The organism is Pseudomonas saponiphila (assembly GCF_900105185.1).
Classification (GTDB): domain Bacteria; phylum Pseudomonadota; class Gammaproteobacteria; order Pseudomonadales; family Pseudomonadaceae; genus Aquipseudomonas; species Aquipseudomonas saponiphila.
On sequence record NZ_FNTJ01000002.1, the window covers coordinates 1 to 450,761 of the forward strand.

Below are 450,761 nucleotides of genomic sequence, written 5' to 3' on the forward strand. Positions count from 1 at the left end.
AAGCTGATCCAGATCGTGTTCGGCCTGTCCATCGCGTTCGCCGCGTCCTCGTTCTTCCTGTCGTTCTTCAGCTTCTCCGGAGGGGCCGTCGTATGAGTAAGGCCACCGATCTTCCGGGCTTTGAAGTGCCGCTGCATCGCTCGCTGACCGAGCCGATCCTGCTGGGCGGTGCGCCGCGCACCGTGGCGATTGCCAACGGCACGCTAGCCGCCGCCGTCGGGCTGGGCCTGCAACTGTGGATTCCCGGCGTGGTGCTCTGGATCGTCGGCCACTCGCTGGCCGTATGGGGTGCGCGCGTCGATCCGCAGTTCATGCAGGTCTTCGCGCGGCATATCAAACACCGCCCGCTTCTGGACGTGTGAGGGGAGGACGCCATGCTGAACCTTGCCGAATATCGTCAGCGCCCGGCCTTGCTTGCCGACTGCTGCCCTGGGCCGGGCTGGTCGCGCCGGGCGTTGTGCTGAACAAAGATGGTTCGTTTCAACGCACGTTCCAGTTTCGCGGCCCCGACTTGGACAGTGCGACACAGGGCGAGCTGATTGCCACGTCGGCGCGCGGCAGAACAACGCGCTTCGCCGTACCGGGTCTGGCTGGGCCTTCTATATCGAGGCCGAGCGGATGCGGGCATCGAGCTATCCGCAATCCTCCTTTCCCGAACCACTGTCCTGGCTGGTGGATGAGGAGCGACGCGCGGCGTTCGAGGAGTCGGATGGCCATTTCGAGAGCGTCTATCACTTCACGTTGCAACACCTACCGCCGCAAGAGTCTCGCGCCCGTGCGGCTGGGATGCTGTACGAGAACCGGCCCACTGAGGTGTGGACTGGCGTGGTCGGCTTGATTCCTTCGTGGCAGAGACCGATCGCGTGTTCGACCTGCTCGATGGTGTGATGCCGGAGATTGCCTGGCTGGACGATAGCCAGACGCTGACCTACCTGCATGCCACAGTCTCCACGCGGCGCTATCGCGTCGGCGTGCCCGACGTGCCGTTCCATATCGACGCACTGCTGGCCGATGCCGCGCTGGTCGGCGGCCTGGCGCCCATGCTGGGCGATCAGCACCTGCGCGTGGTGTCGGTACGAGGCTTCCCGACCTCGACCTGGCCGGGGATCTTGGACGACCTCAACCGCCTGGGCTTTGCGTATCGCTGGAGTACGCGCTTCCTGTGCCTGGACAAAGCCGAGGCGGAACGGGAATTGGGGCGCTTGCGGCGCCAATGGTTCGCCAAGCGCAAGAACGTCATCGCGCTGCTGCGCGAAACGATCTTTCAGCAGGAAAGCCCGCTGGTCGATACCGATGCCAGCAACAAGGCCGCCGACGCCGATGCCGCCTTGCAGGAGCTGGGCAGCGATCAAGTCGCCTTCGGCTACCTCACCGCCACGGTGACGGTGCTCGACGCCGACCCGGCCGTGGCCGACGAGAAGCTGCGCATGGTGGAGCGCGTCATCCAGGGCCGGGGTTTCGTGACCATCCCCGAAACCCTCAACGCAGTCGATGCCTGGCTGTCGTCCGTCCCCGGCAACGCATACGCGAACGTGCGTCAGCCCATCGTTTCGACGCTGAACCTGGCGCACATGATGCCGATGTCAGCGGTATGGGCTGGGCCGGAGAAGAACGAACACCTCGATGGCCCGCCGCTGATCGTCACCCGCACCGATGGCGCGACGCCGTTCCGGCTGGTGACGCACATCGGCGACGTGGGGCACACCCTTGTCGCCGGGCCGACCGGCATGGGCAAGTCGGTGCTGCTCGCCATATTGGCCATGCAGTTCCGGCGCTACTTCGGCTCGCGGATCTTCGCCTTCGACATGGGGCGCTCGATGCGCGCCACCATCCTCGGCCTTGGCGGTGAGCACTACGACCTCGGTGCCGATGGCGGCATCGCCTTCCAGCCACTCGCGCGAATAGCCCACGAGGGCTACCGCACCTGGGCCGCCGAATGGGTGGAGGGCCGGCTGCTGCACGAAGGCGTGACGGTCGGCCCGGACGAGAAGGCTGCCATTTGGTCGGCGCTGCGAAGCCTTGCCGGTGCGCCAGTGGAGCAGCGCACCATGACCGGCTTGTCGGTGTTATTGCAGTCCAACGCGCTGCGCCAAGCGCTCGCGCCCTATGTGTTGGGCGGCGCCCACGGCAAGCTGCTGGACGCTGACCACGACCGGCTGGGCATGGCCGACGTGCAGGGCTTTGAGATGGAAGAACTGATGCACAGCCCGCCGCCGTGCAAGCAGTGCTGCGCTACCTGTTCGCCCGCTTCGACGAACGTTTTGACGGCGCGCCCACGCTGCTGATCCTCGATGAAGCGTGGCTGTTCCTCGATGAGCCGTCCTTCGCGCCCGCATCCGGCAATGGCTCAAGACGCTCAGAAAAAAGAACGTCAGCGTCATCTTGCCACGCAGTCGCTGGCCGACATCAAGGACTCGACCATCGCGCCAGCCATCATCGAAAGCTGCGCGAGCAGGATCTTCTTACCTAACCCGCAGGCCACCGAGCCGCAGATTCGCACGATCTACGAAGGCTTCGGCTTGAACAGCCGCCAGATTGAGATCGTGGCGACCGCACAGCCCAAGCGCGATTACTAACTACCAGTCGCGCCTCGGCAATCGCCTGTTCGACCTCGACCTGGGGCCTGTCGCGCTCGCATTCGCGGGCGCATCCACCCCTCAAGACCAACGCGATATTGACCGCGTGCTGACGCAGGCCGGCGCTCCCGGCTTCGCCGGCGCGTGGCTGCGCCATCGCGGCCTCGGCTGGGCCGCCGACCTGCTGCCGTCCGCTCCGGCCGGCAGCTTCCTTTCTCGCTTCTCAACCGCTGGAGGTTTCACCATGAAGACCAAGCCCCGTTTGCTCTCTGTCTCACTCGCTGCCGTGCTGTCGTATCGCTGCTGGCCGTGCAGCCCGCATCCGCGCTGACGGTGTTCGACCCGTCCAACTTCGTGCAGAACACGCTGACCGCCGTGCGCACGCTGGAACAGATCAACAACCAGATCAACCAGCTTCAGAACGAGGCGCAGATGTTGATGAACCAGGCCAGGAACCTGGCAAATCTCGACTTCAACATCGTCAACCGCCTGCGCTCGACGCTCGCCACCACCGAGCGCCTGATCGCCGAGGCGCGCGGCTTGGCCTACGACGTGCAGAGCATGGATGCCACGTTCGCCCGCCTGTACCCGGAACAGTACGCCGCCACCATCAGCGGCGACCGCATGGCACAGGACGCCCGCGAACGCTGGCAGAACACCTTGAACGGCTTGCACACCGCGATGCGGATGCAGGCGCAGGTGTCGCAGAACCTCGCCCAAGACGAAAGCGCGCTGGCCGATCTCGTGAGCCAGAGCCAGTCGGCCACCGGCGCGCTGCAAGCGATGCAGGCGACGAACCAGCTCCTGGCTTTGCAGGCCAAGCAGTCGATCCAGGCGCAGCAGCTCCAGATCACGCAAGACCGGGCCGCTTCACTGGAACTGGCGCGGCAAGCGGCGGCTATGGAGCGCGCCCGCGAAGTGCGGCGGCGCTTTCTGGGCACCGGCACGCCGTACACGCCGCAGTCCGTCAACTTCTATAACAACTGACCGGAGGCGGCCATGCGATGCGCTTCCGTCCTGATGGCCGTGCTGCTGACCGCGTGCGGCCAGCAGCCGGCCGAGAACCTGGCCGACGCCCTGGCCGCAGATCCGGTGCGGCTCAAGGCGTTGCGCGGGCAATGCGCGGCCGACCGGCAGGCCGTGGGCGAGGATGCCTGCCGCGCCGCCGCTGAAGCCTTCCGGCGGCGCTTTCTTCGCCGGCCATACCGGGCCGGATGAATACAACTCGCTGGCTGAACTCCCGCCGATTCCGCCGAGCTTCGATACGCCCGCAGATGAATTGCCAGAGGGCGCCGTTCCGCTCACTCCGCCCGAGGATTCGCCATGAACGACGTGACCATCATCGACCGTTTCCTCGATACGTTCTCGCGCTACATCGACTCGGGCTTCGGCTTATTGCAGGGCGAAGTGGCATTTCTCACCGCCACGCTCATCGTCATCGACATGACGATCGCTGGCCTGTATTGGGCCATGAGCCACGCCACCGGCCAGGGCGACGACGTGATCGCCAAGCTGCTGCGCAAGGTGCTCTGTGTCGGCGCGTTCGCCTACATCATCGGCAACTTCAACTGGCTGGCGAGCATCGTGTTCCGCTCGTTCGCCGGCTTGGGAATTACCGCTACCGGCTCGGCCATCACGATGGAGAACTTCCTTCAGCCGGGCCGGCTGGCGAAGACCGGCATCGACGCAGCCGCGCCGATTCTGGAACAGATCGGGGACATGGCTGGGTTCCCCGAGGTGTTCGTGAACATCGACCCTATCGTGGTTCTGTTCATCGCCTGGCTGGTGGTGATCCTCTGCTTCTTCGTGCTGGCCGTACAGCTTTTCATCACGCTGATCGAGTTCAAACTGACTACGCTCGCCGGCTTCGTCTTGATCCCGTTTGCACTCTGGAACAAGACCTCGTTCCTCGCGGAAAAGGTGCTAGGCAACGTGGTGTCGTCAGGCATCAAGGTCTTGGTGCTGGCCGTCATCGTCGGCATCGGTTCAGGCCTGTTCGCCGAGTTCCAGGTGCATCCCGACGAACCATCCATCGACCACGCGCTGGTCGTGATGCTGGCCTCGCTCGCGCTGCTGGCGCTGGGCATTTTCGGCCCCGGTATCGCCACCGGCCTGGTGTCCGGTGCGCCACAGCTTGGTGCGGGCGCGATGGCTGGTGCTGCGGTCGGGGCTGTCGGCACCGGCGTTGCCATCGGCGCCGCCGTAACGGGCGTGGGCGGCGCCGTCATGGCCGGGGCACGAATGGCCCCGGCGGCCGCAAAGCTGGCCGGTGCCGGTGCGCGTGCCGCGACTTCGGCGGCCGGCAGTGCCCGATCGGCGTTCCAGGCCGGTTCCGCTGCGGCCGGCGGCGGTGCCAAGGGCGCGGCGGCTGGCCTCGGCAATGTCGCCAAGACTGGCGCACAAGCCGCAGGCCGCAGCGTCACCTCTGGTGCTTCCGCTGTTGGGCAGAAGGTGGCCGACTCCTTCCGCGCTGGCTGGAACGGCACAGAAGCCGGCAGCGACGGTGCTGGCCCCGGCCAGACCGCAGACGGCACCGCAGGCTCGCAGAAGCAAGAGCAACCGGCCTGGGCCAAGCGGATGCACCGCCGCCAGCAGGCTACCCATGCCGCGACCACTGCCGCCCACACGCTGCGCGGCGGCGACGGCGGCGGCTCCGGGCAAGGCCCGAGCCTGCGGGATTCCGATACCTAACCTTCAAGGAGAACACCCATGCGATTCAAACGACCGCAGGTGCGCTACGCCGATACGCCGCAGCCTGCCACCCCGTATCAAGCCGCCGCCCAGGTGTGGGACGACCGTATCGGCTCCGCCCGCGTGCAGGCGAAGAATTGGCGCCTGATGGCCTTCGGCTGCCTAGTGCTCGCGCTGTTGATGGCCGGCGGCCTGGTGTGGCGCTCGGCGCAGTCCATCGTGACGCCCTATGTCATCGAGGTCGATCAAGCCGGGCAGGTGCGCGCCGTGGGAGAGGCCGCCACGCCGTACCGGCCCGGCGACGCGCAGATCGCGCACCACCTGGCGCGCTTCGTGACGCTGGTTCGCTCGCTGTCCATCGACCCCATCGTGGTGCGGCAGAACTGGCTCGATGCCTACGACTACACCACCGACAAGGGCGCGGCGGTGCTCAACGACTACGCCCGCACCAATGACCCATTCGCCCGCATCGGCAAGGAATCGGTAACGGTGCAAATCACCAGCGTGGTTCGCGCGAGCGACACGTCTTTCAACGTGCGCTGGACAGAGCAGCGCTATGTCAACGGTGCGCCCGCCGGCACCGAACGCTGGAACGCCGTGCTTTCGACCGTCCTGCAAACCCCGCGTACTGAACAGCGCCTGCTCAAGAACCCATTGGGTATCTACGTCAACGGCCTGTCATGGAGCCGCGAACTGGATTCTTCCGAAGGAGCCAAACCATGAAACTTCGTTTCCGCCTTTACGTTGTTCCTTTGACGCTGCTGGCCCTCGCGGGCTGCGCCTCGCAGGGGAAGCCGCCGCCATCCATCTCGCTCGACGAGACGGTGCTGGCCCAGCCGTTGCCCGAACCGCCCAAGCCCGTCGAAGTCGTCGCCGTCCCTGAACCGCTGGCGCTGCCGGCGCAGTTGAAGCCCCTGCCGGAACTCGATGAGGCCCCCGTTGCGCCGGAGCCGGCCGACGAAAAGGTGCGCGTTTCCCGTGCCAATGCAGAAGCGCGTATCGCGCCTACCCGTGAGGGCTACGTCAACGCGATTCAGGTGTGGCCGTTCACCGATGGCGCGCTTTATCAGGTCTATGCGTCGCCGGGGCGCGTGACGGTGGTTTCGCTTCAACCGGGCGAGGAACTGGTAACGGTCGCCGCCGGCGATACCGTGCGCTGGATCGTGGGCGACACGTCCAGCGGCGGCGGGGCCGATCTGCGCGTCAATGTGCTGGTCAAGCCTATCCGCTCCGGTCTGAAAACCAATCTCGTCATCACCACCAGTCGGCGCACCTACCTGCTGGAGCTGACCTCGACCGAGAGGGCATGGATGGCGTCGGTGTCCTGGGACTATCCGAAAGACCGAATGCTCGCGTTGCAGCGCCAGGCGCAGGCAGCGCAGGCAACAACGCCTGTCGATACGGGCCTGTCGCTGGACAAGATCCGCTTCCGCTACGCGGTATCGGGCAGCAACCCGCCGTGGAAGCCTCTGCGCGCCTTCGATGATGGAGAGAAGGTCTATATCCAGTTCCCGCCGGGCATCGCCCAGGGCGAGCTGCCGCCGCTGTTTGTCATCGGCGCGCAGGGCGACGGGCAACTGGTGAACTACCGTTTTCGCTCGCCGTACTACGTCGTGGATCGCCTGTTCGGCGCGGCCGAACTGCGGCTGGGCGGCGATGGCGGCGACGTGGTGCGGATCGAGCGCACCGATGGTGTTGCACGGAGGAACTGACCATGAGCCAGGATGACACTCCCGACCTTGCCGCGCCGCAGGCGGACAAGGTGGCGCCGGAGGCAGTGGCGCTGCGCGCCCAGCCGCGTCCAGTCACACGCCTGAACCGGCGCTCGCTGGCCATCCTTGCCGGCGTCCTAGCGGTCGCCGTGCTCGGCGCGCTGATGTGGTCGCTGCAACCTCATCGACGCAGCACAGGCGAGCAGACCGAGCTTTACAACGTCGATCGCGTGTCAAAGTCGGAAGGACTGGATGCGCTGCCGACGGACTATTCCAAGCTGCCGCCGGCGTTGCTGCCTGCCGTTCCCGAACTAGGGCCACCGCTGCCGGGCGATCTTGGCCCGGCTATCGTGAAGTCGCAGCAACCGGCGACGGCTGCCTACGCGGCCCCCGGTCACGACCCGAACGATGCCCTGCGAAAAGAAGCCGAGGCGGCCGCGGCCTCGTCCGTGTTCTTCCGCTCGGGTGGGCAGAATGCGGCGCCGGTAGCGCAGACACAGGTGGCCGCTGCGCCGGGCTTCGCCGCCAATGCGGCGTTTGACCCGCTGGCGGCCGGGCCGGCCTCCACGGCGGCCCAACCTGCTGACCCGACAGCGGTGCAAAACCGGCAAGACCAGAAAGAGGCTTTCATGAAAGCTGGCCCCACTGAAACCCGTAATTCCGGCAATCTGACTCTGCCAATTTCGCCGTATCAGGTTATGGCCGGAACAGTGGTCGCAGGTGCCTTGGTGACGGGCATCAAGTCGGACTTGCCCGGCGACGTGATCGCCACGGTGACGGAGCCGGTCTATGACACAGCCACCGGGCGCTTCCTGCTGATTCCGCAGGGTTCGCGCATCCTGGGCAAATACAACAGCCAGGTCAGCTACGGGCAGAGCCGCGTTCAAGTCGTCTGGAACCGGATCATCCTGCCGGACACGTCTTCGCTCACGCTCGACAACCTGGCCGGCACCGACCCAGCCGGCTATGCCGGGCTGGAGGACGATGTGGACTACCACTGGGGCCGCATCTTTGCCGGTGCGGCACTCACCACGCTGCTGGGCGTCGGTGCCGAGCTGGCCGCGCCGGAGAACCGGCAGGATGGTGATCGCGTCATCATCGCTGGGCGCGACAGCGCGCAGGACAGCATCAATCAGGTCGGCCAGGAGATGACCCGGCGCAACCTCAACATCCAGCCGACCTTAACGCAACGGCCGGGCCTGCCGGTTCGCATCATCGTCAACCGGGATCTGGTGCTGCGGCCGTACCAGCCGCTGTTCTTCAACCGGGGGACTTCACGATGAGCACGACCAAGAAGCTGCGGCTCGGCCCGCTGCCGAAGACCGAGAGCACCAAGCTGACTTTCGTTTGCCCGACCAGCTTGAAAGTCGACCTCGACCGCTACGCCGCGCTACACGCGCAGGCGTATGGCGAGGCCGTTGATGCGGCGACGCTGATCCCGCATATGCTGGAAGCGTTCATGGCGGGGGATCGAGGATTCAGGAAGGGCACGGCGACCCGCAGCACACCACCGAAGCCGCCATGATTGCACCGCATGCTATTCAACGGCATCCATCGAACGCGCAGCCCAGGCTGCGCGTTCTTCATTCTGGATGCCGCCGAGCCTGTTGGGCTATGATGATGCGACAGGCCCGCCGTTCCTCGGCAATCCAGCACTACACAGTGCGATGCGGCTTTCTCTCCCAACGCTCCTATGTCGCTCCTAGCCGACAACGCCGCTCTTCTTCTAAGCGGCCCCGAAAGGAGCTAACCTACTGTCCCATATACGGTTTCAAGTCCTTCTTGATTTGCGCGAAAGAATTGACACCGGCACTTTTTTGCCCCGATCGCCATGCAGCCTGCGGACAATAGGTTTAGTCTTGCCCCTTTCATTTGACGAGCATCAAGCGGGCGAGAGCCTGGCTCTGTCAGACTTGGGCGCTATTGCCGCAGGACGCAGAATTCATGTCGACGAACCACCGTTCTTCCCGCATTTTCGCTGTTTCCCTCTTGATTCTGTTACTCGCCGCTGGTGGCTTCGGCTACTGGAAGTCGCTCCAGGATCGCCTGCCGGAAGGCCTGAGCATGGGCAATGGCCGTCTCGAGGCCACCGAGGTGCAGATCGCCAGCAAGATCCCCGGACGCCTGGCGGAAGTGCGTGTCAACGAAGGCGACAAGGTGCTCCAGGGACAACTGCTGGCCCGCATGGACACCCGCACCCTGGAGGCCCAGCGCAACCAGGCCGAGGCCGAAGTGCTGCGGGCGCGGGAAAACCTGTCGGCCGCCGAAGCCAACGTCCAACTGCGCCAGAGCGAGCAACTGCTGGCCAACCAGGAGCTCAAGCGCTCCCAGGAACTGTTCCGCCGCGGCTTCGCCAGCCAGCAGATCATCGATCAACAACAGGCTCGGTTGAACACCGGAAATGCCGCCGTACAGGCAGCCCAAGCCCAGGTTGCCGCGGTCAAGGCCGCTGTTGGCGCCGCCCAGGCCCAAGTTGCCCAGCTCACCAGCGAGATCGACGACAGCAGCCTGCGGGCGCCCATCGACGGCATCATCCAGCTGCGCCTGGCCGAGCCCGGCGAAGTCCTGGGGGCCGGCGGCCGGGTGCTGCTGCTGATCGACCCCTACGATCAATACATGAACCTCTATCTGCCGGCCTCGGTGACCGGTCGCCTGACCGTTGGCGATGAGTCGCGAATCCTCCTCGATGCTCTGCCCAACCAGCCACTGCCGGCGAAGATCAGCTTCGTCGCCGCCAAGTCCCAGTTCACCCCCAAAGAAGTGGAAACCCGAGACGAGCGCCAGAAGCTGGTGTTTCGGGTCAAGGTGCGCCTGACTCAACCTGCCGCCGTGCCCCAGGCCAAGCCGGGAATGCCCGGTGCCGGTTATGTGCGCACGGCTCCCGTGGACTGGCCGGCTAACCTGAAATGAGCGGCCTGGCGCTGCAAGCCAGCGGCATTGGTCATCGCTACGGCTCACAGCAGGCCCTGATCGATATCAGCTTCAACCTGCCAGCGGGCACCCGCTGCGGTTTGATCGGGCCCGACGGCGCCGGCAAGTCCAGCCTTCTGGGCTTGATCGCCGGGGTCAAGAAGCTCCAGCAGGGTGAGCTGGAGGTGCTCGGCGGGGCGATTTCCCAGCGCCGTCACCGCCGCAGTCTTTATCCACGCATCGCCTTCATGCCCCAGGGCCTGGGGGGCAACCTGTACCCCGACCTGTCCATCAGCGAAAACATCCGCTTCTTCGCCACCCTGTTCGGCCTGCCCCGTGACGAATGCGAACAGCGCATGCACAGCTTGCTGCTGGCCACCGACCTGCTGCGCTTTGCCGAGCGTCCGGCGGGCAAGCTGTCCGGCGGGATGAAACAGAAACTCGGCCTGTGCTGCGCATTGATCCATGAACCGGACCTGCTGATTCTCGACGAGCCCACCACCGGGGTTGATCCGCTGTCCCGGCGGCGCTTCTGGGAACTGGTGGAAGACGTGCGCCAACAGCGTCCGCAACTGACCCTGCTGGTGGCCACCGCCTACATGGAAGAAGCCGAGCAGTTCGAACACTGCCTGATGCTCGACAAAGGCCGGATGATTGCCCAGGGCCTGAGCCAGGAACTGGCGAAAGTGACGACCAGCGGCAAGCTGGATGACGCCTTCACCCACTTCCAGGGCGACACGGGCCATGACAATCAACCGCTGGTCATCCCGCCCCGCTCCGGCGACAACCACGACATCGCCATCGAGGCCCACGAACTGACCCTGCGCTTTGGCGACTTCACCGCGGTCAATAAAGTCAGCTTCGCCATCGGACGCGGAGAAATCTTCGGCTTCCTCGGTTCCAACGGCTGCGGCAAGACCACCACCATGAAGGTCCTCACCGGGCTGATGCCCGCCACCGAAGGCAGCGCCAAACTGCTGGGCAACCCGGTGGACGCCAAGGACCTGGCCACCCGCAAACGGGTCGGCTTCATGTCCCAGAGCTTTTCCCTGTATGGCGAGCTCAGCGTGCGGCAGAACCTGGACCTGCACGCCCGCCTGTTCGATTTGCCGCCGGCGGAAAGCAGCCCGCGCATCGAGGAACTGATCCAGCGCTTCGATCTCGGGGCGATTGCCGAGCAACAGTCCGGCGCCCTGCCCCTGGGCCTGCGCCAGCGCCTGTCCCTGGCAGTGGCGGTGCTGCACCGTCCGGAAGTGCTGATCCTCGACGAGCCCACTTCCGGGGTCGACCCGGCCGCCCGTGACGACTTCTGGCGCCTGCTGATCGAACTGTCCCGGGAACAGGGCGTGACCATCTTCCTCTCCACTCACTTCATGAACGAAGCCCAGCGCTGCGACCGCATTTCGTTGATGCACGCCGGCAAGGTACTGGCCTGTGATACGCCCGCGGCGCTGCAACAGCAGTTTGCCGGCGACACCCTGGAAGCCGCCTTTGTCCGCTGCCTGGAAGAAGCTCAAGGCGCCGCAGATACAGCGCCAGCGCCGCCTCCGGCGGCAGCCGCCAGCCACGCCATCGCCCCTCCACGCTCGGGCCTGAGCCTGGCCCGGCTGCTGGCGGTGGCCACCCGCGAAGGCAAGGAACTGCTGCGGGACAAGGTGCGCCTGGGTTTTGCCCTGCTGGGGGCGATCTTCATGATGGTGATCTTTGGCTACGGCATTTCCCTGGATGTGGAAAAGCTCGCCTTCGCCGTCTACGACCAGGACCAGACGCCGCAAAGCCGCGCCTACCTGGAGGCTTTTCGCGGCTCACGCTACTTCGAGGAAAAACCGAGCATCCGCAGCGCCCCTGAACTGCACCGACGCCTGCAACGTTCGGAGATCAAGCTGGCCCTGGAGATCCCGCCCGGCTTTGGCCGCGATCTGTATGCCGGGCGCCAGCCGACAGTGGCCGCCTGGCTGGACGGCGGCATGCCGTTTCGCGCGGAAACCAGCCGCAACTACGTCGAGGCGGTACACCAGGCCAACCTCGAACTCCTGGCCGAACACAGCAGCCCGGCACTGAACTCAAGGCCTGCCGCCAAGCTGGAAACGCGCTTTCGCTACAACCAGGACGTGGTCAGCGTCAACGCCATCGGGCCAGGGGTCATGGCGCTGATCCTGGCGTTCATTCCGGCCATGCTCACCGCCCTGGGTATCGTTCGCGAGAAGGAACTGGGCTCGATTACCAACTTCTATGCCACGCCCCTGACCCGCCTGGAGTTTCTCCTGGGCAAGCAGGCGCCCTACCTGGCGGTGAGCCTGATCAACCTGGGCTTGCTGGTGGCCATGAACCGCTGGTTGTTCGGCGTGCCCTTCAAGGGCAGCGGCCTGACCCTGGCCCTGGGCGGGGTGCTCTACGTGCTGGCCACCACCAGCATGGGCCTGCTGATCTCGGCCTTCACCCGCACCCAGATCGCGGCGATCCTCGGCACCATGATCATCACCAGCCTGCCGACCATCCAGTTCTCCGGATTGATCGTGCCGCGCTCGTCCCTGGATGGATCGGCGGCGATCATGGGCCAGCTGTTCCCCGCCGGGCACTTCCTCGACATTGCCGTCGGCACCTTCACCAAGGCCCTGGACCTGCGTGAGCTCTGGCCTCAATGCCTGGCCCTGATCGGGTTCTTCCTTGGCTTCACCGGGCTCAGCCTGGTCATGTTGAAAAAGCAGGAGGTCTGATGAACCGGCTCGCCCATATCCTGCGCCTGGGGTTCAAGGAGCTCACCAGCCTGCGCCACGATAGTGTCCTGCTGCTGTTCCTGTTCTACGCCTTCACCGTGGCCATCTACCTGCCAGCGGCCGGCTCGGTCATCGGCGTGCACCATGCCAGCGTGGCCCTGGTGGACGAGGACCACAGCCCACTGTCGCGACAGTTGGCAGAATCCCTGCAACCGCCGGAGTTCCAGGTCCCGGCCGCCCTGCCCTACGACCAGCTGGACAACGTCATGGACAGTGGCCAGTACACCTTCGTGATCAACATTCCCGCCAACTTCCAGAGTGACCTGCTGGCCGGCCGCCAGCCGGCGGTGCAGGTCAACGTCGACGCCACCGCCATGAGCCAGGCGTTCATGGGCGCCGGCTACATCAGTCGGATCTTCCAGCGTGAGCTGCTCAACTATGCCAATCAGGCGGATACCGCGAGCAAGGCCCCGGCCCTGCTGACCACCCGCGCCCTGTTCAACACCAATCTGCAAGGCGGCTGGTTCCTGGCGGTGATCCAGATCGTCAACAACATCACCATCCTGGCCATCATCCTCACCGGCACCGCGCTGCTGCGCGAACGCGAGCACGGCACCCTCGACCACCTGCTGGTGCTGCCGCTGACGGCGCTGGAAATCATGCTGGCGAAGGTCTGGAGCAACATGCTGGTGGTGGTGCTGTGCACCTGGATATCACTGGAAGTGATCGTCAAGGGCGTGCTGGGCGTGCCGCTGGCGGGCTCGATGGGGCTGTTCCTGATGGTCACGGCGCTGTATCTGTTCGCCAGCACCGCCCTGGGAATCTTCCTCGCCACCCTGGCCCGTTCGACCCCGCAATTCGGCCTGCTGGCGATCCCGGTGATCATTCCGATGCTGCTGCTGTCCGGCGGCAGCACACCGTTGGACAGCATGCCGCAGTGGCTGCAATGGGTGATGCAGGGCTCGCCATCCACGCACTTCGTCAGCCTCAGCGCGGCGATCCTGTTTCGTGATGCGGGAGTCAGTGTGGTCTGGCCCGACCTGCTGGCCCTGGCGACGATCGGCCTGTTGTTCTTCACCATTGCCCTGGCGCGCTTTCGCAAGAGCCTGGCCTCGTGAGCCACGCCTTGTAGGAGCCGGCTTGCCGGCGAAGGGGCCTCAGCCCTGTATCGCCCTCTCGGACGTCTTCGCTGGCAAACCGGCTCCTACAGCGGGCGGGTCTATTGGATGATCAGGTTGTTGAACAACAGGTCTTCCACCACCGGCTTGCCGGTTTCATCGTTCATCACCTGTTGCACCTGCTTGAGGGCTTCCTGGCGCAGCTTTTCCTTGGCCTCGACGTTGTTCATGGTCTCGGTGGTCTGCTGGGCAAACAGCGCCACCAGCTGATTGCGAATCAGCGGCTCATTGGCCTTGACCGCCTGGGCCGAGGCATCGCCAGTTACTCGCAGGGCCACATCGGCCTTGTAGACCTTGAGCTTGGGGCCGCCATCCAGGCCGTAGTTGCCGACAAAGGGCGGGCTCAGGCTGATGTAGCTGACTTTCGGTGCTTCGCCTTCTTTGGCCTCTTCGGCCACCGCTGCCATCGGCAGGGAGAGGGCCAGCAGCAACATGATCCACGCTTTCACAATTCGCTCCTTAATCCGGTTTGCGGCCTAGCATAAAGGCCCGCCCGCCTGAGCCCAAGCACAAGCTTATGGCTGCCCATCAGGGCTGGGCATGCTCGTTGACCGCCTGATTCACACTCCTACACTTATCGGCCACCAACCCCAAAGGAATAGCCCTGATGAAAGCCGTGCTGTGCAAAGCCTTCGGCCCCGCCGAAACACTGGTGCTGGAAGAGGTCGCAAGTCCCGTGCCGAAGAAGAACGAGATCCTCCTGGACGTGCATGCCGCTGGGGTGAATTTTCCGGACACCCTGATCATCGAGGGCAAATACCAGTTCAAGCCACCCTTCCCCTTCTCCCCGGGTGGCGAAGCGGCCGGGATCGTCAGTGCGGTGGGCGAGAAGATCAGCCATCTCAAGGTCGGTGAGCGGGTCATGGCCCTGACCGGCTGGGGCAGCTTTGCCGAACAGGTGGCGGTGCCGGGCTACAACGTGCTGCCGATTCCCGCCGCCATGGACTTCAACACTGCCGCCGCTTTCAGCATGACCTACGGCACCTCGATGCATGCCCTCAAGCAGCGCGGCAACCTGCAGCCCGGTGAAACCCTGTTGGTGCTCGGCGCCTCGGGCGGAGTCGGACTGGCGGCGGTGGAAATCGGCAAGGCCATGGGCGCCCGGGTGATCGCCGCCGCCAGCAGCGCGCAAAAGCTCGCCGTGGCCAAGGCCGCCGGCGCTGATGAACTGATCAACTACAGCGAAAGCAACCTGAAGGACGAGGTCAAGCGCCTGACCGATGGCAACGGCGCCGACGTGATCTACGACCCGGTGGGCGGCGACCTGTTCGATCAGGCCGTGCGCTCCATCGCCTGGAATGGCCGCCTGCTGGTGGTGGGCTTTGCCAGCGGACGCATTCCCGAATTGCCAGTGAACCTGGCACTGCTCAAGGGCGCGGCGGTGGTTGGCGTGTTCTGGGGCTCCTTCGCTCAGCGCCAGCCTCAGGACAACGCGGCGAACTTCCAGCAGCTGTTCGGCTGGTTCGCCGCGGGCAAGCTCAAGCCGCTGGTATCCCAGGTCTATCCTCTGACGGCAGCTGCCCGGGCCATCGATGATCTGGGGCAGCGCAAGGCGGTGGGCAAGGTGGTGGTGCAAGTCCGCTGAGCCTGTGGCGGCCCCGGGAAAATGCTTCGGGCCCTGTTGTCCCGGGGATTTTCGTCTTCACTGATGGACAGGCTCGCCGCACCGCTGCGGCGAATCCCTTGCCAACCCGAGGACGAATGATGAGCACGATGCTACGCAAACTGTTACTGGGGCTGCTGGCCCTGCCCGGACTGATCATCGGCGCCCAGGCGCCGGCTCAGGCCGATGCCAATGGGCTGCGCAACGCCACGGTACTGATTGTCCGCCACGCCGAGAAACCGGACCAGGGCAGCGGCCTGAGCCCAAGGGGTGAAGAGCGTGCCCAAGCCTACGCCAGGTATTTTGACCCGTTGCAACTGGACGGCCAGAGCCTGGTGCCTCAGCGTCTGATCGCCACCAGCGATACGCCGGACAGCGCGCGGCCACGGCTGACCCTGGAACCCTTGGCCCAGCGTCTGAAGCTCGGTATCGAGCAGCCCTATGCCGACAAGCAGGTGGACAAGCTGGTCAAATCCCTGAGCAAGGACAATCAGGCCCAGGTGCTGCTGATTGCCTGGCACCACGGCAAGATCTTTCAACTGATCAATGCTTTTGGCGGCGACGCCCAAGCCCTGGTCGGAGCCAAGTCCTGGCCGGAATCGGTGCGGATTTCGGAGCACCGTGACCGGCCGTTTCGGTTGATCGTGACCGGTCATTTCGCTAACGCGTGACCGCTCATTTCGGTAGCAACGTGACCGATTTTCCGCCTGTTCCGAAACAGGTGGTCACGGCTTACCGAAATCGCCGGTCACGACTTAGCGAAAGCCTTCCCCTTCGTTGCGCATGACCTGATGCGCCGCCATCCTCGACCGATTTCGGGAGAGGAAGATGGCGGCGCCGCGAGTAGCCATGCGAAACATCAAAGAATGTCTGCGCCTCAAGTTTGAGGCCGGCTTGTCCCACGAGAAGATTGCCCGTGCCTTGCAGCTGTCCAAGGGCGTGGTTAGCAAGTACATCGCGGCGGCGCGGGTGGCCGGGCTGGACTGGCCGGCGCTGGTGGCCATGGACGAGGCCGCGCTGGCGGCCGCCTTGTTTGCACCGACGTCGACGAACAAGCCGCGCGGTGAGCGAGTGCTGCCCGATGTGCTGAGCATCCACCGCGAGTTGCGACGCAAGGGCGTGACCTTGCAGCTGCTGTGGGAGGAATATCTCGCCGCGCATGCGGGCCAGCCGACCTACCGCTACACCCAGTTCGTCGAGCACTACCGGCGCTACGCCCAGACGCTCAAACGTTCGATGCGTCAGCTGCACCGTGCGGGCGAGAAGCTATTCATCGACTATGCCGGGCCGACGCTGCCGGTGGTCGACCCGGCCACCGGCGAAGTGCGCCGGGCGCACATCTTCGTCGCCGCCCTGGGCGCCTCGAATTACACCTATGCCTGCGCGACGCCAGGCGAAACCCAGGTGGACTGGCTGACCTCGCTGGGCCAGGCTCTGACCTACTTTGGCGGCGTGCCGGAAATGGTTGTGCCGGACAATCCGCGCGCCCTGGTCGCCCAGCCGGATCGCTACGAGCCGGGCCTGAACCGGGCCACGCTGGAGTGCGCGCGTCATTACCAGACGGTGATCCTGCCGGCACGGCCACGCAAGCCTCAGGACAAGGCCAAGGCCGAGGTGGCGGTGCAGGTGGTCGAGCGCTGGATCATGGCGCGGCTGCGCCATCGGCAGTTCTTCAGCCTGCATGCGCTTAACCAGGCCATCGCCGAGCTGCTGGAGGATCTGAATCGGCGCCCGTTCAAGCGGCTCGATGGCTGCCGGCGCGACTGGTTCGAGCGCCTGGATCGCCCGGCCTTGCGAGCGCTGCCGGTGCATCCCTACGAGGTCGCCACCTTCAAGCGCTGCAAGGTCAGCATCGACTACCACATCGAGGTCAATGGCAGCTTCTACAGCGTGCCCTCCGCCCTGGCCCGGCAGAACGTGGACGTGCGACTGACGGCACACACCCTGGAAGTGCTGCATGGCAACCGGCGGGTGGCCAGCCACCTGCTGCTGGGGCGACGCGGCGCTTACAGTACCCAGCGCGAGCACATGCCCGCGGCGCACCAGGCGCATCGCGAATGGACGCCACAACGCCTGCTCGACTGGGGCGCGCGGATCGGCCCCTACACGCGCCAACTGATCGATCACCAACTGACCCACAAGCCGCACCCGGAGATGGGCTACCGCGCCTGCCTCGGCCTGCTCTCGCTGGCCCGGCGCTATGGCAATGCACGCCTGGAAGCCGCTGCCGAACGTGCCGTACACCTGCGCGCCTTCACCGGGCGCAGCGTGCGCAACCTGCTCCAGCAAGGCCTGGATCAACAGCCGCTGCCCCAGCGTGCCGCCGAAACGACCTTACCCGGCGACCACGAGAACGTCCGTGGCGCCGACTACTACCAACCCCCGCAACAGGAGCTGTTCGATGATGCCGCAACACACCCTGAATCAACTGCACCAGCTACGCCTGGACGGCATGGCCCGCGCCCTGGAAGAGCAATGGACGCTGCCGGCCAGCCACAGCCTGAGCTTCGATGAACGCCTCGGCCTACTGCTCGACCGCGAACTGGCCTGGCGTGACAACCAGCGCCTGGTACGGCTGCGCAAGAAGGCCAAGCTCAAGTACGCCAACGCCTGCCTGGAAGATCTCGACCGCCGCACCGGACGCGCCCTGGACGAGCGTCTGATCGCCACCCTGGCCAGTGGCGACTGGATCCGCCAGCAGCACAACCTGCTGCTGACCGGCCCGACCGGTGCCGGCAAAACCTGGCTGGCCTGCGCCCTGGGCAACCAGGCCTGCCGCCAGGGCTATAGCACCCTGTACCTGCGCACCCCGCGCCTGCTGGAACAACTGCGCATCGCTCATGGCGACGGCAGCTTCGGCCGTACCCTGCAACAGCTGGCAAAGGTCGACGTCCTGGTGCTGGACGACTGGGCGCTAGCCCCGCTGGAGGAAGGAGCCCGGCATGACCTGCTGGAGGTGATCGACGACCGCGCTGGCAGCCGCTCCACCATCCTGACGAGCCAACTGCCCATCGAGCACTGGCACGGCTGGATCAACGACCCGACCCTGGCCGATGCCATCCTCGACCGCCTGGTGCACAACGCCTACCGACTGACGATGAAAGGCGAGTCGCTGCGCCGAAAAAAAGCCGAGGAACAAGCCGCATCGTGACCGATGCGATTACAATCCAGAACCCGCGCAACCGGGGTGGAAGCACCGGTCACGTATTAGCGAAACGCTCGGTCACGTTCACCGAAATCCGCAGAATCGGTGTACGACTGGCTGATAGTGCTGCGCTTCGACGACCACGGAAAGTTGCGTAAGGCCCACAGCCAGAAGATTCAGGAGCACCTGCTGCCGGGCGACGGCAGTTGAGCCGGCTCAAGCCGAAGCCACGGCCCCTGAAGACTTGCAGCGCTTGAGCCGCGCCTCCAGATTGCGATCCGGCATGGCATGGCTGCGCAGGGCCTGGACCGTCTGCTCGACATAATCGCGGGTGGTGCCATAACGCCCGCAAGCGCTCTCGAACACCTGGCTCAGCACATGATCCGGCAGATTGCCGGCATAGCTGGGCAGGTGCCGCTCCAGCACGAATCCCAGGGCCTGGACCTGGCTACCATCCTCAAGACGGCAGTTGAGCCAGTGCGGACGGTAAGAGGGATAAGGCATTTCACGTTGCCACAGGGCATACAACGAGGCGTCCAGATGCTCCTCCGGCAGCCGGTAGGCGAAGCCGCTGCAGGAGCCGCCACGATCCAGGCCGAACACCAGGCCCGGCATTTCCGGCGTGCCGCGATGCTCGTGTGACCACAGATACAGACCGCGATGATAGCCATGCACCCGTCCGCGCATGCGCTCGACCGCCGAACACTCCGGGCGCCAGATCAATGAACCGTAGGCGAACAGCCAGACCGGACCACCCTTGTGCCGGGCCATGGTGGATTGCATGGAACTGCGAAGTTGTTCGTGGGTCAGCTGCGGCCCCAGATCGAGCCGCGGAGGGTAAGCCAGATTCAGATAACTGGATTCAAGGGCTGTCATGGCGAATAGCGTTCGGCTCCCCGCGTAAAAGAAGTTACTTAATAGAACGCCTGGAAGTAACTGCAAGACACATAAGTTTCAAGGCAAGTTAAGTGCCACTAGAGCAGCACTCAAGTTGGAGGCTTATATATAACCTACCGGTATTTATTTAATTAGATAAATACCGATGGGCTATATACAGAGTTATAACGGACAGCCCCGACCAGATGCAGTCAGGGGCGCGGAGCGTAGGCGAACACGTCGGCCCGCATCTGATGAGCGTCCATCCCGGCATTCACCAGCGCGTCCAGGGTGGCGTAGATCATGGCCGGCGAGCCGCTGGCATAGACGTGCACCGCCGACAGATCGGTGATGTCCTCGCACACCGCCTCGTGCAGCATGCCGCAGCGTCCCTCCCAGCCGCACAGGTCGCTGACCACCTTGTGCAGGTACAGGTTGGGCAACTGCTGCCATTCATCCCAGTGTTCCAGCTGGTAGAAGTCCTCTGGCCGACGCACGCCCCAATACAGGTGCACCGGGTGCTTGAAGCCCTTGGCCCGGCAGTGCTCGATCAGGCTGTGCATCTGCGCCATGCCGGTCCCGGCGGCGATCAGCACCAGCGGACCGTCCGGCAGCTCGGCCAGGTGGGTATCGCCGAACGGCATCTCGACCCGCGCAATGCGCTCGCGTTGCAGCTGCTGCATCAGGCTTTGCGCACTGTTTTCGCGCACCAGCACGTGCAACTCCAGGTCCCGCCCGCAATGGGGCGCCGAAGCCAGGGAGAACGCCGACTTCTCGCCGTTATCGCGTTCCAGCATCAGGTACTGGCCAGCGTGATAGCGGGGTGGCTTGCCGGCCGGAGCCCGCAGCCTGACCCGCCAGACATCGCCGCCGACTTCCAGGCATTCAGTGAGCTGACACGACAGGCTGCGCACCGGCAACTCTCCCAGCGCAAGGACGCCATCCCACAGCACGATGCAGTCTTCCAGCGGCTCTGCAATGCAAGTGTAGAACTCGCCGTGATCACGCACATCGCCGGCTTGCTGCACGCTGCCCTCCACCAGCAGCGCCGCACACACATGGCAGTTGCCATTGCGACAGCTTTGCGGGCATTCATAGCCCAGGCGCCGCGCCGCATCGAGAATCCGCTCGCCGGGCAGCGTCTCAAGCACCGCTCCGGAGGGCTGCAAGGTTACACGCATCAATCTATTCCTAACTGATTCCAGATGGCATCGATCCGGCGGGTGACCGCCTCATCCTTGACGATGACCCGGCCCCACTCTCGGGTGGTTTCTCCGGGCCACTTGTGAGTGGCGTCGAGCCCCATCTTCGAACCCAGGCCGGATACCGGCGAGGCGAAGTCGAGGTAGTCGATCGGGGTATTGTCGATCATCACCGTGTCGCGCTTGGGGTCCATGCGCGTGGTGATGGCCCAGATCACATCGTTCCAGTCCCGGGCATTGATATCGTCGTCGGTGACGATAACGAACTTGGTGTACATGAACTGTCGCAAAAACGACCAGACACCCAGCATCACGCGCTTGGCGTGCCCCGGGTACTGCTTCTTCATGGTCACCACCGCCATGCGGTAGGAGCAGCCCTCGGGTGGCAGGTAGAAGTCGGTGATCTCCGGGAACTGCTTCTGCAGGATCGGCACGAACACTTCGTTCAGCGCCACGCCGAGGATCGCCGGCTCATCCGGTGGCCGCCCGGTATAGGTGCTGTGGTAGATCGGCTTGATGCGATGGGTGATGCGCTCCACGGTGAACACCGGGAAGCTGTCGACTTCGTTGTAGTAACCGGTGTGGTCGCCGTACGGACCTTCATCGGCCATTTCACCGGGGTGAATCACCCCTTCGAGAACGATTTCCGCGGAGGCCGGAACCTGCAGGTCGTTGCCGCGGCACTTCACCAGCTCGGTGCGGTTGCCCCGCAGCAGGCCGGCGAAGGCGTATTCGGAAAGGCTGTCCGGCACCGGGGTCACCGCGCCGAGAATGGTTGCCGGGTCCGCGCCCAGGGCCACGGACACCGGGAACGGCTGGCCCGGGTGCTTCTCGCACCACTCGCGGTAATCCAGCGCGCCGCCACGGTGGCTCAACCAGCGCATGATCACCTTGTTGCGGCCAATCACCTGCTGGCGATAGATGCCCAGGTTCTGCCGGTCCTTGTTCGGCCCCTTGGTCACGGTCAGGCCCCAGGTGATCAGCGGCCCGACGTCACCGGGCCAGCAGGTCTGCACCGGCAGCATGCCCAGGTCGACGTCGTCGCCCTCGATCACCACTTCCTGGCACACCGCATCCTTGACCACCTTGGGCGCCATGGAAATGATCTTGCGGAAGATCGGCAGCTTGGACCAGGCATCCTTCAAGCCCTTGGGCGGCTCCGGCTCCTTGAGGAAGGCCAGCAACTTGCCGATCTCGCGCAGCTCGCTGACCGCATCGGCGCCCATCCCCAGGGCCACGCGCTCGGGGGTGCCGAACAGGTTGCCGAGCACGGGAATGTCGTAACCGGTGGGGTTTTCAAACAGCAGGGCCGGGCCTTTGGCGCGCAAGGTGCGATCGCAGACCTCGGTCATTTCCAGCACTGGGGACACCGGGACCTGGATGCGCTTGAGTTCCGAGCGCTGTTCCAGGCCGCTGATAAAGTCGCGCAAGTCGCGATACTGCATGCGTGAGCCTCGTTTTCGCCGTGGCATTCGGGGCAGGCAGTTTAGCGCCGAACCCACAGGTTCAGAATAGAGAATGTCAGATAGCAAAAAGCCGGGTTTCCCCGGCTCTTGCTGGCCTGATCGATTTACTTGCGCTTCATCGACAGGAAGAACTCATCGTTGGTCTTGGTCTGTTTCAGCTTGTCGACCAGGAACTCGATGGCAGCGACTTCATCCATCGGATGCAGCAGCTTGCGCAGGATCCACATGCGCTGCAGCTCGTCATCGGCAGTCAGCAGCTCTTCACGGCGAGTGCCGGACTTGTTGATGTTGATGGCCGGGAATACGCGCTTCTCGGCAATACGGCGGTCCAGGGGCAGCTCCATGTTGCCGGTACCCTTGAACTCTTCGTAGATCACTTCATCCATCTTCGAGCCGGTTTCAACCAGCGCGGTAGCGATGATGGTCAGCGAGCCGCCTTCTTCGATGTTGCGCGCGGCGCCGAAGAAACGCTTCGGTTTCTCCAGGGCGTGGGCATCGACACCACCGGTCAGGACCTTGCCGGAGCTCGGGATCACGGTGTTGTAGGCACGGGCCAGACGGGTGATGGAGTCCAGCAGGATCACCACGTCCTTCTTGTGCTCGACCAGGCGCTTGGCCTTCTCGATCACCATCTCGGCCACTTGCACGTGACGGGTTGGCGGCTCGTCGAAGGTGGAAGCAACCACTTCGCCACGCACGGTGCGCTGCATCTCGGTCACTTCTTCCGGACGCTCGTCGATCAACAGCACGATCAGATGAACTTCCGGGTTATTGCGCGTGATGTTCGCCGCAATGTTCTGCAGCATGATGGTCTTGCCCGCCTTCGGCGGAGCAACGATCAGACCGCGCTGGCCCTTGCCGATCGGCGCGCACAGGTCGATGACACGGCCGGTCAGGTCTTCGGTGGAACCGTTGCCGGCTTCCATCTTCATGCGCACGGTCGGGAACAGCGGCGTCAGGTTTTCGAACAGAATCTTGTTCTTGGCGTTCTCGGGACGGTCGTAGTTGATGGTATCGACCTTGAGCAGCGCGAAGTAACGCTCGCCTTCCTTGGGAGGACGGATCTTGCCAACGATGGTGTCACCGGTGCGCAAGTTGAAGCGACGGATCTGGCTTGGCGAGACGTAGATATCGTCCGGGCCGGCCAGGTAGGAGGCGTCGGAGGAGCGAAGGAAGCCGAAGCCGTCCTGGAGGATCTCCAGCACGCCATCACCGGAGATTTCCTCACCGCTTTTCGCGTGCTTTTTCAGCAGGGAGAAAATCACGTCCTGCTTGCGCGAACGGGCCATATTTTCTATGCCCATCTGTTCGGCCAATTCGAGCAGTTCGGTAATCGGCTTTTGCTTGAGTTCAGTCAGATTCATATAGGAATGACGTAATCATTTATAGAGGGGGGAAATTAAGCTTTTGGCTTAATGAGGCCGCGCCGCGGAGAAGGCGACAGGATCGCGTACTTATTCGAAAAGGAGAGCGTCGGCGACGGCTTGCAGGGGGCACTGGAGAAACCAGTGCGGGGCCGAATGTAACACCTGAGTTTCGGAGCGTCTAGCCCTCGATCACGAAAAAGCCCCGCATTTTGCGGGGCTTTTCCAGGGCACTGAAATCGACGCTTAGATGTTGGCGTCGAGGAAAGCGGCCAGTTGCGACTTGGACAGTGCGCCGACCTTGGTGGCCTCGACATTGCCGTTCTTGAACAGCATCAGAGTCGGGATGCCACGCACACCATGCTTGGCCGGGGTTTCCGAGTTTTCGTCGATGTTCAGCTTGGCAACGGTCAATTTGCCTTTGTAGGTTTCAGCAATTTCGTCCAGAACCGGAGCGATCATCTTGCATGGGCCGCACCACTCAGCCCAGTAGTCGACCAGTACAGCGCCTTCGGCTTTGAGTACGTCGGTCTCGAAGCTGGCGTCGCTGACGTGTTTGATAAGATCGCTGCTCATGGAATTCTCCAGGTTGTAAGCAAAAAAACGTGGCCCATCATATCTGCCCTTCCCGCGTTCAGGAAGCCGGAGATGATTGACTCTCACTATGGTGCCCCATGAGTTTGGGTATAGCTCAGCTCAGGCAGACGCGGGGGTCACAAAGGCGATTCCAGTGCGCAGGGCAGCATTGCGCACATGCTCCTGCATGGCCTTTTGCGCCGCTCCGGAAGCATGCCGGACCAGGGCCCGGAGGATCTTGCGATGCTCCTGCCAGGTTTCCATGGCCCGCTCGGGTCGGATGAACGGTAGCTTCTGACTCTCCAGGAAGATCTCGGCACTGGCGCTGAGGATGCTCAGCATCGCCTGATTGCCGCTGGCCAGGAGGATCTTCTGGTGAAACTCGAAGTCCAGCCGCGCCGCCGCCTCGAAATCCCCGGCCCGCAACTCACTGCGCATGGCCTGCACATTGTCTTCCAGGGCATCCAGCTCATCGGCGGTCAGGGTCACCGCCGCCAGGCCCGCAGCGAACCCCTCCAGGGCATAACGCAGCTGAAAGATATCCACCGGCGAGGCCTGGGCGGCGAACGGCCAGCTCAATCCGGCACCGGCCGGAACCGTTTCAGGCACCTGGACGAACACCCCCTTGCCCGGCTGCACACTGATCATCCCCAGGGCACTCAAGGATGACAGAGCCTCGCGCAGCGACGCCCGACTGACCCCCAATTGCACCGCCAGCTCCCGCTGCGAGGGCAGCGCATCCCCCGGGCCAAAGCCCCGTTCGATGATCAATTGGCGAATGGCTTGCAGGGCCAGTTCGGGTACGGCACGGGTGATCGAATTCATGGATGGGCGGCTGACCGGTGCAGGAAAAGCTCCCTTGTAAAGCTATTCGCCGAACCCGGCAAGTCGTGCCCCACAGGGGTTCGGTGCTGTCCCGCGATGCTCGATCCAGGTGCGAAAAAACGCCCAACTGTTCAGACCAGTAAGACCGAAAAGACCACGGTGAACCGCGTATCCACGGCCTTTTCCATGTATTGGCATGGCCTGTGCTCTGTCGCCACACAGCATTCACTTCCCAAGACTTGCGGAGATTCGCCATGACCAAACGCTGTTGCGCCCTGCTCTCTGCCCTGTTCGCCAGCCTGCTGCTGAGCCAGGCCCCGGCCCAGGCCAGTGCCCTGGACGACGTGATCGCCCGCGGCACCCTCAAGGTGGCCGTGCCCCAGGATTTCCCGCCGTTCGGTTCGGTGGGCCCGGACATGCAGCCCCGCGGCCTGGACATCGACACCGCCCGCCTGCTGGCCGAACAGCTCAAGGTCAAGCTGGAACTGACCCCGGTGAACAGCACCAACCGCATTCCATTCCTCACCACCGGCAAGGTCGACCTGGTGATTTCCAGCCTCGGCAAGAACCCGGAACGGGAAAAGGTCATCGATTTCTCTCGGGCTTACGCACCCTTCTACCTCGCGGTGTTCGGCCCGCCCGATGCCGCCATCGCCAGCCTCGACGACCTCAAGGGCAAGACCATCAGCGTCACCCGTGGCGCCATCGAAGACATCGAGCTGACCGCCGTGGCGCCCCAGGGCGCGACCATCAAGCGCTTCGAGGACAACAACTCGACCATCGCCGCCTACCTCGCCGGCCAGGTCGACCTGATCGCCAGCGGTAACGTGGTGATGGTCGCCATCAGCCAGCGCAACCCGAAGCGCATCCCGGCGATGAAGATCAAGCTCAAGGACTCGCCGGTCTACGTCGGGGTCAACAAGAACCAGCCGGAGCTGCTGGACAAGGTCAACCAGATCCTCACTGCCGCCAAGGCCGACGGCGCTCTGGAGAAAAACTCCCAGCAGTGGCTCAAGGAGCCGCTGCCGGCCGACCTTTGACCGCCCACCCGGAGCTTGAGCATGGCTTATCAGTTCGACTTCCTGCCGGTGCTGGAAAACACCGGCCTGCTGCTGCGCGGCGCGCTGTTCACCCTGGAACTGACCGCCATCGGCACGCTGCTCGGGGTCAGCCTGGGGATCATCGGCGCCCTGGTGCGGGCCTGGAGGATTCAGCCCCTGGCGGCGGCGTTCGGCGTCTACGTCGAGCTGATCCGCAATACCCCGTTCCTGGTGCAGTTGTTCTTCATCTTCTTCGGCCTGCCGTCCCTGGGCCTGCAGATTTCCGAGTGGCAGGCGGCAGTGCTGGCCATGGTGATCAACCTCGGCGCCTATTCCACGGAAATCATCCGCGCCGGCATCCAGGCAATCCCCAAGGGCCAGCTGGAAGCCGCCGCCGCCCTGGCCATGAGCCGTTTCGAAGCCTTTCGCCACGTGGTGCTGCTGCCAGCCCTGGGCAAGGTCTGGCCGGCCCTGTGCAGCCAGATCATCATCGTCATGCTGGGCTCTGCGGTGTGCTCGCAGATCGCCACCGAAGAGCTGAGCTTCGCCGCCAACTTCATTCAATCGCGCAACTTCCGCGCCTTTGAAACCTACGCCCTGACCACCCTGATCTACCTGTGCATGGCCTTGCTGATCCGTCAGTTGCTGAACTGGATCGGCCAGCGCTACATCCTGAGGAGCAGCCGATGAGCGACTTCAGTTTCTGGGACATCCTGCGCAACCTGCTCAGCGGCCTGCAGTGGACCCTGCTGCTATCCCTGGTGGCCTTTATCGGCGGCGGCCTGATCGGCCTGCTGATCATGACCCTGCGGATCTCCGACAAGGGCTGGGCCCGCTCCTGCGCCCGCACCTATATAGAACTGTTCCAGGGCACACCGCTGCTGATGCAGCTGTTCCTGGTGTTCTTCGGCATCGCCCTGCTGGGGGTGGATATCTCACCCTGGCTGGCCGCCGCCATCGCCCTGACCCTGTTCACCAGCGCCTACCTGGCGGAGATCTGGCGCGGCTGCGTCGAGTCGATTCCCCATGGCCAGTGGGAAGCTTCGTCAAGCCTGGCCCTGAGCCCCTATGAACAGCTGCGCCACGTGATCCTGCCGCAAGCGCTGCGTATCGCCGTGGCGCCCACCGTGGGCTTCTCGGTGCAAGTGGTCAAAGGCACCGCGGTGACCTCGATCATCGGTTTCACCGAGCTGACCAAGACCGGCAGTATGCTGGCCAACGCCACCTTCGAACCCTTCATGGTCTATGGCCTGGTGGCCCTCGGTTACTTCCTGCTGTGCTACCCCCTGTCCCTCAGTGCCCGCTACCTGGAAAGGAGACTGCATGCCTCTGCTTAGAATTTCCGCCCTGCATAAATACTACGGCGACCACCATGTGCTCAAAGGCATCGACCTGAGCATCGAGGAAGGCCAGGTGGTGGCGATCATCGGACGCAGTGGCTCGGGCAAGAGCACTCTGCTACGCACCCTCAACGGCCTGGAGTCGATCAACGACGGGGTCATAGAGGTCGACGGCGAATACCTGGATGCCGCCCGCGCCGACCTGCGCAGCCTGCGGCAGAAGGTCGGCATGGTGTTCCAGCAGTTCAATCTGTTCCCTCACCTGAGCGTGGGTGAGAACGTGATGCTGGCCCCGCAGGTGGTGCAGAAGGTGCCCAAGGCCCGGGCTGCCGAGCTGGCGCGGCAGATGCTGGCCCGGGTCGGCCTGGCAGAGAAGTTCGACGCCTTCCCCGATCGCCTGTCCGGCGGTCAGCAACAACGGGTGGCGATCGCCCGGGCCTTGGCGATGTCGCCCAAGGTGCTGCTGTGCGATGAAATCACCTCGGCCCTGGACCCTGAGCTGGTCAATGAAGTGCTCAGCGTGGTGCGCCAGCTGGCCCGGGACGGCATGACCCTGATCATGGTCACCCATGAGATGCGCTTTGCCCGGGAAGTGGGCGACAAACTGGTGTTCATGCACCAGGGCAAGGTGCATGAAGTGGGCGATCCGAAGCTATTGTTCGCCAACCCGCAGACCGCCGAACTGGCGAACTTCATCGGCAGCACCGAGCAGGCTTGAGGCCACCCGATCGCAGGGGCCGGCTGACCGGCGTACAGCGACAGCAGCGCCTGCCGCAGGTTTTGTGCGTTGAATCAACGCATTGGACACTGCGCGTTGGCGCAGGCCGTTGATCGTGGCAGGATGGCGAGGTTATCGACCGAGACCCCCAACCATGCCCCAATCCCAAGCCAAGAATCTGTCCCTGATCGCCGCAATCGATCTGGGCTCCAACAGCTTTCACATGGTCGTGGCCAAGGCCCGGAACGGTGAGATCCGCATACTCGAGCGGCTCGGTGAAAAGGTCCAACTGGCCGCCGGCATCGACGAAGAACGCCAGCTCAACGAAGAATCCATGCAGCGCGGGCTCGACTGCCTCAAGCGCTTCGCCCAACTGATCAACGGCATGCCGCCGGGCACGGTGCGTATCGTCGGCACCAACGCCCTGCGCGAGGCGCGCAACCGTGGCGAATTCATTCGCCGTGCCGAAGAAATCCTCGGCCACCCGGTGGAAGTCATCTCCGGCCGTGAAGAAGCCCGCCTGATCTACCTCGGGGTGTCCCATACCCTGGCCGACACCCCGGGCAAACGCCTGGTGGCCGACATCGGCGGCGGCAGTACCGAATTCATCATCGGCCAGCGCTTCGAGCCGCTGCTGCGCGAGAGCCTGCAGATGGGTTGCGTGAGCTTCACCCAGCGCTACTTCCGCGACGGCAAGGTCACCCCCGCCCGCTACGCCCAGGCCTACACCGCCGCGCGCCTGGAGATCATGAGCATCGAACATGCCCTGCATCGCCTGACCTGGGACGAAGCCATCGGCTCGTCCGGAACCATCCGCGCCATCGGCCTGGCCCTCAAGGCCGGCGGCCAGGGCACTGGCGAAGTCAACGCCGAAGGCCTGGCCTGGCTCAAGCGCAAGCTGTTCAAGCTGGGCGACGCCGAGAAGATCGACTTCGAAGGCATCAAGCCCGACCGCCGGGCGATCTTCCCGGCGGGCCTGGCGATTCTCGAAGCGATCTTCGACGCCCTGGAACTGCAACGCATGGACCACTGCGAGGGCGCCCTGCGTGAAGGCGTGCTCTACGACCTGCTGGGCCGTCACCACCACGAAGACGTCCGCGAACGCACCCTCAGCTCGTTGATGGAGCGTTACCACGTCGACCTGGAACAGGCCTCGCGCGTCGAAGGCAAGGCCCTGCGCGCCTTCGACCAGGTCGCCGCGGACTGGGACCTGGAAGACGGCGTCTGGCGCGAACTGCTGGGCTGGGCGGCCAAGGTCCACGAAGTGGGCCTGGATATCGCCCACTACCACTACCACAAGCACGGCGCCTACCTGATCGAGCACTCGGACCTGGCCGGTTTCTCCCGGGAAGACCAGCAGATGCTGGCGCTGCTGGTGCGTGGCCACCGCCGCAACATCCCCAAGGAAAAATTCGCCGAGTTCGGCGACGACGGCATCAAGCTGATCCGTCTGTGCGTGCTGCTGCGTTTCGCCATCCTGTTCCACCACATCCGCGGCACCCAGCAGATGCCCCAGGTGAGCCTGCGCGCCAGCGGCGATCAGCTGGATGTGGAGTTCCCGGAGCACTGGCTGGATGAAAACCAGCTGACCCAGGCCGACTTCGCCCTGGAAGCCGAATGGCTGACCCGGGTCGGCATCGTGCTCAACGTCCGCTGACCTGCCACGGACCTGTAGGAGCCGGCTTGCCGGCGAAGAGGCCGCGAAACCTTGCATCACTCGCTGGGAAGTCTTCGCTGGCAAGCCAGCTCCAACAGCTCTTGCAAACCGCACAAAAAAGGCCAGCCCGGTACTCGGGCTGGCCTTTTTCATTGACGCCTGTCGCGCTTAACGCACCGGCAACACCGGGCTGCCAAGGCGCTCCAGCAAGGTCGCCTGGGCACTGCGCGGGTTCTGGTTGCCGGTCGGCGTGTTACGGATGTAACGACCGTCGGACTGCAGGCTCCAGCTGTGGGTGTTATCGGTGAGATAGCTTTCCAGCTCTTTCTTGACCCGCAGGATCAGCTTCTTGCCTTCCACCGGGAAGCAGGTTTCGACCCGTTTATCGAGGTTGCGCTCCATCCAGTCGGCACTGGACAGGAACATCTGTTCCTCGCCGCCGTTGAGGAAGTAGAACACCCGGGTGTGCTCCAGGAAGCGGCCGATGATCGAGCGCACGTGGATGTTGTGCGATACCCCGGCAATCCCCGGACGCAGGCAGCACATGCCGCGCACCACCAGATCAATGCGCACGCCGGACTGGCTGGCCTTGTACAACGCGCGAATGATCTTCGGATCGGTCAGCGAGTTGAACTTGGCGATGATGTGCGCGGGCTTGCCGTCCAGGGCGAACTGAGTCTCCCGGGCGATCATGTCGAGCATGCCCTTCTTCAGGGTGAACGGCGCATGCAACAGCTTCTTCATGCGCAGGGTCTTGCCCATGCCGATCAGCTGGCTGAACAGTTTGCCAACGTCTTCGCACAACGCGTCGTCGGAGGTCAGCAAGCTGTAGTCGGTGTACAGACGGGCGTTGGCCGCGTGGTAGTTGCCGGTGCCCAGGTGCGCATAACGCACGATTTCGCCGGCTTCGCGACGCAGGATCAGCATCATCTTGGCGTGGGTCTTGAAACCCACCACGCCGTAGATCACCACCGCGCCGGCCGCTTGCAGGCGGCTGGCCATCTGCAGGTTGGACTCTTCGTCGAACCGCGCCCGCAATTCGATCACCGCGGTGACTTCCTTGCCATTACGCGCCGCATCCACCAGGGCATCGACGATTTCCGAGTTGGCGCCGCTGCGGTACAGGGTCTGACGCACCGCCAGAACGTGCGGGTCCTTGGCGGCCTGGCGCAGCAGGTCGACCACCGGGGTGAAGGATTCGAACGGGTGCAGCAGCAGGATGTCCTGCTTGCTGATGACGCTGAAGATGTTCTCGCTGTTCTGCAGCAGCTTGGGAATCTGCGGGGTGAACGGGGTGTATTGCAGCTCCGGGTGGCTGTCCAGGCCGGTGATGCTGAACAGCCGCGTGAGGTTCACCGGGCCATTGACCTGATACAGCTCGGTTTCGTGCAGGTTGAACTGCTTGAGCAGGTAATCCGACAGGTGTTTCGGGCAGGTGTCGGCCACTTCCAGGCGCACGGCGTCACCGTAGCGCCGGGAGAACAGCTCGCCGCGCAGGGCGCGGGCCAGGTCTTCGACGTCCTCGGTGTCCACCGCCAGGTCGGCGTTACGGGTCAGGCGGAACTGATAGCAGCCTTTTACCTTCATGCCCTGGAACAGGTCATCGGCGTGGGCGTGGATCATCGACGAGAGGAAGACATAGTTGTCGCCAGGGCCGCCGACTTCTTCCGGCACCTTGATGATCCGCGGCAACAGGCGTGGCGCCGGGATGATCGCCAGGCCCGAATCGCGACCGAAGGCGTCGATGCCTTCCAGCTCGACGATGAAGTTCAGGCTCTTGTTCACCAGCAACGGGAACGGGTGCGTCGGGTCCAGGCCAATGGGGGTGATGATCGGCGCGATCTCGTCGCGGAAGTAGCGGCGTACCCAGGTCTTGAGCTTGGCGGTCCAGTAGCGGCGACGGATGAAGCGAACCTGGTGCTTCTCCAGTTCCGGCAACAGGATATCGTTGAGGATCGCGTACTGGCGGTCGACCTGACCGTGCACCAGTTCGCTGATCCGCGCCAGCGCCTGATGCGGCTGCAAGCCGTCGGCCCCAGCCTGCTCACGGGCGAAGGTGATCTGCTTCTTCAGGCCGGCGACACGGATCTCGAAGAACTCGTCCAGGTTGCTGGAGAAGATCAGCAGGAACTTCAGGCGCTCCAGCAGCGGGTAGGACTCGTCCAGCGCCTGTTCCAGCACGCGGATGTTGAATTGCAGCTGCGAGAGCTCGCGGTGAATGTACAGGCTGCTGTCATCCAGGTTGGGGATGACAATGGCCGGCGCCGGTGGCGCCTCGGCCACCGCGGGCGCGGGTTCCAGTTCCGGCGGGGTTTCAACCACTGGCTCGACCACCGGCTGAGCGTCTTTTACGGCAACTTCTGAGAGTCCTTCAGTATTCATCGCGTGTTCCTGGGAGGGCTATTTTTGCTCTCGTAACAATTGAGCAGCACGGACGGCAAAGTAAGTCAGGATGCCATCGGCACCCGCACGTTTAAAAGCGGTCAGGGATTCAAGAATAACCCCTTCACCCAACCAGCCATTCTGGATCGCCGCCATGTGCATGGCGTATTCGCCGCTGACCTGATAGACAAAGGTCGGCACCTTGAATTCATCCTTGACCCGAAAAAGGATATCCAGGTACGGCATGCCTGGCTTGACCATGACCATGTCCGCCCCTTCCGCCAGGTCCGCCGCCACTTCATGCAGGGCTTCGTCGCCGTTGGCCGGGTCCATCTGGTACGAGGCCTTGTCGGCCTTGCCCAGGTTCAGCGCCGAACCCACCGCATCGCGGAAAGGGCCGTAGTAGGCGCTGGCGTACTTGGCCGAGTAGGCCATGATCCGCACGTTGACGTGCCCCGCCAGCTCCAGGGCTTCGCGGATCGCCTGGACCCGCCCGTCCATCATGTCCGAGGGAGCCACCACCTGGGCACCGGCCTCGGCGTGGGACAGCGCCTGACGCACCAGGGCATCGACGGTGATGTCGTTCTGTACATAACCCTGTTCGTCGAGGATGCCGTCCTGCCCATGGGTGGTGAAAGGGTCCAGAGCGACGTCGGTGATCACCCCCAGTGCCGGAAAGCGTTCGCGCAGGGCGCGGGTGGCACGCTGGGCGATGCCCTCGGGATTCCAGGCTTCGGCCGCGTCCAGGGACTTGAGCCCGGCCGGGGTCACCGGAAACAGCGCCAGGGCCGGAATCCCCAACTCGACCCAGTGCGCCGCCTCTTCCAGCAGCAGGTCGATGGTCAGGCGCTCGACCCCGGGCATCGACGCCACCGCTTCGCGACGGTTCTCACCTTCAAGCACGAATACCGGCAGGATCAGGTCGTCGACGCTCAGCCGGTTTTCACGCACCAGACGGCGAGAGAAATCATCGCGACGGTTACGCCGCAGACGAGTGGCTGGGAACAGGCGGCTGGCAGGGGTAAAGCTCACGGCAGACTCCAGGGCTCGCGCGGGCGGGCGAGCGGCACAGTTATAAGCGGGCATTATGACGAACAGATGACAGTTGTGCTCAAGCTGTTGACCGGCAGCAACACTCATTGTCATTGGCCGAATTGTTCACGTCGAGACACATTTCGATACTTTCCCGAACGTCGTCGAAGGGGTAGGCTGCGCGTTCATTTCGCCAGCATCCAGACAATGCTCCAACAATTTCTTCAGGATTTCGGCTACTTCGCCCTCTTTCTCGGCACGTTTTTCGAAGGCGAGACCATTCTGGTTCTTGCCGGGTTTCTTGCGTTCCGCGGATACATGGATATCAAGCTGGTGATGATCGTCGCCTTCCTCGGCAGCTATGCCGGTGACCAGCTGTGGTACTTCCTGGGACGCAAGCATGGCCGCAAGCTGCTGGCGCGCAAGCCGCGCTGGCAAATGATGGGCGACCGAGCGCTGGAGCATATCCGCAAGCATCCGGATATCTGGGTGCTGAGTTTCCGCTTCGTCTACGGCCTGCGCACCGTGATGCCGGTGGCCATTGGTCTGTCCGGCTATCCGCCGGGCCGCTATTTGCTGCTCAACGGCATTGGCGCGGCCATCTGGGCTGTGGCCCTGGCCCAGGCCGCCTACCATTTCGGCGCGGTCATGGAAGGCATGCTCGGCAGCATCAAGAAGTACGAGCTGTGGGTCCTGGGCGCCCTTCTGGTGCTGGGCTTCGGCCTGTGGCTGCGCCGGCGTTTCAAGAACGCCCGCCTGGCCAAGCAGATCTACGACGCCGAACAGGCCGCCGCGCAAGACAAGACCAAGGCTCCGACCACACCAGTGGAGTGAGACGCTGGTCATTTGGCATGCTGTCGGCACCCTTAACCAGGAGAAACAACCATGAGCAAAAAAGTTGCAGTGATCCTTTCCGGTTGCGGCGTGTTCGACGGTGCCGAGATCCACGAGAGCGTGCTCACCTTGCTGCGCCTCGACCAGCGTGGAGCCCAGGTGCAGTGCTTTGCCCCGAACATCCCGCAGATGCATGTGCTCAACCACCTGACCGGCGAAACCATGGCCGAAACCCGCAACGTGCTGGTGGAATCGGCGCGCATTGCCCGTGGCCAGGTCAAGGACCTGCATGAAGCCAGCGTCGACGACTTCGACGCGCTGATCATTCCCGGCGGCTTCGGTGCAGCCAAGAATCTGTCCAGCTTCGCCACCGAAGGCGCGGCCTGCACGGTCCAGGCCGACGTCCTGGCCCTGGCCGAAGCTTTTGCCGAAGCGGGCAAGCCGGTAGGCCTGATGTGCATCGCCCCGGCCCTGGCGGCGAAGATCTACGGTCCGGGCGTGACCTGCACCATCGGTAACGACGCCGATACCGCAGCGGTCCTGGGCAAGATGGGCGCCAGCCACGCCGAATGCGCCGTAGGCGACATCATCGAAGACAAGGCGCGCAAGCTGGTGAGCACCCCCGCCTACATGCTGGCGCAATCCATCAGCGAAGCCGCTTCCGGCATCAACAAGCTGGTGGACCGGGTGCTGGAACTGACCCACGAAGGCGAATAAGCGCCCCGCCACAAGGACAACCTCCTGTGGCGAGGACACCGTTCAAGCCGGGCCGCTAAGCGGCCGCACAGCCGAATGCCGCACTGCAGCCGACTCCCCGCCGGCTGCACACACCCAAAGGCTCCTGTGGCACCCCAGGCCCTTCAGACCTGACGCGACAGCCGGGTCAGAATCCGATCCAGCGCATTGGCAAATGCCTGCTTCTCCCGATCGCCATAGGGCGCCTGCCCACCGCTGACCTGCCCCTGCTCCCGCAGATCGGTAAACAGATTGCGCACCGCCAGGCGCTCGCCCATGTTCTGCGCGTCGAACTCCTTGCCCCGCGGGTCCAGGGCGGCCACACCCTTTTTCACCAGGCGATCGGCCAACGGCACATCGCTGCAGATCACCAATTCGCCCGGCACCGCGTGCTCCACCAGATAATCGTCGGCGGCATCCGGACCGCTGGGCACCACGATCAGCCGGACGCAGGCAAACGCCGGCTTGATCTGCGCCTGCCCGGCCACCAACACCACCTCGAACTGACGCTTCAAGGCGAAGCGCACTACCTGATCCTTGGCCGCCTTGGGGCAAGCGTCGGCATCGATCCACACACGCATTGAATGTTCTCCTTCCAGAATGCAAAACGGGCAAGCCACCCCGTAGAGCCGGCTTGCCCGCGATCAAGCGCGCAGCGTCAAGAAGCCTGCAAACGCCGCTTCTCACTCAGGCGACTGCGACTATAAAGCACCACGATCGCCAGGATCGCCAGCGCCTGGGCACCCAGCGAGTAAGCGTCGGCATGGATCCCCAGCCAATCGAAGTCGAAGAACGGCACCGGCCGAGTACCGAAGATACCGGCTTCCTGCAAGGCCTTGACCCCGTGCCCGGCGAACACCACCGACAAGGCGCAGAGCAGCGCCGCGTTGATGCCGAAGAACAGCGCCAGCGGCAGCTTGGCCGAGCCCCGCAGGATCACCCAGGCCAGGCCCACCAACAGCACCAGGGCGGTGGCACCGCCAGCCAGTACCGCGTTGTGCCCAGCAGGCCCCGCCTGTAGCCACAGGGTTTCGTAGAACAGGATCACCTCGAACAGCTCGCGATACACCGAGAAGAACGCCAGCACGGCAAAGCCAAAACGCCCGCCGCCGCCCACCAGGCTGCTCTTGATGTAGTCCTGCCAGGCCGCCGCATGCCGACGATCGTGCATCCACACCCCGAGCCACAGCACCATGACACTGGCGAACAGCGCCGTGGCCCCCTCCAGCAGTTCGCGCTGGGAGCCACTGACGTCGATCACATAAGCCGCCAGTGCCCAGGTACCCAAGCCCGCCAGTAGCGCCAGGCCCCAACCGACGTTGACGCTACGCACCGCCGATTGCTGGCCGGTGTTGCGCAGGAAGGCAAGGATCGCCGCCAGCACCAGGATCGCTTCCAGGCCTTCGCGCAGCAGGATCAGCAAGCCGGAGATGAAACTCAGGGACCAGCTCAGGCTATCGCCGCCCAGAAGCTCGGCGGATTCCTTGAGCTTGGCCTTGGCCGCGTCCAGGCGCTGTTCGGCCTGAGCCACCGGCAAACCGTCCTGCAGCGACTGACGGTAGGCCATCAGGGCTTTTTCCGTGTCCTTGCGCACCGTGGCATCGACGTTGTCCAGGGAGCTTTCCACCAGCTCGAAGCCCTCCAGATACGCCGCTACCGACAGATCGTAGGCCTGTTCATGGTCGCCGTTGCGATAGGCCGCAAGACTCTTGTCCAGGGTCGATGCGGTGTAGTCGAGCAACTGCCCCGGACCACGCTTGACCTGAGGCGGCTGGGCCCGTTGGGCACGGAAGGTCGCGGCTGCCTGCGGGCCCTGGGCGGCCAGCACTTCAGCGGGCGTTTGCCGGGACAGATCGGCCAGGTTGAAGCCCTGCTCGCTCTTGGCCGCCGCCGGATCGGCGCTGAATCCGGCAATGTAGGTCGCCAGGTCCCAACGCTGACGGTCATCCAGCTGATCGGCGAAGGCCGGCATGTCCGTACCTTCGACCCCCAGACCCAGGGTGTTGTAGACCGCGTACAGGCTCAGGCGATCAAGGCGCTCGGCATCTCGCAGATTGGCCGGTGGCGGGGTCATGCCCACACCCGCCGGACCATCGCCAGCACCTTTCTCGCCGTGGCAGACCGAGCAATGCTGGGCATACAGCGGCGCGCCGCGGCTCGGGTCCGGGGTGATGACCGGTGCCTGGCTGACCTCATAGGCCACCGCCAGCTTGGCTCCCATCTGCCGCGCCAGGCGTGCCACCTGGCCGCCCTCGGCGCGCTCGTCCACGGCCTTGCGCAGGCTGGCGATACCTTGCTCCAGCTCGGCCTTCTCCGGCTTGGCCGGCAGATCGGCGATCAGCCCCTGCAAGACCCCGAGAAACTCCACCTGCTCGCGGTATTCGGACTCGTCGACAACCTTGCCGGCTTCAACCGTGGGCGGGTAATCGGCACCAATGTAATCCAGCAGATGCAGGGCCTTGGGCGCGCCGTCGACGGTATCGGCCAGCAGCTTGGAGCTGCAGAGCGCAAGTACCGGCAGCACCAGCAACGCCAGTAAACGGGAAGGGCCAGTCATGAACGAATCTCAAATGGAAATACGAAGTAACATATTGTTCACTCCCAATGAGTTTCGCTCAAGGCTTATTGCCCCGCTGAAACATCTTCGTTCAATGGCCGCTGGCCTCAGTCTGCAGCTTTCGCCGGCTTTGCCAGGCCCTCGCGCCCGAGGAAAAACCACTCACCGCCCTTCCCGCGCCCTGATCGGCCATCGATAATGCGCCACCTTTCGCAGGTCTCGCCCAGGGAAAAAGAAGTACCCATGGCATCCCGCGCCCTCACCACGATTGCCCTCAGCGCAGTCACTTTGCTTGCAGGCTGTTCGACCTTTCGACCTTTCGCAGCTACGACAACGAGCTCCAGGAAACCAATCGGCAACTGCGCGCCGGCAACCTAGATGCCGCTCTGATCCTGCTGCCGGCTTCGTCTACGAAGCCCTGGGCGAGAAGGACCTGGCCCCGGCCCGGGATTCGGTGCGCATTCCCCTGTCGCGGGACACATCCCTGCGCTCCTGCGCTAAGGCGTATGCAAACGAAAAAGGCGACCCAGTGGGTCGCCTTTTTTGTTTCTGAAAAACCTAGGCTGCGGCTTTGCGGATGGTCGCCAGCAAGCCCGCGGCACCGAGGAACAGGCCGGCGAAAGTGCGGTTCATTCGACGCTGCTGGACCGGGGTGCGCAACAGGCGCAGGACCTTGGACGCCAGCCCGGTGTAGCCGGCCATGACGATCAGGTCGACCACGATCATGGTGGCGCCGAGGATCAGGTACTGCTTGACCAGGGGCGCGTGGGGGTCGATGAACTGCGGCAGCACCGCCAGCATGAACACCAGGGCCTTGGGGTTGCTGATGTTCACCAGGAAGCCGCGGAACATCAGGGCCAGGGGCTTGCCGATAGGACGGACAGCGGCGTCATCGCTCAGATCGCTGGGCAGCGCACGCCATTGCTTGACCGCCAGGTACACCAGGTAGGCCACGCCGAACCACTTGATGGCGTAGAAGGCGGTGGCCGAGGCCGCGAGGATGGCGCCGACACCGGCGGCGACAATGGCAATCTGCAGGGCCAGGCCCAGTTGCAGGCCCAGAGCGTTCCAATAACCGCGCCAGAAACCGTATTGCAGGCCGCAGGACATCGACGCAATCGCGCCGGCTCCCGGGGAAAGACTGATTACCCAACTGGCGGCAAAGAACGCCAGCCATGTCTCAAGCACCATCGCACACCTCGGATCCAATTGGTCGTGACTGCCTAAGCTAAACCTCCGCTTCGTGGCTGACCATACTTTTTTCGTCGGGAGCCTGTGGCTACAAAGGAGGGTGTTACTTCTCGCCGTTGCCCACAGGCAGCGCATCCGTGCCCCGCCAGCGCCGCACCGAACGCTGGAAGAACAGACTGTTGGGGACCTGGACCATGGCGCTGCCGGTGCCGGCCTCCTCGGCTTCGATGAGGGTGGTGTACAGCAGGTTGATCGCCACCACCCGGCCCTTTACGCCTGGCTTGTCGACGGTGTCCACCAGCTCCACCACGTCGCCCAGGCGGAACGGGCCGACGGTGAAGATCAGGATCGCGCAGAGCAGGTTGGACAGCACGCTCCACATGGCGAAGAAGGCCACCGCCGCCACGGCGACAAAGCCGGACAGCGCGGTCCACAGCACCGTGGCGGAAACCCCCAGGCGCTCCAGGACGAAGATCACCGCGCTGCCCATGATCAGCCAGCGCAGGCCGCCGCGCAGGGGCATCAGCAACTGCGGCGGGAATGGGTAACGCTGACCCAGGCGAGTCAGGCCACGGGCCACGAAACGCTGGGCCAGATAGCCCGCCAGGAGAATCAGCAGGATCTGCACGCCCACCCACAACGGACCGATCCACTGCGCCGGCAACGGCAACTGCAGCGCCTCCATCAGGACAGCGCCTCCAGCTCGGCCTGCATGCTTTCCAGCAGTTCCAGGGCCTCCATCCAGGCTTCTTCCAGCTCGGACTCACGGGTCTTGAGCTTGGCCTGCTCGGCCAGCAAGTCGCGCAGCTCATCCTTGCGCGCCGCCTCGTACAAACCGCTGTCGCCGAGACTGGCCTCGATCTTGGCCAGACGCTCATGCACCTTGCCCAGCTCGGCTTCCAGCTTGTCGGCCTCGCGCTTGTGCGGCGCCAGTTGCTGACGCAGGGCGGCAGCAGCCTGGCGCTGGGCCTTCTTGTCGGTCTTGTCCGGGTTGACCGGCGTATTGCTGACCGGGGCATTGCGCTGACGGTAATCCACCAGCCAACGGGTGTAGTCGTCCAGGTCGCCGTCGAACTCCTCGACCTTGCCGTCGGCCACCAGGAAGAAGTTGTCCGTGGTGCTCTTGAGCAGATGGCGATCGTGGGACACCACCAGTACCGCGCCACTGAACTCCTGCAGGGCCATGGTCAGGGCCAGGCGCATCTCCAGGTCCAGGTGGTTGGTGGGTTCGTCGAGCAGCAACAGGTTCGGCCGTTCCCAGGCGATCAGCGCCAGGGCCAGGCGGGCTTTTTCGCCGCCGGAGAAATTCAGCACCGGCTCGTCGATCCGTGCGCCACGGAAGTCGAAGCCGCCGAGGAAGTCACGCAGGGTCTGCTCTCGCTCGGTGGGCGCCAGGCGCTGCAAGTGCAGCAAGGGGCTGGCCTTGGAGTCCAGGGAGTCGAGCTGGTGCTGGGCGAAGTAGCCGACAACGGTGTTCTCGCCGCGGGTCAGGCGCCCGGACAACGGCTGCAACTCACCGGAGAGGTTCTTGATCAGGGTCGACTTGCCGGCGCCATTGGGGCCCAGCAGACCGATACGCGCACCCGGAGTGAGCTGCAGCTTGACCTTCTCCAGGATCGTGCGCTCGCCATACCCCAGGCGGGCATCGGAGAGGTCGATCAGCGGACTGGAAATCTTCGTCGACTCACGGAAGGTGAAGTCGAACGGCGAGTCGACGTGGGCCGCCGACAGTTCCTCCATGCGCTCCAGGGCCTTGATCCGGCTCTGGGCCTGGCGGGCCTTGGTGGCCTGGGCCTTGAAACGGGCGATGTAGCTTTCCATGTGCGCGCGCTGCGCCTGCTGCTTCTCGTAGGCTTGCTGTTGCTGGGCCAGACGCTCGGCACGGGCGCGCTCGAAGGCGCTGTAGCCACCGCGATAGAGGGTGATCTTGCGCTGATCGACATGGGCGACATGATCGACCACGGCATCGAGAAAGTCGCGATCGTGGGAGATCAGCAGCAAGGTGCCGGGGTAACCCTTGAGCCAGTCTTCGAGCCAGATGATGGCGTCGAGGTCCAAGTGGTTGGTCGGCTCGTCGAGCAGCAGCAGGTCCGAGGGGCACATCAGCGCCTGGGCCAGGTTCAGGCGCATCCGCCAGCCCCCGGAGAAGTCGCCGACCTGGCGGTCCATCTGCTCGTTGGTGAAGCCCAGGCCGGCCAGCAACTTGCGCGCCCGGGCGTCGGCGGTGTAGCCGTCGGCGCTGTCCAGCTCGGCATGCAGACGTGCTTGCGCGGCGCCGTCGTGGGCGGCTTCCGCGGCGGCCAGGTCGCGTTGCACCTGGCGCAGGCGCAGGTCGCCGTCGAGCACGTAGTCCACAGCCAGGCGCTCAAGGGTATCGACCTCCTGGCGCATGTGGGCAATGCGCCAGTCGGCGGGCAGGAAGCAGTCACCCGAATCCGGGTGCAACTCCCCGCGCAGCAGAGCGAACAGGCTGGATTTGCCGGCGCCATTGGCACCGATCAGGCCGGCTTTCTGGCCGGCGTGCAGGGTCAGCTCGGCGTCTTCTAGCAGACGTTGCGGGCCACGCTGTAAAGTCAGGTTCTGAAGTCGAATCATAATGGCGGCGGAGTCTACCAGCTTCGTTCGCAACTGGCGCGAGTAGCACTATGTCCTCTGACCTGTGGAGTTTTTCCCTTGGCACCTATGCCCTTCCCGGCGTGCAGGAGGCCTGCCTGCAACTGCAGGACAGCGGGGCCAATGTCTGCCTGTTGCTGTGTGGCGCCTGGCTTGGCCAGCGAGGCGTCCGTTGCGACGCTCAGCGTTTGCAGCAGTTGCAGGTGCTGGCGGCGCCCTGGCATCGCGACGTGATTCAACCCTTGCGCGACTTGCGCACCGGCTGGCGCCAGGCGGCCCGCGAGGACAGTGAGTTGAGCGCCTTGCGCGAACAGGTCAAGACCCTGGAGCTGGAAGCCGAACGGCAATTGCTGTTGCGCTTGCAGGAGCGGGTACGGCAATGGCAGGACTCTCAGGCAACGAGCTTGGAAGACTGGCTGGAAGGATTGGCGGCCGGAGCCGCCGAACGCAACCGCGACGCGCTGCAGGTGCTGCGCGTCGCGGTGACCGGCGCTTAGGAAGCGCTGGAGGGAGTGCCGGCAGCAGCCGGTGCAGGCGTGGCGGCAGGTGTGCTCGCCGGAGCAGCTGCAGACGCCGTGGGCGCCGGAGCAGCAGGTTTGGCCGCAGCAGGCGCAGGTGCAGCCGGCTTGGCCGCTGGAGTAGCGGTTTTGGTGGCGGCTGGCTTGGCGACCGCCGGCTTCTTCGCGGCAGGTTTTGCCGCTGGTTTCGCTGCAGGCTTGGCGGCTGGCTTGGCCGCAGGTTTCGCTGCCGATGCTGCCGCAGGCTTGGCCGCCGCCGCCGGTTTGCTGGCAGGCTTGGCCGCAGTTTTTGCCGGGGCTTTTGCTACCGCAGGTTTAGCGGCAGTTTTGCTCGCTGCCGGTTTGGCAGCAGCAGTTTTGGTGGCTGCTGGCTTGGCGACAGGTTTAGCCGCAGACGTGGCGGCTGGTTTAGCAGCCACGGGTTTGGCAGCAGGCTTGGCGGCAGCGGTCTTGGTCGCAACAGGTTTGGCAGCAGCAGGCTTAGCCGCTACGGGCTTGCTCGTCGCAGGTTTGGCGGCGCTGGCGGCAGCAGGTTTTTTCGCAGCGGGTTTGGCCGCTGGCTTGGCAGCGGATTTGGCAGGCGCCTTGGTCGCAGGCTTGGCTGCCGGCTTCTTCGCCGCCACCGCGTCCGGCTTGGCATCACGGGTGCTCAGTGCCTTGGCTACCGCTTCCTTCACACGGCCAACGCCTTGAGCCAACTTCAGGCTTTCCTGGGCATCGCGCTTGAGTTGCAGAATGTAGCTGCGGGTCTGGGCCTGACGTTCTTTCAATGCGTCCAGCAGGTCTTCGAGTTCCTTCACCGCGGTCTTGGCCTTGGCTTGTGCCTTGGCCTTGCCGGCCGCCGCGGCATCCTGCAATTTGGTGCGCGACTTGTGCAGTTTTTCCTGTGCCTTGCCTCGTTGTTTTTCCAGCTTGGCGAGCAGTTTTTCAGCATCAGCCAAGGCTTGGGAACAAGCGTTTTCCAAATGTTCGAGCAAGCTGCCCGACAACTGTTGGAGCAAATGCAACGGAGTATTTACAGGCTTCTTATTGGCCGACATGGTTTACCTCCTGGCTGACGTGAGTTGCGGCTCATACTAGACCTCTGCTGTTACCGCCGCTAGGGCATGTTGACAGTATCGAAAGCCCGGCGTTGCAGCCGACGGAAAATGTTCTTCGCCACCCTCGAAGTTGCTCAACAACCCGCCCTTTGTCGCTGGCATAATCCACCGCTACTCAGGCCGGAGAGTGCCCATGTCGCGTTACCTGTTTTTGTCCTTGTGCCTGTTCTTGCCCTTGGCGCAGGCTGCTGCCGAAGCACCGCCCAACGACGCTCATGATCTTGCCTACAGCCTGGGCGCGAGCCTCGGCGAACGGCTGCGCAATGAAGTCCCCGACCTGCAGATCCAGGCGTTGGTGGAGGGATTGAAAGCCGCCTACCAAGGCAAGCCGCTGGCCCTCAAGAGCGAACGCATCGAACAACTCCTGGCCCAGCACGAAGCGCAGATCAGCGAACAGTCGGCCCGGTCGCAGATCGAGACGGCGCTGGAAAACGAACGACGTTTTCTCGATCAGGAAAAAGCCAAGCCCGGCGTGCGTCAGCTGGCTGACGGCATCCTGCTGACCGAGCTGGCGCCAGGCAGCGGCAACAAGGCCAGTCCTAACGGTTCGGTCCAGGTGCGCTACACCGGACGCCTGCCTGACGGCACCGTGTTCGATCAGACACAACAGCCCCAATGGTTTCGCCTGGATAGCGTGATTGCCGGCTGGCGCATCGCCTTGGCACAGATGCCCACCGGCGCCAGATGGCGGCTGGTGATTCCTTCGGAACAGGCCTATGGCACCGAAGGCGCGGGCGATCTGATCGCTCCCTACACGCCACTGGTGTTCGATATTGAATTGCTGGGCGTGGCCGGCTGAATCGCAGAAACAAGAACGGCACGCCTGGGCGTGCCGTTTGCTGATGCTCGAACCTGGTTTCAGGCCTGAGCTACCGCGTCCTGCTTGTGGGCGTTGTGCAGCACTTCGATCAGGCAATCTTCCAGCTCGAAGCGTTCGTGCAACAGACCACCCAACTCCTTGAACTTCTGCGCCACACACTGACCCGCATCGCACAGATCGTTGAACGCCAGGAGTTTTTCGGTGATCACGTCGATACGCGGATAGAGGGTATCGGCCAGTTCAAGACCGCGCTTGTCGCCAAAGGCCTTGGCTTCGCTGGTCAGCTGTTCGTAGATTTCAAAATGTCCGGCGGAAACATAGTCCACCAGAATCCCGCAGAATTCCTGCAGCGGCTTCTTGCTCTCGCTCAACGCTTCTGGCTCGGCGCCCAGCGCATCATAGGCTCGAACCAGTTCGTGACGCTCCTGCAACCAGCGATCGATCAGCAGATGCACTCCACCCCAGCGTTCCTGAGCATTCTGACAACTTTCGAGCATGGTGATCTCTCTTCCCTTATGGGTCATGCCATCTGCCCGCCGCCCCCCTTGTTGGAGACTCTGGATCCGGTCGGACACAACAGCATCGAGCAACATAATTCCGGTGACAGGTGCGGGCCAGATTATGCCCGCTCGACAACAGCATCAAGGTACGCAGGAGATAAAGTTCATACAAGCGTTTAATCCGCGCCCTGCCTCCAAACACTGACTCAGGGCAACGCCTCAATCCGGCGTGCAGCCCGCGCCATACGCAGCAGGCGATAGCCGCTGAAGATCAGCATGATCAGGAAGAACAGCAGACTCCACTCGGGCAGGCTCATGTCCAGCAGCGTCCAGGTGACCTCGGCGCAGTCCGAAGTGCCCATGAAGGTCAATTGCAGCGCCTGCCACCAGGACAGCTGGCGCAGCATGAAAGGCATGTCCGGCAGACAGGCCAGGAGCTGCTCGGAAGGAATGTTCTGCAGCAACACATGACGCCCGGCGGTGATCACCCCGAGCAGGCCCAGTATCAGGTTGAGCCCCCAGTAGAGCGCTCGCCCCACACGCCCCGGTCCCTGCGCCACAGCCAGCAGGTTGACCCCGCCGAACATCAGCAGCAACAGGCGCTGCGCCCCCCACAACGGACAGGACTCAAGGCCGCCACCGGTTTGCAGGTTGAATGCCGCCCATGAGGCCAAGGCCCCCGCCAGGAACACCAGGGAGAACAGCACGCGGGAGCCGGCCAGCGACATGAGATATCCGTAACACAAAGAAACAGGCAGCCACGGTAGAGAAAGCGCTCGCGGCTTTCAAGAAGCGCTATGCCGCAGTCGATCGACGAGAGTCAGCGAGCAAGTGCTGCAACCCGGACCAGAAGACCGGTTGCCCATTACAGGCGACCGGCCCTTGCAGCGCTTCAGGCCCGCGCCGGGACCGGCAACGGTGATGCCAGCAGACGCTCGTCGAGCATGCCTAACCCCTCCTGGAACAGTTGGTTGCTGCGATCGGTATCGCCCAACTGTGCCAGCAACCGGGCCAGCTCGGCACAGGTTTCAGGGTTGCGCTGCAGGCGCAGGCTGCTTTCCAGATAGTCCCGGGCCTTGCCCCACAGACTGTTCTGCAGGCACAGACGCCCCAGGGTCAGCAGCAGACCGGGATCGTCAGCGTGCTCCTTCAGCCAGTGCTCGGCGGTCTGCAACTGACGAGACGGGTCGCTTCCACGCACCAGGCCGTAGAGCCGCGCCAGATGGCTTTCATACTTGCGCTTTATGGCGGTACGCAGCGCCTCTTCGGCTTCGGCACCGGCCCCCAACTGACGCAACTGCTCGGCGTAGGCCAACACCAGTTGCGGCTCCTGGCGTTGCGCCGAGGTCAGTTGTTGCCAGGCGCGATTGAGAGACTGCAAGCCCGCCACCTGATCCTCTTCACGACGTGCAGCCAGGCTCAGGTTCTCGCCCCAGGCCCGACGCTCCAGTTCCTGCAACTCGCTGGCCGGCAGCGCCTTGTCCTTGCGCAACTCGGGCAGCAAGCGGATCAACGCCGACCAGTCGCCACGCTGCTGATGCAAGCGCTGCAACTGACGCAACACCTGAACGCTGTGCGGATGACGCTCGTGCATGGCTTGCAGGGTGCTTAGGGCGCCTTCGGTATCGCCCCGGTCGGTCTGCAACTGAGCATGGCTCAGAGCTACCGCCAACTCCGCCTGGGGCTGCCGGGTCAGCGCCCGCTCCAGTAGCCGGTCGCACTCTTCGTAGTGGCCTTGCTCGTTGGCGGCACGGGCCGCACCGAGGTAGTACAGCAGCGGCTGGCGTTCGGCCTCGGCGGCACGGTACAGGTGCTTTTGCGCGCTGGCCCAGCGACCTTCGGCCAGGTCCATCTGGCCCTGCTCGATGGCGATCTGCACCCGGCGACTGCGATTGCGGCTCGACCAGGGATTGACCACGCCACCGGAAACCATCACCAGCTCGATCAACAACTTGATCCCCCAGATCACCAGCCAGACCAGCGCCACCAGGGCCAGGGTCGCCCACAAGCTCGATTCGTAGCGGAAGTTGCTGTAGGCGATCAGCACGTAACCTGGATGCTCGGCGATGGCCAGCCCCAGCAAGCCAATGGCGGCGATGACCAACAGCACAATCACGTAGGCGCGCTTCATGGGCTGGTCTCCTGGGCGGTGTTTGCCGCAGGTTTGGCCAGGGGCTTGATGGAGTCCTCAGCGTTGAGGTTGCGCCGCTCAAGATAGGCCTGGACCGCGCTCAGGGTCTTGGCCAGGTCTGGAGTGACCACGGTCACCGGCTGCTTGCTCAGTTCGGACAGGCGCTCGAGCATGATCTTGCTCTGCGGATTGTCCTGATTGAAGTTGCCGAGCAGCACATCCCGGGCCTCGGTCAGGGCCTGGGTATAAACCGGCGCCTGGCCATTCAAGGCCGCCCACTGGGCCTGCTCCAGCGCCAGACTCAGGGCCAGGCGCACCTGAGTCAGGCCCTGCCCCGCCAGCAGCGGTCGGATGTTCTTGTCGGCATTGAAGTCGATGCGGAAATAGCGGGATATCTGATCCCACCACTGCGCCCAGCGGCTCGCGCCATCACCGTCGGCGGTCAGCCCCAGCAACGATTCGCCGCGGTCCTTGTATTCCGGCGCCACCGCACTCAGCTCCAGGACCTGATCACGCAAGGCACCCAATTGCAGGAACAGGCCGGTGCGATCCGGCTGCTCGGTACTGCGCAAGGCCGCCAGGCTCTTGGCCAACTGTTCGCGAGCGGCGAAGGAGCCCGGGTCGTTCTGCTCACGCAGGATGTCGTCGGCGCCCTGGACCAGGGCCTGGGCACTGCTGATGTCCTGCAGAGCGGACAGACGCAGACTGGCCAGGCGCAACAGATGCTCGGCTTCCGCCAGTCGCCAGTCCTTGCGGCTGGCACCCAGCACGGTTTCCAGACGCTGGCTCAGACGCTGCTGATCACCTTGCAACTGGGCCACGAGACGCCGCCGGTCTTCCAGCTCGTCGGCGGGCGGCAACTGCTCCAGGCGCGCAGTCAGGCGCTGTTCACTGAGTTTGAAGCTCTGGGCCTGATCCCCCAGGGCCTGCAACTGACTCAGTTGCTGCTGGTGATTGGCTTGCAGGCTGCGCACCTGCCAGATCCCCCAGCCACCGGCCGCGACACCCGCCGCCCCCAGCAGCAGGGCCAGTAGCGCCAACCCGTTGCCACGACGCTCAACGGTTGGGGTCGTGGGCTCAGCAGGTGTTTCGGGCACCGGCTGGACTTCATCTTTAGGCAAGGCTGTTTCGCTCACGTATCCATCCTTTGCGTTAGAGAACGGGCACGGGTTGCTCCCGTAACGCCGTTAGCAAAGCCGCGGCACTGGCGCCGCGACAATCCACAACTTTTTCCGCCCCGGCGGCACGCGCCATGTCGGCGACCCGGGGGCTTGGAACAAACAACGGCATCTGCGCCAACTGCGGCCAGTGCGCTCCGGCCAGTTGCAGCAAATGGCTGAAACCCTGTCCACTGCTGACCACCAGCCCGTTCAAGCGTTCCCCCTGAATCCGCTCAAGCAGCGCATCCTCGGCGTAATGCGGCAGGCACCGGCGGTAGAGTTCCAAATAATCGACACTAGCACCAAGCTCACGCAAGCGCTCAGAGAGCAGCTCACGGCCGCCCTCGCCACGCACAATCAGCGCCCGGGGATCAGGCCGGCAGATAGCCTCGCGCAATTGGGGAAGGGCAAGCAAGGCTTCACTGTCATCGCCCGCGTGTGGATAAAACACCTGCAAACCGGCGTCCGCAAGGATCTGCCCGGTACCGGCGCCCACGGTAAACCAGCTCTGGGACGGGGGCTGCGGCCAATAGGCGCGCAGCAGTTTCAAGCCAAGATGTGCCGCCGGCTTGCTGACCACGATCAGCGCGCAGTAACGATCCAGTTCAAGCAGGGTCGCGCGTTGCGCGTCAGTGACGGGCAAGGCCTGAATCTCCAGCAACGGCAGGCTGCTACTGAACACCTGGGCGTCGGCCAGGATCGCGGCCAGTGCGGCGCAGTCCTCGCTCGGCCGGGTCAGCAGCAGGCGCCAGCCGGTCACTCCTGCTCCGCCTCGCCGTACACCGCGCGCAGGATGTCATCGGCGCCCTGCGCCAGCAGGTCGTCCGCCACTTGCACCCCCAACTCGGTGGCAGATGCCCTAGGGCCACGAGCCTCCGCGCTGAGCAGGCGGCCGCCACTGGGCTCGCCCACCAGCCCGCGCAGCCAGATCTGCTCGCCCTCAAGCACCGCGTAACAGGCGATCGGCACCTGACAGCCGCCGTTGAGGTGCTTGTTCAACGCGCGCTCGGCCATGACCCGGCTGGCGGTATCGGCATGGTGCAGAGGGGCCAGCAGAGCGTGGATTTCAGTGTCGGCACTGCGACATTCAATGCCGACCGCGCCCTGGCCACCGGCAGGCAGGCTATCGTCGACGCTGATCGAGGAGCTGATGCGGTCTTCGAATCCCAGACGGATCAGACCAGCTGCCGCAAGGATGATGGCGTCGTATTCGCCGGCGTCCAGCTTGGCCAGACGGGTATTGACGTTGCCCCGCAAAAAACGGATCTGCAGGTCGGGGCGACGGGTCAGCAACTGGGCCTGGCGGCGCAGGCTGGAGGTACCCACGACGCTACCTGGCGGCAACTGCTCAAGGCTTTCGTAGGTATTGGAGACAAAGGCGTCGCGCGGGTCTTCGCGCTCGCAGATGCAGAACAGACCCAGGCCTTCGGGGAAGTCCATGGGCACATCCTTCATCGAGTGCACGGCGATATCGGCCTGGTTTTCCAGCAGTGCGGTTTCCAGCTCCTTGACGAACAGCCCCTTGCCGCCGATTTTCGACAGGGGCGAGTCCAGCAGTTTGTCGCCACGGCTGACCATGGGCACCAGGGTCACCACAAGGCCCGGATGGGCCTCTTGCAGACGGGCTTTGACGTATTCGGCCTGCCACAAGGCCAGAGCACTTTTGCGGGTAGCGATGCGGATTTCGCGAGAGGACATGGATCAATCCGTACTGAATAGATACGGCAGATAATAACAGCTCAGCCAAAGCAGCTTTGACTTGTATCAGAAACGCAGCGTCCTCCCGACGCCGGGCCTGCCTAGATATGCGGGCAAATTAGTGCGCTAGAGCTGTTGCATCATCTTGCGCACGCCAGCTACATGGCGCCGACTGACGATCAGGGCATCGCCATTGAGCCCCTTGAGATACAGCTGGAAGTGCCCCAGCGGCGTGCGTTGCAAGCGTTCGATCCGCTCGCGGGCCACCAATGCATTGCGGTGGATACGCACGAAGCGATCACCGAATTCATCCTCCAAGGCCTTCAAGGGTTCGTCCAGAAGCACTTCGCCGTTTTCGTGACGCAAGGTCACGTACTTGTGATCGGCAATGAAATACACCACCTGAGCCAGGGGAATCAGCTCGATGCCCTTGCGGGTTCGCGCGCTGATGTGGCTGCGCGGACCGTTGCCGCTCTCCGCTGCCGGCCGGGTCAGGGCCGCCAGTTGCACACGGTTGGGCTTTTCAGCCGCTTTCAAGGCTTCGAGCAACAGCTCGGGGCGCACAGGCTTGACCAGGTGGCAGACACCACTGGCATTGAAGGCCTCAAGGGCGAATTCATCCGGAGCCGCACAAAACACCAGCGCCGGAGGCGTCTCGCGTTCGCACAATTTGCCGGCAACCTGCAGACCATCCAGACCCGGCATGCGGACATCGAGCAAGACGATATCCGGCTTCAGGCTGTCGATCAGGCTCAATGCCTCTTCGCCATTGGTGGCGCTGGGCTCCAGGACATTGTATCCCTCAAGCTCGCTGACCATCCGGCTCAGGCGCTCGCGGGCTAGGGGTTCGTCATCAACGATCAGGACATTCATATTGCGCTGGATTCCTGCGTGAGTCTCGCACATGGATAGCGTAGACAGGTGGAGTGACGTCCGTCACCGCGATCCACGCTAAGACTAGTGCGAAGGCCAAAAAGTGCCGCAAGTCGGGCACCAATATTTACCCGTACCTGCCCGATACCGCCCAAGGTCGGTGGCTGCGCGACGGTGCCGCAGGGAATGCTGGTATTCAACACAAAGCCCCCTCGTGACTGTGGTCGGCGTCCACCTGGTCCGCACCCGCCTCTTTTCATGGGCGGATTGCCAGAACCTGCGCGGAGTGAACTCGATGGACAGACCTACTGCGAACACGCGAGAGGGTGTTACGCAATTGTGCCGGTCCTCTTGTCCAACTGTAGACGGTTGCCAAGACGATATTGCTCAATCGACAAATATCGTTTGATCGATATCACCATCCGCACTCAAGCCCCCTTCCCCCGATGCGCCGCGGATTGTCCCGACGCCAGTCTCTGCGCCCTCACGGTCGGCGACAAGACATGCAGGGGCGCCCAGAAGAAAAAAGCTGCCGACCAGTGCCAGCGACAGCCGAGGCAACCCTGTTATCATCGGCGCCTGTTTTTACGCCATCTTCCTTCAGCAGATCACGAGCGAATTCATGAGCACTGACAAGACCAATCAGTCCTGGGGCGGCCGCTTCAGTGAACCCGTCGACGCCTTCGTCGCCCGCTTCACCGCCTCTGTCACTTTCGACCAGCGCCTGTATCGCCACGACATCATGGGCTCCATTGCCCACGCCACGATGCTGGCCAAGGTCGGCGTGCTCACCGACGCCGAGCGCGACAGCATCATCGACGGCCTGAAGACCATCCAGGGCGAGATCGAGGCCGGCAGCTTCGACTGGCGCGTGGATCTAGAAGACGTGCACATGAACATCGAGGCGCGCCTGACCGACCGCATCGGCATCACCGGCAAGAAACTGCACACCGGCCGCAGCCGCAACGATCAGGTGGCCACCGATATCCGCCTGTGGCTGCGGGACGAGATCGACCTGATCCTGGCCGAGATCACCCGCCTGCAAAAAGGCCTGCTGGAGCTGGCCGAGCGTGAGGCCGAAAGCATCATGCCGGGCTTCACCCACCTGCAGACCGCCCAGCCCGTGACCTTCGGCCACCACATGCTGGCCTGGTTTGAAATGCTCAGCCGTGACTACGAACGCCTGGTGGACTGCCGCAAGCGCACCAACCGCATGCCCCTGGGCAGCGCCGCGCTGGCCGGCACCACCTACCCGATCGATCGCGAGCTGACCTGCCAGCTACTGGGCTTTGAAGCCGTGGGCGGCAACTCCCTGGACAGCGTGTCGGACCGCGATTTCGCCATCGAATTCTGCGCCGCCGCCAGCGTGGCGATGATGCACCTGTCGCGCTTCTCTGAAGAACTGGTGCTGTGGACCAGCGCGCAGTTCCAGTTCATCGATCTGCCGGACCGTTTCTGCACCGGCAGCTCGATCATGCCGCAAAAGAAAAACCCCGACGTACCGGAACTGGTACGCGGCAAGAGCGGCCGGGTATTCGGCGCGCTGATGGGCCTGCTGACCCTGATGAAGGGCCAGCCTCTGGCCTACAACAAGGACAATCAGGAAGACAAGGAACCGCTGTTCGACGCCGCCGACACCTTGCGCGACTCGCTGCGGGCCTTCGCCGACATGATCCCGGCCATCAAGCCCAAGCACGCCATCATGCGTGAGGCCGCCCTGCGCGGTTTCTCCACCGCCACCGACTTGGCAGACTACTTGGTGCGCCGTGGCCTGCCCTTCCGCGACTGCCACGAAATCGTCGGCCACGCGGTGAAGTACGGCGTGGAGAGCGGCAAGGACCTGGCAGAAATGAGCCTGGAAGAACTGCGCCAGTTCAGCGACCAGATCGAGCAGGACGTGTTCGCCGTGCTGACCCTGGAAGGTTCGGTGAATGCCCGTAACCATATCGGCGGCACCGCACCGGCCCAGGTCCGGGCTGCCGTGACTCGCGGCCAGGCCTTGCTCGCCAGCCGCTAGGCCGTCGCTGGTCAGCCTGCTGCCTCAGCAGGCTGACCAGTCACCCGCGCCGCCTTGAGCGCCGCTACTTCCTGGCCGCCACCATGGCCAGGAACTGCGGCATCGCCGCTTCTCTATCCGCCGCTACTCGCTGGGCATTGGGCAACTGCTCCAGACGCTCCAGCAAGGCTTTCGCCGCCGGCATTCCCTCCAGAAAGTCCACCCCGAACAGCTTGTGCCCGACCACCCGAGCCAGGGTCACGCTGTAAAGGAAATACAGATCCGCCACACTCAGGCTGTCACCGGCCACATAAGGCGCAAATTTGCCGTGCCGCGCCAGGGAGGCAAACCCTAGCAGCAACTCAGCCTTGGACTTTTCCTGGATCGCCGGGGCCACCGACATACCGAAGAACGCCTCGGGATAACAGGCCCGCGCCGGCAGCTCGATATACAGTTCGATCTCCCTGGCCAGCGCCAGCACCTGGGCCCGCTGGAATGGATCGCTGGGCAACAACGCCCGACCCGGCTGGGTGTGCTCCAGGTATTCGAGAATCACACTGGTTTCGTTCAGGTATCCGTGCTCGACCTCAAGTACCGGAACCTTGCCCCGTGGACTGATGGCCAATGCCTCCGGAGTCTGGCCACCGGAAAAAGGCACCTCTTCGAAAGGCAGGCCTTTCTCCAGCAGCGCCAGCTTGACCATGTTGTAGTAGTTGCTGACAGCGAAACCGTAAAGCTTGAGCATCACATAGCCTCCAGGCCGTGCAGGGGGTTGGCAGCATTTTTTATAGAGGCTCGATGCGCTTCTGGCCAGCAGCATCACCGCCCTGAATACGAGTAAACTGGCGACCTTTCCTTGAGGAGCCTGCCATGAGCGAGCCAACCGATATCGACAACGACGAAGAAGAGTTCGCCGAAAACACCCTGATCGAAGCGATCGAAAACCAGATCGAGAGCGACAACCCGCCGGCGGCCAAAGCCACGTTCAACAAACTGACCCTGGTGGGTTACGAACGGGAGGAAATCCTCAATCTGATGGCTCACGTCCTGGCCATCGAGATCGATGCGATTCTCGAGGAAGACCGCGCCTTCGATACCCAATGGTACGAAGCCGCCTTGCGCGCCCTGCCGCAACTGCCTCCCGAGAAGCCCTGAGCCCGCAGCACCGGAGCGCTGCCCACAGCAACGCTCCGGCACCGCGCTCGCGCCCCGACTACACTGGCAGCACCCTGCGGCCAAACGCCGCCACCCACAGGTACAAAAGTCCTCAGCGAACGCTGGACACGCCGCCGTTCTGCGGTCACCTTAAGAACGCTGACCTCTCATTCCTAGAAAGTCTGGAGTCCTTATGTCGTATACCCCTGAGTTGGTTGCCGAACTGGAAATCCTTGCACTCTTCAATCTGGACAACTCCCAGGAAGGCCTGAAAATCCATCAGACCGCTGCCCCTTCCGCCATTGCCGCTGCCCAACGCCTGTTTGACAAAGAACTGATTACCCAAGCCGATGGAGGCTACCTGACCAGTCTTGGCCGCGACGCCGCCGAACACGCCCAAGGCCTGCTGACCATCCTGAGCGTCAAAGAAACCGCCTGAACATCGCTCCTCGGCCTGCGGGGTTCCCGTCTGTCGGATTCCGTAGGCACCCTCCCGCCAATACGCTAGAAATCTGGCGTCAAAAAATAAATTGAGCTTAAGACTCGGCCCTGTCTGACGCTAAACTGCTGCCGTTCCGAACCCCGTCACCTTCGAGCTCCGCTTGAAATGCCCCATACCCATGAAATCCGTCCCGTTCTGGATGAAGGAATCGATCGCAAGGTTCTCAGCCAACTGCGCACGCGCTTCCTGACCGTCAATCAAGGACGCCTGGCTCGGGCAATGGAGGGATTGTCGGCGCGCCAGCAACTGGTCCTCAACCTGCTACCGCTGTTCTTTCACGTCAATCACCCGCTGCTGCCCGGTTATGTCTCCGGCGCCACCCCGGCGGGGCTGTCCAACTATGAACCCGATCCACAGGCGCTGGCCGAAGCCCAGCGCCTGACCCGATCCTTTTCCTACAAGCCGCGCCATGGCAACCCGCCGCGGCCGATTCACGGGCTGTTTCTCATGGGCAGCCTGGGCACCCTGGCCCAGGCCGACCAGAGCGATATGGATGTCTGGGTTTGCCACGCCGCAGACTTGAGTGAAACCGAGCTGGCCGAACTGCAGAAGAAATGCCAGTTGCTGGAAGCCTGGGCCGCCAGCCAGGGCGCCGAAGCGCATTTCTTCCTGATCGAGCCCAGCCGCTTTGTCCGTGGCGAACGTGACACCCAGCTCAGTTCGGATGATTGCGGCACCACCCAGCATTACCTGCTACTGGACGAGTTCTACCGCACCGCCATCTGGCTGGCCGGACGCACGCCGCTCTGGTGGCTGGTGCCGGTGTACGAGGAGTCCCGCTATGAGCGCTACATCCACATCCTGCTCTCCAAGCGTTTCGTACCCGCCGAAGAGAATCTGGACCTGGGCCACCTGGCACGCATTCCACCCGGCGAGTTCATCGGGGCCGGACTCTGGCAGCTGTTCAAGGGCATCGAATCACCCTACAAATCGGTACTCAAGCTGCTGCTGATCGAGGTCTACGCCAGTGAACATCCCAGGGTCCAGTGCCTGAGCCTGCGCTTCAAGCAGGCGGTGTTCGCCAACCGCCTGGATCTGGACGAGCTCGACCCCTATATCGTGGTCTACCGGCGCATCGAGGAATACCTCAAGGCCCGGGGAGAGCCGGAACGACTGGAGCTGGTAAGACGCAGCCTGTACCTCAAGGTCAATCGCAAGCTCACCCATGGCAATGGCGCCCGCAGCCCGAACTGGCAGCGGGCCCTGCTGGAACGCCTGGCCAGCGAGTGGGGCTGGGACCAGCGCCAGCTGGCCCTGCTGGACAGTCGCAGTCAATGGAAAGTGCGCCAGGTCAGCAGCGAGCGCCGGGCCCTGGTCAACGAGCTCAACTACAGCTATCGCTTCCTGACCCAGTTCGCCCGCACCGAGCAGGCTGCCAGTCTGATCAACAAGCGCGATTTGAACGTGCTGGGCCGACGCCTGTACGCCGCCTTCGAACGCAAGGCCAGGAAGATCGAGTTCATCAACCCCGGCATTGCCCCGGACCTCGCGGAGGACACCCTGACCCTGGTGCAGTCGCCGAACAAGAAAGAACCGGGACAAACCTACTGGGGGCTGTACAACGGCAACCTGACCGCTCTGGAATCGGAACATTTCGCCCCGATCAAGCGCAGCCGGGAACTGCTGGAACTGCTCACCTGGTGCCATCGCAACGGGGTGATCGATAGCAGTACGCGCCTGGCTTTGCACCCTGGCAGCAGCGATCTGAGCGAGTTCGAACTGTTCAACCTGCTGGGCAGCCTGCAGCAGACCGTGGCCCTGCCGCTGGCCACGGTGGAGGACGACCAGCTACTGCACGCCAGCGTACCCGGCGAGGTATTGATTCTGGTGAATGTCGGAGTCGACCCCCTCAAGCACCACCGCGACCTGAACATCCTCATGACCACCGAACGCACCGACTCCCTGAGCTACGCCGGGGTCCGGGAAAATCTGGTGCTGACCCTGGATCAGGTCACTCTCAATAGCTGGAACGAGGTCATGGTCGAGCGCTACGACGCCGAGCACGCACTGCTCGATTGCCTGCGCGACTACCTGAACAGCCTGCCTGCCGGGCCCCAGCCGCGCCTGAGGGTCCGCTGCTTCTGCCACAACCGCGCGCAATTCATCGCCCGGCGAGTGGAGGAGCTGTTCGAAACCGCGCAGCACTTGTTGCTCAGCCAGCTCAACTACCGCTACCTGATCCAGGTGCAGCAGCACTATCACGTCCTGGAACTGGTGGCCGGCCAGGTCCGGCACAAGGCCATGGCCCATCCCGCCGCACTGCTGGAATACCTGGGCCAGGAACAGGCCTGCTACAGCCCCTTGCACCTGGACCCAATGGCCCTGGAAGATCACGACCTGGCGCTGATCCTGCCCATGGGCCAGCCCGGCTGCATCCAGGTGTTCTACCGAATCGTCGACGAGCAGGCCGAGCTGTACCTGCTCGATGAGCACAATGCCCTGTGGCAGCAAACCCTGCCCTATCACGACGAGCAAAGCCTGCTGGTGCCACTGCAGCGTTTCCTGCAGTCGATTCTCTACCGTCGCGACGCGCTATTGCCGATGAGCAGCAGCCCAGGCGAGAAACCTTTGGACACACTCTACTTTCAGATATTGCCCTCGGGCAGCGGCCGAGCACGCCGGGTAGAGCCGCGCCCGGCGCCGCCGACGCCGGTCGACAAAGCCTTTTATGACGTGCAGGCGATCATCGGCAAGGCCGCACCGGGTCAGGTGCAAGTCTCGCTGTACTGCAATCAACGGGAGTTTTCCGAGCTGGAACATGGTGATCAGCTGTTTGGCGCAGTGGCTCAGGACATCGTCGCCCAGCGCCGCGAACCGCAGCGCTATCGCTGCTACATCACCGACCTGGATCTGTCCGGCCTGCTCGGCGATGGACAAAGCCCGAGCATTCTCTACCTGCGTTACAAGGCCAGCCTGGAGCGCGCGCTGAATGACGCGCTCGAGCAGGTCTAGGCGCGATCAGAGGTGGTAGTCGCCGGCGGCTTCCGGCTGGTATTCCACTTCCAGTAGCGTCAGCTTCAGGGTCTTGCCGCCTGGAGCCGGCCAGTCGATGTATTGACCGACCTGCAGGCCCAGCAAGGCGCTGCCCACTGGCGCGAGGATCGAAATCTTGCCCTCGTCGGCATTGGCGTCCTGTGGATAAACCAGAGTCAGGTGATAGTCCTTGCCGCTGCTTTCTTCACGGCAGTGCACACGCGAATTCATGGTGACGACACCGGCCGGAACTTCATCGTGACCCACCAGCGTTTCGGCACGATCCAACTCGGTTTGCAGTGCAATGACGCCTGGCAGCGAGTCGTCCAGGCTGTCGATCAGACGCTCCAGACGTTGTACGTCAAGGCGGGTAAGGATGATGGATGGTGCAGTACTCATGATCCTGGCTGACTCCTATTTTTTCTGCACAAAAAAGCAAAACCCCGCCAAATAAGACGGGGTTCTCACCGGCCTCGATGTAGCGAGGCGAAGCCGGACACTATCACAGCACACTGAATAAACAAACCGTACAAGTACGAACCTAGCGGCCCTCCGCGGCCACGCTCTGCTTGCGCAGCAACGCCTGGGCGCAGATCACTCGCCGGCGCTGATCATCGGCCGAGCGCCATTCGCGAATGTCCTCCACATGACGAAAGCAGCCGCGACAGACCTTCTGCTCATCAAGACGGCACAGGCTGATGCACGGCGAACTCACCGCCGGACTGACGTTGCTGTAGAGAGGCTTGGGCGGGCGCACGGCAGCGGGCTCGGTCACGATCTCAAAGCCCTTCGAACTCAAGCTTGATGTCCGCCTGTTCGAAGACGATGCGTTCCAGCATCTCGCCCAACTGCTCCTCGCTCTTGTCGCACATCCAGCGTTCGCTTTCCTCGTCGTAGTCGAAGTGGAAACCACCGGATCGGGCCGCCAGCCACAGTTGGCGCAGAGGTTCCTGGCGGCTGAAGATCACCTGGCTGCCGTTGTCGAACTTGACGGTGAGCACACCGGCCGAGTTTTCCAGGTCGATGTCCAGGTCGCTCTCATCGAAAATATCCTCCAGCGTCTGCTGGGTAGCGTCCACCAGGTCGTGAAAACGGGCTTCGGTCAAACTCATTGCGGGAACCTCGAATAGTGTCTACTCACGCTCAAGCGCCGCAAGATACGGGCGCTCCCCGGCGAATGCAAAGGATACCGAACAGGCGGACAAATGCGACGCCCATTGCGCCGCCAGCCATCCAAACTCCCTGAACGGGGCCTGGCAAAGGCCCGCTGGACGGGAGTTACGCTGCATAGGCAAGCTGCCGGGTGGCCGGTATACTCGGGCGCAATTTACGCATTCTCAAGGATTTCGCCATGAAGCGCCTGATCTCTTCCCTCGCTGCGCTCGTCGCGGTTGCCTGCCTTGTTACTGCCTGTGGCCAGAAAGGCCCGCTGTATCTGCCTGATGACAGCAAATCCCCTGAAGAGCAGGCCAAGTCGCAATCGAAGTCGCACAAGCACGACACCTACTAAGGGCTCACCATGGACGCTTTCAACTACCGCGACGGTGAGCTGTTCGCGGAAGGCGTAGCCCTGTCCGCCATTGCCGAGCGTTTCGGCACGCCGACCTACGTCTATTCCCGAGCACATATCGAGGCCCAGTACCTGGCTTATGCCGAGGCGCTTGCCGGCATGCCGCATCTGGTCTGCTTCGCGGTAAAGGCCAACTCCAACCTGGGCGTGCTGAATGTCCTGGCCCGCCTGGGCGCAGGGTTCGATATCGTCTCCCGGGGCGAACTGGAGCGGGTCCTGGCCGCTGGCGGCCAGGCCGACAAGATCGTCTTTTCCGGTGTCGGCAAGACCCGTGACGACATGCGTCGCGCCCTGCAAGTCGGCGTCCATTGCTTCAACGTCGAATCCGCCGAAGAACTGGAACGCCTGCAACAGGTGGCCGCCGAGCTGGGAGTTCGCGCGCCGATATCGCTGCGGGTCAACCCCGACGTCGACGCCGGCACCCACCCCTACATCTCCACCGGACTCAAGGAAAACAAGTTCGGCATCGACATTGCGACGGCCGAGGATGTGTACATCCGCGCCGCGCAGCTGCCGAACCTGGAGATCGTCGGAGTCGACTGCCATATCGGCTCGCAACTGACCACCCTGGAACCCTTCATCGACGCCCTCGACCGCCTGCTGGAGCTGGTGGATCGCCTTGGCGAATGCGGCATCTATCTGCGCCACATCGATCTGGGTGGCGGCCTGGGCGTGCGGTATCGCGACGAAGAACCACCACTGGCCGCCGACTACGTCAAGGCCGTGCGCCAGCGCCTGGACGGCCGTGACCTGGCCCTGGTGTTCGAACCGGGCCGTTTCATCGTCGCCAACGCCGGCGTGCTGCTGACCCGGGTCGAGTACCTCAAGCACACCGAACACAAGGATTTCGCCATCGTCGACGGCGCCATGAACGACCTGATCCGCCCGGCGCTGTACCAGGCCTGGATGGACGTCAGCGCCGTGCAACCACGCGACGCCGAACCCCGTACCTACGACATCGTCGGCCCGATCTGTGAAACCGGCGACTTCCTCGCCAAGGAACGCTCCCTGGCCCTGGCCGAGGGCGACCTGCTGGCGGTGCATTCCGCTGGCGCCTATGGTTTCGTCATGAGCTCGAACTACAACACCCGCGGCCGTGCCGCTGAAGTGCTGGTCGATGGCGACCAGGCTGTTGAAGTGCGTCGCCGCGAGACGGTGGCCGAGTTATTCGCTGGCGAAAGCCTGCTGCCGGAGTAAGACCATGCTGCTGCGTTTTACCAAGATGCACGGCCTGGGCAATGACTTCATGGTTCTCGACCTGGTCAGCCAGCACGCGCATATTCTGCCCAAGCACGCCAAGCAATGGGGTGATCGCAACACCGGGATCGGCTTCGATCAGTTGCTGATCGTCGAGGCCCCGAGCAACCCGGACGTGGATTTCCGTTATCGGATCTTCAACTCCGATGGTTCCGAAGTGGAACAGTGCGGCAACGGTGCCCGCTGCTTCGCCCGCTTCGTGCTGGACAAGCGCCTGACCACCAAGCGCCAGATCCGCGTCGAGACCAAGAGTGGCGTGATCGAACTGGACGTGCGCAACGACGGTCAGATCAGCGTCAACATGGGGGCGCCACGCCTGGTGCCGGCGGATATCCCGTTCCAGGCACCGGCCCAGGCCAACAGCTACACGCTGGACGTCGATGGCGTCCAGGTCGAGCTGGCCGCCGTGTCCATGGGCAACCCCCACGCCGTGCTGCGGGTGGATGACATCAACAGCGCGCCGGTGCACGAGCTGGGGCCGAAGATCGAGCATCACCCGCGCTTCCCGGCGCGGGTCAATGTCGGTTTTCTCCAGGTGCTGGACCGTCAGCGCGCGCAATTGCGGGTCTGGGAACGCGGCGCCGGGGAAACCCAGGCCTGCGGCACCGGTGCCTGCGCAGCAGCAGTGGCCGCGATCAGCCAGGGGTGGATGGATTCGCCACTATTGATCGACCTGCCAGGCGGACGCCTGTCCATCGAATGGGCAGGTCCAGGCCAACCGGTGATGATGACCGGCCCGGCAGTACGCGTATACGAAGGACAGGTGCGTCTTTAAGTGAGCGAAACCCATGACTGATCAGCCCCAGGCTCCCGCCGCAAAGCCCGACCCAACGCCTTCTGCCGACCTGGACGCAGCCGCCGTCGCTGCGTACCTGGAGGCCCATCCGGACTTCTTCGTCGACCACGACGAGTTGCTCCCGGCCATGCGCATTCCGCACCAGCGCGGCGATACCGTGTCGCTGGTGGAGCGACAGATGAAGATCCTGCGCGAGCGCAACATCGAGATGCGCCATCGCCTGTCGCAACTGATGGATGTAGCCCGGGACAACGACCGCCTGTTCGACAAGACCCGCCGCCTGATTCTCGCGCTGATGGACGCCAGCAGCCTGGAAGAAGTGGTGATGAGTGTCGAGGACAGCCTGCGCCAGGACTTCCAGGTGCCCTTCGTCAGCCTGATCCTGTTCAGCGACAACGCGATGCCGGTGGGTCGCTGGGTCTCGGCGGCCGAAGCCCAGGGCGCCATCGGCGGCCTGCTGTCTGAAGGCAAGAGTGTCAGCGGCAACCTGCGCGAACATGAGCTGGACTTCCTCTTCGGCGAAGAACAGCGCAAGCAGATCGGCTCCACCGCGGTGGTCGCCCTGGCGCATCAGGGCATGCATGGCGTCCTGGCCATTGCCAGCCGTGATCCGCAGCACTACAAGAGCTCGGTCGGCACCCTGTTCCTCAACTACATCGCCGAAGTCACCGGCCGGGTTCTGCCGCGCTTCACCCACTCGCTACGCTCGGTACGCTGACCATGCAGCAGCAGCTGGATGCCTACTGCGCGCACCTGCGCAGTGAGCGCCAGGTGTCGCCCCATACCCTGCTGGCCTATCGACGCGACCTCGACAAGGTACTGGGGTTTTGCGAGAAACAGCAGGTCCGCAGCTGGACCGACCTGGATGTCCAGGGCCTGCGCAGCATGATCGCCCGCCTGCACCAGCAGGGTCAGTCGTCCCGCAGCCTGGCACGCCTGCTGTCCGCAGTGCGCGGGCTCTATCACTATCTGAACCGCGAAGGGCTGTGCGATCACGACCCGGCCAACGGCCTGGCGCCGCCCAAGGGCGAGCGTCGCCTGCCCAAGACCCTGGACACCGATCGCGCCCTGCAACTGCTCGATGGCGCAGTGGAAGATGACTTCCTGGCCCATCGCGACCAGGCGATCCTGGAGCTGTTCTACTCCTGTGGGCTGCGTCTTTCCGAACTGACCAGCCTTAACCTTGAGCAACTGGATCTGGCGGACGGGCTGGTGCAGGTGCTGGGCAAGGGCAGCAAGACCCGCGTGCTGCCCGTGGGCAAAAAGGCCCGGGAGGCCCTGGCCCTGTGGCTGCCACTGCGTGCCCTGAGCAACCCGCCGGACGGAGCCCTGTTCGTCAGTCAAAAGGGCCGGCGCCTGGGGCCGCGCGCCATCCAACTGCGGGTCAAGGCCGCCGGTGAGCGCGAGCTGGGGCAGAACCTGCATCCGCACATGCTGCGTCATTCCTTTGCCAGCCACCTGCTGGAATCGTCCCAGGACCTGCGCGCCGTGCAGGAGTTGCTGGGGCATTCGGACATCAAGACCACACAGATCTACACCCACCTGGACTTCCAGCACCTGGCAGCGGTCTACGACAGCGCCCACCCTCGGGCCAAACGCAACAAAGGCGGTGAGTAATGACCATCAAACTGATCACCTTCGACCTTGATGACACCCTCTGGGACACCGCTCCGGTGATCGTCAGCGCCGAAGCCACCCTGCGTCAGTGGCTGACCGAGCATGCACCGAATCTCGGCGGCGTGCCGGTGGAGCATCTGTGGGCCATTCGCGAACGCGTGCTGCTCGAACAACCGCACCTCAAGTACCGGATCAGCGCCCTGCGCCGCCAGGTGCTGTTCCATGCCCTGGAAGAGGCCGGGTACGAGCACAGCCAAGCCAGCCAGCTGGCCGATCAGAGCTTCGAAGTATTCCTGCACGCGCGGCATCAGTTGGAGATCTTTCCCGAGGTGCTGCCGACCCTGGAAGCCCTGGCCAATCACTTCGCCCTGGGGGTGGTCACCAACGGCAATGCCGACGTGCGCCGCCTGGGCCTGGCGGACTACTTCAAGTTCGCCCTGTGCGCCGAAGACATCGGGGTCGCCAAGCCGGATGCCCGGCTGTTCCATGAAGCCCTGCAGCGCGGTGGCGCAACGGCCGATACCGCCGTGCATATCGGCGATCACCCGGGCGACGACATTGCCGGCGCCCAGCAGGCGGGCCTGCGTGCGATCTGGTTCAACCCCAACGGCAAGACCTGGGAAGCCGAGCGCGCGCCAGACGCCGAGATCCGCAGCCTGATTGAACTGCCACGACTGCTGGCCAGCTGGAAATAAGGCAGCGGCTTGCAGCCTCAAGCCTCAAGCCTCAAGCCTCAAGCCTCAAGCCTCAAGCCTCAAGCCTCAAGCCTCAAGCCTCAAGCTGCCAGTTTCGGGACCCGGCTTTCAAACCTGAAGCTTGTAGCTTGCCGCTTGAAGCTGCTTTTCTTCCGCCCATGAAAAAGCCCGCAGCGACGGCGGGCTTTTTCAGCAAGCAAGTAGCAAGGCTCAGATAGGCCGGCTGCCGTACTTGTTATCAGGCTTCTTGGGCGGATCGGCGACCACATTGGCCTCGACTTCCTGCACTTTACCGCCACGGGCCAGGAACTCTTCCATGGCACGCGCCAGTGCATCACGCTCCTTGTTCTTGGCTTCGACACTTGGCAGCTCGTCTACCGAGACAGCAGCCTTGGCCTTGCCTTTGGCGGTCGGAGCAGGAACATCACTGCCATCGTCTTCCACCACATCGTCGGCGGCCGCTTCAAGACCTTCTTCGGTATCGTCTTCGTCACCTACTTCGAGGTCGTCGTTTTCCAGATCATCGTCGCTCATGTTCTACCTCATGACTTGCGAAAAGCAGATTAGTTATAGCCCAGCTGCGCCGACTGTCGAAGGCCGCCGGAAAAAAATCAACGTCCACTGATACTCAGCGGCTTATGCCCTATCACCCTGCAGGGTGGCAAGGACTTTGCGAGCACCGCCATGATCGCGATGCTCGCCCAGATAAACACCTTGCCAGGTGCCTAGCGCCAAGCGTCCCGCCGCTACCGGCAAAGTCAGCTGACAGCCTAGCAAACTGGCCTTGAAGTGCGCCGGAAGGTCGTCTTCGCCTTCGTCGTCATGTTCGTACCCGGCCATGCCTTGAGGCACCAGGGTGTTGAAGAAACGCTCGAAGTCACGCCGGACCGCCGGATCGGCGTTCTCGTTGATGGTCAACGAGGCCGAGGTATGTTGCAGCCATAAATGCAGCAGACCAACCCGACACGCCCTCAACTCGGGCAGGCCGGCGAGCAACTCGTCCGTCACCAGGTGAAAGCCCCGGGGCCTGGCCCGCAGGGTAATCAGGGTCTGCTGCCACATACCGATCTCCACGCTTCGGCGCGCATTCTAGCGCGCTCAGTGAAAAAACAAAGCGCCGAATAATCCTGCTTTGGTGTAAGCATTTGTCCTGCCGGAAATTGCCACGACAAACACGCCAATGCTTGTCGGAAAATCCTTTCAGCCGTTCTCGACGACAAATGCCAGGCAAAAAAATGCCCGGCCGGAGCCGGGCTTTTTTCCTACGCGATTACAGGTTGTAACCACGCTCGTTGTGTTGCGCCAGGTCGAGGCCGACTGCTTCTTCTTCCTCGGTGACACGCAGTCCCATGACCGCATCCAGGACCTTGAGGATGATGAAGGTGACGATTGCGGTGTAGATCACCGTGAAGCCGACGCCCTTGGCCTGGATCCAGACCTGTGCCGCGATATCGGTGACGGTGCCGAAGCCGCCCAGGGACGGTGCAGCGAACACGCCCGTGAGGATCGCCCCGAGAATACCGCCGATGCCGTGAACACCGAAGGCATCCAGGGAGTCGTCATAACCCAGCTTGCGCTTAAGGCTGGTGGCGCAGAAGAAGCACACCACACCCGCCGCCAGGCCAATGATCAGGGCACCCATCGGGCCCACGGTGCCGGCGGCCGGGGTGATGGCGACTAGGCCGGCCACCACGCCCGAAGCGATGCCCAGCGCGCTTGGCTTGCCGTGGGTCATCCACTCGGCAAACATCCAGCCCAGGGCGGCGGCGGCCGTTGCGATCTGCGTGACCAACATGGCCATGCCGGCGGTGCCGTTGGCGGCCGCCGCGGAACCGGCGTTGAAACCGAACCAGCCGACCCACAGCATGGCCGCGCCCATCAGGGTGTAGCCCAGGTTATGCGGCGCCATGGGGGTGGTCGGGAAGCCTTTGCGCTTGCCCAGCACCAGGCAGGCCACCAGCCCGGCGATACCGGCGTTGATGTGGACCACGGTGCCGCCGGCGAAGTCCAGCACGCCCCAGTCGCCCAGCAGAGAACCCGGGCCGCTCCAGACCATGTGGGCAATCGGCGCGTACACCAGGGTGAACCAGACGCCCATGAAGATCAGCATCGCGGAGAACTTCATCCGCTCGGCGAAGGCACCGACGATCAGCGCCGGAGTGATGATGGCGAAGGTCATCTGGAAGGTGACGAACACCGCCTCCGGGAACAACGCCGTCGGGCCGGTCAGGCTGGCCGGGGTGATACCCGCCAGGAAGGCCTTGGACAAGCCGCCCACGAAGGAGTTGAGATTGACGACGCCGGCTTCCATCCCGGTGGTATCGAACGCCATGCTGTAGCCATAGATGAACCACAGGACAGTAACCAGACCGGTGATGGCGAAGCACTGCATCATCACGGAAAGAATGTTTTTCGAACGCACCATGCCGCCATAGAACAGCGCCAGCCCGGGAATGGTCATGAACAGCACCAGGGCCGTGGAGGTCAGCATCCACGCGGTGTCGCCGGAGTTGAGCACTGGAGGGGGCACTGGATCTGCCGCCAAGGCCAGGCCAGGCATTACGAGGGACAACAGGGCTCCTAGCCCCGCGAATTTACGCAGAGTCATATTGTTTTCTCCTGGGGCGTTGGGTTTGGCGGCTTAGATGGCGTCGGTATCGGTTTCGCCGGTACGGATGCGAATAGCCTGTTCCAGATTGACCACGAAGATCTTGCCGTCACCGATCTTGCCGGTGTTGGCGGCCTTGGTTATCGCCTCGATAACCCGGTCAAGATCCTTGTCGTCAATGGCGACATCGATCTTCACCTTGGGCAGGAAATCCACCACGTACTCCGCACCGCGATACAGCTCGGTGTGACCTTTCTGCCGGCCGAAGCCTTTGACCTCAGTAACGGTAATGCCCTGCACGCCGATTTCGGACAGCGACTCGCGCACGTCGTCCAACTTGAACGGCTTGATGATGGCAGTGACTAGCTTCATGAAACTCTCTCCCGAATTGGTGGACTTGCCCCAGGAAAACAAACCCGACTCAAGTCTAAGCGCAGTGCCTGGCTTTGTAACGCATCGTCGGCCTTACTCAGCCAGACCGACGCCAGCTAACCGCTCCTGACGAAACATCCCCCCGCGCAGGCTGCCGCACTGCATTCGTCACGGCGACTGCATCAGTGCATGGGTCACCAGGGTCTAAGCAGAAAGCTTGCCAGCTCGGGAAAAATCAGTGATTTCAGTCCTTTGCCCGGCACTGACGGCGAATGCCGGAAAACCAGGCCCGGGATACGCACAAAAACAGTGCGTCAGCGCCCGGCCGGATGCGCGAAAAACGTGCAACCCAGGCTCGCCTGGAGCGTCGCGACTGCGTGATACACTGCGGGCCGACTGCAATTCAGGACTCTCCCATGCTCGCGCCCAAAGACCTTCTCGACGCCCTGAGCGGCCACGCCTCGCGTTTGCTCAGCGGTGAAACGCCCCTGCCCCGCAATGAAATCGAAAGCCAATTCAAGGCCCTGCTGCAAAGCGGCTTCAGCAAGCTCGACCTGGTCAGCCGGGAAGAATTCGACAGCCAGATGGTGGTCCTGGCCCGCACCCGCGCACGCCTGGAAAGCCTCGAAGCCAAAGTGGCGGAGCTGGAAGCCCGGCTGAATCCGGCACAAGACTGAACCGCTGGTTCGCCGGCAAGCCGGCTCCTGCAGCCCCGTACCGCAGGAGCCGACTGACCAGCCAAGGCCGCAGCACCGGCGACATATCCTGTGCCCATTCAGGCGCCTCTCCCGCCAATCCCCTCATCTATCCTTGCAGCAGCACCGCAGGTAGCGGTTCCGCTGTTTCAAGGAAGAACTCCCCATGTCCCTGGCGATCATCCACAGCCGCGCCCAAGTCGGCGTGCAGGCACCCGCCGTCAGCGTTGAAGTGCACCTGGCCAATGGCCTGCCAAGCCTGACCCTGGTGGGCCTGCCGGAAACCGCAGTCAAGGAAAGCAAGGACCGGGTGCGCAGCGCCATTCTCAATGCCGGGTTCAATTTCCCCGCGCGCCGCATCACCCTCAACCTGGCACCGGCGGACCTGCCCAAGGATGGCGGGCGCTTCGACCTGGCCATCGCCCTGGGCATTCTCGCCGCCAGCGTGCAGGTGCCGGCCCTGGCCCTGGACAACATCGAATGCCTGGGAGAACTGGCGCTGTCCGGGGCGGTAAGGGCGGTGCGCGGCGTGCTCCCCGCCGCGCTGGCGGCACGCGACGCCGGGCGCACCCTGCTGGTGCCCCGCGCCAATGCCGAAGAAGCCTGCCTGGCCAGTGGCCTGGAGGTGATCGCGGTCGAGCATCTGCTGGAAGCCGTGGCTCATTTCAATGGCCACGCACCGATAGCGCCTTACATCAGCGACGGCCTGACACAGAGCCACTCCCCCTACCCCGATCTTCGCGAAGTGCAGGGCCAGCTCGCCGCCAAGCGCGCCTTGCTGATCGCCGCGGCCGGTGCCCACAACCTGCTGTTCAGCGGCCCGCCAGGTACCGGCAAGACCCTGCTGGCCAGCCGTCTGCCGGGCCTGCTGCCACCGTTGCAGGAGGACGAGGCCCTGGAAGTGGCGGCGATTCAATCGGTGACCAGCCACACGCCCCTGCGCCACTGGCCCCAACGGCCGTTTCGTCAGCCTCACCATTCGGCTTCGGGGGCGGCGCTGGTCGGGGGCGGCTCCAAACCTCAACCCGGAGAAATCACCCTGGCCCATCACGGCGTGCTGTTTCTCGATGAGCTACCGGAGTTCGATCGCAAGGTGCTGGAGGTCCTGCGCGAGCCCATGGAGTCCGGACAGATCATCATCTCCCGGGCCCGCGACCGGGTGCAGTTCCCCGCACGCTTCCAACTGGTCGCGGCGATGAACCCCTGCCCCTGTGGATATCTTGGCGAACCCAGCGGACGCTGCCGCTGCACGCCGGAACAGATCCAGCGCTATCGCAACAAGTTGTCCGGCCCGCTGCTCGATCGCATCGACCTGCACCTGACCGTGGCCCGCGAAGCCACCGCCCTCAACCCCACGCCACAACCGGGCAACGACAGCGCCGGGGCTGCCGCTAAAGTCGCCCGGGCACGCCAGCTGCAAGGCCAGCGCCAGGGCTGTGCCAATGCCTTTCTCGACCTGCCCGGCCTGCGGCGCCATTGCCAGTTATCCACAGCCGACGAGCACTGGCTGGAAGCGGCCTGCGAACGCTTGAACCTGTCGTTGCGCGCCGCTCACCGCCTGCTCAAGGTGGCCAGGACCCTGGCCGATCTGGAGCAGGTGGCAAGCATCAGTCGCAACCATCTGGCCGAGGCGCTGCAGTATCGTCCCGGCGCCGATTGAAGGCTCACTCCTTGGACAGATCCACCAGCGGCGTTGGCCGCACTTCGGTCTGACGCCCCTGCTGGATCTGACTGACACGATTCAAGGCGTCGTCCACCGCGACCTTGTCCGCCAACAGGCTGTAGCGAATCTGAAACTCCCGCTGCTCCTTGGGACCAATAGTCGGCACCAGGTTCAATGGACGCTGATAACGACGGTTGTAGGAAAAACTGGTACCCGGCTCCAACCCGGTCACATAGCCCTGGCCCTGGGTGTCGGTGTTTTTCCACAGCGAAAACACCGGCAACTGCCGGGTGTTGAAGCCCAGCGATACGCCGAGGCTGCCCGCCTTGTTGTGCAGCACCGCCAGGGTCTCGCCCTGGGCATCGGCATAAGGCACCACGTTGTACACGGTTTCGTCATAGTCGCGGGTCGGGCCGCGGTAGGTCTGCCAATCCCCCAGGTCGGCCTTGGCCTTGTCGTTGAACGGCGACACCTGCTTCACCGGCGCGGCGAATTTCGCCCCCTGTTCAAGAAACGGGGTGCTGAAGTTGCTGTGGTACAGCGCCTGATATTCCTTCGCATAGTCGCCGTTGTTGGTCAGGCGATCATTGAGGGTGAAGCGGGTGCTGCCGGGCTCGGTGACCAGCTCGGTGGCCACGCTGAAGTCGACCTTCTTGAACGCCTGCTCCTTGAGCTCGCCTCGCAGATGAATCGCATAGGGCGGCTGCTCATCGATGTGCAGGGTGACCTTGCTGGCGGGAATATTCGCGGCGCGGCCATGCAGGGTCAGCAACTCGCCATTGTCCATGCCCGGGTGCCCGACCCACTCGTAACCGCAGCGGGTCACCAGCTCGTTGAACCCCTCCAGCCAGCCCAGGCCGCCCCGGCCATTGAGCTCGATGAACGCCGGGTTGACCACCTCCTTGACGGGTGAGTCCCAGCCCAGGCGCACATCGCCCACCGACGCCTGCAACACGTTCATGCCCCGGGTCGGCACCACCGAAAGCTTCATCACACCGTTGTCGATGTCGATGATGCTCACCCCTTCCTGGCGGCCGCCATGCAAGGTGCGCAAGGTCACGGAGAAGGGTTGCGCAGTCTTCAACCCCAACTGCTCACTGGTGATATGCAGGTTTTCAGCGGCCTTGTCGGTGTCGAGCAGCACATAGTCCCAGGCCATGGCGTGGGAGGCGGCGGTCAGCGCGCCGAGGGTGACCAGCAGTTTGAGGGATGTCATGGAAAGGATGCCTTTATTGGAGTTGTGCGGTTTTTATAGCGCTGAAGAATCGTTTCAGCAAGCTACAAATCCGCGATTGACCGCACAACTCCGTCAGCGCCCGGCCATCCCTTTCAGCCTTCGAACCCCAGCAGCAGGCCTGCCACTTCCATGACCTCCTGCAACGCTGCCCGAGCAGCTTCGGGGGAAGCTCGCAGCAGCAGGTCATCGGCGTAACCCATGGTCTGGGCAAACAGCTGCCGGGCCGCGCGCTGGGGGCTGGCGCAGTGAAACACCCCAGTCTCGACTCCATCGGCAATGATGCCTGCCAGCATTGCCTGCCACTGCCCATTGATCTTCAGGTAAGTCTCGGCCAGCTCGGCGTCGTGCATGGCTTCATCCCAGGCATCGAGCCACAAGGCCCAGCCGTCTTCGGCACAATCGGGCAGGCAGTCACGGATGAATCCTTGCAAAGCGTCCATCGGCGCCGCACCGCGCAGGGGCCCGCCCACCGCCTCCAGTTGTTCATTGGCGAAATGGACGAAAGCCTCGCGGCGCAACTCCTTCCAGTCACTGAAGTAGTGATAGACGTGGCTGCGGGACAGGCCGGCATGCTCGGCCAGGTCCCGGGTGGAAACCTCGGCGAAACCCTTGCTGCGGAATAATTCCAGGGCGGCCTGGATGATCTGGTCTTTACGGTCGTTACGCGACATGGGCAATCGGGCCTCTTGGCGCCGAGATGGACGGCGCTTGCATTTTGAGCGATCGCTCAAAGATAATTGAGCAGTCGCTCAATATTAACTCCAATCATTCTTGTGGTGCACTCATGCCCGCCGTCACCCCACTCATTGCCGTGGATCCCAGGCAGAAAATCGGCCAACAGTCCGCTGGCCAGACCCTCAAAGCCATCGCCAGGGCCTACCCGGGCAAGCTGTTCGGCACCTTGTCCCTGGTGGCCCTGGAGAACGCCCTGTTGCTGGCCTATCCGCTGTTCGCCGGCTTCGCGGTGGACTCGATCCTGCGCGGCGACAACGCCCATGCGCTGGTCTACGCCCTGGTGGTGCTGGGCTTCTGGGTAGTGGGCGCGGCGCGGCGGGCAGTGGACACCCGTACCTTCACCCGCATCTACGCGGATCTGGCGGTACCGGTGATCCTCAATCAGCGCCTGCAACAGCAGGACACATCAACCGCTGCGGCGCGGGTGGTGCTGGCCCGGGAGTTCGTCGACTTCTTCGAAAAGCACGTGCCGACCATCGCCACGGCTCTGGTGTCGATCGTCGGCGCCGCGGTGATGCTGCTGGTGATCGAACCCTGGATCGGCCTCGCCTGCCTCGCGGCGCTGTTGTTGTGCGTGACCCTGCTGCCGCGCTTTGCCCGACGCAACCAGCAACTGCACGAACGCCTGAACAACCGGCTGGAAAAGGAAGTCGGCCTGGTGGCCAAGGTCGGTGCCGTCTCGCTACAGCGCCACTATCGCCTGCTGTCGCGGCTGCGCATCGGCCTCTCGGACCGGGAAGCGACAGCCTATCTCTTGCTTGGCGCGGTCGCGGCGCTGTTGTTCGTCATCGCCATCAGCCAGCTGGCGCTGGCGCCCGAGGTCAAGGCCGGCCACGTGTATGCGGTGATGACCTACCTGTGGACCTTCGTCAGCAGCGTCGATGAGGCACCCACTATGGTCGACCAGCTGGCGCGCCTGCGGGATATCGGCAAGCGCGTGGATCCGGGGCTCGCCGAGTCCGCCGAGCCTCGGTAAGACTCGACGCCCGACTCAGCGGAAGCGGTCGACCTCCTGGCGCAGGTCAGCGGCCAGGGTTTCCAGCTCACGGGCGGTGAGCGCCAGGTTGGACACCACTTCACGCTGCTCGCTGTTGGCCTGGGCAATGCTCTGCAGGTTGCTGCTGAGCACCGTGGCAGTGCTGCTCTGTTCCTGAGTCGCGGTGGTGATGGCAGCGAACTGCTCGCCGGCGCTGCGGCTTTGCTCGTCGATCAGGGCCAGGGCCGAGGCGACATTGGCGTTGCGCGACAAGCCCTCCTGCATCAAGCGGTTGCCCTGTTCCATGGTTTCGATGGCGTTGCCGGTTTCCTGCTGGATGCTGTTGATCATCTGCGAAATTTCATCAGTAGCCTCGCGGGTGCGCGACGCCAGGTTGCGCACCTCATCGGCGACCACGGCAAAGCCGCGCCCCTGCTCGCCGGCACGCGCGGCCTCGATGGCAGCGTTGAGGGCCAGCAGGTTGGTCTGATCGGCAATGGCGGTGATCACCCCGACAATCCCGCCAATCTCCTGGGAGCGCTGGCCCAGGGTATTGATCACCGTGGCCGTGCTGTTGAGGGCCCCAGCAATCTGCTCCAGGGACGCCGAAGCCTGCTGCATGGATTCGAGGCCGATATGGGTCTGCTCGGCGTTGTCCTGAGCCAGACGCTGGGTGCTGCCCATGTTGTCGGCAATGTTCAGTGAAGTGGCGCTGAACTCCTCCACCGCCCCGGCCATGCTGGTGATCTCGCCGGACTGTTGCTCCATGCCTTCATAGGCGCCGCTGGACAGACCGGACAAAGCCTGGGCCCGGCCATTGACCTCGGCGGCGGAACGGCGAATGTGCTCGACCATGGTCGACAGGGCTTCGCCCATCTGGTTGAAGCTGCGGGCCAGCTGGCCGATTTCGTCGTGGCTGGAGACATTCAGCCGCGCGCTCAGGTCGCCGCCGCCCAGAGCCTGGGCCTGGCGCACCAGATCGCTCAAGGGCGCCAGCTTGCTGCGCAGCAGCCAGACCGTGGCCCCCACCGCCAGCAGCATCGCCAGCAGGCTGCCGATCACCAGGCGAAGCCCCACGCTCCAGGTCACCGCGCGGATCTCGGCCTTGGGCATGCTGGCCACCACCGACCAGGGGCCACCGGCAAAGGGTACCGCCAGGCTGTAGAAATCCTCGCCCTGATCGCTCCAGAAGCGGCCCTTGCCCGGCTCTTTCGCTGCTGTGGCCATGACCTGCGCGGCCTGATCCAGATCCTGCACACCGGCTGGCGGCACCAGCCATTTGTTCTGCTCGTCCAGCAGGGCCAGGGAACCGCTCTGGCCGATGCGAAAACGCTTGAGATTGGCGAACTGGGCATTCTGCGCATCGGTGTAGTCGAAACCGACGAACAGTACCGCGATGACCTTGCCGGCATGATCCATGACCGGGGTGTACTGGGTCATGTAGAAGCGTTCGAAGAGCAAGGCGCGACCGACATAGCCCTGGCCCGCCATGAGTTTCTGATAGGCCGGGTGGGCATGATCGAGCAGGGTGCCGATGGCCCGACTGCCGTCCTGCTTGCTCAAGGAGGTGCTGACCCGGATGAAGTCATCGCCGCTGCGCACGAACAGGGTCGCCACCCCGGCGGTCATCTGCTTGAACTCGTCCACTTCCTCGAAGTTGTTGTTCAGCACCACGTCCCCCAACTGCAGGCCCGGGGTCTGGACCCCGGCCACGCTCACCGGTTGCTCGGGATGCAGGCTCAGGCCGCTGCTGAAGCGGTTTTCGAACAGGCCGCTGAGGCGTTGGGTGCTCTCGCGCAGGCTGCCGTGGAAGGTGTTGAGCTGGTCGGCCAGCAGACGCGCTTCACTGGCCAGATGCTCCTCCCGCGTATCGAGGTTCGCCGAATCCAGCGAGCGCAGGGCAAACAGAGTGCTGCCGCTGATCACCAGGGCAAGTATCAGGGCAAGGGCAAGCCCTAGCTGAGAGGCTATCCGGGCACGGGGTTGGGACATGATGGCTCCTTGCCGAGAAGGCGGATCATCCTGATCGGTCAGCACGCTCGGCGGTAATAATTCTAGGATTTTTAGTAATTTAGGACCTTCCTGAACGCTGGTTCCATAACCCAAGGCTTCGGCGGAGCTCGTCGATACTTGAGCGGATTGCAAGGATATCTGCCCGTGCCCGCCGGCCAGGCACTGCATCGTTTCAGCCGAGGCGCTCTACCTCGGGCAATTGCATGGCCTGGACCTCGCCCTGGAGAAAATCGCTGAGACGCCGCAAACGTTCACCCCCGGGCCGGGTCTTGGGCCACACCAGATAGTAATTCAGGCCACTGGCCACCGCTGTCGGCCAGGGCAGGCTCAGGCGGCCCTGGGCCACATCCTCGGCCACCATCAGCAAATCGCCCATGGACACGCCATAGCCCCGCGCCGCCGCGATCATCCCCAGCTCCAGGGTGTCGAACACCTGCCCGCCCTTGAGCGACACCTGATCGGTAAGCCCCATGTGCTCCAGCCAGCTGCGCCAGTCACGGCGGTCCGGCGTGGGGTGCAAGAGCTCGGTGGCGGCCAGCCGCGCCACATCCCAGGGCTGGTCGTTAAGCAGGTTCGGCGCCCCCACCGGGATCAACAGCTCGGGGAACAGGTAGCTGGCTTCCCAGTCCGGAGGAAAGTGGCCATTGCTCAGCAACACCGCGCAGTCGAAGGGTTCCTGATTGAAATCCACCGAGTCCACGTCCATCCAGGCACTGGTGAGCTGTACCTCGTTGCCCGGCTGCAGGTGGCGGAAGCGGCTGAGCCGTGCCAGCAGCCAGCGCATGGTCAGGGTCGAGGGCGCCTTCATGCGCAGGATGTCGTCTTCGGCCCGCAAGGTATTGCAGGCCCGCTCCAGGGCGCCGAAGCCTTCGCGGATCCCCGGCAACAACAGGCGCGCCGCCTCGGTCAGTTGCAGGTTGCGCCCGCTGCGCTGGAACAGCCGACAGGCGAAGTGATCCTCCAGGGTACGGATATGCCGGCTGACCGCGCTTTGGGTAATCGACAGTTCTTCGGCGGCACGGGTGAACGAGCTGTGGCGTGCCGCCGCTTCAAAGGCACGCAAGGCATACAGAGGAGGCAAACGACGAGACATGGATGTGCTCCGGAAAACACCAGCGCGCCAGGCTGGCAGAAAATGGCTTCGCATGAGTTTTTATCATGCCAGCAAGTATTTTTATCCTTTTGTGCTATGCGCTGTAAGCGCCGAGAATCAGCGCTCTCCCCGAATTTTCGAGAATCGAGCCTGATGACCATGCAGCATCCAGCACGCACCGAACTCTGGGCCATCCTGCGGTTGGCAGGGCCGTTGATCGCCTCGCAACTGGCGCACATGCTGATGGTCCTCACCGACACCCTGATGATGGCCCGCATCAGCCCCGAGGCCCTGGCCGGCGGCAGCCTGGGGGCAGCCAGCTATTCCTTTATCTCGATCTTCTGCATCGGCGTGATTGCCGCCGTGGGCACGCTGGTAGCGATTCGCCAGGGCGCCGGCGACATCCAAGGTGTCGCACGTCTGACCCAGGCCGGCCTGTGGCTGGCCTGGCTGATGGCCCTGGTGGCGGGACTGCTGCTGTGGAACCTCAAACCGCTGCTGTTGCTGTTCGGTCAGACCCCGAGCAACGTCCAGGCTGCCAGCCAGTTCCTGCTGATCCTGCCATTCGCCCTGCCCGGCTACCTGAGTTTCATGGCCCTGCGCGGTTTTACCAGCGCCATCGGCCGGGCAACTCCGGTGATGGTCATCAGCCTGGCGGGGACCGTGGCCAACTTCCTGCTCAACTACGCGCTGATCACCGGCATGTTCGGCCTGCCAAAACTGGGATTGGTGGGGATCGGCCTGGTGACCGCCATCGTCGCCAACTGCATGGCCCTGGCCCTGGCCTGGCACATCAAGCGCCATCCGGCCTATGCCGCTTACCCGCTGCGCCGGGGCCTGGCCCGCTTGAATACCCAGTACCTGAGGGAGCTGTGGCGCCTGGGCCTGCCCATTGGCGGCACCTATGCCGTGGAATCCGGGTTATTCGCCTTTGCCGCGCTGTGCATGGGCACCATGGGCAGCACCCAGTTGGCGGCGCACCAGATCGCCCTACAGATCGTGTCGATGGCGTTCATGGTTCCAGCGGGCATCTCCTACGCCATCACCATGCGCATCGGCCAGCATTACGGTGCCGGGCAACTGCCCGATGCGCGGCTGGCCGGGCGGGTGGGCATCGCCTTCGGCGCGGTGGCGATGCTCGGGTTCGCCATGGTCTTCTGGCTGCTGCCAAACCAGTTGATCGGACTGTTCCTCGACCACAACGACCCGGCATTCGCCGAGGTGATCCGGCTGGCGGTGAATTTGCTGGCGGTGGCGGCCTGGTTCGAGCTGTTCGATGGCACCCAGACCATCGCCATGGGCGCGATTCGCGGCCTCAAGGACGCCAAGACCACCTTCCTGGTGGGGTTGGGCTGCTACTGGCTGATCGGCGCGCCTGCGGCCTGGCTGATGGCCTTTACCCTGGCCTGGGGACCGACCGGTGTCTGGTGGGGACTGGCTCTGGGCCTGGCCTGTGCGGCCATTAGCCTGACCCTGGCGTTCGAATGGCGGATGCACCGCATGATCAAGCGCGAGCCCCGAGTCGCGACCGTGAGCCTGTCGGCCGGCGCGACGGAGTGACAGGCGCCGCTCACCGTCGGCCACGGCGGTGAGCGGCGTCTCAGGCGCTGCCGTCCTGCAACGACTGCAGGCTGCTGCCAAAGGTCAGGTAGTCCATCAGTTGCGCCAGGGGCAACGGCTTGCTGATCAGGTAGCCCTGGACCTGATCGCAGCCAAAGCCCCGCAGCAACGCCAGTTGCTCTGCGGTTTCCACGCCTTCGGCCACCACATCCAGGTTGAGGTTGTGGGCCAGGTTGATCATGGCGTGCACCAGCTTGCGGTTCTCCTCCCGCTGCTCCATGCCGCCGACAAAGCTCCGGTCGACCTTGAGCAGGGTGATCGGCAGGCTGTTGAGGTGAACGAAAGAGGAGAACCCGGTGCCGAAGTCGTCCAGGGAAAAACGCACCCCCAGGCGCCCGAGGGCATCCATGGTCTGTTTCACCAAGTCACTGCGGCGCATCACGGCGGTTTCCGTCAGCTCGAACTCCAGCCACTGGGCCTCGACGCCGCGCTCGGTAATCAGCCGGCTCAGGGTCGAGAGCAACTGACTGTCCTGGAACTGGCGGAACGACAGGTTGACCGCCATGTGCAGCGGCGGCAGCCCGCGCTCGCGCAGGGCCTGCATGTCCCGCAGGGCACGGGAAATCACCCAGTAGCCCAGGGGCACGATCAGCCCGCTCTGCTCGGCCAGGGGCACGAACTCGCTGGGTGGCAGCAAGCCGCGCTCGCCGTGGCGCCAGCGCACCAGGGCTTCTAGGCCGACGATCTTGCCATCGTGCAGGTTCAACCGGGGCTGGTAATGCAGCTCCAGTTCGTCACGGCGCAAGGCCCGGCGCAGTTCGCTTTCCAGGTCGGCGAGGCTACGGGCGTTGCGGTTGATCCGCTCGTTGAAGATATGAAAGGTGCAGCCCTGGGTGCTCTTGGCCTGCTGCATGGCGATATGCGCATGCCACATCAACGGGTCGGCGCCAGCATTGGCCCGGGCATGGGCGATTCCCAGGCTGCAGCCGATCAACAGGCTTTCACCGTCGACCCAGTAAGGCTCGGCCATGGCTTCGGTGATGCGTTCGGCCATCCACTCGGCACGCTGGGGCGCACGGCGGGTGTCGATGAGCAAGGCGAATTCGTCGCTGCCCAGGCGGGCCAGTTGATCACCGGCCTCCAACTGACTCTTGAGCCGCGAAACCACCTGCAGGATCAGCCGGTCGCCGGCCTGATGACCGAGAGCGTCGTTGGCGTGGCGAAAGTTGTCCAGGTCCAGATGGCCCAGGGCCAGGCCGCGACCGTCGTTTTCCGCCAGACGCGCAGCCAGCAGGGTCTGGAAACCCTGGCGGTTGGCGATGCCGGTCAGGGGGTCCTGCTCGGCCAGGCGCTGCAGGGTCGTTTCCAGCACGCCGCGTTCGCGCACGTGGCGCAGGCAACGGCGCAAGGCATCGGTGCTCAGGCAGGAACCCACCAACCAGTCGCTGACGCCCACCGGGGCCACTTCGGGCTCCTGGTCCAGCAACAGGATGGTCGGCAGGCTGCAACGCCCGGGACCGGGCTGCAGTTGCGCAATGGTCAACAGGACCGCATGGCGATCATCTTCAAACAAACGGCTGACCGACTCCCAGTTGGGAGCACTGATCAATACCACCGAGTCTCCCAACGGAGCGACACACTCACGCAACAACGCTGTCCACACAGGCTCTTCGGCCAGTAGCAGCAAACGCAAGGGTTCGACAGGCTTAGACAAGCTAGCTCCCTAGACTCTGCAAAATAAGTTGGCGGCGGGCATTATGGCGCGCAAATAAGCAATAACAAATGATATTGATTATCATGCGCAATTTCTTGTACCGCTCTAACTCGAACATTAGGCGCATATTCAGCGAGCATCCTGAGGGAAAGTATCAAAACCGGCAAATTTAGATCGCGTTATGCGTCACAAGTCGGAGACAGCAGCAGAATCCGTCCAGCCTGTTAAAATGCCCGCCCTTTTCGCAACCGATCTCCTTTTACTGTCATGTCCCGACTCAATCCCCGGCAGCAAGAAGCCGTGAACTATGTCGGCGGCCCTCTTTTGGTGCTCGCCGGTGCTGGCTCCGGCAAGACCAGCGTGATCACCCGCAAGATTGCCCACCTGATCCAGAACTGCGGTATCCGCGCCCAGTACATCGTCGCCATGACCTTTACCAACAAGGCCGCGCGAGAAATGAAGGAACGGGTCGGCACCCTGCTGCGCGCCGGCGAAGGCCGCGGCCTGACGGTGTCGACCTTCCACAACCTGGGCCTGAACATCATCCGCAAGGAGCATGCGCGGCTGGGCTACAAACCGGGCTTCTCGATCTTCGACGAAACCGACGTCAAGGCCCTGATGACCGACATCATGCAGAAGGAGTATTCCGGGGACGACGGCGTCGACGAGATCAAGAACATGATCGGCGCGTGGAAGAACGACCTGATCCTGCCCGCCCAAGCCCTGGAAAATGCCCGCAACCCCAAGGAACAGACCGCGGCCATCGTCTACACCCACTACCAGCGCACGCTCAAGGCGTTCAACGCGGTGGACTTCGACGACCTGATCCTGCTGCCGGTGAAGCTGTTCGAAGAACACGCCGACATCCTGGAAAAATGGCAGAACAAGGTGCGCTACCTGCTGGTGGACGAATACCAGGACACCAACGCCAGCCAGTACCTGCTGGTGAAAATGCTCATCGGCAAGCGCAACCAGTTCACCGTGGTGGGCGACGACGACCAGTCGATCTACGCCTGGCGCGGCGCGCGGCCGGAAAACCTGATGCTGCTCAAGGAGGACTACCCGTCCCTGAAAGTGGTGATGCTGGAGCAGAACTACCGCTCCACCAGCCGCATCCTGCGCTGCGCCAACGTGCTGATCTCGAACAATCCCCACGAGTTCGAAAAGCAGCTGTGGAGCGAAATGGGCCACGGCGACGAGATCCGCGTGATCCGCTGCCGCAACGAAGATGCCGAGGCCGAGCGAGTGGCCATGGAGATCCTCAGCCTGCACTTGCGCACCGACCGGCCCTACAGCGATTTCGCCATTCTTTACCGGGGCAACTACCAGGCCAAGCTGATCGAACTCAAGCTGCAGCACCATCAGGTGCCCTATCGCCTGTCCGGCGGCAACAGCTTCTTCGGACGCCAGGAAGTCAAGGACCTGATGGCCTACTTCCGCCTGATCGTGAACCCGGACGATGACAACGCCTTCCTGCGGGTGATCAACGTGCCGCGCCGGGAAATCGGCTCCACGACCCTGGAAAAACTCGGCAACTACGCCACCGAGCGCAAGATCTCGATGTATGCCGCCACCGATGAGATCGGCCTGGGCGAACACCTGGACAGCCGCTTCACCGATCGCCTGGCGCGCTTCAAGCGCTTCATGGACCGGGTCCGTGAACAATGCGCCGGCGAAGACCCGATCTCCGCCCTGCGCAGCATGGTCATGGACATCGACTACGAGAACTGGCTGCGCACCAACAGCTCCAGCGACAAGGCCGCGGACTACCGGATGGGCAACGTCTGGTTCCTGATCGAGGCCTTGAAGAACACCCTGGAAAAAGACGAAGACGGCGAAATGACCGTCGAGGACGCCATCGGCAAGCTGGTCCTGCGGGACATGCTGGAACGCCAGCAGGAAGAGGAAGAAGGCGCCGAGGGTGTTCAGATGATGACCTTGCATGCCTCCAAGGGCCTGGAATTTCCCTACGTGTTCATCATGGGCATGGAAGAGGAAATCCTTCCCCACCGCTCCAGCATCGAAGCCGACACCATCGAGGAAGAACGGCGCCTGGCCTACGTGGGCATCACCCGCGCGCGCCAGACCCTGGCCTTCACCTTTGCCGCCAAGCGCAAGCAGTACGGTGAAATCATCGACTGCGCGCCCAGCCGCTTCCTCGATGAACTGCCCCCGGACGATCTCGCCTGGGAAGGCAACGACGACACGCCGACCGAAGTCAAAGCCGTTCGCGGCAATAGCGCTTTGGCGGATATACGCGCGATGTTAAAGCGCTAAAATCGACTATTTTTAACTGACCTTTGGCGCAACAGGCGCTATTTGAGGAAGCTCCGTGGAAGCACTGCACAAGAAAATTCGCGAAGAAGGCATCGTGCTTTCCGATCAAGTACTGAAAGTCGACGCCTTTCTGAACCATCAGATCGATCCGCAGTTGATGAAGCTGATCGGCGACGAATTCGCCACGCTGTTCAAGGATTCGGGCATCACCAAGATCGTCACCATCGAAGCCTCGGGGATTGCCCCGGCCATCATGACCGGCCTCAATCTGGGCGTACCGGTGATCTTCGCCCGCAAGCACCAGTCCCTGACCCTGACCGAGAACCTGCTGTCGGCCACCGTGTACTCCTTCACCAAACAGGTGGAAAGCACCGTGGCCATCTCGCCGCGGCACCTGACCAGCAGCGACCGCGTGCTGATCATCGACGACTTCCTGGCCAACGGTAAGGCGTCCCAGGCGCTGATCTCGATCATCAAGCAGGCCGGCGCCACCGTGGCCGGCCTGGGCATCGTGATCGAGAAGTCCTTCCAGGGTGGCCGCGCCGAACTGGACGCCCAAGGCTACCGCGTGGAATCCCTGGCCCGGGTCAAATCCCTGGCTGGCGGCGTGGTCACCTTCATCGAATAACCCCACCCGCAGGAGCCGGCTTGGTGCAGGAGCCGGCCTGTGTAGGAGCTGGCTTGTGTAGGAGCTGGCTTGTGTAGGAGCTGGCTTGCCAGCGAAGGCGCCCTTCAGAGCAATGCAAGACTTGATGGCCCATTCGCCGGCAAGCCGGCTCCTACGACAACGTGGGTGCCGTGGCCTGCAGCCCTGCCAGCAGGAACCGCTGATACAGCTCCTCACGCAGTCCATCGGGCTGCTCCAGCTCCATGCGTTCAAGATGCGCTGCAAATGCCTCAGGCTCCGGCGCATCGAGAGCCGCCTTGCCCAGTTCGAGGATCTCGCTGAGCTTGAACTTGCTCTTGAGCCAGTTCAGCGCCCGCAACAGATCACGCTCCTCGTCGCTGAAGTCGCTGCCCAGCGGATACTCCGGAAACAGCTGGTGGTGACGCGCCTGAATCCTCTGCAGACGCTGTGGGCTGTTGTCGGTAAAACGCGGATCCAGGCAAAAATCCTTCGGCAGCTTGCCGGCTTTCTGCGCCTGCTCCAGCAACCCGGGCTGAAAGCGTGAATCGCTGATATTGAGCAGCGCCTCAATCACCTGCGCGTCCGTCTTGCCCCGCAGATCGGCGATGCCGTACTCGGTGATCACGATGTCCCGCAGATGCCGGGGAATGGTGCAGTGCCCATACTCCCAGACGATGTTGGAACTTACCTCCCCGCCCGACTCGCGCCAGCTGCGCAGGATCAGCACCGAACGGGCATCCGCCAGGGCATGGCCCTGGGCAACGAAGTTGTATTGCCCGCCGACACCGCTCAGCACCTTCCCGCCCTGCAACTGATCGGACACGGCGGCGCCCATCAGGGTCATGGTGAAGGCACTGTTGATGAACCGCGCATCCCGGCGTTGCAGGCGCTTGAGCTCTTCATCGCCATACAGCTCGTTGATGAAACTGATGGCGGTCATGTTGAACTCCGCCAGCTTGGGCTTGGGCAGCTCTCGCAGACGCTGATAGAAACTGCGCGGCCCGAGGAAGAATCCGCCGTGGATCGAAACCCCGCCAGGCGCCCCAAGGTCCAGGGTGCCGGCGTTGGCTTGCCGTTGCAGCTCCAGCGTCGGGTAGACCTTGCGCCGCACAATCCCGGCATCCGCCAGGGCCAGCAGGCCATTGACGAACATTTCACTGCAACCATAGAGCCCCTGGGCAAAGGGCTGGACACCGCCTTCGCGGTCGATCAGTGCCTGCCAATGATCCACCTGCAGATCCGCCAGCAGGGCGCGATACCCCTGGTTGTCGGCCTGCCGCGCCAGCAAGGCTGCGGTCAGCGCGTCACCCATGGAGCCAATGCCGATCTGCAAGGTGCCACCGTCGCGCACCAGGGTGCTGGCATGCAGGCCGATGCAGTGATCCTGGACGCTCACCGGCATGTTCGGCGTGGAGAACAGGGTGCTGCGCTCCTCCTCGTCGATCAGCAGGTCGAGGTCCGCGGCGTCGATTTCGCAGTCCCCCGGCATGTAAGGCAGGTCGCTGTGGACCTGGCCGAGGATCAGGATGGTTTCCCCCGCCGCACGGCGCTTGGCAATCATCGGCAGCAGGTCGAGGGTGATGTCCGGGTTGCAGCTCAGGCTCAAGCGTTCGGGGTGCTGCGGATCACGGGCCAGCAGTTGCGCCACCAGGTTCAGGCCGGCGGCATTGATGTCGCGGGCGGCGTGGCTGTAGTTGCTGCTGACGTAATCTTGCTGCGCCGGGTCGCTGTGCAAAAGGCTGCCGGGCTGCATGAAGAACTGCTGGACCCGAACGTTCGCCGGCAGGCTGGCGCGACGCAGGTCGGCGAGAAAGTCCAGTTCCGGGTAGTCGCCGAACACCCGATCGACAAAAGGCTCGAGAAAGCGCTTCTGCAAACCATCGCCCAGGGATGGCCGACCCAGGCTCAGGGCGGTGTAGATCGTCAGTTGGCGTTCCGGCAACCGGGCAATGCGCCGGTACAGGGCGTTGACGAAGCGATTGGGTTTGCCCAGCCCCAGGGGCATGCCCAGGTGAATGTGCGGCGGCAAACGGGCAAGCACTTCATCCACCGCATGCTCGATAGAACAGGATTGCAGCATCTGACCCTCCAGGGACTGTCCATGTGTTGAGGTTGGACCGAGCTTGCCGGGAGTTTGCTGCATTGAACAGTGCGTCGAGCGAATTGCGCCCACAAAAAAGCCGCTCGTAAGCGGCTTTTTCGATGAAGATGGCGGCTTATTTCAGACCGGACATCTTCTGGATTGCACCTTTGAGCTCGTCATCGGAGCAATCGGCGCAGGTGCCTTTAGGCGGCATGGCGTTGATCCCGGTGATGGCCTTGGCCAGGATGCCGTCGAGGCCGCCCTGGTGATCGGCGCGCTCTTTCCAGGCCGCGGTGTCACCGATTTTCGGTGCGCCCAACAGGCCAGTGCCGTGGCAGGCGTTGCAGTGCTTGGCAATCACGTCATCCGGGGACTTCGCGCCACCACCACCGCCCGCAGAGGCGGCCACTTCCATACCCTTGCATTCCTGCCCCTGGACGCAGACCTGGCCGACAGGCTCAAGACGCTTGGCAATGTCGTCATTAGTCGCAGCTTGAGCGCTGACTGCCCAAAGGGCCAATACGGTTGCTGGTGCGGCCAGCATTTTCATAATTAGGTTCACGCGTACACCCTCAATGGTGGCTAGTCACGCCTGCGGCCACGGTTTCGCAGGCGGGCGAAAGTATAACGGTTAGCCCGCCACACTGAAACAACCCCAAAGTCGAAGGGGTCTTATTCGCGGCAAAATGTCGCTGGGGCTTTACGGCAAGCCTTGCAGGACGCCCCTTGAGCTAGAAGTTCGCCGGAGTGGCTGCGCTGATTAGTCGCGCCGGAACATCGAACGGATTACGGAAACGATGTGGCTTCGTACTCTCAAAGTAGTAGCTGTCACCGGCTTCGAGGACAAAAGTTTCCAGCCCTACCACCAGCTCCAGGCGGCCTTCGAGAAGAATGCCGGTTTCCTCGCCATCGTGGGTGAGCATCTCTTCGCCGGTGTCGGCACCCGGCGGATAGATTTCATTGAGGAAGGCGATGGCGCGGCTCGGATGAGCCCGACCCACCAGCTTCATGGTGACCGCGCCATCGGAGATGTCGATCAGTTCATGAGCCTTGTAGACGATCTGAGAAGGCGTTTCCTGGAGGATTTCCTCGGAAAAGAATTCGACCATGGACATGGGAATGCCACCCAGCACCTTTCGCAGCGAGCTGATCGAAGGACTGACGCTGTTCTTTTCGATCATTGAAATGGTGCTGTTGGTGACGCCCGCACGCTTGGCGAGCTCACGCTGGGAAAGACCTTTCAGTTTACGGATGGATTGCAGTCGTTCACCGACGTCCAATGCGGCAGCCTCCTAGGCGGGAATCAGGCGTTGTTGTAATTGAGCGTTATCATGGCGACAGCGTTCAGTATTTACAACACTTGCTCCCGATTCCCCTAAAGGCAGGCGACTTTCGGTACAGGCCGCGTAATCTCAGCCTTCGCAGTACACCAGGGGCACCCGGCGCAGGTTGCAGAACAGCTGATAAGGAATGGTTTCGGCAGCCAGCGCGACCTCGCTGGCAAGGATGTTCTTGCCCCACAATTCCACCCTGGAACCCAGCCCGGCCTGCGGCACATCCGTCAGGTCGACACACAGCATGTCCATGGAGACGCGGCCCAGCAGGCGGCTGCGTTGGCCCTCCACCAGCACCGGCGTGCCGGTCGGCGCATGCCGCGGATAGCCGTCGGCGTAGCCCATGGCGACCACGCCGATGCGCATCGGCTTGTCGGTGACGAACTTGGCGCCGTAGCCCACCGGCTCGCCGGCGGGCAGCTCACGCACGCAGATCACCTTGGATTCCAGGGTCATGACCGGCTGCAGCCGCTCGGCCACGGAGTTGTTTTCTTCGAACGGCGTGGCGCCATAAAGCATGATGCCGGGACGCACCCAGTCACTGGGCACGCTCGGCCAGCCCATGACCGCCGGCGAGTTGCGCAAGCTGATTTCAGCCCCCAGCCCCTGACGAGCCGCTTCGAATACCACGACCTGCTCGCTGCTGCGCGGGCAGTCCAGCTCGTCAGCGCGGGCAAAGTGGCTCATCAGCACGATCTTCTCGACCTTGCCGCTGGCCTGCAGGCGCTGGTAGGCGCCCTGATAGTCCTTGGGATGCAGACCGACCCGGTGCATGCCCGAATCCAGCTTGAGCCAGACCGTCAGCGGCTTGGCCACGGCGGTCTGCTCGATCGCTTCCAGCTGCCACAGGGAATGCACCACGCACCACAAATCATGCTCGACGATCAGCGCCAACTCGGAGGCTTCGAAGAAACCTTCCAGCAGCAGGATCGGCGCACCAATACCGGCGGCGCGCAGTTCCAGGGCCTCTTCGATGCAGGCCACGGCAAAGCCGTCGGCCTCGCCCTCCAGTGCCTGGGCGCAACGCACGGCGCCATGACCGTAGGCATCGGCCTTGATCACCGCCAGGGCGCGGACACCCGAGACTTCACGGGCCAGTTGGTAGTTGTGACGCAGGGCTTGGAGATCGATCAGGGCACGGGCAGGACGCATGGCGGCAGACTTCTAGGCGGTCATGGGGGAATAAAAAACCGGTGCTGGATGACGGTGAACGCCACCGGCACCGGGAGAGGGATCTTGTCGTTTAAGGCAGAGCGGCGACGACCGACAGCTCAACCAGGATTTCCGGCTCGCAGAGCTTGGCTTCGACGGTGGCCCGGGCCGGTGCCACGCCTTTTGGCAGCCACTGGTCCCAGACACTGTTCATGCCGGCGAAGTGGGCATCGATGTCCTTCAGGTAGATGGTCACCGACAGCAGCTTGCTCTTGTCGGTGCCCGCCAGATCCAGCAGACGCTCGATGTTGGCCAGGGTTTCCCGGGTTTGCTGTTCGATCCCGGCACTCATGTCATCGCCGACCTGCCCGGACAGATACACCGTACCGCTGTGAACGACGATCTGACTCATGCGCTCATTGGTGAGCTGGCGCTGGATTGACATGTTTAGCTGACTCCTGAGGGTTGCCATAACGGGAAATATCGAGGCCTTCGGCGCTGATCTGCGGCTTTTTCTTGGCCATCAGATCCGCCAGCAGACGACCGGAACCGCAAGCCATGGTCCAGCCAAGGGTGCCGTGACCGGTGTTGAGGAACAGGTTCTTGAACGACGTCGCGCCAACAATCGGCGTGCCGTCCGGCGTGGTCGGACGCAGGCCGGTCCAGAAACTGGCCTCGGCCAGATTGCCGCCCCGAGGATAGAGATCGTTGACGATCATCTCCAGCGTTTCACGCCGGCGCGGGTTCAGCGACAGGTCAAAACCGGCGATCTCAGCCATACCGCCAACACGGATGCGGTTGTCGAAACGGGTGATCGCGACCTTGTAGGTCTCGTCGAGGATGGTCGAAGTCGGGGCCATGGCCGGATTGGTGATCGGCACGGTCAGGGAGTACCCCTTGAGCGGGTACACCGGAGCCTTGATGCCCAGCGGCTTGAGCAGTTGCGGCGAGTAGCTGCCCAGGGCCAGCACGTAGCGATCGGCGGTTTCCAGCTTGCCGTCGATCCACACGCCGTTGATCCGGTCACCGGCGAAGTCGAGGCGCTGGATGTCCTGGCCAAAACGGAATTCCACACCCAGCTTGGCGGCCATTTCCGCCAGGCGCGTGGTGAAGATCTGGCAGTCGCCGGTCTGGTCGTTGGGCAGGCGCAGAGCGCCGGCGAGGATGTCGGTGACGCTGGCCAGGGCCGGTTCGACCCGGGCAATGCCGTCACGATCCAGTAACTCGAATGGCACGCCGGACTCCTTGAGCACGGCGATGTCCTTGGCTGCGCCATCCAGTTGCGCCTGGGTACGGAACAGCTGGGTGGTGCCCAGGCTGCGGCCTTCGTAGGCGATGCCGGTTTCCGCCCGCAGTTCGTCGAGGCAATCGCGGCTGTACTCGGACAGACGCACCATGCGCTCCTTGTTCACGGCATAGCGGCTGGCAGTGCAGTTGCGCAGCATCTGCGCCATCCACAGGTATTGATCGATATCGGCGGTGGCCTTGATCGCCAGCGGCGCGTGGCGTTGCAACAGCCACTTGATGGCCTTGAGCGGCACGCCTGGAGCAGCCCAGGGTGAGGCATAGCCAGGCGATACCTGACCGGCGTTGGCGAAACTGGTTTCCATGGCTGCAGCCGGCTGGCGGTCCACCACTGTCACTTCAAACCCGGCCCGGGCCAGGTAATAGGCACTGGTAGTTCCGATAACGCCACTGCCCAAGACCAGAACGCGCATTTTCATTTCCCTCATCGCGGCATGACCGCTGACGTTTGTTATTCAGAGCAAAGATGGGCGCAGTGTAAGAAACATTGAGCAGTGATTTTCACTATATAACCGCCTATATTTGGCGAGAATTCTCGGCAATATCGCTTTTCACGGAGGGGCATCCCCTATGCGCACCAATCATCAGACTCGTCGTGCCCTGGACAAGATAGATCGCAATATCCTGCGGATTCTCCAGGCCGATGGACGCATCTCCTTCACCGAGCTGGGAGAGCGGGTCGGACTGTCCACCACCCCCTGCACCGAGCGCGTGCGCCGCCTGGAACGCGAGGGAATCATCATGGGCTACAACGCCCGGCTCAATCCGCAGCACCTCAAGGGCAGCCTGCTGGTGTTTGTCGAGATCAGCCTGGACTACAAGTCCGGCGATACCTTCGAGGAATTTCGCCGAGCGGTGCTGAAGCTGCCCCACGTGCTGGAGTGCCATCTGGTGTCCGGCGACTTCGACTACCTGGTCAAGGCGCGAATCTCGGAGATGGCGTCCTATCGCAAGCTGCTGGGGGACATCCTGCTCAAGCTGCCCCACGTGCGGGAATCCAAGAGCTACATCGTCATGGAAGAAGTGAAGGAAAGCCTGAGCCTGCCGATTCCGGATTGAGTCGAGGCGGAGCCAGGCGCTGCGGCGCTTTCGCCGGCAAGCCGGCTCCTACGGAGTGCGGGTGGCTAGACCAGGACCTGGCGATTGCTGGCCATGTAGGCGTGGATCTGCTTCTCGACCCGAGGGTGGATCATCTCCACCGGGCGCCGACCGTTGGGGCACGGCAGGCTCGGCGTCGTACCGAACAGACGGCAGATCAGCGGACGCTCGTCATACACCGTGCAGCCATCGGGCCCCAGATGCACACAGTTGAGCTCGTCCATGGCAGCCTCCTGCTCGGCGGCGGTCTTGCGCGGCAGGCGGGACATTTCCTCCGGCGAGGTGGTCACCGGGCCGCAGCAGTCGTGGCAACCGGGAACGCACTCGAAAGAGGGAATCTGCTGACGCAGGCTGCGGACGATTTGACGGTTACAGCTCATGAAAAAGGCTACCGGGACAGGAACAGCCGTGGATTCTGCCTCAAATGCCCCGCAGCAGACAGGGCCGGGCGTCCCGCGGTTGCCGCGACGGAAAGCCCCGGCTTATGCTCGGTGAATTTTTCCAGACGCCACAATCAGGACCCTTTCCATGCCCGCCAGCCCTCAGCACGCCGCCTCCTACTACGCCGCCAGCAGCCTGCCGCAGCCCGACTATCCGGCCCTGGCGGGCGAGCTGACGGCGGACGTATGCGTGGTCGGCGGCGGGTTCTCCGGGCTCAATACCGCACTGGAACTGGCCGAGCGCGGGTTCAGCGTGGTCCTGCTGGAAGCCCGCAAGATTGGCTGGGGCGCCAGCGGACGCAACGGCGGGCAACTGATTCGCGGGGTCGGCCACGGCCTTGAGCAGTTCACCAAGGTGATCGGCAGCGATGGCGTGCGCCAGATGAAGCTCATGGGCCTGGAAGCCGTGGACATCGTCCGCCAGCGCATCGAGCGCCTGCAGATCCCCTGCGACCTGACCTGGGGCTACTGCGACCTGGCCAACAAGCCGGCGGACCTTGAAGGCTTCGCCGCAGATGCCGAGGAGCTGCGCAGCCTGGGCTATCGCCATGAAACCCGCCTGTTGCAGGCCGATGAGATGCACAGCGTGGTGGGCTCCAAGCGCTACGTTGGCGGCCTGATCGACATGGGCTCGGGCCATCTGCACCCGCTCAACCTGGCCCTGGGCGAAGCCCGGGCGGCGCAACAGATGGGTGTGCGACTGTTCGAGCATTCGGCCGTCACCCGTATCGACTACGGCCCCGAGGTCAAGGTGCACAGCGCCCGGGGCACGGTCCGCGCCAAGACCCTGGTCCTGGGCTGCAACGCCTACCTCAACGACCTCAACCCGGAGCTGGGGGGCAAGGTCCTGCCCGCCGGCAGCTACATCATCGCCACCGAGCCCTTGAGCCCGGCCCTGGCCCGGGAACTGCTGCCACAGAACATGGCGGTCTGCGACCAGCGCGTGGCCCTGGACTACTACCGGCTCTCGGCCGACCGCCGACTGCTGTTCGGTGGTGCCTGCCACTACTCGGGACGCGACCCCAAGGACATTGCCGCCTACATGCGGCCCAAGATGCTGGAAGTGTTCCCGCAACTGGCCGCAGTGAAGATCGACTACCAGTGGGGCGGCATGATCGGCATCGGCGCCAACCGCCTGCCGCAGATCGGCCGCCTCAAGGACCAGCCCAATGTGTATTACGCCCAGGCCTATTCCGGCCACGGCCTGAATGCCACGCACCTGGCGGGCAAACTGCTGGGCGAGGCCATCAGCGGTCAGCACGGCGGTGGCTTCGATCTGTTCGCCCGGGTGCCGCACATCACCTTCCCCGGCGGCAAGCACCTGCGCTCGCCCCTGCTGGCCCTGGGCATGCTCTGGCATCGCCTGAAGGAGCTGGTCTGACGCCCAGCGCCAGCCAGTCGCCGTCGCTCACAGACGCCAGAAGGGCTTGAGGCCCTCGGCCCGCGCCTGCTCGGGACTGAGTCCGACATCGCGCAATTGCGTGGCGGTCAGCTCCAGCAACGCCTTGCGGGTGCGCAGCCGATGCCAGTACAGCCCCCAGGTGCTCAAGCCCGGCGGCACGCTGCGCGGCAGTGTCGCCGCCGACCATTCATGCTCCGCCTCCAGCTCCTGACCGCGTAACGACAGCCGCACATCGCTCAAGCCGTTCATTTGCATTGCTCCTGTTTGCTCAAATTGCCATGAGCAGACATGATGCGTGGCGCCACAAAACCATTACAGACTCAAAACAGCGGTATTAACTCCATACAGTTTTGCCAGAAATAGCGCTGAATCCTGTATTTTCACCCCATCTGTACTGGTTCTCAGCCACCGTCACTTCGAGCCCACGCCATGACCCTCTATGTGAACCTCGCCGAACTCCTGGGCACCCGCATCGAACAGGGCTTCTACCGCCCGGGAGATCGCCTGCCCTCGGTACGCGCCCTGAGCGTCGAGCACGGGGTCAGCCTGAGCACCGTGCAGCAGGCCTATCGCTTGCTGGAAGACAACGGACTGGCGATGCCCAAGCCCAAGTCCGGGTACTTCGTGCCCCCCAGTCGCGAGCTGCCCGCCTTGCCGGCAATCGGACGTCCGGCACAAAGGCCGGTGGAAATTTCTCAATGGGACCAGGTCCTGGAGCTGATCCGCGCCGTGCCGCGCAAGGACGTGGTGCAGTTGGGCCGCGGCATGCCGGACATCACCACGCCGACCATGAAGCCCCTGCTGCGAGCCCTGGCCCGCCTCAGCCGGCGCCAGGACATGCCCGGCCTGCACTACGACAACATCTACGGCGTGCTCGAGCTGCGCGAGCAGGTGGCGCGGCTGATGCTCGATTCCGGCTGCCAGCTGGGGGCCGGTGACCTGGTGATCACCACCGGCTGCCACGAGGCGCTGTCCACCAGCATTCGCGCCATCTGCGAGCCGGGGGACATCATCGCCGTCGACTCGCCGAGCTTTCACGGCGCCATGCAGACCCTCAAGGGCCTGGGCATGAAGGCCCTGGAAATCCCCACCGACCCGATTACCGGCATCAGCCTGGAAGCCCTGGAACTGGCCCTGGAACAGTGGCCGATCAAGGCCATACAGTTGACCCCCAACTGCAACAACCCCCTGGGCTACATCATGCCGGAGTCACGCAAGCGGGCACTGCTGACCCTGGCCCAGCGCTTCGACGTGGCAATCATCGAGGACGATGTGTACGGCGAGCTGGCCTACACCTACCCGCGCCCGCGCACCATCAAGTCCTTCGACGACGACGGCCGGGTGCTGCTATGCAGCTCCTTCTCCAAGACCCTGGCCCCGGGCCTGCGCATCGGCTGGGTCGCCCCCGGCCGCTACCTGGAGCGGGTGCTGCACATGAAATACATCAGCACCGGCTCCACGGCCCCGCAGCCGCAGGTGGCCATCGCCGAGTTTCTCAAGAGCGGTCACTTCGAGCCCCATTTGCGCAAGATGCGCACTCAGTACCAGCGCAATCGCGACCTGATGCTCGATTGGGTCAACCGCTACTTCCCCGCCGAGACCCGCGCCAGCCGCCCACAAGGCAGTTTCATGCTGTGGATCGAACTCCCCGAGGGGTTTGATGCTCTGAAGCTCAATCGGGTGCTGCTGGATCAGGGCGTGCAGATCGCCGTGGGCAGCATCTTTTCCGCCTCGGGCAAATACCGCAATTGCCTGCGGATGAACTACGCTGCCAAGCCAACCGCGCAGATCGAAGACGCGGTCCGCAAGGTCGGAGCCGCGGCCATCAAGCTGCTCAGCGAGAACCCGGGCTGATCCCGACCTGTTGCAGGAAGCCAGCCGTCCCATGCCAATCCGTGCCGTGATGCGAGATGACCTGACTTGAGCCGTTTACAGGTATTCACCTGGCTTTTGCTGCTGAGCCTCGGGCTGGGCGGCTGCGCCACCCTCGAAGTGCCCTACCAGCCCAGCCAGGCCCTGCCCGCCAGCAACTCCAGCTTTGCCCAATCGATCCGGGCCCAGGCCGCCCCCCATCAGGGGCGCTCGGGCTTTCGCCTGCTGTCCAACAGCACCGAAGCCTTCATGGCCCGCGCCGAACTGATCCGCAGCGCGCAGAGCAGCCTCGATCTGCAGTACTACATCGTCCATGACGGGGTCAGCACGCGCATGCTGGTGGACGAGCTGCTCAAGGCCGCCGACCGTGGCGTGCGCGTGCGCATCTTGCTCGACGACACCACCAGCGACGGCCTGGACCAGATCATCGCCACCCTGGCCGCCCACCCACAGATCCAGATCCGCCTGTTCAACCCGCTGCACCTGGGCCGCAGCACCGGCCTGACCCGAGCCATGGGGCGCCTGTTCAACCTGTCGCAGCAGCATCGGAGGATGCACAACAAGCTGTGGCTGGCGGACAACAGCGTGGCCATCGTCGGCGGGCGCAACCTGGGGGACGAGTATTTCGATGCCGAACCCAACCTGAACTTCACCGACATCGACATGCTCAGCGTGGGACCGGTGGCCGAGCAGCTGGGGCATAGCTTCGACCAGTACTGGAACAGCGCCCTGAGCCGGCCCATCGGCGAGTTCCTGTCCAGTACCCCTTCGGCCAAGGCCCTGGACAACACCCGCCAGCGCCTGGAGGAGTCACTGCAGGACAACCGCCGGCAAAACCAGGCGCTGTACCGGCAACTGAAGACCTACCGGACCCAGCCGCGCATGGACATCTGGCGCAAGGAGCTGATCTGGGCCTGGAACCAGGCCCTGTGGGACGCACCAACCAAGGTCCTGGCCAAGGGCGATCCAGACCCGCACCTGCTGCTGACCACCCAGCTGGCGCCGGAGCTCAAGGGGGTCAGCAAGGAACTGATCATGGTTTCGGCCTACTTCGTGCCCGGCCAGCCGGGCCTGGTGTACCTCACCGGACGCGCCGACGCCGGGGTGCACGTGAGCCTCCTGACCAACTCACTGGAAGCCACCGATGTGCCCGCGGTGCACGGCGGCTACGCGCCTTACCGCAAGGCCCTGCTGGAACATGGGGTACGGCTGTTCGAATTGCGCCGCCAGCCCGGCGACCACGGCGGCAGCGGCCCCCACCTGTTGCGCAGTACCTGGCGCGGTTCGGACTCGAGCCTGCACAGCAAGGCGATGATTTTCGACCGGCAGAAATCCTTTGTCGGCTCGTTCAACTTCGACCCGCGCTCGGTGCTGTGGAACACCGAAGTCGGGGTCCTGGTGGACAGCCCGGAACTGGCCGGGCACCTGCGCGCCCTGGCCCTGCAAGGCATGGCCCCGGCCCTGAGCTACGAAGCCAGGCTGCAGGACGGCAAGATCATCTGGGTGACCGAAGACAACCAACAGTTGCACAGCCTGAGCCGGGAACCGGGCAGTTGGTGGCGACGCATCAACGCCTGGCTGAGCACCCGCGTCGGCCTGGAGCGCATGCTCTAGATCGACCCGGGCCTGTCAGCGCTTGAGCAGCTGGTTCTGGATAAAGGCCTCCAGCCCCGGCGAGTGATAGAAGCCCATGCAGCGTTCGAAAATCGCGTTGATCGGGTAACCGGCCTCGTTCTTCATCGGCGGCCCGCCGACATGGAAGCTGCCCGTCTGCTGCTTGACGAAGTTGCTCAGGGCCCGGGGGCGCAGGCCGGAGCCTTCGCGGTCCAGTTGCACCAGATCGACGAAGTAGGAAGCGTCGTGCAGGTCGAACGCCTTGTAGAACTGCAAACGCTCGTAGTTATCGTCCAGGCACTCCTTGAGCGCCAACTGCTTGAGCCGCTCCACCGACGGGCCCTTGGGCGCAGCATCGGCGAAGCCGGCGAGCGAAAACGTCAGCACCCACAGCGCTGCACCGAACCCCTTGATTGTCTTGAGTGTCATCTGAACGCCCTGATTGAACCAGCAGCCCAGCAGCCTATACCGATTGCGGCACCGCAGCACCCAATGCCCCCTGGCGCAGCAACAGCACAATCAGCCCCAAGGCCCCGGCCACCATCAACCACAGCAAGGCATGGCCGCTGACCCACTGGCTGCCCGCCCCCGCCACCAGCGGCCCGATCAGGCAACCAATGCCCCAGAGTTGCGCCACATGCGCGTTGGCGCGCACCAGGGCGTCATCGCGATAACGCTCGCCGATCAGAATCAATGACAGGGTGAACAAGCCCCCGGCGCTGGCCCCGAACAGCACCCACAACGGCCAGATCAGCACCGTGTGGAGCAACAGCGGAATCGCCAGGCTCGACAACAGCAGTGCCACGGCGCAGCCGGTGAACAGGGAGCGCCGCGACAAGCGATCGGCCAAGGCGCCAATCGGCAGTTGCAGCACCGCATCGCCGACGACCACGGTACTGACCATCGCCAGGGCGATGTCTTCGGTGAAGCCCTGGCGCAGGCAATACACCGGTAACAGCGTCAGGATCATTGCCTCGAAGGCGGCGAACAGTGCCACGGCCCAGGCAATCGCCGGTAGCCCACGGCAAAAGCGCCCCAGGTCACCCAGGGTCACGCTGCAGGCTTCGGTCACTGGCGCGCCGCTGCGGCCGATCAACAGCAAGGGCGATACCAGCAGCAGCCCGACCCCGACCCAGAAGCCGTAGTCAGTTTCGGTGCCCAGGGCTCCCAGCAGCAAAGGCCCGGCCAATTGGCTCAAGGCGTAACAACTGCCATACAGCGCAACCAGCCGTCCACGCCACTGCTCGACCACCAGCTGGTTGATCCAGCTTTCACCGAGGATGAAGACGATGGTCAGAACCGTGCCCAGGCCCAGGCGCAGCACCAGCCACAGCGGGTAATTGGGCAACAGCGCCAGCAATCCAATCGATAGCGCCCCGCCCCACAGGCACAGGCGCATCAGGCCCGCGGTGCCGAAACGAGCTGCCAGGCGGCTGGCGAGCTTGGCCCCAAGCAACACGCCAAAAGCCGGCATCGACGCCATGACACCAATGGCAAAGGGCCCATAACCCCAGCCTTCCAGGCGAAACGACACCAGCGGCATGCTGACACCCAGGGCCAGGCCAACACTCAGGACAGCGGCCAAAACGGCGAAATAGGTCGCCCAACGCATTTCCACGCTCCTGTGGATCATTGTTCTGCAAGGCACAGACAACACAGCCGGACTCCCCTGGCGGAAAGTCCGGCTGCGCTGTGGATCGAGGGCTGCGGCAGGAAGCCGGCTGGCCGGTGAAAGCGCCCCTGGGGGCGCATCACCTCAAACCCGAAGGCTCAGAGCTTGATCCAGGTCGCTTTCAGCTCGGTGTATTTGTCAAACGCATGCAACGACTTGTCACGACCGTTGCCCGACTGCTTGAAGCCGCCGAAAGGCGCGGTCATGTCGCCGCCGTCGTACTGGTTGACCCAGACGCTGCCGGCACGCAAGGCCTTGGCGGTCAGGTGAGCCTTGGAGATGTTCGCGGTCCACACTGCAGCCGCCAGTCCGTAAGGAGTGTCGTTGGCAATCTGGATCGCCTCTTCCACGCTGTCGAAGGCAATCACCGACAGCACCGGGCCAAAGATCTCTTCCTGGGCAATCTTCATGGCGTTGCTGACACCATCGAAAATCGTCGGTTCCACGTAGGTGCCGCCCGTTTCCTGCAGGGTGCGCTTGCCACCGGCCACCAGCTTGGCGCCATCGGCATGACCGGCCTCGATGTAGGACAGCACGGTGTTCATCTGCTGGGTGTCCACCAGGGCACCGACGTTGGTGGCCGGGTCCAGCGGATTGCCCGGCTTCCAGGCTTTCAGGGCCTCGACCACCAGAGGCAGGAATTTGTCCTTGATGGAACGCTCCACCAGCAGGCGGGAACCGGCGGTGCAGACTTCGCCCTGGTTGAAGGCAATGGCGCTGGCGGCCGATTCGGCGGCGGCCTGCAGGTCCGGGGCATCGGCGAACACGATGTTCGGGCTCTTGCCGCCGGCTTCCAGCCAGACGCGCTTCATGTTGGATTCACCGGAGTAGACCAGAAGCTGCTTGGCGATCTTGGTAGAACCGGTGAACACCAGGGTGTCCACGTCCATGTGCAGGGCCAGGGCCTTGCCCACAGTGTGGCCGTAGCCGGGCAGCACGTTGAACACGCCAGCCGGAATCCCGGCTTCCACGGCCAGGGCGGCGATGCGAATGGCGGTCAGCGGGGATTTTTCCGAAGGCTTGAGGATCACCGAGTTGCCGGTGGACAGCGCCGGGCCTAGTTTCCAGCAGGCCATCATCAGCGGGAAGTTCCACGGCACGATGGCCGCGACCACGCCCACTGGCTCACGGGTCACCAGGCCCAGCTGGTCATGGGGGGTGGCGGCGACTTCGTCGTAGATCTTGTCGATGGCCTCGCCGCTCCAGCTCAGGGCTTGTGCCGCGCCGGGAACGTCGATTTGCAGGGAGTCGCTGATGGGCTTGCCCATGTCCAGGGTTTCCAGGAGCGCCAGCTCCTCGGCGTGCTGCTTGAGCAGGCCGGCAAAACGGATCATCACCGACTTGCGCTTGGCCGGTGCCAGGCGTGACCAGACGCCGGAGTTGAAGGTGGCGCGGGCATTGTCCACGGCGCGCTGGGCATCGACGGCGTCACAGCTGGCAATGCTCGCCAGTACACGGCCGTCGACCGGGCTGATGCACTCGAAAGTGTCGTTGGAAACGGCTGCGGTGTATTCACCGTTGATGTAGGCGCGGCCTTCGATTTTCAGGTCGCGGGCACGTTGTTCCCAGTCGGCACGAGTCAGGGTGGTCATACGAGTGTCCTCCTCTTATTTGAATACAAGCGCCACGCGAACTACGCCGGCACTCATGAAGAATTCTGCCCGGCCAGCCTGTTTTCGGCCAAAGGCACCCGCAACCCTAAACCAGCGACACCTGTACTTTCAATATATTTGACAAAGCCCGGGCAAACGCCATTGCTATGTGCATTTTAATAAACATAGACTTTGGCCTTCATAGCCACTCGCGCCGCAATCACGGGGGAATACAAGAATGAGCATCCACAACGTCGTCGACTTCAGCCAAGCCAACACCGAGGGCGAACGCTACCGCCCTGCTCCGGAGAAAGTCCTCAAGGGCGATCCCGAACAAGCGGTGTTCAACCATTACGGCAGCCCCTGCGGGCAGCTCAACGCCGGGATCTGGGAAGGCGCCGTGGGCCAATGGACGGTGAACTTCACCGAACACGAATACTGCGAGATTCTTCAGGGCGTTTCGGTGCTGCGTGACAACGACGGCAATGCCAAGACCCTGCGTGCCGGCGACCGCTTCGTGATCCCGGCCGGGTTCAAGGGCACCTGGGAAGTGCTGGAGCCCTGCCGCAAGGTCTACGTGGCCTTCGAACAGAAAGCCTGAATCTCAGGCACAAAAAAACCCGCTTGAAGGCGGGTTTTTTTGTCAGAAGAAAAATCAATTACTTGATTTTGCCTTCCTTGTAGATCACGTGCTTGCGAACAACCGGATCATATTTCTTGATCTCGATTTTGTCCGGAGTAGTACGCTTGTTCTTGTCGGTAGTGTAGAAGTGACCAGTACCGGCGCTCGAGATCAAACGAATCAATTCACGCATGATTAGCTCCCTTAAACCTTGCCGCCATCGCGACGGATTTCGGCCAGCACGACATCAATGCCGCGCTTGTCGATGATACGCATGCCTTTGGCAGATACGCGCAGACGCACAAAGCGTTTCTCGGACTCAACCCAGAAGCGGTGATGCTGCAGGTTCGGCAGGAAACGACGACGGGTTTTGTTGTTTGCGTGGGAAATGTTATTCCCAGTCACCGGACCCTTACCGGTAACTTGACAGACTCTAGACATGCCTCAGCCCTCTAAAACCACATGCCCAACCCGGCATGGGTTGGCCGCTTAATCTCTCAGTCATTTGGCGCCAGGCGCCGCGTTTCTTTAGGGTCTTACCGGCTACACCTACAAGCGAAGGAACCGGGCCCCTAGAAAAGAGCGCTGCTTTATACCAGAAAGACCCCATAGCAACAACAGCCGCTGTGCGCAGGATGATGAAAAGTCCTGATTTTCTTGCGCCGGACGCCTGCGGCAAAGGCTACCGCAGAAATCTACCGCTCGTCGCAGAATATATTTGCAACATTCTCCAACAGGAAATTCGCCAAACGCGGGGCAGCAGATCGGCCAGCAATTGCCTGCGGGGCGCAGGCGCAACTCCGGGTTTTGGCCCCGGATACAAAAGGGGATAGTCATTTCATAAAGAGGCCACTAGGGTAGGGCATTTCCAGACTGCACTCGCAGATGGGCCTTCGATCTGCACAAGGAACCCGACCATGCGTCTCGCCGCCCTCCCGCTCCTGCTCGCCCCCCTTCTGAGCCCATTGGCCCAGGCCGCCGCACTGAGCGTCTGTACCGAAGCCAGCCCGGAAGGCTTCGACGTGGTGCAGTACAACTCGCTGACCACCACCAATGCGTCCGCCGACGTGCTGATGAATCGCCTGGTGGAGTTCGATGCCGCCAGCGGCAAGGTGGTCCCCAGCCTGGCCGACAGTTGGGAGGTGTCCGCCGACGGCCTGAGCTATGTCTTCAAGCTGCACCCCAAGGTCAAGTTCCACCGCACCGACTACTTCACCCCCAGCCGCGAGCTGAGCGCCGAAGACGTGAAGTTCAGCTTCGAGCGCATGCTCGATCCGGCCCACCCGTGGCACAAAGTCACCCAGAGCGGCTTCCCGCACGCCCAGTCCCTGCAACTGCCCAGCCTGATCAAGAGAATCGATGCCCTGGATCCGCTGACCGTGCGTTTCACCCTGGATCACGCCGACTCGACCTTCCTCGCCACCCTGAGCATGGGCTTTGCCTCGATCTACTCTGCGGAATACGCCGACCAGTTGCTCAAGGCCGGCACTCCGGAGAAGCTCAACAGCCAGCCGATCGGCAGCGGCCCCTTTATTTTCGGTCGTTTCCAGAAAGACGCGTCGATTCGCTACAAAGCCAACCGCGACTACTTTGCCGGCAAACCGGCAGTGGACTCGCTGATCTTCGCCATCACCCCGGACGCCAACGTGCGCCTGCAGAAACTGCGGCGCAACGAATGCCAGATCGCCCTGTCACCCAAGCCCCTGGACGTCCAGGCAGCCAGTGAAGACCCCACGCTGAAGGTCGAGAAAACCGCGGCCTTCATGACCGCCTTCGTCGCGATCAACAGCCAGCACCCCCCCCTGGACAAGCCCGAAGTACGCCAGGCAATCAACCTGGCCTTCGACAAACCCCATTACCTCAAGGCCGTGTTCGAAGACACCGCCGAGGCCGCCAACGGCCCGTATCCGCCCAATACCTGGAGCTACGCCAAGGAACTGCCCGGCTATGCCCACGACCCGGAAAAAGCGCGCCAACTGCTGGCCAAGGCCGGCCTGAAAAACGGCTTCGAGACCACCATCTGGACCCGCCCCTCCGGCAGCCTGCTCAACCCCAACCCCAGCCTGGGCGCCCAGCTGCTGCAGGCCGACCTGGCCCAAGTGGGGATCCAGGCAGAAATCCGCGTGATCGAATGGGGCGAGCTGATCCGTCGGGCCAAAGCCGGCGAGCATGACTTGCTGTTCATGGGCTGGTCCGGCGATAACGGCGACCCGGATAACTTCCTCACCCCGCAGTTCACCTGCTCAGCCGTCAAATCCGGCACCAACTTCGCCCGTTATTGCGACCAGAATCTGGACAAGCTGATCACCGCCGGCAAGACCACCAGCGAACAGGGTGTGCGCAGCAAGCTGTACCAGCAGGCCCAGACCCAGATCCAGCAGCAGGCGCTGTGGCTGCCCCTGGCCCACCCGACTGCTTTCGCCCTCACCCGCCAGCAGGTCGAGGGCTATCAGGTGAGCCCCTTTGGCCGCCAGGATTACTCGAAGGTCAGCGTCAAATGAACCCCAGGTGTGCCCCAAGGCCAGCACAGGCGTTGAGGCACACCACGTTCAGATCCAGCCGTACTCGGCCATAGACAACGGGTCACCCTCGCCAACGATGAAGTGGTCCAGCACCCGCACATCGATCAACTCCAGCGCCTCCTGCAAGCGCCGGGTGACGATCCGGTCCGCCGGGCTGGGCTCACAGATGCCCGACGGATGGTTATGACAGAGAATCACCGCCGCCGCGTTATGCGCCAGGGTGCGCTTGAGCACCTGTCGCGGGTAAACCGTGGTGCTGTCGATCGACCCTTGAAACAACACCTCAAAGGCCAGGACCCGATGCTTGGTGTCGAGGAACAGACAGCCAAACACCTCGTGCGGCTGGTGCCGCAGCATCGACTTCAGGTAATCGCGCACCACCAGCGGGCTCTCCAGCGCCGACTGCCGGTGGAGTCTTTCCGCCAGATGCCGGCGCGCCATCTCCAGCACGGCCTGCAGCAGGGCGTACTTGGCCGGGCCTAGTCCCAGTTGCCGGGTGAAGGTCATTTGATCCGCCTCCAGCAGCCGGCGCAGGCTGCCGAAACGCTGCAGCAAGTGCCGCGCCAGGTCCACCGCGCTTTTCCCGGCCACCCCGGTACGCAGGAAAATAGCCAGCAACTCGGCGTCGGAAAGACTGATAGCGCCTTGCTCCAGAAGCCGCTCCCGCGGGCGCTCCGCCGCGGGCCAATCACGAATGCTCATCACACCTCCCTGTGCATGGCGCCGCTGTTCCACAGCGGGCGCTGTGCTATCTTAGCCACCCTCTTTTTGCGTGGTATTTCACCTGGGGAGGGGGCATGCCACGCAGCAATCACTGAACGGAAAGACAGGCCTATGCAGCGGCTGTATCGGAAACGCATCGTGCTCGGCGTCGGCGGCGGCATTGCCGCCTATAAGAGCGCGGAGCTGGTTCGCCGACTCCTCGACCAGGGCGCCGAGGTGCGCGTGGTCATGACCCGGGGCGGCAGTGAGTTCATCACCCCGCTGACCATGCAGGCCCTCTCCGGGCATCCTGTTCACCTCGACCTGCTGGATCCGGCCGCCGAAGCCGCCATGGGCCATATCGAACTGGCCAAATGGGCCGATCTGGTCCTGATCGCCCCCGCCACCGCTGACCTGATCGCCCGCCTGGCCCAGGGCATCGCCGATGACCTGCTGACGACCCTAATCCTGGCCACCGATGCCACAGTCGCCATCGCTCCGGCCATGAACCAGGCCATGTGGCGCGATCCTGCGACCCAGGCCAACACCCAACTGCTGCAAAGTCGTGGCCTGCGGGTCTTCGGCCCGGCCTCCGGGAGCCAGGCCTGTGGCGACGTCGGCCTGGGCCGCATGCTGGAAGCCAACGATCTGGCGCTGTGCGCCGCCGACTGCTTCCAGCACCAGGCACTGACCGGCAAACACCTGCTGATCACCGCCGGGCCGACTCAGGAAAACATCGATCCGGTGCGCTACATCACCAACCATAGCTCAGGAAAAATGGGCTTCGCCCTGGCCGAGGCCGCTGTCGAGGCCGGTGCCCGGGTCACTCTGATCACCGGACCGGTGCACCTGCCGACCCCCGACAGAGTCACGCGGATCGACGTGGTCAGCGCTCGCGACATGCTCGCGGCCTGTGAAGCGGCCATCCCCTGCGACGTTTTCATCGCCTCTGCGGCGGTCGCGGACTACCGCCCGGAAGTCGTTGCCCCACAGAAATTAAAGAAAGACCCTACGAAAGGTGATGGCCTGCTACTACAGATGGTGCGTAACCCAGACATCCTGGCCACCATCGCCAGCCGGCCGGATCGCCCTTTCAGTGTCGGTTTCGCCGCCGAGACCGAGAATCTGCTCGACTACGCTGCACGCAAATTGAAGGATAAGAACCTCGACCTGATCGTCGCCAACGACGTGGCCAACCCGAGCATTGGCTTCAACAGCGAGGAAAACGCCTGCAGCGTGATTGACCGGGAGTTGCACGCAACTCTCTTCGCCCAGACCAGCAAGGGCAAGATTGCCCGCCAACTGATCTCTTTCATCGCCGAACGGCTGAACCAGGTTTAACTCGCATGCACGCTTTACAAGCCAAGATCCTCGACCCACGCATCGGCAACGAATTCCCCCTGCCGCAGTACGCCACGCCCGGCTCCGCCGGACTCGACCTGCGGGCCATGCTCAAGCAAGACACGGTCCTGGAGCCGGGCCAGACCCTGCTGATTCCAACCGGCTTATCGGTCTATATCGGCGATCCGGGCCTGGCGGCGCTGATCCTGCCGCGCTCGGGCCTGGGCCATAAGCACGGCATTGTACTGGGCAATCTGGTGGGCCTGATCGACTCGGACTACCAGGGCGAACTGATGGTGTCCTGCTGGAACCGTGGCCAGACCGCATTCAACATCGCCGTCGGCGAACGCATCGCCCAACTGGTGCTGGTGCCTGTGGTCCAGGCGCATTTCGAAGTGGTCGAAGCCTTTGACGAAAGCCAGCGCGGCGCCGGCGGCTTCGGTCACTCCGGCAGCCACTGATGACCCCGCCTCGGGTCGGGCCCCTCGCCCGGCCCGACAATCACTGCCGGGCATTCAAGGGCCAATGACCGCTGCTATCTGCATCACGCTTCGGGCCCGCCAGGCCGGGCCTTTGAGCCGCCAAGGCCCGGCAGGCCCGGGGTAGATAGCACTTTCATACTACGAACTCTATGCTGAAACCGCCGTCATACCCTTGAGTTTGAGCCCGCCGGCCCGCCATTTACCGGCCGTACTGCCCCCCCTTCAGATGGAGCACCCTCAGTGATGAGCAACGCAGCTAACGTCGCCCCGACATTCCCTGACAGCATCTTCCGCGCCTACGACATCCGCGGCGTTGTACCGCAATCCCTGACCGCCGAGACCGCGTACTGGATCGGCCGCGCCATCGGCTCCCAGAGCCTGGCTCAGGACGAGCCCAACGTCTGCGTAGGCCGGGACGGCCGCCTGTCCGGCCCGGAGCTGGTGGAGCAACTGATTCAGGGCCTGCACGACAGCGGCTGCCACGTTGCCGACGTGGGCCTGGTGCCGACTCCAGCCCTGTACTACGCCGCCAATGTCCTGGCCGGCAAGTCCGGGGTGATGCTCACCGGCAGCCACAACCCGTCGAACTACAACGGCTTCAAGATCGTCATCGCCGGCGACACCCTGGCCAATGAACAGATCCAGGCCCTGCACCAGCGCCTCAAGAACAACGACCTGAGCAGCGCCCAGGGCAGCGTCACCCGGATCGACATCCTGCCGCGCTACGCCGAGGAGATCACCCGCGACATCAAGCTGGCCCGACGCCTGAAGGTCGTGGTGGACTGTGGCAACGGCGCCGCCGGGGTCATCGCTCCGCAACTGATCGAAGCCCTGAACTGCGAAGTCATCCCGCTGTTCTGCGAGGTGGACGGCAACTTCCCCAACCACCACCCGGATCCGGGCAAGCCTGAAAACCTCGAAGACCTGATCGCCAAGGTCAAGGAAACCGGGGCCGACCTGGGCCTGGCCTTCGACGGCGACGGCGATCGCGTCGGCGTGGTGACCAACACCGGCAGCATCGTCTACCCCGATCGCCTGCTGATGCTGTTCGCCAAGGACGTGGTGGCGCGCAACCCGGACGCCCAGATCATCTTCGACGTCAAATGCACTCGGCGCCTGACTCCGCTGATCAAGGAATATGGCGGTCGTCCGCTAATGTGGAAGACCGGTCACTCGTTGATCAAAAAGAAAATGAAACAGACCGGCGCCCTGCTGGCCGGCGAGATGAGCGGCCACGTGTTCTTCAAGGAACGCTGGTTCGGTTTCGACGACGGCATTTATAGCGCCGCACGGTTGCTGGAGATTCTCAGCAAGGAAAAATCCACTGCAGAAGAGTTGTTCGCGACCTTCCCGGACGATATTTCTACGCCGGAGATCAATATCCATGTGACCGAAGAGAGCAAATTCAGCATCATTGATGCCCTGCACGACGCGCAGTGGGGCGCAGGCGCCGACCTGACCACCATTGACGGCGTGCGAGTCGACTATGCCAAGGGCTGGGGCCTGGTTCGCGCCTCCAACACCACCCCTGTGCTGGTGCTGCGCTTCGAGGCTGATGACGAAGCCGAGCTGCAGCGGATTAAGGACGTGTTCCACGTCCAGCTGAAACGTGTTGCACCTGATCTCCAACTACCGTTTTGACTGTTTGAAGCACCGGAGCCCTGAATGACCATCGAACGCGATGCCGCCGCCAATACCGCCAAGGTCCTATCCGAAGCGCTGCCTTACATTCGCCGCTATGTCGGCAAGACCCTGGTGATCAAGTACGGCGGCAACGCTATGGAAAGCGAGGAGCTGAAAACCGGCTTCGCCCGCGACATCGTGCTGATGAAGGCTGTCGGGATCAACCCGGTGGTGGTGCACGGCGGCGGTCCGCAGATTGGCGACCTGCTCAAGCGCCTGTCGATTGAAAGCCACTTCGTCGACGGCATGCGCGTGACCGACGCGCAAACCATGGACGTGGTGGAGATGGTCCTGGGTGGCCAGGTCAACAAGGACATCGTCAACCTGATCAACCGCCACGGCGGCAGCGCCATCGGCCTGACCGGCAAAGATGCCGAACTGATCCGGGCGAAGAAGCTCACCGTGACCCGCCAGACACCGGAAATGACCACCCCGGAAATCATTGATATCGGCCATGTGGGCGAAGTGGTCGGGATCAACACCGACCTGCTGAACCTGCTGGTCAAGGGTGATTTCATCCCGGTGATCGCGCCGATTGGTGTTGGCGCCAATGGCGAGTCCTACAACATCAACGCCGACCTGGTGGCCGGCAAGGTGGCCGAAGCGCTGAAAGCCGAGAAGCTGATGCTGCTGACCAACATCGCCGGCCTGATGGACAAGTCGGGCAAGGTCTTGACTGGCCTGAGCACCCAGCAAGTCGACGAACTGATCGCCGACGGCACCATCTACGGCGGCATGTTGCCGAAAATCCGCTGCGCCCTGGAAGCGGTGCAGGGCGGCGTCGGCAGCTCGCTGATCATCGACGGTCGCGTGCCTAACGCGATTCTGCTGGAGATCTTCACCGATACCGGCGTCGGCACCCTGATCAGCAATCGCAAACGCCCTTAAGCGCCAGCGAAAAAAAAGCCCCCGCCCGGAATACCGGGCGGGGGCTTTTTTGTCGACGCTATCTCTGCAGGAGCCGGCTCCTACAGGTCAGATGCCGTATTGCGCGCGGTAGGCTTCCACTGCGGGCAGATGCTGCTTGAGCGCTGGGTCGTCTGCCAGGAACTGGAGGACCTGGGTCAGGGAAACGATGCTCACCACGGGAATACCGAAGTCACGCTCGACTTCCTGGATCGCCGACAGTTCTCCGTTGCCGCGTTCCTGGCGGTTCAAGGCGATCAACACGCCCGCCGCCTTGGCACCATCCTGAGATTCGATGATCTGCATCACCTCGCGAATAGCGGTGCCTGCGGTGATCACGTCATCAATGATCAGCACATCGCCGGTCAATGGCGCGCCTACCAGGCTGCCACCTTCGCCATGCGCCTTGGCTTCCTTGCGGTTGAAGCACCAAGGCAGATCGCGCTGATGATGCTCAGCCAGAGCAACGGCCGTAGCCGCCGCCAGAGGAATGCCTTTATACGCCGGGCCAAACAGCACATCGAAGGGAATGCCGCTTTCGACGATCGCCGCGGCGTAGAAACGCCCCAGCTGGGCCAGGGCCGAACCGCTGTTGAACAGGCCGGCATTGAAGAAGTAAGGGCTGGTACGCCCGGACTTCAGGGTGAACTCACCGAAGCGCAAAACCCCGCGATCGATGGCAAAACGAATGAAATCGCGCTGATACGCCTGCATGAAAAAACCCCAGATACCACGGATTTAGCTAATTAGGTAGAGCTCGGGTATCATACACGCACGTGATTTTTGGGGCCATTTATGCGGATCATCAGTGTGAACGTCAATGGTATTCAGGCTGCAGTGGAGCGTGGTTTGCTCAGTTGGCTGCAGGCACAGAATGCCGACGTCATCTGCCTGCAGGACACCCGCGCCTCTGCCTTTGAACTGGATGACCCAGCCTTCCAACTGGATGGCTACTTCCTTTATGCCTGCGATGCTGAAGTCCCCGCCCAAGGCGGCGTGGCTTTGTATTCGCGGTTGCAGCCGAAGGCGGTCATCAGCGGCCTCGGCTTCGAGACAGCCGATCGTTACGGGCGCTACCTGCAAGCCGATTTCGACAAGGTCAGCATCGCGACCTTGCTGCTTCCATCAGGGCAGAACGGCGATGAAGACTTGAACCAGAAGTTCAAGCTAATGGACGACTTCGCCCGTTATCTGGATAAGCAGCGGCGCAAACGTCGCGAGTACATCTATTGTGGCTCGCTGTACGTGGCGCAACAAAAGCTGGATATCAAGAACTGGCGTGACAGCCAGCAATCTCCGGGTTTCCTGGCACCCGAGCGTGCCTGGATGGACGAGATCATTGGCAACATGGGCTATGTCGACGCACTGCGCGAAGTCAGCCGCGAAGGCGATCAGTACAGCTGGTGGCCGGACAACGAACAGGCCGAGATGCTCAACCTGGGCTGGCGCTTTGACTACCAGCTGCTGACTCCCGGCCTGCGCCGCTTTGTCCGTAGCGCTCGCCTGCCGCGTCAGCCGCGCTTCTCGCAGCACGCACCACTGATTGTGGACTATGACTGGACGCTGACCATCTAAGCGTCTTTTCAGAGCCACAAAAAAGCCGACAGCGATGTCGGCTTTTTTGTGCGTGCTCGATCTACTTGATCAGACGCCAGGTGAAAGGATACCGATACGGCACACCCTCACCCGCCTTGACCCCACCGATGATGGTCAGCACCAAGGCGCCAATCGCCAGCAGGCCGAACATAAAGAAACCGATCACCACGATCATCAACAGGAAGCAGACTGCTGACGCAATGGCAACCGTCAGCTGGAAGTTCAGCGCTTCCTTGCCCTGGGCATCGATAAAGGGATCCGTTTCGCGCTTCATCTGCCAGAGAATCAGCGGCCCGATCAGCGTACCGAAGGGAACCCAGATCCCCAGCAAGGCGGACAGGTGACAAAACATCGCCCATTGCCGGACTTCATGGCTCGGCGCAGGTTGTGGCAGTTGCTCATCACTCATGCTGCTCTCCTTGCTGAAGACCGGCGCCCATCAATCGGCGAGCGCCGCCTGCTGCAGTTGGAAAATCTCGTTCATGCCTTGCTGGGCCAGAGCCAGCATCGCATTCAGTTCGGTCGGCTGGAACGGCGCGCCCTCGGCAGTGCCCTGCACTTCGATGAAACCACCGGTGCTGGTCATGACGACATTGAGGTCGGTTTCGGCAGCCGAGTCTTCCAGGTAATCCAGGTCCAGGACCGGCTCACCCTGGTACATACCCACCGATACTGCGGCAATCATCTGCTTCAGTGGGTCGCCGCCTTTCAGACCGCCGCGCTTCTTGATCACTTTCAAGGCGTCGACCAGAGCCACCATCGCGCCAGTGATCGATGCGGTACGGGTACCGCCATCAGCCTGGATCACATCGCAATCGACATACAGGGTAATGTCGCCCAGCTTGGACATGTCCAGTGCGGCGCGCAGGGAGCGACCGATCAGGCGCTGGATTTCCAGGGTGCGGCCGCCTTGCTTGCCACGGCTGGCTTCACGCTGGTTACGCTCACCGGTGGACCGCGGCAGCATGCCGTATTCGGCCGTCAGCCAGCCCTGCCCCTGGCCCTTGAGGAAGCGTGGCACGCCATTCTCGACACTGACCGTGCAGATCACTTTGGTATCACCGAACTCGACCAGTACGGATCCCTCGGCGTGTTTGGTGTAGTTGCGGGTAATGCGGATCGAGCGGAGCTGATCGGCAGCGCGACCACTTGGACGTTTCATAGGGGAATACCTGTACGAGGACGGAAAACTGCCGGGCATTATAAAGCCCGCAACCGCGCCAGGGCACGCCTAAAAAGGCCAAAGGCGCATTTGTGCGTCAGATTGATCCTGTTGCGACGACCTGCGGCCCATTGCCTGCAGCAGGGTTTGGGGCGCCTGCCGCACTGCGCTACAATCCTGCGCCTTCGCCGCCTACCGGCTTTAATTTATCTATCAGGCCTGCTCAGCCCGCTTGCGGTTGGCGTTGGCACTGAATCGGAGGTACCTCCATGGTGCATAGCATGACCGCCTTCGCACGGGTCGAACAGGCCGGAACCCGGGGCACGCTGAGCTGGGAGTTGCGCTCGGTCAACAGCCGTTACCTGGAGCCGCACCTGCGGTTGCCGGAAGCCTTCCGCGACCTCGAAGGTGTAATCCGCGAAGCACTGCGCCAGGGTTTGTCCCGAGGCAAAGTCGAATGCACCCTGCGCTTCACCGAGGAAACCACCGGCAAGCCATTGCAGGTCGACCGTGAGCGGGCAGCACAGCTGGTCGCAGCGGCCGAGACGGTTGCCAGCCTGATCAAGCAGCCGGCAGCCCTGAACCCACTGGAAGTCCTGGCCTGGCCTGGCGTGCTGGTGGCCGACGCCAGTGATCCGCAAGCCTTGAACAGCGATGCCCTGGCCCTGTTCAACCAGGGCCTGAAGGAATTGAAGAGCGGTCGCGAACGCGAGGGGGCCGAGCTGGCCCGCCTGATCAACGAGCGCCTGTCCTCCATAGAGGAAGATGTCGCGACACTGCGCGAGCTGGTTCCGCAGATGCTCGCGACCCAGCGCCAGAAAGTCCTCGACCGTTTCGCCGACATGCAGGTCGAGCTGGACCCGACCCGTCTCGAGCAAGAGATGGTCCTGCTGGCACAGAAAAGCGACGTCGCCGAAGAACTGGATCGCCTGAGCACCCACATCATCGAAGTACGTCGCGTGCTCAAGTCCGGCGGCGCTGCCGGGCGGCGCCTGGACTTCCTGATGCAGGAGCTCAACCGCGAAGCCAACACCCTGGGCTCCAAGGCCTTCGACCCGCGCAGCACTCAGGCTGCGGTCAACCTCAAGGTGTTGATCGAGCAGATGCGCGAACAAGTGCAGAACATTGAGTAAGGCAACTGACATGACCCACAGCACCGGCACCCTGTACATCATTTCCGCCCCATCGGGCGCAGGCAAAAGCAGCCTGGTCAAGGCTCTGACCGACGCCAACCCGGAGATCCGCGTCTCGATCTCCCACACCACCCGCGCCATGCGCCCGGGTGAAGTGAATGGCGTGAACTATCACTTCGTCGAACGCAGCGAGTTCGTGAAGATGATCGAGCACGGCGACTTTCTGGAGCGCGCCGAAGTCTTCGGCAATCTCTATGGCACCTCGCAAAGCCACCTGCAGCAAACCCTGGACGAAGGCCACGACCTGATCCTGGAAATCGACTGGCAAGGCGCCGAGCAGGTGCGCAAGCTGATGCCACAGGCGCGTTCGATCTTCATCCTGCCGCCGTCCTTGCAGGCCTTGCACCAGCGCCTGACCAACCGCGGACAAGACAGCGACGAGATCATTGATGGACGGATGCGTGAAGCCGTCAGCGAAATGAGCCACTACGTCGACTACGACTACCTGATCATCAACGACGATTTCGCTCACGCGCTGGACGATCTGAAGGCCATTTTCCGCTCCAATCAACTGCAACAGAAACGCCAGCAGCAGCGTTTCGGCAAATTGCTGGCTGAACTGCTGGGCTAAAACAGCACTTCCCAAAACCGCTGCAAGCGCTTTACATTGGCACTTGCAGCGCGTTGAAGAGCTTGGTCAAAAAATCAGCGCTTCCCTAAACGCTGGTGATTTTTTAAACTGTTGAGTCCGCTCGCCCATCCGGGCAGCGCGCATATTGCATTTGCTACGAGGAAGACCATGGCCCGCGTAACCGTTGAAGACTGTCTAGAACACGTGGATAACCGCTTTGAGCTGGTCATGCTCTCTACCAAGCGTGCCCGTCAACTGGCAACCGGCGGCAAAGAGCCGAAAGTGGCATGGGAAAACGACAAGCCTACCGTTGTCGCCCTGCGCGAAATCGCTGAAGGCCTGATCGACTATGCAGCCATCGCCGAAGCCGAAATCGTTGAAGACGAGCCGCTTTTTGCTGCTTTCGAGGACGAGTCCAACGAGGCCGTCTGAGCCTATGCCTGGTCGACGTAGCACGGCGCGGGATCACAGCTTACGGCAGGAGACATCATGCCGAGCATAGACGCCCTCGCCGATCGCTTATCGACCTATCTCGGCACGGACCAGGTCAATCTGGTCCGCCGAGCGTATTTCTACGCCGAACAAGCCCATGACGGCCAGCGCCGTCGCAGCGGCGAGGCGTACGTCACGCACCCACTCGCGGTAGCGAACATTCTTGCCGACATGCACATGGACCATCAGAGCCTGATGGCCGCGATGCTGCATGACGTGATCGAAGACACCGGCATCGCCAAGGAAGCGCTCAGCGCGCAGTTTGGCGAAACCGTGGCCGAACTCGTGGATGGGGTCAGCAAACTGACCCAGATGAACTTCGAGACCAAGGCCGAAGCCCAAGCGGAAAACTTCCAGAAGATGGCCATGGCCATGGCTCGCGATATTCGCGTGATCCTGGTCAAGCTGGCCGACCGCCTGCACAACATGCGCACCCTGGAAGTGCTTTCCGGCGAAAAACGCCGGCGGATCGCCAAGGAAACCCTGGAGATCTACGCCCCCATCGCCAATCGCCTGGGCATGCACAGCATCCGCATCGAATTCGAAGACCTGGGCTTCAAGGCGATGCACCCGATGCGTTCCGCGCGGATCTACCAGGCGGTCAAGCGCGCCCGGGGCAATCGCAAGGAAATCGTCAACAAGATCGAAGAATCCCTCAGCCACTGCCTGGCCATCGACGGCATCCAGGGCGAGGTCAGCGGTCGCCAGAAGCACCTGTACGGTATCTACAAGAAAATGCGCGGCAAACGCCGGGCCTTCAACGAGATCATGGACGTCTACGCGTTCCGCATCATCGTCGACAAGGTAGACACCTGCTATCGGGTACTCGGCGCTGTACACAATCTGTACAAGCCGCTGCCGGGACGCTTCAAGGATTACATCGCCATTCCCAAGGCCAACGGCTATCAGTCGCTGCATACCACACTGTTCGGCATGCACGGAGTACCGATCGAGATCCAGATCCGTACCCGGGAAATGGAAGAAATGGCCAATAACGGCATCGCCGCCCACTGGCTGTACAAATCCAGTGGCGACGAACAGCCCAAAGGCACCCATGCCCGCGCCCGCCAATGGGTCAAGGGCGTGCTGGAAATGCAGCAACGCGCCGGCAACTCCCTGGAATTCATCGAGAGCGTGAAGATCGACCTGTTCCCGGACGAGGTCTACGTGTTCACGCCCAAAGGCCGGATCATGGAGCTGCCGAAGGGCTCCACCGCCGTGGACTTCGCCTACGCGGTGCACACCGATGTGGGCAACAGTTGCATCGCCTGCCGGATCAACCGCCGCCTGGCACCGCTGTCGGAACCCCTGCAAAGCGGCTCCACCGTGGAAATCGTCAGCGCCCCAGGGGCACGCCCAAATCCGGCCTGGCTGAATTTCGTGGTCACCGGCAAGGCCCGTACCCACATCCGCCACGCCCTCAAACTGCAACGTCGCTCCGAGTCCATCAGCCTCGGCGAACGCCTGCTGAACAAGGTACTCAACGGCTTCGACAGCTCCCTGGAAAAAATTCCGGCGGAACGCATTCAGGCAATTCTTCAGGAATACCGCCTGGAACTGATCGAGGACCTGCTGGAAGACATCGGCCTGGGCAATCGCATGGCCTACGTCGTGGCCCGGCGCCTGCTGGGCGAAGGCGAACAGCTGCCAAGCCCGGAAGGCCCGCTGGCGATCCGCGGCACCGAAGGCCTGGTGCTGAGCTATGCCAAATGCTGCACGCCGATCCCTGGCGACCCGATCGTCGGCCACCTGTCCGCCGGCAAAGGGATGGTGGTGCACCTGGACAACTGCCGCAATATCAGCGAAATCCGCCACAACCCGGAAAAATGCATCCAGCTGTCCTGGGCCAAGGATGTCACCGGCGAGTTCAACGTCGAACTGCGCGTCGAGCTGGAACACCAGCGCGGCCTGATTGCGCTGCTGGCCAGCAGCGTCAACGCCGCCGACGGCAACATCGAGAAAATCAGCATGGACGAACGCGATGGTCGCATCAGCGTGGTCCAACTGGTGGTCAGCGTGCACGACCGCGTGCACCTGGCTCGCGTGATCAAGAAACTGCGCGCCCTGACCGGGGTCATCCGCATCACCCGCATGCGCGCGTAGCCCGTCCATTACAAGGAGTCATTCATGACCAAGACCGTTATCACCAGCGAAAAGGCCCCGGCCGCCATTGGCACCTACTCCCAGGCAATCAAGGCGGGCAACACCGTCTACATGTCGGGCCAGATTCCCCTCGATCCAAAAACCATGGAACTGGTGGAAGGCTTCGAAGCCCAGACCGTCCAGGTCTTCGAGAACCTCAAATCGGTAGCCGAGGCCGCTGGCGGTTCGTTCAAGGACATCGTCAAGCTGAACATCTTCCTCACCGACCTGAGCCACTTCGCCAAGGTCAACGAGATCATGGGCAAGTACTTCCAACAGCCTTACCCAGCCCGCGCCGCCATCGGCGTGGCCGCCCTGCCAAAGGGCGCACAGGTTGAAATGGATGCCATTCTGGTCATCGAGTAACACCCGCGGCGCAGCTGTTCAGGCTGCGCCGTTTTCGTTCTGAAAGGATTTCGTCATGCGCCAAGCGCTAGCTGTTTCGCTGCTCGCCGTATTGCTCGGCGGTTGTGCCAGCGACCCCGCCAAAAACGATGTCGGCGGCATCTGGATCAATCAGGTAGCGATCGACGCAGCCTCCAAGGGCGGCCCATTGCGTGAAGCGCTCCAGGCTTACGGCCCGAACCTGGAATGGGAACTCAACACCAAGGCAGGTCAGGCCCGTTACACCAATGGCTTCGAGACCATCGAAGGCAAGATCGTCAACGACGGTTCAAGCACTGCAAAGGTCGAGTTCTACGGCAGCGCCGCTACAGAGCTGAAACGCAACGGCAAGCAATTGCTGCAGGTGGCCAACGACAACGAACCCGAACAGGTATTCGTCCCACCCAAGGACCCGGCACCCGAAGGCGCGCCACTGGGCGCCAACTTCGAGCGCGCGCTGTACTCGGCCTACCTGGGCGGCACGTGGAAAATCGTCAGCGGTCCGGGAATGGGCAACGAAGTCCAGTTCCAGGCCAACGGCGCCGTGCAAGGCCTGCCGGGGGCCGATCGCTACGCCCTGTGCCTGGCCGGCGACTGCGCGTCCATGAGCGGCGGCAACGACAGCATCTGGTTGCAGCTCAACGGCCAGGGCAATTCCTGGATCTTCGTGCGCAAGGACCAGCAGTTGGAGATCTTCCAGGCAGTGAACAGCGCGCTGGCGGATGAAGTGCCATCGCTGATGCCGGGCAACCAGCAATGGCTGCTGCAAAAGCAATGACCCGTCTATAGCCGCTGCCCAAAGCAGCGGCTACGGTCCGATTCAGCCTTGCCCCTGAAGAATCGCCGCATAGCCCTGGCGATAACTCAGATAACGCGGCACCCAGCCCAACGCCCGGGCCCGGGCATTGCTGCAGCGCTTGCTACCGGTGCGGCGCACGCTGGCATCATCCGCCCACTCGGTCACACCCAGGTATTCACGCAGCCAGCCGACCACCTCCGCCAGCGGCGCAGGCGCATCGTCGACGCCTATATAGCAATCATCCAGGGCTGCGCCGCGACGGTCCGCCTCCAGCAGGAAAGCCAACAGGCCCGCCGCATCGTCGGCATGAATGCGATTGCCATACAACGGCGGATCAATCGCCACCCGATACCCGCGACGCACCTGGGTCAGCAGCCATTCACGCCCCGGCCCGTAGATTCCGGTCAGGCGCACCCGCGTTGCAGGCAGCCCACTGTTCAAGGCCACCTGCTCGGCTTCCAGCATCAAACGGCCCGAGTAGCCGCTCGCCAGGGCCGGTGAGTTCTCATCGACCCATTCACCGCCCTTCTGCTCGTAGACACTGCTGCTGGACACGAACAACAGGCGCTTGGGCTGCTGGCCATGCTGCTTGAGCCAGCTCAGCACACGCTGCAGGCCCTCGACATAGGCCGCGCGATACCCCGCCTCGTCATGCTCGGTGGCCGCCGCGCAGTACACCAGATAATCCAGGGGCGCCTGTGGCCAGTCCTTCGGGCACTGCTCGCTGAACAAGTCACCAGCGACGCCAATCACTCCCTGCGGCAGGCGCGATACCGTCCGGCGCAAGCCATAAACCCGCCATTGCTCAGCCAGCAGTTGAGTCGCCAGGCGACTCCCGACATCACCGCAACCGGCGATCAAAACAGAGGGGGAGGACATCAGAAAACTCCTTTCAGAAAGGCCAAGACTAGCCTCGGCTTTGGATGAACGGCTAGAAATCGTGCGGATTTCGGTGAACGTGACCGAGCGTTTCGCTAATACGTGACCGGTGCTTCCACCCCGGTTGCGCGGGTTCTGGATTGTAATCGCATCGGTCACGATGCGGCTTGTTCCTCGGCTTTTTTTCGGCGCAGCGACTCGCCTTTCATCGTCAGTCGGTAGGCGTTGTGCACCAGGCGGTCGAGGATGGCATCGGCCAGGGTCGGGTCGTTGATCCAGCCGTGCCAGTGCTCGATGGGCAGTTGGCTCGTCAGGATGGTGGAGCGGCTGCCAGCGCGGTCGTCGATCACCTCCAGCAGGTCATGCCGGGCTCCTTCCTCCAGCGGGGCTAGCGCCCAGTCGTCCAGCACCAGGACGTCGACCTTTGCCAGCTGTTGCAGGGTACGGCCGAAGCTGCCGTCGCCATGAGCGATGCGCAGTTGTTCCAGCAGGCGCGGGGTGCGCAGGTACAGGGTGCTATAGCCCTGGCGGCAGGCCTGGTTGCCCAGGGCGCAGGCCAGCCAGGTTTTGCCGGCACCGGTCGGGCCGGTCAGCAGCAGGTTGTGCTGCTGGCGGATCCAGTCGCCACTGGCCAGGGTGGCGATCAGACGCTCGTCCAGGGCGCGTCCGGTGCGGCGGTCGAGATCTTCCAGGCAGGCGTTGGCGTACTTGAGCTTGGCCTTCTTGCGCAGCCGTACCAGGCGCTGGTTGTCACGCCAGGCCAGTTCGCGGTCGAGCAGTAGGCCGAGGCGTTCATCGAAGCTCAGGCTGTGGCTGGCCGGCAGCGTCCATTGCTCTTCCAGGGCGCGGGCCATGCCGTCCAGGCGTAGCTGGTGCAGTTGATTCAGGGTGTGTTGCGGCATCATCGAACAGCTCCTGTTGCGGGGGTTGGTAGTAGTCGGCGCCACGGACGTTCTCGTGGTCGCCGGGTAAGGTCGTTTCGGCGGCACGCTGGGGCAGCGGCTGTTGATCCAGGCCTTGCTGGAGCAGGTTGCGCACGCTGCGCCCGGTGAAGGCGCGCAGGTGTACGGCACGTTCGGCAGCGGCTTCCAGGCGTGCATTGCCATAGCGCCGGGCCAGCGAGAGCAGGCCGAGGCAGGCGCGGTAGCCCATCTCCGGGTGCGGCTTGTGGGTCAGTTGGTGATCGATCAGTTGGCGCGTGTAGGGGCCGATCCGCGCGCCCCAGTCGAGCAGGCGTTGTGGCGTCCATTCGCGATGCGCCTGGTGCGCCGCGGGCATGTGCTCGCGCTGGGTACTGTAAGCGCCGCGTCGCCCCAGCAGCAGGTGGCTGGCCACCCGCCGGTTGCCATGCAGCACTTCCAGGGTGTGTGCCGTCAGTCGCACGTCCACGTTCTGCCGGGCCAGGGCGGAGGGCACGCTGTAGAAGCTGCCATTGACCTCGATGTGGTAGTCGATGCTGACCTTGCAGCGCTTGAAGGTGGCGACCTCGTAGGGATGCACCGGCAGCGCTCGCAAGGCCGGGCGATCCAGGCGCTCGAACCAGTCGCGCCGGCAGCCATCGAGCCGCTTGAACGGGCGCCGATTCAGATCCTCCAGCAGCTCGGCGATGGCCTGGTTAAGCGCATGCAGGCTGAAGAACTGCCGATGGCGCAGCCGCGCCATGATCCAGCGCTCGACCACCTGCACCGCCACCTCGGCCTTGGCCTTGTCCTGAGGCTTGCGTGGCCGTGCCGGCAGGATCACCGTCTGGTAATGACGCGCGCACTCCAGCGTGGCCCGGTTCAGGCCCGGCTCGTAGCGATCCGGCTGGGCGACCAGGGCGCGCGGATTGTCCGGCACAACCATTTCCGGCACGCCGCCAAAGTAGGTCAGAGCCTGGCCCAGCGAGGTCAGCCAGTCCACCTGGGTTTCGCCTGGCGTCGCGCAGGCATAGGTGTAATTCGAGGCGCCCAGGGCGGCGACGAAGATGTGCGCCCGGCGCACTTCGCCGGTGGCCGGGTCGACCACCGGCAGCGTCGGCCCGGCATAGTCGATGAATAGCTTCTCGCCCGCACGGTGCAGCTGACGCATCGAACGTTTGAGCGTCTGGGCGTAGCGCCGGTAGTGCTCGACGAACTGGGTGTAGCGGTAGGTCGGCTGGCCCGCATGCGCGGCGAGATATTCCTCCCACAGCAGCTGCAAGGTCACGCCCTTGCGTCGCAACTCGCGGTGGATGCTCAGCACATCGGGCAGCACTCGCTCACCGCGCGGCTTGTTCGTCGACGTCGGTGCAAACAAGGCGGCCGCCAGCGCGGCCTCGTCCATGGCCACCAGCGCCGGCCAGTCCAGCCCGGCCACCCGCGCCGCCGCGATGTACTTGCTAACCACGCCCTTGGACAGCTGCAAGGCACGGGCAATCTTCTCGTGGGACAAGCCGGCCTCAAACTTGAGGCGCAGACATTCTTTGATGTTTCGCATGGCTACTCGCGGCGCCGCCATCTTCCTCTCCCGAAATCGGTCGAGGATGGCGGCGCATCAGGTCATGCGCAACGAAGGGGAAGGCTTTCGCTAAGTCGTGACCGGCGATTTCGGTAAGCCGTGACCACCTGTTTCGGAACAGGCGGAAAATCGGTCACGTTGCTACCGAAATGAGCGGTCACGCGTTAGCGAAATGACCGGTCACGATCAACCGAAACGGCCGGTCACGGTGCTCCGAAATCCGCAAAATCGAGGAAAAATAGTTACTGTATTACTTTTGTTAACAAGAATTAATTGCAATAATAACCGCCCATTTGTTCTCGGCCCAGCGAGGCCTAGAAGGACATTCAACCCTTTCCTCCTCTCAGGTCCGGCCAGCATGACAAGCAATCCACTCTCCGCCTCGCCAACCAAACGCCCAAGCCCGCTGCGCGCCGTAAGCGCGGTTGCTGCGCTGCTGTGCAGCCTGCTGCTGGCTCCGACCGCGGCCTTCGCCGACCAGCACGCCCCAGCCACCGCGCCCGCCGCCAGCGCTCCGGTAGCCGAACACCCTCAGACTGACCCGGCAGCCCCTCTGGCCACTGCGCCAGCCACCGATCCGGCCCATGCCGAAGGCCTTCCGGTAGCAGGCCAGGACACCCCCGAAGTCCTCGAAGCCGACAACAGCCTGGGCATGGCCCATGACCTGTCGCCCTGGGGCATGTACCAGAACGCCGACATCATCGTGAAACTGGTGATGATCGGCCTGGCCATCGCCTCGATCATCACCTGGACCATCTGGATCGCCAAAGGCTTCGAACTGCTGGGCGCCAAGCGGCGTCTGCGCAGTGAAATCGCCGCCCTGAAAAAGGCCACCACGCTCAAAGAGGCCAGCGCCACGGCCGCCAAGGAGGGTACCCTCGCCCACCTGCTGGTCCACGACGCCCTGGAAGAAATGCGCCTGTCGGCCAACAGCCGCGAGAAAGAAGGCATCAAGGAACGGGTCAGCTTCCGCCTTGAACGCCTGGTGGCTGCCTGCGGCCGCAACATGAGCAGCGGCACCGGCGTACTCGCCACCATCGGTTCCACCGCGCCGTTCGTCGGCCTGTTCGGCACCGTGTGGGGCATCATGAACAGCTTCATCGGCATCGCCAAAACCCAGACCACCAACCTCGCCGTGGTCGCCCCGGGCATCGCCGAAGCCCTGCTGGCCACCGCCCTGGGTCTGGTTGCCGCGATCCCTGCGGTGGTGATCTACAACGTCTTCGCTCGCTCCATCACCGGCTACCGCGCCCAGGTGGCCGACGCCTCGGCAGAAGTCCTGCTGCTGGTCAGCCGCGACCTGGACCACCAGCCAGCCGAGCGCTCCACACAACCGCACATGGTGAAAGTGGGGTAATCAGCCATGGGCTTGCATTTGAAAGAAGGCGCAGGCGACGACCTGGCCGAAAACCACGAAATCAACGTCACGCCGTTCATCGACGTGATGCTGGTGTTGCTGATCATCTTCATGGTCGCCGCCCCGCTGGCCACCGTGGACATCAAGGTCGACCTTCCCGCCTCCAGCGCCAAACCGGCGCCGCGCCCGGAAAAACCGGTGTTCCTCAGCGTCAAGGCCGACCAGCGTCTGTTTATCGGCGAAGAGGAAGTCAAGGCCGAAACCCTGGGCGCCATCCTCGACGCCCGCACCCAAGGCAAGAAGGACACGACCATCTTCTTCCAGGCCGACAAGGGCGTGAACTACGGCGATCTGATGAGCGTCATGGACAACCTGCGGGCCGCCGGCTACCTGAAAGTCGGCCTGGTCGGACTTGAGACGGCAGCCAAGAAATGATCACGACGCGCCAAAGACTGACGCGTTACGGCGGTAGCCTGGCAGTGGTGCTGGGCGTCCATGCGCTGGCGATCTTCCTCGCCCTCAACTGGTCCAAACCACAACCAATACCCATTCCGCCCCAGGCCATGGTGGTGGAACTGGCGCCTGCCCCCGTGCCGCCTCCGCCGGCACCACCGAAGGTGGTGACCCCACCGCAACCGCCCGCGCCGGTGGAAGAACTGCCGCTGCCCAAGCTCGCCGAAGCGCCGAAACCGACTATTTCAGTGCCCAAGCCGGCCAAGCCGAAGCCCAAGCCACAGCCGCCAAAACCGGTGGTCAAGCCCGAGCCGCCCAAGGAAAAGCCTTCCGAGGAAAAGCCCAGCGACGCTCCGGTCACACCCGCCCCGTCCCAGCAGCCCGCCCCCGCGACCGCCGGCCCGTCACCGGCCCAGGCCGCCGCCAAGGCCAACTGGCAGGGACTGGTGCAGGCGCACCTGGCCAAGCACAAGCGCTACCCGAGCGAGGCTCAACGTCGAGGCAAGGAAGGCACCAACTCCCTGCGCTTCGTGGTTGATGCCGAAGGCAAGGTGCTGTCCTACGAGCTGACCAGCCGTTCGGGCAATGCGGATCTGGACCGGGCCACCCTGGACATGATCCGACGCGCCCAGCCTCTGCCCAAGCCGCCGGCCGACATGCTCACCAATGGCACCGTGGAAGTCACCGCGCCCTTCAACTACGAAATCGACAGAAGCCGCGGTCGCCGCTGATACCCCGCCAGGGCACCTGCAAAGGTGCCCTTGGCGTTTGCGCAGCCCGAAGCAGGCATTGGCGGGTGTCGCATTCCACCCTCCGTCTGATAACGTGCGTCTATCGATTGCAGCCGTTATGCTTGGCCGCAACCTCATGGACGCCCGCTATGACCCTCACAGAATTACGCTACATCGTCACCCTCGCCCAAGAGCAGCACTTCGGCCACGCCGCCGAGCGTTGCCATGTCAGCCAGCCGACCCTCTCGGTGGGCGTGAAAAAGCTTGAAGACGAACTCGGTGTGCTGATTTTCGAGCGCAGCAAGAGCGCGGTGCGCCTGACCCCGGTCGGCGAAACCATCGTTGCCCAGGCACAGAAGGTCCTGGAGCAGGCCCAGGGCATTCGCGAACTGGCCCAGGCCGGCAAGAACCAGCTGACCGCGCCACTCAAGGTGGGCGCCATCTACACCGTCGGCCCCTACCTGTTCCCGCACCTGATTCCCCAACTGCACCGGGTCGCGCCGCAGATGCCGCTGTACATCGAAGAGAACTTCACTCACGTACTGCGAGACAAACTGCGCAATGGCGAGCTCGACGCGATCATCATCGCCCTGCCGTTCAACGAGGCCGATGTCCTGACCCTGCCGTTGTACGACGAGCCCTTCTACGTGCTGATGCCCAGCGACCACTCCTGGACCAAGAAGGAAACCATCGACGCCAGCCTGCTCAACGACAAGAGCCTGTTGCTGCTGGGCGAAGGCCACTGCTTCCGCGACCAGGTGCTGGAGGCCTGCCCGACCCTGACCAAGGGCAACGACGGCGCCAAGCACACCACCGTGGAATCCAGCTCCCTGGAAACCATCCGCCACATGGTCGCCTCGGGCCTGGGCATCTCGATCCTGCCGCTGTCGGCGGTGGACAGCCATCACTACGCCCCCGGGGTGATCGAAGTGCGCCCACTGACCCCGCCGGTGCCGTTCCGCACCGTGGCCATCGCCTGGCGCGCCAGCTTTCCGCGACCCAAGGCCATCGAGATCCTCGCCGACTCGATCCGCCTGTGTTCGGTGGCCAAGCCGCCCGCCGCGAGCTAAGCAAGCGCAATGACTGAGCTGTCGAAAGTGCCGGTCACGGCACTCAAGGGCGTTGGCGAAGCCATGGCCGAGAAGCTGGCCAAGGTCGGCCTGGAAAACCTCCAGGACGTGCTGTTCCACCTGCCCCTGCGCTACCAGGACCGCACCCGTGTAGTGCCGATCGGCGCCCTGCGTCCGGGCCAGGATGCGGTGATCGAGGGCACCGTCAGCGGTGCCGATGTGGTCATGGGCAAGCGTCGCAGCCTGCTGGTGCGCCTGCAGGACGGCACCGGCGGCCTGAGCCTGCGCTTCTACCATTTCAGCAACGCGCAGAAAGACGGCCTGAAACGCGGCACCCGCGTGCGCTGCTACGGCGAAGCCCGGCCCGGCGCCTCGGGCCTGGAGATCTACCACCCGGAATACCGCGCCATCAGTGGCGACGAACCGCCGCCGGTAGACCAGACCCTGACCCCCATCTACCCGCTGACCGAGGGCCTGACCCAGCAGCGCTTGCGCCTGCTCTGCCAACAGAGCCTGGCCCTGCTCGGGCCGCGCAGCCTGCCGGACTGGCTGCCGGAGGAACTGGCCCGGGACTATCAACTGGCGCCCCTGGACGATGCGATCCGCTACCTGCATCACCCACCGGCGGACGCCGACGTCGACGAGCTGGCCCTCGGGCATCACTGGGCCCAGCACCGCCTGGCGTTCGAGGAATTGCTGACCCACCAGCTGTCCCAGCAACGCCTGCGCGACAGCCTGCGCTCCCAGCGCGCCCCGGCGCTGCCAGTGGCCAAGAAGCTGCCGGCCCAGTACCTGAAGAACCTCGGCTTCGCTCCCACGGGCGCGCAACAACGGGTCGGCAACGAGATCGCCTACGACCTGAGCCAGCCCGAACCCATGCTGCGCCTGATCCAGGGCGACGTCGGCGCCGGCAAGACCGTGGTCGCCGCCCTCGCCGCCCTGCAGGCCCTGGAAGCCGGTTATCAGGTGGCATTGATGGCGCCCACCGAGATCCTCGCCGAGCAGCACTTCATTACCTTCAAGCGCTGGCTCGAACCCCTGGGCCTGGAAGTCGCCTGGCTGGCGGGCAAGCTCAAGGGCAAGAACCGCGCGGCCGCCCTGGAACAGATCGCCGGCGGCGCACCGATGGTGGTAGGCACCCACGCCCTGTTCCAGGACGAGGTGCAGTTCAAGAACCTGGCCCTGGTGATCATCGATGAACAGCACCGCTTCGGCGTCCAGCAGCGCCTGGCCCTGCGCCAGAAAGGCGTTGGCGGCCGCCTCTGCCCGCACCAGCTGATCATGACCGCTACGCCGATTCCACGAACCCTGGCGATGAGCGCCTACGCCGACCTGGACACCTCGATCCTCGACGAACTGCCCCCGGGTCGCACCCCGGTCAACACCGTGCTGGTCACCGACAGCCGCCGGGTCGAGGTGATCGAGCGGGTACGCGCCGCCTGCGCCGAAGGGCGCCAGGCCTATTGGGTCTGCACCCTGATCGAAGAATCCGAGGAGCTCACCTGCCAGGCCGCCGAAACCACCTTCGAAGACCTCTCCAGCGCCCTGGGCGAACTGCGCGTGGGGTTGATCCACGGCCGCATGAAACCGGCGGAGAAAGCCGCGGTGATGGCCGAATTCAAGGCCGGCAACCTGCAACTGCTGGTGGCCACCACGGTGATCGAGGTCGGCGTCGACGTGCCCAACGCCAGCCTGATGATCATCGAGAACCCGGAACGCCTGGGCCTGGCGCAACTGCACCAGCTGCGCGGCCGGGTCGGGCGCGGTAGTGCCGCCAGCCACTGCGTGCTGCTCTACCATCCACCGCTTTCACAAATCGGTCGTCAGCGCCTGGGCATCATGCGCGAGACCAACGACGGTTTCGTCATCGCCGAAAAGGATCTGGAACTGCGCGGCCCCGGGGAAATGCTCGGCACCCGCCAGACCGGCCTCCTGCAGTTCAAGGTCGCCGACCTGATGCGCGACGCCGATCTGCTGCCCGCGGTACGCGACGCCGCCCAGGCCCTGCTGGAGCGCTGGCCGGACCACGTCAGCCCGTTGCTGGAACGCTGGCTGCGCCATGGCCAGCAATACGGCCAAGTGTGAACCACCACTCAGTTAGTGAACCCTCGCCATAACCAAGCTGGTTATACTCGTCAAATTGTAAAAAAGCGGATACCAGACCATGACAGAAGTTGCCCTCGACATTGCAACCCCACACGCTCCGTCTGTTATCCGGTTGCTGCTCGGCAAGCTGGCCATCAGCTTCAACGAAGTGCTCGACCAGCCGGGCCTGCCGGCTGCGCGCAGGGTCCAGGCAGTGCTGCTGGACGACGCCGTCGGCGCGCTGATGGTGCTATTCCCGCAGAGCCAGCTACTGGACCTCAATCGCCTCGCCGAGCTCACCGGTCGCCGCCTCACCGCGGTATCCACCGAGCGCCTGGAGCGCATGCTCGGCAAGCACAGCCTGAGCCTGCTGCCCGGCCTGCCGGCGCTGACCAGCTCGCCCTGCCTGTACGAAGAAAGCCTGCTGCGCGAACCCAGCCTGCTGATCAATTCCGGCGAGCCCGGAGTGCTGCTGGAAATCACCAGCGAAGCCTTCAAGAGCATGCTCAACAAAGCCAGTGCCGGTCACTTCGGCGAGTCGCTGAGCAGCATCCGCCCCAACCTCGACCGCCCGGACGATGACCGCGAGGAAATCACCCAGGCCATGCAGGCGTTCACCGCGCGGCGCATCCAGCAACGCCTGGAAGCCACCATCGAGATCCCGCCGCTGGCGGAAACCGCACAGAAGATCATCAAGCTGCGGGTCGATCCCAACGCCACCATCGACGACATCACCGGCGTGGTGGAAACCGACCCGGCCCTGGCCGCACAGGTCGTGAGCTGGGCGGCCTCGCCCTACTACGCCTCGCCGGGCAAGATCCGTTCGGTGGAAGACGCCATCGTCCGCGTGCTGGGCTTCGATCTGGTGATCAACCTGGCGCTGGGACTGGCCCTGGGCAAGACCCTGAGCCTGCCCAAGGACCAGCCGCAACACGCCACGCCCTACTGGCAGCAATCGATCTACACCGCTGCGGTGATCGAAGGCCTGACCCGCGCCATGCCTCGCGCCCAGCGCCCGGAAGCCGGCCTGACCTACCTCGCCGGCCTGCTGCACAACTTCGGCTACCTGCTGCTGGCCCACGTGTTCCCGCCGCACTTCTCGCTGATCTGCCGGCACCTGGAAGTCAACCCGCACCTGTGCCACAGCTATGTCGAGCAGCACCTGCTGGGCATCAGTCGCGAACAGATCGGCGCCTGGCTGATGCGCTACTGGGACATGCCGGACGAGCTGTCCACCGCCCTGCGCTTCCAGCACGACCCGAGCTACGACGGCGCCTTCGCCGAGTACCCGAACCTGGTGTGCCTGGCGGTGCGCCTGCTGCGCAGCCGAGGCATCGGTTCCGGCCCCCACGAAGAGATCCCCGACGCCCTGTTCGAGCGCCTGGGCCTGAGCCGTGACAAGGCCGAAGACGTGGTGAGCAAAGTGCTGGAAGCGGAAGTCCTGCTGCGGGAACTGGCTTCGCAGTTCAGCCAGGCCTGACCCCATTCGCCGGCAAGCCGGCTCCTGCACCCGCCTTGTAGGAGTCGGCTCGCCGGCGAAGTCCCACCATCAAGCCTTGGGCTTGGCCTTCTTCGGTTTCAGATACTTGGTCAGACCCTGAAACCAGATCACCAGCGCCGGGTTGCCCTTGATCTGAATCGACTTGTCCTGAATCCCGGTCATGAACGCCAACTGCTTGTTCTTCGCCTGCATCGTGGCGAAGCCGTAGGCGGCATCCTTGAAAGCGATGGCGAACGCCGGCTCGGGGTAGAAGCCCGAACGGCTGGTCACGCGCTGGTCTTTGACGAAGAAATGCCGAGCAACCTTGCCGTCGAGGGTCTGCAGCTGGAACACCAGCTCCTTGTCGCCCAACTGTTGCTGGAAAGCGGGATTGTTGCGGCTGGCCTTGCCCATCAACAGGCCAAGCATCCAGAGAAGAAAACGAAATTTCATGCACGGCGCCTCAGTGGAATTATTGGGTGGCCGGCGCAGTTTAACCTGTAACGTGAAGAGCGCCAGTCGATCTGGCCAATTACTCGGAGATCGACTGGCGTTCAACGCTTATCGCGACATCTTGTCAGACAATCACTGACTCAGACGTTAGGGCAAGGCACCGGAGCCCAGTCGCCCAGGTCCGGGTTCTTGCACATGCTGTTGACCTGGGTCTGACCGGTGGTCGCAACCTTGCTGATCTCGGCCTGCTTGGTCTTGGCCTGCTGGATCGACTTCTCGGTGTTCACCGCTTCGGCCGGCACGGTCGGCAGCTTCGGCTGCTTGACCTTCTGCTGCTTCTTCTTGCCGCCGGTGGTGGTCACCGGAGTGGTATCGGCGGTGGCGACTTTCACCACGTCGGTGCGCTGCACGCCCACCTGCTGCAAGTCCTGCTCATAGGCCTGGTTGTACTTGTTCAGGTCTTCGCTGGCCCGGCCGTTCACCGCGGCGATCAGGTCGTTGGACTCTTTCAGGCCGCTGACGATTTCCGCCAGGCGCTTGCGCCCTTCCACGTCATTGATGCTGTTGGCCTTGCGCGCGCTGATCAGGCTGTCGAAGGCACGCTGGTAGCAGGTTTGCGAAGCGCGGGCATAGGCCGTGCTGCGATCGATGTCGGCCGCGCTCTTGTTGACGTCGGTGGCGTAGGAAGCGATGCGCTGATTGTCGTCGGCGATCTGTTTCTGGCGCTCGGTGTAGTAACCGGCGGCGCCACCGGCCAGGGCACCGCCTGCGGCGCCGATGGCGGCGTTGCGACCACGGTGGTCGCCGTCACCGGTCAGGGCACCGAGCAGTGCGCCACCGGCGGCGCCCAGGGCGGCTCCGGTCACCACCGACTTGGTCATGTCCGAATCGGTGGCACGCAGGTGCTGTACCGGTTCGTAGCAGCTCGGGTAGTACTCGACCTTGGTGGTTGAGGCGACCTTGGACACCGGAGAGGTCGCGCAACCGGTCAATACGGTGCTGAACCCGGCGGCAACCAACAGCAGGTGACGCTTGGATGTTGAAGCAAATGGCTTGCGGGAAAAAAGCATGTTGATGATCTCGATTAGTGTTGACCTACTCGGCACGACACCAGGTCGTCCGAGCTCCTCCAGGCTCGACAGACAGCGGCCGGTCATGACTTCTGACCGGTCGATGCGAGCAGTTCCTTCAAAATCGTCGCCGGGTCGGCTCGCCGTTGCTGGCGATAATCCCCGACATGGCGGACGAATAACGTAGCGCGCGTCACCAGGCTCTTGCCGAGCACCGGCTTGCGATTGAGCTCTTCCTTGATCCGTTGAAATTGCGCCTGGATCACCGCGTCGGTGTAACGGGTGCCCGTGGCCAGGTTGTCTATGTAGATCGCCACCGCCCCGTCCAGCGCGCTGCGGCCATTGTCGATGGCTTCGGCGAACAGCTTGGCGCTGGGTTCGTCCTTGGCATCGATGGCCTGCTGCTGGCTCTTTTTCAGGTTGGTCAGGCGGATGTTGTAGTTGTTGATGGTTTCGGCCACCAGCGCCGACGACTGGATCAGGTTGCCGGCCGCTTCCTCGCGCTGCTGGGCGATCAGCGAGACATTGCGCTTGAGCTCCTCGTTGACCAGCCCCAGCTCCGCCTGCAAACGCGGGTCGACACTGGCGGCGATGATGGCGTCCAGGCGCTTGGTGGGGTCCTGGGCTTCGTCGATGGCGTCGGTCAGGGACGCCAGGCGGCCTTCCTTCTGCCATTGGGCGAACAGTTCCTTGTAGCGCGAACGCGGGGCCGACAAGGCGCCGATGGCCACCCGAAAGCCCGTGGTTTCGTTGCTCTGCTCAGTGCCGTCGGCACCGAACAGCGGGTACTCGCGGCGCATCCCGGTAAACAGCGTGCCCTCGCCTTCCAGGTAATTGCCGCCCTTGACCACGAAGCCGCCATAGGTGCCCTGGCGCCGCCCGGCGCGCACCAGCTGGAAGGACTCCTGGACCATCTCGGCGGCATTGCCGATCACGTCGAACAGGCCGATGGGGTTGGGCAGCTTGGTGCCGATCGGCATCAAGCGCGCCGCCTGGCCGGTGCCGCCGGCCACCTGGTTGAACACCGCCCAGTCCGCCAGCGGGCCGTCTTCCTCGCTGCCCTCGACCCGGCGCGGAAACAGCCGCCCTTCCAGCTCCTGGCGGCTGACCGCCTGGCCGCCACGGGCGGCGTATTCCCATTCCACTTCGGTGGGCAGGCGCACGAAGCCCAGGCCGCCGTCGTCGGAGGAACTGCCACGGCCGCTGACCGGCAGCAGATCACGGTGATGCTTCATCAACCAGGCGCTGTAGACCGCGGCGAAACGCTCGGCCTCGAAACGCGACAGCTTGACCTTGGGCAGGCGCCCCTGCAGGCCGTCCGGCGCCTCACAGGCCGGGGCCGGCTCACCACTGGCCAGGGACTGGGCCTGAGCCATGACCTGGGCGTACTGGCGAGCGGTGACCTCGTACTTGCCGATGAAATACAGCATCGGCTTGAGGGGCACCCCGTTGCCGGTTTTCGGCAGGGCCGGGCCGATGGTCTTGCCCCAGGCCGCGGGCAGGTCCTTGAGGGTGAACTGGCCGTTGATGTAGTCCCGGCGATAGCCGGAAATGAACGACTGCTGATAGCCGCTTTCACCTTCGCTGAAGGGGTAGCCGAGGTTCACCTCGCGGTCGTCCAGGGTGCCCTGGGCCAGGACGTAGACGTAGCGGAACACCATCTCGCCCTCACAGGGCAAGGGCAGGCTGACGTCGTCCGGCAACGGCTTGGGGTTGTCCATCTTGTTCACCGGCTCTTCGGCCCACACGGCTCCGGCCAGGGTCAAGGCCAGCACGGTGCTGATCAACTTATACATCGCGAATTCCTTCACAGGCTTCAATGCGCGACACCCGCCAGCCGCCCAGCGCGGCGGCCAGGGTGCTGACGCCCAGCGTCGCCAACAGGGCCAGTCCGTAATGGACCGGCAGCAGGTGGCTGGCGTACTCGCCGGGCACCTGCATGAACAAATGATTCAGCCCGGCCTGGGCCAGGCCATACAGCGCGCCACTCAACAGCGCGGCAAACCCGGCGCTGTACAACGCCTGGGCCACCACGAACAGCAACAGCGCGCCGGTGGAAAACCCCAGCAGGCGCAGCACCGACAACTCCCGACGCTTGCGCTCCACCGCCGCCAGGGCCCCGGCGAAGATCGCCGCGAAGGCCCCCGCCAGGGCCAGCCCGGCGATCACCCAGAAGACGATGGACAGGTTGCGGCTCAAGGACTGCACCTGGGCGATGGTCTGCGCCTGGGTCGCCACCAGCAGGCCACGCTCGGCGAAATACAGCCGCAGCGGCTCGACGTCATCCAGGTCGCGGGCATACAGGCGAAACGCCGGATAGACCCGCTGCGCAGTCGCCGCCTGGGCCTCGCCTAGCCAGCCCAGGGCCGCCACGGCGCGACCGTCGCGGTAATCCTCGGCGGCCTCCAGCAGCGCCAGCGGAGCGAACAGCGCGTCACGGGCAAAGGCTTCCAGGGGCAGGATGCCCTCGACCTGAACCCGGGTCCGCTGCACCTCGCTGCGCCCCGCCACCTGTCGGCCAAAGCTCGCTTGCAACCAGTCCCCCGGCTGCACCCCGAGCTTCTCGGCAGCGGTACGGCTGAGCAGCACGCCGCTCATGCTCCGGGGGGCCGGCAGGCGCCCGAGCAAAGGATCGCCAACGGCGGTGGGCAGCATCTCCACGGTCAGGCCGATATCCCCCTTACCCCGGGATAAGTCCGCCGTCGCGGCTATCTGCCGGGTACGCGGCAAGGCAAAGGCCACGTCCGGGCGCTGCCCCAGCTCGGCAATGAACCCGGCGCTGAAGCGCCCGCCGCCCAGGGGAATGATCTCGCGCACCGCCGGGTCCTTTTCCAGGCGCTCGGTGAGGCTGCTGACCAGCCCGAACTTGAGCCCGAACAGCACCAGCAAAGGGGCGATCACCGCCACCAGGGCCAGCACCGAACAAGCCGACAGCCAAGAGTCGGCGCGGTAGTCCTGCCAGGCCAGGGCAGCGGTCAGGGACGCACGCATCAGCAGGCCTCCCCGAGGGTCGCGGTGACCCCGCCGTCGGCATCGCGCCGGCAGGCAATGCGCCGCACCTGCAAGCCATTGGCCCTTGCCAGCACCTCATCGTGGGTGGCGATCACGCAGCACACCCCCTGATCGCGGGACTGCTGCACCAGCAGCTGCATCACTCTTTGCGCGTTCAAGGGGTCCAGGGCCGCCGTTGGCTCATCCGCCAGCAGCACCTGCGGGCCATGGGCCAGGGCCCGAGCGCAACTGACCCGCTGGCGCTGGCCCACCGACAGGGCCGCGGGCTTCTTGTGCAGTTGATCGGCAATTTCCAGGCGCTCGGCCAGCCGCCGGGGAATGCCGTCGTCAGGCAGCCCCAGCAGTTTGCGCGGCAGGCCGATATTCCCGCGCACATCGAGAAAGCCCAGCAGGCCGCCGGTCTGCAGCACATAGCCCAGGTGCCGGCTGCGCAATTGCGCCAGGGCACTGTGGCCGGCGCCGCGCCAGATCCCGAGGATGTCGATGGCGTCCCTGGCCGGGGCAAATTCGAAGCGCGCCGCCGAATCCGGAGCCAGCACCAGCGCCAGCAGATCGAGCAAGGTGCTCTTGCCGCAACCACTGGGGCCGACCACCGCCAACTGGTCGCCCGCGCGCAGTTGCAGCCGGGGGATCTCCAGGCTGTAGCGTTGGCGACCCTCGCCGCGGCTCTTGCGTACCTGCGCCAGATCGAGCATCACGGCAGCGTCGACAACGGAACGCGGTACAAGGCATCGCCCGGCTCGGCATCGCCGAAGCGCACCCAGTTGGCCAGGTCGTTGTGGAAGGTTTCGTAGAGGCGGATCTTCGAATCCAGCTCGTCGATGAAATCTTCCTGCTCGGCCACGCTCAACGACAGCCACAGGTCCTGGGTCATGTTCAGCGACTTGCTGCGGTACGGCAGGCCTTCCAGGTATTCGCCGAGCACGCCGCCGTCGGCCAGGTTGCCGCCCTTGCGCAAGGCCGACGGGTCGCGGCTCATGTAGGCACTGGCGCTGGCGATTTCCTGGAAGAAGTCCTTGGGCGAGGTCTGGGTCTTGCGCGCCGCGTCGACGATCAGTTTCAGCGACTGCTGCAAGTCGTTGAGCTGCAGCTTGGTCAGCATCACGCAGACCTGGAACGCCGGCAGCGCCGGGTTGGTCAGGTCGCGGTCGGCGGTCCAGGCGCTGACCAGTTGCGGCGCCTGGCTAGCCGCCTTGCGCCCAAGGAAATCCATGTGCATGGCGTAGCCGATGGCCGCCGATTTCTGCGCGAGGCTCGGCGCCGCCGCCAGCAGCGGGACTTCCTGCTTCTGGTTGCTGCGCACCTGATGCACCAGGTCGGCGAACACCGTGCCGATCTCGTCGACCCGTTCGCCGAACTTGCGCACATCGCCACCGGGCACCGGAATGTACAGGTCGCCGATCTTCGGGTTGGCGTCGGCGGTCAGTACCCGGTACTGGGTTTCCGCCTGGGCGTGGTTCTTCTTGCCGGCATCGGTGCGCAGGTGCAGGGCGTAGATCTTGATCTGCTTGCCCAAAGCCGCCTGGCGCACTTCCGCCTCGTTCATCTGGGTGCGGCTGTAGGGGTCGTTCTTGCGCAGGGCGCCGGCATCGCTGACCAGCAGGATCAGGCGGCCGCCGTAGCCCTTCCAGTCCATGCCTTCCACGGCCTGCATCACCCCGGCGAAGGCGTCTTCGTTGAACGAGTGGCTGGAGACGTTGGTGGCCTTGACCTGGCTCACCAGCTCCTGGAAACGCTGGGGATCGCGGCCCTGGTCGAGGGTCACCAGGGTCTTGGTCACATACTCCAGGCCTGGGGTCTTGCTGGTGTTGTTGCGAAAGCCCACCAGGCCGAAGCTGACGCTGTCCAGCTCGCCGCGCTCGGCGATCTTGCTCTGCAGCTCGTGCACCACGTCGCGCACCTGATCGATGTACGGCTGCATCGACACCGAGGTGTCCACCACCAGCACCACCGCGGTGCGGAAGGCATCGGCGGCGGCCGGCGGGCTGTTCGCCGGCAGCGCCTTGCCGCTGCTGTCACTGATGCTCTGCGGGCTGTTGCCCGGGTCGATTGAGGCGACATTGAGCAACTGCACCGGCTGGCCGTTCTCGTCGAAGCTCTCCTTGGCGTCGAAGATCGGCAGCAGGTAGAACTGCTCCTGGGGCACCGCGCTGGCATTGGGTTCCAGGGCCAGCACCTGCTGCTCGTCCTGGGGATTCTTCTGCGCCCTGAGCAGCAGGTTCTTGGCCGCCGCCGGGTCCGCCAGCAGGCGCTCCAGCTCGCTGGCCTGGCGCACGAACATCACCGGCGCGCGGCCGGAGCGTTCGGTGAACTTCAGCACCAGGCTCTGCTTCCAGTCGCTGACCTGCTCGGCCGGCAACCAGCCGGCGCTGCGGCCGTCACTGGCGGCGCCCAGGCGCAGCCAGGAGCGGCCGTCAAGATTCTTGCGCTGATACACATAGAGCACCGAGAACGCCGGCACCGGCTTGTCCGGCGTGGCCCCCGGCTCGCTGGAAAAACTCGCCCCCGGCTTGCTCAGCACCCGCTGGAACAGGGTCTTCTTGCCCGGCATCAGCAGCGGCCGCTGGCCGCCATCGACATCCGCCGCCAGCGCCTGCTCCACCGGCGGCGCCACCACGGCAGGCGGGGTGCCGGCCGTCGCAGCGGTCTTGGGCGCAGGCGCCGGGCTGTCGCCGGACAACCACCAGTACCCCGCACCCGCCACGGCCAGGGCCACCGCCACGGCAACCCCGGCCAGGGCCAGCACCGGGCCGCGCCGCTGTTCGGAAGCCCCACTGCCGGCGGGCGGCAGATTGGCGGTGCGCGGCGGCACCGCTGGCTCCTCGGGCGGCTCGCGGCGCGGCGCCGGTTGCGGCGCCTGTTGCGGAATCTCGATCGACACCGGGGTCAACCCGGCCAGGTCGTTGCTCTGAGGTGCAGACTGGGTTGCAACCTGGGGTGGCAGCGGCAACGGCTGGATCAGCGTCGCCTCCACATCGGCCGTCTCCGGCGGCAGGTTGTCCAGGGCCGCCAGCAAGGCCGCCGCGTCCGGGTAGCGTTCCGCCGGATCCTTGGCCAGCAGCTTGCGCAGGATGTGCTGGTAGCGCCCATGGTGCAGCGGCAGCTCCGGCAAGGGTTCGGTGAGGTGGGCCAGGGCCGTGGACAGCGCGTCGGTGCCGTTGTACGGCAACTCACCGACGAGAATTTCATACAGCACCACGCCCAGGGCATACAGGTCGGCGCGACCGTCGATGTCCTGGCCACGGGCCTGTTCCGGGCTCATGTAGCTGGGCGTGCCCACGGCGAAACCGGCCTGGGTGAACTGGGTGCGATCGTCCAGGGACTTGGCGATGCCGAAGTCCGAGAGCACCGCCGTGCCATCGGCACGGAACAGGATGTTGGCCGGCTTCACATCGCGGTGCACCAGCCCCTGGGCATGGGCATAGCCCAGGGCCGAAGCGATCTGGCGGATGTAGGTCAGGCCCTGCTCCGGGGTCAGCCCGGCGGCGATGCGCTCTTTGAGGGTGCCGTTGGGCAGGTACTCCATGGCCATGTAGTACAGCTCGCCGACATTGCCGATGTCGTGGATGGTCACGGTGTGCGGGTGCGACAGCCGCGCCAGGGTCTTGCCCTCACGCAAGAAGCGCTCGCAGAAGCTCGGGTCGGCGGCCAGCGCCGCGGCCATCACCTTGAGCGCCACCTTGCGTTCCAGGGAACGCTGGGTCGCCAGGTACACGGTGGCCATGGCGCCTTCGCCAATCTCGCCCTGGATGTCAAAGCCGGGAATCAGAATGTCCATGGTCAGTGTCCTGCGGCCTTGATCACGATGGCGGTGATGTTGTCCGGCGCGCCCCGGGTCAAGCCCAGGTGGATCAGGCTGCGCACCACATCGTTGGGCTCGCTGTGACTCAGCACGTCGCGCAGTTCGAAGTCTTCGGCGGTCTTGTTCAAGCCATCGCTGCACAGCAGGAAGGTGTCGCCGTCCTGCACCTGCAGGTCGACCTGGGACAGCTGCAACTGGGCCTCGACGCCAATCGCCCGGGTGACGATGTTGGCCCGCGGATGCACCCGCGCCTCGGCTTCGCTGAGCAGGCCGCTGTCCTGCAGGTCCTGGACGTAGCTGTGATCCCGGGAAATGCTTTCCAGCTGCTCGTCCCGCAGCCGGTACAGGCGACTGTCGCCGGCCCACAGGCACACGCCCCGAGCGCCGCGCACCGCCAGCAGGACCACGGTGCTGCCCATCATGGTCACCCCGCGATTGGCGGTTTCCTCGCGCACCGCGGCGTTGACCGCGGCCAGGCCATTGCGCAGCGCGGCGACGTACTGCTCCAGGCTCTCGGCCGCCGGCACCGCCCGCAGGCTGTCGACGATCAGGCTGCTGACATAATCCCCGGCGGCGTGCCCGCCCATGCCGTCGGCCACCAGCCACAGGCCGGTCTCCGGGGCTTCGAGCCAGGCGTCTTCGTTGATTTTCCGCACCATGCCGACATGGCTGTAGCTGGCGGACTGGTAGGACAGTTGCGGCGCTGAACCCATTTAGACGGCACCCTCTTGTCCGAGCAAAAATTGCGCAAATTCACTGGCCGGCGGCAGGCCCTGGCAGCGCAGCAGCATCGGGCTGATGTACTGCGAACCCCGGCCCCACCACAGACTCGTCCCCTCGCCGGCCTGGGCCGCGAGTACCGCGCCCCGGGCCAGGGGGTCGCTGACGTAAAACCGTTGCAGGCCGGCGTAATGGCTGACCTCGACCCGCCGCGCCGGGTTCGGCGCGCCCAAGGCCTGCAGGCCCTGCTCCAGGGCCTCGAAATGGGCACCTTCATCCAGGGTCGCCAGCAGCAGTTGTTCCACCTGCTCGAACCACTGCTCCGGGCCACTGACCAGGGACGTCAACTCCGCCTCGGGCTCCAGCAGCGCGGCCACGGTCAGGGGGAAATAGCGCCCGACCCGGTCAATGCTCGGCATCACCACTCCCACCGCCGCCTGGGGCCCGCAGACGCCCGGGGCCAGGGCGAAGCGCCATAACGGGCTGATCAGGTAGGCGTTGAGCCACTGCTCGCCCAGGGCGTTCTGGCTGGCCAGCAGCCCCGCCGCCAGCCAGCTGTCCCAAGGGCCGATAAAACTCTGCGGCAGACCGCGGCTGACAAAATCGCCGCGGCTGGCCAACTTGCCGTACAGGCCGGGCGCAGTCATAGCCGCTCCGGCAGGCTGAAGCCGCTGAGCACCCGGCTCTTGAACGGGTTGAAGGCACTGCTGGCGCGCAGCTCGTAGGAGATGCTCGCGCCATCCACCCGCAGCCGCAGGTTGAAGCGGTCCGGCGAATTGGTGGCGGTCAGGTCCGATTGCTCCAGCAGGCGGAACCAGGCCCAGGGACCGTCCAGGGTCACCCCGGAACGCCCGGTGGCCGACGGCGGCATGATCGACAGGCGCACCACGCCGATGCTCCCCGGGTTCGGCCACTGCATGGCCACCGGTCGGCTCGGGCCGTGGTCGTAGCTCAATTGCTGGCCGTCCAGGTCGAGCAGGAACTGGCTGATGCTGGCGTCCATGGCCACCGGCTTGAGCTCAAAGCGCACCGCCGGCTGGGTGCCGCCGCTGGAGCGGAAGAACGCATCACGAATGTTCGCCGCGCGCTGGAAGGTCTGCAGCACACCGGGGGAGATCCCCAGTTTCTGCGCCGCGCCCGGCTGCCAGCTCCAGGTGGTGGTCGAGGTGTTGACGTAAGGCTGCAGGTACTTGCGGAAGTAGTTGTCCATCACCCCGCCGGTGCCGAAGAACTGGCCGAAGTCTTCCAGGGTCGCGTCCCGCGAGCTGCCCGGCGACATCGGATAACGCCCGCTCAGGGACTGGCGATAGACGTTCACCACTTCGCTGACCCAGGCCGCGTTCAGTTGATTGCGCACCCCGCCCATCATGCTGTTGGTGGTGGAACCGACCACCGATTTGACCAGCCCCTGGACCATCGGCGGCTGACGCTCGGCGGTCAGGCTGACCCGGGCGGCCGCGGCGCTGGCCTGATTCTTGGCCTCGCCCAGCAGCGCGTCGCCGCTGGCCCCGACCATGGCGCTGACCTGCACGTACAGGGCGTTCATGTCCGAGAGCAGGCCGTCGATGGCCGCCGGCTCGCCCTCGCCCTTGCTCACCAGGCTGTTGAGGTCGGCAAAGTGCGCGCTCACCGGGTCATCGCTGCTGGCCACGGCAGCCGGGTTGGCCGCCTGCTCCTGGCCCAACAGCGAACCCAGGCGCTGCTTGAGTTGATCGACGCCGCCCTCGACCTTCTGGCCCTGGGCCGCCAGCAGGCGTTCTTCCTGTTGCAGGTCGGTTTCCTTGGCCACCGCCACCAGCAGTTTCTTCAGCGGCGAGGTGGGCCCGGAGAGAATCCGCAGCACGTCGGCGGCCTGGGCCACGCTGGTGATCGGCACGAAGTCGATGTCCGCCAGCAAGGCGTCCCACTGGCGCAGGTAGTCCTGGAAGTACAGGCGACGCACGTCGGCGGCGAGGCTGGCGACGTTCTGCTGGTCGGCCTGATCGCGGCCCAGTACCCACTGCTCTTCCGCCAGGGTGCCGGCCTGGTTGAGGCTGGCCAGGAGGAAGGCCTGGCGATAGCCCTTGGCGGTGAACAGCCCGCTCAGGGGTTCGCTCAACGGCTTGCCGCTCTTGCGGGTGAACACCAGCGCCGCGTCGCGACCACCGGCTTCGCTGAGGCGGAAGTCCGGCACGCCGTCCGGCAGCTTGGCGCGCTTGACCCGGTCATACACGCGCTGGGCCACCGGCAGCTGTTGCAGCTGGCGGCGCAGGTCGTCGATCAGGCGCTGATCCAGCCGCGCATTCGGTGGATGTTTTTCGAACAGCGCCTGCAGGTGCCCGGTCAGGGCCTGACGCTGGTCCGGCGGCAGGTCGCGGGCCAGGGTACGGTCCCAGTCCAGGGTGATCCAGGCCTTGATGAAGTCCGGGTCGTAGTGCTCGCTGTCCGCCAGCATCAGGTAGGCCTTGAGCCCCTCGTAGAGGAAGTCCGAGTTGCCGCCGCTGTGCAGTTGCTCCTCGATACGGGTCATCAGCCGTGGGGCGAACACCGCCACCAGCAGCTTGCGATAGACGCTGGCGGCCTCGGCTTCGAGCATGTCGCCCTGATACAGGCCCAGGCCCTCGGCCCAGCCCGGTGCATCGCCGGCCAGATGGCGGGTGGCGTTGAGCAGCGGCAGCACCGCCAGCACATCGCGCTGGGCCGAGCTGAGGTTCTGCACGTCCTGGCGCACCGGCGCGACACGCTGGTCGACCTGGGCGATATAGGCCTGGTTGGCCCGGTAGCTGATGATCCACAGGGTGCCGACCACCAGCACCAGCGCCACGGTGGCCGCCAGGGCGCCACGGGCGATCCATTTGCGCCGGCGCTCGACCTTGGGATTGACCCCCACCAGCCCGCGCTCGGCAAAGGCCACGGCGCTGAACAGTTTCTCGATGAAGTAACTGCGCCCGGTGCCGGTCTGCCGCGCCAGGTGCTGGCGGTCCAGGTTCATGCTCTGGGCCATGGCGCCGATCAGCCGGTCGATCGGGCTGCCTTCCTGGGTGCCACTGGTGAAATACACGCCGCGCAGCAGCACTCGCTCTTCGAAGGCGTTGGGTTTGAACACGCCTTCGAGGAAGCCCTGCAAGGACTCCTTGAGCGCCGCGAATTGCTGCGGGAAGCCATAGATCAAGTCGCGCCGCGCCGGGTCGCGTTCCTGCTGCAGGCGCTCCACCAGACGCTCGTTGAGGCGCTGCTCCAGGGCCGCCAGTTCCGCCGGCAACTGGGCCAGGGGGCTGTCGCCGCTCTTGCCGTCGTCCAGGGCGAAGGTCATGCCCCAGACCTGGGCCCGCTCTTCCTTGCTCAGGGAATCGAAGAACTCCATGAAGCCCGGCACCAGATCGAGCTTGGTCAGCATCAGGTAGATCGGGAAGCGCACCCCCAGCTGGGTGTACAGCTCCTGGATGCGCAGGCGGATCGCCGCCGCGTGGGCCGCGCGCTCCGCTTCGCTGCCCAGCAGCAGGTCGGAGAGGCTGATGGCGACGAAGGCGCCATCGATCGGCCGCCGCGAACGCTGGGTTTTCAGCAGGTCGAGGAAACCCAGCCAGGCCGCCTTGTCCACCGAGGCGTGGCTGTCCTGGGTGGTGTAGCGCCCGGCGGTGTCCAGCAATACCGCCTGATCGGTGAACCACCAGTCGCAGTTGCGGGTGCCGCCCACGCCGCGCACGGCACCGGCGCCCAGCTGCGCGGCCAGGGGGAAATGCAGGCCGGAGTTGACCAGCGCGGTGGTCTTGCCCGAGCCCGGCGGGCCGATGATCACGTACCACGGCAGCTCGTAGAGGTTGCGCCGCTCGTCACCGCCAAGCTTGGCCTTCTTCAACAGCGCCAGGGCTTCGTCCATGCGCTGGCGCAGGGCCGCCAGTTCTTCGGCGGTGGCCACGCTGTCCGGGTCCGGCGGGGTATCGGCGGCCAGGCTCTGCAACACCTTGGCCGCGTGCCGACGGGCCTGGATGATGCGAAACACCCGATAACCGATCCACAGCGCGAAGATGACAATGATCAACGCCCAGCGCCGGCCTTCCGGCACCAGGAACTCCAGCAGCGGGCCAATGAACCAGATGATCAGGCTCAGGGCGATCAGCCCCAGCAGCGGGATCACCCAGCGAATCACAAAACTGAAAAACGCCTTCACTCGACCCCCTCCGCCAATACGCTGATTTCGACCCGACGATTACGCGCCCGCCCTTCGGCGGTGGCGTTGCTTGCCAGCGGCTCGGTGTCGCTGCGGCCTTCGGCGCTGAAGCGCTCTGGCTGGCCGGTCTTCGCCGCGAGGATCTGCAGCACCGATTCGGCGCGGGCCTGGGACAGCTTCCAGTTGGACGGGAAGCGCAAGGTAGCGATCGGCCGGTTGTCGCTGTGGCCGGTGATGCGCACCTGGCCCTTGACCTTGCGCACCGCGTCGGCGATGCGCAGCATCAGCGGCTGGTAGTCGTCGAGAATGCTGGCGCTGGCCGAGGCGAACAGCTCGTCGCCACGGATAGTCACCACCGAACGGTCGACGGCATCTTCCACCGCCACCCGCCCGGCCTTGATGTCTTCGGCGAGGAAACCGGCCAGGCGCGGACGCTCGACGATCTTCGGCTGGATCACCGGGCGATCCAGGGTCTGCACCGGGATTTCGCCCAGGGCATGGATGTTCTTGAACACCGGCTCGGCGTCCGCCGCCAGCTTCAGGCGCAGGCCGAACAGCAGCACCAGGAGCAGCGCCACGCCAATCGCGATGCCGACCCAGGGCGGCATGAACTGGGCCAGCCGGTCACGGGCCACGCTGACCCCGCGCCAATGCGGCGAGAGCTCGCGCTCGTGCTCGCCACGGGCGCTGCGGATGGTGGCCGCGGTGCGCTCGCGCAGGGCTTCGAGCTGGCTGCGGCCATCGATCATCACCCGGTAGCGACCTTCGAAGCCCAGGCACATGCACAGGTACAACAGCTCCAGCAGGTACAGGCGCTCGCGGGGGCTCTGCAGGCAGTGCTCCAGCAACTGGAAGACCTTCTCGCCGCCCCAGGCTTCGTTGTGCACGGTGATCAGCAGGCTCTGCTTGCCCCAGTCGCTGGTGCTGCCCCACGGGGTGCTGAGCACCGCTTCATCCAGGGCGGTGCACAGCGCATAGCGCGCCAGCAACACGTCGTTGCGCGGCACGCCGGCGGCTTCCGCGCGCTCTTCGAACTGGCGCAGGTAGGCCAGCAACTGCGCCCGCAGGCTCGCCGGTGCCGGGTGCGCCAGGGTGCTGCGCAGCCTCGTGAGCAACGCCAGCAACGGGCCGGCGGCGCTTTCCAGGGGGTTCAGGCCCCGAGCCTGACCGGCCGGCAAGGGCGCCGCCGGCATCGCCAATGACGGCGATGGCGCGGCCGCCGGGCGGCCGGGCTCGGGCGCACGGCCACCGGGGCGCGGCATGAATTGGGTGCGGTCATTGGCCGGGGACGGCTGCCCTGCCGAATCGTCGAAAGGATGCATCGCGACTTATCCTCGAATGGCCCAGAAGGCCAGGTTCAAGCCCGGGAATTCCCCAGCGACGTGGAACGCGAAGCCACCGGAATGAACCAGTTGTTTCCAGTGCTCGCTGCCACGGTCGAGCTCGTAGTAGGTGGAGCCTGCGTGATACGGCAACTGCCGTGGCGCCACCGGCAGCGGCAACAGGCCGATGCCCGGCAGCTGCAGGTTGACCAGATCACGGATGTGCTCCACCGAGCCGACCTTGCTCTGCTGGGCAAAACGCCCGCGCAGGGTTTCCCCGGGCACGTCGGCGCGCACCACCAGGATGAAGCTGGCGCTCTCCAGCAGGGTGCGGTCGGCCAGCATCGCCACGTGCACGCCGTAGGCTTTCTCGACGATGGGGATCGGCGTCGCCTTGCTGTCGATCAGCATCGACAGCGCTTCGCGCAGGGCCTGCATCACCGGAGCGAAGCTCAGGGCCAGCTCGTCGTGCTGGTACTGCGGGTACTCGGCGGGGCGTCGAGTGCTGTTGGAGAAGGTCGAGAATTCGCCGGCCAGGCTCACCAGTTCGCTGTACAGGCGCTCGGGGTGCAGCGGGCTGATCTGGTTCAAGTGGCTGACCAGCGGCTGGGCGCGGTTGACCAGTTGCAGGAGCATGAAGTCGGCAATTTCCGAAGCACCGCCGGCACCCGACGCCACCACGCGCCCGGCCAGGGCCTCGCCACGCTGGTGCAACAGGCCCAGCAGCTCGCTGCGAAAGGCGCTCAGCGGCTTGGATGCGGCCACATCCAGCAGCGGCGGGATGTAGCTGTCATCCAGCACCAGGGCGCGGTCGGCGCGCTTTTCCTTGATCCGCACCACGCCGACGGCGGCATAGTCGCTCAGGCCATCGGCGGCCGTGAGCAGGCGCAAGGCGCGGGAGCCCACGGCCACCGGCGCACGGTTTTCGAAGGGGGCGTTGTCGTCGCGCACCTCGCGCACCTGGCTCAGGTAGCGGGCGCCGCCCAGTTCCTCGCCTTCGTCCACGGTATCCCGGGCGCCGGCGCGCTTGAGCGGCAGCGCCAGGTACACCAGGCCGTCGCGCAGGGTGTCGTCGATGCTCAGCGGGCTGGGCGCCAGATCGTCATGGGGAATGTTGAACGGCGTACCGTCGGGCAGCAGGCCGCGGGCGCTGACGATGGCCAGCTTGCCCTGGGCCAGCAGGCCCTGATCGATCCGCAGTTCGGAAAAGCCCCAGGCCCCCGCCGACAACGGACGGCTGCGGGCGTCGATGAGGTTTTCAAGGTAACGGTCATGCTGCTGGAAGTGCTGGGTTCCAATGAACATGCCTTCCGACCAGACCACGCGATTGTTCCAGGACATGGTTGCTCCGTTTGCCTATTGGGCAGGGCTGGATGGGGACGCCGCGAGCTCGGCGCTGACTGCGCGGACATCGAGGCCGATCTGATAGCTGTTGTTCAGGTGCGCGGCGGTATTGACGCTGACCCGCCACAGGGCCTGATCCACTTCGCGATAGCCCACCAGCAGGCCGACCTGACGGGTGGCCGGGTCCAGGGTGCGCTTGAGGCTGAACTGGTCGCCGGGCTTGACCAGCACTTCGTCCTGGTCGATCAGGTCCGGGCCGAGGGTGGCCGGGGCCCGCTCCGCCAGGGCGAAGTAGTCGGCGCGCATGAAGGTGGCCGGGTTCTTCAGTTCGAAGATCCGCACCCGCACCGGCGTGCCCTGGCCGTCGGGGCCGGGGTTGAGTCCGGCCACGGCCTGGAAATGCAGCTCCACGGTGGTGGCGCCCGGCTCGGCTGGTTTGCTCGGCTCGGCAGGCGCCGGGGCGTCCTTGGCACAGGCCGCCAGTACCAGCATGGCGACCAATGTCAGCAATCGTTGAATCATCCTGCGTCCTCAATGACGTATCAGCTGTCCGTGTATCCGTGGGTTCGGGGGAGGTTCCAGGCGCGCTCAGGAACGGCGCAGGCGCTGGGTGTGCTCTTCGTAGGCGCGACTGAACTCGCGACCGAAGAGGTCCTGGAAATCGTCCTGGGCCTCTTGGGAAATCTGCTTGTAGAGCGCGGTGAACTGCTGCCAGTTCTGCGCCTGGCGCGAGCCGCTGAACAGGTTGCCCAGGCCACCGGGACGGGCCATGCGCGCTTCCAGCTCGGCGGGTTCGAAACGCCCCAGCAAGTGCTTGATGGCCGCTTCCACGCCGGCCATGACCGCCAGCTGGTGGGCCCGCAGGTCATCGAAGCTGTCCTGCACCGCCTGGTCCGGGGCCATGAACGCCTGGTTGCTGTGGCGCAGCAGCAGGAGCATGGCCTCATCGACATTGGGGGCGAACTTCAGCGGGTTGTTTTCCACCGGGCGGATCATCGTCTGCTGCATGCGGAACTCGCCCTTGAGGCTGCTGCGGGCCCGCAACACATCGATCAGGCCCTCGACCATCAACCGGTAGCTGCGGCCCAGGCTTTCCATCTGCGCCTGGGCCTGCTGCGGGTCGATGCGCAGCTGATCCAGCCCGGCGCCACGCAGAAAGGCTTGCAACAGGTCGACCTGCGGCGCAACCGGCGCCGGAGCGGGTGCCGCGACCGGCGCCTGCGGTGCCTGGGCCGTGGGCGGCGGAGCGACCGCAGCAACAGCGAGCGGCGGCGCCGCGACCTCGACCGGCTGCGGCTGCGGCTGCGGCTGCGGCGGTTCTGCACCGAACAGGCCGATGCCGGCAAACGGGTCCGGCGCGACAGGCGCGGTCAGGGGCGCCGCCTCCGGCACGGGCACCGGGGCCGGAATCGGCCGCGCCGGCGTATCACCGACCAGGTCCCAGTCTTCCGGAATCAGCGCCCCGCCCTGGGCTGCCAGGGGCTGTGACGGTGGCACCGGCTGGGGCACGGCGGTGGGCGTCGGCGGGCGAAAATCGTGCTGCTCGGCGGGTACATGATCCGGCTGAGTGGCCGCAGGCGTGGCGCTCGGGGTCAGGAAGTCGAACAGGTCGGGGAAGGTGTCCTGGGCCGATGCGCCCTGAAAATGCGCCACCGGCGCCATGGCGATCGGCTCGATGGGCGTTGGGGCTACCGCTTGTCGGCCCATCAGCGCCTCGAAACTGTTGGAGCTGTCCCCGGAAAAAGCTTCAACCTGGGCGCGGTTGATACTGAAATCGATCCGCGCACTGATCTCGTAATCGCCAATGCGGATAACCTCGCCATCTTCCAGCGGCTCGCTGTTACCCCGGCGCATGCGAATACCGGCACGGACTAACTCCACACCATTGGTACTGTTATCGGTCAAGTAATAACGGCCATCCTTGTATTGAATGACACAATGTCGCGCCGAAACTAAGCGCTCGGGATCGGGAAGTACCCAGTCGTTATCGGAACTGCGGCCAATTGCCATCATCCCCTGATCCATTAGTTTCTCAGGGCATTGACCAGGGGTGATCTTGTGATAACTAGTGATAGTCAAACACAGCGACATTTCGCCTCCTTGCTGTACTTCCGCGTGCGAACCGGTGCCGGGAAAAAAGTTCCGTAAAAAAATGAAAAGTCCGCAAAAAATCCTTTAAACAGCACCGTTCACAGCATGTTCGCTCAACTTGAACCGCACAGATGACAAAAGCTCTGCGCCCCGCCTCAATCTGACTCGCCGGTCAGGGAACTAAGTAAGTCGACATAACAGTGTCACGCGGGGCGAATAGCTTACCTTGACAAGCCACAACTACTACACCAAAAATGCACAACTTCTTGAACACGGATGATGGCTCACTAGTATCAACGAGTCCATGTTTACCAAGAAATGTGCGCGAGTTCACAAACAACTAGTGCATTAATTGCCTGACTGTCCTGCAGGCTGATAGGGAGATCGAACCAGGTGGATGTACCGATGTTGCTCGCCGCCATTTCAGCAACTTCGCCTTGTGGCGAAGATCTGGAATATGACGCGGATTTCCTGCACTTGGAGCGGGCCGCACAAGGTCAGCCCGAGCGCAGCATGGGCGACTCGATCCTCCCGGCCGAGCCGCCGGACTGGCGCAGCATCCAGCAGCAGAGCCTGGACTTGCTGGCCCGCAGCAAAGACCTGCGCATCACCCATTTTCTCGTGCAGAGCACCCTGGCCCTCGAAGGCCTGCCAGGCCTGGCCACCTGCCTCGAACTGATCAACGGCCTGCTCCGCGATTACTGGGCGGACCTGCACCCGCGCCTGGACGCCGATGACGACAACGACCCCACGGTGCGCATCAACGCCCTGGCCGGCCTGGCCTCCGACACCACCATCGGCCTGCTGCGCGAAGCCCAGCTGACCCGTTCCCGGACCTTCGGCCCGGTGACGGTGCGGGCCGCGCTGAACGCCGCCGGCCTGCAGCACTTCTCCGGTGAAAGCCTGGGTTCCGATCACCTGGCCGGCGCCCTGCAAGACAGCGACCCCGAGCACCTGGAGGCCATTCGCAACGCCTTGAGCAACGCTCGCTCGGCCGTCGAAGCCATCGAAAAGCAGGTCAGCGAACAGGTGGGTTCCGCCAGCGGCGTCGACCTCACGGCCCTCAAGCAACCGCTGCGCCTGGCGCTGCAGGTGCTGGGCCAGCATGCCCCGCAAACCGGCGACAGCGCGGCCGATGAACCCGCCGAAGCCGCCGCCAGCGAAGCCGGAAACGCGCCCGTGGCGCCCGCCGCAGCGCGGATTTCCGGCGAGATCAACAGCCGCGACGACGTGCTGCGCAGTCTCGACCGGCTGCTGGCCTACTACAGCCGGCATGAGCCATCGAGCCCGCTGCCGGTGTTGCTCAACCGGGCCAAGAATCTGGTCAACGCCGACTTCGCGGCCATCGTGCGCAATCTGATTCCCGATGGCATGTCCCAATTTGAAAACCTGCGCGGCCCCGAATCCGACTAACCCCGAAGCGGCCGAACAGTATCGTCAGCGGCAACCACCGACCGACGCCAACACCGTCGCAGCAGCGACCAGGAGCACAACGTGGCGAAGCAAAGTTCTCAGAAGTTCATCGCGCGCAACCGCGCGCCCCGGGTGCAGATCGAGTACGACGTCGAACTCTACGGCGCCGAGAAAAAGGTCCAGCTGCCCTTCGTCATGGGCGTGATGGCCGACCTCGCCGGCAAGCCCGCCGAACCCCTGGCGGCCGTGGCCGATCGCAAGTTCCTGGAAATCGACGTCGACAACTTCGACTCGCGCCTCAAGGCCATGCAGCCTCGGGTGGCCTTCCACGTGCCCAACGAGCTGACCGGCGAAGGCAACCTGAGCCTGGACATCACCTTCGAGAGCATGGACGACTTCAGCCCTGCCGCGGTGGCGCGCAAGGTCGATTCGCTGAACCAGCTGCTGGAGGCCCGCACCCAGCTGGCCAACCTGCTGACCTACATGGACGGCAAGACCGGCGCCGAAGAAATCATCATGAAAGCCATCAAGGATCCGGCGTTGCTCCAGGCCCTGGCCAGTGCGCCAAAGCCTGCTGACTCCGAGCCGAACGCGTAACTCAGGACCAACGATCATGACCGAATTGATGCGTGACAATCAGGCCCAACCCGGCGCCACCGAGCAGGCCAGCGAATTCGCTTCGCTGCTGCTGCAGGAATTCAAGCCCAAGACCGAGCGCGCTCGCGAAGCCGTGGAAACCGCCGTGCGGACCCTGGCCGAGCAGGCCCTGGCGCAGACCGACCTGGTGTCCAACGACGCCATCAAGTCGATCGAATCGATCATCGCCGCCATCGACGCCAAGCTCACCGCCCAGGTCAACCAGGTGATCCATCACCCGGAATTCCAGAAACTGGAAAGCGCCTGGCGTGGCCTGCACTACCTGGTCAACAACACCGAGACCGACGAGCAGCTGAAGATCCGCGTGCTCAACATCTCCAAGCCGGAGCTGCACAAGACCCTGAAGAAGTTCAAGGGCACGGCCTGGGACCAGAGCCCGATCTTCAAGAAAATGTACGAAGAGGAATACGGCCAGTTCGGCGGCGAGCCTTACGGCTGCCTGGTGGGCGACTACTACTTCGACCAGTCGCCACCGGACGTGGAACTGCTGGGCGAGCTGTCCAAGGTCTGCGCGGCCATGCACGCCCCGTTCATCGCCGCGGCTTCGCCAACCGTGATGGGCATGGGCTCGTGGCAGGAACTGTCCAACCCGCGGGACCTGACCAAGATCTTCACCACCCCGGAATACGCCGGCTGGCGCTCGCTACGTGAATCGGAAGACTCGCGCTACATCGGCCTGACCATGCCGCGCTTCCTCGCACGCCTGCCGTATGGCGCCAAGACCGACCCGGTGGAAGCCTTCGCCTTCGAAGAGAACACCGACGGCGCCGACAGCTCCAAGTACACCTGGGCCAACGCCGCCTACGCCATGGCGGTGAACATCAACCGCTCGTTCAAGCATTTCGGCTGGTGCTCGCGGATCCGCGGCGTGGAGTCCGGTGGCGAGGTGGAAAACCTCCCGGCCCACACCTTCCCCACCGACGACGGTGGCGTGGACATGAAGTGCCCGACCGAGATCGCCATCTCCGACCGCCGTGAAGCGGAACTGGCGAAGAACGGCTTCATGCCGCTGCTGCACAAGAAGAACACCGACTTCGCCGCCTTCATCGGCGCCCAGTCGCTGCAGAAGCCCGCCGAATACGACGACCCGGACGCCACCGCCAACGCCAACCTGGCCGCGCGCCTGCCGTACCTGTTCGCCACCTGCCGCTTCGCCCATTACCTGAAGTGCATCGTGCGCGACAAGATCGGCTCCTTCAAAGAGAAGGACGAGATGCAGCGCTGGCTGCAGGACTGGATCCTCAACTACGTCGACGGTGACCCGGCGCATTCCACCGAAACCACCAAGGCCCAGCACCCGCTGGCCGCGGCGGAAGTGGTGGTCGAGGAAGTCGAAGGCAACCCGGGCTACTACAACTCCAAGTTCTTCCTGCGCCCGCACTACCAGCTCGAAGGGCTGACCGTGTCGCTGCGCCTGGTATCCAAACTGCCGTCCGCCAAGGGCGCCTGACCCATAACCGAATCAAACCTGTAGCCGCTGTCGCAGCGGCTACGGAAGCTGAATCAACATCGTGGCGAGTGCCACACAGGGAGAAAACATGGCTGTTGATATTTTCATCAAGATCGGTGACATCAAGGGCGAGTCCATGGACAAAGCCCACAAGGACGAGATCGACGTGCTGAACTGGAGCTGGGGCATGTCCCAGTCCGGCAACATGCACGTCGGCGGTGGCGGCGGCGCGGGCAAGGTGAACATCCAGGACCTGTCGCTGACCAAGTACGTCGACAAGGCCTCGCCGAACCTGATGATGCATTGCTCCAGCGGCAAGCACATCGACAAGGTGCGCCTGACCGTGCGCAAGGCCGGCGGCGAAAGCCAGGTCGAGTACATGATCATCGACCTGGAAGAAGTGCTGATCACCTCGCTGAGCACCGGCGGTTCGGGCAGCGATGACCGCCTGACCGAGAACATCACCCTGAACTTCGCCCAGGTGGCGGTCGAGTACCAGCCGCAGAAAGCCGACGGCACCAAGGACGGCGGCCCGATCAAGTACGGCTGGAACATCCGCTCGAACACCAAGCGCTGATCCGCTGCGGTCGCGGCCCCCGGGCCGCGACCGACCCGCCCCGCGTGCCCGGCGTGGCGCGGGGACGGCTGGCGAGGACCAGGTCCTCGTGAGTCTCTGGTTATGCCCCTTTTCGTGACGTCATGCCCGCGCCATCCGATCCTGGAGCGAACCCTTTGGTAACCGACATCGCCGCCCGCGATCGCTTGCAACCCTCTTTGCTGGATCGTCTGACCGACGATGAACCCGGCAACCTGAAAGAAAGCCCGGACAAACGCGTGCTGTCCCTGAGCCAGCTCAAGGCCTCGGTGCTGCGCGACCTGGCATGGCTGCTCAATACCACGTCGCTGCTGGAAGCCGACGCCACCCTGCATACCCCCGCCGGTACTTCGGTGGTCAACTACGGCCTGCCGGCCCTGGCCGGGTACAGCGCATCAAGCATCGATATCCCGGCCCTGGAGGCCCTGATCCACCAGGCCATCGCCACCTTCGAACCACGCATCCTGCGCAACACCCTGCGGGTCCGCGCGCGCACCGCGCCCGGCGAGATGAACCACAACGCCCTGAGCTTCGAGATCGAGGGCGATCTGTGGGCCCAGCCGATGCCCCTGCGCCTGCTGCTGCAAACCGACATGGACCTGGAATCCGGCCATGTACGGGTGGTGCATGCCGATTCCCGGAGACGCGCATGAATCCGCGTCTCTTGGAGCTGTACAACCAGGAACTGCACCACGTGCGCGAAAGCGCCGCGGAGTTCGCCAAGGAATACCCGAAGATCGCCAGCCGCCTGACCCTGTCGGGCATGGACTGCGCCGACCCCTATGTCGAGCGCCTGCTGGAAGGCTTTGCCTACCTGACGGCCCGGGTGCAGCTCAAGCTCGATGCCGAGTACCCGACCTTCACCCACAACCTGCTGGAGATCGCCTACCCGCACTACCTGGCGCCGACCCCGTCGATGACCGTGGTGCAGTTGCAGGCCGATCCCGACGAAGGCTCCCTGAGCAGCGGCTTCACCCTGCCCCGCGATACCAGCCTGCGGGCCGCCCTGGGCCGCGATACCCAGACCTGCTGCGAATACCGCACCGCGCACCCGGTGACCCTGTGGCCGCTGCAGGTCAGCCAGGCCGAATACTTCGGCAACCCGGGGGCGGTGCTCGGGCGCCTGGCCGCCAGCGAACCCAAGGCCAAGGCCGGGCTGCGCCTGACCCTGCGCACCGGCGCCGAGCTGCCGTTCAACAGCCTGGCCCTGGACAGCTTGCCGCTGTACCTCAACGGCAACGACGAACAACCGTTCCGCCTCTACGAACAATTGCTGGGTAACGCCTGCGCGGTGTTCGCCCGCGCCCCGGGCGGCGACTGGGTCGAGCGCCTGCCCCAGGATGCCCTGCGCTCCCGGGGTTTCGACGATCGCGACGCGGCGCTGCCAGTGGTGCCCCAGGCGTTCCAGGGCTACCGCCTGTTGCAGGAGTACTTCGCCCTGCCCAACCGCTTCCTGTTCGTCGAGTTCGCCCAGCTGGGCCGTGCGGTGCAACGTTGCGCCGGCCAGGAACTGGAGCTGATCGTGCTCTTCGAGCGCTTCGAGCAGAACCTGGAAGGCAGCGTCGGCGCCGCCCAATTCGTGCCCTTCTGCACCCCGGCGATCAACCTGTTTCCCAAGCGCCTGGACCGCATCCACCTGTCCGATCGGGTCAACGAGCACCACGTGATCGCCGACCGCACCCGGCCGATGGATTTCGAAGTACACTCGCTGAGCGCCATCAGCGGCCACGGCACCGGGCCGGAGCAGCCGTTCCTGCCGTTCTACGCGGTGCGCGACCCGTCCCGCTACGGCCGCGACCAGGCCTACTACATCGTCCGCCGCGAGCCGCGAGTGCTGTCCAGCGACCAGCGCCGCAACGGTCCGCGCTCGACCTACATCGGCAGTGAATCCTTCATCAGCCTGGTGGACAGTCGGCAGGCGCCCTATCGCCACGACCTGCGCCAGCTCGGGGTCAGTGCGCTGTGCACCAACCGCGACCTGCCGCTGTTCATGAACGTGGGCAGTGGCAAGACCGATTTCACCCTGGCCGACAGCGCCCCGGTGCAGGCCATCCGCTGCCTGGCGGGGCCGAGCCGGCCGCGCCCCAGCCATGCCCACGACGGCAAGGCCTGGCGCCTGATCAGCCAGTTGTCGCTGAACTACCTGTCGCTCGCCGAACAGGGCCAGGGCGCGGCCGCCCTGCGCGAGCTGCTGCGCTTGTATGGCGACAACAACGACGCGGCCCTGCAATTGCAGATCGAAGGCCTGCGGGAAGTCAGCAGCAAAGCGGTGACCCGGCGCCTGCCAATGCCCGGGCCGATCGTCTTTGGCCGGGGCCTGGAGATCACCCTGGAATTCGATGAAAACGCGTTTCGCGGCACCGGGGTGTTCCTGCTCGGCGCGGTCTTCGAGCGCTTCCTGGCACGTTACGTGTCGATCAACAGTTTTACCGAGACGGTGATCCGTACCACCGAACGCGGCGAGATCATGCGATGGAAAGCCCAGCCCGGACGGCGTCCGACTCTTTGAATACGCTGGCGGCGATGCACGCCGAGCCCTGGGAGTACGACTTCTTCCAGGCCCTGCGGCGTATCGAATGCCTGTCGCCACAACTGCCGCGCTTCGGTCACTCGTTGCGCCTGGCGGACGATCCTTTGCGCCTGGGCCAACAAGCCGACTGCACCTTTGCCCCGGCCACCCTGGCCTCGGTGACCCCCGGCAGCGACGGCGCGGCCACGCGCCTGGAGCAGTTCTTCTTCGGCCTCGGCGGACCCAACGGCCCCTTGCCGCTGCACATCACCGAGTACGTGCGCGAGCGCCAGCGCAACAACGCCGACAGCACCAGCAAGCGCTTTCTCGATGTGTTCCACCACCGCCTGCTGAGCCTGTTCTACCGGGCTTGGGCCGAAGCCCGGCCGACGGTGAGCCACGACCGCCCGGACGACGACTACTGGTCCGCGCGCCTCGCCGCCCTGAGCGGCCGGGGCATGCCCAGCCTGCTCAAGCAGGGGCTGATTCCCGACACCGCCAAGCTGCACTACAGCGGCCACCTGGCGGCCCAGACCCGCTACCCCGACGGCCTGCGGGCGATCATCGGCGAGTATTTCGGCCTGCCGGTAGCGATCGAGGAATACGTCGGCCAGTGGCTGGAGCTGCCCGAGCGCAGCCGGCTCGGGGTCCGGTCCCACCAGCTGGGGGTGGACTTCTGCCTGGGCAGCCACGTCTGGGACCGCCAGCACAAATTCCGCATCCGCCTGGGGCCGCTGAAACTCGACGAGTACCTGGGGATGCTGCCCGACGGCCAGCAGTTCAAGGAACTGGTGGCCTGGGTCGGCGAATACCTGGGGCATGAACTGGACTGGGACCTGAACCTGGTCCTGCAGAAGGACGAAGTGCCCAAGCTGCAACTCAACGGCCGCCAGCGCCTGGGTTTCAATACCTGGCTCGGTCAACCCGGCAGTGATGCCAAGGACCTCATTCTGGCCCGGCACTACGCCGATCAGGCCACTACCTCACAAACACCAAGGAGCACAGAGCATGGGTGAAATCAGTCGCGCGGCGCTGTTCGGCAAACTCAACAGCGTTGCCTACAAAGCCATCGAGGCCGCCACGGTCTTCTGCAAACTGCGGGGCAACCCCTATGTGGAACTGGCCCACTGGCTGCACCAGTTGCTGCAACTGACGGATTCGGACCTGCACCGCATCATCCGCCAGTTCAACCTGGAGCCGGCGCGCCTGGCCAAGGACCTGACCGAAGCCCTGGACCGCCTGCCCCGGGGCTCGACCTCGATCACCGACCTGTCGTCCCACGTCGAGGAAGCGGTGGAGCGCGGCTGGGTCTATGGCAGCCTGATGTTCGGCGAAAGCCAGGTGCGCACCGGCTACCTGGTGATCGGCATTCTCAAGACTCCGAGCCTGCGCCATGCGCTTTTGGGGCTGTCCCGGGAGTTCGACAAGATCAAGGTCGAAACCCTGTGCGAACGCTTTGACGAATACATCGGCGACTCGCCGGAAAACGCCCTGAGCGCCAGCGACGGCTTCAATGCCGGCGCGGTGCCCGGCGAAGCCAGCGGCGCCATGGCCCCCAGCGCCCTGGGCAAGCAGGAAGCCCTGAAGCGCTTCACCGTCGACCTCACCGAGCAGGCCCGCAGCGGCAAGCTCGACCCCATCGTCGGCCGTGACGAAGAGATCCGCCAACTGGTGGACATCCTCATGCGCCGCCGGCAGAACAACCCGATCCTCACCGGCGAGGCCGGGGTCGGCAAGACCGCGGTGGTGGAAGGTTTCGCCCTGCGCATCGTCGCCGGTGACGTACCGCCGGCGCTCAAGGACGTGGAACTGCGCAGCCTCGACGTCGGCCTGCTGCAGGCCGGCGCCAGCATGAAGGGCGAGTTCGAACAGCGCCTGCGCCAGGTCATCGAGGACGTCCAGGCCTCGCCCAAGCCGATCATCCTGTTCATCGACGAAGCCCACACCCTGGTGGGTGCCGGTGGCGCCGCCGGCACCGGCGACGCGGCCAACCTGCTGAAACCGGCCCTGGCCCGCGGCACCCTGCGCACCGTGGCAGCCACCACTTGGGCCGAGTACAAGAAGCACATCGAGAAAGACCCGGCCCTGACCCGGCGCTTCCAGGTGGTGCAAGTGGCCGAGCCGTCGGAAGACAAGGCGCTGCTGATGATGCGCGGCGTGGCCTCGACCATGGAACAGCACCATCAGGTGCAGATCCTCGACGAAGCCCTGGAAGCCTCGGTCAAGCTGTCGCACCGCTACATTCCGGCGCGCCAGTTGCCGGACAAATCCGTGAGCCTGCTGGACACCGCCTGCGCCCGGGTCGCCATCAGCCTGCACGCGGTGCCGGCCGAAGTGGATGACAGCCGCCGGCGCATCGAGGCCCTGGAAACCGAGCTGCAGATCATCGCCCGGGAACAGGCGATCGGCGTGGCCATCGGCCAGCGCCAGGTCAACAGCGAGAACCTCCTGGCCGCCGAGCGCGAGCGCCTGGCCGAGCTGGAAAGCCGCTGGGCGCAAGAGAAGACCCTGGTCGACGAACTGCTGGCGACCCGCGCCCAACTGCGCGAGAGCGTCGGCCTGGTGGACAGCGACGTCGGCGATGACAGCCACGGCCTGCGCGAGAAGCTGGTGGACCTGCAGCAGCGCCTGAGTGCCTTGCAAGGCGAGAGCCCGTTGATCCTGCCAACCGTGGACTACCAGGCGGTGGCCTCGGTGGTCGCCGACTGGACCGGGATTCCGGTGGGGCGCATGGCCCGCAACGAACTGGAAACCGTGCTCAACCTCGACCAGCACCTGAAAAAACGCATCATCGGCCAGGACCACGCCCTGCAGATGATCGCCAAGCGCATCCAGACCTCCCGCGCCGGCCTCGACAACCCGAACAAGCCGATTGGCGTGTTCATGCTGGCGGGCACCTCCGGGGTGGGCAAGACCGAAACCGCCCTGGCCCTGGCCGAAGCCCTGTACGGCGGCGAGCAGAACGTCATCACCATCAACATGAGCGAGTTCCAGGAAGCCCACACCGTGTCCACCCTCAAGGGCGCCCCGCCGGGCTACGTCGGCTACGGCGAAGGCGGCGTGCTCACCGAAGCGGTACGGCGCAAGCCCTACAGCGTGGTGCTGCTGGACGAAGTGGAAAAAGCCCACCCGGACGTGCACGAGATGTTCTTCCAGGTGTTCGACAAGGGCGTCATGGAAGACGGCGAAGGCCGCATGATCGACTTCAAGAACACCCTGATCCTGCTCACCACCAACGCCGGCACCGAGCTGATCGCCAACGTCTGTGGCAACCCCGCGGACCTGCCCGAGCCCGAGGAAATCGCCAAGGCCCTGCGCCAGCCATTGCTGGAGATCTTCCCGCCGGCGCTGCTGGGGCGCCTGGTGACCATCCCCTACTACCCGCTCAGCGACGACATGCTCAAGGCGATCACCCGCCTGCAACTGGGACGGATCAAGAAGCGCGTGGAGAGCACCCACAAAGTGCCGTTCGACTTCGACGACGGGGTCGTCGACCTGATCGTCTCGCGCTGCACCGAAACCGAAAGCGGCGGCCGGATGATCGACGCCATCCTCACCAACAGCCTGCTGCCGGACATGAGCCGCGAGTTCCTGACCCGCATGCTCGAAGGCCAGGCCCTGGCCGGGGTGCGCATCAGCCAGCGGGACAACGAACTGCACTACGACTTCAGCGAGCCAGCCTGATCCCACAGCCCCTGCTTCCGTAGGAGCTGGCTTGCCAGCGAAACGCGCCACGGTGATGGACCCGGCGCCTTCGCGAGCAAGCTCGCTCCTACGGGATTTGTGGCGCCAGGCACACCACGCATTCAACGAGAGCGACGATGTTATTTCAGCAATCCACACGACTGGCACAGGTCAACTGCCCCCTGGGACCGGACGTCCTGCTGCTCAAGAGCATGGGCGGCGGCGAAGAACTGGGGCGCCTGTTCGACTACCAGCTGCAACTGACCTCCAGCGACGCCAACATCGACCTCAACCAGCTGCTGGGCAAGCCCATGGGCCTCAGCGTGCAGCTGGACGGCGGTGGCCAGCGGCACTTCCACGGCATCGTCGCGCGCTGCAGCCAGAACATCGACACGGGCCAGTTCGCCAGCTACCAGGTGACCCTGCGGCCCTGGCTGTGGCTGCTCAGCCGCACCTCCGATTGCCGGATTTTCCAGCACCTGAGCATCCCGCAGATCATCAAGCAGGTGTTCCGCGACCTGGGCTTTTCCGATTTCGAAGACGCCCTGAGCCGCCCCTACCGGGAGTGGGAGTACTGCGTGCAGTACCGCGAAACCAGCTTCGATTTCGTCAGCCGGCTGATGGAGCAGGAAGGCATCTACTACTTCTTCCGTCACGAGAAGGACCGCCATGTGCTGGTGCTGGCCGACGCCTACGGCGCCCACAGCAGCGTGCCCGGCTATGCCACGGTGCCCTACTACCCGCGGGACGAGCAGCAGCGCGAGCGCGACCACCTGTTCGACTGGCACCTGGCCCAGGAGGTGCAGCCCGGCTCGCTGGAACTCAACGACTACGATTTCCAGCGCCCCAGCGCGCGCATCGACGTGCGCTCGGCCATGCCCCGGCCCCACGCCGCCGGCGACTATCCGCTGTATGACTATCCGGGCACCTACGTGCAAAGCAGCGATGGCGAGCATTACGCGCAGACCCGCATCGAAGCCCTGCAAAGCCTGCACGAGCGCATCGAGCTCAGCGGCAACGCCCGGGGCCTGGGCGTGGGTAACCTGTTCACCCTCAGCGGTTTCAGCCGCCAGGACCAGAACCGCGAATACCTGATCGTCGGCATCCGCTACTACCTGGTCCAGGAGAGCCTGGAAACCGGCGGTGGCGGCGGCTCGGCGCAGTTCGAAAGCCACCTGACCTGCATCGATGCCCAGCAGAGCTTCCGCCCCCTGGCCAGCACCCACAAGCCCATGGTCCAGGGCCCGCAGACCGCACGGGTGGTGGGCCCGGCCGGGGAAGAGATCTGGACCGACCAGTACGGCCGGGTCAAGGTGCATTTCCACTGGGACCGCCACGACCAGTCCAACGAAAACAGCTCGTGCTGGATTCGCGTGTCCCAGGCCTGGGCCGGGAAGAACTGGGGCTCGATGCAGATCCCGCGGATCGGCCAGGAAGTGATCGTCAGCTTCCTCGAAGGCGACCCCGACCGCCCGATCATCACCGGCCGGGTGTACAACGCCGAGCAGACCGTGCCCTACGACCTGCCGGCCAATGCCACCCAGAGCGGCATGAAGAGCCGGTCGAGCAAGGGCGGCAGCCCGGCCAACTTCAACGAAATCCGCATGGAAGACAAAAAGGGCGCCGAGCAGCTGTACATCCACGCCGAGCGCAACCAGGACATCGTGGTCGAGGTCAATGAAAGCCATTCAGTGGGCAACAACCGCAACAAGAGCATCGGCCACGACGAGTACGTGACCATCGGCAACAAGCGCACGCGCATCGTCCAGCACGTGGATGAGCTGACGGTGGGCGAGAAGAAGCTCGACAGCATCGGCCAGAGCTACGTGATCGAGGTCGGTGAACGCCTGCGCCTGGTGTGCGGAGCCAGCATCCTGGAACTCAATGCCAGCGGCCAGATCAACCTGTGCGGGGTCAACATCAGCGTGCATGCCTCGGCCGATGCCGAGATCAATACCGGTGGCGTGCTGCACCTGAACAACGGCGGCGGCCCGGGCACCACCACCGAGGGCCAGGGCGTGCAGGGAGCCATCAGCGCCAAGGCCAAAGCGCCCTTTTCCGCCCCCAAAGGCTAATGAACGGATGCCCATGCCATGACCTATCGCCTCAATGAATTGCAGTTCCAACTGCCTGCCAGCGAACTGCAGGACGCCTCGATCAACATCCTCAAGTTCCCGGCCCTGGGCACTTCGCTGATCGTCAGCCGCAGCCTGCTGGGCGACGGCGAAACCCTGGAGAGCAGCCTGGCCAGCCAACTGCAGCGGCTGGAACAGCAAGTGCAGGAACTGCGGGTCAAGGGTCCGCAGCCGGTGCTGCTGGGCCCGTCCCAGGACATTCCGGGCCTGGAGCTGCGCAGCCAGTTCAGCAAGGGCAGCGAGCAGGTGTTCCAGTTCCAGCTGGCCCTGGTGCTGCCCGGCACCCGGCAGATGCTCGCCATGAGCTACGTCAAGGCACAGAAGCTCGGCGACGCCGAAGCCGCGCACTGGGCGCAGATCAAGCACAGCCTGGTGCTGGGCTGAGGCCGGGGCATGTCTGACGCGCTGTGGGCCGCCCGCCTGGGCGACGGGCTGGAACACACCTCGATGATGGCCGACATCCTCGGCGGCGTGCTGGAGGTGGCGGCCAACGTCGCCATCGGCGCCCTGGCGACCATGGCGGTGGCCGCGGCGGCGGGTATCACCGTGGCCACCGGCGGCCTCGGTGCCTGCGTGCTGGGGCTGGTGGTGGGCGTGGTGGTCGGCGTGGTCATGAGCAAGACCGGCGCCGACAAGGGCCTGAGCAATTTATGCGAGGGCATCGGCAATGCCCTGTTCCCGCCCTCGATCCAGGCCACCATCGCCAGCGGCTCGAAAAAGGTCCTGACCAACAACAAACCGGCGGCCCGCGCGGCCGGTATCGCCCCGCCGTCGCAGATCAGCGGCGACGGCGCCGAGGAAGGCGAAGCCACCGATACCCCTTCGGCGACCCCGGAGGAAGGCCCGGGCTTTCTCGACATGGCCAAGGAATTCTTCTCGCAGATGTGGCGGCCCACCGTGGCCTCCCCGGCGCCCGGCTCCCAGCCCAAGGAACTGGACCAGGTGACCTGCACCAAGCACCCGCCGATGCCCGTGCAGTACCTGGCCGAGGGCTCGGAAAAGGTCAGCATCGAAGGCCAGCCGGCGGTGCGCAGCGGCGACCGCAGCACCTGCGATGCCAAGGTGGTGTCCGCCGGGCCGATCTCCCCCAACGTGACCATCGGCGGCGGCTCGGTGGTGGTGCGCGAGATCCGCAGCGGCAAGACCCCGGGGGTAGGCCTGGCGGTGAGCGCGCTGATGATGCTCAAGGGCGGCAAGGGCAAGTTCCTCAGCAACCTGCCGTGCATGCTGATGGCCGGGGTCAATTCGTTTGTCGTCAGCCAGGCCACCAATGCGCTGACCCAGGCCGTCGTCGCCTCGACCCATCCGGTGCATGCAGCAACCGGGGCCAAGGTGCTCGGGGCCGACGACGATCTGGATTTCACCCTGCCAGGGCTGATGCCCATCGAATGGCAACGCTTCTACAACAGCCGCGATGAACGCCGTGACGGCCTGCTCGGAGCCGGCTGGAGCCTACCTTACGAGGTCAGTGTCCAGATCGAGCCCCACCCCGAGGGTGGCGAACGCCTGCTCTACATTGATGAACAGGGACGCCGCATCGACATGGGGGCCATTGCCCTGGGCGGCGGAGCCTTCAGCCCCGGTGAAGGCTTGAGCGTGCGACGCAACGACAACGGGCAGTTGCTGATCGAAAGCAGCGACGGCCTCTACCGTCTGTTCGAGCCGCTACCAGACGATCCTTCGCGGCTGCGCCTGGGCCAGCTGGGTGACCGCAACGACAATCGTCTGCACCTGGAATACGACTCGTCCGGGCGGCTCTGGCTGCTGCGCGACACCTTTGAACAGGCGCAGCTCGAACTGGGCTACAGCACGCACTGGCCCGATCGGATTGCCCAGGTCGAACGGCTGTACCCCGATCAGCAACGGGAAGTGCTGGTCAGCTATGACTACGATGCCGCAGGGAACCTGGCACAGGTCCGCGATAGCGAAGGGCAGGTCCAGCGGCGCTTCGCCTATGACACCGGCCAGCGGATGACCGAGCACCAGTTGGCCACCGGGCTGCGCTGCTTCTACCAGTGGACCCTGTTCGCCGACCAGCAGTGGCGCGTGACCCGTCACTGGACCGACGAAGGCGATAGCTATCAGTACAACTATGATCTGGAAGCCGGCATCACCCAGGTCACCGACAGCCTGCAGCGCCTCAGCCGCCGGCGCTGGAACAGCCAGTTGCAGATCGTCGAGTACACCGACAACCTCAACCAGACATGGGCCTTCGAGTGGAACGACGAACGCCAACTGCTCAGCGCCACTGACCCCTTGGGAGGGCGCTATGCCTATAGCTACGACGAAACCGGCAACCTGATCGCCGAGACCGATCCTCTGGGGCACAGCCATTCGACCTTGTGGCTGGAACACTGGTCGCTGCCACAGACCCTGACCGATCCCGCCGGCAACAGCTGGCACTTGCGCTACGACCCCAGAGGCAATTGCATCGCCGAAACAGACCCGCTAGGCCAGGTGACTCAGTACCGCCATGACGCACATGGGCAGGTGGTGGAGATCATCGATGCCGCGGGAAGAAGCCGGAAGATGCGCTGGAACTCGTCCGGGCAATTGCTTGAACACCTGGATTGCTCGGGCTATCCGACTCGCTTCGAATACGATCGACGTGGCAACGTGAAAGCCATCATCGATGCCCTTGGCGAGCACACCCGGTTCCATTACGACTGCCAGGGACGGTTGCTGAGCAGCCAACTGGCCGATGGCCGCGCCGAGCATTTTCAACGCAGCAGCAACGGCCAACTGCAGGGCTACACCGACCCGTCCGGCTACACCACGCTCTACCAGTACAACCGGCGCGGGCAGATACGCCAGCGCACCGACGCCCACGGCCGACAGGTCCGGTTCGACTATGACGCGTTCGGACGGCTGCTGGCGCTCACCAACGAAAACGGCGAAAGCTATCGCTTTGCCTGGGATGCCGGCAACCGTCTGAGCGAACAGCAGGATCTCGACGGCAGTGCCAAGCGCTATGGCTATGACCCACTGAACAACGTCGTCGAACTCCAGGCCCATGCCGCGCCTTATGGCTCCGGACCGAGCACCGTGCCCGCGCAACCAATCGCGCCGATCATCCACAGGTTCGAGCGCGATGCCGTGGGGCGGCTGCTGGCCAAGATCACGGACGACGGACGCAGCCAATACACCTACGATCCCTTGAACCAACTGACCGCCGCCAGCTTTACCGACAACCTCGGCAACCAGCAGGCACTGAGTTTCAGCTACGACGCCCTGGGCCAATTACTCGAAGAACACACAGCGGCCGGCAGCCTGAAACACCGATACGACGAACTGGGCAATCTGACTCAGACCCAGCTACCGGACGCGCGCTGGCTCAATCGGCTCTATTACGGCAGTGGCCATCTGCACCAGATCAATCTCGATGGCCAGGTAATCAGCGATTTTCAACGTGATCGCCTGCACCGTGAAGTGCTGCGCACCCAGGGCCAGATCAGCACCCGCAGCGAATACGACCGTTGTGGCCGCCTGCGCGCACGCCTGCGGCACTCCAGCCTGTTGGCAAACACCTTGCCGACAGCCCCGGAACGGCACCTCGAGTACGACGACAGCGATAACCTGGTAGGCCTGGCCGAGCGGCATGTCAACGGGCAACATCGACAACTGTTCCATTACGACGCGACCGGGCGAATCATCGCCAGCCAGGACGGCCTGCAGGGCCAGAAGGAAACCTTCGCCTACGACGCCGCCGCCAATTTGCTTGACGGCCCGAAAGCAGGCGCCGGGCTGGTGGTGCACAACAAGTTGCTGACCTACCAGGACAAGCGCTACCGCTACGATGCCTTTGGACGAATGGTTGAAAAACGCAGTGGTCGGCGAGGCGTGCAACGGTTTGCCTACGATGCCGAACACCGTTTGATCGAAGTGCGCAATCAGACCGCCAACGGCGAAACCCTGGTCAGGATGCGTTACGACGTCCTGGGTCGACGCATCAGCAAGAGTGAGTACGACAGCCAGGGCAACCTTCTGGGTGAAACCCGATTCATCTGGGATGGCCTGCGGCTGCTGCAGGAACAGCGTAATCAACAGACCAGCCTCTATGTCTATGAAGACCTGGGCCACGCGCCCCTGGCGCGGGTCGATGGCCTCGGCGCACAACAGAAGATCCGCTACTACCACAACGACCTGAATGGCCTGCCTCACCAGCTTTGCGAGCCTGACGGCCACAGCGTCTGGCAGGCCCGTTATCAGGTCTGGGGCAACACCGTCGAAGAAAAACGCGAGCCCTACTACATCGAGGAACAGAATCTCAGGTTCCAGGGCCAGTACCTGGACCGCGAGACCGGGCTGCACTTCAACACGTTCCGTTTCTACGACCCGGATATCGGACGCTTCACTACGCCGGACCCCATCGGCCTGGCCGGAGGCTTGAACCTCTATCACTATGCTCCCAACCCCATCGGCTGGATCGACCCGCTGGGCTGGATCTGCAAATCGGCCTACAGCGGCAGAAGGGGCACCACGAAGGCCAAGGCCGACCTCGAGAGGAACGGTTTCACTGTGGTAGCTGAAGAACTGACCATGAAGGTCAAGCATCCAGTCACCCAGAAGTCCTACCGCATCAGGGCAGATATCATCGCCCAGGACAAAGCCGGTAACTACCACGTGTTCGAAGTCAAGAATGGCAGCGGCAAACTGACCAAGAACCAACAGGGATCGGGAATGTTCGACATGAACAATCCGGCCAACACCCACGGTGGCCTGGGCGGCGGCCTGATCAGACCGTCCGGTGCCACCCAAGGCCAGTTCGAAGTGGCGACCAAAAGCGGCAAAAGCACACCGTTCGGTGGAAATGGCGCACAGCATTCGGCCAACTTCTGGCTTCTTCGCTATTGAACGAGTAATCGAGAAATGAAAGCAGACACCAAGGAATTGCGCAGCAACTTCGAAAAAGCACTCCAGCTTTGCTTGAAGAGTGAGCTCTCGGCTTATCCCGGAGCCAAAGTCACCAGGAACAAAGTGGTGATTGCACATAAGGAATCGGGCGCCGTGGCGACCTTGCATTTCGAGTATCTGGCCAATACCCGCGCCTACGAAATCATCATCTTCGTCGAACACCCGGCCCTGCAGGCCGAGATCGAGCGCATAAGCCCACCCTACCCGTCCAACCTGGCCAATCCGAAATTGGTCTACTGCATGTCGACAGTCAGCGAAAAAGACGGCTGTCCACTGCTGCCAGTGACAGAGCAAGGCATTGAAAACACCTGCCAGGTGATTCTGCGCCGGCTCCAGGATGTTCACCTGCCTATCCTGTACAACCTCTTCAATGTCAGCCCCGCACTGGCGAGCGATGTCATCGAGAGGCCAAAGTATTACGCCTATCCGGTGCCGCTGATCTTTATCGCCTTGAAAACCAACGCAATCAAACCGGACGACGGAACCCTTGCGAAGATTCTGAGCGAGCAGACCCTGGGCTATACCAAGCACCAGGAACTGAAAGAGTCGTTCAACAAGCAACTCCTGACAGAACTGGGCTGAGCGCTTGCTTTAGAGCGGGGCAGATCGCCGCACCACGCTTTCCGGCGCGGCTGACGAACGCCAGCGCGACCTGCAGATCCTTTTCGAAGCCCTCGAAGGTCGCGCGATCGGCGGCGTAATACGCCGCTGGCTCAGGCGCTTCGATGAGCCGACCGTGGGACGCCTGACCACGCCGGAGCCTATTGTGATCAGGAACAGATGATGATCTTGAGCTGGAAACCCCCGATCCGATACAACCCGAAGCTGATCGGTTCCTACGACGTCGAGAGCGGCGCCTATGAAACCCCGGGCTCCAGCTTCGACTACCTGGCCCTGCTCGCCGGGCAGCCGTATCCAAAGACGACGGACACGCCGCCGGTGTTTTTCCAGTGCAAGGCGAAGAAGCTGCTGGAGCACGATTGCCTGTGGCTGCTGGGGGGCATTCCCCTGGTGTCGGCGCGCCTGGCGGACTTTCTCCGCCAGCAGGCGCCGGCCGATGTCGAGCTGATCCAGCCCTTGCGCCTGGTGGCCGACCACCAGGAGGTCAGCCAGCCGTACTACATCGTCAACGCCATCCAGGCCGTCAAGGCCATCGACCACGCGCGTTCCGAAGCACAGCGCGACGATGACGGCACCCTGCTCTACTTCAACAAGACCTGGTTTCTCGAAAGCGCCCCAGGCATGGGCCAGATCGCCCGGGAGCCGGAGTCCGGGGACTTGTTGATCAGCGCAACCCTGGCCGACCGCTTGATCGACACCGGCTTCAAGGGTGACAAGGGACTGGGGCTGTACAGCGCCGAACGGCGTTTCGTGCCTTATCGGAACAATGCCTGAGCGCCTGGGGGCATCCGATCAGATCGCCGAGCCGCGATTCTTGCCCGGCTGGATGATCAGTAACTGATCCAGCTCGCGCCGTCTGGCGCGGGTAACGAACGCCAGCGCGGCGGGCAGGTCCTACTCGAACCGCTCGAAGGTCGCGCGATCGATGGCGTAGTACTCCTCGTAGTCGACCACGCCGAGGCTGACCGGGAAGGAGACGTAGTGCTGGCCGCTGAGAGCTTCGATGCCCATGGAGAACATCTCCTCGCGGTTGACGAACAGATCGATGAATTTCATCTCGGTCCCGTGTAAGGCAGCCACTGGCCAAGGGTGGTCTTTCGAGGCGGACGATCAGACCTCGACCAGGTGATAACGTCCGGGTTCGCGCCAGGAAATCCGGGTGAACGTGCCGCTGAGCAGGTTCATGTCGCGCAGGTATTCAAAAACCTCGGCCGGGCACCATTCCTTGCCATCGGCAAAGGCCACGCCGAGCGTGCGCAAGGCATCGAAGAGCTGCGCCTTGCGCACGTCGTCCGCTACGTCCAGGGCATACACCCCCGGCTCGATCGTTGCGCCAAAGCCCAGGGCCACCAGGGCCGCGTCCAGCGAGGCGTCCATGACCCGAACACGTACTGCGGATTTCGGAGCACCGTGACCGGCCGTTTCGGTTGATCGTGACCGGTCATTTCGCTAACGCGTGACCGCTCATTTCGGTAGCAACGTGACCGATTTTCCGCCTGTTCCGAAACAGGTGGTCACGGCTTACCGAAATCGCCGGTCACGACTTAGCGAAAGCCTTCCCCTTCGTTGCGCATGACCTGATGCGCCGCCATCCTCGACCGATTTCGGGAGAGGAAGATGGCGGCGCCGCGAGTAGCCATGCGAAACATCAAAGAATGTCTGCGCCTCAAGTTTGAGGCCGGCTTGTCCCACGAGAAGATTGCCCGTGCCTTGCAGCTGTCCAAGGGCGTGGTTAGCAAGTACATCGCGGCGGCGCGGGTGGCCGGGCTGGACTGGCCGGCGCTGGTGGCCATGGACGAGGCCGCGCTGGCGGCCGCCTTGTTTGCACCGACGTCGACGAACAAGCCGCGCGGTGAGCGAGTGCTGCCCGATGTGCTGAGCATCCACCGCGAGTTGCGACGCAAGGGCGTGACCTTGCAGCTGCTGTGGGAGGAATATCTCGCCGCGCATGCGGGCCAGCCGACCTACCGCTACACCCAGTTCGTCGAGCACTACCGGCGCTACGCCCAGACGCTCAAACGTTCGATGCGTCAGCTGCACCGTGCGGGCGAGAAGCTATTCATCGACTATGCCGGGCCGACGCTGCCGGTGGTCGACCCGGCCACCGGCGAAGTGCGCCGGGCGCACATCTTCGTCGCCGCCCTGGGCGCCTCGAATTACACCTATGCCTGCGCGACGCCAGGCGAAACCCAGGTGGACTGGCTGACCTCGCTGGGCCAGGCTCTGACCTACTTTGGCGGCGTGCCGGAAATGGTTGTGCCGGACAATCCGCGCGCCCTGGTCGCCCAGCCGGATCGCTACGAGCCGGGCCTGAACCGGGCCACGCTGGAGTGCGCGCGTCATTACCAGACGGTGATCCTGCCGGCACGGCCACGCAAGCCTCAGGACAAGGCCAAGGCCGAGGTGGCGGTGCAGGTGGTCGAGCGCTGGATCATGGCGCGGCTGCGCCATCGGCAGTTCTTCAGCCTGCATGCGCTTAACCAGGCCATCGCCGAGCTGCTGGAGGATCTGAATCGGCGCCCGTTCAAGCGGCTCGATGGCTGCCGGCGCGACTGGTTCGAGCGCCTGGATCGCCCGGCCTTGCGAGCGCTGCCGGTGCATCCCTACGAGGTCGCCACCTTCAAGCGCTGCAAGGTCAGCATCGACTACCACATCGAGGTCAATGGCAGCTTCTACAGCGTGCCCTCCGCCCTGGCCCGGCAGAACGTGGACGTGCGACTGACGGCACACACCCTGGAAGTGCTGCATGGCAACCGGCGGGTGGCCAGCCACCTGCTGCTGGGGCGACGCGGCGCTTACAGTACCCAGCGCGAGCACATGCCCGCGGCGCACCAGGCGCATCGCGAATGGACGCCACAACGCCTGCTCGACTGGGGCGCGCGGATCGGCCCCTACACGCGCCAACTGATCGATCACCAACTGACCCACAAGCCGCACCCGGAGATGGGCTACCGCGCCTGCCTCGGCCTGCTCTCGCTGGCCCGGCGCTATGGCAATGCACGCCTGGAAGCCGCTGCCGAACGTGCCGTACACCTGCGCGCCTTCACCGGGCGCAGCGTGCGCAACCTGCTCCAGCAAGGCCTGGATCAACAGCCGCTGCCCCAGCGTGCCGCCGAAACGACCTTACCCGGCGACCACGAGAACGTCCGTGGCGCCGACTACTACCAACCCCCGCAACAGGAGCTGTTCGATGATGCCGCAACACACCCTGAATCAACTGCACCAGCTACGCCTGGACGGCATGGCCCGCGCCCTGGAAGAGCAATGGACGCTGCCGGCCAGCCACAGCCTGAGCTTCGATGAACGCCTCGGCCTACTGCTCGACCGCGAACTGGCCTGGCGTGACAACCAGCGCCTGGTACGGCTGCGCAAGAAGGCCAAGCTCAAGTACGCCAACGCCTGCCTGGAAGATCTCGACCGCCGCACCGGACGCGCCCTGGACGAGCGTCTGATCGCCACCCTGGCCAGTGGCGACTGGATCCGCCAGCAGCACAACCTGCTGCTGACCGGCCCGACCGGTGCCGGCAAAACCTGGCTGGCCTGCGCCCTGGGCAACCAGGCCTGCCGCCAGGGCTATAGCACCCTGTACCTGCGCACCCCGCGCCTGCTGGAACAACTGCGCATCGCTCATGGCGACGGCAGCTTCGGCCGTACCCTGCAACAGCTGGCAAAGGTCGACGTCCTGGTGCTGGACGACTGGGCGCTAGCCCCGCTGGAGGAAGGAGCCCGGCATGACCTGCTGGAGGTGATCGACGACCGCGCTGGCAGCCGCTCCACCATCCTGACGAGCCAACTGCCCATCGAGCACTGGCACGGCTGGATCAACGACCCGACCCTGGCCGATGCCATCCTCGACCGCCTGGTGCACAACGCCTACCGACTGACGATGAAAGGCGAGTCGCTGCGCCGAAAAAAAGCCGAGGAACAAGCCGCATCGTGACCGATGCGATTACAATCCAGAACCCGCGCAACCGGGGTGGAAGCACCGGTCACGTATTAGCGAAACGCTCGGTCACGTTCACCGAAATCCGCACACGTACTGTGTCGGCATCCGCCTTTTCCACATAGACGTGCAATTCTTGCTCAGTCACTTACAAACACCTCAGTTAAGGTTTTGACCTCACTCAGATACTGGCGCCGGGCCTGGCGCGGGTAACGAACGCCAGCGCGGCGGGCAGGTCCTGCTCGAACCGCTCGAAGGTCGCGCGATCAATGGCGTAGTACTCCTCATAGTCGACCACGCCGAGGCTGACCGGGAAGGAGACGTAGTGCTGGCCGCTGAGTGCTTCGATGCCCATGGAGAACATCTCCTCGCGGTTGACGAACAGATCGATGAATTTCATCTGGGACCCGTGTCTCAGCGAAGGAATCAGGCCCGCTAAGGCTGAGGCTTGAGGCTCTGCATGACCTGTTTCCAGGCGGGTTCGTGGTGCACCAGGTCTTGCGGCGTGGTGGTCAGGGTGGTGATCAGCACCGCTGGCTTACGCTCGACGAACACCTGGCGCAGCATCAGCTCGCGGCCTTCGCGCTTCCAGCTGTAGTCCAGCAACACCGCGGCGTGACCGTGCATGTCGAAGTCCCAGCGCTTGATCAGGTTGAAGCCCGGCAGTTGCTGTTCGGCGGAGCGCAGCTGTCGGTCGACATAATCGGCGAAAGCCGCATCGCCCTGGCTCGGGTCGCGGCTGATGACGAAGCTGGCTTCCTGGGCACCGCCCACGGCCGGCAGCTTGAAGATGTTGATGCTCTGGTCCTGCCAGGCGTCGGGAATATCGAGATCGGCTTCTTGAATGCGATAGGAGGACAAAGGGTAGGCGTTCCATGCTGAGGGGGTAGGACAGCGACGGATTTTCAAGCAATGACCGGCAACAATCAAGGAACCCGTCGGCAACGCTGAGCAATCGTTTTCGCCCCCGCAGGTGGCACCCGGATCGGGCTCAGCGCGCCTTGAGGCAGGCGGCATAGGCCTGGGCAAAACGCCGGTCGAACTTGAGGGCCTGAGGCTCCTCGGGGTCGATGCTGACATTCCACAGGGCCTGCTGCGGTACGTCATAGCGGACCCAGCCGATGACCCCGCTGCCGGAGGTTTCGTAGAACAGCTGCAGGCTCAGTTGGTCGCCATCATCGCGGTCGATCAGCAGCTTGAGCCGCTCCGGGGTGGTGAAGTCGCGGTAGGGAAAGTCGCTGCTCCTGACCATTTCGGTGAGGTAGCCGTAGCAGCCCTGGCCCGGGTTGGCCTCATCGGCCAGGGCCGGCAGGCTGACGCCGATGAGCAGCAGACTCAGGCCCAGGGAATTCAAGTACCGCATGATTGCCCCTTGAGGGTGAGGGTTTCGACCTGGTCGTTCATCTCGATCTTCGCCAGCACCTGGCGGTCGTGGGACTCCTGGTACTCGCTGAAGTTGTTGCGCTTGAGGATGTTCAGGGTCACGCGGATGTGGGCACCGGCATTCTGGTACTCGCTGCGCTCAGGGCCCTGGGCGCCACCGGTGAGTTCCAGCAGTTGCCCGCCGCTCTTGAGGTACAGATAGCGCTCGTCCACTTCCACCAGCAGGCGCGGGGCCTTGGCTGCCACGCTGTAGTCCTCGCGGGCCAGGGAGTAGCCGCAGAGCCAGGAGCCGCGGCTGTCGTACTGCTGACTGTGGAACCAGCCGAGGGCTTCGCGATAGCCGATCTGGCCCAGGCGCGACTCGCTGGCGGCCACGGCCGCTGGCAAGTTCAGGGCGAGGATCGAGCCCAGCGCCACGGCGGCTGCGCCAGAGCGCCCCAGGCAGCGAAGTGCGGCTGCCAATGCTGGGGTTTTGACGGGGGTGCGGGTCATCCTTGGCCTTGGGTCGCGGGCAAACAATCGCGCATCCTAGCCACGCCACTACTGCTGCGCAAGAGGACGCGCCGACCCGCGGCGGGCAAAAAAAATAGGCACCCGATGCGCTCGGCGTGCCTATTTTCCCCTGCGCGCTCCCGCTGTGGGAGCCCGCGCAATGCTTATGGGTTGACGCTGTCTTTCAGCGACTTGCCCGGCTTGAATGCCACGGTGTTGCTGGCCTTGATCTTTACCGGTTCGCCGGTTTGCGGGTTCTTGCCGGTACGGGCGCCACGGTGACGTTGCAGGAAGGTACCAAAACCGACCAGGGTGACGCTGTCTTTGCGGTGCAGAGCCCCGGTGATTTCCTCAAGGATCGCGTTGAGCACGCGATTGGCCTGCTCTTTGGTCAGGTCCGCTTTTTCAGCAATGGCTGCGGCGAGTTCTGGTTTACGCATAGTGTGAAGCCTCTTTGACGGTTTTTTGTTGTTATGTCCGTGCTGTTCACGGGAACAGCGCCCAAGGCGCCGCAGGCTCTACGCTGCGGCAGACGGGTGTGAGGATGGCACGCGCTTGAAGGTGGCGCCAGTCTTGGCGCGACCTTTGTAGGGGCAAAATCCCGGTTATTCCGACAGAACGACCGGTATTTAAGCCAGCAGGGCCGGGAGTTCCTTGTTCAGGGCCAGTTTTTCCATCACCGCCGCCCCGGTCAGGGCGTAGCCCAGCAGCTGGCCGCTGGCGTCACGGCACAGCACCTTGAGGTCGGCGCCCTGCCCTTCGACGCTCCAGACACCCTCGGCGCCCCGCGGTGGCGGCGATACCACCAGCGGGCAGACCGGGGTCTTCACGGTGATCGGCATCGGCCCGTAGCTGACCGCCGTCGGCTTGCCGGCCAGGGTCTGGGCCAGCGCCCGGGCACAGTTCATCAGCGGCATCACGTACAGCAGGTTGAGGCCATCGACCTCGGCGCAATCGCCCAGGGCGTAGATGTTTGCGTGGGAAGTCTTCAGCTCGCGGTCCACCACCACGCCGCGATTGACCAGCAGCCCGGCCGCCGCCGCCAGATCGATGCGCGGGCGCAGGCCAATGGCGGAAACCACCAGGTCGCAGGCGATCACCTGACCATCGGACAGATGGGCCTCCAGGCCGTCGCCGCTGCGTTGCAGGCGGTTGAGTACCGGGCCCAGATGGAAGCGCGCGCCGAGGCTTTCCAGTCCGGCCTGGACCGCCGCCGCGGCGGCCGGGTGCAGCAGCGTCGGCATCACCTGCTCGCACGGCGCTACCAGATCCACGCTGTAGCCGCCGAGGATCAGGTCGTTGGCGAACTCGCAGCCGATCAGCCCGGCCCCCAGCAACAGCACCCGGCGCTTGCCGGCGGCAGCGTGGCGAAAGCGTGCGTAGTCTTCCAGGTCGTTGATGGGAAAGATCAGCTCGGATGCGTCGCCCTGCACCGGTACGCGCACGGTTTCCGCGCCCCAGGCCAGGATCAGATCGCGATAGGTCACCGCCTCTTCACCGATCCACAGGCGCTTGTGGCCCGGGTCGATGCCGCTGATGCGGGTGTGGGTGCGCACCTCGGCCTTGAGCTGGTCGGCCATGGCGCCGGGCTCGGCCATGCTCAGGCCGTCGGCATCCTTGTTCTTGCCGAAACCGGTGGAGAGCATCGGCTTGGAATAGGAACGGCCGTCATCGGCAGTGATCAGCAAGAGCGGCGTCTGGCCGTCGAGCTTGCGAAATTCCCGGGCCAGGTTGTAACCCGCCAGGCCTGTCCCCACGATCACCACCGGTGCGCTCATGCCCTGCTCCTTGTCATTGGTCGTTCAAGCCACAAATGTCGATCAAGCGATCTCGATCATTTCGAAATCCGCCTTGCCCACGCCGCAGTCCGGGCAGAGCCAGTCCTCGGGTACATCTTCCCAGCGGGTCCCCGGCAAAATACCGTCGTCCGGCCAGCCTTCCGCTTCGTTATAGATCAGGCCGCAGACCACACATTGCCACTTTTTCATTGCTGCATTTCCTCGGGAGTTCAGGCTCGGTCGATGAATCGACTCTAAAGGCCACGCTGATCAGCGTTCGGCACTGGGGTTTTTTACTGATCACTTCCGGCAGATGCAAGCAAGTTCGTGTCGCCGGACGTCCTGGATCAATCAAAATCGCCGGTCGTCATGCTAAGCTCGCCGCCTCATTTGCTGCCAATACTGACCCACTGTGCCGCACTCAATGCCCCCCGCTCCGGCCCCCACCTGGCTGGCGCAAAACCGTCTGTCCCCCTTCCCCGGCGCAGCCGTGGCCAACTGGCTGTTCGATGAAGGGTCGCTGACCCGGCGCCTGACCCGACTGTCGCAAAACGGCTTCAGCGTCACGCCGCTGGTGGAAGAATGGCAAACCCTGCGCCACGACGAATGCCTCGCCCTGGACCTGCCCGAACACAGCATCGGCTGGGTCCGCGAGGTGTACCTGCGGGGCCACGGCGAGGCGTGGGTCTTCGCCCGCAGCGTCGCCGCCCGCAGTGCCCTGGAAGACGGTGGCTTGAACATCGATGAACTGGGCAGCCGCTCCCTGGGCGAACTGCTGTTCTGCGACCAGGCCTTTGCCCGCCGTCCCATCGAGGTCTGCCGCTATCCACAGGCCTGGCTGCCCGACGCGGTGGCCAGCGACGGACTCTGGGGCCGTCGCTCGCGCTTCGATCGCGGCCCCTTGAGCCTGCTGGTGGCCGAAGTCTTCCTGCCCAGCCTGTGGTGCGCCATCCAAGCCCAACCGGAGGCCTGCTGATGTACCTGAGCCTGCTCAAATCCCTCAATCGCCTGCACCCACGGGCCTGGGACTTCCTGCAACTGGCGCGCATGGACAAGCCGATCGGCATCTATCTGCTGCTGTGGCCGACCCTGGTGGCCCTGTGGATTGCCGCCGAGGGCCAGCCGTCCCTCGGCCATGTGCTGATTTTCACCTTCGGCGTGATCCTGACCCGGGCCGGCGGCTGCGCCATCAACGACTTCGCCGACCGCAAGGTCGACGGCCAGGTCAAGCGCACCGACCAGCGGCCCCTGGCCACCGGCAAGGTCAGCGCCAAGGAAGCCCTGGCGCTGTTCGCGATACTGATGGGCGCCGCCTTCCTGCTGGTGCTGTGCACCAACGCCACCACGGTCTGGCTGTCGTTCGGCGCCCTGGCCCTGGCCGCCTGCTACCCCTTCATGAAGCGCTACACCTATTACCCGCAGGTGGTCCTGGGCGCGGCCTATTCCTGGGGCATCCTGATGACCTTCACCGCGCAGAACGGCGAACTGCCGGCCACTGCATGGCTGCTGTACATCGCCAACCTGCTGTGGACCGTGGGCTACGACACCTACTACGCCATGACCGACCGCGACGACGACCTGAAGATCGGGGTCAAGTCCACGGCGATCCTGTTCGGCGATGCCGACCGGGTGATCATTCTCACCCTGCAGGGCCTGTCGCTGGGCTGCCTGCTGATGGCCGGGGCACGCTTTAATCTGGGAGGCTGGTTCCACCTCGGGTTGGCGGTGGCGGCGGGGTGTTTTGCCTGGGAGTTCTGGTACACCCGGGATCGCGACCGGTTGAAGTGCTTCAAGGCCTTCCTGCACAACCACTGGGCGGGCATGGCGATCTTTATCGGCGTGGTGCTGGATTTCGCGTTGCGCTGAAATCCCCATGAGGCCGTAGCCGCTACGCTGGTAGCGGCTACGCGCCGCTGGCTAATCGGATTTGGCAACCTTCCAGGCGCCGTCCATCTTGCCGTCTCCGGTCATGTCGCCGGCCTTCTTGTCCATCACGAAGCCGTACAGCGGCTTGCCGTCATAGGCCCATTGCAGCTTGCCGTCGTCGCGCTTGACCAGCGTCCACTTGCCCATGGCCTTGTCAGTGCCTTCGGCCATCAGCGGCGGCCAGTTGGCGGCGCATTTGTCATTGCACATCGACTTGCCATCGGCATCCTTGGCAAAGGTGTAGAGGGTCATGCCCTTGTGATCCACCAGCATGCCGTCCTTGCTCATCGCCGGCTCGGCGGCCAGGGCGAAGGTCGGCAGGGCCAGGACCGCGCCCACCAGCAGGACTTTCAACGATTGCTTGAACAGAGTCATGGGAAACCTTCTTTTGTGGTTGTCAGGAATCGGACTCACAGCTTAGTCGACGAACCTGCACCACGCTCCGGCACCTGAAATACTGTCACACGACTGCAATAATTCCGTTATCTAATGCGGCGCAAGACAGTTAAATGACAAGAGGTTTCCACATGGTTGGCAGAAGCATTCTGATCGTTGACGACGAAGCGCCGATTCGCGAAATGATCGCCGTCGCGTTGGAAATGGCCGGCTATGACTGCATGGAGGCCGAGAACTCCCAGCAGGCCCATGCCATCATCGTCGACCGCAAGCCGGACCTGATCCTGCTGGACTGGATGCTCCCCGGCACCTCCGGCATCGAGCTGGCGCGACGCCTCAAGCGCGACGAACTGACCGGGGACATCCCGATCATCATGCTCACCGCCAAGGGCGAAGAGGACAACAAGATCCAGGGCCTGGAAGTCGGCGCCGACGACTACATCACCAAGCCGTTTTCCCCTCGCGAGCTGGTGGCCCGCCTCAAGGCCGTGCTGCGCCGCGCCGGTCCTACCGACGGCGAAGCGCCGATCGAAGTCGGCGGCCTGCTGCTGGACCCCATTAGCCACCGGGTGACCATCGACGGCAAGCCGGCGGAAATGGGCCCCACCGAATACCGCCTGCTGCAGTTCTTCATGACCCACCAGGAGCGCGCCTACACCCGTGGCCAACTGCTGGATCAGGTCTGGGGCGGCAATGTGTACGTCGAGGAACGCACCGTGGACGTGCACATCCGCCGGCTGCGCAAAGCCCTGGGTGACGCCTACGAGAATCTGGTACAAACCGTGCGCGGCACCGGCTATCGTTTTTCCACCAAGGCCTAACCACAGCGGCAAGCTCCAAGCCACAAGCGGCAAGTTGATCACCGACTGCCTCTGAACTTGCAGCTTGCGGCTTACAGCATGGAGCTGCTCCCCAAAGTGAATCAAAACTGGCATGGCACCCTGATTCGCCACCTGTTGCTGCTGGTCACCGGCTGCCTGTTGGTGGGTCTGATCAGCGGCTACTACGGCTGGAGCCTGGCCGCCGGCCTGGGCCTCTACCTGGCCTGGACCCTCAAGCAGCTGCTGCGCCTGCACGAATGGCTGCGCCTGCATCAACCCGATGAAGCGCCGCCCGATGGCTACGGCCTGTGGGGCGAAGTGTTCGACAGCATCTACCACCTGCAACGCCGCGATCAGCGGGTGCGCGGGCGCCTGCAGGCGGTGATCGACCGGGTCCAGGAGTCCACCGCGGCCCTGAAAGACGCGGTGATCATGCTCGACAGCGACGGCAACCTGGAATGGTGGAACCGCGCCGCCGAGACCCTGCTGGGGCTCAAGACGCCCCAGGACAGCGGCCAGCCGGTGACCAACCTGGTGCGCCATCCGCGCTTCAAGGAGTACTTCGAGCAGGACAACTACGCCGAACCGTTGGAGATTCCCTCCCCCGCCAATGACCGGGTACGCATCCAGCTGTACATCACCCGCTATGGCAACAACGAACACCTGATGCTGGTGCGCGACGTGACCCGCATCCACCAGCTGGAACAGATGCGCAAGGACTTCATCGCCAACGTGTCCCACGAGCTGCGCACCCCGCTGACGGTGATCTGCGGCTACCTGGAAACCCTGCTGGACAACGTCGAGGAAGTGAACCCGCGCTGGAACCGCGCCCTGCAGCAGATGCAGCAGCAAGGCGGGCGCATGCAGACCCTGCTCAACGACCTGCTGTTGCTGGCCAAGCTGGAAGCCACCGACTATCCCTCGGACAACCAGCCGGTGCCCATCGATGCGCTGCTGCAATCGATCAAGAGCGATGCCCAGGCGCTGTCCGGCGAACGCAACCAGCGCATCACCCTGGAAGCCGACGCCTCGGTACAGCTCAAGGGCAGCGAAGCGGAACTGCGCAGCGCCTTCTCCAACCTGGTGTTCAACGCGGTGAAATACACCCCGGCCGAAGGCAACATCCGCATTCGCTGGTGGGGCGATGAACAGGGCGCACACCTGAGCGTGCAGGATTCGGGGATCGGCATCGACAACAAGCACCTGCCGCGCCTCACCGAACGCTTCTACCGGGTGGATTCGAGCCGCAACTCCAACACCGGCGGCACCGGCCTGGGCCTGGCCATCGTCAAGCACGTGCTGCTGCGCCACCGCGCGCGCCTGGAAATCAGCAGCGTGCTGGGCCACGGCAGTACCTTTACCTGCCATTTCGCCCCGGCCCAGGTGAAAAAAACCGCGGCCACCCGCCTGACCGAACAGCGCTGACCGTGGCGTGCCCCTAGGCAATCGCCCTGTCAGCCGCTACATTGCGTCACTTGTGCCTGCATTTCAGGCACCGTCTTTCCTTCTTTTTCGAATACACGGAACCCGCAAAACTCCATCATGGACCCTTCCCCTGGTTTTACCCTCGCGTCTCTGTTCGCCGACTTCGGCATGATTCTTTTTGCTCTGATCCTGGTCCTGCTCAACGGTTTTTTCGTTGCGGCGGAGTTCGCCATGGTCAAGCTGCGCTCGACCCGGGTCGAAGCCATCGCCCACAAGAACGGCTGGCGCGGGCAGATCCTGCGCACCGTGCACAGCCAGCTGGACGCCTACCTCTCGGCCTGCCAGCTGGGCATTACCCTGGCCTCCCTGGGCCTGGGCTGGGTCGGTGAACCGGCCTTCGCCCACCTGCTGGAGCCGCTGCTGGGCGCGGTGGGGGTCAATTCCCCGGAAGTGATCCGCGGCGTGTCGTTCTTCACCGCGTTCTTCATCATTTCCTACCTGCATATCGTGGTCGGCGAGCTGGCGCCCAAGTCCTGGGCGATCCGCAAGCCGGAGCTGCTGTCGCTGTGGACCGCGGTGCCGCTGTACCTGTTCTACTGGCTGATGTACCCGGCCATCTACCTGCTCAACGCCAGCGCCAACACCATCCTGCGCATCGCCGGCCAGGGCGAGCCCGGCCCGCACCACGAGCATCACTACAGCCGGGAAGAACTCAAGCTGATCCTGCACTCCAGCCGTGGCCAGGACCCCAGCGACCAGGGCATGCGCGTGCTGGCCTCGGCCGTGGAAATGGGCGAACTGGAAGTGGTGGACTGGGCCAACTCCCGGGAAGACCTGATCAGCGTCGAATTCAACGCGCCGCTCAAGGAAATCCTCGCCCTGTTCCGTCGTCACAAGTTCAGCCGCTACCCGGTCTACGACAGCGAGCGCAACGAGTTCGTCGGCCTGCTGCACATCAAGGACCTGCTGCTGGAACTGGCGGCCCTGGACCACATTCCCGAGTCGTTCAACCTGGCCGAGCTGACCCGCCCGCTGGAGCGCGTGTCGCGGCACATGCCGCTGTCGCAGCTGCTGGAGCAGTTCCGCAAGGGCGGTTCGCATTTCGCCCTGGTGGAAGAAGCCGACGGCAAGGTCATTGGCTACCTGACCATGGAAGACGTGCTGGAAGTGCTGGTGGGCGACATCCAGGACGAACACCGCAAGACCGAGCGCGGCATCCTCGCCTACCAGCCGGGCAAGCTGCTGGTGCGCGGTGACACGCCGCTGTTCAAGGTCGAGCGCCTGCTGGGCATCGACCTGGACCATATCGAAGCCGAAACCCTCGCCGGCCTGGTGTACGAAACCCTGAAACGGGTGCCGGAAGAGGAAGAAGTGCTGGAAGTCGAAGGCCTGCGCATCATCATCAAGAAGATGAAGGGGCCGAAGATCATCCTGGCCAAGGTGCTGATGCTGGATTGACGGGCCGTTCGGCCCGTTCGCCGGCAAGCCGGCTCCTACAGGCAAAGATCATTTTTTACCCAGGGCAAAATTCGGCAGTTCCCCCAGCGGCTGGTTGAACTGATAGGGAATCGACACCAGCCCCAGCCCGGTATTGCGCTGCACCACGAAATGCAGGTGCGGCCCGCTGCTGTTGCCGGTGTTGCCGGATAAGCCCAGCGGGCTACCCACCGCCACCCGCTGCCCTTCGCGCACACTCACCGAACCTTGCTTGAGGTGCAGGTACACGCCCATGGTGCCGTCGTCATGCAGCACCCGGACGAAGTTGCCCGCCGGGTTGTCGCCCCGCCCGTTCTGGGCATTCTCGGTCTTGACCACCACCCCGCCACGAGCGGCAATGATCGGCGTGCCCACCGGCATGGCGATGTCCATTGCGTAGCGGCTCCTGGGCGCGAAATGGCTGTATTGGCCATTGGCGCCCTGGGTCAGGCGAAACGGCCCACCGCGCCAGGGCAGCGGGTAACGGTAGGCCTGAGTGGCCTCTGCCGGGTCGCCCAGGGAGTAACGGAACCGGGGCACATAACTCAGGGGCTGATCGGCGTGAATCGCCGTGAGCAGCGCCAGGCGCTGCCTGCTGCGGGCCGGCAGCACCTGACGGATGGGGCGCCCAGGCGCACCCTTGACGTTGCGCAGGGCGGCAAAGCCCAGCTCGATCTCCACCGGCGCATACAGATCATTGCGCACATACACCGCATCCACGCCCTTGTGCTTGTGGATATCCAGGCGCACCTGGTGTTCCAGGTGCTCTTCCATGCGGTCGTGAAACACGAACGCCTGGGCTCCCGGCGAAGGCCGGTCGCTGTAGGACACCACGCCATCGGCGTCGACGGATTTGTAGACGGTCATCGCCGCCAGCGACGTGGCCAGCAGTGACAGTCCGCACAACAGCAGCAGGCGCACAAGCATTGGGCAGCCTCTTGGCAGGTTATGCGGGCACGCTAACAGCCGGATATGGAACTTGTGTGAATCAGGCCGGGGCCAGAGGCTGCGTGCCCGACGCATCGAAATGGATATCCACGCCCAGTTGGGCGGCCTCGGACAGGTTGACCAGGGCATCGAGGGAGAACTTGTTGATCTTGCCGCTGAGCACGTCATTGAGGCGTGGCTGGGAGATATTGAGGCGCTTGGCCGCCTCCTTCTGCGATACCCCCCAGGCTTGCACGGTCTTGCCCAGTTCAAGCATCAGCTTGGCCCGCAGGCGCATGTTGGCAGCCTCCTGGGGGGTGTCCTCAAGGGCGTCCCAGACACTGGCAAAGCGCTGGTTGGTCGGTTGGTCAGTCATGGCGTGAACCTGCTTCCTGATATCTGGCACGAGCCAGCTCGATATCCCGCGCTTCGGTCTTGCGGGTGGTCTTGCGCACCGCGTGCAGCACATAGGTGGCTGCGGGTCGCCTGACCACATAGAACACCCGAAACGCCCCTGAATCCTCATGGATCCTGATTTCGAAAACGCCCGGGCCGATGGTTTTCACCGACCTGCAATCGTAGGGCTGTTCACCCTGCTGCAGCAGATCCAGCTGGAAACCGGCGGCCCGGCGGGCATCTTCAGGGAACGCCCGGAGATCCCGCAGCGCGCTCCCGACAAACACCACATCCTTGTGCCTGGGCATCGAACCTCTCCTGTTAATGACCAGGAACAAGGCTAATCAACATGGCCAGGACCAGCCGCGCCGGGTTGTTTCAAGGCATGGCCGCAAGCGCTGAAAAAACCGGAGCGCTATGGGCAATCTATATCCAAACAGATATAAATCAAGGGTAAAAAGATCAATCGGACGTACGGCAGAAAGAAGCGGAGGGAACGGCCAAGGCCATCTGGCCCTAGGGGTACGCGCCAGGGGACGGGTTGCTGGCTGGAGCGAGGGATAACACCGCTGCCCGCCTCGGCGGCAGGCAAAATACAGCAGTGCCAAAGTGTTTTCAGCAGATTTCCGCAGCACCTGCATCATTGTAGGAGCCGGCTTGCCGGCGAAGAGGCCGCAAGCCTTGGGCTGCCCTGGTGGACGCTCTCGCTGGCCAGCCAGCTCCTACACGGATCAGGCGCCCGGAACGAAGTGCTTCTGCGCCGTGCCGCGGGCGATCAGGCGCGAGATGTAGTCGAGCTTTTGCGCGTCCTGGTCGACAAAACGGAAGGTCAGTTGCAGCCACTCGCTGTCCGGCTTGGGCTCCAGTGCCACCACCGCATGCAGGTAGCCATTGAGCCGCGCCACTTCGGCGTTGTCGCCCTGCTCCAGATCCAGCACCGCGCTTTCCAGCACCTGGGGCAGGCTGTCGGTGCGCTTCACCACCAGCAAGGCTTCCTTGATGCTCAGGGCCTTGATCACGCACGGCTGGTTGCCGCTGGACAAGCGCAGTTGACCCTGGCCACGACCACCACTGGCCGCTGCCGCAGGTGCCGGGGCCTTGACCGGAGGGTTGTTGAGCAAGCCGCGCGTCGGCGCCGCGGCGGCCGGGGCTGGCGCAGCAGCCGCCGGTTTGGCGAACGGATTGACCGGAGCCGCAGCCGCTCCCACCACCGCCGGCTTGCCGCCGGTCAGGGCACTCAGGGAGTCGTTGCCGAAGGCCGAGTTCATCTTGGTCGGCGCGCTGTTCATCAAGGTGTCGAGCTTGCCGACCTTGTTCAGCGCCTGCTTGACCTTGGTCAGCAGCTGTTCGTTGGTGAAGGGCTTGCTCACATAGCCGGACACCCCGGCCTGGATCGCCTGCACCACGTTTTCCTTGTCGCCACGGCTGGTGACCATGACGAACGGCATGGACTTCATGGACTCTTGCTCACGGCACCAGGTCAGCAGCTCAAGGCCGGACATTTCCGGCATCTCCCAGTCGCACAGGACCAGGTCGAAAGCTTCGCGGGCGAGCATCGCCTGGGCCTTCTTGCCGTTGATCGCGTCTTCGATCTTGATGCCAGGGAAGTAGTTGCGCAGGCACTTCTTCACCAGGTCACGAATGAACGAAGCGTCGTCCACCACCAACACACTTACCTTACTCATCGACCACCCCTTTAAAAATCCCGGCAAGCATAACGCTGGCTGATGGCACTTTGCCAAAACTCTTCAGTCACGCCGGGACTTTTCGTTCGCGGGTGCTGCTTTTCGAATTAGAGGCGCCCAAACAAAAGCGCCCGGCCAAAGGGCCGGGCGCTCTTCTCGGGCACTCTTACTTATCGTCAGCTTGATCCGGAACATTAGCGGATTCGCCACTTGTGCCTTCAACTTCTTCCTTCATGCGCTTGAGTCCCAGATGGCGCACATCGGTGCCACGTACCAGGTAAATCACCAGCTCGGAAATGTTGCGCGCGTGATCACCGATCCGCTCCAGCGAGCGCAACACCCAGATAATGCTCAGAACCCGCGAGATAGAGCGCGGGTCTTCCATCATGTAGGTGGCCAGCTCGCGCAACGCGGTCTTGTATTCACGGTCGATGATCTTGTCGTACTGGGCCACGGAAAGTGCCAGGTCGGCATCGAAGCGGGCAAAGGCGTCGAGGGCATCGCGCACCATGTTGCGCACCTGGTCACCGATGTGCCGCACTTCCACGTAGCCGCGCGGGGCCTCGCCCTCTTCGCACAGCTGGATGGCCCGACGAGCGATCTTGGTGGCTTCGTCGCCGATGCGCTCCAGGTCGATCACCGACTTGGAGATGCTGATGATCAACCGCAGGTCGGAGGCCGCCGGCTGGCGACGGGCGAGGATGCGCAGGCATTCCTCGTCGATGTTGCGCTCCATCTGGTTGATCTGGTCGTCGATCTCGCGCACCTGCTGGGCCAGCCCGGAGTCGGCCTCGATCAGCGCGGTGACCGCGTCGTTGACTTGCTTCTCCACCAGCCCGCCCATGGCCAGCAGGTGGCTGCGCACCTCTTCCAGCTCGGCATTGAACTGCTGGGAGATATGGTGAGTAAGGCCTTCCTTCGAAATCATCGTGTTCGCTCCGCGAAAGTTGCAAGCTTCAAGCCGCAAGCTTCAAGCAGTTAAATATTGATCCGGATACCGCATACCGCTTCTGTCTTGCCGCTTGAAGCTTGCGGCTTGCAGCTGTTTCCTAGCCGTAACGCCCGGTGATGTAGTCTTCGGTCTGCTTCTTGGCCGGGTTGGTGAACAGCGTGTCGGTGTCGCCGAACTCCACCAGCTTGCCCATGTACATGAACGCGGTGTAGTCGGACACCCGCGCCGCCTGCTGCATGTTGTGGGTCACGATGACGATGGTGAACTTGGACTTCAGCTCGTAGATCAGTTCCTCGACCTTCAGGGTCGAGATCGGGTCCAGGGCCGAGCAGGGTTCGTCCAGCAGCAGCACTTCCGGTTCCACGGCGATGGTGCGGGCAATCACCAGACGCTGCTGCTGACCGCCGGACAGTCCCAGTGCCGAATCATGCAGGCGGTCCTTGACCTCGTCCCACAGCGCCGCGCCCTTGAGCGCCCACTCCACGGCTTCGTCGAGCACGCGCTTCTTGTTGATGCCCTGGATGCGCAAGCCGTAGACCACGTTTTCATAGATGGTCTTGGGGAACGGGTTGGGCTTCTGGAACACCATGCCCACCCGACGGCGCAGCTCGGCCACGTCTTCGCCCTTGCGGTAGATGTTGTTGCCGTAGAGGTTGATCGCCCCCTCCACGCGGCAGCCGTCCACCAGATCGTTCATGCGGTTGAAGGTCCGCAGCAGGGTCGACTTGCCGCAACCGGACGGGCCGATGAAGGCGGTCACGCGCTGCTTGGGGATGTTCATGCTGACATCGAACAGCGCTTGTTTCTCGCCGTAGAACAGGCTCAGGCCCGGCACTTCGATGGCCACGGTTTCCTGTTCCAGGCTCAGGCTCTGCTTGTCGCGGCCCAGGGCGGACATGTTGATGCCATGAGTGTGTGCTTCGTGTTGCATGGGATGCTCCCTGTGCTACCAATTCGTTTGTCGTGAACCGCAGGCATCAGGCCAGCGGCGACATCATTCTGTTCCGTAGGAGCCGGCTTGCCGGCGAAGAGGCCTGCGGGCCTTGTGTCGCCCTTGCGGACGCCTTCGCTGGCAAGCCAGCTCCTACGCAAGCCAGCTCCTACACAAGCCGGCCGATCAGCTATCCAGTGCCTTGTATTTTTCCCGCAGGTGGTTACGGATCCAGACCGCCGACAGGTTCAGGGTGGCGATCACCAGCACCAGCAGCAGCGCGGTGGCGTACACCAGAGGCCGCGCGGCCTCGACGTTGGGGCTCTGGAAGCCGACGTCGTAGATATGGAAGCCCAGGTGCATGATCTTCTGGTCCAGGTGCAGGTACGGGTAGTTGCCATCCAGCGGCAGCGACGGCGCCAGTTTCACCACGCCCACCAGCATCAGCGGCGCCACTTCGCCGGCGGCGCGGGCCACCGCGAGGATCATCCCGGTCATCATCGCCGGGCTGGCCATCGGCAGGACGATCTTCCACAGCGTCTCGGCCTTGGTCGCGCCCAGGGCTAGGGAGCCCTCACGCACGGTACGGGGAATCCGCGCCAGGCCTTCCTCGGTGGCCACGATCACCACCGGCACCGCCAGCAGCGCCAGGGTCAGGGAAGCCCAGAGCAGGCCCGGGGTGCCGAAGGTCGGCGCCGGCAGGGCTTCGGGGAAGAACAGGCGGTCCACGGAACCGCCCAGCACGTAGACGAAGAAGCCCAGGCCGAACACCCCGTAGACGATGGCCGGAACCCCCGCCAGGTTGTTCACGGCGATGCGGATCACCCGGGTCAGGGTGTTCTGCTTGGCGTATTCACGCAGGTAGACCGCCGCCAGCACGCCGAACGGGGTGACGATCATGGCCATGATCAGGGTCATCATCACGGTGCCGAAGATCGCCGGGAAGATCCCGCCCTCGGTGTTGGCTTCACGGGGGTCGTCGCTGAGGAATTCCCAGACCTTGCTGAAGTAGAAGCCGATCTTGGTGAAGGTGCCCATGGCGTTCGGCTGGTAGGCATGCACCACCTTGCCCAGGCCGATCTCGATTTCCTTGCCGTTGGCATCGCGGGCAGTGAGGCTGTCGCGGTTGAACTGGGCGTGCAGGTCGCTCAGGCGCGCCTCGACCTCCTGATAACGGGCATTGAGTTCGGCGCGCTCGGCGTCCATGTCGGCCTGGGCGGCGGGGGTCATCTTGCCGTCCAGCTCCAGCTTGCGGCCGTGCAGGCGGATGCGCTCCAGACCGGCGTTGATCGCGCCGATGTCGGATTTTTCCAGGGTCTTGAGCTGGACCGCCAGCTGGTTCACCCGGTTGATCCGCGCTTGCAGCTCGGGCCAGGCAGCCTCGCCCTCGGCGATCACCTTGCCGCTTTCCTTGACGTTGACCAGGTAGCCGTAGAAGTTGCCCCACTCACGGCGCTCGATGGCCATCAGTTCCTTCGGGTAGCTCTGGTTGGTCAGCCACTCGCCGACGATCCAGGTGAAGTCGTTGCCATTCAGGTCGCGGTTACCGACCTTGATCAGCTCCCGGGTCATGAACTCCGGGCCCTGGTCGGGCACCGGCAGGCCGGCGCTCTTCAGGCGTGCCCGGGGCACTTCTTCCTTCTGCACCACTTCACCGATGACCAGGTGGTTGGCCTGGCCCGGCACGTCGTAGCTGGCGTGCACCAGGTCGGCCGGCCAGAAGTGGCCGAGGCCGCGCACGGCGATCACCGCCAGCAAACCGATGGTCATGATGACCGCGATGGACACCGCGCCACCGCTGATCCAGACGCCTGGGGCGCCGCTCTTGAACCAGTCTTTTAGGGAGTTCTGTTTCACAGACTTCTACCTTTCTTAAAGCGACGAGTATTTCTTGCGCAGACGCTGACGGATCAGCTCGGCGAGGGTGTTCATGACGAAGGTGAACAACAGCAGCACCAGCGCCGAGAGGAACAGCACGCGGTAGTGGCTGCCGCCGACTTCCGATTCGGGCATTTCCACCGCGACGTTGGCGGCCAGGGTGCGCAGGCCTTCGAACAGGTTCATTTCCATGACCGGGGTGTTGCCGGTGGCCATCAGCACGATCATGGTTTCGCCCACGGCGCGGCCCATGCCGATCATCAGCGCCGAGAAGATCCCCGGGCTGGCGGTGAGGATCACCACCCGCGTCATGGTCTGCCACGGCGTGGCGCCCAGGGCCAGGGAGCCCAGGGTCAGGCCACGGGGCACGCTGAACACGGCGTCTTCGGCGATCGAGTAGATGTTCGGGATCACCGCAAAGCCCATGGCCAGGCCGACCACCAGGGCGTTGCGCTGGTCGTAGGTGATCCCCAGGTCGTGGGAGATCCACATGCGCATGTCACCGCCGAAGAACCAGTTCTCCATGAACGGGCTCAGGTACAGCGAGAGGAAGCCGACGAAGATGATCACCGGGATCAGGATCGCGCTCTCCCAGCCGTCCGGCACCTTCAGGCGCAGCGACTCGGGCAGGCGGCTCCAGGCGAAACCGGCCACCAGGATGCCGATCGGCAGCAGGAGCAGCAGGCTGAAGATGCCCGGCAAATGCCCCTCGACATAAGGCGCGAGGAACAGGCCGGCGAAGAAGCCGAGGATCACCGTCGGCATCGCTTCCATCAGTTCGATCACCGGCTTGACCTTGCGGCGCATGCCCGGGGCCATGAAGTAGGCGGTGTAGATCGCCGCGGCCACCGCCAATGGCGCCGCCAGCAGCATGGCGTAGAACGCCGCCTTCAGGGTGCCGAAGGTCAGCGGCGAGAGGCTCAGCTTGGGTTCAAAATCGGTGTTGGCCGCGGTGGATTGCCAGACGTACTTAGGCTCGTCGTAGTTCTCGTACCAGACCTTGCTCCACAAGGCGCTCCAGGACACTTCCGGGTGTGGGTTGTCCAGCAGCAGCGGTTGCAGCTTGCCGCCGGCCTCGACGATCACCCGGTTGGCCCGTGGCGACAGGCCGAACAGGCCCTGGCCGTCCACTACCTGGTCCACCAGCAGAGTGCGATGGGCAGTGCTGTGGAACACCCCGAGCTTGCCGGCGGCATCCAGGGCGACGAAGCCCTTGCGGCGCTCTTCGGCGGTGATTTCAACGATGGGCGCGGTGCCCATCTGGAAGCTGCGGATCGGCTTCAGGCGCAGTTCGCCATCCGCATCGCGGGCCATGAACCACTGGGCCAGACCGCCCTTGGAGGTGCCGATGATCAGCGAGATGCCGCCCACCAGTTGGGTGCTGGCGGTGACTTCAGCGTTGGCGTCGTCCAGCAATTTGTAGCGACCGTTGAGGCTCTTGTCCCGCAGGCTGAACACGTCGGCCAAGGCCCGACCATTGATCACATACAGCCATTGCTGGCGCGGATCGATGTACATCGCCTTGACCGGCTCGGTCATCTGCGGCAGCTCGATGCGGCTCTGCTCGCTGGTGACTTCGCCGGTCATCATGTTTTCTTCGCGGGTCAGCTTCAGCACATGCAACTGTGCACCGGTGGAACCGGCGATGATCAGCGACGAATCAGTGGCGTTGAGATTGACGTGTTCCAGCGCCCCGCCCTGCTCGTTCAAAGTGATCGGGGTTTCGCCGTAGGGGTACTCGATGGCCGGCGAGATGGTCTTCTTGCCGTCCGGGTAGCTGACCTTGTAGGTGTGGCGGAACACCAGGGCCTGGCCGTTGGACAGACCGACCACCACCAGCGGATTGCCGGGCTGGTCCTTGCCGATGGAGGTGACGCTGGCCCCCGCGGGAACCGGCAGGTCGACCTTGCGCAGCTCGGCGCCGCTGTCGATGTCGAAGAACAGCGCCTGGCCCTTGTCGGAGACGCGCATGGCTACCTGGTTCTGCTCTTCCAGGGAGAACATCAGCGGCTTGCCGGCATCCTGCATCCAGGCGGGTGTCAGCGGCTCCTTGGCAGTCAGTTCGGCACCCTGGAACAGCGGCGCGACGACATAGGCGAGGAAGAAGAAGATCAGGGTGATCGCACCCAGCACGGCCAGGCCGCCTACCAGGACGTACCAGCGGGTCAGACGGTCTTTGAGCGCGCGAATGCGCCGCTTGCGTTGCAGCTCAGGCGTATTGAAGTCAATGCGCTTGGGGGGAGAAGTCGTAGTCATGGGGGAGTTGGCCAGATCATTCATGCGCACACCCTAGCGATCCTGTATGACAGAAAGATGACAATGCAGTGACGCAGCAAATCCGCCGCGTGGCAGGGCCGGCAGCGGACAGAAAATGAGGTTGCAGGAACCGACTGGCCGGCGAACCGGCCTTGAGCCTGGCGTTGCCTTTTCGGGCGTTTTCGCTGGCAGCCCGGCCCCTGCTGAAACAAGAAGGTCCGGGGAGCCCGGACCTTCGGTGGCGGCTTATGCGCCTTCTTTCAGACCCAGGTCAGCCAGGGCCTTGGCGGCTACCTTGGCGGGCAGTGGGATGTAGCCGTCTTTGACCACTACTTCCTGACCCTGTTTGGACAGGACCAGTTTCACGAACTCGGCTTCCAGCGGGGCCAGAGGCTTGTTCGGGGCCTTGTTGACGTAGACGTAGAGGAAGCGCGACAGCGGGTACTTGCCGTTCAGGGCGTTTTCTTCGGTGTCTTCGATGAAGTCGCTGCTGCCTTTCTTGGCCAGGGCCACGGTCTTCACACTGGCGGTCTTGTAGCCGATGCCCGAGTAGCCGATGCCGTTCAGCGAGGAGCTGATGGACTGCACCACCGACGCCGAACCAGGTTGTTCGTTGACGTTAGGCTTGTAGTCGCCTTTGCACAGGGCTTCTTCCTTGAAGTAGCCGTAGGTGCCGGATACCGAGTTGCGGCCGAACAGCTGGACCGGCTTGTTGGCCAGGTCGCCGGTCACACCCAGGTCGCCCCAGGTTTTCACTTCGGCCTTGGCGCCGCACAGACGGGTCGAGGAGAAGATCGCGTCAACCTGTTCCATGGTCAGGTGCTGGATCGGGTTGTCCTTGTGCACGAACACTGCCAGGGCGTCCACGGCCACCGGGATGGCGGTTGGCTTGTAGCCGTACTTCTGCTCGAAGGCGGCCAGCTCGGTGTCCTTCATCTTGCGGCTCATAGGGCCCAGGTTGGAGGTGCCTTCGGTCAGCGCGGGTGGCGCGGTGGCGGAGCCGGCGGCCTGAATCTGAATGTTGACGTTCGGGTATTCTTTTTTGTAGTTCTCGGCCCACAGGGTCATCAGGTTCGCCAAGGTATCGGAACCGACGCTGGACAGGTTGCCCGACACACCAGTGGTCTTGGTGTAGCTCGGGATAGCAGGGTCAACAGCGGCAACCGCGTGGGCAGTCGCAACGCCAGCGGCGACAAAGGTCATTGCCGCCATCAAACGCTTCAGTTTCATGCCTTACTCCTAGCAGATAGGGTGTGTTAAGTCGGGGCCAAGTATCTGTAGGCCGTGTGAACACTCTATGTCCGGAATATGACAATTAGATGAAAGGCCAGCACTCCTGAACGCAAGCGGGCCTTTCTTTCATGGGGGAATAAAAGCGTCTGGTAGCCGCTGCCAGAAGCTGCGGCTACAGGCTGGTGGTCAGCGGCCCTTGACCCACAGGTACAGGCCGACCAGCAGGCCGATGCCGCAAATGATTGCCACGTAGTAGGCCGGGCCCATCGGGCTTTCCTTGAGCAGCCAGGTCACCACCATCGGCGTCAGGCCACCGAAGATCGCGTAGGCCAGGTTGTAGGAAAACGACAGGCCACTGAAGCGCACCACTGCCGGGAACGCCTTGACCATCACGTAAGGCACCGCGCCGATGGTGCCGACAAACAGACCGGTCAGGGCATACATCGGGAACAGCCACTGCGGGTTGTCCAGCAGGCCGTGATAGAAGGTCCAGGAGGTGGCCAGCAGCAAGGCGCTGCCGAACACGAACACCTTGCCAGCACCGAAACGGTCCGCCAGAACCCCGGAAATCACGCAGCCAAGGCTGAGGAACACGATGGCCAGGCTGTTGGCTTCCAGGGCAGTGATGGCCGGGAATTTATAGACGGTCTGCAGCACGGTGGGGGTCATCAGGATCACCACGATGATCCCGGCGGACAGCAGCCAGGTCAGCAGCATGGAAATCACGATGGCGCCACGGTGATCGCGCAGCACTGCGCGCAGCGGCAGCTCCTCGGCCAGGGCCTTGCGCTGTTGCAGCTCGGCGAACACCGGGGTTTCGTGCAGCAGGCGGCGCAGGTACACCGAGAACAGGCCGAACACCCCGCCCAGCAGGAACGGAATCCGCCAGGCGTAGTCCGCCACTTCCGCCGGGGTATAGATGCTGTTGATCGCCGTGGCCACCAGCGAGCCCAGGAGAATCCCGGCGGTCAGGCCCGAGGTCAGGGTGCCGCAGGCATAGCCGATATGCCGTTGCGGCACGTGTTCGGAAACAAAGACCCAGGCCCCGGGCACTTCACCGCCGATGGCCGCGCCCTGGATCACCCGCATCAGCAACAGCAGGATCGGCGCCCACAGGCCGATCTGCGCGTAGGTCGGCAACAGGCCCATGATCAGGGTCGGCACCGCCATCATGAAAATGCTCAGGGTGAACATCTTCTTGCGCCCCAGCAGGTCGCCGAAGTGAGCCATGACGATCCCGCCCAGGGGACGAGCCAGGTAACCGGCGGCGAAGATGCCGAAGGTCTGCATCAGGCGCAGCCACTCGGGCATGTCCGCGGGGAAGAACAGCTTGCCGACCACGGTGGCGAAGAACACGAAGATGATGAAGTCGTAGAACTCCAGCGCCCCACCCAGGGCGGACAGGGACAAGGTCTTGTAGTCACTACGGGTCAGCGGACGGGCGGGTTGCGCAGATTGCGCGGCGCTCGCAGGCACAGTGGTCATGGCAAGGGCTTCTCTTATTAGTCGGTTCTGGAAGCCGCAACAGCGCTGGTTGGGGCCTGGCAGGTTCGGCACGATAGCAAATTGTTCGAATCCGTACACAGCGGTGCACAAATGACTCACAAATTTGCGAACTGAGTGGGTCGTCGCGGAGTCTATCGACCGATATACTCGCAAACCTCGGAGCGCAAAGCCGCTCCTGGCAAGGGTTGCTGTGCGAAAACGCTGCTGCGCGCCCCAGTCCCTGGACAGTGCCAGTCGATTTCGCAGAGTTTCCCTTTAGCACGCCTTAGAAAGAACGTGACGAACGCAGTGTGTTCGGGCTGAATCGTTTTTCCTGAAGACGGCTATTCACCTGAAGTACCCATGAAGCGTCACGGGTCAGAGGCCCCTCGGCATGATAGAGCTCGAACAAGAAGATCCAATCCCGCAAGGCGACCTGGCCCTGCAAATCACCGCCTTGCCCCGTGAAACCAACGGTTTTGGCGATATTTTCGGCGGCTGGCTGGTCGCCCAGATGGACCTGGCGGGCACCGCCATGGCCAGCCGCGTCGCTGGTGGCCGAGTGGCCACGGTGGCCATCGACCGCATGGCATTCCTGGTGCCGGTGGCCGTGGGCGCGCAGCTGTCCTTCTATACCCAGACCCTGGAAATCGGCCGCAGCTCGATCCAGATGATGGTCGAAGTGTGGAGCGACGACCCGCTGTCCAGCGAATGGCGCAAGGTCACCGAAGCGGTGTTCGTGTTCGTCGCCATCGATGGCAGCGGCCGCACCCGCTCGGTTCCCCCCCGCGCCCGTTAAACCTGGAGGCGGTCATGCGCGCCATGACCGTCCACACCTTGTGAACGAGAACAGCAGCATGCCTACACCCCAGGTCGAAACCGTCAAACTCGATGAACTGAACTGCTGGCGCATCCGCCACGGTGACGCCGAACTGCTGCTGGCCCAGCAAGGCGCGCACATCCTCAGTTATCAGGTGGCCGGGCAACAGCCGCTGATCTGGCTCAACGACGAGGCCGTGTTCAAAAGCGGCAAGAGCATCCGCGCCGGAGTGCCGGTGTGCTGGCCCTGGTTCGGCAACCTGGCGCGCAACCCCCAGGCGGTGCAGGCCATGCGCCAGAGCAGCGAGCCGGCACCGGCCCACGGCCTGGTGCGCGCCACCGACTGGGAACTGCTGGGCATCGAAAGCCAGGGCGACAGCCTGCTGGTGGAACTGCGCCTGCCCTGCCCCACTGGCGGCTTCCCCGGCTGGCCCCATCAGGTGGAACCGCGCCTGAGCATCCGTCTCGACGAGCAACTGCACATCAGCCTCAGCAGCCACAACCTGGGCAGCCAGAGCGTGAGCATCAGCCAGGCGCTGCACAGCTACTTCGCGGTCAGCGATGTGCGCAACGTGCAGGTGGAAGGCGTTGATGGGCTGAACTACATCGAGACTCTGGAAGACTGGAAAACCAAGGTGCAGCATGGCGCCCTGCGTTTTAGCGGCGAAACCGACCGCATTTACCTGGATGTGCCGGCGCAGTTGGAGATCGTCGACCCACACTGGCAGCGGCGGATTCGCCTGAACAGCGCAGGCTCACGCACTGCGGTGATCTGGAACCCCTGGATCGACCGCGCCGCGCAATTTGGCGACATGGCCAACGACGGCTGGCAGCGCATGCTGTGCATCGAAACCGCCAACGTGATGGACGACATCGTCACCCTGGCCCCCGGCGCCAGCCACACCCTGAGCGTAAGCATCAGCGCCGCCCCGCTCTGACCCCACCTGCCCCCACGTGGGAGCTGGCTTGCCAGCGAAGAGGCCCTCAAGACCGCTTTCGCCGGCAAGCCGGCTCCTACCGTTCAGTGGTGTTCAACTGTGCCGCTTCAGAGGTCCGACTCCTGCACCACCCGCACCTTCGCCGCATCCAGGGCGTAGGCCGCGTCGGCCAGGTCATTGCTGACCTTCTCGATCTTCAGGGTGCCGGTCACCCACAGCGGCGTGTAGATGTCATCCAGCTTCACGCCCTTGGGAAAGCGCACCAGCACCAGCTGGTTGGGCGGCGGTGGCGGCACGTGGATGCAGGCCCCCGGGTACGGCACCAGGAAAAACAGCGTGCTGCGGCCCTTGGCATCGGCTTCCAGCGGTACCGGATAGCCGCCCAGGCGGATCTGTTTGTCGTTCATCGCCGGCACGGTCTTGGTGGAATACATCACCGCCGGCAAGCCCTTGCTCTGCTTCAGGCCGCCCTTGTCGGTGAAGGTGCCGTTGGCCTCGGGGGAGTTGTGATCGATTTCCGGCATCTGCTCCAGGGCCTTCTGGTCCGACTTGGGCATCAGCTCCAGCCAGTCGGTTTCCGGCAGTTCGCCGGCGTGGGCCAGGCCGCAGCCCAACAGAACAAAGGTCAATAGAAGACGGCGCATGAGAGGTGGCTCGGTCAAAAAGGATGGACGGAAAAAACCCGCGCATTCTAGTGCGCAACACGTCGGCTGCGTTGAAGTTTCAGATGAAGAAAAGGGCTCCCCTCCGCCCGAGCGGCAGAGGGGGCTTGCAGGGGGGAATCAGCTTTTCTTGATAAAGCCGTAGATCACCAGCAGGACAATGGCACCCACCACCGCGCCGATGAAACCGGCGCCCTGCCCCGCATGGTAGATACCCAGCGCCTGACCACCATAAGTAGCGGCGAAGGAGCCGGCGATACCCAGCAGGATGGTCATGATCCAGCCCATGCTGTCGTCTCCCGGCTTGAGGAAACGCGCCAGCAGACCAACGATCAAGCCGATGAAAATGGTTCCGATAATGCCCATGGCTGTTCCTCTGATAGGGGGTGTCAAGCCAAAGCCTAGTCAGCGCTCTGGCCTCCCGCTATCAGAGAACGGCGGGAAACGAAGGTTCCCGCCAGCCGGTGGATTTGTTACTCGGCGATCAGCGCCTGCACCTTGAGGATCTGCGCCTGCAGGGTCGCCTGATCGGCGCAGCGCAGGTTGGCGTGGCCGACCTTGCGCCCGGCCTTGAAGGCCTTGCCGTAGTGATGCAGGTGGCAGTCGTCGATGGCGATGACCTGATCCACCGGCGGCACTTCACCGATGAAGTTGATCATTGCGCTCTCACCGACCTTGGCCGTGGAGCCCAGAGGCAGGCCGGCCACCGCCCGCAGGTGGTTTTCGAACTGGCTGCACTCGGCGCCTTCGGTGGTCCAGTGCCCGGAGTTGTGCACTCGCGGGGCGATCTCGTTGGCCTTGAGGCCACCGTCCACTTCGAAGAACTCAAAAGCCATCACGCCGACGTAATCCAGCTGCTTGAGCACGCGGCTGGAGTAGTCCTCGGCCAGGGCCTGCAGCGGGTGATCGCTGCTGGCCACCGACAGACGCAGGATGCCGCTGTCGTGGGTGTTGTGCACCAACGGGTAGAAACGGGTTTCCCCGTCACGGGCGCGCACGGCGATCAGCGAGACTTCACCGGTGAACGGCACGAAGCCTTCCAGCAGGCAAGGCACGCTGCCCAGTTCGGCGAAGGTGCCTTCGACGTCGGCGGCGCTGCGCAGGACCTTCTGGCCCTTGCCGTCGTAACCCAGGGTACGGGTCTTGAGCACCGCCGGCAGGCCGATGCGCGCCACCGCGGCATCCAGATCCGCCTGGGACTGGATGTCGGCGAACTCGGGGGTAGGAATCCCCAGGTCCTTGAACATGCTCTTCTCGAACCAGCGATCACGGGCGATGCGCAGGGCTTCGGCGCTCGGGTAGACCGGCACGAACTGCGAGAGGAAGGCCACGGTTTCCGCCGGCACGCTCTCGAATTCGAAGGTCACCAGGTCCACTTCATCGGCCAGCTGGCGCAGGTGATCCTGGTCGCCGTAGTCGGCCCGCAGGTGTTCGCCCAGGGCAGCGGCACAAGCGTCCGGCGCCGGGTCGAGGAAAGCGAAGTTCATTCCCAGCGGAGTCCCCGCCAGGGCCAACATGCGGCCCAACTGGCCGCCACCGATTACACCGATCTTCATCGTCAACAACCTCAGGCGACGCGCGGGTCTGGATTGTCCAGGACGCTGTCTGTCTGTTCAGCACGGAATTTTTTCAGCACCGCGTGGAACTGCGGGTGCTTGGCGCCCAGGATGCTCGCCGAGAGCAGGGCCGCGTTGATCGCCCCGGCCTTGCCGATGGCCAGGGTGGCCACGGGAATGCCGGCGGGCATCTGCACGATGGACAGCAGCGAATCCACGCCCGAGAGCATCGACGACTGCACCGGCACGCCCAGCACCGGCAGGTGGGTCTTGGCCGCACACATGCCCGGCAAGTGGGCCGCGCCACCGGCACCGGCGATGATCACCTCGATGCCACGCGCCTCAGCCTCTTCGGCGTACTGGAACAGCAGGTCCGGGGTGCGGTGGGCGGACACCACCTTCACCTCGTAAGGGATGCCGAGCTTTTCCAGCATATCGGCGGTGTGGCTAAGGGTGGACCAATCGGACTTGGAGCCCATGATCACGCCAACCAGTGCACTCATCGTCGTGCCTCTTCTCTCTGGGCGCCCGCGGGCGCGTCAAAAACAACAAGCCACGCGAAAATGCGTGGCTTGACTGTACGAATTATGGCCGGACGAACCGGCCGAAGGCCGCGCAGTATACCGAAAAAGCCGCGCTAAACGCACTTTCGCCGACCATCTGTCGAACAAAGTATTTGCAGCGCAAAACCCCGGTTTTATTGACTCCAAGGTCAATCCCGCACCCCTCGTAGGAGCTGGCTTGCCAGCGAAGAGGCCAGCCCGACGATCAGCGCCAGCCCGGCCGACGCTTTCGCCGGCAAGCCGGCTCCTACAAAAGAGCCTGCGCCTATCTGTAGGAGCTGGCTCGCCAGCGAAGAGGCCAGCCCGGCGATCACCGTCAGCCCGACCGACGCCTTCGCCGGCAAGCCGGCTCCTACAAAAGAGCCTGCGCCTATCTGTAGGAGCTGGCTCGCCAGCGAAGAGGCCAGCCCAGCCAGCACCTACACGGCCGCGGCTTGCGCGGCGGCGCCTTCCAGCTTGCGCCAGAGCAAGCGCACGTTGGCCTTGCGCACCAGGGCACAGCGGTACAGGCGAATCTCCAGCGGTACATGCCATTGGGCGCCGCCGCATACCACCAGCTCGCCCCGAGCCAGCTCGGCGCGCACGCTCAACTGCGGCACCCAGGCAATGCCCAGCCCTTCCAGGGCCATGCTCTTGAGGCTGTCGGCCATGGCGGTTTCATAAACCGTGGTGAAACGCAGGTTGCGCTGGCGCAGCAGCAGATTCACCGAACGCCCGAGAAAGGCCCCAGCGCTGTAAGCCAGCAGCGGCACGCTGGATTCCCCTTCCAGGTCGAACAGCGGCTTGCCCTGGGGGTTGGCGGCGCACACCGGCAGCATCTCGGTGTGCCCCAGGTGCAGCGAGGGGAAGATTTCCGAGTCCATCTGCAGGGCCGCGTCCGGGTCATAGAAGGCCAGCATCAGGTCGCAGCCGCCTTCACGCAGGGCGTGCACCGCGTCGCCAACGTTGGTGGCCACCAGCCGCGTGGCGATGTTCAGCCCTTCGTTGCGCAGTTGCGCGATCCAGCGCGGGAAGAAACCCAGCGCCAGGGAGTGGGCCGCCGCCACCTGCATCACCTCGCCCTGACCGCCTTCCAGATGATGCAGGTGACGCACCACCTCGCCGAGCTGTTCGACCACGGTCCGCGCGGTGACCAGGAACAACTGCCCCGCCGCCGTCAGTTCCACCGGCGTGCGCGAGCGGTTGACCAGGGTCAGGCCCAGGGCCGCTTCCAGGCTGCGGATGCGCCGGCTGAAGGCCGGCTGGGTCACGAAACGTCGCTCGGCAGCCTGGGAAAAACTGCGGGTGGCGGCCAGGGCACTGAAGTCCTCAAGCCATTTGCTTTCCAGATTCATCACGTCCTCCCGGACACGCACCATTTTAGGTCACACGCTCGCCGGCAACCCGGCGTCACACCGGCATTATGCCGAATATGCATAGCCCAGTGTTTAACAGCATTGGCCCAAAAATTCCCTTCGGCCTAGGATTCGCAGCGTTCCCGGCACAGACCGGGTCCCTACCGAGATGATCTCCGTCATGTCCTCCGCTGCATCTTTCCGCACAGAAAAAGACCTGCTTGGCGTACTCGAAGTACCGGCTCAAGCGTATTACGGCATCCAGACCCTGCGAGCGGTGAACAACTTCCGCCTCTCCGGCGTTCCGATTTCGCACTACCCAAAACTGGTCGTGGCCCTGGCAATGGTCAAGCAGGCAGCTGCTGACGCCAACCGCGAACTGGGTCATCTGAGCGAAGCCAAGCATGCCGCCATCAGCGAGGCCTGTGCCCGCCTGATCCGTGGCGACTTCCACGAAGAGTTCGTGGTGGACATGATTCAAGGCGGCGCTGGCACTTCGACCAACATGAATGCCAACGAAGTCATCGCCAACATCGCGCTGGAGGCCATGGGCCACAGCAAGGGCGAATACCAGTACCTGCACCCGAACAACGACGTGAACATGGCGCAGTCCACCAACGACGCCTACCCGACCGCGATCCGCCTGGGTCTGCTGCTGGGTCACGACGCCCTGCTGGCCAGCCTCGACAGCCTGATCCAGTCGTTCGCCGCCAAGGGTGAAGAATTCAGCCACGTCCTGAAAATGGGCCGTACCCAGCTGCAAGACGCCGTACCGATGACCCTCGGCCAGGAATTCAAGGCCTTCGCCACCACCCTGAGCGAAGACCTGGCTCGCCTGAAGACCCTGGCGCCGGAAGTGCTGACCGAAGTCAACCTGGGCGGCACCGCCATCGGCACCGGCATCAACGCCGACCCGCGCTACCAGGCCCTGGCCGTACAACGCCTGGCCACCATCAGCGGCCAGCCGCTGGTACCAGCCGCCGACCTGATCGAAGCCACCTCCGACATGGGCGCCTTCGTGCTGTTCTCCGGCATGCTCAAGCGCACCGCGGTCAAGCTGTCGAAGATCTGCAACGACCTGCGCCTGCTGTCCAGCGGCCCACGCACCGGCATCAACGAAATCAACCTGCCAGCGCGTCAGCCCGGCAGCTCGATCATGCCTGGCAAGGTCAACCCGGTGATTCCGGAAGCGGTCAACCAAGTGGCGTTCCAGATCATCGGCAACGACCTGGCCCTGACCATCGCGGCCGAAGGCGGCCAGCTGCAACTGAACGTGATGGAGCCGTTGATCGCCTTCAAGATCTTCGACTCGATCCGCCTGCTGCAACGCGCCATGGACATGCTGCGCGAGCACTGCATCACCGGCATCACCGCCAACGAAGCCCGTTGCCGCGAACTGGTGGAGCACTCCATCGGCCTGGTCACCGCGCTGAACCCGTACATCGGCTATGAAAACGCCACCCGTATCGCCCGCATCGCCCTCGAAAGCGGCCGCGGCGTACTGGAACTGGTGCGCGAAGAAGGCCTGCTGGACGACGCCATGCTCGACGACATCCTGCGTCCGGAAAACATGATTGCCCCGCGCCTGGTTCCGCTGAAGGCGTAACCATCGCGACACCGAAACACGCAACACCGCTCACCAGGTTGAGGGACTAGACACCTCTCACCTTTTGAGGGCTTGGAGATACGTCTCCAGGCCCTTTTTTTTGCCTGGAGAAAAGCAGACTTTGTCAGGCGATGCCGCCCCGCAACGAAGCAGAATCTCTTTGTTTTGTAGGGCAAATCCGAGAGAATCCCCCACGCCTTTGAGCGCCTTGTACCCCTTCGAACGATCAGGCAGTCTCCCGGTGCCGCTGCAAAATCAGCGGCCCGGATGTGGAAGTTCGGACCTGAGTAAGCATGAGCGCTCATGAGCATGGCTCGACGTATTTTCGTTGGCATCGCTTTATGGCGGTTGTGCGCGGGACACCTTCGGGTGTGCTGGGTTACTCAGTCCCGGTCTTCCACACCCTCGCACAACTGCCACCCCTCATGTGGAAGTGAGCTCGGCAGTCCGTTAACTACTGAGTGAGTGACCGTCATGAAAAAGCTCGTCCCCGATCCACCCTTGCCCACCGATCGTCCGCGCCGCGACCCGGAGCTGGACCGCGCCAACGCCAACCTGCTGTCCGCCTTGCACGGCACCCGCCATCGCCCCTTCGGCCTGCGCGATGCCCAGGGCCGCCCGCTGTTCGCCGTGCAACCCCAGGTAAATGCCGAAGACGCCCTGATGCACGTTTCCTTGCTGCTCAAATGCGCCGAAGAGGTGTCCGATGAAATCACCGAACGAGCCAGCGGCATTGAACGTGGACTGATCTGGTCCATGGTGCATTCGGTTGAAATGGCCCGCGCCGTAGTGGACGCCCTGCTCGACGGCGCCCGCCCCGGCCCCGCCTAACCACCGCCCCGTAGGAGCTGGCTTGCCAGCGAAGAGGCCCGCCCTGACTTCACCGGCATCCCGGCCGACGCTTTCGCCGGCAAGCCGGCTCCTACAACCCCAAACCCCGTACATCCCCGTAGGAGCTGGCTTGCCAGCGAAGAGGCCCACCCTGCCTTCACCGACATCCCGGCCGACGCTTTCGCCGGCAAGCCGGCTCCTACAACCCCAAACCCCGTACATCCCGGTAGGAGCTGGCTCGCCAGCGAAGAGGCCAGCCCTGCCTTCACCGACCTCCCAGCTGACGCTTTCGCCGGCAAGCCGGCTCCTACAACCCCAAACCCCGTACATCCCCGTAGGAGCTGGCTCGCCAGCGAAGAGGCCCGCCCTGCCTTCACCGACCTCCCAGCTGACGCTTTCGCCGGCAAGCCGGCTCCTACAGGTCTTGCGAACAACGTCGGGGCCTCGTTTTAAACAAGCACAATCCATGGCCCGCAGTGGATAATCGCCCCTCCCCAACATCCGCCATCCCCGAGGCACCGCAGTCGATGGACCCGACGCCCACCCAGGCCCTGCAACAGCTACGCGCCCTGATTCCGGTTGGCCTGCGCCACGCCCAGGCCCTGCTCGAGCGCTGTGCAGGCGATCCGCAGCACGCCGCCGAGTTGTACAAAACCGAGCTGCTGCAAGTGCTGGTAGACAAATCCGGCCTGTCCCCCGAACAAGCCCGGGAACAACTGCACGCCGCCGGTTACGACCTGAACCGCACCCTGCACGCTATAGATGAAGCGCGCTTCACCCTGACCCAGCGCATCCTGCGCAAGCACCACCGGGACCCGGGCCAGGCCCTGGACCTGATCGCCCAAGCCATCGAAACCGCCGAGCAACTGCCGCGCCAGTACTGGCTGGACTTTGCAGCGCTGGAGCAACTGGCACCGGCACCGCGCTGCTTCATGATCCTGCACGAATGGCTGGCCTTCGAGGGCTGGGAAGGCTTCGACAGCGCCCTGCACTTTCATCTGCCCCAGGCCGTCGCCCAATTGCGCCACCTGCAGCTGGAGGCCCTGGCGGAAACCTTGGAACAGGCCGACCAACGCCAGCAACAACTGCGGGCCGCCCATGCCGAAAGCGAAACCCCCGTCGAACTGGCCATGCGCATCAATCAGGACCCGCTGTTCAATCGCTGCCAGGACCACTTCCAGCAGCAGCGGCAGCCGCTCGCTGACTGTCTGCACCAGTGGGTGGAGCGGCATATAGAGCAGTTTCCCGCCTGAGCAACGAGCCGCTGCTCCCCGCACAGCAGAAATCGGTAAACTGCCGCCCTCACCGAACACGGACCTCGGATTCAGCCGCCATGGAATTGCAGTACCGCCTCACCCCGGCCCACACCGAAGCCCGACTTGCCGAAACCCTGCCCCAGGCGCTGCTTGAGCAGGACCAGTTGCAGACGCGGATCGCCAGCGCCACCTCGCGCTGGCAGGGGCGCCTGCTCGGCCCGCTGATCCTGCTGCTGTGCCTGATCGTCGCGCCCCTGGCGCTGTATTTTCCCGAGCGGCGCTTCACCCCGGAAAAGATCATCGCCCTGGTGCTCTGCGCGCTGATCTTCATCCCGCTCTGGTGGCGCTTTTCCGGGCGCCTGATCCAACGCCTGCAAGCCCGCACCCGCCAGCGCAAACCGCTGCGGGGGCTGAATCAGCGGCTGATCGAAGCTCGCCTGCGGGCACGCCTGAAGGCTGCCGAGGGCACTTACCACCTGAGCTTCGACGACCAGGGCTTGACCCTGAGCAAAGCTCCCCGAGCCAGGAACAGCCTGACCTGGGAGCAGATCGTGTACCTGCGCGAAGCAGCCAGTTTCTACGATCTGGCCGATGCCCAGATGCAGCGCAAGGGCCAGGCCTGGCGCATCGCCAAACACAGTGAACTGATGGACGCCGAGGAATATCAGCAAGGGCTGCAAGCCTTTCTGAGCAAGTGCCCGGTGGCGCCGAGCGCCAACTGATCACCTCACCCCGAGCCCCACAAACGGAATTTGCATGCACACATCAGCGTCCTCCCCGCGCACCGCCCGCGCGCTAGCCATCCTCGGCACCGGCCACGCCCTGCCACAGCGGGTGGTCACCAGTGCCGAGCTGGACCATCAACTGGGCCTGGAATCCGGCAGCGTGGCGCGCATCAGCGGAGTGCAGCAACGCCACGTCGCCGCCCCCGCAGACACCGCCGCCAGCCTCGGCGCCAGCGCCGCGCGCCAAGCCCTGCACGCGGCCGGCCTGGCGCTGGATCAGCTGGACCTGATCGTCTGCGCCAGCGGCACCCAGGACCAGGGCATGCCCTGCAACGCCGCGCTGCTGCAACGGGAGCTGGGCCTGGGCCAGTCGGGCATCCCGGCCATGGACATCAACGCCAGCTGCCTGGGCGTTATTGCCGCCCTGGATACCCTGTCCTGGCCGATCCAGGCCGGGCATTACCGGCGCGTGCTGCTGGTGTGCGCCGACATCGCCTCCTGCGGCCTGGACTGGCAGCAGGTGGAAGTCTGCGGCATCTTCGGCGACGGCGCGGCGGCGGTGGTGCTGGGCCCGGGCCATGGCGGGCAGAAGCTCCTCGCCTCGCGCCTGAAGACCTACGCCGAAGGCGCGGCGCTGTGCCAGATCCCCGCCGGCGGTTCACGCTTTCATCCGCGGCGCATCCAGGTGCCGTTCGAGCCCCTGACCAGCTTCGCCATGCAGGGCAAGGGCGTGTTCCGTCTCGCCGCCAAGCACCTGCCCGAGCTGCTGGACGATTTGCTGCAGCAAGCCGGGCTGACACTGGGGGATATCGACTGGGTCATCCCCCATCAAGCCAGCCAGCAGGCCATGCAGCACGCAGCCAAGCGCCTGAGCCTGGGGCCGGACAAAGTCATCGATATCTTTGCCCGGCACGGCAATCAGGTGGCGGCCTCGCTGCCCACCGCCCTGGACATCGCGGTGCGCGACGGGCGCATTCAACGCGGGCAGACCCTGCTGCTGATCGGCACCGGCGCGGGCCTGTCCCTCGGCGGCATGATCCTGGAGTTCTGATGAAAATCCTGGTCACCGGTGGCACCGGTTTTATCGGACGGCATCTGGTGTGGAAGCTGGCCGCCGAAGGCTGCCAAGTGCAGTTCAGCGGACGCAACCCCGAGGCGGCGGCCGAGGTGATTGCCCACAGCCCGGCGCCGGTGCACTGGCTGCCCCTGGAGCACGGCAGCCCATTGGCCAAGCGCCAGCTGGCCGATGCCAGCCAGGAGCATGACGCCATCGTGCATTGCGCCGCGCTGTCCTCGCCCTGGGGTTCGCCCCAGGCCTTTGCCCGGGCCAACCTCGACTCCACCGCCGAGGTGATCCACGCCTGCGACAAGAACCGCATCCCGCGCTTGGTGCATATCTCCACCCCGAGCCTGTATTTCGACTTCAGCGACCGCCTGGGTATCCGCGAAGACCAGCCGCTGCCGCCGCCGGTGAACGACTACGCGCGCAGCAAGGCCCAGGCCGAAACCCTGCTGGGCGCGGCGGGCCTGCCCGAGTGCGTGATCCTGCGGCCCCGGGCGGTGTTCGGCCCCTGGGACGCAACCCTGATGCCGCGCCTGCTGCGGGTGATGCAACGCGGGTCGATTCCGCTGATGCGCGGCGGCCGGGCCCAGCTGGACCTGACCTGCGTCGACAATCTGGTGCACGCCGTATGGCTGGCCCTGACCCAGCCCCTGCCGCGCCCGCTGTGCGTCTACAACCTGAGCAACGCCACGCCCCTGGCCTTCCGGGATCTGTTGCAACAGCTGGCCGAGCACTTCCAGCTGCCGCTGCGCACCCGCCGCCTGCCCTGGCCCCTGGTGCATGGCGTGGCGCACCTGCTGGAACTCAAGGCGCGCCTGGGCAGCGGCGCCGAACCCTTGATCACCCGCTACGGCGCCGGCGTCCTGGCCTTCAGCCAGACCCTGGACATCAGCGCCATCCAGCGCGAGCTGGGCTACCGCCCGGTGATCAGCCAGGAACAGGGCATCCTCCAGCACGCCCAATGGTGGCGGGACCAACTGAGGCAACGACCATGAGCCGCAGCGTGCGCTTGAAGATCCTCCGGGCCGGCTGGTGCCAGCACCTGGAATGCATGGCCGACCGTGGCGGGCGCCTGGCGCCGGTGCAGTTTCCGGCGCTGTGCGGGCTGATCCAGCACCCAGAGCACGGCTGGATTCTGTACGACACCGGCTACGCCGAGCACTTCTTCCAGGCCACCCGCACCCTGCCCGAGCGCCTGTACCGCAGCGCGGTGCCGGTGCAACTGCCGGTGGTGGAACAGTTGGGCGCGCAGTTGCATGAGCTGGGCATCGGGCCGGGGGATATCCGCCAGGTGATCATTTCCCACTTCCACGCCGATCACATCGCCGGGCTGCGGGATTTTGCCAATGCGCGCTTCATTGCCCTGCAAGCCGATTACCGGCATATAGAAAGCCTGCGCGGCCAGCGTTGGCGCGCCACCCTCTGCGGCCATTTGCCGGGCTTGCTGCCGGACGACTTCAGCGCCCGCCTGCGCCTGGCCGACGCCAGCCCCAGCTGCGCCCTGCCGGACTGGATGGCGCCCTTCGAGCAAGGCCTGGACCTGTTCGGCGATGGCAGCCTGATCGGCGTGCCGCTGCCGGGGCACAGTGAAGGCCAGCTGGGCCTGTTCATCCCCGACGCCCAGGGCCGGCCGGTGTTCCTGGTGGCCGACGCCTGCTGGTCGGTGCCGGCCTGCCGCGCCGAGCGCCTGCCCGCCGCCCCGGCGCTGTGGCTGGCCAGCGCCGACCGCCAGCAGTACGTGCGTACCTATCGCGGCCTGGGCCAGTTGATCCGCCGCGAGCCAGCGGTGGCGGTGCTGCCGTCCCATTGCACCCAGGCCTGGGAGGCGTTCGCCAATGAACAGTGAACGCCTGCTGGGCACCCTGCGCAGCATCGGCGCCTTCGTGTTCAGTCGCTACGTGCTGCGCTTTCGCCGCCGCGAGCGCCTGGAAGCCTGGCAGGCCCGGCGCCTGCGGCACTTCATGGCCAAGGTCATGCCCCGTGGGCAGCGCTTCAAAGGGCTGCCCCACGGCGGCCTGCAGAGCCTGCCGATCATGGACAAGGCAGCGCTGATGAGCGATTTCGCCGGCTTCAACACCCGCGCCCTGAGCCTGGAGCAGGTGTTGCCGGTGGCCCTTGAAGCGGAACAGTCACGGGACTTCAGCCCGACCCTGGGCGACATCACCGTGGGCCTGTCCAGCGGCACCTCGGGGGCCCAGGGGGTATTCCTGGTCAGTAGCGTGGAGCGCCAGCGCTGGGCCGGCATCCTGCTGGCGCGGACCCTGCCCCGGGCCTTGCTGCCGCGGCTACTGTGCCCGTGGCTGGCGCCGCTGCGCATCGCCTTCTTCCTGCGGGCCAATAGCCGTCTGTACACCACCCTGGCCAGCCGCCGCATCGACTTTGCCTTTCATGACCTGACCCTGGGGCTGGGCGCATCCCTGGAGCACCTGAACCAGCAGCAACCGGACGTGCTGGTGGCGCCGGCCACAGTGCTGCGCGGGCTGGCCCAGGCGGCCCTGGCCGGGCAGTTGACGATCCGCCCGCAACACATTCTGTCGGTGGCCGAAGTGCTGGAAAGCACTGACGCCGAGCTGGTCCGGCAAGCCTTCGGGCGCCAGCCCCGGCAGATCTATCAGGCCAGCGAAGGCTTTCTCGGCTACAGCTGCGAGGCCGGCACCCTGCACCTGAACGAAAGCCACCTGCACATCGAGCCGCAGTGGCTGGACCCGCAACGCTCGCGCTTTCAGCCGATCATCACCGACTTTTCCCGGCGTACGCAGTTGATCGTGCGTTATCGCCTCAATGACATCCTGCGGGTGGCCGAGGCGCCCTGCCCCTGTGGCCGCGCAGAGCGGGCCATCGCCGCCGTGGAAGGCCGCGCCGACGAGATTCTCTGGCTGCCCCGGCTCCACGGCCAGACGCTGGGACCGCTCTACCCCGACCTATTGCGCCGAGCCCTGCTGATGCTCGGCGCAGCGCTTGAAGAGTACGAGATTCACCAGCGCGGCCTGCTCTGGCAGATCAACCTGCGCGCCTCGGGCGACTACCACCAGCTGTGCCAGCGTTTGCGCGAGGCACTGGCCGAGCTGTGTGCACAACAGACGCTAGCGCCGCCGAGCCTGAGCTTCGGCCACTGGCAAGCGCCGCCGCCACAGACCAAGAGACGCCGCCTGCTGATGCTGCAACTGCCCGAGGGACTGCCATGCATGTACTGATTCTCGGCGCCCGCGCCCCGGCCTGCCTGGAGTGGGCCCGGGCCTTTAGCCAAGCCGGCTGGACGGTGACCGTGGCCGATTCCCTGGCCCAACCCCTGAGCCGCTTCAGCCGCGCCGCCCGGCACTTCGTGCGCCTGCCGGAGCCGCGCCACGACCCGGACGCCTGGATCGAAGCCCTGGCCGGGGTGATCCGCCAACAGGCCATCGACCTGCTGCTGCCCACCTGTGAAGAGGTGTTCTACCTGGCCCACGGCCTTGAGCGCCTACGACCTTTGTGCCGGGTGTTCACCAGCGACTTCGAGTTGCTGCACCGCCTGCACCACAAGGGCGATTTCGCCGCCATGACCCAAGGCTGGGATGTGGCCACGCCACCGACCCAGGTGCTGCACGACCCGGCCGGGGTGCAGGCTCTGGCGGCCGAGCACGACGCCCTGGTGTTCAAGCCGGCCTATTCGCGCTTCGCCTCCCAGACCCTGATCCGCCCGAGCCCGGCGCAACTGGCCAAGGTCCGGCCCAGCGCCGAGGCGCCCTGGGTGGCCCAGCAGTTTGTCCCCGGCCAGGAACATTGCAGTTTCAGCGTGCTGGTGGACGGCCAGTTGCGCGCCCACAGCAGCTACCAGCCGCGCTACCGGGTCGGGCGCGGCTCGGGGATCTACTTCCACAGCGGAGCCCCGGCGCCGGTCCGCGCCTTTTTGGAACAGTTCGGCCGGGCCACCGGCTACACCGGGCAAGTGGGTTTTGACTTTATCGAGGACCAGCAAGGCCGCTTCCATGTGCTGGAGTGCAACCCCAGGGCCACCAGCGGCGTGCACCTGTTCGACGACCAGCGGCTGCAACTAGTGGCGGCGCTCGGCAGCGAAGCCAGCGAGACGCTGCAAGCGACCCTGGAACCCCGGATGATCGCCCTGGCCATGCTGCTTCTGGCGGCGCCGCAACGGGCCTTGAGCCGCACGTTCTGGCACGACTACCAACAAGCCCGGGACGTGATAGTGCAGGACGGCGATCGCGGCCCGCTGACTGCCCAGCTGCTGAGCCTGGGCGAGATCATCGGCCGCGCCCTGACCCGCCGCTGCGGGCTGCTGGCCGCCTCCACCGCCGACATCGAGTGGAACGGCCAGCCCCTGGGAGCACCGCGCCGGTGAAGCTGCTGATGCCCGAACAGCTTGCCCAGCAAGCGCCGAGCGCCGACGACAGCCACGCCCGGCGTTACGTGCGCACCTGCGCCGGCGGCGCGCTGATCGGCAATGTCAGCACCGCCCTGGCCCTGCTGGACACCGGCGCGCAGCAGTTCCCGGTAAGCATCAACCACGGCCACGACCCGGTGGATAACTGCTACGTGGTGTCGCCGCAAACCGCCTACAGCGGCTACGCCCGGGAAGAACTGCAACGCCTGAAACGGCCCTGGCTGGCCTGGCCGCTGAAGCTGCTGACTCAGGGCGTGGACCGGCTGCTGAGCGCGGCCAAGGTCGACCGGCTGGTGCAGGTCAACAACTGGCTGCTGTCCACCAACCTCTACCCACCCGACTGGGACGGCGCGGATTTGCCGGCCATCACCGAACTGCTGCGCCGACAGTTTCCCGACCACGGCTTCGGCTTTCGCTCGCTCAACGACTTCAGCAACCACGAGCTGCGCAAGCGCCTGCAAGCCCTGGGCTACCTGGCGATTCCCAGCCGCCAGGTGTACCTGTTCGACGGCCGCGAGGGCGAGAAGTCCGCCTTCCTGCGCCACCACAACACCCGCCTGGACGCCACCCTGCTGCGCCGCAGCCCGTATACGGTGGTGCCCGGTAGCGAGTTGAACGAGGCCGATTTCCAGCGCATCGAGCAGTTGTACAACCTGCTGTACCTGGATAAATACAGCCGCCTCAACCCCCACTACAGCGCCCAATGGCTGCAACGCGGGCAGACCGAAGGCTGGCTGGAGGTGCGCGCCCTGCGCAACGCCGAGGGGCGCATCGACGGTGCCCTGGGCTGGTTCGCCAACAGCAGCCTGATCAGCACGCCCATCGTCGGTTACGACACCGCCCTGCCCCAGCGCGCCGGGCTGTACCGGCAACTGACCAGGCTGTGCCTGCAAGAAGCGGCGGACCGGCGGCAGGTGCTCAACTTCAGCTCCGGCGCGGCGGCCTTCAAGCGCCTGCGCGGTGGCCAGCCCGAGATTGAATACAGCCTGATTCACGTCGCCCACCTGCCCTGGCCGCGCAGGCTGGTGTGGCAACTGATGGGCCTGCTGTTGCAACGGATAGGCGTACCGCTGATGAGGAAGCTCAAACTGTGAACAGTCACTCGGGCTGGTGGCCCGTCGCCCTGAGCCGACAGCTGCGCAAGCAACCTTTGGCCTGCACCCTGCACGGCGTGCCGCTGGTGCTGTTCCGCGACGCCAACGGCGCCCCCGCCGTATTGCCGGACCGCTGCCCCCATCGCTTCGCGCCACTGAGCGCCGGGCGGGTTCGGGACGGGCAGATCCAGTGCCCCTATCACGGCTGGCGCTTCGACCCCCAGGGCCGCTGCACCCAGTTGCCCGGCCAGGCGCAGCAGCGTTGCAGCCAGCCGTTGCTGCAACCCCTGCACAGCTGCGAAGCCCAGGGGCTGGTGTGGGCCAGCCTGGCCCGCGAGCGGCCCAATACGCCACCGGTGGCCGCCGCCGAGCAGGCCCAGGCGCTGGATGTGTTCTGGATCAGCGACCGGGTGCAATGCAGCTTGCAGGACGCTGCGGAGAACTTCCTCGACGGCTTCCACACCCATTTCGTGCACGCGGGCTGGATTCGCCACGACCGCCAGCGCCAGCGCATTCGCGCCTGGGTGCATCAGCTGGATGACGGGGTTGAAGCGCAGTACAGCGAAGAAGGCACCCAATCCGGGCTGATTTCGCGGCTGTTCGAGGGTGAACGCGGCCTCAGCATGGGCCGCTTCCGCCTGCCGGGGCTGGCGGAAATCGAATACCGCGACCGCCAGGGCCGGCTCAACCTGCTGGTCAGCGCCTGGCTGAGCCCGGCCGCCGAGAGCCAACTGCAGCTGTTCGCGCGCATCGCCACGGCCCGGGGCCGCCTGCCGGGCTGGCTCAAGCGCGGCGTGCTGCAGCCTTTGTTCAAGGTGATCCTCAAGCAGGACCGGCAGATCCTCGAACAGGTCAGCGCCAACCAGCAAAGCTTCGCCCAGGTGCCGCTGCGCTGGCAGCGGCCCACGCCCCTGGACAGCTCGCTGGATCTGCTGGGGCCGTGGATCCGGCAATTACTGGAGCAAGGTGAACTGCAGGACTTTCAAGAACGCCGAGAGGAATTCTGGCTGTAATCCCGCAGGAGCCGGCTTGCCGGCGAACCAGCCCTCAAGACGGGCGCCGCTCAAGCGGGCCCCTTCGCTGGCAAGCCAGCTCCTACGGTTGGCAACGGTATCACGGGGCTGATGCGGGCCCCTTGGGGCCCCTGTTCGCGGGGTGTTGCAGGGCGTGACAAGAACCGTTTCAGCCCGCCGCCGGCACTGCCGTTCCTCGGCTCGACACGCAACATGCAGACGGCGAGCCCGCGCACCGGTATAGTGCGCCCCCTCTTCACGTGGACAGCCGTCGGTAACGAGGCTCGCCCCACGGGAAACCCGAACTAATAACAACCCGCGAAAGATAGAACCGGGACGAACACTCGCCCCACCGCTCTGCCGTGCGTGCAATCAGCGGTGTAACTGAATGTTTCCGTCCGTTCCGCTTTTGCCTACACAAAAAACAGCGAGGAATAATCCATGCTCGAAGTCATCAACGACTTCCTCTCAGGGAAAGTACTGATCGTGCTCATCGTCGGGCTCGGCAGCTACTTCACGATCCGCTCGCGTTTCGTCCAATTGCGCCACTTCCTCCATATGTTCGCGGTGTTCCGCGATAGCCTGAAAGGCAACGCTGGCCAGCTCAGCTCGTTCCAGGCGCTGATGCTCAGCCTCGCCGGCCGGGTGGGCGCGGGCAACATCGCCGGCGTCGGCATCGCCGTGACCCTGGGTGGCCCGGGCGCAGTGTTCTGGATGTGGGTGACCGCACTGGTCGGCATGTCCAGCAGCTTCTTCGAGTGCACCCTGGCCCAGGTCTACAAGCGCGCCGACGGCGACGGCCTGTACCGCGGCGGCCCGGCCTACTACATCCAGCACGGCCTGAAGCTCAAAGGCATGGCGGTAGTCTTCTCGATCCTGCTGCTGGTCACCTACGGCTTCGCCTTCATCGGCCTGCAGTCCTACACCGTGACCCATTCGCTGCAGAACGCCTTTGCCTTCGATCCGAAACACACCGGCATCGTCCTGGCGGCACTGCTGGCCATTACCTTCATCGGTGGCATCAAGCGCATCGCCGCAGTGTCCGACCTGCTGGTCCCGGTCAAGACCCTGGCCTACATCGGCGTGACCCTGTACGTGATCGGCACCCAGATCGAACACGTGCCTGCCATGCTGGAGACTATCTTCAAGAGCGCCTTCGGCCTCGATCCGGCCTTCGGCGGCCTGCTCGGCAGCGCCATCGTCATGGGCGTGAAGCGTGGCGTGTTCGCCAACGAAGCGGGCCTGGGCAGTGCGCCGAACGTGGCCGCCGTGGCCGCCGTGAAGCACCCGGGCGCCCAGGGCGTGGTCCAGGCCTTCAGCGTGTTCCTCGACACCTTCGTGATCTGCACCTGCACCGCGCTGCTGATCCTGCTGTCGGGCTTCTACACCCCGGGTTTTGAAGGCGACGGCATCGTCCTGACCCAGAACTCGCTGGCCGCCGTGGTCGGTGACTGGGGTCGCCTGTTCGTCAGCGTCGCGCTGTCGCTGTTCGTCTTCACCTGCATCCTCTACAACTACTACCTGGGCGAAAACAGCCTGCAGTTCCTGACCCGCAACCGTATCGTGCTGATGCTGTTCCGTGGCCTGGTGCTGGCGCTGGTGGTGTGGGGTTCGATGCAGGACCTGTCGACCGTGTTCGCCTTCGCCGACATCACCATGACCTGCCTGGCCTTCGTCAACCTGATGGCCCTGGCCATGCTGTTCAAGGTCGGCCTGCGAGTGATGCGCGACTACGACGAGCAGCGCCGCGCCGGCGTCGACCAGCCGGTGTTCGACTCGCGCAAATTCGCCGATCTGGACCTGGACCTGAAGGCCTGGCCTGCCGAAGCTTCGGCGGCCACCCAGGCCGAGCCGCAAGGCGTGCCCGCAGCGCAACGCTGACGGGTGAACCACGGGCGCATCCTCTGCGCCCGTGGTTTACAGTGCGATAAATGTGCGAGCGGGCCTGCCCGCTCCCACAGGAACCCACCGTTTCGGAGAATCCCATGACCCCTTCGACCTACCCTGCCGCCCAGCACGTCATGGTGCTCTACACCGGCGGCACCATCGGCATGCAGGCCAGCGCCGACGGCCTGGCGCCGGCGTCGGGTTTCGACGTGCGGATGCGCGCCTACCTCGACAGCCAGCCCGATCTGCGGGTGCCGGCGTGGCGCTTTCGCGAGATGGCGCCGCTGATCGACAGCGCCAACATGACCCCCGACTACTGGCAGCGCCTGCGTGCAGCGGTGGTCGAGGCCGTGGACCAGGGCTGCGACAGCGTGCTGATCCTCCACGGCACCGACACCCTGGCCTACAGCGCCGCCGCCATGAGCTTCCAACTGCTGGGCCTGCCGGCGCCGGTGGTGTTCACCGGCTCGATGCTGCCGGCCGGCGTGCCCGACAGCGACGCCTGGGAAAACCTCAGTGGCGCCCTGTTGGCCCTGGGCCAGGGCCTGGCACCGGGGGTGCACCTGTACTTCCACGGCGAACTGCTGGCCCCGACCCGCTGCGCGAAAATTCGCAGTTTTGGCCGCCATCCATTCGCCGCCCTGCGACGCAATGGCGGCGGCGCCAAAGCCGAAGCGCTTCCCGCGGCGCTGGAATACCGCCAGGCCAGGCAACTGGCCAAGGTCGGCGTGCTGCCGCTGTTCCCCGGCATCGGCGCCGAGCTGCTGGACGGCGTGCTCGACAGCGGTATCCAGGCCCTGGTGCTGGAATGCTTCGGCAGCGGCACCGGCCCCAGCGACAACCCGGCGTTCCTCGCCAGCCTCAAGCGCGCCCATGAGCGCGGGATCGTGGTGGTCGCCGTGACTCAGTGCCATGAAGGCGGTGTGGAGCTGGACATCTACGAAGCCGGCAGCCGCCTGCGCGGCGTGGGTGTGCTGTCCGGTGGTGGCATGACTCGCGAAGCGGCGTTCGGCAAGCTCAACGCGCTGCTCGGCGCCGGGCTGGAAATCAGCGAAGTACGGCGCCTGGTGGAACTGGATCTGTGCGGCGAGCTGGCCTGAACACTCTGTAGGAGCCGGCTTGCCGGCGAAGGCGGTCTTGAGGGCCTCTTCGCTGGCAAGCCAGCTCCTACAACCAGCTCCGGCACCTGCAGATGCAGGGCGGCATGCAACTTGCTCCGGTCAAGGGTCTTTCCCTGGCTGGAATCTGCGCATGCTGCATTCGCACCTCACCACCCTCAATGCCGTTTCCCTGGTGCTCGACACCTTCAAGGAGCAGGGGCAGGACGGCGATGCGCTGCTGGCCGGCAGCGGGATAAACCCCGCCGACCTGAGCCGCGCCGACACTCGCATCACCACCAATCAGGAAATGCTGGTGTGCGCCAACGCCGTGGCCCTGCAACGGGATATCGGCCTGGAACTGGGCCGGCGCATGCACGTTTCGTCCTACGGCATGCTCGGCTATGCGCTGCTCACCAGTGCCACCTTAGGTGACGCTTTGCGCCTGGCCATGCGCTATCCGGCGCTGTTGGGAACACTTTTCGAGCTGAGCCTGGAAGCCGACGGCCCGCGCATCTGGTTCACCGCCGCCGGCTACCGCGAAAATCCGGCCCTGGCGGCGTTCAATACCGAGTTCTGCCTGGTGTCGCTGAAGGTCATCTGCGACGACTTGCTGGGCCACCCGCTGCCGCTGTTGGGAGCGCGCTTCAACTACCCGGCACCGGACTATCAACAACGCTACGGCGAACCCTTCGACTGCCCGCTGCAATTCAATGCCCGCAGCAGTGCCTTCGCCTTCGACCAGCACTGGCTCGAACAACCCCTGCCCCTGGCGGATGCCATTACCCACCAGGCCATGGCCGAGCGCTGTCGCAAGCAGAACACCGAGTTCACCGGGCGCCAGGCCTGGCTCGGGCGCATCCGCCAGTTGCTGGCGGCGCAACTGGACGCCGCGCCAGGGCTGGAGGGGCTGGCGGAACAGATGAACTGCTCGGCCCGGACCCTGCGCCGCCATCTGCGCGACCTGGGTTGCAGCTATCAGGAACTGCTGGACGAGCTGCGCTTCGAGCGGGCCAAGCAGATGCTCTGCGAAGACCAGATGCCCATCTACCGCATTGCCGAGGCCCTGGGCTTCAGCGAAACCGCGAGCTTTCGCCATGCCTTCATCCGCTGGAGCGGCGTGGCGCCGAGCCAGTTCCGGCCCTGAGACAAACCCCGGCATAAAGCTGCGGATTGCATTACATTGCCGACCTTCGAAACCGGCAAGGGACTGCAAGCTTGAATCCATTCACCAACGCCATCGCCCGGCGCATCGGCATTCGCGGGCTCTGTCTGACGCTGGTGCTGCTGGCTGGCATCCCCCTCGCCCAGGCTTTCGAGCTGTCCAAGATCCGCTGGTGGGAATTGCAGAGCAGCATCCTTCTGGACGATCCGGAAACCGCCACGCTGCAACTCGAACCCTTTCCCCTGCCCGGACTGGCCCAGGCTCCGGCCCGGTTGATCCTCAGCCAGTACCACGGGCTGTTCTATCTCAACGCCTATGAAGACGCGCAGTACCAGCGGCGGGTCTACAAGTCGCCAGCACTGGCGATGTTCGATGACCAGGCGCTACAGGCCTGCGTGCCCGAGCAGCGCCCCGTTGAGGTTACGGACAACTGGCCGTCGAGCAAGCAGCTGGAAGCCGCCCTGAGCCTGACCAAACTGAGTTTCGACTGCCAGAGCCCGGGCTGGCCGCTCAGCAATCGCTACCTGCTGGTGGACAGCCGCGATCCCCAGCGGCCATTGCTGGCCATCGGTCAGCGCCAGGGCGAGGCACGGATCGACTTCATCCCGCAGCAACCGATCAGCCCCGAGCTGCAGCAGCAATGGCAACAGGCCCTGCAAAAATACCCAAAACTGCTGGAGCCCTTTGACCCCAGCACCGGCCAGCTGAGCGTCAAGCCCTATGCGCCGGAGCCCGGCGCGGAGCAGGTCTGGGCCCAGTTCCGCCAGTTGCACGCGCAACTGCGCGACGCCAAGGACAAGGCGCCGGGCATCGTCCGGGTGGAAGCCTTCTTCACCCGCCATGACTTTCGCGCTATCGCCGCCGAGCGCAGTAGCTACCCCGGCCTGCTCAACGACATCGCCTATTGGGCTACCGAGGCTGGCCGCTTGCAGAGCGCCCGGCCCTGGCTGGCCTATGTACTGCGCCGCGACCCGGGACGCATGCCGACCTACCTCAACCTGGCTGACCTGGACTGGCGCCTGTACGAGCAGCAGCCGGGAGACTCCAGGCACCTGGGCCGGGCCCTGGAGAACTATCGGCGGTACTGCGGGCTGCGCCTGCAACGCCAGCTCGGGGTGCCCGCCAGGGTCACCCAGCGCCTGGGCCTGGAGACACCCAGCGAACTAGCCTGCCAAAGCGCCTGGCCGCTGGTGACGGCGGTGGACCAGGGTGACGCGGACGAAGTCCGGCGCCTGCTGCAAAGTGGCCTGCGCGGCGACGTCATCGCCGCCGATGGGCGCCCGGCGCTGTTGCACGCGCTGGATAAGCCCGACCTGGAGCTCGCCCGGCTGTTGCTGGCCCATGGCGCCCGCCCCCAGGGCCAGTACAACGGCCGCACCCAGGTGTTCCTGGCCATGCGCCGCGACCTCAAGGACAACCCGGACCTGAGCCAGGCCAAGCGCCTGAACTTCCTCCTGCAGGCCGGCGCCGCCATCGATGAACAGGATGTCCAGGGCGGCACCGTGCTGCAGGCCATGGCCAAGGAACGCGACGACATCGAGCGCTTCAACTGGTTGCTGCAACATCCCCAGGACCTCGACAAGCGCAGCGGGCCAGACGGCGAAACCGCGCTGTTTCTGGCGCTCAGGGGCGGCAACTACGCCGCTGCCAGAGCACTGATAGAGGCCGGCGCCAACCTCAACCTGAGCTATGGCCGCTACGTTTGCGAACAGCAGCCGAGTCGCCAAAGCCTGCTGATGATCGTCGCCGAACAGGGCTCGCCCGAGGTCATCAATCCCTGGGTCAGCCAGCAACAGAGCCTGGACATGTTCACCCTGCTGCTGGAAAAAGGCGCCGATCCCAACGTCGGCCGCTACTGCAAGAACAACGGCTACACCTGGCTGCTGGAGATCATGGCCCGGCGCAAGCGCGACGACATGCTCAAGGTGCTGCAAGGCTTTGCGCCGCCACCGCCGGCGACGGCGTTCCGCCTTTGAGGCGTGGCGCCGAGCCCGCTGCGCCCCTGCAACAAAGCCCGGCACAACGGCGCCGATTGCATTACATTGCCGGGCTTTCTATCGGCAAGGGACTGCAACGTTGAAGCTATTCTCAGACACCGCCCGGCGCCTCGGCCTGCACGGGTTGGGCCTGGCGCTGCTAGTGCTGACAGGCGCACCCGCCGTCCAGGCCTTCGACCTGGACCTGGCCGGGATCAAATGGTCGGGCATGGCCCGCTCCTTCGTTCTCGACTACCCGGAAACCGCCACCCTGCAGATCAAGCCGTTCCCCGTGCCGGGCCTGGCGCAGGTGCCGGCGCGAATCGTCCTGAGCCAGTACCGCGGGCTGTTCTACCTCAACGCCTACCAGGACCTGAAGTACCAGCAGCGGGTGTACAAGTCGCCACCCATTGCCCTGTTCAGCCCAGAAGAGCTAAGGGCCTGCGCGCCCACGGACACCTCGCTGCGGGTCAGCGACCACTGGCCACCGAGCAATGAGCTGGACACGGGGCTGACCCTGACGCCCCTGGACTTCGACTGTTCGACGCCCTCGGACTGGCAACTCAGCCAACGCTACCTGCTGATCGACCAGCGCGACCCGCAGCACCCGCTGTTGGCCATCAGTCACCGCCAGGACCTGAGCCAGATGACGTTCACCCCGCTGCAACCGATCAGCGAGGACACCGGGCAGCAATGGTTGCAGGCCCTGCAGGCGTTTCCCCGCTGGTTCCGTCCCTTCACCCAGGGCAAGGGGCCGATCACCCTCAACGCCTATGCGTCGGCGCCGTCCCCGGAGAGCGTCTGGAAGGAGTTCCGCGCGCTGCACGAGCAACTGCGCAGCGCCAAGGACAAACGGCCGGGCATCCGCCAGGTGGAGGACTTCTTCGCCGTCCATGACGTTCGCAGCATCGCCACCGAGCGCCGCGAATACCCAGGCCTGCTCAACGACATCGCCTACTGGAGCAGCGAAGCCGGGCAGCTGCAAACCGCCCGCCCCTGGCTCAAGGAAGTGCTGCGCCGCGACCCAGGGCGGATGCCGACCTACCTCAACCTGGCGGACCTGGACTGGGCGATCTACCAACAACGCACCCTGGACAACATCCACCAGGGCCGGGCCATCGAGGGTTATCGGGTGTATTGCGGCCTGCGCCTGCAACGCCAGATGAGCATCCCGCCCCGGGTGCTGCAGCGCCTGGGCCTGAACGCCGCCACCGCCCGGGACTGCCAGGCGTTCTGGCCGCTGGTGGACGCGGTGGATGCCGGCGACCTGGCCGAAGTGCAGCGCCTGCTGGCCAGTGGCGTCAGCGGCGAGGTCATGGCCGACGATGGCCGCAGCGCCCTGTTGCACGCCCTGGACGCACCGCGCCTGGACATCGCCCGGCTGCTGCTTGAACACGGCGCCCACACCAGCGGCCTGTACAACTGGACTACCCTGGCGACCCTGGCCATGCGCCGCGATCTGGGCGACAGCCCCGACCTGAGCCAGGGCGGACGCCTGAAGTTCCTGATCGAATCCGGTGTCGCCGTCGACGAGCCGGACAGCCAGGGCGTGACACCGCTGATGCAGATGACCGAGAACAAACGCAGCCTGCAAGGCTTCAGCTGGCTGCTGAAGTACCCGCAAAACCTCGACCTGCGCACGGCAAGGGATGGCGAAACCGCCCTGTACCAAGCGTTCTCGGGCAGCAACTACGAGGCCGTGCGGCAACTGATAGCGGCCGGCGCCAACCTCAACCTGAGCTACGGCCGCGGCACCTGCTACAACCAGCCCGTTGGCGAAAGCCTGCTGACCCTGGTGGCCGACAAGACCGCCGCCGACGCCAAGGCCCCCTACGTCAGCCAGCAGGACACCCTGGCGCTGTTCACCCTGCTGCTGGAAAAAGGCGCCGACCCGACTGTCGGCCAGCACTGCGAGAAAAAGGGCTACACCCTGTTGCTGGAAGCCATCGCCCGGAAAAAGCGTGAGGACATGCTCCAGGTCCTGCAGCGCTACGTTCCCACTGCGCCCGCCGGCTGAAACCCGCGGCGCCCCGCAATGGGGCGCCGCGCCTCTTTAAGGGGCGAATTTCGGTCAAACACTTTGGCCAGATTGATCCCCTTTTGGCCGCTCCTGCCGTTCTCCGAAACTCCGTGCCCCGCAAGACTGTGAGCCACCGAATCAGCCTACGGAGAACAAGAAAATGCTGACGATCTACTCGGACGATCACCACCTGCACCATGGCCGCTGTGAACTCATCGACGGGCAACTGATGCCCTGCTTCGAAATGCCGTCCCGGGCCGACCATGTGCTGGATCGGGTGAAACATCAGAATCTGGGGCCGGTGCAGGCGCCCAAGGACTTCGGCCTGGAGCCCATCGAGCGCATCCACAGTCGCGCCTACCTGGACTTCTTCAAAGGCGCCTGGGAGCGCTGGGCGGCCGAGGGCATCGACGGCGACCTGCTGCCCTACACCTGGCCGGCACGCACCCTGCGCAGCGTGATCCCCACCAGCCTGCATGGTCAGTTGGGCTACTACAGCTTCGATGGCGGCGCGCCGATCACCGCCGGCACCTGGCAAGCGGCCTACAGCGCGGCGCAAGTGGCGCTGACCGCCCAGGCCCATATCCAGAATGGCGCCCACAGTGCCTTCGCCCTGTGCCGGCCACCGGGACACCACGCCGCCAGCGACCTGATGGGCGGCTACTGCTACCTGAACAACGCGGCCATCGCCGCCCAGGCGTTCCTCGACCAGGGCCACAAGAAAGTCGCGATCCTCGACGTCGACTACCACCACGGCAACGGCACCCAATCGATCTTCTACGAGCGCAGCGACGTGCTCTTCACCTCGATCCACGGCCACCCGGAAGCCGAGTTCCCGTTCTTCCTGGGCTATGCCGACGAATGCGGCGAAGGCCCGGGCGAAGGCTACAACTTCAACTACCCACTGGCCGCCGGCAGCGGCTGGGACCTGTGGAGCACGGCCCTGGAGCAGGCCTGCAAGCAGATCCAGCGCTATGACGCCGACATCATCGTGGTGTCCCTGGGCGTGGACACTTTCAAGGACGACCCGATCTCGCAATTCAAACTCGACAGCCCGGATTACCTGGCCATGGGCAAGCGCATCGCCGCCCTCGGCAAGCCGACGCTGTTCGTCATGGAAGGCGGTTACGCGGTAGCAGAAATCGGCATCAACGCCGTGAACGTTCTCGAAGGTTTTCAAAGCGCCCAGTGAGGGACACGCATCATGCAAAGACGCCAACGCTTTATCGTTCCCGCCCTGTGCGCCTGCCTGCTGGGCACCGCCGCCCACGCCGAAGAGCGCACCCTGCGGGTGTACAACTGGTTCGACTACATCACCCCCAAGGCCCTGGAGGATTTCAAGGCGCAGAACAGCCAGGTGAAACTGGTCTACGACATCTTCGACACCAACGAAGCCCTGGAGGCCAAGCTGCTGACCGGCAACTCCGGGTATGACGTGGTGGTGCCGTCCAACGTGTTCCTGGCCAAGCAGATCGAGGCCGGGGTGTTCCAACCCCTGGACCGCAGCAAGCTGCCCAACTGGAACCACCTGGACCCCAAGCTGATGAAGCTGATCGAGGCCAACGACCCGGGCAACCAATTCGCCGTGCCCTACATGTACGGCACCATCCTGATCGGCTTCAACCCGGACAAGATCAAGGCCGCCCTCGGCGACAAGGCGCCGGTGGACAGCTGGGACCTGATCTTCAAGGAAGAGAACATCAGCAAGCTCAAGCAGTGCGGCGTGGCCCTGCTCGACTCGCCATCGGAAATCCTGCCCCTGGCCCTGCAGCACCTGGGCCTGGACCCCAACAGCAAGAAGCCGGCGGACTACGAGAAGGCTGAAGCGCTGCTGATGAAAATCCGGCCATACGTCACCTACTTCCATTCATCCAAGTACATGGCCGACATCGCCAATGGCGACATCTGCGTGGCGGTGGGCTACTCGGGGAGCTTCTCCCAGGCCGCCAACCGCGCCAAGGAAGCCAAGAACGGCGTGACCGTGGACATGCGCCTGCCCAAGGAAGGCGCGCCGATCTGGTTCGACATGCTGGCGATCCCCAAGGGCGCCAAGAACCAGGAAGATGCCTACACCTTCATCAACTACCTGCTGCAACCCCAGGTCATTGCCCCGGTCAGCGACTTTGTCGGTTATCCCAACCCGAACAAGGACGCCACCGAACTGGTGGACCCTTCGATCCGCCACAACCCCAACCTGTATCCGACGGAAGCGGCGATGGGCACCCTGTACACCCTGCAACCGTTGCCCCGCGATGCGGAACGGGCAAGGACCCGGGCCTGGACCAAGATCAAGTCCGGAACCTGATTGCCGGTTGCGCCGGGAGCCGCCCATGCGTCTCCCGGCCGGCGTCAAACCCGCCAGACCTGGCGCAGGCGGCCCAGGGCCGCCTGGATATCGACCTCGGGCACCGCGGCGAACCCCAGCACCAGTCCGGCCCGCCGATCCTCGGGCAAGGGGCTTTGCGGCAACCAGTAACTGCTCAGACCGTTGACCTCGACATCGACATTGGCCGCCTGCTCCAGCAGTTGCTGCTCCCGGGCCAGGCTGTCCACGCGCACGGTCAGGTGCAACCCGGCGGCCACCGTGGGCAGTGGTCCGACGCCCGGGATCGTCTCGGGCCAGCCGGCAAGCAAGGTGTTGCGCCGGCTCAGGGCGGCGCGGCGCATGCGCCGGATATGTCGCTGGAAGTGCCCGGCGGCCATGAACTCGGCCATCACTGCCTGGGTGCTGACTTCGGAATGACGCACATCCACCGCCCGGCGCCGGGCGAAGGCCTGCACCAGGCCCGGCGGCAACACCAGGTAGCCCAGGCGCAGTGCCGGGAACGCGACCTTGCCGAAGGTGCCGACGTAGATCACCCGCCCCTGGCGGTCCAGCGCCGCCAGCGGGGCCAGGGGCGCGCCGCTGTAGCGGTACTCGCCGTCGTAGTCGTCCTCGACGATCCAGCCACCGCTGCGCTCGGCCCAGGCCAGCAACTCCAGGCGTCGGGCCAGGCTCATGATCACCCCGGTGGGGTACTGATGGGACGGGGTGACATAGGCCAGACGGCAGTGCTCCAGTTGTTCCAGCTGACGACAGTCGATGCCGTCCTGGTCCACCGCCACGCCCTGCAGTTGTGCCCCGGCCACGGCAAAGGCGTGACCGGCCGCTCGATAGCCGGGGTTTTCCACAGCCACGACGTCGCCGGGCTCCACCAGCAGCTGTGCACAAAGACTGATGCCCTGTTGCGCGCCACTGGTGATCACAATTTGTTCAGCGCTGCATTGCAGCCCCCGGGCGCTGCGCAGATAAGCGGCGATCAGGCTGCGTAGCCGTGAATCGCCGGCGGAATCGCCGTAGCACAGCTGGTGCAGGTTCGGCCTGCGCCAGAAAGCCGCATTCAGCTTGGCCCAGACCTCGAACGGGAACAGATCGAAAGCCGGCACGCCGACCCGAAAAGCCCGCGGCGGACCACTGGGCGGCGTGCTCAAATGGTGCTCTTGCAGGCGCTGCAGACCACTGCTGTGGATAACTTTACTGGATGCATCACCAGTTATTTCGACGGATTTTGTGGATAAAGCTGTGGGTAAGCCTGTTGACAACCCTGTGGATACTTTTGTGGATAGTTTTTTGATGGGGAGTCGGGTTTCCGGCAACTGGGCCACGTAGGTGCCATCACCGACCCGCCCTTCGATAAAACCCTCGGCATACAGCTGGTCATAGGCGCGCACCACGCTGTTGCGGGAAATCCCCAGCGCCGCCGCCAGGTCACGGCTGGCGGGCAAGCGCGTGCCGCTGGCCAGGCGCCCGTCCAGCACCCGCAGACGCAAGGCCTGGTATAGCTGGCGGCTAAGGCCCTGGCGGCGATCCAGCTCGATCCCGGCAGGGTTGAAAGACAGCGGAGGCAAAGCACTGTTCATCGCGGGGCACCCGGGAATTGGACCTATGAAATAGACCAGAGATGGCTCTTACAACGAACCATTAGCCTGCCTAGGATGCAGCCACTCGCCAAGGAGTTTTTCCATGTACCTGCCTCGCGCTTTCGTCGATGAAGACCTTTCCCGCCTGCACGGGGTGATGCAACGCAGCCGTCTGGCGACCCTGGTGACCTGGGGCGCCCTGGGCCTGCAGGCCAGCCACCTGCCCCTGCTGCTGGATCCCGCGGCAGGTCCCAATGGCACCCTCTCCGGGCACCTGGCCAAGGCCAATCCGCAGTGCACCGAGCTGGCCAGTGGCGCCGAGGCTCTGCTGATCTTCATGGGCGAAGATGCCTACGTCAGTCCCTCCTTCTATCCGAGCAAGGCCGAACACGGCAAAGTGGTGCCGACCTGGAACTACGTGGCGGTGCACGCCTACGGCCAGCCGGAGGTGTTCACCGATCCGCAGCGGCTGCTGCAGGTGGTCGAAGGCCTGACCGAGCGCCATGAGGCCGGCCGCCCGCAACCATGGAAGGTGGCCAATGCCCCGGCCGACTATGTCGACGGCATGCTCAAGGCGATTGTCGGTTTCGCCCTGCCGATCCAGCGCCTGGAAGGCAAGCGCAAGCTCAGCCAGAACCGCAATGCCGAAGATATCGCCGGAGTACGCGACGGCCTGGCGGCCAGCGCCGACCTGCGCGACCAGCAACTGTCGCAACTGATGGGCTGAGTGCCCGCCCACAACAATAAAGGAGCTTTCATGAGCCAGATCCAGATCCGCCCCGTCACCACCGCCGATCACGCCGCCTGGCTGCCTCTGTGGCAGGCCTACCTGCGCTTCTATGAAACCGAGCTGCCGGACGCCGTGACCCAGAGCACCTGGCAGCGTTTTCTCGATGCCCGCGAACCGACCCATGCCGCCCTGGCCTGGGACGGCGAGCGCGCCGTGGGCCTGGTGCATTTCATCTACCACCGCTCCAACTGGAGCATCGAGAACGCCTGCTACCTGCAAGACCTGCTGGTGACCCCGGACCAGCGCGGCACCGGTGTCGGCCGCCAACTGATCGAATTCGTCTATGCCCAGGCCAAGCAGGACGGCTGCGCCAAGGTGCATTGGCTGACCCACGAAACCAATGCCACGGCCATCCAGCTGTATGAGCGCATTGCCGAGCGCCCGGGCTTCATCCAGTTCCGCAAACCCCTCTGAATTGCCAAGGAGCCACTGCATGTCGATTTCACTTGCCGATTGGAAAGGCGTCCCCGCCCCTTCGGCCACCCTGCTTGAAGGGCGCTTCATCCGTTTGGAAAGGCTCGACCCGACGCGCCACGGCGATGAGCTGTTTCAGGTGCTGCAAGGCCCTGGCGCCGACCCTGTGCTGTGGAACTACCTGCCTTACGGCCCCTTCCCCGAGCGCCCGGCGTTCGATGCCTGGCTCGGCAACCACGCCCTTGCCAGCGATCCGTATTTCTTCACCGTGATCGACCGCGCCAGTGGCCAGGCCCAGGGCCTTATCAGCCTGATGTCCATCGTCCCGGCCCAGGGCCGCATCGAGATCGGCCACGTCACCTTCGGCGCGCCGATGCAGCGCTCGCCCAAGAGCACCGAGGCGGTGTACCTGCTGGCCAAGGAAGCCTTCGCCCTGGGCTACCGACGCCTGGAATGGAAGTGCAACAACGCCAATGCCCGCTCGCGCTACGCCGCGGAACGTCTGGGTTTCAGCTTCGAGGGTGTGTTTCGCCAGCACATGGTGGCCAAGGGGCAGAATCGCGATACCGCGTGGTTCTCGATCCTGGACGGGGAATGGCCGGCGATTGCCAAGGGCTTCGAGCAATGGCTCAGCGATGAGAACCAGAGCGGCGCGGGGCAACTCAAGTCGCTGGCGGAGTGTCGCGGGTAAGCGGGATTTTCGCCGGCAAGCCGGCTCCTACAGGAATTGCGGTGAACCCGAACCTTGTAGGAGCTGGCTTGCCAGCGAAGGACTCAACCGAGCTTCTGCGCCAACACCGCAATATGCTCCGGCCCGATGCCGCAGCAACCGCCGACATGGCTGGCACCGCGCTGGTGCCAGTCCGCTACCCATCGCAGATAACCCGGCGGATCCAGGTCTTCGCGCAGCGGGCACAGGCCGTCGTTGGCGGTGGCATCCTCGGGCTGCGGCGGGAAGGCGTTGGCGTACACGCCAATGTGGATCTGCGCCCCCAGGCGCTCGAAGGTGTCACGGGCCGCATCCACCGCCGCACCGATCACTTCCGGCTGGCTGCAGTTGAACAGCAGGGTCTGCACCCCGAGTTGCGCCGCCACCGCCGCCGCGTCAGCCACCGGCTCGCCGGAACGCAGGCGCGGCACTTCATCGACATCTTCATCCTTCAGGGTGAAGGACAGCCAGAACGGCTTGCCGTCCTCGGGCAGTCCCGCGTGGATGGCCCGCGCTTCGGCGATCGAGCTTTGGGTTTCCGCCAGCCACAGGTCCACGAACGGCGCCAGCCCGTTAACCAGCGGGCTCAGCACTTCCTCGACCCGGGACGCATCGAACAGATCCGGGCGATAGGAGCCGAACAGCGGCGGCAACGAACCCGCCACCCGCACCGGCTTGCCGGAGGCCTCCACCGCGCGACGCGCCAACTCACCGGCCAGGGCCGCCAGGGCCTGGCCTTCGGCGGCAAAGCGCTCTTCACCGATGTGGAACGGCACCACGGCGTAGCTGTTGCTGGTGATCACGTTGGAACCACTGGCGATATAGGCCGCATGCACCGCCTCCACCGCCTGGGGATCTTCGCTCAACGCCAGGGCTGACCACTCGGGCTGCCGGAACGGCGCACCACGGCGCTGCAACTCACGACCCATACCGCCATCCAGAATTACCGTGCTACCTGCGCCCATATGCTTTTTACTCATATGCTTATGAAAATAACTCACTACCGGAGTCGTTCTTATAACTATTAAATACGCACCATTCGGTTAATAACAACTCTTTTTCAGTCAGGATTCCGATGAATTTCAAACCGCTGCTGGCCCTCGGCCTGACCGTACTTGCCGCCTCTTCCCAAGCCTTCGCCGGCGCCACCCTGGAGCGCATCGAGCAGAAAAAGGAACTGGTCGGGGTGCTGATGGAAAGCTACCCGCCCTTCTCCTTCCTCAATGAGCAGAACCAGCTGGACGGCTTCGATGTCGACGTGGCCAAGGCCGTGGCCGACAAGCTCGGGGTCAAGCTGCGCCTGGAAACCCCATCCTGGGACGTGATCGCCGCCGGCCGCTGGAGCGGGCGCTACGACATCTGCATCTGCTCCATGACCCCGAGCAAGGCCCGCGCCGAAGTCTTCGACTTCCCGGTGCAGTACTACGCCTCGCCGGCGGTGATCGTGGTCAATGCCAAGGATGAGCGGATCCACAGCGCCAAGGACCTGAGCGACAAGAAGGTCGGCCTCACCGCCGCCTCCAGCTACGAGAGTTACCTGAACAAGAACCTGGTGATCGAAGGCGCTGAAGACACCCAGTTGCACTACCCCTTCGAGAACGTGCAGATCGCCCCCTACGACACCGACAACGTGGCCTTCCAGGACCTCGGCCTGGGCCCGGGCGTGCGCCTGGATGCGATCCTCACCAACCTGGTCACCGCGCAACCGCGGCTGACCCAGGATTCGCGCTTCAAGCTGGCCGGCGAGCCGCTGTACGCCGAGCCCAACTCGGTGGCCATCGAGAAAGGCGATGCGCAGTGGAATGCCAAGGTGCGTGAAGTCTTCGCCCAGCTGAAGCAGGACGGCACCCTGAGCAAGCTGTCGCAGAAGTGGATCGGCGCCGACATCAGCCAATGACTGCCTACACGCCACCGCCCCGGCCACCGCAACCGGTGGCTGAACCGCTGCTCAAGCGCCTGCTGGGCTTTCGCAGCCGTCTGTACCTGACCTGGGCGGCGCTGCTGGGGCTGTTCGCCAGCTTCTTCCTGAGCTTCGACCTGAAGTTCTCGATCATCCTCGACAAGCTGCCAAACCTGCTGGGCCTGCACCTGTCCCCCAGCGGCTTTCTCCAGGGCGCGGCGCTGACCCTGTTCCTCTGCGCCTGCTCCATCGTCGCCTCGTCGCTGCTGGGCTTCGTCACCGCCCTGGCGCGCCTGTCGTCGAGCGCCGTGGCGTTCGGCATCGCCAGCTTCTACGCCTCGTTCTTTCGCGGCACGCCGCTGCTGATCCAGATCCTGCTGATCTACCTCGGCCTGCCGCAACTGGGGGTGGTGCCGGGCGCCATCACCGCCGGGATCATCGCCCTGTCGCTGAACTACGGCGCCTACCTCAGCGAGATCTTCCGTGCCGGCCTCCTCGGCGTGCCCCACGGCCAACGCCAGGCGGCCCTGGCCCTGGGCATGAGCGACAGCGTGATCTTCTGGCAGGTGACCCTGCCCCAGGCCATGCGCACCATCATTCCGCCGACCACCAACCAGTTCATCTCGATGCTCAAGGACTCGTCGCTGATCTCGGTGATGGGGGTCTGGGAGGTGATGTTCCTGGCCCAGTCCTATGGCCGCTCCAGCTACCGCTACATCGAGATGCTGAGCACCGCGGCACTGATCTACTGGCTGCTGTCCATCGGCCTGGAACTGATCCAGGCGCGGATGGAAAAGCACTACGGCAAGGGTTACGCCAAGCGCGGTTGAGGTTCAGCCGCAAGCCCGGAAGGCCCCGGGCTTGGTTCCGAGCTTTCAAGCTCATCGAACAGCGAACGGGCGCGGCTGGTCTTGTGCACCTTTACCACCCCCATCTGCAGGCCGAACGGCTTGAACACCGCGGTCAGTGACTTGAGGGTCGGGTTGCCGTCACCGTGTTCGATATGGATCAGGGTGCGCAGGGAGATCCGGCACATGCGGGCGAACTGACTCTGATGCAGCCCGGTGACTTCGGTACGCAGGCGCTTGACCGCCTCGCCAAGCGGCAGGCGACCGGCCGCCATTTCCTGCTGGATGTGGTCGATCAGGGCCCCGCGTTGTTCCAGCGTCATGTTCATCGCAATCCCCACTCCTGCAGGCGTCGGTCCAGGTGGCGCAAGTGAATGCGCGGATGATTCAGGGTGGCTTCGGGCAAGCCGCCGGCACTCAGCAGGTCCGGCAGGGCCCGCAGTTGTTCGGCATCCGCGCGCAGGCGGGTCAACGCGGCCTCAGGATCGAGCAGCGGCTTGAGGCTGGCGCACACCAGGCGCCAATCGACATCCCCGGCCACTTCCATGCGCCCGGGCCATTTGGTGGTGCGGGCAATCCCCTGGTCATCCATGACCTTGGGCGCCAGGTCATGGATCGGCGCCAGATGCACCCCGGTATCCGTGCGCACCACCGAAAGCGTGCGGCCGTGATTGTCGGTGTTGCCGAGGATCTTGTTGAGCAGATCGCGCCGCAGGTAGTCCGCAACCAGTTCGGGGATCGACGTCTCCTGGCCGGTGGCGCGCCACAGTTCGGCGAGAATCCCCAGGACCTCGGTATGGCGCATGCCCTGGCCATGGCCCACCAGCCCGGCCAGGGAATAGATCGACTCCACCGCCAAGCGTTCGACTCCGGCGGGCGTTGGCCGACGGTCAAAGCGCTGCATCCACAGGCTCGGCCGGCGCCCCTCTTCCAGGGCCAGCCCGGAAGCCGCCGGCGTCTCGATCCCCAACTGCTGCAGCGCCCGGTAGTAGTGGAACTCGCTTCTGAGGATGTCGCAGGCATTCGGCGAGGCCGGGTTACGGGGGAACTTCACCCACCAGTGACGCGCTGCATATGCGTCATCGAGCAGCGCATCGGGGTACAGCAAGCCCTCGCGGTTTTCCGTCAGCAACAGCTTGGGCGCTTCGTCTCCGAGGCTCGCCGTGCCACCAAAAGCCGCCGCCTGCTCATGGGCGTATTCAAGAAACCGGTTGTCCAGGGTCACCACCTGTTCCCGGGTGAAGCCCAGGGCCGGGCGCCTGTGCAGCCCTGCCAGCGACTCCTTGATCCGCAGATGGCCAATCGGCGCCGCCGTGCTTCGGGCCAGGAGGAACAACTCGCTGCCCACGCCATCGGGCCGCTCATGACCCATCTGCCGGAGCAAAAAGCCGCGCGCCGCCGGCGTGGCGACCAGGTCATAAAGAAAGGCCGGCGCCCGGTCTTCTCGCCAGGACTCCCACCCCAGAGGTATCTGTGCACTGACCGAACGGCCCAACGGGCTGGCAACAGCTTCCAGGTTGTCCACCAGATACTGCGGGACATAACCAAAGCTGCAAGGGCTGGCAAAGCCCTCTGCGGGGTTGTCGAAACTCAGGGTCATGGCATCGGCCCACGCCCCTGCGCCGTAGAGCTGCAACGTCAGCCGGAGCATTGGGGTACCTGTAATTTGCTGCACTTCAATAGACGTTCCGTCTCAATCATCCGCGCATTATATTGCAGTTATTCCAGGTAACGATGCCAATACATGCACCTAAATGCATTTATATAAAATATTACCTCCACGAAAATGCATTAAATGACACTTCAAAAAAGCAAAAAAAAGGGGAGCCGTAGCTCCCCCGAGGTAAACCGTTACAGATGAGAGCCTGAACTCAGCCCTCGATTTCGATCAGGATTTCGCCCGGGTTGACCCGGTCGCCCTTGGCCACATGAATCGCCACCACCTTGCCGGCCACCGCAGCCTGGACTTCGGTTTCCATCTTCATGGCTTCAGTGATCAGCACCGCCTGACCCTCCTTGACCACATCGCCTTCCTTGACCAGCACATCGACGATGTTGCCCGGCATGGTGGTGCTGACATGGCCCGGCGCGCTGGCCTGCTTGCGCTTGCTGCCACCGCCGCCGACAAATTCGTTGAGCGGCTCGAACACCACCTCTTCCGGCATGCCGTCGATGGACAGGTAGAAGTGGCGCTTGCCTTCGGCCTTGACCCCGACACCGGTGATGTCGACGCGGTAGGTTTCGCCATGGACGTCGATGACGAACTCGGTCGGCACGCCCTCACCGCCCGGCTTGCTGACACCGCCGGCTTCGGGGATCGGCAGCAGCGCTTCCGGAACCAGGGTGCCGGCCTCACGCTCTTCGAGGAACTTGCGCCCGATGTCGGGGAACATGGCGTAGGTCAGCACGTCTTCTTCGGAATGGGCCAGGACACCGATTTCGCCGCGCAGCTTGGTCATTTCCGGCTGCAGCAGGTCGGCCGGACGCACATCGATCACGTCCTCGCTGCCGATGGCCTGGCGCCGCAGGTTCTCGTCCACCTGACCCGGGGCCTTGCCGTAGCGGCCTTGCAGGTAGAGCTTCACTTCGTTGGTGATGGTCTTGTAGCGCTCGCCGGCCAGGACGTTGAAGAACGCCTGGGTGCCGACGATCTGCGAGGTCGGGGTCACCAGCGGCGGGTAGCCCAGGTCATGACGCACCCGCGGAATCTCCGCCAGCACTTCGCCCATGCGGTTCAGCGCGCCCTGCTCTTTCAACTGGTTGGCCAGGTTGGAAATCATCCCGCCCGGCACCTGGTTGACCTGCACCCGGGTATCGACCGCGGTGAATTCGCTTTCGAACTGGTGGTACTTCTTGCGCACGGCGTAGAAGTACAGGCCGATTTCCTGCAGCAGCTCCAGGTCCAGGCCGGTGTCGAACTCACTGCCTTTGAGGGCCGCGACCATGGACTCGGTGCCCGGGTGGCTGGTGCCCCAGGCAAAGCTGGAGATGGCCGTGTCGATGTGGTCGGCGCCGTTCTCGATGGCCTTGAGCTGACACATCGCGGCCAGGCCCGCAGTGTCGTGGGAGTGAATGAACACCGGCAGCGACAGCTCGGCCTTCAGCGCCTTGACCAGCTCGCCGGTGGCGTAAGGCGTCAGCAGGCCGGCCATGTCCTTGATCGCGATCGAGTCGCAACCCATGGCTGCCATCTGCTTGGCCTGGGCCACGAACGCCTCGATGGTGTGCACCGGGCTGGTGGTGTAGGCGATGGTGCCCTGGGCGTGCTTGCCGGCGGCCTTCACTGCCTCGATGGCGACCCGCAGGTTACGCACGTCGTTCATCGCATCGAAGATGCGGAATACGTCGATGCCATTGACCGCGGCCTTGGCCACGAACGCCTTGACCACGTCGTCGCTGTAGTGGCGATAGCCCAGCAGGTTCTGCCCGCGCAGGAGCATTTGCAGGCGAGTGTTGGGCAGCGCGGCGCGCAGTTGGCGCAGGCGCTCCCAGGGGTCTTCCTTGAGGAAGCGCACGCAGGCGTCGAAGGTGGCGCCGCCCCAGACTTCCAGGGACCAGTAGCCGACTTTGTCGAGCTTGTCGCAAATCGGCAGCATGTCTTCGGTGCGCATGCGGGTGGCCAGCAGCGATTGGTGAGCGTCGCGCAGGATGGTGTCGGTAACGAAGATCTTCTTAGTCATTGGTATCTCCTCATAGCGGCAAGCTCAAAGCTACAAGCTGCAAGTGAAAGCCGATCGGCTCTGGCTTGGCGCTTGCCGCTGAAAGCTTGCCGCTGTTTATTCATAGGCCTGCGTGGGCGGCGATGGCGGCGGCGATGGCCAGGGCCAACTCTTCGGGTTTGCGCTTGATCGAGTAGTTGGTCAGTTCCGGGTGGCTTTCGACGAAGCTGGTATTGAACTGGCCGCTACGGAACTCCGGATTGCGCAGGATTTCCTGGTAGTAGGCGGCGGTGGTCTTGACCCCTTGCAGACGCATGTCGTCGAGGGCGCGCAGGCCACGGTCCATCGCTTCTTCCCAGGTCAGGGCCCAGACCACCAGCTTCAGGCACATGGAATCGTAGAACGGCGGAATGGTGTAGCCGGTGTAGATCGCCGTGTCGGTACGCACGCCGGGGCCGCCGGGGGCGTAGTAACGGGTGATCTTGCCGAAGCTGGGGAGGAAGTTGTTCTTCGGGTCCTCGGCGTTGATCCGGAACTGCAGGGCAAAACCGCGGTGGTGGATGTCTTCCTGCTTCACCGACAGGGGCAGGCCCGAGGCGATGCGGATCTGCTCGCGAACGATGTCGATGCCGGTGATTTCCTCGGTGATGGTGTGTTCCACCTGCACCCGGGTATTCATCTCCATGAAGTACACCTCGCCCTCGGCGAGCAGGAACTCCACGGTGCCGGCGTTCTCGTAGCCCACGGCCTTGGCCGCGCGCACCGACAGGTCGCCGATGTAGGCGCGCTGTTCGGGGGTCAGTTGCGGGCTCGGGGCGATTTCGATGAGCTTCTGGTTGCGGCGCTGGATCGAGCAGTCGCGCTCGAACAGGTGCACCACGTTGCCAAAGCTGTCACCGAGGATCTGCGCTTCGATGTGCTTGGGATTGACGATGCATTTTTCCAGGAACACTTCCGCCGAACCGAAGGCCTTGGTGGCCTCGGAAATCACTCGGGGGAAGGCCTGCTCCAGCTCTTCACGGCTGTTGCAGCGACGGATGCCGCGGCCGCCGCCACCGGAGGTGGCCTTGAGCATCACCGGGTAGCCGATGCGGTCGCCTTCGGCCAGGGCTTCGTGGATATCCGCGACGTTGCCTTCGGTGCCCGGGGTCACCGGTACGCCGGCCTTGATCATGCTGCGGCGGGCTTCGGTCTTGTCGCCCATGCGGCGGATGACTTCCGCCGACGGGCCAATGAACTTGATTCCACGTTCGGCGCAGATGTCCGCCAGTTCGGCGTTTTCAGAAAGAAAACCATAGCCGGGATGCAGGGCATCGCAGCCGGTTTCCACCGCCAGGTTCACCAGTTTGCGCGGGTTCAGGTAGCCGGCCAGCGGCTCGGCACCGATGCTGTGGGCCTCATCCGCGCGCTTCACATGCAGGGCATGGCGATCGGCGTCGGAGAAGATCGCTACCGAACGGATGCCCATCTCGGCGCAGGCACGCACGATTCGTACGGCGATCTCACCACGGTTGGCGATCAGGATCTTTTTTATCACTTGGAGGTTCCCTTGAGCCGTTGGAACAAACGACCCGCTAGACCGAGTCGGCGCGTGACCAAATGTTTCAGGTCAGTCGCCGCGTCACACTAGCCCTGAAGAGGGATTAACAAAAATCAATAATTATTGGGTTGGGCATAAGTAAAGACTTATAGTCGTGCCACAAGCCCCAGGCGCGAGCACTCCATAAATGCGTAAGTCCTTGATGAGACTGACATTGCGTCAGTTGCAGATTTTCAATGAAGTCTGTGATCTGCGCTCCTACAGCCGCGCCGCCGATGAAATGAATCTCACCCAGCCGGCAGTCAGCCTGCAGATCCGTCAGCTGGAGGAACTGATCGGCCAGCCGTTGTTCGATTACGTCGGCAAGAAGCTCTACATGACCGAAGCCGCCGAAGCCCTGCAACGGGCCAGCCGGGACATCTTCGGACGCCTGGAAAACCTCGACATGCAGCTCTCGGACATGCAGGGCTCGCTGCAGGGCCAGCTCAAGCTGGCGGTGGAATCCAGCGCCAAGTATTTCGTCCCGCACCTGTTCGCCGCCTTCAAGCGCCAGCATCCGGAAGTCCACCTGCAACTGACCGTGGTCAACCGCGCCCAGGTGATCCGCCGACTCTCGGACAACCGCGACGATCTGGTGATCATGTCCATGGTGCCCCAGGACATGGAGCTGGAATTCCTGCCGTTTCTCAACAACCCGATCGTTGCCGTAGCGCCACCGGATCATCCCCTGAGCCACATGGGCCCGCTGCGCCTGCAGGACCTGGAGCCCTACACCCTGGTGCTGCGCGAACCGGGCTCGGGCACGCGCCTGGCCTGCGAGGAGTACTTCAAGGAGAAGCGCGTGCACTTCACCCAGATCCTCGAAGTGTCGTCGGCCGAGGCTCAGCGCGAGTGCGTGCGGGCGGGCCTGGGCGTGGCCTTGCTGACGCGCCACGCCCTGAACCTTGAGTTGGCGACCGGCGGCTTGATCGAGTTGCCGGTCGAAGAGCTGCCATTGCTGCGCAGCTGGTGCCTGGTACAGGCCAAAGCCAAACGCCTGTCACCGGTAGCGCATGCGTTCCTGGGATTCATCCGCAGCGAACGGGTACAGATCAGCGGGCTGGTTGAACGCTTCGACGGGAAGCCGCGGGTGCCGCCTGCCAGTAATTGACCGCCTCAAGCTCGGGGTAATCGTTGATTTCCTGCTGCAACTGACGCAGCTCGAAGCGGTGTTCGATCGCACGCCGAAACTCCATGCGGCGCTGGTCTTCCTGCTGACGACGGGTCTTGACGGCGCTGTTGCTCTCTTCGTAAGGCCGGGCCATTTCGAGTCTCCCAATGCGAGTACGGAAGCTTCACGATGGACGTCGGCGGTTACGGTTTGGCGGCGGGTCGGTTACAGGACGATGAACATTCACAGCGCCCACCTATCAGTAGGCGCTGGCTTGCCAGCGAAGGCGTCCGTCAGCGCGATGCACAACCCTGAGGCCTCATCACCGGCCAGAGAAACTCAATCGTCCAGGGCTTTGACCGACTTGGGCGACAGGCGCAGGCTGCGCAAGCTGCGCTTGACGCTCTTGAGGTGGTTCACCAGGCTCGGGCCACGAGCCATGGCCACGCCCATCGCCAACACGTCGATCACCACCAGATGGGCGATACGCGAGGTCAGCGGGGTGTAGATCTCGGTGTCTTCATGGACGTCGATGGCCAGGTTGACCGTGGACAGCTCGGCCAAAGGCGTCTGGCTCGGGCACAGGGTGATCAGCGAGGCGCCACTTTCACGCACCAGGTTGGCGGTGATCAGCAGGTCCTTGGAGCGCCCGGATTGGGAAATGCAAATCGCCACGTCGGTGGGCTTGAGGGTCACCGCCGACATCGCCTGCATGTGCGGGTCGGAATAGGCCGCCGCGGTCAGCAGCAGGCGAAAGAACTTGTGCTGGGCATCCGCCGCCACCGCGCCCGAGGCGCCGAAGCCGTAGAACTCCACGCGCTGGGCCTGGGACATGGCGGTCACCGCCTGCTGCAGGGCCACCGGATCGAGCTTCTCGCGAACCTCCATCAGGGTGTGCAGGGTGGTGTCGAAGATCTTCAGGCTGTAGTCGGCGACGGAATCGTCTTCATGAATCGCGAACTGGCCGAAACTGGCGCCGGCGGCGAGGCTCTGGGCCAGCTTGAGCTTGAGGTCCTGGAAACCGGAGCAGCCGATGGCTCGGCAAAAGCGCACGATGGTCGGTTCGCTGATGCCCACGCTGTGGGCCAGGTCCGCCATGGAACTGTGCATCACCGCCGCCGGATCAAGGAGCACGTGATCGGCGACCTTGAGTTCCGATTTGCGTAACAAATGACGTGACTGGGCGATGTGCTGCAACAGGTTCAAAGGGCTGGACTCATTGTTATTGGCTGACGCCGGAGATGTAGCAGGCTTGTAGTTATACTACAGGAATCGTCTTTTTGCCTGCTCAATGCATCACGAAGTTGCCGGCCTACCCCCCATTTTCAGCCGGGTACGACTTATGTAGCCGTTCTGGCGCACGCCCATGAAGGCTAGCGCGCCTGGGCCTGCAACAGCAGCGCCAGGCCTTCGGCGTCCACCGGACGACTGATCAGATAGCCCTGCACTTCATCGCAGTGTTCGGCCCGCAGGAACGTCAGTTGACCGGGTTCTTCAACGCCTTCGGCCACCACCTTCAGCGACAGCCCGTGGGCCATGGCGATGATCGCCCGGGTGATCGCGGCATCCTCGCCGCCATCGGCCAGCCCACGGATAAAGGCCTGGTCGATCTTCACGTAGTCCACCGGAATCCGCTTGAGGTAGCTCAGGGACGAGTAGCCGGTGCCGAAGTCGTCAATCGCCAGCTTCACCCCCAGGGCGCGTAGTTGCCGGAAGGTGGCGATGATGTGCTCGACGCTGTCCAGCAACTGGCTTTCGGTCAGTTCCAGCTCCAGCAGGTGCGGCTCCAGGCCGGTTTCCTCCAGCACCTGGCGTACCAGGCTAACCAGCTTGCCCTGGCGCAACTGATACACCGACAGGTTGACCGACACCCGAATCGGTTCCAGGCCCTGGCGCTGCCATTCACAGGCCTGCCGGCAGGCCTGGCGCAAGACGAATTCACCAATGGGGCCGATCAGCCCGGTTTCTTCCGCCAGACCGATAAAGTCTCCCGGCGGCACCCGGCCCATGATCGGATGGTCCCAGCGCACCAGCGCCTCGGCGGCATTCAGGCGGCCCGTGGCCAGGCACAGTTTGGGCTGGTAGAAGACCATCAGCTGGTGTTCTTCGATGGCCTTGCGCAACTGGTTCTCCAGTTGCAGCCGCTCCAGGGTGCTGGCTTGCAGGCTTTCGGTATAGAACTGGAAGTTGTTGCCACCCAGGTGCTTGGCGTGGGCCATGGCCATGTTCGCCTGGCTGACCAGGGCGGCGACCTCCCTGGCGCTGTCCGGCAGCATGCTGATGCCAATGGAGGCGCTGACCACCAACTCGTGGCCTTCAACGGTGATCGGCAGGCGCAACTTGCTCAACAAGCGGGTCGCCACCCGGGTCAGGCTCGACAGGCTGCCGTAGGCATCGAACAGCACGGCGAACTCGTCCCCGGACAAGCGCGCGATGGTGTCGGCTTCCGGCAGCGCGTTGACCAGCCGCCGGGCCATTTTCTGCAACAGCTGGTCGGCCATTTCATGGCCGAGGCTGTCATTGAGCAGCTTGAAGCGATCCAGATTGATGTGCAGCAAGGCCAGGCTGCGGCTGCCCTGGCGCACCCGCTGGTGGGCCTCGCGCAGACGCTCGCGGAACAGCGAGCGGTTGGCCAGCCCGGTGAGTTCGTCATAGTGGGTGAGGTAGCGCATACGCTCCTCGGATTCACGCCGGGCCGACAGATCGGCGAAGAAGCCCACGATATGCCGGACTTTTCCCCGCCTGTCGCGCACTACATTCAGTTGCAGCCACTGCGGATAAAGCTCGCCGTTCTTGCGGGTTTCCACCAGTTCGCCCTGCCAGCTGCCGTGCTGCTCCAGGGCCTGATGGATCATTGGGTAGTGACGACGGGCGTCGCGGCTGCAGGACAGCTCCACCACATTGCGCCCGAGCATGTCTTCGACCTGATAGCCGGTGACCAGGCTGAAGGCCTGGTTGGCGGCGATCAGGGCGTAATCGGGGTCAAGGATGACAATCCCTTCGCTGGCCGCCTCGAACACCGTGGCGGCCAGGTCGCGCTGCACTTCCAGCTCCTTGTCGGCACTGATGTCGCGCCGCGTGCCCACCATGCGCAGCACCCGTCCGCCGGGGCTGCGCTCCACCGCCCGACCTCGGTCCTCGACCCACACCCAGCGGCCATCGCCATGGCGCACCCGGTACTCCACCTGATAGTCCTCGCTGCGGCCCTTGAGGTGCTCCACCAGGGCACGCTTGAGCACCGGCAGATCCTCGGGATGCAGACGCGGCTTGAGGTGGCTGAGCATCGCCGTGACATCTTCCGGCTCCAGGCCGAACAGCTCCTTGAGCTGGGTGTGATGGACCTCGTCGGTCTGCAGGTTCCAGTCCCACAAGCCCAGTTCGCTGGCATCCAGGGCCAGGGCCAGGCGTGCCTCGCTCTTGCTCAGGGCCTGGTTGGCCGCGTCCAGCTCCAGGCTGCGCTGAGCCACCCGGTGTTCCAGTCCGGCCTGGGCCTCGCGCAATTGCTCCTCGGCGCGGCGGCGTTGCTCCACTTCCCGGGCCAGCTCGCGGTTGAGCTGGTTGCTGCGGCTCTGGGCGTCCTGCAGGTGCTCGATCAAGGCCTGATTCTGAAAGCGTCGCAGCAAGCCACGCTGGATCAGGCGATTGACCTGCCAGGCCACCACGCTCAGGGACCCCAGGAGAATCAGCCCCAGCCAGCCCCAGCCACGCTGCTGCTCGTCGCCACCCCAGAACAGGTAGGCGATCGCCGGCAGCAGGCAAGGCAAGGTGAAGGAAAGGAAGGCCTGCAGGCTGACCGCATAGGCCACGCTGGCCGACAGAATGGCCGCGCCGATCAGGCCGAAGACCCAGGCCTGCTGGAGAAAACTGTCGGTGGGCACCAGAGCGATGCCGGCGCAGGCCAGGGTCAGGCCGCTGACCGTCGACCCCAGCAGAAACATGCGCTGCCAGACCGGCTGCGCCTGGCGGCTGGGGATTGCCGAGTCGAAGGCCGCCACCTGGATCACCCGCAAGGCCACCAGGGCCAACAGCCAGACCATCCACACGCTGAGCAACAAATAGCGCGCCGGGCTCCAGAGCAGCCAGGTGCACACCAGGCCGTTGAGCAACATGAACAGCGTCGGCAGCAGCGAGCCCTGATACAGCAGACGCGTGCGTTCCACCGCCATCTCGACGGCGTAGCGCAGAAGGATGACCCGCGGTTCCACCAAGGGTCCGGACAGGTCGGAATCATGAGTCATAGGCAGTGTTCTTATAATGGTTGAGCCTGAAACGTCGGCGGAGCATACACAAGCAAAGGCGCGAGCCAAACTGCTCCAAGTCATAAATTCGATAAAACCGATCCCCCATCAATCCACGGGGCAACAGCCCGGACTTGAAGCGCCAAAGGCTGCGACCCATGACCGACCGGTCGTCACCCGTGGTTGTTTTATCGGCTAATGCAAAGCCGGGTTTGCCCGGGGTGGCGCGGGCCCCTAGAATGCCCCGATGCGCGATGATCTCTCCCTCTTGTTGAACTCCCTCAACGATGCCCAACGCCAGGCCGTAGCCGCCTCCGTGGGTCGTCAGTTGGTCCTGGCCGGTGCTGGCTCCGGCAAAACCCGTGTGCTGGTGCACCGTATCGCCTGGTTGATCCAGGTCGAGAACGCCTCGCCCCACTCGATCCTGTCGGTGACCTTCACCAACAAGGCCGCAGCCGAGATGCGCCACCGCATCGAGCAATTGCTGGGCATCAACCCGGCGGGCATGTGGGTCGGCACCTTCCACGGCCTGGCTCACCGCCTGCTGCGGGCCCACTGGCAGGAAGCCGGCCTGAGCCAGACTTTCCAGATCCTCGACAGCGACGACCAGCAACGCCTGGTCAAGCGGGTGATCCGCGAGCTGGGCCTGGACGAGCAACGCTGGCCAGCCCGCCAGGCCCAGTGGTTCATCAACGGGCAGAAGGACGAAGGCCTGCGCCCACAACATATCCAGGCCAGCGGCGACCTGTTCCTGGCCACCATGCGCAGCATCTATGAAGCCTACGAGGCCGCCTGCCAGCGCGCCGGGGTCATCGACTTCTCCGAGCTGCTGCTGCGGGCCCTGGACCTGTGGCGTGACCACCCCGGCCTGTTGGCGCACTACCAGAAGCGCTTCCGCCACGTGCTGGTGGACGAGTTCCAGGACACCAACGCCGTGCAGTACGCCTGGCTGCGACTGCTGGCCAAGGGTGGCGACAGCCTGATGGTGGTGGGCGACGACGACCAGTCGATCTACGGCTGGCGCGGGGCGAAAATCGAGAACATTCACCAGTATTCCGCCGACTTCCCGGACACCGAAGTGATCCGCCTGGAGCAGAACTACCGCTCCACCGCCGGCATCCTCAAGGCCGCCAACGCCCTGATCGCCAACAACACCGGGCGCCTGGGCAAGGAGCTGTGGACCGACGGCGGCGATGGCGAAGCCATCAACCTGTACGCCGCCTTCAACGAGCACGATGAAGCCCGCTATGTCGTGGAAACCATCGAGAGCGCGCTGAAGACTGGCCTGGCCCGCAGCGACATTGCCATTCTCTACCGCTCCAACGCCCAGTCCCGGGTGCTGGAAGAGGCCCTGCTGCGCGAGCGCATTCCGTACCGCATCTATGGCGGCCAGCGCTTCTTCGAGCGGGCCGAGATCAAGAACGCCATGGCTTACCTGCGCTTGCTGGAAGGCCGTGGCAACGACGCGGCCCTGGAGCGGGTGATCAACGTTCCGGCCCGGGGCATCGGCGAGAAAACCGTCGAAGCCATCCGCGAACACGCGCGCCACAGCGATGTATCAATGTGGGAAGCCATGCGCCAGCTGGTGGCCAATAAAGGCCTGACCGGTCGCGCCGCGGGTGCCCTCGGGGCCTTTATCGAACTGATCGAGAACCTCGCCGCCAAGACCCTGGAAATGCCCCTGCACCTGATGACCCAGACCGTCATCGAGCAGTCCGGGCTGATCGCCTACCACGAAGCGGAAAAAGGCGAGAAAGGCCAGGCCCGGGTGGAAAACCTTGAGGAACTGGTGAGCGCAGCGCGCAACTTCGAGAACAGCGAAGAAGACGAGGACCTGACGCCGCTGGCGGCCTTCCTCGGCCACGCTTCCCTGGAAGCCGGCGATACCCAGGCCGACGAGCATGAAGACAGCGTGCAACTGATGACCCTGCACAGCGCCAAGGGCCTGGAGTTCCCCTACGTGTTCCTGGTGGGCATGGAAGAAGGCCTGTTCCCGCACAAGATGAGCCTGGAAGAGCCCGGCCGCCTTGAGGAAGAACGCCGTCTGGCCTATGTCGGCATCACCCGGGCGATGCAGAACCTGGTGATGACCTATGCGGAAACCCGGCGCCTGTACGGCAGCGAAACCTACAACAAGGTGTCGCGCTTCGTCCGCGAGGTGCCCAAGGGGCTGATTCAGGAAGTACGCCTGTCCAACAGCGTCAGCCGGCCTTTCGGCGGTGGCCAGTCGCAAAGCACCAGCAGCCTGTTCGGCGGCAGCGAGATTCCGGACACCGGCTTGAGTCTCGGCCAGGCGGTGCGCCACTCAGTGTTCGGCGACGGCGTAATCCTCAATTTCGAAGGCGCCGGCGCCCAGGCCCGAGTCCAGGTCAACTTCAGCGAAGGCAGCAAATGGCTGATGCTCGGCTACGCCAAGCTGGAAGCCATCTAACCCCAAACGGTCCGTAGGAGCCGGCTTGCCGGCGAATCTCACAGGCGATGACCGGCTCAAGGGCCTCTTCGCCGGCAAGCCGGCTCCTACAGTCAGTGCAGAAAAGGCAGCGCGAACATGGGTTCAGGCTTTTTTTCCTCGTGGACATTCTGGGCGCTGCTCTCGGCAACTTTCGCCGCTTTGACGGCGATCTTCGCCAAAGTCGGGATAGAAAACGTCAATTCAGACTTCGCCACCCTGCTGCGCACCGTGGTGGTACTGGTCAGCCTGGCCTTGATTTTGTACGCAACGGGCCAATATCAGTCCCTGGGATCGATTTCCACCAAGAGCTATCTGTTCCTGCTGCTGTCGGGACTGGCCACCGGGGCCTCCTGGCTGTGCTATTTCCGCGCTCTGAAACTCGGCCCGGCCTCGCTGGTGGCGCCGGTGGACAAGCTCAGCGTGGTGTTGGTCGCAGTGATCGGCGTGGCCCTGCTGGGCGAGAAACTCGATCTGCGCCAGTGGGGCGGAATCGGCCTGATCACCGCCGGCGTGGTGCTCCTGGCACTGCGTCGCTGAACGGCGGCGGGATTGAACCAAAGCCGCGTCCTTGAGGACAAAAAGCCTATCGGCGAGCATGCCGGCGAACGGAACTGAACCGAGCCTTTCAGGCAAAAGCCCGAAACATTATGCCGCTCGCCACTGACACTTCACCTGTGCAATATGGCGCGCGTGCCATCCACAAATGGGAACCCCCTTTATGAAACGTTTTCTTAGCATCGCCATGGCGCTGTGCATCGGCCTGACGATGAGCCTCGACGCCAACGCCAAGCGCTTCGGTGGCGGCAAAAGCGCCGGCGCTGCCCCGACCCACCAGGCTCGCCAGGCGGCCCCCGCCACTCCGGGCGCACCTGCCGCTGCCGCCACCGCTGGCGCAGCCGGTGCTGCAGGTGCCGCGGCCAAGGCCGGTGGCGCTTCGCGCTGGCTCGGCCCTCTGGCCGGCATCGCGGCCGGTGGCCTGCTGGCCTCCATGTTCATGGGCGGCGGCTTCCAGGGCATGCAGATCTTCGACATCCTGATCATGGCGGTCATTGCCTTCGTGATCTTCCGCTTCATCGCCGCGCGTCGTCGCAAGCAGCAGGAGCAGTTCGCTCCGGCAGGCCACGCGCCCATGCAGCGCGAGGCATTCGAACCTCAGCAACCGGCTGGCGGCTCGATCTTCGGTGGCTCGGCAGCTCCTGCCGCGCGTCCGGTGATCAACGCTCCGGCCTGGTTCAACGAAGAACGCTTCATTGAAGCGGCGCGCAACCACTTCCAGTCCCTGCAGCAACACTGGGACGCCAATGAAATGGACAAGATCGCCGAGTTCGTGACCCCGCAGATGCTGCAGTTCCTCAAGCAGGAACGTGCCGATCTGGGCGACGGCTTCCAGTCCACCTACATCGACAACCTGCAAGTGCAGCTGGAAGGCGTGGATGACCGCGCCGACAAGACCATCGCTACCCTGACCTTCAGCGGTGTGTCGAAGACCTCGCGCTTCGACCAGGGCGAAGTGTTCAGCGAAAGCTGGAACATGGAGCGTGCCCAGGGCGACAACCAGCCATGGCTGGTGGCAGGTATCCGCCAGAACGGTTGATTCATGCCGTTGTCACAGCAGTAAGGCAAAACCCCGACTCAAGTCGGGGTTTTGCATTTCACGATTGCACTTACAGCGAGCTACTGTATAAACCGCCGTCAAACAACCGCGCCATAGAGCTAAGAGGACCCAGGCCGTGGAAGAAGTCATCGAACAACTCCGAGAAGCCAACGAACCGGTACCCGTCCCCCTGGAACTGCCGGACGAAGACCTGCTGGTGGAAATTGAGGAACAGCTGTTCATCAATATCCCGTTCGTCTTCAAAGAGTTCCTGTTGACCGTCAGCGATGTGGTTTACGGCAGCCTGGAGCCGGTTACCGTCACCGACCCGCAATCCCACACCTACCTGCCGGAAGTGGCCGCGACCGCCTGGGACATGGGCGTGCCGCGCGAGCTGATCCCGATCTGCCAGGACGGCGACGATTACTACTGCGTCGAGGAAGACGGCACCGTGGTGCTGTGGTCCGGCGAAGAAGAGCTGATCACCGAGGAATCCTGGGAATCGGTGTGGCACTGGGCGCGTGACGTCTGGCTGGAAAGCTGAGCCGACGCCAGGCATGAACAGGCTCGCCAGCGCCCTGCTGGCGAGCGGCAAGGTCAATGCCCGCCGTTGTCCTTGCTGTGATCGAAGGTTTCGATCAGCGCCACCTGCATCCGCGTGTGCACACGGATGAACCAGCGCCACAGCACCGCGGCCACCGCCGCCGCCACCACCGCAATCAGCACCAGCAACTCCAGCGTCGGCAGGATGCTCGACGACAGCGCCGCCAACAGCAGAAAGATCACCAGCAGCGACAAGATCGGGATCACCTCGGCGATCACCCGACGCACCCGCTGGGTATGGCGCCCGGCCATTTCCGCCTTGACCCCCATCTCCGCCAGCAGCATCGATAGCGCCTTGAGCTTGCGATAGGCGGCGATCAGGAATGGCAGCGACAGCAGCAGGGCTGCGCCCCAGATCAACGCCTTCTGCCAGCTCGGATCACTGACCCAGCCCTCCAGGTAAGCACCAATACGCCTGGCGAAATAACCGCCGGAAAAGAAGATCGCCACCACCAGCGCCAGGTTCACCCCCACTTGCAGCAGGATCTTGCGAATCATCGACGCCAGCAGCGCGCCCTCGCCCTGTGGCTGGATGCTGCGCAGCCACTCGCCATACATCCCCAGCACCCGGCTAAGGCGCTGGGGCACAACCCCCGCCAACTTCAACGACAAAGGATCGGCAGCGCGGATCAGATAGGGCGTGAGCAAGGTGGTCATGGCCGACACCGCCACCGCCACCGGGTAGAGAAAGTCGCTGGTGACCTGCAAGGTCATGCCCAAGGCGGCGATGATGAAAGAAAACTCGCCAATCTGTGACAGGCCCATTCCCACGCGCAACGAAGTTCGGCCGTCGTTGCCAGCGATAAAGGCCCCCATACCACAGGAAAACAGCTTGCCCAGGACCACCGCCACGGTGATCACCGCAATCGGCCAGGCGTATTGCAGGAGGATCTGCGGATCGATCATCAGACCGATGGCGACGAAGAAGATCGCGCTGAACAGATCGCGAACCGGCTCGATCAAGCGCTCGATCTTCAGCAACTGACGGGATTCGGCCATGATCGCGCCAATCAGGAAGGCCCCCAGGACCATGCTGTACTCCAGCTTGACCACCAGCAGGCAGAAGCCGAAACACAACCCCAGCACGGTGATCAGCAGCATCTCGTTGCTGTCGAACTTGGCCACGTAGGCCAGCAGGCGCGGCACCAGCAGAATGCCGACCACCAGCGCCACGATCATGAACAGCGAGAGCTTGCCGACCGTGGAAAACACCTCGCCGGAACTCACCGTGCCGCTGACCGCGATGCTCGATAGCAAGGCGATGATGCCGATGCCGAGGATGTCCTCGACGATCAGCACGCCGAAGATCAGCTGGGCGAAGCGCTCGTTCTTCATCTTCAGGTCGTTGAGCGCCTTGACGATGATGGTGGTGGAGGAAATGGCCAGGATCGCCCCGAGGAACAGCGAATCCATGGTGCTCCAGTCGAACCAGCGGCCAATTTCATAGCCGATCCAGATCATCAGGACGATTTCCAGGAACGCCGCGATAAAGGCCGTGGCCCCCACCTTGAACAGCTTGCGCAGGCTGAACTCCAGTCCCAGGCAGAACATCAGGAAGATCACCCCCAGCTCGGCCAGGGTCTTGATGGTCTGCTCATCGTGGATCAGGCCGAAGGGCGGCGTGTGCGGGCCGATGAGGAAGCCGGCGACGATATAGCCCAGCACCACCGGTTGCTTGAGTCGATGAAAGAGAATGGTCACCACGCCTGCGACCAACATGATCACGGCCAGGTCCTGAATGAAGCTGATGGCATGCATGGCCAGGGTTCTCCTTGAAAGCGGGGCGGCGCAGATCGCCTAATTAGAAAGCTCTGATCGGCAGTAGGAATAATCCTGAAGGAGTGTCGGAAAAAGCCCTGGAACGGGTGTTTTGCAGGTTAACACCGCGACTTCCGGCAGAAAGGCGGTGCAATATTAGGAAACAGATCCACCAGGGCGTGACGGCGCGGCCTGGCCCGGCGTCCCGTTATCGATGGTTTGAAAACCTTGAACCCAGCACCCGCAGAGGTGCTCCAGCAACCCCTGCCCAGAACCGTGAGCGTGCTATGGAACCCGGAAACGCCCAGCTGTCGATGACGGTATTGATGACCCCTGACATGGCCAATTTCTCTGGCAATGTGCACGGCGGCACCCTGCTCAAGTACCTCGATGAAGTCGCCTACGCCTGCGCCAGCCGTTATGCCGGTCGCTACGTGGTGACCCTGTCGGTGGACCAGGTAATCTTCCGCGAGCCGGTGCATGTCGGCGAACTGGTGACCTTCCTGGCCTCGGTCAACTACACCGGCAACACCTCCATGGAGGTGGGCATCAAGGTGGTGACCGAGAATATTCGCGAACGCTCGGTGCGCCACACCAACAGCTGCTTCTTCACCATGGTGGCGGTGGACGACCAGCGCAAACCGGCCCCGGTGCCGCCGCTGCAGCCGGAAACGGCCGACGGCAAGCGTCGCTATATCCAGGCCCAGCAGCGCCGGCAGATCCGTCAGGAACTGGAAAAGCGCTACCAGGAAATCAAGGCCGACGGCCCGTGACCTTAAGGCACACGCGCTGATTCAGCCGGACCACGGACGGTCCCATCACCACGCCCTGCAGAGCCTCCCGCGCTCGTCCTGCTTTGCCGCTGTCGCTTCAGGCAGTCTTCTACGGTCATCCCGAATGGCCACATTCATCCCTTTTTGACCACATAGAGAGTTATGCCCCAGGGGCACCGCTGCCAGAATCGTTGGGCAAGGCACAAGCGCACTCCCCGTTTGGGGAGCCTTCGAACCCACGAACGCGTGAGAACAATAACAATGCCCAGCGCCAATACACTCTCCGACAATCCCACCCTCACCCCCAGCGATTTCACCCACAGTGCCCAAGGCACCTCCCTGCGGCGCATCCTCGGGCTGCCGGCCCTGGTGTTCTTCGGCCTGGTCTACATGGTCCCGCTGACCGTCTTCACCACCTACGGCGTGGTCACCCAGATCACCGGCGGCAGGACGGCCGCTGCCTATGTAGTGACCCTCTTGGCCATGCTCTTCACCGCCCTTTCCTACAGCGTCATGGTGAAAAAATACCCGATTGCCGGCTCGGCCTATTCCTACGCCAGCCTCAGTTTCGGGCCGGGGATCGGCTTTCTTGCCGGCTGGTCGCTGCTGCTGGATTACCTGTTCCTGCCGATGATCAACTACCTGGTGATCGGTCTGTTTCTCAACCTGGCCTTTCCCGCGGTGCCGGCCTGGGTCTTCGTGGTGGCGACCATCAGCCTGGTGACACTGCTGAATATTCGCGGCATCGGCTCGGTGTCGAGCATGAGCAACCTGATCGTCTGTGCGCAGATGGTGTTCGTGGTGGTGTTCGTGGCCCTGGTGATTCGTCAGCTGGCCGGGGCCGAGAGCCTGGACCTGAGCGCGCCCTGGGTTGGCGATGGCAGCCAGGGCGGGCTGCTGCCGTTGATGGCCGGGGCGGCGGTGCTGTGCCTGTCGTTCCTCGGCTTTGACGCGGTATCGACCCTGGCCGAAGAAACCCGCGACCCGCGCCGCGACATCCCCCGAGCCATCGTCATCACCACCCTGGGGGCTGGCCTGCTGTTCATCCTGCTGGCCATGACCAGCCAGCTGGCCTTCCCCGGCAGCAGCTTCAAGGACGCCGACTCGGCGGCCAGCGAGGTGATGCTGCACGCCGGCGGACGCTTCCTGGAGATGTTATTCACCGCCACCTATGTGGCCGGCGCCGCCGGTTCGGCCCTGGCGTCCCAGGCGTCGGTGTCGCGCATCCTGTTCAGCATGGGCCGCGACGGCATCCTGCCGCGGCGAATGTTCGGCACCTTGTCCGAGCGCTACAAGACCCCGGTGCTGGCCATTGTCCTGGTGTCGCTGGTGTCCTTGCTGGCGGTGGTCATCGACCTCACCACCCTGGCGTCGATGATCAGCTTCGGCGCACTGGTGGCGTTTTCGGTGGTCAACCTGGCGGTGATCAAGAGCCATCTGGGCCAGGGACAGCCGCGCACCGGGGCACGACTGCTGCAATACGGCCTACTGCCGCTGATCGGCTTCGGCCTGATCGTCTGGCTGTGGACCAGCCTTTCGGCCCTGACCCTGGGGATTGGCCTGGCCTGGTTCGCCCTGGGCGTGCTGTACCTGGCGGCGCACACCCGCGGCTTCCGGCAGCCGGCGCCAACGGTGCAGTTCTCCGAGCAGGCCTGATGCAGCGGCCCGCCGTTTGAATCAGAAACCGATCGGCGTGGCCTCGAACCGCACCCGCGGATGGACAATGCGATCCTGGGCCCGCACCAGCTCCAGCTCGTAGCTGGCGCAGGCCTGGGTTTCCAGCAGCACTTCATGCACCGCCGCGGCGGTGAACTCGAACGCCGCCACCAGGCTGTCGCCCAACAGCACCCGGGCCAGGAACAGACCCGACGTCAGGTCACCCACGCCCACCGGCTGCCGCGGAAACGCCAGCAGCGGACGCCGCAGGTGCCAGCTGCCCTCGGCGGTCACCAGTAGCATCTCGAAGCCTTCCGCCAGCTTGCCCGGGTAGTCCAGGTGCTTGACCAGCACCGCCTTGGGGCCTTTCTCCAACAGCGAACGGGCCATGCCCAGGCAATCGAACAGCGATTGCGGCTTGCGCCCGCAAAAGCTGTCCAGCTCCAACTGGTTGGGGCACAGCAAGTCGGCCATGGCCACCGCCTCGTCCAGCAGGAAGTCGCTGACTTCCGCCGGCACGCTGCAGCCCTTTTCCGGATGGCCCATCACCGGGTCGCACAGGTACAGGGCCTTGGGATTGACCGCCTTGATCCGCGCCACACCGCTGAGAATCGCCCGGCCCTGGGCCGCACTGCCCAGGTAGCCGGAGAGAATTGCGTCGCAGTTGCCCAGCTCACCGATGGCGGCGATGCCTTCCACCAGCTCGGGAATCTGCTGCGGCGCCAGCACTTCTCCGGCCCAGTGACCATACTGAGTGTGGTTGGAAAACTGTACGGTATTCAGGGGCCAGACATTCACCCCGACCCGCTGCATGGGAAACACCGCAGCACTGTTACCGGCGTGGCCGAAAACCACATGGGACTGGATCGCAAGCAGGTGGGGCGTACGTTTCATGCAGGATTTTCCATAAAACCGGTGGAATTCAAGCCGCGCAGTATGCGACTAAACGCAGCCTGTACGACAGACCGGAGACGCAGTTAAGCTGATGCCACTTCGTTGGAGCAAACCTTCATGCTGACCCTTGGAAACATCTTTGTGCTGATGCTGCTGGCGACCGGCGCCGCCTGGCTGTGGCACAACCACGGCCTGCGCGAACGGGCGCTGGAGCGGGTCAAGCAGCACTGCGCCCGACTCGATATCGAGCTGCTGGACGGCAACGTCGCGCTCAAGCGCATCGGCCTGGTCAAGGACGCCAATGGTCGCCGGCGCCTGGCGCGGATCTACAACTTCGAGTTCACCGTGACCGGCGAAACCCGCCACGCCGGGACCATCACCCAGTTCGGCGCCCACAGCGCCCATATCGAGCTGGCGCCCTATCCGTTCGAGGCCAAGGAGCCACTGCCCAGCGCCGAGGTGATCGAGCTGAGCCAGTGGCGCGAAGAGCATCGCAAGTTCAAGCAGTGAGATGCGCCTACAGGCGGCAGGCAGCAAGACTGGCTTGCAGGGCGGCCATGTCCTGAGGGGCGTTGAAGATCAACTCCAGGCGCGAATCCCGGCGCCATTCGCTGGGCAGCCAGTTCAGCGGTGAGTTATCCAACCCGTTGCCCGAGCGCCAGCCCTGATCGCTGTGGATCACCAGCTTGGCCCGGCGCCAGTCGAGGTTCTGCAACCAGTGCTCGACCCGGACCAGATCGAAACGCTGGCTCGGGTGCCAGCGCCAGCCAATGCTCCAGCCATCCTGCTGAGACTGACTGAGGCAGATCGGTTGCGCCGGATCGCTCCACAACGCCGGTAACTGTGCCAGTCCCTGGGGAATATCCAGTTGCTCCAGCGCCGCCCCGGCGCTGACTTCCAGGCCCGGCAACTCGGCCAGGGGCAAGGCGGCGTGGCGGGTCCAGAACAGCGGCAGGTCCGGCAGTTGCTCCAGTACCCGCAACCGATCGCTGTCGCTGAGCAGTTCGTCCTTGTTCAGCACCAGCAAACCGGCGCTGGCCAGGGCGTCCTGCTGGGCCTGGGGCAGCGGCTTGCCGGCGGCCAGGGCCTGGGCATCGAGCACCAGCACACAGGGCTGCACCGCCAGCACGCCTTGCCAGGGCGCAACACTCAGTTGCCTGAGCAACTGCGCCGGGTGACCCAGGCCGGAAGGCTCGATGAACAAGCGGTCCGGCCGGGCCGTGCGCAACAGCCGCCCAAGCCCGACCTGAAACGGCGCGCCATTGACGCAGCACAGACAACCGCCAGCCACTTCGCCCAGAGCGATGCCGTCTTCATCGCGAGTTAGCAAGGCTGCATCCAGGCCGATCTGGCCGAACTCGTTGATCAGCACCGCCCAGCGCTCTTGGGCCGGACGCTGGCTCAGCAGGTGGCGGATCAGGCTGGTCTTGCCGGCGCCAAGCGGGCCGGCGATCACATGGGTGGGAATGTTCTGCAGCATGGAAGGACTTCCGCAAGCTTGTGCGCTGATGCTACGCCCTTCCCCGTCGTGACGAAAATCCGCCGACCACCGCAGGAGCGGGCTTGCCCGCGAACGCTCGCGGGTCACCCCAACCAATCAAGGGTGAGGATCAGCCGCCGCTCTCCCGGCGCCGGTTGCGGCGAACGGTGGATCAGCCCGAACCCTTGGTTGCCGTGCCACTTCTCGCCCTTGAACAGCGCCACCTCGCCGCTGCTGATCTGCTGGATCAGCGCCGGATCCCGGGGCTCGCCCTCCGCCTGCCCCAGCCGGCGGCGATCCATCGCCCCCTCGCGCAACCACTGGCTGCCAATCCCGGCGTAGGTGGTGATCAGGCGCACCGGCACGTGGTCGACGTGAAAGCGCGGGCACATGGCCTTGTCCAGAACCCGCAGGCGCAAGCCCACGCGCTTGGCGCCCAGCAGGCAGGCAAAGGCGCTGACCAGCCAGGAAACGTCGGCGATAAAGCCGTCATAGCCGTGCAAATCACTGAAACCCGATGCCAGGCCCTGCAGGTTCGGTGAGGCCTCCTCGTCCGGCAGCTCCAGGGACAGGGACTCCGCCAAGGGCTGGTTCAGGGACAACAGCAACTGGCCGAAGTCCTCGATGTGCGCCGGCAACTGGCGCTGCCAGAGGCCGAGGTTGACCTCATCGTCCAGCACTTCGGCCAGGACCGCCGGGGTCGGGCCAATGGCTGCGCGCCGGGAAACCAGCGGCACCGCACAAGGCCGCAGCAAACTCTTGGCCGCCAATGGAATGCGCAGTGGAGTCACCGGGGAACTCAGGGTCAGCATCAGGCCGCCTCCTCTTCATGCCAGGAACCGAAAGGGTCGGTCATCAGGCTCCAGCCCTCGACACCCAGGGCCATTTCCTCGTCATCCAACAGGCACAGGTCGAGGTCGGCACAGAGCCGGGCGAAGTCGATGTTCTGGCCGATGAACACCAGTTCCTGACGGCAATCGCCCGTGGTCGCGGTCCAGTTGTGCAGGATCGCGGCGGTGCTTTCCTCGTCCTGGGGCCATTGCTGCTTGGGCACGAAGCGCCACCAGCGCCCGGCAAAGCCGTGGCGCATCAAGCCCCCGGCCTGGGACCAGCTGCCCGCCTCTTGGTACTTGCTGGCCAGCCAGAAAAAGCCCTTGGAGCGCAGCAGCTTGCCGTTGACCCAGGGCCGGTTGATGAAGTCGAAGAAGCGCTGCGGATGAAAGGGACGCCGGGCGCGGTACGCCGTGGAAGCGATGCCGTACTCCTGGGTTTCCGGTACATGCTCGCCGGGCAGCTCCTGCAGCCAGCCCGGCGCCTGGGCCGCCCGTTCGAAGTCGAAACGCCCGGTGTTGAGGATCTTGGCCAGGGGCACCTGGCCCATGACCATGGGGATGATTTCCGCCTGGGCGTTGAGCCGCGCCAGGATCGCCAGCAGTTCCTCGCGCTCGTCGCTGCCGATCAGGTCGATCTTGCTGACCAGGATCACGTCGGCGAACTCCACCTGCTCGATCAGCAGGTCGGTGATCGAACGCTCGTCTTCTTCGCCCAGGGTTTCACCGCGACTGGCGAGGCTCTCCGCCGCCTGGTAGTCGAGCAGGAAGTTCCTGCCGTCGACCACAGTGACCATGGTGTCCAGACGCGCGATATCCGCCAGGCTCTGGCCGGATTCATCGCGAAAGGTGAAGGTTTCCGCCACCGGCAGCGGCTCGGAGATTCCGGTGGACTCGATCAGCAGGTAATCGAAACGCCCGTCGCGGGCCAGCTTGCCCACTTCCTCCAGCAGGTCTTCGCGCAGGGTGCAGCAGATGCAGCCGTTGCTCATCTCCACCAGTTTTTCTTCGGCGCGGTTGAGGCTGACATCGCGCTGCACTTCGCTGCCGTCGATGTTGATTTCGCTCATGTCGTTGACGATCACCGCTACCCGCAGGTTGTCGCGGTTACGCAGGACGTGATTGAGCAGGGTGCTCTTGCCGGCGCCAAGAAAGCCGGACAGCACGGTAACGGGAAGACGCTCGGTCATGGGTGTTTCCTCATCAGGTTCGCGGCGGGTCAAAGCGCCCGTTGGTGGCGTTCGCGCAGCTCTTGGCGTTCTTTGGCTTCGATGCACAGGGTGGCGGTGGGCCGCAGCAGCAAGCGCTGCAGGCCAATGGGCTCACCGGTGTCGGCGCACCAGCCGTATTCACCACGGGCCAGGCGCTCCAGGGCCTCGTCGATCTTGTCCAGGAGCTTCTTTTCCCGCTCCAGCAGGCGCAGTTGCCACTGCCGCTGTTCTTCGGCGCTGCCGATATCGGCGGGGTCGCTGTGGGGCTCCTGCTCGCGCAGTTGATCGAACTCCGCGGCGATGCGTTCCTGCAGCTCAGTGCGCTGGGCCAGCAGCAAGTCGCGGAAAAAGCCCTGTTGGGCGTCGTTCATGTAATGCGCTTGGGGTTCGGCGAGGAGCTCTTGTTCAGTCATGGCAGGTCACGGATCAGGCTTTATTCAATGTTATATTATAACAACACAAATTAGCCAACCCTGCCTTGCCGCCCGCGACGAAGGGCGCGATGCTGCAGCCCTGCCGCCACGAGAATCGCCATGCGCCCCGCCCTGCCGCTCCTGCTTTCAAGCCTGATCCTGACGTTTGCCGGCCATGCCGGTGCAGCCGTACCCAACCCTCTGGCCACCTGCACCCGCAGCGCCACCCTGCTGGCCTGCGTCGATCCTTTGGGCAATGCCTACAGCGTCGCCACGGCAGGCAGCACCACCTACTTGCGCGGGTTCGAGGTGATCGGCAAACGCTATTGGGTGCAGACCAACAGCCGCTACGGCCAACTGACCTTCTTCACCGGCCTGGCTTCCGATGGCGAAGCCTGGGTGGGCTACAGCCAGCGCGTGGGCTGGACCACCCGCAACCGTTTCTCCAGCTCCGGCGGCAGCCGCGGCCAGTTCACCTGCAGCCGCATCAGTGGTTGCTAGCCCCTCTTTCTCACCCCTTTCGCAGGAGCTGGCTTGCCAGCGAAAGCGCCCTCAGGGACGGCACAACACGCAACGACCGGTTCGCCGGCAAGCCGGCTCCTACACGGGGCGGGTGTTCCTGGTTTCCTGCAGCCAGGCCAGGTAGCTGTTGGCCGGCGGATTCTTCTCGAAGTAGCGTTGCAGGCCGTTGAACAGGCCATCGGCAAGCGCCTGCTGGTGCCGCGCGGTGACCAGCCGCTGGCTGTCGCGGCTGTTGGAGATGAAGCCGGTCTCCACCAGGATCGACGGTACGTCCGGTGACTTGAGCACCGCAAAACCCGCCTGCTCCACACGCTTCTGGTGCAAGGTGGTGATCCCCGACAGGCTCTCCAGCACGGTACTGCCCAATTGCAGGCTGGCGGCGATAGTGGCGTTCATCGACATGTCCACGATCACCCCCGCCAGCATCGGGTCCTTGTCCTTGAGGTTGAGCAGCGTGTTCGCCCCCAGCAGGTCGGCGCCGTTTTCCCGCTGCGCCATCAAACGCGCGGTGGCCGATGTCGCGCCGCCTTCGGACAGGGCGTACACCGAAGCACCGGACGCGGTCAGGCGCGGCGCCGCGTCGGCATGCACCGAGATGAACAGGTCGGCCTGATGCTTGCGGGCTATCTCCACGCGCTTGCGCAGCGGCACGAAGAAGTCGTCGTTGCGGACCAGCTTCACGTCGAAACCCTTCTCGCGTTTGAGCCGTTTGGCCAGCAAGCGGGCGATGGCCAGCACCACATCCTTCTCCCGCTCGCCCTTGGCCCCGACCGCGCCCGGGTCCTTGCCGCCATGACCGGGGTCCACCACCACGATGATGTCGCGCTTGGGATGCGGCTTGCCCGGCGCCGCCTGGGATTTGACCAAAGGCGCGCTGGCCGCAGCGATCGGCAACGCTGCCTTGCCGGGGGCGGACAGGTCCAGCACCAGTCGGTGCCCCTGCCCATCCTGGGGTGGCAGGAGAAAGCTGTTGAGCTGCAGCGGTTGAGTCAGGTCAAGGACGATCCGCGTGTCGCCCTGGCCAAAAGGCCCGGAGCGGATTGCGCGGATCGGTGTGTCGGCCAGGTTCAGCTGGCTGAAGTCGCCCCCCAGGCGAGCGCTGCTGACGTCGATGATCAGACGCTCCGGGGCGCTGAGGCTGAAGGTTTTGTATTGCACCGGCCCGCTCAGATCGAGCACCAGGCGCACTTTGTCCGCCGAGTTCCACAGCCGGGCATGGCGAATCTGCGCGGCGCTAACACTCCAGGGAAACATCAGGGCCGTACCGGCCAACAGCAGGTTGAGCAATTGACGTCTGTGCATGGCAAATACCGCAAAAAAGGAGCGTCCGTACTCACAAGGCAGGATGAACGACCGTCGCGGAAAAACTTCCCACCGGACGTATTGTTATAATATAACATGTCGAATTATTTCCCACGACGGACCTGTCCATGAACGCGCTGACTCTGCCGGATATCGCCGCGCAGGCCTCACGCCAAGCCTTGCCCCTGGAATGGGTGGGCATGTGCGGTATTGCCTTACCTGTAGTGATCGACGGCCAGCGAACCGCTGCCAAGGCCGATGCCGGCGTCAGCCTCGACGATGGCGAAGCGCGAGGCATTCATATGTCGCGCCTGTACCTGGCCCTGGAAATGCTCGAACAGGAAAACCTCAACCCGGCGCTGTTACATCGGGTATTGCAGCGTTTTCTCGATAGCCATGATGGCCTGGCCCACAGCGCCTACCTGCGCCTTCACTTCGATCTGCTGCTCAAACGCCCGGCCCTGGTCAGCCCATTGACCGGTTGGAAGCGTTATCCGCTGAGCATCGAGGCACGCCTGAAAAACGCGATGTTCCACGTGGAACTAAAAATCGACGTGCCTTATTCCTCCACCTGCCCTTGCTCGGCCGCCCTTTCCCGACAGCTGATCCAACAGCAATTCGTCGAGGACTTCGCCAACCGGCCACTGCAGCACGCTGATGTCCTGGCCTGGCTCGGTTCGACCCAAGGCATAGTCGCCACGCCCCACAGTCAACGCAGCACCGCCGAATTGCGCCTGCGCCTAGACGATTTCCTCGATGAATTGCCACTGATTGCGCTGATCAACGACGCGGAAAGCGCCCTGGGCACCGCCGTGCAGACCGCGGTCAAACGCGCCGACGAGCAAGCCTTTGCCCTGGCCAACGGACAGAACCTGATGTTCTGCGAAGACGCCGCCCGCCGCCTGAATCAGGCGCTGCGCCGCTCCCCCGGCGTCAACGCCTTCCACTTGCGGGTGGTGCATGCCGAAAGCCTGCACGCCCATGATGCAGTGGCGGAAAGTCGCTGGAACTGGGAGGTCTGATGCTGCGCTGCCAAGCTTTGCTCTGGGGCGCGCCGGGCCAACCATTGACCCCGCCGCTGGATCTGCACCTGCCCACAGGCAGCCTGAGCGCGGTGATCGGCGCCAATGGTTCGGGCAAGACCAGTCTGCTGAAAGTCCTGGCCGGCCTGCAAAAGCCGTTGGCCGGCAAGGTCGAACTGGCGATCCCGCGACGAGGTGGCCTGGCGTTCTTAGCGCAACAGCAACAGCTGGACCGGCAATTTCCCATCAGCCTCGAAGAGCTGGTGGCCGCCGGGTTCTGGGGCAAGCACGAGCCGGCCAGGACTCGTCGGGACAAACTGCGAACCGCCCTCGCCGACTGGCACCTGAGCGGCCTGGAACAGCGTCCATTGATGGCACTCTCCGGCGGCGAACTGCAGCGCGCGCTGCTGGCACGGATGAGTCTCACCGAAGCCCCCCTGCTGTTTCTGGACGAACCCCACGCCGCCCTCGACGAAGCGGGCCAGGCCCTGCTCTGGCAGCAGTTGCACGCCTGGCATGCCCAGGGCCGGACCTTGCTGCTGGTCTGCCATGACCTGGCCGCGGTGCGCCAGCACATCCCCCAGACCCTGCTGATCAGAAGCACCGGCTGCCTGTACGCGCCAAGCCGCGAACTGATTGCCCAGCCCCTGCAGACGCAGGTGGCTTGATGCAGTTCGCCGCGCATTTCTGGCAACCCTTCAGCGAGTTCCTGTTCATGCGCCGGGCTCTGCTCGGCGGTCTGGTCCTGGCCTGCAGCATCGCGCCTCTGGGGGTGTTTCTGATCCTGCGGCGCATGAGCCTGATCGGCGACGCGGTGGCCCACGGCATCCTTCCCGGTGCAGCCCTGGGCTTCTGGTTCGCCGGCCTCAGCCTGCCGGCCCTGACCCTCGGCGGGCTTGGCGCCGGCCTGGGCATGGCCGGGCTGGCCGCCTGGATCACCCGCCGCACCGGCCTGCGGGAAGACGCCAGCATCGCCGCGATCTACCCCATTTCCCTGGCCAGCGGCGTGCTGATACTCGGGCTGGCGGGCAAACGCCTGGACCTGTTGCACCTGCTGTTCGGCTCGGCCCTGGCGGTGGACGAGCCGACCCTCGACGCCATGCTCCTGGTTTCGACCTTCAGCCTGCTGGCCCTGGCCCTGATCTACAGAGCCCTGTTGCTGGACACCCTCGACCCGCTGTTCCTGCACAGCGTCAGCCGCCTGGGTCCCCTGGCCCATGGCCTGTTCCTGACCCTGGTGGTGCTCAATCTGGTGATGGGGTTCCAGGCCATCGGTGCGCTGATGGTGGTCGGCCTGATGATGCTGCCGGCCGCCGCCGCGCGCTTCTGGAGCCGGCGCCTGCCGAGGCTGCTGGGCATCGCCGCCCTGCTCGGCTGCCTGTCGGTCTGGCTCGGCCTGTTGCTGTCGTTCCATTACTCGTTGCCCAGCGGCCCGGCCATCGTCCTGGTGGCCGGCTGCCTGTACCTGCTGTCCGTGGTGTTCGGTCCGGTGCACGGCCTGCTGTACCGCCCGCCCTTGCTCACATCCCCATGAGGTGTTTCCCGATGCGCGCTCTTCTCGTGCTGTTCAGCCTGCTGCTGCCATTGTCCTGGTCCACGGCCCAGGCCGCAGACAAGCTGGCCGTGGTGACCAGCTTCAGCATCCTCGCCGACCTGACCCGCCAGGTCGGCGGCGAGCATGTACAGATCACCAACCTGGTGGGCGCCGACGAGGATGCTCATACCTACGAACCTACGCCGGACGATGCCAAGGCTCTGCTCCAGGCCCGGCTGATCATCAAGAATGGCCTGGGTTTCGAACCCTGGCTGGATCGCCTGGTGGCCAGCTCTGCCAGCAATACACCGGTGATCACCGCCAGTCGCGGGGTGATTCCACGCACCCTGGACGAGGACGGTGAACAGATTCCCGACCCGCACGCCTGGCACAACCTGGCCAACAGCGAACTCTATGTGCACAACATCACCCGGGCGCTGATCGCCGCGGACCCGGCCCATCAGGCCGACTACCTGCGCAACAGCCAGGCCTACCTGCAACAGATCTACCGCCTGCTGGCCGAAGCCAAGGCCAAGCTCGGCGCCCTGCCTGCGGGCAACCGCAAGCTCGTCACCTCCCACGACGCCTTCGGCTACCTGGGCCAGGCCTACGGCATCGAGTTCATGGCGCCCCAGGGCCTGTCCACCGAACGCGAACCCTCGGCCGCCGAAGTCGCGGCGCTGATCACCCAGATCCGCAATGCCAAGGTCAAGGCGGTGTTCATGGAAAACATCAAGAACCCGCGCCTGCTCCAGCAGATCGCCGAGGAAAGCGGCGCCCACATCGGCGGCACCCTGTATTCCGATGCCCTGGCGGCCAGCGGCCCGGCCAGCAGCTTCATCGGGCTGTTCGAATCCAACCTCAACACCCTGTACGACGCCCTGAGCCAACCATGATCCAACGCCCTGCGCTATCGCTGCTGGACCTGGAAAGCGCTGCCCTAGGCAGTCGCTGGCCACTGACCGCGGTGCTCGATGCCCTGCCCTGGAACAGCGACGGCCTGATCGCCGCCATCGCCCAGCAACACGACAGCGGCGAGGTGCTGATGCTGGCCTGGATGAACCGCCGGGCCCTGGCCGAAACCCTGGCCAGCGGCCAGGTCTGCTACTGGTCGCGCTCGCGCCAGTGCCTGTGGCGCAAGGGCGAAAGCTCGGGCCACCGCCAGCGCCTGATCGAGGCGCGCCTGGACTGCGATGGCGACGCCGTACTGCTGCAGGTGGATCAGCACGGCCCGGCCTGCCACACCGGCCGCCCCAACTGTTTCTACAACGCCATTCGCGATGGCGCGGTGGAAGTCATCAGTTCCCCCTTGAAGGACTCGCGCCATGATCCGTAAAAACCCTTCCGGCGACCTGCCGGTGATCGCTGAATCCGCCTACGTCGACAAGACCGCCATCATCTGCGGCAAGGTGGTGATCGGCGAAAACGTGTTCGTCGGCCCCTACGCGGTGATCCGCGCCGATGAAGTGGACGCCAGCGGCCAGATGCAGGCCATCACCATCGGTGCCAACTCGAACATCCAGGACGGCGTGGTGATCCACTCCAAATCCGGCGCGGCGGTGACCATCGGCCAGCACACCTCCATCGCCCACCGCTCAATCGTCCACGGCCCCTGCGTGGTCGGCGACCGGGTATTCATCGGCTTCAACAGCGTGCTGTTCAACTGCGAGGTGGGCGACGGCAGCGTGGTCCGGCACAACTCGGTGGTGGACGGTCGCGACCTGCCGCCGGGCTTCTATGTGCCCTCCACCACCCGCATCGGCCCCAAGACCGACCTGGCGCAGTTCCCTCCGGTGAGCATCAGTGCTGCGGAGTTTTCCGAAGACGTGGCCCGCACCAACATCGATCTGGTGCGCGGCTACAAGGCCCTGCAGAACGAGTTCTGACCATGAGCCGAATCCTTATCCGCAATGCCCGACTGGTGAACGAAGGTCGCGAGTTCGACGCCGACCTGCTGGTCAGCCATGGGCGCATCGACACCATCGGCAGCCTCGACCACCTCAGCGCCGACCTGGAAATCGACGCCCAGGGCCAGTGGCTGCTGCCGGGCATGATCGACGACCAGGTGCACTTTCGCGATCCCGGGGCCCCGGAAAAAGGCAGCATCCATAGCGAGTCGCGCGCCGCCGTGGCCGGTGGCATCACCAGCTTCATGGACATGCCCAACACCTCGCCGGCAACCTTGACCCTGGCCGCCCTGGCCGACAAGAAACGCCGCGCAGCGGTGGCCTCGGTGGCCAACTACGGCTTTCACTTCGGCGTCAGCAACGACAACCTGGACACCGTCGCCGCTCTGGACCCGACCCAGGTCGCCGGGGTCAAGGTGTTCATGGGGGCCTCCACCGGCAACCTGCTGGTGGACGATCCCGAGGTGCTGGACCGCCTGTTTCGCCAGGTGCCCACCCTGCTCCTGGCCCACTGCGAACACACCCCGAGCATCCAGCTCGCGCAACAACGCTGGCAGCAACTCTACGGCGAACAGATTCCCGCCGCCGCCCACCCGCGCATTCGCGACGCCGAGGCCTGCTACCGCTCCTCGTCCCTGGCGGTAGCCCTGGCGAAGAAACACGGCACCCGCCTGCACGTGCTGCACTTGACCAGCGCCCGGGAACTGGCCCTGTTCGAGGACCGGCCCCTGGCGCAAAAGCGCATCACCGCCGAAGTCTGCCTGCACCACCTGCTGTTCGATGACCGCGACTATCCGCGCCTCGGCCACCTGATCAAATGCAACCCGGCGATCAAGACCCAGGCCGATCGCGACGCCTTGCGCCAGGCCCTGAACAGCCAGCGCCTGGACGTCATCGGCAGCGACCACGCGCCTCACACCTGGGAGCAGAAGCAGCAGCCCTACACCCGCGCGCCGGCGGGCCTGCCGCTGGTGCAACACGCACTACCCGCACTGCTGGAGCTGGTGGCGGACCGAGTCCTGCCGCTGACCACCCTGGTGGAAAAGACCAGCCACCGGGTGGCCGATCTGTTCGCCATTCCCGACCGCGGCTACCTGCGCGAAGGCTACTGGGCCGATCTGGTGCTGATCCGTCCCGAGCCCGAAGGGCTGGCCGTGGACCGCCAGCCGATCCTGGCCCAATGCGGCTGGACGCCGTTCGCCGGCCGGCGCTTTCGCCATAGCGTCGCCACCACCCTGGTGTCCGGCCAGCTCGCCTGGCACCAGGGTCGCCTGTACGACCACTGTCAGGGCCTGCCCCTGCGCTTCGATCGCTGATCCCCCAGCCAGCCCAATGCGGATTTCGGAGCACCGTGACCGGCCGTTTCGGTTGATCGTGACCGGTCATTTCGCTAACGCGTGACCGCTCATTTCGGTAGCAACGTGACCGATTTTCCGCCTGTTCCGAAACAGGTGGTCACGGCTTACCGAAATCGCCGGTCACGACTTAGCGAAAGCCTTCCCCTTCGTTGCGCATGACCTGATGCGCCGCCATCCTCGACCGATTTCGGGAGAGGAAGATGGCGGCGCCGCGAGTAGCCATGCGAAACATCAAAGAATGTCTGCGCCTCAAGTTTGAGGCCGGCTTGTCCCACGAGAAGATTGCCCGTGCCTTGCAGCTGTCCAAGGGCGTGGTTAGCAAGTACATCGCGGCGGCGCGGGTGGCCGGGCTGGACTGGCCGGCGCTGGTGGCCATGGACGAGGCCGCGCTGGCGGCCGCCTTGTTTGCACCGACGTCGACGAACAAGCCGCGCGGTGAGCGAGTGCTGCCCGATGTGCTGAGCATCCACCGCGAGTTGCGACGCAAGGGCGTGACCTTGCAGCTGCTGTGGGAGGAATATCTCGCCGCGCATGCGGGCCAGCCGACCTACCGCTACACCCAGTTCGTCGAGCACTACCGGCGCTACGCCCAGACGCTCAAACGTTCGATGCGTCAGCTGCACCGTGCGGGCGAGAAGCTATTCATCGACTATGCCGGGCCGACGCTGCCGGTGGTCGACCCGGCCACCGGCGAAGTGCGCCGGGCGCACATCTTCGTCGCCGCCCTGGGCGCCTCGAATTACACCTATGCCTGCGCGACGCCAGGCGAAACCCAGGTGGACTGGCTGACCTCGCTGGGCCAGGCTCTGACCTACTTTGGCGGCGTGCCGGAAATGGTTGTGCCGGACAATCCGCGCGCCCTGGTCGCCCAGCCGGATCGCTACGAGCCGGGCCTGAACCGGGCCACGCTGGAGTGCGCGCGTCATTACCAGACGGTGATCCTGCCGGCACGGCCACGCAAGCCTCAGGACAAGGCCAAGGCCGAGGTGGCGGTGCAGGTGGTCGAGCGCTGGATCATGGCGCGGCTGCGCCATCGGCAGTTCTTCAGCCTGCATGCGCTTAACCAGGCCATCGCCGAGCTGCTGGAGGATCTGAATCGGCGCCCGTTCAAGCGGCTCGATGGCTGCCGGCGCGACTGGTTCGAGCGCCTGGATCGCCCGGCCTTGCGAGCGCTGCCGGTGCATCCCTACGAGGTCGCCACCTTCAAGCGCTGCAAGGTCAGCATCGACTACCACATCGAGGTCAATGGCAGCTTCTACAGCGTGCCCTCCGCCCTGGCCCGGCAGAACGTGGACGTGCGACTGACGGCACACACCCTGGAAGTGCTGCATGGCAACCGGCGGGTGGCCAGCCACCTGCTGCTGGGGCGACGCGGCGCTTACAGTACCCAGCGCGAGCACATGCCCGCGGCGCACCAGGCGCATCGCGAATGGACGCCACAACGCCTGCTCGACTGGGGCGCGCGGATCGGCCCCTACACGCGCCAACTGATCGATCACCAACTGACCCACAAGCCGCACCCGGAGATGGGCTACCGCGCCTGCCTCGGCCTGCTCTCGCTGGCCCGGCGCTATGGCAATGCACGCCTGGAAGCCGCTGCCGAACGTGCCGTACACCTGCGCGCCTTCACCGGGCGCAGCGTGCGCAACCTGCTCCAGCAAGGCCTGGATCAACAGCCGCTGCCCCAGCGTGCCGCCGAAACGACCTTACCCGGCGACCACGAGAACGTCCGTGGCGCCGACTACTACCAACCCCCGCAACAGGAGCTGTTCGATGATGCCGCAACACACCCTGAATCAACTGCACCAGCTACGCCTGGACGGCATGGCCCGCGCCCTGGAAGAGCAATGGACGCTGCCGGCCAGCCACAGCCTGAGCTTCGATGAACGCCTCGGCCTACTGCTCGACCGCGAACTGGCCTGGCGTGACAACCAGCGCCTGGTACGGCTGCGCAAGAAGGCCAAGCTCAAGTACGCCAACGCCTGCCTGGAAGATCTCGACCGCCGCACCGGACGCGCCCTGGACGAGCGTCTGATCGCCACCCTGGCCAGTGGCGACTGGATCCGCCAGCAGCACAACCTGCTGCTGACCGGCCCGACCGGTGCCGGCAAAACCTGGCTGGCCTGCGCCCTGGGCAACCAGGCCTGCCGCCAGGGCTATAGCACCCTGTACCTGCGCACCCCGCGCCTGCTGGAACAACTGCGCATCGCTCATGGCGACGGCAGCTTCGGCCGTACCCTGCAACAGCTGGCAAAGGTCGACGTCCTGGTGCTGGACGACTGGGCGCTAGCCCCGCTGGAGGAAGGAGCCCGGCATGACCTGCTGGAGGTGATCGACGACCGCGCTGGCAGCCGCTCCACCATCCTGACGAGCCAACTGCCCATCGAGCACTGGCACGGCTGGATCAACGACCCGACCCTGGCCGATGCCATCCTCGACCGCCTGGTGCACAACGCCTACCGACTGACGATGAAAGGCGAGTCGCTGCGCCGAAAAAAAGCCGAGGAACAAGCCGCATCGTGACCGATGCGATTACAATCCAGAACCCGCGCAACCGGGGTGGAAGCACCGGTCACGTATTAGCGAAACGCTCGGTCACGTTCACCGAAATCCGCAGCCCAAGGACCACCGAAGATGATCCGCATCACCCTGCCTGATGGCGCGTGCCGTGAGTACGACCAGCCGTTGTCCGTGTTCGAGGTGGCCGCCAGCATTGGCAGCGGCCTGGCCAAAGCCGCCGTGGCCGGACGGGTCGACGGCCGGCTGGTGGACTGTGACTACCTGTTGCACAGCGACACCCACCTGAGCATCGTCACCGCCAGCGATGCCGATGGCCTGCAAATCCTGCGTCACTCCTGCGCCCACCTGCTGGCCATGGCGGTGAAGCAGTTGTACCCCTCGGCTCAGGTCACCATCGGCCCGGTCATCGAGGACGGTTTCTTCTACGACTTCGCCTACGAGCGCCCTTTCACTCCCGAGGATCTGGACCTGATCGAGGCGCGCATGCACAGCCTGGCCGCCACCAACCACCGCCTGCACCGCCGCGAGCTGTCCCGGGAGCAGGCGCTGCAACACTTCGCCGCGCAGGGCGAGCACTACAAGGTCGAACTGATCCGCGATCTGCCTCAGGAGGCCGTGCTGTCGCTGTACCGTCAGGGCGATTTCGAAGACCTGTGCCGCGGCCCCCACGTGCGCAGCACCGGTCAGTTACGGGCGTTCAAGCTGACCAAGGTGGCCGGGGCCTATTGGCGCGGCGACGCCAACAACGCGCCGTTGCAACGGATCTACGGCACCTGCTGGGCCACTCGCCAGGATCTGGACGCCTATCTGGTTCGCCAGGAACAGGCCGCCAAGCGCGACCACCGCAAGCTGGGCCAGCAACTGGACCTGTTCCACTTCGACGACTGCGCGCCAGGTTCAGTGTTCTGGCACGCCAAGGGCTGGACCCTGTTCCAGCAGTTGATCGGCTACATGCGCCAGCGCCAGGAACAGGCCGGCTACCAGGAAGTGAACACCCCGGACGTGATGGACCGCAGCCTCTGGGAAACCTCCGGGCACTGGCAGAACTACCGCGACCACATGTTCACCACCAGCACCGAGGACCAGCGCACCTTCGCCCTCAAGCCGATGAACTGCCCCGGCGCGGTGGCCATCTTCGGCCAGGGTTTGAAGAGCTACCGCGACCTGCCCCTGCGCATCGCCGAGTTCGGCAAGGTCCATCGCTACGAACCTTCGGGGGCACTGCACGGCTTGCTGCGGGTGCGCCACTTCACCCAGGACGACGCCCACATCTTCTGCACCGCGCAACAGATGCAGGACGAATGCGCCCGCACCATCGCCCTGGTGTTCGACATCTACAAGGAGTTCGGTTTCGACGAAGTGGCGGTGAAGCTGTCCACCCGCCCGGCCAATCGCATCGGCAGCGACGAGGTCTGGGATCAGCTGGAAAGCGCCCTGGTCGGCGCCCTGCAAAGCATGCGGATCGACTATCGGCTCAACCCGGGGGAAGGCGCCTTCTACGGCCCGAAACTGGAGTTCGTGCTGCGCGACGCCATCGGCCGCGACTGGCAGTGCGGCACCCTGCAAGTGGACCTCAACCTGCCCGAGCGCTTTGCCATCAGCTACGTCGACGACCACGGCGAACGCCGGCAACCGGTGATGCTGCACCGCGCGCTGTTCGGTTCCCTGGAACGCTTTATCGGCATTCTCCTTGAGCACCATGGCGGCGCCCTGCCCCTGTGGCTGGCACCGCAGCAGGTGGCGGTGCTGAACATCAGCGCGGCCCAGGCGAACCATGCCCAGGCCATCGCCGAGCGCCTGCGCCGGCATGGGCTGCGGGCCAGTGCCGACCTGCGCAACGAAAAGATCGGCTACAAGATCCGCGAGCACAGCCTGCAGAAAGTGCCTTATCTGCTGGTGATAGGGGACAAGGAGCAAGCCGGAGGCTACGTCAGCCTGCGCAGCCGCAAGGGCGAAGACCTGGGGCAGCTGACCCTGGAGCAGGCGCTGCAGCGCATGGTCTAGCGTGGGCCCGGCTGGTCGGCCAGGACCCGGTTCCAGATGTCGGGCGGGTGTCGGCCAACCGGCTACCGGGCAGGATCAGGAAGCCCGGGGCTTGACCGTGCCGCAGTCCTGGCCGAGCCACACGGCGCGGGTGTCCATGCTGCCCTTCTGCTGCAGGCCGGTGGCATTGAAAGTGCCGATCACATTGGTGGTGAACTCGCGATCACTGATGAACCTGGCTACCCCACTGCCCTGGGCCTTGGGACAACTGAAACGAAACTTCCACTGGTTGCCGTTGCGCTCGGTGACCTGCTGCCGGCAGCCCGACTGCGGGTCCTGCAGCGGGATGGTATCGGACTTGACCTGATCCGGCGTCAGGCACACGCGAATGCCCTTGCCGCCCATGGTCACGCCCTGTTTCTCCAGCATGGCCCGTTGCTGCGGGGTCATCTGCTGCTGCAACTGGCCGAGGATCAGCGACAGATCCGGCAGGTTCTGGTCATCGACCTTCATGTTGCTGCTGGTCAGTTCCCACAAGCCCGGTTGCAGCATCTGCGCCTGCGCCGCCAGTGGCAGCGCCATTCCCGCCGCCAACGCCCAACCCAGTAAACGAAGTTTCATCGAATGACTCCTAGACAGTAGTGGCCGTTAGACTTCAAGCAAGGCACGGCGTTGCATGCAGAATAAAATAGCGACATTCGCTGTGGAACATGGTCTGTTAGGCATTGAATTCTTCAGGAGCAAGGCTGCCCCATGGATTATTTTGGCCCGCACATCTTTGGCTATCTCATCGCGCTGCTGCATTTTCTCGGGCTGATCGCCGCGATCCACGCGGTGTTCACCGTCAGGACCGCCCAAGGCGCCATTGCCTGGGCCCTGTCACTGATGTTCATGCCCTACCTGACCCTCATCCCCTACCTGGTGTTCGGCCGCAGCACCTTCGACGCCTACATCAAGGCCCGGCGCCAGGCCAACGTGGAAATGCACAAGGCCATCAATGAGCTGAACTGGCGCCCCTGGGTCGAAGAAGCCCTGACCGCCCGGGCCTCCCAGGCCTATGCCTCGTTGCGCGCCATGCCCAAGCTCGGTCGCATGCCGTGCCTGGCCAACAATCAGCTGCGCCTGCTGGTCAATGGCGATGCCACTTTCGAAGCGATCTTCAATGCCATCCGCCGTTCCCATACGGCAGTGCTGATCCAGTTCTTCATCATTCACGACGACCAGTTGGGCCGGCGCCTGCAACGCCTGCTACTGGAAAAGGCCGCCGAAGGGGTGTCGATCCACCTGCTCTACGACGGCATCGGCAGCCATTCCCTGCCCGCCAGCTACGTGCAGACCCTGCGCGAAGCCGGGGTTCAGGTACACGCCTTCGCCACCCGCAGCGGCTGGCTCAATCGCTTTCAGGTGAACTTTCGCAACCACCGCAAGATCGTGGTGGTGGACGGCATGCTGGGGTTTGTCGGCGGACACAACGTCGGTGACGAATACCTGGGCGAGAAACCGCCCCTGGCCCCCTGGCGCGATACCCACGTGCAGGTCAGCGGCCCGGTGGTGGCCTGCCTGCAGGAGTCCTTCGCCGAAGACTGGTTCTGGGCCGCGCGGCAGCTGCCACCGCTGATCCTGCCGGACGCCTACCCCGACGGCGGCGTGCTCTGCCAATTGCTGGCCAGCGGTCCGGCGGATGCCTACGAAACCTGCTCGCTGTTCTTCGTCGAGGCGATCCACGCCGCCAGCGAACGGGTGTGGATCACCAGCCCGTACTTCATTCCCGACGAGGCGGTGTTCGCCGCCCTGCGCCTGGCGGTGCTGCGTGGTGTGGACGTGCGCATCCTGCTGCCGGCGCGCCCGGACCATCGCATCGTCTACGCCGCCTCCAGTCTCTATGCCTTCGAGGCAGTGCGCGCCGGGGTCCGGGTCTTCCGTTATCAGCCGGGGTTCCTGCATCAGAAAGTGGTGTTGATCGACAACGAGATCAGCGCCATTGGCAGCGCCAACCTGGACAACCGCTCCTTCCGCCTGAATTTCGAAGTGATGTTGCTGACCGTGGATGACGATTTCGCCACCGAGGTCGAGGACATGCTCAAGGCCGACTTCGCCAAGGCCCGGGAAATCGCCAAGGAAGAAAGCCGCCAGACCCACCGCCTGCAACAACTGGGCATGCGGGTCGCGCGGCTGATTTCACCGATTCTGTAAGTCGTCGCTCAGGGTCGGCCTAAGGGTGGTAGAGGTCGTCGCGGGTCCAGGGCAACTCATGGCTGCCATCGGCATGAGCCTTGACCGCGAGGATCTGGTGCAGGTTGATCCAGCCCCTGGCGAACGCATAGGCGCAACCCGCCAGGTACAACCGCCAGATCCGTAGCGCCTGCTCGGGAACCTGTCGGGCGGCGGCCTCCAGGTTGTCTTCCAGGCGCTCACTCCAGTGGTCCAGGGTGCGGGCGTAATGCAGACGCAGGCTTTCGACATCGACGATCTCCAGCCCGGCGTCGCTGATCTGCGCGGAGATCATCGCCAGGTGCGGCAGCTCGCCATTGGGGAACACGTAACGCTCGATGAAGTCACCGGCGCCCCGGCCCACGGGGCGTCCATCGATATGCTTGGCGGTGATCCCATGGTTCATCACCAGGCCGCCTTCGCGCACCGCGTTGAACAGGGTCCGGCAATACTGCGCCAGGTTGGCGTGGCCGACGTGTTCGAACATGCCGACGCTGACCACCTTGTCGAAGCGGCCATCCTGGGGCAGATCGCGGTAGTCCAGCAGCTGCAGTTCCACCAGATCGTCCAGGCCCTCGGCACTCACCCGCTCCCGCGCCAGGGCCAGTTGCTCCTTGCTCAGGGTGATGCCAAAGACCCTGGCGCCGAACTCGCGGGCAGCGTAGCGGGCCAGTCCGCCCCAGCCACAGCCGACGTCCAGCAGGTAGTCCCCCGGTTGCAGGCGCAGCTTGCGGCACAGATGACGGAACTTGGCTTGCTGGGCCTGCTCCAGGGACTCGCTGCCCGTCTCGAAATAGGCGCAGGAGTAGGCCATGTCACTGTCGAGCCACAGTTGGTAGAAGGCGTTGGAAAGATCGTAGTGGTAGGAAATGGCTGCCGCGTCCGTGGCCTTGTCGTGCAGGGTGCGCACCGGCTGATTGTCGCCGTCCTCATCCAGCAGGGCCTGGCTCAGCTCGTCGCAGACCCGGATGACTTCGCTGATGGAACCTTCGAGTTCCAGCTTGCCCTCGACAAAGGCGCCCCCCAGCGCGTCAAGGCTGGGATGGGTGAATTGCGCGACCAGTTGCGGGTCCTTGACCACGATGGTGACGCTGGGCTCCGGCCCAAGATTGAACTCATGGCCATCCCAGAGCCGCAGGCGCAAGGGTAATTGCAGATTCTGTAAGGCCGGTGGAAGTTGCGCGAGCATGAAAAACCCCCCCTGTTTCAGACGTCTGAAATGAGGGTAGACCATCTTGAAAAAATAGCTGGCTATCGAATTTCCAGGTTCTTTTCAGGATTCGCGGCGAACCACCAGGCCCTCTTCGACCCACTGTTTCAGCCAGGTAACCGCCTGCAGCGGGGCCCCCTCGGCATAAGTGACGGCCAGCTCGGCGCAGAGTTCCGCGAAATTCCACTGTTGCTCGATCATGCCCCACAGCGCCGGGGCCTCTTCGGCCGACAAGCTGCGATACCGGCAGACCCGCTCCGCTCGCCAGACCAGGCACACCTGTTGCTGATCGAGTAAGGCACTGTCGGGGAAATCCACATGCTCCTTGGCCGCACGCCACTGGGCCAGGCTGTTGTAGCGACAGTCGAGCCACTGCACGCAAGGCGCCAGGCGCAGTTGCAGCTGCGGCCATTGTTCGGCATCCAGCCCGGCCATGGCGGCCACCGTCAGCACCTGGGCTTCGGCGGCGTCGAAGGCCAGGGTGAAGGCCCATTCCAGACGCGCGAGCTCCGCCAGGGGCTCGCCCTGCTCCGGCACCAGATGGCCCTGGATAAACTCGGCAAAGCCCTGCCCCAGCCAGCGCAGGCTGAAATGCCGGGACGGGCACTGGCGAATATAGGCCCCCGTCAATGCCTGGAATTCAACATCCCCCAGCCAGTGCCAGATGGCCGGGAAGTCGCTGCCCATCACCTCCTGCAGCCGGGCCAGGTAGGCGTTGTGATAGATCGCCAGGCCGGTCTCGACATCCAGGGTCGGGCCACCGATCAGGCTCTCTTCCAGGGCCGCGCGCGCCTGGGCCTGTTCACCCAGCAGATAGGTTTCAAAAGCCAGTTGCCAGTCATTCAGGCGCATTGCTGCCTCCCGGCCAGAGCCTGTTGCCCTAGTGCGCGGGCCTTGTGCAGTTCGCTCAGCAGCTCGTGCAGGGGTGGAAAATGATCGTCTCGCTCCAGCAAGGTCGCCACCGGTCCCAGGTGTTCAAGGGTGCGTTGATACAGGGCCCAGACCGGATCGCACACCGGATGGTCGTGGGTGTCGATCACGTAATCGCCGTAGTCCTGGTGCCCGGCCAGATGCAGTTGTCGCACCCGCTGCGCCGGCAGCCCCTGGATGAACTGCCAGGGATCGAAACCGTGATTGCGTGAACTGACATAGACGTTGTTCACATCCAGCAACAGCTCGCAGCCGCTGAGCTGGCTCAGGGCCGCGAGAAACTCCCATTCGCTGAATTGATCGGCCGCGGCGCGCACATAACTGGAGACGTTCTCCAGCACCAGGGGCCGCTCCAGCACCTCCTGCACCTGCCGCACCCGGCCCGCTACGTATTCCAGGCTTTCCTCGGTGTAGGGCAAGGGCAGCAGATCGTGCAGTTGATGAGCATTGCCCCGGCTCCAGCACAGGTGATCGGAAATCCAGGCAGGATCCACCCGTCGAGCCAGTTGCTTGAGTTGCTTGAGGTAGTCCAGGTCCAGGGCATGGGGACCACCAATGGACAGCGACACCCCATGCATCACGATGGGGTAACGCTCGGCAATCGCGTCCAGGTAGTAGAGGGCCTTGCCGCCCTCGACCATGAAGTTCTCGGACACCACTTCGAACCAGTCGACGTCCGGTGCTTCATCGAGAATCTGTTGGTAATAGGCGCTGCGCAAACCCAGGCCATAGCCCAGGCAGGAACAAAGGTCAGACATAGCGAACTCCTCGCAACGTGGCCGCAGTGGTCGTCAGCCCCCACTGCGGCAGCACGGATTCGCCGCTTACTCGCCGACTTTGCCGCCGGCTTTTTCGCAGGCCGACTGGGTCATGGCCTTGAAGCCCTGGCCTTTGCAGGCGCCCATGCCTTTGCAGGCGTGGTCCTTGGTCTTGCAGTCGTTCTGGCCTTTGCAGGCGTTGACGCCGTAGCAATGCACCTGGGCATCGGCAGCAGACGCTTGAGTCACGACACCGGCAAACATAGTGGCGGCGGCGAAGGCCAGGGCAGCACCGGCAGCGGTTTTCTTCATGTTCATTTTTTATTCCTCAATAGTCGCAAGGGGTCGACGGGCAGCTTGTGCAATCCCGTCATAGCACTAGAGAGAGGAGGCATCCCGGCGTTACAGCCGGGATGAAAAAAATCCGCTCAGTCGCATTTCGCCGGCAAGCCGGCTCCTACAGCTTGAGCAGCGGTTCCTGGAACCGCAGCAAGCGACCGGCATTGCCCAATACCAGCAAGGTGCTGAGGTTGTGCAACAGCGCGGCGATCATGGCCCCCGCCGCCCCCAGCCAGCCAAAGGCAGCAAAGGCGACGATGGCCAGGGTCCAGCCCAGGCCGATGATCACATTGACCTGCAGGGTGCGGCGGCATTCTCGACTCAGGCGCACGCAGGTGCCCAGGCGCCGCAGGTCGCTGCCGATCAGCACCACGTCCGCCGAGGCCAGGGCGATGTCCGCGCCACCGGCGCCCATGGCCACGCCCACCACCCCGGCTTTCAGCGCCAGGGAATCGTTGATGCCGTCCCCCACCACCATCGGCCGGAAGCCCGTGTCGATCTCCCCCAGCACGCGCTTGAGTTTGTCTTCTGGCAGGGCCTGGGCCTGCACATCGCTGATGCCCACCTCCAGGGCCAGGCTGTCCGCCACGCTCTGCCGGTCGCCGGTGAGCAACAACTGCCGCCCCAGCCCCAGCTCGCGCAACTCCTCCAGCGCGTGCCGAGCCTCGGGCTTGACGCTGTCGGCCAGGAGCAGCCAGCCGAGGAACTCGCCATTGAGCGCGAGCCCGGCAATCGGTCCGTCATGCTTCGGCACCGGGCTGGTAGTGATGCCCAACTGGCTGAACAGTTCCGGGCGGCCAAGGGCCGCTTCGCCCTCCCCGGTACGGGCCACCACGCCCAGGCCCTGGCGCTCATGGATGTCGCTCAGCAGCCATTGTTGTTCCTGGGGCACCAACCCGGCCAGGGCCCGGCTGACCGGGTGGCTGCTGGCCGAGCCGAGGCTGGCGGCCAGATTGAGCATGCCCTGCTGGTCTTCCCGGGGGCTGTCGATGGCCTGCAGGCGCAAGGTGCCGAAAGTCAGGGTGCCGGTCTTGTCCACCACCAGGGAAGTCAGGTCCGCCAGCTCTTCAAGAAAGGCCGAGCTGCGGATCAGGATGCCGTGGCGCGCGGCCACGGCGATCCCGGCAATCGCCGTGGCCGGGGCCGACAGCACCAGGGCGCAAGGACAAGCCGCCACCAGCACCGCGAGCATGGCCTGGGCATCGCGGGTGATGAACCAGGTCACCGCCGCCAACAGCAGCACCAACACCAGATAACTGCCGGCATAGCGTTCCAGCAAACGGGTGATCGGCGGCTTGGCCCGTTCAGCGCTCTGCATCAGGCCGATGACCTTGCCCAGGGTCGACTCTTCACCCGTGCGGGTCACTTGCAGACGCAACAAGCCATCCAGGTTGATCGCCCCGCCATATACCTGCATGCCCACCGTGGCCTCCAGGGGCACCGACTCGCCGGTGATCGGCGCGGTGTCCAGGCTGGCCTGACCGGACAGTACCAGGCCGTCGGCGGGCACGCGGTCGCCGGCGCGCACTTCCACCCGATCACCGGCCTTGAGGCTGGCGTTATCCACTTCCAGCACACTGCCGTCGGCCTGAACCTTGCGCGCCAGACTGCGGGTCAGGCGGCCCAGGGCATCGATGGCTTCCTGGGAGCCGATCACGCTGCGCTCCTCCAACACGTGGCCGAAGATCATGATGATCGGCAGCAAGGCGGCGGTCAGCAGATCGCCGGTGGCCCAGGCGCCGAGCATGGCCAGGGCGATCAGTTGATCGGTAATGCCGTGCAGGCTGGGATAACGCAGGCTGAACCAGGCCGAGCGCATCACCGGCACCGCCACCAGCAAGGACGCCACACCCAGCAGCAACTGGCTCACGCCCTCCTGCTCCGGGGCCTGCCAGCGCCACAGCAGGCCCAGCCCCAACAGCCCCAGGGCCAGCATGGCCAGGGTCAGTTGGCGCGCGGCGCTGCGTTGCTCGGCGCTGGTCAGCATGCTGGCGGGGGCCGCCTGGGTTGAAGCTGTCATTGTTCGGCTCCCTGAATGATCAGGCGGGAATCGTCTTTGGGGTTGACCGTGGTCAGCGAGCCGGCCTGCCCAAGAATCTTCGGCAGGCGCTCGCGGTAGATGCGCAGGAGCATTTGCGGATCGGTGCCATCGCGTTGTGCCTGGGCCAGGCTCTGCACCGTGGCGGTCTGGGCCCGGGCCAGGGCCAGGCGTTCGCTGGCCTGGGCATGGGCCACCTGCAGGCTGTGATCGGCTTGCTGGTTGGCGTTCTGGGTTAGCTTCTCGGCCTCGGTGCGGGCATTGGCCACCGCCTTGTCGGCCTGCTGGCTGGCGGTCAGCACCGCGTTGAAAGCACTTACCGCCGGTTGCGGCAGGCTCGACTGCACGTCCACTCGCGTCACCTCCAGGCCAATGCCCTGGCCGCTGGCGCTCAGTTGCGCCAGCCGCTGGTTGATGCTTTGCAACAGATCGCCCCGTAGCCGTTCGCGGCGTTCGGCGGCCTGATTGTCAGGGCCCATCAACTCCGGACGCGCCACCAGGATGGTGTCCAGATCACGGGCGGCGGTCAGGGCCAAGGCGCTGCGGGTCACCAGGCGATCCAGGGCCGGCAGCACATGTTCGCCCTGCAGCACGTAGGCAAAAGGGTCACTGACCTTGTAGAAGACCCGCACATCCAGTTGCACCACCCCGGCATCGCCGGTGAGTAGATACCCCGAACCGGCCAGGGCGTCGTTCAAGGGCGTGGCCAGACTCGCCACCCGGTCCCCTTCCAGCGCAGCCTCGGAACGCAGCAAGCCTTCGACCCGCCGCTCCAGCACCCGGTCGGCGGCGGGCAACAACACCACCTGCTCGAAGGGCTGCGGCCAGGCCAGGAGCAAACCGGCGTTCTGCACCCGCTGCAGCGCGCCAAAGTGCATCACCAGGGCCCGGTCCTGCGGGTCGATCTGCCGCACATTGGAGATCGCCCAGGCCACCGCCGCCAGCACCGTGACCACGTACAGCGCGATAAACGCCAGACGACCGGCCTGAATCCACGGGCTGCTCAGTTCATTTGTTCCACGTGGAACCTTGCTCATGGCTGCGATCCGGAGGCTTTGTTCGGCAGGCTCGGCGGACCGTCCACCAGCACCCGGAACGGTGCGGCATCGGTACGCAGAATCAGCTTGGTGCCCGGTGTCACCACGGTGCCCAGGGTGTCCAGGGAGCGCAGCAGGTTGTACAGCTGTGGCGAACTGGCGTAGGCGCGACCATAAATCTGCGCCGCTTCCACCCGCGACTGGGCTTCGATATTCGCCGCTTGCACCGTGGCATCGGCCTGGACAATCCGCGCATCGCGCTCGGCGGCAGAGCGGATCTGCGCCGCCTCGCGCTTGCCGATGGCGGTGCGCTCGGTGGCGATGGTTTCCCGCTCGGCGCGCATGCGATCCACGGTGGCGGTGAGGGTCACCGACGGCAGGGTCAGGCGCTCGATGCCCACCTGCACCACCTGCACACCATATGTAGCCAGCAGTTGCTGATCGATCTGCTTGCGTAATTGCGCTTCAAAGTCAGCGATCCGCACCTGGCCGGCATCGGTGTTCACCAGATTGGCCAGATCGAAACTGCTGGCGGTGGTTTCCAATGCGGAGCCGACGAAGGTGCGGATCTGCCGCGCCGCTTCATCGGGCTGGTTCTGCACGGCACGCATGAAGCGCTGCACGTTGTCCGGGTCGCCCTGCACTCGCCACGCTACATAGGCCTGGACGATGATGCGCAAACCGTCGCGGGTGCCCACATCCTGCATACCGCTGGAGGTGGTGCGCAGACGCAGATCCACCGGGATCGCCGCTTCGAAGGGTGCCGGCCAGCGCCAGCTCAGGCCCGGATCCAGCAGCACCCGCGCCGGGTTGCCGAAACGGGTGATCACCGTGGCCTCGCCGGAGCGCACCTGCACCAGGCTCGCGGCGGCGACGGCGAACAGCACCAGCAGCAGCGCCCAGCTCATGCGCCGCCAGGGGAAGGGCCCGGCCTCGGCTGGCGCGCCGTGATGATGGTGGTGATGACCGTGATGGTGATGATGGCCGTGCCCATGGTCATGAGCGGCGTGATCGTGAGAGTGGGCAGACTGGCTCAATGGACGGCTCCTGGCTGAGCGGCTTTGCCCCGCGCCACAGGGTCGGCGGGCGGGGTGAATGTACGCAGATCGAGGGTCGGCGCGCTGTCGCCCCCCAGACGATGATCGAGAATCAGCAGCCGGGCCTGGCTCAGCCCCCGGCTCAGTTGGCTCAGGTACTGCTCAAGAACAAAGGCCTGCCCGGCGCTGGCATAGGCTTGTCGATCGGCGCCAAAGCGCAGGTCGGCGGCCTGGGCCGTGGCCTGGACCTCGCGAGCATCGGCCCGGGCCTGGTCATTCGCCATACTGGCCTGCAATTGCGCCTGATTGGTCTGCTCGGCGGCGGCGCCGCGCTCCCGGGAGATCAGCGCCTGGGCCGCAATCTGCGCCGCTTGCACGCCGTGATAGGCATTGGCGGCACCGGCCGGTGGATGGATGGCCTCGACCACGGTGGCGAGGATCTCCACGCCGCTGTCCAGCTTGTTCAGATCGGCCTGCACCGCCTTGCCGATGTCGTCCGCCAGCCCGGTACGGTCTTCGCCCAGCAGGCCGTCGAGGGTACGCGACGCGAAGTCGTGCACCAGCACCCGGCTGGCGGTGCTGCGGATCAAGGTCGGCACATCGCTGCTGTTATAGGTCGCGGCCAGCGCCGCCCTGTCGTCCAGGCCGATGCGGTAGACGAAGCGCACGTCCATGTTGACGATCTGAAAGCTCTGTTGCTGGCCGCTGCCACTGGCGATGACCTGGGATTTGTCATTCACATGGCTGGCGTCCCACAGGCGGTTGGCAATCGCCGGTGCCGGGCCTTCGGCCGGGGCCAGCTGGACTGGCTGCGGGCTGTCGCCAACGCTGGTGGCCAGCTCGTGGACCACGCCGTTTTCCACCCTGATGACCCGGCCCAGCGGCCAGGGCAGGCCCACATGCAGGCCTGGGCCGAAGACTTGTAGCGGCTTGCCAAAACGCTCATAAATGCCGCGATTCTGCAGCGAAAGCTCATGAACGCCGGTCAACAGCCAAGCAATCGCCAGCACCACCGCCAGCACCGGCAACAACGCCCGGCGCATGTAGGTAAACGCCCAGATCTGCCGCAGATCGATGCCGAACCTGTTGTGCAACTCGTGCTGCAGGCTGAGCAGCGGTTGCGGCGGCCAGCGCAGCATGTCGGCGATCACGCTGTGGGCCAGCAAGCGCGGTTCAAGCTGTTCACGCTGCGGACTGAACAGCGACAACAGCGCCCGCAGCAGCAACTCCCCGGCCACCAGAGCCGGCAGCAGCCCGATCAGCACCGCCAGGCGCACCGGCCACAGCGCCGCGTCGCTGCTGAACAGCAGGCACAGGGCACTGACCAGCAGACACAGGATCGACACCCGCAACAGTTGCGCCAGGGCGCCGGCCTCCGGCCATTCCAGGACCGGCTCCTGGGCCAGTTGGCGCTCCAGCACCAGCAGGGCGAAGGCCAGCAGCAACGCCAGCACCGCGGCGACACTGGCACTCAGGCCCAGGGCCGTGGCGGGCAAACTCAGGTTGAACACCCGCGACAGGCTATACAGGATCAGCAGCGACCAGCCGGCGAGCCACAAGGTCGGGGCGCCGATCTGCCGCAACAGCCGTCGCCAGCGCAGCGCCAGGGTCGCCGAGAGGCCGGTGCGCAGCGGCTCCTCGGGCAGCGCCAGCGGCGCAGGGTTGATCGCCTCTTCCCGCCAGCGACTGAGCCAACAGGCCGACTGCAAACCCGCCACCGCCACCAGCAAGGCGCAGGACAAGTTGACCAGCAGCGCCGGCCAGATCGTCTGCGCGGCGAACAGGTCGACAAACACCGCCGACACCAAACCCAGCACCGCCAGCCCGAGCAGGACCGCGCCCCAACGCTGCAAACGCGCGGCATGAACCGCCGCCCGCTGAAACCGTGGCAAGGCGGCCACTTCGGCGCCCTGTGTCTGAAGATCGACTTGCATACCACCCCGCCGCTCTGGCCCGGCCCTGTGGATAAATCCCGAGCCGAATAAAGTTGAAACAATTCGTTACTGTATAACCCATCGAGTGAAATTTTTGTCGCACGTCATGTCTTTTCATCCATGGCGTGCGTCGAAGACACAACTGGCAGCCATTTGCTCGTGCAGAAACTTCTGATGTCAGCCCCCTGGCATTTGTGGCAATAATCCAGCCCTGCTCACCGCGTGCGACAAGGAACCGTCCCATCATGCTCTCGATTTACCAGCTCAAACCGCGCTTTCAGAACCTGCTGCGGCCGTTGGTGCAGCGCTTGTACGACAACGGCACCACCGCCAACCAGATCACCGTCCTGGCCGCCGTCATCTCACTCCTGGTCGGCACCGTCATTGCCCTGTTCGCCAGCCACGCCTGGCTGTTCGCCCTGATTCCGTTGTGGATGATCCTGCGCATGGCGCTCAATGCCATCGACGGCATGCTGGCTCGGGAGTTCGGCCAGCAGTCGCGCCTGGGCGCCTACCTCAACGAACTGTGCGACGTGGTCGCCGACAGCGCGCTGATCCTGCCCTTCGCCCTGCTCCCGGGGGTCAGCCTGCTGCTGGTGCTGGCCGTGACCCTGCTGGCACTGTTCAGCGAATACGCCGGGGTGCTCGGGCCGATGGTCGGCGCCTCACGCCGCTACGACGGCCCCATGGGCAAGAGCGACCGGGCCTTCATCCTCGGCGTGCTGGCCACCGGCATCGCCCTGGGCTGGCTCGGCGCCCTGTGGATCAACGGCGTGCTGGCACTGGTTGCCGCTTTGCTGGTCTACACCCTGATCAACCGGGTCCGCCAGGGCCTCAAAGAAGTTCAGCACAACGCTCCCTCTGCATAAGGAAATGGCAATGCGCGACGCTCAACACCAGACGTTTCGGACCCATGACGGCGTCGAACTGTTTTACCGCCACTGGCCGGCCACCGAAGTGGCCCCCGGCGAACCGCGGCAAGCGGTGCTGCTGTTCCATCGCGGCCACGAACACTCCGGGCGCATCGCCCATCTGGTGGACGAACTGAACCTGCCGCAGGTCGACTTCTTCGCCTGGGACGCCCGTGGCCACGGCCAATCCCCGGGTGCCCGGGGCGACAGCCCGAGCTTCGCCACCAGCGTGCGCGACGTGCAGACCTTCTGCGACCACCTGGGCAGCGCCCACGGCATCGACGAAGAAAACATCGCCGTGGTGGCCCAGAGCGTCGGCGCGGTGATCGTGTCCACCTGGGTCCACGACTACGCGCCGCGCATCCGTTCCCTGGTGCTGGCCTCGCCGGCGTTCAAGGTCAAGCTGTACGTGCCCTTCGCCCGTCCTGGCCTGGCGTTGATGCGGCGTTTTCGCGGCAACTTCTTCGTCAACAGCTACGTCAAGGCGCGCTTCCTGAGCCACGACCCGGAACGGGTGCGCAGCTACGACGCCGACCCGCTGATCACCAAGGCGATCTCGGTCAACGTGCTGCTGGGCCTGTATGAAGCCGCGGACCGGGTGGTGGCCGACGCCCAGGCGATCCAGGTGCCGACCCAGCTGCTGATTTCCGGTGCCGACTTCGTGGTGCACCGCAAGCCCCAGGAGCAGTTCTTCGAGCGGCTGGGCAGCCTGCACAAGGAAAAGCACATCCTTCCCGGCTTCTTCCACGACACCCTGGGGGAAAAGAACCGCGCCCCGGCCATGGCCAGCATCCGCCGCTTCATCCTGCAGAACTTCGCCCGCCCGCTGAACCGCCCTGCCCTGCTGGACGCCGACCGCCTGGGCGTCACCTGCGCCGAGTCCGAAGCCCTGGCCGCGCCGCTGCCGCACAACTCCCTGCGCGACCTGTACTGGCGCGCCACCCGCGCCAGCATGCGCCTGGGCAGCCAGCTGTCGGCGGGGGTCAAGCTGGGCTTCGACACCGGCTTCGACTCCGGCAGCACCCTGGACTACGTCTACCGCAACCAGCCCACCGGGCATTCCGCCCTGGGCCGGCTGATCGACCAGAACTACCTGAACTCCATCGGCTGGCGCGGCATCCGCCAACGCAAGCTGCACGTGGAGGAGCTGCTGCGCCTGGCCATGGAAAAACTCCGTGAGCAGAACAGCGAAGTGCGCATCGTCGACATCGCCGCCGGCCACGGCCGCTACATCCTCGAAGCCCTGCAAGGGGTCAGCCCGCTGCCGGAATCGATCCTGCTGCGCGACTACAGCGACATCAACGTGCGCGACGGCAGCGCATTGATCCAGGAAAAGGGCCTGGGCGAGATCGCGCGCTTCGTCAAGGGCAACGCCTTCGACCGCGAGGACCTGGCGGCCCTCGATCCCAAGCCGACCCTGGCGGTGGTGTCCGGGTTGTACGAGTTGTTCGCCGACAACCAGATGGTCGGCGGCTCCCTGGCCGGCCTGGCCAGCGCCGTGGAACCCGGCGGCTACCTGGTGTACACCGGCCAGCCGTGGCACCCGCAGCTGGAACTGATCGCCCGCGCCCTGACCAGCCACCGCGAAGGCCAGGCCTGGGTCATGCGCCGCCGTACCCAGGCGGAAATGGATCAATTGGTGGAGGCGGCAGGCTTTCGCAAGATCACCATGCGCGTGGATGAATGGGGGATCTTCAGCGTGTCCCTGGCGCAACGGGTGCAATGATGGCCGCAGGCGTCTTGCCGGCGCGGGAGCCGGGCCTGCTGAAACCGGCGGTGCTCTGGCTGCTGCTCCTGGCGCCGCTGTTCTTCAGCACCTACGGTTTCGCCACCTGGGTCAGCGCCCAGCGCGACGACGTCGCCAGCCTGGTCTTCGACTGGGAGCGGCACATGCCGTTCTGGGCCTGGACCATCGTCCCCTACTGGTCCATCGACCTGCTCTACGGCTTCTCCCTGCTGCTGCCACGCAGCCGGGATGAGCTCAAGCGCCACGCCCTGCGCCTGCTGAGCGCCCAGGTGATCGCGGTCAGTTGCTTTCTGCTCTGGCCGCTGCGCTTCACCTTTGCCCGGCCGGAGCTGGACGGGGTGTTCGGCTGGCTGTTCGAGGTGCTGGCCGGCTTCGACAAGCCCTTCAACCAGGCGCCGTCGCTGCACATCGCCCTGCTGGTGGTGCTGTGGGTCTGCTACGCCCGGCATAGCCAGGGCTTCTGGCGCTGGCTGGTGCATGGCTGGTTCGGCTTGATCGGGGTGTCGGTGCTGACCACTTATCAACACCACTTTGTCGATGTGCCCACTGGCGCCCTGGCCGGCTGGCTGTGCGTCTGGCTGTGGCCGCTGGATCGCCCCAGCCCGCTGTTCAGCGGACAACCGACGCGCGACCCGCGGCGGCGCCAGCTGGCCTGGCGCTACGGCCTGGGTGCGGCGCTAATGGCGGTGGCCGCCTTCACTTGGGGCGGCACCGGGCTGTGGTTGATCTGGCCCGCCGTGGCCCTGCTGCTGGTGGCCCTGAACTACGCCCTGCTCGGCGTCGCAGGGTTTCAGAAACGCGAGGACGGCCGCCTGAGCCCGGCCGCCCGCTGGCTGCTGGCACCCTATCTGGCAGCGGCCTGGATCAACTCGCGGCTGTGGACAAAAAACCATCCACAGCCGGATCAGGTTGTGGATAACGTCTGGCTGGGCCGTCTGCCGACTCCGGCGCAGTTGCAGGACAGCCCGTTTGTCGCGGTGCTCGACCTGTGCGCCGAACTGTCCCTGGACAGCCGTGGCTTGCAGGCCTACCAGAGCCTGCCGCTGCTCGATCTGTGCGCACCGAGCCCGGAGCAGTGCCTGGCCGCGGCGCAAGCCATTGAACGCCTGCGTCAGCAAGGCCCGCTGCTGGTGTGCTGCGCTCTGGGTTATTCGCGCAGCGCCACGGCGATTGCCGCCTGGCTGCTGCACAGCGGGCGCGCCGCCACGGTGGACGCAGCCGTGGTGCAGATCCAGCGGGCACGCCCGCAGATCGTCCTGCAAGCGGCCCACCGGCAGGCGCTGCAGACCCTGGTCCACGCCAAGAGTCCGGCCCATGTCCAGTGAGATGCAGTTGTACAGCGTCGCCAGCCTGCTGCGCCGGGGCCGGGCCCTGGATCAGTTATCCACAGGCCTGACCCTGCTCGGTGCCCTGTATGGCCTGGCTCAGTACCTGCTGGCCAGCGTCACTCTGGGTGGGTTGATCGTCAGCCTGGCCCTGGTACTGCTGGGGCTGGTGGAAAAGTACCTGGCGCTGCGGGTGGCCTTCGACGCCGACCTGTTTCAGCGCGTGGCCGATAGCCCCACGTCCCTCGAACACAGCACCCAGGCCCTGGATCAGGCCCTGGGCGCCCTCGGCCTGCAGCCCGCGGAAAAAGGCGGCCGGCCCTGGGACCAACGCAGCCGCGGAGCCCTTGGCCTGCTACGCCGCCAGGCGTTGCTGCTGGCGGCCCAGGTGTTGACGCTGTTGAGCTTGATCCTGGCCAGCCCCTGGCTGACCTTCGCCGGATAAGGAATGCCCATGTTCGAACCCCTGGTTGCCAATCTCATCACCTCCGCCGCCCGCAGCATCACCGGGGCCCGCAGCCTGTGGCTGGGCTCCGCGCCGCAACCGGTGCAGCGGATCTACTTCGCCAACCACAGCAGCCACGGCGACTTCGTGCTGCTCTGGGCTTCGCTGCCGCCGGCCCTGCGCAAGCTGACCCGGCCCGTGGCCGGTGCCGACTACTGGCAGAAAAGCGCCCTGCGCCGCTACATCATCAACCAGGTATTCAACGGAGTGCTGATCGACCGCGAGCGCAAGGAGGCTGTGGATAACAATCCGCTGCAGCCGATGCTCGATGCCCTGGACCAGGGCGACTCGCTGATCATCTTTCCGGAAGGCACGCGCAACCCGGAAGACGGCCTGCTGCCGTTCAAGAGCGGGATCTACCACCTGGCCAAACGTTATCCACAGGTGGAGGTGATTCCGGTGTGGATCGCCAACCTCAACCGGGTCATGCCCAAGGGCCGCTTCCTGCCCCTGCCCCTGCTGTGCACCACCAGCTTCGGTGCACCGCTGGCCCTGGAAGAAGACGAAAGCAAGGAACACTTCCTCGAACGCAGCCGCGCCGCGCTGCTGGCCCTGGCTCCGGAGCACAGCTGAGATGGATAAGCAGACCCTGATGTTGTTCGGCGGCATCGGCGCCATTCTGGTGCTGGCCTCGCTGATCGGTTTCATCCTGCAGTGGCGCACCCGTGGCACGCCCAACCCGGTGATCGACAACCTCAATGCGCGGATCAACGCCTGGTGGGTGATGGTGCTGGTGATCGGCGTCGCCTTCTGGCTCGGCACCGCGGCGGTGATCCTGCTGTTCTATGCGGTGTCGTTCTACGCCCTGCGCGAGTTCCTCACCCTGACCCCGACCCGGCGCAGCGACTATCCGGCCCTGGTGGCGGCCTTCTACCTGGCCCTGCCCCTGCAGTACCTGCTGATCTACTCCGACTGGTACGGATTGTTCTCGATCTTCATCCCGGTCTACGTGTTCCTGCTGCTGCCGATCCTGGCGTCCCTGGGCGGCGACAGCACGCACTTCCTGGAACGCGCCTCCAAGGTCCAGTGGGGCCTGATGATCGCGGTGTTCTGCGTGTCCTTCGTGCCGGCCCTGCTGACCCTGGACATCGCCGGCTACGAAGGCCGCAACCTGCTGCTGATCGCCTATCTGGTGATCGTGGTGCAGCTCTCGGATGTGCTGCAGTACGTCTGTGGAAAACTGTTCGGCAAGCGCAAGATCGCTCCCAACCTGTCACCGTCCAAGACCGTCGAAGGCTTCGTCGGCGGTATCTTGCTGGCATCCTTGATCGGCGGCGCGCTGTTCTGGATCACCCCGTTCAATGTCTGGCAGTCGTTCCTCATCGCCCTGCTGATCAACCTGCTGGGCTTTGCCGGCGGCATCGTCATGTCGGCGATCAAGCGCGACCGCGGGGTCAAGGACTGGGGGCACATGATCGAAGGCCACGGCGGCATGCTCGATCGCCTGGATTCGGTGTGCTTCGCCGCGCCGATATTCTTCCACCTGGTGCGCTACTGGTGGACCTGAGCCCTTCAGCTCGGTAGATGCCCCAGGGGCAAGGGCCCTGGGGTTTTCACCGTATGAATGGCGAAGTTGCTGCGGATGTCGCTGACCCCGGGGATCTTCAGCAAATGGCCGGTCAGGAAGCGGTCGTAGCCCCGCAGGTCCGGGACCACCACCTGCAGCAGGAAATCCGATTCGCCGGATACCAGGAACGCCGAGATCACTTCCGGCAACTGCAACACCGCCTGGCGGAAGGCTTCGGCCTCGGCGTCGTTGTGCCGTTCCACCTTGACCCCGACGAACACCGTCAGCCCCAGCCCCACTTCGTCGCGGTCCAGGGTCGCCTGGTAACCGCGGATCACCCCGGCCTCTTCCAGCATGCGTACCCGGCGCAGGCAGGGCGACGGTGACAGGCCGATCTCCTCGGCCAGTTGCACATTGCTCAGGCGGCCATCGCGCTGCAGCGCGGCGAGAATCTTGCGGTCGTAGGCATCGAGTTTCATGTTTGGCATATCCAGATGGCCATGGCGGTGAAAGCTGGAATATTATGCCAATTTTTGCCGCATTGCTGGCTGATTACGCAAGCACCTGCTCACCCCTCTGGCCCTAAACTGGGCGCACCGATTCGACAACGAAGGGGGGTGCAAGGTGGCGCAACTGTGGATGTATTTCCTGGCTCTGGCGGTGGTCTACCTGCTGCCCGGCCCCGACATGATCCTGCTGCTGCAGACCGGCGCCCGCCAGGGCAAGGCCCAGGCGCTGGCCACTGCCCTGGGGCTGGCGATCTCCCGCGGCTGCCACGTGGCCCTGGCCGCCCTGGGCCTGGCGGCGCTGTTCAAGGCCGCGCCCTGGACCTTCGATGTGGTGCGCCTGGCGGGCGCCGCCTACCTGCTGTGGATCGGCATCCAGTGCCTGCGCGCCAACCTGCTGCCCAACCTCGATAGCGCCGGCGCGGCGGCCACGCCCCTGCGCTGGCGCCAGGCGATCCAACGCGGCCTGCTGACCAACCTGCTGAACCCCAAGGCGCTGTTGTTCTGCTCGGTGCTGTTGCCGCAGTTCATCGATCCCCAGGCTGGGGCGGTGGTCCCGCAGTTCGTCACCCTGGGGGTGCTACTGGTGGCAGTGGGCGCTTTGTTCGACGCCTGCTACGCCCTGGCCGGGGCCGGGCTGGGTCGCTGGATGCAACGCAGCCCTTCGGCGCAACGCTTGCAGCAATGGCTGTTCGGCAGCCTGCTGATCGGTTTCGCCCTGCGCCTGACCTTTGTCCAGCAGGCCTGAGCCCCGCCCCACCTCAGTGGCGAACAGACGTCACTGCAAGCCCCCGGTTCATCAGGCCGTTCGGCGCCGGCGCCACAGCAGATAGGCGCCAGCCAGCAGCACGCCAGCGCCACCGGCCGCTGCCAGCTTGTGCTGCATCAGGGCTGAACGGGAGCCGTCCAGCCACTGGGTCAGGTAACGCTTGTTGGCGCTGCCGAAGTCCGGCTCCTGGCAGTTCATGCCGAAGTTGCCGGCCCATTCCACGAAGGGCCCGTTTTCCACGTAGCGCCGGTAGTACTCGATCTCGGCATCGCTGCCCCGGGTCCAGCGCGCCGCCTTGCACAGCACCGCGGCATAGGCCTGGCTGGTATGGGGCAGGAAATCCGCCGCCCGGTTGCCCAGTTCCCCGGCCACGTAGCGGTAGTGGTAGCGCACATCGGGCTCGGCGGTGGTGGCTTGCTGACGCTGCACTTCGTCGGCACTGATGAAGGGCCCGGCCTGCACCGGCGGGATCTCCAGGCTGTAGCTGCCCCAGAGGCTGTGATAGTCCGGGCCCATTTCGTAACCCAGGATCTCCATCCCCGACGCCCGGGCCAGCTTGCCGGCCTGGTAATAGGCCTCGGCCCGGCGCGTAGGCAGCCAGGCCGACTCGGCACGGCGTCGGTTCTCGCCGTAGGCCTTGGCGATGGCCTGGCGTTCCGGGCTGTCGAAATAGCCCCAGCCTTCTTCGTAACGCCCTTCACGCAACAGGCGTCGGCCCAGCAGTTCGCGAATCTGGGCGGCGATCGGCAGGCTTTCGTAATAGGCATCCGGCTGCTTGGGAGTCGGCGCTGGCGCCGGCACCTGGGTGTCGATGAACTGCTTGAGTTCATCCAGGGTCAGCACCCGCTCGGCTACGGTGGCCGCGTCGTGCCAGTAGATGTCGCCACTGCGGTAGAGCAGCTCGAAGGCTTGCAGGTAGTCACCGCGATCCAGGGCCAGCAAGGCGCTTTCGCCTTCTACCCGGCAGCCCGGCTTGAGGTCTTCGTAATTGCCGTCGTAATCGCCGCGAAAGCCCCAGCTCTCGTCTCGGGGGAAGGCGGCCGACGCCTTGGCGTAAGCCGCGGCGGCAGCCACCTTGTCGCCATCACGCAGGGCCATCTTGGCCCGCAGCCACCAGGCCAGGCCGCCGTCGCCGGCATGCTCCAGCAACTGCCGGGTGGTGGCGAAATCGCCATTCTGATAATTCAGCGCCGCCAGCCGGTCGGCATTGTCGAAGCTGCCGGCGGTGCCCTGGCTCAGCAGCTTGATCAGTTTTACCTCCGACTCCGGCCGCTCACCGAAGGACCAGCCCTGATGCGAGATCAACGAGGCGGTGAGCAAGCGGGCTACGGAAGGCTGCTTGAGCTGTTCCAGCAATTGCGCGTCCGGCAGGCCGCTCAGCTCGCCCACCACCTGTTTCAGGGAGCTGTAGCCGACCTCTGAACCCAGCTGGTTCTGCACGGCATACAGATCGATGGCCTGGCTCCAGTCGTTCTGATCCTTGAGGATCCGCGCCTCCTCCCCCAGGCTTGCAACGCCCAGGCTCAGGGGGTCGCTGAAGGCGTCGATGCTCAGCTGCCGGGTCTGGGCGAACGCCTGGCGCGCCGACTGCCGCATGTCACGCCGGCCCTGATCGTCCAGTTCGTTGGCTTGCTCGCTGATAAAGGACAGGGCCCGCCCCAGGGAATAGGCGGCCCAGGTACTGCGCAGGGCGCGCTGCTCGGCGGGCAGCGCCAGCACCTTGCGGAAATACTCCGCCGCCAACTCATGATCGCCGGCGCTGAAGGCCACGGCGCCCGCGGTGTAGAGCTTGATCTCCGGCGGCAGGCCGGCCCCTTGCTGCTCCGCCTCGCGTGCGTCATTGAGCTTGCGCAACTGGCCGACCAGGGTTTGCTGGGCCTGATCCAGCCCTTGTAGTTCGGCCCAGTTGCGCTCTTGCACCGAGTAGCTCTCAGGCAGGCTGTAATCGACACTGAAGCCGTTGTTGGCGACCGGCATCAGCCCGACGATGGGCTGACCCAGACGGCTGATCTCGAACTTGAAACTGCCTTCGGGCAGCTGCGCCAGCGTCTGTGGGCGATCGTCCAGCAGGCGCATGGGGAAAGTCGGCCCGCAGGCCATGGCCGGAGCCAGGGGCAGGCACAGGCTCAGGCACAGCAGGTGACGGGATCTAGGGACGAACATGCGCAGCTCCTTGGTCAATTTTTGTACAGCGGGCCCAGCCCACGGCGCGGCTGGCGCCTGCGGCCAGACGGCCGCTGCGTTGCCGGGTCAACAGCAGTTGGCCGTCGCGCAGCTCGGCGGAATAACCGCCCAGCCCGTCGAATCCGTCGCATTGGGCAACGGCCAGGGTCAGTTGTTCAGGCAAGGGCCGATCGAGGTTGCCCGAATTATCCAGACGAATATCGAACAGGCCGTCCTGTTCCTCCAGGCGGATGCCCAGTTCAGCGCTCAGGGCATCACCCCGGGCCACCGCCTTCAGAGTCTCCAGGCTCCAGGCCCGCACATCGCCCTTGAGCGGCAGGCGAAACCAGATCAGACCGGCCAGATGGGGCGGCGGATCAGCCCGCAGGGCGCGGCCCAGCTGGCTCAGTTGCTCGGGATCGGCCATCAGTTCCCGACGCTCTCCAGCCCGCCGTAGCGGCGCCTCGCTTTCCACCAGCGGCGCGCCTTCGGCCCCGGGGAGCAAGGCGACACCGTAGGCGGGCAAGGCCAGATAGAAGGGCTTGGCACTGATCCGCGCCCACCGCCGGGCCCACTGCTCGGCTTGCCGTGGATCGAACAGGCCGCGCCGTGGATCGCTCACCGCGTGCACCTGGAGCACGCTGCTGTCGACCCTGGCCAGCAGGCCCGGCAACTCGCGACTGTCGAGCCAGGCCGGCAAGGCGGTGATGCTCAGGGCCAGGTGACTGGGCAGCGCCGCTCGCAAGCGCTCCAGCAGCCTGGCATAGGCGGGCAAGCGCGCGCTGCCGGCATCGTGGTCGATCTCGACCCCGGCCAGGGTCAGGCCCTGCTCCTGCCAATCCGCCAGCAATTGCCGGACCTGACGGATGATCTCGTCCTGATCCAGGGACGGCAGTTGACCGTCGAGGCGCACCACCGCGATCAACGGCCGGGCGTCCTGCTTGAGCAAGGCGGCGTCGATCCGCGCACGGCTCCAGCCAGCCTGTGGAAAAGCTTGCAGGGCCAGGACCCGGACTGTGGAAAAGTCGGCCCGCGAGCCTGCCAGGGCGTCGACGTGGGCCGCGGTCCACTGGCGTTGCCAGATATAGAGTTGCTGGTCCAGCGCCGGCTGCTGGTCATTGCCGCAGGCGCTGAGCAGCAGGGCGCTGAGCAACAGGGCAGAGAAACGGAGAACGGCCCGGGGGCGCATGAATCGTTGATTCCCTTTAACGCGAAAAAGACCCTGGAGGGCCGGCTGCGAGGCCAATGCCCGGCCTTGAGATCGCGCCAGCCTACGCAGGGCCGGGGCCGGCGGCAATCGCTGGCGAGGAGTTTTTTTGCCCTGCTACAGGTCGAGGATCAAAGGCGCGGCGTCTTTATCCACAGCCGCCGGAACGGCGCAGCAAATCAGCACCTGGCCGGGCTCGGGGAGCTGCGGTGGCACCTGTGGATAACTGACCTGGCCGCTGACCAGCCGGGTCTGGCAGGTGCCACAGGAGCCGCCCCGGCAACTGAACTCCGGGTGCAGGCCGGCGCTTTCCGCCAGTTGCAGCAGGCTGCCGCTGGCGGGCTGCCAGCTCAGTTCCCTGGCCGCCTGCTGGAAACGCACCAGCACCGTCGTGGTGGCCGCCGGCGGCTGCTCGAACGCTGGCGCCAGGGGATCGGGCCGGCGACGCAGGGTCGAGGGGCCGAAGGTTTCGGCGTGGATCTGTTCATCGTTGATGTCCAGGTCCCGCAGGCGGTCGTACAGATCCTGAGTGAAGGCGCCGGGGCCGCAGAGCACGAAGTCGGCGCTGTCGAAGTCCAGATCCGGCTCTGCCAGTAGCTGTTGAACGTCCATGCGGCCAGCCTGATCAAAGTCGACGCCCGGCCGCGCCTGCGCTTCCGGCTGGCTGAGCAGACGCCGCACCCGCAACGATTCCCCGGCCTGCGCCTGCAGGGCTTGCAGCTCGGCGGCAAAGGGTTGCTCGGCGAGACTGCGCGAGCTCTGGATCAGCCAGCAGGGACGCCTGCTACGGGTGCGCAGGCCCTGATACACCACCTCCCGCAGCATCGATAGCAAAGGGGTGATCCCCACTCCGGCCGCCAGCAGCACCAACGGCCGCGTTGCCAAAGGATCGGCGCTGAAGCGGCCCTGGGGCGAGCGCGCCTCCAGCAGGTCGCCCACCTCAAGTTGCCGGTGCATATGGCTGGAGAAGCGCCCTTCGCGCTTGACGCTGATCCGCAGGAAAGCATCGGAAGGCGCACTGGACAGGCTGTAGGTCCGGATCAGCGGCTGGCCGTCGATCGTCAACCGCAACGGCAGGTGCTGGCCCGCCAGGAAGCCCGGCGCTGCGGCAGAGTCGGCCGGCTCCAGGTAGAACGAACGAATGCTGCGGCTCTCGTCCTCGATGCGCGTCACCCGCAAGGGCCGCCATTGCTGACCCAGGGCCGCCGCCCGCAGACGGGCCTCGGCCTGGGGCCAGTTGCCGGTCAGCAGGCTGTTGGGGGAAAAGCCCTGCAGCTCCCCGCGCAGGGACAGGGCGCCCGGTCGACGGACCATCTGTTCCGGATAAAAGCGCCATACCCGTTCCGCGCCCTGAAAAGCGGCGATCAGCGGCCCGTCGAGAATGAGCTCGGTGCGCCCGCTGAGCTGCAGCAGCTCGCCACTGCGAAAATCGATGAACAACAAGCCCGCCCGCGGATTGAGCAGCAGGTTGCCCAGGGTGTTGAAGTGCAGGTTGCCGGCAAAGTCGGGAATGGTCAGGCAGTTGCCCTCGACCCGGACAAACCCCGCCTGCCCGCCGCGGTGCGATACATCCACCGAGCGCTGGCCATCAAGGTCGACGTAGCTGGCCACGAAGAAGGTGTCGGCAGCAGCGATCAGCGCCCGGGCCGCCGGGTCCAGCTCCTGGCGACGCTGGGCCGGGCGACTGGCGGGGTCGCTCAGGGCCCCCTGCTGCAGCTCGCGCAGCTGGATGTACTGCGGGCAATTGCCAAAGGATTGCTCCACGTTGACGCTGAAACCGTCACGGTCCAGGGTGCCGATCCGGCCATTGAGGCGGTTGCGCCGCCGGGTATGCAGCTCGATCCCCAGCAAGCCCACCGCCGCCCCCTCGTGCAAGACCAGCGGATCGTCGGCGGCGGGCAGGCTGTCCAGGCGCAACAGAGTGGCCTGGGGCGCCTGGGCAAAACCGGGCGGGCCTTCCAGCACGCTCGCCCAGGGATCCCCCTGGTCATCCACCGCTCCCACCAGGATCAACGGCAGTTGCTGGTAGAACTGCCGGTGCTGGTCGGGCATCGCCGTGCGGATGACCTTGGCGCCGAAGGCTTGCATGCGCTCGGCCACCCCGGTCAGGGTCTGAAGCTGCCGTTCGCCGGCATGCCAGGGAGATTGGGTGTTCATGGGCAAGCCTCCACCGGTTCCGCCGTCAGGCGCTTTTCAAACCCGCCGCAGTGGACGGCATCGGCACAAAACCGGGCAGCGCCTCGATCCGCGCCAGCCAGGCCCGTACATGGGGGTAGGGCTCCAGTGACACGTTGCCTTCAGGGGCGTGGGCGATGTAGCTGTAGCCCGCGACATCGGCAATGGTTGCCTCCTGCCCTACCAGGAAGGGCCGGCTCGCCAGCTCCTGGTCCATGATCTTGAGCAGGGCATGGGCCCGGGCGATGACTTCCTCGGCATTGAACGAGGCGCCAAACACCGTGATCAGCCGCGCCGCCGCCGGTCCAAAGGCAATCGGCCCCGCCGCCACCGACAGCCAGCGCTGCACCTGGGCCGCGCCCACGGGATCGCTGGGCAACCAGCGGCCCTGGCCATAACGCTGGGCCAGATACACCAGGATGGCGTTGGAATCGGCCAGCACCACGCCCTGGTCATCGATCACCGGCACCTGGCCAAAGACGTTGAGGGCGAGGAAGTCGGCCTGCTTATGGGCGCCCTTGGCCAGGTCGACAAAGATGGTTTCGCTGGGCAGGTCCAACAGGGACAGCATCAGTTCGACCCGATGGGCATGCCCGGAACGGGGAAAGTTGTAGAACTTGATGGGTGGCTGAGACATGGTCGACTCCGCAAACGAGGCGCGGTCGAAGTGCCGCGCTGGGAGCCCTATCTTGGTCCTCGGAGAAAAACAACAGAATCACCAGAAATCGCAATCCATCATTTCATCCAGCGCAATAAAGCCGATCAGGGATTGAGCGATGGGTGTTGCCGCAGGGTCTGTACGGCGAAGTCGACAAAGCTGCGCACCCGCGCCGGCGCCTTGCGCCCGCCCTGGTACACCACGTGGATCGGCAAGGGCGCCAGCTCGAAGGCCTCAAGAACGATTTCCAACTGGCCCGCCGCCACCTTGTCGGCGACCTGATAGGACAGCACCCGGGTCAGCCCCAAGCCCAGGCAGGCGGCGCTGATGGCCGCCTGATTGGCGCTGACCAGCAACCGCGGGTCGGGGCGCACGCTCAGTACCCGGCCGTTGTCATTGAACTGCCAGTTGCGGGCCTGACCAATGGACGAAGGCGCGATCACCGGTGCCTGGCGCAGCTCATCGGGATGTTGCGGACGCCCATGGGCCTCCAGGAACTGCGGCGCGGCGCACACCACCCGGCGCACCTCCCCGACACGGATGCTGTGCTGACCGCTGTCGGCCAGCTCGCCGATGCGCACCGCCACATCGATGCCCTCCTCCACCATGTTCGCCACCCGGTCCAGCAGCAGGGCGTTGACGCTCACCTGTGGATAACGTTGCAGGTAGCGCACCAGCAAAGGCGTGACGAACAGATCGCCGAACAGCACCGGCGCCGTCAGGGTCAACTGGCCACGGGGCTGGGCATGGATACCGGCGGCCGAGGCCTCGGCATCCTGGACCTCGGCCAGAATGCGCCGGCAATCCTCCAGGTAGCGTTGCCCGGCATCGCTCAGGTGCACACGGCGGGTGCTGCGGATCAGCAACTGAGTGCCGATGCGCTGCTCCAGCGCGGCCACGGCCCGGGTCACGCTGGCGGCCGACAGGTTCAACCGCCGGGCCGCAGCGGCGAAGCCCTGCTCCTGGGCGACGCACACGAATACCTGCATTTCCTGGAACCTGTCCATGCCCTACCTCAGCTGCCGGCGCCTACCCGGTGGGCGTCGCGAGCCCGCAGCATAATCCAGGGCCCTGGCTTCAGGGGATACACCAGGTGCCGACATCGTGCCTGTCGAATCCCGGGCACGAGTTGTTCTTGGCAATCAGCCGGTAAGGCTGATCTTCGGCGTAGGAAAAATAGAAGTAGTAGTGCCGGTCTTCCCCATACAGCCAATAGGAAGCAGCACCCTGGTTGATCCGTGTTGGCTCGAAGGTCCAGATGGACGATTCGGCGGGAATGAAGTTGGCCCGATCCATCAACAGCAAGAGGCTGTTGGACAGCACTGGGGTCAGGGCTCCCAGCATCAGGACAGCCACCATCAGCAGGAGCATCCATCCATGAATCAGGCGAAGTTTCATTGGTTTTCCATTAGCAGGATAAAAATCCAGACCTGTGCACAAGTCGGGATTCCTCGGGCCATCCACTGACATTCGTCGCGGACTCGGAGAATGCAAAACTGTCGCACAAAAATAACCTTGCGCGTGAAGCTCCCGTCCTCCTTCGCTGCAGACCGCCTTTTTTGGCCTTGCCCCTTCCCTGGCTACTCTTTGATAATCCGCGCCTCGGGCCAACCTGGCCCCAGGGAAGATGCTTGTCGTATCGGAGGCGCAATCTCAGCATGGATGTACAGGCCGCAGCACGTTTGGGCGATGAAATCGCCCATGGATTCGGAGTTGCAGCCATGCTCGCCGGCGCGGTGGCAGGCGCTCTCATTGGCGCGGCCATCATCGCCGCGACCGCGGCAACGGGTGGCCTGGCGGCAGTGATCCTGGCGGGTTCGGTCGCCGCCGGTGGCCTGTCGATGTTCCAGTTGGTGAAGGGACTGTCGACCATCTTCGATCTGCCCGAACCCGCTACCGGTGCACTCATAAGGGGCAGTCCCAACGTCTTGGTCAACCTGCGCAATGCCATGCGGGCCGGCGAAGACGTGTCCAGTTCCTGCAGCGGCTTTCCCGTCGCGCATCCGCCCTGGCCCTTCCCGATCACCATCGCCGAAGGCAGCGCCACGGTGTACATCAACGGCAAGCCGGCGGCGCGACTGAGCAGCAAGATGACTTGCGGTGCGCATATCAAGTCCGGCAGCCATAACACCTTTATCGGCGGTCCGACGCTGCAGGTGGAGTTCGTGCTGGATATCGAGGGCTGGCTGCACACGGGCCTTGAGGCGCTGGGCCTGGTCGCCGCCGCCGGTGCACTGGTGCTGGCCGCCATGGCCGGCCTGGCGGCCCTGCTGACCACTGTGGCGGTGGGCGCCGCGATCTATGGCGGCATGGAATTGCTCGGGCAGCTCGGCGACCGGCTCGGCCCGGGCTACCGTGACCTGCTGCAAGGCATGGCCGGCCTGGCGCTGCTCGGCGCCGGGCCGAAAATGGCCAAGGTCAGCGCCGAACGCAATGCGGCGCGATTGGCCAACCAGTCGCAAGTGCTAGAGGTGCGAACGGCCGCGCAGGTCAACGAGGCGATGATCGCCGAGGGCAACTTGCCGGCGTGGTTGGAAGGCACCCAGGTCAAGACCGAGATAGTGCCGCCGGGACGGCAATACCAGATGGTCGTCGCCAAGGGCCAGGCCGAGGCCATCATGCAGGGCAAGCCAGCCTTCGGCGGTTTCGCCGCCCCCGAGCCAATTCCCAGCCAGGCCTATGCGCGGGATAAACTGGTGATCCTCGATCGGTTCAAGACAGATGTGTCCCATGTGATCACCGTCGAAACCACGGCACCGCAAAAGATTCACAGTGGCCTCACCGGTCCGCTGGAGAACTACAAGGGCGGCGTGCAGCAGGTGGAGTTCGTCGGTGACAGGAATCTGAAAATTGTCGGCACGCCTAGTTTGCTGCCTGTGGAGTGAAAGTTGTGATTAGTGATTTCGAGCGGATCCGCGAAGACGGCAAGGTCATCGACGAACACATGACAGTGGACCAGATGATCGCTCTGGGCTGGGCTCCCTGCCGAGTCGTCGAAGCTTGCTGGCGCTGGCAGGATCAGCCCCTGAGCGTGGTCAACAGCCGCGGCCTGCTGGCGATCGTGGTGCCGGATCGGCAGCACCTCGCCATCCTGTGGAACGATGATGACTCCGGCGTGGCAGCGACCCTTTACGTGGTTTCCGGCGACCGCCAGCAACAGATCAGAATTGCCGACCAGTTGCTGATCAATGGCCAGCTTGAGGCAGGTGTCTACAGCTGGTTCGAACAATTTCCGCACGATTCGCCCAGCATCTTTACCTGCATGTTCAGCCGTCAGCGTGACCAGGCGATGTTCAGGGTGGATATCGACGCATCGACTGGCGACATTGTTTCGGTACAGCATTCGCGCTGAAGGCCATGCCGTCCGCCAGCCAGGCTGCCGGACACGACGAGCGCAGCCGGAAGGTCAAGGCGCATGCAAAAAGGGGAGCCTGGACAGGCTCCCCTTTTTTGTTTGCGGTTGCGGTTATCCAAAGCCAGGCACTGCCCGACTGTGGATAACTCACTCCACGGTGACTGACTTGGCCAGGTTGCGCGGCTGGTCGACGTCGGTGCCCTTGAGTACGGCAACGTAGTAGGACAGCAGCTGCAGCGGGATGGTGTAGAGAATCGGCGAGAGGATGTCGTGGATGTGCGGCATCTGGATCACGTGGGTGCCTTCGCCATTGGTCATGCCGGCTTGTTCGTCGGCAAACACGATCAGCTCGCCGCCTCGGGCACGCACTTCCTGCAGGTTGGATTTGAGTTTTTCCAACAGCTCGTTGTTCGGCGCCACGGTGACCACCGGCATGTCGTTATCCACAAGGGCCAGCGGACCGTGCTTGAGCTCACCGGCCGGGTAGGCTTCGGCGTGGATGTAGGAAATCTCCTTGAGCTTGAGGGAGCCTTCCATTGCCACCGGGTACTGGGCACCACGACCGAGGAACAGGGTGTGGTGCTTGTCGGCAAACAGCTCGGCGGTCTTTTCCACCACACCGTCCATGGCCAGGGCTTCGCCCAGGCGGATCGGCAGGCGGCGCAACTCTTCCACCAGTTCGGCTTCGACGCCGGCGGCCAGGGTGCCACGCACCTGGCCCAGGGACAGGGTCAGCAGCAACAGGCCCACCAGCTGGGTGGTGAAGGCCTTGGTGGAGGCCACACCGATTTCGCGCCCGGCCTGGGTCAGCAGGGTCAGGTCGGATTCACGCACCAGGGAGCTGATGCCGACGTTGCAGATCGCCAGGCTGGCGAGGAAGCCCAGCTCTTTGGCATTGCGCAAAGCCGCCAGGGTGTCGGCGGTTTCGCCGGACTGGGAGATGGTCACGAACAGGGTGTCGGGCTGCACCACCACCTTGCGATAGCGGAACTCGCTGGCAACTTCCACCTGGCACGGAATGCCGGCCAGTTCTTCCAGCCAGTAACGGGCCACCATGCCGGCGTGGTAGCTGGTGCCGCAGGCGACGATCTGCACGTTGCGCACCTTGGCGAACAGCTCGGCGGCTTGCGGACCAAAGGCCTGGACCAGCACCTGATTGGCGCTCAGGCGGCCTTCCAGGGTGCGTTGCACCACGGACGGTTGTTCGTGGATTTCCTTGAGCATGAAGTGACGGAACTCGCCCTTCTCCGCCGCTTCGGCGCCATCGCGATACTGCACCGCCTCACGCTCCACGGCCTGGCCGTCGATGTCCCAGATCTGCACGCCGTCGCGGCGGATCTCGGCGATATCGCCTTCTTCCAGGTACATGAAGCGGTCGGTGACCTGGCGCAGGGCCAACTGGTCGGAGGCGAGGAAGTTTTCTCCCAGGCCCAGGCCGATCACCAGCGGGCTGCCGCTGCGAGCCGCCACCAGGCGGTCCGGCTGGCTGGCGCTGATCACGGCCAGGCCATAGGCGCCATGCAGTTCCTTGACGGTGGCCTTCAGCGCCACAGTGAGGTCGCCCAGGTCCTTGAGCTTGTGGTCCAGCAGGTGGGCGATGACTTCGGTGTCGGTGTCCGAGGTGAACGCGTAACCCAGTGCGCTGAGTTGCGCGCGCAGGGCTTCGTGGTTCTCGATGATGCCGTTGTGCACGATCGCCAGGTCACCGGAGAAATGCGGATGAGCATTACGCTCGCACGGCGCGCCATGGGTGGCCCAGCGGGTGTGGGCGATACCCAGGCGGCCCACCAGCGGCTCGCCGGCCAGGGCCTGTTCCAGTTCGCTGACCTTGCCCGGGCGACGCATGCGCTCAAGCTTGCCGGCGTTGGTGTAGACCGCGACACCGGCGCTGTCGTAGCCGCGGTATTCGAGGCGCTTGAGGCCTTCCAGCAAAATGGCGGTGATATTGCGTTCAGCAACGGCGCCAACAATTCCACACATGGTTTCTCTCCTAGCTGACAGCCGCGCAAATCAGAGTTATGCCGCGGGCCTGGATTTGGTCGCGGACCTCTAAGGGCAGGCGATCATCGGTAATAAGGGTATGGACGCTGCTCCATGGCAGTTCCAGGTTGGGAATCTTGCGGCCGATCTTGTCGGATTCGACCATCACCACCACTTCACGCGCCACTTCGGCCATGACCCGGCTCAGCCCCAGCAGTTCGTTGAAGGTGGTGGTGCCGCGGGCCAGGTCGATGCCATCGGCACCGATAAACAGCTGGTCGAAGTCGTATGAGCGTAGAACCTGTTCGGCCACTTGGCCCTGGAAGGACTCGGAATGCGGGTCCCAGGTGCCACCGGTCATCAGTAGCACCGGCTCGTGCTCCAGCTCGCTCAGGGCATTGGCCACATTCAGCGAGTTGGTCATGACCACCAGGCCTGGCTGCAGGCCCAGTTCGGGGATCATCGCGGCGGTGGTGCTGCCACTGTCGATGATGATCCGCGCGTGTTCGCGGATGCGCTGCACCGCGGCGCGGGCAATGGCTTGCTTGTAGAGCGACACAGGCTGGCCGAGGTCGCTGACCAGCTCCTGGGGCATGGTGATGGCGCCACCGTAGCGACGCAGCAACAGGCCATTGCTCTCCAGGGCGGCCAGATCCTTTCGAATCGTAACTTCAGAGGTTTCGAAGCGCTTGGCCAGGGCGTCCACGCTCACTTCGCCCAGTTCGTTGAGCAAGGCAAGGATGTTGTGGCGGCGTTGGGGAGTGTTGCGTTTCGACATGGCGACTTAAATTTCGATTCGAAAGATAACAGGCGCAATAAAAACCCATGATCGAAACTTCGTCAAGCGGGGGAGCGAAAAAATTCGCCGGCAAGCCGGCTCCTACCGATCGGTGTGGGAGCTGGTTTGTCGGCGAACGGGGTACCACGGTTGTGGATAACCTCAGTCCTTCTTGATCTTCTCCGGCCGCTTCCAGCCGTCGATGTTCTTCTGCCGCGCTCGCCCCACCGCCAGCTGGGCTGGCGCCACGTTCTGGGTAATGGTGGAACCGGCTGCGGTGGTGGCACCAGACAAGATATCCACAGGCGCCACCAGGGAGTTGTTGGAACCGATGAACACGTCTTCGCCCAGCACCGTCTTGTGCTTGTTCACCCCGTCGTAGTTGCAGGTGATGGTGCCGGCGCCGATGTTGGTGCGGGCACCGATCACCGCGTCGCCCAGGTAGGTCAGGTGACCGGCCTTGGCGCCCTGGCCCAGGTGGGCATTCTTCAGTTCGACGAAGTTACCCACATGGGCACGGGCCTCCAGCACGGTGCCGGGGCGCAGGCGGGCGAACGGACCGGCATCGCTGCCCTCGCCCAGTACCGCGCCATCGAGGTGGCTGTTGGCCTTGATCACCGCGCCCTTGCCCAGGGTGCAGTCCTTGATCACGCAGTTGGGCCCGATCACCACGTCGTCCTCGATCACCACCCGGCCTTCGAGAATCACGTTGATATCGATCAGCACGTCGCGGCCGACGGTGACTTCGCCACGCACGTCGAAACGTGCGGGGTCGCGCAAGGTCACGCCCTGGGCCATCAACCGGCGCGCGGCGCGCAGCTGGTAGTGGCGCTCCAGCTCGGCCAGTTGCTTGCGGTCGTTGGCGCCCTGCACTTCCATGGCGTCGTCCGGCTGTTCGGTGGCAACGATCAGGCCATCGCTGACCGCCATGGCGATCACGTCGGTGAGGTAGTACTCGCCCTGGGCGTTGTTGTTGGACAGCCGGCCAGTCCAGTCGCCGAGGCGTTTGCCAGGCACCGCGAGAATCCCGGTGTTGCCTTCGGTGATCGCGCGCTGGGCCTCGTCGGCATCCTTCTGCTCGACGATGGCGGTGACCTTGCCACTGGCGTCACGAACGATGCGCCCGTAGCCGGTCGGGTCATCCAGCTCGACGGTGAGCAGGCCCAGTTGCTCCGGCCCCGCCTGCTTGAGCAGACGCTGCAGAGTCTCGACTTCGATCAGCGGCACATCGCCGTAGAGGATCAGCACGGTGTCGGCCGTGATGAAAGGCACGGCCTGGGCGACGGCATGACCGGTGCCCAGCTGCTTGTCCTGCAACACGAAATTCAAATCATCGGCCGCCAGGCGCTCGCGCACCGCATCCGCTCCGTGGCCGATCACCACGTGAATGCGCTGTGGATCAAGTTGCCGGGCGCTGTGGATAACATGCCCGAGCATGGAGTTGCCGGCGATCGGGTGCAGCACCTTGGGCAGCGCCGAACGCATGCGAGTGCCTTGACCCGCGGCGAGGATAACGATTTCGAGAGACATGACTGGCTACCAATCCTGGGGGGTCGGCGACTGCGACCAAGGGGGGGTGAATGGCGGAAAATAAAAAGGGTAGCCGAGGCTACCCTTTTTAAGCAATCACACAGAAAGCCTGCGACTTAGCCGCCGAACTTCTTGCGGATCTGCTGGACGGTACGCAGCTGAGCTGCGGCCTCGGCCAGACGTGCAGCAGCAGAACCGTAGTCGAAATCTGCGCCTTTTTCATTCAGGGCCTTCTCAGCAGCCTTGACGGCTTCCTGAGCGGAGGCTTCGTCCAGGTCGGCAGCACGTTGCACGGTGTCGGCAAGAACCTTGACCATGTTCGGCTGAACCTCGAGGAAACCACCGGAGATGTAGAACACCTCGGTTTCCCCGCCCTGCTTGATCAAGCGGATCGGACCTGGCTTCAGGTTGGTGATCAGCGGTGCGTGACCCAGAGCGATACCAAGATCACCCAGTTCACCGTGCGCAACCACCATCTCCACCAGACCGGAGAAGATTTCCCCTTCCGCGCTGACGATATCGCAATGGACTGTCATAGCCATCTGCTTGCCTCAACCTAAATTAGCGCCCGTTGCCGGGCGCCGGGATTACAGTTTCTTGGCTTTCTCGATCGCTTCTTCGATGCCGCCGACCATGTAGAACGCTTGTTCTGGCAGGTGGTCGTAGTCACCGTTGAGGATGCCTTTGAAGCCAGCGATGGTGTCTTTCAGGGAAACGTATTTGCCTGGAGAACCAGTGAAGACTTCAGCCACGAAGAACGGCTGCGACAAGAAGCGCTGGATCTTACGAGCACGGGATACCAACTGCTTGTCGGCTTCCGACAGCTCGTCCATACCCAGGATCGCGATGATGTCCTTCAGCTCTTTGTAACGCTGCAGTACGTACTGAACGCCGCGAGCAGTCTCGTAGTGTTCGTTGCCGATCACGTTCGGGTCCAACTGACGGGAAGTCGAGTCCAGTGGGTCTACCGCTGGGTAGATACCCAGGGAAGCGATGTCACGGGACAGAACGACGGTGGCGTCCAAGTGGGCGAAGGTGGTCGCTGGCGACGGGTCGGTCAAGTCGTCCGCAGGTACGTATACCGCTTGGATCGAAGTGATCGAGCCTTGCTTGGTCGAAGTGATACGTTCTTGCAGAACGCCCATCTCTTCAGCCAGGGTCGGCTGGTAGCCTACTGCGGAAGGCATACGGCCCAGCAGTGCGGATACTTCGGTACCGGCCAGGGTGTAACGGTAGATGTTGTCGACGAACAGCAGAACGTCGTTACCTTCGTCACGGAACTTCTCGGCCATGGTCAGGCCGGTCAGCGCTACGCGCAGACGGTTTCCTGGTGGCTCGTTCATCTGGCCGTAGACCAGAGCAACCTTGTCCAGAACGTTGGAATCCTTCATCTCGTGGTAGAAGTCGTTACCCTCACGAGTACGCTCACCCACACCGGCGAACACGGAATAACCGCTGTGCTCGATGGCGATGTTACGGATCAGTTCCATCATGTTTACGGTCTTGCCCACACCGGCACCACCGAACAGACCAACTTTACCGCCCTTGGCGAACGGGCAAACCAGGTCAATTACCTTGATCCCGGTTTCCAGCAGGTCGTTGCCGCCTGCCTGTTCTGCGAAGGAAGGAGCTGGACGGTGGATACCCCAACGCTCTTCTTCACCGATAGGACCGGCTTCGTCGATCGGGTTGCCCAGTACGTCCATGATCCGGCCCAGGGTCGCTTTACCGACCGGTACGGAGATGGCTGCGCCAGTGTTGTTGACGTCCAGACCGCGCTTCAAGCCTTCGGTGGAGCCCATCGCAATGGTACGCACCACGCCGTCGCCCAGCTGCTGCTGAACTTCCAGAGTGGTTTCGGCGCCTTGAACCTTCAAGGCGTCGTAGATGCTCGGTACGCTGTCGCGTGGAAATTCCACGTCGATAACGGCGCCGATGATTTGAACGATACGTCCGCTACTCATAGCTGGATCCTCTGAATATTTGAACCGTTAAACCGCGGCAGCGCCGCCGACGATTTCCGAGATCTCTTGGGTGATCGCAGCCTGACGCGCCTTGTTGTAGATCAGCTGCAAATCGCTGATCAAGTCACCGGCGTTGTCGGTAGCGTTCTTCATTGCGATCATCCGCGCGGCTTGTTCAGCTGCGTTGTTCTCGACCACCGCCTGGTAGACCTGCGACTCCACGTAACGGACCATCAAGCCGTCCAGCAGCTCCTTGGCGTCCGGTTCGTAGAGATAGTCCCAGTGGTGCTTGAGTTCTTGATCCGGGGTTGCCTCCAGTGGAATCAACTGCTCCACGGTCGGCTGCTGAGTCATGGTGTTGATGAACTTGTTGGATACCACGGACAGGCGGTCAATCCGGCCTTCCAGGTACGCATCCAGCATCACCTTGACGCTGCCGATCAGATCGTTGATCGACGGCTCTTCACCCAGATGGCTGATAGCTGCAACGACGTTACCGCCGAAGTTGCGGAAGAAGGCCGCACCCTTGCTACCGACCACACACAGATCGATCTCGACGCCTTGTTCGCGGTTTACCGCCATGTCCTTGACCAGGGCCTTGAACAGGTTGGTGTTCAAGCCACCACACAGACCACGGTCACTGCTCACCACGATATAACCGACGCGCTTGATAGCACGGTCGATCATGAACGGGTGACGATATTCCGGGTTGGCGTTGGCCAGATGACCAATAACCTGGCGGATGCGCTCCGCATAAGGACGGCTAGCAGCCATGCGCATTTGTGCCTTGCGCATTTTGCTGACCGCCACTTTTTCCATGGCGCTGGTAATTTTTTGCGTGCTTTTGATGCTCGCAATCTTACTGCGAATCTCTTTTGCGCCTGCCATGTAACACCTATCAGGTTAGCAAGCGGGAGCCTTGCGGCTCCCGCTGCGGCTTACCAGGTTTGGGTGGCTTTGAACTTCTCGATACCGGCTTTCAGGCCAGCGTCGATTTCGTCGTTGAAGTCACCCTTCACGTTGATCTTCGCCATCAGGTCGGCGTGATCGCGGTTGAAGTAAGCAATCATGGCCTGTTCGAAGCTACCAACTTTGGCAATCTCGACGTCCGTCAGGAAGCCACGTTCAGCGGCGTACAGGGACAAGGACATGTCGGCGATGGACATCGGCGCATATTGCTTCTGCTTCATCAGCTCGGTAACGCGCTGACCATGCTCAAGTTGCTTACGGGTCGCTTCGTCCAGGTCAGAAGCGAACTGGGCGAATGCCGCCAGTTCACGGTACTGAGCCAGAGCGGTACGGATACCACCGGACAGCTTCTTGATGATCTTGGTCTGAGCGGCACCACCCACACGGGATACCGAAACACCGGCGTTCACAGCAGGACGGATCCCGGAGTTGAACATGGCCGATTCCAGGAAGATCTGACCGTCGGTGATGGAGATCACGTTGGTCGGAACGAACGCGGAAACGTCGCCAGCCTGGGTTTCGATGATCGGCAGAGCGGTCAGGGAACCGGTCTTGCCAGTCACTGCGCCGTTGGTGAACTTCTCTACGTACTCTTCGGAAACGCGGGAAGCGCGCTCCAGCAGACGGGAGTGGAGATAGAACACGTCACCTGGGTAGGCTTCACGGCCTGGTGGACGGCGCAGCAGCAGGGAAATCTGGCGGTAAGCCACTGCTTGCTTGGACAGATCGTCATAAACGATCAGCGCGTCTTCACCGCGGTCGCGGAAGTATTCACCCATGGTGCAACCGGAGTACGGTGCCAGGAATTGCAGTGCTGCCGACTCCGAAGCACTGGCTGCCACGATGATGGTGTTGGCCAGGGCGCCGTTTTCTTCCAGCTTGCGAACAACGTTGGCGATGGTCGATTGCTTCTGACCGATCGCTACGTATACGCAGAAAATGCCGCTGTCTTTCTGGTTGATGATCGCGTCGATCGCCAGAGCGGTCTTACCGATCTGACGGTCACCGATGATCAGCTCACGCTGGCCACGGCCGACAGGGATCATGGCATCGACAGCCTTGTAGCCAGTCTGTACAGGCTGGTCTACCGACTTACGCCAGATCACGCCTGGAGCAACTTTCTCGACCGCGTCGGTCTCGGTGTTGTTCAGCGGACCTTTGCCGTCAACTGGGTTACCCAGTGCGTCGACTACGCGACCCAGCAGTTCCTTACCAACCGGAACTTCGAGGATGCGGCCGGTGCACTTGGCGCTCATGCCTTCAGCCAGAGTGGTGTACGCGCCCAGTACTACGGCACCTACAGAGTCTTGCTCAAGGTTGAGGGCCATACCGTAGACGCCGCCCGGAAACTCGATCATCTCGCCGTACATGACGTCGGCCAGACCGTGAATCCGCACGATGCCGTCAGATACGCTGACGACAGTGCCTTCGTTACGGGCTTGGGAGGTCACATCGAGCTTGTCGATGCGGCCCTTGATAATTTCACTTATTTCGGAAGGATTGAGTTGCTGCATTGCTCTGCTGCCCCTTCAAACTCAAGATTTCAATGCTTCGGCAAGGTTCGCGAGTTTGCCGCGAATCGAGCCATCGATAACCAGGTCGCCGGCGCGGATTACGACGCCACCAATAAGGCTGGCATCCTCCGCAGCGTGCAGTCGCACTTCCCGGCCGAGCCGTGCACTGAGAACCTTGGCGAGTTTGTCTTGCTGTTCTTGGTTCAATGCGAACGCACTGGTCACATCCACATCCACCGATTTCTCTTGCTCGGCCTTGTACAGGTCGAACAGAGCGGAGATCTCCGGCAACAGCAGGAGACGGTCGTTTTCGGCGGCAACGTGAATGAAATTCTGTGCCTGTGCATCAAACTTGTCGCCACACACTTCGATAAAAGTGCTGGCCTTTTCTGCGCTCGTCAGTCGCGGGGCCTTAAGCACGCGCTGCATGGTGTCATCTTGTGACACCGCTGCAGCCAGGCCGAGCATGGCTGACCAAGAGGCCAGCTGCTGGTGGGCCTGAGCGTGCTCGAAGGCCGCCTTAGCGTAAGGTCGGGCCAACGTGGTCAGTTCTGCCATGATCGCCCTCGCTTAAATTTCAGCAGCCAGTTTGTTAACCAGCTCTGCGTGCGCGTTTTGATCGATTGTGGCACCCAGGATCTTCTCTGCGCCGTTGACTGCCAGGCTGCCCAGTTGGGCACGCAGCGCGTCTTTGACACCGTTCAGTTCCTGTTCGATCTCGGCCTGAGCCTGAGCCTTCACGCGTTCAGCTTCGACACGAGCCTGTTCACGGGCTTCGTCGACGATCTGAGAACCGCGCTTCTTGGCTTGCTCGATGATTTCAGCTGCCTGAGCTTTAGCTTCGCGCAGTTGCTGACCCGCTTTATCTTGGGCCAGTTCCAGGTCACGAGCTGCTCGGCTGGCAGCGTCCAGTCCATCCGCGATCTTCTTTTGACGTTCGTGCAAAGCAGCAATGACCGGAGGCCAAATGAACTTCATGCAGAACAATACAAAAATTAAGAACGCAACGGACTGGCCAATCAGGGTTGCATTAATGTTCACGCCAACACCTCGCTCGTTCGTTGTCCGTCACACCAATCAACTCGAATACTCGAGTGATTAGCCAGCGAGTTGACCAACGAAGGGGTTTGCGAAGGTGAAGAACAGAGCGATACCAACACCGATCATGGTTACGGCGTCGAGCAGACCGGCAACGATGAACATTTTAACTTGCAGCATTGGAACCATTTCTGGTTGACGCGCAGCGCCTTCCAGGAACTTGCCGCCCAGCAGGCCGAAACCAATTGCGGTACCCAGTGCGCCCAGGCCGATCAACAGTGCAACAGCGATAGCGGTTAGACCAACTACAGTTTCCATCTTTCCTCCCGACTTTTACGTCGTATGGTTTAGGTTTTTTAGATTAAAGCGGTAAAACAAATCGTTTCATTGACCCGAGACGGGCCCCCTCTCGCCGCAACGAGAGGGACATCAGACTGGTCGAAACCGGTCTTAATGGTTCTCTTCGTGTGCCATCGACAGGTAGACGATGGTCAGCATCATGAAGATAAAGGCCTGCAAGGTGATGATCAGGATGTGGAACACAGCCCACGCCCATTGCAGAACCACACCCATGCCGCTGAGCCACAGCAGGCCGCTGCCGAACATCACAGCGATCAGGATGAACACCAGTTCGCCGGCATACATGTTACCGAACAGACGCAGTGCCAGAGAGATAGGCTTGGCGACCAGGGTCACGAACTCCAGCAGGAAGTTCACCGGAATCAGCAGCGCCTGAACCAGGATGTTCTTGCTGCCGAACGGATGCAGGGTCAGTTCGCCGATGAAACCGCCGAAACCCTTGACCTTGATGCTGTAGAAAATGATCAGCGCGAACACCGACAGGGCCATGCCCAGGGTGGCGTTCGGGTCAGTGGTGGAAACAGCACGGAATGGAATGTGCGGATCGCCCGAGATCAACATGGCCAGTTGTGGAATCCAGTCCACCGGTACCAGGTCGATGGCGTTCATCAGGAACACCCAGACGAAAATGGTCAGTGCCAGCGGTGCAATCACCGGGCTGCGACCGTGGAAACTGTCCTTCACGCTGCCATCGACGAAGCCAACCATGACTTCAACGAAGTTTTGCAAAGCGCCCGGCACGCCGGAAGTCGCCTTCTTGGCCGCCATGCGGAACAGAAGAATGAAGATCACACCCAGTGCGACAGACCAGCCGAGGGTATCGACGTGGAATGCCCAGAAGCCCATTTGCTTGGCTTCTGCTGCGGAGTGGGCAAAGCCCCAGCTCCCATTGGGTAGCTGACCGAAGGTCAGGTTCTGCAAGTGGTGCTGGATATAGCCCGAAGCGGTTGTTTCTGCTGACATGGTTGCCTCAAACGCCCTAAGGTCTCGAAAGTCTTGTTCTCATTAGCAGGGGAGCGAACCAGCTGACCAGTTGGGTCAGCACGAAGACGCCGAATACAGCCAGCGGCGCCAATGGCTTCACACCTGCGAACGTCAGTGCAAACAGCACAGCCGTCAAAATCAGTTTGCCCGCCTCACCGGCATAAAAAGACCGGACGATGGCTTGGGCCGCTCGGGCGCCGGAAAACCGAAATGCCCTGTGAGCGAAATACACATTGGGTAGCAAGGCTATCAGTCCTCCGCAAAGGCCTGAGTATCCGGCTACGACTCCACGCCATTGCCAGAGCGCCAGAGCGGCTATCAGTAGAATGACCAACTGAGCCAGTAAAACCGGAAAAACCGCCAAGCGATGAAACGGCAAGCGGTTTGGCGTGCGTGTTTCCATCGCTCTTGCTCCTCAAGGGTCGGCTGCCAGAATTCAATAACTTGGCATAATTTGTGCCGACAAAATGCGCGCAGAGTATAGGGGCGGTTCAGCCCCTATTCAACTGCCGGGTAGTGATTTCCGACTGCACGCTACATAAGGAAATGTTTCAGCGGATGTGGGCAAGGACGCCTTGCAGCTCGTCCAGGGAGTTGTAGCCGATCACCAACTGTCCCTTGCCCTTCTTTCCGTGGCGGATCTGCACCGCAGAGCCTAGGCGCTCGGCCAGGCGTTGCTCGAGACGGGCGATGTCCGGGTCTGGCTTGACCGGTTCAGCAGGCTCCTGTTTGCTACTCAGCCACTGGCGAACCAGGGCCTCGGTCTGGCGTACGGTGAGGCCGCGTGCGACAACGTGTCGCGCCCCTTCAACCTGTTGATTTTCCGGCAATCCGAGCAAGGCACGGGCATGCCCCATTTCTAGGTCGCCGTGGGACAGCATGGTCTTGATCACCTCAGGCAAGGCAATCAGGCGCAGCAGGTTGGCCACGCTGACGCGGGACTTGCCCACCGCTTCGGCGACCTGTTGCTGAGTCAGCTGGAACTCCTGCTGCAGGCGCTGCAGGGCCACGGCTTCCTCGATGGGATTGAGGTCTTCGCGCTGGATGTTCTCGATCAACGCCATGGCGATGGCGGTTTCATCCGGCACATCGCGAACCATCGCCGGGATGGTTTCCTGGCCAGCCTGCTGGCTGGCACGCCAGCGGCGCTCGCCGGCAATGATCTCGAAACGCCCCCCACCGATAGGGCGCACCACGATCGGCTGCATCACGCCCTGGGTCTTGATGGAGTTCGCCAGTTCTTCCAGCGCCTGAGGGTCCATGTCCCGGCGCGGCTGGTACTTGCCACGCTGGATCAGGTCCAGGGGCAGGTGCTGCAACTCGCGCTGGTCGGCCTGCACCGCTTGTTCTTCAAGGGCACTGACAGTCGGACCACTCAACAGTGCATCCAGTCCACGTCCGAGACCACGTTTCTTGACGGCCATGGGGATTCCTTAAGTTGGCTGGGCGGCTGCGGCGCGGGATTGTTTACGTTGCCGGCGAACCATCTCGCCCGCCAGGGCCAGATAGGCCAGCGCGCCACGGGATTGTTTGTCGTACGCCAATGCCGGCATGCCGTAGCTCGGCGCCTCGGCCAAACGGATGTTGCGCGGAATCACGGTGTCGTATAGCTGATCACCGAAGTGTTCCTTGAGCTGTGCGGAAACATCGTTCATCAGGCTCAGCCGAGGATCGAACATGGTCCGCAGCAAGCCTTCGATCTTGAGTTGCGGATTGAGCAGTTCAGCGATGCGCTTGATGTTATCCACAAGGTCGCTCAAGCCTTCCAGCGCGTAGTACTCGCACTGCATGGGGATAATGACCCCATCGGCGGCCACCAGCGCATTGAGGGTGAGCATCGACAGCGACGGCGGGCAGTCGATCAGAATGTAGTCGTAGTTCTCGCGGATCGGCGCCAGGGCGCTGCGCAGACGGCTTTCCTTCATCTGCATTTCCAGCAGAACCACTTCCGCGGCGGTCAGGTCGCGGTTGGCCGGCAGCAGTTGGTAACCGCCGTGCTCGGAGAAGTGCATGGCCTGGGCCAGATCGCATTCGCCGATCAGCAGGTCATAGACCGAGTTTTCCAAACCATGTTTATCCACACCGCTACCCATGGTGGCGTTGCCCTGTGGATCAAGATCGATCAACAGCACCCGGCGCTTGGTCGCGACCAGGGATGCTGCGAGGTTGATGCAGGTGGTGGTCTTGCCCACGCCACCTTTCTGGTTCGCAATCGCGAATACCTTAGCCATTCTTGCTTGTGTTCCCAATCATGCCGTGCGGCGCAGTATCAGCAGATGGCGTTGGCCTTGGCAACCGGGTACGGCCAAGGCGTGTTCGCTATCGAGGTGGAAGTCTGCCGGCAATGCTAACAGCTCATCCGAGGGATGGACGCCCTTCATTGCCAGCCAGCGTGTATCGCGGTCGCCCAGGTGGCGGGTCCAGTTGGTGAAGTTCTCCATGCTGCTGAATGCCCGGGAAATGATCCCGTTGAACGGCAGTTCAGGAGTGAAGGCTTCAACCCGGCTGTGGATAACTTGCAGGTTATCCAGCTTGAGTTCGAGTTTGACCTGAGTCAGGAAGCGGGTTTTCTTGCCGTTGCTGTCCAGACAGGTGACTTGCGACTCAGGAAACAGGATCGCCAGAGGGATACCAGGCATCCCGCCGCCGCTACCGACGTCCAGCCAGCGACCGTTCTCAATGAACGACATCACGCTCAGGCTATCGAGCAGATGGCGGGAAACCATTTCGTCGGGATCGCGCACCGCGGTCAGGTTGTAGGCCTTGTTCCACTTGATCAACAGGGCCAGGTAACCCAGCAGCAGGTCGTGCTGGGTTGCGCTCAGATTGACACCGAGCTGGCGTGCACCTGTGGATAACTCGTCCGCATGTTGTGGGGTGACCATAGAACTCAAGCGCTTTGCTCCAACTGACGGCCGGCGCCGCGTTTCTTCAGGTGAATCATCAACAGGGAAATGGCCGCCGGGGTTACGCCCGGAATCCGCGACGCCTGGCCCAGGGTTTCGGGACGGGTCGCGCCGAGCTTGATCTGGATTTCCTTCGACAGTCCGGAAATGCCGGTGTAATCGATATCCACAGGCAGTTTGGTGTCTTCACTGGCACGCAGACGGGCAATTTCGTCCTGCTGACGATCGATGTAGCCGGCGTACTTGGTCTTGATTTCGACCTGTTCGGCCACTTGTGGATCTTCAGCGCCCTGCCCGGTCACTTCGACCAGACCAGCGTAGTCGATTTCCGGACGGCTCAGCAGATTCAACAGGTTGTACTCATGGGTCAGCGGCGTGCCGAATTTCTGGGCAATGGCATCGCCCTGTTCGGTGCCCGGACGGACCCAAGTGGACTTCAGGCGTTGCTCTTCCTGGGCAATGCCCTCGCGTTTCTTACAGAACGCCGCCCAGCGCACGTCATCCACCAGCCCCAGTTCGCGCCCCTTTTCGGTCAGGCGCAGATCGGCGTTGTCTTCCCGCAGAATCAGGCGGTATTCGGCCCGTGACGTGAACATCCGGTACGGTTCCTGGGTCCCCAGGGTAATCAGGTCGTCTACCAGCACACCGATATAGGCCTCATCGCGACGCGGGCACCAGCTGTCTTTGCCCTTGGCGCGCAAGGCGGCGTTGGCCCCGGCCAGCAGACCCTGGGCGCCGGCCTCTTCGTAACCGGTGGTGCCATTGATCTGGCCGGCGAAGAACAGACCGCCGATCACCTTGGTTTCCAGGCTGTACTTGAGGTCGCGGGGATCGAAGTAGTCGTACTCGATGGCGTAGCCGGGACGCACGATATGGGCATTTTCCATGCCGCGGATCGATTGCACGATCTGCAGCTGCACGTCGAACGGCAGGGATGTGGATATCCCGTTCGGGTACAGCTCATGGGTGGTCAGGCCTTCAGGTTCGATAAACACCTGATGGCTTTCCTTGTCGGCAAAACGATGGATCTTGTCTTCGATCGACGGGCAGTAACGCGGCCCAATGCCTTCGATCACCCCGGAATACATCGGCGAACGATCGAGGTTCGAGGCGATGATCTCGTGGGTGCGGGCATTGGTGTGGGTAATCCAGCAGCTGACCTGTTGCGGATGCTGTTCTTTGGAACCCAGGAACGACATCACCGGAATGGGTGTATCCCCAGGTTGCTCGGTCATGACCGAGAAATCCACAGAACGGCCATCGATGCGTGGCGGAGTACCGGTTTTCAGGCGGCCCACCCGCAGTGGCAACTCCCGCAGACGTTGTGCGAGAGCGATAGAGGGCGGATCACCTGCGCGACCGCCGGAGTAGTTCTGCATGCCAATGTGGATAAGTCCGCCGAGGAAGGTGCCGGTGGTCAGCACCACCGACTCGGCGAAGAACCGCAGTCCCATCTGGGTGACCACGCCCCGCACCTGATCCTGTTCCACGATCAAGTCATCAGCGGCTTGTTGAAATATCCACAGGTTGGGCTGGTTCTCGAGAATCTCGCGTACCGCGGCCTTGTATAGAACACGGTCGGCCTGGGCGCGGGTAGCACGCACGGCTGGGCCTTTGCGGCTGTTCAACACACGAAACTGAATACCACCTTTATCGGTCGCCATGGCCATCGCGCCGCCGAGGGCATCTATCTCCTTGACCAGATGGCTTTTGCCAATACCGCCGATCGCGGGATTGCAACTCATGGCACCGAGGGTTTCCACGTTATGCGTCAGCAACAGGGTTTTGGCCCCCATGCGTGCTGATGCAAGTGCTGCCTCGGTACCGGCATGACCGCCGCCGATGACGATCACTTCAAAACGGGAAGGGAAATCCACCACGCACCTCGTGCCTGCTTCAAGTAGGAGTAATTAGGAGTAGTTGTCGGGTTGGTTTTTGGACCAAGGCGGCAAGTATAGGGACTTAGCCCTTCCTAAAGAACCCTTTGCACAAAATTTAACCAGCTGTGGATGACTGACGGACAATAGAAATTAAAAGAGAGAAATTTATTAAATCCTTGTTTTTATGTTTATTCTTATACACATGCCTTTCTGTGGATAAATCTCTACAGGCCTTTATATTCAATATGTACAGAGGTTTTAAACTCTGTGATTAGGTAGCCAGGAGGCCCTTGGATAAGCGGTTTAAACCTGTGGATGAATGGGGTGGTTATCCACAGAGGTGGTTTTCCTCAGTTTTGAGGCCCGGTTATCAACTGAGCTGAAGGGCAGTTATTCACAGGGCTTAATCCACAGAAAAAAGCCGTGCCCGGGATAATCCGGGGACACGACTCTGGCTTGCAGCGCATTCAGTGGTTATCAGAGAGAGAGGAAACAGACAGGCCGCAGGAGCCTGTCTGTGGATAAGCAGTATTACTCGGGCTGTTTGACCAAGCGCCCCTGGACCCACCAGCTCAGCCCGAGCAGCACAACCACCAGCAGTGCCCAATACTGCTTGGTGTTGTTTGGCGTCGCTTCGCTCACCGGTGCAGCTGCTTCTCTATCAGCGGACACCGGCTCCGCTGTCGCTATTCCAGCATTGAGAGGGGCAACTTCAGCTTCCGCGGAGACAGACGTGGCCACCTGCTCTGGCGCTGGTGCCTGATTCGAAGAAAGCTGAGCCCAGGTGCCTTGGCAGACAAGGCTCAGACCGAGTACCGCAAGATAGCTAAAAAAGCGCATAAACACCTTCCATCCATTTGAGGCTGCGATCACGCATGCTGGTCGGGCTCTGGTTGTATGCCTATCAGCTGATTCCGATTCTGCCGCGGACCACAAGTGCCTAAAACCGGGGCTGCTCCGTCCACAGGCAAGGAAAGAGTTCATGTTCCATTGGCGCCCCAGCCGGCAGTTGCGAGGCCAGGCCTGGAAACTCCGGAGACGTCCGCCAGGGCCTGGGGGCATGCCGCATATCTTCCCCCAGAAAGCGCAGGGAGAAGGCGCGCCGTCGCCTATCTCCACCGACGCCACCGGCTGCATGCAAGGTCAGCATGTGGAAAAACACCGCATCCCCGGGCTGCAGATCCCAGCCAAGAATGTTCCATGCGTCTCGATCGGCCTCGATATCCGGAAGATCCGTGAGACTGCCTTCGGGGAACCATTTGGCCTGGTTATCCAGGAAGGTACGGGGCATCAGCCAGGGCCCCAGGTGCGAACCGGCGACAAACTCCAGGGTCGACTCCCGCGCAACCGGATCCACAGGCATCCACATGCTGCAGTTCTGTCGCCCCTCGACGTTGTAGTAAGGCTGGTCCTGATGCCAGGGAGTGCGCTGCCGGGTATTGGGCTCCTTGACCAGCAGATGGTCGTGATACAACCGAACCTGTGCACAACCCATCAACTGCGCGGCTACATGGCCGACCCGGCTATCGAAGATAAAGCGTCGATAATCAGGGTTCTCCTGCCAATTGCAGAAGTCCTCGAAAAACCAGCCGGGATCGTCGGGCAGGCTGGCGACCTTGGCCCGCTTGCGGATTTCGGTGAACGTGACCGAGCGTTTCGCTAATACGTGACCGGTGCTTCCACCCCGGTTGCGCGGGTTCTGGATTGTAATCGCATCGGTCACGATGCGGCTTGTTCCTCGGCTTTTTTTCGGCGCAGCGACTCGCCTTTCATCGTCAGTCGGTAGGCGTTGTGCACCAGGCGGTCGAGGATGGCATCGGCCAGGGTCGGGTCGTTGATCCAGCCGTGCCAGTGCTCGATGGGCAGTTGGCTCGTCAGGATGGTGGAGCGGCTGCCAGCGCGGTCGTCGATCACCTCCAGCAGGTCATGCCGGGCTCCTTCCTCCAGCGGGGCTAGCGCCCAGTCGTCCAGCACCAGGACGTCGACCTTTGCCAGCTGTTGCAGGGTACGGCCGAAGCTGCCGTCGCCATGAGCGATGCGCAGTTGTTCCAGCAGGCGCGGGGTGCGCAGGTACAGGGTGCTATAGCCCTGGCGGCAGGCCTGGTTGCCCAGGGCGCAGGCCAGCCAGGTTTTGCCGGCACCGGTCGGGCCGGTCAGCAGCAGGTTGTGCTGCTGGCGGATCCAGTCGCCACTGGCCAGGGTGGCGATCAGACGCTCGTCCAGGGCGCGTCCGGTGCGGCGGTCGAGATCTTCCAGGCAGGCGTTGGCGTACTTGAGCTTGGCCTTCTTGCGCAGCCGTACCAGGCGCTGGTTGTCACGCCAGGCCAGTTCGCGGTCGAGCAGTAGGCCGAGGCGTTCATCGAAGCTCAGGCTGTGGCTGGCCGGCAGCGTCCATTGCTCTTCCAGGGCGCGGGCCATGCCGTCCAGGCGTAGCTGGTGCAGTTGATTCAGGGTGTGTTGCGGCATCATCGAACAGCTCCTGTTGCGGGGGTTGGTAGTAGTCGGCGCCACGGACGTTCTCGTGGTCGCCGGGTAAGGTCGTTTCGGCGGCACGCTGGGGCAGCGGCTGTTGATCCAGGCCTTGCTGGAGCAGGTTGCGCACGCTGCGCCCGGTGAAGGCGCGCAGGTGTACGGCACGTTCGGCAGCGGCTTCCAGGCGTGCATTGCCATAGCGCCGGGCCAGCGAGAGCAGGCCGAGGCAGGCGCGGTAGCCCATCTCCGGGTGCGGCTTGTGGGTCAGTTGGTGATCGATCAGTTGGCGCGTGTAGGGGCCGATCCGCGCGCCCCAGTCGAGCAGGCGTTGTGGCGTCCATTCGCGATGCGCCTGGTGCGCCGCGGGCATGTGCTCGCGCTGGGTACTGTAAGCGCCGCGTCGCCCCAGCAGCAGGTGGCTGGCCACCCGCCGGTTGCCATGCAGCACTTCCAGGGTGTGTGCCGTCAGTCGCACGTCCACGTTCTGCCGGGCCAGGGCGGAGGGCACGCTGTAGAAGCTGCCATTGACCTCGATGTGGTAGTCGATGCTGACCTTGCAGCGCTTGAAGGTGGCGACCTCGTAGGGATGCACCGGCAGCGCTCGCAAGGCCGGGCGATCCAGGCGCTCGAACCAGTCGCGCCGGCAGCCATCGAGCCGCTTGAACGGGCGCCGATTCAGATCCTCCAGCAGCTCGGCGATGGCCTGGTTAAGCGCATGCAGGCTGAAGAACTGCCGATGGCGCAGCCGCGCCATGATCCAGCGCTCGACCACCTGCACCGCCACCTCGGCCTTGGCCTTGTCCTGAGGCTTGCGTGGCCGTGCCGGCAGGATCACCGTCTGGTAATGACGCGCGCACTCCAGCGTGGCCCGGTTCAGGCCCGGCTCGTAGCGATCCGGCTGGGCGACCAGGGCGCGCGGATTGTCCGGCACAACCATTTCCGGCACGCCGCCAAAGTAGGTCAGAGCCTGGCCCAGCGAGGTCAGCCAGTCCACCTGGGTTTCGCCTGGCGTCGCGCAGGCATAGGTGTAATTCGAGGCGCCCAGGGCGGCGACGAAGATGTGCGCCCGGCGCACTTCGCCGGTGGCCGGGTCGACCACCGGCAGCGTCGGCCCGGCATAGTCGATGAATAGCTTCTCGCCCGCACGGTGCAGCTGACGCATCGAACGTTTGAGCGTCTGGGCGTAGCGCCGGTAGTGCTCGACGAACTGGGTGTAGCGGTAGGTCGGCTGGCCCGCATGCGCGGCGAGATATTCCTCCCACAGCAGCTGCAAGGTCACGCCCTTGCGTCGCAACTCGCGGTGGATGCTCAGCACATCGGGCAGCACTCGCTCACCGCGCGGCTTGTTCGTCGACGTCGGTGCAAACAAGGCGGCCGCCAGCGCGGCCTCGTCCATGGCCACCAGCGCCGGCCAGTCCAGCCCGGCCACCCGCGCCGCCGCGATGTACTTGCTAACCACGCCCTTGGACAGCTGCAAGGCACGGGCAATCTTCTCGTGGGACAAGCCGGCCTCAAACTTGAGGCGCAGACATTCTTTGATGTTTCGCATGGCTACTCGCGGCGCCGCCATCTTCCTCTCCCGAAATCGGTCGAGGATGGCGGCGCATCAGGTCATGCGCAACGAAGGGGAAGGCTTTCGCTAAGTCGTGACCGGCGATTTCGGTAAGCCGTGACCACCTGTTTCGGAACAGGCGGAAAATCGGTCACGTTGCTACCGAAATGAGCGGTCACGCGTTAGCGAAATGACCGGTCACGATCAACCGAAACGGCCGGTCACGGTGCTCCGAAATCCGCAGCCCGCTCACTGGGTTGCGCCAGATTGTGTTCGATACCCTGCTCCAGCAGCGCCACTTCATCTGCGCTGAACAACTGGCGAATGCACACCGCTCCATCACGCTGAAATGCTTCTACAGTGGCGGGCGGCAACTCGAATGTTCGCATGGACATATCCCTATTCATGAGTTTCAAGACCGGGCTCGGTCACAACCCCGTGTACAGCGGCCGGTCTGATCCAGATCCAGTAGGCCAGAGACAGCAGTGCCAGCCAGCCCACTCCCACATACAGTGCCAGGCGTGTGTCGGCAAAAGCCCCCAGCACGGCAAAGATGAACAGCATGAAAACCACGGCGCAGGCCTGGCCGGCAATTCCCAGGGGCACCGGAAACTGCAGCTCGTGGACTTCCCGAGTTGTCAGGCCACGACGCATTGCGATCTGCGACAGCAGGATCATCAGCCAGACCCACACCACGGAAAACGTCACCAGGGAAGCGAAGACCAGGAACAGTCGTTCCGGCACCCAGTAATTGAGAAGCACGCCCAGCAGCAGCGCCACCGACATCACCAGCACCGTCATCCAGGGCACGCCGAAGCGTGAGGTTCTGGCAAACACCGCCGGTGCCTGGCCGATGGCGGCCATGCCGTACATCATGCGGCCGGCACTGAAGATATCGCTGTTGATGGCGGACACCACGGCCGAAATCACCACGATGTTCAGCACCGTGGCCGCCGAATCTATCCCCAGGCTGCTGAAGATCTGCACGAACGGGCTGCCCTGGCTGCCGATGCTCGACCAGGGAGCCAGCGTCAACAGGATCAGCAAGGTGAAAACATAGAAGATCAGGATCCGCAGTGGCACCGAGTTGATGGCCTTGGGAATCATGCGTTGCGGATCCTTGGCCTCGCCGGCAGTGATGCCTATAACTTCGATTCCGCCAAAAGCGAACATGACAATGGTGAAGGAGGCGATCATGCCCTCGACGCCATTCGGGAAAAAACCGCCGTATTCCCAGAGATTGCCCAGCCCCCCACGGCTTTGTTCGTCTCCGAGCTGGATGCCGAAGAACAGCAAGGTAAAGCCGCCGACGATCATGGCCACGATGGCGCCAACCTTGAGCATCGACAGCCAGAACTCCAGCTCGCCGAATACCCGGACGCTGCACAGGTTCAAGGCGCCGATCCCCAGGACGATGCTCAGTACCCAGATCCACCTGGGGGTTTCGGGAAACCACAGGCCCATGTAGACGCCAAAGGCGGTGACGTCCGCCAGGCACACCATGAGCATCGAAAAGGCGTAGCTCCAGCCGGTCAGGAACCCCGGGAAACGCCCCAGGTAGGTGCTGGCGTATTGTCCGAAGGAGCCGGAAACCGGTGTCCTCACCGCCATTTCCCCCAGCGCGCGCATGGTCAGGTAGATGGCCGCACCGCCAATCAGGTACGCCAGCAGAACCGAAGGGCCGGCCCGTTGGATCGCCGCCGCTGAACCGTAGAACAGGCCCGTGCCGATGGCAGAACCCAACGCAATGAAGCGGATATGCCGGGTACTCAAGCCACGGTGCAATGCAGAATTCGCGCTAGCCATTTCTATTCCTTGAATGCCGGACTGTTTCCTCAGGTGTACAAACCTGTCCATCCACCAGGATGCAAATCAGGTACCACTTGGGAAAACCAATAAAAAGCCGCGAAAAACCTGATTTTTCGGGAAAAACAAGGAGAAATGGCCCTTCTTCGAAAGAGGGTTGTTACTCAAGACCGCAGCTTTATCAGCTGTCGTGCGGGAGGGGGGTAAAGGTAACGTCGCTCTCCCCTGGGCCGGTAAAAATCGCAAAATCTGCAAATCTGCCGTCGCTACAGTGGAGTGCCAAGGAGCCCTTATGAAACCCGCAACCCGAATCCATTACGGCCAGCGCATGGAGCCGGTGCTGCGTTGGCTGGCAAGCCATCCACACAGCGATCCGGACCTGTACCACCTGGCGGACCTGGCCTGTATGTCGGCTTACCACTTTCACCGCATTTACCGCGCGATGATGGGAGAAACGCTGAATGCCACGGTGCAACGGATGCGCATGCATCTGGCTGCCGCGGCACTGGCAGGTACGCAAGAGGACCTGGCCGAGGTGGCCTTGCGTGCCGGGTATGAATCGGGAGCTGCCTTCAACCGGGCATTCTCTGGCGTTTTCGGGGTGCCACCAGGGCGGTATCGCGCAACCCGTTCCCGTCCTTTCGACCCAAAGGAGTCAAATATGTACCCCATTACCATTGAACATTTCCCTGGCGTTGTCCTGGCGGCATTGCCTCATCAGGGTTCCTATCAGGAAATCGGTCCGGTGTTCACCCGTGTTTTCATGCTGGCTGCCAGCCAGGGGCTCATGCACCCGACCGCCTGCGGGTTTGGTGTGTACTTAAATGACCCCGAGCAGGTTCCGACCGAACAGTTGCGTTCCCTGGCCGGAGTCTCGGTCGCGCCTGATGCGGATCTGGGTGAAAAGCTGGAAAGGTTCGAAATCCCTCAAGGGCGCTACGCAATACTGAATTACGTTGGCCCCTACAACGAGATGGGCAAAGCCTATGCCTGGATGTTCTCCGAGTGGCTGCCCGAGAGTGGCCTGACGCCGGGGAATTTTCCGATGTTCGAACAGTATGTAAACGATCCGCGCTCCACCCCGCCTGCACAGCTGCAGACACGAATCTACCTGTCAGTGGAGTAAAACCGAGCGCTACCGGCAGGGCTGTGGATAACCTTTGCCGGAGCCCATCGGGGGCGAATCTACTTGCCGATGCAGAAACTGGAGAAGATCCGCCCCAGCAGATCATCGGAACTGAAAGCCCCGGTAATTTCCCCCAGGGACTGCTGGGCCTGGCGCAGATCCTCGGCCAGCAGTTCGCCGGCACCGGCCAGGGTCAGCTGGGCACGGCCATGCTCCAGCGCGGCACTGGCGTAGCGCAGGGCCTCGAGGTGTCGGCGGCGGGCACTGAAGCTGCTTTCCGACGTCTGTTCATAACCCATGCAAGCCTTGAGATGCTCACGCAGCAAATCCAGGCCGACGCCTGCAGACATCGCACTTAGACTGATGGTTACGTGGCCATCATCACAGGTTTCCAGGGCAATGGGCTCGCCGGTCAAGTCGGCCTTGTTGCGAATCAGCGTAACCTTGGCCGGATCCGGCCGCTGTTGCAGGAATTCGGGCCACAAAGCGAAAGGATCCGCGGCCTCGGCTGCAGTGGCATCCACCACCAGCAACACCCGATCCGCTTCACTGATGGCTTTGAGTGCCCGTTCGACACCGATCTTTTCCACCTGGTCTTCGGTATTTCGTAGCCCGGCGGTGTCCACCACGTGCAACGGCATGCCATCGATGTGGATATGTTCCTTGAGGATGTCCCGGGTGGTGCCGGCGATATCGGTGACGATGGCTGCCTCGCGCCCGGCCAGGGCATTGAGCAGGCTGGATTTGCCGGCATTGGGACGACCGGCGATCACCACGGTCATGCCATCACGCAGCAAGGCACCCTGCCCGGCTTCACGCAGTACTGTGGATAACTCATCGCGCACTGCATCGAGCATGCTGAGGACATGACCATCGGCGAGGAAGTCGATTTCTTCCTCGGGAAAATCAATCGCCGCTTCGACGTAGATCCGCAGGGCGATCAGTTGCTCGGTCAAGTTATGCACACGCTGGGAGAACGCCCCCTGCAACGAACGCAAGGCGTTGCGCGCAGCCTGTGCCGAGCTGGCTTCGATCAGGTCGGCAATGGCTTCGGCCTGTGCCAGGTCTAGTTTGTCATTGAGGAACGCACGTTCACTGAATTCCCCCGGCCGGGCCAGGCGGCAGCCCAGTTCCAGGCAACGCTGCAGCAGCATGTCGAGAACAATCGGCCCGCCATGGCCCTGAAGTTCCAGGACGTCTTCCCCGGTAAAGGAGTTCGGCCCCGGGAAATACAGGGCGATGCCTTCGTCCAGGACCTCAGCCTGCGAACTGAGAAATGGCCCGTAATGGGCAAAACGCGGCTTCAGTTCACGACCACTGATGGCCTTGGCCGCCGCGCCCGCCAGGGGCCCGGAAATCCGTACGATGCCCACGCCGCCGCGCCCTTGGGCGGTGGCGATGGCGGCGATGGTTTCACGAGGGACATTCATAACCCGACATCCAGACAAAAGTGACAGATAGCAAAACGCCCCACTAGGGGGCGTCTTGTGTGGTTATCCACAGCGTAGGTCAGGCAGCCGCTTTCTTGGTGGCCGCTTCGATCTTACGAGTGATGTACCACTGTTGAGCGATCGACAGGCAGTTGTTCACTACCCAGTACAGCACCAGACCGGCCGGGAACCACAGGAAGAAGAAGGTGAAGATGATTGGCATCATTTTCATCACCTTGGCCTGCATCGGATCCGGAGGCGTCGGGTTCAACTGCTGCTGGATGAACATGGTGGCGCCCATGATGATCGGCAGGATGAAGAACGGATCCTTGATCGACAGGTCGGTAATCCACAGCATGAACGGCGCCTGGCGCATTTCAACGCTTTCCAGGAGAACCCAGTACAAGGACAGGAAGACCGGCATCTGCACCAGGATCGGCAAGCAGCCGCCCAGCGGATTGATCTTCTCTTTCTTGTACAGCTCCATCATCGCCTGGGACATTTTCTGACGATCGTCGCCGAATTTTTCCTTCAGCGCGGCCAGTTTCGGAGCTACGGCACGCATACGCGCCATCGATTTGTAGCTGGCAGCCGACAGTGGGAAGAAGATCCCCTTGATCAGCATGGTCAGGAAGATGATCGACCAGCCCCAGTTACCCACCAGGCTGTGGATATGTTGCAGCAGCCAGAAGATCGGCTGGGCGATGAACCACAGGAAGCCGTAGTCGACGGTCAGTTCCAGACCTGGGGACAACTCTTTCAGCACGGCCTGGCTTTTCGGACCGGCGTACAGAGTGGCGCTGGTTTCGGCCTTGGCACCTGGAGCGACGGTCATCGAAGGGCCGGTGTAGCCAATGATGTAGTTACCCTTGCTGTCCTTGCGCGCCAGAACCTGATTGTTCTCGCCTTTTGGCGGAATCCAGGCGGTCACGAAGTAGTGTTGCAGCCAGGCTACCCAGCCACCCTGAACGTTTTCAGTGATTGGGGCCTTGGTTTTATCCTCGTTCACCTTGTCCATGTCTTTCATGGACACTTTTTTGTACGGCTCGGAACTTGTCCACAGGGCGGCGCCCAGGTAAGTCGCAGTGCCGGTGGCGGTGCTGGAGGATGGATCGGAACTGGCGTCACGCTTGAGCTGGGCAAACATTGCACCGGTCCAAGGTTGTGCGCTTTCGTTGTCGATCAGGTAGGAAACGGTAATGTCATACAGGCCACGTTTCAGGGTGAAACGCTTGATGTAGTGGACGCCGTCCTTGCTGAACTTCAGGTCGACCACCAGTTGGTCCTGACCGTCAGCCAGTTGATAACTTTTCTTTTCCGAGGAGTAGATCGGACGACCAGCCGGGCTTGCGTCCGGGCCATTGCTGCCAATCAGGCCGCTTTGTGCCAGGTAAGTCCGCTCATTGCCGTTATCGAACAACTGGAACGGGATTTCCGGGTGGTCTTGACGACGTGGATACAGTGGCAAACGCAGTTGCGCGATATCCCCACCTTGTGGATCGACAGCCAGGTCGAGCACATCCGTTTTGATCTGAATGAGATCTTTGCTTGCAGCAACGGGCGCTTCAGCCGGTGCAGTGGTGTCGCTTGCTGCGCGCGGAATGTCGTCGTTGGCAGCGGAAGTGCCATTTGGCGTGTCCGGCAAGCCCGGAGTGGTCGTGCTGGAAGCAACATTCTGAGTCGGCAGGGCAGCCTGGCCATAATCCTGGTTCCATTTAAGAACCATGACATAGGACACGATTGCCAGGGCGACGATCAGGATCGTGCGTTTGATATCCATGATTACTCGGCCATCGAAGAAGAACGGGAGGTAGGGATAGGTGGAACCGGGTCATAACCACCGGGATTCCACGGATGACAGCGACCTAAACGACGAAAGGTCAGCCAGCCACCGCGCAGAAGGCCATGATTTTCGATGGCTTCTAACGCGTAGCAGGAACAACTGGGGTAGAAACGACAGTGATTGGCCATCAGAGGACTAATGGCATAGCGGTAAAACTGGATCGGAACGAGTGCCAGTTTACGCATCGGGACTGTCTACCCCTACAGTTTCGGATTTGACTGCTGGTTCCGGCTTGCTGCGCGCCAGACGTTTCCAGAGTTTGCCGAAATGCTGAATCAATTCGGGGTTTTCTACATCGCCCAAACCTTTGCGCGCGACGATAACGATATCCCATCCGACCAGTGAATCCTGGTGGAGACGAAACGATTCGCGCATCAGACGCTTGAGGCGATTGCGCTCAACGGAGAGCTTTACGCTCTTTTTCCCGATCACGAGCCCCAGACGGGGATGATCCAGGTCGTTGTTGCGCGCAAGGAGCAGGAGATTTTTCCCCGGAACCTTGCCGGTAGGGGAGTCAAAGACCGCCTTGAAGTGCCGGGGTGTAAGCAGACGCTTTTCCCGACTGAAGTCCTGACTCACCTCCAGTGCCGGATTATCAAACTGCCAGACGCGCACGACCTTTGGCGCGACGACGCGACAGGACGGCACGACCGTTCTTGGTAGCCATGCGAGCACGGAAACCGTGGGTACGAGCGCGTTTGATAGTGCTTGGTTGGAAAGTACGTTTCATGTCGTGTTACCTGGTTCGTCCACAACGGGCCGGAATGGCCCCCGTTTTAAGAGATCGGCGATTCTAGAGAAAGCAAGCCTCTAGGTCAATTTCCAACCAGCTTTTCCTTTATCTATGTATGTCCGGGGACGGGGTTGTGAGCCAGGGTCAGGTAGATATAAAAATAAAGAAGGAAAGTATTTAAAGCTTTTCTGTAAAGCTTATAAAGGCTAGGGACGGCGCCTTCTGTGGGTAACTGGCTTTAGCCCTTATATTCCGTACTGTACAGAGAATGACAACACGGTTGAGAAACGGTGTCCTCCCTGTGCTGCGCTATCGGAAAACCTGTGCGTGGAACGAGCAGTTATCCACAAGCGACTTACCCACAGCGTTTCGACCCGAGTTGTGCAACGACCTCAAGCGGGGTTATCCACAGAGCTTATGCACATACCGCTGGTCGTGTTTATTCGGGGTAAGACGTTGATTCTTAGTGTCCTGAGGGCACGCTACATGTGGATAAGTGGGCGGCTGATCGCTACAATGGCCGCTTGTTTTTGCCTCACCGGCTTTCAACTTAGGGGATATCCGTGTCAGTGGAACTTTGGCAGCAGTGCGTGGAGCTTCTGCGTGATGAGCTGCCTGCCCAGCAATTCAACACTTGGATCCGTCCGCTACAGGTCGAAGCCGAAGGCGACGAGTTGCGTGTTTACGCACCGAATCGTTTTGTTCTCGATTGGGTCAACGAAAAGTACCTGGGGCGCGTGCTCGAGCTGCTGGATGAACACGGCAACGGCAGTGCGCCGGTTCTTTCCTTATTAATAGGCAGCAAACGCAGTTCGGCGCCTCGCGCTGCACCTAATGCGCCACTGGCCGCCGCAGCCTCGCAAGCGCTGCAAGCGGCAGCGGCCAATGCCACCCCGGCGGCGGCTCCTGCGCCAACTCCGGCACCCACTTCCGCTCCGGCCAAGAAAGCCGCGGCGCAGAAGAGTGCCGAAGTCAGCGAAGAACCCTCTCGTGACAGCTTCGACCCGATGGCGGGCGCCAGCTCGCAGCAGGCACCGGTACGCGCCGAGCAGCGTACTGTCCAGGTAGAAGGCGCGCTCAAGCACACCAGCTATCTGAACCGCACCTTCACCTTTGAGAATTTTGTCGAGGGCAAGTCCAACCAGCTGGCCCGCGCGGCGGCCTGGCAGGTGGCGGACAACCCCAAGCATGGCTACAACCCGCTGTTCCTGTATGGCGGCGTCGGTTTGGGTAAAACCCACTTGATGCACGCAGTGGGTAACCACCTATTAAAGAAGAACCCGAATGCCAAGGTCGTGTACCTGCATTCCGAGCGCTTCGTGGCGGACATGGTCAAGGCGTTGCAGCTCAATGCCATCAACGAATTCAAGCGCTTCTACCGTTCGGTCGATGCGCTGCTGATCGATGACATTCAGTTCTTCGCCCGCAAGGAGCGTTCCCAGGAAGAGTTTTTCCATACCTTCAACGCCCTCCTTGAAGGCGGCCAGCAGGTGATCCTCACCAGCGACCGCTATCCCAAGGAGATCGAGGGCCTGGAAGAGCGCCTCAAGTCGCGCTTCGGCTGGGGCCTGACGGTGGCGGTCGAGCCTCCGGAACTGGAAACCCGGGTCGCGATCCTGATGAAGAAGGCCGACCAGGCCAAGGTCGAACTGCCTCACGATGCGGCGTTCTTCATTGCCCAGCGGATCCGCTCCAACGTCCGTGAACTGGAAGGCGCGCTCAAGCGGGTCATTGCCCACTCGCACTTCATGGGCCGCGACATCACCATCGAGCTGATTCGCGAATCCCTGAAGGACCTGTTGGCCCTTCAGGACAAGCTGGTGTCTGTGGATAACATCCAGCGCACCGTCGCCGAGTACTACAAGATCAAGATTTCCGATCTGCTGTCCAAGCGACGTTCGCGTTCGGTGGCCCGTCCGCGTCAGGTGGCCATGGCCCTGTCCAAGGAACTGACCAACCACAGCCTGCCGGAAATCGGCGATGTGTTCGGCGGCCGCGACCACACCACCGTGCTGCACGCCTGCCGCAAGATCAATGAACTTAAGGAATCCGACGCGGACATCCGCGAGGACTACAAGAACCTGCTGCGTACTCTGACCACTTGATGACTCCAACGCAGCTTATTAAGGCAAGGGACTAGACCATGCATTTCACCATTCAACGCGAAGCCCTGTTGAAACCTCTGCAACTGGTCGCCGGCGTCGTCGAACGTCGTCAGACCTTGCCGGTGCTTTCCAACGTGCTGCTGGTTGTCGAAGGCCAGCAACTGTCGCTGACCGGTACCGACCTGGAAGTCGAACTGGTCGGTCGCGTACAACTTGAAGAGCCGGCCGAACCGGGGGAAATCACCGTTCCCGCGCGCAAGCTGATGGACATCTGCAAGAGCCTGCCCAACGATGCGCTGATCGACATCAAGGTCGATGAGCAGAAGCTGGTGGTGAAGGCCGGGCGTAGCCGCTTCACCCTGTCGACCCTGCCGGCCAACGATTTCCCGACTGTGGAAGAAGGCCCGGGCTCGCTGACCTGCCAGTTGGAGCAGAGCAAGCTGCGTCGCCTGATCGAGCGCACCAGCTTCGCCATGGCCCAGCAGGACGTGCGCTACTACCTCAACGGCATGTTGCTGGAGGTTTCCGCCGGGATCATTCGCGCCGTGGCCACCGACGGTCACCGTCTGGCGATGTGCTCGATGCAGGCCGACATCGGCCAGCCGGATCGTCACCAGGTGATCGTGCCGCGTAAAGGCATCCTGGAACTGGCGCGCCTGCTCACCGAGCCGGACGGTAACGTCAGCATCGTCCTGGGTCAGCACCACATCCGCGCCACCACCGGCGAGTTCACCTTCACCTCCAAGCTGGTGGACGGTAAGTTCCCGGACTACGAGCGCGTGCTGCCAAAAGGTGGCGACAAACTGGTATTGGGCGACCGCCAGGCCCTGCGTGAAGCCTTCAGCCGTACCGCGATCCTGTCCAACGAGAAATATCGCGGCATCCGTCTGCAACTGGCCAATGGTCAGCTGAAGATCCAGGCCAACAACCCGGAGCAGGAAGAAGCGGAAGAAGAAGTAGGCGTGGAATACAACGGCGGCTCGCTGGAAATCGGCTTCAACGTCAGCTACCTGCTGGACGTACTGGGCGTGATGACCACCGAACAGGTTCGCCTGATCCTGTCCGACTCCAACAGCAGTGCGCTGGTGCAGGAATCCGACAACGACGACTCGGCTTACGTTGTCATGCCGATGCGCCTGTAATCATGCTCAGCAGAAGCTAGATGTCCCTCAGTCGCGTCTCGGTCACCGCGGTGCGCAATCTGCACCCGGTGACCTTCTCCCCCTCTCCTCGCATCAACCTTCTCTACGGCGCCAACGGCAGTGGCAAGACCAGCGTGCTGGAAGCCATCCATCTGCTAGGGCTTGCCCGCTCGTTCCGCAGCACCCGCCTGTTACCGGTGATCCAGTATGAGCAACTGGCCTGCACGGTATTTGGCCAGGTGGAGTTGGCTGAGGGCGGACACAGCAACCTGGGGATATCTCGGGATCGCCAGGGGGAGTTCCAGATCCGCATCGACGGGCAGAATGCCCGCAGCGCCGCTCAGCTGGCGGAAATCCTGCCGCTGCAGCTGATCAACCCGGACAGCTTTCGCCTGCTCGAAGGTGCTCCCAAGATCCGCCGGCAGTTCCTGGACTGGGGCGTGTTCCATGTGGAACCGCGCTTCATGTCCACCTGGCAGCGCCTGCAGAAGGCCCTGCGGCAGCGGAACTCATGGCTGCGGCATGGTACACTTGACGCCGCTTCGCAAGCGGCCTGGGACCGGGAACTGTGTCAGGCCAGCGCTGAAATCGATGAATACCGCCGCGCTTACATCAAAGCCTTGAAACCAGTCTTTGAGCGGACCTTGGGCGAACTGCTGCAGCTCGAGGGCCTGACGCTTAGCTATTACCGTGGTTGGGACAAGGACCGAGAGCTCAGTGAAGTACTCGCGACCGCCCTGCACCGTGATCAGCAAATGGGTCATACCCAGGCCGGTCCACAACGTGCTGATCTGCGTCTGCGCTTAGGCGGACACAACGCCGCGGACATCTTGTCCCGTGGCCAGCAGAAGTTGGTGGTCTGTGCCTTGCGCATTGCCCAGGGGCACCTGGTGAGCCAGGCCCGTCGCGGTCAGTGTATTTATCTGGTGGATGACTTGCCGTCCGAGTTGGACGAGCAGCACCGCCGCGCACTTTGTCGCTTGCTGGAAGACTTACGCTGCCAGGTGTTCATCACCTGTGTAGACCACGAATTATTGAGGGAAGGCTGGCAGACGGAAACGCCAGTCGCCTTGTTCCACGTGGAACAAGGCCGTATCACCCAGACCCACGACCATCGGGAGTGAAGGCATGAGCGAAGAAAATACGTACGACTCGACCAGCATCAAGGTGCTGAAAGGTTTGGATGCCGTACGCAAACGTCCCGGTATGTACATTGGCGACACCGATGACGGCAGCGGTCTGCACCACATGGTGTTCGAGGTGGTCGATAACTCCATCGACGAAGCGCTGGCCGGTCATTGCGACGACATCAGCATCATCATCCACCCGGACGAATCCATCACCGTGCGCGACAACGGTCGCGGCATCCCGGTGGATGTGCACAAAGAAGAAGGCGTCTCGGCGGCAGAGGTCATCATGACCGTGCTCCACGCCGGCGGTAAGTTCGACGACAACTCCTACAAGGTTTCCGGCGGCCTGCACGGTGTGGGTGTGTCGGTAGTGAACGCGCTGTCCGAGGAACTGATCCTCACCGTGCGCCGCAGCGGCAAGATCTGGGAACAGACCTACGTCCACGGTGTTCCGCAAGAGCGGATGAAGATCGTTGGCGACAGCGAAACCACCGGTACCCAGATTCACTTCAAGCCTTCGGCTGAAACCTTCAAGAACATCCACTTCAGCTGGGATGTCCTGGCCAAGCGGATTCGTGAACTGTCCTTCCTCAACTCCGGTGTCGGCATCGTCCTCAAGGACGAGCGCAGCGGCAAGGAAGAACTGTTCAAGTACGAAGGCGGTCTGCGGGCTTTCGTTGAATACCTGAACACCAACAAGACTGCGGTCAACCAGGTGTTCCACTTCAACATCCAGCGTGAAGACGGCATCGGCGTGGAAATCGCCCTGCAGTGGAACGACAGCTTCAACGAGAACCTGTTGTGCTTCACCAACAACATTCCTCAGCGTGACGGCGGCACCCACCTGGTGGGCTTCCGTTCGGCCCTGACGCGTAACCTGAACAACTACATCGAGCAGGAAGGCCTGGCCAAGAAGCACAAGGTCGCCACCACCGGTGACGACGCTCGTGAAGGCCTGACCGCAATCATCTCGGTGAAGGTGCCGGATCCGAAGTTCAGTTCCCAGACCAAGGACAAGCTGGTGTCTTCCGAAGTGAAGACCGCGGTCGAACAGGAAATGGGCAAGTACTTCTCCGACTTCCTGCTGGAAAACCCCAACGAAGCCAAGTTGGTGGTGGGCAAGATGATCGACGCTGCCCGTGCTCGTGAAGCGGCGCGTAAAGCCCGTGAAATGACCCGTCGCAAGGGCGCGCTGGATATCGCCGGCCTGCCCGGCAAACTGGCGGACTGCCAGGAAAAAGACCCGGCGCTGTCCGAACTCTACCTGGTGGAAGGTGACTCTGCTGGCGGTTCCGCCAAGCAGGGACGCAACCGCAAGACCCAGGCGATCCTGCCGCTCAAGGGCAAGATCCTCAACGTCGAGAAGGCGCGCTTCGACAAGATGATCTCCTCGCAAGAGGTGGGCACCCTGATCACCGCGCTGGGCTGCGGCATCGGCCGCGAAGAGTACAACATCGACAAGCTGCGTTATCACAACATCATCATCATGACCGATGCTGACGTCGACGGTTCGCACATCCGTACCCTGCTGCTGACCTTCTTCTTCCGTCAGTTGCCGGAGCTGATCGAGCGCGGCTACATCTACATCGCCCAGCCGCCGCTGTACAAGGTCAAGAAAGGCAAGCAAGAGCAATACATCAAAGACGACGACGCCATGGAAGACTACATGACCCAGTCGGCTCTGGAAGATGCCAGCCTGCACCTGAACGACGAAGCTCCGGGGATCTCCGGCGAGGCGCTGGAGCGCCTAGTCAACGACTTCCGCATGGTGATGAAGACCCTCAAGCGCCTGTCGCGCCTGTACCCGCAGGAGCTGACCGAGCACTTCATCTACCTGCCGGCCGTGACCATGGAGCAACTGTCCGACCACGCCGCCATGCAGGATTGGCTGGCCAAGTACGACGCCCGCCTGCGCACTTCCGAGAAGTCCGGCCTGGTCTACAAGGCCAGCCTGCGTGAAGACCGTGAACGCAATGTCTGGCTGCCAGAGGTCGAACTGATCTCCCACGGCCTGTCCAACTACGTCACCTTCAACCGCGACTTCTTTGGCAGCAACGACTACAAGACCGTCGTCTCCCTTGGCGCTCAACTGAGCACCCTGCTGGACGAAGGCGCGTATGTTCAGCGCGGCGAACGCAAGAAAGCGGTCACCGAGTTCAAGGAAGCCCTGGACTGGCTGATGGCGGAAAGCACCAAGCGCCACACCATCCAGCGATACAAAGGTCTGGGCGAGATGAACCCCGACCAGCTGTGGGAAACCACCATGGACCCAAGCATGCGCCGCATGCTCAAGGTGACCATCGAAGACGCCATCGGCGCCGACCAGATCTTCAACACCCTGATGGGTGATGCGGTCGAGCCACGTCGCGACTTCATCGAAAGCAACGCCCTGGCGGTGTCCAACCTGGACTTCTGATCCGCAGTGGCACCTAAAAAGCCAACGCCTAGCGTTGGCTTTTTTTTGCGCGGACATCATGGCGTTGTCAGTGGATCATGTAGCTGTTCTGCTCAACAGGAAGGCAAGGAGCCTATGAGTCGATTCAAGATTTCTCCATGGCTGTCCAGTTCCGGTGGCCCCTTGGTGGTGATAGGTGAAGGTTTGGCCGGTATGTGGCGTGGCCTCGACGGCGAACCCTCGGATTACCACAGGGCGTGTCAGATTGATGACTATGCCGGCCGACTGGAGGGTGTCGATGGCGATATTCTTGTCCTCAGATAGTGCCTCGTCAGCGGGCCCATCCGGTGCTGCGCAGCGCAGGTGTCCAAGGATAATTTTATAAAATGCTGGGACGACTTTTTCTATCCGTCCGATGAGAATACGGCCCTGGCCATGCCGAATAGCGCAGAGGTCATATTTTCCTTCAAGGAAAACTTCTTTTACGGACAGTTCGTGAGGCCCATGGCGGCGCCTCTGTGAGATGGAATGGATAACTCGACAGCACAGTTTCACAAGATCATTTTCAAGCTCACCGTCGATGCCGACGGTTACCCACCGGTGGAATATGAATCGCTGTGGGGCATCCAACGGGGCGCAGGTGTCTATGAGTTGGACAACACGCCCTACTATCTCTACGGCGTGAGCAAGGGGGACTGGGTGCTGACTCGCGCTGACGCCCATGAGTTGATCGCGACTGGCGTGGTGCGGCAATCCGGGCACTCGACGCTGCGGGTTTTTGCCGAGCGCGAGTCAGAGCGCGCGAGCATTATGCAGCACCTGCGCAGCCTTGGCGCCCGGTGCATGCTTACCCGGGGCCTGTCGCTGTTCACCGTGGACATCGCGCCCGAGGTCAGTTTTTGCGCCATCGACCAATACCTGTCCTCCATCACCGACGACCAACATATCGCCTATGAAGATGCCTGCTTACAGCACGGGGCCATTGAGCCTGCGCGCATGAGCGAGTGCTTATCGCTGGCTTCACTTGAGGTTCAAGCATGACTGTTGAATGGCCTGTCAGTTATTTCAGCGCGACTCTGGAAGACGATGTATGGCTTGTGGCTTTTGCCGACACTGCCGATGAGCCTGAGCACTATCTGTTGTTGCAGCGCAGCACCGAATGCGATGAACAGGACGCCGCCCTGGGCCAGGATACCTACCACCTGGAAATCTCCAGCCCTGCCCTCTCCGGCTACGGCGGGGTTGCACAAGTGCGGATCGAACAGGAACGCATCATCTTCAGCATGGCCAACTCCGTCACCTGGTGTGCCGGACTGGATCGGCTGGTGCTGTTGCTGGCACCTGAGCTGCAAGACGATCCGGCCATCGAACAGGCGCTTCGAGATGTGTTCATCGAGCAGTTGACCCCGCTACGCGGCTGAGCCTGGATCGATTCCTTTCACCCTGTGTAAAAACAGCAATCGCTCGGAAACCAGTTATGGATGATCAGAACCAGGAAATATCGATTCGGGTCGTGGCGGGGCAAAACGCCCATGGCCCGGTCTATGAGCCGCTACATGTACGGCGGATCGACGAGGACAGCTACGAGATTCTCTATTCACCGGGGCTGACGCTGAACCTGGCCAAGGGCGACATCATCTCGATCAAGAACCCGCAGGCCCCCGCCGTGGTGCTCAAGCGTGGCGGCAACTTCTGCATCCACATTTATGCGAAGCACATCCCTGAAGAGCACATCGTTGCCCTGGCGGCGGATGTGGTGACCGAATTGGGCGGCATGCTCGACGGGCGCTACAAGGGCAATCTGACACTGTCGGTGCCGGCGCGAAACGGCATGGACAACATCGCACGGTTCTTCAACCGCTTCCGCGAGACAACGGGCATCGAGTGGTACTACGCCAACATCTATAAAAACCTCGATGACACCGATGACGAGACCTTGCTCGATTGGTGGCTGGAACAATGAACGAAAGACAGCAGCTTGTCTGTGAACGCTACGACCTTGCTCCCCAAACGCCGGAGCCGATGATTGCACTGGCCACCGGTTCCCTGGCGCAGTCGCCCATCTATGGCACCCGGATCGAGTTGCCGGAGAACGGCACGGTCAGTTGGTTTATCCACTGCGGCGAACATTCAACAGCCGTGGATTTCTACCAGCCGCTGTGCGCCGAGCATCTGGTCGAGCTGTTGCCGGAGGTGATCGATTACCTGTACCTGCCAAGCGGGACGCGTTTCATCATCGACCGCGCCGGCTATAAAGATGTCTGGCAGGACCCGGAGTGATATCAAGCCGCTGTTGCCGGCAAGCTGTCAGTGGCCCTGCTGGTCGGGTGCCGCCACGCTTTCCAGCCGGTAGCCATAGCCGTAGATGGTCAGCAGTTGCCAACCGCGATCCGCGGTCAGCCCCAGCTTGTTGCGCAGGCGGTAGATGTGGGTGTCCAGGGGCCGCGAGGAGGCGATTTCCTCATGGGTCCAGAACCGTTCGTACAGGTACTCCCGCGACAGTGGCCGGCCCAGGTTGGCGAACAGGCAGCGGGCCAGGCGGTACTCGCGCTCGGTCAGGCTGATGGGGACTCTTGCGCGGGTCACGGTCAGTTCGGCATCGTCGAAGGTCAGGTCGTTGAAGCTCAGGAGCTCCTCACTGTTATTGCGCTGCAAGCCGTGGCGGCGCAGCACCGCGTTGACCCGGGCCTTGAGTTCGTTGGGACGAAACGGCTTGCTCAAGTAATCGTCGGCACCGCTGTTCAGGGCCTGGACAATATCGCTCTCGGCATCGCGGCTGGTGAGCATGATGGCCGCAGGTGGCGCATCCATGTGTTCCCGAGTCCAGCGCAGCAACGACAGACCGCTGAGGTCCGGCAGTTGCCAGTCGAGTATCAGCAGGTCAAAGGTTTCCCGCCGCAACTGACGTAGCAGGTCTTCGCCCCGTTCGAAGCGATGCAGGGTCCATGGGGCTTCACCGGGGCCGGGAATTTCTCGCAGCGTCTGTTCCACACGCGCCAGTTCTGCGGGTTCGTCATCCAGTATCGCGACACGCATGCCAGGCAGTTCCTTATGGTTCGAAGAGCCCCAGAGACACAGATCCAGCGGCTTCAGGCAGGGGGCAGTTTAGGCGTCTTGGCTGATTCTGAACAATTATGGCGAATTGCTCTTGAGCCCCTGCTCCCTCGGTACGCTGATATCAAATAGCCGGTAAGGCACCTGGAGCACGGGTGCTGGGGGGCTATCGCAGCAGCACGATACCGGCTCGCTCAAGCAAGGAAAAGAACCATGGGGAACATGTTCAGCAAAGGCCAGGTCGCGCTGGTCAGAATGTTCAGCGGCGATGATCCGCTGCGCCTGGTCAGCTTGATGCTGGCGGCTTATCTGGGGATCAGTGCCAGCGGGCTGCCGTCGTCGTCCGGCTCCTGCTGTGAGGCAGCCAAGGCCGAGGCCTACTCGACGCTGGCCTCGCCCGACAGCCAGGAAGCCAGCCTGACCCTGGATGCCGAACCGCTACTGGGCCGGACAGCCCTGCCTGCGGTGCGGCAGTCACCGGCACCCCGCTGGGTCTTCTAGCAGGTGCGGCGATGATTCTGAACAAATATTGCAAAACCGCCCCGGCCGCTCGCGCAGCGCTACATTGGCTCTCGCTGAGTGGCACACGGGGGCACCTGGAAGTGCTCCGACACAGGGAGTGTCAACCGCCAGGCTGGCGGCACAACGCGCGCTTGCGTGCGTCGTTGAAGGGGAATACAGGGAGTGCCTCCTCAGGACTTTGGGCCGGGCGACCTGTCGCCCCGGTTCCGACACAGGGACGTGTCACTTTCTTTGCTGGCTGTGCTCTTCCCTCCCGGTTCCTATTCGCCCCTTTCCCTGGGCGGCGCCCTGCAGCCGCGGCTTTCTGCCCATGCGCTGCCTCAGGTATGGTGCGTAGGATTTCGCCGTGGTTTTCCCAAAGGCTCAAAGCAAATTCATGAATGACCTCTGCCCTTCTCCGCCCGTTGGCCGGTTGCAGGTGGCGTGCGCTGCATTGCTGCTAGCGGGCCTGATCCTGCCATCCTGCGCCGTGCAGGCTGCCCCGCAACGCCTTCCCTACCTGGATGACAACCAGCAATGCCGCGGCCAGCCCTTACCGGCTACCGTCGAGCACTTGACGGGCGAGGCCTGGAAACTGGATGCCAAGGGCCGCGAGGTGGCCCTGGAAGAAGGCATGAGCATCGATGAGAAAGAAGGGATAAAAACCTCACCGTCGGCTTTCGTCAGCCTGTCCCTCGGCGATGGTTCGCGCGTGGTGCTGCCCTCCAGTTCCCAGGTCACCCTGCAATTGAATACGCAATACAGCATTCCTCAGGTGGTCCTGGAGCAGGGTCAGATCGAATCCTACGTGATCAAGCGCAACAGCGATCACGACCGCTTCCAGATCGTGACCCCCGTAGGCGTGTTGGGGGTCCGCGGGACGCACTTCCGGGTGCGTAATGACGATCAGCAATCCCTGGTGGAGGTGCTCAATGGCCAGGTGGCGGTGAGCCGCGATGAGCCGCCGCCGACCAAGACTGCTCGACGCTCCGGCAAGCGTGTTGTGGATAACCCTGCCGGCCCGCTGCCGGGGGAGGTCCAGGTCATGGCGCGCCAGGGATTGCGCATTCAGAATCAGGGCGAGCTCAAGCCGGTGGAACTGCTGGCTGCGCCCCGGCTGCTGGGGCAGGCCGGACAAACCGGCGCCCTGCCCGTCTGGCAACTCATCCTGCAACCGTTGCCGGGTGCCCGTCGCTATCGGGCACAGGTGGCTACCGACAAGGATTTCCTCAATATCAAGCAGGAACAGTTCTCCAGCACTCCGGAAGTGAACTTCATGCGGATTTCGGTGAACGTGACCGAGCGTTTCGCTAATACGTGACCGGTGCTTCCACCCCGGTTGCGCGGGTTCTGGATTGTAATCGCATCGGTCACGATGCGGCTTGTTCCTCGGCTTTTTTTCGGCGCAGCGACTCGCCTTTCATCGTCAGTCGGTAGGCGTTGTGCACCAGGCGGTCGAGGATGGCATCGGCCAGGGTCGGGTCGTTGATCCAGCCGTGCCAGTGCTCGATGGGCAGTTGGCTCGTCAGGATGGTGGAGCGGCTGCCAGCGCGGTCGTCGATCACCTCCAGCAGGTCATGCCGGGCTCCTTCCTCCAGCGGGGCTAGCGCCCAGTCGTCCAGCACCAGGACGTCGACCTTTGCCAGCTGTTGCAGGGTACGGCCGAAGCTGCCGTCGCCATGAGCGATGCGCAGTTGTTCCAGCAGGCGCGGGGTGCGCAGGTACAGGGTGCTATAGCCCTGGCGGCAGGCCTGGTTGCCCAGGGCGCAGGCCAGCCAGGTTTTGCCGGCACCGGTCGGGCCGGTCAGCAGCAGGTTGTGCTGCTGGCGGATCCAGTCGCCACTGGCCAGGGTGGCGATCAGACGCTCGTCCAGGGCGCGTCCGGTGCGGCGGTCGAGATCTTCCAGGCAGGCGTTGGCGTACTTGAGCTTGGCCTTCTTGCGCAGCCGTACCAGGCGCTGGTTGTCACGCCAGGCCAGTTCGCGGTCGAGCAGTAGGCCGAGGCGTTCATCGAAGCTCAGGCTGTGGCTGGCCGGCAGCGTCCATTGCTCTTCCAGGGCGCGGGCCATGCCGTCCAGGCGTAGCTGGTGCAGTTGATTCAGGGTGTGTTGCGGCATCATCGAACAGCTCCTGTTGCGGGGGTTGGTAGTAGTCGGCGCCACGGACGTTCTCGTGGTCGCCGGGTAAGGTCGTTTCGGCGGCACGCTGGGGCAGCGGCTGTTGATCCAGGCCTTGCTGGAGCAGGTTGCGCACGCTGCGCCCGGTGAAGGCGCGCAGGTGTACGGCACGTTCGGCAGCGGCTTCCAGGCGTGCATTGCCATAGCGCCGGGCCAGCGAGAGCAGGCCGAGGCAGGCGCGGTAGCCCATCTCCGGGTGCGGCTTGTGGGTCAGTTGGTGATCGATCAGTTGGCGCGTGTAGGGGCCGATCCGCGCGCCCCAGTCGAGCAGGCGTTGTGGCGTCCATTCGCGATGCGCCTGGTGCGCCGCGGGCATGTGCTCGCGCTGGGTACTGTAAGCGCCGCGTCGCCCCAGCAGCAGGTGGCTGGCCACCCGCCGGTTGCCATGCAGCACTTCCAGGGTGTGTGCCGTCAGTCGCACGTCCACGTTCTGCCGGGCCAGGGCGGAGGGCACGCTGTAGAAGCTGCCATTGACCTCGATGTGGTAGTCGATGCTGACCTTGCAGCGCTTGAAGGTGGCGACCTCGTAGGGATGCACCGGCAGCGCTCGCAAGGCCGGGCGATCCAGGCGCTCGAACCAGTCGCGCCGGCAGCCATCGAGCCGCTTGAACGGGCGCCGATTCAGATCCTCCAGCAGCTCGGCGATGGCCTGGTTAAGCGCATGCAGGCTGAAGAACTGCCGATGGCGCAGCCGCGCCATGATCCAGCGCTCGACCACCTGCACCGCCACCTCGGCCTTGGCCTTGTCCTGAGGCTTGCGTGGCCGTGCCGGCAGGATCACCGTCTGGTAATGACGCGCGCACTCCAGCGTGGCCCGGTTCAGGCCCGGCTCGTAGCGATCCGGCTGGGCGACCAGGGCGCGCGGATTGTCCGGCACAACCATTTCCGGCACGCCGCCAAAGTAGGTCAGAGCCTGGCCCAGCGAGGTCAGCCAGTCCACCTGGGTTTCGCCTGGCGTCGCGCAGGCATAGGTGTAATTCGAGGCGCCCAGGGCGGCGACGAAGATGTGCGCCCGGCGCACTTCGCCGGTGGCCGGGTCGACCACCGGCAGCGTCGGCCCGGCATAGTCGATGAATAGCTTCTCGCCCGCACGGTGCAGCTGACGCATCGAACGTTTGAGCGTCTGGGCGTAGCGCCGGTAGTGCTCGACGAACTGGGTGTAGCGGTAGGTCGGCTGGCCCGCATGCGCGGCGAGATATTCCTCCCACAGCAGCTGCAAGGTCACGCCCTTGCGTCGCAACTCGCGGTGGATGCTCAGCACATCGGGCAGCACTCGCTCACCGCGCGGCTTGTTCGTCGACGTCGGTGCAAACAAGGCGGCCGCCAGCGCGGCCTCGTCCATGGCCACCAGCGCCGGCCAGTCCAGCCCGGCCACCCGCGCCGCCGCGATGTACTTGCTAACCACGCCCTTGGACAGCTGCAAGGCACGGGCAATCTTCTCGTGGGACAAGCCGGCCTCAAACTTGAGGCGCAGACATTCTTTGATGTTTCGCATGGCTACTCGCGGCGCCGCCATCTTCCTCTCCCGAAATCGGTCGAGGATGGCGGCGCATCAGGTCATGCGCAACGAAGGGGAAGGCTTTCGCTAAGTCGTGACCGGCGATTTCGGTAAGCCGTGACCACCTGTTTCGGAACAGGCGGAAAATCGGTCACGTTGCTACCGAAATGAGCGGTCACGCGTTAGCGAAATGACCGGTCACGATCAACCGAAACGGCCGGTCACGGTGCTCCGAAATCCGCAAACTTCACTGGCCTGAAGGCGTTTTTCTATCATGTACGGCTCTCGGCGTTCGACGAGCATGGCCTGGAAGGAGAAACCGGGGTCTATGACATCTTCTACTACCCCAGGACCACTCGTGCTCAATGAGCCGTCGGCGGGCCGTCGATGAGTCTCGGCAAGCAATGGGCCAACGGCCGTGAACCGACCCAGGCCCAGCGCCTGTTTCGTCGCCTGGTACGTGAATGGCTGTGGGTTGGCCTGATACTTCTGCCCCTGACGGCCTTGCTGTCCCTGAGCCAGGGCCTGGCTTTTAACAACCTGTTCTATGACAACCTGCGACGCTTTACCCCGTTGCCGGTCGATCCGCGCATTCTGTTGGTGACCATCGACGACTACAGCCTGCAGCAACTGGGACGCTGGCCCTGGCCACGGGCGATGCATGGACAATTGCTGGACCGGCTGACGGACGCCAAGGTCAAAGGCGTGCTGTTCGATGTGATCCTCAGCGAGCCCGGCAGCACTGTGGAAAACGACACCCGGTTGGCCGCTGCCCTGTGCCGCGCCGGCACCGTGTTCCTGCCGGTGCTGCGCGAGGGGATCGCTCGCTACGGCCAGGACCTGGAGGAGATCCCTCCGGTGCCGGTGCTGCGCCACTGTGTCCGGGGGCTGGGGCATATCAATGCACAAGCGGATGCCGACGGCACCGTGCGTAGCGTCTACCTGCGCGAAGGTCCGCAGCAGGCGCCGCGGGCGCAGCTGACCTGGTTGCTCTACCAGCTCACCGAAGCCGATCCGTTGTCGCCGCTGATGCCGGGCCCCGGAACTGCGCAGATTGCCAGGGGCTGGCTGCGAGCCAACCCGGTACGTATTGCCTTTATCGACAAGGCGGCGGGCTTTCCCAGCGTGCCCTATGTCAGCGTGCTGCGTGGCGAGGTGCCCGCCGAGTTGCTGCGTGACCGGCTGATCCTGGTGGGGTCCACCGCCCCGGGGCTGGGCGACCGTTATGTCACCCCGCAATCCGGCAGCCAGGGCACCACCCCGGGCGTGGAGATCCAGGCCAACCTGCTCAATGGCCTGTTGCAGCATCGCAGTATCGTCGACCTGGGCCAGTGGTCGGGGATGCTGTTGTCCGTGGCCCTGACCGCTGCATTGCTCGGGTTGCTGCTCTGGCGTCCACGTCACGCCTTGTGGATAACCCTGGGTTGCATGGGCCTGGCGCTATTGGGGTCGGTGCTGATGTTGCGCCTGGGCTACTGGTGGTCGCCGGTGGCCAGCCTGCTGGGCATGTTGCTGGCTTACCTGATCTGGAACTGGCGTCGGCTGAGCGTGATCCTGGCCTATTTCGGCTGGGAGCTGGAGCGCCTGGACAGCGAGCCCAAGGTGTTGCCGGAGCGCCGTCGTAGCCAGACCCCCGCCGGTGATGTGCTGCAAGGGCAGATCGTTGCCCTGGAACAGGCCCTGAGCCGGACCCGGGATACCCGGCGCTTTATCGCCGACGGCCTGGAGTACCTGCCGGTGGCGACCCTGATCAGCGATCCGGACGGCAAGATTCTGCTGGCCAACCGCAATGCCCGGGACGTGTTCGCCCATTCCCTGGTGGGGCAGCCCTTGATTGCGCAGCTGGCCGCCCTGGGTTACCCGGGCCTGACGGACGCGGCCCCGGTCCCGAGCCTGGGGCAGTTGCCGGCCCTGGAGTTTCGCGACGTCCGGCAGCGCAGCCTGCGCATGGAACTGGCGCCCCTGTTGCCGGTGGACAGTGATAACGCCATCGGTTGGTTGTTGAGCCTCACCGACCTCAGCGTCGAGCGGGACGCCGAGCAGCAGCGCGGCGTGCTGCTGCGCTTTCTGTCCCACGATCTGCGCGCGCCCCACTCGGCAATCCTCGCGCTGCTGGATGTGCAAAGCCGCCAGCCCTCGCCGCCCGGGCAGGTCTACAGGCAGATCGAGCAACAGGTGCGCCGGGCCCTGGAGCTGACCGAGGCCTTCGTGCAATTGGCCAAGGCCGAGTCGGAGGCCTATCAGTTTGCGCCCAGCATGTTCGCCATGCTGGTGCTGGATGCCTTCGACCAGGCCACCACCCTGGCCCAGTTGAAGCAGATCCGCCTGCAGCATGACCTGGATGAAGACAACGAGGGCATGGTCCTGGCGGATCAGTCGCTGCTGACCCGGGCCTTGTTCAATCTGCTGGAGAACGCCATCAAGTACAGCCCGCCAGGTTCCACGGTTCATGTTGCAGTGAGCTGTGCCGAAGACTGGCTGCGCTGCGAGATCGCCGATCAGGGCCAGGGGATTGCGCCGGCGGACCTGCCCCTGCTGTTTGGCCAGTACCAGCGCTTTTCCTCGGCCCAGGGCATCGATGGCCTGGGCCTGGGTCTGTCCATGGTCAAGGCGGTGGTGGATCGGCATCAGGGGCGGATCAGCTGTCGCAGCGAGGTCGGCCAGGGCTCCTGTTTCATCCTTGAGCTGCCTTTGTTGCAGGACTGAAGCCGATGGGATTGAACGGGCGAAAAAAAACCGGCATCAAGGCCGGTTTTTTTGTGTCCGAAAAACTTATGCACGTTTTTCCACATTTTATTAGCTTGGGAAATATGCATATAAATCAGTAATTTATAAGTAGATTTTTGCCGCTGTGAGAAAAGTCGTACACAGGTTATCCACAGAAGCTCATACAGCAACCTTATCCGTGGAAGTGGCCAATGGTGGCAATGAGCCCATGTCCCGCTGGGCCTGTTCATTCCAGGCCGCGACCCGGTCATTGAGCTCGGCAATGGCTCGTGGCCCGCTGCCTTCGGCGTACATCGGCGCGCCAATGGTCACGGTGATGGTGCCCGGGCGCTTGGCCCAGCCGGTCTTCGGCCAGAACTTGCCGGCGTTGTGGGCCACTGGCAGCACCGGCAGGTCGGCGTTCACCGCCAGGGCGCTGCCACTGCGGGAGAACTTGCCAATGGTGCCGTAGGGGACGCGGGTGCCTTCCGGAAAGATCAGTACCCAGACATTGTCCTTGAGCAGTTCGTCACCCTTGCTCGCCACCTGCTTGAGCGCGGCCTTGGGGTTGTCGCGGTCGATGGCGATGGGGCGCAGCATGGCCATGGCCCAGCCGAAGAACGGCACATACAGCAACTCGCGCTTGAGGACCTGGCTCAGGGGCTCGAAGTAGGCCGAGAGGAAGAACGTCTCCCAGGTGCTCTGGTGATTGGAGACGATCACGCATGGCCGCTCCGGGACGTTTTCCGCGCCCTGCACTTGCACGTGAATGTTCAGAAATACCTTGGTCAGCCACAGCGCGCAGCGACACCAGTAGACGTTGATAAAGCGGTAGCGCGCCTTGAAGGGCAGGAACGGCGCGATAAAAAAGCTCAGGGAGCACCACAGCAAGGAACTGGTGCCCAACAGCAGGTAAAAGAAGAAGGTTCTGATGGCCTGCAGGATCGACATAGCGGCATTTACCATTGCGGGCATGCCCGCCTGTTAAAAAGCGCTCTCCCGAACAGTCCTTGGTCAGGATGCCAGAAGGGGCCTAATTGTGGATAAGTTCAGCGGCAACGGCCGCCAGGTCGTCAAAAATCAAGGTGCCTACCGGCAGGGTTTTCCCCAGCGTCTTTTCGCCTTTCCCGGTCTTCACCAATACTGGCTGAGAGTCGACGGCTTTTGCGGCTTCCAGGTCACCGAGACTGTCACCGACAAACCATAGACCTGTCAGTTCTGCCTGGTAATGCTCGGCAATGGTCCGCAGCATGCCCGGTTTCGGTTTGCGACAGGCGCACCCTTCGTCGGGGCCGTGGGGGCAATAGACGATCAGCCCGACCTCGCCGCCCTGCTCCGCCACCAGCTCGCGCAGGCGCGCGTGCATGGCGTCGAGGGTGGCCAGATCATAGTAGCCGCGAGCGATGCCGGACTGGTTGGTGGCGACCGCCACCGTCCAGCCGGCCTTGCTCAACTGCGCAATGGCTTCGATCGAGCCGGGGATTGGAATCCACTCCTGCACCGATTTGATGTAGGCATCGGAGTCGTGATTGATCACGCCGTCCCGGTCGAGTATCAGCAGTTTCACAGCCTTTCCTTACCTGATCAGCTCAGCACCGAAATGTCCGCCACGCCCAGGAACAGGCCACGCAGGCGCGCCAGCAGCGCATAGCGGTTGGCTCGCACCTTGGCGTCCTCGGCATTGACCATCACCGCCTCGAAGAAGGCGTCCACCGGCTCGCGCAGGGCTGCCAGGCGGGCCAGGGTTTCGCTGTACTGGCGGGCAGCGGCCATGGGCTGGACGGCCTGGTCGGCCTGCTGGATCGCCGAGTACAGGGAGAACTCGTTGGCGTTGTCGAAGTACTTGGCTTCGACGGTGGTCGGCACATTGCCTTCGATCTTGCTCAGCAGGTTCGACACGCGCTTGTTCACCGCGGCCAGGGCGGCGGCTTCCGGCAACTTGCGGAAGGCCTGCACGGCTTGCACGCGCTGGTCGAAGTCCAGGGCCGAGCCCGGCTTCAGGGCACGTACCGACAGGTAGGTGGCCACATCCACGCCTTCGTCTTCGTAACGGGCACGCAGGCGGTCGAAGATGAACTCCAGCACCTGGTCGGCCAGGCCGGCGGCCTTGACCTTGCTGCCGAAGGCGCTGACGGCGAAGGCCACGGCGTCGTTCAGGTCGAGGTCGAACTTCTTCTCGATCAGGATCCGCAGCACGCCCAGGGCGGCGCGGCGCAGGGCGTAGGGGTCCTTGCTGCCGGTGGGCAGCATGCCGATGCCGAAGATCCCCACCAGGGTATCCAGCTTGTCGGCGATGGCCACGGCGGCACCGGTCACGGTGCTTGGCAGCTCGGCGCCGGCGCCACGGGGCATGTACTGCTCGTTCAGGGCCAGGGCCACGTCTTCCGGCTCGCCGTCATTGAGGGCGTAGTAGTAGCCGGCGATGCCTTGCATCTCCGGGAACTCGCCGACCATTTCGGTGGCCAGGTCGCACTTGGACAGCAGGCCGGCACGGGCCGCGCGCTGAGCGTCGCCGCCGATGCGCGGGGCGATGAAGGCGGCCAGCTTGGACACCCGCTCGGCCTTGTCGTAGACGCTGCCGAGCTTTTCCTGGAAGACCACGTTCTGCAGGCGCAGGTTGAAGTCTTCGAGCTGTTGTTTCTTGTCCTGCTTGAAGAAGAACTCGGCGTCGGTCAGGCGTGGGCGCACGACTTTCTCGTTGCCCTCGATGATCTGGCGCGGATCCTTGCTCTCGATGTTGGCCACGGTGATGAAGCGCGGCAGCAGCTTGCCGTCCACGTCCAGCAGGCAGAAGTACTTCTGGTTGTCCTGCATGGTGGTGATCAGGGCTTCCTGCGGCACTTCAAGGAAACGCTCCTCGAACGAGCACACCAGCGGCACCGGCCATTCCACCAGGGCGGTCACTTCGTCCAGCAGGTCCGGCGGGACGATCGCCGTGCCTTCCTGCAGGGTGGCCAGCTCCGCGGTGCGCTTGCTGATCAGCTCGCGACGCTCGTTGGCGTCGGCCAGCACGTAGGCGGCACGCAGGTCGGCCAGGTAGTTGGCCGGCGAGGTGATGCGCACGCTCTGCGGATGATGGAAGCGATGGCCACGGGAATCGCGGCCGGCCTTCTGGGCCAGGATGGTGCAGTCGATGACCGCGTCGCCCAGCAGCATCACCAGCCATTGGGTCGGACGCACGAACTCTTCCTTGCGCGCGGCCCAGCGCATGCGCTTGGGAATCGGCAGGTCGTTCAGCGAGTCTTCGACGATGGTCGGCAGCAGGCTGGCGGTCGGCTTGCCCTTGATGCTCTGGCTGTAGCGCAGTTTCGGGCCGCTCTGGTCGATCTCGCTGAGTTCGACGCCGCACTTCTTGGCGAAGCCCAGGGCCGCCTGGGTCGGGTTGCCTTCAGCGTCGAACGCGGCCTGGCGTGGCGGGCCGTCGAGGTTGATGCTGCGATCCGGCTGCTGGGTGGCCAGCTGGGTGATCAGTACCGCCAGGCGCCGTGGCGCGGCGTACACGTGCTTGGCCTGAAAGCTCAGGCCGGCGCTCTGCAGGCCTTTCTCGATGCCGGCCAGAAAGGCTTCGGCCAGGGTGTTCAGGGCTTTGGGTGGCAGTTCTTCAGTGCCCAGTTCAACCAGAAAATCTTGCGCACTCATTGTGCCGCCTCCAACTTAGCCAACACTTCATCACGCAGGTCCGGGGTTGCCATCGGGAAGCCCAGCTTGGCCCGGGCCAGCAGGTAGGCTTGCGCAACGGAACGTGCCAGGGTGCGCACACGCAGGATGTACTGCTGACGCGCAGTCACCGAGATCGCCCGGCGTGCATCCAGCAGGTTGAAGGTGTGCGAGGCCTTGAGGACCATTTCATAGCTCGGCAGCGGCAGCGGCTGATCCAGCTCGATCAGGCGCTTGGCTTCGCTTTCGTAGAAATCGAACAGTTCGAACAGCTTCTCGACGTTGGCGTGTTCGAAGTTGTAGGTCGACTGCTCCACTTCGTTCTGGTGGAACACGTCGCCATAGGTGACCTTGCCGAACGGGCCGTCGGCCCACACCAGGTCGTACACCGAGTCCACGCCCTGCAGGTACATGGCCAGGCGTTCCAGGCCGTAGGTGATCTCCCCGGTCACCGGGTAGCACTCGATGCCACCGGCCTGCTGGAAGTAGGTGAATTGAGTCACTTCCATGCCGTTGAGCCAGACTTCCCAGCCCAGGCCCCAGGCGCCCAGGGTCGGCGATTCCCAGTTGTCCTCGACGAAGCGGATGTCGTGCACCAGCGGGTCCAGGCCGACGTGCTTCAGGGAACCCAGGTACAGCTCCTGGAAGTTCTCCGGGTTGGGCTTCAACACCACCTGGAACTGATAGTAGTGCTGCAGGCGGTTGGGGTTTTCGCCGTAGCGGCCGTCAGTCGGGCGACGACTGGGCTGCACATAAGCGGCGTTCCAGGTTTCCGGGCCGATGGCCCGCAGGAATGTGGCGGTGTGGAAAGTGCCGGCGCCTACTTCCATATCGTAGGGCTGAAGTACCACACAACCTTGCTCGGCCCAGTACTGCTGGAGGGCGAGGATCAAGTCTTGGAAGGTACGCACGGCTGGCGTAGGCTGGCTCACGAAATTCACCTGTTACTTGGGCTGCGATTTAAGGAGCGGGAGTATACCCGATTCAGTCCTGCGCACGCCCCCTGGAGCCTTATGCCACGCTGCTTTTGGTGTTCCGAAGATCCGCTGTACATGGCTTATCACGATCAGGAGTGGGGCGTGCCGCTGCGGGATGGGCAGCGTCTGTTCGAGTTGTTATTGCTCGAAGGGTTCCAGGCCGGGCTGTCCTGGATCACCGTACTGAAGAAGCGCGAGCGCTATCGCCAGGTGCTGTTCGGCTTCGATGTACAGCGCGTGGCGCAGATGAGCGACGCCGAGATCGACGACCTGATGCAGGACCCCGGCATCATCCGCAACCGCCTCAAGCTCAATGCCGCTCGGCGCAACGCCCAGGCCTGGCTGGAGCTGGAAGACCCGGTGGCGTTTCTCTGGTCCTTTGTCGGCGGCGAGCCGAAGATCAATCATTTCCGCGACCGCAGCGAGGTACCGGCGGTGACTCCGGAGGCCGAAGCCATGAGCCGCGGCCTGCAGAAAGCCGGCTTCACCTTCGTCGGCCCGACCATCTGCTACGCGCTGATGCAGGCCTCGGGCATGGTCATGGATCACACCCGCGACTGTGATCGCTACGCCATCCTGGCCGATGCGCGGTTAGAATAGCCGGCTCGCGACACGCTTCAGGACCAAGATCAGGAGTCATGTGTGGATAAGTTCAAAGGCGCCCTGCTGGTAGGCGCTCTGCGGTTGTTTGCCCTGCTGCCCTGGCGCGCGGTGCAGGCAGTCGGCGCGGCCATCGGCTGGATCATGTGGAAAACCCCCAATCGCTCCCGCGATGTGGTGCGCATCAACCTGGCCAAGTGTTTTCCACAGATGGACCCCGTCGAGCGCGAGCGCCTGGTGGGCCAGAGCCTGAAAGACATCGGCAAGTCCCTGACCGAAAGCGCCTGCGCCTGGATCTGGCCGGCCGAGCGCTCCCTCGCCCTGGTACGTGAAGTCGAGGGCCTGGACGTACTCAAGGACGCCCTGGCCTCGGGCAAGGGCGTGGTCGGCATCACCAGCCACCTGGGCAACTGGGAAGTGCTCAACCACTTCTACTGCAGCCAGTGCAAACCGATCATTTTCTACCGTCCGCCCAAGCTCAAGGCGGTGGACGAGCTGCTGCGCAAGCAGCGGGTGCAGTTGGGCAACCGCGTGGCGGCCTCCACCAAGGAAGGCATCCTCAGCGTCATCAAGGAAGTGCGCAAAGGTGGTGCGGTGGGTATTCCCGCCGACCCGGAACCGGCCGAATCCGCCGGGATCTTCGTGCCCTTCTTCGCCACTCAGGCCCTGACCAGCAAGTTCGTGCCGAACATGCTGGCCGGCGGCAAGGCGGTGGGGGTGTTCCTCCACGCCCTGCGCCTGCCCGATGGCTCGGGCTACAAGGTGATCCTCGAAGCGGCCCCGGACGACATGTACAGCACCGACACCGAAACCTCCTGCGCAGCCATGAGCAAGGTGGTCGAGCGTTATGTCGGGGCGTATCCAAGCCAGTACATGTGGAGCATGAAACGCTTCAAGAAGCGCCCTCCGGGCGAGGCGCGCTGGTACTGACAGCGCTGGCACGATCTGTGGATAACCTTCTTGCAGGCGTTATCCACAGCACACAGAACAAGGGCGCAGAAGATGTCCGAGCACCGCAAGTCGTTTCGCATCAAGATTTCCCACGAGAGCATCGGCGAATGCCTGGGGCAGACGCGCAACCTGTCTGCCAGTGGCGTCTATGTGCAAAGCCCGGTCCTGGCGCAATTGCCCAAGGGCGCGGTGGTCTATGGCCAGGTGCAAGGCTTGCCGGCGGCGGCGCCCAGGGTGCGCATGGAAGTGGTCCAGGCGGACGCGGAAGGGATCGCCCTGCGCTATCTCTGAGCAGGCGCTCAGGCCCCGGCTTGGCGCTCGAGCTTCTTGATGAACACGGTCATTTCCTTTTCCGCTTGCTTGTCGCCATGGCCGCGGGCGGCCTCCAGGCCCTGCTCCCAGGCCTGGCGCGCCCCTTGAAGGTCGCCCTGTCCCTGGCAAGCCTTGCCCAGCAGCTTCCAGGCGGCTGAATACTTGGGATCGAAGGCCACGCAGCGTTGCAGGTGCTCAACGGCCTTGGCGTACTCGGCCTGATCCAGATAACCCTTGCCCAGACCAAAGCGCAGCAGGGCGTTATCCACACCCTTGGCGAGCATTTTTTCCAGGGATTCCAGCATCACCAATACCTCATCTGTAGAAGCCGGCTTGCCGGCGAACGCGCGCTCAAGGGCCCTTTCGCCGGCAAGCCGGCTCCTGCGCGTCAGAAGAAGCTCAGGCCCACGTGGAACAGCTTCTCCACGTCGCGAATGTGCTTTTTATCCACCAGGAACAGGATCACGTGGTCGCCGGCTTCGATCACCGTATCGTCGTGGGCGATCAGCACTTCCTCATCGCGAATGATCGCGCCGATGGTGGTGCCCGGCGGCAGGCCGATGTTCTCGATGGCGCGGCCGATCACCTTGCTCGACTTGGCGTCGCCGTGGGCGATGGCCTCGATGGCTTCCGCCGCGCCACGGCGCAGGGAGTGCACGCTGACGATGTCGCCACGGCGCACGTGGGCCAGCAGGGTGCCGATGGTGGCCAGTTGCGGGCTGATGGCGATGTCGATGTCGCCGCCCTGGATCAGGTCGACGTAGGCCGGGTTGTTGATGATGGTCATGACCTTCTTCGCCCCCAGGCGCTTGGCCAGCAGCGAGGACATGATGTTGGCCTCGTCGTCGTTGGTCAGGGCCAGGAAGATGTCAGCGTCGGCGATGTTCTCTTCCAGCAGCAGGTCGCGGTCCGAGGCGCTGCCCTGCAGCACCACGGTGCTATCCAGGGTGTCGGACAGGTAGCGGCAACGGGCCGGGTTCATCTCGATGATCTTCACCTGGTAGCGGCTTTCGATGGCCTCGGCCAGGCGTTCGCCGATCTGTCCGCCACCGGCGATGACGATGCGCTTGTAGGATTCCTCCAGGCGGCGCATCTCGCTCATCACCGCGCGGATGTGGGCCTTGGCGGCGATGAAGAACACCTCGTCGTCGGCCTCGATCACCGTATCGCCCTTGGGCATGATTGGCCGGTCGCGCCGGAAGATCGCCGCCACCCGGGTGTCGACGTTGGGCATGTGCTCGCGCAGCTGGCGCAGTTGCTGGCCCACCAGCGGACCGCCGTAGTAGGCCTTGACCGCCACCAGTTGCGCCTTGCCTTCGGCGAAGTCGATCACCTGCAGGGCGCCGGGGTGTTCGATCAGGCGCTTGATGTAGTGGGTCACCACTTGCTCGGGGCTGATCAGCACGTCGACCGGGATTGCGTCGTTGTCGAACAGCCCGGCGCGGGTCAGGTAGGCGGATTCGCGCACCCGGGCGATCTTGGTCGGCGTGTTGAACAGGGTGTGGGCGACCTGGCAGGCGATCATGTTGGTTTCGTCGCTGTTGGTCACCGCTACCAGCATGTCGGCGTCGTCGGCTCCGGCTTGGCGCAACACCGTGGGAAAGGAGCCGCGGCCTTGCACGGTGCGGATGTCCAGGCGATCGCCGAGGCCGCGCAGGCGTTCGCCGTCGGTGTCCACCACGGTGATGTCGTTGGCTTCGCTGGCCAGGTGCTCCGCCAGTGTGCCGCCCACTTGCCCGGCGCCGAGGATGATGATCTTCATCCAGTCACTCCCTTAAAACCGTTTAGCCGCGTGCGGCGGCGATCTTGATCAACTTGGCGTAGTAGAAGCCGTCATGGCCGCCCTCTTGCGCCAGCAACTGGCGTCCGTGGGGCTGCTTGAGACCGGCCGCAGGCTGCCCCAGCTGGCCGCCGATGTCCAATTCACGGGCACCCGGGGTACGGCCGAGGAACGCCTCGATGACTTCGGTGTTCTCGGTGGGCAGGGTCGAGCAGGTGGCGTAGAGCAGGATGCCGCCCACTTCCAGGGTCTGCCACAGGGCGTCCAGCAGCTCGCCTTGCAGCTGCGCCAGGGCGGCGATGTCTTCCGGTTGGCGGGTCAGCTTGATGTCCGGGTGGCGACGGATCACCCCGGTGGCCGAGCACGGCGCGTCCAGCAGGATGCGCTGGAACGGCTGGCCGTCCCACCAGGCCTGGGTGTCGCGGCCGTCGGCGGCAATCAGTTGGGCATCGAGCTTCAGGCGGTCGAGGTTCTCCCGCACCCGCACCAGGCGCTTGGCTTCCAGATCCACCGCCACCACACCGCTCAGGGCCGGTTGCACTTCGAGGATATGGCAGGTCTTGCCCCCCGGCGCGCAGCAGGCGTCCAGCACCCGTTGTCCCGGCGCCAGCTCCAGCAGCTCGGCGGCCAGTTGCGCGGCTTCGTCCTGCACGCTGATCCAGCCTTCGGCAAAGCCCGGCAGGCTGCGTACATCGCCAGCTTCGTCGAGGACGATACCGTCCTGGCTGTAGATGCAGGCCTTGGCCGCCACTCCCGCTTCGCTCAGCAGCTTCAGGTAGGCGTCTCGCGAATGGTGCCGGCGATTGACCCGCAGGATCATCGGCGGGTGGGCGTTGTTGGCGGCGCAGATGGCTTCCCAGTGCTCGGGCCAGAAGGCCTTGAGGGATTTTTGCAGCCAGCGCGGGTGGGCGGTACGCACCACCGGGTCGTGTTCCAGCTCGGCCAGCAGCTCCGCGCTTTCACGCTGGGCGCGGCGCAGCACGGCGTTGAGCAGGGCCTTGGCCCAGGGCTTTTTCAGCTTGTCGGCGCAACCCACGGTTTCGCCGATGGCGGCGTGGGCCGGCACTCGGGTGTAGAGCAGTTGATAGAGCCCCACCAGCAGCAGCGCCTCGACATCGGCATCGGCGGCCTTGAATGGCTTCTGCAGCAGCTTGGCCGCCAGCGCCGACAGCCGTGGCTGCCAGCGCGCGGTGCCGAAGGCCAGGTCCTGGGTGAAGCCGCGATCCCGGGCCTCGACCTTGTCCAGCTGGATCGGCAGCGAGCTGTTGAGCGAGGCCTTGCCGTTGAGTACCGCGGTCAGGGCCTTGGCGGCGGCCAGGCGCGGGTTCATTGGCCGTCCGCCGCTTGGCCGAGGACGGTGCCGAGGGCGAACTTCTCGCGGCGGCTGTTGAACAGGTCGCTGAAGTTCAGCGCCTTGCCGCCGGGCAGTTGCAGGCGGGTCAGGCACAGCGCCTGTTCACCGCAGGCGACCAGCAGGCCGTCCTTGCTGGCGCCGAGAATCTCGCCCGGGGCGCCACGGCCGTCGGCCAGGGTCGCGGCCAGGACTTTCAGGGCTTCGCCATTCAAGGTGCTGTGACAGATCGGCCAGGGATTGAAGGCGCGGATCAGGCGTTCCAGTTCCACGGCGGGGCGGTTCCAGTCGATGCGTGCCTCGTCCTTGTTCAGCTTGTGGGCGTAGGTGGCCAGGCTGTCGTCCTGGACTTCGCCTTGCAGGGTGCCGGCGGCCAGGCCTTCGATGGCTTGCAGCACGGCCGGCGGACCCAGCTCGGCCAGGCGGTCGTGCAGGCTGCCGCCGGTGTCTTGGGCGCTGATCGGGGTGCTGACCTTGAGCAGCATCGGCCCGGTGTCCAGGCCGGCTTCCATGCGCATCACGGTCACACCACTGCTTGCATCACCGGCTTCTACGGCGCGCTGGATCGGCGCGGCACCGCGCCAGCGCGGCAGCAGGGAGGCGTGGCTGTTGATGCAGCCCAGGCGCGGAATATCCAGTACCACCTGAGGCAGGATCAGGCCGTAGGCCACCACCACCATCAGGTCCGGCTTGAGCGCCGCCAGTTCGGCCTGGGCCTCGGCGTTGCGCAGGGTCGGCGGTTGCAGCACCGGGATCTGGTGTTCCAGGGCCAACTGCTTGACCGGGCTGGGCATCAGCTTCTGTCCACGTCCGGCCGGGCGGTCCGGCTGGGTGTAGACCGCGACGATCTGATGAGGGCTGTCGAGCAGGGCCTTGAGGTGTTCAGCGGCGAATTCGGGGGTGCCGGCAAAGACGATGCGCATCATGGGTACTCGCTTAGAAAGGGGACGCAGGTAAAACGATCGCGGGCAAGCCCGCTCCTACACAATTTCGCCATTGTAGGAGCGGGCTTGCCCGCGATGCACCACTGGATAAGGAATCAAGCCTGCTGGCGATGCTGCTTTTCCAGCTTCTTCTTGATCCGGTCACGCTTGAGCGTGGACAGGTAATCGACGAACAGCTTGCCGTTGAGGTGGTCGCATTCGTGCTGGATGCACACCGCCAGCAAGCCTTCGGCGATCAGTTCATAGGGCTGGCCGTCGCGGTCCAGGGCCTTGATCTTGACCCGCTGCGGGCGGTCGACGTTTTCATAGAAACCCGGCACCGACAGGCAGCCTTCCTGGTACTGGTCCATCTCGTCGGTCAGGGCTTCGAATTCGGGGTTGATGAACACCCGGGGCTCGCTGCGGTCTTCGGACAGGTCCATGACCACCACGCGTTTGTGCACGTTGACCTGGGTCGCCGCCAGGCCGATGCCTGGGGCCTCATACATTGTTTCAAACATGTCGTCGACCAACTGACGCACTTCGTCGTCCACTACGGCCACTGGCTTGGCGATAGTGCGCAGGCGCGGATCAGGGAATTCGAGGATGTTTAAAATGGCCATAAGCGTAATTGCTACACGTGTGAAGTAAGGGCGGAGTCGGCGTCTGCGCAGGTGCTGGACCTGGGCCGCCGATGCAAAACGTGCTCTGGGAGCGAGCGAGCCGCGCAGGCTCTGGCGTTTTACGCGAGTGCACATAATAAAGGGATTCAGCCCCTGAGGAAATCACTGTTCGCCCTGCTGCTATTGGGCTGGGCTGCCACCGATCGGACCTGCCAGCGGCTGCATCAGGTCCGATTGACGCGCTTGCGGTTGGCTGCACGGGGCGTCGGGCAGAGCTTGGCCGACGTTGGCAGGGTGTCTCCCTGAGGCAGCGGGAAACCTTTCCTCAACAAGTTACCAACAGACTTATCCACAGCTTGTTCCGGCCCTCGCCGGACCGATGACGATCAAGGATGATCCATGTCGCACTCGATTAGTGCCGCCATTTCCCCCGCGGAACTGGAAGCCCGTTTACGTTTGCATGCTCTGCCCGCCTTGGGTGCCATGCGCTTTGGGCGTTTGCTCCAGGCCTTCGGTTCAGCCTCCAAGGCCCTCAGTGCCCCGGCCCGTGCCTGGCACTCGCTGGGGCTGCCGACGGCCTGCACCGATGCCCGACGCAGCGTCGAAGTCCGGGATAGCGCCCGCCGCGCGCTGGCCTGGATAGACAACCAGGCCCAGCATTTGCTGATGTCTGACCAGCCCGACTATCCGCCTCTGCTGGCGCAACTGGAGGATGCGCCACCGCTGTTGTTCGTGGCCGGCGATCCGTCGATTCTTCAACGGCCGCAGTTGGCGCTGGTGGGCAGCCGTCGGGCTTCGCGTCCGGGACTGGACACTGCCGCAGCGTTTTCCCGGAGCCTGGCCGCCGCCGGATTCGTGATCACCAGCGGCTTGGCCCTGGGCATCGATGGCGCTGCGCACCAGGCGGCCTTGGACGTTGCTGGGCATACCGTGGGGGTGCTGGGCACGGGCCTGGAAAATTGTTATCCACAGCGGCATCGAGCTCTGGCCAGGGCGATGATCGACCAGGGCAGCGCGGTGATTTCCGAGTTCCCCCTGGACACCGGCCCGCGTCCGGAGCACTTCCCCCGACGCAACCGGATCATCAGTGGCTTGTCCCTGGGGGTGCTGGTGGTGGAAGCCAGTGTTGCCAGCGGTTCGCTGATCACCGCCCGCCTGGCGGCCGAGCAAGGCCGCGAGGTGTATGCGATCCCAGGTTCTATTCATCACCCCGGTGCCCGGGGTTGTCACCAACTGATCCGTGAGGGCGCGGTGCTGGTGGAAAGCGTGCAGCACATCCTGGAAACCCTGCGAGGCTGGCAACACCTGCCACCGCCCGCTGCGGCGCCGCTGGAGGCCAGTGAACATCCGCTGCTGGCCCTGCTTCAGGCGGCTCCCCACAGCAGCGAGGCCCTGGCGCTTGCCAGCGGCTGGTCCCTGCCACGGGTGCTGGCGGCACTGACCGAGCTGGAAATCGAGGCTCGGGCCGTCAACGAAAACGGCCGCTGGTTTGCGCGTCTGAGCTAGGTTTTATAGGCAGGATCGGTAAACTGCGCACAGCTTTTATCTGGAGATTCGGCAATGGTCAGCAGTTGGCGTGTGCAACAAGCCGCACGAGAGATTCGCGCAGGGGCGGTGATTGCCTACCCAACCGAAGCGGTCTGGGGCCTGGGGTGCGATCCGTGGAACGAAGAGGCGGTGGATCGCCTGCTGGCGATCAAGTCACGCTCGGTGGACAAGGGCCTGATTCTGATCGCCGACAACATCCACCAGTTCGACTTTCTCTTCGAGGATTTCCCCGACACTTGGATCGAGCGCATGTCCAGCACCTGGCCGGGTCCCAACACCTGGCTGGTGCCCCATCAGAACCTGCTGCCGGAGTGGGTCACCGGGGTGCATGACACGGTGGCGTTGCGGGTTAGCGACCATCCGCTGGTGCGCGAACTGTGTGCGTTGGTGGGGCCGCTGATTTCCACCTCGGCCAATCCCCAGGGGCGGCCGGCGGCGCGCACGCGGTTGCGCATCGAGCAGTACTTCCGCGGGCAACTGGACCTGGTGCTCACCGGCAGCCTGGGCGGGCGCAAGAACCCGAGCCTGATCCGCGATCTGGCCACCGGCAGGGTGGTGCGGCCTTCCTGATGCGCTGCGCCGGCCAGCCGGCTCCTACGATGATCTGTAGGAGCCGGCTGGCCGGCGAAGGCGCTCAAGGCAACAGCACGGTCGAGCCAGTGGTGCGCCGCGCCGACAGCTCGATATGGGCCTTGGCGGCATCCGCCAGGGCGAAGCGCTGGCCGATCTCGATCTTCAACTTGCCGCTGGCGATCATGCCGAACAGATCGTCGGCCATGCGCTGCAGGTTTTCGGCATTGTTGGCGTAGCTGGCCAGGGTTGGGCGGGTGACATACAGCGAGCCCTTGGCCGAGAGAATCCCCAGGTTCACCCCGTCCACCGCGCCCGAGGCGTTGCCGAAGCTGACCATCAGCCCGCGGGGTGCCAGGCAATCCAGGGAGGTCAGCCAGGTGTCCTTGCCCACGCCGTCGTAGACCACCGGGCACTTCTTGCCATCGGTCAGTTCCAGCACTCGCTGGGCCACGTCTTCATGGCTGTAGTCGATGGTTTCCCAGGCGCCCAGGGCCTTGGCGATGGCGGCCTTTTCCGGCGAGCTGACGGTGCCGATCAGTTTCACCCCCAGGGCCTTGGCCCACTGGCAGGCCAGGGAGCCGACGCCGCCGGCGGCCGCGTGAAACAGTACGGTTTCGCCACCCTTGAGTTCGTAGGTCTGGCGCAGCAGGTACTGCACGGTCAGGCCCTTGAGCATCACCCCGGCCGCCTGTTCGAAGCTGATGGCGTCCGGCAGGTGCACCAGGTTGGCTTCGGGCAGCACGTGCACATCGCTGTAGGCGCCCAGCGGGCCGCTGCCATAGGCCACCCGATCGCCGACCTTGAAGCGGGTCACCGCGCTGCCCACGGCTTCCACGACCCCGGCCCCCTCGGCGCCCAGGCCCGACGGCAGCGACGGCGGTGCGTACAGGCCGCTGCGGAAATAGGTATCGATGAAGTTCAGGCCGATGGCCTGGTTGCTGACGCGAACCTGCTGCGGACCCGGTTCGGCGGGCTGGTAATCCACATACTCGAGCACTTCGGGGCCGCCATGGGCGCGAAACTGTATACGTTTGGCCATCTGCACTCACTCCTTGGTCGTCGCGTGAAAGGGCTCTATCGGACTCCTCTGCTTGACCTTCGTCAACTGCGAGTGGACACAGTGCGGTGTTATGCTACGCGCCCATTTGCGCCGGCGCAGGTTTCATCCCTGGCGCCGCCCAGCTTTGCCCGATTCAAGGTGATGCCATGACTACCCGCACCGAGGCCGTGAAAGCCTACCTGCTCGACCTGCAAGATCGTATCTGCACTGCCCTGGAAACCGAAGACGGCGGCGCGCGCTTCATCGAGGATGCCTGGACACGGCCTGCCGGCGGTGGCGGACGCACCCGGGTGATCGGTGGCGGTGCAGTGATCGAAAAGGGCGGGGTCAACTTCTCCCACGTGTTCGGCAGTGGCCTGCCGCCTTCGGCCAGCGCCCATCGTCCGGAACTGGCCGGCCGCGGGTTCGAGGCCCTGGGTGTGTCCCTGGTGATCCACCCGCACAACCCTCATGTGCCGACCTCCCACGCCAACGTGCGTTTCTTCATTGCCGAGAAGGAAGGTGAAGAACCGGTCTGGTGGTTCGGCGGTGGCTTCGACCTGACCCCCTACTACGGCAATGAAGAAGACTGCGTGCACTGGCACCGGGTCGCCGAACGCGCCTGCGCGCCTTTCGGCCCGGATGTCTACTCGCGCTACAAGGCCTGGTGCGACAGCTACTTCCACATCAAGCACCGCAACGAGCCCCGGGGCATCGGCGGTCTGTTCTTCGACGACTTGAACGAGTGGGACTTCGACACCTGCTTCGCCTTCATGCGCGCCATCGGCGATGCCTATATCGAGGCTTACCTGCCCATCGTCCAGCGCCGCAAGGCCGCCGCCTACACCGAGCAGCAGCGCGAGTTCCAGGAATTCCGCCGTGGCCGCTACGTGGAGTTCAACCTGGTCTACGACCGTGGCACCCTGTTCGGCCTGCAATCGGGCGGGCGTACCGAGTCGATCCTCATGTCGCTGCCGCCGCAAGTGCGCTGGGGCTACGACTGGAAGGCCGAGCCGGGCACCGAAGAGGCGCGCCTGACCGAGTATTTCCTGCAGGACCGCGACTGGCTGGCGGCCAGCCACTAACCCACCCCCACCGTGTAGGAGCCGGCTTGCCGGCGAAACGGCCTTCAAGGCGGACGCGGCTCCTACCCGTGTGTGTTGAGCAAATGGGATGAGAGATGGACCAGTACGTTGTCTTTGGTAATCCGATCGGCCACAGCAAATCGCCGCTGATCCATCGGCTGTTCGCCCAGCAGACCGGCCAGCAGCTGGAATACAACACCCTGCTGGCGCCCCTGGACGATTTCGTCGGCGCCGCTCGGCGTTTCTTCGCCGAGGGCCGCGGGGCCAACGTCACCGTGCCGTTCAAGGAAGACGCTTATCGCCTGTGCGACAGCCTGACCGAGCGCGCACAGCGTGCCGGTGCGGTGAACACCCTGAGCAAGCAGGCCGACGGCAGGTTGCTGGGGGACAACACCGACGGCGCCGGACTGGTGCGCGACCTGACGGTCAACGCCGGGGTCAGCCTCAAGGGCAAACGCATCCTCCTCCTGGGAGCCGGGGGCGCCGTGCGCGGGGCCCTGGAGCCTTTGCTGGCGCAGCAGCCGGCCTCGGTGGTGATCGCCAACCGCACCGTGGAAAAAGCCGAGCGGCTGGCGGAGCTCTTTGCCGACCTGGGCCCGGTGTCGGCCAGTGGTTTCGACTGGCTGCAGGAGTCGGTGGACCTGATCATCAATGCCACTTCCGCCAGCCTGTCGGGCGAATTGCCGCCGATTGCCGGCAGCCTGATCGAGCCGGGCCAGACGGTGTGCTACGACATGATGTACGGCAAGGAACCGACGCCGTTCTGCCGCTGGGCCAGTGATCACCGGGCGGCGCTGGTGCTCGATGGCCTGGGCATGCTGGCCGAGCAGGCGGCGGAAGCCTTCTTCCTGTGGCGTGGCGTGCGTCCGGACAGCGCCCCGGTACTGGCCGAACTGCGCCGCCAGCTGGCGCAGTAACCCACCCCCCTGTAGGAGCTGGCTTGCCAGCGAAGGTAGCCTCAAGACTGGCGCCAGGTCCAAGGGCCTGTTCGCCGGCAAGCCGGCTCCTACGGATGGGGTTCAGTCTTCGAAGTGGATCGGGCAGTGCTCCGCGCCTTCGAGCTTGATCAATTCCTCTTTCACCGCCTGCCGCGCCCGGCGCAGGGTCAGGCTGCGCTCCTGGCGTTTGAGCCGGCGGGCTTCCTGATGCAGCATCGCCACCCCTGAATAGTCGATGAAGTTGATCTGCCGGGCGTCGATCACCAGCCTGGGCGCGTGGCAGCGTTGCATGCGCACCTGCAGGTAATGGCTGGCGCCGAAGAAGATCGAGCCGCCGACCCGCAGGATGTCCGCATCGCCCTCGCTGGACTGCTGCACCCGTGGTTGCGAAGTGCGCTTGAGGTAAAAGAACAGCGACGCCAGGACCCCGGCATAGATCGCGGTCTGCAGCTCCAGGAGCAAGGTGGCGACGCAGGTCAGGCTCATCACCAGGAATTCGGCGCGGCTGACCCGGAACAGGTCACGGATGCCCCGATGATCCACCAGCCCCCAGCAGATCAGCAGGATGCTGCCGGCCATGGCCGGAATCGGGATGTGGGCGATCAACCCGGCGCCGACTACCGCGAACAGCGCCACCCACAGCGCCGAGAACACCCCGGCCAGGGGCGAGCGGGCACCGGCTTCGTAGCTCAGGCCCGAGCGGGTGAAGGAACCGGAGGACAGGTAGCCGGAAAAAAACGCCCCGACCATGTTCGACAGGCCCTGGGCGCGGACTTCCTGGTTGGCGTCGAGCAGTTGTTCCGAGCGTATCGACAGCGAGCGGGCAATCGACAGGCTGGTGACCAGCCCCAGCATGCCCACCGCCACGGCACTGGGCAGCAGCCGCAGGATCAGCTCCAGATCCAGTGGCAGCGGGCTCAAGGGCGGCAGGCGGCCGACAAAGGCGCTGACCAGCTTGACCTGGCCGAACAGCCCCGGCAGCAGCCACACCAGCAGGGCACTGAGCACCAGGCTGAGCAGCAGGCCCGGCCCGCGTGGCGCCAGCAGCTTCAGGCCCAGCCCTATCCCCAGGCTGCCGAGCCCCAGCAGCAGCGACGGCCGGTCCACGGCGTCCAGGTGCTCCAGCAACTGGCTCAGGCTGCCCAGAGCGGTGGTCTGGCTCGGCAGTTCCAGGCCCAGCAGGTTGGGCAACTGCCCCAGGGCGATCACCACGGCCGCGCCAAGGGTGAAGCCCAGCACCACCGAGTGCGAGACGAAGTTCACCAGCGCCCCGAAACGCAGCAGCCCCAGCAGCCACTGGAAGACCCCGGCCAGCAGGGTCAGCAGCAGGATCAGGGTGATGTAGTCCTCGGACGCCGGCACCGCCAGGGGGCTGACACTGGCATACAGCACGATGGAAATCGCCGCCGTCGGGCCGCAGATCAGGTGCCAGGACGAGCCCCAGAGGCAGGCCACCAGCACCGGGACTATGGCCGCGTACAGCCCGTACTCCGGCGGCAGGCCGGCAATCAGCGCATAGGCGATCGATTGCGGCAGGGCGAGGATCGCGCCACTGAGCCCCACCAGCAGATCACGACCGACGCTGGCGCGGGTCTGCTGCGGCAGCCAGGCGAGAAAAGGCAGGAGTGAATGGCGGTTGGGCCAGGCCATGGTTGCTCACGGATGGGTTGATTCGAGGGGGCCAGGGTAAAGCATTGTCCGGCCTCGGGCATGTGCCGAGGCTGGCCCCTCATCCCGTAGGAGCCGGCTTGCCGGCGAATGGCCGAAGCACCTCGGGCTTACAACTTGCCCTTCACCGCCGCCAGGGCCTCTTGGTCATCAATGGTCCGCACCCCTTCCAGCCACTGTTCCAGCACCGCCGGGTTGGCCTTGATCCAGGCCTTGGCGGCCTCGGCGTTGCTGACCTTGTTGTTCACCACCTCGGCCATGATGGCGTTCTCCATGTCCTGGGTGAAACGCAGGTTGCCCAGGAGCTTGCCGACATTCGGGCAGGCCTGTGCATAACCCTTGCGGGTCAGGGTGTAGACGCTGCCGCTGGCGCCGAAGTACTGCTCGCCGCCGGTGAGGTAACGCATGTTCAACTGCACGTTCATCGGGTGCGGGGTCCAGCCGAGGAAGGTCACGAAGCGTTGCTTTCTGGTGGCCCGGGTCACTTCGGCAAGCATCGCCTGTTCGCTGGACTCGATCAGCTTCCACTGGCCGAGATTGAACTGGTTGTGCTTGATGATCTCCTGCAGCGACAGGTTGGCCGGGGCACCGGAGCCGATGCCGTAGATCTTCTTGTCGAACTTGTCGGCGAAGGTGTTCAGGTCGGCGAAATCATGCACCCCGGCGTTCCACACGTAGTCCGGAACCGCCAGGGTGAACTCGGTGCCTTCCAGGTTCTTCGCCAGTTGGATGACCTCGCCATTGGCCACGAACTTGTCGTAGAAACCCTGTTGCGCCGGCATCCAGTTGCCCAGGAACACATCCACCTGGCCGTCCTTGAGGCCGCCGTAGGTAATCGGCACCGCCAGGGTGTCGATCTTGGTCTTGTAGCCCATGCCCTCCAGCAGAAAGCTGGCAATGGCATTGGTGGCGGCGATGTCGCTCCAGCCCGGATCGGCCAGCTTCACGGTTGCGCACGAGTCGGCCCAGGCGGCCGTGCTGCCCAGAGCCAGGAGCCCGAACGCCAGCGCTGTGGATAACTTTTTCATGCTCTTCCCCTTGGATTATTGGTTTTGGCAGGGTTGTGGATAACGCGCCTTGCGCTCCAGATCGTCGAGGTCGATGTGGTTGCGCATGTACTGCGCGCTGGCGTCGACCAGTGGCTGGTGATCCCAGCTCTTGCGCGTGCCCCGGTTCAGGGCGTCGGCCACCAGACGGCGGCGGCGCTGGCTGGCCAGGACCTGTTGGTGAATGAGCGGGATGTCCCACTTGGCCCGGGCCTCGGCGAGGAAGGCGTCGAACAGCGTTCGGTGCTCGGCCGAGCGGCTGAGGTCGATACGCTCTTGCGGGTCGTTGGCGACATCGAAGAGCAGGCAGGGGTCGTCTTCGCTGTAGATGAATTTGTAGGCGCCCCGGCGAATCATCATCAGCGGGCTGACAGTGCCTTCGGCCATGTATTCGCCGAACACTTCGTCGTGGCCGCCCTGCCCCAGCAGATGGGGGACCAGGGAGCGGCCGTCCAGGGGCAGGTTGGGCTCCACACGGCCGCCGGCCAGTTCCACCAGGGTCGGCAGCAGGTCGGCGGTGGACACCGCGGCGCCGACCCGCCCGGCGGCGAACTGCCCTGGCGCGCAGATCAGCAGCGGCACCCGGGCGGCCATTTCGAACCAGTGCATTTTGTACCAGAGGCCACGCTCGCCAAGCATGTCGCCGTGGTCGCCGGAAAACACGATCAGGGTGTCGTCCGCCAGCCCGGTGTCTTCCAGGGTCTGCAGCAGCTTGCCGACGTTGCTGTCGATGTAGCTGCAGGCGCCGAAATAGGCCCGCCGCGCGTCGCGGATCTTATCCACAGGCAGCGGCTTGTCCCACAGGTCATAGACCTTGAGCAGGCGCTGGGAGTGCGGGTCCAGCTCGCTCTGCGGCGGGGTCTGGGGCAGTGGGATGTCGTCGTCGCGGTACAGGTCCCAGAACGCCTTGGGAATGGTGTAGGGATCGTGGGGGTGGGTCATGGACACGGTCAGGCAGAACGGCTGGTCGCCGCCTGCGCGAACGTGGTCGAACAGGTATTGCCGGGCCTTGAATACCACCTCCTCATCGAAATCCAGCTGGTTGGTGCGCACGCAAGGGCCGGCCTGCAGCACCGAGGACATGTTGTGGTACCAGCTGGGGCGCACTTGGGGCTCATCCCAGTTGACTGCCCAGCCGTAGTCGGCGGGGTAGATGTCGGTGGTCAGGCGCTCTTCGTAGCCGTGCAACTGGTCCGGGCCGCAGAAGTGCATCTTGCCCGACAGCGCGGTGCGGTAGCCCAGGCGCCGCAGGTAGTGGGCGTAGGTGGGCACGTCGGCGGGAAAGTCCGCGGCGTTGTCGTAGGCGCCGATCTTGCTCGGCAACTGGCCGCTGACCAGGGTGAAGCGCGAAGGCGCGCACAGTGGGCTGTTGCAGTAGGCGGCGTCGAACACCACGCCCCGGGCGGCCAGGCGGCTGAGGTGCGGTAGCTGGATCGGCGATGGCCCGTAGAACGGCAGCAAGGGCGCCGCCATCTGGTCGGCCATGATGAAAAGAATGTTCTTGCGCTTCATGTGTTCGCGGCATTCCATAGTCGACGGTTATGCGAAAGTGCTGCGATCGAGCATGGATTCCATGTCTTTTGCGGTAAAGCCCATGTGCGGCAATGACTAGGATAAGTACAACTTATGTATGAAAGCCTTGGTGACCTGTCCCTGGACCTGCTTCGGGTGTTTGAAGCGGCCGCGCGTCTGCGCAGCTTCACCGCGGCGGCGGTGGAACTGGGCACTACCCAGCCGGCCATCAGCCAGCAGATCAAGCGTCTGGAAGAGCAGTTGCAGGTGCGCCTGTTCGACCGCATCTACCGCGGCATCGAGTTGACCGAGTCCGGCGTGCTGTTGCTGGAACAGGTGCAGGCCGGCCTGCAGAGCATCGATGCCGGCCTCACTGCCCTGGCCCGGCAGCATCAGCATGAGGTGTTGCAAGTGGCCACGGATTTCGCCTTCGCCGCCTATTGGCTGATGCCGCGCCTGCATCGCTTCCATGCGGCCAACCCCCAGGTGGACGTCAGCCTGGTGACCAGCGAGCGCAGCCACAGCATGTTGCGCAGCGATATCGATGTGGCCGTGCTGTTTGGCGACGGCCGTTTCAAACATGGCGAAAGCCGCTGGTTGTTCAGCGAGGAAGTGTTCCCGGTGTGCAGCCCGCTGCTGCTCAAGGAGCGCCTGGCGCCCCTGCCCGCCCATGCCCTGCTGGAGATGCCGCTGCTGCACCTGCGGGGGGAAAACGCCAGTCACTGGTTCGACTGGAGCGGGGTGTTCCGCGAACTGGGCCTGGCAGGCGCCCCGCCCCCCGGGCAATTGCGTTTCGACAATTACACCCTGCTGATCCAGGCGGCCATCGGCGGCCAGGGGGTGGCCATCGGTTGGCGTCATCTGGTGGACGATCTGTTGGCACAGGGGCTGTTGTGCCGACCGATCGCCCAGAGCGCGCTGTCCGCCTACGGCTATTACGTGGTGCTGCCGCCGCGCAAGCGGCGTGGGCCGTTGATCCAGCGCTTCGTCGACTGGCTGATGGCCGAGCAGGCCGGCAGTGCCCAGTCCCTCAGGGGGCTGGCGTTGCCGTCCATTGCCCTGTAGGCGGCGCCTTGAACAGGCTCCACAGGGACAGCGCGCCGTTGCCCAGGCACACCAGCGCCAGCGATACCACGGCGAGGAAGGCCAGGTATTCCCAGCCACCCCCCGGGCTGGTGTAGATCCAGCCGTGGGCGCCGTGGACGAAGACGATCGCCCCTAGCAGCATCGGCATCAGCCCCAGGGCGATCCAGCGCACGCCGACCCCGAAGATCAGCAGCAAGCCGCCCACCAGTTCGGCGCACACCGCCGGGTAGGTCAGCCACTCGGGCATGCCGGTGGCGCTGAACAGCTTGAGGGTGCCCGGCCAGCCCAGGACCAGGATCTTGAACAGGGCGTGGGCGATGTACATGGCGCCCAGGGCCAGGCGCAGCAACAGGGCGGCCCATTGTTCCGGTGCCCGGAGCGGCGAGCTGATTGAGAGTGCAGGCATATGACAAGTCCTTGTGAGGTGGAAGGTGCGGGTTGAGTACTGAATGTCCAGCGGTCAAACGATGGCCACCGAGGCGCCGACCAGTAGCAGCACGCCGATGTGGACGTTGCTGCGAAACAGCTGGTTGCAGGGCTCCGGGTGGTCCGGACTGAAGAGGCTGAGCTGGTAGGCCAGGGACAGGGCGATCGGCAGCAGCAGGATGAAAAAGCCCGGGTTGGCGCCGGCCAGCAGGCCCGCGCCGCACCAGCACAGCAGGGTCATGGCGTAGAACCCGGCGATCCAGGTCCTGCCCCGTCCGGCGAACAGCGTGGCGGTGGAGCGCAGGCCCATTTTCAGGTCGTCCTCACGGTCGCTGTAGGCATAGAGGGTGTCGTAGCCCAACTGCCAGAACAGGCAGCCCAGCCACAGCGCCAGCGCCTCGGGTTGCAGGCTGCCAGTGGTTTCCACGCTGGCCATGAGCACGCCCCAGTTGAACACCGCGCCGAGAAACGCCTGGGGCCAGTGGGTAAAGCGCTTGAGTAGCGGGTAGACCAGGGTCAGGGGCACGCAGCCCAGGGCCAGCAGCACCGTCAGGGGGTGCAGGAACAGCAGCAGCCCCGCGGCCAGCAGCAATTGCAGCGCCAGGCAGGCCAAGGCCTGTCTCTGGCTGAGTGAGCCGTTGGCCAGGGGCCGCTGGCGGGTGCGGTTGACCTGGGCGTCGAAGCGCCGGTCGAAGATGTCGTTGATGCTGCAACCGGCACTGCGCATCAGCAAGGCGCCGAGGGCGAACACCAGCACGGTGCCGACCGGGGGAATGCGCCCGGCGCAGAGGATCAGCGCGGCCAGCGCCGGCAGCAGGGTCAGCCAGGTGCCGACGGGCCGGTCCAGGCGCATCAGGCGGGCGTAGGCCTGCCAGGATCGCGGCAGGCGGGTCGCGACCCAGTCATGGGCGCGGATGTCATTGAGGTCGGGGCTTGCGGGCATCTTCGGTCCCTGAAGGTAAGCACGGTGTCGATCACAACCAAGCGCTTTCAAGTGTTCAAAAAACACTCAGGCCGGTGGCGGTCACTGAACGTCGGGCAAGCCGCTGCCGTGATCGCACGGGTTGATTTTCAGTGCCATCTGCTTGCTGGTCGGATGCGTTAAAGTTGCCCGCGCCTGCCCCTCGGGGCAAGGGAACAATCCGCAATAGCCTCCTGCAGGATCTGCAATATGCTCCGTGATGAAGTGCCCCGCGTCCCGCGTATCGACCTCAACCTGCTGCGGGTTTTCGATGCGGTCTATGAGGACCGCAGCATCCTCCTGGCCAGCAAGCGCCTGCATCTGAGCCAGTCGGCGGTGAGCCATGCGCTGACCCGGCTGCGTGAGTCCTTGCAGGACGAACTGTTTATCCGCACGGCCAGGGGCATGCAGCCTTCGGCCCGGGCCGAAGCCATCGCCGGTCCGCTGCGCGAGGCGCTGTTGACCATCCAGCGTACGGTCGGGGTGGAGGCCTTCGATCCTGCTCGGGCCACGCGCACCTTCACCCTGGCGATCAACGATTACCTGAGCTCGGTGCTGCTGGCGCCTTTGTTGCGGCGCCTGGCGCAGCAGGCCCCGGGGGTGGACCTGGTGGTGCGTCCGGTGACCCGCCTGGACCTGGCCGAGCAGATCGATGTCGGCCGCATCGATCTGGCCCTCGGGGTATTCGCCGAACTGCCGCGACGAGTGCACAGCACCTGCCTCTGGCAGCAGCAGGACGTGCTGCTGATGGACCCCGGGCATCCCTTGTTGAAATTGCCCGAAGTGACCCTGGAGGCGCTGGCCGATTGTCCATTGATCACCCTCTCGGTTGGGGGCCAGGAGGAAGGCGCGGTGAACGGCTACATTCTCGAACGGGGCCTTGCCCGGCAGTCGGAGATGTTCGATCGCCAGCGTCTGGAGCAGGCCTTCGCCAGCATCGGTCGGCAGCCGCGTTACCAGCTCACCCTGCCCCATTCCCTGGTGCTGCCGGAACTGCTGGCGCAGTCACCGCTGGTGGCAATTGTGCCGGGGCCGCTGGCCCGGGCCTTCGAGCGACGTTTCGCGCTGTGTCCACGGGCCTTGCCCCTGGCGCTGGAAGCCGCGCCGTTGATGGCGATCTGGCATGGGCGCAACAGTGCCGACCCGGCCCATGCCTGGTTGCGCCAGCAATTGCTGGAGGTGGCGGCGACGCTGTCGGCCGAGTCACATTGAACGGCTGCCATGAAGGCCTGTATCGGTCTGCATGGCGCCTGCGCAGGGGCCTTGGGCCTGAATCATTTCGTGAGGTTTTTGCATGCATCGGATCAAGGGTTATCACGCCCACGTCTACTTCGACGCCAGTACCATCGATCAAGCCCGGGCCCTGTGCGAGCAGGCGGCGCAACGGTTCCCGCTGAAGATGGGCCGGGTTCATGAACGTCCCGTGGGGCCGCATCCGGACTGGAGCTGCCAGCTGGCCTTCAAGCCTGCGCTGTTCGCCGAGCTGGTGCCCTGGCTGATGCTCAATCGCCAGGGCCTGGTGGTGCTGGTGCACCCGATCACCGGCAGCGACCTGCGCGATCATCGCGATTACCCGATGTGGATGGGCGAGGCCCGGCCGCTGGATCTCTCGGACCTCAGCGACGGGTCTGTGGATTACCAGCTCTAGGCCTCAGCACAGGGCCTGCAGCACCTCTTCGGCGGCGCGTTCGCCGGCGCGCACCGCGCCTTCAAGGTAACCGCACCAGCGCTCGGCGGTTTCGCAACCGGCCCAGTGCAGGGTGCCCAGCGCCGGCCGCAGGTGCTGGCCATGCCGGCTGAGCACCCCGGGCTTGAGTGCGCTGACGCAGCCGGCGCTCCAGGCTTCCCGCGACCAGTCCTGCTCGACATAGCCGAGCGGGTGGCGCGCCGCTTCGCCGAACAGCGCCGCCAGTTCCTCCAGCACCCGGGCACGGCGCTGCTGCGGCTGGTCGCGCAGAACCTGCGGGTCGACGAAGGCCAGCAACACCCCGCCCCGGGACGGGTCGCCCGTACTGTCGAAGGTGACCTGGACCAGGCCCTGGTCATTGCTGCTGGCGCCGCTGAGCCCGGCTTCGCGCCAGAACGGCCGTGAATAGTGCAGGTGCACTTTCATGCCGCTGTAGCCGCTCCAGTTTTCCTGCAGGGCCTGGCGTCCTGCTGGCAAGGGTGGCGAGAACTCGATCCGGCGAACATCGGCCGGCATCATCGCCACTATCGCGCGGCGGGCATGGATCAGGCCCTGGCTGCTGCGCAGGGCCAGCGACTGGTCATCGCGGGTGACGATGCGCTGCACCGGGCAGTTCAGGCGCAGTTGGCCGTCCAGCTGTTCGGCCAGCCGCAGGGAAAGCGCCTGTGCCCCACCTTGCAGACGATATTGCTGGGCCTGTTCATCAAGGGCTTCGAAGCCGCCGGCAGAAGCCAGGTAGAACAGCAGCCAGAGCAGCGATACCTTCTCCGGCTCGGTGCTCAGGGTGGTGCCTATGGTGCTGGCAACGGCTTCCCGGGCGGCCTCGCTCAAGCCCTCGCGGTCCATCCAGGCGGCGACGCTCAGGGCGTCCAGAGCTGCGGCGTCGGCGGCCAGCCAGGGCGCGCGGGTCGGCACCCGGTCGGCCATGGCCTCCAGGCGCCGTTGCACCTGCTGGCGCTGGCGCCGTGCCTCGGCGTCGTCCCGTGGGCCGCCGCCCGGCAGCAGCGGGTCGCCAGTGTCGTATTGCTCCAGTAGCGGAATATCCAGCTCTCGGGCCAGTTCCAGCACCCGGCGCTGGCTGCCGCCGATCCACTGGCCGCCGCCATCCACCCACAGGTTGTCGGCAATGGCCTGGTTCCAGGTGCGGCCGCCAACCCGGTCGCGGGCTTCCAGGACCAGCACCCGCAGGCCCGCGTCCTGCAGGGCCCGGGCGGCCACCAGCCCGGACAGGCCGGCGCCGACCACGGCTACGTCGACTTTCGCCAGCCATGGGCCGCCCGGTACACCGGCAGCGCCAGGCTGATCGTGATGGGCAGCCAGCAGCTGCCGAGGAAAACCTACAGGATTCATCAGTTGATAGCGCATGTTACCTCCACTTGGTAACCAAGTTGCCACGGCCAAAAAAAGACCGCATCCAGCGGTCGGGGGTGAAGGGTTCAGCCTCGGGAAGTGCGCACCGAAGCCAGGTAATAGGGCAAGGGGTCCTGCCGGCTCGACAGTTGCCTGGCCAGGGTCAGGTAGAACCAGCGCACGGTCTGGGGCTCGTCTTCCTGCGGTTGGGCCTTGTCGCTCCAGCGTTGCCAGAGGGCCATCTCCATTTGCAGGATGCGATTCTTCCCGGCCGCGGTTACGGCCTGCCAGAAGCGCTGGCTCAATTGTTCGGCCTGTTGTGCATCCAGGTCATCGGGATAGGCCTCCACCAACTGCAGCAGGCGTTGGCGCTGCTGGTCGCTGGCGTGGCGCGCGGCGGCTTCGAGCAACCCGGTGGCATAGAGTTCCTGGTACTCGGCCAGGTCCTGCAGCAGGTTGCGCGCGGCGTCCGATTGCAGTTTGTCGGCATGGCGCAGCAGCAGTTCCAGCACCCGGGCGTCGGCCCTGGCCGGATCGAGCACCTTGCTCGCACCGCCCTGGCGGACCTCCACCAGGCCCAGGTCCTTGAGCTTGTGCACCGCCTGGCGCACGGTGATCCGCGAAACGCCGTAGCGCTCGGCCAGCAGGCGTTCGGCGGGCAGCGCCTCACCCGGGGCCAGCAGGCCGTCGAAGATTTCCACGAACAGGCCTTGCAGCGCGGCATCGCTGGCGTGTTCGGGAGCAGGTGTCGGGGAGTCGTCGAGAGTGTTCATGGGTGGAAAATCTACTTGGTTACCAAGTTAAGTCAAGGTCATTCCCAAGCATTTTTCCACCCGGTGTCGGTGCTGGGGGCGGGGCCCCCAGGCCTCGCGCGGCGTCAGTAGAGCACGCCGTCGAGAATTTCGTAGACGATGCCGGTGCCCACGGCCATCAGGAAGATGTCGCCGCCCATGCGTCGCCATTCATAGCCCGGGTACACCGGCAGGCGTGACAGCGCGCGTCCATCCAGGCGTTCGCCATAGTAACCGCGGGGCAAGGGTTGGCCGCGCACCAGGCGGATGCCGGGAGGTGGAGGTGCGCCCCGCACGAAGTAGCCGCGATTGTCGTGGATGGTCTGGCGTACCGGGCCGAAATCCCGTGGTGGGCCACCGCGCCGGTCGTTGTCCGGGCCGCGGTGTTCGTTGCCACGATTGTCCCAATGGCCCGGCGGTGGTCCTCCGCGATCATCCCCGCGGCCATGGTCGCCGCGTTCGTCGGCCATCACGTGCAGCAACGGGCTGGCGCCGAGCATCAGCACCACGGCACCGGCAATCAGACGTTTGGGCATTTTCATCAGGCATTCCTCGCAGCACAAACAGCAAAAAGGGTTTCAGAACAGCGGTTCTGAAACCCTCGGTCTTGCCTGTTTAGTCTGCATCCAGAGGCGCTAATTCCTCTGTATCAGGAACTTTACCCTCAGCTGACGCGGGCCTGACGCACGCCTTCGGCCAGAGCCGCGCACAGGCTCAGGACACCGTCCACCGCTTGCGCGGAAGATTGGGCATTGGCGATGTGATCGATCAGCGCCGAACCCACCACCACGCCGTCTGCCAGACGGGCGATGGCCGCGGCCTGCTCCGGGGTGCGGATGCCGAAACCGATGCTGATCGGCAGGTCGGTGTGGCGACGCAAGCGGGCCACGGCCTCTTCCACGTGTTCCAGGGTCGCGGCGCCGGCACCGGTCACTCCGGCTACCGAGACGTAGTAGACAAAGCCGGAGCTGCCGTCGAGCACCTTCGGCAGGCGCGCGTCGTCGGTGGTCGGCGTGGTCAGGCGGATGAAGTCGATGCCGGCGGCCTGGGCCGGGTCGCACAGCTCGCTGTTATGTTCCGGCGGCATGTCCACCACGATCAGGCCATCTACCCCGGCGGCCTTGGCGTCGGCAATGAAGCGCGCCACGCCGTAGTGGTGGATCGGGTTGAAGTAGCCCATCAGCACCAGCGGCGTGTCGCTGTTGCCGGCGCGGAACTCGCGGACCATCTGCAGGGTTTTCGCCAGGTTTTGCTTGGCGCCAAGGGCACGGATGTTGGCCAGCTGGATCGCCGGGCCGTCGGCCATCGGGTCGGTGAAGGGCATGCCCAGCTCGATCACGTCGGCGCCGGCCGCGGGCAGGCCCTTGAGGATTTCCAGGGAGGTGTCGTAGTTCGGATCGCCGGCGGTGACGAAGGTCACCAGGGCCGCGCGGTTCTGTTCCTTCAGCTCGGCAAAGCGGGTTTGCAGGCGGCTCATCAGTATTTCTCCTGCTGGGACTGTTGCATGTGGTGCATGACGGTTTGCATGTCTTTGTCGCCACGACCCGAGAGGTTGACCACCATCAGGTGATCCTTGGGCAGGGTCGGCGCGCGCTTGAACACTTCGGCCAGGGCGTGGGCGCTTTCCAGGGCCGGGATGATGCCTTCCAGGCGGCAGCACTGGTGGAACGCGGCCAGGGCTTCGTCGTCGGTCACCGAGGTGTATTCGACGCGGCCGATATCGTGCAACCAGGCGTGTTCCGGGCCGATGCCGGGGTAGTCGAGGCCGGCGGAAATCGAGTGGGCGTCGATGATCTGGCCATCGTCGTCCTGCAGCAGGAAGGTGCGGTTGCCGTGCAGCACGCCGGGTACGCCGCCGTTGAGGCTGGCGGCGTGCTTGCCGGTCTCGATGCCGTAGCCGGCGGCTTCGACGCCGATGATCTGTACGCCTTTGTCGTCAAGGAACGGGTGGAACAGGCCCATGGCGTTGGAGCCGCCGCCGATGCACGCCACCAGGCTGTCCGGCAGGCGGCCTTCCTGGGCTTGCATCTGCTCGCGGGTTTCCTTGCCGATCACCGCCTGGAAGTCGCGGACCATGGCCGGGTACGGGTGCGGGCCGGCCACGGTGCCGATCAGGTAGAAGGTGCTGTCGACATTGGTCACCCAGTCGCGCAGGGCTTCGTTCATGGCGTCCTTGAGGGTACCGGTGCCGGCCACTACCGGGATCACTTCGGCGCCCAAAAGCTTCATGCGGAACACGTTGGCCTGCTGGCGCTCGATGTCGGTCGTGCCCATGTAGATCACGCATTGCAGGCCAAAACGTGCGGCCACGGTGGCGGTGGCCACGCCGTGCATGCCGGCGCCGGTTTCGGCGATGATGCGTTTCTTGCCCATGCGCCGGGCCAGGAGGATCTGGCCGATGCAGTTGTTGATCTTGTGCGCGCCGGTGTGGTTCAGCTCTTCGCGCTTGAGGTAGATCTTGGCGCCACCGCAGTGCTCGGTCAGGCGTTCAGCGAAGTACAGCGGGCTTGGGCGGCCGACGTAGTCGCGCTGGAAGTAGGCCAGCTCCTTGAGGAACTCGGGATCTTCCTTGGCTTTTTCGTACTCGCGGGCCAGGTCGAGGATCAGCGGCATCAGGGTTTCGGCCACGTAACGGCCGCCGAACGCGCCGAACAGGCCGTTGTCGTCTGGACCATTACGCAATTGGGACTGAGTCATTGCAGCGCTCCCGGGCAAGGGTGGGGAAAGACAGATTCGTGGAAGGACAATGGAACCCACTCTACCCCTGACACCGAAGGCTGAAAACCGATAAGATCGCCGCAACCTGTCAGGAAAACTCACCTATCCCATGAGCCGCGACCTGCCCCCCCTGAATGCCCTGCGGGCTTTCGAAGCCACTGCCCGGCTCAACAGTGTCAGCCAGGCTGCCGAACAGCTGCATGTCACCCATGGCGCGGTGAGCCGGCAGTTGAAAGTCCTGGAGGAACACCTGGGCCTGAGCCTGTTCGTCAAGGACGGACGTGGCATTAAACTCACAGATGCCGGAGTCCGCCTGCGCGATGTCAGCAGCGAGGCTTTCGAGCGCCTGCGCGACGTCTGCAGCGAGCTGACCCGAGGCAGCGCCGACGCGCCGTTCGTCCTCGGTTGCTCCGGCAGCCTGCTGGCGCGCTGGCTGATTCCGCGCCTGGGGCGCCTGAATGCCGACCTGCCGGACCTGCGTCTGCACCTCTCCGCCGGTGAAGGCGACCTGGACCCCCGGCGCCCCGGGCTGGATGCCCTGCTGGTGTTTGCCGAGCCGCCGTGGCCGGCGGACATGCAGGTCTATGAGCTGGCTTGTGAGCGCATCGGGCCGGTGCTCAGCCCGCGTTATGCCGGTTACCCGCGCCTGCGCACCGCGCCGCCCACGGCCCTTGGCGCAGAGTCGTTGCTGCATACCACGTCGCGTCCCCAGGCCTGGCCCAGCTGGGCTCGACACAACGGCATCGGCGCCGAGGCCCTGAAGTACGGGCAGGGTTTCGAGCATCTGTATTACTTGCTGGAGGCAGCGGTGGCCGGGCTTGGGGTGGCCATCGCTCCGGAGCCGCTGGTGGCCGAGGACTTGCTGGCGGGCAGGCTGGTTGCCCCGTGGGGGTTTTCCGACACCCCGGGGCAACTGGCGCTGTGGTTACCCAAGCGCGCCGCGGATGGGCGCGCCCGAGAGTTGGCGCAGTGGTTGAAAAACGAACTGCGCCAGTCGGTTTAGTTACCGCGCTTGCACAACAGGTAGGCGGCCAGCAGGCCGATGGCTCCGACCGCGACACCGGCGGTCGCCCACGGGTGTTCCTGGGCGTAGTCGCGGGTGGCGATTCCGGTTTCCCGGGTTTTCACTTTGACTTCTTCGTAGGCATCGCTGATCAGGCTGCGGGAATGCTTGAGCGCATTCTCGGCGTTGCTCTTGAGCGCCTTGAGGGTCTTGCGCGATTCGTCGGTCGCATCGTCCTTGAGGCTTTCCAGGGATTTGAGCAGGCTTTCGATCTCGGCTTCCATACTTTCCAGTGAGGCTTTGCGTAACGAGGTGTTGGCCATGTCGGCTCTCCTGCAGGGTAGTGAACGGACTCTGTAGGTTCCGACTGCGGCCGATTCGGAAAGTGCAGAAAATCTGAACTAGCCGTGAGCAATGGCGCCCCAAGTAATAAGAAAAATCACTGCTAGGCTGTAATTCACAGCAAAAAAGGAGAGCGCCATGAGTGATCATCACACCTACAAGAAAGTCGAACTGGTGGGTTCTTCGCCCAACAGCATCGAAGAGGCAATCAACAACGCGCTAGCCGAGGCGCATAAAAGCATCAAGCACCTGGAATGGTTCGAAGTGACCGAAACCCGGGGCCATATCAAGGACGGCAAGGCTGCGCATTTTCAGGTCACGCTCAAGGTCGGCTTCCGGATTGCCAATAGTTAAACGCTTGAGCTAGGCTCTGGAACTTGTGCGCTGGCCGAGTGCCATAGGAAATGGCAAAGCGCTACAACTGTCTTGAGCCTCTGTCAGGCTGGCGTCAACGCCGCCTCTTTTGATCCGACCAGGGAATGCGACCGATGAAAAAACTAGTATTAGCAGCTGCTTTGTTGAGTCTTGCGGGAACAGCCCTTGCCGCCGGCAAGCCGTGCGAGGAGCTTAAAAGCGAGATCGCCGCGAAGATCGACGCCAAGGGCGCCAAGCATTATTCGCTGGAAGTGGTCGACAAAGGCGCGGCGGCGGATGGCAAAGTGGTTGGCACCTGCGAAGCGGGTACCAAGGAGATTGTCTACAAGCGCGGTTGAGCCCCTGTAGATGCGCAAATCAAAAGCCGACGCCAGGGCGTCGGCTTTTTCATGCCTGTCATTTTAGCTTTGCATCACCTGTGACAGCAGTTCGTAGGAGTGCAGCCGATCGGCGTGCTCGTACAGATCGCAGGTGAAGATCAGCTCGTCGGCGCCGGTCTGTTCGATCAGGACTTCGAGCTTGGCGCGGATTTTCGCCGGGCTGCCGATCATCGCCAGGCCGAGGAAACTCGACACCGCTTCCTTCTCATGGGGCAGCCACAGGCCGTCCATGCTGGTCACCGGCTTGCGCTGAACCAGGCTCTGGCCGCGCATCAGCGCCAGGATCCGCTGATACACCGAGGTCGCCAGGTAGTCGGCCTGTTCATCGCTATCGGCTGCCACCAAAGGCACGCCGAGCATCACGTAGGGCTTGTCGAGCACCGCCGAAGGCTTGAAGTGGTTGCGATAGACGCGAATCGCCTCATGCAGGTAGCGCGGTGCGAAATGCGAGGCGAAGGCGTAAGGCAAGCCCCGTTCCCCGGCCAGTTGCGCGCTGAACAGGCTGGAACCGAGCAGCCACACCGGCACCTGGGTGCCGGTGCCCGGCATTGCGATCACCCGTTGTTCCGGGGTCCGTGGGCCGAGGTAGGCCATCAGTTCGGCAACGTCTTCAGGGAAGTCGTCGGCGCTGCCGGAACGCTCGCGGCGCAGGGCTCGGGCGGTCATCTGGTCGGAGCCCGGAGCACGGCCCAGGCCGAGGTCGATGCGTCCCGGGTACAGGCTTTCCAGGGTGCCGAACTGTTCGGCAATCACCAGCGGCGCATGGTTGGGCAGCATCACCCCGCCGGAGCCGACGCGAATGGTCGAGGTGCCACCCGCCAGGTAGCCGATCAGTACCGAGGTGGCGGAGCTGGCGATACCGTCCATGTTGTGGTGCTCGGCGACCCAGAAGCGCGTGTAGCCAAGCTTTTCAACGTGCTGCGCCAGGTCCAGGGAGTTGCGCAGGGACTGCCCCGGGCTGCCGTCTTCACGCACGGGCACCAGGTCGAGGGTCGAGAATTTAACAGCGGACAGCGGTTTCATAAGCCTGCTTCTCCTTGAGGGTGCGCAGGCCTTTGTCATGAGCCAAAACCTGCCGAAGTCTGTAAGTCAGATCTATGCAATGTGGGCATATACCCGAGATTCAATAGCCAGAGTGAATTTGTCGGGTAAAGAACGCCGCTGCACAGCGGCTGAACTTTGCCATCAGATCTATCCTCAGAACCCTTAGGCAACAGAAACCAGCATGGTGCGAGCTTTCGCATCGGTTCTTGAGGAGAAAGCGATGAGTATCAAAAAGAAAGCCTCGGCTCATTGGGAAGGTGATCTGAAAACCGGGATCGGCTCGATCTCGACCGAAACCGGGGTATTGCGCGAGGCCCCCTACGGCTTCAAGGCCCGTTTCGAGGGGGGCAAGGGCACCAATCCGGAGGAGTTGATCGGTGCCGCCCATGCGGGGTGCTTCTCCATGGCCTTTTCGATGATTCTCGGCGAGGCCGGGCTCAAGGCGGACAGCATCGACACCCAGGCCGAAGTGACCCTGGATCAGGTCGACGGCGGCTTCGCCATCACGGCGGTGCACCTGATCCTCAGGGCGAAGATCCCCGGCGCCAGCCAGCAGCAGTTCACCGAGTTGAGCAACAAGGCCAAGGAAGGTTGTCCGGTGTCCAAGGTGCTCAACGCCAAGATCAGCCTGAAGGCGACGCTGCTGGGCTGATGGTTGCGCTGGCAAGCCGGGTCCTGCTTCAGTTGGCAGGACCCGGCTTGCCGGCGAATGCGTCTGTGCGACGCACAAGCACCTGTGGTCGAATACGCGACGGCGGCTTCAGTGCACCCTCGTGCGCGCCGCAGCAAGGGAGCTTTAGATCATGAAACGTTTTGCCTTGGCGGTTGCAAGTTGCGCGCTGGCCACATCGGCCCTCGCCGCCCCCAAGCCTTGTGATGAACTCAAGGCCGAGATCGAAGCCAAGATCCAGGCTCAGGGCGTGCCTTCCTACACGCTGGAAATCGTCACCAACGACGAAGTCCACGACAACAACATGGTGGTCGGCAGCTGTGAGAACGGCACCAAGAAGATCATCTACCAGAAGAACGATCGCTGAGGCCGATCAGGGCACGCAGTTGAACGTGCGTTCCTCGGCGACGATCTTGCCCTTGGCGTCGTACAGCCGGGCGCTGGGGGTGAAGGCCAGGTTGCGCGCCTCCAGGCGATAGCGCTGGCCGGCCTGGAAGTGGTCGTAGCGCAGGCTCAGGTAGCACAGGCGCTCTTGAGGGTCGTTGTTCATGCCCATGCCGCCGCTGAACACTTCGAAGTCGAAGCGCACCATCAATTCGTGGCTGCCGGGGCTGACCTGGAAGTAGCGACCATCTTTGAGGCGCTGGTTGTCCAGGCGCTCGGCCATGATCAGTTTGCCACCCGGGGTTGGCGTGGCCAGGTCGATCCAGGCCTGTTGCGGATCGACATTGGGCAAGGGGCTGGAACAGGCGCCGAGGGCGGCGAGACTGAGGATGAGTAGTAGCTGGCGCATGACAGTGGCCGATTGAGCGTGGGGAATCCGAGCATAACGCTGATCAACGACCTTGGCAGCCCGCTGGTCGTGTTGCCTGGCATGTTGCGCGACGTCACGGGTGCCTGGCGCAGTGTCGGGCTGGCGAGATAGTCTTGCCGACAGATTTTTTCGGATGACGCACATTGAACAGGCCGCCTTCTTGCCATCGGATACGTGCTGCCCTTTCGCGTGTCCTGCTGCCGATCCTGGTGCTTGGCCTGCTCAGTGGCTGCAGCAGCCTGGGGTACTACGGCCAGCTGGCCAGCGGACAGTTGCAGCTGTTGCGGGCGCGCACCCCGGTGGCCGAGGTGCTGGCAGATCCCACCCGTGACCCGACCCTGCGGGCCCATCTGGCGCAGTCGCAACAGGCCCGGGACTTTGCCAGCCGGCACCTGCACCTGCCGGACAATCGCAGCTACCGGCTGTACGTCGACATCGGCCGGCCCTATGTGGTGTGGAATGTGTTCGCCACGCCGGAGTTTTCCCTGAACCCGCAGACCCACTGCTTTCCCATTGCCGGTTGCGTGGCCTATCGCGGCTATTACAGCCAGGGTGCGGCTCGCGGCGAGGCGGCGCTGCAGCGGCAACAAGGCATGGACGTGGCGATTGGCGGGGTGGAGGCCTATTCGACCCTGGGCTGGTTCGATGACCCGATCATCAGTTCGATGATGCACTGGGGCGATGAACGCCTGGCGACCCTGATCTTCCATGAGCTGGCGCATCAGCGCTTCTATGTGAAGGACGACACCCAGTTCAACGAATCCTTCGCCACCTTCGTCGAGCAAGAAGGCACCCGGCAATGGCGGGCCTACCGTGGGCTGGCGCCCCAGGATAACGCCGACGTGCGCCAGCGCGATCAGTTCATCCAGCTGTTGCTGGACACGCGCCAGCGCCTGGAGCGCTTGTACGCCCTGCCCTTGCCCGCCGAGCAGATGCGCCAGCGCAAGGCGCAGGCCTTCGACAGGTTGCGCCGGGATTACCGGCAGATGCGCGACAGTCAGTGGGCCGGTTCCAAGCGCTATGACGCCTGGATCGACCAGCCGCTGAACAACGCCCGGTTGCTGCCCTTTGGCCTGTATGACCAGTGGGTGCCGGCGTTTGCCGCGCTGTTCAAGCAGGTCGATAGAGACTGGCCGAGGTTCTTCCTTGCGGTGGAGAAGCTGGGGCGCCTGCCGGCCGAACAGCGCAAGGCCGATTTGCTGAAGCTGCAGACGGCCTTCGCCGAGCAGCCGGCACCTGCACCGGACCTGTAGCCGCCGGTCGGCGAGCCTCAGCCCTAGCGCCGCAAAAACGCCTGATGCAACTCGGCCAGTGTCTCAAAGTAATAGGCCGGCGCCTCGGCACTCAACTCCTCGCGGCTGCCAAAGCCATAGCTCACCGCTGCCGCGTCCAGGCCGTTGCGCCGGGCACCGATCAGGTCGTGCTTGCGGTCGCCGATCATCAGGGTGTTGGCCGGGTCGAGTTGTTCCTGCTCCAGCAAATGCGCGATCAGTTCGACCTTGTCAGTGCGGGTACCGTCCAGTTCGCTGCCGTAGATCACCTTGAAGTGCTTGGCGAAGTCGAAGTGGCGGGCGATTTCCCGGGCGAAGATCCAGGGTTTTGAGGTCGCGATGTACAGCTGCCGCCCTTGTCCGCCGAGGGTTTCCAGCAGCGGCATGACACCGTCGAAAACCCGGTTCTCATACAGGCCGGTGACCTTGAAACGTTCGCGATAGAAACTCAGCGCCTCCCAGGCCCGGGCCTCGTCGAAGCCGTAGAACTGCATGAAGGCCTGCAGCAGCGGCGGGCCGATGAAGTGTTCCAGCTTGGTCAGGTCCGGCTCGTCGATACCCAGCTGGCCCAGGGCGAACTGGATCGAGCGGGTGATGCCCTCGCGAGGGTCGGTAAGGGTGCCATCGAGGTCGAACAGTACGTTTTGGTAATGCATGGGAATTCCAGGGCAGTGCAAGGGTTGATCAGGGCCGGTCGTAGCCTTCGGCCAGGTGCAGGTCCTTGAGTTTCACGTAGTTGGCGGCGCTGTAGGTGAAGAACGCCCGCTCCTTGTCGGTCAGCGGGCGCGCCTGCTTCACCGGGCTGCCGACATACAGGAAGCCGCTTTCCAGGCGCTTGCCCGGTGGCACCAGGCTGCCGGCGCCGACTATCACTTCGTCTTCCACCACCGCACCGTCCATGACGATGCTGCCCATGCCAATCAGTACCCGGTTGCCGATGCTGCAGCCGTGGAGCATGACTTTGTGGGCGATGGTCACATCGTCGCCGATCAGCAGCGGGAAGCCCTCGGGGTTGAACGGGCCGGCGTGGGTGATGTGCAGCACGCTGGCATCCTGCACGCTGGTGCGCGCGCCGATGCGGATGCGGTGCATGTCGCCGCGGATCACCGTCAGGGGCCAGACCGAGCTGTCGGCGCCGATTTGCACGTCGCCGATGACCACCGCCGAGTGGTCGACAAAGGCTCGCTCGCCCAGGCGTGGGGTTACGCCCTGGTATGTTCTTATCGCGTTCATGGACAGTCCTGTGGCCGCTTTGCGCGCCGAAGGTAATTGGAGAGGGTGGTCATTTGTTGGATAAAAGCGTCGAAAATTCAGGAATTACCGGGATAAAACGGCTTTTTTGGCTAAAATGTCAATAATCTGGCATAGTGGCTGGCCGTCTCTGGAAAAGGAGTGTGTTTATGACTACCTTGCGTTTCAGATCCTCTGCAAGCAAGGCAGGAAATAAAGCGGCTGTTGAAACCCGTGAATCGATCGCCGCCCATGTCGCGGTCTATCTTCATCGCGGCGGACAGATTCAGAAGATCGCCAGAGGCATCAGCGGTCTACCCAAGAACGGCTCCTGGAATGCAAACAGGAGACGAAAATAATTTCCGGAGGGGGCTTGCGCCCCCTCGCTGTTTCTTGCTGCTCTATTAAACCTCTACCCAGACGCAATCTACAGGTGAATGCCTTGAGCTCCAGCAATCCCCTCCTGCAGGACTTCGACCTGCCGCCCTATTCCGCCATCCGTCCCGAGCATGTCCAGCCTGCCATCGAGACCCTGCTGGCCGACAACCGCGCGGCGATCGCGCAACTGCTTGAGCAGCAACAGGGCACGCCGACCTGGCAGGGCCTGGTACTGGCACTGGACGAACTGGGTGCCCGCCTGGGACGCGCGTGGAGCCCAGTGAGCCACCTGAACGCCGTGTGCAACAGCCCCGAGCTGCGCAGCGCCTACGAGGCTTGCCTGCCCATGCTGTCCGAGTACTGGACCGAGCAGGGGCAGAACCGCGAGCTCTTCAAGGCTTACGAGGCCCTGGCGAACAGCCCCGAGGCCGCGGGTTTCGATGTGGCGCAAAAGACCATTCTCGAACACACCCTGCGGGATTTCCGCTTGTCCGGCATCGACCTGCCGGCGGACCAGCAGCAGCGCTATGGCGAAATCCAGATGAAGCTGTCCGAGCTGGGCAGCCGTTTCTCCAACCAGTTGCTGGACGCCACCCAGGCCTGGACCAAGCACATCACCGATGAGGCGGCCCTGGCCGGCCTGACCGACTCGGCCAAGGCTCAGATGGCCGCCGCGGCCCAGGCCAAGGGCCTGGAAGGCTGGCTGATCACTCTGGAATTCCCCAGCTACTACGCGGTAATGACCTACGCCCAGGACCGTGCCCTGCGTGAAGAGGTCTATGCCGCCTACTGCACCCGGGCGTCGGATCAAGGCCCTAACGCCGGTCAGAACGATAACGGCCCGGTGATGGAAGAAATCCTCGACCTGCGTCAGGAACTGGCCAGGCTCCTGGGCTTTGCCAGCTTTTCCGAACTCAGCCTGGCCACCAAGATGGCCGAGTCCAGCGATCAGGTGCTGAGTTTCCTGCGGGACCTGGCCAAGCGCAGCAAACCGTTCGCCGCCCGGGACCTGGAACAGCTCAAGGCCTATGCCGCCGAACAGGGCTGCCCCGACCTGCAAAGCTGGGACAGCGGTTTCTATGGCGAGAAGCTGCGCGAGCAGCGTTACAGCGTTTCCCAGGAAGCCTTGCGCGCCTATTTCCCCATCGACAAGGTGCTCACCGGCCTGTTCGCCATCGTCCAGCGCCTGTACGGCATCGAGATCGCCGAGCAGCAAGGCTTCGACAGCTGGCACCCGGACGTGCGTCTGTTCGAGATCAAGGAAAACGGCCAGCACGTCGGTCGCTTCTTCTTCGACCTCTATGCCCGTGCCAACAAGCGTGGTGGTGCCTGGATGGACGGCGCCCGTGATCGTCGCCGCACCCTTGGCGGTGAGTTGCAGAGTCCGGTGGCCAACCTGGTGTGCAACTTCACTCCGGCCGACAGCGGCAAGCCTGCGCTGCTGACCCACGACGAAGTCACCACCCTGTTCCACGAATTCGGCCATGGCCTGCACCACCTGCTGACCCGGGTCGAGCATGCCGGGGTTTCCGGGATCAATGGCGTGGCCTGGGACGCGGTGGAACTGCCGAGCCAGTTCATGGAGAACTGGTGCTGGGAGCCCGAGGGCCTGGCGCTGATCTCCGGCCACTACGAAACCGGCGAGCCGCTGCCCCAGGATCTGCTGCAGAAGATGCTGGCGGCGAAGAACTTCCAGTCCGGGCTGATGATGGTGCGCCAGCTGGAATTCTCGCTGTTCGACTTCGAACTGCATGCCACCCATGGCGACGGCCGCAGCGTGCTGCAGGTGCTGGAAACCGTGCGCGACGAGGTTTCGGTGATGCGCCCGCCGGCCTACAACCGCTTCCCCAACAGCTTTGCGCACATTTTCGCCGGCGGTTATGCCGCGGGTTACTACAGCTACAAGTGGGCCGAAGTGCTGTCGGCCGACGCCTTCTCCAGGTTCGAGGAAGACGGTGTGCTCAACCCGGACACCGGGCGTGCGTTCCGCGAGGCGATCCTGGCCCGTGGCGGTTCCCAGGAGCCGATGGTGCTGTTCGTCGATTTCCGCGGACGGGCGCCGTCGATTGACGCACTCTTGCGCCATAGCGGCCTCAGCGAGGACGCGGCAGCATGAGTGATGCACCCGTGAAGACCAAGAAACGCTTTATCGCCGGGGCGGTGTGCCCGGCGTGCAGTGAGCAGGACAAGCTGATGATGTGGAGCGAGGACGACGTGCCCCATCGCGAATGCGTGGCCTGTGGCTATGCCGACACCCTCAACGCCCAGGGGCTGTCGGTGCCCAAGGAACTGGGAACCCGGGTCAACCACGCGGCTCCCAAGGCCGCCGACACCAAGGTGCAATCGGTGCAGTTTTTCCCCAACCCCAAGTTGAAGAAAAAAACCGACTGACCAGGCAGTAAAAAGCCGGCTCCCCCGTGGGAGCCGGCTTGCCGGCGAAGCGATTCGCCACCCTTACCTTGCCACCTGCGCTTTCGCGAGCAAGCTCGCTCCTACAGAGGGTGCGGTGCTTAGTGGCTCAGCGGCTTGGTCGCGCCCACTGTTTCGAACCAGCTCTTCACCGAACAGGTGGCGAACACGCTGGTGCTGCAGTCGCCATTGGCCAGCGCGGTGCGCAACTTGTCGACATCAGCCTGCATCATGTAGCGAATGCCGTCCTTGAAGTGGGAACTGTCGCCAAATCCGCCCTGCGTCATTTCATTCAGTGCTTCCTCTTTGCTCCAACCCTGGACCACCACCCGATACATGGCCGACATCAGGCCGGTGCGGTCCGAGCCGTGTTTGCAGTGCATCAGCACCGGGCCCTGGGTTTCGGCGCTCTGGATGGCGCGCAGGGCCTTGAGCACGTCGGCGTCATCCACGTGGTTGGTGCGGTAGGGCAACTGCACCTGGTTGATACCCGGACTCGACAGCCAGCTGGAGTCGGACTCCGGAAGGAAGTTGATCACGGTCCCGACCTTGAGTTTTTCCAGCAGGGGCACCGCACCCTTGTCCGGCAGGGCGCTGCGGTACAGGGTCGGCGACATCTGATACAGGTTGTATTGCTTCTCCACCGGTTGGGCCCATTGCTCCGGGCGATTGGCGGGAGTATCGGCAGCCTGGGCCTGCGGTCCGGCGATCAGTGCCAGCAGCGACAGACAAAGTGCAGGAATGAAGCGGGTTCTGGACATGTGAGGGTCACTGATTGAGGGCATTGAATGTCATGCAGTGTCCGCTGCGTTCGGTCAAAGCCCTGTGAGCCCGCTGTCAAAGAAATGTGAAGCTGATGGGCCGCATTCGGCCGCTTGCGATCTTTTTCCGCCTGAAACGATTCATCCAGATGCTTAGCCTGCTACCATTTGTAACCAAAGTTTGCTGATGTGTTCATCCACCGGGCCCGGCCCGGCTTTTTGCGTTGCCCAAACATAAAGTCGCGCCATGACGCGGCTGACCAATCCATCAATGCCTGATGAGGTGCACCGATGTCCGATCAAGATCGAGACAACCCGCGGCGTGAGTTCTTGCGTAAATCCCTGACCTTGATCCCCGTGGTCACTGTTGCCAGTACCGGCCTGGGCAGTTCCATGCTGGCGGCGGCCCCCGAGGAGGTCTCCCCAGCCAGGCCGGCGTCGGCCAAGCTGCCCAGCGCCAGCCTGAGCTATGAACCAAGCTACTTCAGCGCCGAAGAGTGGGCCTTCATCAAGGCCGCGGTGGAACGCCTGATCCCGGCGGACGAAATGGGGCCAGGTGCCCTGGAAGCCGGGGTGCCGGAGTACATCGACCGACAAATGAACACGCCCTACGCCGCCGGTGCCCTGTGGTACATGCAAGGCCCGTTCAAGGCCGACGCCGCGCCGGAGATGGGCTGGCAGAGCAAGCTGGTACCCAAGGACATCTATCGCCTGGGCATTGCCGCTGTGGATGCATGGTGCAAAGACCTCAAGGGTCAAGTTTTTGCCGCGCAAGACAGCGCTACCCGAGACGCTTTGCTCAAGCAGCTGGAGGCCGGAACCCCGCAATTCGAGGCAGTCCCGGCCAAGCTTTTCTTCAATCTGCTGTTGCAGAACACCAAGGAAGGCTTCTTCAGCGATCCGATCCACGGCGGCAACAAGGGCCTGGTGGGTTGGACCCTGATCGGCTTTCCCGGCGCGCGCGCCGATTTCATGGACTGGGTGGAGCGCAACGAGCAATACCCCTTCCCGGCAGTATCGATTCGCGGCGAGAGGGCTTGAGCATGGCCACAGTGATGAAGAAGGTCGACGCGGTGATCGTCGGTTTCGGCTGGACTGGCGCGATCATGGCCAAGGAGCTGACCGAGGCCGGGCTCAACGTGCTAGCGCTGGAGCGCGGGCCGATGCAGGACACCTACCCCGACGGCAGCTATCCCCAGGTGATCGATGAACTCACCTACAGCGTGCGCAAGAAACTCTTCCAGGACATTTCCAAAGAGACGGTGACCATTCGCCACAGCGTCAACGAGGTAGCGCTACCCAATCGACAACTGGGTGCCTTCCTGCCGGGTAATGGCGTGGGTGGCGCCGGCCTGCACTGGTCCGGGGTGCACTTTCGGGTCGATCCCATCGAGCTGCGCATGCGCAGCCACTACGAAGAGCGCTACGGCAAGGCCTTCATCCCCAAGGACATGACCATCCAGGATTTCGGCGTCAGTTATGAAGAGCTGGAGCCGTTCTTCGACTTCGCCGAAAAGGTCTTCGGCACCTCGGGCCAGGCCTGGACCGTGAAAGGCCAGCGGGTGGGCGAAGGCAAGGGCGGCAACCCCTATGCCCCGGATCGTTCGGACCACTTCCCGCTGGAGTCGCAGAAGAACACCTATTCTGCACAGCTGTTTCAGAAAGCCGCCAATGAAGTGGGCTACAAACCCTACAACCTGCCGTCGGCCAATACCTCGGGGCCTTACACCAATCCCTACGGTGCGCAGATGGGCCCGTGCAACTTCTGCGGATTCTGCAGCGGCTACGTCTGCTACATGTATTCCAAGGCCTCGCCCAACGTGAACATTCTGCCGGCCCTCAAGCCGCTGCCGAATTTCGAGTTGCGCCCCAACTCCCACGTGCTCAAGGTCAACCTCGACAGCAGCAAGACCCGCGCCACCGGCGTCACCTATGTCGATGGCCAGGGCCGCGAGATCGAACAGCCGGCGGACCTGGTGATCCTCGGCGCCTTCCAGTTGCACAACGTGCGGCTGATGCTGCTGTCGGGCATCGGCAAGCCCTATGACCCGATCAGCGGCGAAGGGGTGGTGGGCAGGAACTTCGCCTACCAGAACATGGCCACCATCAAGGCCTATTTCGACAAGGACGTGCACACCAACAACTTCATCGGCGCCGGCGGCAACGGCGTGGCGGTGGACGATTTCAACGCCGACAACTTCGACCACGGCCCCCATGGCTTCGTCGGCGGCTCGCCGATGTGGGTCAACCAGGCCGGCAGCCGGCCGATTGCCGGCACCTCGAACCCGCCGGGCACCCCGGCCTGGGGCAGCGCCTGGAAAAAAGCCACGGCCGACTACTACACCCACCAGGTGTCGATGGACGCCCACGGCGCGCATCAGTCCTACCGTGGCAACTACCTGGATCTGGACCCGGTGTACCGCGATGCCTACGGCATGCCCCTGCTGCGGATGACCTTCGACTGGCAGGAAAATGACATCAAGATGAACCGCTTCATGGTCGAGAAGATGGGCAAGATTGCCGAGGCGATGAACCCCAAGGCCATCGCCCGGCTGGGCAAGCAGGTGGGCGAGCACTTCAACACCGCGTCCTACCAGACCACCCACCTGAACGGTGGCGCGATCATGGGCACCGACCCCAAGACCAGCGCCCTGAACCGCTACTTGCAGAGCTGGGACGTGCACAACGTCTTCGTGCCCGGGGCTTCGGCCTTCCCTCAGGGCCTGGGCTACAACCCCACCGGCCTGGTGGCGGCGCTGACCTACTGGTCGGCCCGGGCGATCCGCGAGCAGTACCTGAAGAACCCCGGCCCGCTGGTGCAGGCATAAGGAGCGATGACCATGAAAGCACTCGTTATCGCCACCCTGGCCCTGCTGGGCAGCGCCTCTGCCAGCGCCGCCGAAGTGGATCAGCAGGCCCTGGTGCAACAGGGCGAATACCTGGCCCGCGCCGGTGACTGCGTGGCCTGCCACACCGCCAAGGACGGCAAGCCGTTCGCCGGCGGCCTGCCCATGGAAACCCCCATTGGCGTGATCTATTCCACCAACATCACCCCGGACAAGACCGGCATCGGCGACTACAGCTTCGAGGACTTCGACCAGGCCGTGCGCCATGGCGTAGCCAAGGGCGGCAGTACCCTGTACCCGGCCATGCCCTTCCCCTCCTATGCCCGGGTCAGCGACGCCGACATGCGGGCGCTCTACGCCTACTTCATGCAAGGCGTGGCCCCGGTGGCCAGGGACAACCAGGACAGCGACATTCCCTGGCCCCTGAGCATGCGCTGGCCGTTGGCGATCTGGCGCTGGATGTTCGCCCCCAGTGTGGAGACTTCGACGGTCGCCGCTGGCAGTGATCCTGTCGTCAGTCGTGGCGCCTACCTGGTGGAAGGCCTTGGCCACTGTGGCGCCTGCCACACGCCACGGGCCCTGACCATGCAGGAAAAGGCCCTGAGTGCCAGCGATGGCAGTGCTTTCCTTGCCGGCAGCGCGCCGCTGGAAGGCTGGATCGCCAAGAACCTGCGGGGCGATCACCAGGACGGCCTGGGCAGCTGGAGCGAAGAACAACTGGTGCAGTTCCTCAAGACCGGGCGCAGTGATCGCAGCGCGGTGTTTGGCGGCATGAGCGATGTGGTGGTGCACAGCATGCAGTACATGAGCGAGGCCGACCTGACGGCGATCGCCCGCTACCTCAAGTCGCTGCCGGCCAGTGATCCCAACAACCCGCCGCAGCAGTACGACAAGCAGGTGGCCCAAGCCCTGTGGAAGGGTGACGACAGCAAGCCCGGCGCGGCGGTGTACATCGACAACTGCGCGGCCTGCCATCGCACCGACGGCCACGGCTACACCCGGGTGTTCCCGGCGCTGGCGGGCAATCCGGTGCTGCAGTCGGCGGATGCCACCTCGCTGATCCACATCGTGCTCAAGGGCGGCACGTTGCCGGCCACTCACAGTGCGCCGTCGACCTTCAGCATGCCGCCCTTCGCCTGGCGCCTGTCGGACCAGGAGGTGGCCGACGTGGTCAACTTCATCCGCAGCAGTTGGGGCAACCAGGCCTCGCCAGTTACGCCCGGAGATGTTGCGGCGCTGCGCAATGGCGACCTGCAGAGCACATCCAACGATGATTTGGGGCCGTTCAGCCGTCACTAGCGTCAAGGCCGGCGCCCGCTGCGGGCGTCGGTCCGACGTTGGCTGTTCAGCCTTGGCTGAAGCGCTGGATGCCCAAGCGGCTTTGCAGCTGATAGCCGGCGATGCAGTCCGCCAGCCCGGCGTTCATCAGGTCTTCCCAGCTGGCGGGGAGCAGGCCGATGCCATCGTGGTGGGGGCTCCAGCGCACCTCGGCGAACTTCGGGTCCGCTTCACCGAAGGGCTGCTGGCTGCTCACCGTGGCCTTTTCGATGTCCTGGGTGCACAGCTCGAATTCGCAGGCCAGGCCCCAGAGCTGGCCATCAGGCGCCCTGACGATGATCAGGTCGGCACCTTGTTCGTAGCTGGGGAGGTAGGCATCTGCCGCGTAGAAGATCTTTTCCAGCGTGCCGGGCGTCCTGGGCATATTTGCGCTCCTGTTCTTTGAGCCTGCCTTATACCCTAACGCGGCAAATCGGTAGGAGCCGGCTTGCCGGCGAAGGTGCGGTACGGCCTGCGTCGGGCGGGGAAGGTTCGCTTGCGCGGTGGGGTTTCGGTCCGGCGGTGCTGGCAAGATAAATCCGACTCCATTACTGTATACCCATACAGTAATGGAGCGCTCCCATGTTCACTCCCCTGCCTCCCCGTGGTCGTGGTACCGCGAGCAATCCGCACAACCGTTTCGCGCCCAAGCGTTCGGTGGCCGAGGACGACGGCTGGTACCAGGAGGTGCCGCTGACCCAGGGCACCGAAGTGCGTTTTGAGACGGCGAAATCCATCATCACCCGCAACAGTTCGCCGGACCTGCCCTTCGATCGTTCGATCAACCCCTATCGCGGCTGCGAGCATGGTTGCATCTACTGCTATGCGCGACCCAGCCACGCTTACTGGGACCTGTCGCCGGGGCTGGACTTTGAAACCAAGCTGATCGCCAAGAGCAACGCCGCCGCCCTGCTGGAGCAGCAGTTGTCCAAGCCCGGTTATCGCTGCGCGCCGATCAACCTGGGGTCCAACACCGATCCCTATCAGCCCATCGAGCGCGAGCAGCAACTGACCCGGCGCACCCTGGAAGTGCTGCTGCGCTATCGGCACCCGGTGACCATCGTCACCAAGGGGTCGCTGATCCTGCGGGACCTGGACCTGTTGGCCGAGCTGGCCCGGCAGCGGCTGGTGGCGGTGATGATCAGCCTGACCACCCTGGACGATGAGTTGAAGCGCATTCTCGAACCTCGGGCGGCGGCGCCCAAGGCGCGATTGCGGGCGATCCGGGTGATGCGTGAAGCAGGTATTCCGGTCGGGGTGCTGTGTTCACCGATGATCCCGATGATCAACGACAGCGAGCTGGAAAGCCTGCTTGCCGAGGCCCATGCCGCCGGGGCGCAAAGCGCGGCCTACATGATGCTGCGGCTGCCCCTGGAAGTGGCGCCGCTGTTCGAGGAATGGCTGGCGGCGCATTACCCGCAGCGCGCCGCCCACGTGCTCAGCCTGATCCGTCAGAGCCGCGGCGGTGAGCTGTATGACAGTCGTTTTGGCAGCCGCATGCGCGGCGAGGGACCTTTCGCCGAGTTGCTGGCCCAGCGTTTTGCCAAGGCTCTCAAGCGTCTGGGGCTCAATCGCCGCGAGGTGTTCGATCTCGACTGTTCGGCCTTCTGTCCGCCGGGCGGACAGATGTCGTTGCTGTGAACGGCATTGGCCTATCGTTGAGTGACCCAGTGGTCGCGGGCGGCGGCTCGGTTATTTCTTAATCGATTACTGGCGTCGTGCCGGATAATTCTGGAAAATTCACCAAATCCGACAGAGAGGCTGAATCATGAGTGACAAAGATAAACAGCCGTTGGCTGCGTCGGCTCCGGCACCCACCGAGGTTGGCGAAACCGCCGATGCAGCGCTGCAGCATATCGTTGACGGCTTTTTGCATTTTCATCATGAAGTCTTCCCGCAGCAGGAAGAGTTGTTCAAGAAACTGGCCACGGCCCAGCGGCCGCGGGCGATGTTCATTGCTTGTGCCGATTCGCGCATCGTTCCCGAACTCATCACCCAAAGCTCCCCGGGCGACCTGTTCGTGACCCGCAACGTGGGTAACGTGGTGCCGCCTTACGGGCAGATGAACGGTGGTGTGTCGACGGCGATCGAGTACGCGGTGCTGGCCCTGGGGGTGCATCACATCATCGTCTGCGGGCATTCGGACTGCGGCGCCATGCGCGCGGTGCTCAACCCCCAGAGCCTGGAGAAGATGCCCACGGTCAAGGCCTGGCTGCGCCATGCCGAAGTGGCGCGGACCATGGTCCACGAGAACTGCGATTGCGCCGACGAGTCGTCCAGCATGCATGTGCTGACCGAAGAGAACGTCATCGCCCAGTTGCAGCACCTGCGCACCCACCCTTCCGTGGCCTCGCGCATGGCCAACGGCCAGTTGTTCATCCATGGCTGGGTCTATGACATCGAAACCAGCTCGATCAAGGCCTACGACGCGGACAAGGGTTGCTTCCTGCCGCTCGATGGCAGCCACCCGATCCCGGTTGCCACGCCCAAAGCGCGTTTCTAAATTCCCTTGAGTGGTAGCAGCCAGGGCCGCCGTCTGGCGGCCCTGGCTTGGTCACGCCCGAAGTACAGCCAGGAGCAGGGTGCACGCTGCCCTGCCTTGGCAACTGCTGGTAGGCGGGAGTCGGGCCGGCCGCGCCAGGGGCTTGCGGCTGCTGATCGAAACACGGGGAGTGAAGCGGCGCCTGGAAGGCTGGTCGAGCACCAAGGGTGGGCACTGCAGGGCAAGAGGCTGGACCGAAGGTTGGGCGCGCGGCGCTCGCAGAGGGCCGGCCCTTCGCCACAAGGCTCGTTGCGAGCCTTGCTGGCGAGGCGTGGGTCAGGCGGCGGGCTGGTCCAGTTCCAGTTCAACGCCCAGTTGGCGCGACAGGCAGGGCCAGCGTTTCCAGGCGGCCTCGGTATCCGGGCTGCTGAGCTTCTCGCGGTAGGCTTCGACTGACTCCAGGGCGAAGCTCTCTTCGTTGAGCATCGCGTCGACTGCGTGGTGCACCGCTTCGTCCAGCTGGTTGGCGAAGGTTTCGCCGATCAGTTGGTGGGCGATGAGGTTGGCGACCGTCATGTCCAGGGGGATCAGCGGACGGCCGAAATGCTTGATGTACAGGTCGTTGACTTCCTCCACCAGGCGCAGGGCCAGGTAGGCTTCGTCCAGCAGGCTGTCGAGGCCGACGTGGCCGTCCATGATGGCCGGCGGCTGGAGGAAGAATTGCTCGGCGATCTTCAGTACCGGCTTGATCTGCGACTCGATGCCGGCTTCGCGGGCCACCGCGTTGGCGGCGTCCAGCAGGTCCGGAACCTGGTCGATGTAGGCGCTGACGAAACGGGTCAGGACGCCCTTGGCGTCGACTTCGGGCAGCTGGATGGAGGGGTGCAGGTGAGGCAGTTGCGTTTCCAGCTGACGGGCCAGAAGGCCCGTGCTGGCTTCGTGTTGCTGGGCCAGCTGGATCTGCTCGCGCAATGCGACGGTGTTCATGAAAACTCCAGGGACAAGGACATGAATAGGGAGCACATAAGTTAGCGTGCTTACAAAAGCGGTTAAGACGCATTTGTCATAATTATTTCATGCTTAGTCATCGCGGTTATATCGCTGTATTCGCCCCTGCTTTCTACCCCTTTTCCTCCGTGGCCTGCAAAGCCCTTCCCCGGCGTTTCAAGTGATTTATGCCAGCGCGTTGCGAGGTGAGAGTCGCTGTCTATACTCGCCAATGAATGAAGTTAGCTGATGACGCTCGACTGCAGACGCAGCGAGGCCCCGGCCGGTTTAAGTTCGTAGTCTAGGCAGCCGCTCCCTTGCCGCAGGTGTTGAGCCTCCGGGATAACAAGAACGATAAGGGGAACCCGCAATGATGCGACATCCACATGTCTGGATGGGCCTGCTGTTGTGGTCGGTATTCAGCCAGGCGCAAGCCGCCTGGACGGTGAACATGACGCCAGGGGCGACCGAGATAAGCCACGCGGTGTTCGACCTGCACATGACCATCTTCTGGATCTGTGTGGTGATCGGGCTCATCGTCTTCGGCGCGATGTTCTGGTCGATGATCGTGCACCGTCGCTCCACCGGCCAGGTCCCGGCCCGTTTCCACGAAAGCACCACGGTGGAAATCCTCTGGACCATCATTCCCTTCCTGATCCTGGTGGCCATGGCCGTGCCCGCCACGGCGACGCTGATCAAGATGTACGACACCAGCGAGCCGGACGTGGACATCCAGATCACCGGCTACCAGTGGAAGTGGCACTACAAGTACCTGGGCCAGGATGTGGAGTTCTTCAGCAACCTGGCCACTCCCGCCGAGCAGATCCACAACAAGACCGCCAAGGGCGAGCACTACCTGCTGGAAGTCGACCAGCCGCTGGTGCTGCCGGTGGGGGCCAAGGTGCGCTTTTTGGTGACCGCCGCCGACGTCATCCACTCCTGGTGGGTGCCGGCCTTCGCGGTCAAGCGTGATGCCATCCCCGGCTTCGTCAACGAGGCCTGGACCCGGGTCGACAAGCCCGGCATCTATCGCGGCCAGTGCGCCGAGCTGTGCGGCAAGGACCACGGCTTCATGCCGATCGTGGTCGACGTCAAGAGCCAGGCCGACTACGACACCTGGCTCGGCGAACGCAAGGCCGAGGCGGCCAAGCTCAAGGAACTGACCAGCAAGGAATGGACCCTCGACGAACTGGTGGCCCGTGGCGACAAGATCTACCACACCACTTGCGTCGCCTGTCACCAGGCCGAGGGCCAGGGCCTGCCACCGATGTTCCCGGCGCTCAAGGGGTCGAAGATCGCCACCGGTCCCAAGGAAGCTCACCTGAGCCTGGTGTTCCACGGCAAGCCCGGCACCGCCATGGCGGCTTTCGGCAAGCAGCTCTCGGAAGTCGACATCGCCGCCGTGGTCACCTACGAACGCAACGCCTGGGGCAACAACAAGGGCGACATGGTGACGCCCAAGGATGTCCTGGCGCTGAAACAGGCGGAAAGCAAATGAGCCGGTTCATCGAATATTTGCGCAAGCGGTCGCGGCACGTCGCTGCCGATCATCCCGTCCATTCGCTCGCAGGAGACAGGACATGAGTGCTGTGATCGATGACCACGGCCACGCCGGCCATGATGACCACGCCCATGGTCCCGCCAAGGGCCTGATGCGCTGGGTGCTGACCACCAACCACAAGGACATCGGCACCCTGTACCTGTGGTTCAGCTTCTGCATGTTTCTCCTTGGCGGTTCGTTCGCCATGGTGATCCGTGCCGAGCTGTTCCAGCCCGGGCTGCAGATCGTCGAGCCGGCGTTCTTCAACCAGATGACCACCATGCACGGCCTGGTGATGGTCTTCGGCGCGGTGATGCCGGCCTTCGTCGGCCTGGCCAACTGGATGATCCCGCTGATGATCGGCGCGCCGGACATGGCCCTGCCGCGGATGAACAACTTCAGCTTCTGGCTGCTGCCGGCGGCCTTCCTGCTGCTGGTGTCGACCCTGTTCATGCCCGGCGGCGGGCCGAACTTCGGTTGGACCTTCTACGCCCCGCTGTCCACCACCTACGCCCCGGAAAGCGTGACCTTCTTCATCTTTGCCATTCACCTGATGGGCATCAGCTCGATCATGGGCGCGATCAACGTGATCGCCACCATCCTCAACCTGCGTGCCCCGGGCATGACCCTGATGAAGATGCCGCTGTTCGTCTGGACCTGGCTGATCACCGCGTTCCTGCTGATTGCGGTGATGCCGGTACTGGCCGGCTGCGTGACCATGATGCTGATGGACATCCACTTCGGCACCAGCTTCTTCAGTGCCGCCGGCGGCGGTGACCCGGTCTTGTTCCAGCACGTGTTCTGGTTCTTCGGCCACCCCGAGGTGTACATCATGATCCTGCCGGCCTTCGGCGCCGTCAGCTCGATCATCCCGACCTTCAGCCGCAAGCCTCTGTTCGGCTACACCTCGATGGTCTACGCCACCGGGGCGATCGCCTTCCTGTCGTTCATCGTCTGGGCGCACCACATGTTCGTGGTCGGCATCCCGCTGGTGGGCGAGCTGTTCTTCATGTACGCCACCCTGCTGATCGCCGTGCCCACCGGGGTCAAGGTGTTCAACTGGGTGAGCACCATGTGGCAGGGCTCGCTGACCTTCGAGACGCCGATGCTGTTCGCCGTGGCCTTCGTCATCCTGTTCACCATCGGCGGCTTCTCCGGGCTGATGTTGGCCATCGCCCCGGCGGACTTCCAGTACCAGGACACCTACTTCGTGGTGGCCCACTTCCACTACGTGCTGGTGCCGGGAGCGATCTTCGGGATCTTCGCCTCAGCCTATTACTGGCTGCCCAAGTGGACCGGGCACATGTACGACGAAACCCTGGGCAAGCTGCATTTCTGGCTGTCCTTCGTCGGCATGAACATGGCGTTCTTCCCCATGCACTTCGTCGGGCTGGCCGGCATGCCGCGGCGGATTCCGGACTACAACCTGCAGTTCGCCGACTTCAACATGGTGTCCTCCATTGGCGCCTTCACCTTCGGCGCCACGCAGATCTTCTTCCTGTTCATCGTCATCAAGTGCATTCGCGGTGGCAAACCGGCCCCGGCCAAGCCGTGGGAAGGTGCCGAGGGCCTGGAGTGGAGCATCCCTTCGCCGGCGCCGTACCACACCTTTGTCACCCCACCGGAAGTGAAATGAACCGCTGGGCCGTAGGAGCGAGCTCGCTCGCGAAGGCGCCAGAGCCTGGTGTCCGGTTCGCCGGCAAGCCGGCTCCTACAGGTTCGGGAGGAGGTTGAGATGTCCGAAGTCTCGCTGAAGAAACTGGTGACCCGCCTGTTGCTGGTGGTGGCGGCGATGTTCGTCTTCGGTTTTGCCCTGGTGCCGATCTACGACGTGATGTGCAAGGCCCTGGGCATCAATGGCAAGACCGGAGGGCAGTACGCGGACCAGAGCCAGCAGGTGGATGAGTCGCGCCAGGTGCGGGTGCAGTTCCTGTCCACCAACGCCATCGACATGGTCTGGGATTTCTACCCCAAGGCCGATGACATCGTGGTCCATCCGGGGGCGGTGAACGAGATGATCTTCATCGCCCGCAATCCCAGTGATCACCCGATGAGCGCTCAGGCCATCCCGAGCATTTCCCCCAGCAGCGCGGCCATGTACTTCCACAAGACCGAGTGTTTCTGCTTTACCCAGCAGGTGCTGCAGCCCGGGGAGAAGATCGAGATGCCGGTGCGTTTCATCGTTGACCGCGACATGCCCAAGGATGTGAAGCACCTGACGCTGGCTTACACGCTGTTCGATATCACCGCGCGTCATCCACCCGTGGCGGCGACCGCCAAGACCGGTGGATAGACGATCTGGCGTGCCCGATAAGGAGAACGACCCATGGCGACTCATGAGCACTATTACGTTCCGGCCCAGAGCAAGTGGCCGATCATCGCGACGGTGGGCATGTTCGTCACCGTGTTCGGCCTGGCGACCTGGTTCAACGATCTGAAGGCGGCGCGCCCGGAATCCCACGGGCCACTGATCTTTTTCGTCGGCGGCCTGCTGCTGGCCTACATGCTGTTCGGCTGGTTCGGCGCGGTGGTCAAGGAAAGTCGCGCCGGGCTGTACAGCGCTCAGCTCGATCGCTCGTTCCGCTGGGGCATGAGCTGGTTCATCTTCTCCGAAGTGATGTTCTTCATGGCCTTCTTTGGCGCGCTGTTCTATGTGCGGCACATGTCCGGGCCCTGGCTCGGCGGTGAGGGGCACAAGGGCATCGCCCATATGCTCTGGCCGAACTTCGAGTTCGTCTGGCCGCTGCTCGACAACCCCGATCCGAAACTCTTTCCATCGCCCAAGGGCACCATCAGCCCTTGGGGCCTGCCGCTGCTCAACACCGTGCTGCTGGTCAGTTCCAGCGTCACCGTGACCATCGCCCACCATGCCCTGAAGAAAGGCCATCGCGGTGCGCTGAAGATCTGGCTGGCGCTGACCGTGCTGCTGGGCTGCGCCTTCCTCGGCTTCCAGGCCGAGGAATACATCCACGCCTATCACGAACTGGGGCTGACCCTGGGCTCGGGGATCTACGGCGCGACCTTCTTCATGCTCACCGGGTTCCACGGGGCCCACGTGACCATCGGCACCTTGATCCTGTTCGTGATGCTGATGCGCATCCTGCGCGGGCATTTCGACGCCGAGCATCAGTTCGGCTTCGAGGCGGCCAGCTGGTACTGGCACTTCGTCGATGTGGTGTGGATCGGCCTGTTCGTCTTCGTCTACGTGCTCTGAGGCGCTGTTCAGGAGTTGCTGCGCCCTACCAGGGCGCGTGGGACACCAGCTGGCCGCTGAAGAAGCCCCAGGCGATCAGGCCCACGGTGATCGCGGCCAGGCACACCCGAACACTCAGGGCGGTCACCAGGCGCTTGGATTGGCTGTCGTCCTTGACCAGAAAGAACAGGCCGCTGAACAGGCTGATCACCGTGGCAATCAGCATCAGGACGATGGCTGCTTTGAGCATGGTGGGACTCCGGGGGGAACGCGATGTACAGCAGTATAGCGAGTGGATTTCTCAAGCCTGCGGGTCGCTCATGAAAGGCTTCCGGCCCGGCGTCGTGCCGACCCTGGTGGTGCTGTTGCTGCTGCCGGTGCTGGTTTACCTGGGCTTTTGGCAACTGGGGCGCGGCGAGCAGAAACGCCAGCTGCTGGCCAGTTACGCCGAGCGCCGCGTGGCCCAACCGGTGCCGCTGCTGGAGTTGCTGGGCGCCGAGGATACGGCCTTTCGCCGACTGCGCCTGTATGGCCATTTCGATGCCGAGCACAGCCTGCTGCTGGACAACCGCCTGCACGACGGCCAGGCCGGAGTCGAGTTGCTGCAACCCTTCCTCGACCAGACCAGCGGGCGCTGGCTGCTGGTCAATCGTGGCTGGCTGCCCTGGCCCGACCGGCGCACACCGCCGGTCTTCAGCACCCCGGAGCAGAGCCTGAGCCTGGATGCCTGGGTCTACGTTTCTCCGGGAGCGGTGTTCCAACTGCATGCCGACCCGGCCGCTGCGCGCTGGCCGCGGCTGATTACCGCCGTGGCCCCGCAAGCACTCTGGGCCGAGCTGGATCGCATTGGCTTCAACCAGGAGGTGCGCCAGGAGTCCGGCCCGGGCGCTTACCTGACGGCTTGGCCGGTGGTGGCCATGGGACCGGAAAAACACCAGGGCTACGCCGTGCAGTGGTTCGCCATGGCCCTGGCCCTGCTGCTCCTCTATCTCTATTTCGGCTGGCACAACGCACGGGAGAAACGCCATGGGAACGGCCATGAATCCACCCAGCATCTCTGAAGCTCCAACAGCCAATCGGCGTCGTGGACGCTGGCAACTGATCCTGATCCTGCTGATGGTGATCGGCCCGATGATCCTCGCCACCGGCATGTACAAGCTGCAGTTCTGGGTGCCGGAAAGCCGCAGTTACCACGGCGAGCTGATCGGCAACGGCCAGACCCGCGCCGATATCGGCGTGCAGGCCGAGGAAGATCGCTGGCAGATCCTGGTTACCGCGCCCAAGGAGTGCGCGGTGGATTGCCAGCAGCTGGTGTACCTGGCGCGGCAGATCCAGGTGGCCCTGGGCCGCGATGCCTCGCGGGCCAGCCATGCCCTGGCCAGCGCCCAGCCGCTGAGTGCCGAATATGCAGCCAGGCTGCAGCGCGAATACCCGCAGTTGCAACGCTATCCCCTGGACCTGGTGACCTTCACCCAGGGCGCCAAAGACAAGGACGCGCCGCAGCTGTGGATAGTCGATCCCCACAGCAACCTGGTGCTGCGCTATGACGCTCGGGTCAAGGGCAAGGACCTGCTCAACGACCTGCGCCACCTGCTGAAACTGTCGAACATCGGATAAGGGCATCGTCATGGCCAAACCTGGATTTCGCCTCGCGTTGTTGGCCACCTTGCTGGCCCTGATCGTGGTGTTGCTTGGCGCCTACACCCGGCTGACCCACGCGGGCCTCGGTTGCCCGGACTGGCCCGGCTGCTACGGCTTTATCAGCGTGCCGCAAAGCGAGGCGCAGCTGGCCCATGCCGAGCGGCACTTTCCCGATACCCCGGTGGAAGCCCACAAGGGCTGGAACGAGATGATCCACCGCTACTTCGCCGGGACCCTGGGGCTGTTGATCGTGCTGCTGGCGGCCCGCGCCTGGAGCCATCGCCGGCATCCCGGGCAGCCGCTGAAGCTGCCGCTGTTCCTCCTGGCGGTGGTGTTCGCCCAGGCGGCCTTCGGCATGTGGACGGTGACCCTCAAGCTCTGGCCCCAGGTGGTCACCGCGCACCTGCTGGGGGGCTTTGCCACCTTGAGCCTGCTGTTCCTGCTGACCTTGCGCCTGTCCGGCGTATTGCCGGCGCTGATCGTGCCGCGGCGCTTGCAGTACTGGGCCACGGCCGGGCTGGTGCTGGTGATCGGGCAGATCGCCCTGGGCGGCTGGGTCAGTTCCAACTATGCGGCGGTGGCCTGTATCGACCTGCCCACCTGTCACGGCCAGTGGTGGCCGAACATGGATTTCGCCAACGGCTTTCACCTGACCCAGCACATCGGCCCCAACTACCTGGGCGGGCAACTGGACAGTGACGCCCGCACCGCCATCCACATGACCCACCGGGTGGGCGCGGTGTTGGTGACCCTGGTGTTGCTGGGCTTGGCCTGGCAACTGCGGCAGACCGGGATGACCCGCCTGGCCGGGCTGGTGTTGCTGGCCCTGGGGGCGCAGATCAGCCTGGGCCTGAGCAACGTACTGTTCCACCTGCCCCTGCCGGTGGCGGTGGCGCACAACGCCGGGGGCGCGGCGCTGCTGCTGACCCTGGTGCTGGTCAACTATCACGCGCGTACCAGCCTGGTGCAGGCCCGGGATCGCCAGCCACTGGGCTGGCGTCTGAGCCCGCGCAAACAGGTGGCCGGTCCCATCACCATCAAAGGAGAGATGCCATGGCGACTCTGATTGGCGAACGTCAGCAGCCCCGGGCGATCTGGCGTGATTATCTGGAGCTGACCAAACCCAAGGTGGTGGTGTTGATGCTCATCACCTCCCTGGTGGGCATGTTCCTCGCCACCCGCGCCGGGGTGCCGTGGACCGTGCTGGTGTTCGGCAACCTGGGCATTGCCCTGTGCGCGGGTGGCGCGGCGGCGGTGAACCATGTGGTGGACCGGCGCATCGATGCGCTGATGGCCCGGACCCACAAGCGGCCCCTGGCCGAAGGCCGGGTTTCACCCCGGGCCGCCCTGGCGTTCGCCCTGTGCCTGGCCCTGGCCGGGCAGGCCCTGCTGCTGGCCTTCACCAATCCGCTCACGGCCTGGCTGACCCTGGCCTCCCTGCTGGGCTACGCGGTGGTCTACACCGGCTTTCTGAAGCGCGCGACGCCGCAGAACATCGTCATCGGCGGGCTGGCCGGCGCGGCCCCGCCGCTGCTGGGCTGGGTCGCCGCCACCGGGCACCTGAGCGCCGAACCGCTGCTGCTGGTGCTGATCATCTTCGCCTGGACCCCGCCGCACTTCTGGGCCCTGGCCATCCATCGCAAGGAGGAGTACGCCAAGGCCGATATCCCGATGCTGCCGGTGACCCACGGCGAGCATTACACCAAGGTGCACATCCTGCTCTATACCTTCGCCCTGCTGGCGGTGAGCCTGCTGCCTTATGCCATTCACATGAGCGGCATGCTGTACCTGGCGTGCGCCCTGGCCCTGGGCGGGCGCTTCCTGCAATGGGCCTGGGTGCTGTACCGTGGCACTCGGCCGCACGCGGCGATCAACACCTTCAAGTACTCTATTTATTACTTGTTCCTGCTGTTCATCGCCCTGCTCGTAGACCACTACCTACTGTTGAACCTATGACTCGAACTCAGAAAACCGTCTTTATTCTCGTTGCCCTGGTGGCCCTGGTGCTGGGGCTGACCGTCAACAAAGTACTGTCCGGCAAGGGTCAGGGGGATCCCACCGCCTTGATCGATGCCGGCATCATCCTCCTGCCCCAGAGCCGCACGCTGCCGGCGGTGAAAATGCTCGACCAGGATGGCCAGCCCGTGGTGATCGATGAGTTGAAGGGCAGATGGTCGCTGCTGTTCTTCGGCTACACCTTCTGCCCGGACATCTGCCCCACCACCCTGGCCCAACTGCGGCAGATCAAGAGCGAGTTGCCCAAGGAGGCGGTGGACAAGCTGCAGGTGATCCTGGTCAGCGTCGACCCCAACCGCGATACGCCGCAGCAGCTCAAGCAGTACCTGGGCTACTTCGACAAGGACTTCAAGGGCCTGACCGCTTCCTCGGTGGAAGACCTGCAGAAGCTCGCGAATGCCGTGAGCATTCCGTTCATTCCGGCGGACACCAGCAAGCCCAACTACACCGTGGACCACAGCGGCAACCTGGCGGTGATCGGCCCGGACGGTCGCCAGCGCGGTTTTATCCGCGCGCCGTTGAACAACCAGAAGCTGGTGGCCCAGTTGCCGCTGATGTTGCAGCGCCAATAACGCGGCATGCTTGAACCGCTGAACCTTTAGCCGCTGCCGCAGGCTGCGATCGGCCTCGAAGAGGACGCGCGCTTGAGGCCCTGGGCAGCGGCCACAAACAAAACGGGGCGCCCCAAGGCGCCCCGTTTGTGTTTCTGCAACCGATCAGAATGCCGGCACGATGGCGCCTTTGTACTTCTCGTTGATGAACTGCTTCACTTCCGGGCTGTGCAGGGCCGCGATCAGTTTCTTCATGGCGTCCGAGTCCTTGTCGTCAGGACGGGCCACCAGGATGTTCACGTAAGGCGAGTCCTTGCCTTCGATCACCAGGGCGTCCTTGGACGGGTCCAGCTTGGCTTCCAGGGCGTAGTTGGTGTTGATCAAGGCCAGGTCGACCTGGGTCAGCACGCGCGGGATGGTGGCGGCTTCCAGTTCACGGAACTTCAGGTCCTTGGGGTTCTCGGTGATGTCCTTGACGGTGGCCAGGATGCTGTTGGAATCCTTGAGCTTGATCAGGCCGGCCTTGTCCAGCAGCAGCAGCGCGCGGCCGCCGTTGGTGGCGTCGTTGGGGATCACCACGGTGGCGCCGCCCGGCAGTTCGGACAGTTGCTTGAACTTGCTGGAGTAGGCGCCCAGGGGCTCCACGTGCACGCCGGCCACGCTTACCAGCTTGGTGCCCTTGGTCTTGTTGAACTCATCCAGGTACGGCTGGTGCTGGAAGAAGTTGGCGTCCAGGCGTTTCTCGGCCACTTGCACGTTGGGCTGCACGTAGTCGGTGAAGACCTTGACCTTCAGGTCCACGCCTTCTTTGGCCAGGGCCGGTTTGACGAATTCCAGGATCTCGGCGTGGGGCACCGGTGTGGCAGCCACGGTCAGGGTTTCGGCGGCGTGCGCGGAGAACGCGGCAACGGCTGCGAAAGCGACGAGTAGTTTTTTCATCGAACAAGCTCCTTGTAAGTCGCCCGACCCCGGGCGCCTGCCGGCCAGGGCCGGCGTTTGCAATTATTTGCGGGAAAAATGCACCACCAGCTTATCGCCGACGGTTTGCAGAACCTGAACCAATACAATCAGCAGCACCACGGTCACCACCATCACATCGTCCTGGAAGCGCTGGTAGCCATAACGGATGGCCAGGTCGCCGAGGCCGCCGGCACCCACGACACCGGCCATGGCGGTGTAGCCGACCAGGGCAATGGCGGTGACCGTGATCGCCGCGATGATACCGGGGCAAGCCTCGGGCAGCAGGGCGTTCATGATGATCTGCCGGGTAGTGGCACCCATGGCCTGGGTGGCCTCGATGATGCCGCGATCCACTTCACGCAGCGCGGTTTCTACCAGACGGGCGAAGAAGGTGGAGGCGCCCACCACCAGCGGCGGGATGGCCCCGGCCACGCCCAGGGAGGTGCCGGTGATGAGGATGGTGGTTGGAATCATCACGATCAGCAGGATGATGAACGGCAGCGAGCGGATGGCGTTGACCACGAAGCCCAGGACCGAATAGACATTTTTCTGTTCCAGCAACTGCTTCGGGCTGCACAGGAACAGCAGCACGCCCAGCGGCAGGCCCACCAGGACGGTGAACAACAGGGACGTGCTGAGCATGACCATGGTGTCGCTGGTCGCCACCCCGATATCGGCCCAGTCAACGTTGTCGAAGTAATGCAGTAAGCCGCTCATTAGCGCAGCACCTCCATGTGGACATCCGCCGCGGTGAAGCGGGCGAAGGCCGCTTCCATGTCACCGCCGGTGATGGCCAGGGTCAGTTGCCCGTAAGGGGTGTCTTTGATGCGGTCGATGCGTCCGGCGAGGATGCTGTAGTCGACCCCGGTCTCCCGGGCCACGGTGCCCAGCAACGGCGCGTAGGTGGCGTCGCCCTGGAAGGTCAGGCGCACGATGCGCCCCGGCACGTGGGCGAAGTCGTCGCGCTGCTCGTTCTCGTCGATCTGCTCGTCTTCCTGGACGAAACGCTTGGTGGTCGGGTGCTTGGGGTGCAGGAACACCTCGGCCACCGGCCCCTGTTCGACGATCCGGCCGGCGTCCATCACCGCCACCTGGTCACAGACGCGACGGATCACGTCCATCTCGTGGGTGATCAGCACGATGGTCAGCTTCAGTTCGCGGTTGATCTCGGCCAGCAGTTGCAGGACCGAGGCGGTGGTCTGCGGATCGAGGGCGCTGGTGGCTTCGTCGCACAGCAGGATTTTCGGCTTGGTGGCCAGGGCGCGGGCGATGCCGACGCGCTGCTTCTGGCCGCCGGACAGTTGCGCCGGGTATTTCCTGGCGTGGTCGGCCAGGCCGACCCGGTCCAGCAACTCGGCGACGCGGCGTTCGATGTCGCTGCGTGACAGTTCACCGGCCAGGGTCAGGGGCAGCGCGACGTTGTCGGCCACGGTCTTGGACGACAGCAGGTTGAAGTGCTGGAAGATCATCCCGACCTGCTGGCGGAAGCGGCGCAGGCCGTTGGCATTCAGTGCGGTGACCTCTTCGCCGTCGACGATGATCTGGCCACCGCTGGGGTTTTCCAGGCGGTTGATCAGGCGCAGCAGGGTACTTTTGCCCGCCCCGGAATGACCGATCAGGCCGAACACCTGGCCATTCTCGACCCGAAGACTGGTCGGGTGCAGGGCGGGAATATCCTTACCGGCGACCCGGTAGGTTTTATGGACGTTTTGAAACTCGATCACGTAGCGAACCTTGTGGGGCGCGTTAGAAAAGGATCAGCGGTTAGCCGGGCGCGCATTTTAGCCTGTCCGTATAGAGGTTCTTAGCATTTATTTCGCGATCATCCTGCCATTTGGCGATAACGCGATCAAAGGTCATAAAAAAGGAACGCTCGCGGTTTCTCGTCAGTCACTACTCAAGCCACTCGAAAGCCCCAGGTGCCGTGCCTGTGGGCCTGTGTTCACGAAGCCCCGGCGCGCCAGGGATTTCGCCAACGAGGAGTTCTTGCCTGATGAGTACGAAAAAAACCAATGCCCCGAAAAGCCAGATGGCCGGGGCCGATACCCTGGACCGCGGCAACAGCAACCGCAAGTTGCAGAGCCTGGAGCCGTTCCGCTCCGACGCCACGGGCCAGGCCCTGCGGACCAATCAGGGGGTGAAGGTCGCCGACAACCAGAACAGCCTGAAACTGGGCGTCCGCGGGCCTTCGCTGCTGGAAGACTTCATCATGCGGGAGAAGATCACCCACTTTGACCATGAGCGGATTCCCGAGCGCATCGTCCATGCCCGCGGTGTCGGTGCCCATGGTTACTTCCAGAGCTACGACAATCATTCGGCACTGACCAAGGCCGGTTTCCTGCGCGATCCGCAGAAGAAGACCCCGGTGTTCGTGCGCTTTTCCACGGTCCAGGGGCCAAGAGGCTCCGGCGATACCGTGCGCGATGTCCGGGGTTTTGCAGTGAAGTTCTTCACCGACGAGGGCAACTTCGATCTGGTGGGCAACAACATGCCGGTGTTCTTCATCCAGGACGCGATCAAGTTCCCCGACTTCGTGCATGCCGTGAAGCCCGAGCCCCACAACGAAATCCCCACCGGCGGCTCGGCCCACGACACCTTCTGGGATTTTGTCTCCCTGCAGCCGGAGTCGGCGCACATGGTGATCTGGGCCATGTCCGACCGGGCCATTCCGAAAAGCCTGCGCAGCATGCAGGGCTTTGGCGTGCACACCTTTCGCCTGATCAACGCCGAGGGAGGCGCAAGCTTCGTCAAGTTCCACTGGCGGCCGACGGTGGGCACCTGTTCCCTGGTCTGGGACGAGGCGCAGAAGCTCGCGGGCAAGGACACCGACTTCCATCGGCGCGACCTGTGGGAGGCCATCGAAACCGGGGATTACCCGGAGTGGGAGTTCGGCGTGCAGATCATCGCCGAAGAGGACGAACACAACTTCGACTTCGACATTCTCGACCCCACCAAACTGATCCCCGAGGAGCTGGTGCCGATCACGCCCCTGGGCAAGATGGTGCTCAACCGCAACCCCGACAATTACTTCGCTGAAACCGAGCAGGTCGCCTTCTGCCCGGGGCACATCGTGCCGGGGATCGACTTCTCCAATGACCCGTTGCTGCAAGGACGGCTGTTTTCCTACACCGATACCCAGATCAGTCGCCTGGGCGGACCGAACTTTCATGAGCTGCCGATCAACCGTCCGCTGACCCCGTTGCACAACGGCCAGCGCGACGCCATGCACCGCAGCACCATCGACAAGGGCCGGGCAGCCTATGAGCCGAACTCCATCGATGGCGGCTGGCCCAAAGAAACCCCGCCGGCGGCCCAGGACGGTGGTTTCGAGAGTTATAACGAGCGCATCGATGCCCACAAGATCCGCCAGCGCAGCGAGTCATTCAGCGACCACTTCTCCCAGGCGCGGCTGTTCTTCAAGAGCCTGAGCAAGCACGAGCAGGAACACATCATCGCGGCCTACAGCTTCGAGTTGGGCAAGGTCGAGCGGCAGTGGATCCGTGAGCGGCAAGTGAACGAGATCCTCGCCAACATCGATCTGCACCTGGCCGCTCGCGTGGCCGAGAACCTGGGCTTGGCCGCGCCGAAGAAGGCCACTGTGGCAGAGCGCAAGACGTCGCTCACACGTTCGCCGGCCCTGAGCCAGGCGAACCTGCTGCCGGGTCATATCAAAACGAGGAAGGTGGCGATTCTTGCGGCCAACGGCGTTGATGGTGCAGCGATTGACGCGTTGCAGAAGGCTCTCAAGGCCGAAGGGGCACACGCCAAGCTGCTGGGCCCGACCTCGGCGCCGGTGACCACTGCGGATGGCCAGCGCCTGGCGGTGGATGCCTCCATGGAGGGCTTGCCTTCAGTGGCTTTCGACGCGGTGTTCGTGCCGGGTGGTGCGCAGTCGATCAAGACCCTGAGCGGCAATGGCGTGGCTTTGCATTACCTGTTGGAGGCCTACAAGCACCTCAAGGCTATCGCCTTGCACGGCGAAGCCCGGGAGCTGCTGGAGGTGCTCAGGCTGCAGGCGGATGACGGCTTGATTCTGGGGGCGGATGCCAAGGCGCTGAAGCTGTTCTTTGCCGCCATTGCCCAGCATCGGGTGTGGAGTCGGGAGGAAAGGGCCAAGGCGATCCCGGCCTGAACACGCTTTCGCCACCCGGCCCGCTCCTTTGGGGAACCGGCCGGGCGGCGAAGGTTTACTGCGCCTTGCGTGGGCTCAAGACCATTTGCGCCGGTACATGGCGCACGATCTGTCTGCTGATGTTCTGTTCGAAGTCCGGATCGAGCTTCTTCACCCGCTTGCCGAGCAGGGTCGACAGCCAAGGGTAATCCTCGGTGCGCGGCACCTGGATGTGCACATCGCACTGGTAATTCACCACATCGGCGGCCAGCGCATCGAGTTGCTTACGCAACTTGCGGATATCGGTGACATTCAGGGCAATGGTGCTGCTCTGGGCGGCAGGATCGATCAATCGGGCTGCTGGACGTGCCTCGGCGGCCTTCAAGGCGGCTTCGGCCTGTTCCAGCTCGGCCTTGCGCGCATGGGCAATGGCGTTGTTGACCCCGCCGGTCAGCGCCGGTGCCTTGGGCATCAGCGCCCGGGCCCGGCTCAGGGCGGTGGCGGCGGCATTGACGTCACCCTTTTGCAGGACGATCTGACTGCGTTGCAGGTAGGCCTCGGCAATCTGCCGCTGGTATTGCACCAGCTGCGGGTCGTCAGGGGTTTGTGCCTGCAGGGCGCCCAGTTGGTCTTCCGCTGTCGCCAGCTCGTTGCTGGCAATGTTTTGTTCCAGCTGCGCGATGGCCGTGGCCCGCGCATCGGGGACCTCGGTGGTCGCCGGTGGCGTGCTTTGGCAGGCCCCCAGCAGCAGGGAGAATGCGACAAGGAGCAGATAACGGGAGGCGAACGGCTTCATTCCTGCGACTCTCTAATTGCGCAAAAAGCGAGCAAGTCTACACCCCTCGACGGGGCAGAACAAAACTCAGCAGAAACAGTGCGGCCGCCACCACCACGATCGACGGCCCGGCCGGGGTGTCCTTGAACCAGGACAGCGCCAGTCCGCCACAGACCGCGAGCATGCCCAGCAGGCTTGCGCCCAGGGCCATCTGCTCCGGCGAGCGGGCGTGACGCTGTGCCGCGGCGGCCGGGATGATCAGTAGCGAGGTAATCAGCAACACCCCGACAATCTTCATCGCCACCGCAATGACCACGGCAATCAGCAGCATCAGCGCCATGCGCAGCGATGCCACGGGCAGGCCTTCGACCTTGGCCAGTTCCTCATGCACGGTGATTGCCAGCAGAGGGCGCCACAGGGCAACCAGCAGCAAAAGTACCGCCGCGCTGCCGCCGAGAATCCACGCCAGGTCGCCGGGGCTGATCGCCAGCAGGTCACCGAACAGGTAGGCCATCAGGTCGATTCGCACTTCATGCATGAAGCTTAGTACCACCAGGCCCAGGGACAGGGTGCTGGGAGCAAGAATCCCCAGCAGCGTGTCGGATGCCAGGGGCTGGCGTTGTTGCAGGGTCACCAGCAGCACCGCCAGCAGCAGGCAGCCTACGGTGACGGCCACGGCGGGGCTGACATCCAGCAGGAAACCCAGGGCCACCCCTAGGAGCGCGGCGTGGGACAGGGTGTCGCCAAAGTAGGCCATGCGCCGCCAGACCACGAACGAACCCAAGGGCCCGGCGACCACCGCCAGAGCCAGACCTGCGAGCAGGGCGTAGAGCAGAAAATCAGCCATGCTTGCAGTTTTCTCCGTGGACATGGACGTGGCCCGCGGCGGGCTGGGTGACCACCGACCCATGCAGGTCATGGGCGTGATCGTGGTGATGGTGGTAGATCGCCAGGCTCGGCGCGTTCTTGCCGAACAGCTCGACGAAGGCCGGGTCGCCGCTGACCTGCTCGGGGTGCCCGGAGCAGCAGACATGGCGGTTGAGGCAGACCACCTGATCGGTGGTGCTCATCACCAGGTGCAGGTCGTGGGAGACCATCAGCACGCCGCAACCGTGACGGTCCCGCAGGCGGGTGATCAGGCTGTAGAGCTCGGCCTGGCCGGCCACGTCGACGCCTTGCACCGGTTCGTCGAGCACCAGCAGCTCAGGCTCGCGCAGCAGGGCCCGGGCCAGCAGCACACGCTGCATCTCGCCGCCGGAAATGCTTTGCACCGGGCTGTCGATCACTTGTTCGGCGCCAACTTCCTTGAGGGCAGCCAGCGCTCGGTTGCGATCCACACCCGGCACCAGGCGCAGAAAGCGCAGCACCGACAACGGCAGGGTCGGGTCGACATGGAGCTTTTGCGGCATGTAGCCGACTCGCAGCCGCGGTTTGCGCCAGACGCTGCCGCTGTCGGGCTTGAGCAAGCCGAGCACGGCGCGCACCAGGGTGGTCTTGCCGGCGCCGTTGGGGCCGATCAGGGTCACGATCTGCCCGGGCTCGACGCTGAGCTGGATGTTGTCCAGCACGCTCTGCCCGGCAAAGGTCACCCCGACCTGCTCGAGGCGGATCAACGCAGTGCTCATCAGGCCCCCTGGCAACCGGAGCAGAGCCCGACCACTTCGACGGTCTGGCCCTCGACCACGAAGCCGACGTCGCGGGCGCTGGCGACGATGGCGTCGCTGATGGATTTCTGCTCCAGCTCGATGGCCGCGTGGCACTCGCGACAGATCAGGAACTGGCCCTGGTGCGCGTGCTCCGGGTGGTTGCAGCCGACAAAGGCGTTGAGCGATGCGATGCGATGCACCAGGCCGTTTTCCAGGAGGAAATCCAGCGCGCGGTACACCGTCGGCGGCGCGGCGCGGCGGCCGTCCTGCTCGCTGAGCACGGCCAAGATGTCGTAGGCCCCCAGGGGCTTGTGGCTTTGCCACACCAGCTCCAGCACCCGCCGGCGCAGGGCGGTCAGGCGCAGGCCTTGCCGTGCGCACAGAGCGTCGGCCTCAGACAGTGCGCTGTGCACGCAGTGAGAGTGGTCGTGTGGACGGCTGGCAAGGGGTGTTTTAGGCATGAGCGGCGACGAGGTTTGTGAGAGACGTTATTATGTTACCCGTTCTCGCCTCTTCGAGTGTCCATCGTGTCCAGACTTTTTCGCCTTTTTGTCGCTTTTACCTTCAGCCTGTTCGCGATCGGCTCGGCCCAGGCCGAAGTCCGGGTGCTCACCAGCATCAAACCCTTGCAACTGATTGCCGCGGCGGTGCAGGACGGCGTGGCGGTGCCCGAAGTGCTGTTGCCGCCGGGGGCGTCGCCGCACAACTATGCGCTGCGCCCTTCGGACGTACGCAAGGTGCAGAGCGTCGACCTGCTGTACTGGATCGGCCCGGACATGGAGGGTTTCCTGCCGCGGGTGCTGAAGGGGCGCAGCCTGCCATCGGTGGCGGTGCAGGACCTGCCGGGCATGAAGCTTCGGCATTTCGCCGAAGATAGCCATTCTCATGGCGAAGATGCCGACGAACATGACCATGATCATCGCCCCGGTACCCTGGATGCGCACCTGTGGCTGTCGCCGGTCAACGCTCGGGTGATCGCCACCCGCATGGCCGCCGACCTGAGCAGCGCCGACCCGGCCAACGCCGCTCGCTACCAGAGCAACCTGAAAGCCTTCAATGAGCGTCTGGATGCCCTGGACGCCCGCTTGAAAACCCGTCTGGCAGGCATCGCCGGCAAGCCTTACTTCGTCTTCCACGAAGCCTTCGACTACTTCGAAGACGCCTATGGCCTCAAGCACACCGGAGTCTTCAGCGTTGCGGCTGAAGTCCAGCCGGGGGCCCAGCATGTCGCCGCGATGCGCGCACGCTTGCAGCAAGTGGGCAAGACCTGTGTGTTCAGTGAGCCGCCTCTGCGTCCGCGGTTGGCCGAGACGCTGGTGGCCGGGTTGCCGGTGAAGCTGGCGGAACTGGACGCCTTGGGTGGTTACACGCCGGCGACCGCACAGGGGTATGAGCAGGTGCTGGAGAAGCTGGGCAACGACCTGGCGGGCTGCCTGGAGCAGTTGTAGGACGGGAGAGTTACCGGGCGTTTTTCGCGGGCGAGCCCGCTCCCACAAAGATGGTGAACATCTGTAGGAGCGGGCTCGCCCGCGATGCATTTCAGAGGGCGAAAGGCAGCGCGATGCCGATCTGTTGCCGCTGTGCCAGGCGCTGCTGGAATTCCATCGGGTCGTGAATCAGCACGTCCTGCCCGGCGAAGCTCTCGGCAGCGATCAGCCGTGACAGCCAGAAGCGCACGCAGGCTACCCGCAGCATGGTCGGCCAGAGCTCGGCCTCGGCCGCAGTGAAGGGTCGCAGGGTGGCGTAGGCGCCGAGCAGGGCCCGGGCGCGCTGGCCGTCGATCACGCCTTCGGCGTTGGAACACCAGTCGTTCAGGGCAATGGCCACGTCGTAGAGCATCGGTCCCGAACAGGCGTTGTAGAAGTCGATCAGGCCGGTCAGATGGGTGCCTTCGAACATCGCGTTGTCGCGAAACAGATCGGCGTGGATGTTGGCCCTGGGCAGGGCGAGGATCCGGGTCTTCTGTGCGACGATTTCATCCAGCGCCCGCTGCAGCAGGTCTTGAGCGGCGGGATCCAGGTGCGACAGCAGCTGTGCGCCCTCTTCCTGCATCCAGTCCAGGCCGCGATCGGTCTTGCGCTTGATCATGTTGTCCTTGGTGGCCACGTGCAGGTGCCCGAGCAACTCGCCGACCTGGGCGCAATGCTGGGCGTTGGCCTCCTTGATGTGCTTGCCCGCCAGGCGCGGTTGCAGCAGCGCCGGCTTGCCCGCCAGCTCCCGCAGGGCGATGCCGTCGCGGGTGCGCAGGGCATAGGGCACCGGCAGGTTGGCCTGGTGCAGCACGTCCAGCAGTTCGATGAAGAACGGCATTTCCTGGACCGGGCCGCGTTCCACCAGGGTCAGGACGAACTCGCCCTGTTCCAGGCTGATGAAGAAGTTGGTGTTTTCGCTACCAGCGGCGATCCCCTGGAAGTCAAGCAGGCGGCCGAGCCCATACGGGGCGAGAAAGGTTTCCAGCTCGGGCCGAGCCAGGGGGGTGAACACAGACATGGTTAAAAACTGCCAGTACGGGCGCCGCTATTGAGCCAGCGCCATTGAGTTGAAGTCGGAGTGGCTTACCACTCAAAGATTTTCCACGCAGGGATCAGCATATCCGGCTGATCCGAACGGATGAAGTTACCGTCGGAGCCATCAGCACGCACCAGGAAATAGGGCTTGCCGCCCTTGGGCGTGACCTTGATGGCGTACAGGAAGCCATTTTGCCGGTATTCCTGAATGGTCTTGTCGCCTTCCGTGCGAATGGTGACTTGCGGGTCCGCTGACGGCGCATCCTCTGCGGCGATCACGGCCATTGGAGCGATTGCAATCAAGCCGGCCAGCAGCAAGCGATTTAGTGTGCGCATGATAACCTTGTCCCTTTGTCGTCAACGGTCCCGCTATTCTAGCGCCGGACCCGCCGAAAAGGTTGATCCCGCTCATGAGCCAAGCCCCCCTCGTCCTGGTGGACGGTTCTTCTTATCTGTACCGCGCGTTTCATGCGTTGCCACCGCTGACCACCTCTAAAGGCCTGCCTACGGGTGCGGTCAAGGGCGTGCTGAACATGCTCAAGAGTCTGCGCAAGCAGTACCCGGACAGCCCGTTCGCCGTGGTCTTCGACGCCAAGGGCGGGACTTTCCGCGATGACATGTACGCCGAATACAAGGCCAACCGCCCGAGCATGCCCGACGATATGCGGGTGCAGATCGAGCCATTGCACGCCAGCGTGATCGCCCTGGGTTTCCCGCTGCTGTGCGTGGAAGGGGTCGAGGCCGACGACGTGATCGGCACCCTGGCCCGCAGTAGCGCGGCGGCGGATCGTCCGGTGGTGATCTCCACCGGTGACAAGGACATGGCCCAGCTGGTGGATGGGCACATTACGCTGGTCAACACCATGTCCGGTAGCAGCATGGACGTGGAAGGCGTGAAGGAGAAATTCGGTGTCGCTCCCGAGCAGATCATCGATTACCTGGCATTGATGGGCGACTCTTCCGACAACATCCCTGGGGTGCCGGGTATCGGTCCTAAGACGGCTTCCGGGCTGCTGGTGGGGGTCAATGGGGGGCTCAAAGAGCTGTACGAGCAGCTCGATATCGTGCCGACCCTGCCGATTCGCGGGGCCAAGACCCTGCCGGCCAAGCTCGAAGAACACAAGGAAATGGCCTTCCTGTCCTATCAGTTGGCAACCATCAAGGTCGACGTGCCGCTGGATATCGGGCTCGACGACCTGCACCTGGGCGAGCCGGACCGCGAGAAACTGGTGGAACTCTACAGCCTGCTGGAATTCAAGAGCTGGCTTGACGAGTTGCAGCGCGACGCCAAGCGTGTCGAGCTCAGTGGCGCCGAGCCGGCGCCTGCCGCTGCACCGCAGCCGTCGGCTGTCGAACAGCCAGTGCTTGAGCTGCAGTACGAAACCATCCTCGACCCGGAGCGTTTTGCCGTCTGGCTGGAGAAGCTGAAGAACGCCAAGCTGATTGCCTTCGATACCGAGACCACCGGCATCGATGCTCAGCAGGCGCAACTGGTGGGACTGTCCTTTGCGGTCGAGGCCGGGGAAGCGGCCTACATCCCGTTGACCCATTCCTACATGGGCGTGCCGGAGCAATTGGACCGCGACACCGTGTTGCTGGCCCTGAAGCCGCTGCTGGAGGACCCCAAGCTGCTCAAGGTCGGCCAGCACGCCAAGTTCGACATGAACATCCTGGCCAATTGCGCGATTGGCGGCGATCAGGCCAATGGCATCACTGTGCGCGGCATCGCATTCGATACCATGCTCGAATCCTACGTGCTCAACTCCACCGCCACCCGCCATGACATGGACAGCCTGGCGCAGAAGTACCTGGACCACACCACCGTGAGCTTCCAGGACATTGCCGGCAAGGGTGCCAAGCAACTGACTTTCGATCAGATTCCACTTGAGCAGGCCGGTCCCTACGCTGCTGAAGATGCCGATATCACCCTGCGTCTGCATCAGGCGCTCTTCGAGAAGCTGACTGCCATTCCGAGCCTGGCCAGCGTGCTCACCGATATCGAGATGCCGCTGGTGCCGGTCCTGGCACGCATCGAGCGCCAGGGCGCGCTGGTGGATGACAAGCTTCTAGGTGTGCAGAGCATCGAGCTGGGAGACAAGATGGTGGCCCTAGAGCGCGAAGCCTTCGAGATCGCCGGAGAGGAGTTCAACCTGGGCTCGCCCAAGCAATTGGGCAGCATCCTCTACGACAAGCTTGGCCTGCCGGTATTGAAAAAGACCGCCAAGGGCCAGCCTTCCACGGCTGAAGAGGTGTTGGCCAAGCTTGCCGAGGACGACTATCCGCTGCCGCGGGTGCTGATGCAGTACCGCTCCATGAGCAAGCTGAAGAGCACTTACACCGATCGTCTGCCTGAGCAGATCAATCCGCGTACCGGGCGCATCCACACTTCCTATCATCAGGCGGTGGCTTCCACCGGACGGCTGTCCTCCAGCGATCCGAACCTGCAGAACATTCCCGTGCGCACCGCCGAGGGCCGGCGCATTCGCCAGGCCTTTATCGCACCGCCCGGCTACAAGCTGCTGGCCGCCGACTATTCGCAGATCGAGCTGCGGATCATGGCTCACCTGTCCCGGGACGAAGGCCTGCTCAATGCCTTCCGCAACAACCTGGATGTGCACACCGCCACCGCGGCCGAAGTGTTCAAGGTGGAGCTCAAGGATGTGACGTCCGATCAGCGTCGCAGCGCCAAGGCCATCAACTTCGGCCTGATCTACGGCATGGGCGCGCAGAAGCTGGGCAAGGACATTGGTGTCGACACCAAACAGGCCAAGGCCTATATCGATACCTATTTCGCCCGCTATCCAGGGGTTCGCCAATACATGGATCGGACCCGCGCCCAGGCGGCGGATCAGGGCTATGTCGAGACCATCTTCGGCCGTCGGCTGTACCTACCGGAGATCAACTCCAACAAGCCGCAGGAGCGAGCCGGCGCCGAGCGTACGGCGATCAACGCGCCGATGCAGGGCACGGCGGCGGACATCATCAAGAAAGCCATGGTGGCGGTGGACAACTGGCTGGAGTCTTCGCAGTTGGATGCCCGGGTCATTCTTCAGGTGCACGACGAACTGGTGCTGGAAGTGCGCGAGGACCTGGTGGACCAGGTGCGCGACGAGATTCGTGGCTACATGAGCGGTGCCGCGACCCTGGATGTGCCGTTATTGGTGGAAGTCGGAGTGGGAAATAACTGGGACGAGGCCCATTAAGGGCACTTTTCAGTGGTTTTTGCCGCGGCATAGTGTCGCGGTAAAAACTGGCGACTGGCTATTAGCACGGAAAATTTCATCGTTTATTGCCAATAGTTTTTGCAACCCGCTGGAACTAATCCAGTGAAAGCCCACTCAGAGTTACTGAATGGCTGGTGAAGCCCTTCGATGCTCCTATGTTGTGTTAAGTGTTGGCAGATATCTGGACCCCGCCCTAGCGGTCTAGAACTTGAACCCCGAACTTCCCCCTCCCCATACGAAGTCCGGGGTTTTTTTTGCCCTAAAATTGCCTGGGAAATGACCATGCTGCGTTAAAAGCGCGGCGCGAAATGCTCATTTACAGCCAGTAAACTCCGCTTTCGCAGCGCGCTTTTGCCTTGCCTGATCATCCCCCAGGCAATTTTCCCTACGTCTCTCAGGCGTCGGTTTCGGCGCCTTTGTCGGCCAGTTCCATCCAGCCGGCCAGGACGGTGTAGGCCTCTTCCAGGCCCATGCGCTTGGGGGCTGAGAACAGCTGGATGGTGACCGCTTCGCCCCAGCCCTTGCGGATCTGCGACTGGACCTTGAGCAAGGTGTTCTTGGCTGCGCCGTAGGTCAGCTTGTCGGCCTTGGTCAGCAGGATGTGCATCGGCATGCCGCTGGCCACGGCCCAGTCCAGCATCAGCAGGTCGAAATCGGTCATGGGATGCCGGATGTCCATCATCAGGATCAGGCCTTTGAGGCTCTCGCGGCTGCCCAGGTAGGCTTCCAGGTGGCGCTGCCAGTGCTGCTTCAGGGGAATCGGCACTTTGGCGTAGCCGTAGCCCGGCAGGTCGACCAGACGGCGATCGTCGTCTAGCTTGAAGAAGTTCAACAACTGCGTGCGCCCCGGGGTTTTCGAGGTGCGTGCCAGGCTGGCGTGGGTCAGGGTGTTCAGGGCGCTGGATTTACCGGCGTTGGAGCGCCCGGCGAAGGCCACTTCAAAGCCGTCATCGTCTGGGCATTGGTCGACTTTGGCGGCGCTGAGCATGAACGTAGCCTGTTGGCACAGACCGAGGATGGGGTTCTTGAGTTGCATGGGATTTCCGAGATAGGTGCGATGCCGAGAGTGGACGCGGCGAGCGGTGTCGTTTCCGTTTCAGTAGCGCCAGTATATAATGCCGCAGATTTTGTGTGCGCTTTGTCCCAGCGTAGGATGAAGTTCACGAGAGCGATAAACCTTGACTGCGCACTAGAACGCAGCACGCTCTCAACCCTGAAAAGGTCGTTTTATGACGAAATGGCTGCTAGCTGCCGGTGTCTTGATGCCGCTTTACAGCGCTCAGGCTACACAGGATCCGGAAGCTGTGTACAACCGTGTTTGTGGGGCTTGTCATTCCGGCCAACTACCCACGGCGCCCCGCAAGGGCGACCAGGAAGCTTGGGCGCCGAGGTTGGCGCAAGGTATGGAGACGCTGGTGCAACACGTGACCCAGGGTTTCAAGGCGATGCCGCCGCGTGGTTTGTGCATGGACTGCAGTGCCGAGGATTACCGAGCCATCATCCACTGGATGAGCGAGTGATCCCGGTCCATAACTCTTAACCCTTAGCCGTAGTTGGATTAGCTGATGAACAAATTACTCGTGAGTCTGCTGTTGACCTTGGGCATCACAGGTGTAGCCCATGCCGCAGGCGACGCTGCTGCCGGTCAGGCGAAAGCCGCAGTCTGTGGTGCATGCCACGGCCCTGATGGGAACAGCATGGCGCCAAACTTTCCCAAGCTGGCTGGCCAGGGGGAAAAGTACCTGGACAAGCAGCTGCACGATATCAAGTCCGGCAAGCGGCAAGTGCTGGAAATGACCGGCCTGCTGACCAACCTGAGCGATCAGGATCTGGCTGACCTCGCCGCTTACTTCGCCAGCCAGAAAGGCAGCGTCGGCGCAGCAGATCCTAAAGTCGTGGCCCGCGGTGAAGAACTGTTCCGCGGCGGCAAGCTCGATCAGGGCATGCCTGCTTGCACCGGCTGCCACTCGCCAAATGGCGCGGGTAACGCCGCAGCCGGCTTCCCTCATCTGGGTGGCCAGCACGCGCAGTATGTGGCCAAGCAACTGACCGACTTCCGCGAAGGCAACCGTACCAACGACGGCGACACCATGGTCATGCGCAGCATCGCCGCCAAGTTGAGCAACAAAGACATCGAAGCGGTGTCCAGCTATATTCAGGGCCTGCACTAAGCCGGCTCGATCAAGTTGCCGAAGGTGATGAGCCGCGACAACGTTAATGATCGATTAATCTTACGGTGCAAGCATAAAGGGTGGCTCAGGCCGCCCTTTTTTATGGCGTCTGCCGCTACACTAGCGAACTCAAGCCCGCCATGATCTGTCTGAATTCAGGTCGCGCGAGGCGCCAAAATTGTCCAGGAGTAAAGCATGCGTAATCTGATTCTCAGCGCCGCTCTCGTCACCGCCAGCCTGTTTGGCGTGACCGCTCAAGCTGCCGAGCCGCTTGAAGCCGGTAAAACCTACGTCGAGCTGAGCAGCGCCGTTCCGGTTGCCGTGCCTGGCAAGATCGAGGTCGTAGAGCTGTTCTGGTATGGCTGCCCACACTGCTACGCCTTCGAGCCGACCATCAATCCCTGGGTTGAAAAACTCCCTGCCGACGTCAACTTCGTGCGCATTCCAGCCATGTTTGGCGGTATCTGGAACGTTCATGGCCAGCTGTTCATCACCCTGGAAGCCATGGGCGTCGAGCACAAGGTTCACAAAGCCGTATTCGAAGCCATCCACAACGGCGAGAAGCTCGCCACTCCAGAGGAAATGGCCGAGTTCCTGGCCGCAGAAGGCGTCGACAAGGACAAGTTCCTGAGCACCTACAACTCCTTCGCCGTCAAAGGCAAGGTCGAGGACGCCAAGAAGAAGGCCCAGGCCTATCAGATCACCGGCGTACCGACCATGGTGGTCAACGGAAAGTACCGTTTCGACCTGGGCACCGCCGGTGGTCCTGAAGGCGCGCTGAGCGTGGCCGACCAGTTGATCGCCAAAGAGCGTGCAGCCAAGTAAGCGCCGCCGCCATGCCGCGCTGGGGCTCGGAACGCATCGTTGGCCTGCATGATCCGCAGGTCAACGAACACCATTTGGCGTCGACCGGCCTGCCTGCGGACAGTCGCCTGCGTTTGCTCAGTTTCAATATCCAGGTCGGTATCAGCACCGAACGGTATCGCCATTACCTGACGCGTGGCTGGCAGCACCTGCTGCCTCACAACGGGCGTGCCGAAAACCTGCAGAAGATCGGCAACCTGCTGGGTGACTTCGACCTGGTAGCCCTGCAGGAAGCCGATGGCGGCAGCTTGCGTTCGGGCTACGTCAATCAAGTGGAGCACCTGGCTCAGCTGGGCGCCTTCCCCTACTGGTATCAACAGCTCAATCGCAATCTTGGGCGCCTGGCACAGCACAGCAATGGCGTGCTCAGCCGCTTGCGTCCCTGGGCCATTGAAGACCACCCGCTCCCCGGCCCCAAGGGACGTGGTGCGATCCTCCTGCGTTTTGGCGAAGGCGCCGAAGCGCTGGTGGTGGTGATGATGCACCTGGCACTGGGTGCCCGGGCCCGAACCCGGCAACTGGCGTATATCCGCGAGTTGATCGGCGGCTACAAACATCAGGTGCTGATGGGGGACATGAACACCCACGCCAGCGATCTGCTGGAGCACTCCCCTTTACGCGACCTCAGCCTGTTGGCGCCGCAACTGCAGGCGACCTTCCCCAGCTGGCGTCCGCAACGCTGCCTGGACCATATCCTCCTCAGCCCCAGCCTGACCCTGGAGCGAGTCGAAGTCCTGGCCCAACCCATATCCGATCACCTGCCGGTCGCGGTAGAGATTCGTCTGCCGGGTTCGCTCACGGCCGATGCATTGCCCGCGTTGAGTCCTGCACCTCGCGGAACCGATGAATGAGCGACGACGCCCAGCGCTGGAAAGAGAAGTACCTCAAAAGTATCGAACAGCAGGAAAAGCTCGAGCGCCGTTGGGCCGCTCGCCTGGACTTGCTGCGTCGCGGCCTGGTGCGCAGCACCCTGGCGGCGGAAGGCACCGACCGTGCAGTCGACCAGTGCATGAAGGAAATGCGCGAGGTGGTGCGCACAGACGACATGGATGCAGGGCTTGCGTCCTTGTTGCCACGCCTGGAAAAGGCCGTGCTGGATTCCGAGCAGCGGCGCGAAACAAGGATCGAACAGATGAGCAGCGCCTTGACGGCGCTGGTGACTCAACTGCAGTCCCTGCCCTTGCCCCGGGAAGTCAGTCGCCCGTTGAAGGCCTTTGCCAAGCAGTTGGATGGACGGGTCAGCCAGGCACGAGAGATTCCCTTGTTGCTGGGGGAACTGAGCAACCTTCAGGGCAAGGCCCTGAGCCAGCTGGAAACCCCGGCTGAGCCAGGTCGCCCGAGTCTGCTGCAGCGCCTGTTCGGCGGGCGAGACGCCGGTGAAGCGCCCCAGGCCGAAACCGCCGCCCCGCCCGCGGCGCCCGTTCCCGCTGCCAGTGTGCAATCCCCTCCTCCGGCCGAGGTCGCTGCAGAGCCGGAGGCGGTGGTTCGCGAGCACTACCAGACCCCGACTACGGACTTGCCGGAAGTCGTCGCCACCGCTCCGGCACCCTTGGCAGTAGCCCCGCCCGAGCCCGAGGCGGTCGTGCTTGCCGAGCCTGCATCCGACGCGCCCGCCAGGACTGAGGCCGAAGCTGTTGTCGCGTCGGCGCCTCCTTCGGTGGTGGCGTTCGTGCCCCCTGTCCTGGCACAGGAACAACCGCAGGAGCCGGCGTCCCAGGGCGAGATGCAAGCGCCCGTTGCGGTCGAACTGGCGGCTCCTGCTCCTGCTCCTGCTCCGGCCCAAGCTCCGGCATCCGTTGACGCCGCTCCGGTTCCGCTCGCCGCGTCGGCGGTACAGGCTCCTATCGAACCTCGGAGCGAGCCGACTGCGCCCAACCCCGACGAGTTGCTGCCTCTGCCTGCGGTTTCCCCGGCGGTGCTGCTCGACAGCCTGCCCCTGCCGCCGGTCATGGCCGAGGCCCTGGCCGCCATCGATCCGGAGCAGTCCGAACAGGATGTGCTCTATGCCCTGCCGGACTCCCCCGAGCCCTCCTACAGCTCGGTGGCCAAGCATATCGAGCACACCCTGCTGGGGCTGCTCGACGACCTGAGCCTGCCGGAGCGTCATCGGCCCCAGGCGGAAGCCATGCGCGATCGTCTGCAGCATGGGTTGAACTGGTATGAATTGCTGCCGATCCTCGATGATCTGGCGGTATTGATGCTGGCGATCACCGATTCGGGTCAGCACGAGTTCGAGGCCTATCTCAAGCAGCTCAATGAGCGTCTGGAAGCCTTCCAGAGCAATCTGCAGGCGGCCAGCGACGGCCACGCCGACAGCAGCTCGGCGGCGCGGGCCATGGACTCGCAGATTCGCCAACAGGTCGATGGCCTGCAAAGCAGTGTGCAGGAAGCGGCGGACCTGGATGACCTCAAGCAGGTGCTGGAAAGTCATCTGGAAGGTCTGCTGGGCACCATGGACCAGCACCAGAAGCAGCGCGACGAACGCGAGAAGGAAGTGGCCGCCCGCCTGCAAAGCCTGGCAGAACGTGTATCGAGCATGGAGCAGGAAGCCCAGGGCTACCGTGAACACCTCGAAGAACAGCGGCAGAAGGCGCTGATCGACCCATTGACCGGCTTGCCCAACCGCGCGGCCTGGAGCGAGCGCCTGGAGCACGAGATCGGCCAATGGCAGCAACATGGCAACAGCCTGTTGCTGGCCATGCTCGACCTCGATCACTTCAAGCGGATCAACGACAACTACGGTCATCTGGCCGGGGACAAGGTGTTGAAGATCATCGCCAACGTGCTGCGCAAGCGTCTGCGGGGCAGCGATTTCATCGCCCGTTTCGGTGGCGAGGAGTTCGTCCTGCTGCTGCCCAATACCCCTTGGCCGGTCGGCACGCGCATCGTGGAAGCGCTGCGGGCCGCGGTTGAGGCTTGCCCGTTTCACTTCAAGGGCGAGCCGGTGACCATCACCGTGTCCGTCGGCCTCAGTGCATTCAAGCCCGGTGATCGCAGCGAACTGGTGATCAAGCGAGCCGATCAGGCGCTGTATCGAGCCAAGGACGCCGGTCGCAACCGGGTGGAGACAGGTTGAGGCGCAGGCCGATTCCTGTCACCAGCCACGGTTTTTGCCCATGGCGGCGCGGGCAGTACGTTACACTGTTGCATTCTTTGTCTTCAGCGTATTGCCCTCTGCCATGAAACTCCTTGCTCTTGCCTTTTCGCTCCTGGTCCTGGCCGGCTGCGCCAGCGGTCCACGTATCGACACCAGCCACCCCTCGGTGAATTACGATCAGCGGGCCCAGTTCATCATCGTTCACTACACTTCGGCGTCCCTTGAGCGTTCCCTGGCCCTGCTGACGCGTGGTCAGGTCAGCAGCCACTACCTGATCGGCGACGACAAGTCGGCCACCATCTACAAGCTGGTGGACGAGCAGTACCGCGCCTGGCACGCCGGTGACAGCCAGTGGCAGGGGCGTACCTGGCTCAACTCCAGCTCGATTGGCATCGAGATCGTCAACCCGGGCTTTCGCAACGGCCCCAACGGGCGGCTCTGGTACCCCTACAGCGAAGCGCAGATCCAGAATCTGATCGTGCTGCTCAAAGACATCAGCAAGCGCAACAACATTTCCCCGCGTCACATCATTGGCCATAGCGACATCGCGCCATCGCGCAAGCTCGATCCGGGGCCGCTGTTCCCCTGGAAACGCCTGGCCGACGCCGGGCTCGGCCTGTGGCCCAATGCCCAGGCGGTGGCCCGCCAGCAGGCGTACTTCGCGGCGAGCCTGCCGAGCATCGGCTGGTTCCAGCAGCAACTGGCACAGTTGGGCTACGCCACTCCGCAGACCGGCGAACTGGATCAGGCTACCCGGCACGTGCTGGCGGCCTTCCAGATGCACTATCGCCCAAGCCGTTTCGATGGTCTTCCGGATGCCGAAAGTGCAGCGATGCTGCAGGTCCTCAATCAGACAAAATAATGACGCCGCCGGACGGTTCGGGCCGATTGCTCAATCAGTTGCTATAACTCATTGGTAATCCTTCGGATCTTCCACGATGCCCGTCCCTCGTGAGCCCTTGCGCACCTGGTTCCATCGCCCCTGGTTGCTGGCGACGCTGGCGGCTGCGCTAAGCGCGGCGCTGCTGATGCTCGGCAGTGCCGGGGTGGCCATGCATCAGGTCCAGCAACGGGAAAGCGAACAGATGAATGCCCAGGGCAAGCGCTTCCTGGAGCGTCTGGAACAACTGTTCGGGCAACTGCGTGAAGGACTGGACGAGCTCGAAGCCCAGCCGCTGCGCGAGTGCAGCGCCGAGTTGATCGGCGCCCTGCAGCAGGTCAGCTTCAGCTACCGCTTCATTTATGAAGCGGCCTACATGGATGCCACCCAGAGCTGCTCCAACTCGCCGCGCCAGAGCCTGATGCCCTCGCTCAGGGCTCCGGATATCCGCGGGCCGACCTACAGCTACTGGCTCAATACCTCTGCCCAGCCCAATGAAAACCTGGCCGCGCTGATGCTGGGCCGGGGCAATTTTCGCGTGGCCACTTCCCGCGGGCACTTGACCGATGTGGTGGACCTGCCGACCGGTGGCAGCCTGATGGTGGTGGTGGAGCATGGTGCCCGGGCGATTCCGGTACTGGGTCAGGCCCGTGCCTGGCCGCCGGTGGAGCCTTGGCGCGCTGCTCGCGACGGGCCGCTGCAGGTGACCCCGGACCTGCTGATCTATCGCATGCCGACCCAGAATCCCGAGTACCAGTTGGTGCTGATCACGCCTCGGGCCAGCATGCAGGCGGAAATGCTCGATGGCTGGTGGTGGCTGTTGCCGATCAGCCTGTTGCTGGCGCTGTGTATCGGCGGGCTGGTGTATCAGCTGGCGCGCCAGCGCCAATCCCTGGGGGCGGAGTTGCAAGGCGCCCTGCGCCGTGGCGAGTTGCAGGTGCTGTACCAACCGATCTTCGACCTCGGCAGCCGGGTGTGCGTCGGGGCCGAAGCCTTGCTGCGCTGGCGCCGTCCGGATGGCACCCTGACCAGCCCCGACCTGTTCATTCCGCTGGCGGAAAACACCGGGCAGATCCGCCAGATCACCGACTTTGTCCTGCAGCGCCTGCTGGAGCAACTGGGGCACGTACTGCGGGCCAACCCGCAGTTGTACATCTCGGTCAACCTGGCGGCCTGTGATGTCATGGTGCCGCGCATCGGCCAGGTCATGGCGCGGCTCCTGGCCTTGCACAAGGTGGCCGCGCGGCAGATCGCCTTCGAGGTCACCGAGCGTGGCCTGATCGATGTGGTGGTGGCGCGGGACAACCTGCAGGCGCTGCGGGACGTGGGGCATCAGGTGTTGATCGATGATTTCGGCACCGGCTACTGCAGCCTGGCCTACCTGCAAAGCCTGCCGGTGGATTGCTTGAAGATCGACAAGGCGTTTATCGACGCCCTCGGCCATGACGCCGCCAGCAGCGGCGTGGCGCCCCACATCATCCGCATGGCCCATGCCCTGAAGCTCAAGGTGATCGCCGAGGGCATCGAGTTCGAAGACCAGGCATTGCTGCTCAACAGCGAAGGCGTCAGCTACGGTCAGGGCTGGCTTTTCGCCCATGCCTTGAGCGCGTTGCAGTTCACCGAGCTGATTACTCGCGGGCGGCGCCTGGTGCCCCGGCGCCTGGATGACGAAGCCTGATGCCCTATAGGGGCAAGGCCAGGTAGAACTGGGTGCCTTGTCCCGGCCTTGAGTAGACCCCCATGCGCCCGCCGTGGAGCTGGACGATTTCCTTGCACAGCGCCAGCCCGAGCCCGGCGCCGCCTTTCTTGCGCCCGACCTGGACGAAGGGCTCGAAGATCCGTCCCTGCTGGCCGTAGGCAATGCCCTCGCCGTTGTCCTCGACGCTGATGATCACCCGCTCGCCATGTCGTCGAGCCTGCAAGCAGATCTGACCGCCGCTGGCGGTATGGCGCAGGGCGTTGTCGATCAGGTTGTCCAGGACCCGTTCCAGCTGCGGCCGGTCGGCGTGCAGGCGCGGCAGCGGCGCCTGGATGTCCAGCAGCAGGTTGATGCCCTGGCGTTGTGCCGGTTCGTGGAAGCGTTCCAGGGTCTGCTCCAGCAGCTCTTCAAGGGGACAGGGAGCGAGGGTGAGCTTCTGCAGGCCGTTCTGGTAGCGCGAGAAGTTCAGCAGATCATTGATCAACTGCATCAGGCGCTGCATTTCTTCGTTGACCGTATTGAGCAGGTCGGTTTCCCGGGACTCTTCGGCAAAGTGCAGGCGTTCCTGGAGCAGGCCGAACGCCATGTGCATGCCGGTGACCGGGGTGCGCAGCTCGTGAGAGGCGCGCAGCACGAATTCACTGCGCACCCGCTCGAAGGCACGCTGTTCGGTGACGTCGTGGAGCACCATCACCGCCCCGAGAATATGGCCCTGGGTGTGGCTCACCGGGGTCAGGCTGTAGGTCAGCAGGCGGGACTCGCCGTCGACCTCCACATCCAGGTCTTCCGGTGCTCGTTCCAGGGTGCCGCCGCGCAGGACCAGCTGCAGCTGCTCATCCAGCTCCGGGCGTTGCAGGGCACTGCCCAGGCCCTGGCCGAGGCGCTCCTGGTCCCAGCCCAACTGGCGCTGGGCCACCGGATTGAGGTGCTCCAGGCAGCCTTGACGGTCGATCATCAGCAGGCCGTCGTCGATGCTGTCGAGCACCGCCTGCAGGCGCTGCTGACCGGCCAGCAGTTCATCGACGTTGGTTGCCTGATGCTGGCGCAGGGCCTCGGCCATGATGCCGAAACGCCGGGTCAGCAGATTCATTTCCGCGGCTGTGGAGATGGGCAGGGTGACGTCGAAGTTGCCTTGGCCGATCTTGTCCGCGGCCTTGGCCAGGGCCTCGATGGGGCCGCCGAAACGCCGGGCGATGGCATGGGCGGTGATAAAACCTATGATCAGCACCGCCAGGGCCACCAGGCCCAGCAGGCCGGCCACCAGCAGGGCGCGGTCACGGGCCTGGCGCTCCACCTGGCTGATGTTGTCCAGGGCACTCTTGTGTTCGTTGATCAGGCCGTTGCGCAAGGCATTGAAGCGCTCGGTCAGTGCATCGTTGTCGCTGATTCCGGGGGCACCGCTGGAGCGCTCGAAGGCCTGGAAGAAACTCAGGTAGTCATCGCGGGCCTGCTGAAAGTGGTGGGTGTCCTGGTTCTGCTGTTCCTGGGCGATGCCCTGGTCGAGCAATGCCAGGTAGTGCTCCCGGGAGGTTTCCAGGGCCGCGCGGTCGGGCTCCTTGCTGAGCATGATGATCAACTGGTCGCCCAGGGTCTGGCGCAGCTTGAGCCCCAGGTCCAGGGTGATGAAGTTGTTGCGGATCAGCGACTCTTGGGTATTGGCCATCTGCATCACGCTGACCAGCCCGAGCACCAGCCCCAGCAGGGCGACGGTGATCAGCGCCGAGATGCTCAGAAACAGCCGGGTTCGCAGTTTCATCGCTATCTTCATGGGGGAGCGCTCACAGGTTGTACTGTTTGCGTTTGCGGTACAGGGTCGAGGCGTCGATGCCCAGGGTCTTGGCTGCTTGGTCCAGGGTGTCGCTGGTGGCCAGGACCGCGCCGATATGGGCCTTTTCCAGCTCATCCAGGCTCAGCGCCGCACCGATCCGCGGGGCATTGTTGGTGGGTTGTTCGGCCATGCCCAGGTGGATGATCTCCACCCGTTCCTGGGGACAGATGATGCTCGCCCGTTCCACCACGTTGCGCAGCTCGCGGATGTTGCCCGGCCAGCGATAGTTGAGCAGGGCTTCCCGGGCCTCGTCGCAAAAGCCCCGGGCCGGTCGCGAGTACTCCTTGACGAAGCGGGCGAGGAAGCGATCGGCCAGGGTCAGGATGTCTTCGCTGCGTTCGCGCAGGGGCGGCAGGTGCAGGGTGATCACGTTCAGGCGGTACAGCAGGTCTTCGCGAAAGCGCCCGTCGCGCACCATGTCCTCGAGGTTGAGGTTGGTGGCGGCAAGAATCCGCACATCGGCCCGGCGAGTCACCGGGTCGCCGACGCGTTCGTATTCCTTGTCCTGGATGAAGCGCAGCAGCTTGGGTTGCAGGGTCAGGGGGAAGTCGCCGATCTCATCGAGGAACAGGGTACCGCCGTCGGCCTGATTGACCCGGCCCAGGGTGCTTTCGCTGGCCCCGGTGAATGCTCCGCGGCTGTGGCCGAACAGCTCGCTCTCCATCAGTTCGGCAGTCAGGGACGGGCAGTTGATGGTCACGCAGGACTTCTTCGCCCGCTTGCTCCAGCCATGGATGGCCCGTGCCAGTTCGCCCTTGCCGGTGCCCGATTCACCGAGAATCAGAATGTTGGCGTCGGTGCCGGCCACCTGGCGCGCGGTTTCCAGCACCACTTTCATGGCCGGGCTGTGGGAGTCCAGGCCGTCCTTGGGCTTGCGGACTTCACCTTCCAGGGCTTCCAGGCGCGCCGAGAGCTGGCGCACTTCCAGTTGCTTGGCGGTGGCCAGGCGCAGTTGATCGGGGCTGCAGGGCTTGACCAGGTAATCGGCGGCGCCGGCCTGGATGGCATCCACCGCGGTATCCACGGCGGAGTGGGCGGTGACGATCACCACCCGCATCCAGGGCGCCTGGGTGCGCATCTGGGCCAGCACGTCCAGGCCGTTGTCTTCTCCCAGGCGCAGGTCGAGGAAGCACAGGTCGAACACCTGGCGTTGCAGCAGGGCATCCGCCTGGGCTGCGCTGTTGGCGGTGGCCACGGTGTAGCCCTCGTCTTCCAGGCAGTAACGGAAGGTGCGAAGGATTGCGGATTCGTCATCCACCAGAAGGATGCGGCCTTGATTCTCCGGCGCTGACTCCATTTCGCAGGCTCCTTTAATGAATGATCTTCTTTAGTCCCGGATAAATCGGGCAAGTTGCAAGGTTGATTCTGATCGATTCCACGGCATGCAGGTTAGATATCTCCGGCCGAAATGCCTAACCGACTGAAACTCAATGGGTTTAGCGCTGCTCGGCGTGGATCGGGTCTGTATCAGGCTGTCCGCCGCTCGGCAAAGTTCCCCCACAGATCAAAAAGCCCTCCAGGCGGTCCGCGCCCATCGTGCATTTCGCACGGTCGGCCAGCGTGCATCGTGCAGGATGCGTGTGGAGCCGTTGTTTTGGTTGTATATAAGCTGTTGATTTTATTGATATTTATTCCTTTGTAAAAGCTGGCATGCAGACTGCACTAACCCTCCTATGAGCGAAGCACGAGCCATGGCTTCCATAACAATATCGCCACCAGCGTGGGAGGAGTTTCAGGATGAATCGCCAACGTTTTGCCCAATTGCGTATTGCGCCACTGCACCTTCAGCAAGGTCTGTTCGCCAGTCTGGCGTTGCTGGTCACTCTGATCGCCGGGCAACAGTACCAGCGCTGGCAGGACAGCCAGGCGCCTGCTCCGCGGGTGCCGGTCCATCACTTCACCCAGACCCATTTCAGCTCGGTGAGCAGCACGCTCAACGATGCAACGCCCGTGCAACTGATGGCCGTCGATCAGGCGCAGCCGGCGCTTGAGGCGCCACGTCAGCAACGCTGGGTGTTCTAGGCACCAAGGTCCGGCCCGCATCAGGCGGCGTCCGGCGGCTCCACCGGCACCATCACCAATAGAAGAGTAAGGAGAATCATCATGCTGAGCTGGGCAATCACATTCCTGATCATTGCCATCGTCGCTGCGGTACTGGGCTTCGGTGGTATCGCGGGCACCGCCACGGGTATCGCCAAGATTCTCTTTGTGGTGTTCCTGGTGATGTTCATCGCTTCGTTCTTCTTTGGCCGTCGTGGTCGAGGCTGACCATGCGCCCTTCGTTGAACACCTTGGCCACCGCGCTCGCGCTGTTGCTGGGCGCCAGCACCCTGGCGGTGGCCGCCAATGATGGTCAGGCCCGCGCCAACCAGCTGCTGGGTTCCGATCCGCAGTTTCGTGAAACCTGGCAGAAGGTCGTGCAGCAAGAGGAGCGACTGCCCGAATGGGTGATGAACCTGTCGGGCGATGCGCCACAACAGATGAATGCAGTGACCGAAGGGGGCGATCAGTACCTGGTCGGGCCGCTGTGCGAAACCGCGCAGAGCTGTCAGAACCAGCGGCTGGTCCTCGCCTTCAGCTTCAACAAGAAGCATGCCTACGCCTTGTGGGTCGAAGTACCGGCCGGCTTGCCCGCGGACAAGTCGCCGACGCGGCATGCCAGTTACCGTTTTCTCGGTAAGCCGGACGCCGGCATGCAGGCTTTGCTGCAAGAGCAATTGCGCAAGGATCCGAACTGGTACTGAGTCCGGTATTGCCGATCTTGCATAACAGATAGGCGAAAGAGCCACCCAGGCGCTTTCGACTTTGCACCGCCCGAGGAAGGCGCGTGCATGACCAAGGGGCCGGGATGTTCTGATGCTTGCATGATCGGAGTGACCTAGGGGTACAGGGAGTGCCTCCGCAAGGGCCGGGTCAGGAAAGAGCGGCGGCGCAAGCCCACAAGTCGTGATCGACTTGAAGGGCTTGCGGCGTGCTTGAATGGGCAAAGAACCGTTCTAGAGCCGTTGTTACATCTGCGCCGAGGCGTATTCCGAAAAAAATCTTCCATTGACGCCGATCAAACGTTACCTGGTGTTTCTCTGCGACCGTATATCGAGAAACTTTGCGGAATAATCGCAGTGTTTCCAGGCGACCGAATCAGAACATTCTCATGTTTTTTACGATCTTTTCCTGACCTGTCCGACATGCCTGCACGCCGCCTGAAATGGCGGTTTCACGGCATTTATGCCTGCCGAAATGTCGTATTCGAACCGGTTGGGACGCTCGTTTTATTTGGAAAAACTCATGCCGATTCGGCATAGGGTAGGCGTTTACGGCATTAGACGTTCCCCCCTGGCATCGGAATAGTTGCGCCTTTTTTCGCCCGCACAGAGCTGTAAATGCTCACTCGGGATGACCTTATACGGGGGCCGATGCACAAACTTTTCCGCTATTGAGCGTTCCAGTTCGCGCATCAGCCCGAGTCCAACTGAAGTAAGGGTAATGATATGAAGAAGGCAAAATTAAGCCTCGCCTGGCAGATCCTCATCGGTCTGGTCCTGGGGATTGCGATTGGCGCACTGCTCAATCATTTCAGTGCTGAAAAAGCCTGGTGGATCAGCAACGTCCTGCAACCTGCCGGCGATATCTTTATCCGCTTGATCAAGATGATCGTGATCCCGATCGTCATCTCCTCGCTGATCGTCGGCATTGCCGGGGTCGGCGACGCCAAGAAGCTTGGCCGCATTGGTCTGAAGACCATCATCTACTTCGAAATCGTCACCACCATCGCCATCGTCGTCGGCTTGCTGCTGGCCAACCTGTTCCATCCGGGCGCGGGTATCGACATGAGCACCCTGGGTACCGTGGACATTTCCAAGTACCAGGCCACCGCCGCCGAAGTGCAGCATGAGCATGCGTTCATCGAAACCATCCTCAACCTGATTCCGTCGAACATCTTCGCGGCCATGGCCCGCGGCGAGATGCTGCCGATCATTTTCTTCTCGGTGCTGTTCGGCCTGGGCCTGTCGAGCCTGCAATCCGACCTGCGCGAGCCGCTGGTGAAGATGTTCCAGGGCGTCTCGGAAAGCATGTTCAAGGTCACCCACATGATCATGAACTACGCGCCGATTGGTGTGTTTGCCCTGATCTCGGTGACCGTCGCCAACTTCGGTTTCGCCTCCCTGTTGCCATTGGCCAAGCTGGTCATCCTGGTCTACGTGGCCATCGCCTTCTTCGGCTTCGTGATCCTTGGCCTGATCGCCCGCCTGTTCGGCTTCTCGGTGATCAAGCTGATGCGCATCTTCAAGGATGAGCTGGTGCTCGCCTACTCCACCGCCAGCTCGGAAACTGTGCTGCCGCGGGTGATCGAGAAGATGGAAGCCTACGGTGCGCCGAAAGCCATCTGCAGCTTCGTGGTACCGACCGGCTACTCCTTCAACCTCGACGGTTCGACCCTGTACCAGAGCATCGCGGCCATCTTCATCGCCCAGCTGTACGGCATCGACCTGTCCATCAGCCAGCAATTGCTGCTGGTGCTGACCCTGATGGTCACTTCCAAAGGCATTGCCGGGGTTCCGGGCGTGTCCTTCGTAGTGCTGCTGGCCACCCTGGGCAGCGTCGGCATTCCGCTGGAAGGCCTGGCCTTCATCGCCGGTGTCGACCGGGTGATGGACATGGCGCGTACCGCCCTGAACGTGATCGGCAACGCCCTGGCGGTACTGGTCATCGCACGTTGGGAAGGCATGTACGACGACGCCAAGGGCCAGCGCTACTGGAACTCCCTGCCGCACTGGCGCAGCAAAGAGCCGCTGCCTGCCGGCGAAACCACCAAGGGCTAAGCGCCTACTGCGTAGGAGCTGGCTTGCCAGCGAAGAGGCCCCGAGCCCTGCACATGCCTGGACGCTCGCCTTCGCCGGCAAGCCGGCTCCTACAGATGACAGACCCCGGTTAATCCGGGGTTTGTCGTTTCTGCCCGCCCCGCTATCATTCGCCGCATCTTTCGAGGGGTATGACCGATGCTCAATGGCCTGTGGCTTGGCTTCTTTGTCGTGGCGACCGTGTCGGCCCTGGCCCAGTGGCTGGTGGGCGGTAATGCCGGGATCTTCGCCGCCATGGTGGAAAGCATCTTCGCCATGGCCAAGCTGTCGGTCGAGGTGATGGTGCTGCTGTTCGGCACCCTGACCCTGTGGCTGGGCTTTCTGCGCATTGCCGAGAAGGCCGGCATCGTCGAATGGCTGGCCAAGGTCCTGGGCCCGCTGTTCAAGCGGCTGATGCCGGAGGTCCCGCCCGGTCACCCGGCCCTGGGCCTGATCACCCTGAATTTCGCCGCCAACGGCCTGGGCCTGGACAACGCCGCCACGCCCATCGGCCTCAAGGCCATGCGTGCCTTGCAGGAGCTCAATCCCAGCGCCACCACCGCGAGCAATGCGCAGATCCTGTTCCTGGTGCTCAACGCCTCGTCCCTGACCCTGCTGCCGGTGACCATCTTCATGTACCGCGCCCAGCAAGGCGCGGCGGATCCGACCCTGGTGTTCCTGCCGATCCTCCTGGCTACCAGTGCCTCGACCCTGGTGGGCCTGCTGTCGGTGGCGGTGATGCAGCGCCTGCGTCTGTGGGACCCGGTGGTGCTGGCCTATCTGATCCCCGGGGCCCTGGCCCTGGGCGCCTTCATGGCCTTGCTGGCGACCCTCTCGGCCACGGCCCTGGCGTCGCTGTCGTCGATCCTCGGCAACCTCACGCTGTTTGGTCTGATCATGCTGTTCCTGGTGATTGGCGCGCTGCGCAAGGTCAAGGTCTACGAGGCCTTTGTCGAAGGCGCCAAGGAAGGCTTCGAGGTGGCCAAGAACCTGCTGCCGTATCTGGTGGCCATGCTCTGCGCCATTGGCGTGTTGCGGGCTTCCGGGGCGCTTGATTTCGGTCTAGACGGCATTCGCCACCTGGTGGCCTGGGCCGGTTGGGACACACGCTTCGTCGATGCCCTGCCCACCGCCATGGTCAAGCCATTCTCCGGCAGTGCCGCCCGGGCCATGCTGATCGAAACCATGAAGACCCAGGGCGTGGACAGCTTCCCGGCCCTGGCGGCGGCGACCATCCAGGGCAGTACCGAAACCACCTTCTATGTGCTGGCGGTCTACTTCGGTGCGGTGAGCATCCAGCGGGTGCGGCACGCCGTGGGCTGTGCCTTGCTGGCGGAGTTCGCTGGCGTGGTGGCGGCGATTGCGGTTTGCTACTGGTTCTTTGGCTGAGTTGACCGAGTCTTCGCCGGCAAGCTGTTGTGGCTCAATATTCCTGGACCACTCTGTAGGAGTTTCAACCTAAGGAAGCATCATGGGATTTCGGGTTGTTAGCGCTGAAGAAAAGGCCGAAGCCATTCGCTTGGTCGTGGAAATGAATTACTCGGTGCCTAAGGCATGTGAGCAAACTGGGGTTGGGCCTACAGCCCTGCGACGCTGGGTCGCCAGATGGCGCAAGGAGCATGAAGGAGCCTTGCTGCCCACACGCCCTCAGGACCAGGAACTGATTGATTCACTGCAGGCCAGACTCGCCTTGCTGGAAGCCGAGAATAGCGTCCTAAAAAAGCAATTGCCCTCTCATCTGAAGGTGCTGTTCAGCCGAATCAAATGATCGAGGGGTTGAAAGGACAGCTCTCCATTCGGCACTGCTGTCGACTTCTGGGCGTGCCTCGCAGCAGCTATTACGCCAAGCCCGTGGCTCGGTCTGAACCTGGGGTCGAGCGGCAACTGGAAAAGACCATTCGGCAGCTGCACCGGGAGCATCGAGGTGCCCTGGGCGCCCGGGGATTTGCCAGGGAGCTCAAAAAACAGGGCGTAGCGGTTGGGCGCCATCGTATGGGCCGTCTGATGAAAAACCTTGGGCTGGTCAGGCGACGAGCCCGTTACGCTCACTATCGTCGGACCGGAAAGCCCAGCAATACCGCAGCCAATCTCCTCGATCGTCGCTTTAATCCTGCATCACCCAATACGTTTTGGGCCGGAGACATCACTTACATTCGCGTCGGTGGAAGCTGGCTGTACCTGGCAATCGTGATGGATTTGTTTTCACGTCGGATCATCGGCTGGGCCTTTTCCAGGACCGCCGATGCCGAGCTGTCGCTCAAGGCGTTACGGCTGGCTGTTGGCATACGTCGGCCTGGTTCAGCGCTGGTATTCCACTCGGACCAGGGCTGCCAATACACCGCGGATCGCTTTGTCGAATACCTGGCTGAAAAGCAGATCGTGCAGAGCATGAGTCGACGCGCAAACTGCTGGGACAACGCGGTGGTGGCGCGTTATTTCCGGACACTGAAACACGATTGGTCGCCTGAAAATGGCTACCAGAATCATTTTGAGGCGCAGAAGGATGTGATGGATTTCATTGCCCATTACAACCATCGGCGTTGCCACAGCGCCTCGAACGATCTGCCGCCCGCTGCTTTTGAAAGGCTGGCGGCCTAATGCTCCTACAGAGTGGTCCAAAAAAGCTGGACCACTACAAGCCGGCTCCTACACCACCGGTAGGAGCCGGCTTGCCAGCGAATGGGCGCTCAACGCTTGAGCGCCCGATTGCCCTGCCCCACCGCCCAGTCCACCACCTGTCGGGTCAGCGCATCGCTGGCCTGGCCAAACCCCGTCACCACCGCCGGTATCCCGGTTTCAGTCAGTGGCTGGCGCACTTCGAAACGTCGACTGGCGAGGATCTTCTGGTCATTGCCACGAATCAGTCGCGCGTCCAGGCGGATCACCACCTGGACGGTCGTGCCCTGGTACTCGGTCTGGAAGGCTTGCAGGTCGCCGCCCAGGGCCAGGTCGGTCTGCAGGTTGCTGTCGTCGGTGCTCAACAGCTGTACCCGGCCATCGCGCTGGAAGCCGTCCAGCAGGCGGTTGCGCAGCAGGATCGGCGCCGGGTCGCTCCAGCGCGAAGCCTTGTAGCTGCTGATCAGGTTGCCCTGGGGAAGTACCGCGATCCGCGCGCTGTTCAGCGCGTCGCCGGCCTGGGGCTTGAGCAACTGCAAGGACCACGGCAGGGCCTGGCTCGGGGCCGTGGCGCCGGCCTGGTTCACCGGCAGCCGATAGATGTCCAGCGGCTCGCCCTTGGGCAGGATCGAGCAGGCGCCGGTCATGACCAGGGCGGCACTCAGGGCCAAGCGGGCAAACAGGCGATCGGCACGCTTCATGGCGTGAACTCCTTGTTTTTCTCGTTACCCAGCAAATAACCGCCGGGGTTGGCTTCCAGGCGGCGGGTGATGCTCCGCAGCGAGCCCAGGGTTTCGCGCAGTTCGCGTACCGCTGGCGCCAGGCCGTTGAGGCCCTGCATGCCGTTGTTCAGCGAGTCCTGATTGTTGCTCAGCAGCGTGTTCAGGGTGGCGCTGCTCTGCTCCAGGTTGCGCATGGCCTGTGCCGCGCTGCCGACCATCTGCTTGCCCTGGTCGCTGAGCAGGCCGTTGGCGTTGCGCATCAGCGCGGTGGTCTGTTCCAGCATGGCGCTGGTCTGCTTGCTGATGGTGCCCAGTTGCTGCATCAGTTGGCGCAGCTCATCACGTTGCCCGGCGATGCTCGCCGAGGTTTTCTGCAGGTTGTCCAGGGTGCCGCTGACCCGTTCCACGTTGTCCGGGGAGAACATGCGGTTGGCGTTGTGCAGCAGCAGGTTGACCCCGGTCATCAGGTCGTTGCTGTTGTTCAGCAGGCGGGCGATGGGCGATGGCGAGGCGATGATGGTCGGCAGTTGGCCATCCTTGCCCTTGAGGGGCGGGCTTTGCGGCGTGCCGCCGCTGAGCTGGATGATCGAGGTGCCGGTGATGCCGGTCAGGGCCAGCTTGGCCTGGGTGTCTTCCTTGATCGGCGTTTCACTGCCCAGGCGGATCTGCGCCAGTACCCGGCGCGGGTCCTTGGGATCCAGGCGCAGGTTGACCACATCGCCGACCTTGATCCCGCTGTATTGCACGGCGCTGCCCTTGGACAGGCCGCTGACCGCCTCGTTGAACACGATCTGGTAGTCCTGGAAGGCGCTGTCGACACTGGACTTGGCCAGCCACAGGCCGAACAGCAGGGCGCCGGCCACCACGATCACGGTGAACAGGCCGATCAGTACATGATGGGCTCGGGTTTCCATGTCATCCCTCGTTGGTCTGTGTAGCGGCCTGATAGGCCGCGCGGCCGCGAGGGCCATGGAAGTACTGGTGAATCCATTCGTCCGGGGTTTCGGCGACCACATCGATGGCGTCCGCCACCAGTACCTTTTTCTGTGCCAGCACCGCCACCCGGTCGGTGATGGTGTAGAGCGTGTCCAGGTCGTGGGTGACCAGGAACACACTCAGGCCCAGGGCATCGCGCAGGGTCAGGATCAACTGGTCGAAGGCGGCGGCCCCCACCGGGTCGAGGCCGGCGGTGGGTTCGTCGAGAAACAGGATATCCGGGTCCAGGGCCAGTGCCCGGGCCAGGGCGGCACGCTTGATCATCCCGCCGGACAGCGAAGCCGGGTATTTGTCCGCCGCCGACAGTGGCAGCCCGGCCAGCGCCAGCTTGACCGCCGCCAGGTGCTCGGCATCGGCGCGAGACCGCCCGGCATGCTCGATCAGTGGCAGGGCGACGTTCTCGGTGACCGTCAGCGAGGTGAACAGCGCGCCCTTCTGGAACAGCACGCCAAAGCGCCGTTCGATCAACGAGCGTTGTTGTTCCGGCAGGCTCGGCAGGTCCTGGCCAAAGACCCGCACCGAGCCTTCGCTGGGTTGGCGCAGGCCGACGATGCTGCGCAGCAGCACCGACTTGCCGCTGCCGGAGCCGCCGACCACGCCAAGGATCTCGCCCTTGAACACGTCCAGGTCGAGGTTCTCGTGCACGCTCTGCTTGCCGAAGCGATTGCACAGGCCGCGGACATCGATCACCGCCTCGGTTGGCGCGCGTGGTGCACGGCTCACCAGCCCATCTCCATGAAGAACAGCGCGGCCACGGCGTCGATGACGATCACCACGAAGATCGACTGGACCACGCTGGAAGTGGTGTGGGCCCCCACCGACTCGGCGCTGCCGCTGACCTTGAAGCCTTCCAGGCAGCCGATGGCGGCGATCAGGAAGGCAAAGACCGGCGCTTTCACCAGGCCCAGCAGGAAGTGTTTGACGCCAATGTCCGAATGCAGCAACGAAAGGAACATCGCCGGCGAGATATCCAGGGACAGGGCACAGACCACGGCGCCGCCAATGATCCCCGAGAGCATCGCCAGGAAGGTCAGCATCGGCAGCGCCACCAGCAACGCCAGGACCCTGGGCAGCACCAGCAGCTCCATCGGGTCCAGGCCCAGGGTACGGATCGCATCAATCTCTTCGTTGGCCTTCATCGAGCCGATCTGTGCGGTGAAGGCACTGGCGGTGCGTCCGGCCATGAGAATCGCGGTGAGCAGCACGCCGAACTCCCGCAAAAAGGAAAACGCCACCAGGTCCACGGTAAAGATACTGGCGCCGAAATTGGCCAGTACCGTGGCCCCGAGAAAGGCCACCACGGCGCCCACCAGGAAGGTCAGCAGGGCGACGATGGGGGCGGCGTCGAGGCCGGTCTGTTCGATGTGTGCCACCACCGGGGTGATGCGCCAGCGTTTGGGGCGCAGCAGACCGCGGGCCAGGGTTTCGAGGATCAGGCCGATGAAGCCGAGGACTTTCAGGGTGTCCTGCCAGACGGTGTAGACCGCGCTGCCGATGCGCGAGAGCAATTGCACGCTGACGGAAATCTCCGGCTCCCTGACCGGCACACAGAAATCGTTGAGCGAACTGTAGACCGTGTGCAGCAGCGCGCGGTCGGCGCTGGACAGGGTGCAGCCCGGGTGTTCGGCGGACTGGCCCAGGCGTTCGGCACCCAGCAGCTCCACCAGCAGCGAGGCGCCGGCGGTGTCCAGGGCTCCCAGGCCGTTGAGGTCGATGTGGGTGCTGCTATCGTAGTGGCCGTGGAGGCTCTGGCAGAGACGCTTGAGATCGCTGTAATGGGCCAGCGTCCAGTCGCCACCGATGCGCAGTTGCGCCGGAGAGTGGGCGTTGTCCAGTTGAGCGGTGCCGGGCGTCATGCGGGTATTCATAAGCTCCGAGCTTGTGTGGCGATTGCGCAGTGCTACGTAATAGCACGATCGCCGTTACTTTGCCTCGCCGCTCTTGGTCGCATCTTGATCTGGATCGGTGATCTCGAAGCGCAGCACGCCAATCACCTGCCCGTCCTCGGTGATGACCCGGACCTGCCAGTTGCCCGCCGGGTTGGCCGGGAAGTTCTGCTTGTGGGACCAGGCGCGGTAGCCCTCCTTGCGCCCGCCGCGAATGTCCAGGGCGATGCGGTCCACTTCACTGCCGTTGAACTGCCAGACGTGATAGATGCGCTCGTCCAGGCCCCGGGGCGCGTTGATCGCGGTGTAGGCGTACAAGCCGTCGCTGCGCACCTGGCGGCTGCTGACCTGTTCCAGGCTGTCTCCCGGCGTGCGGTCCTGAAGCTGGGTGCTGATGGCGTCCTCGGTCAGCCAAAGGGTGGCCGGCGGCACCCAGGAGCGCAGCAGCCAGCCGGTGCTGCCAATGGCCAGGGTGATGCACAGCACCGCCAGGGCACTGCGCAGGCTGCGGATCGGCAGGATCGACGCCAGGCTGGGGAAGGACAGGAGCATGGCGATGCCCAGGGCCAGCTTGAAGCTCTGGGCCGTGGTCAGGTGCAGGATCAGCGGCAGCGCGGTGAGCAGGGCGGCGAACAGCGTCAGGGTGTGCAGGGCGAGGAACAGCCAGCGCCGCGGGGCCAGCCATTTGTAGTACAGCGGGTCGGTGATGGAAATCAGTGCCGCGGCCCCCAGCAAGCCGGTGAACACCAACTGGCCGCTGTTCCAGCTGGTGGTGATGAAGAAGAACGGCAGGACGAAGAACAGGCTTTCCTGGTGGATCATCTGTGTGGCGTAACGCAATAGCGGCTGCGGGATCTCGCGCTTGAAGACCTTGGTGAACAGTTGGGTCAGGCTGTTTTCCAGCATCAGCCAGACCCAGCTCACCAGCAGGATCACGGCGATCCACGAGGCCAGGCTCTGCTGTCGATCGACCAGGATGAAGCTGCTGACTCCGGAGATGAACCCGCCGAGCGCAATGACCCCCGGGTAGCGCTTGATCAGTTCCAGAACGCGCTGAATATAGAGGGTCAGGTTAGGCATCGGGCGGGGATCACAGTCTGGGCAGTAAAAAACCGCGACAGGATACCGTTGGCCGCGGCCCGTGGCGAGGGAGCTTGCTCGGGCTGGAGGCCTGTAGCGCTGCCCGGCTCCGCCACGCCGTCAGCGGCAGACTGCGGTGCTCCCGCTACAGCGGACGTGCGCGACGCCGACGCTGCCACAGGCAGGCGCCGAGGCTGGCGCAGAGGATCAGGCCCAGCAGGCCAGCGCCCAGCCACAGCAGTTGTTCGTCGCCCAGCAGCGGCTTTTCGATGCGCAGGTAGCCCGGCTGTTGCAGCAATTGCTTCAGGGCCCGATTAGCCTGTTCCAGGCTGACTGCCCGCAGGCGCTTGGCCGGGTCGCTGAAACGGCCGTTGTCGAAGTCTCCCAGGGCGCTCCAGTAGTAGTCCGCCAGGGCGCTGTTGCCTTGCACCGCCCAGGCCTGGCGGTCGATGGCGGCCTGTTTCAGGCGCTCGAAGGTGGCCGGGTCGAGGCCGTCCTTGAGCAGGTGCGCCCTGAGCTGTTGGACCACGTGGCGGGCCTGGGGCAGCGCATCACGCTCCAGGTCGGCATTGAGGCTGAGAAACCCTACCCCGCCGAAGACTTCCCGATCGCTCCAGGGGCCGTAGGACAGTTCGTGCTCCAGGCGCAACTGGCGGTACAGCGCCCAGTCCAGGTAGTCCTTGAGCAGGTCGAACGTCTCGTCGTGCTGCTGTTCCAGCTGGGGTTCGGGAAACAGCCAGTGCAACTGGGCGCTCTGCCCTACCCAGCCTTGGATCAGGTCGCGCTCGGCGGCGGCCGTGCCCTGGATCTGCGGCAAATCGGGGTGCTCGCTGGGCTCCACCGGAACCAGGGCGCCGTAGGTGCGTTCAAGATAGGCCGGCAGCAGGCGGTCGAGTTCGCCGACCACGATCAGGGTCATGTTGTTGGGGGCGTACCAGTCCCGGCGCACTTGCTCCAGCTGGGCCAGGGTCAGGTGCCCGACTTCGGCGCGCTCGGCGCACTTGAGCCCCAGTTCCACCGCCAGCTGGTTGCCGGCCCTATGGCCCAGGTCCTGGCGGTCGAGCCAGCGCTGCAGGTGCGAGTAATGGCCGCCGTCTTCGCGCTCCACCACCTGTTTGGCGGCGGCCACTGCGTTGTCGTCAAGGCGGGTGCGGGTCAGCAGCGACAGCAGCAGGTCGAGGACCTTGCGCTGGTTTCTCGCCGGGGCCTCGATGACGAAAGTGGTGTCGGCATTGCTGGTGTAGGCATTCCATTCGCCGCCCAGGGCCTGCATGCGTTCTTCCAGGCCGCCTTCGCCGCTGGCGTCGATGCCGCTGAACAGCAGGTGTTCCAGCAGGTGCGGCAGTTCCTTGTCGGCACAGGGGAAATCGTCCAGGCCGACCCCCACCACCAGGCGGATCGCCACGTGGCCGCGTTCGCTACCGGGTTTGAGCAGCAATTGCAGGCCGTTGGGCAGGGTGTAGCCTTCAGCCTGGAAGCGATCCAGGGCCCATCCTTGTGCACTGCCCAGCAACAGGCAGGCGAATAACAGACAACGCATAACAAGCTTCCTTACGGCGTGCGTAAGTTTTAGAGACTGCATGTAACTCTGGACGTTCAGGGTGAATGGGTGATGTCAGCCATGTCTTCGACTTGCAGGGCCCCGGTGTCCGAGGTTTCCAGGACCACGTAGGCGCTGCTGCAGAACAGCGAGTTGAGACGCTTCATGTCGGCGATCAGTTCCAGGTGCAGGGAACTGGTTTCGATGCTTTGCACGATCTTGCGCTGCAGGCGGCTGACGTGGGCGTGGGCCAGGCGCCGTTCCTGAGCGCGGAAGCGGCGTTTTTCCCGCAGCAGTTGCCGGGCGCTTTCCGGGTCGGCGCTGAGGAACACCGAAAGTCCCAGGCGCAGGTTGGCGATCAGTTGCGCGTGCAGCCCGGTCAGCTCTTCCAGGCCCACTTCGGAGAAGGAGCGGCGTTGCGAGGTCTTTTGCTGCTGGACCTTGCGCAGCATGCGCTCGATCAGGTCGCTGGCCAGCTTGAGGTTGATCGCCAGTTCGATGATTTCCGCCCAGCGCCGGCTGTCCTGCTCGCTGAGGTCCTCGCGGGGCATTTGCGCCAGGTACAGCTTGATCGCGCTGTACAGCGCTTCGACATCATCGCTCAGGGCTCGCAGCTCCTGGGTGATGGCGGTCTGTTTGCCCCGCAGCACATCGCGCATGGCTTCCAGCATGTTGTCGATCAGGTCGCCGATGCGCAGGGTTTCCCGGGCGGCGTTGGCCAGGGCCAGGCTCGGCGTGGCCAGGGCGGCCGGGTCCAGGTGCCGTGGACGCGCGCGGCCATTGTCCTGGGGCCGTTCCGGCAGCAGCCAGCTGCAGAGCCGGGCCATGGGGCCGACACTGGGCAGCAGCAACAGGCAGCGCGCGGTGTTGTACAGCAGGTGGAAGCCGATCACCACTTCCTGGGGGCTGAAGTCCAGGCTGTCCATCCAGTGGGCCAGGGGGTTGAGCACCGGGATGATCAGCAGCAGGCCGATCAGTTTGTACAGCAGGCTGCCCAGGGCCACCTGGCGGCCGGCGGCGTTTTGCATGCTGGTGCCGAGGAAGGCCAGCACCCCGCTGCCGATGTTGGCGCCGATCACCAGGCCGATGGCCACCGGCAGGCTGATGACGCCGGCCCCGGCCAGGGTGGCGGTGAGCAACACCGCCGCCAGGCTGGAGTAGGACACCATGGCGAATACTGCGCCCATCAGGGCATCCAGGAGGATGTCGCCGGTCAGCGAGGCGAACAGCACCTTGACCCCTTGGGCGTGGGTAATAGGTGCGGCGGCTTCGACGATCAGTTGCAGGGCCAGGATGATCAGGCCCAGGCCGATGCCGACCCGGCCCAACTGCCCGGCGCGGGTCTGCTTGCGCGAGAGGAAGAAGATCACCCCGAGGAAGATCAGCAGCGGCGACAGCCACGACAGGTCGAAGGTCAGCACCCGGGCCATCAGCGCGGTGCCGACATCGGCGCCGAGCATGGTCGCCAGCGCCGGGGTCAGGGCCATCAGGCCCTGGCCGACAAAGGAGGTCACCAGCATCGCCGTGGCGTTGCTGCTCTGGACCATGGCCGTCACCAGGATGCCGGCAACGAAGGCCAGCGGTCGCCGGGCCATGTTCTGGCCGATCACATGGCGCAGGTTGGAGCCGTAGACCCGCAGGATGCCGGTACGGACGATGTGCGTGCCCCAGATCAGCAGGGCCACGGCGGAAAGCAAATTGAGCAGGGTCAGCATGAGAGGCCCCCCCTGGGGTGAAGAGCCCCAAGTGGGGCCAGTGGACGTTGTTGCGTGAGGTTCTACGTTATGTATTTAAGCTGTAGTTGGCTAACGCACAGGGCGCCAGCATCGCATAGCTCAAGCGGCGTTTGAAACAAAACTGTCATGAAAACAACTGGCTGCAGACGTGAAAAAGGGGCTCGAAAGCCCCTTTTTCCTGACGCCCGTTCGCGGTTATTGACCGGGAACGTCCTTGCGCAGTTTCACCGGATCCTGCTGTTTTTTCTTCTTCGCGATGGCGCTGCGCATCTTGATGTTGATGGCTTCCACCGCCAGGGAGAAGGCCATGGCGAAGTAGACGTAGCCCTTTGGCACGTGCACGTCGAAGGCTTCGGCGATCAGCACCGTGCCCACCACCAGCAGGAACGACAGCGCCAGCATCTTCAGCGACGGGTGCTTGTCGATGAACTCGCTGATGGTCCCGGCGGCCAGCATCATCACCAGTACCGCGACAATGATTGCCGCCACCATCACCGGTACGTGGGACACCATGCCCACCGCGGTGATCACCGAATCCAGGGAGAAGACGATGTCGATGATCGCGATCTGGATGATGGTGTAGAAGAAGTTGCCGCCCTTGCCCTTGGGTTCATCCAGGGTTTCGTCCTCGCCTTCCAGGGCGTGGTACATCTCCTGGGAGCTTTTCCACAGCAGGAACAGGCCGCCGAAGAACAGGATCAGGTCACGCCCGGAAATGCCCTGGCCGAAGACCACGAACAGGTCGGCGGTGAGGCGCATGACCCAGGTGATCGACAGCAGCAACAGAATGCGCGTGACCATGGCCAGCGCCAGGCCGAAGATCCGCGTGCGCGGCTGCATGTGCTTGGGCATGCGACTGACCAGGATCGAGATCATGATGATGTTGTCGATGCCCAGGACGATCTCCAGGGCGGTCAGGGTGAAGAAGGCAACCCAGATTTCCGGGTTGGTCAGCCATTCCATGTGTAGTCCTTTGCGCGAGTGTTATGGCCCGGGCCGTGACGCCGGCCCGGGCGGGGAATCATTGCCTTTAAAGCGTGCTGAACAGCGGAAAGATCCCCATCAGCAAAGCGGCGAGCATTATGCACAGGCAGACCAGCACTGCCCACTTGAGGGTGAAGCGCTGATGGTCGCCAAACTCGATGCCGGCCAGGGCCACCAACAGGTAGGTCGAGGGTACCAGCGGGCTGAGCAGGTGCACCGGTTGGCCGACGATCGACGCCCGGGCCATTTCCACGGCGGTGATGCCGTAGTGGCTGGCGGCTTCGGCCAGTACCGGCAGTACGCCGTAGTAGAAGGCATCGTTGGACATGAAGAAAGTGAACGGCATGCTCACCAGCGCGGTGATCACCGCGAGGTACGGCCCCAGTGCTTCCGGGATCACCGCCAGCAGGCTCTTGGACATGGCGTCGACCATGCCGGTGCCCGACAGGATGCCGGTGAAGATGCCCGCCGCGAAGATCAGTCCGACCACCGCCAGCACGCTGCCGGCGTGGGCCGCGACCCGGTCCTTCTGCTGCTGCAGGCAGGGATAGTTGACGATCATGGCGATACTGAAGGCCACCATGAACAGCACCGGCAGCGGCAACAGGCCAGCGATCAGCGTGCACATCAGGGCGAAGGTCAGGGCGCCGTTGAACCAGATCAGCTTGGGCCGGCGGGCATCCGGGTACTGCGACACACTGATTTCGCTGTGGTCGATCTCGTCGCCGGCCAGGTGCAGTTCACCCAGGCGCGCACGTTCGCGCTTGCCGTACAGGTAGGCGATCAGCAGGATCGCCACCACGCCGGCCAGCATCGCCGGGATCATTGGTACGAAAATGTCCGAGGGGTCCACGTGCAGGGCACTGGCGGCCCGGGCGGTGGGGCCGCCCCAGGGGGTCATGTTCATCACCCCGCCGGCGAGGATGATCAGCCCGGCCATGATGCGCGGGCTCATGCCGATGCGGCTGTACAGCGGCAGCATGGCGGCCACGCAGATCATGTAGGTGGTGGCGCCGTCACCGTCCAGGGACACCACCAGAGCCAGCACGGCGGTGCCCACCGATACCTTCAGCGGGTCGCCCTTGACCAGCTTGAGGATCTTGCGCACGGCCGGGTCGAACAGCCCGGAGTCGATCATCAGGGCGAAATACAGAATGGCGAACATCAGCATCACGCCGGTGGGCGCCAGCTTGGTGATGCCTTCGAGCATCATCGGGCCGATTTTCGGCGCAAAACCGCCGAACAGGGCGAACAGGATCGGTACGATGATCAGCGCAATCAGCGCCGACAGGCGCTTGGTCATGATCAGGAACATGAACGTGATGACCATGGCAAAGCCAAGGAAAGTCAGCATGGGAATACTCCAGGCGTAGCGCGGCTAGGGAATGGCGAACCGGGTGGGATCAGCGCAGAACGGCAAGCACGAGGCGTACGGGAGGAGTTGCAGCGAACAGGCGGGTACGAGCGGACATCAGAATCACCATTGTTGTTGTTAATAGGGCCGGGAGCGCGAGAAACGCCCGCTGTGGCCAACCGGTCTGTTGCCGGTAGTGGAGGCGATGCTAATCGGGGAAGCTTTCAGCCAGCTTTCGCCGTTGAAAGGAAACGCGGGATGTTCCGGCAGGCGACCAGCGGACTAAAGTGACGGGCATTGGCCCACGGGAGGAATGCACATGAGTGAGTTGCACAGCGGAGGCTGCCATTGCGGGCGGCTGCGCTATCAGTTCAGCGGGCCGCTGCGGGATATCGCCCACTGCCATTGCTCGATCTGCCGCCGGGTCAGTGGCGGCCTGGTGACCACCTGGATCACCCTGCCCGCCTCGGCGTTCACCTGGCTGGAGGGGGTTCCCGCTCGCTACGACTCATCTGCAAGTTGTGCGCGCTATTTCTGCGGCAACTGTGGTGCTCACCTGGCGTTGGTTACCCACCTGAGCCCGGACAGCATCGATGTCACCATTGCCACCCTGGACCACCCGGAGCTGGCGCCGGCGGACCGGCACATCTGGATCGACAGCCGGTTGCCTTGGCTGCATCTGGATGAGCACTTGCCAGGGGAATCGGAGGAAACATTGTAGGAGGCTTCTTCGCCGGCAAGTCGGCTCCTACGGGTGGGTTGTCGGAGCCGGCTTGCCGGCGAAGCGTTCAAGGCAGCTCCAACCCACCCGCCGCCTTGTGCAGAGCCCTTAGATGCTCGCCCACCCGCTTCAAGTTGGCCTCGTTGGCGGCTATCTCGGCGGCCCGTTGCGGCTCCAGCAGGGCCCGCACTTCCTTGTCCAGTTCACCGGTCAAGGATTGCAGCTGCTTTTGCCGCTCGCTGCTTTCGGACTCCAGGCGCTGCCATTCACCCGGTTGCGGCAAGCCATAGCCGCTGCTGCCCAGCAGTTCCGCCGGGCGGCTGAGGAAGCCGCTGTTGGCGAGAATCTCCTGCAAGGTCTTGTTGGCCTTTTCCATGCCGCCGTTCTGCAGTTCGCGAGCGCCCAGGTAGCGCTGCTTGACCTCGTCCTGGGCCAGCAGCAGTTGCCGGCGATAGCTGGCCTGCTCCAGCAGCAGCAAGGCGGCGCTGGTGCGCAGGTCGGCTTGGTCGAACCAGCGCTGGCGCTCCTCGGCGCTCAGCGACAGCCAGTCTTCGACGCTGGCCTGCTTGATCGGCAGGTGTTTTTTGATCACCTCGAACATAGCCTGGTAGCGATCGCGGAAGGAGTCGAAGCGGTAGCCCAGGCGCAGTGCCTCGCGTGGGTCGTCGAGCACGCTGGTGTCTGCCAGTCCCCTGCCCTTGAGCACTTCCAGCAAGCCGTTGGGCATGATGCTGTCGAGGCCGATCAGTTGCTTGTTGTTGCTGCCGCTGCGCAGCAGCTTGAGGCTCTCCACCGCGCAGTTGTTGGACAGGAAGTAATAGTTGCCGTCGTAGCTCCAGTGCATTTCCGCGGCATGCTCCACCACCTCCTCGATCTCGCTGCGCGACAGTTTCAAGGGCACCGAGGCCAGGCTGCGCAGTTCGGTCTTGGTGTATTCGTCGATGACTTGCGACAGCGGCAGGACAAACAGTCGCGACGGGTACTTGCCCACCAGGCCGTCCCAGCTGGACAGCTGCACGTCGCCGACAAAGGCGCGGTAGGACAGCACCAGGTGCTGGTCCAGGTCCAGGCGGCAATCCGGCCCACGGGGACGACCCGGGGCGCAGATCACCAGGCGCAGCATGCTGTGGCCCCAGCGACTGACCCAGTTCTGGTTGGCTTCGGCCAGCAGGTAGTCCACCGCGTAGACCCGCTCCGGGTCCACCTTGCCCAGCGGCGTCTTGGCGAAGTCGTTGCCGGCATTGAGGAAGGCGAAGGACTGGGCGCAGTTGTCCCTAGCGGCCGGGGCCCAGCCGAAATGCTCCTGGTAATAGCGGTACAGCGCCGGGCGGCGGCACGCGTAGCTTGGGTCGAGGAGGAAGTACTCCATGTTCACCGCGACGAATTCCTTCGGGTTGGTGATCTCGTAGAGGTCCGGGCTGCGGGCGATCTGGCGGTTGTGTTGCTCGCGTTCTCCGCGGCGCCCGACATATTGCGGCCAGCCGGCCAGGTCCAGCAGGCGCGGGTCATCGCTGAGGGTGAAGCGCCGGTCGTTCTGGCCGCGGCATTCATCCGGCAGGCCGATCAGGCCGGAAGTGCTGTTCTTGCGGGTACAGCGCTGGATCAGGCTGCGTTCGGCACTGGGCCAGAGACGCGCGCGATCGTAAATGTGGGTCAGTTCGTGGAGCACCGTGGCGAGCATTTCCCGACGCACAGTGCCATGGGGGCGGCTGGTTTTCTGGGTGGCGGCGGAACCGTCGGTCAGGCTTGGCAGCAGGGCGCGATTGAGGTCTAGCGCCGATACCAGGGAGGCCGCGCCATAGGCGTTGTCGGGCATCTGGTCGGTCCAGCCGACATCGATGGTGCGGTCCAGTTGCTGGATGAAGCGCGGCGGCAGTGCCTGCATCGCTTCATCCAGCAGTGCCTGGCTGGCGTGTTGTTGCGCGGGGCTCAAGCCGTCGGTCTTGAGGCGCAATTTCAGGTCGGCCTGGGCGGTGCCGCAGAGCAGTGCCAGGGCCCCGGCCAGCAGCCAGGCGAGGACGGGTTTCACAGAGCGAGGATGGCTTCGGCGAGGACCTGATCGCTGGCGTCGCGGGCTTCCGGCAACTGGGTGCGCAGGGCCGTGAACGCCGCTTCCAATTGGGCGCCACGGATATCGCCATTGCTGGCGACGAAGCTGGCGGCATCGTCATGGGCTTCACGCACGACTTTGGAGTCGCGGATCGAGGTGGTGGTGTCCGAGGTGAAATCGATCGTGCGGCCGGAGGCACGGACGATGATGTTACTGGTGGCCACCAGGGTGTGTGCCTGGGCCACGTCGGCCAACAACAGCAGGCCAAGGGTGGCGGCAATCAGCGGGCTACGCATGGAACGACTCCGGAATAACAGGGGTGACTATTGGACGAGAATTGCCTGCGCCAGTTCAAGGTCGCTGGCATGAAGTTTTGCCCGGTGGTGCCGCAGATAGTTCAGGGCTGACTCCAGGCGCGCGCCACGCAGTTGGCCGTCGGTTGCCACGAAGGCGGCGGCGTCATCTTGGGCGGCGAGCAGCAGTTTATGGTCGAAGGGCGCCGAGGTCACCTGGCTTGTGGCGTATACGGTGACGACCGAGCTTTGGGTGGTCAGGTCGAATGCCTGTGCCGAGCCGGCCCCACAGACGGCGATGAATACTGGAACAAAAAGCGAAATCCGCAACAAACCCATGAGTCTCGACAGCTGAAAAACAGCGCCAAGGCTAGCGTAATGGTCCGGACAGGGCCAGCGCAGAGGGTTTCAGGTGCGTAGGCGCACCTGAAATCTTCGTTCAGATCGCCAGGATTGCCTGGGCCAGCTGTGCGTCAGTGGCCTGCAGTTGGGGGGCCTGTTGGCGAATGTGGTCGAAGGCGCTTTCCAGTTTTACTCCACGAATGGCGCCGTCGGTGGCGACGAAACTGGCGGCGTCATCCCGAGCGGCGCGCACGATCTTGTTGTCGCGCAGGGAGGAGGTGGCGTCTGAGGTGGCGTCGGTGGTGGCCTTGAGGGCACCGACGATGGCATCGGTGGTCACGATCAGGCTGGTGGCGTTGGCATTGGCGGCCAGGGTCAGCAATGCGGTAGCGCCGAGCAGGCGAAGACGGAACATAAGGAACTCCTGTAAATGGACAGACAGATAAAGGGCGCTGAGTGAGACACCGGGCAGCCACTGCGAGGTGCTGTGTCTGATTGTTCTGACGTAGCCAGAGCGAAAATCGCTACGTCGCTGCAGATATTAGGCTGAGCTGTTGCATTCGCACAGCGTTGTCTCAGGCCTCAGCGCCAAAAGGGCTTGTGCAGTTCTGCTGCCCTTTCGCCATGACTGATGCCGCTGTCCGAGAGTTGTCGTTCATCCATCTGTGCCAGCAACTGGCGGGTGCGGGCCCGCTCCAGCATCTTGGCGAGGGTGGTGATGCAGCGCTTGAAGGCCGTGCTGTGTGGGGTTGCCTGAAGGTCGGTGCCGGGTTTGCCAGAGCATGAGTCCATGGTGCTTTCCTCCTTGAGCAGCCGAGTGATGGGCGTGCTGCAGCACCATGTTGCGACGGCTGGAGACAGCCATACAGATACACCAGGATAAAATTGTACTGGTTAATTGTTGTGTTTTATAAAACTGTACCTGTCGCAATCAACTTGGCTGTATTTGTGCCGCGTACAGTTTTTCCAGGCCTGAACGACAAGACCCGTCGCGGTTTCCCGCGACGGGTCTTGTGTGTGCAATTCGGGGTGCTGGCGGTGGACCCGGTGGGTCAGAGCCAGCGACGCTGAGTTAGCGCCAGAATGGCTTGCTCAGCTCTTCGTAGCGTTGTGCTTCGCTGATCCCAGCATCGGCCAGCAGACGCGAATCCAGGCGAGCCAGTTGGTGGCGGCTGGAGATGCGGCGCTGCCACAGCATCAGGTTGGCGATAACGCGCAGAGGCAGGGAAGCCTGGGTTTTTGCAGCTTTGTCTTCGAAGAACAGTTCGGAACTGAGTGTACGTTCCATGGTTGACATCCTTCCGCTTGTGGCGGGATCAGGTAGTGGTTTAACTGGTGCCCATGATCCTCTTCCCGCGCAAGACTCTGTAGATACAGTTCACCTGTATTGTGAGGGACCAGTTAACTGTTTATATGGGCTGTACTGTTCCGAAAAGGCGCAACTGTACCTGTAAGCACCTTTTTGGTGCATTTTTGCGCTTTAGAGTGAGGAGGTGATGGTTTTAGGCGGGGAAAATACCGGTACAGCAGTACAGTTTTTGACGGTCTTTGGCGGGTGGTCGGTCAGCTGACGAAACTGTGTTTGCGTCAGCTGCCAACTGTATCAATCACTCGGCGAGCATTTTCCCGGTTTCTTCCAGGTTGATGTGCCAGCTCAGGGCATCACGCAGGATGTGCGGTGTGTGGCCACCCAGGGCACAGGCCTTGGTGAAGTAGTCGTTCAGTGCATCGCGGTAGGACGGGTGCACGCAGTTGTCGATGATCACCCGGGCCCGTTCACGTGGCGCCAGGCCGCGCAGGTCGGCCAGGCCGATCTCGGTGACCAGGATGTCGACGTCATGCTCGGTGTGGTCCACGTGGCTGACCATCGGCACCACGCTGGAAATCGCCCCGCCCTTGGCAATCGACTTGGTGACGAAGATCGCCAGGTGCGCGTTGCGTGCGAAGTCGCCGGAGCCGCCGATGCCGTTCATCATCCGCGTGCCGCAGACATGGGTGGAGTTGACGTTGCCGTAGATGTCGAACTCCAGCGCGGTGTTGATGCCGATGATGCCCAGGCGGCGCACCACCTCCGGATGGTTGGAGATTTCCTGCGGGCGCAGCACCAGCTTGTCCTTGTAGCGCTCCAGGTTGCCGAATACATCGGCGTTGCGCCGGCTCGACAAGGTGATGGAGCTGCCCGAGGCGAAGCTCAGCTTGCCGGCGTCGATCAGGTCGAAGGTCGAGTCCTGCAGTACTTCGGAGTACATGGTCAGGTTCTCGAACGGCGACTCGATCAGGCCGCACATCACCGCGTTGGCAATGTTGCCGATACCGGCCTGCAGCGGGCCGAGCTTGTTGCTCATGCGCCCGGCATCCACTTCCTGCTTGAGGAAGTCGATCAGGTGATTGGCGATGCCCTGGGTTTCGCTATCCGGGGTGGAGACGGTGGAGGGCGAGTCGGACTGGTTGGTGATGACGATGGCGACGATCTTTTCCGCCGGGATCGGAATCGCCGTGCTGCCGATACGATCGTCGACTTTCACCAGGGGAATCGGTGTACGGGTCGGGCGATAGGTCGGGATATAGATGTCGTGCAGACCTTCCAGGTTCGGGTTGTGCGCCAGGTTGATCTCGACGATCACCTGCTTGGCGAAAATCGCGAAGCTGGCGGAGTTGCCCACCGAGGTGGTGGGCACGATATGACCCTGTTCGGTGATGGCAACCGCCTCGATCACCGCGATGTCCGGCAGCTTGAGCTGCTGGTTGCGCAACTGTTCGACGGTTTCCGACAGGTGCTGATCGATGAACATCACTTCGCCGGCGTTGATCGCCTTGCGCAGTGTGCTGTCGACCTGGAACGGCATGCGCCGGGCCAGGACCCCAGCCTCGGTGAGTTGCTTGTCCAGGTCGTTGCCCAGGCTGGCGCCGGTCATCAAGCTGATTTTCAGTGGCGCCACCTTGGCCCGTTCGGCCAGGGCGTGAGGCACGGCCTTGGCTTCACCGGCGCGGGTGAAGCCGCTCATGCCGACGGTCATGCCGTCCTCAATCAGAGCGGCAGCGTCGGCGGCGCTCATCACCTTATCCAACAACGAAGGCAAGCGGATACGATCACGGTACATGGATTGTTATCTCGGGCAACGGAAGCAAGAAGCGCAGTCTAGTGATTTCAAAAAAAAACACCGCGCGACAAAGGTCGAATGAAAGGTCCTGATCTAGAGCCTTCTGTCGGCTTTATGAGATCAATAAAAAACCCCAGCCTACTAAAGGCTGAGGTTTTGGGTATTGCGCTACAGCAGCTTTATTCGACGGCTTTGACCATGTCTTCGATGACCTTCTTCGCGTCGCCGAACACCATCATGGTCTTGTCCAGGTAGAACAGTTCGTTGTCCAGGCCGGCGTAGCCGCTGGCCATGGAGCGCTTGTTGACGATGATGGTCTTGGCCTTGAAGGCTTCGAGGATCGGCATGCCGGCGATAGGCGACTTCGGATCGTTCTTCGCCGCCGGGTTGACCACGTCGTTGGCACCCAGTACCAGCACCACATCGGCCTGGCCGAACTCGGAGTTGATGTCCTCCATCTCGAACACTTGGTCGTAAGGCACCTCTGCCTCGGCCAGCAGCACGTTCATGTGCCCGGGCATGCGCCCCGCTACCGGGTGGATCGCGTATTTCACGGTCACGCCGCGATGCACCAGCTTCTCGGTCAGCTCCTTGAGCGCGTGCTGGGCCCGGGCTACTGCCAGGCCGTAACCGGGAACGATGATCACGGTGTCGGCGTTGGTCAGCAGGAAGGTCGCATCGTCCGCCGAGCCGGATTTCACCGGGCGGGCTTCTTGTGCCCCGGCCGGGCCGCCGGCATCGGCACTGTTGCCGAAACCGCCGAGCAGCACGTTGAAGAACGAACGGTTCATCGCCTTGCACATGATGTACGAGAGGATCGCGCCGCTGGAGCCCACTAGCGAGCCGGCGATGATCAGCATCGAGTTGTTCAGCGAGAAACCGATCCCTGCCGCAGCCCAGCCCGAGTAGCTGTTGAGCATCGACACCACCACCGGCATGTCGGCGCCGCCGATCGGGATGATTATCAGCACGCCCATGACGAAGGCCAGGGCCAGCATCAGGGCGAACGCGCCGAGGTTGCCGGTGGCCATGAAGGTCACGCCCAGGCCAAGGGTGGCCAGGCCCAGCACCAGGTTGAGCTTGTGCTGGCCGGCGAACTGTACCGGTGCGCCCTGGAACAGGCGGAACTTGTACTTGCCCGAAAGCTTGCCGAAGGCGATCACCGAACCGGAGAAGGTGATGGCACCGATGGCAGCGCCGAGGAACAGCTCCAGGCGGTTACCAGCAGGGATCGCGTCGCCCAGGTGTTTGACGATGCCCAGGGACTGGGGCTCGACCACGGCGGCAATGGCAATGAATACCGCTGCCAGGCCGATCATGCTGTGCATGAAGGCCACCAGTTCCGGCATCTTGGTCATTTCTACGCGCTTGGCCATGATCGAGCCGGCGGTGCCGCCGATCAGCAGGCCGACGATGACGTAGCCGATACCGGCGGTCGCCAGTTCCGCGCCCAGCTTATAAATGAGGCCAATGGTGGTCAGTACCGCCAGGGCCATGCCCAGCATGCCGAACAGGTTGCCGCGTCGTGACGTGGTCGGGTGCGAAAGCCCCTTGAGCGCCTGGATAAAGCACACCGAGGCGATCAGATAGAGGGTTGTTACCAGGTTCATGCTCATTATTTCTGCACCTCTTCTTTCACGGCTTTGGGCGCTTTTTTCTTGAACATTTCCAGCATGCGACGGGTTACCAGGAAGCCACCGAACACGTTCACCGCGGCCAGGGCCACGGCCAGGGTGCCCATGGTCTTGCCCAGCGGGGTCACGGTCAGGGCGGCAGCCAGCATGGCGCCGACGATGACGATTGCGGAAATGGCGTTGGTCACTGCCATCAGGGGGGTGTGCAGTGCGGGTGTGACGTTCCAGACCACGTGGTAACCGACATAGATCGCCAGCACGAAGATGATCAGGTTGTAGATACCGGGGGAGATAAGCTCTTCCATCGTCTGAATCCCTGCTTAGGCGTTTTTACGGATGACTTGGCCGTCGCGGCACATCAGGCACGCGGCGACGATGTCGTCTTCTAGGTTGACTTCGAACTGCCCTTCTTTGGTGAAGACAAGCTTCAGGAAGTCCAGCAGGTTGCGCGCGTACAGCGCCGAGGCGTCGGCGGCGACCGCGCCGGCCAGGTTGGTCGGGCCAACGATGGTCACGCCGTTTTCCACCACCACCTGGTCCGCTACGGTCAGCGGGCAGTTGCCACCCTGGGCGGCTGCCAGGTCGATGACCACCGAGCCGGGCTTCATCTGGGCCACGGTTTCGGCGCTGAGCAAGGTCGGTGCCTTGCGGCCTGGAATCAGTGCGGTGGTGATGACGATATCCGCCTGCTTGGCGCGCTCGTGCACTGCCAGTGCCTGGCGCTGCATCCAGCTGGCCGGCATGGGGCGCGCATAACCGCCGACACCGACGGCGCATTCGCGCTCTTCATCGGTTTCGTAAGGCACGTCGACGAACTTGGCGCCGAGGGATTCGATCTGCTCTTTCACTGCCGGACGCACGTCCGAAGCCTCGATCACTGCCCCCAGGCGCTTGGCTGTGGCGATGGCCTGTAGCCCTGCCACACCGGCGCCGAGAATCAGCACCCGGGCGGCCTTCACCGTACCGGCAGCGGTCATCAGCATCGGCATGAAGCGCGGGTAGTAGTGGGCGGCCAGCAGCACGGCCTTGTAACCGGCGATGTTGGCCTGGGACGACAGCACATCCAGGCTCTGGGCCCGAGAGGTACGTGGCGCCGCTTCCAGGGCGAAGGCGGTAATGCCACGCTCGGCCAGCTTGGCGATGGTTTCATTGCTGAACGGATTGAGCATGCCCACCAGCACGGTGCCGCTCTTGATCAGGGCCAGTTCGCTGTCGTTGGGTGCCACGACCTTGAGAATCAGTTCGGCGCCAAAGGCATCGTTGGCGCTGCCAATGGTGGCTCCTGCCGCTTCATAGGCACTGTCGACCACGCTGGCATTGATGCCCGCGCCGCTTTGCACAGTGACTTTATGACCCTGGCCGATCAGCTTCTTGATGGTTTCCGGGGTTGCAGCAACCCGTGTTTCACCCGTCTGGGTTTCGAGAGGAACACCAATGTGCACGTCAAATCTCCTGCTTGATCTTATTGCTTTCGATCTTTCTTAGAAGGCCAGCGCACTGCGGAGGGTGCGACTGGGGCGGCCGATCAGCACGATCCCGCTGAAATCGCAGCGGGGCGCGGCATTTTGCAGGCGAACTTTGAGGCCTTCAAGGGATTCTGACTAGTGACGGAAAATTAACTACAAGTCACCCCGTGACCGAATGTCGCAAGGGGTGGGGTTAAACCCTTGTAAGCCGTGCCTTTCAAGGCTTTCATCGCTTAAATAAGATTTTTCTCATCCGCTGTGTGAATAGTCTTACATTACTGTCAAATAAACCCTACAAGCCGCGTGGTTAGGCGCTTTTAGGACTATTGTCCGAGGTGTCGGTACAGTCTGTCGAAATGCGACAAATAGTTATATCTGTAGGGCTTTCTATTTTCTGACTACGAGGTCAGCTAATCACTGAAAGCCTTTACCCTTCGAGGTTGTAGCTGTGTGCCTGATTCACCAGCCAATCGCGAAAAGCCCGTAAAGAGGCGGATTCCACCTTGCGCTCGGGAATCATCAGGTAATACGCCTTGATGCTGGTCAGAGCCTGCGGGTTGGCAATGACCAGGCGTCTTTCCGCCAGTTCGCGCTGGATCAGGAAAGCTGGAATCAGCGCGATACCCATGTCGTGCATGGCTGCCTGGGCGAGCATGGAGAATAGCTCGTAGCGCGGGCCTGTCATGTCGCGGGGGACGTTCAACTGCTGTGAGTTGAACCATTGGCGCCAGGCATAGGGGCGGGTGGTCTGTTGCAGCAGGGGCAGTTCGGCAATGGCTTCGGCGCTCAGCTGCTGCCGATCAGCCAACAGGGCCGGGCTGCACACCGGTACCGGGTGCTCGCCCATCAGGCGATGGGACTGGGTGCCGGACCAATCGGCATCACCAAAGTAGATGGCAGCGTCGAAAGGTGTGTCTGCAAACAGGAAGGGGCGCGTGCGGTTGGTCAGGTTGACGGTGACTTCGGGGTGTTGCTGCTGGAAATCCTTGAGGCGCGGCAGCAGCCACTGGGTGCCGAAGGTCGGTACCACCGCCAGCTCGATGACATTGGCGCCCTGTTGCCCCATCACGGAGAGTGTGTCGCGCTCCACCGCATCCAGCTGTGTCGCGACCCGGCGGCTGTAGGAGAGTCCGGCTTCGGTGAGCTTGACGCCTCGCCGCGAGCGTCGGAACAGTTCCACGCCGAGAAACTCCTCCAGGCTGGCGATCTGTCGGCAGACGGCGCCCTGGGTCAGGGAAAGCTCCTGCGCTGCCTTGGTGAAGCTTTCGTGCCGGGCAGCGGCCTCGAAGCTGATCAGGGCGGCGGTGCTGGGGATCTTCCTGCGCATGTACGGCAATCTCACTAATAGAAGCTGTAAAGGGTATTTATGGCCATTACGGAGTGAGAAATTAGCACAACAACTTGCGAAATCCTCGTTTGCCCGCGGGCTGCCGTCGGGCCTAGGATCGGCCCACGATAGTTGACCTACTTCACGAGGAGTCACTCATGGGCGGCAAAGCAAGCTTCAACTGGATCGATCCCCTTCTGCTGGACCAGCAACTCACCGAAGAAGAGCGCATGGTCCGCGACAGCGCCGAGCAGTTCGCTCGGGACAAGCTGGCGCCGCGGGTGTTGGAAGCTTTCCGCCATGAGCAGACAGATCCGGCCATTTTCCGTGAAATGGGTGAAGTCGGCCTGTTGGGGGCGACCATTCCCGAGCAGTACGGCGGCAGTGGCCTGAACTATGTGTGCTACGGCCTGATCGCACGTGAAGTGGAGCGCGTCGATTCCGGCTATCGCTCGATGATGAGCGTGCAGTCGTCCCTGGTGATGGTGCCGATCAATGAGTTCGGGACCGAGGCGCAAAAACAGAAGTACCTGCCGAAGCTGGCATCCGGCGAGTGGATTGGTTGCTTTGGTCTGACTGAGCCGAACCATGGTTCTGACCCGGGTGCGATGATTTCTCGTGCACGCAAAGTGGATGGGGGCTACAGCCTGACCGGCAGCAAGATGTGGATCACCAACAGCCCGATCGCCGATGTGTTTGTGGTCTGGGCCAAGGATGACGCCGGTGATATCCGTGGTTTCGTTCTGGAGAAGGGCTGGAAAGGCCTGAGTGCTCCAGCTATCCACGGCAAGGTTGGCCTGCGTGCGTCTATCACCGGCGAGATTGTCATGGACAACGTATTCGTGCCGGAAGAGAACATCTTCCCGGATGTACGTGGGCTCAAAGGGCCATTCACCTGCCTGAACTCGGCGCGGTATGGCATCTCCTGGGGCGCTTTGGGCGCTGCGGAGTTCTGCTGGCACACGGCGCGTCAATACACCCTTGATCGTCAGCAGTTCGGTCGTCCTCTGGCGGCAACTCAGTTGATTCAGAAGAAGCTGGCGGACATGCAGACCGAAATCACCCTCGCCCTTCAGGGTTGCCTGCGTCTGGGGCGGATGAAAGATGAAGGAACGGCGGCAGTGGAAATCACTTCGATCATGAAGCGCAACTCCTGCGGCAAGTCCCTGGAGATCGCGCGTATGGCTCGTGACATGTTGGGTGGCAATGGTATCTCTGATGAGTTCGGCATTGCTCGTCATCTGGTGAACCTGGAAGTGGTCAACACTTATGAAGGCACCCATGACGTGCATGCGTTGATTCTGGGGCGTGCGCAAACCGGCATCCAGGCGTTCTATTAATAGGAGAGCGGCCATGGGCGCGTTATCGCATCTGCGGGTACTGGATTTATCACGGGTACTGGCCGGGCCCTGGTCCGGGCAGATCCTGGCGGACCTGGGGGCTGAAGTCATCAAGGTCGAACGTCCGGGCAATGGTGATGATACGCGCGCCTGGGGGCCGCCGTTCCTGAAGGATGCTTATGGCGAGAACACTACGGAGGCTGCTTATTACCTGTCGGCCAACCGTAACAAGCAGTCAGTGACCATAGATTTCACCCGTCCTGAGGGGCAGCAGTTGGTGCGTGAGCTGGCGGCCAAGTCAGATATCGTCATCGAGAACTTCAAGGTGGGTGGACTGGCGGCCTATGGCCTGGACTATGAGTCGCTCAAGGCGATCAACCCGCGCTTGATCTATTGCTCGATCACCGGGTTTGGGCAGACGGGGCCTTATGCCAAGCGTGCTGGTTATGACTTCATGATCCAGGGGCTGGGCGGATTGATGAGTCTGACCGGTCGGCCTGAAGGGGATGAGGGAGCCGGGCCGGTGAAGGTGGGGGTGGCCTTGACCGACATTCTGACGGGGCTGTATTCGACGGTGGCGATTCTGGCTGCCTTGGCTCATCGGGATCAGGGCGGCGCCGGGCAGCACATTGATATGGCGCTATTGGATGTGCAGGTTGCTTGTCTGGCCAACCAGGCGATGAACTACCTGACGACGGGGGTTGCTCCGAAGCGTTTGGGGAACGCTCACCCGAACATAGTTCCCTATCAGGATTTTCCGACCGCAGATGGTGATTTCATTCTCACCGTGGGGAATGACGGGCAGTTTCGCAAGTTTGCCGAGGTCGCAGGCCAGCCCCAGTGGGCGGACGATCCTCGGTTTGCCACTAATAAGCTGCGAGTGGCCAATCGAGCTGTGTTGATTCCGTTGATTCGCCAGGCGACGGTGTTCAAGACCACGGCCGAGTGGGTGAGTCAGTTGGAGCAGGCGGGTGTGCCTTGTGGGCCGATCAATGATCTGGCTCAGGTGTTTGCCGATCCGCAGGTGGTGTCCCGGCGGCTGGCGTTGGAGTTGCCGCATGCGTTGGCGGGAATTGTGCCCCAGGTGGCCAGTCCGATTCGTCTCTCCGAGACTCCGGTGGAGTATCGCCGTGCTCCTCCTTTATTAGGTGAGCACACGGCGCAGGTTCTGCAGCAGGTTCTGGGCATGAGGGGTGAGGCCGTAGAGGCGTTGAGGCAGTCGGGTGTGTTGTAGGTCTTCTCTTCTATATAGAGAGGTATGCGGCGTATCTGTACATGGCCTGCCAAGGCGGTCCTTCTGGGGCTATCTGAACTTATTCATAGAAAATTCAAATTAAAGGTTGACGGCAGATTCTACAGGTCTATAATTCGCCCCACTTCCGGCGCAGTCGAAACGGAAAACTCCTTGAGATTCAACGAGTTACGCGGTTTTCGGCAGCGGTTTCGCTTCAGTTCATCGAAGCCAGAAGCAGTTGGCAAGGCAGTGTTTTTCGCCTTGTTAACGATTCGATCCTCTCGGTCGAAAGCGGTTGAAAAGAGGTGTTGACAGCAGCGTGTAACGCTGTAGAATTCGCCTCCCGCTAACGAGAGATCGAAAGCGCAAGTGGTTGAAGTTGTTGAGGAAATCTTCAAAAACTTCTTAAAAAATCGCTTGACAGTAAATGAGGCTGCTGTAGAATGCGCGCCTCGGTTGAGACGAAAGATCTTAACCAACCGCTCTTTAACAACTGAATCAAGCAATTCGTGTGGGTGCTTGTGGGGTCAGACTGATAGTCAAAAAGATTATCAGCATCACAAGTTACTCCGCGAGAAATCAAAGATGTAACCAACGATTGCTGAGCCAAGTTTAGGGTTTTCTCAAAACCCAAAGATGTTTGAACTGAAGAGTTTGATCATGGCTCAGATTGAACGCTGGCGGCAGGCCTAACACATGCAAGTCGAGCGGCAGCACGGGTACTTGTACCTGGTGGCGAGCGGCGGACGGGTGAGTAATGCCTAGGAATCTGCCTAGTAGTGGGGGATAACGTCCGGAAACGGGCGCTAATACCGCATACGTCCTACGGGAGAAAGTGGGGGATCTTCGGACCTCACGCTATTAGATGAGCCTAGGTCGGATTAGCTAGTTGGTGAGGTAATGGCTCACCAAGGCGACGATCCGTAACTGGTCTGAGAGGATGATCAGTCACACTGGAACTGAGACACGGTCCAGACTCCTACGGGAGGCAGCAGTGGGGAATATTGGACAATGGGCGAAAGCCTGATCCAGCCATGCCGCGTGTGTGAAGAAGGTCTTCGGATTGTAAAGCACTTTAAGTTGGGAGGAAGGGTACTTACCTAATACGTGAGTATTTTGACGTTACCGACAGAATAAGCACCGGCTAACTCTGTGCCAGCAGCCGCGGTAATACAGAGGGTGCAAGCGTTAATCGGAATTACTGGGCGTAAAGCGCGCGTAGGTGGTTTGTTAAGTTGGATGTGAAAGCCCCGGGCTCAACCTGGGAACTGCATCCAAAACTGGCAAGCTAGAGTATGGTAGAGGGTGGTGGAATTTCCTGTGTAGCGGTGAAATGCGTAGATATAGGAAGGAACACCAGTGGCGAAGGCGACCACCTGGACTGATACTGACACTGAGGTGCGAAAGCGTGGGGAGCAAACAGGATTAGATACCCTGGTAGTCCACGCCGTAAACGATGTCAACTAGCCGTTGGGAGCCTTGAGCTCTTAGTGGCGCAGCTAACGCATTAAGTTGACCGCCTGGGGAGTACGGCCGCAAGGTTAAAACTCAAATGAATTGACGGGGGCCCGCACAAGCGGTGGAGCATGTGGTTTAATTCGAAGCAACGCGAAGAACCTTACCAGGCCTTGACATCCAATGAACTTTCCAGAGATGGATTGGTGCCTTCGGGAACATTGAGACAGGTGCTGCATGGCTGTCGTCAGCTCGTGTCGTGAGATGTTGGGTTAAGTCCCGTAACGAGCGCAACCCTTGTCCTTAGTTACCAGCACGTTATGGTGGGCACTCTAAGGAGACTGCCGGTGACAAACCGGAGGAAGGTGGGGATGACGTCAAGTCATCATGGCCCTTACGGCCTGGGCTACACACGTGCTACAATGGTCGGTACAAAGGGTTGCCAAGCCGCGAGGTGGAGCTAATCCCATAAAACCGATCGTAGTCCGGATCGCAGTCTGCAACTCGACTGCGTGAAGTCGGAATCGCTAGTAATCGCGAATCAGAATGTCGCGGTGAATACGTTCCCGGGCCTTGTACACACCGCCCGTCACACCATGGGAGTGGGTTGCACCAGAAGTAGCTAGTCTAACCTTCGGGGGGACGGTTACCACGGTGTGATTCATGACTGGGGTGAAGTCGTAACAAGGTAGCCGTAGGGGAACCTGCGGCTGGATCACCTCCTTAATCGACGACATCAGCTGCTTCATAAGCTCCCACACGAATTGCTTGATTCATTGAAGAAGACGATAGAAGCAGCTTTAAGCTCCAAGCTGATAGCTCCAAGCTAACAGTTACAAGCTCGAAATTGGGTCTGTAGCTCAGTTGGTTAGAGCGCACCCCTGATAAGGGTGAGGTCGGCAGTTCGAATCTGCCCAGACCCACCAATTTTGTTATGGGGCCATAGCTCAGCTGGGAGAGCGCCTGCCTTGCACGCAGGAGGTCAGCGGTTCGATCCCGCTTGGCTCCACCATAAACTGCTTCTGAAAGCTTAGAAATGAGCATTCACATTGAATGTTGATTTCTAGTCTTTTGATTAGATCGTTCTTTAAAAATTTGGGTATGTGATAGAAAGATAGACTGAACGTTACTTTCACTGGTAACGGATCAGGCTAAGGTAAAATTTGTGAGTAACTCTTAAGAGTTTTGCGAATTTTCGGCGAATGTCGTCTTCATAGTATAACCAGATTGCTTGGGGTTATATGGTCAAGTGAAGAAGCGCATACGGTGGATGCCTTGGCAGTCAGAGGCGATGAAAGACGTGGTAGCCTGCGATAAGCTTCGGGGAGTCGGCAAACAGACTTTGATCCGGAGATCTCTGAATGGGGGAACCCAGCCATCATAAGATGGTTATCTTGTACTGAATACATAGGTGCAAGAGGCGAACCAGGGGAACTGAAACATCTAAGTACCCTGAGGAAAAGAAATCAACCGAGATTCCCTTAGTAGTGGCGAGCGAACGGGGACTAGCCCTTAAGTGGCTTTGAGATTAGCGGAACGCTCTGGAAAGTGCGGCCATAGTGGGTGATAGCCCTGTACGCGAAAATCTCTTAGTCATGAAATCGAGTAGGACGGGGCACGAGAAACCTTGTCTGAATATGGGGGGACCATCCTCCAAGGCTAAATACTACTGACTGACCGATAGTGAACTAGTACCGTGAGGGAAAGGCGAAAAGAACCCCGGAGAGGGGAGTGAAATAGATCCTGAAACCGTATGCGTACAAGCAGTGGGAGCAGACTTTGTTCTGTGACTGCGTACCTTTTGTATAATGGGTCAGCGACTTATTTTCAGTGGCGAGCTTAACCGAATAGGGGAGGCGTAGCGAAAGCGAGTCTTAATAGGGCGTCTAGTCGCTGGGAATAGACCCGAAACCGGGCGATCTATCCATGGGCAGGTTGAAGGTTAGGTAACACTGACTGGAGGACCGAACCGACTACCGTTGAAAAGTTAGCGGATGACCTGTGGATCGGAGTGAAAGGCTAATCAAGCTCGGAGATAGCTGGTTCTCCTCGAAAGCTATTTAGGTAGCGCCTCATGTATCACTGTAGGGGGTAGAGCACTGTTTCGGCTAGGGGGTCATCCCGACTTACCAAACCGATGCAAACTCCGAATACCTACAAGTGCCGAGCATGGGAGACACACGGCGGGTGCTAACGTCCGTCGTGAAAAGGGAAACAACCCAGACCGTCAGCTAAGGTCCCAAAGTTATGGTTAAGTGGGAAACGATGTGGGAAGGCTTAGACAGCTAGGAGGTTGGCTTAGAAGCAGCCACCCTTTAAAGAAAGCGTAATAGCTCACTAGTCGAGTCGGCCTGCGCGGAAGATGTAACGGGGCTCAAACCATACACCGAAGCTACGGGTATCACGTAAGTGATGCGGTAGAGGAGCGTTCTGTAAGCCTGTGAAGGTGAGTTGAGAAGCTTGCTGGAGGTATCAGAAGTGCGAATGCTGACATGAGTAACGACAATGGGTGTGAAAAACACCCACGCCGAAAGACCAAGGTTTCCTGCGCAACGTTAATCGACGCAGGGTTAGTCGGTCCCTAAGGCGAGGCTGAAAAGCGTAGTCGATGGAAAACAGGTTAATATTCCTGTACTTCTAGTTATTGCGATGGAGGGACGGAGAAGGCTAGGCCAGCTTGGCGTTGGTTGTCCAAGTTTAAGGTGGTAGGCTGAAATCTTAGGTAAATCCGGGGTTTCAAGGCCGAGAGCTGATGACGAGTTACCTTTTAGGTGACGAAGTGGTTGATGCCATGCTTCCAAGAAAAGCTTCTAAGCTTCAGATAACTAGGAACCGTACCCCAAACCGACACAGGTGGTTGGGTAGAGAATACCAAGGCGCTTGAGAGAACTCGGGTGAAGGAACTAGGCAAAATGGCACCGTAACTTCGGGAGAAGGTGCGCCGGTGAGGGTGAAGGACTTGCTCCGTAAGCTCATGCCGGTCGAAGATACCAGGCCGCTGCGACTGTTTATTAAAAACACAGCACTCTGCAAACACGAAAGTGGACGTATAGGGTGTGACGCCTGCCCGGTGCCGGAAGGTTAATTGATGGGGTTAGCTAACGCGAAGCTCTTGATCGAAGCCCCGGTAAACGGCGGCCGTAACTATAACGGTCCTAAGGTAGCGAAATTCCTTGTCGGGTAAGTTCCGACCTGCACGAATGGCGTAACGATGGCGGCGCTGTCTCCACCCGAGACTCAGTGAAATTGAAATCGCTGTGAAGATGCAGTGTATCCGCGGCTAGACGGAAAGACCCCGTGAACCTTTACTATAGCTTTGCACTGGACTTTGAATTTGCTTGTGTAGGATAGGTGGGAGGCTTTGAAGCGTGGACGCCAGTCTGCGTGGAGCCATCCTTGAAATACCACCCTGGCAACTTTGAGGTTCTAACTCAGGTCCGTTATCCGGATCGAGGACAGTGTATGGTGGGTAGTTTGACTGGGGCGGTCTCCTCCTAAAGAGTAACGGAGGAGTACGAAGGTGCGCTCAGACCGGTCGGAAATCGGTCGTAGAGTATAAAGGCAAAAGCGCGCTTGACTGCGAGACAGACACGTCGAGCAGGTACGAAAGTAGGTCTTAGTGATCCGGTGGTTCTGTATGGAAGGGCCATCGCTCAACGGATAAAAGGTACTCCGGGGATAACAGGCTGATACCGCCCAAGAGTTCATATCGACGGCGGTGTTTGGCACCTCGATGTCGGCTCATCACATCCTGGGGCTGAAGCCGGTCCCAAGGGTATGGCTGTTCGCCATTTAAAGTGGTACGCGAGCTGGGTTTAGAACGTCGTGAGACAGTTCGGTCCCTATCTGCCGTGGACGTTTGAGATTTGAGAGGGGCTGCTCCTAGTACGAGAGGACCGGAGTGGACGAACCTCTGGTGTTCCGGTTGTCACGCCAGTGGCATTGCCGGGTAGCTATGTTCGGAAAAGATAACCGCTGAAAGCATCTAAGCGGGAAACTTGCCTCAAGATGAGATCTCACTGGGATCTTGAATCCCCTAAAGGGCCGTCGAAGACTACGACGTTGATAGGTTGGGTGTGTAAGCGCTGTGAGGCGTTGAGCTAACCAATACTAATTGCCCGTGAGGCTTGACCATATAACACCCAAGCAATTTGCGAACTCGAAAGAGGCCAGATTGCGGTGTGTGAAGACGAAACAAACCGAAAGTTTGCAGGCTCACAAAACACCAACTCTATTACATACCCATTCGCTGGCACGTTGCACAAGCAACGGACTGGCTACCGAATTTCTTGACGACCATAGAGCGTTGGAACCACCTGATCCCATCCCGAACTCAGAAGTGAAACGATGCATCGCCGATGGTAGTGTGGGGTTTCCCCATGTGAGAGTAGGTCATCGTCAAGATTAAATTCCGAAACCCCAATTGCGAAAGCAGTTGGGGTTTTGTCTATTTGTAGAAGTGACTGATTTTGCTGACACGTTCGACTTTGAGTCCAACGGATCGGCCACAGAATTTCTTGACGACCATAGAGCGTTGGAACCACCTGATCCCATCCCGAACTCAGAAGTGAAACGATGCATCGCCGATGGTAGTGTGGGGTTTCCCCATGTGAGAGTAGGTCATCGTCAAGATCAAATTCCGAAACCCCAACTGCGAAAGCAGTTGGGGTTTTGTTTTTGTGCTCGATAAAGGCTGATCAACGATCCACTATGCCCGAGCACCGTCGCCGCCCCCTATCTATCGCTCAAGACAACAATCGTTTTGGTTGCTGACGCGCCGCTGAAAAGGGGTAACGAAGGCTCTGGAACACCGTTCGGCGGGATTCGGCAAATTTAGGCGAGTAATTAAGATAAATCCCTAAGGGTTCGGGTGTTCTTGCCGAAAGACTGATAAGACATGCGTGCACCAAAGTAGAGCGGCTCGTCGCCTGCACTGTTACATGGAATGTTGCTTTACAGACGCATCCCCATTTTCGGCATAAGAAGTCCCATGAAATGAATCTCAAGTTCAGCCATAAAATCCTTTTGGCCGCCTCCGGCGTAGTGGTTCTGGCTTTTGCGTTGTTCACTTTGTACAACGACTACCTGCAACGAAACACTATCCGACAGAACCTCGAATCATCCATTCAGCAGGCCGGTGAGCTCACCTCCAGCAGCGTGCAGAACTGGATGAGCGGGCGCATCCTGGTGCTCGAGAACCTGGCGCAGAATGTGGCTCACCAGGGCCATAACGCAGACTTCCCGGGCTTGGTCGACCAGCCCGCCTTCACCTCGAACTTCCAGTTCACCTACGTTGGCCAGGCCAACGGCACTTTCACCCAGCGCCCCGACGCGAAAATGCCCGATGGCTACGATCCGCGCCAACGGCCCTGGTACAAACAGGCTGTAACCGCCGACAAGACCATGCTGACGCCGCCCTATATGGCGGCTGTCGGTGGCCTGGTGGTGACCATCGCCATGCCGGTGAAAAAACAAGGTGAACTGCTGGGCGTAGTCGGTGGCGACCTGAGCCTGGAAACCCTGGTGAAGATCATCAACTCCGTGGACTTCGGTGGCCTGGGCCACGCCTTTCTGGTCAGCGCCGATGGTCAGGTGATCGTCAGCCCGGACAAGGACCAGGTGATGAAGAACCTCAAGGACATCTACCCTGGTGCCAACGTGCGTATCGCCAGTGGCAACCAGGAAGTGGTCCTGAACAAACAGGAACGCATCCTGTCCTTCACCCCGGTGACCGGTTTGCCGAATGCCGAATGGTACATCGGTCTGTCCATCGACAAGGCCAAGGCCTACGCGCCGCTGAGCCAGTTCCGTACATCTGCCTTGATCGCCATGTTTATCGCCGTCGCGGTGATTGCGGTGTTGCTGACCCTGCTGATCCAGGTACTGATGCGCCCGCTGATCACCATGGGCCGAGCGATGCAGGACATTGCCCAGGGCGAGGGTGACCTGACCCGCCGCCTGGTGGTGGAAAGCAAGGACGAATTCGGCGAGCTGGGCAGCTCCTTCAACCAGTTCGTGGAGCGGATTCACGCCTCGATTTCCGAAGTGTCCTCCGCCACTCGCCAGGTACATGACCTGTCGCAACGGGTGATGGCCTCGTCCAACGCGTCGATCATCGGTTCCGACGAGCAGAGCGCCCGCACCAACAGCGTGGCAGCGGCGATCAACGAACTGGGGGCCGCCACCCAGGAAATCGCCCGCAACGCCGCTGATGCCTCACAACACGCCAGCGGCGCCAGCGAGCAGGCCGACGATGGTCGCCAAGTCGTGGAGCAGACCATCCAGGCCATGACCGAGCTGTCGCAGAAGATCAGTCTCTCCTGCACCCAGATCGAAACCCTGAACGCCAGCACCGACAACATCGGGCACATTCTCGATGTGATCAAGGGTATCTCCCAGCAGACCAACCTGCTGGCCCTCAACGCCGCCATTGAAGCAGCCCGTGCCGGTGAAGCCGGTCGTGGCTTCGCCGTGGTCGCCGATGAGGTGCGCAACCTGGCCCACAGAACCCAGGAATCGGCGGAAGAGATCCACAAGATGATCACTTCCCTGCAGATCGGCTCGCGCGAAGCGGTATCGACCATGAACGCCAGCCAGGTTTCCAGTGAAGAGAGCGTCGAGGTGGCCAACCAGGCCGGTGCACGACTGATCAGCGTGACCCAGCGGATCGGCGAAATCGACGGCATGAACCAGTCGGTGGCGGCAGCAACCGAGGAGCAGACTGCAGTGGTGGAGACCCTCAACGTCGACATCAACCAGATCAACCTGCTCAACCAGCAGGGCGTCGCCAACCTCAATGAAACCCTGAAGGACTGCGATGCGCTGTCGCAGCAGGCCAGCCGCCTGAAGCAACTGGTGGACAGCTTCAAGATCTGACCCTTCTCGGGTCCTTCCCTCAAGCCCGCTTCTGCATCACTGCAGGGCGGGCTTTTTCATGGGCGCTGTTCAGATCCGGTGTTCACCCAGCAGGCCCAGGTGAGTATTGATCACCTGCAGCAGGCGCTGGCGTTGAGACTTGATGAAGAAGTGGTTGCCGGCCACTTCGATCAGCTCGAATTCGCGCTCGGTGAACTCACGCCAGTTGAGCATATGGTTGACCGTCGCCAGAGGGTCCTCGCTGCCGTAGAAGGCCGTCAGCGGGATATCGAGGCAGCCGCTTGAGGTGTCGTACCAGGTTTCGAAGAGCTTCAGGCCATTGCGCAGCAAACGTTCGTAGGATTGCAGATCGTCCTGCCCCCGAGGCATCTCCAGCGGGCTGGCACCCAGGGTCAGGATGGCCTCGCGAAACGCTTCGATGGGCAGCGAGTGCAGCAAGGGGCGCCGGGGCGGGCTGTCGGGGCTGCGGCAGCCGGAAACGAACAGGTTGCGGATTTCGGTGAACGTGACCGAGCGTTTCGCTAATACGTGACCGGTGCTTCCACCCCGGTTGCGCGGGTTCTGGATTGTAATCGCATCGGTCACGATGCGGCTTGTTCCTCGGCTTTTTTTCGGCGCAGCGACTCGCCTTTCATCGTCAGTCGGTAGGCGTTGTGCACCAGGCGGTCGAGGATGGCATCGGCCAGGGTCGGGTCGTTGATCCAGCCGTGCCAGTGCTCGATGGGCAGTTGGCTCGTCAGGATGGTGGAGCGGCTGCCAGCGCGGTCGTCGATCACCTCCAGCAGGTCATGCCGGGCTCCTTCCTCCAGCGGGGCTAGCGCCCAGTCGTCCAGCACCAGGACGTCGACCTTTGCCAGCTGTTGCAGGGTACGGCCGAAGCTGCCGTCGCCATGAGCGATGCGCAGTTGTTCCAGCAGGCGCGGGGTGCGCAGGTACAGGGTGCTATAGCCCTGGCGGCAGGCCTGGTTGCCCAGGGCGCAGGCCAGCCAGGTTTTGCCGGCACCGGTCGGGCCGGTCAGCAGCAGGTTGTGCTGCTGGCGGATCCAGTCGCCACTGGCCAGGGTGGCGATCAGACGCTCGTCCAGGGCGCGTCCGGTGCGGCGGTCGAGATCTTCCAGGCAGGCGTTGGCGTACTTGAGCTTGGCCTTCTTGCGCAGCCGTACCAGGCGCTGGTTGTCACGCCAGGCCAGTTCGCGGTCGAGCAGTAGGCCGAGGCGTTCATCGAAGCTCAGGCTGTGGCTGGCCGGCAGCGTCCATTGCTCTTCCAGGGCGCGGGCCATGCCGTCCAGGCGTAGCTGGTGCAGTTGATTCAGGGTGTGTTGCGGCATCATCGAACAGCTCCTGTTGCGGGGGTTGGTAGTAGTCGGCGCCACGGACGTTCTCGTGGTCGCCGGGTAAGGTCGTTTCGGCGGCACGCTGGGGCAGCGGCTGTTGATCCAGGCCTTGCTGGAGCAGGTTGCGCACGCTGCGCCCGGTGAAGGCGCGCAGGTGTACGGCACGTTCGGCAGCGGCTTCCAGGCGTGCATTGCCATAGCGCCGGGCCAGCGAGAGCAGGCCGAGGCAGGCGCGGTAGCCCATCTCCGGGTGCGGCTTGTGGGTCAGTTGGTGATCGATCAGTTGGCGCGTGTAGGGGCCGATCCGCGCGCCCCAGTCGAGCAGGCGTTGTGGCGTCCATTCGCGATGCGCCTGGTGCGCCGCGGGCATGTGCTCGCGCTGGGTACTGTAAGCGCCGCGTCGCCCCAGCAGCAGGTGGCTGGCCACCCGCCGGTTGCCATGCAGCACTTCCAGGGTGTGTGCCGTCAGTCGCACGTCCACGTTCTGCCGGGCCAGGGCGGAGGGCACGCTGTAGAAGCTGCCATTGACCTCGATGTGGTAGTCGATGCTGACCTTGCAGCGCTTGAAGGTGGCGACCTCGTAGGGATGCACCGGCAGCGCTCGCAAGGCCGGGCGATCCAGGCGCTCGAACCAGTCGCGCCGGCAGCCATCGAGCCGCTTGAACGGGCGCCGATTCAGATCCTCCAGCAGCTCGGCGATGGCCTGGTTAAGCGCATGCAGGCTGAAGAACTGCCGATGGCGCAGCCGCGCCATGATCCAGCGCTCGACCACCTGCACCGCCACCTCGGCCTTGGCCTTGTCCTGAGGCTTGCGTGGCCGTGCCGGCAGGATCACCGTCTGGTAATGACGCGCGCACTCCAGCGTGGCCCGGTTCAGGCCCGGCTCGTAGCGATCCGGCTGGGCGACCAGGGCGCGCGGATTGTCCGGCACAACCATTTCCGGCACGCCGCCAAAGTAGGTCAGAGCCTGGCCCAGCGAGGTCAGCCAGTCCACCTGGGTTTCGCCTGGCGTCGCGCAGGCATAGGTGTAATTCGAGGCGCCCAGGGCGGCGACGAAGATGTGCGCCCGGCGCACTTCGCCGGTGGCCGGGTCGACCACCGGCAGCGTCGGCCCGGCATAGTCGATGAATAGCTTCTCGCCCGCACGGTGCAGCTGACGCATCGAACGTTTGAGCGTCTGGGCGTAGCGCCGGTAGTGCTCGACGAACTGGGTGTAGCGGTAGGTCGGCTGGCCCGCATGCGCGGCGAGATATTCCTCCCACAGCAGCTGCAAGGTCACGCCCTTGCGTCGCAACTCGCGGTGGATGCTCAGCACATCGGGCAGCACTCGCTCACCGCGCGGCTTGTTCGTCGACGTCGGTGCAAACAAGGCGGCCGCCAGCGCGGCCTCGTCCATGGCCACCAGCGCCGGCCAGTCCAGCCCGGCCACCCGCGCCGCCGCGATGTACTTGCTAACCACGCCCTTGGACAGCTGCAAGGCACGGGCAATCTTCTCGTGGGACAAGCCGGCCTCAAACTTGAGGCGCAGACATTCTTTGATGTTTCGCATGGCTACTCGCGGCGCCGCCATCTTCCTCTCCCGAAATCGGTCGAGGATGGCGGCGCATCAGGTCATGCGCAACGAAGGGGAAGGCTTTCGCTAAGTCGTGACCGGCGATTTCGGTAAGCCGTGACCACCTGTTTCGGAACAGGCGGAAAATCGGTCACGTTGCTACCGAAATGAGCGGTCACGCGTTAGCGAAATGACCGGTCACGATCAACCGAAACGGCCGGTCACGGTGCTCCGAAATCCGCAAACAGGTGGCGCGTCTGCTCTGGGAAACGCTCTTGAGCGTACTTGCAGGTCTCGTATGCCAGCAATGCGCCCAGGCCGTGGCCAAACAGCGCGTGGGGTTCGCCGAGCCAGGGATCGAGTGCTGCGAAAGTGTCTTTCAACAGGCTCGGCCAGTTGTCGCAGGGCGCCTCGTCACGACGCGGCCCGTGCCCGGGCAGGTTGATCAGCACTAGCTCGATATGATCGGCCAGGCTGTTGGACCATACCCGCAACTGCTCCGCAGCCGCGCCGGCCTGTGGAAAACAGATCAGGCGGATTCGGGAGGCTTGCCCTGAATTGATCACCAGCGTCCATTGTCGGGTGTCGGTGTACACAGCTTTTCCTTAAGCAAGGTGGCCCGTGGGTGGCTTCTTGGCGCAGACAAGAGGCTGTTCGACGGGGGACGTCCCAGTCCGTGAATGGTTTCTAACATAGTGGCTGACGTTGCTGAATGCACGTGGCGACAGGGTAAATTCGTCGGCTGTCGCTCAGGATACAAACGCGGCCTGAGGCTATTCTGTGAATGAACTGTGCAGGCCCTTCTCCGGTGACCAGTGATTGTAAGGTGCCATTGTCTTTTGCCGGGCCAGCCTTCACCATCAGCCGATTTACGACAGCTCCCATGGACTCATCGCATTGGCGGCACGTTTAGCTCTTTCTCGGACCCTGCGCTGGTTCTG

421 protein-coding genes, 2 tRNA genes, 4 rRNA genes and 8 pseudogenes (1 of these 435 running past the window's edge) are annotated in these 450,761 nt (G+C 63.6%); 215 read left to right on the top strand and 220 right to left on the bottom strand.

What is annotated here, in order from left to right:
- Positions 1-92: 92 nt before the first annotated feature.
- The 12 genes and pseudogenes from BLV47_RS21845 to BLV47_RS21905 all read left to right on the top strand — a co-directional run bounded on the left by BLV47_RS21845 (position 93) and on the right by BLV47_RS21905 (position 13,724).
- Complete coding sequence (locus tag BLV47_RS21845; RefSeq protein ID WP_003092280.1) at positions 93-362, top strand: VirB3 family type IV secretion system protein; 270 nt, start codon at positions 93-95, stop codon at positions 360-362.
- Between the two features lie 12 nt (positions 363-374).
- Positions 375-2,824 (top strand): annotated as a pseudogene (gene trbE / locus BLV47_RS21850) (conjugal transfer protein TrbE).
- A gap of 52 nt (positions 2,825-2,876) precedes the next feature.
- Positions 2,877-3,563: a P-type conjugative transfer protein TrbJ gene (trbJ, locus tag BLV47_RS21855; protein ID WP_143038306.1), complete on the top strand. Its 687-nt coding sequence runs from the start codon at positions 2,877-2,879 to the stop codon at positions 3,561-3,563.
- A 12-nt stretch (positions 3,564-3,575) separates the two neighbouring features.
- A pseudogene (locus BLV47_RS21860) lies at positions 3,576-3,903 on the top strand (hypothetical protein).
- On the top strand, positions 3,900-5,267 hold the full coding sequence (gene trbL / locus BLV47_RS21865; RefSeq protein WP_001000746.1) for a P-type conjugative transfer protein TrbL: 1,368 nt from the start codon (positions 3,900-3,902) through the stop codon (positions 5,265-5,267). The pseudogene BLV47_RS21860 and the gene trbL overlap by 4 nt, the downstream one beginning before the upstream one ends.
- 18 nt (positions 5,268-5,285) lie before the next feature.
- Positions 5,286-5,990, top strand: coding sequence for a conjugal transfer protein TrbF (gene trbF / locus BLV47_RS21870; protein ID WP_001211312.1), 705 nt, complete (start codon positions 5,286-5,288; stop codon positions 5,988-5,990).
- Entirely contained in the window at positions 5,987-6,979 is a 993-nt protein-coding gene (gene trbG, locus BLV47_RS21875) for a P-type conjugative transfer protein TrbG (protein ID WP_000776560.1), read from the top strand. The genes trbF and trbG overlap by 4 nt, the downstream gene beginning before the upstream one ends.
- A 2-nt stretch (positions 6,980-6,981) precedes the next feature.
- Positions 6,982-8,262: a TraB/TrbI/VirB10 family type IV secretion system protein gene (locus tag BLV47_RS21880; RefSeq protein WP_003092274.1), complete on the top strand. Its 1,281-nt coding sequence runs from the start codon at positions 6,982-6,984 to the stop codon at positions 8,260-8,262.
- Positions 8,259-8,504, top strand: a complete 246-nt coding sequence (locus BLV47_RS21885; protein ID WP_000108283.1) for a DUF2274 domain-containing protein — start codon at positions 8,259-8,261, stop codon at positions 8,502-8,504. The genes BLV47_RS21880 and BLV47_RS21885 overlap by 4 nt, the downstream gene beginning before the upstream one ends.
- Positions 8,505-8,923: 419 nt before the next feature.
- Positions 8,924-9,889, top strand: coding sequence for an HlyD family secretion protein (locus BLV47_RS21895; protein ID WP_092317408.1), 966 nt, complete (start codon positions 8,924-8,926; stop codon positions 9,887-9,889).
- Positions 9,886-12,606 (top strand): ribosome-associated ATPase/putative transporter RbbA, encoded by a 2,721-nt coding sequence (gene rbbA, locus BLV47_RS21900; RefSeq protein WP_092317411.1) that lies wholly within the window; start codon positions 9,886-9,888, stop codon positions 12,604-12,606. Before BLV47_RS21895 ends, rbbA begins: the two co-directional genes overlap by 4 nt.
- On the top strand, positions 12,606-13,724 hold the full coding sequence (locus BLV47_RS21905; RefSeq protein WP_092317414.1) for an ABC transporter permease: 1,119 nt from the start codon (positions 12,606-12,608) through the stop codon (positions 13,722-13,724). Before rbbA ends, BLV47_RS21905 begins: the two co-directional genes overlap by 1 nt.
- A gap of 101 nt (positions 13,725-13,825) precedes the next feature.
- Here BLV47_RS21905 and BLV47_RS21910 read toward each other — a convergent pair whose 3' ends face one another.
- Entirely contained in the window at positions 13,826-14,233 is a 408-nt protein-coding gene (locus BLV47_RS21910; RefSeq protein WP_092317417.1) for a flagellar basal body-associated protein FliL, read from the bottom strand.
- Positions 14,234-14,391: 158 nt separating this feature from the next.
- Between BLV47_RS21910 and BLV47_RS21915 the strand changes: the two genes are divergently transcribed.
- The 5 genes and pseudogenes from BLV47_RS21915 to BLV47_RS35655 form a co-directional block, all read left to right on the top strand.
- Positions 14,392-15,369, top strand: coding sequence for an NADPH:quinone oxidoreductase family protein (locus BLV47_RS21915; RefSeq protein ID WP_092317420.1), 978 nt, complete (start codon positions 14,392-14,394; stop codon positions 15,367-15,369).
- Between the two features lie 119 nt (positions 15,370-15,488).
- Complete coding sequence (locus BLV47_RS21920; protein ID WP_244168943.1) at positions 15,489-16,058, top strand: flagellar basal body-associated protein FliL; 570 nt, start codon at positions 15,489-15,491, stop codon at positions 16,056-16,058.
- A 157-nt stretch (positions 16,059-16,215) separates the two neighbouring features.
- Positions 16,216-17,901, top strand: a complete 1,686-nt coding sequence (gene istA / locus BLV47_RS21925) for an IS21 family transposase (RefSeq protein ID WP_062838241.1) — start codon at positions 16,216-16,218, stop codon at positions 17,899-17,901.
- On the top strand, positions 17,789-18,538 hold the full coding sequence (istB, locus tag BLV47_RS21930) for an IS21-like element IS1474 family helper ATPase IstB (protein WP_062838242.1): 750 nt from the start codon (positions 17,789-17,791) through the stop codon (positions 18,536-18,538). Before istA (BLV47_RS21925) ends, istB (BLV47_RS21930) begins: the two co-directional genes overlap by 113 nt.
- Positions 18,539-18,622: 84 nt before the next feature.
- Positions 18,623-18,742, top strand: a pseudogene (locus BLV47_RS35655) (flagellar basal body-associated protein FliL); the annotation flags it as partial.
- A gap of 6 nt (positions 18,743-18,748) precedes the next feature.
- Here the strand turns inward: BLV47_RS35655 and BLV47_RS21935 are convergent.
- The 6 genes from BLV47_RS21935 to BLV47_RS21960 form a co-directional block, all read right to left on the bottom strand.
- Positions 18,749-19,408 carry a gamma-glutamylcyclotransferase gene (locus BLV47_RS21935; protein ID WP_092317423.1) on the bottom strand — a complete coding sequence of 220 codons (660 nt, stop codon included), beginning with the start codon at positions 19,406-19,408 and terminating at the stop codon, positions 18,749-18,751.
- A 212-nt stretch (positions 19,409-19,620) separates the two neighbouring features.
- On the bottom strand, positions 19,621-20,589 hold the full coding sequence (locus tag BLV47_RS21940) for a CDP-6-deoxy-delta-3,4-glucoseen reductase (protein WP_092317426.1): 969 nt from the start codon (positions 20,587-20,589) through the stop codon (positions 19,621-19,623).
- Positions 20,589-22,055: a 4-hydroxy-3-polyprenylbenzoate decarboxylase gene (ubiD, locus tag BLV47_RS21945; protein ID WP_092317429.1), complete on the bottom strand. Its 1,467-nt coding sequence runs from the start codon at positions 22,053-22,055 to the stop codon at positions 20,589-20,591. The genes BLV47_RS21940 and ubiD overlap by 1 nt, the downstream gene beginning before the upstream one ends.
- A gap of 125 nt (positions 22,056-22,180) precedes the next feature.
- Entirely contained in the window at positions 22,181-23,440 is a 1,260-nt protein-coding gene (gene rho / locus BLV47_RS21950) for a transcription termination factor Rho (protein ID WP_016967176.1), read from the bottom strand.
- 246 nt (positions 23,441-23,686) lie between these two features.
- Positions 23,687-24,016, bottom strand: coding sequence for a thioredoxin TrxA (gene trxA, locus BLV47_RS21955; protein WP_060841651.1), 330 nt, complete (start codon positions 24,014-24,016; stop codon positions 23,687-23,689).
- A gap of 120 nt (positions 24,017-24,136) precedes the next feature.
- Positions 24,137-24,841 carry a FadR/GntR family transcriptional regulator gene (locus BLV47_RS21960; RefSeq protein WP_092317432.1) on the bottom strand — a complete coding sequence of 235 codons (705 nt, stop codon included), beginning with the start codon at positions 24,839-24,841 and terminating at the stop codon, positions 24,137-24,139.
- 254 nt (positions 24,842-25,095) lie between these two features.
- On the opposite strand from BLV47_RS21960, the gene BLV47_RS21965 reads away from it, so the two are divergent.
- The 5 genes from BLV47_RS21965 (at position 25,096) to ppx (ending at position 29,596) form a co-directional block, all read left to right on the top strand.
- The gene (locus BLV47_RS21965; RefSeq protein ID WP_060841653.1) at positions 25,096-25,881 is read left to right on the top strand and encodes a transporter substrate-binding domain-containing protein; all 786 of its coding nucleotides are present in this window, start codon (positions 25,096-25,098) and stop codon (positions 25,879-25,881) included.
- A gap of 21 nt (positions 25,882-25,902) precedes the next feature.
- Complete coding sequence (locus tag BLV47_RS21970; protein WP_092317435.1) at positions 25,903-26,571, top strand: amino acid ABC transporter permease; 669 nt, start codon at positions 25,903-25,905, stop codon at positions 26,569-26,571.
- Entirely contained in the window at positions 26,568-27,218 is a 651-nt protein-coding gene (locus BLV47_RS21975; protein WP_060844941.1) for an amino acid ABC transporter permease, read from the top strand. The genes BLV47_RS21970 and BLV47_RS21975 overlap by 4 nt, the downstream gene beginning before the upstream one ends.
- Positions 27,205-27,939: an amino acid ABC transporter ATP-binding protein gene (locus tag BLV47_RS21980; protein ID WP_092317438.1), complete on the top strand. Its 735-nt coding sequence runs from the start codon at positions 27,205-27,207 to the stop codon at positions 27,937-27,939. The genes BLV47_RS21975 and BLV47_RS21980 overlap by 14 nt, the downstream gene beginning before the upstream one ends.
- A gap of 154 nt (positions 27,940-28,093) precedes the next feature.
- Positions 28,094-29,596, top strand: a complete 1,503-nt coding sequence (gene ppx, locus BLV47_RS21985; protein ID WP_092317441.1) for an exopolyphosphatase — start codon at positions 28,094-28,096, stop codon at positions 29,594-29,596.
- Positions 29,597-29,764: 168 nt separating this feature from the next.
- On the opposite strand, the gene ppk1 is transcribed toward ppx, so the two are convergent.
- Positions 29,765-31,978 carry a polyphosphate kinase 1 gene (ppk1, locus tag BLV47_RS21990; protein WP_092317444.1) on the bottom strand — a complete coding sequence of 738 codons (2,214 nt, stop codon included), beginning with the start codon at positions 31,976-31,978 and terminating at the stop codon, positions 29,765-29,767.
- Between the two features lie 18 nt (positions 31,979-31,996).
- Positions 31,997-33,010, bottom strand: coding sequence for a porphobilinogen synthase (hemB, locus tag BLV47_RS21995; protein WP_092317447.1), 1,014 nt, complete (start codon positions 33,008-33,010; stop codon positions 31,997-31,999).
- 207 nt (positions 33,011-33,217) lie between these two features.
- On the opposite strand from hemB, the gene BLV47_RS22000 reads away from it, so the two are divergent.
- Positions 33,218-33,844, top strand: a complete 627-nt coding sequence (locus tag BLV47_RS22000) for a DedA family protein (RefSeq protein WP_092317450.1) — start codon at positions 33,218-33,220, stop codon at positions 33,842-33,844.
- Between the two features lie 51 nt (positions 33,845-33,895).
- Complete coding sequence (gene elbB, locus BLV47_RS22005; RefSeq protein WP_092317453.1) at positions 33,896-34,561, top strand: isoprenoid biosynthesis glyoxalase ElbB; 666 nt, start codon at positions 33,896-33,898, stop codon at positions 34,559-34,561.
- A 143-nt stretch (positions 34,562-34,704) separates the two neighbouring features.
- Here elbB and BLV47_RS22010 read toward each other — a convergent pair whose 3' ends face one another.
- From BLV47_RS22010 to BLV47_RS22035, 5 genes are all read right to left on the bottom strand, one after another.
- Positions 34,705-35,160: a YaiI/YqxD family protein gene (locus BLV47_RS22010; protein ID WP_092317456.1), complete on the bottom strand. Its 456-nt coding sequence runs from the start codon at positions 35,158-35,160 to the stop codon at positions 34,705-34,707.
- Between the two features lie 77 nt (positions 35,161-35,237).
- Positions 35,238-37,136, bottom strand: a complete 1,899-nt coding sequence (locus BLV47_RS22015) for an FTR1 family protein (RefSeq protein WP_092317459.1) — start codon at positions 37,134-37,136, stop codon at positions 35,238-35,240.
- Positions 37,137-37,694: 558 nt separating this feature from the next.
- On the bottom strand, positions 37,695-38,327 hold the full coding sequence (locus tag BLV47_RS22025) for a LysE family transporter (RefSeq protein WP_092317466.1): 633 nt from the start codon (positions 38,325-38,327) through the stop codon (positions 37,695-37,697).
- 103 nt (positions 38,328-38,430) lie between these two features.
- Positions 38,431-39,012 (bottom strand): mechanosensitive ion channel family protein, encoded by a 582-nt coding sequence (locus BLV47_RS22030; RefSeq protein ID WP_092317469.1) that lies wholly within the window; start codon positions 39,010-39,012, stop codon positions 38,431-38,433.
- Positions 39,012-40,922: an ATP-binding cassette domain-containing protein gene (locus BLV47_RS22035; protein WP_092317472.1), complete on the bottom strand. Its 1,911-nt coding sequence runs from the start codon at positions 40,920-40,922 to the stop codon at positions 39,012-39,014. Before BLV47_RS22035 ends, BLV47_RS22030 begins: the two co-directional genes overlap by 1 nt.
- A gap of 50 nt (positions 40,923-40,972) precedes the next feature.
- Between BLV47_RS22035 and BLV47_RS22040 the strand changes: the two genes are divergently transcribed.
- Positions 40,973-41,437, top strand: coding sequence for a TIGR02444 family protein (locus BLV47_RS22040; RefSeq protein WP_092317475.1), 465 nt, complete (start codon positions 40,973-40,975; stop codon positions 41,435-41,437).
- Here the strand turns inward: BLV47_RS22040 and BLV47_RS22045 are convergent.
- Entirely contained in the window at positions 41,434-42,498 is a 1,065-nt protein-coding gene (locus BLV47_RS22045; RefSeq protein ID WP_092317478.1) for an AlgP family protein, read from the bottom strand. The two genes, BLV47_RS22040 and BLV47_RS22045, sit on opposite strands and share 4 nt — an antisense overlap.
- Before the next feature lie 193 nt (positions 42,499-42,691).
- Here BLV47_RS22045 and BLV47_RS22050 point away from each other — a divergent pair, with 193 nt between their 5' ends.
- Positions 42,692-43,357, top strand: coding sequence for an FKBP-type peptidyl-prolyl cis-trans isomerase (locus tag BLV47_RS22050; protein ID WP_092317481.1), 666 nt, complete (start codon positions 42,692-42,694; stop codon positions 43,355-43,357).
- Positions 43,358-43,416: 59 nt separating this feature from the next.
- Here BLV47_RS22050 and BLV47_RS22055 read toward each other — a convergent pair whose 3' ends face one another.
- The 7 genes from BLV47_RS22055 to BLV47_RS22085 all read right to left on the bottom strand — a co-directional run bounded on the left by BLV47_RS22055 (position 43,417) and on the right by BLV47_RS22085 (position 49,740).
- Complete coding sequence (locus BLV47_RS22055) at positions 43,417-43,875, bottom strand: Rsd/AlgQ family anti-sigma factor (protein WP_060841672.1); 459 nt, start codon at positions 43,873-43,875, stop codon at positions 43,417-43,419.
- 209 nt (positions 43,876-44,084) lie between these two features.
- Positions 44,085-44,606: a disulfide bond formation protein B gene (locus BLV47_RS22060; RefSeq protein ID WP_092317484.1), complete on the bottom strand. Its 522-nt coding sequence runs from the start codon at positions 44,604-44,606 to the stop codon at positions 44,085-44,087.
- Positions 44,607-44,770: 164 nt separating this feature from the next.
- Positions 44,771-46,009, bottom strand: a complete 1,239-nt coding sequence (locus BLV47_RS22065; protein WP_092317488.1) for a heme biosynthesis protein HemY — start codon at positions 46,007-46,009, stop codon at positions 44,771-44,773.
- The gene (locus BLV47_RS22070; protein ID WP_092317491.1) at positions 46,006-47,145 is read right to left on the bottom strand and encodes a uroporphyrinogen-III C-methyltransferase; all 1,140 of its coding nucleotides are present in this window, start codon (positions 47,143-47,145) and stop codon (positions 46,006-46,008) included. Before BLV47_RS22070 ends, BLV47_RS22065 begins: the two co-directional genes overlap by 4 nt.
- Before the next feature lie 16 nt (positions 47,146-47,161).
- Positions 47,162-47,929, bottom strand: coding sequence for a uroporphyrinogen-III synthase (locus tag BLV47_RS22075; protein WP_092317494.1), 768 nt, complete (start codon positions 47,927-47,929; stop codon positions 47,162-47,164).
- Entirely contained in the window at positions 47,926-48,867 is a 942-nt protein-coding gene (gene hemC, locus BLV47_RS22080) for a hydroxymethylbilane synthase (RefSeq protein WP_092317497.1), read from the bottom strand. The genes BLV47_RS22075 and hemC overlap by 4 nt, the downstream gene beginning before the upstream one ends.
- A 126-nt stretch (positions 48,868-48,993) precedes the next feature.
- Positions 48,994-49,740 (bottom strand): LytR/AlgR family response regulator transcription factor, encoded by a 747-nt coding sequence (locus BLV47_RS22085; RefSeq protein WP_092317500.1) that lies wholly within the window; start codon positions 49,738-49,740, stop codon positions 48,994-48,996.
- 622 nt (positions 49,741-50,362) lie between these two features.
- Between BLV47_RS22085 and argH the strand changes: the two genes are divergently transcribed.
- A complete protein-coding gene (gene argH, locus BLV47_RS22095; RefSeq protein WP_092317506.1) occupies positions 50,363-51,757 on the top strand; it encodes an argininosuccinate lyase in 1,395 nt (464 codons plus the stop codon).
- 64 nt (positions 51,758-51,821) lie between these two features.
- Here the strand turns inward: argH and BLV47_RS22100 are convergent, their stop codons facing one another.
- Complete coding sequence (locus tag BLV47_RS22100; RefSeq protein WP_092317509.1) at positions 51,822-52,481, bottom strand: glutathione S-transferase family protein; 660 nt, start codon at positions 52,479-52,481, stop codon at positions 51,822-51,824.
- A gap of 125 nt (positions 52,482-52,606) precedes the next feature.
- On the opposite strand from BLV47_RS22100, the gene BLV47_RS22105 reads away from it, so the two are divergent.
- From BLV47_RS22105 to BLV47_RS22115, 3 genes are all read left to right on the top strand, one after another.
- Positions 52,607-52,891 (top strand): hypothetical protein, encoded by a 285-nt coding sequence (locus tag BLV47_RS22105; RefSeq protein ID WP_092317512.1) that lies wholly within the window; start codon positions 52,607-52,609, stop codon positions 52,889-52,891.
- A gap of 193 nt (positions 52,892-53,084) precedes the next feature.
- On the top strand, positions 53,085-53,330 hold the full coding sequence (locus tag BLV47_RS22110) for a TIGR02647 family protein (RefSeq protein WP_016966944.1): 246 nt from the start codon (positions 53,085-53,087) through the stop codon (positions 53,328-53,330).
- 168 nt (positions 53,331-53,498) lie between these two features.
- The gene (locus BLV47_RS22115; RefSeq protein WP_092317515.1) at positions 53,499-56,345 is read left to right on the top strand and encodes a class I adenylate cyclase; all 2,847 of its coding nucleotides are present in this window, start codon (positions 53,499-53,501) and stop codon (positions 56,343-56,345) included.
- A 6-nt stretch (positions 56,346-56,351) separates the two neighbouring features.
- On the opposite strand, the gene rnk is transcribed toward BLV47_RS22115, so the two are convergent.
- The 3 genes from rnk to cyaY all read right to left on the bottom strand — a co-directional run bounded on the left by rnk (position 56,352) and on the right by cyaY (position 57,478).
- A complete protein-coding gene (rnk, locus tag BLV47_RS22120; RefSeq protein WP_011064182.1) occupies positions 56,352-56,765 on the bottom strand; it encodes a nucleoside diphosphate kinase regulator in 414 nt (137 codons plus the stop codon).
- A 142-nt stretch (positions 56,766-56,907) separates the two neighbouring features.
- The gene (locus BLV47_RS22125) at positions 56,908-57,141 is read right to left on the bottom strand and encodes a DUF1289 domain-containing protein (protein ID WP_092320554.1); all 234 of its coding nucleotides are present in this window, start codon (positions 57,139-57,141) and stop codon (positions 56,908-56,910) included.
- Positions 57,142-57,145: 4 nt separating this feature from the next.
- Entirely contained in the window at positions 57,146-57,478 is a 333-nt protein-coding gene (gene cyaY, locus BLV47_RS22130; RefSeq protein WP_092317518.1) for an iron donor protein CyaY, read from the bottom strand.
- Positions 57,479-57,717: 239 nt separating this feature from the next.
- Here cyaY and lptM point away from each other — a divergent pair, with 239 nt between their 5' ends.
- The 6 genes from lptM to BLV47_RS22160 are packed head-to-tail and all read left to right on the top strand — an operon-like array spanning position 57,718 to position 62,301.
- Positions 57,718-57,876 (top strand): LPS translocon maturation chaperone LptM, encoded by a 159-nt coding sequence (gene lptM / locus BLV47_RS22135; protein WP_082729310.1) that lies wholly within the window; start codon positions 57,718-57,720, stop codon positions 57,874-57,876.
- Between the two features lie 9 nt (positions 57,877-57,885).
- Positions 57,886-59,133 carry a diaminopimelate decarboxylase gene (lysA, locus tag BLV47_RS22140; protein ID WP_092317521.1) on the top strand — a complete coding sequence of 416 codons (1,248 nt, stop codon included), beginning with the start codon at positions 57,886-57,888 and terminating at the stop codon, positions 59,131-59,133.
- A gap of 4 nt (positions 59,134-59,137) precedes the next feature.
- A complete protein-coding gene (dapF, locus tag BLV47_RS22145; RefSeq protein WP_047306595.1) occupies positions 59,138-59,968 on the top strand; it encodes a diaminopimelate epimerase in 831 nt (276 codons plus the stop codon).
- A gap of 13 nt (positions 59,969-59,981) precedes the next feature.
- Positions 59,982-60,707 carry a DUF484 family protein gene (locus tag BLV47_RS22150; protein ID WP_092317524.1) on the top strand — a complete coding sequence of 242 codons (726 nt, stop codon included), beginning with the start codon at positions 59,982-59,984 and terminating at the stop codon, positions 60,705-60,707.
- A 2-nt stretch (positions 60,708-60,709) separates the two neighbouring features.
- Positions 60,710-61,606, top strand: coding sequence for a tyrosine recombinase XerC (gene xerC, locus BLV47_RS22155; protein ID WP_092317527.1), 897 nt, complete (start codon positions 60,710-60,712; stop codon positions 61,604-61,606).
- On the top strand, positions 61,606-62,301 hold the full coding sequence (locus tag BLV47_RS22160) for an HAD family hydrolase (RefSeq protein WP_092317530.1): 696 nt from the start codon (positions 61,606-61,608) through the stop codon (positions 62,299-62,301). The genes xerC and BLV47_RS22160 overlap by 1 nt, the downstream gene beginning before the upstream one ends.
- A gap of 210 nt (positions 62,302-62,511) precedes the next feature.
- Here the strand turns inward: BLV47_RS22160 and sutA are convergent, their stop codons facing one another.
- From sutA to glnK, 4 genes are all read right to left on the bottom strand, one after another.
- On the bottom strand, positions 62,512-62,835 hold the full coding sequence (gene sutA / locus BLV47_RS22165; RefSeq protein WP_016965454.1) for a transcriptional regulator SutA: 324 nt from the start codon (positions 62,833-62,835) through the stop codon (positions 62,512-62,514).
- 102 nt (positions 62,836-62,937) lie between these two features.
- The gene (locus BLV47_RS22170) at positions 62,938-63,363 is read right to left on the bottom strand and encodes a secondary thiamine-phosphate synthase enzyme YjbQ (protein WP_092317533.1); all 426 of its coding nucleotides are present in this window, start codon (positions 63,361-63,363) and stop codon (positions 62,938-62,940) included.
- Between the two features lie 208 nt (positions 63,364-63,571).
- Positions 63,572-64,909: an ammonium transporter gene (locus tag BLV47_RS22175; RefSeq protein ID WP_047306599.1), complete on the bottom strand. Its 1,338-nt coding sequence runs from the start codon at positions 64,907-64,909 to the stop codon at positions 63,572-63,574.
- A gap of 33 nt (positions 64,910-64,942) precedes the next feature.
- Positions 64,943-65,281: a P-II family nitrogen regulator gene (glnK, locus tag BLV47_RS22180; protein WP_002555808.1), complete on the bottom strand. Its 339-nt coding sequence runs from the start codon at positions 65,279-65,281 to the stop codon at positions 64,943-64,945.
- A gap of 416 nt (positions 65,282-65,697) precedes the next feature.
- On the opposite strand from glnK, the gene BLV47_RS22185 reads away from it, so the two are divergent.
- Together BLV47_RS22185 and BLV47_RS22190 are read left to right on the top strand one after the other, a co-directional pair.
- Positions 65,698-65,958 carry an accessory factor UbiK family protein gene (locus BLV47_RS22185; RefSeq protein ID WP_092317536.1) on the top strand — a complete coding sequence of 87 codons (261 nt, stop codon included), beginning with the start codon at positions 65,698-65,700 and terminating at the stop codon, positions 65,956-65,958.
- A 184-nt stretch (positions 65,959-66,142) separates the two neighbouring features.
- Complete coding sequence (locus BLV47_RS22190; RefSeq protein WP_092317539.1) at positions 66,143-67,636, top strand: YifB family Mg chelatase-like AAA ATPase; 1,494 nt, start codon at positions 66,143-66,145, stop codon at positions 67,634-67,636.
- Positions 67,637-67,640: 4 nt separating this feature from the next.
- On the opposite strand, the gene BLV47_RS22195 is transcribed toward BLV47_RS22190, so the two are convergent.
- Positions 67,641-68,855: an aldose 1-epimerase family protein gene (locus BLV47_RS22195; protein WP_092317542.1), complete on the bottom strand. Its 1,215-nt coding sequence runs from the start codon at positions 68,853-68,855 to the stop codon at positions 67,641-67,643.
- A gap of 113 nt (positions 68,856-68,968) precedes the next feature.
- Positions 68,969-69,547 (bottom strand): TetR/AcrR family transcriptional regulator, encoded by a 579-nt coding sequence (locus BLV47_RS22200; protein ID WP_092317545.1) that lies wholly within the window; start codon positions 69,545-69,547, stop codon positions 68,969-68,971.
- Between the two features lie 113 nt (positions 69,548-69,660).
- Between BLV47_RS22200 and BLV47_RS22205 the strand changes: the two genes are divergently transcribed.
- Positions 69,661-70,587 (top strand): ABC transporter six-transmembrane domain-containing protein, encoded by a 927-nt coding sequence (locus BLV47_RS22205; protein ID WP_425272182.1) that lies wholly within the window; start codon positions 69,661-69,663, stop codon positions 70,585-70,587.
- A 15-nt stretch (positions 70,588-70,602) separates the two neighbouring features.
- On the opposite strand, the gene BLV47_RS22210 is transcribed toward BLV47_RS22205, so the two are convergent.
- Both BLV47_RS22210 and BLV47_RS22215 read right to left on the bottom strand, forming a co-directional pair.
- Positions 70,603-72,579 carry a methyl-accepting chemotaxis protein gene (locus BLV47_RS22210; RefSeq protein WP_092317551.1) on the bottom strand — a complete coding sequence of 659 codons (1,977 nt, stop codon included), beginning with the start codon at positions 72,577-72,579 and terminating at the stop codon, positions 70,603-70,605.
- Positions 72,580-72,772: 193 nt separating this feature from the next.
- Complete coding sequence (locus BLV47_RS22215) at positions 72,773-73,693, bottom strand: LysR substrate-binding domain-containing protein (protein WP_092317554.1); 921 nt, start codon at positions 73,691-73,693, stop codon at positions 72,773-72,775.
- Between the two features lie 159 nt (positions 73,694-73,852).
- On the opposite strand from BLV47_RS22215, the gene BLV47_RS22220 reads away from it, so the two are divergent.
- Entirely contained in the window at positions 73,853-75,253 is a 1,401-nt protein-coding gene (locus BLV47_RS22220; protein WP_208605324.1) for a NorM family multidrug efflux MATE transporter, read from the top strand.
- A gap of 40 nt (positions 75,254-75,293) precedes the next feature.
- Here BLV47_RS22220 and BLV47_RS22225 read toward each other — a convergent pair whose 3' ends face one another.
- The gene (locus tag BLV47_RS22225; protein ID WP_092317560.1) at positions 75,294-76,967 is read right to left on the bottom strand and encodes a putative bifunctional diguanylate cyclase/phosphodiesterase; all 1,674 of its coding nucleotides are present in this window, start codon (positions 76,965-76,967) and stop codon (positions 75,294-75,296) included.
- A gap of 267 nt (positions 76,968-77,234) precedes the next feature.
- Between BLV47_RS22225 and rep the strand changes: the two genes are divergently transcribed.
- Both rep and BLV47_RS22235 read left to right on the top strand, forming a co-directional pair.
- Positions 77,235-79,244 (top strand): DNA helicase Rep, encoded by a 2,010-nt coding sequence (gene rep / locus BLV47_RS22230; protein WP_092317563.1) that lies wholly within the window; start codon positions 77,235-77,237, stop codon positions 79,242-79,244.
- Positions 79,245-79,299: 55 nt separating this feature from the next.
- Positions 79,300-79,872: a xanthine phosphoribosyltransferase gene (locus tag BLV47_RS22235; RefSeq protein ID WP_016968070.1), complete on the top strand. Its 573-nt coding sequence runs from the start codon at positions 79,300-79,302 to the stop codon at positions 79,870-79,872.
- 151 nt (positions 79,873-80,023) lie between these two features.
- Here BLV47_RS22235 and BLV47_RS22240 read toward each other — a convergent pair whose 3' ends face one another.
- From BLV47_RS22240 to dadA, 6 genes are all read right to left on the bottom strand, one after another.
- Positions 80,024-81,952 carry an acetyl-CoA hydrolase/transferase C-terminal domain-containing protein gene (locus BLV47_RS22240; protein WP_092317566.1) on the bottom strand — a complete coding sequence of 643 codons (1,929 nt, stop codon included), beginning with the start codon at positions 81,950-81,952 and terminating at the stop codon, positions 80,024-80,026.
- Positions 81,953-82,088: 136 nt separating this feature from the next.
- On the bottom strand, positions 82,089-82,505 hold the full coding sequence (locus BLV47_RS22245; protein ID WP_011064205.1) for a c-type cytochrome: 417 nt from the start codon (positions 82,503-82,505) through the stop codon (positions 82,089-82,091).
- A 181-nt stretch (positions 82,506-82,686) separates the two neighbouring features.
- The gene (locus BLV47_RS22250; RefSeq protein WP_015637462.1) at positions 82,687-83,235 is read right to left on the bottom strand and encodes a cupin domain-containing protein; all 549 of its coding nucleotides are present in this window, start codon (positions 83,233-83,235) and stop codon (positions 82,687-82,689) included.
- A gap of 132 nt (positions 83,236-83,367) precedes the next feature.
- Positions 83,368-84,441 carry an alanine racemase gene (alr, locus tag BLV47_RS22255; RefSeq protein ID WP_092317569.1) on the bottom strand — a complete coding sequence of 358 codons (1,074 nt, stop codon included), beginning with the start codon at positions 84,439-84,441 and terminating at the stop codon, positions 83,368-83,370.
- A gap of 91 nt (positions 84,442-84,532) precedes the next feature.
- The gene (locus BLV47_RS22260) at positions 84,533-84,886 is read right to left on the bottom strand and encodes a RidA family protein (protein ID WP_092317572.1); all 354 of its coding nucleotides are present in this window, start codon (positions 84,884-84,886) and stop codon (positions 84,533-84,535) included.
- Positions 84,858-86,159 carry a D-amino acid dehydrogenase gene (dadA, locus tag BLV47_RS22265; protein WP_092317575.1) on the bottom strand — a complete coding sequence of 434 codons (1,302 nt, stop codon included), beginning with the start codon at positions 86,157-86,159 and terminating at the stop codon, positions 84,858-84,860. The genes BLV47_RS22260 and dadA overlap by 29 nt, the downstream gene beginning before the upstream one ends.
- 157 nt (positions 86,160-86,316) lie before the next feature.
- On the opposite strand from dadA, the gene BLV47_RS22270 reads away from it, so the two are divergent.
- Positions 86,317-86,805, top strand: coding sequence for an Lrp/AsnC ligand binding domain-containing protein (locus BLV47_RS22270; RefSeq protein ID WP_011064210.1), 489 nt, complete (start codon positions 86,317-86,319; stop codon positions 86,803-86,805).
- A 65-nt stretch (positions 86,806-86,870) separates the two neighbouring features.
- Here the strand turns inward: BLV47_RS22270 and BLV47_RS22275 are convergent, their stop codons facing one another.
- Complete coding sequence (locus BLV47_RS22275) at positions 86,871-87,224, bottom strand: YkgJ family cysteine cluster protein (RefSeq protein ID WP_092317578.1); 354 nt, start codon at positions 87,222-87,224, stop codon at positions 86,871-86,873.
- A gap of 148 nt (positions 87,225-87,372) precedes the next feature.
- On the opposite strand from BLV47_RS22275, the gene BLV47_RS22280 reads away from it, so the two are divergent.
- Complete coding sequence (locus BLV47_RS22280; RefSeq protein ID WP_092317581.1) at positions 87,373-88,665, top strand: NAD(P)/FAD-dependent oxidoreductase; 1,293 nt, start codon at positions 87,373-87,375, stop codon at positions 88,663-88,665.
- 27 nt (positions 88,666-88,692) lie between these two features.
- Here BLV47_RS22280 and BLV47_RS22285 read toward each other — a convergent pair whose 3' ends face one another.
- Positions 88,693-88,935, bottom strand: a complete 243-nt coding sequence (locus BLV47_RS22285) for a DUF1127 domain-containing protein (protein WP_092317584.1) — start codon at positions 88,933-88,935, stop codon at positions 88,693-88,695.
- A 180-nt stretch (positions 88,936-89,115) separates the two neighbouring features.
- Here BLV47_RS22285 and BLV47_RS22290 point away from each other — a divergent pair, with 180 nt between their 5' ends.
- Positions 89,116-90,540 (top strand): aminotransferase-like domain-containing protein, encoded by a 1,425-nt coding sequence (locus BLV47_RS22290; RefSeq protein ID WP_092317587.1) that lies wholly within the window; start codon positions 89,116-89,118, stop codon positions 90,538-90,540.
- Between the two features lie 66 nt (positions 90,541-90,606).
- On the top strand, positions 90,607-92,172 hold the full coding sequence (locus BLV47_RS22295; protein WP_092317590.1) for a phospholipase D family protein: 1,566 nt from the start codon (positions 90,607-90,609) through the stop codon (positions 92,170-92,172).
- A gap of 15 nt (positions 92,173-92,187) precedes the next feature.
- Here BLV47_RS22295 and BLV47_RS22300 read toward each other — a convergent pair whose 3' ends face one another.
- The 3 genes from BLV47_RS22300 to BLV47_RS22310 form a co-directional block, all read right to left on the bottom strand.
- On the bottom strand, positions 92,188-92,601 hold the full coding sequence (locus tag BLV47_RS22300) for a hypothetical protein (protein WP_092317593.1): 414 nt from the start codon (positions 92,599-92,601) through the stop codon (positions 92,188-92,190).
- A 34-nt stretch (positions 92,602-92,635) separates the two neighbouring features.
- Positions 92,636-93,784 (bottom strand): MFS transporter, encoded by a 1,149-nt coding sequence (locus BLV47_RS22305; RefSeq protein WP_092317596.1) that lies wholly within the window; start codon positions 93,782-93,784, stop codon positions 92,636-92,638.
- 158 nt (positions 93,785-93,942) lie between these two features.
- A complete protein-coding gene (locus BLV47_RS22310) occupies positions 93,943-95,436 on the bottom strand; it encodes an aldehyde dehydrogenase (RefSeq protein WP_092317598.1) in 1,494 nt (497 codons plus the stop codon).
- Between the two features lie 238 nt (positions 95,437-95,674).
- Here BLV47_RS22310 and BLV47_RS22315 point away from each other — a divergent pair, with 238 nt between their 5' ends.
- Positions 95,675-96,037, top strand: coding sequence for a cupin domain-containing protein (locus BLV47_RS22315; protein ID WP_060841712.1), 363 nt, complete (start codon positions 95,675-95,677; stop codon positions 96,035-96,037).
- A 58-nt stretch (positions 96,038-96,095) separates the two neighbouring features.
- Here the strand turns inward: BLV47_RS22315 and rpmG are convergent, their stop codons facing one another.
- Positions 96,096-96,251 carry a 50S ribosomal protein L33 gene (gene rpmG / locus BLV47_RS22320; RefSeq protein WP_003177274.1) on the bottom strand — a complete coding sequence of 52 codons (156 nt, stop codon included), beginning with the start codon at positions 96,249-96,251 and terminating at the stop codon, positions 96,096-96,098.
- A gap of 11 nt (positions 96,252-96,262) precedes the next feature.
- The gene (rpmB, locus tag BLV47_RS22325) at positions 96,263-96,499 is read right to left on the bottom strand and encodes a 50S ribosomal protein L28 (protein WP_011064219.1); all 237 of its coding nucleotides are present in this window, start codon (positions 96,497-96,499) and stop codon (positions 96,263-96,265) included.
- Between the two features lie 476 nt (positions 96,500-96,975).
- Here rpmB and BLV47_RS22330 point away from each other — a divergent pair, with 476 nt between their 5' ends.
- Positions 96,976-98,559 carry an ABC transporter substrate-binding protein gene (locus tag BLV47_RS22330; RefSeq protein ID WP_092317601.1) on the top strand — a complete coding sequence of 528 codons (1,584 nt, stop codon included), beginning with the start codon at positions 96,976-96,978 and terminating at the stop codon, positions 98,557-98,559.
- A 48-nt stretch (positions 98,560-98,607) separates the two neighbouring features.
- Here the strand turns inward: BLV47_RS22330 and radC are convergent, their stop codons facing one another.
- Positions 98,608-99,282 (bottom strand): RadC family protein, encoded by a 675-nt coding sequence (radC, locus tag BLV47_RS22335; RefSeq protein ID WP_092317604.1) that lies wholly within the window; start codon positions 99,280-99,282, stop codon positions 98,608-98,610.
- A gap of 132 nt (positions 99,283-99,414) precedes the next feature.
- Between radC and coaBC the strand changes: the two genes are divergently transcribed.
- The 4 genes and pseudogenes from coaBC to argB all read left to right on the top strand — a co-directional run bounded on the left by coaBC (position 99,415) and on the right by argB (position 103,676).
- Positions 99,415-100,623: a bifunctional phosphopantothenoylcysteine decarboxylase/phosphopantothenate--cysteine ligase CoaBC gene (coaBC, locus tag BLV47_RS22340; protein ID WP_092317607.1), complete on the top strand. Its 1,209-nt coding sequence runs from the start codon at positions 99,415-99,417 to the stop codon at positions 100,621-100,623.
- A gap of 5 nt (positions 100,624-100,628) precedes the next feature.
- Positions 100,629-101,084 carry a dUTP diphosphatase gene (gene dut, locus BLV47_RS22345; RefSeq protein ID WP_016967155.1) on the top strand — a complete coding sequence of 152 codons (456 nt, stop codon included), beginning with the start codon at positions 100,629-100,631 and terminating at the stop codon, positions 101,082-101,084.
- A gap of 261 nt (positions 101,085-101,345) precedes the next feature.
- Positions 101,346-102,746, top strand: a pseudogene (locus tag BLV47_RS22350) (phosphomannomutase/phosphoglucomutase); the annotation flags it as partial.
- A gap of 24 nt (positions 102,747-102,770) precedes the next feature.
- On the top strand, positions 102,771-103,676 hold the full coding sequence (gene argB / locus BLV47_RS22355; RefSeq protein WP_011064225.1) for an acetylglutamate kinase: 906 nt from the start codon (positions 102,771-102,773) through the stop codon (positions 103,674-103,676).
- An 87-nt stretch (positions 103,677-103,763) separates the two neighbouring features.
- Here the strand turns inward: argB and pyrE are convergent, their stop codons facing one another.
- Positions 103,764-104,408 (bottom strand): orotate phosphoribosyltransferase, encoded by a 645-nt coding sequence (gene pyrE / locus BLV47_RS22360; protein ID WP_011064226.1) that lies wholly within the window; start codon positions 104,406-104,408, stop codon positions 103,764-103,766.
- An 81-nt stretch (positions 104,409-104,489) separates the two neighbouring features.
- Between pyrE and BLV47_RS22365 the strand changes: the two genes are divergently transcribed.
- Positions 104,490-105,269 (top strand): exodeoxyribonuclease III, encoded by a 780-nt coding sequence (locus BLV47_RS22365; protein WP_011064227.1) that lies wholly within the window; start codon positions 104,490-104,492, stop codon positions 105,267-105,269.
- A 61-nt stretch (positions 105,270-105,330) separates the two neighbouring features.
- Here BLV47_RS22365 and BLV47_RS22370 read toward each other — a convergent pair whose 3' ends face one another.
- Together BLV47_RS22370 and rph are read right to left on the bottom strand one after the other, a co-directional pair.
- On the bottom strand, positions 105,331-105,699 hold the full coding sequence (locus BLV47_RS22370) for a DUF4870 domain-containing protein (RefSeq protein WP_016964144.1): 369 nt from the start codon (positions 105,697-105,699) through the stop codon (positions 105,331-105,333).
- 30 nt (positions 105,700-105,729) lie between these two features.
- The gene (gene rph, locus BLV47_RS22375) at positions 105,730-106,452 is read right to left on the bottom strand and encodes a ribonuclease PH (protein WP_092317613.1); all 723 of its coding nucleotides are present in this window, start codon (positions 106,450-106,452) and stop codon (positions 105,730-105,732) included.
- A 269-nt stretch (positions 106,453-106,721) separates the two neighbouring features.
- Here rph and BLV47_RS22380 point away from each other — a divergent pair, with 269 nt between their 5' ends.
- The 6 genes from BLV47_RS22380 to BLV47_RS22405 all read left to right on the top strand — a co-directional run bounded on the left by BLV47_RS22380 (position 106,722) and on the right by BLV47_RS22405 (position 112,012).
- Entirely contained in the window at positions 106,722-107,585 is an 864-nt protein-coding gene (locus tag BLV47_RS22380; protein WP_092317616.1) for a YicC/YloC family endoribonuclease, read from the top strand.
- Positions 107,586-107,595: 10 nt separating this feature from the next.
- Positions 107,596-108,216, top strand: a complete 621-nt coding sequence (gmk, locus tag BLV47_RS22385; protein WP_092317619.1) for a guanylate kinase — start codon at positions 107,596-107,598, stop codon at positions 108,214-108,216.
- 168 nt (positions 108,217-108,384) lie between these two features.
- A complete protein-coding gene (gene rpoZ, locus BLV47_RS22390; RefSeq protein ID WP_007921129.1) occupies positions 108,385-108,648 on the top strand; it encodes a DNA-directed RNA polymerase subunit omega in 264 nt (87 codons plus the stop codon).
- A gap of 57 nt (positions 108,649-108,705) precedes the next feature.
- Entirely contained in the window at positions 108,706-110,811 is a 2,106-nt protein-coding gene (spoT, locus tag BLV47_RS22395) for a bifunctional GTP diphosphokinase/guanosine-3',5'-bis pyrophosphate 3'-pyrophosphohydrolase (protein WP_092317622.1), read from the top strand.
- Positions 110,812-110,835: 24 nt separating this feature from the next.
- Positions 110,836-111,216, top strand: coding sequence for a RidA family protein (locus BLV47_RS22400; RefSeq protein WP_047306620.1), 381 nt, complete (start codon positions 110,836-110,838; stop codon positions 111,214-111,216).
- Between the two features lie 55 nt (positions 111,217-111,271).
- The gene (locus BLV47_RS22405) at positions 111,272-112,012 is read left to right on the top strand and encodes a hypothetical protein (RefSeq protein ID WP_092317625.1); all 741 of its coding nucleotides are present in this window, start codon (positions 111,272-111,274) and stop codon (positions 112,010-112,012) included.
- Between the two features lie 42 nt (positions 112,013-112,054).
- Here the strand turns inward: BLV47_RS22405 and BLV47_RS22410 are convergent, their stop codons facing one another.
- The 3 genes from BLV47_RS22410 to istA (BLV47_RS22420) form a co-directional block, all read right to left on the bottom strand.
- Entirely contained in the window at positions 112,055-112,912 is an 858-nt protein-coding gene (locus BLV47_RS22410) for an NAD-dependent epimerase/dehydratase family protein (protein ID WP_092317629.1), read from the bottom strand.
- A gap of 155 nt (positions 112,913-113,067) precedes the next feature.
- Positions 113,068-113,817, bottom strand: coding sequence for an IS21-like element IS1474 family helper ATPase IstB (gene istB / locus BLV47_RS22415; RefSeq protein ID WP_062838242.1), 750 nt, complete (start codon positions 113,815-113,817; stop codon positions 113,068-113,070).
- Positions 113,705-115,390 (bottom strand): IS21 family transposase, encoded by a 1,686-nt coding sequence (gene istA, locus BLV47_RS22420; protein WP_062838241.1) that lies wholly within the window; start codon positions 115,388-115,390, stop codon positions 113,705-113,707. Before istA (BLV47_RS22420) ends, istB (BLV47_RS22415) begins: the two co-directional genes overlap by 113 nt.
- 358 nt (positions 115,391-115,748) lie before the next feature.
- Between istA (BLV47_RS22420) and exbB the strand changes: the two genes are divergently transcribed.
- The 6 genes from exbB to BLV47_RS22450 all read left to right on the top strand — a co-directional run bounded on the left by exbB (position 115,749) and on the right by BLV47_RS22450 (position 122,566).
- Complete coding sequence (exbB, locus tag BLV47_RS22425; RefSeq protein WP_092317632.1) at positions 115,749-116,747, top strand: tonB-system energizer ExbB; 999 nt, start codon at positions 115,749-115,751, stop codon at positions 116,745-116,747.
- A gap of 6 nt (positions 116,748-116,753) precedes the next feature.
- A complete protein-coding gene (gene exbD, locus BLV47_RS22430; protein ID WP_016963705.1) occupies positions 116,754-117,182 on the top strand; it encodes a TonB system transport protein ExbD in 429 nt (142 codons plus the stop codon).
- Positions 117,179-117,931 carry an energy transducer TonB gene (locus BLV47_RS22435; RefSeq protein WP_092317635.1) on the top strand — a complete coding sequence of 251 codons (753 nt, stop codon included), beginning with the start codon at positions 117,179-117,181 and terminating at the stop codon, positions 117,929-117,931. Before exbD ends, BLV47_RS22435 begins: the two co-directional genes overlap by 4 nt.
- Positions 117,932-118,080: 149 nt before the next feature.
- Entirely contained in the window at positions 118,081-119,001 is a 921-nt protein-coding gene (locus BLV47_RS22440; RefSeq protein ID WP_092317638.1) for a hydrogen peroxide-inducible genes activator, read from the top strand.
- Between the two features lie 9 nt (positions 119,002-119,010).
- Positions 119,011-121,086 (top strand): ATP-dependent DNA helicase RecG, encoded by a 2,076-nt coding sequence (gene recG / locus BLV47_RS22445; RefSeq protein WP_092317641.1) that lies wholly within the window; start codon positions 119,011-119,013, stop codon positions 121,084-121,086.
- Positions 121,087-121,165: 79 nt separating this feature from the next.
- Positions 121,166-122,566 (top strand): aminoacyl-tRNA deacylase and HDOD domain-containing protein, encoded by a 1,401-nt coding sequence (locus tag BLV47_RS22450; RefSeq protein WP_092317644.1) that lies wholly within the window; start codon positions 121,166-121,168, stop codon positions 122,564-122,566.
- Between the two features lie 69 nt (positions 122,567-122,635).
- On the opposite strand, the gene BLV47_RS22455 is transcribed toward BLV47_RS22450, so the two are convergent.
- The 13 genes from BLV47_RS22455 to tagH all read right to left on the bottom strand — a co-directional run bounded on the left by BLV47_RS22455 (position 122,636) and on the right by tagH (position 140,530).
- Positions 122,636-123,019, bottom strand: a complete 384-nt coding sequence (locus BLV47_RS22455; RefSeq protein WP_092317647.1) for a helicase — start codon at positions 123,017-123,019, stop codon at positions 122,636-122,638.
- A gap of 140 nt (positions 123,020-123,159) precedes the next feature.
- A complete protein-coding gene (gene tagQ / locus BLV47_RS22460) occupies positions 123,160-124,089 on the bottom strand; it encodes a type VI secretion system-associated lipoprotein TagQ (protein ID WP_092317650.1) in 930 nt (309 codons plus the stop codon).
- 83 nt (positions 124,090-124,172) lie between these two features.
- Entirely contained in the window at positions 124,173-125,885 is a 1,713-nt protein-coding gene (locus BLV47_RS22465; protein ID WP_092317653.1) for a formylglycine-generating enzyme family protein, read from the bottom strand.
- A complete protein-coding gene (locus tag BLV47_RS22470; RefSeq protein ID WP_092317656.1) occupies positions 125,878-127,080 on the bottom strand; it encodes an ABC transporter permease in 1,203 nt (400 codons plus the stop codon). The genes BLV47_RS22465 and BLV47_RS22470 overlap by 8 nt, the downstream gene beginning before the upstream one ends.
- A complete protein-coding gene (locus tag BLV47_RS22475; RefSeq protein ID WP_060841731.1) occupies positions 127,080-127,796 on the bottom strand; it encodes an ABC transporter ATP-binding protein in 717 nt (238 codons plus the stop codon). The genes BLV47_RS22470 and BLV47_RS22475 overlap by 1 nt, the downstream gene beginning before the upstream one ends.
- Entirely contained in the window at positions 127,796-130,879 is a 3,084-nt protein-coding gene (locus tag BLV47_RS22480; protein WP_092317660.1) for a serine/threonine-protein kinase, read from the bottom strand. Before BLV47_RS22480 ends, BLV47_RS22475 begins: the two co-directional genes overlap by 1 nt.
- 2 nt (positions 130,880-130,881) lie before the next feature.
- A complete protein-coding gene (locus tag BLV47_RS22485; RefSeq protein ID WP_016963872.1) occupies positions 130,882-131,616 on the bottom strand; it encodes a PP2C family protein-serine/threonine phosphatase in 735 nt (244 codons plus the stop codon).
- Positions 131,617-132,270 carry a type VI secretion system-associated protein TagF gene (tagF, locus tag BLV47_RS22490; protein ID WP_092317664.1) on the bottom strand — a complete coding sequence of 218 codons (654 nt, stop codon included), beginning with the start codon at positions 132,268-132,270 and terminating at the stop codon, positions 131,617-131,619.
- Positions 132,267-135,773 carry a type VI secretion system membrane subunit TssM gene (tssM, locus tag BLV47_RS22495; protein WP_092317667.1) on the bottom strand — a complete coding sequence of 1,169 codons (3,507 nt, stop codon included), beginning with the start codon at positions 135,771-135,773 and terminating at the stop codon, positions 132,267-132,269. The genes tagF and tssM overlap by 4 nt, the downstream gene beginning before the upstream one ends.
- A complete protein-coding gene (locus BLV47_RS22500) occupies positions 135,770-137,095 on the bottom strand; it encodes a DotU family type VI secretion system protein (protein WP_092317670.1) in 1,326 nt (441 codons plus the stop codon). The genes tssM and BLV47_RS22500 overlap by 4 nt, the downstream gene beginning before the upstream one ends.
- Before the next feature lie 6 nt (positions 137,096-137,101).
- The gene (gene tssK / locus BLV47_RS22505; protein ID WP_092317672.1) at positions 137,102-138,436 is read right to left on the bottom strand and encodes a type VI secretion system baseplate subunit TssK; all 1,335 of its coding nucleotides are present in this window, start codon (positions 138,434-138,436) and stop codon (positions 137,102-137,104) included.
- Between the two features lie 15 nt (positions 138,437-138,451).
- On the bottom strand, positions 138,452-138,961 hold the full coding sequence (gene tssJ / locus BLV47_RS22510; RefSeq protein WP_092317675.1) for a type VI secretion system lipoprotein TssJ: 510 nt from the start codon (positions 138,959-138,961) through the stop codon (positions 138,452-138,454).
- 66 nt (positions 138,962-139,027) lie between these two features.
- Entirely contained in the window at positions 139,028-140,530 is a 1,503-nt protein-coding gene (tagH, locus tag BLV47_RS22515) for a type VI secretion system-associated FHA domain protein TagH (RefSeq protein ID WP_092317678.1), read from the bottom strand.
- A 393-nt stretch (positions 140,531-140,923) separates the two neighbouring features.
- Here tagH and tssA point away from each other — a divergent pair, with 393 nt between their 5' ends.
- From tssA to BLV47_RS22580, 13 genes are all read left to right on the top strand, one after another.
- On the top strand, positions 140,924-141,943 hold the full coding sequence (tssA, locus tag BLV47_RS22520; protein ID WP_092317681.1) for a type VI secretion system protein TssA: 1,020 nt from the start codon (positions 140,924-140,926) through the stop codon (positions 141,941-141,943).
- An 81-nt stretch (positions 141,944-142,024) separates the two neighbouring features.
- Complete coding sequence (tssB, locus tag BLV47_RS22525; RefSeq protein ID WP_047289994.1) at positions 142,025-142,540, top strand: type VI secretion system contractile sheath small subunit; 516 nt, start codon at positions 142,025-142,027, stop codon at positions 142,538-142,540.
- 16 nt (positions 142,541-142,556) lie between these two features.
- Positions 142,557-144,050, top strand: coding sequence for a type VI secretion system contractile sheath large subunit (gene tssC / locus BLV47_RS22530; protein ID WP_016963864.1), 1,494 nt, complete (start codon positions 142,557-142,559; stop codon positions 144,048-144,050).
- An 88-nt stretch (positions 144,051-144,138) separates the two neighbouring features.
- The gene (locus BLV47_RS22535; protein WP_022641870.1) at positions 144,139-144,627 is read left to right on the top strand and encodes an Hcp family type VI secretion system effector; all 489 of its coding nucleotides are present in this window, start codon (positions 144,139-144,141) and stop codon (positions 144,625-144,627) included.
- A gap of 155 nt (positions 144,628-144,782) precedes the next feature.
- Complete coding sequence (gene tssE, locus BLV47_RS22540; protein WP_092317684.1) at positions 144,783-145,298, top strand: type VI secretion system baseplate subunit TssE; 516 nt, start codon at positions 144,783-144,785, stop codon at positions 145,296-145,298.
- Positions 145,295-147,154, top strand: coding sequence for a type VI secretion system baseplate subunit TssF (gene tssF / locus BLV47_RS22545; RefSeq protein ID WP_092317687.1), 1,860 nt, complete (start codon positions 145,295-145,297; stop codon positions 147,152-147,154). The genes tssE and tssF overlap by 4 nt, the downstream gene beginning before the upstream one ends.
- Entirely contained in the window at positions 147,118-148,170 is a 1,053-nt protein-coding gene (tssG, locus tag BLV47_RS22550) for a type VI secretion system baseplate subunit TssG (protein ID WP_092317690.1), read from the top strand. The genes tssF and tssG overlap by 37 nt, the downstream gene beginning before the upstream one ends.
- Positions 148,163-150,838 carry a type VI secretion system ATPase TssH gene (gene tssH, locus BLV47_RS22555; protein WP_092317693.1) on the top strand — a complete coding sequence of 892 codons (2,676 nt, stop codon included), beginning with the start codon at positions 148,163-148,165 and terminating at the stop codon, positions 150,836-150,838. Before tssG ends, tssH begins: the two co-directional genes overlap by 8 nt.
- Positions 150,839-150,975: 137 nt before the next feature.
- Positions 150,976-152,913: a type VI secretion system Vgr family protein gene (locus BLV47_RS22560; protein WP_092317696.1), complete on the top strand. Its 1,938-nt coding sequence runs from the start codon at positions 150,976-150,978 to the stop codon at positions 152,911-152,913.
- 18 nt (positions 152,914-152,931) lie between these two features.
- Entirely contained in the window at positions 152,932-153,357 is a 426-nt protein-coding gene (locus tag BLV47_RS22565) for a DcrB-related protein (RefSeq protein ID WP_092317699.1), read from the top strand.
- A gap of 9 nt (positions 153,358-153,366) precedes the next feature.
- Complete coding sequence (locus BLV47_RS22570; RefSeq protein WP_092317702.1) at positions 153,367-157,827, top strand: RHS repeat-associated core domain-containing protein; 4,461 nt, start codon at positions 153,367-153,369, stop codon at positions 157,825-157,827.
- A 15-nt stretch (positions 157,828-157,842) separates the two neighbouring features.
- The gene (locus BLV47_RS22575) at positions 157,843-158,469 is read left to right on the top strand and encodes a hypothetical protein (protein WP_092317705.1); all 627 of its coding nucleotides are present in this window, start codon (positions 157,843-157,845) and stop codon (positions 158,467-158,469) included.
- 201 nt (positions 158,470-158,670) lie between these two features.
- Positions 158,671-159,282, top strand: coding sequence for an imm11 family protein (locus BLV47_RS22580; RefSeq protein WP_092317708.1), 612 nt, complete (start codon positions 158,671-158,673; stop codon positions 159,280-159,282).
- An 18-nt stretch (positions 159,283-159,300) separates the two neighbouring features.
- On the opposite strand, the pseudogene BLV47_RS22585 reads toward BLV47_RS22580, so the two are convergent.
- Together BLV47_RS22585 and BLV47_RS22590 are read right to left on the bottom strand one after the other, a co-directional pair.
- Positions 159,301-159,564: pseudogene (locus BLV47_RS22585) on the bottom strand (hypothetical protein).
- 54 nt (positions 159,565-159,618) lie between these two features.
- Complete coding sequence (locus tag BLV47_RS22590) at positions 159,619-159,885, bottom strand: hypothetical protein (protein ID WP_092317711.1); 267 nt, start codon at positions 159,883-159,885, stop codon at positions 159,619-159,621.
- Between the two features lie 240 nt (positions 159,886-160,125).
- Between BLV47_RS22590 and istA (BLV47_RS22595) the strand changes: the two genes are divergently transcribed.
- Positions 160,126-161,811, top strand: a complete 1,686-nt coding sequence (istA, locus tag BLV47_RS22595) for an IS21 family transposase (RefSeq protein ID WP_062838241.1) — start codon at positions 160,126-160,128, stop codon at positions 161,809-161,811.
- On the top strand, positions 161,699-162,448 hold the full coding sequence (gene istB / locus BLV47_RS22600) for an IS21-like element IS1474 family helper ATPase IstB (RefSeq protein ID WP_062838242.1): 750 nt from the start codon (positions 161,699-161,701) through the stop codon (positions 162,446-162,448). Before istA (BLV47_RS22595) ends, istB (BLV47_RS22600) begins: the two co-directional genes overlap by 113 nt.
- A 184-nt stretch (positions 162,449-162,632) precedes the next feature.
- Here the strand turns inward: istB (BLV47_RS22600) and BLV47_RS22605 are convergent, their stop codons facing one another.
- From BLV47_RS22605 to BLV47_RS22635, 7 genes are all read right to left on the bottom strand, one after another.
- Entirely contained in the window at positions 162,633-162,851 is a 219-nt protein-coding gene (locus BLV47_RS22605) for a hypothetical protein (protein WP_092317714.1), read from the bottom strand.
- 35 nt (positions 162,852-162,886) lie between these two features.
- Positions 162,887-163,312 (bottom strand): DcrB-related protein, encoded by a 426-nt coding sequence (locus tag BLV47_RS22610; RefSeq protein WP_092317717.1) that lies wholly within the window; start codon positions 163,310-163,312, stop codon positions 162,887-162,889.
- A gap of 130 nt (positions 163,313-163,442) precedes the next feature.
- Positions 163,443-163,814, bottom strand: coding sequence for a hypothetical protein (locus tag BLV47_RS22615; RefSeq protein ID WP_092317720.1), 372 nt, complete (start codon positions 163,812-163,814; stop codon positions 163,443-163,445).
- Positions 163,802-164,296, bottom strand: a complete 495-nt coding sequence (locus BLV47_RS22620) for a hypothetical protein (protein ID WP_244168944.1) — start codon at positions 164,294-164,296, stop codon at positions 163,802-163,804. The genes BLV47_RS22615 and BLV47_RS22620 overlap by 13 nt, the downstream gene beginning before the upstream one ends.
- Positions 164,297-164,490: 194 nt before the next feature.
- Positions 164,491-164,766, bottom strand: a complete 276-nt coding sequence (locus tag BLV47_RS22625; RefSeq protein ID WP_011064269.1) for an HU family DNA-binding protein — start codon at positions 164,764-164,766, stop codon at positions 164,491-164,493.
- A 189-nt stretch (positions 164,767-164,955) separates the two neighbouring features.
- Entirely contained in the window at positions 164,956-166,104 is a 1,149-nt protein-coding gene (locus BLV47_RS22630; protein ID WP_092317726.1) for an NAD(P)/FAD-dependent oxidoreductase, read from the bottom strand.
- Between the two features lie 42 nt (positions 166,105-166,146).
- The gene (locus BLV47_RS22635; protein WP_016964948.1) at positions 166,147-166,314 is read right to left on the bottom strand and encodes a rubredoxin; all 168 of its coding nucleotides are present in this window, start codon (positions 166,312-166,314) and stop codon (positions 166,147-166,149) included.
- 202 nt (positions 166,315-166,516) lie between these two features.
- Here BLV47_RS22635 and BLV47_RS22640 point away from each other — a divergent pair, with 202 nt between their 5' ends.
- Positions 166,517-167,080, top strand: coding sequence for a chorismate--pyruvate lyase family protein (locus BLV47_RS22640; protein ID WP_092317729.1), 564 nt, complete (start codon positions 166,517-166,519; stop codon positions 167,078-167,080).
- Positions 167,080-167,970, top strand: a complete 891-nt coding sequence (gene ubiA / locus BLV47_RS22645; protein WP_092317732.1) for a 4-hydroxybenzoate octaprenyltransferase — start codon at positions 167,080-167,082, stop codon at positions 167,968-167,970. Before BLV47_RS22640 ends, ubiA (BLV47_RS22645) begins: the two co-directional genes overlap by 1 nt.
- Before the next feature lie 51 nt (positions 167,971-168,021).
- Here the strand turns inward: ubiA (BLV47_RS22645) and BLV47_RS22650 are convergent, their stop codons facing one another.
- The gene (locus tag BLV47_RS22650) at positions 168,022-168,405 is read right to left on the bottom strand and encodes a COG4315 family predicted lipoprotein (RefSeq protein WP_092317735.1); all 384 of its coding nucleotides are present in this window, start codon (positions 168,403-168,405) and stop codon (positions 168,022-168,024) included.
- 152 nt (positions 168,406-168,557) lie between these two features.
- Here BLV47_RS22650 and phoB point away from each other — a divergent pair, with 152 nt between their 5' ends.
- From phoB to BLV47_RS22665, 3 genes are all read left to right on the top strand, one after another.
- A complete protein-coding gene (gene phoB, locus BLV47_RS22655; protein ID WP_003177195.1) occupies positions 168,558-169,247 on the top strand; it encodes a phosphate regulon transcriptional regulator PhoB in 690 nt (229 codons plus the stop codon).
- Between the two features lie 78 nt (positions 169,248-169,325).
- Positions 169,326-170,672, top strand: coding sequence for a phosphate regulon sensor histidine kinase PhoR (phoR, locus tag BLV47_RS22660; RefSeq protein WP_425272183.1), 1,347 nt, complete (start codon positions 169,326-169,328; stop codon positions 170,670-170,672).
- 117 nt (positions 170,673-170,789) lie between these two features.
- Positions 170,790-172,130 (top strand): hemolysin family protein, encoded by a 1,341-nt coding sequence (locus BLV47_RS22665; RefSeq protein WP_016964953.1) that lies wholly within the window; start codon positions 170,790-170,792, stop codon positions 172,128-172,130.
- A gap of 48 nt (positions 172,131-172,178) precedes the next feature.
- On the opposite strand, the gene BLV47_RS22670 is transcribed toward BLV47_RS22665, so the two are convergent.
- From BLV47_RS22670 to BLV47_RS22715, 10 genes are all read right to left on the bottom strand, one after another.
- Positions 172,179-173,075 carry a peptidoglycan DD-metalloendopeptidase family protein gene (locus BLV47_RS22670; protein ID WP_092317738.1) on the bottom strand — a complete coding sequence of 299 codons (897 nt, stop codon included), beginning with the start codon at positions 173,073-173,075 and terminating at the stop codon, positions 172,179-172,181.
- A 61-nt stretch (positions 173,076-173,136) separates the two neighbouring features.
- A complete protein-coding gene (locus BLV47_RS22675; RefSeq protein WP_092317741.1) occupies positions 173,137-173,451 on the bottom strand; it encodes a helix-turn-helix domain-containing protein in 315 nt (104 codons plus the stop codon).
- Positions 173,444-173,779: a type II toxin-antitoxin system RelE/ParE family toxin gene (locus BLV47_RS22680; RefSeq protein WP_092317744.1), complete on the bottom strand. Its 336-nt coding sequence runs from the start codon at positions 173,777-173,779 to the stop codon at positions 173,444-173,446. Before BLV47_RS22680 ends, BLV47_RS22675 begins: the two co-directional genes overlap by 8 nt.
- A 423-nt stretch (positions 173,780-174,202) precedes the next feature.
- On the bottom strand, positions 174,203-175,156 hold the full coding sequence (locus BLV47_RS22685) for a response regulator (protein WP_092317747.1): 954 nt from the start codon (positions 175,154-175,156) through the stop codon (positions 174,203-174,205).
- A gap of 166 nt (positions 175,157-175,322) precedes the next feature.
- The gene (gene phoU, locus BLV47_RS22690; RefSeq protein ID WP_016964958.1) at positions 175,323-176,084 is read right to left on the bottom strand and encodes a phosphate signaling complex protein PhoU; all 762 of its coding nucleotides are present in this window, start codon (positions 176,082-176,084) and stop codon (positions 175,323-175,325) included.
- A 121-nt stretch (positions 176,085-176,205) separates the two neighbouring features.
- Complete coding sequence (pstB, locus tag BLV47_RS22695) at positions 176,206-177,039, bottom strand: phosphate ABC transporter ATP-binding protein PstB (RefSeq protein ID WP_092317750.1); 834 nt, start codon at positions 177,037-177,039, stop codon at positions 176,206-176,208.
- 186 nt (positions 177,040-177,225) lie between these two features.
- The gene (pstA, locus tag BLV47_RS22700) at positions 177,226-178,896 is read right to left on the bottom strand and encodes a phosphate ABC transporter permease PstA (RefSeq protein WP_092317753.1); all 1,671 of its coding nucleotides are present in this window, start codon (positions 178,894-178,896) and stop codon (positions 177,226-177,228) included.
- Between the two features lie 15 nt (positions 178,897-178,911).
- Positions 178,912-180,945 (bottom strand): ABC transporter permease subunit, encoded by a 2,034-nt coding sequence (locus BLV47_RS22705; RefSeq protein ID WP_177431242.1) that lies wholly within the window; start codon positions 180,943-180,945, stop codon positions 178,912-178,914.
- A gap of 474 nt (positions 180,946-181,419) precedes the next feature.
- Positions 181,420-182,403 carry a phosphate ABC transporter substrate-binding protein PstS gene (locus BLV47_RS22710; RefSeq protein ID WP_092317759.1) on the bottom strand — a complete coding sequence of 328 codons (984 nt, stop codon included), beginning with the start codon at positions 182,401-182,403 and terminating at the stop codon, positions 181,420-181,422.
- Positions 182,404-182,592: 189 nt separating this feature from the next.
- The gene (locus tag BLV47_RS22715; RefSeq protein ID WP_092317762.1) at positions 182,593-183,891 is read right to left on the bottom strand and encodes an MFS transporter; all 1,299 of its coding nucleotides are present in this window, start codon (positions 183,889-183,891) and stop codon (positions 182,593-182,595) included.
- A 394-nt stretch (positions 183,892-184,285) separates the two neighbouring features.
- Between BLV47_RS22715 and BLV47_RS22720 the strand changes: the two genes are divergently transcribed.
- Positions 184,286-184,690, top strand: a complete 405-nt coding sequence (locus BLV47_RS22720) for an acyl-CoA thioesterase (protein ID WP_003229628.1) — start codon at positions 184,286-184,288, stop codon at positions 184,688-184,690.
- Positions 184,691-184,748: 58 nt separating this feature from the next.
- Positions 184,749-185,648, top strand: coding sequence for a D-hexose-6-phosphate mutarotase (locus tag BLV47_RS22725; RefSeq protein ID WP_092320556.1), 900 nt, complete (start codon positions 184,749-184,751; stop codon positions 185,646-185,648).
- Between the two features lie 107 nt (positions 185,649-185,755).
- Here BLV47_RS22725 and BLV47_RS22730 read toward each other — a convergent pair whose 3' ends face one another.
- From BLV47_RS22730 to BLV47_RS22755, 5 genes are all read right to left on the bottom strand, one after another.
- Entirely contained in the window at positions 185,756-186,292 is a 537-nt protein-coding gene (locus tag BLV47_RS22730) for a DUF3299 domain-containing protein (protein WP_060841768.1), read from the bottom strand.
- A gap of 138 nt (positions 186,293-186,430) precedes the next feature.
- Positions 186,431-186,676 (bottom strand): GlsB/YeaQ/YmgE family stress response membrane protein, encoded by a 246-nt coding sequence (locus tag BLV47_RS22735; RefSeq protein WP_092317765.1) that lies wholly within the window; start codon positions 186,674-186,676, stop codon positions 186,431-186,433.
- Positions 186,677-186,783: 107 nt separating this feature from the next.
- Positions 186,784-187,866 carry a 5-(carboxyamino)imidazole ribonucleotide synthase gene (locus BLV47_RS22740; RefSeq protein WP_092317768.1) on the bottom strand — a complete coding sequence of 361 codons (1,083 nt, stop codon included), beginning with the start codon at positions 187,864-187,866 and terminating at the stop codon, positions 186,784-186,786.
- Between the two features lie 11 nt (positions 187,867-187,877).
- Positions 187,878-188,369 carry a 5-(carboxyamino)imidazole ribonucleotide mutase gene (purE, locus tag BLV47_RS22745; protein WP_016967060.1) on the bottom strand — a complete coding sequence of 164 codons (492 nt, stop codon included), beginning with the start codon at positions 188,367-188,369 and terminating at the stop codon, positions 187,878-187,880.
- A gap of 479 nt (positions 188,370-188,848) precedes the next feature.
- Positions 188,849-189,763 carry a LysR substrate-binding domain-containing protein gene (locus BLV47_RS22755; protein WP_167365709.1) on the bottom strand — a complete coding sequence of 305 codons (915 nt, stop codon included), beginning with the start codon at positions 189,761-189,763 and terminating at the stop codon, positions 188,849-188,851.
- Between the two features lie 181 nt (positions 189,764-189,944).
- Between BLV47_RS22755 and aspA the strand changes: the two genes are divergently transcribed.
- The 18 genes from aspA to BLV47_RS22845 all read left to right on the top strand — a co-directional run bounded on the left by aspA (position 189,945) and on the right by BLV47_RS22845 (position 212,179).
- The gene (gene aspA, locus BLV47_RS22760) at positions 189,945-191,369 is read left to right on the top strand and encodes an aspartate ammonia-lyase (protein WP_016967058.1); all 1,425 of its coding nucleotides are present in this window, start codon (positions 189,945-189,947) and stop codon (positions 191,367-191,369) included.
- A 474-nt stretch (positions 191,370-191,843) separates the two neighbouring features.
- A complete protein-coding gene (locus tag BLV47_RS22765) occupies positions 191,844-192,200 on the top strand; it encodes a DUF6124 family protein (protein ID WP_092317778.1) in 357 nt (118 codons plus the stop codon).
- Between the two features lie 476 nt (positions 192,201-192,676).
- A complete protein-coding gene (locus BLV47_RS22770) occupies positions 192,677-193,453 on the top strand; it encodes a hypothetical protein (protein ID WP_244168945.1) in 777 nt (258 codons plus the stop codon).
- Between the two features lie 80 nt (positions 193,454-193,533).
- A complete protein-coding gene (locus BLV47_RS22775; RefSeq protein WP_092317784.1) occupies positions 193,534-194,178 on the top strand; it encodes a hypothetical protein in 645 nt (214 codons plus the stop codon).
- 34 nt (positions 194,179-194,212) lie between these two features.
- Positions 194,213-195,232 carry a beta-ketoacyl-ACP synthase 3 gene (locus tag BLV47_RS22780; RefSeq protein WP_092317787.1) on the top strand — a complete coding sequence of 340 codons (1,020 nt, stop codon included), beginning with the start codon at positions 194,213-194,215 and terminating at the stop codon, positions 195,230-195,232.
- Positions 195,232-196,239, top strand: coding sequence for an NAD-dependent epimerase/dehydratase family protein (locus tag BLV47_RS22785; RefSeq protein WP_092317790.1), 1,008 nt, complete (start codon positions 195,232-195,234; stop codon positions 196,237-196,239). The genes BLV47_RS22780 and BLV47_RS22785 overlap by 1 nt, the downstream gene beginning before the upstream one ends.
- The gene (locus tag BLV47_RS22790) at positions 196,236-197,090 is read left to right on the top strand and encodes an MBL fold metallo-hydrolase (protein ID WP_092317793.1); all 855 of its coding nucleotides are present in this window, start codon (positions 196,236-196,238) and stop codon (positions 197,088-197,090) included. The genes BLV47_RS22785 and BLV47_RS22790 overlap by 4 nt, the downstream gene beginning before the upstream one ends.
- Positions 197,080-198,438, top strand: coding sequence for a F390 synthetase-related protein (locus BLV47_RS22795; protein WP_092317796.1), 1,359 nt, complete (start codon positions 197,080-197,082; stop codon positions 198,436-198,438). The genes BLV47_RS22790 and BLV47_RS22795 overlap by 11 nt, the downstream gene beginning before the upstream one ends.
- Complete coding sequence (locus BLV47_RS22800) at positions 198,426-199,580, top strand: ATP-grasp domain-containing protein (protein WP_092317799.1); 1,155 nt, start codon at positions 198,426-198,428, stop codon at positions 199,578-199,580. The genes BLV47_RS22795 and BLV47_RS22800 overlap by 13 nt, the downstream gene beginning before the upstream one ends.
- 8 nt (positions 199,581-199,588) lie before the next feature.
- A complete protein-coding gene (locus BLV47_RS22805) occupies positions 199,589-200,716 on the top strand; it encodes a hypothetical protein (protein WP_244168946.1) in 1,128 nt (375 codons plus the stop codon).
- Positions 200,713-201,729, top strand: coding sequence for an aromatic ring-hydroxylating oxygenase subunit alpha (locus BLV47_RS22810; RefSeq protein WP_092317805.1), 1,017 nt, complete (start codon positions 200,713-200,715; stop codon positions 201,727-201,729). The genes BLV47_RS22805 and BLV47_RS22810 overlap by 4 nt, the downstream gene beginning before the upstream one ends.
- Before the next feature lie 441 nt (positions 201,730-202,170).
- A complete protein-coding gene (locus tag BLV47_RS22815) occupies positions 202,171-203,610 on the top strand; it encodes an alanine/glycine:cation symporter family protein (protein ID WP_092317808.1) in 1,440 nt (479 codons plus the stop codon).
- Between the two features lie 104 nt (positions 203,611-203,714).
- Positions 203,715-204,716 carry an asparaginase gene (locus tag BLV47_RS22820; RefSeq protein WP_092317812.1) on the top strand — a complete coding sequence of 334 codons (1,002 nt, stop codon included), beginning with the start codon at positions 203,715-203,717 and terminating at the stop codon, positions 204,714-204,716.
- Between the two features lie 151 nt (positions 204,717-204,867).
- Positions 204,868-205,860 carry an AraC family transcriptional regulator gene (locus tag BLV47_RS22825; protein ID WP_092317815.1) on the top strand — a complete coding sequence of 331 codons (993 nt, stop codon included), beginning with the start codon at positions 204,868-204,870 and terminating at the stop codon, positions 205,858-205,860.
- A 71-nt stretch (positions 205,861-205,931) separates the two neighbouring features.
- Entirely contained in the window at positions 205,932-207,854 is a 1,923-nt protein-coding gene (locus tag BLV47_RS22830; protein WP_244168947.1) for an ankyrin repeat domain-containing protein, read from the top strand.
- 100 nt (positions 207,855-207,954) lie between these two features.
- Positions 207,955-209,871: an ankyrin repeat domain-containing protein gene (locus tag BLV47_RS22835; protein WP_092317818.1), complete on the top strand. Its 1,917-nt coding sequence runs from the start codon at positions 207,955-207,957 to the stop codon at positions 209,869-209,871.
- Between the two features lie 163 nt (positions 209,872-210,034).
- Positions 210,035-211,066 (top strand): histone deacetylase family protein, encoded by a 1,032-nt coding sequence (locus BLV47_RS22840; RefSeq protein ID WP_092317821.1) that lies wholly within the window; start codon positions 210,035-210,037, stop codon positions 211,064-211,066.
- Between the two features lie 12 nt (positions 211,067-211,078).
- Positions 211,079-212,179, top strand: coding sequence for a polyamine ABC transporter substrate-binding protein (locus tag BLV47_RS22845; protein WP_092317824.1), 1,101 nt, complete (start codon positions 211,079-211,081; stop codon positions 212,177-212,179).
- A gap of 44 nt (positions 212,180-212,223) precedes the next feature.
- Here the strand turns inward: BLV47_RS22845 and pdxR are convergent, their stop codons facing one another.
- A complete protein-coding gene (pdxR, locus tag BLV47_RS22850) occupies positions 212,224-213,774 on the bottom strand; it encodes a MocR-like pyridoxine biosynthesis transcription factor PdxR (RefSeq protein WP_092317827.1) in 1,551 nt (516 codons plus the stop codon).
- Positions 213,775-213,877: 103 nt separating this feature from the next.
- Here pdxR and BLV47_RS22855 point away from each other — a divergent pair, with 103 nt between their 5' ends.
- From BLV47_RS22855 to BLV47_RS22865, 3 genes are read left to right on the top strand one after another with little or no spacing between them, the layout of a single operon-like run.
- Positions 213,878-214,501, top strand: a complete 624-nt coding sequence (locus BLV47_RS22855) for an FMN-binding negative transcriptional regulator (protein WP_092317830.1) — start codon at positions 213,878-213,880, stop codon at positions 214,499-214,501.
- A gap of 30 nt (positions 214,502-214,531) precedes the next feature.
- Positions 214,532-214,978: a GNAT family N-acetyltransferase gene (locus tag BLV47_RS22860; protein WP_092317833.1), complete on the top strand. Its 447-nt coding sequence runs from the start codon at positions 214,532-214,534 to the stop codon at positions 214,976-214,978.
- Positions 214,979-214,997: 19 nt separating this feature from the next.
- A complete protein-coding gene (locus BLV47_RS22865) occupies positions 214,998-215,669 on the top strand; it encodes a GNAT family N-acetyltransferase (RefSeq protein ID WP_092317836.1) in 672 nt (223 codons plus the stop codon).
- An 83-nt stretch (positions 215,670-215,752) separates the two neighbouring features.
- On the opposite strand, the gene BLV47_RS22870 is transcribed toward BLV47_RS22865, so the two are convergent.
- Positions 215,753-216,652, bottom strand: a complete 900-nt coding sequence (locus tag BLV47_RS22870) for a homocysteine S-methyltransferase family protein (RefSeq protein ID WP_092317839.1) — start codon at positions 216,650-216,652, stop codon at positions 215,753-215,755.
- A gap of 110 nt (positions 216,653-216,762) precedes the next feature.
- On the opposite strand from BLV47_RS22870, the gene BLV47_RS22875 reads away from it, so the two are divergent.
- Positions 216,763-217,584: an ABC transporter substrate-binding protein gene (locus tag BLV47_RS22875; protein ID WP_092317849.1), complete on the top strand. Its 822-nt coding sequence runs from the start codon at positions 216,763-216,765 to the stop codon at positions 217,582-217,584.
- Positions 217,581-218,417, top strand: coding sequence for an amino acid ABC transporter permease (locus BLV47_RS22880; RefSeq protein ID WP_092317852.1), 837 nt, complete (start codon positions 217,581-217,583; stop codon positions 218,415-218,417). The genes BLV47_RS22875 and BLV47_RS22880 overlap by 4 nt, the downstream gene beginning before the upstream one ends.
- A gap of 86 nt (positions 218,418-218,503) precedes the next feature.
- On the opposite strand, the pseudogene BLV47_RS22885 reads toward BLV47_RS22880, so the two are convergent.
- The 4 genes and pseudogenes from BLV47_RS22885 to BLV47_RS22900 form a co-directional block, all read right to left on the bottom strand.
- A pseudogene (locus tag BLV47_RS22885) lies at positions 218,504-218,764 on the bottom strand (helix-turn-helix domain-containing protein); the annotation flags it as partial.
- Positions 218,761-220,035, bottom strand: coding sequence for a type II toxin-antitoxin system HipA family toxin (locus tag BLV47_RS22890; RefSeq protein WP_092320558.1), 1,275 nt, complete (start codon positions 220,033-220,035; stop codon positions 218,761-218,763). The gene BLV47_RS22890 and the pseudogene BLV47_RS22885, both read right to left, overlap by 4 nt.
- 271 nt (positions 220,036-220,306) lie before the next feature.
- Positions 220,307-222,115 (bottom strand): sodium-extruding oxaloacetate decarboxylase subunit alpha, encoded by a 1,809-nt coding sequence (gene oadA, locus BLV47_RS22895; RefSeq protein ID WP_092317855.1) that lies wholly within the window; start codon positions 222,113-222,115, stop codon positions 220,307-220,309.
- A gap of 100 nt (positions 222,116-222,215) precedes the next feature.
- Positions 222,216-223,631 carry an acetyl-CoA carboxylase biotin carboxylase subunit gene (locus BLV47_RS22900; RefSeq protein ID WP_092317858.1) on the bottom strand — a complete coding sequence of 472 codons (1,416 nt, stop codon included), beginning with the start codon at positions 223,629-223,631 and terminating at the stop codon, positions 222,216-222,218.
- 190 nt (positions 223,632-223,821) lie between these two features.
- On the opposite strand from BLV47_RS22900, the gene BLV47_RS22905 reads away from it, so the two are divergent.
- Positions 223,822-224,784, top strand: coding sequence for a LysR family transcriptional regulator (locus tag BLV47_RS22905; protein ID WP_060845023.1), 963 nt, complete (start codon positions 223,822-223,824; stop codon positions 224,782-224,784).
- Here BLV47_RS22905 and BLV47_RS22910 read toward each other — a convergent pair.
- The 3 genes from BLV47_RS22910 to BLV47_RS22920 all read right to left on the bottom strand — a co-directional run bounded on the left by BLV47_RS22910 (position 224,726) and on the right by BLV47_RS22920 (position 229,022).
- Complete coding sequence (locus BLV47_RS22910; RefSeq protein ID WP_016966283.1) at positions 224,726-224,938, bottom strand: PA3496 family putative envelope integrity protein; 213 nt, start codon at positions 224,936-224,938, stop codon at positions 224,726-224,728. The genes BLV47_RS22905 and BLV47_RS22910 overlap by 59 nt on opposite strands.
- Before the next feature lie 185 nt (positions 224,939-225,123).
- A complete protein-coding gene (hexR, locus tag BLV47_RS22915; protein ID WP_011064325.1) occupies positions 225,124-225,990 on the bottom strand; it encodes a transcriptional regulator HexR in 867 nt (288 codons plus the stop codon).
- A gap of 167 nt (positions 225,991-226,157) precedes the next feature.
- Positions 226,158-229,022, bottom strand: coding sequence for a putative bifunctional diguanylate cyclase/phosphodiesterase (locus BLV47_RS22920; protein ID WP_092317861.1), 2,865 nt, complete (start codon positions 229,020-229,022; stop codon positions 226,158-226,160).
- Between the two features lie 247 nt (positions 229,023-229,269).
- Between BLV47_RS22920 and uvrD the strand changes: the two genes are divergently transcribed.
- From uvrD to BLV47_RS22940, 4 genes are all read left to right on the top strand, one after another.
- The gene (gene uvrD, locus BLV47_RS22925; protein WP_092317864.1) at positions 229,270-231,453 is read left to right on the top strand and encodes a DNA helicase II; all 2,184 of its coding nucleotides are present in this window, start codon (positions 229,270-229,272) and stop codon (positions 231,451-231,453) included.
- 117 nt (positions 231,454-231,570) lie between these two features.
- Positions 231,571-232,011, top strand: coding sequence for an EamA family transporter (locus BLV47_RS22930; protein WP_092317867.1), 441 nt, complete (start codon positions 231,571-231,573; stop codon positions 232,009-232,011).
- A gap of 181 nt (positions 232,012-232,192) precedes the next feature.
- A complete protein-coding gene (locus BLV47_RS22935) occupies positions 232,193-233,068 on the top strand; it encodes a Tim44 domain-containing protein (protein ID WP_092317871.1) in 876 nt (291 codons plus the stop codon).
- A 136-nt stretch (positions 233,069-233,204) separates the two neighbouring features.
- Positions 233,205-233,612, top strand: a complete 408-nt coding sequence (locus BLV47_RS22940; RefSeq protein WP_007927598.1) for an SMI1/KNR4 family protein — start codon at positions 233,205-233,207, stop codon at positions 233,610-233,612.
- A 53-nt stretch (positions 233,613-233,665) separates the two neighbouring features.
- On the opposite strand, the gene BLV47_RS22945 is transcribed toward BLV47_RS22940, so the two are convergent.
- Positions 233,666-235,429, bottom strand: coding sequence for a cation:proton antiporter (locus tag BLV47_RS22945; RefSeq protein ID WP_092317874.1), 1,764 nt, complete (start codon positions 235,427-235,429; stop codon positions 233,666-233,668).
- 287 nt (positions 235,430-235,716) lie between these two features.
- Between BLV47_RS22945 and BLV47_RS22950 the strand changes: the two genes are divergently transcribed.
- Both BLV47_RS22950 and BLV47_RS22955 read left to right on the top strand, forming a co-directional pair.
- Entirely contained in the window at positions 235,717-236,202 is a 486-nt protein-coding gene (locus tag BLV47_RS22950; RefSeq protein ID WP_060841804.1) for an acyl-CoA thioesterase, read from the top strand.
- A gap of 261 nt (positions 236,203-236,463) precedes the next feature.
- Positions 236,464-237,858, top strand: a complete 1,395-nt coding sequence (locus tag BLV47_RS22955; protein WP_092317877.1) for an APC family permease — start codon at positions 236,464-236,466, stop codon at positions 237,856-237,858.
- 21 nt (positions 237,859-237,879) lie between these two features.
- Here BLV47_RS22955 and pdxY read toward each other — a convergent pair whose 3' ends face one another.
- Complete coding sequence (pdxY, locus tag BLV47_RS22960) at positions 237,880-238,752, bottom strand: pyridoxal kinase PdxY (protein WP_092317879.1); 873 nt, start codon at positions 238,750-238,752, stop codon at positions 237,880-237,882.
- 117 nt (positions 238,753-238,869) lie between these two features.
- Between pdxY and BLV47_RS22965 the strand changes: the two genes are divergently transcribed.
- Entirely contained in the window at positions 238,870-239,262 is a 393-nt protein-coding gene (locus BLV47_RS22965) for a DUF3301 domain-containing protein (protein WP_092317882.1), read from the top strand.
- Between the two features lie 7 nt (positions 239,263-239,269).
- Here the strand turns inward: BLV47_RS22965 and BLV47_RS22970 are convergent, their stop codons facing one another.
- The 4 genes from BLV47_RS22970 to dksA all read right to left on the bottom strand — a co-directional run bounded on the left by BLV47_RS22970 (position 239,270) and on the right by dksA (position 242,686).
- Positions 239,270-240,232 (bottom strand): CobW family GTP-binding protein, encoded by a 963-nt coding sequence (locus BLV47_RS22970; protein ID WP_092317885.1) that lies wholly within the window; start codon positions 240,230-240,232, stop codon positions 239,270-239,272.
- 104 nt (positions 240,233-240,336) lie between these two features.
- On the bottom strand, positions 240,337-241,044 hold the full coding sequence (locus tag BLV47_RS22975) for a DUF1826 domain-containing protein (protein ID WP_092317888.1): 708 nt from the start codon (positions 241,042-241,044) through the stop codon (positions 240,337-240,339).
- Entirely contained in the window at positions 241,044-242,252 is a 1,209-nt protein-coding gene (zigA, locus tag BLV47_RS22980; RefSeq protein ID WP_092317891.1) for a zinc metallochaperone GTPase ZigA, read from the bottom strand. The genes BLV47_RS22975 and zigA overlap by 1 nt, the downstream gene beginning before the upstream one ends.
- 29 nt (positions 242,253-242,281) lie before the next feature.
- A complete protein-coding gene (dksA, locus tag BLV47_RS22985) occupies positions 242,282-242,686 on the bottom strand; it encodes an RNA polymerase-binding protein DksA (RefSeq protein WP_092317894.1) in 405 nt (134 codons plus the stop codon).
- 120 nt (positions 242,687-242,806) lie between these two features.
- Between dksA and BLV47_RS22990 the strand changes: the two genes are divergently transcribed.
- The gene (locus tag BLV47_RS22990) at positions 242,807-243,187 is read left to right on the top strand and encodes a glutamine synthetase (RefSeq protein ID WP_092317897.1); all 381 of its coding nucleotides are present in this window, start codon (positions 242,807-242,809) and stop codon (positions 243,185-243,187) included.
- 99 nt (positions 243,188-243,286) lie between these two features.
- Here the strand turns inward: BLV47_RS22990 and BLV47_RS22995 are convergent, their stop codons facing one another.
- A complete protein-coding gene (locus BLV47_RS22995; RefSeq protein ID WP_092317900.1) occupies positions 243,287-244,510 on the bottom strand; it encodes an N-acetylmuramoyl-L-alanine amidase in 1,224 nt (407 codons plus the stop codon).
- Positions 244,511-244,638: 128 nt separating this feature from the next.
- On the opposite strand from BLV47_RS22995, the gene folE2 reads away from it, so the two are divergent.
- From folE2 to thrS, 10 genes are all read left to right on the top strand, one after another.
- Positions 244,639-245,532 (top strand): GTP cyclohydrolase FolE2, encoded by an 894-nt coding sequence (gene folE2 / locus BLV47_RS23000; protein WP_092317903.1) that lies wholly within the window; start codon positions 244,639-244,641, stop codon positions 245,530-245,532.
- On the top strand, positions 245,532-246,200 hold the full coding sequence (locus BLV47_RS23005; RefSeq protein ID WP_092317906.1) for a metal ABC transporter ATP-binding protein: 669 nt from the start codon (positions 245,532-245,534) through the stop codon (positions 246,198-246,200). Before folE2 ends, BLV47_RS23005 begins: the two co-directional genes overlap by 1 nt.
- Positions 246,200-247,066, top strand: coding sequence for a metal ABC transporter permease (locus tag BLV47_RS23010; RefSeq protein ID WP_092317909.1), 867 nt, complete (start codon positions 246,200-246,202; stop codon positions 247,064-247,066). The genes BLV47_RS23005 and BLV47_RS23010 overlap by 1 nt, the downstream gene beginning before the upstream one ends.
- 11 nt (positions 247,067-247,077) lie before the next feature.
- Complete coding sequence (locus tag BLV47_RS23015) at positions 247,078-247,962, top strand: metal ABC transporter substrate-binding protein (protein WP_092317911.1); 885 nt, start codon at positions 247,078-247,080, stop codon at positions 247,960-247,962.
- Complete coding sequence (gene hisI, locus BLV47_RS23020) at positions 247,959-248,402, top strand: phosphoribosyl-AMP cyclohydrolase (RefSeq protein ID WP_092317914.1); 444 nt, start codon at positions 247,959-247,961, stop codon at positions 248,400-248,402. Before BLV47_RS23015 ends, hisI begins: the two co-directional genes overlap by 4 nt.
- On the top strand, positions 248,392-248,952 hold the full coding sequence (locus BLV47_RS23025) for a gamma carbonic anhydrase family protein (RefSeq protein ID WP_092317917.1): 561 nt from the start codon (positions 248,392-248,394) through the stop codon (positions 248,950-248,952). The genes hisI and BLV47_RS23025 overlap by 11 nt, the downstream gene beginning before the upstream one ends.
- Before the next feature lie 2 nt (positions 248,953-248,954).
- On the top strand, positions 248,955-250,289 hold the full coding sequence (locus tag BLV47_RS23030; RefSeq protein WP_092317920.1) for a dihydroorotase: 1,335 nt from the start codon (positions 248,955-248,957) through the stop codon (positions 250,287-250,289).
- A gap of 242 nt (positions 250,290-250,531) precedes the next feature.
- Entirely contained in the window at positions 250,532-252,217 is a 1,686-nt protein-coding gene (gene istA, locus BLV47_RS23035) for an IS21 family transposase (RefSeq protein ID WP_062838241.1), read from the top strand.
- Positions 252,105-252,854: an IS21-like element IS1474 family helper ATPase IstB gene (gene istB, locus BLV47_RS23040; protein WP_062838242.1), complete on the top strand. Its 750-nt coding sequence runs from the start codon at positions 252,105-252,107 to the stop codon at positions 252,852-252,854. Before istA (BLV47_RS23035) ends, istB (BLV47_RS23040) begins: the two co-directional genes overlap by 113 nt.
- A 111-nt stretch (positions 252,855-252,965) precedes the next feature.
- On the top strand, positions 252,966-254,855 hold the full coding sequence (thrS, locus tag BLV47_RS23045) for a threonine--tRNA ligase (RefSeq protein WP_092317923.1): 1,890 nt from the start codon (positions 252,966-252,968) through the stop codon (positions 254,853-254,855).
- Positions 254,856-254,930: 75 nt separating this feature from the next.
- Here thrS and BLV47_RS23050 read toward each other — a convergent pair whose 3' ends face one another.
- Complete coding sequence (locus tag BLV47_RS23050) at positions 254,931-255,455, bottom strand: DUF3617 domain-containing protein (protein WP_092317926.1); 525 nt, start codon at positions 255,453-255,455, stop codon at positions 254,931-254,933.
- Between the two features lie 132 nt (positions 255,456-255,587).
- Here BLV47_RS23050 and cls point away from each other — a divergent pair, with 132 nt between their 5' ends.
- A complete protein-coding gene (cls, locus tag BLV47_RS23055; RefSeq protein WP_092317929.1) occupies positions 255,588-257,027 on the top strand; it encodes a cardiolipin synthase in 1,440 nt (479 codons plus the stop codon).
- 19 nt (positions 257,028-257,046) lie between these two features.
- Here the strand turns inward: cls and cfaB are convergent, their stop codons facing one another.
- From cfaB to hflK (BLV47_RS23095), 8 genes are all read right to left on the bottom strand, one after another.
- Positions 257,047-258,234, bottom strand: a complete 1,188-nt coding sequence (gene cfaB, locus BLV47_RS23060; protein ID WP_092317932.1) for a C17 cyclopropane fatty acid synthase CfaB — start codon at positions 258,232-258,234, stop codon at positions 257,047-257,049.
- An 84-nt stretch (positions 258,235-258,318) separates the two neighbouring features.
- Positions 258,319-259,107 (bottom strand): HvfC/BufC N-terminal domain-containing protein, encoded by a 789-nt coding sequence (locus BLV47_RS23065; protein WP_092317935.1) that lies wholly within the window; start codon positions 259,105-259,107, stop codon positions 258,319-258,321.
- Positions 259,098-259,943 (bottom strand): MNIO family bufferin maturase, encoded by an 846-nt coding sequence (gene bufB / locus BLV47_RS23070; protein ID WP_092317938.1) that lies wholly within the window; start codon positions 259,941-259,943, stop codon positions 259,098-259,100. Before bufB ends, BLV47_RS23065 begins: the two co-directional genes overlap by 10 nt.
- A 66-nt stretch (positions 259,944-260,009) precedes the next feature.
- Positions 260,010-260,261, bottom strand: coding sequence for a BufA2 family periplasmic bufferin-type metallophore (gene bufA2, locus BLV47_RS23075; protein WP_025131574.1), 252 nt, complete (start codon positions 260,259-260,261; stop codon positions 260,010-260,012).
- A 139-nt stretch (positions 260,262-260,400) separates the two neighbouring features.
- On the bottom strand, positions 260,401-262,302 hold the full coding sequence (locus BLV47_RS23080) for a heavy metal translocating P-type ATPase (RefSeq protein WP_092317941.1): 1,902 nt from the start codon (positions 262,300-262,302) through the stop codon (positions 260,401-260,403).
- Positions 262,299-263,357, bottom strand: a complete 1,059-nt coding sequence (gene hflK, locus BLV47_RS23085; RefSeq protein ID WP_092317944.1) for a protease modulator HflK — start codon at positions 263,355-263,357, stop codon at positions 262,299-262,301. The genes BLV47_RS23080 and hflK (BLV47_RS23085) overlap by 4 nt, the downstream gene beginning before the upstream one ends.
- The gene (gene hflC / locus BLV47_RS23090; RefSeq protein WP_092317947.1) at positions 263,354-264,394 is read right to left on the bottom strand and encodes a protease modulator HflC; all 1,041 of its coding nucleotides are present in this window, start codon (positions 264,392-264,394) and stop codon (positions 263,354-263,356) included. The genes hflK (BLV47_RS23085) and hflC overlap by 4 nt, the downstream gene beginning before the upstream one ends.
- Entirely contained in the window at positions 264,391-266,328 is a 1,938-nt protein-coding gene (gene hflK, locus BLV47_RS23095) for a protease modulator HflK (RefSeq protein ID WP_092317950.1), read from the bottom strand. Before hflK (BLV47_RS23095) ends, hflC begins: the two co-directional genes overlap by 4 nt.
- A gap of 245 nt (positions 266,329-266,573) precedes the next feature.
- Between hflK (BLV47_RS23095) and BLV47_RS23100 the strand changes: the two genes are divergently transcribed.
- The 6 genes from BLV47_RS23100 to BLV47_RS23125 are packed head-to-tail and all read left to right on the top strand — an operon-like array spanning position 266,574 to position 272,323.
- Complete coding sequence (locus tag BLV47_RS23100; protein WP_016966252.1) at positions 266,574-267,197, top strand: CDP-alcohol phosphatidyltransferase family protein; 624 nt, start codon at positions 266,574-266,576, stop codon at positions 267,195-267,197.
- A 10-nt stretch (positions 267,198-267,207) separates the two neighbouring features.
- A complete protein-coding gene (locus tag BLV47_RS23105; protein ID WP_092317953.1) occupies positions 267,208-268,965 on the top strand; it encodes a bifunctional alpha/beta hydrolase/class I SAM-dependent methyltransferase in 1,758 nt (585 codons plus the stop codon).
- On the top strand, positions 268,965-270,311 hold the full coding sequence (locus BLV47_RS23110) for a phosphatase PAP2/dual specificity phosphatase family protein (protein ID WP_092320559.1): 1,347 nt from the start codon (positions 268,965-268,967) through the stop codon (positions 270,309-270,311). Before BLV47_RS23105 ends, BLV47_RS23110 begins: the two co-directional genes overlap by 1 nt.
- Positions 270,301-270,756, top strand: a complete 456-nt coding sequence (locus tag BLV47_RS23115) for a hypothetical protein (protein ID WP_092317956.1) — start codon at positions 270,301-270,303, stop codon at positions 270,754-270,756. Before BLV47_RS23110 ends, BLV47_RS23115 begins: the two co-directional genes overlap by 11 nt.
- 9 nt (positions 270,757-270,765) lie before the next feature.
- Entirely contained in the window at positions 270,766-271,389 is a 624-nt protein-coding gene (locus tag BLV47_RS23120; RefSeq protein WP_092317959.1) for a lysophospholipid acyltransferase family protein, read from the top strand.
- A gap of 1 nt (position 271,390) precedes the next feature.
- Positions 271,391-272,323 (top strand): phosphatidate cytidylyltransferase, encoded by a 933-nt coding sequence (locus tag BLV47_RS23125; RefSeq protein ID WP_092317962.1) that lies wholly within the window; start codon positions 271,391-271,393, stop codon positions 272,321-272,323.
- A gap of 5 nt (positions 272,324-272,328) precedes the next feature.
- Here BLV47_RS23125 and BLV47_RS23130 read toward each other — a convergent pair whose 3' ends face one another.
- Positions 272,329-272,802, bottom strand: coding sequence for an Lrp/AsnC family transcriptional regulator (locus tag BLV47_RS23130; protein WP_092317965.1), 474 nt, complete (start codon positions 272,800-272,802; stop codon positions 272,329-272,331).
- A 160-nt stretch (positions 272,803-272,962) separates the two neighbouring features.
- Between BLV47_RS23130 and BLV47_RS23135 the strand changes: the two genes are divergently transcribed.
- On the top strand, positions 272,963-273,577 hold the full coding sequence (locus BLV47_RS23135; RefSeq protein ID WP_371920283.1) for a LysE family translocator: 615 nt from the start codon (positions 272,963-272,965) through the stop codon (positions 273,575-273,577).
- 51 nt (positions 273,578-273,628) lie between these two features.
- Here the strand turns inward: BLV47_RS23135 and BLV47_RS23140 are convergent, their stop codons facing one another.
- The 6 genes from BLV47_RS23140 to BLV47_RS23165 form a co-directional block, all read right to left on the bottom strand.
- Positions 273,629-275,761: a hypothetical protein gene (locus tag BLV47_RS23140; RefSeq protein WP_092317971.1), complete on the bottom strand. Its 2,133-nt coding sequence runs from the start codon at positions 275,759-275,761 to the stop codon at positions 273,629-273,631.
- Positions 275,748-276,950 (bottom strand): DUF3142 domain-containing protein, encoded by a 1,203-nt coding sequence (locus BLV47_RS23145; RefSeq protein WP_092317975.1) that lies wholly within the window; start codon positions 276,948-276,950, stop codon positions 275,748-275,750. Before BLV47_RS23145 ends, BLV47_RS23140 begins: the two co-directional genes overlap by 14 nt.
- 135 nt (positions 276,951-277,085) lie before the next feature.
- Positions 277,086-279,125, bottom strand: a complete 2,040-nt coding sequence (locus BLV47_RS23150; protein ID WP_092317978.1) for an FAD-binding oxidoreductase — start codon at positions 279,123-279,125, stop codon at positions 277,086-277,088.
- Positions 279,126-279,150: 25 nt separating this feature from the next.
- Complete coding sequence (locus BLV47_RS23155) at positions 279,151-279,780, bottom strand: glutathione S-transferase family protein (protein ID WP_092317981.1); 630 nt, start codon at positions 279,778-279,780, stop codon at positions 279,151-279,153.
- Positions 279,781-279,905: 125 nt separating this feature from the next.
- Positions 279,906-280,808: a LysR family transcriptional regulator gene (locus BLV47_RS23160; RefSeq protein WP_092317985.1), complete on the bottom strand. Its 903-nt coding sequence runs from the start codon at positions 280,806-280,808 to the stop codon at positions 279,906-279,908.
- Between the two features lie 70 nt (positions 280,809-280,878).
- A complete protein-coding gene (locus tag BLV47_RS23165; RefSeq protein ID WP_092317988.1) occupies positions 280,879-281,199 on the bottom strand; it encodes a hypothetical protein in 321 nt (106 codons plus the stop codon).
- Positions 281,200-281,459: 260 nt separating this feature from the next.
- Between BLV47_RS23165 and BLV47_RS36770 the strand changes: the two genes are divergently transcribed.
- Both BLV47_RS36770 and BLV47_RS23175 read left to right on the top strand, forming a co-directional pair.
- Positions 281,460-282,686, top strand: a complete 1,227-nt coding sequence (locus BLV47_RS36770; protein WP_092317991.1) for a PAAR domain-containing protein — start codon at positions 281,460-281,462, stop codon at positions 282,684-282,686.
- Positions 282,687-282,691: 5 nt separating this feature from the next.
- Complete coding sequence (locus BLV47_RS23175; RefSeq protein WP_092317994.1) at positions 282,692-283,153, top strand: hypothetical protein; 462 nt, start codon at positions 282,692-282,694, stop codon at positions 283,151-283,153.
- A 150-nt stretch (positions 283,154-283,303) separates the two neighbouring features.
- On the opposite strand, the gene glmS is transcribed toward BLV47_RS23175, so the two are convergent.
- The 22 genes from glmS to BLV47_RS23285 all read right to left on the bottom strand — a co-directional run bounded on the left by glmS (position 283,304) and on the right by BLV47_RS23285 (position 304,889).
- Positions 283,304-285,136 (bottom strand): glutamine--fructose-6-phosphate transaminase (isomerizing), encoded by a 1,833-nt coding sequence (gene glmS, locus BLV47_RS23180; protein WP_092317997.1) that lies wholly within the window; start codon positions 285,134-285,136, stop codon positions 283,304-283,306.
- Between the two features lie 10 nt (positions 285,137-285,146).
- Entirely contained in the window at positions 285,147-285,914 is a 768-nt protein-coding gene (locus BLV47_RS23185; protein WP_092318000.1) for a DeoR/GlpR family DNA-binding transcription regulator, read from the bottom strand.
- A 162-nt stretch (positions 285,915-286,076) separates the two neighbouring features.
- Positions 286,077-287,444, bottom strand: a complete 1,368-nt coding sequence (gene glmU, locus BLV47_RS23190) for a bifunctional UDP-N-acetylglucosamine diphosphorylase/glucosamine-1-phosphate N-acetyltransferase GlmU (RefSeq protein ID WP_092318003.1) — start codon at positions 287,442-287,444, stop codon at positions 286,077-286,079.
- A gap of 116 nt (positions 287,445-287,560) precedes the next feature.
- Positions 287,561-287,986 carry a F0F1 ATP synthase subunit epsilon gene (locus BLV47_RS23195; protein ID WP_058438442.1) on the bottom strand — a complete coding sequence of 142 codons (426 nt, stop codon included), beginning with the start codon at positions 287,984-287,986 and terminating at the stop codon, positions 287,561-287,563.
- A 45-nt stretch (positions 287,987-288,031) separates the two neighbouring features.
- A complete protein-coding gene (gene atpD / locus BLV47_RS23200) occupies positions 288,032-289,408 on the bottom strand; it encodes a F0F1 ATP synthase subunit beta (protein WP_007924510.1) in 1,377 nt (458 codons plus the stop codon).
- Positions 289,409-289,435: 27 nt separating this feature from the next.
- A complete protein-coding gene (gene atpG / locus BLV47_RS23205) occupies positions 289,436-290,296 on the bottom strand; it encodes a F0F1 ATP synthase subunit gamma (protein WP_016964880.1) in 861 nt (286 codons plus the stop codon).
- Positions 290,297-290,346: 50 nt separating this feature from the next.
- The gene (atpA, locus tag BLV47_RS23210; RefSeq protein ID WP_016964879.1) at positions 290,347-291,891 is read right to left on the bottom strand and encodes a F0F1 ATP synthase subunit alpha; all 1,545 of its coding nucleotides are present in this window, start codon (positions 291,889-291,891) and stop codon (positions 290,347-290,349) included.
- Between the two features lie 21 nt (positions 291,892-291,912).
- Positions 291,913-292,449, bottom strand: coding sequence for a F0F1 ATP synthase subunit delta (locus BLV47_RS23215; protein ID WP_011064384.1), 537 nt, complete (start codon positions 292,447-292,449; stop codon positions 291,913-291,915).
- Positions 292,450-292,461: 12 nt separating this feature from the next.
- Positions 292,462-292,932, bottom strand: a complete 471-nt coding sequence (locus tag BLV47_RS23220; RefSeq protein WP_011064385.1) for a F0F1 ATP synthase subunit B — start codon at positions 292,930-292,932, stop codon at positions 292,462-292,464.
- A gap of 57 nt (positions 292,933-292,989) precedes the next feature.
- Complete coding sequence (gene atpE / locus BLV47_RS23225; RefSeq protein WP_002555987.1) at positions 292,990-293,247, bottom strand: F0F1 ATP synthase subunit C; 258 nt, start codon at positions 293,245-293,247, stop codon at positions 292,990-292,992.
- 132 nt (positions 293,248-293,379) lie between these two features.
- Entirely contained in the window at positions 293,380-294,252 is an 873-nt protein-coding gene (gene atpB / locus BLV47_RS23230) for a F0F1 ATP synthase subunit A (RefSeq protein ID WP_060841844.1), read from the bottom strand.
- Positions 294,253-294,268: 16 nt separating this feature from the next.
- Entirely contained in the window at positions 294,269-294,676 is a 408-nt protein-coding gene (locus BLV47_RS23235) for a F0F1 ATP synthase subunit I (RefSeq protein WP_016964883.1), read from the bottom strand.
- A 148-nt stretch (positions 294,677-294,824) separates the two neighbouring features.
- Positions 294,825-295,697, bottom strand: coding sequence for a ParB/RepB/Spo0J family partition protein (locus BLV47_RS23240; RefSeq protein ID WP_092318006.1), 873 nt, complete (start codon positions 295,695-295,697; stop codon positions 294,825-294,827).
- Positions 295,698-295,706: 9 nt separating this feature from the next.
- A complete protein-coding gene (locus BLV47_RS23245; RefSeq protein WP_060841845.1) occupies positions 295,707-296,504 on the bottom strand; it encodes a ParA family protein in 798 nt (265 codons plus the stop codon).
- An 18-nt stretch (positions 296,505-296,522) separates the two neighbouring features.
- Positions 296,523-297,158: a 16S rRNA (guanine(527)-N(7))-methyltransferase RsmG gene (gene rsmG / locus BLV47_RS23250; protein ID WP_177431240.1), complete on the bottom strand. Its 636-nt coding sequence runs from the start codon at positions 297,156-297,158 to the stop codon at positions 296,523-296,525.
- 5 nt (positions 297,159-297,163) lie between these two features.
- The gene (gene mnmG, locus BLV47_RS23255; protein ID WP_092318012.1) at positions 297,164-299,056 is read right to left on the bottom strand and encodes a tRNA uridine-5-carboxymethylaminomethyl(34) synthesis enzyme MnmG; all 1,893 of its coding nucleotides are present in this window, start codon (positions 299,054-299,056) and stop codon (positions 297,164-297,166) included.
- A 534-nt stretch (positions 299,057-299,590) separates the two neighbouring features.
- The gene (locus BLV47_RS23260; protein ID WP_092318015.1) at positions 299,591-299,899 is read right to left on the bottom strand and encodes a hypothetical protein; all 309 of its coding nucleotides are present in this window, start codon (positions 299,897-299,899) and stop codon (positions 299,591-299,593) included.
- A 100-nt stretch (positions 299,900-299,999) separates the two neighbouring features.
- The gene (locus tag BLV47_RS23265) at positions 300,000-300,782 is read right to left on the bottom strand and encodes a phytanoyl-CoA dioxygenase family protein (RefSeq protein ID WP_244168948.1); all 783 of its coding nucleotides are present in this window, start codon (positions 300,780-300,782) and stop codon (positions 300,000-300,002) included.
- Positions 300,779-301,528: an IS21-like element IS1474 family helper ATPase IstB gene (gene istB / locus BLV47_RS23270; RefSeq protein ID WP_062838242.1), complete on the bottom strand. Its 750-nt coding sequence runs from the start codon at positions 301,526-301,528 to the stop codon at positions 300,779-300,781. Before istB (BLV47_RS23270) ends, BLV47_RS23265 begins: the two co-directional genes overlap by 4 nt.
- Positions 301,416-303,101 carry an IS21 family transposase gene (gene istA, locus BLV47_RS23275; RefSeq protein WP_062838241.1) on the bottom strand — a complete coding sequence of 562 codons (1,686 nt, stop codon included), beginning with the start codon at positions 303,099-303,101 and terminating at the stop codon, positions 301,416-301,418. Before istA (BLV47_RS23275) ends, istB (BLV47_RS23270) begins: the two co-directional genes overlap by 113 nt.
- Before the next feature lie 203 nt (positions 303,102-303,304).
- A complete protein-coding gene (locus BLV47_RS23280; protein WP_244168949.1) occupies positions 303,305-303,472 on the bottom strand; it encodes a phytanoyl-CoA dioxygenase family protein in 168 nt (55 codons plus the stop codon).
- A 10-nt stretch (positions 303,473-303,482) separates the two neighbouring features.
- The gene (locus tag BLV47_RS23285) at positions 303,483-304,889 is read right to left on the bottom strand and encodes an amino acid permease (RefSeq protein ID WP_092318018.1); all 1,407 of its coding nucleotides are present in this window, start codon (positions 304,887-304,889) and stop codon (positions 303,483-303,485) included.
- 292 nt (positions 304,890-305,181) lie between these two features.
- Here BLV47_RS23285 and BLV47_RS23290 point away from each other — a divergent pair, with 292 nt between their 5' ends.
- Positions 305,182-306,015: an AraC family transcriptional regulator gene (locus tag BLV47_RS23290; RefSeq protein WP_092318021.1), complete on the top strand. Its 834-nt coding sequence runs from the start codon at positions 305,182-305,184 to the stop codon at positions 306,013-306,015.
- A 59-nt stretch (positions 306,016-306,074) separates the two neighbouring features.
- Here the strand turns inward: BLV47_RS23290 and mnmE are convergent, their stop codons facing one another.
- The 5 genes from mnmE to rpmH form a co-directional block, all read right to left on the bottom strand.
- Positions 306,075-307,445, bottom strand: coding sequence for a tRNA uridine-5-carboxymethylaminomethyl(34) synthesis GTPase MnmE (gene mnmE, locus BLV47_RS23295; RefSeq protein ID WP_092318024.1), 1,371 nt, complete (start codon positions 307,443-307,445; stop codon positions 306,075-306,077).
- 79 nt (positions 307,446-307,524) lie between these two features.
- Entirely contained in the window at positions 307,525-309,225 is a 1,701-nt protein-coding gene (gene yidC / locus BLV47_RS23300) for a membrane protein insertase YidC (RefSeq protein WP_092318027.1), read from the bottom strand.
- 2 nt (positions 309,226-309,227) lie between these two features.
- Complete coding sequence (yidD, locus tag BLV47_RS23305; protein WP_003213574.1) at positions 309,228-309,473, bottom strand: membrane protein insertion efficiency factor YidD; 246 nt, start codon at positions 309,471-309,473, stop codon at positions 309,228-309,230.
- Positions 309,466-309,867, bottom strand: coding sequence for a ribonuclease P protein component (gene rnpA / locus BLV47_RS23310; RefSeq protein ID WP_208605325.1), 402 nt, complete (start codon positions 309,865-309,867; stop codon positions 309,466-309,468). Before rnpA ends, yidD begins: the two co-directional genes overlap by 8 nt.
- A 16-nt stretch (positions 309,868-309,883) precedes the next feature.
- A complete protein-coding gene (rpmH, locus tag BLV47_RS23315) occupies positions 309,884-310,018 on the bottom strand; it encodes a 50S ribosomal protein L34 (RefSeq protein WP_003213577.1) in 135 nt (44 codons plus the stop codon).
- 566 nt (positions 310,019-310,584) lie between these two features.
- Here rpmH and dnaA point away from each other — a divergent pair.
- From dnaA to BLV47_RS23360, 9 genes are all read left to right on the top strand, one after another.
- Positions 310,585-312,126 (top strand): chromosomal replication initiator protein DnaA, encoded by a 1,542-nt coding sequence (gene dnaA / locus BLV47_RS23320; protein ID WP_060842037.1) that lies wholly within the window; start codon positions 310,585-310,587, stop codon positions 312,124-312,126.
- A gap of 38 nt (positions 312,127-312,164) precedes the next feature.
- On the top strand, positions 312,165-313,268 hold the full coding sequence (dnaN, locus tag BLV47_RS23325) for a DNA polymerase III subunit beta (RefSeq protein ID WP_009046209.1): 1,104 nt from the start codon (positions 312,165-312,167) through the stop codon (positions 313,266-313,268).
- A 20-nt stretch (positions 313,269-313,288) separates the two neighbouring features.
- Positions 313,289-314,392 carry a DNA replication/repair protein RecF gene (gene recF, locus BLV47_RS23330; RefSeq protein WP_016967086.1) on the top strand — a complete coding sequence of 368 codons (1,104 nt, stop codon included), beginning with the start codon at positions 313,289-313,291 and terminating at the stop codon, positions 314,390-314,392.
- A gap of 4 nt (positions 314,393-314,396) precedes the next feature.
- The gene (gyrB, locus tag BLV47_RS23335) at positions 314,397-316,814 is read left to right on the top strand and encodes a DNA topoisomerase (ATP-hydrolyzing) subunit B (protein ID WP_060836809.1); all 2,418 of its coding nucleotides are present in this window, start codon (positions 314,397-314,399) and stop codon (positions 316,812-316,814) included.
- Positions 316,815-316,928: 114 nt separating this feature from the next.
- On the top strand, positions 316,929-317,117 hold the full coding sequence (locus tag BLV47_RS36775; RefSeq protein ID WP_279626602.1) for an Imm21 family immunity protein: 189 nt from the start codon (positions 316,929-316,931) through the stop codon (positions 317,115-317,117).
- 204 nt (positions 317,118-317,321) lie between these two features.
- Complete coding sequence (locus tag BLV47_RS23345) at positions 317,322-317,834, top strand: DUF4265 domain-containing protein (RefSeq protein ID WP_092318033.1); 513 nt, start codon at positions 317,322-317,324, stop codon at positions 317,832-317,834.
- On the top strand, positions 317,831-318,214 hold the full coding sequence (locus BLV47_RS23350) for an Imm10 family immunity protein (RefSeq protein WP_092318036.1): 384 nt from the start codon (positions 317,831-317,833) through the stop codon (positions 318,212-318,214). Before BLV47_RS23345 ends, BLV47_RS23350 begins: the two co-directional genes overlap by 4 nt.
- A gap of 56 nt (positions 318,215-318,270) precedes the next feature.
- Positions 318,271-318,756: a DUF4265 domain-containing protein gene (locus BLV47_RS23355; protein ID WP_092318039.1), complete on the top strand. Its 486-nt coding sequence runs from the start codon at positions 318,271-318,273 to the stop codon at positions 318,754-318,756.
- A complete protein-coding gene (locus tag BLV47_RS23360; RefSeq protein WP_208605310.1) occupies positions 318,753-319,073 on the top strand; it encodes an immunity protein Imm33 domain-containing protein in 321 nt (106 codons plus the stop codon). Before BLV47_RS23355 ends, BLV47_RS23360 begins: the two co-directional genes overlap by 4 nt.
- A gap of 27 nt (positions 319,074-319,100) precedes the next feature.
- Here the strand turns inward: BLV47_RS23360 and BLV47_RS23365 are convergent, their stop codons facing one another.
- Entirely contained in the window at positions 319,101-319,829 is a 729-nt protein-coding gene (locus BLV47_RS23365; RefSeq protein ID WP_092318045.1) for a response regulator transcription factor, read from the bottom strand.
- Between the two features lie 231 nt (positions 319,830-320,060).
- Here BLV47_RS23365 and BLV47_RS23370 point away from each other — a divergent pair, with 231 nt between their 5' ends.
- Both BLV47_RS23370 and BLV47_RS23375 read left to right on the top strand, forming a co-directional pair.
- Positions 320,061-320,348: a hypothetical protein gene (locus BLV47_RS23370; RefSeq protein ID WP_092318048.1), complete on the top strand. Its 288-nt coding sequence runs from the start codon at positions 320,061-320,063 to the stop codon at positions 320,346-320,348.
- 397 nt (positions 320,349-320,745) lie between these two features.
- Complete coding sequence (locus BLV47_RS23375) at positions 320,746-321,669, top strand: FecR family protein (RefSeq protein WP_092318051.1); 924 nt, start codon at positions 320,746-320,748, stop codon at positions 321,667-321,669.
- A gap of 49 nt (positions 321,670-321,718) precedes the next feature.
- Here the strand turns inward: BLV47_RS23375 and istB (BLV47_RS23380) are convergent, their stop codons facing one another.
- Both istB (BLV47_RS23380) and istA (BLV47_RS23385) read right to left on the bottom strand, forming a co-directional pair.
- Positions 321,719-322,468 (bottom strand): IS21-like element IS1474 family helper ATPase IstB, encoded by a 750-nt coding sequence (gene istB, locus BLV47_RS23380; protein WP_062838242.1) that lies wholly within the window; start codon positions 322,466-322,468, stop codon positions 321,719-321,721.
- Positions 322,356-324,041 (bottom strand): IS21 family transposase, encoded by a 1,686-nt coding sequence (gene istA / locus BLV47_RS23385; protein ID WP_062838241.1) that lies wholly within the window; start codon positions 324,039-324,041, stop codon positions 322,356-322,358. Before istA (BLV47_RS23385) ends, istB (BLV47_RS23380) begins: the two co-directional genes overlap by 113 nt.
- A gap of 225 nt (positions 324,042-324,266) precedes the next feature.
- Between istA (BLV47_RS23385) and BLV47_RS36595 the strand changes: the two are divergent.
- Positions 324,267-324,392: pseudogene (locus BLV47_RS36595) on the top strand (hypothetical protein); the annotation flags it as partial.
- A gap of 18 nt (positions 324,393-324,410) precedes the next feature.
- Positions 324,411-326,729, top strand: coding sequence for a CHASE2 domain-containing protein (locus BLV47_RS23390; protein WP_092318054.1), 2,319 nt, complete (start codon positions 324,411-324,413; stop codon positions 326,727-326,729).
- Positions 326,730-326,909: 180 nt separating this feature from the next.
- Here the strand turns inward: BLV47_RS23390 and BLV47_RS23395 are convergent, their stop codons facing one another.
- The 4 genes from BLV47_RS23395 to glyQ all read right to left on the bottom strand — a co-directional run bounded on the left by BLV47_RS23395 (position 326,910) and on the right by glyQ (position 331,318).
- Positions 326,910-327,680: a lysophospholipid acyltransferase family protein gene (locus tag BLV47_RS23395; RefSeq protein ID WP_092318057.1), complete on the bottom strand. Its 771-nt coding sequence runs from the start codon at positions 327,678-327,680 to the stop codon at positions 326,910-326,912.
- Between the two features lie 82 nt (positions 327,681-327,762).
- Positions 327,763-328,296 (bottom strand): D-glycero-beta-D-manno-heptose 1,7-bisphosphate 7-phosphatase, encoded by a 534-nt coding sequence (gene gmhB / locus BLV47_RS23400; RefSeq protein ID WP_092318060.1) that lies wholly within the window; start codon positions 328,294-328,296, stop codon positions 327,763-327,765.
- 17 nt (positions 328,297-328,313) lie between these two features.
- Entirely contained in the window at positions 328,314-330,368 is a 2,055-nt protein-coding gene (gene glyS, locus BLV47_RS23405; protein WP_092318063.1) for a glycine--tRNA ligase subunit beta, read from the bottom strand.
- Positions 330,365-331,318, bottom strand: a complete 954-nt coding sequence (gene glyQ / locus BLV47_RS23410) for a glycine--tRNA ligase subunit alpha (protein WP_003177094.1) — start codon at positions 331,316-331,318, stop codon at positions 330,365-330,367. Before glyQ ends, glyS begins: the two co-directional genes overlap by 4 nt.
- A gap of 81 nt (positions 331,319-331,399) precedes the next feature.
- On the opposite strand from glyQ, the gene tag reads away from it, so the two are divergent.
- The 3 genes from tag (at position 331,400) to BLV47_RS23425 (ending at position 333,205) form a co-directional block, all read left to right on the top strand.
- Positions 331,400-331,963, top strand: coding sequence for a DNA-3-methyladenine glycosylase I (gene tag / locus BLV47_RS23415; protein ID WP_092318066.1), 564 nt, complete (start codon positions 331,400-331,402; stop codon positions 331,961-331,963).
- Between the two features lie 42 nt (positions 331,964-332,005).
- Positions 332,006-332,893: a lysophospholipid acyltransferase gene (locus BLV47_RS23420; protein WP_092318069.1), complete on the top strand. Its 888-nt coding sequence runs from the start codon at positions 332,006-332,008 to the stop codon at positions 332,891-332,893.
- Between the two features lie 72 nt (positions 332,894-332,965).
- Entirely contained in the window at positions 332,966-333,205 is a 240-nt protein-coding gene (locus tag BLV47_RS23425) for a PilZ domain-containing protein (RefSeq protein ID WP_092318073.1), read from the top strand.
- Between the two features lie 8 nt (positions 333,206-333,213).
- On the opposite strand, the gene BLV47_RS23430 is transcribed toward BLV47_RS23425, so the two are convergent.
- The 5 genes from BLV47_RS23430 to def form a co-directional block, all read right to left on the bottom strand.
- A complete protein-coding gene (locus BLV47_RS23430) occupies positions 333,214-333,534 on the bottom strand; it encodes a tetratricopeptide repeat protein (RefSeq protein ID WP_167365710.1) in 321 nt (106 codons plus the stop codon).
- An 80-nt stretch (positions 333,535-333,614) separates the two neighbouring features.
- A complete protein-coding gene (gene trkA / locus BLV47_RS23435) occupies positions 333,615-334,988 on the bottom strand; it encodes a Trk system potassium transporter TrkA (protein WP_092318079.1) in 1,374 nt (457 codons plus the stop codon).
- A 22-nt stretch (positions 334,989-335,010) separates the two neighbouring features.
- Complete coding sequence (rsmB, locus tag BLV47_RS23440) at positions 335,011-336,336, bottom strand: 16S rRNA (cytosine(967)-C(5))-methyltransferase RsmB (RefSeq protein WP_092318082.1); 1,326 nt, start codon at positions 336,334-336,336, stop codon at positions 335,011-335,013.
- The gene (gene fmt / locus BLV47_RS23445; RefSeq protein ID WP_092318085.1) at positions 336,333-337,283 is read right to left on the bottom strand and encodes a methionyl-tRNA formyltransferase; all 951 of its coding nucleotides are present in this window, start codon (positions 337,281-337,283) and stop codon (positions 336,333-336,335) included. The genes rsmB and fmt overlap by 4 nt, the downstream gene beginning before the upstream one ends.
- A gap of 113 nt (positions 337,284-337,396) precedes the next feature.
- Positions 337,397-337,903 carry a peptide deformylase gene (gene def / locus BLV47_RS23450; protein WP_011058411.1) on the bottom strand — a complete coding sequence of 169 codons (507 nt, stop codon included), beginning with the start codon at positions 337,901-337,903 and terminating at the stop codon, positions 337,397-337,399.
- A 399-nt stretch (positions 337,904-338,302) separates the two neighbouring features.
- On the opposite strand from def, the gene dprA reads away from it, so the two are divergent.
- Both dprA and tsaC read left to right on the top strand, forming a co-directional pair.
- A complete protein-coding gene (dprA, locus tag BLV47_RS23455; protein ID WP_092318088.1) occupies positions 338,303-339,409 on the top strand; it encodes a DNA-processing protein DprA in 1,107 nt (368 codons plus the stop codon).
- A 54-nt stretch (positions 339,410-339,463) separates the two neighbouring features.
- Complete coding sequence (tsaC, locus tag BLV47_RS23460; RefSeq protein WP_016965149.1) at positions 339,464-340,021, top strand: L-threonylcarbamoyladenylate synthase type 1 TsaC; 558 nt, start codon at positions 339,464-339,466, stop codon at positions 340,019-340,021.
- A gap of 64 nt (positions 340,022-340,085) precedes the next feature.
- Here tsaC and BLV47_RS23465 read toward each other — a convergent pair whose 3' ends face one another.
- On the bottom strand, positions 340,086-341,063 hold the full coding sequence (locus BLV47_RS23465) for an NADPH:quinone reductase (protein ID WP_092318091.1): 978 nt from the start codon (positions 341,061-341,063) through the stop codon (positions 340,086-340,088).
- Positions 341,064-341,230: 167 nt separating this feature from the next.
- Here BLV47_RS23465 and hemF point away from each other — a divergent pair, with 167 nt between their 5' ends.
- A complete protein-coding gene (gene hemF / locus BLV47_RS23470) occupies positions 341,231-342,148 on the top strand; it encodes an oxygen-dependent coproporphyrinogen oxidase (protein WP_092318094.1) in 918 nt (305 codons plus the stop codon).
- Between the two features lie 95 nt (positions 342,149-342,243).
- A complete protein-coding gene (gene aroE / locus BLV47_RS23475) occupies positions 342,244-343,065 on the top strand; it encodes a shikimate dehydrogenase (RefSeq protein WP_092318097.1) in 822 nt (273 codons plus the stop codon).
- A 102-nt stretch (positions 343,066-343,167) separates the two neighbouring features.
- Here aroE and BLV47_RS23480 read toward each other — a convergent pair whose 3' ends face one another.
- From BLV47_RS23480 to betC, 3 genes are all read right to left on the bottom strand, one after another.
- A complete protein-coding gene (locus tag BLV47_RS23480; RefSeq protein WP_092318100.1) occupies positions 343,168-344,736 on the bottom strand; it encodes a SulP family inorganic anion transporter in 1,569 nt (522 codons plus the stop codon).
- 128 nt (positions 344,737-344,864) lie between these two features.
- Positions 344,865-345,782, bottom strand: a complete 918-nt coding sequence (gene choX, locus BLV47_RS23485) for a choline ABC transporter substrate-binding protein (protein ID WP_092318103.1) — start codon at positions 345,780-345,782, stop codon at positions 344,865-344,867.
- Positions 345,783-345,797: 15 nt separating this feature from the next.
- Positions 345,798-347,312, bottom strand: coding sequence for a choline-sulfatase (gene betC, locus BLV47_RS23490; protein ID WP_092318106.1), 1,515 nt, complete (start codon positions 347,310-347,312; stop codon positions 345,798-345,800).
- 114 nt (positions 347,313-347,426) lie between these two features.
- Between betC and BLV47_RS23495 the strand changes: the two genes are divergently transcribed.
- Positions 347,427-348,377: a choline sulfate utilization transcriptional regulator gene (locus BLV47_RS23495; protein WP_092318109.1), complete on the top strand. Its 951-nt coding sequence runs from the start codon at positions 347,427-347,429 to the stop codon at positions 348,375-348,377.
- On the opposite strand, the gene BLV47_RS23500 is transcribed toward BLV47_RS23495, so the two are convergent.
- Positions 348,343-348,804, bottom strand: coding sequence for a DoxX family protein (locus BLV47_RS23500; RefSeq protein ID WP_092318111.1), 462 nt, complete (start codon positions 348,802-348,804; stop codon positions 348,343-348,345). The genes BLV47_RS23495 and BLV47_RS23500 overlap by 35 nt on opposite strands.
- A gap of 54 nt (positions 348,805-348,858) precedes the next feature.
- Positions 348,859-349,767, bottom strand: a complete 909-nt coding sequence (gene ubiA / locus BLV47_RS23505) for a 4-hydroxybenzoate octaprenyltransferase (protein WP_092318114.1) — start codon at positions 349,765-349,767, stop codon at positions 348,859-348,861.
- A gap of 228 nt (positions 349,768-349,995) precedes the next feature.
- Here ubiA (BLV47_RS23505) and BLV47_RS23510 point away from each other — a divergent pair, with 228 nt between their 5' ends.
- Positions 349,996-350,997 carry a LysR family transcriptional regulator gene (locus BLV47_RS23510; RefSeq protein WP_092318117.1) on the top strand — a complete coding sequence of 334 codons (1,002 nt, stop codon included), beginning with the start codon at positions 349,996-349,998 and terminating at the stop codon, positions 350,995-350,997.
- Positions 350,998-351,079: 82 nt separating this feature from the next.
- Positions 351,080-351,433 (top strand): DOPA 4,5-dioxygenase family protein, encoded by a 354-nt coding sequence (locus BLV47_RS23515; RefSeq protein WP_092318120.1) that lies wholly within the window; start codon positions 351,080-351,082, stop codon positions 351,431-351,433.
- A gap of 3 nt (positions 351,434-351,436) precedes the next feature.
- On the opposite strand, the gene BLV47_RS23520 is transcribed toward BLV47_RS23515, so the two are convergent.
- The 5 genes from BLV47_RS23520 to trpB form a co-directional block, all read right to left on the bottom strand.
- Entirely contained in the window at positions 351,437-352,837 is a 1,401-nt protein-coding gene (locus BLV47_RS23520; protein ID WP_092318123.1) for a flavin monoamine oxidase family protein, read from the bottom strand.
- 71 nt (positions 352,838-352,908) lie between these two features.
- Positions 352,909-353,595 (bottom strand): FadR/GntR family transcriptional regulator, encoded by a 687-nt coding sequence (locus BLV47_RS23525; protein ID WP_092318126.1) that lies wholly within the window; start codon positions 353,593-353,595, stop codon positions 352,909-352,911.
- 104 nt (positions 353,596-353,699) lie between these two features.
- On the bottom strand, positions 353,700-354,155 hold the full coding sequence (locus tag BLV47_RS23530) for an anti-virulence regulator CigR family protein (protein WP_092318129.1): 456 nt from the start codon (positions 354,153-354,155) through the stop codon (positions 353,700-353,702).
- Positions 354,156-354,277: 122 nt separating this feature from the next.
- Positions 354,278-355,090: a tryptophan synthase subunit alpha gene (gene trpA / locus BLV47_RS23535; RefSeq protein ID WP_092318132.1), complete on the bottom strand. Its 813-nt coding sequence runs from the start codon at positions 355,088-355,090 to the stop codon at positions 354,278-354,280.
- Positions 355,090-356,310 (bottom strand): tryptophan synthase subunit beta, encoded by a 1,221-nt coding sequence (gene trpB / locus BLV47_RS23540; protein WP_092318135.1) that lies wholly within the window; start codon positions 356,308-356,310, stop codon positions 355,090-355,092. The genes trpA and trpB overlap by 1 nt, the downstream gene beginning before the upstream one ends.
- Positions 356,311-356,440: 130 nt before the next feature.
- Here trpB and BLV47_RS23545 point away from each other — a divergent pair, with 130 nt between their 5' ends.
- Positions 356,441-357,334: a LysR family transcriptional regulator gene (locus tag BLV47_RS23545; RefSeq protein ID WP_092318138.1), complete on the top strand. Its 894-nt coding sequence runs from the start codon at positions 356,441-356,443 to the stop codon at positions 357,332-357,334.
- Here the strand turns inward: BLV47_RS23545 and BLV47_RS23550 are convergent.
- Positions 357,331-357,657, bottom strand: coding sequence for an ElaB/YgaM/YqjD family protein (locus BLV47_RS23550; RefSeq protein ID WP_016965135.1), 327 nt, complete (start codon positions 357,655-357,657; stop codon positions 357,331-357,333). The genes BLV47_RS23545 and BLV47_RS23550 overlap by 4 nt on opposite strands.
- Before the next feature lie 157 nt (positions 357,658-357,814).
- On the opposite strand from BLV47_RS23550, the gene BLV47_RS23555 reads away from it, so the two are divergent.
- On the top strand, positions 357,815-358,030 hold the full coding sequence (locus tag BLV47_RS23555) for a dodecin (protein ID WP_092318141.1): 216 nt from the start codon (positions 357,815-357,817) through the stop codon (positions 358,028-358,030).
- A 134-nt stretch (positions 358,031-358,164) separates the two neighbouring features.
- A complete protein-coding gene (locus tag BLV47_RS23560; protein WP_047306749.1) occupies positions 358,165-358,389 on the top strand; it encodes a DUF1161 domain-containing protein in 225 nt (74 codons plus the stop codon).
- 63 nt (positions 358,390-358,452) lie between these two features.
- Here the strand turns inward: BLV47_RS23560 and BLV47_RS23565 are convergent, their stop codons facing one another.
- On the bottom strand, positions 358,453-359,454 hold the full coding sequence (locus tag BLV47_RS23565) for an LLM class flavin-dependent oxidoreductase (RefSeq protein WP_092318144.1): 1,002 nt from the start codon (positions 359,452-359,454) through the stop codon (positions 358,453-358,455).
- 241 nt (positions 359,455-359,695) lie between these two features.
- Here BLV47_RS23565 and BLV47_RS23570 point away from each other — a divergent pair, with 241 nt between their 5' ends.
- Together BLV47_RS23570 and BLV47_RS23575 are read left to right on the top strand one after the other, a co-directional pair.
- Positions 359,696-360,127, top strand: a complete 432-nt coding sequence (locus tag BLV47_RS23570; RefSeq protein ID WP_092318147.1) for an OsmC family protein — start codon at positions 359,696-359,698, stop codon at positions 360,125-360,127.
- 151 nt (positions 360,128-360,278) lie between these two features.
- Positions 360,279-360,512, top strand: a complete 234-nt coding sequence (locus BLV47_RS23575) for a DUF1161 domain-containing protein (protein ID WP_060836850.1) — start codon at positions 360,279-360,281, stop codon at positions 360,510-360,512.
- Between the two features lie 6 nt (positions 360,513-360,518).
- On the opposite strand, the gene BLV47_RS23580 is transcribed toward BLV47_RS23575, so the two are convergent.
- Complete coding sequence (locus BLV47_RS23580) at positions 360,519-360,938, bottom strand: PA0061/PA0062 family lipoprotein (protein WP_092318150.1); 420 nt, start codon at positions 360,936-360,938, stop codon at positions 360,519-360,521.
- A 164-nt stretch (positions 360,939-361,102) separates the two neighbouring features.
- Here BLV47_RS23580 and BLV47_RS23585 point away from each other — a divergent pair, with 164 nt between their 5' ends.
- A complete protein-coding gene (locus tag BLV47_RS23585) occupies positions 361,103-362,212 on the top strand; it encodes an aminopeptidase (protein ID WP_092318153.1) in 1,110 nt (369 codons plus the stop codon).
- A 23-nt stretch (positions 362,213-362,235) separates the two neighbouring features.
- On the opposite strand, the gene BLV47_RS23590 is transcribed toward BLV47_RS23585, so the two are convergent.
- Both BLV47_RS23590 and BLV47_RS23595 read right to left on the bottom strand, forming a co-directional pair.
- Complete coding sequence (locus BLV47_RS23590; RefSeq protein WP_092318156.1) at positions 362,236-362,886, bottom strand: HAD family hydrolase; 651 nt, start codon at positions 362,884-362,886, stop codon at positions 362,236-362,238.
- 28 nt (positions 362,887-362,914) lie between these two features.
- Positions 362,915-363,463 (bottom strand): gamma carbonic anhydrase family protein, encoded by a 549-nt coding sequence (locus BLV47_RS23595; protein ID WP_092318159.1) that lies wholly within the window; start codon positions 363,461-363,463, stop codon positions 362,915-362,917.
- 167 nt (positions 363,464-363,630) lie between these two features.
- Here BLV47_RS23595 and BLV47_RS23600 point away from each other — a divergent pair, with 167 nt between their 5' ends.
- The 3 genes from BLV47_RS23600 to BLV47_RS23610 all read left to right on the top strand — a co-directional run bounded on the left by BLV47_RS23600 (position 363,631) and on the right by BLV47_RS23610 (position 366,229).
- The gene (locus BLV47_RS23600) at positions 363,631-363,819 is read left to right on the top strand and encodes a hypothetical protein (RefSeq protein WP_092318162.1); all 189 of its coding nucleotides are present in this window, start codon (positions 363,631-363,633) and stop codon (positions 363,817-363,819) included.
- Positions 363,820-363,902: 83 nt separating this feature from the next.
- Positions 363,903-365,954: an oligopeptidase A gene (prlC, locus tag BLV47_RS23605; protein ID WP_092318165.1), complete on the top strand. Its 2,052-nt coding sequence runs from the start codon at positions 363,903-363,905 to the stop codon at positions 365,952-365,954.
- Entirely contained in the window at positions 365,951-366,229 is a 279-nt protein-coding gene (locus tag BLV47_RS23610) for a YheV family putative zinc ribbon protein (protein ID WP_060836855.1), read from the top strand. The genes prlC and BLV47_RS23610 overlap by 4 nt, the downstream gene beginning before the upstream one ends.
- A 119-nt stretch (positions 366,230-366,348) precedes the next feature.
- On the opposite strand, the gene BLV47_RS23615 is transcribed toward BLV47_RS23610, so the two are convergent.
- Positions 366,349-367,008 carry a phosphatase domain-containing protein gene (locus tag BLV47_RS23615; RefSeq protein WP_092318168.1) on the bottom strand — a complete coding sequence of 220 codons (660 nt, stop codon included), beginning with the start codon at positions 367,006-367,008 and terminating at the stop codon, positions 366,349-366,351.
- Between the two features lie 291 nt (positions 367,009-367,299).
- Between BLV47_RS23615 and BLV47_RS23620 the strand changes: the two genes are divergently transcribed.
- The 3 genes from BLV47_RS23620 to BLV47_RS23630 are packed head-to-tail and all read left to right on the top strand — an operon-like array spanning position 367,300 to position 371,153.
- Positions 367,300-368,049: a gluconate 2-dehydrogenase subunit 3 family protein gene (locus BLV47_RS23620; protein ID WP_092318171.1), complete on the top strand. Its 750-nt coding sequence runs from the start codon at positions 367,300-367,302 to the stop codon at positions 368,047-368,049.
- A gap of 2 nt (positions 368,050-368,051) precedes the next feature.
- Complete coding sequence (locus BLV47_RS23625) at positions 368,052-369,836, top strand: GMC family oxidoreductase (protein WP_092318174.1); 1,785 nt, start codon at positions 368,052-368,054, stop codon at positions 369,834-369,836.
- 12 nt (positions 369,837-369,848) lie between these two features.
- A complete protein-coding gene (locus BLV47_RS23630; protein WP_092318177.1) occupies positions 369,849-371,153 on the top strand; it encodes a c-type cytochrome in 1,305 nt (434 codons plus the stop codon).
- Positions 371,154-371,199: 46 nt separating this feature from the next.
- Here BLV47_RS23630 and BLV47_RS23635 read toward each other — a convergent pair whose 3' ends face one another.
- Positions 371,200-371,556, bottom strand: a complete 357-nt coding sequence (locus BLV47_RS23635; protein ID WP_092318180.1) for a hypothetical protein — start codon at positions 371,554-371,556, stop codon at positions 371,200-371,202.
- A gap of 197 nt (positions 371,557-371,753) precedes the next feature.
- Between BLV47_RS23635 and BLV47_RS23640 the strand changes: the two genes are divergently transcribed.
- Positions 371,754-372,812, top strand: coding sequence for a PA0069 family radical SAM protein (locus BLV47_RS23640; RefSeq protein ID WP_092318184.1), 1,059 nt, complete (start codon positions 371,754-371,756; stop codon positions 372,810-372,812).
- A 127-nt stretch (positions 372,813-372,939) separates the two neighbouring features.
- A complete protein-coding gene (locus tag BLV47_RS23645; protein ID WP_092318187.1) occupies positions 372,940-373,674 on the top strand; it encodes a carbonic anhydrase in 735 nt (244 codons plus the stop codon).
- A 315-nt stretch (positions 373,675-373,989) separates the two neighbouring features.
- Here the strand turns inward: BLV47_RS23645 and BLV47_RS23650 are convergent, their stop codons facing one another.
- Positions 373,990-374,640, bottom strand: a complete 651-nt coding sequence (locus tag BLV47_RS23650; protein WP_092318190.1) for a hypothetical protein — start codon at positions 374,638-374,640, stop codon at positions 373,990-373,992.
- A 370-nt stretch (positions 374,641-375,010) separates the two neighbouring features.
- Between BLV47_RS23650 and coxB the strand changes: the two genes are divergently transcribed.
- From coxB to BLV47_RS23670, 4 genes are all read left to right on the top strand, one after another.
- Entirely contained in the window at positions 375,011-376,138 is a 1,128-nt protein-coding gene (coxB, locus tag BLV47_RS23655) for a cytochrome c oxidase subunit II (RefSeq protein WP_092318193.1), read from the top strand.
- Positions 376,139-376,220: 82 nt separating this feature from the next.
- Entirely contained in the window at positions 376,221-377,816 is a 1,596-nt protein-coding gene (gene ctaD, locus BLV47_RS23660; RefSeq protein WP_092318196.1) for a cytochrome c oxidase subunit I, read from the top strand.
- A 99-nt stretch (positions 377,817-377,915) separates the two neighbouring features.
- Entirely contained in the window at positions 377,916-378,473 is a 558-nt protein-coding gene (locus BLV47_RS23665) for a cytochrome c oxidase assembly protein (protein WP_092318199.1), read from the top strand.
- A gap of 33 nt (positions 378,474-378,506) precedes the next feature.
- On the top strand, positions 378,507-379,394 hold the full coding sequence (locus BLV47_RS23670; RefSeq protein ID WP_092318202.1) for a cytochrome c oxidase subunit 3: 888 nt from the start codon (positions 378,507-378,509) through the stop codon (positions 379,392-379,394).
- A gap of 25 nt (positions 379,395-379,419) precedes the next feature.
- Here BLV47_RS23670 and BLV47_RS23675 read toward each other — a convergent pair whose 3' ends face one another.
- Positions 379,420-379,623, bottom strand: coding sequence for a twin transmembrane helix small protein (locus BLV47_RS23675; RefSeq protein ID WP_092318205.1), 204 nt, complete (start codon positions 379,621-379,623; stop codon positions 379,420-379,422).
- A gap of 70 nt (positions 379,624-379,693) precedes the next feature.
- Between BLV47_RS23675 and BLV47_RS23680 the strand changes: the two genes are divergently transcribed.
- From BLV47_RS23680 to BLV47_RS23700, 5 genes are read left to right on the top strand one after another with little or no spacing between them, the layout of a single operon-like run.
- Positions 379,694-380,434, top strand: a complete 741-nt coding sequence (locus BLV47_RS23680) for an SURF1 family protein (RefSeq protein WP_092318208.1) — start codon at positions 379,694-379,696, stop codon at positions 380,432-380,434.
- Positions 380,400-380,990 (top strand): hypothetical protein, encoded by a 591-nt coding sequence (locus BLV47_RS23685; RefSeq protein ID WP_092320560.1) that lies wholly within the window; start codon positions 380,400-380,402, stop codon positions 380,988-380,990. Before BLV47_RS23680 ends, BLV47_RS23685 begins: the two co-directional genes overlap by 35 nt.
- 10 nt (positions 380,991-381,000) lie before the next feature.
- Positions 381,001-382,080 (top strand): COX15/CtaA family protein, encoded by a 1,080-nt coding sequence (locus tag BLV47_RS23690; RefSeq protein ID WP_092318211.1) that lies wholly within the window; start codon positions 381,001-381,003, stop codon positions 382,078-382,080.
- Positions 382,068-382,970: a heme o synthase gene (gene cyoE / locus BLV47_RS23695; RefSeq protein ID WP_092318214.1), complete on the top strand. Its 903-nt coding sequence runs from the start codon at positions 382,068-382,070 to the stop codon at positions 382,968-382,970. The genes BLV47_RS23690 and cyoE overlap by 13 nt, the downstream gene beginning before the upstream one ends.
- A complete protein-coding gene (locus BLV47_RS23700) occupies positions 382,967-383,602 on the top strand; it encodes an SCO family protein (protein WP_092318216.1) in 636 nt (211 codons plus the stop codon). The genes cyoE and BLV47_RS23700 overlap by 4 nt, the downstream gene beginning before the upstream one ends.
- Positions 383,603-383,746: 144 nt before the next feature.
- Here BLV47_RS23700 and BLV47_RS23705 read toward each other — a convergent pair whose 3' ends face one another.
- The 3 genes from BLV47_RS23705 to BLV47_RS23715 all read right to left on the bottom strand — a co-directional run bounded on the left by BLV47_RS23705 (position 383,747) and on the right by BLV47_RS23715 (position 386,265).
- The gene (locus BLV47_RS23705) at positions 383,747-384,520 is read right to left on the bottom strand and encodes a MetQ/NlpA family ABC transporter substrate-binding protein (protein ID WP_092318218.1); all 774 of its coding nucleotides are present in this window, start codon (positions 384,518-384,520) and stop codon (positions 383,747-383,749) included.
- A 63-nt stretch (positions 384,521-384,583) separates the two neighbouring features.
- Entirely contained in the window at positions 384,584-385,258 is a 675-nt protein-coding gene (locus tag BLV47_RS23710; protein ID WP_092318221.1) for a methionine ABC transporter permease, read from the bottom strand.
- The gene (locus BLV47_RS23715) at positions 385,258-386,265 is read right to left on the bottom strand and encodes a methionine ABC transporter ATP-binding protein (protein ID WP_092318224.1); all 1,008 of its coding nucleotides are present in this window, start codon (positions 386,263-386,265) and stop codon (positions 385,258-385,260) included. Before BLV47_RS23715 ends, BLV47_RS23710 begins: the two co-directional genes overlap by 1 nt.
- 212 nt (positions 386,266-386,477) lie before the next feature.
- On the opposite strand from BLV47_RS23715, the gene katE reads away from it, so the two are divergent.
- Positions 386,478-388,673, top strand: a complete 2,196-nt coding sequence (katE, locus tag BLV47_RS23720) for a catalase HPII (RefSeq protein WP_279626608.1) — start codon at positions 386,478-386,480, stop codon at positions 388,671-388,673.
- A 55-nt stretch (positions 388,674-388,728) separates the two neighbouring features.
- Here katE and BLV47_RS23725 read toward each other — a convergent pair whose 3' ends face one another.
- Genes BLV47_RS23725 through zur form a run of 4 tightly spaced genes read right to left on the bottom strand, consistent with a single transcriptional unit; the run spans position 388,729 to position 391,534 of the window.
- On the bottom strand, positions 388,729-389,448 hold the full coding sequence (locus BLV47_RS23725; protein WP_092318230.1) for a PA5502 family lipoprotein: 720 nt from the start codon (positions 389,446-389,448) through the stop codon (positions 388,729-388,731).
- Positions 389,449-389,485: 37 nt separating this feature from the next.
- A complete protein-coding gene (znuB, locus tag BLV47_RS23730; RefSeq protein WP_092318233.1) occupies positions 389,486-390,274 on the bottom strand; it encodes a zinc ABC transporter permease subunit ZnuB in 789 nt (262 codons plus the stop codon).
- Complete coding sequence (znuC, locus tag BLV47_RS23735) at positions 390,267-391,052, bottom strand: zinc ABC transporter ATP-binding protein ZnuC (RefSeq protein ID WP_060842078.1); 786 nt, start codon at positions 391,050-391,052, stop codon at positions 390,267-390,269. Before znuC ends, znuB begins: the two co-directional genes overlap by 8 nt.
- The gene (gene zur, locus BLV47_RS23740) at positions 391,052-391,534 is read right to left on the bottom strand and encodes a zinc uptake transcriptional repressor Zur (protein WP_092318236.1); all 483 of its coding nucleotides are present in this window, start codon (positions 391,532-391,534) and stop codon (positions 391,052-391,054) included. Before zur ends, znuC begins: the two co-directional genes overlap by 1 nt.
- A gap of 66 nt (positions 391,535-391,600) precedes the next feature.
- Between zur and BLV47_RS23745 the strand changes: the two genes are divergently transcribed.
- Complete coding sequence (locus tag BLV47_RS23745; RefSeq protein ID WP_208605311.1) at positions 391,601-392,521, top strand: zinc ABC transporter substrate-binding protein; 921 nt, start codon at positions 391,601-391,603, stop codon at positions 392,519-392,521.
- Between the two features lie 91 nt (positions 392,522-392,612).
- Here the strand turns inward: BLV47_RS23745 and BLV47_RS23750 are convergent, their stop codons facing one another.
- Positions 392,613-393,563, bottom strand: a complete 951-nt coding sequence (locus tag BLV47_RS23750; RefSeq protein WP_092318242.1) for a homoserine kinase — start codon at positions 393,561-393,563, stop codon at positions 392,613-392,615.
- Between the two features lie 65 nt (positions 393,564-393,628).
- Positions 393,629-393,916, bottom strand: a complete 288-nt coding sequence (locus BLV47_RS23755) for a DUF2782 domain-containing protein (protein WP_047306771.1) — start codon at positions 393,914-393,916, stop codon at positions 393,629-393,631.
- Positions 393,917-393,990: 74 nt separating this feature from the next.
- Between BLV47_RS23755 and polA the strand changes: the two genes are divergently transcribed.
- A complete protein-coding gene (polA, locus tag BLV47_RS23760) occupies positions 393,991-396,783 on the top strand; it encodes a DNA polymerase I (RefSeq protein WP_092318245.1) in 2,793 nt (930 codons plus the stop codon).
- A 415-nt stretch (positions 396,784-397,198) separates the two neighbouring features.
- On the opposite strand, the gene yihA is transcribed toward polA, so the two are convergent.
- Complete coding sequence (yihA, locus tag BLV47_RS23765) at positions 397,199-397,840, bottom strand: ribosome biogenesis GTP-binding protein YihA/YsxC (RefSeq protein WP_092318248.1); 642 nt, start codon at positions 397,838-397,840, stop codon at positions 397,199-397,201.
- A 193-nt stretch (positions 397,841-398,033) separates the two neighbouring features.
- Between yihA and BLV47_RS23770 the strand changes: the two genes are divergently transcribed.
- The 7 genes from BLV47_RS23770 to BLV47_RS23800 all read left to right on the top strand — a co-directional run bounded on the left by BLV47_RS23770 (position 398,034) and on the right by BLV47_RS23800 (position 405,494).
- A complete protein-coding gene (locus BLV47_RS23770; protein WP_016963939.1) occupies positions 398,034-398,324 on the top strand; it encodes a c-type cytochrome in 291 nt (96 codons plus the stop codon).
- 45 nt (positions 398,325-398,369) lie between these two features.
- The gene (locus BLV47_RS23775; RefSeq protein ID WP_092318250.1) at positions 398,370-398,975 is read left to right on the top strand and encodes a c-type cytochrome; all 606 of its coding nucleotides are present in this window, start codon (positions 398,370-398,372) and stop codon (positions 398,973-398,975) included.
- A gap of 195 nt (positions 398,976-399,170) precedes the next feature.
- Entirely contained in the window at positions 399,171-399,800 is a 630-nt protein-coding gene (locus BLV47_RS23780; protein WP_092318253.1) for a thiol:disulfide interchange protein DsbA/DsbL, read from the top strand.
- Between the two features lie 11 nt (positions 399,801-399,811).
- Entirely contained in the window at positions 399,812-400,690 is an 879-nt protein-coding gene (locus BLV47_RS23785) for an endonuclease/exonuclease/phosphatase family protein (protein ID WP_092318256.1), read from the top strand.
- Positions 400,687-402,915 (top strand): GGDEF domain-containing protein, encoded by a 2,229-nt coding sequence (locus BLV47_RS23790; RefSeq protein WP_092318259.1) that lies wholly within the window; start codon positions 400,687-400,689, stop codon positions 402,913-402,915. The genes BLV47_RS23785 and BLV47_RS23790 overlap by 4 nt, the downstream gene beginning before the upstream one ends.
- 103 nt (positions 402,916-403,018) lie before the next feature.
- Positions 403,019-403,798, top strand: a complete 780-nt coding sequence (locus BLV47_RS23795; RefSeq protein WP_092318262.1) for an N-acetylmuramoyl-L-alanine amidase — start codon at positions 403,019-403,021, stop codon at positions 403,796-403,798.
- 76 nt (positions 403,799-403,874) lie between these two features.
- On the top strand, positions 403,875-405,494 hold the full coding sequence (locus tag BLV47_RS23800) for an EAL domain-containing protein (protein ID WP_092318265.1): 1,620 nt from the start codon (positions 403,875-403,877) through the stop codon (positions 405,492-405,494).
- Between the two features lie 4 nt (positions 405,495-405,498).
- On the opposite strand, the gene BLV47_RS23805 is transcribed toward BLV47_RS23800, so the two are convergent.
- Both BLV47_RS23805 and algB read right to left on the bottom strand, forming a co-directional pair.
- On the bottom strand, positions 405,499-407,283 hold the full coding sequence (locus tag BLV47_RS23805; RefSeq protein ID WP_092318268.1) for a KinB sensor domain-containing domain: 1,785 nt from the start codon (positions 407,281-407,283) through the stop codon (positions 405,499-405,501).
- Between the two features lie 10 nt (positions 407,284-407,293).
- The gene (gene algB, locus BLV47_RS23810; RefSeq protein WP_016963951.1) at positions 407,294-408,640 is read right to left on the bottom strand and encodes a sigma-54-dependent response regulator transcription factor AlgB; all 1,347 of its coding nucleotides are present in this window, start codon (positions 408,638-408,640) and stop codon (positions 407,294-407,296) included.
- Between the two features lie 440 nt (positions 408,641-409,080).
- On the opposite strand from algB, the gene BLV47_RS23815 reads away from it, so the two are divergent.
- From BLV47_RS23815 to BLV47_RS23845, 7 genes are all read left to right on the top strand, one after another.
- Positions 409,081-409,365: a hypothetical protein gene (locus BLV47_RS23815; protein WP_092318271.1), complete on the top strand. Its 285-nt coding sequence runs from the start codon at positions 409,081-409,083 to the stop codon at positions 409,363-409,365.
- Between the two features lie 81 nt (positions 409,366-409,446).
- Positions 409,447-409,611 (top strand): DUF1328 domain-containing protein, encoded by a 165-nt coding sequence (locus BLV47_RS23820; RefSeq protein ID WP_003170804.1) that lies wholly within the window; start codon positions 409,447-409,449, stop codon positions 409,609-409,611.
- Positions 409,612-409,613: 2 nt separating this feature from the next.
- Positions 409,614-410,087: an inhibitor of vertebrate lysozyme family protein gene (locus tag BLV47_RS23825; protein WP_092318274.1), complete on the top strand. Its 474-nt coding sequence runs from the start codon at positions 409,614-409,616 to the stop codon at positions 410,085-410,087.
- A gap of 744 nt (positions 410,088-410,831) precedes the next feature.
- Entirely contained in the window at positions 410,832-412,163 is a 1,332-nt protein-coding gene (gene gltP, locus BLV47_RS23830; protein ID WP_092318277.1) for a glutamate/aspartate:proton symporter GltP, read from the top strand.
- A 177-nt stretch (positions 412,164-412,340) separates the two neighbouring features.
- Positions 412,341-413,570, top strand: a complete 1,230-nt coding sequence (locus tag BLV47_RS23835; RefSeq protein WP_092318279.1) for a nucleoside recognition domain-containing protein — start codon at positions 412,341-412,343, stop codon at positions 413,568-413,570.
- A gap of 82 nt (positions 413,571-413,652) precedes the next feature.
- Positions 413,653-413,949, top strand: a complete 297-nt coding sequence (locus BLV47_RS23840; RefSeq protein ID WP_092308884.1) for a transposase — start codon at positions 413,653-413,655, stop codon at positions 413,947-413,949.
- A complete protein-coding gene (locus BLV47_RS23845) occupies positions 413,946-414,779 on the top strand; it encodes an IS3 family transposase (protein WP_092318282.1) in 834 nt (277 codons plus the stop codon). The genes BLV47_RS23840 and BLV47_RS23845 overlap by 4 nt, the downstream gene beginning before the upstream one ends.
- 89 nt (positions 414,780-414,868) lie before the next feature.
- Here the strand turns inward: BLV47_RS23845 and BLV47_RS23850 are convergent, their stop codons facing one another.
- The 9 genes from BLV47_RS23850 to BLV47_RS23890 all read right to left on the bottom strand — a co-directional run bounded on the left by BLV47_RS23850 (position 414,869) and on the right by BLV47_RS23890 (position 425,095).
- Entirely contained in the window at positions 414,869-415,498 is a 630-nt protein-coding gene (locus BLV47_RS23850; protein WP_092318285.1) for an ABC-type transport auxiliary lipoprotein family protein, read from the bottom strand.
- Positions 415,495-416,433: an MlaD family protein gene (locus BLV47_RS23855; protein ID WP_092318289.1), complete on the bottom strand. Its 939-nt coding sequence runs from the start codon at positions 416,431-416,433 to the stop codon at positions 415,495-415,497. Before BLV47_RS23855 ends, BLV47_RS23850 begins: the two co-directional genes overlap by 4 nt.
- Position 416,434: 1 nt before the next feature.
- Positions 416,435-417,238: an ABC transporter ATP-binding protein gene (locus BLV47_RS23860; RefSeq protein WP_092318292.1), complete on the bottom strand. Its 804-nt coding sequence runs from the start codon at positions 417,236-417,238 to the stop codon at positions 416,435-416,437.
- Positions 417,235-418,383: an ABC transporter permease gene (locus tag BLV47_RS23865; RefSeq protein ID WP_092318295.1), complete on the bottom strand. Its 1,149-nt coding sequence runs from the start codon at positions 418,381-418,383 to the stop codon at positions 417,235-417,237. Before BLV47_RS23865 ends, BLV47_RS23860 begins: the two co-directional genes overlap by 4 nt.
- A 54-nt stretch (positions 418,384-418,437) precedes the next feature.
- Positions 418,438-419,481 (bottom strand): DUF5924 family protein, encoded by a 1,044-nt coding sequence (locus tag BLV47_RS23870; RefSeq protein ID WP_092318298.1) that lies wholly within the window; start codon positions 419,479-419,481, stop codon positions 418,438-418,440.
- A gap of 145 nt (positions 419,482-419,626) precedes the next feature.
- A complete protein-coding gene (locus BLV47_RS23875; RefSeq protein WP_092318301.1) occupies positions 419,627-421,021 on the bottom strand; it encodes a M16 family metallopeptidase in 1,395 nt (464 codons plus the stop codon).
- A gap of 56 nt (positions 421,022-421,077) precedes the next feature.
- The gene (locus BLV47_RS23880; protein WP_092318304.1) at positions 421,078-422,736 is read right to left on the bottom strand and encodes a Na/Pi cotransporter family protein; all 1,659 of its coding nucleotides are present in this window, start codon (positions 422,734-422,736) and stop codon (positions 421,078-421,080) included.
- Positions 422,737-422,952: 216 nt separating this feature from the next.
- Positions 422,953-423,720 (bottom strand): TerC family protein, encoded by a 768-nt coding sequence (locus tag BLV47_RS23885; protein ID WP_092318307.1) that lies wholly within the window; start codon positions 423,718-423,720, stop codon positions 422,953-422,955.
- Between the two features lie 67 nt (positions 423,721-423,787).
- The gene (locus tag BLV47_RS23890; RefSeq protein WP_092318310.1) at positions 423,788-425,095 is read right to left on the bottom strand and encodes a CitMHS family transporter; all 1,308 of its coding nucleotides are present in this window, start codon (positions 425,093-425,095) and stop codon (positions 423,788-423,790) included.
- Positions 425,096-425,414: 319 nt separating this feature from the next.
- On the opposite strand from BLV47_RS23890, the gene BLV47_RS23895 reads away from it, so the two are divergent.
- Positions 425,415-425,816 (top strand): GFA family protein, encoded by a 402-nt coding sequence (locus BLV47_RS23895; protein WP_092318313.1) that lies wholly within the window; start codon positions 425,415-425,417, stop codon positions 425,814-425,816.
- A 67-nt stretch (positions 425,817-425,883) separates the two neighbouring features.
- Here the strand turns inward: BLV47_RS23895 and BLV47_RS23900 are convergent, their stop codons facing one another.
- The 11 genes from BLV47_RS23900 to BLV47_RS23950 form a co-directional block, all read right to left on the bottom strand.
- Positions 425,884-427,845 carry a DUF7844 domain-containing protein gene (locus BLV47_RS23900; protein ID WP_092318316.1) on the bottom strand — a complete coding sequence of 654 codons (1,962 nt, stop codon included), beginning with the start codon at positions 427,843-427,845 and terminating at the stop codon, positions 425,884-425,886.
- Positions 427,842-428,162 carry a DUF2388 domain-containing protein gene (locus BLV47_RS23905; protein ID WP_016963715.1) on the bottom strand — a complete coding sequence of 107 codons (321 nt, stop codon included), beginning with the start codon at positions 428,160-428,162 and terminating at the stop codon, positions 427,842-427,844. Before BLV47_RS23905 ends, BLV47_RS23900 begins: the two co-directional genes overlap by 4 nt.
- Before the next feature lie 27 nt (positions 428,163-428,189).
- Positions 428,190-428,498: a DUF2388 domain-containing protein gene (locus BLV47_RS23910; protein WP_092318319.1), complete on the bottom strand. Its 309-nt coding sequence runs from the start codon at positions 428,496-428,498 to the stop codon at positions 428,190-428,192.
- A gap of 100 nt (positions 428,499-428,598) precedes the next feature.
- The gene (locus BLV47_RS23915; RefSeq protein ID WP_092318323.1) at positions 428,599-428,916 is read right to left on the bottom strand and encodes a DUF2388 domain-containing protein; all 318 of its coding nucleotides are present in this window, start codon (positions 428,914-428,916) and stop codon (positions 428,599-428,601) included.
- Positions 428,917-429,083: 167 nt separating this feature from the next.
- Entirely contained in the window at positions 429,084-429,293 is a 210-nt protein-coding gene (locus BLV47_RS23920) for a DUF1127 domain-containing protein (protein WP_092318326.1), read from the bottom strand.
- A 280-nt stretch (positions 429,294-429,573) separates the two neighbouring features.
- Positions 429,574-429,789 (bottom strand): DUF1127 domain-containing protein, encoded by a 216-nt coding sequence (locus BLV47_RS23925; RefSeq protein ID WP_003220409.1) that lies wholly within the window; start codon positions 429,787-429,789, stop codon positions 429,574-429,576.
- 319 nt (positions 429,790-430,108) lie between these two features.
- On the bottom strand, positions 430,109-431,602 hold the full coding sequence (locus BLV47_RS23930) for an acetyl-CoA hydrolase/transferase family protein (RefSeq protein WP_092318329.1): 1,494 nt from the start codon (positions 431,600-431,602) through the stop codon (positions 430,109-430,111).
- A gap of 179 nt (positions 431,603-431,781) precedes the next feature.
- Positions 431,782-433,218 carry an NAD(P)(+) transhydrogenase (Re/Si-specific) subunit beta gene (locus BLV47_RS23935; protein ID WP_092318332.1) on the bottom strand — a complete coding sequence of 479 codons (1,437 nt, stop codon included), beginning with the start codon at positions 433,216-433,218 and terminating at the stop codon, positions 431,782-431,784.
- Positions 433,218-433,541: an NAD(P) transhydrogenase subunit alpha part 2 gene (locus BLV47_RS23940; protein WP_005783507.1), complete on the bottom strand. Its 324-nt coding sequence runs from the start codon at positions 433,539-433,541 to the stop codon at positions 433,218-433,220. Before BLV47_RS23940 ends, BLV47_RS23935 begins: the two co-directional genes overlap by 1 nt.
- Before the next feature lie 15 nt (positions 433,542-433,556).
- Positions 433,557-434,678, bottom strand: coding sequence for a Re/Si-specific NAD(P)(+) transhydrogenase subunit alpha (locus BLV47_RS23945; protein WP_092318335.1), 1,122 nt, complete (start codon positions 434,676-434,678; stop codon positions 433,557-433,559).
- 451 nt (positions 434,679-435,129) lie between these two features.
- Positions 435,130-436,029 (bottom strand): LysR family transcriptional regulator, encoded by a 900-nt coding sequence (locus BLV47_RS23950; RefSeq protein ID WP_092318338.1) that lies wholly within the window; start codon positions 436,027-436,029, stop codon positions 435,130-435,132.
- Between the two features lie 158 nt (positions 436,030-436,187).
- Here BLV47_RS23950 and BLV47_RS23955 point away from each other — a divergent pair, with 158 nt between their 5' ends.
- From BLV47_RS23955 to BLV47_RS37145, 10 genes and pseudogenes are all read left to right on the top strand, one after another.
- On the top strand, positions 436,188-437,369 hold the full coding sequence (locus tag BLV47_RS23955) for an acyl-CoA dehydrogenase (RefSeq protein WP_092318341.1): 1,182 nt from the start codon (positions 436,188-436,190) through the stop codon (positions 437,367-437,369).
- 13 nt (positions 437,370-437,382) lie between these two features.
- Positions 437,383-438,603 carry a CaiB/BaiF CoA transferase family protein gene (locus BLV47_RS23960; protein ID WP_092318344.1) on the top strand — a complete coding sequence of 407 codons (1,221 nt, stop codon included), beginning with the start codon at positions 437,383-437,385 and terminating at the stop codon, positions 438,601-438,603.
- 642 nt (positions 438,604-439,245) lie between these two features.
- Positions 439,246-440,784, top strand: a 16S ribosomal RNA gene (locus tag BLV47_RS23970).
- A 123-nt stretch (positions 440,785-440,907) separates the two neighbouring features.
- Positions 440,908-440,984 (top strand) — tRNA-Ile (locus BLV47_RS23975).
- A 10-nt stretch (positions 440,985-440,994) separates the two neighbouring features.
- Positions 440,995-441,070: transfer RNA gene (locus BLV47_RS23980), tRNA-Ala, on the top strand.
- A 231-nt stretch (positions 441,071-441,301) separates the two neighbouring features.
- Positions 441,302-444,193 (top strand): 23S ribosomal RNA (locus BLV47_RS23985).
- 153 nt (positions 444,194-444,346) lie between these two features.
- Positions 444,347-444,462 (top strand): 5S ribosomal RNA (rrf, locus tag BLV47_RS23990).
- Between the two features lie 112 nt (positions 444,463-444,574).
- A 5S ribosomal RNA gene (gene rrf / locus BLV47_RS23995) occupies positions 444,575-444,690 on the top strand.
- Together the 16S, 23S and 5S rRNA genes with 2 tRNA genes alongside form the textbook arrangement of a ribosomal RNA operon.
- A 363-nt stretch (positions 444,691-445,053) precedes the next feature.
- Positions 445,054-446,079, top strand: a pseudogene (locus BLV47_RS37140) (HAMP domain-containing protein); the annotation flags it as partial.
- A 69-nt stretch (positions 446,080-446,148) separates the two neighbouring features.
- Positions 446,149-446,934: a methyl-accepting chemotaxis protein gene (locus BLV47_RS37145; protein WP_371920319.1), complete on the top strand. Its 786-nt coding sequence runs from the start codon at positions 446,149-446,151 to the stop codon at positions 446,932-446,934.
- Positions 446,935-447,003: 69 nt separating this feature from the next.
- On the opposite strand, the gene BLV47_RS24005 is transcribed toward BLV47_RS37145, so the two are convergent.
- From BLV47_RS24005 to BLV47_RS24020, 4 genes are all read right to left on the bottom strand, one after another.
- On the bottom strand, positions 447,004-447,519 hold the full coding sequence (locus BLV47_RS24005) for a thioesterase II family protein (RefSeq protein WP_244168950.1): 516 nt from the start codon (positions 447,517-447,519) through the stop codon (positions 447,004-447,006).
- The gene (istB, locus tag BLV47_RS24010) at positions 447,516-448,265 is read right to left on the bottom strand and encodes an IS21-like element IS1474 family helper ATPase IstB (RefSeq protein WP_062838242.1); all 750 of its coding nucleotides are present in this window, start codon (positions 448,263-448,265) and stop codon (positions 447,516-447,518) included. Before istB (BLV47_RS24010) ends, BLV47_RS24005 begins: the two co-directional genes overlap by 4 nt.
- Entirely contained in the window at positions 448,153-449,838 is a 1,686-nt protein-coding gene (gene istA / locus BLV47_RS24015; RefSeq protein WP_062838241.1) for an IS21 family transposase, read from the bottom strand. The genes istB (BLV47_RS24010) and istA (BLV47_RS24015) overlap by 113 nt, the downstream gene beginning before the upstream one ends.
- Before the next feature lie 203 nt (positions 449,839-450,041).
- Complete coding sequence (locus BLV47_RS24020) at positions 450,042-450,416, bottom strand: thioesterase II family protein (RefSeq protein WP_244168951.1); 375 nt, start codon at positions 450,414-450,416, stop codon at positions 450,042-450,044.
- A 301-nt stretch (positions 450,417-450,717) separates the two neighbouring features.
- Here BLV47_RS24020 and lapG point away from each other — a divergent pair, with 301 nt between their 5' ends.
- Positions 450,718-450,761: the start of a cysteine protease LapG gene (gene lapG, locus BLV47_RS24025; protein ID WP_092318350.1), read on the top strand. 649 nt of this gene lie beyond the right edge of the window; only the first 44 of its 693 coding nucleotides appear in the window; the start codon lies at positions 450,718-450,720; the stop codon falls past the right edge of the window.

Coding starts and splice junctions, on each gene's coding strand:
- BLV47_RS21845 (WP_003092280.1), top strand. CDS start 93: ATGAGTAAGGCCACCGATCTTCCGGGCTTTGAAGTGCCGCTGCATCGC.
- trbL (WP_001000746.1), top strand. CDS start 3,900: ATGAACGACGTGACCATCATCGACCGTTTCCTCGATACGTTCTCGCGC.
- trbF (WP_001211312.1), top strand. CDS start 5,286: ATGCGATTCAAACGACCGCAGGTGCGCTACGCCGATACGCCGCAGCCT.
- trbG (WP_000776560.1), top strand. CDS start 5,987: ATGAAACTTCGTTTCCGCCTTTACGTTGTTCCTTTGACGCTGCTGGCC.
- BLV47_RS21880 (WP_003092274.1), top strand. CDS start 6,982: ATGAGCCAGGATGACACTCCCGACCTTGCCGCGCCGCAGGCGGACAAG.
- BLV47_RS21885 (WP_000108283.1), top strand. CDS start 8,259: ATGAGCACGACCAAGAAGCTGCGGCTCGGCCCGCTGCCGAAGACCGAG.
- BLV47_RS21895 (WP_092317408.1), top strand. CDS start 8,924: ATGTCGACGAACCACCGTTCTTCCCGCATTTTCGCTGTTTCCCTCTTG.
- rbbA (WP_092317411.1), top strand. CDS start 9,886: ATGAGCGGCCTGGCGCTGCAAGCCAGCGGCATTGGTCATCGCTACGGC.
- BLV47_RS21905 (WP_092317414.1), top strand. CDS start 12,606: ATGAACCGGCTCGCCCATATCCTGCGCCTGGGGTTCAAGGAGCTCACC.
- BLV47_RS21915 (WP_092317420.1), top strand. CDS start 14,392: ATGAAAGCCGTGCTGTGCAAAGCCTTCGGCCCCGCCGAAACACTGGTG.
- BLV47_RS21920 (WP_244168943.1), top strand. CDS start 15,489: ATGAGCACGATGCTACGCAAACTGTTACTGGGGCTGCTGGCCCTGCCC.
- istA (WP_062838241.1), top strand. CDS start 16,216: ATGGCGGCGCCGCGAGTAGCCATGCGAAACATCAAAGAATGTCTGCGC.
- istB (WP_062838242.1), top strand. CDS start 17,789: ATGATGCCGCAACACACCCTGAATCAACTGCACCAGCTACGCCTGGAC.
- BLV47_RS21935 (WP_092317423.1), bottom strand. CDS start 19,408: ATGACAGCCCTTGAATCCAGTTATCTGAATCTGGCTTACCCTCCGCGG.
- BLV47_RS21940 (WP_092317426.1), bottom strand. CDS start 20,589: ATGCGTGTAACCTTGCAGCCCTCCGGAGCGGTGCTTGAGACGCTGCCC.
- ubiD (WP_092317429.1), bottom strand. CDS start 22,055: ATGCAGTATCGCGACTTGCGCGACTTTATCAGCGGCCTGGAACAGCGC.
- rho (WP_016967176.1), bottom strand. CDS start 23,440: ATGAATCTGACTGAACTCAAGCAAAAGCCGATTACCGAACTGCTCGAA.
- trxA (WP_060841651.1), bottom strand. CDS start 24,016: ATGAGCAGCGATCTTATCAAACACGTCAGCGACGCCAGCTTCGAGACC.
- BLV47_RS21960 (WP_092317432.1), bottom strand. CDS start 24,841: ATGAATTCGATCACCCGTGCCGTACCCGAACTGGCCCTGCAAGCCATT.
- BLV47_RS21965 (WP_060841653.1), top strand. CDS start 25,096: ATGACCAAACGCTGTTGCGCCCTGCTCTCTGCCCTGTTCGCCAGCCTG.
- BLV47_RS21970 (WP_092317435.1), top strand. CDS start 25,903: ATGGCTTATCAGTTCGACTTCCTGCCGGTGCTGGAAAACACCGGCCTG.
- BLV47_RS21975 (WP_060844941.1), top strand. CDS start 26,568: ATGAGCGACTTCAGTTTCTGGGACATCCTGCGCAACCTGCTCAGCGGC.
- BLV47_RS21980 (WP_092317438.1), top strand. CDS start 27,205: ATGCCTCTGCTTAGAATTTCCGCCCTGCATAAATACTACGGCGACCAC.
- ppx (WP_092317441.1), top strand. CDS start 28,094: ATGCCCCAATCCCAAGCCAAGAATCTGTCCCTGATCGCCGCAATCGAT.
- ppk1 (WP_092317444.1), bottom strand. CDS start 31,978: ATGAATACTGAAGGACTCTCAGAAGTTGCCGTAAAAGACGCTCAGCCG.
- BLV47_RS22000 (WP_092317450.1), top strand. CDS start 33,218: ATGCTCCAACAATTTCTTCAGGATTTCGGCTACTTCGCCCTCTTTCTC.
- elbB (WP_092317453.1), top strand. CDS start 33,896: ATGAGCAAAAAAGTTGCAGTGATCCTTTCCGGTTGCGGCGTGTTCGAC.
- BLV47_RS22010 (WP_092317456.1), bottom strand. CDS start 35,160: ATGCGTGTGTGGATCGATGCCGACGCTTGCCCCAAGGCGGCCAAGGAT.
- BLV47_RS22015 (WP_092317459.1), bottom strand. CDS start 37,136: ATGACTGGCCCTTCCCGTTTACTGGCGTTGCTGGTGCTGCCGGTACTT.
- BLV47_RS22025 (WP_092317466.1), bottom strand. CDS start 38,327: ATGGTGCTTGAGACATGGCTGGCGTTCTTTGCCGCCAGTTGGGTAATC.
- BLV47_RS22030 (WP_092317469.1), bottom strand. CDS start 39,012: ATGGAGGCGCTGCAGTTGCCGTTGCCGGCGCAGTGGATCGGTCCGTTG.
- BLV47_RS22035 (WP_092317472.1), bottom strand. CDS start 40,922: ATGATTCGACTTCAGAACCTGACTTTACAGCGTGGCCCGCAACGTCTG.
- BLV47_RS22040 (WP_092317475.1), top strand. CDS start 40,973: ATGTCCTCTGACCTGTGGAGTTTTTCCCTTGGCACCTATGCCCTTCCC.
- BLV47_RS22045 (WP_092317478.1), bottom strand. CDS start 42,498: ATGTCGGCCAATAAGAAGCCTGTAAATACTCCGTTGCATTTGCTCCAA.
- BLV47_RS22050 (WP_092317481.1), top strand. CDS start 42,692: ATGTCGCGTTACCTGTTTTTGTCCTTGTGCCTGTTCTTGCCCTTGGCG.
- BLV47_RS22055 (WP_060841672.1), bottom strand. CDS start 43,875: ATGCTCGAAAGTTGTCAGAATGCTCAGGAACGCTGGGGTGGAGTGCAT.
- BLV47_RS22060 (WP_092317484.1), bottom strand. CDS start 44,606: ATGTCGCTGGCCGGCTCCCGCGTGCTGTTCTCCCTGGTGTTCCTGGCG.
- BLV47_RS22065 (WP_092317488.1), bottom strand. CDS start 46,009: ATGAAGCGCGCCTACGTGATTGTGCTGTTGGTCATCGCCGCCATTGGC.
- hemC (WP_092317497.1), bottom strand. CDS start 48,867: ATGTCCTCTCGCGAAATCCGCATCGCTACCCGCAAAAGTGCTCTGGCC.
- BLV47_RS22085 (WP_092317500.1), bottom strand. CDS start 49,740: ATGAATGTCCTGATCGTTGATGACGAACCCCTAGCCCGCGAGCGCCTG.
- argH (WP_092317506.1), top strand. CDS start 50,363: ATGAGCACTGACAAGACCAATCAGTCCTGGGGCGGCCGCTTCAGTGAA.
- BLV47_RS22100 (WP_092317509.1), bottom strand. CDS start 52,481: ATGCTCAAGCTTTACGGTTTCGCTGTCAGCAACTACTACAACATGGTC.
- BLV47_RS22105 (WP_092317512.1), top strand. CDS start 52,607: ATGAGCGAGCCAACCGATATCGACAACGACGAAGAAGAGTTCGCCGAA.
- BLV47_RS22110 (WP_016966944.1), top strand. CDS start 53,085: ATGTCGTATACCCCTGAGTTGGTTGCCGAACTGGAAATCCTTGCACTC.
- BLV47_RS22115 (WP_092317515.1), top strand. CDS start 53,499: ATGCCCCATACCCATGAAATCCGTCCCGTTCTGGATGAAGGAATCGAT.
- rnk (WP_011064182.1), bottom strand. CDS start 56,765: ATGAGTACTGCACCATCCATCATCCTTACCCGCCTTGACGTACAACGT.
- cyaY (WP_092317518.1), bottom strand. CDS start 57,478: ATGAGTTTGACCGAAGCCCGTTTTCACGACCTGGTGGACGCTACCCAG.
- lptM (WP_082729310.1), top strand. CDS start 57,718: ATGAAGCGCCTGATCTCTTCCCTCGCTGCGCTCGTCGCGGTTGCCTGC.
- lysA (WP_092317521.1), top strand. CDS start 57,886: ATGGACGCTTTCAACTACCGCGACGGTGAGCTGTTCGCGGAAGGCGTA.
- dapF (WP_047306595.1), top strand. CDS start 59,138: ATGCTGCTGCGTTTTACCAAGATGCACGGCCTGGGCAATGACTTCATG.
- BLV47_RS22150 (WP_092317524.1), top strand. CDS start 59,982: ATGACTGATCAGCCCCAGGCTCCCGCCGCAAAGCCCGACCCAACGCCT.
- xerC (WP_092317527.1), top strand. CDS start 60,710: ATGCAGCAGCAGCTGGATGCCTACTGCGCGCACCTGCGCAGTGAGCGC.
- BLV47_RS22160 (WP_092317530.1), top strand. CDS start 61,606: ATGACCATCAAACTGATCACCTTCGACCTTGATGACACCCTCTGGGAC.
- sutA (WP_016965454.1), bottom strand. CDS start 62,835: ATGAGCGACGATGATCTGGAAAACGACGACCTCGAAGTAGGTGACGAA.
- BLV47_RS22170 (WP_092317533.1), bottom strand. CDS start 63,363: ATGTGGCAGCAGACCCTGATTACCCTGCGGGCCAGGCCCCGGGGCTTT.
- BLV47_RS22175 (WP_047306599.1), bottom strand. CDS start 64,909: ATGACTCTGCGTAAATTCGCGGGGCTAGGAGCCCTGTTGTCCCTCGTA.
- glnK (WP_002555808.1), bottom strand. CDS start 65,281: ATGAAGCTAGTCACTGCCATCATCAAGCCGTTCAAGTTGGACGACGTG.
- BLV47_RS22185 (WP_092317536.1), top strand. CDS start 65,698: ATGCTCGCGCCCAAAGACCTTCTCGACGCCCTGAGCGGCCACGCCTCG.
- BLV47_RS22190 (WP_092317539.1), top strand. CDS start 66,143: ATGTCCCTGGCGATCATCCACAGCCGCGCCCAAGTCGGCGTGCAGGCA.
- BLV47_RS22195 (WP_092317542.1), bottom strand. CDS start 68,855: ATGACATCCCTCAAACTGCTGGTCACCCTCGGCGCGCTGACCGCCGCC.
- BLV47_RS22200 (WP_092317545.1), bottom strand. CDS start 69,547: ATGTCGCGTAACGACCGTAAAGACCAGATCATCCAGGCCGCCCTGGAA.
- BLV47_RS22205 (WP_425272182.1), top strand. CDS start 69,661: ATGCCCGCCGTCACCCCACTCATTGCCGTGGATCCCAGGCAGAAAATC.
- BLV47_RS22210 (WP_092317551.1), bottom strand. CDS start 72,579: ATGTCCCAACCCCGTGCCCGGATAGCCTCTCAGCTAGGGCTTGCCCTT.
- BLV47_RS22215 (WP_092317554.1), bottom strand. CDS start 73,693: ATGTCTCGTCGTTTGCCTCCTCTGTATGCCTTGCGTGCCTTTGAAGCG.
- BLV47_RS22220 (WP_208605324.1), top strand. CDS start 73,853: ATGCAGCATCCAGCACGCACCGAACTCTGGGCCATCCTGCGGTTGGCA.
- rep (WP_092317563.1), top strand. CDS start 77,235: ATGTCCCGACTCAATCCCCGGCAGCAAGAAGCCGTGAACTATGTCGGC.
- BLV47_RS22240 (WP_092317566.1), bottom strand. CDS start 81,952: ATGCTGCAATCCTGTTCTATCGAGCATGCGGTGGATGAAGTGCTTGCC.
- BLV47_RS22245 (WP_011064205.1), bottom strand. CDS start 82,505: ATGAAAATGCTGGCCGCACCAGCAACCGTATTGGCCCTTTGGGCAGTC.
- alr (WP_092317569.1), bottom strand. CDS start 84,441: ATGCGTCCTGCCCGTGCCCTGATCGATCTCCAAGCCCTGCGTCACAAC.
- BLV47_RS22260 (WP_092317572.1), bottom strand. CDS start 84,886: ATGTCAATCCAGCGCCAGCTCACCAATGAGCGCATGAGTCAGATCGTC.
- dadA (WP_092317575.1), bottom strand. CDS start 86,159: ATGCGCGTTCTGGTCTTGGGCAGTGGCGTTATCGGAACTACCAGTGCC.
- BLV47_RS22270 (WP_011064210.1), top strand. CDS start 86,317: ATGCGCACCAATCATCAGACTCGTCGTGCCCTGGACAAGATAGATCGC.
- BLV47_RS22275 (WP_092317578.1), bottom strand. CDS start 87,224: ATGAGCTGTAACCGTCAAATCGTCCGCAGCCTGCGTCAGCAGATTCCC.
- BLV47_RS22280 (WP_092317581.1), top strand. CDS start 87,373: ATGCCCGCCAGCCCTCAGCACGCCGCCTCCTACTACGCCGCCAGCAGC.
- BLV47_RS22285 (WP_092317584.1), bottom strand. CDS start 88,935: ATGAACGGCTTGAGCGATGTGCGGCTGTCGTTACGCGGTCAGGAGCTG.
- BLV47_RS22290 (WP_092317587.1), top strand. CDS start 89,116: ATGACCCTCTATGTGAACCTCGCCGAACTCCTGGGCACCCGCATCGAA.
- BLV47_RS22300 (WP_092317593.1), bottom strand. CDS start 92,601: ATGACACTCAAGACAATCAAGGGGTTCGGTGCAGCGCTGTGGGTGCTG.
- BLV47_RS22305 (WP_092317596.1), bottom strand. CDS start 93,784: ATGCGTTGGGCGACCTATTTCGCCGTTTTGGCCGCTGTCCTGAGTGTT.
- BLV47_RS22310 (WP_092317598.1), bottom strand. CDS start 95,436: ATGACCACCCTGACTCGTGCCGACTGGGAACAACGTGCCCGCGACCTG.
- BLV47_RS22315 (WP_060841712.1), top strand. CDS start 95,675: ATGAGCATCCACAACGTCGTCGACTTCAGCCAAGCCAACACCGAGGGC.
- rpmG (WP_003177274.1), bottom strand. CDS start 96,251: ATGCGTGAATTGATTCGTTTGATCTCGAGCGCCGGTACTGGTCACTTC.
- rpmB (WP_011064219.1), bottom strand. CDS start 96,499: ATGTCTAGAGTCTGTCAAGTTACCGGTAAGGGTCCGGTGACTGGGAAT.
- BLV47_RS22330 (WP_092317601.1), top strand. CDS start 96,976: ATGCGTCTCGCCGCCCTCCCGCTCCTGCTCGCCCCCCTTCTGAGCCCA.
- radC (WP_092317604.1), bottom strand. CDS start 99,282: ATGAGCATTCGTGATTGGCCCGCGGCGGAGCGCCCGCGGGAGCGGCTT.
- coaBC (WP_092317607.1), top strand. CDS start 99,415: ATGCAGCGGCTGTATCGGAAACGCATCGTGCTCGGCGTCGGCGGCGGC.
- dut (WP_016967155.1), top strand. CDS start 100,629: ATGCACGCTTTACAAGCCAAGATCCTCGACCCACGCATCGGCAACGAA.
- argB (WP_011064225.1), top strand. CDS start 102,771: ATGACCATCGAACGCGATGCCGCCGCCAATACCGCCAAGGTCCTATCC.
- pyrE (WP_011064226.1), bottom strand. CDS start 104,408: ATGCAGGCGTATCAGCGCGATTTCATTCGTTTTGCCATCGATCGCGGG.
- BLV47_RS22365 (WP_011064227.1), top strand. CDS start 104,490: ATGCGGATCATCAGTGTGAACGTCAATGGTATTCAGGCTGCAGTGGAG.
- BLV47_RS22370 (WP_016964144.1), bottom strand. CDS start 105,699: ATGAGTGATGAGCAACTGCCACAACCTGCGCCGAGCCATGAAGTCCGG.
- rph (WP_092317613.1), bottom strand. CDS start 106,452: ATGAAACGTCCAAGTGGTCGCGCTGCCGATCAGCTCCGCTCGATCCGC.
- BLV47_RS22380 (WP_092317616.1), top strand. CDS start 106,722: ATGGTGCATAGCATGACCGCCTTCGCACGGGTCGAACAGGCCGGAACC.
- gmk (WP_092317619.1), top strand. CDS start 107,596: ATGACCCACAGCACCGGCACCCTGTACATCATTTCCGCCCCATCGGGC.
- rpoZ (WP_007921129.1), top strand. CDS start 108,385: ATGGCCCGCGTAACCGTTGAAGACTGTCTAGAACACGTGGATAACCGC.
- spoT (WP_092317622.1), top strand. CDS start 108,706: ATGCCGAGCATAGACGCCCTCGCCGATCGCTTATCGACCTATCTCGGC.
- BLV47_RS22400 (WP_047306620.1), top strand. CDS start 110,836: ATGACCAAGACCGTTATCACCAGCGAAAAGGCCCCGGCCGCCATTGGC.
- BLV47_RS22405 (WP_092317625.1), top strand. CDS start 111,272: ATGCGCCAAGCGCTAGCTGTTTCGCTGCTCGCCGTATTGCTCGGCGGT.
- BLV47_RS22410 (WP_092317629.1), bottom strand. CDS start 112,912: ATGTCCTCCCCCTCTGTTTTGATCGCCGGTTGCGGTGATGTCGGGAGT.
- istB (WP_062838242.1), bottom strand. CDS start 113,817: ATGATGCCGCAACACACCCTGAATCAACTGCACCAGCTACGCCTGGAC.
- istA (WP_062838241.1), bottom strand. CDS start 115,390: ATGGCGGCGCCGCGAGTAGCCATGCGAAACATCAAAGAATGTCTGCGC.
- exbB (WP_092317632.1), top strand. CDS start 115,749: ATGACAAGCAATCCACTCTCCGCCTCGCCAACCAAACGCCCAAGCCCG.
- exbD (WP_016963705.1), top strand. CDS start 116,754: ATGGGCTTGCATTTGAAAGAAGGCGCAGGCGACGACCTGGCCGAAAAC.
- BLV47_RS22435 (WP_092317635.1), top strand. CDS start 117,179: ATGATCACGACGCGCCAAAGACTGACGCGTTACGGCGGTAGCCTGGCA.
- BLV47_RS22440 (WP_092317638.1), top strand. CDS start 118,081: ATGACCCTCACAGAATTACGCTACATCGTCACCCTCGCCCAAGAGCAG.
- recG (WP_092317641.1), top strand. CDS start 119,011: ATGACTGAGCTGTCGAAAGTGCCGGTCACGGCACTCAAGGGCGTTGGC.
- BLV47_RS22450 (WP_092317644.1), top strand. CDS start 121,166: ATGACAGAAGTTGCCCTCGACATTGCAACCCCACACGCTCCGTCTGTT.
- BLV47_RS22455 (WP_092317647.1), bottom strand. CDS start 123,019: ATGAAATTTCGTTTTCTTCTCTGGATGCTTGGCCTGTTGATGGGCAAG.
- tagQ (WP_092317650.1), bottom strand. CDS start 124,089: ATGCTTTTTTCCCGCAAGCCATTTGCTTCAACATCCAAGCGTCACCTG.
- BLV47_RS22465 (WP_092317653.1), bottom strand. CDS start 125,885: ATGTATAAGTTGATCAGCACCGTGCTGGCCTTGACCCTGGCCGGAGCC.
- BLV47_RS22470 (WP_092317656.1), bottom strand. CDS start 127,080: ATGCGTGCGTCCCTGACCGCTGCCCTGGCCTGGCAGGACTACCGCGCC.
- BLV47_RS22475 (WP_060841731.1), bottom strand. CDS start 127,796: ATGCTCGATCTGGCGCAGGTACGCAAGAGCCGCGGCGAGGGTCGCCAA.
- BLV47_RS22480 (WP_092317660.1), bottom strand. CDS start 130,879: ATGGACATTCTGATTCCCGGCTTTGACATCCAGGGCGAGATTGGCGAA.
- BLV47_RS22485 (WP_016963872.1), bottom strand. CDS start 131,616: ATGGGTTCAGCGCCGCAACTGTCCTACCAGTCCGCCAGCTACAGCCAT.
- tagF (WP_092317664.1), bottom strand. CDS start 132,270: ATGACTGCGCCCGGCCTGTACGGCAAGTTGGCCAGCCGCGGCGATTTT.
- BLV47_RS22500 (WP_092317670.1), bottom strand. CDS start 137,095: ATGCATCCTTTCGACGATTCGGCAGGGCAGCCGTCCCCGGCCAATGAC.
- tssK (WP_092317672.1), bottom strand. CDS start 138,436: ATGTCCTGGAACAATCGCGTGGTCTGGTCGGAAGGCATGTTCATTGGA.
- tssJ (WP_092317675.1), bottom strand. CDS start 138,961: ATGATTCAACGATTGCTGACATTGGTCGCCATGCTGGTACTGGCGGCC.
- tagH (WP_092317678.1), bottom strand. CDS start 140,530: ATGTCGCTGTGTTTGACTATCACTAGTTATCACAAGATCACCCCTGGT.
- tssC (WP_016963864.1), top strand. CDS start 142,557: ATGACCGAATTGATGCGTGACAATCAGGCCCAACCCGGCGCCACCGAG.
- BLV47_RS22535 (WP_022641870.1), top strand. CDS start 144,139: ATGGCTGTTGATATTTTCATCAAGATCGGTGACATCAAGGGCGAGTCC.
- tssF (WP_092317687.1), top strand. CDS start 145,295: ATGAATCCGCGTCTCTTGGAGCTGTACAACCAGGAACTGCACCACGTG.
- tssG (WP_092317690.1), top strand. CDS start 147,118: ATGGAAAGCCCAGCCCGGACGGCGTCCGACTCTTTGAATACGCTGGCG.
- tssH (WP_092317693.1), top strand. CDS start 148,163: ATGGGTGAAATCAGTCGCGCGGCGCTGTTCGGCAAACTCAACAGCGTT.
- BLV47_RS22560 (WP_092317696.1), top strand. CDS start 150,976: ATGTTATTTCAGCAATCCACACGACTGGCACAGGTCAACTGCCCCCTG.
- BLV47_RS22565 (WP_092317699.1), top strand. CDS start 152,932: ATGACCTATCGCCTCAATGAATTGCAGTTCCAACTGCCTGCCAGCGAA.
- BLV47_RS22570 (WP_092317702.1), top strand. CDS start 153,367: ATGTCTGACGCGCTGTGGGCCGCCCGCCTGGGCGACGGGCTGGAACAC.
- BLV47_RS22575 (WP_092317705.1), top strand. CDS start 157,843: ATGAAAGCAGACACCAAGGAATTGCGCAGCAACTTCGAAAAAGCACTC.
- BLV47_RS22580 (WP_092317708.1), top strand. CDS start 158,671: ATGATCTTGAGCTGGAAACCCCCGATCCGATACAACCCGAAGCTGATC.
- BLV47_RS22590 (WP_092317711.1), bottom strand. CDS start 159,885: ATGGACGCCTCGCTGGACGCGGCCCTGGTGGCCCTGGGCTTTGGCGCA.
- istA (WP_062838241.1), top strand. CDS start 160,126: ATGGCGGCGCCGCGAGTAGCCATGCGAAACATCAAAGAATGTCTGCGC.
- istB (WP_062838242.1), top strand. CDS start 161,699: ATGATGCCGCAACACACCCTGAATCAACTGCACCAGCTACGCCTGGAC.
- BLV47_RS22605 (WP_092317714.1), bottom strand. CDS start 162,851: ATGAAATTCATCGATCTGTTCGTCAACCGCGAGGAGATGTTCTCCATG.
- BLV47_RS22615 (WP_092317720.1), bottom strand. CDS start 163,814: ATGCGGTACTTGAATTCCCTGGGCCTGAGTCTGCTGCTCATCGGCGTC.
- BLV47_RS22625 (WP_011064269.1), bottom strand. CDS start 164,766: ATGCGTAAACCAGAACTCGCCGCAGCCATTGCTGAAAAAGCGGACCTG.
- BLV47_RS22630 (WP_092317726.1), bottom strand. CDS start 166,104: ATGAGCGCACCGGTGGTGATCGTGGGGACAGGCCTGGCGGGTTACAAC.
- BLV47_RS22635 (WP_016964948.1), bottom strand. CDS start 166,314: ATGAAAAAGTGGCAATGTGTGGTCTGCGGCCTGATCTATAACGAAGCG.
- ubiA (WP_092317732.1), top strand. CDS start 167,080: ATGTACCTGAGCCTGCTCAAATCCCTCAATCGCCTGCACCCACGGGCC.
- BLV47_RS22650 (WP_092317735.1), bottom strand. CDS start 168,405: ATGACTCTGTTCAAGCAATCGTTGAAAGTCCTGCTGGTGGGCGCGGTC.
- phoB (WP_003177195.1), top strand. CDS start 168,558: ATGGTTGGCAGAAGCATTCTGATCGTTGACGACGAAGCGCCGATTCGC.
- phoR (WP_425272183.1), top strand. CDS start 169,326: ATGGAGCTGCTCCCCAAAGTGAATCAAAACTGGCATGGCACCCTGATT.
- BLV47_RS22665 (WP_016964953.1), top strand. CDS start 170,790: ATGGACCCTTCCCCTGGTTTTACCCTCGCGTCTCTGTTCGCCGACTTC.
- BLV47_RS22670 (WP_092317738.1), bottom strand. CDS start 173,075: ATGCTTGTGCGCCTGCTGCTGTTGTGCGGACTGTCACTGCTGGCCACG.
- BLV47_RS22675 (WP_092317741.1), bottom strand. CDS start 173,451: ATGACTGACCAACCGACCAACCAGCGCTTTGCCAGTGTCTGGGACGCC.
- BLV47_RS22680 (WP_092317744.1), bottom strand. CDS start 173,779: ATGCCCAGGCACAAGGATGTGGTGTTTGTCGGGAGCGCGCTGCGGGAT.
- BLV47_RS22685 (WP_092317747.1), bottom strand. CDS start 175,156: ATGAGTAAGGTAAGTGTGTTGGTGGTGGACGACGCTTCGTTCATTCGT.
- phoU (WP_016964958.1), bottom strand. CDS start 176,084: ATGATTTCGAAGGAAGGCCTTACTCACCATATCTCCCAGCAGTTCAAT.
- pstB (WP_092317750.1), bottom strand. CDS start 177,039: ATGCAACACGAAGCACACACTCATGGCATCAACATGTCCGCCCTGGGC.
- BLV47_RS22705 (WP_177431242.1), bottom strand. CDS start 180,945: ATGCAGGATGCCGGCAAGCCGCTGATGTTCTCCCTGGAAGAGCAGAAC.
- BLV47_RS22710 (WP_092317759.1), bottom strand. CDS start 182,403: ATGAAACTGAAGCGTTTGATGGCGGCAATGACCTTTGTCGCCGCTGGC.
- BLV47_RS22715 (WP_092317762.1), bottom strand. CDS start 183,891: ATGACCACTGTGCCTGCGAGCGCCGCGCAATCTGCGCAACCCGCCCGT.
- BLV47_RS22720 (WP_003229628.1), top strand. CDS start 184,286: ATGATAGAGCTCGAACAAGAAGATCCAATCCCGCAAGGCGACCTGGCC.
- BLV47_RS22725 (WP_092320556.1), top strand. CDS start 184,749: ATGCCTACACCCCAGGTCGAAACCGTCAAACTCGATGAACTGAACTGC.
- BLV47_RS22730 (WP_060841768.1), bottom strand. CDS start 186,292: ATGCGCCGTCTTCTATTGACCTTTGTTCTGTTGGGCTGCGGCCTGGCC.
- BLV47_RS22735 (WP_092317765.1), bottom strand. CDS start 186,676: ATGGGCATTATCGGAACCATTTTCATCGGCTTGATCGTTGGTCTGCTG.
- BLV47_RS22740 (WP_092317768.1), bottom strand. CDS start 187,866: ATGAAGATCGGTGTAATCGGTGGCGGCCAGTTGGGCCGCATGTTGGCC.
- purE (WP_016967060.1), bottom strand. CDS start 188,369: ATGAGTGCACTGGTTGGCGTGATCATGGGCTCCAAGTCCGATTGGTCC.
- BLV47_RS22755 (WP_167365709.1), bottom strand. CDS start 189,763: ATGAATCTGGAAAGCAAATGGCTTGAGGACTTCAGTGCCCTGGCCGCC.
- aspA (WP_016967058.1), top strand. CDS start 189,945: ATGTCCTCCGCTGCATCTTTCCGCACAGAAAAAGACCTGCTTGGCGTA.
- BLV47_RS22765 (WP_092317778.1), top strand. CDS start 191,844: ATGAAAAAGCTCGTCCCCGATCCACCCTTGCCCACCGATCGTCCGCGC.
- BLV47_RS22775 (WP_092317784.1), top strand. CDS start 193,534: ATGGAATTGCAGTACCGCCTCACCCCGGCCCACACCGAAGCCCGACTT.
- BLV47_RS22780 (WP_092317787.1), top strand. CDS start 194,213: ATGCACACATCAGCGTCCTCCCCGCGCACCGCCCGCGCGCTAGCCATC.
- BLV47_RS22785 (WP_092317790.1), top strand. CDS start 195,232: ATGAAAATCCTGGTCACCGGTGGCACCGGTTTTATCGGACGGCATCTG.
- BLV47_RS22790 (WP_092317793.1), top strand. CDS start 196,236: ATGAGCCGCAGCGTGCGCTTGAAGATCCTCCGGGCCGGCTGGTGCCAG.
- BLV47_RS22795 (WP_092317796.1), top strand. CDS start 197,080: ATGAACAGTGAACGCCTGCTGGGCACCCTGCGCAGCATCGGCGCCTTC.
- BLV47_RS22800 (WP_092317799.1), top strand. CDS start 198,426: ATGCATGTACTGATTCTCGGCGCCCGCGCCCCGGCCTGCCTGGAGTGG.
- BLV47_RS22805 (WP_244168946.1), top strand. CDS start 199,589: ATGCCCGAACAGCTTGCCCAGCAAGCGCCGAGCGCCGACGACAGCCAC.
- BLV47_RS22815 (WP_092317808.1), top strand. CDS start 202,171: ATGCTCGAAGTCATCAACGACTTCCTCTCAGGGAAAGTACTGATCGTG.
- BLV47_RS22820 (WP_092317812.1), top strand. CDS start 203,715: ATGACCCCTTCGACCTACCCTGCCGCCCAGCACGTCATGGTGCTCTAC.
- BLV47_RS22825 (WP_092317815.1), top strand. CDS start 204,868: ATGCTGCATTCGCACCTCACCACCCTCAATGCCGTTTCCCTGGTGCTC.
- BLV47_RS22840 (WP_092317821.1), top strand. CDS start 210,035: ATGCTGACGATCTACTCGGACGATCACCACCTGCACCATGGCCGCTGT.
- BLV47_RS22845 (WP_092317824.1), top strand. CDS start 211,079: ATGCAAAGACGCCAACGCTTTATCGTTCCCGCCCTGTGCGCCTGCCTG.
- pdxR (WP_092317827.1), bottom strand. CDS start 213,774: ATGAACAGTGCTTTGCCTCCGCTGTCTTTCAACCCTGCCGGGATCGAG.
- BLV47_RS22855 (WP_092317830.1), top strand. CDS start 213,878: ATGTACCTGCCTCGCGCTTTCGTCGATGAAGACCTTTCCCGCCTGCAC.
- BLV47_RS22860 (WP_092317833.1), top strand. CDS start 214,532: ATGAGCCAGATCCAGATCCGCCCCGTCACCACCGCCGATCACGCCGCC.
- BLV47_RS22865 (WP_092317836.1), top strand. CDS start 214,998: ATGTCGATTTCACTTGCCGATTGGAAAGGCGTCCCCGCCCCTTCGGCC.
- BLV47_RS22870 (WP_092317839.1), bottom strand. CDS start 216,652: ATGGGCGCAGGTAGCACGGTAATTCTGGATGGCGGTATGGGTCGTGAG.
- BLV47_RS22875 (WP_092317849.1), top strand. CDS start 216,763: ATGAATTTCAAACCGCTGCTGGCCCTCGGCCTGACCGTACTTGCCGCC.
- BLV47_RS22880 (WP_092317852.1), top strand. CDS start 217,581: ATGACTGCCTACACGCCACCGCCCCGGCCACCGCAACCGGTGGCTGAA.
- BLV47_RS22890 (WP_092320558.1), bottom strand. CDS start 220,035: ATGACCCTGAGTTTCGACAACCCCGCAGAGGGCTTTGCCAGCCCTTGC.
- oadA (WP_092317855.1), bottom strand. CDS start 222,115: ATGACTAAGAAGATCTTCGTTACCGACACCATCCTGCGCGACGCTCAC.
- BLV47_RS22905 (WP_060845023.1), top strand. CDS start 223,822: ATGCGTAAGTCCTTGATGAGACTGACATTGCGTCAGTTGCAGATTTTC.
- BLV47_RS22910 (WP_016966283.1), bottom strand. CDS start 224,938: ATGGCCCGGCCTTACGAAGAGAGCAACAGCGCCGTCAAGACCCGTCGT.
- BLV47_RS22920 (WP_092317861.1), bottom strand. CDS start 229,022: ATGACTCATGATTCCGACCTGTCCGGACCCTTGGTGGAACCGCGGGTC.
- uvrD (WP_092317864.1), top strand. CDS start 229,270: ATGCGCGATGATCTCTCCCTCTTGTTGAACTCCCTCAACGATGCCCAA.
- BLV47_RS22930 (WP_092317867.1), top strand. CDS start 231,571: ATGGGTTCAGGCTTTTTTTCCTCGTGGACATTCTGGGCGCTGCTCTCG.
- BLV47_RS22935 (WP_092317871.1), top strand. CDS start 232,193: ATGAAACGTTTTCTTAGCATCGCCATGGCGCTGTGCATCGGCCTGACG.
- BLV47_RS22945 (WP_092317874.1), bottom strand. CDS start 235,429: ATGCATGCCATCAGCTTCATTCAGGACCTGGCCGTGATCATGTTGGTC.
- BLV47_RS22950 (WP_060841804.1), top strand. CDS start 235,717: ATGGAACCCGGAAACGCCCAGCTGTCGATGACGGTATTGATGACCCCT.
- BLV47_RS22955 (WP_092317877.1), top strand. CDS start 236,464: ATGCCCAGCGCCAATACACTCTCCGACAATCCCACCCTCACCCCCAGC.
- pdxY (WP_092317879.1), bottom strand. CDS start 238,752: ATGAAACGTACGCCCCACCTGCTTGCGATCCAGTCCCATGTGGTTTTC.
- BLV47_RS22965 (WP_092317882.1), top strand. CDS start 238,870: ATGCTGACCCTTGGAAACATCTTTGTGCTGATGCTGCTGGCGACCGGC.
- BLV47_RS22970 (WP_092317885.1), bottom strand. CDS start 240,232: ATGCTGCAGAACATTCCCACCCATGTGATCGCCGGCCCGCTTGGCGCC.
- BLV47_RS22975 (WP_092317888.1), bottom strand. CDS start 241,044: ATGCTGACCCTGAGTTCCCCGGTGACTCCACTGCGCATTCCATTGGCG.
- zigA (WP_092317891.1), bottom strand. CDS start 242,252: ATGACCGAGCGTCTTCCCGTTACCGTGCTGTCCGGCTTTCTTGGCGCC.
- dksA (WP_092317894.1), bottom strand. CDS start 242,686: ATGACTGAACAAGAGCTCCTCGCCGAACCCCAAGCGCATTACATGAAC.
- BLV47_RS22990 (WP_092317897.1), top strand. CDS start 242,807: ATGCGCCCCGCCCTGCCGCTCCTGCTTTCAAGCCTGATCCTGACGTTT.
- BLV47_RS22995 (WP_092317900.1), bottom strand. CDS start 244,510: ATGCACAGACGTCAATTGCTCAACCTGCTGTTGGCCGGTACGGCCCTG.
- folE2 (WP_092317903.1), top strand. CDS start 244,639: ATGAACGCGCTGACTCTGCCGGATATCGCCGCGCAGGCCTCACGCCAA.
- BLV47_RS23005 (WP_092317906.1), top strand. CDS start 245,532: ATGCTGCGCTGCCAAGCTTTGCTCTGGGGCGCGCCGGGCCAACCATTG.
- BLV47_RS23010 (WP_092317909.1), top strand. CDS start 246,200: ATGCAGTTCGCCGCGCATTTCTGGCAACCCTTCAGCGAGTTCCTGTTC.
- BLV47_RS23015 (WP_092317911.1), top strand. CDS start 247,078: ATGCGCGCTCTTCTCGTGCTGTTCAGCCTGCTGCTGCCATTGTCCTGG.
- hisI (WP_092317914.1), top strand. CDS start 247,959: ATGATCCAACGCCCTGCGCTATCGCTGCTGGACCTGGAAAGCGCTGCC.
- BLV47_RS23025 (WP_092317917.1), top strand. CDS start 248,392: ATGATCCGTAAAAACCCTTCCGGCGACCTGCCGGTGATCGCTGAATCC.
- BLV47_RS23030 (WP_092317920.1), top strand. CDS start 248,955: ATGAGCCGAATCCTTATCCGCAATGCCCGACTGGTGAACGAAGGTCGC.
- istA (WP_062838241.1), top strand. CDS start 250,532: ATGGCGGCGCCGCGAGTAGCCATGCGAAACATCAAAGAATGTCTGCGC.
- istB (WP_062838242.1), top strand. CDS start 252,105: ATGATGCCGCAACACACCCTGAATCAACTGCACCAGCTACGCCTGGAC.
- thrS (WP_092317923.1), top strand. CDS start 252,966: ATGATCCGCATCACCCTGCCTGATGGCGCGTGCCGTGAGTACGACCAG.
- BLV47_RS23050 (WP_092317926.1), bottom strand. CDS start 255,455: ATGAAACTTCGTTTACTGGGTTGGGCGTTGGCGGCGGGAATGGCGCTG.
- cls (WP_092317929.1), top strand. CDS start 255,588: ATGGATTATTTTGGCCCGCACATCTTTGGCTATCTCATCGCGCTGCTG.
- cfaB (WP_092317932.1), bottom strand. CDS start 258,234: ATGCTCGCGCAACTTCCACCGGCCTTACAGAATCTGCAATTACCCTTG.
- BLV47_RS23065 (WP_092317935.1), bottom strand. CDS start 259,107: ATGCGCCTGAATGACTGGCAACTGGCTTTTGAAACCTATCTGCTGGGT.
- bufB (WP_092317938.1), bottom strand. CDS start 259,943: ATGTCTGACCTTTGTTCCTGCCTGGGCTATGGCCTGGGTTTGCGCAGC.
- bufA2 (WP_025131574.1), bottom strand. CDS start 260,261: ATGAACATGAAGAAAACCGCTGCCGGTGCTGCCCTGGCCTTCGCCGCC.
- BLV47_RS23080 (WP_092317941.1), bottom strand. CDS start 262,302: ATGACAGCTTCAACCCAGGCGGCCCCCGCCAGCATGCTGACCAGCGCC.
- hflK (WP_092317944.1), bottom strand. CDS start 263,357: ATGAGCAAGGTTCCACGTGGAACAAATGAACTGAGCAGCCCGTGGATT.
- hflK (WP_092317950.1), bottom strand. CDS start 266,328: ATGCAAGTCGATCTTCAGACACAGGGCGCCGAAGTGGCCGCCTTGCCA.
- BLV47_RS23100 (WP_016966252.1), top strand. CDS start 266,574: ATGCTCTCGATTTACCAGCTCAAACCGCGCTTTCAGAACCTGCTGCGG.
- BLV47_RS23105 (WP_092317953.1), top strand. CDS start 267,208: ATGCGCGACGCTCAACACCAGACGTTTCGGACCCATGACGGCGTCGAA.
- BLV47_RS23110 (WP_092320559.1), top strand. CDS start 268,965: ATGGCCGCAGGCGTCTTGCCGGCGCGGGAGCCGGGCCTGCTGAAACCG.
- BLV47_RS23115 (WP_092317956.1), top strand. CDS start 270,301: ATGTCCAGTGAGATGCAGTTGTACAGCGTCGCCAGCCTGCTGCGCCGG.
- BLV47_RS23120 (WP_092317959.1), top strand. CDS start 270,766: ATGTTCGAACCCCTGGTTGCCAATCTCATCACCTCCGCCGCCCGCAGC.
- BLV47_RS23125 (WP_092317962.1), top strand. CDS start 271,391: ATGGATAAGCAGACCCTGATGTTGTTCGGCGGCATCGGCGCCATTCTG.
- BLV47_RS23130 (WP_092317965.1), bottom strand. CDS start 272,802: ATGAAACTCGATGCCTACGACCGCAAGATTCTCGCCGCGCTGCAGCGC.
- BLV47_RS23135 (WP_371920283.1), top strand. CDS start 272,963: ATGTATTTCCTGGCTCTGGCGGTGGTCTACCTGCTGCCCGGCCCCGAC.
- BLV47_RS23140 (WP_092317971.1), bottom strand. CDS start 275,761: ATGTTCGTCCCTAGATCCCGTCACCTGCTGTGCCTGAGCCTGTGCCTG.
- BLV47_RS23145 (WP_092317975.1), bottom strand. CDS start 276,950: ATGCGCCCCCGGGCCGTTCTCCGTTTCTCTGCCCTGTTGCTCAGCGCC.
- BLV47_RS23150 (WP_092317978.1), bottom strand. CDS start 279,125: ATGAACACCCAATCTCCCTGGCATGCCGGCGAACGGCAGCTTCAGACC.
- BLV47_RS23155 (WP_092317981.1), bottom strand. CDS start 279,780: ATGTCTCAGCCACCCATCAAGTTCTACAACTTTCCCCGTTCCGGGCAT.
- BLV47_RS23160 (WP_092317985.1), bottom strand. CDS start 280,808: ATGGACAGGTTCCAGGAAATGCAGGTATTCGTGTGCGTCGCCCAGGAG.
- BLV47_RS23165 (WP_092317988.1), bottom strand. CDS start 281,199: ATGAAACTTCGCCTGATTCATGGATGGATGCTCCTGCTGATGGTGGCT.
- BLV47_RS36770 (WP_092317991.1), top strand. CDS start 281,460: ATGGATGTACAGGCCGCAGCACGTTTGGGCGATGAAATCGCCCATGGA.
- glmS (WP_092317997.1), bottom strand. CDS start 285,136: ATGTGTGGAATTGTTGGCGCCGTTGCTGAACGCAATATCACCGCCATT.
- BLV47_RS23185 (WP_092318000.1), bottom strand. CDS start 285,914: ATGTCGAAACGCAACACTCCCCAACGCCGCCACAACATCCTTGCCTTG.
- glmU (WP_092318003.1), bottom strand. CDS start 287,444: ATGTCTCTCGAAATCGTTATCCTCGCCGCGGGTCAAGGCACTCGCATG.
- BLV47_RS23195 (WP_058438442.1), bottom strand. CDS start 287,986: ATGGCTATGACAGTCCATTGCGATATCGTCAGCGCGGAAGGGGAAATC.
- atpD (WP_007924510.1), bottom strand. CDS start 289,408: ATGAGTAGCGGACGTATCGTTCAAATCATCGGCGCCGTTATCGACGTG.
- atpG (WP_016964880.1), bottom strand. CDS start 290,296: ATGGCAGGCGCAAAAGAGATTCGCAGTAAGATTGCGAGCATCAAAAGC.
- atpA (WP_016964879.1), bottom strand. CDS start 291,891: ATGCAGCAACTCAATCCTTCCGAAATAAGTGAAATTATCAAGGGCCGC.
- BLV47_RS23215 (WP_011064384.1), bottom strand. CDS start 292,449: ATGGCAGAACTGACCACGTTGGCCCGACCTTACGCTAAGGCGGCCTTC.
- atpE (WP_002555987.1), bottom strand. CDS start 293,247: ATGGAAACTGTAGTTGGTCTAACCGCTATCGCTGTTGCACTGTTGATC.
- atpB (WP_060841844.1), bottom strand. CDS start 294,252: ATGTCAGCAGAAACAACCGCTTCGGGCTATATCCAGCACCACTTGCAG.
- BLV47_RS23235 (WP_016964883.1), bottom strand. CDS start 294,676: ATGGAAACACGCACGCCAAACCGCTTGCCGTTTCATCGCTTGGCGGTT.
- BLV47_RS23240 (WP_092318006.1), bottom strand. CDS start 295,697: ATGGCCGTCAAGAAACGTGGTCTCGGACGTGGACTGGATGCACTGTTG.
- BLV47_RS23245 (WP_060841845.1), bottom strand. CDS start 296,504: ATGGCTAAGGTATTCGCGATTGCGAACCAGAAAGGTGGCGTGGGCAAG.
- rsmG (WP_177431240.1), bottom strand. CDS start 297,158: ATGGTCACCCCACAACATGCGGACGAGTTATCCACAGGTGCACGCCAG.
- BLV47_RS23260 (WP_092318015.1), bottom strand. CDS start 299,899: ATGCGCTTTTTTAGCTATCTTGCGGTACTCGGTCTGAGCCTTGTCTGC.
- istB (WP_062838242.1), bottom strand. CDS start 301,528: ATGATGCCGCAACACACCCTGAATCAACTGCACCAGCTACGCCTGGAC.
- istA (WP_062838241.1), bottom strand. CDS start 303,101: ATGGCGGCGCCGCGAGTAGCCATGCGAAACATCAAAGAATGTCTGCGC.
- BLV47_RS23280 (WP_244168949.1), bottom strand. CDS start 303,472: ATGCGAACATTCGAGTTGCCGCCCGCCACTGTAGAAGCATTTCAGCGT.
- BLV47_RS23285 (WP_092318018.1), bottom strand. CDS start 304,889: ATGGCTAGCGCGAATTCTGCATTGCACCGTGGCTTGAGTACCCGGCAT.
- BLV47_RS23290 (WP_092318021.1), top strand. CDS start 305,182: ATGAAACCCGCAACCCGAATCCATTACGGCCAGCGCATGGAGCCGGTG.
- mnmE (WP_092318024.1), bottom strand. CDS start 307,445: ATGAATGTCCCTCGTGAAACCATCGCCGCCATCGCCACCGCCCAAGGG.
- yidC (WP_092318027.1), bottom strand. CDS start 309,225: ATGGATATCAAACGCACGATCCTGATCGTCGCCCTGGCAATCGTGTCC.
- yidD (WP_003213574.1), bottom strand. CDS start 309,473: ATGCGTAAACTGGCACTCGTTCCGATCCAGTTTTACCGCTATGCCATT.
- rpmH (WP_003213577.1), bottom strand. CDS start 310,018: ATGAAACGTACTTTCCAACCAAGCACTATCAAACGCGCTCGTACCCAC.
- dnaN (WP_009046209.1), top strand. CDS start 312,165: ATGCATTTCACCATTCAACGCGAAGCCCTGTTGAAACCTCTGCAACTG.
- recF (WP_016967086.1), top strand. CDS start 313,289: ATGTCCCTCAGTCGCGTCTCGGTCACCGCGGTGCGCAATCTGCACCCG.
- gyrB (WP_060836809.1), top strand. CDS start 314,397: ATGAGCGAAGAAAATACGTACGACTCGACCAGCATCAAGGTGCTGAAA.
- BLV47_RS36775 (WP_279626602.1), top strand. CDS start 316,929: ATGAGTCGATTCAAGATTTCTCCATGGCTGTCCAGTTCCGGTGGCCCC.
- BLV47_RS23345 (WP_092318033.1), top strand. CDS start 317,322: ATGGATAACTCGACAGCACAGTTTCACAAGATCATTTTCAAGCTCACC.
- BLV47_RS23350 (WP_092318036.1), top strand. CDS start 317,831: ATGACTGTTGAATGGCCTGTCAGTTATTTCAGCGCGACTCTGGAAGAC.
- BLV47_RS23355 (WP_092318039.1), top strand. CDS start 318,271: ATGGATGATCAGAACCAGGAAATATCGATTCGGGTCGTGGCGGGGCAA.
- BLV47_RS23360 (WP_208605310.1), top strand. CDS start 318,753: ATGAACGAAAGACAGCAGCTTGTCTGTGAACGCTACGACCTTGCTCCC.
- BLV47_RS23365 (WP_092318045.1), bottom strand. CDS start 319,829: ATGCGTGTCGCGATACTGGATGACGAACCCGCAGAACTGGCGCGTGTG.
- BLV47_RS23370 (WP_092318048.1), top strand. CDS start 320,061: ATGGGGAACATGTTCAGCAAAGGCCAGGTCGCGCTGGTCAGAATGTTC.
- BLV47_RS23375 (WP_092318051.1), top strand. CDS start 320,746: ATGAATGACCTCTGCCCTTCTCCGCCCGTTGGCCGGTTGCAGGTGGCG.
- istB (WP_062838242.1), bottom strand. CDS start 322,468: ATGATGCCGCAACACACCCTGAATCAACTGCACCAGCTACGCCTGGAC.
- istA (WP_062838241.1), bottom strand. CDS start 324,041: ATGGCGGCGCCGCGAGTAGCCATGCGAAACATCAAAGAATGTCTGCGC.
- BLV47_RS23390 (WP_092318054.1), top strand. CDS start 324,411: ATGAGTCTCGGCAAGCAATGGGCCAACGGCCGTGAACCGACCCAGGCC.
- BLV47_RS23395 (WP_092318057.1), bottom strand. CDS start 327,680: ATGTCGATCCTGCAGGCCATCAGAACCTTCTTCTTTTACCTGCTGTTG.
- glyS (WP_092318063.1), bottom strand. CDS start 330,368: ATGAGTGCGCAAGATTTTCTGGTTGAACTGGGCACTGAAGAACTGCCA.
- tag (WP_092318066.1), top strand. CDS start 331,400: ATGCCACGCTGCTTTTGGTGTTCCGAAGATCCGCTGTACATGGCTTAT.
- BLV47_RS23425 (WP_092318073.1), top strand. CDS start 332,966: ATGTCCGAGCACCGCAAGTCGTTTCGCATCAAGATTTCCCACGAGAGC.
- trkA (WP_092318079.1), bottom strand. CDS start 334,988: ATGAAGATCATCATCCTCGGCGCCGGGCAAGTGGGCGGCACACTGGCG.
- rsmB (WP_092318082.1), bottom strand. CDS start 336,336: ATGAACCCGCGCCTGGCCGCCGCCAAGGCCCTGACCGCGGTACTCAAC.
- fmt (WP_092318085.1), bottom strand. CDS start 337,283: ATGATGCGCATCGTCTTTGCCGGCACCCCCGAATTCGCCGCTGAACAC.
- def (WP_011058411.1), bottom strand. CDS start 337,903: ATGGCCATTTTAAACATCCTCGAATTCCCTGATCCGCGCCTGCGCACT.
- dprA (WP_092318088.1), top strand. CDS start 338,303: ATGTCGCACTCGATTAGTGCCGCCATTTCCCCCGCGGAACTGGAAGCC.
- tsaC (WP_016965149.1), top strand. CDS start 339,464: ATGGTCAGCAGTTGGCGTGTGCAACAAGCCGCACGAGAGATTCGCGCA.
- BLV47_RS23465 (WP_092318091.1), bottom strand. CDS start 341,063: ATGGCCAAACGTATACAGTTTCGCGCCCATGGCGGCCCCGAAGTGCTC.
- hemF (WP_092318094.1), top strand. CDS start 341,231: ATGACTACCCGCACCGAGGCCGTGAAAGCCTACCTGCTCGACCTGCAA.
- aroE (WP_092318097.1), top strand. CDS start 342,244: ATGGACCAGTACGTTGTCTTTGGTAATCCGATCGGCCACAGCAAATCG.
- BLV47_RS23480 (WP_092318100.1), bottom strand. CDS start 344,736: ATGGCCTGGCCCAACCGCCATTCACTCCTGCCTTTTCTCGCCTGGCTG.
- choX (WP_092318103.1), bottom strand. CDS start 345,782: ATGAAAAAGTTATCCACAGCGCTGGCGTTCGGGCTCCTGGCTCTGGGC.
- betC (WP_092318106.1), bottom strand. CDS start 347,312: ATGAAGCGCAAGAACATTCTTTTCATCATGGCCGACCAGATGGCGGCG.
- BLV47_RS23495 (WP_092318109.1), top strand. CDS start 347,427: ATGTATGAAAGCCTTGGTGACCTGTCCCTGGACCTGCTTCGGGTGTTT.
- BLV47_RS23500 (WP_092318111.1), bottom strand. CDS start 348,804: ATGCCTGCACTCTCAATCAGCTCGCCGCTCCGGGCACCGGAACAATGG.
- ubiA (WP_092318114.1), bottom strand. CDS start 349,767: ATGCCCGCAAGCCCCGACCTCAATGACATCCGCGCCCATGACTGGGTC.
- BLV47_RS23510 (WP_092318117.1), top strand. CDS start 349,996: ATGCTCCGTGATGAAGTGCCCCGCGTCCCGCGTATCGACCTCAACCTG.
- BLV47_RS23515 (WP_092318120.1), top strand. CDS start 351,080: ATGCATCGGATCAAGGGTTATCACGCCCACGTCTACTTCGACGCCAGT.
- BLV47_RS23520 (WP_092318123.1), bottom strand. CDS start 352,837: ATGCGCTATCAACTGATGAATCCTGTAGGTTTTCCTCGGCAGCTGCTG.
- BLV47_RS23525 (WP_092318126.1), bottom strand. CDS start 353,595: ATGAACACTCTCGACGACTCCCCGACACCTGCTCCCGAACACGCCAGC.
- BLV47_RS23530 (WP_092318129.1), bottom strand. CDS start 354,155: ATGAAAATGCCCAAACGTCTGATTGCCGGTGCCGTGGTGCTGATGCTC.
- trpA (WP_092318132.1), bottom strand. CDS start 355,090: ATGAGCCGCCTGCAAACCCGCTTTGCCGAGCTGAAGGAACAGAACCGC.
- trpB (WP_092318135.1), bottom strand. CDS start 356,310: ATGACTCAGTCCCAATTGCGTAATGGTCCAGACGACAACGGCCTGTTC.
- BLV47_RS23545 (WP_092318138.1), top strand. CDS start 356,441: ATGAGCCGCGACCTGCCCCCCCTGAATGCCCTGCGGGCTTTCGAAGCC.
- BLV47_RS23550 (WP_016965135.1), bottom strand. CDS start 357,657: ATGGCCAACACCTCGTTACGCAAAGCCTCACTGGAAAGTATGGAAGCC.
- BLV47_RS23555 (WP_092318141.1), top strand. CDS start 357,815: ATGAGTGATCATCACACCTACAAGAAAGTCGAACTGGTGGGTTCTTCG.
- BLV47_RS23560 (WP_047306749.1), top strand. CDS start 358,165: ATGAAAAAACTAGTATTAGCAGCTGCTTTGTTGAGTCTTGCGGGAACA.
- BLV47_RS23565 (WP_092318144.1), bottom strand. CDS start 359,454: ATGAAACCGCTGTCCGCTGTTAAATTCTCGACCCTCGACCTGGTGCCC.
- BLV47_RS23570 (WP_092318147.1), top strand. CDS start 359,696: ATGAGTATCAAAAAGAAAGCCTCGGCTCATTGGGAAGGTGATCTGAAA.
- BLV47_RS23575 (WP_060836850.1), top strand. CDS start 360,279: ATGAAACGTTTTGCCTTGGCGGTTGCAAGTTGCGCGCTGGCCACATCG.
- BLV47_RS23580 (WP_092318150.1), bottom strand. CDS start 360,938: ATGCGCCAGCTACTACTCATCCTCAGTCTCGCCGCCCTCGGCGCCTGT.
- BLV47_RS23590 (WP_092318156.1), bottom strand. CDS start 362,886: ATGCATTACCAAAACGTACTGTTCGACCTCGATGGCACCCTTACCGAC.
- BLV47_RS23595 (WP_092318159.1), bottom strand. CDS start 363,463: ATGAACGCGATAAGAACATACCAGGGCGTAACCCCACGCCTGGGCGAG.
- BLV47_RS23600 (WP_092318162.1), top strand. CDS start 363,631: ATGACTACCTTGCGTTTCAGATCCTCTGCAAGCAAGGCAGGAAATAAA.
- BLV47_RS23610 (WP_060836855.1), top strand. CDS start 365,951: ATGAGTGATGCACCCGTGAAGACCAAGAAACGCTTTATCGCCGGGGCG.
- BLV47_RS23615 (WP_092318168.1), bottom strand. CDS start 367,008: ATGTCCAGAACCCGCTTCATTCCTGCACTTTGTCTGTCGCTGCTGGCA.
- BLV47_RS23620 (WP_092318171.1), top strand. CDS start 367,300: ATGTCCGATCAAGATCGAGACAACCCGCGGCGTGAGTTCTTGCGTAAA.
- BLV47_RS23625 (WP_092318174.1), top strand. CDS start 368,052: ATGGCCACAGTGATGAAGAAGGTCGACGCGGTGATCGTCGGTTTCGGC.
- BLV47_RS23630 (WP_092318177.1), top strand. CDS start 369,849: ATGAAAGCACTCGTTATCGCCACCCTGGCCCTGCTGGGCAGCGCCTCT.
- BLV47_RS23635 (WP_092318180.1), bottom strand. CDS start 371,556: ATGCCCAGGACGCCCGGCACGCTGGAAAAGATCTTCTACGCGGCAGAT.
- BLV47_RS23640 (WP_092318184.1), top strand. CDS start 371,754: ATGTTCACTCCCCTGCCTCCCCGTGGTCGTGGTACCGCGAGCAATCCG.
- BLV47_RS23645 (WP_092318187.1), top strand. CDS start 372,940: ATGAGTGACAAAGATAAACAGCCGTTGGCTGCGTCGGCTCCGGCACCC.
- BLV47_RS23650 (WP_092318190.1), bottom strand. CDS start 374,640: ATGAACACCGTCGCATTGCGCGAGCAGATCCAGCTGGCCCAGCAACAC.
- coxB (WP_092318193.1), top strand. CDS start 375,011: ATGATGCGACATCCACATGTCTGGATGGGCCTGCTGTTGTGGTCGGTA.
- ctaD (WP_092318196.1), top strand. CDS start 376,221: ATGAGTGCTGTGATCGATGACCACGGCCACGCCGGCCATGATGACCAC.
- BLV47_RS23665 (WP_092318199.1), top strand. CDS start 377,916: ATGTCCGAAGTCTCGCTGAAGAAACTGGTGACCCGCCTGTTGCTGGTG.
- BLV47_RS23670 (WP_092318202.1), top strand. CDS start 378,507: ATGGCGACTCATGAGCACTATTACGTTCCGGCCCAGAGCAAGTGGCCG.
- BLV47_RS23675 (WP_092318205.1), bottom strand. CDS start 379,623: ATGCTCAAAGCAGCCATCGTCCTGATGCTGATTGCCACGGTGATCAGC.
- BLV47_RS23680 (WP_092318208.1), top strand. CDS start 379,694: ATGAAAGGCTTCCGGCCCGGCGTCGTGCCGACCCTGGTGGTGCTGTTG.
- BLV47_RS23685 (WP_092320560.1), top strand. CDS start 380,400: ATGGGAACGGCCATGAATCCACCCAGCATCTCTGAAGCTCCAACAGCC.
- BLV47_RS23690 (WP_092318211.1), top strand. CDS start 381,001: ATGGCCAAACCTGGATTTCGCCTCGCGTTGTTGGCCACCTTGCTGGCC.
- cyoE (WP_092318214.1), top strand. CDS start 382,068: ATGGCGACTCTGATTGGCGAACGTCAGCAGCCCCGGGCGATCTGGCGT.
- BLV47_RS23700 (WP_092318216.1), top strand. CDS start 382,967: ATGACTCGAACTCAGAAAACCGTCTTTATTCTCGTTGCCCTGGTGGCC.
- BLV47_RS23705 (WP_092318218.1), bottom strand. CDS start 384,520: ATGAAAAAACTACTCGTCGCTTTCGCAGCCGTTGCCGCGTTCTCCGCG.
- BLV47_RS23710 (WP_092318221.1), bottom strand. CDS start 385,258: ATGAGCGGCTTACTGCATTACTTCGACAACGTTGACTGGGCCGATATC.
- BLV47_RS23725 (WP_092318230.1), bottom strand. CDS start 389,448: ATGAAGCCGTTCGCCTCCCGTTATCTGCTCCTTGTCGCATTCTCCCTG.
- znuB (WP_092318233.1), bottom strand. CDS start 390,274: ATGGCTGATTTTCTGCTCTACGCCCTGCTCGCAGGTCTGGCTCTGGCG.
- znuC (WP_060842078.1), bottom strand. CDS start 391,052: ATGAGCACTGCGTTGATCCGCCTCGAGCAGGTCGGGGTGACCTTTGCC.
- zur (WP_092318236.1), bottom strand. CDS start 391,534: ATGCCTAAAACACCCCTTGCCAGCCGTCCACACGACCACTCTCACTGC.
- BLV47_RS23750 (WP_092318242.1), bottom strand. CDS start 393,563: ATGTCTGTGTTCACCCCCCTGGCTCGGCCCGAGCTGGAAACCTTTCTC.
- BLV47_RS23755 (WP_047306771.1), bottom strand. CDS start 393,916: ATGCGCACACTAAATCGCTTGCTGCTGGCCGGCTTGATTGCAATCGCT.
- polA (WP_092318245.1), top strand. CDS start 393,991: ATGAGCCAAGCCCCCCTCGTCCTGGTGGACGGTTCTTCTTATCTGTAC.
- yihA (WP_092318248.1), bottom strand. CDS start 397,840: ATGCAACTCAAGAACCCCATCCTCGGTCTGTGCCAACAGGCTACGTTC.
- BLV47_RS23770 (WP_016963939.1), top strand. CDS start 398,034: ATGACGAAATGGCTGCTAGCTGCCGGTGTCTTGATGCCGCTTTACAGC.
- BLV47_RS23775 (WP_092318250.1), top strand. CDS start 398,370: ATGAACAAATTACTCGTGAGTCTGCTGTTGACCTTGGGCATCACAGGT.
- BLV47_RS23780 (WP_092318253.1), top strand. CDS start 399,171: ATGCGTAATCTGATTCTCAGCGCCGCTCTCGTCACCGCCAGCCTGTTT.
- BLV47_RS23785 (WP_092318256.1), top strand. CDS start 399,812: ATGCCGCGCTGGGGCTCGGAACGCATCGTTGGCCTGCATGATCCGCAG.
- BLV47_RS23790 (WP_092318259.1), top strand. CDS start 400,687: ATGAGCGACGACGCCCAGCGCTGGAAAGAGAAGTACCTCAAAAGTATC.
- BLV47_RS23795 (WP_092318262.1), top strand. CDS start 403,019: ATGAAACTCCTTGCTCTTGCCTTTTCGCTCCTGGTCCTGGCCGGCTGC.
- BLV47_RS23800 (WP_092318265.1), top strand. CDS start 403,875: ATGCCCGTCCCTCGTGAGCCCTTGCGCACCTGGTTCCATCGCCCCTGG.
- BLV47_RS23805 (WP_092318268.1), bottom strand. CDS start 407,283: ATGAAGATAGCGATGAAACTGCGAACCCGGCTGTTTCTGAGCATCTCG.
- algB (WP_016963951.1), bottom strand. CDS start 408,640: ATGGAGTCAGCGCCGGAGAATCAAGGCCGCATCCTTCTGGTGGATGAC.
- BLV47_RS23815 (WP_092318271.1), top strand. CDS start 409,081: ATGAATCGCCAACGTTTTGCCCAATTGCGTATTGCGCCACTGCACCTT.
- BLV47_RS23820 (WP_003170804.1), top strand. CDS start 409,447: ATGCTGAGCTGGGCAATCACATTCCTGATCATTGCCATCGTCGCTGCG.
- BLV47_RS23825 (WP_092318274.1), top strand. CDS start 409,614: ATGCGCCCTTCGTTGAACACCTTGGCCACCGCGCTCGCGCTGTTGCTG.
- gltP (WP_092318277.1), top strand. CDS start 410,832: ATGAAGAAGGCAAAATTAAGCCTCGCCTGGCAGATCCTCATCGGTCTG.
- BLV47_RS23835 (WP_092318279.1), top strand. CDS start 412,341: ATGCTCAATGGCCTGTGGCTTGGCTTCTTTGTCGTGGCGACCGTGTCG.
- BLV47_RS23840 (WP_092308884.1), top strand. CDS start 413,653: ATGGGATTTCGGGTTGTTAGCGCTGAAGAAAAGGCCGAAGCCATTCGC.
- BLV47_RS23845 (WP_092318282.1), top strand. CDS start 413,946: ATGATCGAGGGGTTGAAAGGACAGCTCTCCATTCGGCACTGCTGTCGA.
- BLV47_RS23850 (WP_092318285.1), bottom strand. CDS start 415,498: ATGAAGCGTGCCGATCGCCTGTTTGCCCGCTTGGCCCTGAGTGCCGCC.
- BLV47_RS23855 (WP_092318289.1), bottom strand. CDS start 416,433: ATGGAAACCCGAGCCCATCATGTACTGATCGGCCTGTTCACCGTGATC.
- BLV47_RS23865 (WP_092318295.1), bottom strand. CDS start 418,383: ATGAATACCCGCATGACGCCCGGCACCGCTCAACTGGACAACGCCCAC.
- BLV47_RS23870 (WP_092318298.1), bottom strand. CDS start 419,481: ATGCCTAACCTGACCCTCTATATTCAGCGCGTTCTGGAACTGATCAAG.
- BLV47_RS23875 (WP_092318301.1), bottom strand. CDS start 421,021: ATGCGTTGTCTGTTATTCGCCTGCCTGTTGCTGGGCAGTGCACAAGGA.
- BLV47_RS23880 (WP_092318304.1), bottom strand. CDS start 422,736: ATGCTGACCCTGCTCAATTTGCTTTCCGCCGTGGCCCTGCTGATCTGG.
- BLV47_RS23885 (WP_092318307.1), bottom strand. CDS start 423,720: ATGGAATGGCTGACCAACCCGGAAATCTGGGTTGCCTTCTTCACCCTG.
- BLV47_RS23890 (WP_092318310.1), bottom strand. CDS start 425,095: ATGCTGACTTTCCTTGGCTTTGCCATGGTCATCACGTTCATGTTCCTG.
- BLV47_RS23895 (WP_092318313.1), top strand. CDS start 425,415: ATGAGTGAGTTGCACAGCGGAGGCTGCCATTGCGGGCGGCTGCGCTAT.
- BLV47_RS23905 (WP_016963715.1), bottom strand. CDS start 428,162: ATGCGTAGCCCGCTGATTGCCGCCACCCTTGGCCTGCTGTTGTTGGCC.
- BLV47_RS23910 (WP_092318319.1), bottom strand. CDS start 428,498: ATGGGTTTGTTGCGGATTTCGCTTTTTGTTCCAGTATTCATCGCCGTC.
- BLV47_RS23915 (WP_092318323.1), bottom strand. CDS start 428,916: ATGTTCCGTCTTCGCCTGCTCGGCGCTACCGCATTGCTGACCCTGGCC.
- BLV47_RS23920 (WP_092318326.1), bottom strand. CDS start 429,293: ATGGACTCATGCTCTGGCAAACCCGGCACCGACCTTCAGGCAACCCCA.
- BLV47_RS23925 (WP_003220409.1), bottom strand. CDS start 429,789: ATGGAACGTACACTCAGTTCCGAACTGTTCTTCGAAGACAAAGCTGCA.
- BLV47_RS23930 (WP_092318329.1), bottom strand. CDS start 431,602: ATGTACCGTGATCGTATCCGCTTGCCTTCGTTGTTGGATAAGGTGATG.
- BLV47_RS23935 (WP_092318332.1), bottom strand. CDS start 433,218: ATGAGCATGAACCTGGTAACAACCCTCTATCTGATCGCCTCGGTGTGC.
- BLV47_RS23940 (WP_005783507.1), bottom strand. CDS start 433,541: ATGGAAGAGCTTATCTCCCCCGGTATCTACAACCTGATCATCTTCGTG.
- BLV47_RS23950 (WP_092318338.1), bottom strand. CDS start 436,029: ATGCGCAGGAAGATCCCCAGCACCGCCGCCCTGATCAGCTTCGAGGCC.
- BLV47_RS23955 (WP_092318341.1), top strand. CDS start 436,188: ATGGGCGGCAAAGCAAGCTTCAACTGGATCGATCCCCTTCTGCTGGAC.
- BLV47_RS23960 (WP_092318344.1), top strand. CDS start 437,383: ATGGGCGCGTTATCGCATCTGCGGGTACTGGATTTATCACGGGTACTG.
- BLV47_RS37145 (WP_371920319.1), top strand. CDS start 446,149: ATGGCCTCGTCCAACGCGTCGATCATCGGTTCCGACGAGCAGAGCGCC.
- istB (WP_062838242.1), bottom strand. CDS start 448,265: ATGATGCCGCAACACACCCTGAATCAACTGCACCAGCTACGCCTGGAC.
- istA (WP_062838241.1), bottom strand. CDS start 449,838: ATGGCGGCGCCGCGAGTAGCCATGCGAAACATCAAAGAATGTCTGCGC.